This is a genomic window from Ruegeria sp. B1, from assembly GCF_056535885.1.
The window spans coordinates 3,311,563-3,768,260 of the sequence record NZ_JBQFJA010000001.1; the positions used below are offsets into that span (position 1 = coordinate 3,311,563).

Here is a 456,698-nt window from a genome sequence, read left to right on the forward strand (position 1 = left end):
CAATTTCTTCGAGAATACGCATCGCACCCTCGTGGATCGCCTCGATCCCCGCCTGATCCAGCGGTTCGGTCGGGGCGTCGATGTTGACCGGCGGATTCCATGGCATCTGCTCGATTGCCGCGCTGCCCCGGCGGGCAGCCGCCCCGGCCCGTCCACCGCCGCGACGTTTACGTGTTGCACTGTCAGCCATCGTTGCCTCCTGCCTGGTTGTTGACCAAACAAGCCCCGAACTCCGATTGCTGGCCGCTCTATCTGCGACAGGTTGTGTCGGTTTTATTCCGAGTTATCGAATTTCAGCCCATCACTCCGCGTTTGGGCCAGCCAGTTTGGAATATGCCCGATATCCGGCAACACAACATCTGCCATTGGCGCCAGATCGTCGGTCCCGGCCAACCCCGTCAGAACACCGATCGTGATCATCCCGGCCGCCCGCCCCGCCTGAAGATCGTGAAGGCTGTCACCCACCATGGCGATGCGGGTGGGATCCACGCTGACATGTTTGGCAAAGGCCAGCAGTTGACCGGGGCCGGGTTTAAACCCGTGGCCGCTGTCATATCCGGCAATAAAGTCGAAATGGTCCTTGATGCCGGCCGATTCGAGATGTTGACGCGCCGGGTGTTCACTGTCGTTGGTTGCCACGCCCAGTTTGAGGCCCAAGCCCCGCAAGCCTTCAATAAAGGGGCGCAACGGCACAGCGGGTGATTGCGGCACCACCTCGGCCTCGGCACTCATCAGGTCAACCAGCTGGTCCTGCGAGAATCCATCGAGATGCGGAAGCAGGATCTGGGCAATCTCTTCAACTGTCCCGGCGATCACGATACTGTCTGTCGAATAGGCTTGTTTTTCGAAATCATAGCCGATGATGCGGCCCATTTCAGCCGCACGCATTTCATTTCCGTTTGTCAATCGCATCAAAATCGAACGGCCAAACGCGCCCCAGGTATTTGCAAAGTCAAACAAGGTGCCGTCCTTATCGAACACGATGGCATCAACCGGCATTCTTACGCTCCTGAAAACAGATGGGGTCACGTCCAGTGGATTTCTGCCCCGCCAGACAACATTGAGCGCGCTTGAACGGGGACGTCATAGGGGACTGAATTTTCGTCACAAAACGCCACCACCCACGAATCGTCAAGGAGCAGAAAATCCAGAACAGAAACCAGGAAATCGGGATCGTCCGCTCTGTCGCGCAGGTCATCGACTGCTGCACCTGTCGAGCCCAGAAAAACCGGCAGCAACTCATCGTGTCCGACCAGCCAAGCAAGGACTTTAAGCGCAAGCGTTTCGGCGGATTCTGCTGAAATTTGCATAAACAAGCCTCTGATCGGGTCTTGGAAAGGGTTTGTTAACCAGACTCATAAAGAATTTGTTCACGCATGCAATCAACGGTGAAATGCTATGTCCGTGCAGGGAACTATCCTTGTCCTCGACGGGGTGTCAACCAACCGCATCATGCTGAAAGTTCAGCTGACAGCGGCTTGGTACCACGTTGTTCAGGGACAAAGACTCGAAGGCCTCCCAGCCCTGGTGCGGCGCGCCAGGCCAGATTTGATCCTGACGGCTGAAACCTTGCCGGATGGGACCGCGGCCGACGTAAAAAGACTGATCCAGAAAGAACCGGACCTTGTCGACGTCCCGGTTATTGCGATCGCGGCCCAGAATGACAGAGGGGCCCGGTTGCGCGCGCTGGCGGACGGGCTGGACGATGTTCTGACACATCCGTTCAAAGACACCCTGCTTCTGGCCCGTATCCGCAGCCTGCTCCGCGCGCGCGCCGACACGCAGGATCTGCATGTCAGGGAAGGCCCTCAATCCATCGGCTTTGAGGAGGCGGAAACCGGCTTCGTCCAAAAATCCAAAACCGCTCGCGTTGCCATTCTTTCGCAAACCTCACGCACTGGCGCATTGTGGCACAAGTCCCTGATTGGCCAGTGCCCGCACGATCTGTCGTGGCATACGCAATCGGACCTGCACGGCCTGCTGTCCGGGTCGATCCCAGACGCGATTGTAATCGAACTGGACGCTAACCCGGCGGGTCTGCACGTTCTGGCCGATCTGAGATCGCGCAGCGCCACACGGCACACAGTGCTGATCGGGGTTTTGCAGGACAGCGATGCCGCTCTGGCTTCGGAAGCACTTGATCGCGGGGCGGATGCGGTCTGTCTGGGCGGGTTCTACGCAAAAGAGGTCTTGCTGCGGCTGGACAATCAGATCGCACGAAAGGTCCGCCTGGACCAGATGCGCGCATCCCTGAGAAAGGGCATTGCCGAATCCTGGGTCGATCCCCTCACCGGCCTGTACAACCGGCGATACGCATTGCGCGCAATGGATCAAATTGCATATCAGTCTTTGCAAAACGGATGTGACTTTGCCGTTATGATGGCCGATCTCGATCACTTCAAAGCCATCAACGACAGTTATGGTCACGCAAGTGGCGATCTCGTTCTGACCCAGGCAGCCGCAAGAATGCAATCTGCTCTCGGGTCGACGGGCTTTATTGCCCGTTTTGGTGGGGAGGAATTTGTAATCGGGGTTCCAAACATCTCGCGGGCACGGGCCGTAAAGCTGGCCAAGGCGCTCTGCGACAGCATCTGCGATGCGCCATTTTATCTTCCCGATCAGGAAAAACACGTCACCATTACAGTCAGCATCGGTCTGAAAATGTCGGACCCGGCCCTGAGACCCGAGCCGTTGACACCGGAGCCCGTCGAAAAGCTGATCAGATCTGCGGACAAAGCGCTCTATGCCGCCAAGAAGTCGGGGCGAAATCAGGTCATGATCCGGCAGACCGCCGCCTGACTGACCCGTCAGTCCCTTTTCTTGGGTCCGCGCGGACCGCGCTCGACCACTTCTTGCAGACGGTCGGCATAAGCCTGCCGTTCGCCATCGGTCATATCAATCACACGGGACAGCCATTGCGCCTGCAAGTCAGCCTGCAGGTTCGCCGTGGACTGTGCCTGCTGCTGCAACAGCCCCTCCACTACAGCTGGATCAAAGGGTACTTCCCGCAGGGCGCGGCTGATCCCCCTGAAATCCCGTAACCGGTCGTTTGAACCGTCTCTGTGCAGCGCGTACAGCTCACTCCGCATGGCTCTGCGATCCTCTTTCGACAAAGCACGGTACAGGGCCGGGCCAAAGCCGGGCGGCGCCTTGGCATGGTCGCCACGCTGCAACCGCATCACAGTGCCCAGAGCCAGGCCCACGATCAGCAGGTTCAGGCCCAGCGAAATGGCCAGAACGATGGGCATCCACCGGCGTCTTGGTTTGGGATCAACGCTCATTCCGCAGCCTCCAGATAGGTCGCATCAAATCCAAGGTCCGCCACCAGATACGCATCCTGCGATACCAGAAGACTTGCGGGGTCAGGCAGAAAGGCGGGGGCTGAAAAACCGATCCAAACGCCTGTCACGCTGGCCGCAACCATCCCGCCAAAGCCCTGCCAGCCGCCAACAGCGCCAAGCACCCGGGTCCAGTTAAAAGACTTTGGGGTCGCCTGCGGCCTGAGGCGATCCAAGCGAACGGTCTCGGCATCGGTCAGAATACGCACCGCAAGATCGTCCGGCAGTACCGGTCGGTCTTGCCGGGCTTCGGCAAACAGATGATCCAGTTCCTTGTCTTCGTCAGCCATTGTCATACCCCAGTTCATCCCGCCGCCGGGCCAGAATTCCAGCCAGCGATCGTTTCCCGCGCGCCGTCAGGCTTTCCACGGCTTCTACAGAAACCCCCATGATCCCGGCAATCTCGGGATTGGGCAACTCTTCGATGTGCCTCAGCACCACCGCCTGCCGCTGCCGGTCGGGCAACTCTGCCAAAGCCATTTGCAACGCATCCTTGCGGGCTTCATCCTGCAAGCGGTCTATTACGCTGGCCTGCCCGTCTTCGGGTTCAGGCACATCGGTCAACCTGTCCGGCGCCTTTTTGCGCCTGATATCCACACACAGATTCAATGTCACCCGATAGAGCCAGGTCGACACCTTGGCGTTTCCCGCCACCCAATCCGGCGCCATTTGCCACAGGCGCATCATCGCGTCCTGGGTCACATCCTCGGCCTCGGCCCGGTTTCCCAACAGGCGCAGGGCAACCGCGTAGCTGCGAGGCCCCAGGCGATCCGTCAAAAGGCGTGCAGCCTCGGCATCGCCGTCAGCGAAACGCTTTAACAACGCGTCGTCGCTGAGGTCGTCCGCGGCGCTGTGCCCGCCGCGAACCTTTTGCGCAGGGGAGGTCAGATCCTCCATCCCGCATCAGTTGTTATCTGCGCCCGATCTGTCGCGCTTTTTGGGCTTCCGGTCCATTCTGTCCTTGGCATCCGCAAACTCCTGTTCCGAGATTCCGCCGCTGTCATCCGCGTCGATCCGGTCAAACATCCTGTCAGCCCGGCGCGGTTTCGGCAACTCATCATCGCTCAGAAACCCGTCCTGATTAGCATCCTGACGCTCGAACATCTTGGTAACGCGGTCATTTGCCTTTTTCTGGGCAGCGGCCTGCATCTCTTCGACGCTCAACTGGCCATCTCCGTCCGCGTCCGCCTGGGTAAAGCGCTGGTTGCGGTGGGCCTGCATCTCTTCCTGCGTTATCTGCCCATCATTGTTGGCGTCCAGTTCCTGGAAAGTGACCGGTTCCCGGTCCCTTGGGCCGGCTGCCAGAACCGACGTGCCTGTGATTGCGACCGCCGAAAGCACAATGGCCGGGATGAATATCGCGTGTTTCATTTCGGTTTCCCCTTGTTGACGCGGCCCTATTGCCGCTGCTCATATTCATTCAAACGGAACAACGGCCGGTTTCCGTCGCAAAAAGTTGCGTCCCGCCTGCCGGACTGACATCGCAGTCTCCTTAGGGTTTCTTTTCGGTGGCACGATGCAAAGCGACGCACCCCCCTTTTCCAATCACCGAAAGAGGCGTTATATCCTGCAAAGATGAACGCGCGAGTCACATTATGATAGATCAGACGATTGAACCTGCGACCCAAGACGAACGCCCGACATGGCCCGCCCTTGTGAAAGGGTTTCGCTGCAAATGCCCCAAATGCGGTGAGGGCAAGTTGCTGCACAGCTATCTCAAGGTCAACGATACCTGCTCTGAATGCGGGGAAGAGCTGTTCCATCATCGCGCGGATGACGGACCCGCCTATCTGACCATCCTGCTCGTAGGACACCTGCTGGCGCCCGTACTTCATGTCTCATACGTGCATCTGCGACCGGACCCTTGGACCATGGCCATTGGTCTTTCGATCGGCTGCGTTGCGTTGTCCCTGTATCTACTTCCCAGACTGAAAGGCGCTGTTGTGGCCTATCAATGGGCGCGACGGATGCATGGGTTCGAGACATCCTCGTGACCGTCGCAACCAGATCAGGCAGGGCATGACTGCGGACAAAACTGCGATCCGAGACGCTGCAACTGTTATTGTGTTGCGGAACCGATTGAACGATCCGTCTATTCTGATGGGTCAGCGGGGCGCCAACGCCGCCTTCATGCCAAGCAAATTCGTATTTCCGGGCGGCGCGGTCGACCCAGCTGACGCGGATGTTCCCTTGGCGACCGCATTGCCGGGTCTGTGTCGGGACCGCCTGTCGGAGAAATCTCCACCCGGCCTGCACCACGCCCTTGCCGCCGCTGCGATACGCGAGCTGTGGGAAGAGACCGGACTGATCCTCGGTCAGCCCGGAAACTGGCACGACGACGCGCCCGCCGATTGGCGGAGTTTTGCCAGGATGGGCTTTGCCCCGACCGCCAACGCGTTACAATTTGTGTTCCGCGCCGTGACACCGCCGGGTCGCCCGCGCCGATTTGACGCGCGATTCTTTCTGGTCGACGCCGATGCAATTCAGGGCGATCTGGATGATTTCAGCCATTCCTCGGACGAGCTGTCCCACCTGCAATGGGTTAGGTTGGACCAGGCCCGGGACTTGGACCTACCCTTCATTACCGAAGTTGTGCTGGCCGAAATCGCTGGCCGGATCACTGAACTGGACCCGCCTGTATCCGTGCCGTATTACCTCAACAATGACGAACAAAGCCTGTTTCTGAGACTCAAAGGTTATCCGATGCCGGAGACCGACTGAGGCACCGGGATCATTTCAGTCGACTGATCACCACCGTCACTTCGGGCTTTTTACCGATTTCCTCTTTGGCCGTTTGCCGGACGATCCGGCGCATGTCCTCTTCCAGCTTGTCGTCATTGCGCAAGGTCCGCGTTTCCGCCCGCATGAGGAACTGATTCAGGTCTGCCTCCAGCACCTCGATCAATGCTGCGCGCGACGTTCCTGTTTCGGGCAATCCCATCGTGTCACACCATGGCTCGCCCAGTGGTTCATCCTCTTCATCCAGAATGATGGTCACCGTGACATGACCATTCAGGGCCATACGAATCCTGTCACGCACGACACCGTCCATCGCGCCAATTTTTACGACACCGTCCAGATAGGTTCGGCCGGTTTCAATGTAATCTACGACCGAGGGCCCATTTCCGGTGAGGTCCAGCATTGTCCCGTTCACCGCCAGAACCCCGGTGCGTCCACCCACCTCGGCCAATCTGGCATGCTCGCGCAAGTGTCGATGTTCGCCATGCATCGGGATAACCATCTGTGGGTCGACAAGCGCATGCACCTTTTCCAAGTCCGGACGGTTAGCGTGGCCCGACACGTGGTAAAGACCTGAGCTGTCATCAACAACATCAACCCCCTTTTCACTGAGCTGGTTCATGATGAAGATCACGCCGCGCTCATTTCCGGGGATGGTTTTGGATGAAAACAGGAACAGATCGCCCTCTTTCAGTTCCAGCCCGCGATACTTGCCCCGCGCCAGTTGTGCGCTGGCAGCGCGGCGTTCGCCCTGGCTGCCGGTGACGATCAGCATCAGGTTCTGCCGTGGCACATCGACCGCTTCTTCGGCGCTGATGACGCGCGGGAAGTCCGAGAGAATGCCGGTCTCGGTCGACGCCTCGATCATCCGGCGCATGGCACGACCCAACAGCACAACCGACCGCCCGGCCCGCTGCCCCGCCTCAGCCAGCGTTTTGACCCGTGCGACGTTCGACGCAAAGGTCGTGGCAACCACCATGCCTTGAGCGTCTTCAACGAGTTTGGTGATCTCCGGTCCAACTTCAGATTCCGACCGACCGGGATGCGTGGAAAATACGTTTGTACTGTCGCAAACCAACGCTTTCACGCCGGGTTTTGCCACTTCGGCCCAGAGATCGGGATCAAACGGTTCACCAACAACAGGATTTGCGTCGAGCTTGAAATCCCCGGAATGCAGGATCCGGCCTTCGGGGGTATCAATTACCAGCGCCGCGCTTTCCGGGATGGAGTGCGAAACGGGCAGAAAACCGACCGTAAACGGGCCAACTGTCACCTGCTCGGGCCAGGCCGACACGGTATTCACCGCCTCTTCGGGGTGGCCGCGCTCCTCCATCTTTCGTCGCGCGATATTGGCGGTGAAGGCGCGCGCAAAGACCGGCACGTTCAGGTCGTCGTAGCACAGCGCAACCGCACCCACATGGTCCTCGTGCGCGTGCGTCACAAACACCGCTTCCAACCGGTCCGCGCGGTCTTTGAGCCACGAGATATCCGCGTGAATCAGATCAACGCCGGGCGTTGTGTCCATATCCGGAAATGTCACGCCGATATCCACGAGGATCAGCCTCTCCTGACCCGGTTTTCCGTACCCGTAGACATAGGCATTCATGCCAATTTCACCTGCACCGCCCAGCGGCAGGTAGATCAGTCTTTCACTGCTCATGAGGAGCCATTTTCCTTGTTATAGCGATGAATCACGGTCAGCCCGTGCATCGTCAGATCGTCTTCGAACGCATCGAACAGATCCGCGGCCTGCTGAAACAGCGGCGCCAATCCACCGGTCGAGATCACTTTCATCGGCACGCCGGCCTCTCCCTTAATGCGGTCGCATATCTCACGCACAAGCCCGACATAGCCCCAAAAAACACCGGACTGCATACACTCCACAGTGTTGGTTCCAATTACCTTTTGCGGTTTGGAAATGTCCACATGCGGCAATGCAGCGGCGGCCAGATGCAACGCCTCAAGGCTGAGATTGACACCCGGAGCAATCACGCCGCCGACATATGCACCATCATGGGCCACCACATCAAACGTTGTCGCCGTTCCAAAATCGACCACGATCAAATCACCGCCATGCCGGTCATAGCCCGCCGCCGTGTTCACCAGCCGGTCTGGTCCAACCTGCGTGCCTTCGTCAACCCTGGGTTTGCTTGGGAGCAACGTTTCGGGCTTGCCCACCACAAGGGGCCGGCATCCAAAGAACCGATCCGCAAAAACGCGCAGATTGAACACCACGCGCGGCACGGTCGACGAAATGATCACATCCGTGATCTCCACGTCGATCCCGTAATGCTTCACCAGCGTCGAATACCACGTAAAATACGCGTCCGCCGTGCGCGAATGATGGGTTGAGGTGCGCAGCGTGCACAGGAATTTTTCACCATCCCAGATGGAAAAAACCGTGTTCGTATTGCCGCAGTCGATGGCCAGAAGCATCTGAGCCCCCTTCAGAAAAACACATCCGCCGCCGGAATGCTGACGCGGCCTTTCGCGGTGTTTAGGACAAGGTTGCCCCCCGCGTCCACCGTTTCAAACGTGCCAACCATTTCCGAGACCGTGGTGCGGGCGGTGATGACCTCACCCAACCGGGCCGCGCGCACCAGCCATGCGGCACGGATCGGTTCGAACCCATAGGTTCTGAATTGTGTCTCGTAACGCGCGAAAGCCACCGCCAGTTCTGTCAGGAAGTCTTCGGGCGTAACAGCGGCCCCGGTTTCTGACAACAGAGACACCGGCCGCACCGCGCCGGGTTCGACCTTGTCCAACCCCGGTGCTTCGGACAGGTTGACGCCGATGCCTATCGCCAGATGCGAAACACCGCCTGCCTGACCGGTGCTTTCCAGCAGAATCCCGGCCAGCTTACCGCCGTTGAGCAACACATCGTTGGGCCATTTCAGGGACAGGCCCGACGCCCGCCCAGTGACCGCGACACATGCATCGAACAAAGCGAGCGCCGCGACGAAGCTGCGCAATGCGGCCTGTTCAGGGCTGCCGTCGGGCCGCATCAGCAGAGTTGCTGCAAGATTGCTTCTCGGATGGGTCCACGCCCGCCCTCTCCGGCCCCGGGCTTCGGTCTGACGATGTGCCATGATCCAGACCGGACCCTGCGCGACGGGCGCGATCCGCGCAGCCTCATTGAGGGTGCTATCGACCTCCTGCAATACGTGCAGACCATATCCCTGCGGCCAGTCGCTCATGTCAAAAAGCCCGGTGCGGCGCCCGAGCCCGGTGTCTCAGGTAAAGGCTAGGGTTAGTTGACAAGCGTTGCCGCCGCGGCGGCTGCCGCACTCTCCACACCGAACTGATAAAACACACCAATCAGCATCAGCGCCGCCGACCCCATCAGGGCGGTCCACAAAACGGGTGACGAGCGGGTTTCAATCGGCTCTTCGTTCTCGTCGCCGAAATACATGTAGAACACGATCCGAAGATAGTAGAACGCACCGATCACCGACGCGATGGCCGACACGATAACCAACCCGGTCAGCCCTGCGCTGACACCGGCTTGCCAGACGCCGAATTTGGCAAAGAACCCCAGCATGGGTGGGACACCCGCAAGACTAAACATCAGGATCAGAACGGCCAGAGCTTTGCCCGGGTCCCGCTTGGCAAATTGGCGCAATGCATCGATATCCGTCACCGGTTTCCCGTCGCGCTCCATCATCAGGATAAAGGCGAATGTGCCGATATTCATCGTCACATAGATCGCCAGATACATCAGCATCGCCTTGATGCCCAACGCGGTTCCAGCCGCAAGGCCAATGAGCGCGTAGCCCATGTGGGCGATCGACGAAAACGCCATTAGTCGCTTGATATTGCGCTGGCCGATGGCGGCGACGACTCCCAACAGCATCGACAGCACCGACAACAATACAACCACCTGCTGCCAGTCTTTGACAACACCGCCAAAGGCATCGTGCAACAGACGCGCGAACAGAGCCATGGCCGCCACTTTGGGCGCGGTTGCAAAGAAGGCGGTGATCGGCGTGGGTGAACCTTCGTATACGTCCGGGGTCCACATATGGAACGGAACCGCCGAGACCTTGAACGCCAGACCCGAGATCAGGAAGATCAGGCCAAACAGCAATCCAACGGAAATCTCACCCGCCTGCACCGTCGCGATGATGCCGGAGAACAGCGTTGTTCCCGAGAACCCGTAGACCAGAGACGCGCCATAAAGCAGCAGACCCGAGCTGAGCGCACCCAGCACGAAGTATTTCAGACCTGCCTCGGTCGATTTCGCACTGTCGCGGCGCAGCGCGGCCACGACATAGAGCGACAGCGACTGCAGCTCCAACCCCATGTAGAGCGACATCAGATCGCCGGCGCTGACCATCATCATCATGCCGACAGCGGCGAGCGCAACCAACAGCGGGTATTCGAACCGCAGAAGGTCACGGCGCGCCATGTACTCCTGGCTCATCAACAAAACGGCGGCCGCGGACAGCAGGATTGCAACCTTGGCAAAGCGGGAAAACCCGTCATCGATGAACATGCCGTTAAAGGCCACGTTTGTGCCTTCGCCATTGGTGGCAATCCAGAACGCCAGTAAGGCCATGACACCAGCGGTTGTCCAAACCAGCACCGGCGCCAGCGCGTCCTTGGTGGTGTAGACAGCCCCGATCAGCGCCGCCATCGCATAAACGGCCAGCACAATCTCTGGCAGGATTATCGTCAGATCAGCCTGGATCATGTCTCCAAAGCTCCCTTACTGCGAGGCGGCTGTCTGCATCGCGGCCTCAGCCGCGGCCAGAGCCGTGTCATAGTTCGCTATCAGCGCGGCGGTCGAGTTGCCGATCACATCGGTTACCAGCGACGGGTACACCCCAAGCATGATGGTCATCACGATCAGCGGCGCAAAAATCAGCCGCTCGCGCGCGCTCATATCGGTCATCGCCTTGAGGCTTTCCTTGATCAGATCACCGAACACCACCCGGCGGTAAAGCCACAGCGCATAAGCCGCCGAGAAGATCACACCGGTCGCCGCGACGGCTGTCACCCAGGTGTTGACCTGGAATGCACCCATCATGGTGAGGAATTCACCGATAAATCCGCTGGTGCCCGGCAAGCCCACGTTTGCCATGGTAAACAGCATGAAGACCAGCGCATAAGCCGGCATCCGGATCACCAGACCACCATAGGCTTCGATATCGCGCGTATGCATCCGGTCATAGATCACGCCGACGCACAGGAAGAGCGCCGCGGAGATGAACCCATGGCTGAGCATCTGGAAGATCGCGCCATCAATGCCCTGCTGGTTCGCCGCAAAAATCCCCATAGTCACAAAGCCCATATGCGCGACCGAAGAATAGGCGATGAGCTTCTTCATGTCTTCCTGCACCAGCGCCACAAGCGACGTGTAGACAACCGCAATGGCAGACATCCACAGTACGACATCCGTCATCACCGCCGAGCCGACAGGGAACATCGGCAGGCTGAACCGCAAGAAGCCATAACCGCCCATTTTCAGCAGGATCGCCGCCAGCACAACCGAGCCCGCCGTGGGGGCCTGCACGTGCGCATCCGGCAACCATGTGTGCACCGGCCACATCGGCATCTTGACCGCAAATGAGGCGAAGAAAGCCAGAAACATGAGTGTCTGCAACCCGCCAACGACATGGATACCCAAGACATTAAATGCTTGCGATGAGAACTGATGGAGCATCAGCGCCTCAATATCCGTCGTCCCCGCGTCCGCATACATTGCGACCATCGCCACCAGCATGAGCACCGAGCCGAGGAAGGTGTAGAGAAAGAACTTAAAGCTCGCATAGATACGGTTCGCACCACCCCAGATGCCGATGATCAGGAACATCGGGATCAGGCCCGCCTCGAAGAACAGGTAGAACAGCACCAGATCCAGCGCCATGAACACGCCGAGCATCATGGTTTCCAGCAACAGGAATGCGACCATGTATTCCTTGACCCGCTCAGTCACATTCCAGCTGGCCAGGATGGTCAGCGGCATGATGAACGTGGTCAGCAAAACGAACAGAACGCTGATGCCGTCCACGCCCATCTTGTATTTCAGACCCAGCAGCCATTCCCCTTCTTCGATCATCTGGAAACCGGTGTTTGAGGGGTCAAAACCGGTGTAAATGCCAATCGACACCAGAAAGGTGACCGTGGTGGCCAGCAAAGCGCTCCATTTAGCGTTGCGCTGCGCAGCGGCGTCATCCCCGTGCAGGAAAAGCATCAGAATTCCGGCGGCAACGGCCGGGATGAACGTGACGATGGAGAGGATATTGTCCATTACTGCACGCCTCCGCCGATCGACATCCAGGTGACAAGGGCGGCGATGCCCAGAACCATCCAGAAGGCGTAGGTGAAGATGTACCCGGTCTGTGCCTTGCCAGCGAGGCGTGTAAAGAACGGCACAACGCCCATCGAGACACCGTTGAGGAAGCCGTCGATTGCGTTGCCATCGCCGCGTTTCCACAGGAAGCGGCCAATCGCCAATGTGGGTTTGACGAACACCACGTCATAAAGCTCGTCAAAATACCATTTGTTCTTGAGGAACAGGTACAGGGGACGTTGGTTCTCGGCCAGACGCGCCGGTAGCGACGTGTTCACGATGTAGAACCAATAGGCCACGATGAAGCCCAGAACCATCGCAATAAAGGGTGAGACTTTGACCCATTTCGGAACCGCATGCGCGTCATCCAGAACCGTATTGTCCGGCGCGATGTAAAGCGCACCCTGCCCCGGTTCGCCGACAAAGACATAGTGATGATAATCCCCATGCGCGCCCTTGTCTGCATGGGCGACATCATCGCCATGGCTATCGTCTGCATGCGCCGTGTCTTCACTATGCGCGGCGTCGTCATTATGACTATTGTCAGCGTGCGCAGCGTCATCACCTTGTCCGGCATCCGCAGTACCATGATCCCCGGTTTCGGCATGCTCAGTAGCTTCGGCAACGGGAATGCCGTAGAACTTGCCGACCTGATCTGCATGACCAAAGAAATTGTTGAACCAGATCATCCCGGAAAAAACCGCCCCAAGCGACAAAACGCCCAGCGGGACCAGCATGACCATCGGGCTTTCATGCGCATGGTCATGGGTGTGTTTGTCGCCACGCGGCTCGCCATAGAAGGTCAGAAAGATCAAGCGCCAGCTGTAGAAGGCGGTGAACACGGCGGCAATCACCAGCATCCAGAAGCCAAAACCCGATCCGGCCGCATAAGAGCTTTCGATGATTGCATCTTTTGACAGGAACCCGGCAAACCCGATTGGCGTGCCGAACAGCGTGACGATGAAGCTGGGAATGCCCACACCGGTGATGGCCAGCGTCCCGATCATCATGCCCCAGAAGGTATAGGGGATTTTCTTCCGCAACCCGCCATATTCCGTCATTTCCTGTTCGTGATGCATCGCGTGGATGACCGAACCCGCGCCCAGAAACAGCAAAGCCTTGAAAAATGCGTGTGTCAGCAGATGGAACATCGCTGCCGAGTACATCCCTACACCGGCAGCCACGAACATATAGCCAAGTTGCGAGCAGGTCGAATAGGCGATGACGCGCTTGATGTCGGTCTGAACCAGCCCAACCGTGGCAGCAAAAAACGCCGTTGATGCGCCCAGCACGGTGATGAAGGTGGCGGCGCTTGGCGCGAATTCCATCAGCGGCGACATGCGGCAGACCAGGAAAACGCCCGCTGTCACCATGGTCGCGGCGTGGATCAGGGCCGAAACCGGTGTCGGGCCCTCCATCGCGTCCGGCAACCAGGTGTGCAGGATCAGCTGCGCCGATTTCCCCATCGCACCGATGAACAGCAGCACGCAGATCACCTCGACCGCGTTCCAGTCTCCCCATAGGAAACTCAGTTGGGTCTCTGCCAGCTTGGGCGCGGATGTGAAGATGTCAGAAAGATTGATGCTGTCAGTCAGGAAGAACAGCGCGAAGATCCCCAGCGCAAAGCCGAAATCACCGACCCGGTTAACGACGAACGCCTTTATCGCCGCTGCATTGGCCGAGGGTTTGCGGTAATAAAACCCGATCAGCAAATAAGATGCGACGCCCACGCCTTCCCAGCCAAAGAACATCTGAACCAGATTGTCTGCCGTCACCAGCATCAGCATGGCAAAGGTAAAGAAGGACAGATAGGCGAAGAAGCGCGGCTTATAGCTCTCACCCTCGCGCCATTGCGGGTCGTGATCCATGTAGCCGAAGCTGTACAAGTGCACGAGAGCCGAGACGGTTGTCACCACGATCAGCATGATCGCGGTCAGCCGGTCCAGACGAATGGCCCAGCTTGTCGACAGCGACCCGCTTTCGATCCAGCGCATGATCTCGATCTGCTGCGTCTGGCCATCGAAGGTGAAGAACACGATCCAGCTGAGCAGGCAGGACAGGAACAACAGGCCTGTCGCCGTCCACATCGCCGCCTTTTCGCCAATGAACTTCCAGCCGAACCCGCAGAGCAGCGCGCCCACCAGCGGGGCAAAGAGGATGGTGGTTTCCATGGTCTCTTACCCCTTCATCATATTGACGTCTTCAACCGCGATCGAGCCGCGGTTGCGGAAGAAGCAGACCAGAATGGCCAGACCAATCGCCGCCTCGGCCGCCGCTACGGTCAGCACGAACAGCGTGAACACCTGCCCCACCAGATCGCCGAGGAAGCTGGAAAACGCCACGAGGTTGATATTCACCGCCAGCAGCATCAACTCGATGCTCATCAGCAGGATGATGACGTTCTTGCGGTTCAGGAAGAGACCGAAGATGCCGATGACGAACAGCGTCGCCGCGACCGTCAGATAGTGTTCTAGTCCAATCATTCTGTCCCTCCCGGCATCTACGACCGGTTGAAGTATCCAAAGGCGGCAAGAATGGCGACCGCCACAGCGACCAGGATTGCAATCAGTTCTCCGCTCATCACAAGCCCTGCCCCGGTTTCACGTCCTTCAACTCCATCGCTTTGGCTGGGTCGCGCATCATCTGGCCGACGATATCCTGACGCTTGATGTCCTGACGGTGGCGCAGGGTCAACACAATGGCGCCAATCATCGCCACCAGCAGAATCAGGCCCGCAAGTTGGAACAGAAGGAAATATTGATCGTAAAGGATAACACCCAGCGCCTCGGTGTTGTGGCGGTCCGCCGGGATCGGCTGTGCCAGATTGGTCTCAACGCCTTGCGCGCTGTCCCAAGCGCCAAAGGCCATCACGAACTGCATCAGAATGACCAGACCGATCAGAAGGGCCAGCGGCATATAGCGGGCCATCTCAGCCTTCAACTCGGCAAAATCCACGTCCAGCATCATCACAACGAACAGGAACAGCACCGCGACCGCGCCGACATAGACGATGATCAGCAGCATCGCCACAAATTCGGCCCCCAGCAGCACGAACAGAACCGCCGAGGACAAAAATGCGAGGATCAGCCACAGCACCGAATGCACCGGCTGGCGGCTGATCACCGTGAACAGCCCGCCGGTTATGGCGCTGATGGCAAACAGATAGAAGGCAAAGACGGTCATTAATCCTCATCCTCGTTGTCGCCCATGACTTCTTGCGCCAGATCCAGCGCGCGGGTCATGGCCGGGATGCCGGCAAAGACCGACATCTGACCGATCGTTTCCACGATCTCTTGTTTCTTGGCACCAGCCTCAAGCGCATGACGGACGGTCTGACGTACCGCCGAGTCCGCCTGCGCGCCCTGACAGGTCAACCCGGCCAACGTCAGCAGCAGGCGTGTCTTGGCATCCAGCCCGTCTTTGTTGACGGTATTGCCGAACATCATCTCCATGATTTCTTTCGGCATGGTCGGCCACAGCGCCTCGAACCCCTTGGGCGAGAAACTTTCCATCGCCGGGTTCATCGCCTTGGCCATGTCCTGAGCCTGCTTCATCATCAGCTCGAAGGGATTTGTGGGACCATCAGTCATCTGTACGGTGCGTCGATCTCTAAGTTGCGCGCGATTTCGGCTTCCCAGCGCTCGCCGTTGTCCAGCAGTTTTTCCTTGTCGTAAAACAGTTCTTCGCGGGTTTCGGTGGCGAATTCGAAATTCGGGCCTTCAACGATGGCGTCGACCGGACAAGCCTCCTGGCAGAAACCGCAGTAGATGCATTTGGTCATATCGATGTCATAGCGCGTGGTGCGGCGGCTGCCGTCCTCGCGCGGTTCGGCGTCAATTGTGATGGCCTGCGCGGGGCAGATTGCCTCGCAGAGTTTGCAGGCGATGCAGCGTTCTTCGCCATTTGGATAGCGGCGCAGAGCATGCTCCCCCCGAAAGCGCGGCGACAGAGGGCCCTTTTCATGCGGGTAGTTGATCGTGGCCTTGGGAGAGAAGAAATACTTCAGCCCCAGCTTCATGCCGACCCAGAAGTCCTGCAACAGAAAGTATTTAGCGGCGCGGGTATAGTCGATTTGGGTCATATCAGCCTCCTACGCTCCAACGGGCAAACGCGCCCCAGAACCAGTCGAACCTCGCTGCGAAAGCCACAAACACCACCCAGGCCAGCGAGAAGGGCAGGAACACTTTCCAACCCAGCCGCATCAGCTGGTCATAGCGGTAGCGGGGCGTGATCGCCTTGACCATCGCGAAGAGGAAGAAGAAGAACGCCATCTTCGCGACCATCCACAGCACGCCGTCCGGCAGGCCCGGGATCGGCGACAGCCAGCCACCGAAGAACAGCAGCGTTGTCAGGGCGCACATCAGGAAGATGGCGATGTATTCGCCTGCCATGAACAGCAGGAAGGGCGTGGCTGAGTATTCGACCTGATAGCCAGCGACCAGTTCCGATTCCGCCTCGGGCAGGTCAAACGGGGGTCGGTTGGTTTCGGCCAGCGCGGAGATGAAGAACAGAAATACCATCGGGAGATGCGGCAGCCAGTACCAGTTGAACAGGCCCAGATTGCCGTCCTGCGCCTGCACGATGGCACCGAAATTCATCGACCCAGTCGAGATGATCACGCCGATGATGATCAGACCGATGGAAACCTCATAGGAAATCATCTGCGCCGCCGAGCGCAGCGAGCCAAGGAACGGATACTTTGAGTTCGACGCCCAACCACCCATAATAACGCCATAAACCTCGAGCGAGGAGACGGCAAAAACGTAGAGGATGGCGACATTGATATCCGACAGGACCCAGCCATCGTTGAACGGGATCACGGCCCAGGCGATCATTGTCAGTACAAATGAGGTCAGCGGCGCAAGGATAAAGACCGTGCGGTCAGCTCCCGCCGGAATGACCACCTCTTTCACCACGTATTTCAGCGCGTCCGCCACGGATTGCAGCAGGCCATAGGCGCCCACGACGTTCGGGCCGCGACGCATCTGGACCGCAGCCCAGATCTTGCGGTCTCCGTAGACGAGGAACAGCAGCGAGATCATCACAAAGGCCACAACGGCAATCACCTGCGCCAGTATGATGATGGCTATGCCGCCTGGGGTGGTAAAGAAATCAGCCATTGGTCCTCACACCGTGGGTCTTCTGTTGACCGCGAGTGATGCAAAGGCCATGTGCCTGCGCAAACTGCGGCTGGGTCGGCGCGTTGGTGTAAACAGCATATGCCGCCGCGACGCCACCCTTTTTCTTTGGTTTCAGACGCAAATCGGGCGCGCCCGTCCGCGAAATGAAACAGGTCTGGCTCATTGCGCTGCAATCTTCTCGGATTTGAGGGCCTGCGCCTGCGCCGATAGCTCGGCCATCAGTTTGGAGGCGCGCGCAATCGGGTTGGTCAGATAGAAATCCTTGATCGCGTAGCGGAAAGCGGCTTTGCCCAACGGTCCGGCATCCAGCGCCTGGACTTCATTCTCAATCACCTCATCGATACGGGCGAGATGGGGTACCGCCTCAATCAACGCGCTGCGCAATTGCGCCAGCGAGTCAAAGGGCAGCGTCGCGCCAAGGTCCGCCGACAGTGCGCGCAGGATAGCCCAGTTCTCCTTGGCCTCACCCGGCGCGAACCCGGCACGCATCGCAAGCTGCGGGCGGCCCTCAGTATTCACGAACAGACCGTTTTCTTCCGTGTAGGCCGCACCCGGCAGGATCACATCTGCACGATGCGCACCCCGATCACCATGGCTGCCTTGATAGATCACAAAAGCGCCGTCGCCGATTTCAACCTCATCCGCGCCCAGATTGTAGATCACGTCAGCCGCGCTGACCGCATCCATGCCACCCTCGTTTGTGGCGCCCACATCCATCGCACCGACACGGGAAGCGGCGGTATGCAAGACGATCAGGCCGCTTTGGGTATTGGCTGCAATGGTTTGCGCGGCGGCCAGTACCGCCGCTCCGTCGGCTTCCTGCAAAGCGCCTTGCCCGACGATGACCAACGAGCGCTTCGCCCTGATCTCGTCATCTCCTCCCATCTCGACAACCTGTTGTAGTGCCGAGCGGTCGTCGCCCACATGCTGATAGTCATAGGTCAGATCGACCGCCGACCCGATCAAAGCCACCGCTGCCCCGTGTGACCAGGCCTTGCGGATTCGCGCATTCAAAACGGCTGCTTCGTCACGCGGGTTGGTGCCGATCAGCAGGATGCGCTCGGCCGTATCGATGTCTTCGATCACGGCCGTCCCTGCATAGGCGCCCCGATTGCCAGCAGGCAGTTTTGCCCCATCTGTGCGACACTCAACGACGCCGCCCTGCCCTTCGATCATCTGTTTCAACGCAAAGGTTGCTTCGACTGGCGCCAGATCCCCGACGATGCCAGCCGGTTTCTCCGCGCTTTTCAAAGCGTCCGCCGCTTTGGACAATGCCTCGGGCCATGTGGCCGGGCGCAGCTTGCCGTTTTCACGAATATACGGCCTGTCGAGACGCTGGCGACGCAGGCCATCCCAGACAAAACGGGTCTTGTCGCTGATCCATTCCTCGTTCACGCCATCATGGTTGCGCGGCAGGAACCGCATCACTTCGCGGCCTTTGGTGTCTACTCGGATGCTCGACCCCAAAGCATCCATCACATCAATGGATTCTGTCTTGGTCAGTTCCCAAGGACGCGCCGTAAACGCATAAGGCTTGGACGTCAGTGCGCCCACCGGGCATAGATCAATGATGTTGCCCTGCAGGTTGCTGCTGAGCGTCTCGCCCAGATAAGACGTAATCTCGGCATCCTCGCCGCGGCCGGTTTGGCCCATCTGAGTAATGCCTGCAACCTCGGTGGTGAAGCGAACACAGCGCGTGCAAGAGATGCAGCGGGTCATGTGTGTTTCCACCAACGGTCCGAGATCAAGGTCGTCCACGGCGCGCTTTGCCTCACGGAACCGACTGAAGTCAACGCCATAAGCCATTGCTTGATCTTGCAAATCGCACTCACCACCCTGATCGCAAATCGGGCAATCCAACGGATGATTGATAAGCAGGAACTCCATCACCCCTTCGCGGGCCTTCTTGACCATGGGTGAGTTTGTCTTGACCTCGGGTGGTTGACCTTCGGGACCCGGGCGCAGATCGCGGACCTGCATCGCGCAGGATGCCGCCGGTTTTGGTGGGCCACCCACGACCTCGACCAGACACATCCGGCAGTTCCCCGCAATCGACAGACGTTCGTGATAACAAAAGCGCGGGATCTCGACACCGGCCTGCTCACAGGCCTGGATCAGCGTCATCGCGGCGTCGACCTCGATCTCTTGCCCGTCGATATTGATCTTGCGAAGGTCAGACATAGCTCTCAGTTCGCCCTCAAATACACGCCGATGGCGCTGTTTCTGTCGATTTCCGCGCGTCCCAATGTGCAGAAGGACTCCGGATTCTCGTAAGAGACCCCGTTATGGGCCAAGTATGCCTCACCCTGCGCGCGCATACGGTCCTTTTCGGCATCCGAATCCAAATACGCGCGGATTTCCCGGTCCGAGTAACCAAGACCATTGGCCTTGGATTTCAGCCCCCACATTACACCGACAGCTTTCATGCGACGTCCGCTGATGGATGGGCAATAATCCGAAATCTCTTTTGCAATCGCGATGTAGTAGAGTTCGTTATCGATCTCTTTGACATCCCTCAAGGGCGGCTTCGCATCTGCCGCAGCAGGTAGCGTCATCAGTGCAGTCACAGCAGCAATCTTCATAACAGACATGACAGTTCCTTTCGTCCTGGTAAAACCAAGACGATTGGCGGCGGGCGTGCTATGCAATAACACGCCTTTCGACATGCGCTGATATGCGAAAACACGGATCATGGTCGCTGACAGGTTCCCGCAAATGTCAGTTTGTCATCACTGATACGCAGGTTCTGAGGCTCCGTGTCCGGGCCGACTTGCCAGACAATGCGCGACGATCCGAAATTCTGAATGCAGAACCGCGTTCCCTCGTAGCGGCCTGCTTCGCGCGCGCCATCAAGAGATGCGGAAACACCGTTGATTGTGACCGTGAAATCGGTCGGCGAGACTTTTTTGTCCACAACCTGAGCTTTGGCCCGGAACGCCTGTCCATCGAAAAGAACCCGATCCTCGGACGGTCTGATCAACCCACACGAGGACACAAGCAGGCACGTAAAGAGAACTGCACCCTTTACCACAAAAGACTGTTTCATCTTAGACACCTCCAGTCAGAGGCTGGCTGGAGCAGTACGCAAAGGCCCACAGAACCCGAGTATTGTATCTGCATGGCATTCACTCCGCTGCAACATGGTCACAACGGTTGTCGCGCCACTTGCTCGCCTGTTTCAATTCATCCCAGCCAAAGGCCTGGGCCGTCGGTCCATTTGATCGGATGAGGTCAAGACGGTCCAACCCTTCCTCAAGCGTCGGTTCATGCCCGGTCGGCACCCACCACATCACAAAGTGCTGATCCCCCAGGATCTCGAACCATTCTTGCCGTCTCTCATAGAATTGTTTGTGGATCGTGCCCCAGACAAACCGTTCAAGGCTTTCAACATCCTGCCAGACCGTCATGTTGGCAACCAACTGGGGATCGTCCCCGATGTTGTTTTCGGTGTTCCCTCTTCCCGGCTCGCCTGATCCTTCCATCATCCAAATGAACCCCGGCATACGCTTACCAAGGCCGTTTACGCGATCCAGGTTTGCCATGAATTCGGCAACGCGTGGATCATCTGTCGGGGCCAGCAACCGCCCGATGTTCAATTCGGCAAGATTATGTCCCTCAGGCTGGATCACAATGCGGCTCCCAATGCCATGATGCCCAGGACAACCATGCAGGCCCACCCCACTACATATAGGATCGAGCGTGGCCCGGCGTTGGGTTTCCCAATCCCCTGCAAGTGAACAACCAGCATCAAAACCCGGGCAACAAGCGTCACTGCGGCCAACAGGTTGACCCAGAACGGGCTCGCCCCAAGCAAAATCGCCGCCGCGGTTACGGTGACAAATGCCGGAAGCGTTTCGGTCCCGTTCAAATACGCGCGATTCAAACGGTATGACCGATCCGCATAGTCCTGCTCGGGCGTTGCGCCCGGGGCCAGCCCTTTGCCTTGTTTGGCCAACGCGGTGAATGGCGACATGAACAGAACGATCAACGTGAACATCACCAGTGACGCAATTGCGTATGAATATGCGGCAAAACCTTCCATGCGCTCTACTCCGCCGCCATCGCACCCATGCGGCCCGACTTCTGAGCCTTGATGCGGTCCTCGATTTCTTCACGGAAATTTCGGATCAACCCCTGGATCGGCCAGGCGGCGGCATCACCCAAGGCGCAGATGGTGTGACCTTCGACCTGTTTGGTCACGTCAAACAACATGTCGATCTCTTCTAGCTCGGCCTCACCGCGCACCAGACGGTCCATGACCCGCATCATCCAGCCAGTGCCTTCCCGGCAAGGCGTACACTGGCCGCAGCTTTCGTGTTTGTAGAACTTGGACAAGCGCCAGATGGCCTTTATGATATCGGTGGACCTGTCCATCACAATCACGGCTGCGGTGCCGAGACCTGAACCCAGTTCATTGCGCAAATGATCGAAATCCATAATCGCGTCGCGCATATTCTCACCGCGGACACAAGGAACCGACGAGCCGCCCGGAATCACCGCCAGCAGATTATCCCAGCCGCCGCGGATGCCGCCACAATGGGTCTCGATCAGCTCTTCAAAACTGATCGACATCGCCTCTTCGACAACGCAGGGGGTGTTCACATGGCCAGAAATCGCAAACAGCTTGGTGCCGGCATTATTCTGACGACCAAAGCTTGAAAACCAGTCGGCGCCACGCCGCAGGATTGTCGGCACGACAGCGATGGACTCCACATTATTCACTGTCGTCGGGCAGCCATACAGCCCCGCACCTGCCGGGAACGGAGGTTTCATCCGGGGCATGCCCTTCCTGCCTTCAAGGCTTTCGAGCAGTGCGGTTTCCTCACCGCAAATATAGGCCCCGGCCCCGTGATGCAGGAACAGGTCGAAATCCCAGCCAGAGCCAGCTGCGTTCCGACCCAGCAGCCCGGCATCATACGCCTCGTCAATTGCCGCCTGCAACGCCTCACGCTCTCGGATGTACTCGCCCCGCAGATAGATGTAGCAGGTATGCGCATTCATCGCGAAGGACGCGATCAGGCAGCCCTCGATCAGCGTATGCGGATCATGACGCATGATCTCGCGGTCCTTGCAGGTACCGGGCTCGGATTCATCCGCATTCACAACAAGATAGGCTGGACGGCCATCGCTTTCCTTGGGCATGAACGACCATTTAAGGCCTGTCGGGAAACCGGCGCCACCGCGACCGCGCAGTCCTGAATCCTTCATCGTCTGGATAATCCAGTCGCGCCCCTTTTCAATCAGGCCAGCGGTGCCGTCCCAATGCCCCAGGGCCTGCGCACCGCGCAACGTGCGCTCGTGCATCCCGTAGATGTTGGTAAAGATCCGGTCCTGATCCTTCAGCATCGCCTGGTTACCTTTGATTGTCCTGACGCATGCGCCAGAGTTGAATTATGTTGATCACCGCATAAACAAACGCTGCCAGCGCGGCAAAATCGAACAACAGAGCAAACCGTCCCGGCAATTCCAGGGCCGGACCAACGAAAAGGGACATGGCAAGCCACAACAGCATGGTCACGGCGATGACCACCCCGATATGCCGACCCTTGCGGGCCATAGCCTGTTCCCTGTCCTTGTCCATTCTTAGTCGACACCCCCGGTCTGATTCCGCTCCGTCTGGCCCTAGTCGTCCTGAGTTTCTTGGTTCTTCGCCCGCTTGGCGAACTCTGTTTCCTCACCCGCGGCCAGCTTTGCCGCCTGCTCGATCCAGCCATCGCGCTGAATCCGGCCCTTGAACTTCAGCTGGGCATCAACCCACGCCACATGCACCGGGGACCAGGCAGCAATCTGGTCGAAATGATAGAACCCCAACGCGTTGAGCGTTTGTTCCAGCTTTGGACCGACGCCTTTGAGCAACTTGAGGTCATCCGGTTTGCCGTCACGCGCCCCGGCCAGCATCTCGGGCTCGTCCTGCTGCGCCTCTTTGGCCTCGGCCGCCGCCTGCTGCACAGCGGATTTCGCGGGCGCGGGTGCCTTGGGCGGTTTCGGCGCTGAATGTGCGGCATGTGCCTTGCCGTCCTTGCCCAGCCATGGGGTCAGGATCGGCACCTCAGTTCCATCGATCCGTTTGATCGTGTCGCCCAAGTCGGTCGCCAATTCGACGCTGGCATTATACCTCGGTTTGCCCGCATCGTGCGCAGTAAGGCTTGTAAGCCCGCCAAGTGGTTCCGCCGCATAGCGTCCGTTCTGCGGACCCGGCACGGGAACAGCGCCGCCAACCAGATCGTCCAGGATCTGTCCAAAGCTCTCCGCCGTCAGATCCTCGTAATAATCCTTGCCAATCTGAGCCATAGGCGCGTTGGTGCACGAGCCGAGGCATTCCACCTCTTCCCAACTCAGCTTGCCATCGGCGGATAACTCATGCGGCCTGACCGCGATCTTTTCCTTGCAGACGGCAACCAAATCTTCAGCCCCGCAGATCATGCAGGAGGTCGTACCGCAAATCTGAATATGCGCAACAGACCCAACAGGTTGCAACTGGAACATGAAGTAGAATGAGGCGACTTCAAGCACGCGGATATAGGCCATTCCCAGCATGTCGGCGACGGATTCAATCGCCGGTCGGCTCAGCCACCCCTCCTGCTCTTGCGCGCGCCACAGCAGAGGGATCACCGCGCTGGCCTGCCGCCCCTCGGGATATTTGGTAACCTGCGCTTCGGCCCATTGCTGGTTGGCAGCAGTGAACGCGAAGCTTTCGGGTTGTTCTGGGTGTAACCTACGAAGCATCAGACTGATCCAGTATTTCGATGTAACAAGACTCTTCAGAGGCTCTGACCGCAAAGGTTATTCCTTGCGCACTAAATTCGGGGGACAAATAGCCACCCGTTACCTCTGGTCTTTCACATCTGAGATCGGATGCATTCTCAACCTTCATAGGGCGCAACAGTATGTTGAATGTTGAAACAGTTAGAATTGATGCGTCCAAGTGCTGCTCAGGCGTCTTAGGCGGCCCATTTTTGTACACGGAAAAGGCCATGCAATACTCATGATCGTCCAAAGGTAACAAGCAGTACTCAAGGTTACTCGCCATTTCTGGAAGTATAGTTCGCCAACTGTCATAAAACTGCTGACGTTCTACATCCGTAACTTCGGCAGTCGAAGCTGATGCCAATCCAAAAATTGTTGCTATCGCAACAAGCACCCTCACCGATCAATCTCCCCAAACACAACATCCATCGTCCCAATAATCGCAGCGACGTCGGCCAGTTGGTGGCCTCCGGCGACGTGGTCCATGGCTTGGAGGTGCAGGAAGCCCGGCGCGCGCAATTTGGCGCGGTACGGCTTGTTGGTGCCGTCGGCGACCAGGTAGACCCCGAACTCGCCCTTGGGGGCCTCAACGGCGGCATAAACCTCGCCTGCGGGGACGTGGAACCCCTCGGTATAAAGCTTAAAGTGATGGATCAGGCTTTCCATCGAGGTCTTCATATCCGACCGGCTGGGCGGGGTGATCTTGCCCCGCGCCAGAATGTCACCGGGGCAGTCGCGCAGCTTGGCGATAGCCTGACGGATGATCAGCAGCGACTGTCGCATCTCTTCCATCCGCACAAGGTAGCGGTCGTAGCAGTCGCCGTTCTTGCCGACAGGGATCTGGAACTCGAACTCGTCATAGCACTCGTAGGGCTGCGCGCGCCGCAAATCCCAGGCCAGACCCGACCCGCGCACCATCACGCCCGAGAAGCCATACTTTAGAATGTCGTCCTCGGTCACGACACCGATATCGGCGTTGCGCTGTTTGAAGATGCGGTTTTCGGTCAACAACCCGTCAATGTCGTCCAATACGGCCGGAAACTCATGGCTCCACGCCTCGATATCGTCCAGCAGCTCCGGCGGCAGGTCCTGATGCACGCCACCAGGGCGGAAATAGGCTGCATGCAGACGGGCACCACAGGCGCGCTCGTAGAACACCATCAGCTTTTCACGTTCTTCAAAGCCCCAGAGCGGCGGGGTCAGAGCACCCACATCCATCGCCTGCGTCGTCACGTTCAGCAGGTGGTTCAGGATACGCCCGATCTCGGAATACAGCACCCGGATCAGTGAGGCGCGACGGGGTACCTCAACACCGGTCAGCTTTTCGATGGCCAGACACCAGGCGTGTTCCTGGTTCATCGGCGCCACATAGTCGAGGCGGTCGAAATACGGCAGGTTCTGCAGATACGTCCGGCTTTCCATCAACTTTTCGGTACCACGGTGCAGCAGCCCGATATGCGGATCGCAGCGTTCAACGATCTCGCCGTCCAACTCCAGCACCAAACGCAAAACCCCATGTGCCGCAGGGTGTTGTGGACCGAAGTTGATGTTGAAATTGCGGATCTTCTGCTCACCGCTCAGCGCGTCCGAACTGCCGTCATCATATCTGGAGCCGTCCATCACTGCCGTCCCCTCTTATGCTTTCTTGCCTCAGCCTGAACACGAATCTTTTTGGCCTCGGCTGCCTTGATCGCGGCACCGGCCAGCAGCGCGCCCAATGCTCCAAGAGCGATCAGTTCCCCAAGCATCATCAGCATCTCAGCGGCGCTCCAGCTCTTGCAGTTTCAACCCGACCCACCACAACAACGCGATCGTGCCAAACGGGATCAGGCACAGCAGGCACCAGTATTTGTTGATCCCAAAAAAGGGTAGAATCTTGACCATCGGAATGATGGTCAGCGCAGAAAGGATCAGCCACCAGATACCACCCATTACTCCGTCTCCTGCTTCTCATCTCCCGGCAGAATGTAGCTCGCACCCTCCCAGGGGCTCATAAAATCGAACTGTCGGTACTCTTGAACCAGACTGACTGGCTCATAGACCACGCGCTTTTGCGCTTCGTCATAGCGCACCTCGGTATAGCCGGTTGTCGGGAAGTCCTTGCGCAACGGATGGCCGCGGAAACCATAGTCGGTCAGGATGCGCCGCAAATCTGGATGGCCTGAGAACAAAATTCCAAACATATCAAATACTTCCCGCTCGAACCAATTGGCTGAGGGATGCATGTCGGTGATCGACGGCACCATATCTTCCTCTCGGATCGATACCCGCAGCCGGATGCGCTGGTTCTGATACATCGACAGGAAATGATACACCACATCGAACCGCTTGGCGCGTTCCGGGTAGTCGACACCGGTGATGTCAACCAGGGTCGAGAACTTGCAGCTCGGGTCGTTCTTGAGGAATTCGATGAACTCCACCAGGTTCGACAGGGCGACATCGACATTCAACTCGCCATGGGTGACATCCCAAGACAGAACACAATCCGTCCGCTTGAGTTCCAGTTGCGCGCCAAGTTCGTTGAGTGCGTCGCTCATCAGCCTCCTCCTCAGCGGACAATTGTGCCGGTGCGGCGAATTTTGCGTTGCAACTGCATCAAACCGTACAACAGAGCCTCTGCCGTCGGCGGGCACCCGGGAACATAAATGTCCACTGGCACGATGCGGTCGCACCCACGCACGACAGAGTAGGAATAATGGTAATACCCGCCACCATTGGCGCAGGAGCCCATCGAAATCACGTAGCGCGGCTCGGGCATCTGGTCGTAGACCTTGCGCAGTGCGGGCGCCATTTTGTTGGTCAGCGTACCGGCCACAATCATGACGTCCGACTGGCGAGGAGACGCGCGAGGCGCGATCCCGAACCGCTCAGCATCATAGCGCGGCATCGAGGTATGCATCATCTCAACGGCGCAGCAGGCCAGACCAAAAGTCATCCAGTGCAGCGAGCCGGTGCGGGCCCAGTTGATGATGTCCTCGGTCGAGGTCAGAAGAAAGCCCTTGTCCTGCAACTCGGCGTTCAGGGCCTGTGTGGCGACCTCTTTGTCAACGTCAGCGGTGTTTGCCCCTGTCATCACTCCCATTCCAGCGCCCCTTTCTTCCACTCATAGGCAAACCCTATGGTCAGAACGCCCAGGAAAGCCATCATCGACCAGAAACCCACATTGCTGAGATCCTTGAACCCCACCGCCCAGGGGAACAGAAACGCAATCTCAAGATCAAAAATGATGAACAGAATCGCAACCAGATAGAAGCGAACGTCGAATTTCATCCGCGCATCGTCGAACGCGTTAAATCCGCATTCGTAAGCACTAACTTTTTCCGGGTCAGGATTGCGGACGGCCAGCACAACGGCCGCCAGAATCAGAACGATTCCAAGGCCGACAGCCACGGCCAGAAACACCAGAATCGGGAGATATTCCCTCAGCAGGTCTTCCACTATTAGCTCCTTTCTTGCGCGCCCGTATTAAGGGTGCGCCGTCAATTGGCGAGTTGACTGGACATTCTGTATCCCCACGGGGTCAGAGGGTCAACCAAACACACGCGCACACCGGATCAAACCTTTGCCGGACACTTGCGGCAACAAGGACAGCGAACGCTTCGACTGCAAATCACGCAGACATGGCTAAACTTCGTTGTTCCACGCAGGTTTACGTTTATCGAAGAACGCCGCGATTCCCTCGTGCGCCTCCTTGGTCTCCCAACGTTCGACCAACATCTGAATGGTATGATCAATTGCGGTGTCGTCAATACATGGACCCAGGGTCGCGACAAGCTTTTTGGCCGAGGCAACGGCGCCCGGTGCGCAGGCCAAATACGGCAATACTTCTGCCTTGACGGCATCCTCGAAGTGCGCGGCAGGCACGGCCCTGGCCAACAACCCAAGCTCGACGGCCTCTGCCGCGTCGAACAGCCGCGCAGACATGAACACGCGGCGGGCTTTTGCCTCACCCATGCGGGCAATCACATACGGACCTATGGTTGCCGGGATCAGCCCAAGCTTGGTCTCGGTCAGCCCCATTTTCAGACTGTCTACACCAATTGCCACATCACACACCGATGCCAACCCGACACCGCCGCCAAAAGCATTGCCCTGCAGCGCACCAACCAGCGGTTTTGGCAGCGTATTGAGGGCCTGCAACATTTCGGCCAATTTACGGGCTTCGCGGAACCTAGTGGCAGAATTTGCCGCCATCTGGTCCTGCATCCACCCCAAATCGCCACCGGCGCAAAAGCTCTTGCCACTACCGGTCAAAACAACAACGCGAACGGCGTCGCTGCTGCCGAGTTCTGCTGCCGCCTGTGTTAACTCCGCAATCATTTGGGCCGACATGGCATTATGCTTGTCCGCGCGGTCCAGCAAAACAGTGGCAATACCGCGTGCATCGATTGTGACTTTGATCGTTTCGAACATGTCTACACCTCAGCCTTGCCGCATCGCCCGCGCCATCTGCGCCGCTTTCTCAAGAACGCCTGCGTCCAAACCAGTTTGATATCCCAACCGCTCAAGATGCGCGGCCACCGCCTCGGTCGCGACATTGCCGGCGGCACCAGGTGCATAGGGACATCCCCCCAACCCACCAACGGCCGCATCAAACACCCGAACGCCCAGAGCCAATGAGGCGTCGATGTTATCGATAGCGCGGCCATTGGTGTCGTGGAAATGCCCGGCCAGCCGGGTGACGGGCACGCGTTCCCTCACTGCCAGCAGCATATGGGCGATTTTGTCTGGCGTACCCTGCCCGATCGTGTCCCCCAACGAGATTTCATAGCACCCGTGCGAGAACAGCACATCCGCAACTTCCGCCACCCTCTCTGGTGGTGTCGGTCCGTCGTAGGGGCAGTCCGTCACGCATGAAACATAGCCGCGCACTGGCAGATCGATGTGCCGCGCTGCCTCAAGGATCGGAACGAACCGTTCAATCGACTCGGCGATGCTTGCATTGATATTTGCCTTCGAGAAGCCTTCGGACGCGGAGGCAAAGACCGCAATTTCGTCAGCCTTGGCCCCAATCGCGTCCTCATACCCCCGCATATTCGGCGTCAGAGCGGCGTATCGAATACCTGGCTCGCGCGCGATGCCGGCCAGAACATCTGCACTGCCTGCCATCTGGGGCACCCATTTCGGAGAGACAAAACTGGCGACCTCGATCCGATTAAAGCCGGCGCGGCTGAGGCAATCAATCAGCGCCACCTTCTCGGCCACAGGGATTTCGCGCTTTTCGTTCTGCAAACCGTCACGCGGCCCAACTTCGAATATCTCCACGCGTTCCGTCATCAAGACCCCTCCTTGAGCTGCGGACGATCCATCACCTAGTCGCCTTTTTTACTGACCCCTTCGGACCTCCATCCAGCGCTGTAAATGTATCCGATACCTTGCGTCGCTCGGACAAGACCGTCCACCACTCGTTCAGCTTTGGTCTGGATTGCAGCATGGTCCGGGCATCCGGCACGCGACGAAACGCATCGATCATCGGAAACAGAATCCAGTCGGCAGGCCCAAAGCGTGTGCCGTTGAGCACAACGGCCTCTTCCGCAACCTCTTCAAATGCGTCCAGCACGCGATCCGCTTGCGCAAACCCGGCGGCAATCTCAGCGTCGTTTGGCACCTCGCCCATTGCCGGAGCAAACACAGCATGGGCATAGACCTGTCGTACCAATGGCCAATAGGCATACGCGTTCACCATGCTGGCCACCTGAGCCGCCCGCGCAAGATACAGTGCCTTGGCGGTGTGGTCGTTGGGTCCAGAGTCTCGAAACCGCGCCTCAAGGTAGGTCAGAATGGCCCAGGTCTCGTAGATGCGGAGATCGCGCGTCTCCAGCACCGGCACGTGCCCAAACGGATGATTGGCAACTTGGTCCTGAAACGGATCCACGTCCTGCCAGTTATAGTCCAGCGTCAGTTCCGCCAAAGCCATTCGCACCGCGCGTGTATAAACACTGTGGCGATAGCCGATGAGCCGAAGGTCACTCACCGCCGTCTTCCAATCGGACCAGAGCGGCCCCGGCTTCAACCTGTGCGCCCGCTTCAGCCAGCACCTCGGCGACAACGCCGTCCCGGGCGGCCAGCAAGGAGTGTTCCATTTTCATGGCTTCCAGAATGGCCAAACGGTCTCCTTCTTTGACCGCTTGGCCCGCGCCCGCAAATACGGCTTTGACCAGCCCGGGCATCGGCGCCTCGATTACGTTAACGTCCCCCATCGCACCAGCATCGCGATCCAACGGATCAGCAATTTCAAACACTTGCCCGTGGTACTCAAAAACGGTGATATTGGCGCCCGAGATGGCGACATTGGGAATTGGCAGGCCATCCAACAGCCACCGCCCATCGCGGCGCTGAGCAATAACGGTCGTATTTCCAACCTGCCAGATTTGCCGATCTGGCCCGTCGACTTGCACATCCAGGTCGATGGTTTCTTCATTTCGTATCAACTGAGCCGCACGATGCAGCGGTGCCCACAGCGTGAAACCAGCCTCGCCTGTCACCTCAGTCAGCCCAAGCGCGTGCATTGCCGCTGCGACGTAGCTTGCCGGGGCAATCTCGGCCGGCCGCACCAGCGTGTCCAGATCGCGGCCAATCAATCCGGTATCCACATCCCCAGATGCAAACCCCGGATGACGCGTCAAAGCACCTAAAAAAGCCAGGTTGGTAACGGTTCCCGCAACCTCGGTTTGGTTCAGAACCCGGTGCAGGTGTTCCAGCGCCACAGCCCGCGTCGGCCCATGCACGATGACTTTGGCGATCATCGGGTCGTACCACGGGCTGATCGCATCGTCCGCGCGCACGCCACTGTCGGCCCTGCACCCTTCTGGAAACCGCAGATGGGTCAGCGTGCCCGTTGCGGGTAAAAAGCCCTTGGGCACGTCCTCGGCATACAAACGGGCCTCAAACGCGTGGCCATCGATCATCAGGTCGTCTTGGTGTCGCGGCAAGCTTTCACCAGAAGCCACCCGCAATTGCCATTCGACCAGATCCACGCCGGTGATCGCTTCGGTCACCGGGTGTTCCACCTGCAGGCGCGTGTTCATCTCCATGAACCAGAACCGATCCGGGCGTAGTCCGTCCGAGGCGTCGACGATGAACTCCACCGTTCCCGCCCCCTTGTAGCCGATGGCCTCAGCCGCGCGCACGCCGGCCTGACCCATCGCCGCGCGCATCTCGGGCGTCATACCAGGGGCCGGAGCCTCCTCGATCACCTTCTGGTGGCGGCGCTGGAGCGAGCAATCCCGTTCAAACAGATGCACCGCATGGGTGCCATCACCGAACACCTGCACCTCGATATGGCGCGGCTTGGCGACAAACTTTTCGACCAAAACCGCGTCATTGCCAAAGGCCGTTCGAGCCTCACCCTGCGCACTGTCCAAGGCGGTCGCAAAGTCCTCTGGCCGCTCGACCAGCCGCATGCCTTTGCCACCCCCGCCTGCAACGGCCTTGATCAACACCGGATACCCGATCGTGTCCGCCGCGCCGGCGAGGTGCTCGGGGTCCTGATTGTCGCCGTGATAGCCAGGCACAACCGGCACGCCGGCCTGCTCCATCAGGACCTTGGCCGCGTCCTTGAGCCCCATCTTGCGGATTGCGTCCGCCGAAGGGCCAATGAAAGTCAGCCCGGCAGCGTCAACCGCTTCGACGAAATCCGGGTTTTCCGACAAAAACCCATACCCCGGATGGATTGCCTGCGCGTCCGTATCCAGCGCTGCCTGAATGATCACATCGCCTTTGAGGTAACTTTCAGCCGGAGCCGCACCGCCAATGTGAACGGCCTCATCCGCCATCTGAACATGTTTGGCCGTCGCATCCACATCGGAATAGACGGCAACACAGGACACACCCATCTTCTGAGCGGTTTCAATGACGCGACAGGCGATCTCACCCCGGTTGGCTATCAGGATTTTGTTGAACATGCCCTAGCCCCCAGTTGCAAGATCTTCGATAAGACGAAACCGTTCGCAAACCAGTTCCATCTCAGGATCAAACCCGCCATTGCGTTCAAAGTACCGGCGATGGTCGTCCCGCCATCCCGCAAGCGTTTCATTTTCGCCTTCCGCCAGTGCAAATTCCTCGGATACGTCGCAGTAGCGGCAGATCGTCACCTCGACGGTTTCAATGACCAGAGCCGGACGGTCGTCCCACTCCAAGGCGATATCGCGGCGGCCAACCACCGGAATATCCTCGCTTTCTTCCAAGTAATCGCGCAGCGCGCCGCAGGTGGCGGTTTTGACCCCAGCACGCACCAATGCCAAGAGTTCAGCACTCAGGACAGCATTGTCGCCAAACTTGAATGTCTGTGCGCCGGGGTATCGTGTTTTCACATCTTCAAGACTGTTGCTCATAGCGCCCCCTAAGTCGTCCGAATAATTGTTTTGTGGAGGTCTTTTCCTTTTGGCATCGGCAAATCCGTCAATATCGCTGCATACGGAGGAACCTTTCTGCCCGTAAGGCATGAGCGATCCCTAATCCCAGGTTCACAGACCTCAAGAACCACGGCTTCACCCAGATCCGTTTCAAACCGCTCACCTTTTTCGAGCTCTCCGGCCACATCTGAGAGCCAAAGAACCGTTCCCTTGCCCGGAAGGGAGAATACATCTTGAATACTCGCAGTAAACGGCATGACCTACATCCTGAACACGCCGAAACGTGTCTCCTCAATCGGGGCGTTCAGCGCCGCGCTCAGCGACAAGGCCAGCACGTCGCGCGATTTGCGCGGGTCGATGATGCCGTCATCCCATAGGCGCGCCGACGCATAAAGCGGGTGCGATTGCTCCTCGAACATCTCCAGCGTCGGGCGCTTGAATTCAGTCTCTTCTTCGGCCGTCCACGTGCCACCCTGCCGCTCGATCCCGTCGCGTTTGACGGTCGCAAGAACGCCTGCGGCCTGCTCGCCACCCATCACCGAAATTCGCGAATTTGGCCAGGTCCACAGGAACCGCGGCTGGTAAGCACGCCCAGCCATGCCGTAATTCCCGGCCCCAAAAGAGCCGCCCACCAGCATAGTAACTTTCGGTACCGAGGTCGTGGCAACAGCTGTCACCATCTTGGCCCCATGCCGCGCTATGCCTTCGTTTTCGTATTTGCGACCGACCATAAAGCCTGTGATGTTTTGCAGGAACACCAGCGGGATACGACGCTGAGAGCAAAGCTCGACAAAATGCGCGCCCTTCTGCGCGGCCTCGGAAAACAGCACGCCATTGTTGGCGATGATCCCGACAGGGCAGCCTTTGACATGGGCAAAGCCGGTCACGAGCGTTTCGCCAAAGCGCGGCTTGAATTCATCGAAGCGCGACCCATCGACCAGCCGCGCAATCACTTCGCGAATATCGTATGGGGTGCGCAGATCAGCCGGTACCACACCCAGAATTTCTTCTGGATCATAGGCGGGCTCTTCGGGCGCCTCGAACTGTAGGCCGGGCTTCAGCCCGGCACTACCCAGTGATCCAACCGCGCGTCGCGCCAGCGCAAGCGCGTGCGCATCATCCTCGGCCAGATAATCCGCCACACCCGACAGGCGCGTGTGCACATCACCACCGCCGAGGTCTTCGGCGCTGACAACCTCGCCCGTTGCGGCCTTGACCAAGGGCGGCCCGGCCAGAAAGATCGTGCCTTGCTCTTTCACGATGATTGTCACATCCGACATCGCAGGCACATAGGCCCCGCCCGCTGTACATGACCCCATCACAACCGCGATCTGAGCGATCCCTTTGGCGCTCATCCGTGCCTGATTATAGAAGATGCGGCCAAAGTGATCGCGGTCGGGAAAGACCTCATCCTGATTGGGCAGGTTCGCACCCCCACTGTCGACCAGATAGATGCAGGGCAGATGGTTTTCCTCAGCAATCTCCTGCGCGCGCAGGTGCTTCTTGACGGTCATCGGATAGTATGTGCCACCCTTCACGGTGGCGTCATTGCACACCACCATGACCTCGCGCCCCTGCACTCGACCGATCCCGGCGATCACCCCGGCACAAGGTGCGGCATCGCCATACATCCCATGCGCCGCAGTCGCGCCGATTTCGAGAAACGGAGACCCCGGATCCAGCAGGTTCGCCAACCGGCGACGCGGGAGCATCTTGCCCCGAGAGACGTGCCGCGCGCGGGATTTTTCGCCCCCGCCCATGCGGGCGGCTTCTGCGGCGGAGGAGATTTGCGCCAGTGCGTCGAGATGGGCTGCACGGTTTGCTTTGAAGCCCTCAGAGGTGGGCATGGCTTTGGATGAAAGCTTCATATCTAAGGTACCTGTTTTTCTTCAGCACGTTCAGCCGCACGTTGGAGAATTCTCAGCGTGAGCCAACCAGCCAACGCGTCCGCATAACCACAAGCAACCTGCTCAGAGACGCCCTCGATCTGAATATCTTCGCAATCAGTTATCGCTGGTGCAAATTGCTCCAATACTTCACCGTAGAATATTCTCTTTGCATCTCTTAATACCTCTCGCGCGGTAGGAGGGAGTTCATAACCGAGACGGTTTTTTGGGGGGATTTGAGACCGTTCCGAGACCGTTTCGTCGCGCATCCAATTGGAAACCACGGAAACACATCTTTCGGCCTCAGCACTCGGATCCGCCAAATCACACATCCTATGACTATGCCTGATACATTCCACATCCATAGGAAGCGCATAGTCGACATTTGGGACCAGATCGCTGCAAGCTCGCAAAAATGCGACTGTATCAAAACTGTCGGGGCTAGCTGCCTGAGATTTTGTTACCACGCTAACTGCAGTCAGCGCAGTCGCCAAAACAAACAAGTTTCTCAATTTGAATATCACCTGTTCAATTCCCCCGCCGCCCGCGCCTTCAACTCCTTCCGGATCACCTTCCCGGTCACTGTCATCGGCAACTCTTCCAGAAACGCCACCTCCCGAGGATAAGAATACTGCGCCAGCCGGTCCTTGACCCACTCCTGCAACTCCTGGCCTGAGGCCTCGGCCCCAGGTTTCAACACCACATAGGCCTTCACGATCTCGGTCCGCAACGGGTCCGGTTTCCCAACCACGCCCACCGTCGCCACCGCAGGGTGGGTCAGCAGGCAATCCTCGATTTCGGCCGGGCCAATGCGGTATCCGGCTGAGGTAATCACGTCATCATCGCGACCGACGAAGCGCAGATAGTCGCCCTCCCAAACACCGCGATCCCCGGTGATCAGCCAATTCCCCCGGAATTTCTCGGCCGTCGCTTGTGGATTGTTCCAATATTCCAAAAGCATCGAGGCCGATCCACACCGGATGGCGACGTCGCCCTCTCCATCCGTCCGCGCTCCATCTTCATCAATCACCGCCACCTCATACCCTGGCACCGGTTTGCCGATGCAGCCGGGGTTCACGGGGAAATCCTCGGCGCAGGAGGACACGACCATGTTGCACTCAGTCTGGCCGTAGAACTCGTTGATCGTCAGACCAAAGGCCTGCTTTCCCCAAGCCAGCATCTCTGCCCCGAGCGGCTCGCCCCCTGAGGCGACCGAGCGCAGACCCGGTATCCGTTGATCCGCCGCCTTGAGCATCCGCAGCGCGGTCGGTGGGAAAAACACGTTCCGCACCGCTCCGCGCTCAATGACGGCGGCGCAGGCTTCGGGCGTGAACTTGTCCAACCGCGCCGCGACAACCGGAACCCCCAGCGCCAGACCCGGCATCAGGACATCGAACAACCCGCCGATCCAGGCCCAGTCGGCGGGCGTCCACAGGCAATCGCCGTCGCGCAGGTGATTGTGGCTGATCGAAACACCCGGCAAATGGCCCGTCAGAACCCGGTGTCCATGCAACGCGCCTTTGGGACTGCCGGTGGTGCCGGATGTATAAATCAGGACTGCCGGGTCCTCCGGCCCTGTTTCGGCGTACGACAGCGGAGCACCGGGCACGCCGATTTCGGATGCGATCAAAGGGTCCGAGAGATCACCGAGCAGCTCGGACCCTTCAGTGTCTGTCAAAACGATCTCTGCGCCAGCATCCTGAATGCGCGACCGCAGCGCGTCCTGTTTGAACAGTTTGAACAGCGGCACGGAGATCGCACCGAGTTTCCAAATCGCCAGATGCGCCGCCGCGCACCAGGGCGACTGGCTCAGCAAGACGCCCACACGGTCCCTGGGCTGAACGGTTTGCAGAAGGGCGCGGGCAATGCCATCCACCATTTCTGCCAGCTCAGCAAAGGTAACACGGACCGCGTGCTCGCCCGTCAAGTCCACTATCGCCACGCGATCGGGCTGCTGCGACAGGCACTGCCGCGCCATGTTCAGTTGCTCAGGAACGTCCCAGCTACCATCAAAACGCAAACCGGGTATGCACTCAGCTGGACGCATGGGGCTTTTCCATTCGGTTTTGGCCAGATGTGCGACAGGTTGACCCACCCAAAGTCACAAAAACTTGATGCAGATCAGAGTGTTCGGGGCGTGAGGCAGCCACAAAGGCGCTGTCACTCAAACCAAGGGCATGAACATGACAAAGAAACTCGCCGCTTTGACTCTTTCTACCGCATTGGTTGCGCTTGCTGCGCCCGCCATTGCCCAAAACCAGGGGGACTGGACCATCGGAATCGGGGTCGGTTACCTTGACCCGAAATCCGACAACGGTACGGTTGCGAGCTTTGACGCGGACGTCGACTCGGACACCCGCCCGATCTTCACCGCCGAGTACTTCATCCAGGATAATCTGGGCATCGAACTGCTGGCTGCAACGCCGTTTAGCCACGACATCACCCTCGGGGGCAGCGTGGATGCCGGCAGCACCAAGCACCTGCCGCCGACCCTGTCGCTGAACTACCACTTCCCGACCAACAGCGCCTGGAAACCTTATGTGGGTGCCGGTCTCAACTACACGATCTTCTTTGATGAAGAGTCGCCCCTGGGCGATCTGGAGCTCGACAATTCCTTCGGCGTCGCTCTGCAGGCCGGCCTCGACTACATGGTTACGGACAAAGGTGCTGTGCGTCTGAACGTCCGCTGGTTCGATATCGACTCGGACGTCACGCTGAACGGTGCCGATATCGGCACCGCCGAAATCGATCCCTGGCTGATCGGCGTATCCTACGTCCATCGCTTCTGATCCTTTTTACGAAACGCCCTGCAGGTCTTACGACCGCAGGGCGTTTTTCTTTGCTCAGAGCATTTCGTTCATCATTTCACGACCAACCAGCATCCGGCGGATTTCGCTGGTGCCTGCTCCGATTTCCATCAGCTTGGCATCCCGGAAAATCCGGCTGACTGCGGAATCAGACAGGAACCCTGCCCCACCCATAGCCTGAACGGCCTGATGCGCCTGCACCATCGCCTGTTCCGAGGCATAGAGGCAGCATGCGGCCGCATCCTGACGGGTTACATCACCACGGTCGCAGGCCTTCGCCACTTCATAGACATACGCCCGCGCTGAATTCATCGCGGTGTACATATCTGCGATCTTACCCTGCATCAGTTGAAAGCTTCCGATCGGTTTGCCGAATTGCTTGCGCTCGGCCAGATACGGCATGATTTCGTCCAGGCAGGCGGCCATGATTCCCGTCCCTATCCCGGCCAGTACAACGCGCTCGTAATCCAGCCCCGACATGAGAACGGCCACCCCTCTGCCCTCTTCACCCAGCACGTTTTCAAAGGGGACCTCGACATCTTCAAATATCAGCTCTGCGGTATTTGATCCGCGCATGCCCATCTTGTCGAAATGGGGTGAGGTCGAGAACCCGGTCATCTCTTTCTCGATCAGAAACGCCGTGATCCCCTTGGATCCGGCATCGGGATCAGTCTTGGCATAAACAACCAGTGTGTCCGCATCCGGCCCGTTGGTGATCCAGTATTTGTTGCCGTTCAATCGGTAGTGATCATTCCGCTTTTCGGCGCGCAGCTTCATCGACACGACATCCGACCCGGCGGACGCCTCGGACATCGCCAACGCGCCCACGTGGTCCCCGGATATCAAGCGCGGCAGGTATTTCTGCTTTTGCTCTTCGGTTCCGTTCAGTTTAATCTGGTTGACGCACAGGTTCGAATGCGCCCCGTAAGACAACGAAACCGAGGCAGAGGCCCGCGCGACCTCTTCGACCGCAATTGTATGCGCGAGATAGGACATGTCCGCCCCGCCATACTCTTCGGGGACAGTGACCCCCAACAGGCCAAGCTCGCCCATCTCTTTCCACAACTCGTTCGGAAAGGCGTTCGATTGGTCAATCTCAGTGGCCATCGGTTTGACCCGCTCCTGCGCCCAGCGATGCACCATCTCGCGCAGCGCGTTCACATCTTCACCCAGATCGAATTGCATCGTCGTCGTGAACATAAACGCTCTCCTCCTCCGCGTTAATGAACAAGTGTTCAATAACTAAGTAGCAGCGAATCTCCAGCCGGTCAATCATTGCCGGCGACCGAAGGCAGAAATGCAAAACGCCGCCCGGTTCGGACGGCGTTCTCCTAAATGTCGAGCGTGCGCCGCAGGCGCACTCCTTTGGATTACGACTGATACACAGCTCCGACCTCCGCACGGATGATGCGCGCGATCAGCCCGCAATCGTCCAGAGAAAACGTCAGCGGGACACGCATATCCATGATACCGGCCAGCACACGATCACTTTTCGGCATCCTGTCGCTGTCAACATAGCGCCAGCTGTCATAGCGAGAGGTGAAGCCGGTGGGTTCAGCGCCACCAAACCATTTCAGTTCCACACCACGTTTGGCACAGCGGGCAATGACTTCGGCAATGCGCGCGGGTGTCCAATCCAACAGCAGGAACTGAATGGAAGACCCTACGTAGGTTTCGGCTTCGGGCCGCTCGACAAGTGTCAGACCGGGTGTTCCTCGCAAGCCGCTTTCAATCTCGTGGTATCGTTCATTCCAGCGCTGCACCTGACGATCCAGGTTCTTCAACTGTGGGCGCAGAATCGCGGCACGCAGATTGTCCATCCGGCCTGACACGTTGGGTGTGGTGTATTTAATCTGTTCAAACACCTCGGGTCCCGGCGACGCTAGGTGCCGTTCAAACAGCATATAGGACCCGGACAGCATGGTTGCCTTGGCCGCCAGAACTTCGTCATCCGTGACCAGCAAACCGCCTTCGCCCGAATTGACATGCTTGTAGGTCTGGCAGGAGTAACAGCCAATCGCGCCCTGACGACCGGACAGTTGCCCACGCCATGCAGCACCCATCGTATGTGCACAATCCTCGATCACCGTCACACCGCCTGCGTCGCACATTTCCATCAGCCGATCCATATCGCACAAGTGGCCACGCATATGGCTGAGCATCAGAACACGGGCCTGATCCAGCTTGGCCTGCAAATCGTCCAGATCGATGGTAAGGTCTTCTGTTACCCCAACAAAAACCGGTTTGGCCCCCACCGAAGCAATCGCACCCGGGACCGGCGCGAGGGTAAAGGCGTTGGTCAGCACCGGATCTGCGGGCTGCACACCGACTGCACGCAGAGCCGTGGCCAACGCATAGCCGCCCGAGGACACCGCCAGGCAGTATTTCGCCCCCATTTGCGCCGCGAATTCCTGTTCCAGCAATGCAGTCTCACCCAGCTCCCCGGGCGCGACATTATATCGATGGAGCCGCCCGTGGCGCAGAACGGCCAAAGCGGCCTCAATTGCCTCTTCGGGGATGGGTTCCTGCTGCGTGAAGCTGCCAGTAAATGTTTCGGTCATGGCTATGTTCTGGGGCTCAAAGGGGGTCAGGTCAAGCGGTCACGCTGCCGCTCCGATTAAGTCGGATACTATCTCGGGCAAATCGTCAAAATGATGCAGCAGGGCCTCTGGCTCCAAAGCCGCCATGTCTGCGCCAGACGGGCCAAACGTGACCAGTACGGACGGCACGCCCGCCGCTCGCGCCGTGTTGCGGTCCGTATCCGAGTCGCCGATCAGGATACACATCTCGGGATGCCCCCCCGCCCGTCGCGCCGCCTCGCGCAAAGGTTCCGGGTCCGGTTTACGCACAGGCAAGGTGTCTGCGCCGATAAGCGAGGCGAACTGGTTCCGCACGCCCATGCGGGTCAGCAACAGATCTGCGAGCGCTTCGGGCTTGTTGGTGCAAATGCCTATGCCATAGCCGGCCTCCGCTAGCAGTTGGACAGCCTCCAGCGCACCGGGGTAAAATTCGGTGTGCGTGTCGATATCCTGGGCGTAGGCCTCCAGCAGCACGGGGTAGTAGGCTTGGATCGTGCGTTCATCATGTGCACCGATGCGTTTCAACCCATGGCTCAACATCATCCGCCCACCACGCAAGGCCACGGCCGCATCCTGACCGTGAACCAGCACATCGCCATGTCCCATATCCCGGAAACAGTGATTGGCGGCGGCCAGCAGATCCCCCGAGGTATCCGCCAAAGTGCCGTCCAGATCGAAGATGACCGTGCGCATTTCGTCTCCTTGCTCGGCAGGATTCCGCCATATCGTGTTGCAAACGGCAATCTTGTTTGATGGGCGAACCGCTTGCGCCTTTGCCCTCAGCGGATAAAACGGACGACACCAAAACGAAAGAGAAAATGATTTCATGACCACTGCCCTTGTCATCCTTGCCGCCGGAAAAGGCACCAGGATGAATTCGGATATTCCAAAAGTACTGCATCCTATCGGGCAAACACCGATGCTGGTGCATGCCATGCGGGCGGGTGCGGCGCTGTCGCCTGACCGCACCGTGATTGTTACTGGCCATGGGGCCGAGGCGGTGGCCAAGGCTGTGGCGGAAGAGGATGAAACGGCGCAAGTCGTGGTGCAGCCAGAGCAGCTCGGCACAGCACATGCGGTCGCACAGGCCCGCGAGGCTTTGTCCGGATTCGATGGCAACGTGATTGTCCTCTATGGCGATACGCCCTTCATTGATCCCGAAACTTTGAAACGAATGATCGAGGCCAGAAAGTCATTTGATCTGGTTATGCTGGGCTTTGATATTGCCGAAGTTCAGCCGCGCTATGGCAGGTTGATCATGGACGGTGAGCGTCTGGTCGAAATCGTGGAATACAAGGACGCCACCGAAGACCAACGCGCCATTCGGTTTACCAATAGCGGCCTTCTGGCCTGCGACGCGGCCTTGCTGTTCGACCTGATTGATCAGGTCAGCAATCAGAACGCGTCAGGCGAGTACTACCTGACCGAACTGCCCGCGCTGGCCAATGCGCGTGGGTTGTCTGCCACGGCGATCAAATGTGACGAGGCCGAAACGCTTGGGGTGGACTCGCGCGTTGATCTGGCGGCAGCCGACGCCGCCTACCAGAACCGCGCCCGAACCGCTTTGATGCAGCAGGGTGTCACGCTGATGGCGCCGAATACGGTGTATCTGGCGGCAGATACCGTGATCGGGCGAGACACAGTGATTGAACCCAACGTCGTGTTCGGACCCGGCGTGACCGTCGAAAGCGGCGCAACAATCCGGGCGTTTTCGCATCTCGAGGGATGTCATTTGAGCCGAGGGGCAACTGTAGGTCCTTATGCGCGACTGCGCCCCGGTGCGGAACTGTCCGAGAACACACGCGTCGGCAATTTCGTCGAGATCAAGAATGCTCAGATCGCTGAGGGCGCCAAAGTCAACCATCTCAGCTATATCGGCGATGCCACGGTCGGAGCGGCCACGAATATCGGGGCCGGTACAATCACCTGCAACTATGACGGGGTGATGAAGCATCAGACAACGATTGGCGAAAACGTTTTTATCGGCTCGAACACTATGTTGGTGGCCCCGGTCACGCTGGGCGACGGCGCGATGACTGCGACCGGAACCGTCGTGACCCGCGACGTTGAACCTGATGCTCTGGCCGTGGCCCGCGCGCGTCAGGACAACAAGCTGGGGTATGCGCGAAAACTGTTTGACATCTTAAAGGCGAAGAAGGCTCGCCGGGACAAAGGAGCCTGAAGCATGTGCGGAATTGTGGGCGTACTTGGACAGCATGAAGCTGCACCTATTCTTGTCGAAGCGTTAAAACGGCTCGAATACCGCGGATACGACAGCGCGGGGATTGCAACGGTCAACGATGGTGCGCTTGGTCGCCGTCGAGCGGTCGGCAAGCTGGTTAACCTAAGCGATCTGCTGGTGCATGATCCCCTGCCCGGAAAATCCGGCATCGGCCATACCCGTTGGGCCACCCACGGGGCGCCGTCTGTCAACAACGCTCACCCGCACAAGGCGGGTCCAGTTGCCGTCGTGCATAACGGTATCGTTGAAAACTATCGCGAATTGCGGGCCGAACTGTCTGAACACGGGATCGGGTTTGAAACCGAAACCGATACCGAAACCGTAGCGTTGATGACCGAGCACTTTCTGAAATCCGGGCTCTCGCCGGTGGAAGCGGCCTTCAACACGATTGACCGGCTGCAGGGGGCTTTTGCCCTGGCCTTCCTGTTCGACGGCCAGGATGATCTGATCGTCGCTGCCCGCAAAGGCTCGCCGCTGGCTATCGGCCACGGCGACGAGGAAATGTATGTGGGCTCCGACGCCATCGCCCTGGCGCCGCTCACAAACAAGATCACGTATCTCGAAGAAGGCGATCGCGCTGTTCTGACCCGGACGTCGCTGGAAATTCGCAACGACTCCGGCGAGTTGGCCAATCGCGAGATGCGCAAGATCAAACTGGACCATGCGCGCACGGACAAGGGTGGCCACAAACACTTCATGGCCAAGGAAATCGCAGAGCAGCCCGTGGTGGTTGCTGAAGCAATCCGGTCCTACCTGCCGGCGGCTGGGGATCAGGTTGTATTGCCAGACGCCGATCTCGATTTTACCAAGCTGGACCGCCTGACCATGGTGGCCTGCGGCACGGCCTTTTATGCCTGCCTCACGGCAAAGTACTGGTTCGAACAACTGGCGCAAATGCCCGTCGAAGTCGATATCGCCAGCGAATTCCGCTATCGCGAACCTCCGATCTCGGATCGCACGCTGGCCCTGTTCGTTAGCCAGTCGGGCGAAACCGCCGATACACTTGCCGCGTTGCGTTATTGCGAAGGCCGCGCGGACAAGATTGTCTCAGTCGTCAACGTCCCTGAAAGCTCGATTGCCCGGGAAAGCGATATCGCCTTGCCAATTCATGCAGGCGTGGAAATCGGCGTCGCCTCGACCAAGGCATTCACCTGCCAACTGAGCGTGCTGCTGATGCTCGCGCTCAAAGCCGCTGCGGACCGCGGAACCCTGAGCGAAGAAGAACTGGCCGATCACGCCGCAGCGCTGCGCGGCCTGCCTTCGGTGCTGAACACGGCCTTGGATCAGAACCGGGCCATCCGCAAAGCCGCCCAGCGCCTGTCCGAAGCGCGGGACGTTCTGTTTCTCGGGCGCGGCCTGATGTATCCGATGGCCATGGAAGGCGCGCTGAAACTCAAGGAAATCAGCTATATCCACGCCGAAGGGTATGCGTCTGGCGAGTTAAAGCACGGTCCCATCGCCCTGATCGACAAACACATGCCAGTTGTGGTCATGGCGCCGCGCGACGCGGTGTTCGACAAGACAGTTTCCAACATGCAAGAGGTGATGGCCCGCAAAGGCAAGGTCATCCTCGTCTCGGATGATGATGGCATAGCCGAAGCCGAAGACGGTGTCTGGAGTACGATCCGAATGCCGCATGTGCACCCCAACCTGGCCCCGATCCTGTATTCAGTTCCGGCACAGTTGTTAGCCTACCACACGGCGGTTGCCAAAGGCACGGATGTCGACCAGCCGCGCAATCTCGCAAAGTCCGTAACCGTAGAATAGCGGCGGAGCGTCACAGATGAGCATTGGCGCAGAAAACAACGACATGCAGCGTTTGGCGTCGCTTATGCATGCCTCGAAAGAGGCGTATCAACTCTACCTGTCAAACGGCAGAACGTTCCGACATGCCAAAGCACTGCGGAAGCATAATCAGAAAATCCTTGACCTTATTGAAGGCGCAGATTTTGACGCGGGACCGGACCTGACTTCGGCCCTTCTGGAGCTCGCGGACCATCTGCAGGATTGGGCGGGTTGCTGGGGCAGGGAAAGCAATGCCCGCTCTCCGGACGATGGCGACGAGTTTGTGTTCACTGGTTACAAAACCTACCCCAAGCATATCGACCTGTTGCTGCAAGCCCACTTGGCATCGACCGACACGTGAGGCTGGACCCGACACCGTTGGCACCTTAGGTTTCTGTCGCAATGCACTTTCAGTCGTTGGAGCCCTGCATGGCCAAGCAGTTTCCGGAAATCGACCCGGCACACCAGAAGTTCATTGAGGATCAACACCTGTTTTTTGTCGGCACAGCTGGCAGAGACGGCCGTGTAAACATCTCGCCGAAGGGGATGGATTCGCTTCGGGTATTGGGGCCGAACCGGATTGTCTGGATGAATCTGACCGGCAGTGGCAATGAAACGGCGGGACATCTGCTGGACGTCAATCGCATGACCCTGATGTGGTGTTCTTTCACCACGCGCCCTCTGATCCTGCGCACCTACGGAACCGCACGCACGGTTCATATCAAAGACGATGAGTGGGGCACGCTGAGTACACATTTCCCAAGCCACCGCAGCGCCCGGCAAATCTACGATGTCGACATAGATCTGGTGCAGACGTCCTGCGGATACGCCGTGCCGTTCATGGAGTACACATCAGAGCGCGACACGATGCAGAAATGGGTCGACGGCAAGTCGGGCGACGAAATCCGCGCCTATTGGGGTCAGAAGAACCAGAAAACCATCGATGGCAAACCCACCGGCGTGCCGGTTTAGGTCGCCATGCTGCAGGACTATCTCGATCAGATCAAAGCCCATGCTGACCCCGAACGCGCAGCCCAGATGGCGTCTTATCACAAGGCTGATCGCCCTTACCTCGGTGTGCCAAACCCCGTCCTGAACGATCTGACTAAAACCTGGCGCCGACATCTGGACGTGTCTGATCGCATCAGGTTGGCCGACGCTTTGTGGCAAACAAACATCCACGAGGGGCGACTGGCTGCCGCGAAACTGCTGACACAGGCGCGAATCCGGCCCGATGATGCGGCCTGGGCGTTGCTGCAGAGCTGGCTCCCTGATTTTGATGCATGGGCCGTGGCGGATCATGCATGCATGGCGATGCAAAAAAGGTTGTCCGCCGACCCGTCGCGATTGGATCAGGTCGAAACCTGGACCACGTCAAACCATATGTGGACAAAACGTGCTGCATTGGTGGCCACCCTGCCCTGGACCAAACAGAACCACCCAAAGCCCGAAGAGCTAAAGTGCCGCGACCGGATACTCGGCTGGGCGGCCGGATATGTTCCGGATCGCGACTGGTTCATTCAGAAATCCATCGCGTGGTGGCTGCGCGAGCTGTCAAAACACGATCCCGAACGCGTCCTCGCGTTTCTGGCAGCGCACGGAGACGCCATGAAGCCATTCGCACGCAGGGAAGCAGGCAAATACCTCAAGGATCAGTTGGCATAGACCTCAACTTCGACAAGTTCGTCAAACGGTATCAACAGCGCCCGCATCGCATCCAGTGACAACCGACTGCCGCCGCCCTCAGGACCCGATACAGGTATCAATGTGATGTAGGCTTGTGCGCCGGTTCTGGGGACGACAACGCGCCCGGTGAATTCCGTCTCAACCAACGGCGTCTGCATCCATCGACCGGGCGTCGTTGGATCGCCCAGTCCCGCGATTGTTGTCTTGGCCCCAACCCAGCCCGCAGCGGCCGCAACGGGCTCTGCTTCGGGTGTTTGTTCGGCAACCGCAAGCTCAGCCTCGGCCGGCGCTTTGGTGCCGCCAAACACGCGATCCGACGTCGATCGCACTGCATCACAGCCAGCCACCAGAATACACGTGATCACAAGCACATATCTCATGGGTCGAGCCTATAGGCCTGCGCGCATCTGCGCCAGCCCAAAGCAACGGTTCACCCTTGCCGCCGACCTGTTCCGGCTTTACCTATGTCGCATGACAGCCCCGCTTATCGATCCATTCGCCCGCGCCATCACCTATCTCCGCGTTTCCGTCACGGATCGCTGTGATTTTCGTTGTGTTTACTGCATGTCCGAGAACATGACCTTTCTGCCCAAGAAAGAGCTTCTGACGTTGGAAGAACTGGATCGGATGTGCTCGACCTTCATCAAAATGGGCGTCGAAAAGCTGCGCATCACCGGTGGCGAACCTCTCGTGCGCCGCGACATCATGACGTTCTTCAATGCGATGACGCGACACCTGGACACAGGCGCACTGAAAGAGCTGACCCTAACCACCAATGGATCACAGCTCAGCCGGTTTGCAGGCGACCTGTATGCCGCAGGCGTGCGCCGGATCAACGTTTCGCTGGATACGCTGGACGAAGACAAGTTCAGCGCGATCACGCGGTGGGGCCGTCTGAAGCAGGTTTTAAACGGGATTGATGCAGCCCAGAAGGCAGGTCTACGGATCAAGATCAACGCTGTCGCCCTAAAGGGCTTCAACGAAGAAGAACTGCCCCGGATCACCGAATGGTGTGCCGAGCGCGATATGGACCTGACCTGGATCGAGGTTATGCCCATGGGCGATATCGGCAATGAGAACCGGCTGGATCAGTATTGGTCGCTGAAAGATGTGCGGGCCGAGTATGAAAACCACTACACCGTCATGGACCTTGCGGAACGCACCGGCGGGCCCGCGCGCTATGTTCGCCTGAACGAAACCGGGCAAAAGATTGGCTTCATCACGCCGCTCTCCCACAATTTCTGCGAAAGCTGCAACCGGGTGCGCCTGACCTGCACCGGTGAGCTGTACATGTGCCTCGGGCAAGAGGACATGGCAGATCTGCGGGGCCCGTTGCGAGATCACCCGAACACCGAAGAACCGCTTGAGGACGCGATCCGCGCCGCGATCAACCTCAAGCCCAAGGGCCATGATTTCGACTATTCCCGCCAGCAGGTCGACGGTCAGGTCACCCGTCATATGAGCCACACAGGCGGCTGACATGTCAGCGCAATCTGGCCGTCCGACGCTGCTGTACCGTATGTACTGCGGCCTGACCGCCATCGCCGCCCCCCTTGTCTGGCGCTCGGTGCGACGGAAACTGGATGCCGCAAGTGTTACCAAAGACCGGCAACGCGAACGGCTCGGGTACGCCAGTCAGCCACGACCACCAGGGCCGTTGATCTGGTTTCATGCGGCCAGCGTCGGGGAAAGCTTGTCCGTGCTCAGTCTGATTTCGCGTCTGGGTGACCGGCTGCCGGGGGCCGAGTTCCTCATCACATCCGGCACGCCCACCTCGGCCGCAGTAATCCAGAAACGGTTGCCGCCGCGCACCCGACATCAGTACCCGCCACTAGACACAGCCAGCCCGGTGCGCCGGTTTCTGCACCACTGGACGCCAGATGCCGGGATCTTTGTCGAAAGCGAAATCTGGCCGCGCCTGATCATTGAAAGCACCACCAGCAATGTTCCACTGGCGTTGCTGAACGCGCGACTATCCGACAAATCGGTTGCCGGATGGAGAAAACGCCCCAAAACGGCGCGCTTCATTCTGAACCACTTCCGGCTGTTTCTAACCCAGAATCAAAAGACTGCAGACAATCTGATTTCCATCGGCGCGCCTGCTGACCGGGTGCGTCCCGGCACAAATCTCAAGGCCATGTCCGATCCCTTGCCAGTGGACACCGCAGCACTCAAAGACATCCAGACGCAGATCTCTGATCGACCTGTCTGGATCGCGAGCTCGACCCATGCTGGCGAAGAGGAGACCGTTCTCGACGCACATAGACAGCTTTTGGATCGGTGGCCCGACCTTCTGTTGCTGCTGATCCCACGCCACCCGGATCGGCGCGCGGAGGTTGCGACCGTCTTGGACAATGCCGGCCTGATGGCTGCGTTTCGCGCGGCGGGCGATCAAATCTCTGGCGAAACTCAGGTCTATGTGGCTGATACCCTTGGGGAAACCGGCACCTGGTATGCCCTCTGCCCCATCGTCTTTCTGGGGGGATCACTGAGAGAGATCGGCGGACATAATCCATTTGAACCTGCACAGGCTGGAGCTGCCGTGATCACCGGGCCGGGGTACTTCAATTTTGCGGAAACCTTCGCACCGCTCATTAAAACCGGTGGCGCCATCGAAGTGCGGACTGCACAAGACCTGGCTGCGGCTGTCCAAACCTGGCTGTCAGACGGTGCAGCCCTGACACTGGCACGTGACGCGGCCCGATCCTGCGTCAACACTCAAAAAGATGCCCTGAACACCATCGTAGACACGCTTTGCGCGTCTCTTGATCTGCGCTGAAAAGCACAGGATCCCTCTTCATCTGGCCAAAAATATCCCGGGGAGCGCGAGGGGCTGTGGGGGGGATCGGAATTAATTGGAACGGTGAGTACGGTTTAAACTGGAACAGGTGGATGAAGGTCATCGCATGATAGCCTTGTTTTATTGGCGATGCGGGACGGCGCGGCAAAATCGGCCGTTCGGCAAGGATGGCCCGAACTAAACTGGACTATGCCGGATGATGCCGGATGTTTCCAAAAACGGCATTAACTCTCACCACTCACGCATGGATGCGACCACTCTGCCTTCCAATCGGACATCCTCTGGTGCCTCCAAATCCACAATGATCGGTGGGTATCGTGCGTTGGTGCTGATCAGCTGGAGCCTATTACCTGGCAACCGCTGTACGCGTTTAACAAACAGTTGCCCGTCATAATGTACGGCGAACATAAAGCCGTTGCGTGGCTCTTTCTGATCCGTGGCGATCAGGACGAGATCACCATCTGAGAGCTCTGGCTCCATGCTGTCGCCAGTCACGCGGATCACCGACAGATGATCCTCACTTAGCCCGCGCCGCTGAATGGAAGCCCGACTGTAGCTGTAGTAACCGGAGCCGACGTCGGCCTCCACTAGCGAATCGAAGCCAGCGGACGCCTGCGCATCGAAGTGCGGAATGGCGACAAACTCTTCAACACGATCATTGGGTTGAAGTGCCAAAGCTTGGTTCTCATGAGCATTTGCTCCGACACTCTCCGTGATCAATCGGGCGCCTCGCCCGGTTAGAAGCCACGTTGGTGATATGTCCAAATGCTCCGCCATTGCTGCTAAAAGCTCAGCGCTCACCTTCCTGGAGCCCGAGAGATAGTGCTGCATGGTTCGGTAGTTCGCTCCGATCTTATTGGTAAAATCCTGCAAACTCAAACCGCTAGCAGATACGGCCTCTTTTAGTCGCTCATTTATGTCCATTTGTTCTTATGTCGCTTGATTATAGGAGCATTTGGTCTTATTTGTGATATTACAACATACCGACGCACCCCAGCATTGCGAGGACACTATGTCAGCAAGAAGCAAGCCGTTCCAGCCCGGAGCGGTTCTATGTGAGATCATCGTTGGCGCATGTCGCGCCTCAGACCTCGGCGGGCGTGGGAAGCAGAACATCCACACCAGCACCACTCCCGTGGCTACCTGCGGACAATCTGGGGACGACACGGGCCAGGCGCGCCTCAAACGCCGGAAGCGCATGGCACCCCGCGATGCGGTGCTGAGCGAGGAACGCGTCACGGAACGCGTCCCCGGTGCCGGAGAAGGGGCGGGCGCCCCGAGACGGTGGCGGTGTAAGCCATGGGGCAGGCATCGCGCAAATTCGAACTGGTTGAGGCCAACGCCTCGGGGTTGACCAATCCGCCGCTAGAAGCCGTTGGTCAACCTGTTGGTCAACCATTGGTCAACCACGAAAAATGGTTGCCGATGAATGACCTGGTCGAGTTGTCTGGGGTATCCAAACAGGCGGTCAGCAAAGCCCTGCAGTCGCGCAAGTGGCGCGGTGTCGATCTTCTTGTCAGAGAAGTTGAAATCGGGCGTGGCGGTGCTGGAGGTCGAGCACCTCAAGCGCATGTAGACCACTTACCCGCTGATCTGCGGGAGGCCTGGTATCTGGAGCGTGGCATCGTGCTCCACGCAAAGCCCGATGTGGCGACCGGCGGCACCTGTCTTGTACCGGAGCAGGCCCACCAAACGGATGCACGCTTTGAGGCCGATCTGGCTTTGGCGCGGTGGCGGCAGGAGGTGATCCGCCCGGCCCTGGCCTTTGAGAAGGGCTCACCTGAGCGGGCGGCGGTGATCGAGGGCCTCACCCGGGAACCGCGCCTGTTCCCCAACGGGAAACGCAAGCTGATCTCCAAGCAGACGCTCTATAACTGGCTGCGCGACTATGAGGCCTTTGGTCTAAATGGTCTGGTCCGCAAGCGCCGCGCCGATCACGGCGTCCGGCGCCAGACGGTCACCCGCGCCTGGGATGCGTTTTTTGAGGCGCATATCGATGCGGCCACGCAGGCCGGGATCGGCGCGGACCTGACCACCTATATCCGGTCCCTCTGGGCAGCGGGGGAATGCGGCTGGCGCGCGATCTCGGAGAAATCCACCACCCGCCTGATCGAGATGAGCCGAGACCTGCGGGTCGTGCCCTTCGAGGCGCTGGAGCTGGGCCGGTGCGGCGACACCCATGCCAAGGGCACGCAGTTCGGCCTCTGTAATGTGAACCGCCGCCAGGTGGAGCATCATCGCCAATACGCGCTTCTCGCGATCAAGGACAAAGACAACGCCACCTTCCAGGACAGGTATATGCCCTCGATCCGGCGGGACTATGCCACGTTGCTGCCCCGCCAGATCGTGGTGGGGGACGTGCACCCCGTGGATATCATGATGCGCCGCGCCGATGGCACGGCGGTCTATCCCAAGGCGATTGCCTGGTACGATGTGGCCACCAATGAAATCCATATGACGTTCGTGCTGTTGCAGCCCGGTGAAGGCATCCGGCGGGAGCATGTGGCGCAGAGCTTCGAGGCGATGGTCGCGGAATGGGGCCTGCCCGAGATGCTCTATCTCGACAATGGGTCCGAGTATTCCTGGGATGCGATGATCGGCGGGTTCACCCAGCTCTCCAGACTGACGCAGGGCGGGCTCAAGGTGTTTGATCTCACCGGTGATCCGAAGGTCGCAGCGCGCGTGGCCGAGGGCCGTGAAGCCGTGGTGCGGTCGATGCCTTACAATGCCAAGGGCAAGCCCGGCATTGAGGGTGCCTTTGGCAATATCGAGCAAGTCTTTTTCGCCACGATCCCCGGCTGGACCGATGGCGACCGCATGAACAAGAAGACCCACGCCAAGGGCAAAGACCCGGTGGCCTTCGATGGCGATGCGAGTGCCTTTCTGGAGACCGCTGGCAAAGCCTTGGAGTGGTATCACAAGCGCCCTCAGCATGGGCGGCTTGCAGGCATGAGCCCCAATGAGGCCCTGCGCAATTTCATTGATCAGGGATGGGGCAAGACCACACTCTCGCACCCCGAGGTTCTCGCCCTCGCCTTTGCCGAGGAGGTCGAGCGCATGCCGGATCGCGGGCGGGTGAGCTACACCCCCCGCCGTGGCGAGACGATCTATTTCTACGACGATGCGCTCCTGGGCCTCACCCACAAGATCACCCTCCGGGTGCCCGCCTTCAATCCCGCGTTTGTGTTCTGTTTCGCCAATGGTGAGTTGATCTGCCAGGCCTTCCCGGAGCGCACCTTTGGTGTCCTGGATGATGCAGGCGCTCGGGAGGTCAACCGGCGCGGCAAGGCCTTCCGCCGCCAGATCGCTGAAAAGCGCAAGCATGTGGCCCTGTTGTCGCTGACCGAGGAAACCGAGCGGCACATCGCTCATATGCCCGATGCGCCGGAGGCCCCGGTGGCTGCAGTGGTCGATGCCGGGATCATCGACCGCATGGTGCGCATGGATGCCGAGGCGCGCGCAAAGGCCCTGGCCGAGGCCGCCAATACCGAGCCGCGCAAACCCATTGAACAATGGAAACCGCCGACCCCGAGGTGGTCAGGACTTTCACATATGCGGAGGAAGAGGATTGAGGAGCTTCGTCGAAACGGAGATGGCGGGCCGGGCGCGCATGATGTGCGAAACGGTGATGTCCGTGCCACAATACAGCCGCCTGGGTCAGATCACGGGTGATCCGGGCACCGGCAAGACCTCGGCGACCTACTGGCTGGCCGAGACGCTGGGGGCCATTCGTATCGAGGCCTGGGCAGGCATGAAGGAAAAGACCTGCCTGCAAGAGCTGGCGCATGCCTTTGCCAAGGCCGGATATCCCATCGATGCGAGCGGCACATCCAACACCCTGATCCAGCGCCTCATCCGGCAGGGGACCGAGGGCAAGCTGATCATCGTGGATGAGGCCAATCACCTGCGCTGGCCCACCCTTGAGATGCTGCGCTCGATCTCTGACATCGGCGGCGCGGGGCTGGTGATCGCGGGCACGGACTTGCTGGCCAGAAAGTTCATCCACCCGCAAATCCGGGTGTTCCTGGAGCAGTTCCGCCAGCGGATCGGCACCAAGAAGGTGGTGATGCAGCCGGTGCAGGAGGCGGGCGAGATGGCCGCCTATGTCCTGGCCCCGCGCTTCGGGAGCATCACTCAGAAGAGCGCCACGGCCTTTCTCAGAAAGACGGGGGGCAACTGGCGCTTAGCGATGGCCCTGGCCGATGCCTGCGCCCGCCTCATGGAGAATGAGGGCATCGACAAACTCGATGAGCGCGTGGTCGAGACCGCTGCCGCATGGATGGCGGGAGAGAGTTGAGGATGGCCGTTCCCGAAACCGTCCAGGAGCTGGTCTCCCTTGCCGCGCCCCATGCCCTTGATGGCGCGCCCTTCACCGCTGCGGACCGGCTGCACAAGGCCGCCGATGCTCGCACCGCCCACGCCATCCCTGCGGGGTATCCCAACCCACCGGGCTTGGCACCATTGGCGAGACCAGCACCCTCAGCGCAAGCGCAGGATTGAAGATCACGTTCATGGCATACTCCCATGCTCTAACGCCGGGGCACTCGGATCATGATCAGGCAGCGACCCTCGGTGCTTTCAACTCGTTGTTATTTCTGTCAAATTGGGCGGATTCTGTTGAAGAACTCGGTGCAATTGACTGCCAGATTATCGCTGGAGAACCAGCGCGAGTTGTTTGGTCCGGACGCTGGCCCAGTCGTCTCGCAAATGGGCTGATTTGGCGGGTCAGATCATCCCATGGCCTCCGTTTGGGCGGTCCTGGGCCTGAGCTTGGCGAGCTTTCTGAGGTTCTGTGCGATGGCAGCGAGCAGGAACTCATCTTTTGCCCCGTTCGGGCCGCGCAATCGCAACCTGGTCAGGTTCAGGATGCGTTTCAGATGCGCGAAGAGCATCTCAACTTTCTTCCGTTTGTCACGGCTGACCTTGTAGGCTTTCGTCTTCCGGCTCGATCGCGCGAAGTCCCGGGCGTCCTCGTGCTCTTCCCGGCTGATCGATCTGCAGATCGCATTGGGGCAGCACTTCTCTTTCGATGGGCACCCCTGACAATCGGATTTTAGAGCGCGATACTTTCGGGTGCCGCGGATGTTCTTGTCGCGATTGGGATCGGAGTAATTCCGGCGGAACTGCTTCAATGCGAAACCTTCGGGGCAAATGTATTGGTCGTTGGCCTCGTCGTATTCAAACTCAAAACGGGTCCATGCGCCGTCCTTGCGGTTCGAATGATCGATCACTGGAATGAAGGGGATGATGCCGCGTTTCTTGACCAGCCACCCCAAGTTGTCGCTGGATCCATAGGCCGTGTCCGCGGCAAGCCAATCCGGCCGGATGCCGAAGCGCTGTTCAGTGCGATCCAGCATTGTTTGCGAGGCACCCACCTCGGCCTGTCGGATCGCCCGCGTGGCTTCAACATCCATGATGACTGAGCTTTTTGTGTCGATCAGGTGGTTCGTGGCATAGGCAAAGTAGGGACGACTTTCCTCAGCTCGGGTCCACTGAGCTGCCGGATCCGACTTGGCGACGAACTTAGGTTGTACCGGCGAGGCTGCACCGAAGGCCGCATCGTCTAGCGTTTCAAGGTACTCTCTGGCCGCGCGATTGCCCGCAGCTCGAGCGACGTCTTCGCTCCAGTCCTTAGCCGCAATGGAACGGGCTTTGTTGGCATCCGCCGGTATCAGGCTGGCGTCGACAGCAAAGCCTTCGCCTGACACGAGGTCCTCCTTCAGGCAGCGCTCCACCGTCGCCTCGAAGATATGGCGCAGCATGTCGCTTTCCCGAAGCTTGCCATGGCGGCACCGCGAGAACGATGAATGATCCGGCACCTTGTCCTCCAAACCGAGCCGGCAAAACCAGCGATACGCAAGATTGAGATGCACCTCCTGGCACAGTCGTCGTTCGGACCGAATGCCCATCGCATAACCAATCACCAGCATCCGGACGATCAGCTCGGGATCGATCGAAGGGCGGCCCGTGTGGCTGTAAAAGGGCTTCAGCCTCTCCCGCATGTCGCCCATGTCGAGGAAACGGTCAATCTCTCTCAATACGTGATTAGGCGGCACATGTGCGTCCAAATCGAACTCATAGAACAGCTGCGCTTCAACCTTTTGAATGCCCATCATCGCCCGATCCTCCCAATCTCGATAAATCAAGTGAATCAAACGACTTGCCGCACTGCAACACAGAGTTCTTCAACAGCATGGGCGTATTCTGTTGAAAAACTCTGTCTTGATCGAAGGCCATCTGGCTGATTCAATTCTCTTATTGAATGGGAGTTTGGATGATGATGGGACCAAAACAGGAAACTCAGGCTGAGCTGTTCTATGAGTTCTCCCTGGAGGAACATGTCCCGGACAATCATCTGCTGCGGTCGATTGATCGATTTGTTGACCTGAGTAGTATCCGCAATCATTTGGCGGATTTTTACAGTCATACTGGTCGCCCTTCCGTCGATCCCGAGTTGCTGATCCGCATGCTGCTGGTGGGCTATTGCTTTGGCATCCGGTCGGAACGGCGGTTGTGCGAAGAAGTGCACCTGAACCTTGCGTATCGCTGGTTCTGTCGCCTCGATCTGACTGATCGAGTGCCGGATCACTCTACCTTTTCCAAGAACCGCCATGGTCGGTTCCGCGAGAGTGAACTCTTGCGGCACGTGTTCGAAACGACAGTGGCGCGGTGCATCGCAGAAGGTTTGGTCAGCGGCCAGCGTATGGCGATTGATGCCAGCTTGATTGAGGCAGAAGCGACCAAGCAGTATTCAGCGTCACAAGAAGAATGGGATGCTGCACAGATCGATGCCAAGACCGCACCGCGCGCTGTTCGGGAATATCTGGAAACCCTGGATGAGGCCGCGTTTGGTGCTGCCTCGCCAGTCAAGCCTAAGTTCATTTCATATTCGGACCCTGCCAGCCAATGGACAGCGGCGCACAAGGCACCAGCCTTCTTTGCTTACTCTGATAACTACCTCGTTGATACAGATCACAGCGTGATTGTGGATGTGGAAGCGACCAGATCCATCCGGCAAGCCGAAGTGGGGTCGACAAAGACGATGCTGGACCGGGTGAAGGACAAGTTCGACCTCGTCCCCGACTGGATGATCGCCGATACCGCCTACGGCTCAGGCCCGATGCTCGGCTGGCTCGTGGATCGCAAGATCGATCCTTACATCCCGGTCATCGACAAGGCCGGACGCCCCGACGGCACCTGGACACGCACAGACTTCGAATGGGACGCTGAGCATGATCAATATATCTGCCCAGAGGGTCACGCGCTTAAACAGTTCCGCCGGAATTACTCTGATCCAAACCGGGGGCCGTCGGGCAAGGGCACAGCCCGCTATCGCGCCTTGAAAGAAGTCTGCCAGGTATGTCCGTCCAAACAAAGATGCTGCCCCAACGCTGATGCACGCAAAATCACCCGCGAAGAGCACGAAGATGCGCGCCAGGTCGCCAGAGATCTGGCCAAAACTGAAGAGTACCAGATTGCGATGAAGCTCAGAAAGAAAGTTGAGATGCTCTTCGCCCACCTCAAGCGCATCCTAGGCCTTGGACGGCTCCGATTACGTGGACCGTGCGGCGCAAATGACGAATTCCTCCTCGCCGCCACCGCCCAGAACCTCCGCAAATTGGCGAAAATCTTTCCCGCACCGCAGCAAACGCGAAACGCCTGACCAGAAAGGCGCTCGTGCCGTGCTCAGGTCACCCCATTCTGCGACTGCAACACGTTGTTTTTCAACAGAATCGGCGGAAAGCGGAAGTTCGCTGCGAACGCGATTGCTCCTTCCAAGAGTCTGGATTGCGGCCATTCAAATGTGGAATTGCTTGCGACTCCGGAAATCTGGCCGCTATATTTTGCAGGCGAAAATTCGCGAATTCCGGTATGCGGTATATACCGGAAGTATAGTACTATACTTAGATAGAAATTCGCTATTTCCGAGAATTTTGTGTACTCTAATGTAGTATGAACGATTCGAGACCACCGCTGGCTCGCGGGCGCGCCCGCCTCACTACAGTCATTCAGGCTTCAGGGGATGTCGTGCGTATTGACGATGCAGTGCGAGCTTTGGATATCGACCGTCACCAGGCCGCGAAATTACTCTCAAGATGGACCGCCCAAGGCTGGCTCAGGCGAGTTGGTAGCGGGGCATATGTACCTGTTCAGCTTGATCTTCTCGATGCGAGGCAGGTCTTGCAGGACCCTTGGATTCTTGTGCCGACGCTATTTGAGCCATGTTACATTGGGGGACGGACCGCTGCCGAGCATTGGGACCTCACCGAACAGATATTTCGCGATGTTCTTGTGTTTACGGCCCGCTCGGTTGCCGGCCGGACAGTCGAGCGGCAGGGTGCGGTCTTTACACTCAAGCACATCAAGAATGAGATGATATTCGGGACGAAAACGGTTTGGCGTGGCCAGACCCGTATTCCGGTGTCTGATATTAACCGCACAATCATCGATATGCTCGATGATCCCCGGGTTGGCGGGGGCATTCAACATGTCTCGGAGTGTTTTGATCGCTACCTACAGCGGCCTGATTGCAACCCTGATCTGTTGATCGACTACGCTTTGCGCCACGGAAACGGCGCGGTCTTCAAGCGGCTCGGTTTTCTTGCTGAACGCCACGAAAAGGGCGGAATAGTTGCCCGCAAAGCGCGCAAGCATCTCACCAAGGGGCATGCCAAGCTGGACCCGTCTTTGGAGTGTCCGCGTCTCATCACACGTTGGCGCTTGCGTGTGCCGGATAGCTGGATGAAGGACGCCCCGCATGATCGATAAGCGCGAAATCCTTGGACTTGCCAGTACGCAGGGCCTTACCCCGCACGTGGTGGAAAAGGATTACGCGCTTGGCTGGGCGCTCGCGGGTATCTATGCGCATCCTGAGCTATCTGAATCCTGGGTCTTCAAGGGCGGTAGACCGGATCGAATTATTTTGGATTTCGGACCGCCTTAATTTGGATTGATCCGGCTTCAATCGCTCGGTCTTTTCGTCTGGGTTGAGGTGGTGAAACTCCTGCCACTGATCTCATGGCGTGCGCAGGCCGCACCATAGCCGATGTCTATTCAAACATAGGATCGGAGTATTTCATAATACAGTAACCGGGTTCTAAAGTTGGGCAGGAAACGAATGGCCCGCCTACCGAATGATCGGTCAGCAATCCTCAATATCCGCAATACATTCAGCTTGTTACTTGCGAGCCGGGTGGGTCGGGCGTTTCATCGGTATCAACGGCGCGCGGTCGCAACCGAGCAGTTACAATCTAACAGCTAAAGAATAGCAATCATCATGCGCCTGTTTAAGACGTTAGCCCTGACCACGACGGCCATTATTACCTTTGCCACCTCCGTCGCGGCGAATATCTACTCGGATCAACTCACCTCCTATTCAAATCAACAGGCCTTGCAATTCCTCGTCAGTGAGCATGCGCGCGATCCATCAACCTTCGAGGATGCACGCAAGTACATCCTCCTGAGCCGACCAGCAATTATGGAGGACTACCTCAACCAAACCTTAGACCGGACACCAGACATCCGTAGTTTTTCCCTTTCGGAGCTAAGCACAGGGGAGACCTTCGGAATTGGTTCGATCGCCCTTGGGCTCGCCGCAGTTGGGCTCGCAGCTTCTCTCGCAGGCGGTGGTGGTGGAGACTCTGAGACAGGCTCCGGCCCAAATCCAGGCACCGGTATTCCAAACCCAGGTCCCAGCCCATCACCTTCTCCAAACCCCAGTCCAAATCCAAGCCCAGGTCCCGGCACTCCAAACCCGGGCCCCAACCCAGGCCCCGGTCCCAACCCAGGCCCCGGCCCCAATCCAGGTCCCGGCCCCAACCCAGGCCCCGGTCCCAACCCAGGCCCCGGCCCCAATCCAGGTCCCGGTCCCAACCCAGGCCCCGGCCCCAATCCAGGTCCCGGTCCCAACCCAGGCCCCGGCCCCAACCCGGGCCCCGGCCCCAATCCAGGCCCCGGTCCCAATCCAGGCCCCGGTCCCAACCCGGGTCCCGGTCCCAACCCAGGCCCCGGTCCCAACCCAGGTCCCGGTCCGGACAATCCCGCCTACTACCGAACCCCGGAATTCGAGGAAAACCGTGGCCTGTCTCTGATTGGCGCCGATGAAAAATACGCTCAAGGCTGGCGAGGACAGGGCATAAAGATTGCAATCCTGGACAGTGGCATCGATCTCGACAGTCCAGAATTCGAAGGGAAAATCGACTTTGAGAACAGCCACTCCTATGTCGGCGACCCCGGCGATATTTCTGAACCTGACGGGTCTGGCCCTTTCGGTCATGGCACGCATGTTGCCGGTATCGCGGCAGGCAGGAAAGACGGTCAAGGCCTGCACGGCGTTGCCTTTGACTCTGAGCTTGTCATCTTCAATGGAATTCATCCGACGACGACGATTAGAATTATGTGGCCTGATGCCATAAACCGCGCAATCGATGCCGGTGCGCATGTCATGAACAACAGCTGGGGTCAGGACAAAATTGTCGATGGTATGGTCGCCGAAAGGATAATCACTGAGTTTACAACTCAATCTTCGGACGAAAATCGTGCTTCGCTCCAAGATTTTCTTGGACCCGCAACCATCACCGCCCTGAATGCGGCCGTAGTGAATGACTTGATGATCGTTTTTGCTGCAGGCAACAGCGGCCTGCCCGAGGTTGGACTCTATGCAGGCATTCCAGTTGTCCTGCCCGAATATAAGGACCACTTCATCGCCGTCGTCGCTGTTGATGAAGACAAAAACATAGCGGGTTTCTCCAACCATTGTGGCCTCGCACAGGATTTTTGCCTCGCTGCACCAGGCGTAGATATCCTGAGAATCCCCAACGGCACCGTCATCGATCATTTGGGGGAACGTCCTTGGCCGCCCCCTACGTCACTGGAGCCTATGCCGTATTGAAGAGCCAGTGGCCTCACCTGACAGCCCCCGTAATCGCTGAGATTATGTTCGCTGCAGCTGAAGATCTCGGTGAGCCGGGTGTTGACCCGATCTACGGGCAGGGTCTCCTCAATCTGGAACGCGCCATGCTTCCTATGGGTGAACTTGTTGTCTACCAGGGGAACACCATCGAGGGCGACGCCATGCCTCTCGCCGAAACGGGCATCGTCGCCAGCGGCGCCCTGGCGCCAGCCCTCAACCAGGCCCTCGCAGGGCAGACCCTGATGGTTGCAGATGCGTATACGCGCGGATTTGAGCTTGCTGCCAGTGCCCTGGTCTCCGAACTCAAGGCGCCAAGACCCCGCCCCACCTTCGTACGGGAAACAAAGGCCAGCGACAGCCTCACACTCATGCGTTCAGATCACGGAACAGGTCTCCGTTTTGATGGGGATGTGTTCTCCTATGAGATAACTCTCGGCGACATAGATCCAGACGCAGATCCATTTGGACAGCTTCTGACAGAAGACTACTCATTCAGGCACAAGTTTGAACTCACACAAGCGCTGGCCCTTATTACTGACCACGCGGTCGGATCATCCACGGGCTCCTTCTCAAGGACCAGCATAGGGCTTGAAGCAAAAGACAAAGATGGGTCAGGCCTTTCTGCCCAGTTCGGCCTCATAGAAGAAAACGGCACAGTCCTTGGATCCCGCTTCATGGGAGCCGCGGGTCAGGACGGACGCAGCTCTACCTCGTTCTTGGAAATATCCGGATCTGTTGCGGTCGGGCAGGGCACGCTCCTGACGGTATCGGGCACGCAAAGCAGGACAGATTTCAAACAGGCAGGCCTGGTCACTGGCGGCAAAAGTCTGACGGGGCGTGCCGGCAGCGTCTCAATCAGCAAGAAACGCTTTCTCGGCAGCCCAGGCACGATGCGCTTGTCGATATCCAGTCCGCTCCAGATCTCCTCTGGTGAGATTTCAATCGACCTCCCCCGGGACAGGGTTGCAGCAGTGGCCGGTCAGGAAAGCACGGGCGTGACAAGAAGCTCTCAAACTGTGCAGATTACATCTTCAGTGCGGCCGATAGATATTGGCCTGACCTATCAGCTTGCTTCAGAAGCGCCCGGACCGGAAATTCTGTTTAACGCGGGATATCGCGCACAAGGCGGTGACCCCAATCCCTACATTGGGTTTGCCCTCAGTCACAGGTTTTGAGCCGCACGAAGCGCAGCCCGATCACTGGGTGCCATGCCGCAGCCGCCAAACCCGCCAGCACGATCAGCGTCGGCACCGAACCGCTCGCCAGCACCCGGTCATACACCTGTAGCATGAACAGTGATCCGGTGAGCATCAGGAGATTGATCGGCAGGCTGAGCAGGCCAACACCTGCGAGCGTAGAACGGAGTGCCTGAAGGCACTCCGCAACAAGCCCGTCCTGGGTGCGTGATTGCGACACCATGCGTTGTGGTCTTTACGCGTAAAACCGGAAGTCGTCGGAGGACAGGTCCGACACGACCACATTCTTCAGGACAATGCTGTTGTCCGTATCCAGCGTGATGGTCGTATCGGTGCCATCATCCGCCGCCTTGTTCAGCACTTCTGCATAGGAGGCCAGGTTGGGGACACCCCTGAACGCGATGACATCCAACGTCGCAATACCAGCCACAAAATCGGTTATGATATCCTCGCCAAAACCGGGATCAAAGACGAAGGCATCGTCTCCCGCACCCCCGATCAGCGCGTCGTTGCCACCACCGCCTATCAGCCAATCATTACCGGCGCCGCCATGCAGCGCGTCGTCTCCGCCCAGACCCCACAGACTGTTATTGGCCTCATCCCCATACAGCAAATCTGCATGAGCGGATCCCGCGAGATTCTCGATCGACACAAAACTATCATCCGCTGCGTCACCCGTGTTGTCCCCCGCATCGCCCAGATCAACCGTCACGCCGGAGGCCGCGTCCCAATACCCGGCCCCATCCTGGCCCGCGCCGCCATCCAGAACATCCGCACCTGCACCGCCATGCAGCCAGTCATTGCCCCCGCCGCCCTGCAGCGTGTCGTTACCCGCGCCGCCGTACAGATAATCATTGCCCCCGCCACCATGCAGCGCGTCGTCTCCGCCCAGACCCCACAGACTGTTATTGGCCTCATCCCCATACAGCAAATCTGCATGGGCAGATCCCGCGAGATTCTCGATCGACACAAAACTATCATCCGCTGCGTCACCCGTGTTGTCCCCCGCATCGCCCAGATCAACCGTCACGCCGGAGGCCGCATCCCAATACCCGGCCCCATCCTGGCCCGCGCCGCCATCCAGAACATCCGCACCTGCACCGCCATGCAGCCAGTCATTGCCCCCGCCGCCCTGCAGCGTGTCGTTACCCGCGCCGCCGTACAGATAATCATTGCCCCCGCCACCATGCAGCGCGTCGTCTCCGCCCAGACCCCACAGACTGTTATTGGCCTCATCCCCATACAGCAAATCTGCATGGGCAGATCCCGCGAGATTCTCGATCGACACAAAACTATCATCCGCTGCGTCACCCGTGTTGTCCCCCGCATCGCCCAGATCAACCGTCACGCCGGAGGCCGCATCCCAATACCCCGCCCCATCATTACCCGCGCCGCCATTCAGATCATCTGCACCTGCACCGCCATGCAGCCAGTCATTGCCCCCGCCGCCCTGCAGCGTGTCATCGCCATCACCACCATAGAGATAATCATCGCCCCCGCCACCATGCAGCGCGTCGTCTCCGCCCAGACCCCACAGACTGTTATTGGCCTCATCCCCATACAGCAAATCTGCATGAGCGGATCCCGCGAGATTCTCGATCGACACAAAACTATCATCCGCTGCGTCACCCGTGTTGTCCCCCGCATCGCCCAGATCAACCGTCACGCCGGAGGCCGCGTCCCAATACCCGGCCCCATCCTGGCCCGCGCCGCCATCCAGAACATCCGCACCTGCACCGCCATGCAGCCAGTCATTGCCCCCGCCGCCCTGCAGCGTGTCATCGCCATCACCACCATAGAGATAATCATCGCCCCCGCCACCATGCAGCGCGTCGTCTCCGCCCAGACCCCACAGGCTGTTATTGGCCTCATCCCCATACAGCATGTCTGCATGGGCCGATCCCGCGAGATTCTCGATCGACACAAAACTATCGCCCGTCGCGTCACCCGTGTTGGCCGCGGCATTGCCCAGATCAACCGTCACGCCGGAGGCCGCATCCCAATACCCCGCCCCATCATTACCCGCGCCGCCATCCAGAACATCCGCACCTGCACCGCCATGCAGCCAGTCATTGCCCCCGCCGCCCTGCAGCGTGTCATCGCCATCACCACCATAGAGATAATCATCGCCCCCGCCACCAATGGCGAGGGCTGTAACGCTCGAGTAGAATTGCGAACTATTGGTGAATTCGTTGATGCTGAACGCGCTCGCGCCAACACTCCCATCAATCGCGGCTGGTGTATCGTCGACAGGCGTAATCTCAAGCGCAAAGGTGCTGCTTGCGCAAAGAGGTCCGTCGCTGGCCGTTACCATGACAATCAATGTCCCATGGACGTCCCGGGGCGGTATGCCCGAGAAACGCCCCGCAACCGCATCAAACACCAACCAGTCCGGCAGGGCCGTACCATCAACAAGCTTTGCGCTTAAGGTCAGCGCATCGCCATCCACATCCGTGAACGCATGCGCTGGCAGGACAAAGCTCACAGCCTCATCTTCCGCGGAAGACTGATCAGGCAACGCAATTGCCAAAACGGGTGTGTTGTTCATAACGGTCATTACGTTCTCCAATTCAAACTGTTGAGCATCAGGAGATTGATCGGCAGGCTGAGCAGGCCAACACCTGCGAGCGTAGAACGGAGTGCCTGAAGGCACTCCGCAACAAGCCCGTCCTGGGTGCGTGATTGCGACACCATGCGTCGTGCTCGTTACGCGTAAAACCGGAAGTCATCGGAGGATAAATCCAACACGACCACATTCTTCAGAACAATGCTGTTGTCCGTATCCAGCGTGATGGTTGTGTCGGTGCCGTTATCCGCCGCGCTGTTCAGAACGTCCGTGTAGGAGGCCAGGTTGGTGATACCCCTGAATTCGATGATGTCCTCCGTCCCAGCCCCAGCCGCAAAATCAGTTACAGCATCCTCGCCGAAACCGGGATCAAAGACGAAGGTATCGTCCCCCGAGCCGCCGGTCAGGATGTCGTTGCCTGTGCCAGCATCCAGACGGTCATCGCCAGCGCTACCATACAGATAATCATCGCCCGCGCCGCCGTTTAGGATGTCATCGCCAGCGGTGCCGGTCAGGATATCATCACCAGCGGTGCCAAAGATCGGTGCTTCGTTTCTTCCGCGAACAACAACTGAAACCGTTGCGGTGCTTTCACCGCCATTGCCATCTCTGACGGTATAGGTAAATGTATCCGTCAGCATTTCGCCCTCTGCCAGGGCCTGAACAGCCTCTGCGCCGGTCGGATCATAGCTGATGGTCCCATCGGTGTTCAGCGTCAGGACTGCTCCATGCGCGCTTTCGGCAGAGACCGCTGTCACCGTCAGTGCATCTCCCTCGGCATCGCTGTCATTGACAAGAAGACTGGCTGTCTCAATCAGGGTGACAAAACCTTCCGAGATAATATCGGAACTTTGAGTAACACCGGCTGCATCGAAAATACGGGCCTCCATGGTCCAAGCAGACGAAGCGCCGTACTGTTGGTCATTAGACTCCCAGGTGACCACAAAATCGCCATTGGCGAGCGCTGTAACCTTCGGGTTTCTTTGAGCGCCATCGATGATTGCATTGACCAGAAATTCACTGGCGATCTCCCCGCCGTTCGCATCGAAAATACGGGCCTTGATAGCAGTATCGTAAGAACCGTCTTGCGGGTCAGTAGCCTCCCAGGTAACGACGAAATTGCCATTCGCGAGTGCTGTAACACTAACGCCATGCTGCCAGTCGTCAATGGCATTGAGAGGTTCATTGACTTTGAGGAGGCCGCTGATGTCCCCGCCATTCGCGTCGTAAACACGGAAATAGCTGTCAGAACCACAAAGATCGTTATTGCAGGGTCCAGTCGACCAGCTTGCGACGAAATTGCCATTGGCGAGCTCTGTAACACTTATGATGTATTGATAGAACCCGTCGACGACGTTCAACCTGCCGCTGATCCCGACGCCATTCGCATCAAAAACGCTTGCGTTAGTCTCTAAATATCCGTTATCTTTATGCATCCAAGTTACGATGAAATTGCCATTAGAGAATGCTGTAACACTCGGCGAACGTTGGAAAGCCCATTCTTTAATGACGTAGAACTCACTGACAATCTCAACGCCATCTACGTCTACAATACGTGCCTTGATGTCAGTAAAGTGAGATTCATCAGGGGATTCCCAAGTTTCGACGAAGTTGCCATTGGCGAGTTCTGCGACCTTCGGGTCGCTTTGGGTGCCATTGGTAAAGTCATTGATCAGGAACTCACTTGCGTCAATTGTACTTTCTGCATCAATAGTATTTTCAACCTCGCTATCATCAGCCGCGACAGGTGCATCGTTTCTTCCGTGAACAACGATTGAAACCGTTGCAGTGCTCTGCCCACCATTGCCGTCTTCAACCGTATAGGTGAAGGTGTCGATAAGTGTCTCGCCCTCTGCCAGAGCCTGAACAGCATCTGCGCCGGTTGGATCATAGCTGATGGTCCCGTTGGTATTCAGCGTAAGGGCGGCCCCATGCGTACTCGCGGCAGAGACCGCTGTTACCGTCAGTGCATCCCCTTCAACATCACTGTCATTGGCCAAGAGGGTGGCGGTCTCAATCGAAGTCACAACATCTTCGTCGATCGGCGTGGGACCTTGCGCAACACCGTTTGCATCGAAAATACGCGCCTTGATGGCCCAATCAGTGTCGCCTTGCTGCCCGTCAAGAGAATGCCAGGTGACGACAAAATCACCATTGTCGAGCGCTGTCACATTTGGAGTGCCTTGAATGTCATTGGTAAACTCATTGACGAGGAATTCACCGACAACCTCACTGCCACTCGCATCGAAAATACGCGCCTTGATGGCCCAGCCATCATCACCTTGCTGCCCATCATCAGATGCCCAGGTGACGACAAAGTGGCCATTGGCGAGGGCCGTAACATTTGGGTCGCGTTGCGTGCTATGGGTGAATTCATTGACGAGGAACTCACTGACGATCTCAACACCCTCTGCATCAAAAATGCGCGCCTTGATGGCCCAATCAGCATCCCCTTGCTGCTGGTCTTCAGACTCCCAAGTGACAACGAAATGGCCATTGGTGAGCGCTGTAACAATCGGCTTGATTTGCCAGCCATTGGTAAATTCATTGACGAGGAACTCACCGACAACCTCACTGCCACTCGCATCGAAAATACGCGCCTTGACGGCATAACCGGATGGATCGCCTTGCTGCAAGGCGTGAGAATGCCAGGTGACGACGAAATGGCCATTGGCGAGAGTGGTAACGCTTGGGTCCCGCTGATCGCCATTGGTAAATTCATTGACCAGGAATTCACTGACGATCTCGCCGCCCTCCGCATCGAAAATACGCGCCTTGATGGCCGTTGGAGACGTATCGCCTTGCTGCTGGTCTTCAGACTCCCAAGTGACAACGAAATGGCCATTTTCCAGTGCTGTTACACTCGAGATGAATTGACCGTTATTAGTAAACTCGTTGACCAGGAATTCACTGCCAATCTCACTGCCATCCGCATTGAAAACACGCGCCTTGACAGCATATCCGGATGGATCGCCTTGCTGTTGGTCAAAAGACGACCAGGTGACGACAAAATGGCCATCGGCGAGCGCCGTGACACTCGCGTTCAATTGCCAGCTATGGGTAAACTCGTTGACCAGGAACTCACTGACGATCTCAACACCCTCTGCATCAATAATACGCGCCTTGATGGCAGAAGAAGAAGCATCGCCTTGCTGCCCATCACGAGAGTCCCAGGTGACGACAAAATGGCCATTAGTCAGTGCGGTAATACTTGGAGTCTTTTGTCCGGTGTTGGTAAATTCATTCACGCGGAGTTCACTCGCGCCAATAAGATCATCTACCGCGATCGGTGCATCGTTTACAGGGGGAATCTCAAGGGCAAAGCTATCGCTTGCTGTGCGTGACCCATCGCTGGCCGTCACGGTCACACTCAATGTACCATGGAAGTCCTGCGGCGGTGTGCCCGAGAAGCTCCCCGCAATGGCATCAAACACCAGCCAGTCCGGCAGCGCCGCACCATCCGTCAGTGTCGCACTCAAGGTCAGTGCATCGCCATCCACATCCGTGAACGCATTGGTTGGCAGTGCAAAGCTCACAGCTTCATCTTCCGCTGAAGAGTGATCGGACAATGCAATTGCTAAAACGGGTGCATCGTTTCTTCCGTGAACAACAATTGAAACTGTTGCAGTGCTCTCCCCGCCATTGCCGTCCTCGACCGTATAGGTAAATGTGTCGATAAGTGTCTGCCCAACTGCCAAAGCCTGGACAGCATCCGCGTTGGTGGGATCATAGCTGATTGTCCCGTCGGTGTTCAGCGTCAGGGTCGCGCCATGCGCACTCGTGGCAGACACTGCTGTCATCGTGAGCGCATCCCCGTCGACATCGCTGTCGTTGGCCAAAAGCGTGGCGGTCTCAATCAGGGTCACAACATCTTCTGTGATCGGCTCGGGACCTTGAGCAACACCGTTTGCATCGAAAATACGCGCCTTGATGGCATAACCAGACGTATCACCTTGCTGCCCGTCGTTAGACATCCATATGATGACAAAATGGCCATTGGCGAGCACTGTCACGCTCGGCGCAATTTGAGTGTCATTGGTGAATTCATTGACCAGGAATTCACTGACAACCGCATCGCCATTCGCGTCAAAAATACGCGCCTTGATGGCCCAGCGATCATCGCCTTGCTGCCCATCATCAGACGCCCAGGTGACGACAAAATGGCCATTGGCGAGGGCCGTAACATTTGGGGTATCCTGATTGCCATCAGTAAATTCATTGACCAGGAACTCACTGACAACCGCATCGCCATTCGCGTCCAAAATACGGGCCTTGATGGCAGAACCTTCGGTGTCGCCCTGCTGCCCGTAACCAGACTCCCAGGTGACGGCAAAATGACCATTGGCCAGTTCTGTAACGCTCGAATTCCATTGAGAGTCATTGGTAAATTCATTGACCAGGAACTCACTGACAATCTCATCGCCATTCGCATCGAAAATTCGCGCCTTGACAGCATAACCAGATGGATCGCCTTGCTGCACGGCATAAGAGTGCCAGGTGACGACAAAATTACCATTTTCCAGCGCTGTCACACTTGGGTTCCGCTGATCGTAATCGGTAAATTCATTGACCAGGAACTCACTGACGATCTCAACACCCTCTGCATCGAAAATACGCGCCTTGATCGCAGTTGGAGACGTATCGCCTTGCTGCTGGTCTTCAGACTCCCAGATGACGACAAAATGGCCATTGGCAAGCGCTATCGCACTCGAGAACGCTTGATCGCCATCGGTAAATTCATTGACGAGGAACTCACTGGTGATCTCACCGCCGTTCGCATCGAAAACACGTGCCTTGACAGCATAATCAGATGGATCGCCTTGCTGTCGGTCAATAGACGACCAGGTTACGACAAAATTACCATTTTCCAACGCTGTCACACTCGGAATCAATTGCCAGCTATCGGTGAACTCATTGACCAGGAACTCGCCGACGATCTCAACACCATTCGCGTCAAGAATACGCGCCTTGATCGCAGAAGAAAAAGCATCCCCTTGCTGCCCAGCATCAGACGTCCAGGTGACGACAAAATTGCCATTGGCCAGTGCGGCAATACTTGGAGCATTTTGTATGGTGTTGGTAAATTCATTCACGCGGAGTTCACTTGCGCCAATAAAATCATCAGCTGCGACAGGGGCATCATTGACCGGCGTAATCTCAAGCGCAAAGGTGCTGCTTGTTGCAAGTGAGCCATCGCTCGCCGTCACCATGACGTTCAATATGCCGTTGAAGTCCTGGGGCGGTGTGCCCGAGAAACTCTCCGTAGCCGCATCAAACACCAGCCAGTCCGGCAGCGCCGAACCATCCGCAAGCGTTGCGGTCAAGGTCAACGCATCGCCATTCGGATCCTCAAACGCGTCCGGTGGTAGTGTAAAGCTCACGGCCTCGTCTTCCGCTGAAGACTCAGGAAGTAATGGAACTCTCGAAACAGGCGCATCGTTGGCTCCGTGCACAACGACAGAGACGGTTGCGGTGCTCTCCCCGCCATTGCCGTCACTGACCGTATAGGTGAAGGTGTCCGTCAGGGTCTCCCCCTCGGCCAGATCCCGAACAGCTTCTGCGTCTCTTGGATCATAGCTGATCGTCCCATCGGTGTTCAGCACCAAGACGGCCCCATGCATGCTCGTGGCAGACACCGCTGTCACCGTGAGGGCATCCCCGTCGACATCGCTGTCATTGGCGAGGAGCGCGGCGGTCTCAATCGAAGTAACAACATTTTCTGCGATCGGCGTGGGGCTTTGCACAATATCATCCGCTGCGACAGGGGCATCATTGGTTCCGTGCACAACAACTGAAACACTTGCGGTGCTCTGACCGCCGTTGCCGTCCTCGACGGTATAGGTGAAGGTATCCGTCACGGTCTCGCCCTCGGCCAGGGCCTGAACAGCGTCTGCGCCGGTTGGGTCGTAGCTGATTGTACTGATCGTATCGGTGGTGTTCAGGGTCAGGGTTGCCCCATACGCACTCGTGGCAGACACCGCTGTCATCGTGAGCGCATCCCCCTCGACATCGCTGTCGTTGGCAAGAAGGGTGGCGGTATCAATCAGGACGACAACATCTTCTGTGATGATATTCGGACTTAGAACAACAACATCATCAATCGCGGCAGGCGCATCGTTTCTTCCGTGCACAACAACTGAAACGCTTGCGGTGCTCTCCCCACCATTCCCGTCCGCGACCGTATAAGTGAAGGTATCCGTCAGGGTCTCGCCAACTGCCAGCGCCTGCGCAACCGCAGCACCGGTGGGATCGTAGCTGATGGTCCCGTCAGTGTTCAGTGTCAGGGTGGCCCCATATGTGCTTGTGGCCGACACCGCGGTCACCGTGAGCGCATCCCCCTCGACATCACTGTCATTGTCCAGAAGCGTGGCGGTCTTAATCAGGGTCACAGCGTCTTCGGTGATGATGTTGGAGCTTTGAGCAACACCATTTGCATCGAATATACGGGCTTTGATGGCCCAATCAGAAGTATCGCCTTGCTGCCCGTCTCTAGATTGCCAGGTGACGACGAAATGGCCATTGGCGAGGGCTGTAACACTTGGCTCGGTTTGAGTGTCATTAGTGAATTCATTGACCAGGAATTCACTGACGATCTCGTTACCATCCGCATCAAAGATGCGGGCCTTGATGGCAGAGCTGGAAGCATCCCCTTGCTGCTCGTCTCCAGTCACCCAGGTAACAACGAATTCGCCATTGGCGAGGGCTGTAACGCTCGGGCTGATTTGATTGTCATTGGTAAACTCATTGACCAGGAATTCGCTGGCGACCTCATTTCCATTCGCGTCAAAAATACGGGCCTTGACAGCCCAATTGGGCGTATCACCTTGCTGCTGCTCATCAGACATCCAGGTGACAACAAAATGATCATTGGCGAGGGCCGTAACGCTCGGAGTGCTTTGCCAGTCATTACTAAACTCGCTAACCAGGAACTCGCTGACGATCTCAACGCCGTCCGCGTTAAAAACACGCGCTTTGATGGCTCCACCAGGCACATCGCCTAGTTGCTGGTCATGAGACATCCAGGCGATGACAAAACCGCCATTGGCGAGGGCCGTAACGCTCGGGCTGATTTGACTGTCATTGGTAAACTCATTGGCCAGGAATTCACTGGTGACCTCAACGCCATTCGCATCAAAAATACGCGCCTTGATGGCATAATCAGACGTATCAACCCGCTGCCCTTCTCCAGACTGCCAGGTGATGACAAAATGGCCATTGGCAAGTTCTGTGACGCTCGGGTTGAGCTGCCAGTCATTATTGAATTCATTGACCAGGAACTCACTGACGATCTCACCGCCAGTCGCATCAAAAACACGGGCCTTGATGGCCCAATCGGACGTGTTACCTGGCTGCCCGCCTTCAGACACCCAGGTGACGACAAACTGCCCATTGGCGAGGGCTGTAACGCTCGGTTGAGCACCATTGTTGAATTCATTGACGAGGAACGCACTGACGATCTCACCGCCATCCGCATCAAAAATACGCGCCTTGACAGCCCAATCGGGCATGTCGCCGTGCTGCTGCGCATGAGACATCCAGGCGACGACGAAATGCCCGTTAGCAAGTTCTGTGACGCTCGGGGCGCTTTGACTGCCATCGGTGAACTCATTGACCAGGAATTCGCTCTGGTCAACAACATCATCCACTGCGACAGGTGCATCATTGACAGGTGTAATCTCAAGCGCAAAGGCACTGCTTGCTGAAAGAGATCCATCGCTGGCCGTCACCGTGACACTCAACATGCCATTGAAGTCCTGAGGTGGTGTGCCTGAGAAACTCCCCGAAGCAGCATCAAACACCAACCAGTCCGGCAACGCCGTACCATCAACCAGCGTCGCGCTTAAGGTCAGCACATCGCCATCCACATCCGTGAATGCACTGGCTGGCAGTGCAAAGCTCACGGCCTCATCTTCTGCGGAAGACTGATCAGGCAACGCAATTGCCGCAACAGGCGCATCGTTGGCTCCGTGCACAACGACTGAAACACTTGCAGTGCTCTCACCGCCATGGCCATCCTCGACCGTATAGGTGAATGTATCCGTCAGGGCCTGGCCCTCTGTCAGAGCCTGAACAGCGTCTGCGCCGGTTGGGTCATAGCTGATCGTCCCATCGGTGTTCAGCGTCAGGGCTGCGCCATGCGCACTCGTGGCAGACACAGCTGTCACCGTGAGGGCATCCCCGTCGACATCGCTGTCATTGGCAAGAAGCGTGGCTGTCTCAATCAAGGTGACAGCATCTTCGGTGACAAGATAGGGGTTTTGGGCAACACCGTTTGCATCAAAAATACGGGCATTGATCGCAGAACCGGACGTATCGCCTTGCTGCCCGTCATCGGACTGCCAGGTGACAACAAAATCGCCATTGGCAAGGGCTGTTACACTCGCGTTGCCTTGAAAGAGATGGTTAAATTCATTGACCAGGAATTCACTGACGATCTCGTTACCATCCGCATCAAAGATGCGGGCCTTGATGGCAGAGCTGGAAGCATCACCTTGTTGCCCGTCATAAGAGTGCCAGGTGACGATGAAATGGCCATTGGCGAGGGCGGTAACACTCGGGTCGTGTTGGCCGTTATTGGTAAACTCATTGACCAGGAATTCATTTACAATCTCAACACCGTTCTCATCGAAAATACGGGCCTTGATGGCCCAATCAGTATCACCTTGCTGCCCGTCGTTAGACCTCCATGTGACGATGAAATGGCCATTGGCGAGCGCTGTGACGCTCGGGCTCCCTTGAGTGTTAGCGGTGTATTCATTGACCAGGAATTCGCTGACAATCTCAGCTCCACTCGCATCAAGAATGCGGGCCTTGACGGCACCCCCAGACGTATCGCCTTGCTGCTGGTCATCAGACTCCCAGGTGACAACAAAACGGCCATTGGTGAGGGCTGTCACACTCGATGACTCTTGCTTGCCATCAGTGAACTCATTGACCAGAAATTCATTTACAATCTCAACACCGTTCTCATCGAAAATACGGGCCTTGATCGCAGAACCAGACGCATCGCCTTGCTGCTGGTCATCAGACGTCCAGGTGACGACAAAACTCCCATTGGCGAGGGCTGTCACACTCGAGAACGCCTGACCGCCATCGGTAAACTCATTGACCAGGAACTCACTGGCGATCTCACCGCCATTCGCATTAAAGATGCGGGCCTTGACGGCAGTACTGGAAATATCGCCTTGTTGTCCGTCAGAAGACTGCCAGGTGACGACGAAATCGCCGTTGGAAAGCGCTGTAACGCTCGGGCTGTTTTGCCAGTCATCGGTAATCTCATTGACCAGGAATTCGCTGACAATCTCAGCTCCACTCGCATCAAGAATGCGGGCCTTAATGGCAGAACCAGACGCATCGCCTTGCTGCTGGTCATCAGACTCCCAGGTGACAACAAAATGGCCATTGGTGAGGGCTGTAACACTCGATGACTCTTGCTTGCCATCTGTAAATTCATTGACGCGGAATTCACTCGTGCCAACAATATCATGACCTGCCACAGGTGCATCATTGGCAGGTGTGATCTCAAGCGCAAAGGTGTCGCTGGCTGAAAGTGACCCGTCACTGGCCGTTACCGTGACACTCAATGTGCCATTGAAGTCCTGGGGCGGTGTGCCTGAGAAGCTGCCGGAAGCCGCATCAAACACCAGCCAGTCCGGCAGGGCCGTGCCATCCGTAAGTGTCGCACTCAGGGTCAGCGCATCGCTATCCACATCCGTGAATGCGTTCGCCGGCAGCACAAAGCTCACGGCCTCATCTTCCACGGAAGCCTGATTGGACAATGCAAGTGCCACAACAGGGGCATCATTGGTTCCGTGCACAATGATCGAAACGGTTGCGACGCCCACACCGCCATTGCCGTCATCGGTCGCATAGGAAAATGTGTCGATAAGTGTCTGGCCCTCTGCCAGGGCCTGAACATCAGCTGCCCCGGTGGGATCGTAGCTGATGGTCCCATCAGTGTTCAGCGTCAGGGCTGCACCATGCGCACTTGTGGCAGAAACCGCTGTCACCGTGAGTGCGTCCCCGTCGACATCGCTGTCATTGGCCAGAAGCGTGGCGGTATCAATTGAGGTCACAACATCTTCGGTGATCGGAGCGGGACTTTGCACAACATCGTTAACTGCGACAGGTGCATCGTTGACAGGGGTAATCTCAAGCGCAAAGGCATCGCTTGCTGAAAGAGACCCGTCACTGGCCGTCACCAGTACATTGACCATGCCATTGAAATCCTGCGGCGGTGTGCCTGAGAAGCTCCCTGCAACCGCATCAAACACCAGCCAGTCCGGCAGGGCCGTGCCATCCGTAAGTGTCGCACTCAAGGTCAGCGCATCCCCATCCACATCCGTGAATGCGTTCGCCGGCAGCACAAAGCTCACGGTCTCATCTTCCACGGAAGACTGATCAGGCAATACAATCGCCACAACAGGCGCATCGTTGGCTCCATGAACAACCACGGAAACACTTGCGGTGCTCTCCCCGCCATTACCGTCCTCGACCGTATAGGTGAATGTATCCGTCAGGGTCTGACCCTCTGCCAGGGCCTGAACAGCGTCTGCGCCGGTTGGATCATAGCTGATCGTCCCGTCGTCTGTGTTCAGCGTCAGGGCCGCGCCATGTGCACTCGTCGGAGACACATCCATCACCGTCAGCGCATCTCCATCCACATCGCTGTCATTGGCCAGAAGCGTGGCGGTCTCAATCAGGGTGACAACATCTTCTGTGATAATCTTGTGACTTTGAGCAACACCGTTCGCATCAAAAACGCGGGCCTTGATGGCGAGGTCCCCATCGCCCTGCTGTCCGTCATGAGACTCCCAGGTGACAACAAAACCCCCATTGGCGAGGGCTGTCACACTCGGGTTCTGTTGCCAGCCATTGGTGAATTCATTGACCAGGAATTCACTGACAACCTCATCGCCATTCTCATTGAAAATGCGGGCCTTGATGGCAGTACCGGACGTATCCCCTTGCTGCTGGTCCTCAGACATCCAGGTGACAACAAAATGGCCATTGGTGAGCGCTGTAATACTCGGGTATACTTGCCAGCTATCGGTGAATTCATTGACCAGGAACTCACTGACAATCTCATCGCCATTCTCATTGAAAATACGGGCCTTGATGGCAGAAGCGGACGCATCCCCTTGCTGCTGGTCATGAGACCCCCAGGTGACAACAAAACCCCCATTGGCGAGGGCTGTCACACTCGGGTCCTCTTGCCAGAAGTTGATGAATTCGTTGACACGGAACTCACTGACAATCTCATCGCCATTCTCATTGAAAATACGAGCCTTGACGGCAGACCAAGACGTATCCCCGTGCTGTTGGTCCCAAGAATGCCAGGTGACGACAAAATGGCCATTGGCGAGCGCTGTAACGCTCGAGTATAGTTGCGCGTCATTGGTGTATTCATTGACCAGGAATTCACTGACAATCTCATCGCCATTTGCATCGAAAATGCGGGCCTTGATGGCAGAACTGGACGTATCCCCTTGCTGCCCGTCAAGAGAATGCCAGGTGACGACGAAATGGCCATTGGCAAGGGCTGTCACGCTCGGCCAGCCTTGCATGTCATGGGTAACTTCATTGACCGGGAACTGACTGACAATCTCATTACCATCCGTATCAAAAATACGGGCCTTGATGTCAAAACCAGACGGATGCCCTTGCTCCTGATCATTGGACGGCCATGTGACGACGAAATGGCCATTGGCGAGCTCGGTAACGCTGGGGGTCAATTGACTACCATTAGTAGACTCATTCACCAGAAATTCACTGACAATCTCGACACCATTCTCATTGAGAATACGGGCCTTGATGGCAGTTTCAGACGTATCGCCCGGCTGTCCATCATCAGACTGCCAGGTGACGACGAAATGGCCATTGGCGAGAGCGGTAACACTCGGGTCGCTTTGAGAGCCATCGGTGAAGTCATTGACCAGGAACTCACTCGGATCAACAGTATCATCAGCCGCGACAGGTGCATTGTTCATTACGGTCATTTCTTTATCCAATTCAAGCTGTGAGAAATTGAGATGATCTCATTTGCGTGCTGTACATGTGAGTGATGAGTGAAAACCTGTTGTTATTGTACTGGCTAACGTTCCAAAGCTTTGTTGCTTTTGACTTTTGCTGTCTGATTGACCGCGAATACGTCCAGCCAATTCGTCCCGCATCCAACACTGGCTCCAGATCGCTGAATTGGAAAATACCATGATTCTATATTTGAATAGGAAAAGGCTATGGTGGGGTCTGCACCTGTCAGACTGTTACTTTGTCAATACGGCCTGACCAAACAATCGCCACAAGCACCATTATCGCGCCAGAAGTCTGCAATGGTCTTCTGGGCAGGGCGAGTTGCCCAGTCAACCACATCAGTTCGACGTTCCGCCCTGCATTACGTTCCAACCAATGGCCGTGCCTGGCTCACCCAAACACTGACCACTATCGCAAACGGGCATAAACAGTCCAACATCAGCAGCCTGATGCCCTGGAATTACGCCACAGACCTGTAATCGGTGCACCGCCTTCACTTTATCTTGAAAATGACGCAGAAATCTCAACGGCCCAATGCATGTACCGGCTGCTGTTCTCCGCCGTCCCTGAGGCCCTGGTTCAGACCTGCATCGTGCATCTGGTGCGCTATGCACTGCGCTTCTACTCCTGGAAAGACTACAAGGTCGTTGCCGCCGATCTGCGCCGGATTTGCAGCGCCCCGGCCTGGCGCAGCTCTCTCGGCAGATGAAGTGGCCGAAACATCTGCCCTTGCGGCTCAAAACCTGTGACTGAGGGCAAATCCAATGTAGGGATTGGGGTCACCGCCTTGTGCGCGATATCCCGCGTTAAACAGAATTTCCGGTCCGGGCGCTTCTGAAGCAAGCTGATAGGTCAGGCCAATATCTATCGGCCGCACTGAAGATGTAATCTGCACAGTTTGAGAGCTTCTTGTCACGCCCGTGCTTTCCTGACCGGCCACTGCTGCAACCCTGTCCCGGGGGAGGTCGATTGAAATCTCACCAGAGGAGATCTGGAGCGGACTGGATATCGACAAGCGCATCGTGCCTGGGCTGCCGAGAAAGCGTTTCTTGCTGATTGAGACGCTGCCGGCACGCCCCGTCAGACTTTTGCCGCCAGTGACCAGGCCTGCCTGTTTGAAATCTGTCCTGCTTTGCGTGCCCGATACCGTCAGGAGCGTGCCCTGCCCGACCGCAACAGATCCGGATATTTCCAAGAATGAGGTAGAGCTGCGTCCGTCCTGACCCGCGGCTCCCATAAAGCGGGATCCAAGGACTGTGCCGTTTTCTTCTATGAGGCCGAACTGAGCAGAAAGGCCTGACCCATCTTTGTCTTTTGCTTCGAGCCCTATGCTGGTCCTTGAGAAGGAGCCCGTGGATGATCCGAAAGCATGGTCCATCGTCAGCGCCAGCGCGTCTGTAATCTGGACGTCATGTCCGAATGCGTAATCCTCTGTCAGAAGCTGTCCAAATGGATCTGCGTCTGGATCTATGTCGCCGAGAGTTATCTCATAGGAGAACACATCCCCATCAAAACGGAGACCTGTTCCGTGATCTGAACGCATGAGTGTGAGGCTGTCGCTGACCTTTGTTTCCCTTGTGATCGCAAGGCGGGGTCTTGGCGCCTTGAGTTCGGAGACCAAGGCACTGGCAGCAAGCTCAAATCCGCGCGTATACGCATCTGCAACCATCAGGGTCTGCCCTGCGAGGGCCTGGTTGAGGGCTGGCGCCAGGGCGCCGCTGGCGACGATGCCCGTTTCGGCGAGAGGCATGGCGGCGCTCTCGATGGTGTTCCCCTGGTAGACGACAAGCTCACCCATAGGAAGCATGGCGCGTTCCAGATTGAGGAGGCCCTGCCCGTAGATCGGGTCAACACCCGGCTCACCGAGATCTTCGGCTGCCGCGAACATAATCTCAGCGATTACGGGTGCTGTCAGGTGTGGCCACTGGCTCTTCAATACGGCATAGGCGCCAGTGACATAGGCGGCTGCAATGGATGTTCCGTTCAAGTGAGTGAAGCCGTTGCCGTTGGGGATGATAATGACACCTGCGCCTGGCGCAGCGAGGCAAAAGTGCATTGCGACGCCACAGTGGTTGGAGGAGTGCCATAGGCTCTTGTCTTCACGGACAGCAACGACGGCGATGAAGTAACCGAGATAATCGTCCAGCACGACCGGAATGCCTGCAGTGACTGAGACGTCGGGCAGGCCGCCGTTGCCTGCGCCAAAAACGGTCATCAAGTCTTCGGATTTGGCTCTATTCAGGGCGGTGATGGTTTTGTCGCCAAGAAATTCTTTGAGATTTTTGCTATTTTCGTCCGGAGTTTCAGTTGTGAAATCCGTGATTGGCATTTCGACGATGAAATCATCGACAATTTTGGTTCGAACCCAGCTGTTGTTCATGACATGCGCACCAGCGTCAATTGCGCGGTTTATGGCATCAGCCCATATGCTCTCGATCGGAATCGTAAATTCGGTGTAGTCGCCCCGTTTTCTTATTCCATTGAAGATGACAAGCTCGGATTCAAAGGCAACGCCGTGCAGGCCTTGACCGTTTTTCCTGCCTGCAGCGATGTTGGCAACATGCGTGCCATGACCGGAACGGCCATGACCGTCAGGTTCAGAAATATCGTCGGGGTCTCCGACAAAGTAAGAGTGGCTGTTCTCAAAGTCGATTTTCCCTTCGAATTCTGGACTGTCGATATCAATACCTGTGTCCAGGATTGCAATCTTTATGCCCTGTCCTCGCCAGCCTTGAGCGTATTTTTCATCGGCTCCAATCAGAGACAGAGCATAGTTTGCGTTGAATTCTTCGGTCCGGAAGAAAGCGGGATTGTCCGGACCGGGGCCTGGGTTGGGACCGGGGCCTGGGTTGGGACCGGGGCCTGGGTTGGGACCGGGACCTGGGTTGGGACCGGGACCTGGATTGGGACCGGGGCCTGGATTGGGACCGGGGCCTGGATTGGGACCGGGGCCTGGGTTGGGACCGGGACCTGGATTGGGACCGGGACCTGGATTGGGACCGGGGCCTGGATTGGGACCGGGGCCTGGATTGGGACCGGGACCTGGATTGGGACCGGGGCCTGGATTGGGACCGGGGCCTGGATTGGGACCGGGGCCTGGGTTGGGGCCCGGGTTTGGAGTGCCGGGACCTGGGCTTGGATTTGGACTGGGGTTTGGAGAAGGTGATGGGCTGGGACCTGGGTTTGGAATACCGGTGCCTGGATTTGGGCCGGAGCCTGTCTCAGAGTCTCCACCACCACCGCCTGCGAGAGAAGCTGCAAGCCCAACTGCGGCGAGCCCAAGGGCGATCGAACCAATCCCGAAGGTCTCCCCTGTGCTTAGCTCCGAAAGGGAAAAACTACGGATGTCTGGTGCCCGGTCTAAGGTTTGGTTGAGGTAGTCCTCCATAATCGCTGGTCGGCTCAGGAGGATGTACTTGCGTGCATCCTCGAAGGTTGATGGATCGCGCGCATGCTCACTGACGAGGAATTGCAAGGCCTGTTGATTTGAATAGGAGGTGAGTTGATCCGAGTAGATACTCGCCGCGACGGAGGTGGCAAAGGTGACAATGGCCGTCGTGGTCAGGGCTAACGTCTTAAACAGGCGCATGATGATTGCTATTCTTTAGCTGTTAGATTGTAACTGCTCGGTTGCGACCGCGCGCCGTTGATACCGATGAACCGCCCGACCCACCCGGCTCGCAAGTAACAAGCTGAATGTATTGCGGATATTGAGGATATTGAGGATTGCTGACCGATCATTCGGTAGGCGGGCCATTCGTTTCCTGCCCAACTTTAGAACCCGGTTACTGTATTGTGAAATACTCCGATCCTATGTTTGAATAGACATCGGCTATGGTGCGGCCTGCGCACGCCATGAGATCAGTGGCAGGAGTTTCACCACCTCAACCCAGACGAAAAGACCGAGCGATTGAAGCCGGATCAATCCAAATTAAGGCGGTCCGAAATCCAAAATAATTCGATCCGGTCTACTGGCCCCTCGCCACTATCCATTTGACCTCAGGCCGCCGGCATGCGTTGCTCAACGATCTCGGCCCACCAGCTACACCCGGCCGGAATGGCCTCGTCGTTAAAGTTATACTCGGGATGATGCACCATCGCGGTGTCACCATTACCGACAAGAATGTAAGCGCCGGGACGTTCTTCGAGCATGAAGGCAAAATCCTCTCCGCCCATGACCAGTGGCGCCTCTTCACAATCACCGGATACAGATCGCGCGACGTCTGCAGCGAAACCCGTCTGTTCAGTGCTGTTCACCATCACCGGGTAACCCCGGATATAGGTGACATCCGCCGTGCCCCCGAACGTGGCCGCGACGCCGTTGCAGATCTCGTTGATCCGGCGCTCGGCCAGATCGCGCATGTCCTTGCTCATGGTCCGCACCGTGCCTTTGATCTGGACGGTCTGAGGGATCACGTTGAACGCCTTTGACGATGTCTCAAACGACGTCACCGAAACCACAACCTGATCGATCGGGTCTGCATTGCGCGACGCGATGGTCTGCAGGGCCAACACGGCCTTTGCGGCGATGATGGTGCTGTCAACGGTCTCATGTGGCTTGGCCGCGTGGCCGCCGCGACCCTCAAACGTGATGTCGAACTGATCGGTGGCCGCAAAAAACGCACCTGGGCGGATCGAGAAGCTTCCGACCGGCTTGCCCGGCCAGTTGTGCATGCCATAGACCTCCTGGATGTTCCACCGGTCCATCATCCCGTCGTCACACATCTCACGACCGCCACCGCCGCCTTCTTCGGCAGGCTGAAAGATCACAACAACTGTGCCGTCAAAGTTACGCGTCTCGGACAGGTATTTCGCCGCACCCAGCAGCATCGCTGTATGCCCGTCATGGCCACAGGCATGCATGGCGCCCGGCGTTTTCGAGGCATAGTCCAGACCCGTTGCTTCGTGGATCGGCAACGCATCCATGTCGGCACGCAACCCGATGACTTTCCTGCTTTTATCAGTCTTGCCTTTAATGACGCCCACAACGCCGGTGCGACCAATGCCGGTGACAACTTCGTCGCAGCCGAACTCCTTCAGCTTGTCAGCAACCAGCGCGCTGGTGCGATGGGTATCGAACAGAATTTCAGGATTTTCGTGCATGTCACGTCGCCACGCGGTGATTTCATCCTGCAGCTCGGCAAAACGGTTTTTGACTGGCATGTGTTCTCTCTCTGCTACGTCAAGACGCCGGCATCCGGCGCTCGACCATTTCTGCGAACCACGAGCATCCGATTGGGATGATCTCGTCATTGAAATTGTATTCCGGGTGGTGCAGCCCGGCGCTGTCGCCGTTGCCCAGAACGATGAAGGCGCCGGGGCGCTCTTCCAGCATGAAGGAAAAGTCTTCGCCCCCCATGACCATGGGCGCTTCGGCACAGCTGCCGCCGACCGAGATTGCAACCTCCTCGGCATAGCCGGTTTGTTCCTTGGCGTTAATCGTCACGGGAACACCATGCGTATAGGTCACATTCACCTTGCCGCCCATGGTTGCAGCGACCCCTTCTGCAACCTCTGTCAGGCGCTTTTCGATGAGGTCGCGCAATTCGTTGGAATGGGTGCGCACCGTGCCTTTCACAGTGGCCGATTGCGGGATAACGTTGAACGCCTTCGACGAGGTCTCGACCGAGGTCACCGACAAAACGCCCTGCTGGATCGGATCGGCGTTGCGCGAGATCACGGTCTGTAAAGCCACGACCAACTGAGACAGCATGACCGTTGTGTCGACAGTATCTTGCGGTTTGGCAGCGTGGCCACCATGCCCTTCCAGATGAATCTCGAACTCATCCGCCGCCGCCAAGAGCGGCCCGGACCGGATCGCAAAATGCCCGGTGGGAACACCCGGAACATTGTGCATGGCATAGACTTCCTGAATGCCGAAGCGATCCATCAGACCGTCCTTGCACATGGCCTCGGCGCCATTGCCCCCCTCTTCGGCCGGTTGGAAAATCACGACCGCAGTGCCATCGAAGTTGCGGGTTTCCGCCAGATACTTCGCAGCGCCCAGAACCATCGCCGTGTGGCCGTCATGTCCACAGGCGTGCATGGCATTAGGTGTCTGCGAGGCATAGTCCAGGCCTGTCTGCTCCTGCATCGGCAGGGCGTCCATATCAGCCCGCAACCCGATCACCCGGTTCTGCGTGTCCGTCTTGCCGCGAATTACACCAACAACGCCAGTGCGACCAATGCCGGTCACCACCTCATCACAGCCAAACTCTTTCAGCTTCTCGGCCACCAAAGCGCTGGTGCGATGGGTGTCGTACAGAATTTCCGGATGCTGGTGAATGTCACGCCGCCACCCGGTGATCTCTTCATGCATTTCTGCAAGGCGGTTTTTTATCGGCATGTCATTCTCCCTGATTCATAAGACGGGCATTCGTCGTTCCACTAGCTCGGCAAACCAACTGCAGCCGGCCGGAATCGCGTCGTCGTCGAAATTGTATTCCGGGTGGTGGCACATGGCTGTATCCCCGTTGCCAACAAAGATGTAGGCTCCGGGCCGTTCTTCAAGCATGTAGGCGAAATCTTCGGACGGCATGATGGGATCGGTGTTCTCGGTTACTTTGCCCGCGACCGCTGCCGCAGCCTCAGCCGCATGCGCCGTCTCCGCTTCGGAGTTTACCGTCGCCGGATACCCCGGTGTCCAGACAACCTCGGCGCTGGCCCCAAAGGCCGAGGCGGTGTCTTCGGCAATTCTGCGCACACGTTCTTCTGCAATCGAACGATACTCCGGATCCAGTGTCCGAACCGTGCCTTGCAGGCGTACGGTGTGCGCGATCACGTTTGAGGCGGAACTGTCCGTTTCAAACGTGCCCACCGTCAGAACCACCCGCTTGATCGGATCGACAGTGCGCGAAACGACTGATTGCAACGCCACAACGATGTGAGAGGCCACAAGCGTAGTGTCGACCGCGTCATGCGGCGCTGCCGCGTGCCCGCCCTTTCCGGTCACCACAATTTCGAATTCATCGGACGAGGCCAGCAAGGCGCCCGACCGGATCGCAAACTCTCCAACCGGAAGACCCGGCATGTTGTGCATGCCATAGACTTCCTGAATGCCCCAGCGATCCATCAGCCCGTCCTGACACATGGCCAAGCCACCTGCGCCGCCCTCTTCTGCTGGCTGAAAGATCAACACGACCGTGCCATCGAAATTCCGCGTCTCGGCCAGATACTGAGCGGCGCCGAGCAGCATTGAGGTATGCCCATCATGCCCGCAGGCATGCATCTTGCCTGATACGGTCGAGGCATAGTCCAGCCCGGTTGCCTCTTCAATCGGCAGTGCATCCATATCGGCGCGCAATCCAACCACGCGCCCTTGGGTATCCTCGCGGCCCCGGATCACGGCCACAACACCGGTCTTGCCAATTCCCGGCGTGATTTCATCCACGCCAAACTCGCGCAGGCGATCCACAACAAAGGCGGCCGTTTCGTGAACGTCATACATCAATTCGGGATGTGCATGCAGATGACGGCGCCATTTGGTAACTTCGTCGTGCATTTCCGCAAATCTGTTCTTAACCGGCACTTCAAGGCCTCCCTGTAAACATCTGATAATTCAATAAAACGAGTCAGTCGGACAGTTTTTCCACCAAACGTTCCATGAATTTACGCCCCGCATCGAACTGGGCAATCGAAATGAACTCGTTTGGTTGATGCGCCTGTGCAATATCGCCCGGCCCGCAGATCACTGCGGAATACCCTGCTTCCTGAAACTGACCTGCCTCGGTGCCGTAGCTCACGACATGACTTGCATTGTCGCCCGTCAAGGCACGCACCAACGTCTCGGCCTCACCATCTTGTTCGGGAACAAGCGCAGGCACTGCAAAACTATCAGAAACCTCAATGCGCGCCTCTGGGTGAACCGCTTGCATCCGCGCCTCGGCCTCGTGGACTTGCCACAGATAGGCATCGCGCCACTGAGCAGCTTTTTCACCGGGCACAACGCGGAAATCCATCATGAACCGACAATCTTTGGCGGTGATGTTATGGGCCGTGCCTCCTTGGATCATTCCAACATGGCAGGTGGTCCATGGGGGATCGAAAACCGCTGCAATCGCGCTTGGTTCAGCGGCCCGGTTTTCGGCGTTTCGCGCGTTGGCCCAGTCGATCAGAGGAGCCGCCTCCATAATCGCGTTTACACCGGTATGCATGATCGAACTGTGAACTTCGAACCCCACAATGTGGGTTGCGTAACCAAAACCACCTTTGTGGCCGGTGACCGCCTGCATCATTGATGGCTCACCTACGATCACTGCCGATCCTTTCGGCAGAACGCCCTGCATCGCTTGGATCATTGGGGGTGCACCGGTACAACCGACCTCTTCGTCAAAGCTGAGCGCCAGTTGCAGAGGACGTTTCACGTTAGCATACTCTGCCTCAACCAATGCCCAAATGGCCAAAGCATCGAAGCCCTTCATGTCGCAGGTGCCGCGCCCGAAATACTTCCCGTCCTTTTCCACCACGTCAAACGGGTCAGTGTCCCACGGCTGCCCGTCAACAGGCACCACATCCGTGTGGCCCGAAAGAACGACCGCCGCCTCCTCCGGGGGGCCGACATGTGCGAACAGGGCTGCCTTGTGCGGTTGATCGGGGTCGGGCCAGCGGTGAGGCTCGATACCGTGATCGCGCAGATAGCCTTCGACCCAATCCACCAAGGGCAGGTTGCTGTCGCGGCTTACCGTCGGGAATGAGATCAGCTTGGTCATGATCTCAAGCGGCGTCAGACGCTGGGGCATTGGATTTAGTACCCGCTGTCTGTGGTCAGGATGAAATGACCCGGTTCAACCTCGCGATATTCCGATGGCTCTGCCGTATACCCGATTCGATGGATCGGGGATGGAATTGGTTTAAAATTCAGGTCCTTTTCCGATTTGCGCTTGTTGGGATCAGCAATCGGAACCGCTTTCATCAAGGCCTGCGTATAGGCATGCTGCGGGTTTTCAAAGACCCGTGCGCGCGGCCCAAGCTCGACAATGCGGCCCAGATACATCACGCCGACATAGTGGCTGACCCGCTCGACCACGGCCATGTCGTGGCTGATAAACAAATAGGACAGGCCCAGTTCGGACTGCAATTCCATCATCAAGTTCAGAACCTGCGCCTGAACCGACACGTCGAGAGCCGAGACCGCCTCATCCGCGATAATCAGCTTGGGATTCAACGCCAAAGCGCGGGCAATGGCGATGCGCTGACGCTGGCCGCCGGACATTTCATGCGGAAAGCGGCGCATAAAGCTGCGCGGCAGCTGCACCTTGTCGAACAGTTGCGCGACGCGGTCCTGTAGTTCCGACCCCGAGGCAACGCCATAGTTGCGCATCGGTTCGGCCACCTGATCCACCAACTGCATCTGCGGGTTCAAGGATGCAAAGGGATCCTGAAAGATCATCTGCATGTCCAGACGCGCCTTGCGCAGCCCGCTCTGGTCCAGCGTCATGATGTCAACGCCGTCCAGATCGATCTCACCCGCCATGGGTTCGACCAAGCGCAGGATCGACCGCCCAGCCGAAGACTTGCCGCACCCGGATTCACCCACAAGGCTCAGCGTCTGACCTTTATTCAGGTCAAACGACACATCTTCAACGGCGTGAACGTTGGCAACCGTGCGGCGCAGCAGCCCGCCCTTGACCGGGAAACGCGTCGTCAGGTTCTTGACCGACAGCAGGACCTCTTCGGTCCCCGGAATTGGCGCAATGGTCTGGTCCTCTGCACCCAAGAGTTTCATTGGCTCCGGTGCGGATTTGCCCTGCATTTCGCCCAGCTTCGGCACGGCAGCCAGCAGGGCTTTGGTGTATTCGTGCTGTGGGTTCTCGAAGATGTCCTTGACCGGTCCCTCTTCGACCTTGTTGCCCCGGTACATAACCACCACGCGATCAGCCATCTGCGCAACCACAGCCATATCGTGGGTGATGAACATAACCGCCGTACCGGTTTCCCGCTTGAGCCGGTCCATCAGCGCCAAGATTTCCGCCTGAATGGTCACATCGAGCGCGGTGGTCGGCTCGTCTGCAATCAGCAGTCGCGGCTCGCAGGCCATCGCCATTGCGATGACCACACGCTGACGCATGCCGCCCGACAATTCATGCGGGTATTGTTTCAACCGACGCTCAGGTTCGGGAATGCGGACTTGGCGCAGCAATTCCAAAGCGCGCGCCTCGGCCTCGGATTTGGACATGTCCTTGTGAATCCGCAGACCTTCGGTGAGTTGACGACCGACCGTGAAAACTGGATTCAGAGCCGTCATCGGCTCCTGAAAGATCATCCCAATCTCGTTGCCGCGAATCTGTTTCATCAAATCCTGATCCGCCGCAGACAGGTCCATCTCATCGCCATCGCGGCGATCAAACAGCAGCTCTCCGCCCGCGATTTCACCCCCGCCAAACTCGACAAGCCGCATCAGGGACAGAGACGATACCGATTTGCCCGAGCCGGATTCACCAACGATACAAACGGTTTCGCCCGGATTCACCTCGAACGAAACGTCTTCGACCCCGACCACGGGACCGTCCTTGGTTTGGAACTCGACACGAAGTTTTTTGATCTGGGCAATAGGTTGGTCCAGCACGCAGGCGCTCCCTTTGGCGGCTTTTTGTTCGAATGCCTGACGCTAAGGCGGCAACGCCCGAAAAGTCAAACCCGTTGCCATTTTTCGGTGCGGCAGCCCTTGCATTTTTCTAAAGTTCTGTTTCGATATCCTGCGTAACCGTATTGGGGAGAGTACGGCATCACAGCAATGCCACCTGATTTTGAGATTCAAAATCAGCACCTTATCCCAGCGCGGCAACGCCAAATCCGCAGGCCTTGCGGAGATATATCGAGACACGCAAGTGTCCAACATGGAGTGTATGATGAAAATCAAAACCCTTTTGCTTGGCGCGATCGCAAGCACGGCGATGGCCCCGATGGCCTTTGCCGAGCGCGGATCGGACGGCAATGTCAGCATCATTTACTGGCAGGCCCCGTCGATCCTGAACCCGTTCCTTTCGGGTGGCACAAAGGATGTGGAAGCATCCTCGCTGGTGATTGAACCGCTTGCGCGCTACGACCAGGACGGCAACATGGTTCCGTTTCTGGCCACCGAGATTCCGACGGTTGAAAACGGCGGCGTCAGCGAAGATCTGACCACGATCACCTGGAAAATCGCCCCGGGTATCACTTGGTCGGACGGGACTCCCTTTACCTCGTCTGATGTGAAGTTCACTGCGGAATACTGCATGCACCCCGAAGGTGGCTGTGCACAGGTGACAAAGTTCGAAGGCGTAACCTCTGTCGAAGCTGTGGATGATTTGACCGTCAAGGTCACCTTCGACGCGCCGACCCCTTTCCCCTACGGCCCCTTCGTGGGCGGTGAAAGCCCAATCATCCAGGCCGCGCAGTTTGCCGATTGCGTGGGCGCAAAAGCCCCTGAATGCACCGAGCAGAACTTTAACCCGATCGGCACCGGCCCGTTTGTCGTCACCGAGTTCAAGCCCAACGATGTGATCACCTTCGCGGCCAACGACAACTACCGCGATCCGGCGAAACCGGCCTTTGCGACTGTGACCTTCAAAGGCGGCGGTGATGCGACGGCGGCTGGCCGCGCGGTCATGGAAACAGGCGAGTTCGACTATGCCTGGAACCTACAACTGGCGCCTGAAGTGATCGCGCAGATGGAAGCGGGCGGCAAAGGCGTTCCGGTCGCGGGCTTTGGACCGCTGGTCGAGCGTATCATGATGAACCAGACCAATCCGTCACCCGACCTGCCGGAAGGCGAGCGGTCGACCGCAGCCCATCCGCACCCGTTCCTGACGGATCCAGCGGTTTACAAGGCGATGTCATTGGCCATCGACCGGCCGCTGCTGGTGGAAATCGGCTATGGTCAGGCGGGTCGCGTGACCTGCAACTGGGTCCCGGCCCCGGCTGCGTTCAACTCGACCTCTATGACATGCGACACGCAAGATATCGAAGGCGCCAAGAAGCTACTGGATGACGCGGGTATCGTTGATACCGATGGCGACGGCGTGCGCGAAAAAGACGGCGTTCCGCTGAAAATCGTCTATCAGACCTCGACCAATGCCGTCCGTCAGGATTTCCAAGCGCTGATCAAGGAATGGTGGAGCCAGATCGGCATCGAATCCGAATTGCGCAACATCAACGCGTCGGTCTTCTTTGGTGGTGACCCGGGTTCACCGGACACCTTCCAGAAGTTCTATGCCGATGTTGAAATGTACGCGAACACCTTCAACGGCACCGATCCGCAATCCTATCTGGGCAACGGTCTGTGCGACAAGGCACCGCGTCCAGACACACAGTGGCAGGGTGAGAACATCAGCCGCTTCTGCAATGCCGAGTATGACAAGCTGCATGCCCAACTGGCCGAAACAGCAGGTCTGGAGCAGCGCGCGGAAATCGCCAAGCAGCTCAACGATATCATGGTTGAAAATGGCGGTATGATCCCGCTGGTGCACCGTGGTCGTCTGTCGGCGCATGCAAACACCCTGGGTGGTGTTGTCCTGAATGTCTGGGACAGCGAGCTGTGGAACATTGCTGACTGGTACCGCAAGACCGGTTCCTAACCGTTAGCTATGCAAAAACCGCGCCCCGATTCCTGTCGGGGCGCGGTCTTTCGCATTTTCCACCAACAAAAAGACGCATATAAAGGCGCCTTGTAGATGCTCAACTTCACCATCAGACGACTGGTTCTGGCCGTTCCCACGCTGCTGTTCATCAGTCTCGTCATTTTCCTGCTGCTCGAGCTTGCCCCAGGCGACCCGATGGCACAGGTTCCGCTTACTGTCCCCCCCGAAGTCAAAGAAAAGATGCGCGAGGCGCTTGGCCTCGGCCAGCCCATGCATATCCGGTTCTGGAAATGGATCGTGCAGTTCTTCTGGATCGAACCGCAGGTTCTAGTCGACCACATGTTCGGCACAACCTTCTCCGAAGGTGACCTGCGTGTGATTTCGTGGCAGACCCGCTCACCCGTTATGGACATCGTGGTTCAGCGTATCCCGCAGACACTGTGGGTTGTCGGCACCGCCTATGTGGTCGCCATCCTGATCGCCCTGCCCATCGGCATCTATTCGGCCTACCGCCAGTATTCCTGGTTCGACCAGATGGGCACTTTTGTGTCGATGGTCGGCTTCTCGGTCCCGCCCTTCTTCTCGGGCGTATTGGTGATCGTGATCTTTTCGGTGCAACTCGGCTGGTTCCCCTCGATCTATGACACGACACTTGTCGTGAACAGTTGGGACAGCTTTGTTGTACAGCTTCAGCAGATGATCATGCCGGTTATGGTTCTGGCGCTGCAGATCACCGCGCAGCTCAGCCGCTTCATGCGCGCCTCGATGCTGGATAATCTCAATCAAGACTACGTTCGTACGGCCCGGGCTAAGGGCCTGAGCGAGTACACGGTGGTCATGGTCCACGTCCTGCGCAACTCGATGATCCCTGTGGTCACGGTGATCGCGCTGGGTATCCCGGCCATTTTCGGTGGCGCTATCATCACCGAGCAAGTGTTCAAAGTGAACGGGATTGGTCAATTGCTGATCGGCGCCATTCAGGCCAACGACCTGCCGATGGTGCAGACGCTGACCTTCATCTTTGCCGTGCTGATCGTGCTATTCAACCTGATCGCCGACGTGCTCTACGGCATTCTGGACCCGAGGATTCGCTATGACTGATCATGATCGTACCGATACGCTGATCCCGGACGAAGGACTCGCCCCGGCCTCGACCGCTCTGCCGACAACAGATGTCATGGAAGAGCTGGCAACGCCACCGCGCAGCCAGTGGCGGGATGTGTGGGATCAGTTCAAAACCCACAAAGGCGCAATGATCGGGGCCGTGTTGTTCATCTTCATCGTCGCCGCGGTCTATCTGGGCCCATATATCTGGACTATTGATCCCACACAGATCGATATCCGGTCTCGCAATCAGGGGCCAAGCCTAGCGCATCCTTTTGGTACCGACCAGCTAGGCCGAGATATTCTGGCCCGGATGATGTCAGGCGGTCAGACCTCGGTCTCGGTTGGCATCACCGCGATGCTGCTGGCCCTGTTCCTAGGCTCGTTCATCGGGGTTGTGGCCGGGTTCTTCAAACGGTTGGACGGGCCGCTGATGCGCCTGACGGACCTGTTCCTGGCCCTGCCTCTGCTGCCCTTGCTGCTGGTCATGATGCTGCTGTTCCGAGAGCCTCTATCAGCAGCCTTCGGGCTTGAACGCGGGATCTTCATCCTGATCGTCTGCGCCATTGGCATTACCTCTTGGATGCCCACCGCGCGGATTGTGCGGGGAGACGTGCTGGCCATCAAGGAACGGGAGTTCGTTCTGGCCGCCCGCTCCATCGGGACCAGCAACAGCCAGATCATCACGCGGCATATCCTGCCCAACGTGCTGTCCCCGATCATGGTGTCGGCCACATTGGGCATTGCAACCGCGATCATAACGGAAAGCGCGCTATCGTTCCTCGGGCTGGGCTTCCCACCAGATTTCCCGACATGGGGACGGCTGTTGTTCGATGGTGTGGATTACCTGCAGCAGTACCCTGAGCGTGTGTTCTGGCCAGGTCTTGCGATTTCGCTGACAGTGCTGAGCGTCAACTACTTGGGTGACGGCCTGCGCGACGCGCTCGATCCGCGCATTCGTGGGCGCTGAAGTAATTCAGTCGGCGCGCTTCAGCGCGCCGGCACACAACACGATCAAGACGGCTAAGGGCAGCAAGATTGCGAAAGCCACCTGCAGGCCCAAAATTTCAGCCAGGAATCCGATCATTGGCGGGCCGATCAGCAACCCTCCGTATCCTAATGTCGCGACACTTGCGATTGCCTGCCCCGGTGGCACATTGGGATCGCTGGCGGCTCTGCTGAACGCAAGCGGCATGATCACCGCGTAGCCGACGCCCATAAGAGTTAAACCTGCCAGAGCCAGCGGTGCATTTCCCGACGACACGACACAGAAAACGCCCATCGCCGCGCAAACCCCGCCGAAACGAGCCGAAGCAACCGGTCCAAACCGGGCAATTGCGACGCCAGCCGCCAGCCTGCAAACCACCATCGCAACGGAAAACACAGCATAACCGAGAGCGGCCACACGTTCGAGTGCACCCGTGACATCCCGCAGGAATATCGCGCTCCAATCGGCGACCGCGCCTTCGCCCAATGCGCCGCAAAGGGCGGTGAACCCAACGAGGATCAGTGCGCCCGACGGCAGCGCAAATACGGAAGCCTGCGAGGATACAGGTCGCCGCGACGCCCACGGCACCCACGACAGCACCAATGCAAAGATGACGACCGCTCCCCCGGCCAGCAGAAAATGCTGCATAACGGATAGCTCGAAGCTTACGGCAACGAAGCCGCTGATCGCACCCAGACCGGCCCCAAGGCTCCACATCGCATGAAAGGACGACATCAGCGGTTTGTCGTAGGATTGCTCAACTTCCGCCGCCCAGGCATTCATCGCCACATCCATCGATCCGTGAAATGCGCCGAAGAGGAACAGAAAGGCGGCAAGCGCTGCAAAGCTCCCCGCCAGAGGTAACAAAACAAGTGAAAACGTGTAGAGAACCGCGATCACCCTCGTTACCGATACGGCGCCAAAGCGATCCGTCAGCCGCCCGGTAATGGGGAAGGAACAGACCGCCCCCGCCGCCATGAACAGCAGACCATACCCCAAGTCTTCGTGGCTGAGGTTCAGGTGATCGCGCACGGCTGGAATGCGGGAGGCCCAGATGCCAAACAAGGCACCGTTCAGGATAAACATGGCGGCTACGGCCCGCCAGGCAGAAACTACACTGATCACCGGAACCTCTGGTCCAGAAATGTCCTATGGCGGCCAGTTCTACAAAGCTGCCCGTCCGGGGCAAGCCATTCTTACTCCAGCCGGCGACGGATCCGGCGGACGGCGTACCACACGGCCAGAACAACGGGGATCGTCACAGCCGCGGTCAGCATGCCCTTGCTGATCCCGGCCTGCGTCACCGGGTACAACAGATAGCTAACAAGCGAGACCGCGTAGTAGCTGATGGCCACAACCGACAGTCCTTCGACCGTGTGCTGAAGCCGCAGTGCCAGATCCGCGCGCCGGTCCATGCTTTCCAGCAGCGCCTGGTTCTGCGCACTGCGCTCGACATCGACCCGGGTCCGCAGCAACTCTCCGGCCCGGATGGCCCGGTCCGACAGCGTCTGCAGGCGTTTCTCGGTCGATTTGACGGTTCGAATGGCTGGATCATACCGGCGCATCATAAAGTCGGCAAAGGTCTGCCCACCGTGAAACCGATCTTCCCGCAGAACCTCGATCCGCTGGTTTACGATGGCTTCGTAGGCCCCAGTTGCACCAAAGCGGAAGGCGCAGCGGGCCGACAATGTCTCAAGCTCGGTCGAGGTTTTCAGAAGTTGCGGCAACAGATCATCCGGATGGTTGTCGCCATCGGTCATTTCCACCATCAGTTCCGTCAGGCGTTTGTCCAACTCGCCGATCCGCGGCATCAGGCTTTTGACTCGGGCAAACCCAAGCATCGACATGGCCTTGTAGGTCTCGATCTCACACAGACGCTGGATGACACGACCGGTCCTCCGCCGACCCGTGCCTTCGGACACGAACAGGGCAAATCTCATATGCCCCGCCGGATCGATGCGAAAGTCACTGGCGCAGATCACCGAATTGTCCAGCACATCGGCGACGGCCAGACTTTCGGGTTCGAACCATTCCGCCAATTCAGACATAATGACATCGTCATTGCCGCGTGGGACGGCGCGCAGCATGGCCGAGGTGACGCGCTGTCCGGGGCTGGCCCGCAGCCAATCCTCGGGAAACACCTCAAAGTCGGCCGGATTGAAGGCGCGGTCGCTGACGTTTTGCGTGATGGCGGTGTAGGTCACAAACTCGGTGTGCTGCTCCCATTTCAACCAATGCCGACCAATCTGACCTGAGTAATGCGTTGCATCAGGTCGCGGGTGCTGTGCGCCGTGCCGGTCCAGCAGATCGATCAGATGGGCAATATCTTCGCGCCTATCGCGCGCCACCGCCTCAACCGGTTTTTTAATCGCCAGAAAGGCAACCGTACAAGGTGCCTTGGCAACCGGAAAAGGGCGCGCGTGCAACTCGTTTGCCAACGCATAGCGCAATGGATGGTCATCAATCGGCGTCATTCCTGGGTCCCTCTCATCCGGGGGACTATACGCCATATACGCATAACATCAATTCTCTTTTTATTTCAGATACTTACAAGAATACAACGGTATACATGTCCGCTATCTTATTGATTTGGCTGCCACAGCTCGATGGGGTTGCCCTCGGGGTCGTGGATGCGGGCGAACTTACCAACCTCGCTGTCCCATTCGACACTGGTTTCTACCACAATACCGGCGGCTTGCAGTTGAGCAGTCAGGGCGGCCAGATCATCAACCCGGAAATTGATCATCCATTGCTGTTCCGATCTGCCGAAATACTCGGTGTCCTGCGCAAAGGGGGCAAAGACCGTATATCCCTCGCGCTGTTTCCAGGGCACCGGATCGTAGTGATTGACGCCCAGATGTTCGGCGTACCAGGCGCTCAACGCTTCGGGGTCTCTGGCCCTAAAAAAAACACCGCCTATGCCGTTCACTTTTTCCATGATCCACCTCCTTTACTTCGAGAGTACATCAAAAACAGGAAAGGCGCCCGATTGGAGCGCCTTTCCCTGGTGATCATTACGTCGAGATCAGTCGATCATCGGCAGCAACTTGTCGAGCGACTGTTTTGCATCGCCATAGAACATGCGGGTGTTTTCTTTGAAGAACAGCGGGTTTTCGATGCCTGAATAGCCGGTGCCCTGCCCGCGTTTCGACACAAACACCTGCTTGGCCTTCCAGCATTCCAGAACCGGCATACCAGCGATGGGGCTGTTGGGATCTTCCTGCGCCGCCGGATTCACGATGTCATTCGAGCCGATGACAATGGCCACATCCGTGTCCGGGAAGTCCTCGTTGATTTCGTCCATTTCCAGAACGATGTCGTAGGGGACTTTCGCCTCGGCCAGCAGAACGTTCATGTGCCCCGGCAGACGACCCGCAACAGGGTGGATCGCAAACCGGACGTTCTTGCCCTTGGCGCGCAGCTTGCGGACCAACTCGCTGACCGACTGCTGCGCCTGCGCGACGGCCATGCCGTAGCCGGGGATAATAACGATGCTATCAGCGTCGTTCAGCGCCGCCGCCACACCGTCGGCCTCGATGGCGATCTGTTCACCCTCAACGGCCATCTGCTCACCTTGCGGGCCACCAAAGCCGCCCAGGATCACGCTGACAAAATGGCGGTTCATCGCCTTGCACATGATGTAGGACAGGATCGCACCTGACGAGCCCACCAGCGCACCGACGACGATCAGCAGGTCATTGCCCAATGAGAACCCAATCGCGGCGGCAGCCCAGCCCGAGTAACTGTTCAGCATCGACACAACCACTGGCATATCGGCCCCGCCGATGCCCATGATCAGGTGATAGCCAATAAACAGCGCGGCCAGCGTCATCAGGAACAGCGGGAAAAACCCGCCCGAGCTGGTGTACCAGATCAGACAGATGAACGACAAAGCCGCAGCGCCAGCGTTCAGTGCGTGACCGCCCGGTAGCTTGGTGGCCGCGGACGTGACTTTCCCCGCCAGCTTGCCATACGCCACGACCGAGCCGGTAAAGGTGATCGCACCGATGAAGATCCCAAGGAACAGTTCGACGTGCAGGATAGCCAGTTCCGCCGGGGTTTTCTTGGCGATCAGCTTCGCAAAGGCACCCAGATCGGACAGATCGGCCTGACCGGCCGAATCCACGATCGCCATGACCTGCGCCACATTGCCGATCTCAAAATGCGCGTTGAAGCCAACGAAGACCGCCGCCAAACCCACCAGCGAATGCATCGCGGCCACCAGTTGCGGCATCTCGGTCATCTGCACACGTTGCGCTACGTACTGGCCAATAAAGCCACCGCCCGCGATCAGCAGCAGTGTCAGCAGCCACAGGCCAGATCCGGGACCGACCAATGTTGCAAAGACCGCCAGTGCCATGCCGACGATGCCGTACCAGACCGCGCGCTTGGCGCTTTCCTGGTTGGACAACCCGCCGAGCGAGAGAATGAAAAGGACAGCCGCAACGACATAGGCGGCAGTGGTGAAGCCAAATTCCATGTGCCCGGCCTCCTTAAGATTTCTGGAACATGGCAAGCATGCGCCGGGTTACGAGGAAGCCGCCGAAGATGTTGATCCCGGCCATGAAGATGGACAACGCCGCAAGCAGAATGACCAGAAACGATCCGGACCCGATCTGCATCAACGCCCCAACGATAATGATCGACGAGATCGCGTTGGTGATCGCCATCAACGGTGTGTGCAGCGAATGCGAGACGTTCCAGATCACCTGGAAGCCGACAAAGATGGCCAGCACAAAGACGATGAAATGCTGCATGAAGCTGGCCGGAGCGATCAGCCCCACCAACAGCATCAAGGCGCCACCGACCCCCAACAATGTGAACTGCTGCTTAGTCTGCGCCTTAAACGCGGCAATCTCCTGCGCCTTTTTCTCTTCCTGAGTCAGTTCCTTGACCTCGGCCTTGGGCTGCGCCGCGATCGCTTGGATCTTGGGTGGCGGCGGCGGATAGGTAATCTCGCCCTCATATGTGACTGTTGCCCCGCGGATCACGTCATCTTCCATGTCGTGATTGACTTGCCCGTCCTTTTCAGGGGTCAGGTCCGTCATCATGTGACGGATATTGGTGGCGTAGAGCGACGAGGATTGCGAGGCCATCCGGCTGGCAAAATCGGTGTAGCCGATGATGGTCACACCATTATCGGTCACGACCTTCTCATCTTTCACTGTGCCTTCCACGTTGCCGCCCTGTTCGGCGGCCAGATCCACGATGACCGAACCCGGCTTCATCGCCTCGACCATATCCTCCAGCCACAGCTTGGGTGCCGGGCGGTTGGGGATCAGGGCCGTGGTGATGACGATGTCCATTTCCGGAGCCAACTCTCGGAACTTGGCCAGCTGCGCGTTACGGAACTCCTCGGACTGAACCGACGCATACCCGCCAGTCGCGGCACCATCCTGCTGCTCCTCTTCGAAGTCGAGGTAAACAAATTCAGCACCCATGGATTCGACCTGTTCGGCCACTTCGGGCCGCACGTCAAAGGCATATGTGATCGCACCCAACGAGGTCGAGGTTCCGATGGCAGCCAGACCGGCCACGCCAGCGCCAACGATCAGCACTTTGGCTGGCGGTACCTTGCCGGCGGCTGTGACCTGACCCGTAAAGAAGCGGCCAAAGTTGTTGCCCGCCTCGATCACCGCGCGGTAGCCCGCGATGTTTGCCATCGAAGACAACGCATCCATCTTCTGGGCGCGGGAAATGCGGGGCACCATCTCCATGGCGATCACGTTCGCGCCCTTGGACTTGGCCAGTTCCATACCTTCTTCATTTGCAGCAGGGTTAAAGAAGGAAATCAGCGTTTTGCCCTTGGTCAGACGCTTCAGCTCGGTCTCGGTCGGTATCCGAACCTTGGCAACGATGTCAGAGGTCTTCCACAGCGAAGCCGCCGTCTTGACGATTTCGACGCCCGCAGCTTTATAGGCTTCATCCGAGAAACCAGCGGCTTGTCCGGCGCCTTTTTCAATTGCGCAGTCATAGCCCAGTTTCTGCAGTTGCACGGCAGAGTCCGGGGTCATGGCAACCCGATTTTCGCCGTCCAGTACTTCTTTTGGTGTGCCTATTTTCACTGGCAGTCCCCCTAATTTTCACTCGAACCGAGCGGGTGGTCGGTATTGTTTGTTAAGCAGAGATGTATCCCGCGCAAGATTGTTTCGCAAGTGCAGCATTTTTTACGTCATGTCATAGTTTGCGGCACCTCAGATCCACCTGCGTGTTTTGCGTTCATAGCGTGCGAAATCCGCCCGGAAGGTACGGCGTAGCCGATCCTCTTCGGGCAAAATAAACCGGCGTTCCAGAACCCACACGAAGACAGGGACCAGGACCAGCGACAACACGGCGTCAAACCGCAGGATCAGACCCGCAAGGATCAGGACGTCCCCGAGGTAGATTGGATTGCGGCTGCGTTTGTAGACGCCCGATTGCACCATGGTGGTCGGCGTTTCATGCGGGATAACGGTTGTCCGGTGACGCCGGAATTCGACAATGGCCAAGACAGCCAGCAGGATACCACCGCCGATCAGAACGCCGCTGAGCAGACCTGTGACCCCTCCCTTTAGTGAAAGGTCGAAATTCAGATAGCGCCCCTGCAGCCACGCCACCAGTATGAATCCCAGGAGCCAGACAGGTGGTACGTCAATCCGGCGCATGTTCGATCCTCGTCTGACGACATGCAGTGGCACATGTCGTTTCTGTGCGACCTCCTACCGCTTTCCGACCGGAATGGCAAAACCTCAGTGTGTCGCATTGATGGACAGTCAAGTGACGATCCGATACGCCAACGATATGCATAGACCCAAAGCGCGAGGTTCCACGCCCTCATGACCGATTTCACCGCAACCAAAGCCATGTTCGATCTGCCGGAAGGGGTGTTGTATCTGGACGGGAACTCTCTGGGACCTTTGCCAAAAGCAGCCGAAGACCGGGTTCAGGCGATGATGCGCGCCGAATGGGGTCAGATGTTGATCACCGGGTGGAACAAGGCGGGATGGATGGGTCTGCCCACCGGTTTAGGCGACCGGATCGGGCGGCTGATCGGTGCCGAAACCGGCAGTGTTGTCGTCGGCGATACTTTGTCGATCAAGGTTTATCAGGCAGTCGCCTCGGCTCTGGAATTGAACCCAACGCGCAAGGTGGTGTTGTCCGACAACGGCAATTTCCCATCGGATCTTTACATGGTCGACGGTTTGTTGCGCTCGCTTGGGCCCGACTATGAGCTGCGCGTTGTCGATCCCGACGCCGTCGCTGACACGCTCACCGAAGACGTTGCAGTCCTGATGCTGACAGAGGTGGATTATCGCACCGGGCGCATGCATGACATGAAATCTCTGACAGAGCTGGCCAATGCCAACGGCGTCGTCACCGTCTGGGATCTGGCGCATTCCGCCGGGGCTGTTCCGGTCGATCTGGCCGGTTGCAATGCCGACTTCGCGGTGGGCTGTACCTACAAATATCTCAATGGTGGGCCCGGTGCGCCGGCCTTTATCTACGTGGCGCCAAGGCTTTCCGAAAACGTGCGACCGGCTTTGTCCGGCTGGCTGGGGCATGAAGCCCCGTTTGCCTTCGATCTCGACTACCGCCCCGGCTCGGGCATTGAACGGATGCGGGTTGGTACACCACCGGTCATTCAGATGACTGCCTTGGCAGCCGCCATGGATATCTGGGACAGGGTTGAGATGGCGGATGTCCGTGCCAAGTCCATTGAACTGACGGAACTGTTCACCGCGCGGGTCGAGGCATCCTGCCCGGATCTGAGACTGGCCAGCCCGCGCGATCCGAACCAACGCGGCAGTCAGATCTCGTTCCGGTTCGACGAAGGCTATGCTGCAATGCAGGCCCTGATCGCGCGCGGAGTCATTGGAGATTTCCGGGCACCCGACATTATGCGGTTCGGTTTCACGCCCCTGTATATCGACGCGGCTGATGTGGAGCAGGCCGCCGATATTCTGGCGGACGTGATTGGCAATAGATTGTGGGACAGACCCGAGTACAAAATCCGGCAGCAGGTTACCTGACCTCGAGCCCTGCACCAATCAAGGCAGCCAACCGCGCCGTGCAGTTTTCGAACTCTGCGGCGCCCGAGGCTGTCATTTTGATCCCTATCAGTGTGCTTGTGATGGTTTTTGCCACGTCGGCCGGCGTGTGGTTCAAACGCACCCGACCAGCGGCGTCTTCCCGCGCCAGCCATGCAGTGTAGAGATCTGTCAAACGTGCCTCACCTGTCTCGACAATGTCGGTGGAGACGGATTTGGACATGTCCAACATCTCCAACCCGTGTGGAGACGCCAGAATCGCCGCCATCCCATCGGTCTGGGCCTGAATAGCTTGGGTGATAATGCCTGAAACAGACCCATCAGCGGACAGGGCTTGTTCAACGGCGTTGATCTTTTCGTCGTAATGCAACTGCGTGAGCCTGCGAACAATGTCCTCTTTGTTCTTGTAGTGCAGATACACAGCCGGACGGGACATCCCCGCGCCGCGCGCAATGTCATCCATTGATGTCTTACGGAATCCGTAGGCCGCAAACGCCTGAAAAGCGGACGTCAGAATTGCCTTTTGCCGCGTATCTTCAGATGCATCCTTCATGGATGGATCACTGACAGTCTTTGTTAAATTTGTCAATTGACATACTGACACTTTTCGCAAATTATGTCATTACGAGCCACAGCCAAGAGAGGTGCGCCATGGCCACGACCCTGAAGATCAACGGAACGTCTCATCAGGTAGACCTTCCAGACGACGTTCCCCTGCTTTGGGTTCTGCGAGATGAAGTTGGCCTGACCGGCACCAAATTCGGCTGTGGCGTTGCCGCCTGCGGTGCCTGCACGGTTCACATTGATGGAGAGGCTGTACGGTCCTGTCAGGTTGCGCTGTCGGATGTGTGGGGCGATGTGACGACGATTGAGGGCATCGGAACACCTGATGCGTTGGCCACCATTCAGCAGGCCTGGGTCGATCATCAGGTTGCGCAATGCGGATACTGCCAGTCGGGTCAGATCATGCAGGCCGCTGCCTTGTTGGCAGAAAACCCGGCCCCGACCGACGCTGACATCGACGAGGCGATGCAGGGCAACATGTGCCGCTGCGGCACATATCCGCGTATCCGCGCCGCAATCCAGGACGCCGCAGCCAAGCTGAAGGAGGCATAAGCCATGGCACGTATTGGTAAAATCCTCCGTCGTACGTTTTTGATTGGGTCTGCCGCGATTGTCGGGGGTGTAGCATTTGGCGCCTATTACGTCAGCCGTCCGGCTCCCAACCCATTGAAACCCAGAGAGGGAGAGGCCGCACTCAACCCATTTGTCCTGATTGATCAGAACGGCGTCACGCTGTTCGCGCCGCGCGCAGAAATGGGACAGGGCGTCCAAACCACCTGGGCAGCCCTGATCTCCGAGGAACTGGATGTCGATCTGGATCAGATCACCGTTCTGCATGGCCCAGCGGCGGCAGCCTATTACAATTCCGCGTTGGTCGGAGAAGGGCTGCCCAACAAGGGTTATGACATCACGAATTTCCAGCACAATCTGGGTGAAGCACTAGGCGTGTTGGGCAAAGTGCTCAGCCTTCAGGTCACCGGCGGCTCGACATCGATGAAGGACGGGTTTGAACGGATGCGCCAAGCCGGTGCGTCGGCTCGGGAAACTCTGAAACGCGCTGCTGCGAACCGGTTGGGCGTGGACCCGTCCGTTCTGCAGACCGCATCGGGACATGTCATTGCACCCGGCGGGGAAAAGATCGCCTATACGGATCTGGCGGTGGCCGCCGCAGATCTTGAACCGGTCGAGGTGCCGCTGCGTGATCCGTCTGAATGGCGCTATCTCGGCCAGACCCAGCCGCGCTTGGACATGGTTGAAAAAGCTACGGGAACCGCCGAGTTCGGCGTTGATGTCCGCCTGCCCGGCATGAAATTTGCCAGCGTCCGCATGAACCCGAAACTCGGTGGTGCGATGAACGGCTATGACGACAGTGTCGCGACGTCCATGCCGGGCGTCGAGAAGGTGGTCGATCTGGGCACCGGTGTTGCGGTGATTGCCAACAATACCTGGCTGGCCAATCAAGCGGTAGAGGCGATCGATGTGGACTGGGGGGAGGCGCCCTACCCGCCTGAAACGGACGCGATTTTCGCGAAAATTGCCGAGGCGTTCGACGATGCACCCAACTCGACAATGCGCGACGACGGTGATGTGGACGTCACACCCGAGGGCGCGATTGAAGTCACGGCAGAGTACCAGGTGCCCTATCTGGCCCACGCCACCATGGAACCCATGAATGCCACGGCCCTGTACACCGGAGACGCGTTGGAGCTGTGGTGCGGTAACCAGGCCCCGACGCTGATCCAGTTCCGTGTCGCCAATACCGCCAATCTCGACACCGAGGCGGTTCAGATACACACCACCTATCTTGGCGGCGGATTTGGACGGCGGGGCGAATTGGATTTCGGTGAGATCGCCACCAAAGTTGCGATGGCAGTACCCGGCACCCCGGTCCAGACAACCTGGAGCCGCGAAGAGGACATGCGCCATGACTATTACCGGCCCGGTGCAATGGCCCGGATGCGCGGCGCGATTCAGGATGGTAAGGCGGTCCTGATCGACGGTAAGCTCGCTGCTCAATCCTGCACACAGCAGGCGGTTGAGCGGTACACGGGCTTTCCCGGAGCGGGTCCTGACAAAGTTCTGGTCGAAGGCTTCTTTAACCAACCCTACGGTGTGCCGAACTATCGCATGAGCGGTCATATTGCCGACCTGGCCATCCCGGTTGGGTTCTGGCGATCGGTGGGCAACAGCCATAACGGCTTTTTCCACGAGACGTTCATGGACGAAATGGCCCATGCCGCAGGTCGCGACCCGCTGGGATTTCGTCTGGAACTGATGCAGGACGAACATGCCCCGTCAGCGGGTTGCCTGGAAGCCGTGCGCGACATGTCCGATTGGACTGGGCAGACACCGGAAGGTGTCGGCAGAGGCGTGGCCTTTGCCTACAGTTTTGGCACACCGGTTGCCCAGGTGATCGAGGTTGTCGACGAGGATGGCACGATCCGCATCAACAAAGCCTGGATTGCGTGTGACATGGGGCTGGCGCTGGATCCGGACAACGTCAAGGCGCAGATGTTCGGCGGTATGGTGTATGGTCTGTCGGCCGCATGCTACGGCGAGATCACCTTTGCCGAGGGCGAAGTCGAACAATACAACTTCCCCGACTACGAGGCGCTCCGCATGCATACGGCCCCGCAGGTCGAGGTGCGCGTGCTTGAAACCAACCGCCATATGGGCGGCGCAGGCGAACCCGGCACGCCACCTTCGATGCCAGCGTTGGGCAATGCGCTGTTTGACCTGACCGGGACGCGCGCGCGCACTTTGCCACTGATCAATCAGTTCAATCTGCTGGTTTGATCCCTGCTTACCGGCCCCGGTATATGCGCCGGTGCTGGTTCAGGCAGATTTCTGGATCAGTTGCGCCTCGGATCCGCTCGACCAGGCCCGAACGGCTGCTCCAAACGCCTCGAACAGAGGGCGCGATACGGGGTCATTGATCGCGTCCCACTCAGGGTGCCACTGCACCGACAAGGTAAAGCCGGGCGCATCCTTGATATAGATTGCTTCCGGGGTCCCATCCGGCGCATGGCCGTCAATGACGACACGTTGCCCCAGCGACTTCAGGCCCTGACCGTGCAACGTGTTTGTCATCACCTCGGCCGCACCAAACATCTGATGAAAAACGCCATCCTGCGACAGGGTCACCACATGGCGGAGGGCGAATTTTTCCTCAAGCGTTCCGTCCGGCGGCATGCGGTGGTTCATCCGCCCGGGAAGATCACGGATTTCTGGGTACAGCGTACCACCCATAGCCACATTGACCTCTTGAAACCCACGGCAAATGCCCAGGAAAGGCTGACCGCGCTCCACACAGGCCCGCACCAGCGGCAGGGTGATTGCATCCCGCGCGCGGTCGAATTCGCCATGCGCATCGGTAGCAGACTCTCCGTACTCTTCGGGGTGCACATTCGGGCGCCCACCGGTCAGCAGGAACCCATCACAGACCTCCAGCAACTCGTCGACCGAGACATAGCGCGGGTCGGCAGGGATCAGCAGGGGCAGACATTGCGAAACATTGGCCACGGCATCAGAATTCATCGTCCCGCCGGCATGCGTCGGGTATTGGTCGTTCATGAGGTATGAGTTGCCGATGATACCGACGACAGGTCGATGCATTCAGTTATCCTTGCGGTTCACTCTCGTTGACAAAGAAGCTATCCGGAGCCCTAAGAACGTGCAACAGAACACGCCCTGCATGACAGCGCAAGGACGTGTTCAGAGGCGCACAAACCGATAAAGGCAAAAAACCCGAAAAGACGCCACATTTGTTCGTTTTTCGAGCGGTGTTGGAACACGCATCTTATCGACCAATACCAAAGCTGCGATTAGATTTCGCCAACCAGCCCGGCGGCTTCGATGCCTGCAAGTGCAGCGGCGGCATCGTTGTCAGATGTGTCGCCAGTGACACCAACCGCGCCAATCACGGCCCCCTTGCGATCCCGCAGCAAGACGCCGCCCGGAACCGGGATGACCTGACCGCCATAAACACCGTTCACGGCGGCCATGAAATACGCCTGATTTTCGGCCCTTTGCATTTGAGCGGATCCCGCCATGCCCAACATGACCGAGCCATAGGCCTTGCCCTGGGCAATCGCAAACCGACCCGGCGCTGCCCCATCTTCGCGTTCAAACGCAATGACGTGACCGCCTGCATCCAAGACGACCACAGAGAGGGGCTTCAGCTCCATCTCATGTCCCTTGTCCAAAGTCTTTCGAATAATGGTGCGCGCCTTGCGTAGCGAAATGGACATCAGGTTTTCCTCTAAACAGTATGGATGTTGGGTATGGCAGGCGGACCGTCAGACTGCCAGTTCGGTGTTCACGCACGGCTGGCTTTGTACTCCAACCTTCGGGCGTGCAGGACGGGTTCGGTGTAACCCGAGGGCTGGACCCGACCCTTGAACACCAGATCGCACGCGGCCTGAAACGCGATTCCGTCAAACCCCGGGGTCATAGGGGTATACGTCGCGTCGTCTTCATTCTGGCGATCCACGACGGCGGCCATTTTTTGCATGGCCGCCATGACCTGCGCCTCATCGACCACACCATGATGCAACCAGTTCGCGAGCGCCTGCGACGAAATCCGGCAAGTGGCGCGATCCTCCATCAGGCCAATATCGTTGATGTCCGGCACTTTCGAGCATCCGACACCCTGATCAACCCAACGCACGACATAGCCCAGAATGCCTTGCGCATTGTTTTCGATTTCGCGAGTGATTTCGTCATCACTCAGGTTGCGACCGCCCAACAGCGGGATGGTCAGCAGATCACCCAGAGTACCCCGCGCGCCACCGGCGGCGATCTCGTCCTGTCGCGCCAGCACATCAACCTTGTGATAGTGGGTCGCGTGCAGCGTCGCCGCTGTTGGCGACGGCACCCAGGCACAGGTTGCGCCTGACATCGGATGACCGATCTTGGCCTCAAGCATGTCGCCCATCCGGTCCGGCATCGCCCACATGCCCTTGCCGATCTGAGCCTTGCCCTCCAGACCGCAAGCCAGACCGATATCGACATTTCGATCCTCATAAGACGCGATCCAGGGCGTGCTCTTGATATCGCCTTTGGGCAGCATAGGGCCCGCTTCCATCGAGGTGTGGATTTCATCCCCTGTCCGGTCGAGGAACCCCGTGTTGATAAAGGCCACGCGCGATTTTGCGGCACGGATGCATTCTTTGAGGTTGGCCGACGTGCGGCGCTCTTCATCCATGATGCCCAGTTTCACAGTGTTGCGCGGCAGTCCCAGAATATCCTCGACCATATCGAAGACTTCCACGGAGAAGCTGACTTCCTCTGGCCCGTGCATCTTGGGTTTGACCACATAGACCGACCCTTCGACAGAGTTGCCACCGTCGCGCTTTAAATCGTGTATAGCGATCAGTGTGGTGCACAGCGCATCCATCAATCCTTCGCCGATTTCACGACCTTCTGAATCCAGCACTGCGGGGTTTGTCATCAGGTGCCCGACATTGCGGATCAGCATCAGCGAACGACCTTTCAACGCCGCCTGTTCGCCTGTCGCATCGGTAAATGTGACATCCTCCGACAGCTTGCGCGTGAATGTCTTGCCAGCCTTCGTCACCTCTTCGGTCAGGTCACCTTTCATCAGACCCAGCCAGTTGCCGTAAGCCACCACCTTGTCGGCCGCATCCACGCAGGCAACCGAATCCTCACAGTCCATGATGGTCGACAGGGCCGACTCCAATCTGACATCTGAGATACCCGCCGCATCAGACGCGCCAATTGTGCTGGTTGCGTCGATCATGATCTGGATGTGCAATCCGTTGTTTTTGAGCAGCACGAAATCCGGTGCTGCCGATGTTCCGCCAAACCCCACAAACGCGTCAGGGTTCGCGAGCGCAGGCACCAATGTGCCCTCTTGAACGGACAACCCAGTCACTTCGGACCATGACCCTGTGGCCAATGGAACGGCGTCATCCAGAAACGCCTTGGCCCATGCGATCACCCGGTCTCCCCGCGCGCTGTCATATCCGCCGCCAACGGGCAAATCCCCCATCGCATCGGTTCCATACAACGCATCATAGAGACTGCCCCAACGTGCATTCGCAGCGTTCAGAGCAAAGCGGGCATTGGTAATCGGAACCACCAGTTGCGGGCCGGGTGTCACAGCAATCTCGGGATCGACATTTGCGGTTTCGATCTGGAACTCAGGGCCGTCTTCGACCAGATACCCGATGTCGCGCAGGAATGTCTCATATGCGTCGGGGTCGTGCGGTTGCCCGGTGCGGGACAAATGCCACCCGTCAATACGACTTTGGATGTCGGCCCGTTTGGCCAGAAAATCCCGGTTTTTGGGTCCCAACTCGTCCGTCATGCGCGCGAGGCCGGTCCAGAACGTTTCCGGCGCGACGCCCGTCCCCGGCAGCGCCCGGTTTTCGATGAAATCCACCAGTTCCCAAGCAATTTTCAGCCCGTTCCGGTTTTCTCTGCCGCTCATTCTCCGATTCTCCCGCTTTGTGTGCGATTGTATGCACCCACCAATTAGGATGAAAGTTTCCGATAGGCAACTTCTGCAATCGACTTTGCGAGCCGGGCATGCGTTTTCAGCGACTTCACGGTCTCCGCGCCGAACACAGGGTTCTCCCCGGCCATGCTTGCAGCCAACCTGCGATGCTCATAACGTCCTGCCAGAATTGAACTGATGCGAGAGCCCGATGCGTGACGCCGCCCCCACCACGATCTACCTGAAAGACTACACACCCTTTGGCTATCTTGTGGACAGCGTGCATTTGACGTTCGATCTGGCAGAACACGCCACGCGGGTCACTTCCCGGATCGCCTTTCGCCCGAACCCGGACGCGACCGACCCGACATTCTTTTTGCACGGCGAAGATCTGACGCTGATCCGGGCCGCCATTGACGGCCGCAACGCCGCGCCGGAGATAACGGACAAGGGTCTGACAGCCGAGGTACCTGACGGGCCGTTTGTGTGGGAAGCCGAAGTCGAGATCGACCCGGGCAATAACACCGCACTGGAGGGGCTGTACATGTCAAACGGCATGTACTGCACCCAATGCGAGGCCGAAGGGTTTCGCAAGATCACCTATTTCCCGGACCGTCCCGATGTCATGTCTACCTTCACCGTGCGCATCAATGGGGATCTGCCTGTGCTGCTGTCCAACGGCAACCCATCCGGTCAAGGCGCAGGCTGGGCTGAATGGACTGATCCCTGGCCGAAACCGGCCTATCTGTTTGCGCTGGTTGCGGGTGACCTGATTGCGCACTCAGACACGTTCACCACCCGATCGGGACGCGACGTGGACCTGAATCTATGGGTGCGTCCCGGAGACGAGGGCAAATGCGACTTCGGTATGGAAGCCCTAAAGAAGTCAATGAAGTGGGACGAGGATGTCTATGGTCGTGAATACGATCTGGACGTCTTTAACATCGTGGCCGTCGACGATTTCAACATGGGCGCGATGGAGAACAAGGGGTTGAACATCTTCAACTCCTCCGCCGTATTGGCAAGCCCGGAAACCTCGACCGACCTGAATTTCGAACGGATCGAGGCAATCATCGCGCATGAGTATTTTCACAACTGGACCGGCAACCGCATCACCTGCCGGGACTGGTTCCAGCTGTGCCTGAAAGAGGGTTTGACCGTATTCCGAGATGCGCAGTTCACCTCCGATATGCGCTCGGCTCCGGTAAAGCGCATCCACGACGCTATTGACCTGCGCGCGCGCCAGTTTCCCGAAGACAACGGGCCGCTGTCCCACCCGGTCCGGCCCGAGAGTTTTCAGGAAATCAATAATTTCTATACGTCGACAGTTTACGAAAAAGGCGCCGAGGTGATCGGTATGCTGAAAAGGCTGGTCGGTGACGAAGCTTATGCCAAAGCGCTGGATCTGTACTTCGACCGCCATGACGGGCAGGCCTGCACGATCGAAGACTGGCTGCAAGTGTTCGAAGATACGACAGGTCGTGATCTCGACCAATTCAAGCGCTGGTACAGCCAGTCCGGGACACCGCGCGTCTCGGTGTCCGACGATTGGAACGAAGGCACTTACACCCTGACCCTGAAACAGCACACCGAACCCAAGCCGGGACAGACGGAAAAGCTGCCACAGGTGATCCCGGTGGCCGTGGGCCTGCTTGGGCCGAACGGGGACGAGGTGCGAGCGACCGAAATGCTCGAACTGAAAGAGGCGGAACAATCCTTCTTTTTCACAGGACTGGCTGCGAAACCCATCCCGTCCATTCTACGCGATTTCTCGGCCCCCGTGATTTTGGAACATGACCATAGCAATGCCGAACGCGCCTTCCTGCTGGCCCATGACACGGACCCGTTCAATCGGTGGCAAGCCGGACGATCGCTGGCACAGGATACTCTGCTGCAGATGATCCTGAACGAGGCGACACCGGACGCAGACTATCTGGACGGGCTGCTTGCGGTTCTGCGCGACAGCGCACTGGACCCCGCCTATCGCGCCTTGATGCTGGGCTTGCCCACACAATCGGAACTGGCTGCCATGGTGCATGATCGCGGTCATACGCCCGACCCGATGACAATTTGGACCGCTGTGGAAACACTACGCCAGGCAACGGCACAGCATATGCAGGACATACTTCCACGCTTGCACAGTGAGGCGCTGGTTGACGCCCCGTATAGTCCGGACGCAGAACAATCGGGCCAACGCGCGCTCGGCAGCGCGGCGCTGGCCCTGACCACTCGGTTGGACGGGGGCGCGATGGCCGCGGAGGTCTATGCAACAGCGGACAACATGACCTTGCAATTGGCGGCCCTGTCCTGCTTGCTGCGCGCTCAGAAAGGCACCGCCGAACTGGCTGCGTTCCATGATCAATGGCAGCACGACCGACTTGTCATGGACAAGTGGTTCGGCCTGCAGGTGGCAATGGCCGCGCCGCAGGTGACGCCGGAAACAGCGCGCGCCCTGACGGAACACGCTGCCTTTAACTGGAAAAACCCGAACCGGTTCCGTGCTGTCATGGGCGCTCTGGCCATGAACCACGCAGGATTTCACCAACCTGGCGGCGCAGGATATCAACTACTTGCCGACTGGCTGATCCGGCTTGATCCAGTCAATCCGCAGACCACGGCGCGCATGTGCTCGGCCTTTCAGACCTGGAAGCGGTATGATGCGGACCGGCAGGCCCTGATGCGTGCTCAGCTGACCCGCATAGCGGACACCCAGGACCTGTCGCGCGACACGACCGAGATGGTGTCGCGTATCCTTGGCGCATGACGCCGTTTACGTTTGTCCGGCGGAACCGGAACGCGCGCACCATCGGCATTCTGATTGGTGTCTATGCCGCCCTGCTTACGCTGGTGATTGTGTTCGATGCCGTATGGTGGCTGGTCGGTGTGCTGTCTCTGGCCACTGTGCCAGCCGTCTTGGATGTGGTTCAGGACAGCAGCGCAGGCCTGAGTCTCGATCAGCAGCAATTGCGCTGGTTTTCAGGCAAGCGTCAGGGCGATATCACTCTCAGCGACATAGACTTTTTTCGGTTTGACACACGCTGGGACTTTTCCGTGCGAATCTCGCTGGTTTTGCGGTCCGGCAAGCGGGTAAGGCTGCCGGATGAAGCCTGTCCGCCACATCGGCAGTTCGAACAGGTGTTGCAAGAGGCCGGATACCGCGTCAAACGGCATCATTTTACCGTTTTCTGAAACGATCCGCGCCCACGGATCGGATTGATCAAGCTATTTCCAAGATTACCAGCAATTAACTTGAAATAACCGCGAATAGCGGCCAGAGTTTGGCTTCAGTTACGAGTTTTACAGTTTCGAGTTCCACCATGTTTCGGTTGTTCAGGGCGCTTAACGCCCATTTCTCAGCTTTTCCGACGGCAAACGCGCCCGAATCGTGCGCGACAGAGACCGCTTTGGCAGAAGCTTTGCCGGACCAGGGTCAGTTGAATATTCCTGTCGCCCAGTTGGGGTCCGAGGATCTGGTTGGTCGCGCATCCATCGAGCATGGTCGCCATCTGGCCCGGCAGGATCGCTGGGCCGAACTCGCGGACGAAATGCGTGCCGCCGATGACGCGCGGACCACCGCGCCGGACGGAATGCCAATTGCGGATTTGTTGGCGTTTGGCGCACGGTCCGACGTGGTTCTGGCGGCGGAACATGCGCTGTCTGATGGCAAAGCAATCTCGGATTATGACCTGTTGGGCGGTATTGCCGAGTTGGAAAGCGAAATGTCCGAGCATGCCGACGATCCGATGATCGCTGCGATTGTTGCCTTGGCACATATCGATCTCGCCTGGGCCTGGCGCGGGACCGCGATGGACGCCACACTGCCGCCTTTGCACCGGTCGCGTTGCGCAGCGCATTTTGACAGGGCAGCGGCGATTTTGCCCGATTGCCGCAAGACCGCACCGAACAGCCCCCTGATTGCTGCGGCCAGTTGCGCGCTGTTGGCCGGTCAACGCAAGGCCACTGCACGGGTGTCGGACGAATACGAACGTCTCATCACTCTCGATCCCCAGAACCATCGCCATATGCGCGCCATGGGTAGCCATCTGTTGCCGCGCTGGTTCGGCAGTTACGAAGAGCTAGAGGTTCAGGCCCTGCGCAACGCAGCGCGAACGCAAACCGTCTGGGGCGCTGGCGGCTATACCTGGGTACAGTTCGACGCCATCGCTTTGGATGAGGAGGCGTGCGCGCGGGTGGATGTCGAGTACTTCCTCGAAGGTCTTCGCGACATCGCGCGGCGGCGACCGGACCAGCAGATGATTAACATGCTGTCGGCCTATTGTGCGATCACTCTGCAGAACGGCCCGGGATTAAACGAAAAAGCAGACCTTGTCCGCAGCCAGATCCGCGAGGCAGCAAACTGGCTGATCCGGGATCATCTGACTGAATTGCATCCGTTGATATGGGCCCATGCGGCGAACGGATTCAACAACAGCGTCCGCATCAATTCGCCCGAACGGTTCGCCGCACGGGGACAACGGCATGCGATGCGCGCAATTGCAGACCTGTTCCGCGAAGAACTGGGCAGCGGCAAGGACGTCACTTTCACGCCGACGGGTCTACAGTTCACCACCGATTGAACGACGCGGGATTTGCGCGTTTCACTGCCTTACCCCCTTGCCCCTTTGGCGTGCCAGGCCTAATACGCAGGCTTAGACTTCTGCGGATATGAGGCGCGCCATGCTCGACCTGACATACGAAATGCCCAAACCCAAAACGATTGCCGGGGCCAAGCACGATTGGGAACTGGTGATCGGGATGGAGGTGCACGCTCAGGTCTCGTCCAATGCCAAGCTGTTCTCTGGCGCATCGACCGAATTCGGGGCCGAACCAAACTCGAACGTAGCATTTGTGGATGCGGCAATGCCCGGAATGCTGCCGGTGATCAACGAATATTGCGTTGAGCAGGCTGTGCGCACCGGGTTGGGCCTGAAGGCAGATATCAATCTGAAATCGGCGTTTGACCGTAAGAACTATTTCTACCCCGACCTGCCGCAGGGATACCAGATTTCCCAGCTTTATCAGCCTATTGTGGGCGAGGGTGAAGTTCTGGTCGAGATGGGTGACGGTACCGCGCGCATGGTGCGGATCGAACGTATTCACATGGAGCAGGACGCAGGCAAGTCCATTCACGACATGGACCCGCATATGTCCTTCGTCGACCTGAACCGGACCGGTGTCTGCCTGATGGAGATCGTCAGCCGCCCTGATATTCGTGGGCCGGAAGAGGCCGCCGCCTATATCGTCAAGCTACGTCAGATCCTGCGCTATCTGGGCACCTGTGATGGCAACATGCAGAACGGCAACCTACGCGCGGACGTGAACGTCTCGATCTGCTTGCCGGGCGCGTATGAGAAGTATCAGGAGACACAGGACTTCTCGCATCTCGGCACGCGCTGCGAGATCAAGAACATGAACTCGATGCGCTTTATCCAGCAAGCGATTGAGGTCGAGGCCCGCCGTCAGATCGCCATCGTCGAAGGCGGTGGCACCGTCGATCAGGAAACCCGCCTCTACGATCCGGACAAGGGCGAGACACGCTCGATGCGGTCCAAGGAAGAAGCGCATGATTACCGCTATTTCCCAGACCCCGACCTGCTGCCGTTGGAGATCGAACAAGCATGGGTGGACGATATTGCCGCCAAGTTGCCTGAGCTGCCGGACGATAAAAAAGCGCGCTTTATCAGCGCATTCGGCCTGACCGATTACGACGCGTCGGTACTGACAGCCGAGGTGGAATCGGCAGCCTATTTCGAAGACGTTGCCAAGGGCCGCAATGGCAAGCTGGCCGCAAACTGGGTTATCAACGAGCTGTTTGGCCGTCTGAAAAAAGAAGATCATGACATCACAGAGTCGCCAGTCTCCCCGGCACAACTGGGTGGGATCATCGACCTGATTTCCTCTGACGCCATCTCGGGCAAGATTGCCAAAGACCTGTTCGAGATCGTCTATACCGAAGGCGGTGACCCGGCGCAGATCGTCGAAGAGCGCGGGATGAAACAGGTGACGGATACCGGAGCGATCGAAACCGCTCTGGACGAGATCATCGCCGCCAATCCGGCACAAGTCGAGAAAGCCAAGGTGAACCCGAAACTGGCGGGCTGGTTCGTCGGGCAGGTCATGAAGGCGACCGGCGGCAAGGCTAATCCCAAAGCGGTTAACGAACTGGTCAGCAAGAAGCTGGGCGCATAAATCCTATGTTTTGTACAGATCAGGCGACGTGGCGCGCCTGATTTGTACGTCGTGCGCCGCGGCCTTTTGCTCACCATTTGCGGGATGGGCCATCGGGTTGACTTCACTCAGGATTGCCCCCTTTCTTGCGCCAATAGAGAGGTGCCATTTCATGCAGAACAGGTTTGATCAGGAACTTGAGGACCGATTGGTCCGGTATGCCGCGATTGACAGTCAGAGCGACGAAACCTCGGCGACCACGCCCAGCACCGAGGTCCAGTTCGACATGCTGAACCTGTTGCAGCAAGAACTGACCGAGATCGGCGCGCAGGATGTCGGGCTGACAGGTGACAGCGTCGTGGTTGCGACCATCCCGGGCACAGCACCCGGACCGACCGTCGGCTTTCTGGCGCATGTGGACACCGCACCGCAATTCAACGCCGCGGGTGTCAGGCCACGGGTGATCAAGGGATACAACGGCGGCGACATCACCTTTCCGGATGACCCAGAACTTGTTTTGTCTCCGGAAGAGCACCCGTATCTGGCACAGAAAATCGGGCATGACCTGATTACTGCATCGGGCACCACGCTGTTGGGCGGAGACGACAAGGCGGGTGTGTCGATCCTGATGACCATGGCGCGGCACCTGCTGGAGAACAAAGACATCCCGCACGGGCCCATCCGCATTGCCTTTACGCCAGATGAAGAGATCGGGCGCGGTGTCACCGAACAGCTGCCCAAGGATCTGGGGGCCGATTTCGCCTATACGCTGGATGGGCAGGAACTGGGCGAGATTGAATACGAGAGCTTTTCGGCCGATCGCGCTGTTATCCGGATCGAAGGTGTGTCGATCCACCCGGGACTGGCCAAAGACAAGATGGTGAACGCCGCGCATCTGGCGGCCAAGATCGTTCAGACCCTGCCGCAGGCGACGATGACGCCCGAGGTCACCGATGGGCGCGAGGGGTTCATCCACGTGACCGACATGAATGGCGGCTCATCCGTGATGGAAATCAAGCTGATCCTGCGCGATTATGAGATGGAGGGTCTTGAGGCGCAGCGCGATCTGGTGCGCAAGGTTTGCGACGCGGTACAGGCCTCGGAACCACGCGCGACCATCACCTGCGACATCAGTCACCAATACCGCAACATGCGCTATTGGTTGGAACAGGACATGACGCCCGTCGATCTGGCGCGCGATGCGTGTCGGGACCTGGGGATTGAACCGCTGTCCGTTCCGATCCGGGGTGGTACGGACGGGTCGCGTCTGACCGAGTTCGGAACGCCCTGCCCGAACCTCTTTACCGGCATGCAGTGCATTCACGGACCTTTGGAATGGATCTCGGTTCAGGATATGGCGCAGGCCACGGAGTTGTGTCTGGCGGTCGCGACCAAGGCAGCGCAGAGCAAAAGCAACACTTAGGGCTGAATTCCGATGGCAAGGCGACTTTTCTTTCGTCCGAGGCCCAAAATGATAAGTTGGCCGGGACAGGCATTTAGGAACATTTGATGCAGCGCTACGAATACAAGGTTGTCCCCGCCCCGCAAAAAGGCACCAAAGCCAAGGGGGTCAAAACACCGGAGGGGCGGTTTGCGACGTCGATTGAACACTTGCTGAATGACATGGGCGCGGATGGTTGGGAATATCAGCGCGCCGAGCTATTGCCCAGCGAAGAACGGTCTGGCCTGACCGGGTCGGCCACAAACTGGCGGAATGTGCTGATATTTCGACGTGCGCTCGAAGCGGGAGAAATCGTGGTCCCTACCCCTGGCCCGACCGAAACGCCCGAAGGTGTGCCGCTTGCGCAACCTGTTCCGGGTCCGGACATTGTGGCCGCCCCGGAGCCAATCGCCGAAGACGCGAAAGACCCGCCCTTGACGCTGAAAGACGCGAAGCCCGAAGAAACCGAGCCGGAAAAGACCTGAGTAAACGGCGGCGAACCCAGACGGAACCACACAGGCACTCAGCGGTCTGCCGAACCCAGGTTACAGGGCACCAGACCTCAGGCACATTGGGTCAGCTTTCCCCGGTTTGCGCCTTGTCGGCGTCGGCCGCATCCTTTGGCCTCGCCCCGGTGCCACGGATCTTGACAAACCGGCTTAGCACATCGAACCAGAACGGCGCACCCAGAATGGAGGCGAACGCAGCGAGAAGCCATCCTGGAATGTGGTAGTGAAAAGGTGGACCATCGTCCTGCCACCCGATACCGAAGCCCTCTAAATCCGCATAAAGCTCTGATATATTGTTTAAATTCTCCTGTGGCGTGGATGTTGTCGCGTCGTCATCTATACCCTGTTGCGCGCGGACACGGGCATCGGCCTCGGCCACCAATCGCGCCCGCAAGACGTCGTCTTGATACAAATCCGACGACAACCTGACAACGTCGAGGTTGAACGACACGGCCAGCGCAAAGCCCACAACAAACGAAACCCATTGCTGGTACCGTTTAAACCGGCCCGACAACCGGTCCATTGACCCGTCAAACCAGCTCTCAACGGCGGCTTCAAGCTCTCTGGCGCTCTTGATCGAGTCGTCCATCAATCCGGAAAGGAGAGTCCTGAGCGGCGCCAGCCTGATTTTGGATATGACGAGACGCAGATCACCAAAGCTCGTTTCACTCAGTGACTTTCCCTCGCCATCAGCCTCGAGGACGGTCAGAAGAAGCGCACGGGAAAACATCGAACCCGAGATGTAAGACGGATGTTCTGTCGCGTTAGGCTCTTTGGACGTTGAGTTATCTTTTTGCTTTGCGTTCCAGCCAATTAGCAGCCTCTGACCATAAAAGTGTTTTCGGTACTCCGGGTCAGAAACGATCTCGGAGATCGCGGCCCTCAGCACTCTGGCGCGCAATCGAAAAACAGATGCAATCAGCTCGGTAACAGCCGTTACAAGCAGGCTTAAAATCAAAAAAACAAATACAATTGCGATGCCGATTTCCAAATATACAGACATAATAAACCCTCAAAATGCACCCTAAAATTAACATAAAACGAGAAAAGTCCAAAATGCGGCGGCTGTTTGGCCGGTGCCGCAGGACAAGAGGCCAGCTGTCCTCAACCTGTTACAAACACCCGTTACAGCGAGTTACATGGGCCAAAAAAGCGCCCATATCAGACCGAAACGTGACACGATCCAACGGACCACGATATGGAACAGTTCTTCTCCTTAGTTCATACGATTGCATTGGTTACTGCTCTCAGCTCGGCCTTTATGCTGTGCGTCAATCTCGCCTTGAGTTTATGCCAGCCAAAGCTTGGACTGTGGCCCAGCGCCAGCGGTTGGCAGCATCACGTTGCCTTTGGTTTGTTCCGGATGTTTTGCGGCGCAACCGTCGTGTTTGCCCTGAGTGAGGTTTGGGTGAACGGTTGGGGGCACTGGGTACGCTATGCCATCGGTGTGCCGATAATGGTTCTGTCTTTCGGTGTCACGTTATGGGGCTACCGCTTTCTGGGGCTCGACAACACCTACTGCGAAAACGAGGGGTTGGTGACCGGCGGCATGTATGCCTATTCGCGCAACCCGCAATATGTGACTTCGGTTCTGGCCACCGTGGGACTGGGTATTGCCAGCGGGTCCTTCCTAACGCTAGTGCTGGCGGCCTTCCTGTTCATGATCTACTTTCTGTTTGTCCTGAACGAGGAACGCTGGCTGTTGCAGGGTTATGGCCGAGCGTTTCAGGAATACATGCAATCCACGCCGCGTTTCGTGGATGAACGCAGCCTGATCCGTGTGCGCGACGCCATTCTGGGATAATCCGCCCCGCGCGTCGACGTGCTATTCAACCGCCAAATCTGCGGGCAGACACCGGTTCTGGTTCAGCCCACAGGGCCGAATTTCGCTGCGGTTTTAAGGCCTTGTCGTTACAGACGTTTGCAAAATCCGCGATTTCTTGCTACACAGACTTATTATTTTCAACTTTGTTATACTCAATGAGTTCGCGTTCATCAGACTCAGCCACATCGAAATCGGCATCCGCAGCGGTTGAAGCAACCGCCCGGACTAGGCGTCTTTCACGAAAGTTCACGCCCAGTTTCTACTTCTGCGGGCTGGTCTGCGCTTTTTTCCTGCTGCCGGTCGTCGTTTTTTCCATCTTCGAATTGTCAGCGCGGTCGCAGGCGATGGAATACTTGCGTTTCGAGATGTCGGCCGTCCGCGAGCGGATCGTTGAAGCAAATCCGGGCACTCTTGCCGCAGGTGCGAATACGTCAAGTTTTACAAGTGTAACCAGCAATTTTACCAGCCTTGTGGACCTGGAAGACAAGCTGAATGAAAATGTCAGCCTGCTTGCCGAGCTTTCGATCAAAGGCGCGCAATGCTACCAGAAAACTGTTCACGTGCTGGTGCAGGCATCGTTTGCCGCTTCAGCGATTCAGTCACGACAAAACTCGACATCGACGCGCAGAGACCAGATCGAGAATGAACTTAGAGAGTTTGACGACTTAAAGAAGCAGAAATCGGACGAGGTCGACGCCCAGAAGCCCGAAGTGGATTTCCTCGACGTTACTCTGCAACTGGTTGACGATGCGGCAAAAAACCTGAACAGGTCGACCTCTACGAATACCAACGACACGATTAACCTGAACAAGAGCCAAGTGAGCGCAGTCCCGTTGCCCGGACCCACGGCAACTGAAGTCCGGCGAACTCTGGCAACGCTGTCCAGCGAGTTGGGTGCCATTCCACGCGACCACAGATCGGGCGTTATCACCAACAACCTGGATCAGCGCGTCCTGGCTTTTCTTCAGATACAGAGCGGGGGCGGAGTGGATTTGTCCCTTGAGGTCACAACCCAGCAGCTCTTGGATATGCTGGGCCATGTTGAAGAGGCTCAACGAGACCTTAATGTGCGACGCGGTGAGTTGCAGGTCTATGCGGCGGAGCGAAAGGCCGAAATCAACAGCATACAAGAACGCATTCGGGAAAAGGAAAGAGAAAGGCAGGCAATCATCGCAACCGTTCTTGAGGCCAACCAGTTTGATTTTCTCGCCTGTCCGGGACAGGGCCTGGTGCAAACGACAAACGGCGCGGGTACCAATACCTCGACCCCGCTGGTCTCTGCGGCCAATCCGGGCACGCCCGTGTCTTTTACCCAGGCGACAACGTGCAAGGCGGATGCCTCCTTGACAACGGTTCTTCCGGTCTGGACACGCCTGCCCGTGTCCTGCTGGCTGTCGCCGATCCTGACCATGCCCAGTGGTTTGTTGTATTCGATCTGTGTCGTTTTCTCCGGTGCTATCGGATCCGTGTTTGCCGCATTCTATTTCCGCTACCCGGATATTGTCGCGCGCATGTTTCTGGGTTTGGTTGCCGGTATGATCGCGCTGCTTGTCATCAAGGGTGGCAAGTTCCTCTTCATTCTCGACTTCGGTATCATAACGCCTGAAAACCCCTATTCCGGCGCGTTGGCTGGAATGCTGGCCGGGCTGTTCACCGAGCGAGGGTTCAAGTTGATCGAACATCTTATTGACTCGGGCATCGACCGTATCACGAGCGAAGAAAGCAACGGGCCGGCCGAAGCCAACGGCGCTGCGGCCCCGGGGAACGGCGGGCCTCCGAAGCCAGACAAACATGATGACGACGGACAACCCCCGCCTAAAAAGCCGGCTTAGTCCACGCGGTCGTTCAAACCGTGCGCCCGGCGTCATAAGGCCAGTTTCAAAGAAACATCCCTTCAGCCCTTGACCGGCGCGGCTTTCCCTTGCCCTTGCCCGCAATATGTTGCACCACACACGGGTTCAAACCCGGTTAACGGGGCAAAGGATAAGGACAAGGCGCATGGCTGACGGATCGATCGATATCAATGCGAAACCAACCGAAGAGATTTCGGTCCGGGAAGTGTTTGGCATTGACAGCGACATGGCCGTCAAAGGCTTTGCCGAGCGCGCTGATCGCGTCCCGGTAATAGACCCGACCTACAAGTTTGATCCCGAGACCACGCTGGCGATTCTCGCGGGTTTTGCCCATAACCGCCGGGTGATGATCCAGGGCTACCACGGCACCGGGAAATCGACCCATATCGAACAGGTTGCAGCGCGTCTGAACTGGCCTGCCGTCCGCGTGAATCTTGACAGCCATATCAGCCGGATCGACCTGATCGGCAAAGACGCCATCAAGCTGCGCGACGGCAAGCAGGTGACGGAGTTCCACGAGGGCATCCTGCCCTGGGCCCTGCGCAACCCGGTTGCGATCGTGTTCGACGAATACGATGCGGGCCGCGCGGATGTGATGTTCGTGATCCAACGCGTGCTGGAGCATGACGGCAAGCTGACCCTGCTGGATCAGAACGAGATCATCACGCCCAACCCGAATTTCCGGCTCTTCGCCACCGCCAACACAGTCGGTTTGGGAGACACAACCGGGCTTTATCACGGGACACAGCAGATCAACCAGGCGCAGATGGACCGTTGGTCGCTGGTTTCGACCTTGAACTATCTGAGCCACGATGCCGAGACAATGATCGTACTGTCCAAGGCTCCGTTGTATAACACCGAAAAGGGCCGCAAGACCGTCAGCCAGATGGTCACAGTGGCCGACTTGACCCGAACGGCCTTTATGAACGGTGACTTGTCTACAGTGATGAGCCCGCGGACCGTGATCAACTGGGCTCAGAATGCCGAGATCTTCCGCGATGTGGGATACGCCTTCCGTCTGTCCTTCCTGAACAAGTGTGATGAACTGGAACGCCAGACGGTGGCCGAGTTCTATCAGCGCTGTTTCGACGAGGAATTGCCAGAAAGCGCCGCGAGTGTGAGCTTGGGGTGATCGGGGGTCCGCCGTGCACATTGGATTGATCGGCGGTATCGGAGTGGCGGCAACGGTCGTTTACTACCAACGTCTGAGTGCGGCGGTGGCTGATCTTGGCAAACAGTTGGAGCTAACGATTGTTCACGCGGATGTACACGAGTTGATCCGCAATAACCTGGCAGATGAGCGGGACGCACAAGCGCGGGTTTACGCCGCACTGATCGAGCGCCTTCAGGCAGCGGGTGCGGAGTGCGCAGCAATCACCTCGCTGGGCGGGCATTTTTGTTACGATGAAACCGTCTCCTTATCGGCTCTGCCTCTGGTCTCGGCGGTCAAGCCACTTGACGCCTATTTCGCATCGCAAGGTTTGCGCACGGTCGGCCTTTTGGGAACACGCGTCGTGATGCAGACAAAGCTTTACGGCCAACTTGAAAAAACCAAGGCCGTGGCGCTTGAGAATGAAATCGAGAGTCTGGGACAAGCGTATCAGGACATGGCGGTTGCCGGACATTGCTCGGATCAAGATCGTACGCTGTTTCTGGGCGCGGGTCGTAGGATGGTGGATGAACTCGAGGCGGAGGCCATTGTCTTGGCTGGAACAGATCTGAACCTCGCTTTTGACAACCAGACCCCAGGTTACAACGTTGTGGATGCACTCGACGTGCATGTGGACGCACTGGCGCGCCTCGCCACCGATGAACTGACGCTTGCGGATGCCGGTGCAGACGAATGAGCAACACCAACGACCATCCAAGCTTGTCTGTCCAAGGCGGCTGTGAGCGGAGGTCACCCAGGCCGTGGCCGAACACCTGAACTGAGCGTCACCTGAACGGTGGACCTAGAACGGATATGATCGGTACAAGCAGACTTCCGATGCTACGGTGTTAGTGTTAGTGGCAGCAGCGTATCGCATGCACCATCCGGGCGGAACCAGCATTCAAGAGGCATCCACAACCTTTTCGGTCTGTGGTATGGTTTGACCGGATGACTTTGGTATGACCCGCACGGCCTCGGTGTGCGGAAGGCACGGCGGTTCCAGCAACCCTCTAGGTGTCGGTTCATGCAGCTATGTCGGCGGACGAGGACAGGTTGGAACGCACCGAAGCGTTACGCCACCTCTTGGAGTTTTACCCGACCATCGCGGACGACGTGGAACGGCATATCCGGATCCAAAGCTTGCTGGAACTTGACACACTCACCCGCTTTCAAACGGTCTTGTTGTGCAAGTAAGCTAGGCCAAGGACAGATTGTCTCACTCGAGTGTTTCCTATTGCCATTTCCCGTTTTGATTGCAGTACTCACATCATCAAAACTTGAAAAAATGGAACAAATGAGAAGCATTGTACTTGCCATTTTGGCTGCTTTTTTCGCGCAAAGCTCCTTTGCTGAAACCGTAACCTACAACTGCAAGATGACAAAGCAAGACGCCCATGGATGGATCGCGCCCGGGTATGTTTTCCGGATTGACCCAAAGGCCAGTGCGGTAATGGCGGCAAGTTCTTATCAGGATTGGACGCAGGCTAGGTTCAAGGATCGAGGAAACCGCGGCTACCGTTTGATCTGGAACATCGATGAATCTATGTCCGCAGGCGGCAATGTTCGTGTCCGCTATCAAGCGAATCTAAAGCCGTCTGACAATACTGTCACGGTGCGCATGGCGTTCCTGCAAGGAAATTTCGCCAACAAGCCCTATGGCGTTGGGGCTTGTTCTATAGAAAATTAACAGAAAGGCCCTGGTAACAGCGGGGCTTTCTCCCATTCGGCTTTTAGTACACCCCAACCTCACTGCCCGGCTGCGCAGCACCCTTGAGCAGATTAAAAACGTAAACCGCCACAGACCGGAAACAGACCACGCGGAACGTCTCGGCATCGTCCATCCAGAATGCACCGGCTACCTGCGCCAGACGTGTGCGGTGGATTTGGCCGGGTTGGAAAGTCTCGGGCGACAGATCGACCGGCGCCAGTTTGCCCAGCACGTCGCGCGCATTGATACCCGAGACCCGGAATACGGCACGCGCGTCCGAGACGTTTACGGCCAAGGCGTGGGTTCCGCCAAGTGCATTATTCATCGCGGCCAGTTTGGCCTCAACCTTGGCATAGGGGACCAGCACCAGCAATTCATCCGGGGACATCCAGCAAACGCCGGTATCACCACTCACCAATGCCTCATGCTGACCGGGCACGTTTTGCCCGGTTGCATCCTTGACTGCCTTGGCCAACACCTTGTCGGATTGGTTGCCGCGCAGGGTGATCATGCCCTGCAGTCCGCATTCCTCGATCTTAGCGATGCCGTCATAGCTTGCGTGATTCAGGGCACTGATGGGTTCAGACATTCTGCTTCTCCCCGTCTTTGTCATAGAAGATTGGATCTACGATCTTGGCTTTGTAGGTTTTGCCATCCGTTCCCGGGAATTCGACAATCTCTCCCATCCGATCGGGCCCATGCTTGATCAGACCCATGGCGATGCCTTTGCCCAGATTGGCCGAATAGTAGGTCGAGGTGACACGCCCAATCATGTTGCGCTGACCGTTGGCGTTGACGCCCTCTCCCACTGCATAGGCGCCATCTGGGATGACGGAACCATCCACAGTCTCCAGCCCGACCAGTTTCCAGCGGTCCGGGTCGGCCATATGGCTGCGCGAATGGGCGCGTTTACCCAGATAATCCTCTTTCTTCTTGGACAGAGCCCAATGCAGCCCAAGATCCTGCGGGATCACGGTGCCGTCGGTCTCATCCCCGATCATGATAAAGCCCTTCTCGGCCCGCAGGATGTGCAAACACTCGGTACCGTAGGCCATCACGCCGAACTCTTTACCTGCCTCCATCAGCGCATCCCAGAAGGCCTGACCCTGGCTGGCAGGTACGGCTATCTCATAAGACAGCTCACCCGAGAACGAGATGCGATAAGCACGGCAGTCGAAGTCGCCGATCTTGCCATCGCGCCATTCCATGAAGGGCAGCGCCTCTTTGCTGACGTCCATGCCCCCCAGCTTCTGAAGCACCTTGCGCGCGTTCGGGCCCACCACGGCGACCTGAGCGTATTGCTCGGTTACGTTGGCGACGTAGACCTTCCAGTCCCACCATTCGGTTTGCAGCCATTCTTCCATGTGGGCGTGGATACGTTCCGCGCCGCCGGTGGTGGTGTGGCACAGCCATGTGTCATCGTCCATCCGCGCGACAACGCCGTCGTCGATCAGGAAGCCGTTCTCGGAACACATCAGGCCATAGCGGCATTTGCCAACCTTCAGCGTGGACATCATGTTGGTGTACATCATGTCGAGGAACTTGCCCGCATCCGGGCCTTTGACGATCAGCTTGCCCAATGTCGATGCGTCCAGCAGTCCGAGGTTTTCACGGGTGTTCTTCACCTCGCGGTTCACCGCATCATGTACGGATTCACCGGGACGGACATAGGCATATGTCCGGCGCCAATGGCCAACCGGTTCCCAATCGGCGCCGTTCTTGTCATGCCAGTTGTGCATGGGCGTCTGGCGGATCGGCTGGAAGATTTCACCACGCGCTTCGCCGCCAATCGAGGCCAGCGAGATCGGCGTATAGGGCGGACGGAAGGTGGTGGTGCCAACCTTCGGAATTTCGGACTCCAGCGCATCGGCAAGGATGGCCAAGCCATTGATATTGCTCAACTTACCTTGATCGGTTGCCATACCCAACGTGGTGTAACGTTTGGTATGCTCAACGCTTTCGTACCCTTCACGCGCGGCCAATTGAACGTCTGAAACTTTCACGTCGTTCTGGAAATCCAGCCATGACTTGGCGCGCAGTTGGATTTCCGCATTGGCAGGCATCAGCCAGACGGGTTCCATCGGCGCCTCGGCGGTGGATTCACCTTCAGGGGCCTTGGTGCGTTTGGGTTTGTGCCTGGCCGCTTTCGCGGCAGCTTTGCCGGCCGCATCCGCGTCAGTCAGAACGTCACCCAGCGCAAGCGGCCCGTTCGAGCTCCCTGCCGCCAGAACAAAGCCTTCGCCGTCCGCACCCAGTGGGGGACGTGAGGGATCGGGGCGGAAATGGGCATTTGCCTCATCCCAGATCAGCTTGCCGCCGCAATGCGACCACATGTGCACAACCGGGGACCAACCTCCGGACATGGCGACCGCATCGGCCTCGACCTCTTCACGGGCACCGCCGACGCCTTCTTGATTGCAGATGGCAACTTTCTTGACACGCTTGCCGCCTTTGACCTTGGCAATCGCCTTGCCGGGGTCGACACGGATGCCCAACTGGCGGGCCTCTTCAGCCAGCGGTCCAGCGGCTGCACGGGCATCGACCACGCGCAACACGTCAACACCCGCCTGCTTCAGGATAATCGCGGTGCGGTAAGCGTCGTCGTTGTTGGTGACCACGATCACGCGCTGGCCCGGGGTCACGCCCCAATTCACAACGTAGTCACGCATGGCCGAAGCCAGCATGACGCCCGGTACATCGTTCCCGGCAAAGGACAAGGGACGCTCAATCGCGCCGGTCGCGGTGACGACCTGCTTGGCTCGGATGCGCCACAGACGATGACGCGGGCCTTGGGTGCCCGGTTTATGATCGGTCAGACGTTCATAGCCCAGAACATAACCATGGTCGTAGACGCCGGCCCCCATGCACCGGGTGCGCATGGTGACATTGTCCATTGCCGCAAACTCGGAAACCAATTGTTCCACGAACTTATCCACAGGCTCGCCATTGATCGTGCCGCCATCAACCGGGGCGCGACCACCCCAATGTGCCGTCTGCTCGATCAGCATGACCTTGGCACCGGAAGCCGCCGCCACCTTGGCCGATTGCAGGCCTGCCACACCACCGCCGATCACCAGCACATCGGTGAAGGCGTAGAAATGCTCATAGGTATCCGCATCGCGGCTGTCCTTGTCGGGCGCTTTGCCCAGACCGGCAGATTGGCGAATGAACGGCTCGTAGACGTGTTTCCAGAACGGTTTCGGATGGATGAACGTCTTATAGTAGAACCCGGCAGGCAGGAACCGCGCCAATGCGGTGTTGACCGCACCGATATCGAATTCCAGGTTTGGCCAGTGGTTCTGCGACACCGAGGTCAGGCCGTTGAACAGCTCGGTCGTGGTGGCGCGCTGGTTCGGTTCGAACCGGTTGCCCTGCTCCAGACCGACCAGCGCGTTCGGCTCTTCCGCACCGCTGGCGACCATACCGCGCGGACGGTGGTACTTGAAGGACCGGCCCACCATCATCTGGTCGTTGGCCAACAGGGCCGAGGCCAGCGTGTCGCCCTCGAAGCCCTGCATAGAGGTGCCGTTGAAGGAGAAGGTAACCTTTTTCGACCGGTCAATCAGCCGGCCTTGTTTTGCGAGACGGGTGCTCATGGTGCAAACCTTTCGCGGGTGGAGGCGTCGGAGCCTCCGGCGGGAGTATTTTTGAAAAGATGAAGCATCAGGAGAACTCTCTCCACGACCATCCGGGGCGTTTGGCAGTGATGGCATCTTTGATCTCTTGCGGCGGTTCAGTGGTCTGCGCCGGGTACGTTCCGTAAACCTCGAGCGTGTCCGTATCGCGGGCCGCGATGAACCATTTGCCGATACCATAGACGTGCAGCCAAAGTTCAAAATGCACACCGCGCGCGTTTTCGCGGGTGAACATATATGTCTCGAACTCCTCATCCGAGGAGCCAGGGCCAAAGCGCTTACGATGCGCTTCGCCGCCACAATGGAGTTCGGTTTCATCCAGCATCGCACCGGTGAAGGGGCATTTGAGTGTCAGCATATCGCGATCTCCTTGAAGACGCAGAGGTGAGACATCGGAGTTTCAGTGAAATGGGATCGCATCAGTGCGCCACCCCTGCAGCGACGCTTTCGTCGATGAAGCGCCCTTCCCTGAAGCGGTCCAGCGTGAAGGCTTCGGTCAGGGGTGAGTGTCCCGTCGCCATCAGCTGTGCCATACCCCAACCCGAGCCCGGAATGGCCTTGAACCCGCCGGTGCCCCATCCACAGTTGATGAAGCAGTTGCCCAGCGGTGTGGTCGACAGGATAGGCGAGCGATCGCCGGTCATATCCACGATTCCACCCCACTGACGCAGCATCTTCAGGCGTGAGATCATCGGGAAGGTTTCGATCAGCGCGCGCACGGTTTCCTCGATATGGTGGAAACTGCCGCGTTGGGTGTAGTTGTTGAACCCGTCGGTGCCGCCGCCGATCACCATCTCGCCCTTGTCGGACTGGCTCATATAACCATGCACGGTGTTGGCCATCACGACCACATCCATGCAGGGTTTGATCGGCTCGGACACCAGCGCCTGAAGCGCCACAGCTTCCAGTGGCAGACGGAAACCCGCCATTTCGGCCAGCTGACCGGAATGCCCGGCAACCACGATGCCCAGCTTGTCACAGTCGATGGCACCTTTGGTAGTGTCGACACCAACGACGCGGCCATTTTCCGACCGAACCCCGGTGACCTCGCATTTCTGAATGATGTCCATGCCCATGGCCGAACAAGCACGCGCATAGCCCCAAGCCACCGCATCGTGACGCGCGGTGCCACCGCGTTCCTGCCACAGCGCCCCCAGAACCGGATAACGCGGACCGTCGATGTTGATGATCGGCACCAGCTGTTTGACGCGCTCAGGCCCGATCCATTCAGTTTTTACCCCTTGCAGCGCGTTCGCATGCGCCGTGCGCTGGTAGCCGCGAATTTCGTGCTGGGTCTGCGCCAGCATCATCACGCCGCGCGGGCTGAACATGACGTTGTAGTTCAGGTCCTGGCTCAGATCCTCATATAGGCTGCGCGCCTTTTCGTACAAAGCGGCCGATGGGTCCTGCAGATAGTTCGACCGGATGATGGTCGTGTTCCGACCGGTGTTACCACCGCCCAGCCAGCCTTTTTCGATGATCGCGACGTTCTGGATGCCGTAATTCTTGCCCAGGTAATACGCCGTTGCCAAACCATGCCCACCCGCACCGACGATGATCACGTCATAGCGTTTCTTGGGCTCTGGCGCGCGCCATGCACGCTCCCATCCCGTATGATAGCGCAAGGCTTCGCGAGCCACGGCAAAGGCTGAATAGTGTTTCATAGACGAATCCATCCGGTTCGGTGACTGGGCGCAGATATGCCGTGTGCCAATAGATTGGCCCTGCCATGCAACGCCGCAATATCGCACTATTGCGACATAGCCCCTATTATTGCGACATCTGCGCCTTTCGCGGCCTTTTGTCCCTTTTGTCCGACGACGCGTGGGTCTAAGTCAGGGCAGCTACATCGGAGAGACCATGACGTTCTGGGTTATGATATTTCTTGCCGCATTGCTGGTTGCCGTATTCCTGGGCTTTAACCTGTTGCGCAGCCGCAGGGGGGACGAGCCCGCCGCCGCCTACGATCTGCGCGTCTATCGCGAGCAGCTTGCCGGAGTAGACCGCGATCTTGCGCGTGGCGTGATCGGAGACGCTGATGCCGAGCGCATCCGCACGGAAATCTCGCGCCGTGTGTTGGCGGCGGACGCACAGATGAATAGGGACCGCAAAGGATCGGGCCCGTCCCCTGTCACGTCGGTTATTGCCCTTCTCGCAGTGGGTGCGGTTCTGATCGGAGGCGCGATGGCTTTGTATCATCGGATCGGAGCCGTTGGCCTGCCAGACATGCCGCTATCCGCGCGTCTGGAACTGGCCGAGGAAATGCGAGTAAACCGTCCCTCGCAACTGGATGCCGAATCTCTGATAAGCCCCATTGAGCCTCCGCGTTTGGAAGAAAGCTACGCAAATTTACTCGACCAACTGCGCGAAACCGTCGCCGCCAGACCGGATGACTTGCAGGGCCATATGCTGCTGGCGCAACATGAAACCACCGCGGGCAACTTCAAGGCGGGATACATGGCGCAGCAGAGAGTCATCGAACTGTCCGGTGCCTCGGTCTCGGCCAACGCTTATGCAGACTTTGCTGAAATGATGATCCTTGCGGCCGGTGGCTATGTGTCCCCCGAGGCCGAAGACGCGCTGGATCAAGCTCTGAACCGTGATCCCAAACACGGGCCGGCCCGGTACTATCAGGGGCAGATGCTGGCGCAAATCGGACGTCCGGATATTGCTTATCGCATCTGGGTGGAAACCCTGCAGGATGCCCCGGCTGGGGCGCCTTGGGCAGACGCGATTGCTGGCCAGATCGATCAGCTTGCCTTTCGCGCCGGCGTCTTTAACGCACCCGATCTGAGCGCCACTCCCGCTTTGTCCGGGCCGAGCCAGGAAGATATGGAGGCCGCCGGAGAGATGAGCGCCGAAGAGCGGCAGCAGATGATCCAGGGCATGGTCGACAGTCTGTCCGATCGTCTGGCCACCCAGGGCGGCTCGCCCGAAGAATGGGCCCGCCTGATTGCCGCACTCGGCGTTCTGGGGCAGGCGCAGCGCGCCATCGACATCAAAAATGAGGCGATGGAAGTCTTTGCCGGAAACAACGAGGCGTTACGTATGATCGATGCTGCGGCGTATCAGGCCGGGATTGCGCAGTGATTCACGATTCATTCGAAGACTTTGCTGCCGTGCTGGCCCCTATGGCCGCCCTGATGGGGCTGGATCTGGGGGAAAAAACCATCGGTGTTGCGGTCTCGGATCGGCTCCGCAGTGTCGCCAGTCCATTGGAAACCGTGCGGCGCAAGAAATTCACGCTGGATTCTGCCCGGTTGTTGGAGATCGCCAGTGATCGCGAGATCGGAGGCATCCTGTTGGGTCTGCCCAAAAACATGGATGGAACCGAAGGCCCGCGCTGCCAGTCCACCCGCGCCTTTGCCCGCAACATGTCCCAGCTTACCGAGGTACCGATCGGGTTCTGGGATGAACGCCTGAGCACAGTTGCTGCCGAAAAGGCACTGTTGGAGGCGGATACGACACGAAAACGTCGCGGACAGGTTATCGACCACGTCGCCGCAGGCTATATCTTGCAAGGTGCGCTGGACAGGCTGCGCTTTCTCTAACGGGTCGGAGACCAGTGATGACGAATATGGTATGGAAACGCAACGAGGTCGAAAGCCCTTGCATCCAGATCTGTGTCGTTCACCCGACCGAGCGCATTTGCACCGGCTGTTATCGGACCATCGACGAAATCACCAGATGGTCCAAGATGGACAGCACGGAACGCGCGGGTATCATGGAAGACCTGCCGTCGCGAAAACCCCGCCTGAGCAAACGGCGCGGCGGTCGCGCGGCGCGGCTGGATAGAACGGAAAAATAGCAGTGGTCCCTTTTGTTTGCAGCGCTTTCGTGTGATGCGGATTCCGGTAGCAGGACGGCCGCACATGCCGCGCCCAAGGACTATGCATAGATACTCCATCGCGTTCTTCTAACCGATGAACGATCCGCTTTGCAGAGTTCGTTTCGCGACAGGCTTTTTGGAGAATCTGGCACGCCGATCAGCCCACTTCGGCGCCGCTGTGGAGCTGGTCAGAACTCCGAGGGGGTATAGGAGTCCAACACATCGGTTGGAGTGAGTGGCGACCCACAGCGGCGCGGTGCAATCAGCGGTATTCGTCGCGGTTATCCGTATGAAATGTGGCCTAATTTTGTCTGTTTCAAAGGATCAATCAAGAAAGCCTCTCAATCTCCCAAAAACCCATTTTCAAGACCGCACAAGGTGCCGCCGGCAGGTTCTGATATGTCTTTGGCCGCACACGGATCGAAGGCCCGGCAGTACAAATCGACCCCGACCGATTGATAAACCCCGAAGGACCATGTTCGCATCAAGTCCGCCCGCTACTCCACGAACTCCGCTGAACCTTTTGCGGTGGAATGCACTCAAAGTGCGGCTCGTCTCAGAGTAAGGTCGAACCGATTGTGGCGGTCGGGTTACCCCGCCGCCAGCCAGCTTTTTGCATTGTCGTACTCATCAGAAGCAAAAAACTGAGTCCGCGTCCCCAGCACATGACTGGCCACACGTTGCGCCATATGTTGCCACGCTTTGTCTCCGACGATGGCGGCGCGATCCAGCAGGCCGACATGGCGGCTGGCAAGCCGGAAATGGGCAGCCAGCGCTGACAGTCCCTGCCAGCCATCAAACTCTCTGAGGTCAATCAGAAGGCGAAAACCTTCGCGCTCGTGCAACAAGGCATCCAAGTCCTTTTCGGCTTGCCGGTACTCTTCAGGATCCAGCTTGCCTAGCAGGCTGACTTGAACACAAGGTCCACCCAGGTCGGTGATATGGATCGACCCAAGCGACTCGCGCATCCATCGCCGGGCGGCTTCCAGGTCGGCCATTTCGAATACTTGCACCGGACACGGCAGGATCGGCGCCGCCAGGCGGATGCTGGTCTGCACCCACCCCTGATCGGCCACAACCGCAATGCGGTCGAACCCGCGCCAATGGCTCAGCCCCAGCTTGGTGTCAGACCACGCGGCCCCCAGATCGTATCCTTTGAATTCCGGCTGTACGATGGCCAGCAGACGCACCGCGTCATGTTCGGCCAAAGCGGCTTCGATCGCGGGAACCAACGTGTTCGCATAGTCTGCACTGGTGACTTCCCCAGACAATTCAACCTCAATCAGCGCACCGTCCGAATCCTTGTGAATCGTAATCATGAAAAAGCCTCCAAACTCAAAGAATGGCGGGACGTTATGGGGATTCGATCCATTCGGCCACACCCCCTGCGCATTCAGGGCGAAAATAGGCAATCATCCGTCCATCCGGACCAGCCGACGCATCGGGCGCCCAAGGCGCAACGCCGTGAAGACAATGGCGGTGCAACAGGTACGCCTCGCCCGGTGTTGCCGGCAACTCAATGCGCCGGCAGGATTCAAAAACCTCGCGCCGCGCAGACTGGTAGATGTCGGTAATGTCGACCTCATGCAGCGTCTGACGGGGACAATCCGCAAGCGCCTGTTCAAACGCGGCGCGCAAAATCTTGTGGCTACCCTCCCACAATACCATCGGCGCGGCATCCTCGGTGGCCTCGGTCAGTGGAATACCCAGTATCCATGCGTGCGGTTCATCGACCCGGCGCCGCCGGTCCGGCCCCATTGGTCGCAACCCATCCACATGAGCGGCATCTCTGTTCCGCCGATATCGCCCTGCAGCTTCGCTCTCACCTCGGCGCGGACGGGGATAGCCCGGATGGATCACCGAAACCTGCCCTTTATGCAGTGGCAGGACACCGTAGTGCTGGACAATGAAGTCCATGGCCTGTCCCATCAAAGGGCCAGAGGACGCGACCCGCCCCTGCGCATCATTGTCCAGGGCATCGACGCCGATGAACCACGTGCCTTCACAATCCAGCCAATCGGCATTGGCCGGATCGACAACCGAAGCGCGGGCGACCGGCAGGGCATGGCTCACCCATTCGGCCAGATCCGGATCATAGGGAAATTTCACCCAGCCCCGGGTCCAGAAATCGCTCACCATCCCAGCGCTTTCCGCAACATGTTCAGAGCCACCAAAGTCAGGAACACCGCGAACACCCGTTTGAGCGGTTTGGGATCCATCGCATGTGCCAGCCTGACACCCCACGGAGCCGTAATCATCGTCATTGCAACAACGATGAGGAATGCGACCAGATTGACCGCGCCGATGGTTAGGGGCGGGCGATGCTCAGTGGGGATATCCAGAAACAGAAATCCCAGGACGGACGGCACTGCAATGATCACCCCAAATCCGGCGGCCGTTGCGACCGCACGGTGGATCGGAGTGTTATAGAGGCTCATGAGCGGCACACCAAAGCTGCCGCCGCCAATGCCCATGAGAACTGAAAGAAACCCGACAGAAGGCGACAGAACGGCACGTTTCACGCCCTTGGGCATTGCGTCCCCCAGCCGCCATTCAGACCGCCCAAAACCCAGATAAGCCCCGATCACCATGCCAAGAAGGCCGAACAGGGCCTGCAACGCCTCGGTTTGCAGGATCGATGCGACGGACACGCCGATAATTGCCCCGACCACAATTCCCGGCCCCCAACCGCGCAGGATGTCCCAATCCACGGCACCCTTTTTGTTATGGGCCAGAACCGAACGGATCGACGTAACAATAATCGTCGCCAGAGAGGTCGCCAGGCACAGCTGCATCAACTGCGGACCACCGTATCCAAGTGTTTGAAACGCATAGAAAAAGGCGGGAACCAACACGATACCTCCACCAACTCCTAAAAGCCCGGCCAATACCCCGGCCAGTGCCCCGATCACAAGCAAAAGGCCCAGCATCTGGGCCAGCAACATCGTCTCGGGCATCTTCCACCCCCAAACCGGCCTTTGGCCGTATTTCAGTCGGTCACACCTCAGCCAGAGGTGCCACGTGGTCCAGCGCCTGTAGCATCACCTCGGGCCCGGCGCCTATGTGTACAGCACCTTCAGAGAGTGCGCGCCGCCAAGCCCGCGCGCCGGGACGTCCGGCAAAAAGGCCCAGCATATGTCGCGTGATTTGATGCAATCGTCCACCTTTGGCAAGATGCCGTTCGACATAGGGAACCATTTGGCGCACTATTTCAATCGGATCGCGAACCGTACCGGTTCCAAAGATCTGGACGTCGGCAGCGGCCAGAATATCGGTCGGCTGGTGATAGGCGGCGCGCCCGATCATCACTCCGTCCAGCCCCGCTTCCAGATGCGCGCGCGCCTCACTCAACGACGTGATGCCGCCGTTGATCGACAGATGCAAGTCGGGAAATGCGTCCTTCATTCGATATACAAGGTTATAGTCCAGCGGTGGAATGTCCCTGTTTTCTTTGGGGCTAAGACCCTCAAGCCATGCCTTCCGTGCGTGAATGATCATCCGTTGACACCCGGCCGCGCGAACCCGGTCCAGAAACGCAGGCAGGGTGTCATTTGGGTCCTGTTCATCCACGCCGATGCGACACTTGACTGTGACATCGACATCCACGGTCTCGCGCATCGCAGCGACGCAGTCTGCCACGCGTTCTGGTTCGTTCATGAGAACAGCGCCGAACGTACCGGACTGAACCCGATCCGAAGGGCACCCGCAATTCAGGTTGATTTCGTCATAGCCTGCCTCGGCCCCAAGCCGGGCCGCCGCAGCCAATTCCTCCGGGTCCGAGCCTCCCAATTGCAACGCAACCGGATGTTCTTGGGGGTTGTAGTCCAATAGATGCAGAGCCCCACCGCGAACCAACGCAGGGGCGGTGACCATCTCGGTATACAGCAAGGTTTCGGAACTAAGTAAGCGGTGCAGGTAACGACAATGGCGATCAGTCCAATCTATCATGGGGGCGACGCTCAGCCTTAAGTTCTTTTTAGCATTTGATTTTAAATGATTTTTTGTCATACTGGCTTATTAGTATTCTGCCTGATTGGTGCATTTTCTTGCTTGTTTTGTCCCATTTTGTGCTATTGGAACAACTAATGTTGTTCTGATAATCGAAAAGTTGTTCCACATGGCAAGCATTTCTGAGCGCAAGAGACAGGACGGCTCAAGCGCATTTCTCGCACAAATAAACATCAAAGGAAAAGGGAAAGCTTGGCCATCTGCTCGTCAGTCAGCTAGAAAAGATAACTCATGTCACCGCTCCATTTTTGGAGCCGTGAATCATGCCGCGCAGTGAGACTCAATGCATCCTGAGCCTAGACATGGCAATCAGCGCGTCACCCTATTTTAGCCCGCTGCTCAAACTGAGATAGGCATACAGCACCAGCTATCGTCACAATCCTACGACTGCTCCTCTGTCAATTGAGGTCACCAAAAGACAATTCCGACAGGAATCTTTAGAAACCGGGAGTGTCGATAACCTGATACTCTCGCAACGTAATTGTGTGCGCGGTACAGCTTGAAAGCCTTGGTTGCCCAGATGTTTGCCCAACGGTGTAAAGGTCAAAGAGTTCTGGACCATAACTTGACAAAACTACAGGGAATTCAGCTTCGGTGGCAGTGGGGTCTACTGAAACATAACCACCAGAGATCGGCGATATATTGTTGCGAACGAACACAAGATGGCGGCCATCAACAGGTTCATATTCCACATTTACTGAATACAACCCAGGAGTACTTTGATTTACGGAGAACCCTTGCCCATCGGTACTGACGGTGCAAGCTACCTCTTGCTTGAACCTTGGTCTGTCTAGCTTTCGCCATATAACTGTTGTGGCCGTGACTTCCTCAGGTTCCCAACTCTCGAACAGAACTCCATAAAACCAGAAATTCTGGCTGACAGACCAAGGTTGCCATCTTGGATTATAATCGCGCCGCGTAGTAACAACTCGATCGACTGAATCCAGCGCGACCAGCGACTGCCCGCGCAAATCCCCAAGTGCATGTATGACTGAATCAACCTTCCAAGGACCAAACTCACGGTTTATGGCGCTCCAAATACCCCAGTACTCTTCTATAGTTTCTTCACCAGCAGAAGCCCGGGCATACGCAACATATTCTGACCAGTCCTTTGGCAGGAATCCCCCCAACTCAGCTACAAAAATCCTATTTTCATCGTCGTTTGCAATAGTCCAATCGCGATCATATTTCGTCGCAGAATAGAAAACAAAACAAGCACTAAGAAGCACTGTGCCACAGAGCCCCTTCAACGACAATGTCGGAAATCCGTACCCCATTGCAACAATACGCTCTCTCAAAACCGGAACGTGAATACAAGCAATACAAAGCACGGTGAAGTAGCCTATAGGTTGAAAGTAGTGCGCTGAAATGTGACCAATGACTGCAGGTAGAGTACCGCCCATTGATAGCGATACGCCAAGAACAAACAAAGTGATCCGTTCAATAGATCGAGTTCTGTACGCGGTGACAAACAGGTACACCAAGATAATGGCCGCAACCAAGTTCAATCCGGAGGTTAGGCGAAAGAGGTGGCTGGCTTTGAAAACACGCTGGCCTTCTTGGTATGGAGCAAAGTACCACCATTGGTCAGCCGGAACTGCTTTGAGGTTGGTTAAAATGAATTTGAGTGGATAACCTCCGGTTGCCAAGGTTAGCGTCAACCCAAAAACAAAAAGAGTAACGGCCGCGTAGGTTAGAATTGGGCCAAGCCTCCAAATCTCTTTCCAACTCCACAACAAATACACGGAAAGCAGGGAAAATAGGAAGACAGTCACAACTGCATAGTCATTTGACCAGTTGAGCAATACACCCGCAGAAAACCCTAATACAACCGCGCGCCAGTAATCATTTTCAGTTAACTTGACGGCGATCAATACCGATGCAGCCATTAGGTAGGGAGCAAACGACCTGATCGGCAACAGTGAATGGCCAGGTTCCAAATACAGAGTCATCATCCTTGGCATCTCAATGTTTTTCTCTGCAACGAGGAACGCCACTGCGACACTTATTCCTGAAAAGACCGCGTGCTGAATCCTAACATCCGGAAAAAAAAGCTTAATGATGACAGCAAATGAAAAAGCGCCACACAACCAAGTTGTCAGGTAGGAAGCAGCCTGAGAAGCCGCAAGATGCCCTCCAAACACTGAAAAAAAGGATAGATTGCAGTGACCGGCCCTATCCCGAGATACGGAAAAAAATCCCGCCCCGGGAGGTACCCCTCGTCCAAACGGTACAATGAGCTTGCCGTCTGGAAGGCTCCGTCAACCACGAAAAAAGGCATATCGATACCTTTTCGAAGTGCAGAAATGACCAAAAACGCGACGAAAAAAGTTGACGATATCGATAGAAGAAGGTCTTTGGTCTTCAATTTTCCAAATCCATGTAAACTATTCACATTAAGTGAAGCTGTCGAAGTATTGCCTGTGAAGAGATCACTCAACCAACAGGCTCCTCATACAACAAGAAAAAATAAATCTTCCCGCGCTGTTGTCGCAGACCTAAATACTTTCACTGAGAGGTCAATGGACGCTCGAGGATTTTCGCGTTGGTTGATGTGACTCGCTTTGATGGTGTGTTCATTCGCCCGCTAATCCAACAATCGTAGAGCAAATTCAAGTACCAACTCAGGCATTTTAGGAAACATACCGGCTTATCATCATCTCGACGCTGTTTTCGATCGTTTCGGTCATTTCAGCCTGGCTCAGCACAGCCCCTGTGAACAGCATCGGCCAGAACGCTCTGGCCTTGATGAGGCCGATGAACTCCCGGCCAGCCTGCTCCGGGTCCTCGATCTGCAACTGACCGTCCTCTGCAGCATCGCGGAGCATGGCGATAAACGTCGCCGTCTTGTCCAGCTTACCCTGTGCCTCTGCCGCAAGTAGCGGATTGCGCAGAGTCTCGCTGATCACCATCCGGGACATTGCGATGACCTCAGGTGACATCAGAATCCGCCCTTCGGCCCAGGCCAGTTCGGTCAATTGTTCGCGGATGTCCCGCCCCTTTTCATATCGGATTTCCAGCACTTCGGCAAAACGATTGGATAGTTCAATCACGATGGAGCGAAAAAGATTTTCCTTGCTTTCAAAGTACTTATATAGTGTCCGCTTTGACACCTCTGCCCGCGCCGAGATGCGGTCCATACTCGCCGCGGCAAATCCTTTCTCCTGGAACTCGACCACGGCGGCCTCGATAATCTGAGCGCGCTTGAACGTATTTGGTGCAGTGCATTCAACCATGTCAGAGCTATAGACCTATTGACAGGCGCTGGTCAAATTCTGCGTAAACTCGAGAGTTTACAACGTCAAAAAACTGTGGAATCGTAAACCCGCCAGTTTACCGACTCAGGTAACCAGCCCAACAGGAGAGTCCCCCTATGGCTTTAACTTTGCAACTAAATGGCGAAACCCACACGGTTGACGCCGAACCCGGCACGCCCCTGCTGTGGGTGATCCGGGATGAGCTCAAGCTGACCGGAACCAAATTTGGCTGCGGCGTTGCGTCTTGCGGCGCATGCACCGTGCATGTGGACGGCGCGCCGGTGCGTTCTTGCCAGACATATGTCGAAGACGTCGAAGGTGCCGAAATCACGACCATCGAGGCCGTCGGCAATGATGAAATCGGTGCAGCCGTTCAGCAGGCCTGGGTCGAACTCGATGTGGTTCAGTGCGGCTACTGTCAGTCGGGCCAGGTGATGTCGGCGGTTGGATTATTGTCCGAGAACCCGAAACCGACCGTCCAAGAAATTGACGATTACATGTACGGCAACGCCTGCCGTTGCGCCACCTATCAACGTATCCGCGCCGGCATCCAGCGCGCGTCTGAAATACTGGAGGCCTGATCTATGACTGTTAACACCTCCCGCCGTGGATTTCTGAAAGGTGCCGCTGCTGCCAGCGCCGTATTGTTGGTGGGCGCACGCGCAGATGGTGCGTTGGCCGCCGCGTCCTCTGACACCGCGCAGTTCAACCCATTTGTTAAGATCGACGCAGATGGAACGGTCACTGCAATCGTCAAGCATTTTGAAAAAGGTCAGGGACCTGCGACGGGCCTGCCCACACTGATCGCCGAAGAAATCGGTCTGCGGATGGATCAGATCGAATACGAGTTCGCTCCGTCCAATCCGCAACTCTATAACAATCTGCTGTTTGGTCCGTTCCAGGGCACAGGCGGGTCAACCGCGATGGCGAACTCGTGGCTGCAATATCGCCAAGCCGGTGCCGCCGCGCGCGAAATGCTGATCTCTGCGGCGGCCCAAGGCTGGGGCGTTGATGCCTCTGAGATCACGATCGAGGAAGGTGTTATCAAAGCCGGTGATCAAACAGCGCCGATCAGCGCGTTTGTCGCTGTTGCAGCACAGATGGAAGCGCCCGCTGAGCCACGCCTGAAAGACCCCTCGGAATTCCGACTGATCGGGAACGAGGCCGTGCGCCGCAAGGATTCGGCCATCAAAGGCAATGGTCAGGCTGTTTATGGCATGGACCTGCACCTGCCGAACCAGATGGTCGCCATGATCAAGCGCCCTGAAGCGCGTGGCGCTTTGGTCACCGGGTTCGATGACACCGCGTCCAAGGAAATCAAAGGGTTCATCCGCGCGGCTGCCCTGCCCAATCAGGCCGGGGTCGCCGTTTACGCAGAAGACACCTGGGCCGCAATCCAGGCCCGCGATGCGCTTGAGGTGGAATGGGATATCTCGGCGGCCGAGACCCGGCATTCGGACCAGATCAAAGCCGAGATCATGGCCGCGCTGGATGCGGAACCCGCATACAATGTGAACCAGGCTGATGTCGCTGCCGTGTCTGCATCCATTGATGGCGCGGCCAAAACGGTCGAGAAGACCTTTTACTTCCCGCTGTTGGCCCACGCGCCGATGGAGCCGATGAACTGCACGATAGAACAGACTGCCGATGGCACAATCGTCCTGCACGACGGAAGCCAAATTCCAACCGGCGTTCATATGGCGTATCAGCAGATCTTTGGCGTGCCCGAGGACAAGATCCAGATCAAGACCCTGTTGGCAGGTGGGTCATTCGGGCGCAGGGCGACGCCAGAGGCCGACTACCAGGTTGAGGCGGCGCTGGCGTTTGTCATCACCGACCGGTCTCGTCCGGTGAAACTGGTCTGGACACGCGAGGACGACATTCGCGGCGGCTACTACCGCCCTGCCTTCGGACACAAGGTCCGTGTCGGGCTGGATGTGGATGGCAACATCGTCGGCTGGCAACATCAGGTCGCCGGACAGTCGATCATGAAAGGCACGCCGTTTGAATCCTTCAGCGTTCATGATGGTGTCGACCACAGTTCAATCGAAGGCATTGCGGACAGCCCGTACAATATCCCGGGCATGGCGGTGGGTCTAACTGACACGCCAAAGGCAACGACCGTGTTATGGTGGCGCTCGGCTGGGCACACGCACACGGCCTACGCAATGGAGACCATGATGGATCTGGCCGCCGCTGCAGCGGGCCGGGATCCGGTAGAGTTCCGGCTGGCCCATCTTGCGGATACCAGCGATGCCGATCAGCAACGCAAAGCCGGCGTTCTCAGACTGGTGGCGGAAAAGGCCGGTTGGGGCAATGCCCCGGCGGGCCGGACGCAGGGCATCGCGGTTCACAAATCCTTTGGGTCCTACGTCGCCGAGGTGGTCGAAGTCTCGGGCGATCCAGACAACGGAATCCGTATCGAGAAAGTCACTTGCGCGGTGGATTGCGGAATCGCAGTAAACCCGGACATCGTCCGCGCCCAAATGGAGGGAGGTATCGGCTACGGTATCGGCCATGTCATGCGGGGTCAGATTACCCTGACGGACGGTGCAGTGGACCAATTCAATTTCCCGGATTACGAACCGCTTCGGATCGGCGACATCGCGGCCATCGAGGTTCACATTGTGCCGTCCGCCGAGGCACCCACCGGTGTCGGTGAGCCTGGGACACCTCCGTCGGCCCCTGCTCTGGCAAATGCGATCAACGCATTGTCCAATTTGCATGTCGCCGAACTGCCAATGTCAGAGAACGGTGTGAGTTTCGTCTGACCCATAATTTCCCGCGCCGATTCTTTTGGGTTGGCGCGGGTTTTTCTGCTCCTGTAGAAATTTGATCAAATTTAGTGACAAGTCAGGACGCCTCCAGTACATCTCGGGCAACAAGACGAACGGAGGCCATTGTGGACCTGAGCGCCCTGCACAGTTTTCGTGTCGCAGCCTGTGACCTGAATGGACAGATGCGGGGCAAACGCGTGCCGCCGACCTATGCGGACAAGCTGAGCAAAGGCACCGTGCGCATGCCTTTCTCTGCGTTGAATGTCGATCTTTGGGGCGCTGATGTCGAAAACAGTCCGCTGATGTTTGAGACCGGCGATGCAGATGGGGTTCTGTTGCCGACTGATCGCGGACCGGTCCCTATGCCCTGGCTCGAAACCGATACAGCTCTGGTCCCCATGAGTCTTCACGATGACGCCGGGGCGCCATTTACCGGCGACCCGAGGCATGCGCTTGCCGCTATCCTCGCACGCTATGCGCAGCGCGGATGGTCTGTTGTTGCCGCAGCGGAACTGGAATTCACACTGCTCGACGCGTCCGGTCCGCATCCCCGACCGCCAATCAACCCGGTGACAGGGCGTCGCGTGTCGGATGACTCCATTTTATCGATGGCCGAGATGGATGCTTTTGATGCGTTCTTCACTGACTTGTATGACGGCTGTACGGCGATGGGCATACCCGCCCAGACCGCCATTTCCGAAAGCGGTGTCGGTCAGTTCGAGATAAACCTGCTACATCAGGATGCACTGCGCTGTGCCGATGATACATGGCTTTTCAAGGCATTGGCGCGAGGGTTGGCCCGCAGGCATGGGTTCGTGGCAACCTTCATGGCAAAACCTTATGCCGATGACGCCGGCAACGGCCTGCACATACATTTCTCGGTCCTGGATCAAAAGGGGCGCAATGTGTTCGACAACGGCAGTCCAGAAGGCACAGACTTATTGCGCTCGGCAGTGGCGGGATGCCTGAAGGCCATGCCGGGCAGCACGCTGGTGTTCGCTCCGCATGGCAATTCATATGCCCGCCTTATTCCCGGCTCACATGCACCCACCGGCGCAAGCTGGGCCTATGAAAACAGAACCGCCGCAATACGCATTCCCGGTGGTTCACCCGCAGCGCGCCGGATCGAACACCGGGTTGCCGGTGGCGATATCAATCCGTACTTGACGCTGACCGCAGTTCTCGGCGCGGCGTTGGTCGGAATCGAAGACGGGTTGCAGCCCCCCACCCCGATCACAGGAAACGCCTACGCGCTCGATGATCTTCCGCAATTGGCAAGGGGCTTGGCAGCGGCAATCGAAGCTTTCGAAGCAGACCCAATGATCGCCCGGCTGTTTCCAGCTGACCTGATCCGCAATCTGGCACTGACCAAAAGGCAGGAGATGTCCCGGTTTGCCAGCCGTCCCGCCGATGAACACTGGCTGAGTTACCTCGAGGCCGTCTGAGCCCCCTTGTCCGACCGTCGTGGGTCCGCTAGGGTAAATTTGATCAAATTTGGTGACTTATGAAAATCGGTATTCTACAAACCGGCCATACCCCCGATGCGTTAAAGGACGATTTCGGGGATTATGACACGCTGTTCCCAGCCCTCCTGACCGGACATGGGTTTGAGTTCGAAACATTTGCCGTCGTGGACGGGCATTTCCCGAACGGCGTCGATGACGCGGATGGTTGGCTGATAACGGGATCGCGACACGGTGCCTATGAGGATCTGCCGTGGATTCCGCCGCTTGAAGAGTTGATCCGCAACATACGCGACAGCGGCAAACCCCTGATCGGAGTGTGCTTTGGCCATCAGATCATCGCGCAAGCACTTGGTGGTAAAGTCGAAAAATTCTCGGGCGGCTGGGCCGTAGGACGCACGGAATATGATTTTGATGGCAACACAGTGTGGCTGAACGCATGGCATCAGGATCAGGTTACAACGCTGCCTGAGGGTGCGCAGGTTCAGGGTCAAAACGATTTCTGTCAAAACGCGATGCTAAGCTATGGCGACACGATCTGGACAGTTCAGGCGCATCCTGAGTTTTCAAACGCATTTGTCAGCGGTCTGATGCGCACACGCGGCAAGGGGGTTGTCCCGGATGCGTTGATGCAAGCCGCAGCAGACCGGACCAGCGCACCGGATGACAATGCTCAAATCGCAAACATCATGGCGGGCTTTCTAAAAAAGGCGCGGGCCTGATGGCCGACTGGACAAAGAAACTACCTCAGGCGGCACGCGACTATTTTGACGGCAAGCGACTGGACGAGGTCGAGTGCATCATTTCTGATCTGCCGGGCATCGCGCGCGGCAAAGCGGTTCCGGCGTCGAAATTTGCGCGGCAGTCTTATTTTCACCTGCCCGACAGCATCTTTTACCAGACCATCACCGGCGATTGGGGCGAGGCTGCGGGCGAAGACGGGTTCATCGAACGGGACATGATCCTGAAACCCGATTTCTCGACCGCGTCTGCCGCACCTTGGACCGGCGACTGGACCTTGCAAGTGATTCACGACGCCTATGACCGGGACGGAGAGCCGATCCCGTTCAGCCCCCGCAACGTGCTGAAACGCGTGGTGAAACTTTATCGCAAAAAGGAGTGGGAGCCGATCGTGGCGCCCGAGATGGAGTTTTTTCTGGTCGCACCCAATGTGGATCCAGCGCAGGGCATCAAGCCGATGATGGGGCGCTCGGGGCGGCCAGCTGCAGCGCGACAGGCCTATTCGATGACCGCCGTGGACGAGTTCGGCCCGGTCATCGACGACATTTACGACTTTGCTGAACATCAGGGATTTGAGATCGACGGGATCACCCAAGAAGGCGGCGCCGGTCAGCTTGAGATCAATTTGCGCCATGGCGACCCGGTCAAACTGGCTGACGAGGTGTTCTATTTCAAACGCCTGATCCGCGAGGCCGCATTGCGGCACAACTGTTTCGCGACGTTCATGGCAAAGCCAATCGAGGACGAACCCGGGTCAGCCATGCACATCCATCATTCGATCATCGATATGGAGACGGGACAGAATATCTTTTCCGGTCCGCAGGGTGGGGAAACAGATGCGTTTTACCACTTCATCGCCGGTCTGCAGATGCACTTGCCCGCCGGACTGGCCGTGATGGCGCCTTACGTGAATTCCTATCGCCGCTATGTGAAAGACCAAGCGGCGCCGATCAATCTGGAATGGGCTCGCGACAATCGCACAACCGGCATTCGTGTGCCTTTGTCGGGTCCCGAGGCGCGGCGGGTCGAAAACCGGATCGCCGGGATGGACTGCAACCCATACCTTGGCATCGCCCTGTCGCTGGCCTGCGGCTATTTGGGTTTGATCCAGCAGGAACGCCCCCGCCGGCAGTTCTATGGTGACGCCTATGACGGCGACGGTGATATCCCGCAGGTGATGGGCAATGCGCTGGACCTGTTTGACGCGGCAACGGCTTTGCATGAGGTGCTCGGCACCGAATTCGCGCGCGTCTATGGCATCGTGAAACGGGCGGAATACGAGGAATTCCTGCAAGTGATCTCGCCATGGGAACGTGAGCACCTGTTGCTAAACGTCTGAGGCGGCGGAATGAACCTGCTCTATTCCAACGACCAAAAGGCGGAGTACCCGCCCAGTTGGTACGCGGCTACGGCAAACCTGATTGACCGATTTCCCTCTCTTTCCGGGGATGCGAAAGCAGATGTGTGCATCGTGGGCGGCGGCTATACCGGTCTGTCAGCGGCGCTGCATCTGACTGAGGCCGGATTCGATGTGGTGCTGCTGGAGGCACATCGCGTGGGCTTTGGCGCATCGGGTCGCAACGGGGGTCAGCTTGGCAGCGCCCAGCGCATGGAACAGGAAGATCTGGAACGTCTTGTCGGCGATCAGGACGCCGCCAAGCTCTGGCACCTCGCCGAAGAGGCCAAAGGTCTGGTGAAGTCCCTGATCACCAAACACAAGATTGACTGCGACTTGAAACCCGGCGTCGCCCAACTGGCCCTGAACGACGCAGAGCGGCATGAGCTGCACGACCATGCGGAACACTTGTTGATCAGGTATGGGTATGACCAACTCGAATTGATGGATACCGAAGCCGGGCGTGCCTTATGCCCGTCACCCGCCTATAAAGGCGGCTATCTGGACACGAGCGCCGCTCATCTGCATCCGCTGAACTACGCTCTGGGTCTGGCCACAGCGGCACAAACAGCAGGGGCTCGCCTGTGTGAAGGCACAGAAGTTCTGGATATCGAGCAAGGTGCGCGGGTTTCCTTACAGACAGCCCACGGGCGGGTCACTGCGGATCATGTCATCCTCGCCTGCAATGGATATCTGGGTGATCTGAACCAACACGTCGCGGCGCGGGTGATGCCGATCAACAATTTCATCGCGGCAACTGAACCGCTGGGCGCGGATGCGGGTAAGGTACTGACCCGAGACATCGCCGTTGCCGACACCAAGTTCGTCGTGAATTATTTCCGCCTTAGCGGCGACGGTCGTTTGCTGTTCGGTGGTGGCGAGAGCTATGGCTACAGGTTCCCGGCAGACATCTCGGCCACTGTGCGCAAACCGATGTCCCAAATTTTTCCGCATCTCAAGGACGTTAAAATCGACTACGCATGGGGCGGCACACTGGCGATCACAATGCGTAGGATGCCGTATCTTGCGCGGGTTGCGCCAAACATTTTATCCGCCTCAGGCTATTCCGGGCACGGCGTCGGAACAGCCACGCATGCCGGGCAACTGATGGCGCATGCCATCCAGGGTCAGGCTGAGGGATTCGACACGATGGCGCGCGTCCTGGCCCTTCCGTTTCCCGGCGGATCAGCCCTGCGCAGCCCGCTTTTGGTACTTGCGATGACTTGGTACGCGTTGCGCGACCGCTTAGGGCTGATACTGTTGAAAAACTGCGATTTTGCGCAGATTCGAGTCCAAAATTTCTCGTAGAAGCCCGGTAGGATTATTCAGCTTAGGGTTCGGCCAAAATCTGACTCTGGCCGTCAGAGGGCATCTCAACAACTGTCATCGATATTGGCTTTGGACTTTATCGACGGATCGCCGGTTCGCAGAAAACTCGAACCTCTTGCATTTTTGAGTTTTTCAACACAATGGGCTCTGAGCCTTCCAGGATTTGCGACAATTTGGTGAAATTTCGCCGACACGGCGAATGGGGGCTTGGCACGGGCCCGCACTTTAATTTAAATAAACGAAAGTTAGAATTCGGGAAAACCAAATATGACGCTGCCACCCAACGTTCATGATGCCGAACCCATCCCTGCAGCCGCACGAGACGCAATTGATGCCTTGATGCAATCGGGGGACCTGTTCCGATACACCGCACCGCAAGATGCGCCTGTCGCCTTGCTGGAAACCGAGTTTGCCGCGTTGCTCGGCACGAAATACGCGCTGGCCGTTTCGTCCTGTTCGGCAGCGCTGTTCCTGTCACTGAAAGCCCTGGACCTGCCGCGAGACGCGCGAGTGTTGATCCCGGGCTTCACCTTTGCGGCCGTCCCCTCGTCCATCGTACATGCCGACTGCATCCCTGTCTTATGCGAAGTTGGGGAGAACTATCGGATCGACATGGCGGATTTTGCCGACAAGCTGGACAATGTTCAGGCTGTCATCATCAGCCATATGCGCGGCCATACCTCGGATATGGACGCAATCATGGACCTGTGCGACGCGCGCAACATCCCGGTGATCGAAGACGCGGCCCATTCGTTGGGCACCACTTGGCACGGGCGCAATATCGGAACAATCGGCAAAATCGGGTGCTTCTCGTTCCAGTCCTACAAGATGATCAACGCGGGCGAAGGCGGCATCCTGATCACGGATGACGCCGACCTGGTGGCCCGCGCAGTGATCATGTCGGGTGCCTACGAGCACAACTGGAAAAAGCACAAGGGTCCCCATGGCGACAACACGCCAGAGCTAGAACAGGCTTTTGCCCGGTGGCAGAACCAGTTGCCGCTGTACAACTTGCGAATGAGCAATCTCAGCGCAGCTGTGATCCGCCCGCAAATTCCTGAACTGGCACGGCGCGTGCGCGACGGACTGTTAAATCATGACTATGTGGCCGACCGTCTGAACACATTGCCATATGTCGAGGTCCCTGCCCCGCTTGCGCCCGAACGCCGGGCGCCGGATTCGATCCAGTTCAACCTAGTTGGAATGGACGAAACCGAAATCCGGGAGTTTGCTGCGGCGTCCGAGGCACGCGGTGTAAAGGTTCAGGTCTTTGGCCTGAGCGAGGACAATGCACGCGCCTTCTGGAACTGGCAGTTCCTGCCCGAGACGTTCGAGCTTCCCAAAACACGGGACATGTTGATGAAAGCCTGTGACGTGCGTTTGCCTGTGCGCCTGACGCGGGAAGAGTTGGACATCATCTCGGACATCCTGCTCGCCTCGGTTGGCGAGGTGACCGGTCCGGTGCCGGTTTATGGCACCTGAATACCTTCAACAAAAAAAAGACCCGCGCGATGCGGGCCTTTTTGAGGTTCATAGTCTGACTTCAGTTCAGCTTTGAGAGCTTTTGTTGCAACTCTGCAAGTTGCTTCTTGATGTCATCCAGATCCTCTTTTGGCTCTGTTTTGTCCTCGTCTTCGGCACTTGGCCCGGACCATCCACCCGAGAGCCCGCCGGTCATGGCTTTCAAAAAGGCCTTTTGCTGCGCCTGCATCGCTTCAAAGCCCGGCATCTGAGACATCGGGTTCATCGCGTTCATGTTTTCCATCATCTTGGCCTGGCTTTCGCGCAGCATATCGAACGAGCTTTGCAGAAACTGCGGCATCATCCCACCGCCAGGCACCATGTAGCTGCGCACCAGATCATTCAGCACATTAACCGGCAGGACGTTTTCGCCACGACTCTCATGTTCTGCAATGATTTGCAGTAGATACTGGCGCGTCAGGTCATCGCCGGTTTTTAGGTCAATGATCTGCACTTCGCGCCCGTCACGGATAAAACCCGCGATATCCTCAAGCGTCACATAGTCACTGGTCTCGGTATTATACAGCCGACGGCTGGCATAGCGCTTGATCAGCAGCGGTTTTTCCTGGTCCGACACCCGGTACCCTCCCCAAGGATGATGCGTTGCAGCACAGGTTATGCGACTGCAGAACAAAAAGAAAGGGCAGGTCAATCGACCTGCCCTGCGCGACTACACCGAATGGGAGGAATGGGTGCGTCTCGCGGACGTTCTTACTTGGCAGCTGTTGCTTTCTTGGCAGCAGCGGTTACGTCGTTGGTGGCTTTTTTGACAGCTGCGGTTGCGTCTTCTGCAGCGTCTTTGCCAGCCGCCATCAGCAGCTCAACGGTTTCGGTCTGAACTTTTTTCGCGATTTCAGCGAAAGCAGCCAGGTTTTCTGCTGCAACTTCAGCCGACGCGCTTGCGAAGTCGGTTGCGGCTTTTGCGTAGTCCGCAGGCTCTGCCTTTGCTTTCGACATCTCGGTCAGTTTGGCCAGAGTTTCCTTGGTCCATTTGTTCGAGATCTCAGCCGATTTCTCAGCCGCGTCCAGCGCAACACCTGACAGCTTCTCGTTCAGGGTTGCGGTCGATTTGAAGGCACCTTCCATTGCAGAGGTGTCAACGGGGAATGCACCCATCATGTCTTTCATGATGGCATTAAAGTCTTGGGTCTTTGCCATTGTCCTAATCCTTTTAGCCAGTCCGGGCCCGCCCCGGGTTTCATCAGCTTGAAGGCAATATGATTGCTGCATCGCAGCATTGCAAGTTTTTTCTTGCTGCGATGCAGAAAAAGTTCAGTTTCAAAGTGAAATCAGGTGTTTGGATTGGCAACAACATACGTGCCCGGTGCGGGTGCCAGGCGCGAGTGATCCGAATCGCCGGTATCTCGGGCGGGCACTTGCTTGCCTGATCGCTTTTTCAGCCAGGCCTCCCACATGGGCCACCAGGACCCTTCGTGGTAATCCGCCTCTTTCAGCCATGTGTCGGCATCCAGCTTCATGTCGGGATTTGTGTAGTGCCCATATTTCTTCTTGCTGGGCGGGTTTACAATTCCGGCAATGTGGCCGGATTCTGAGACCACAAACGTCTTAGAGCGGGACCCCATCTTCTGCACCCCGCGATAGCAATCCTTCCACGCGGCAATGTGGTCCGTCTCGCAGGTGATCGCCATCAGCGGTACGTCGACATCCCCGACCTGCAGCTTGTGCCCCATCATCTCGATCCCGTCTGTGGCAAACTCGTTGCGCTGACACAGACCCCGCAGGTAGTCGACTGCCATCTTGGCCGGCAGGTTGGCCCCATCGCCATTCCAGAACAGCAGATCAAACGCCGGGGGCGTTTCCCCCATCATATAGCTGCGAATGGCCGGACCGTAGACCAAGTCGCGCGAGCGCAGGAACGACATCGTGCGCCCCATGATCCAGGACCGCAGCACACCCTCTTTTTCGACCTCTTCTTCGATCCCGTCGATGAAGTCGTTCTGCAGGAATGGTGTGAACTCTCCCTGATCCGAAAAATCGGTCAGGGCCGTAAAGAACGTAGCGGACTTGACCGACTTGTCCCCGCGCTGTTTCAGCAGCGAGAGCGTCAGGCTCAGCGTGGTGCCTGCAATGCAATATCCGACCGCATTGACCTGCTTGACCTTGCAGATTTTCTTGGCCTCTTCGATCGCCGTCAGAAACCCGTCCTGAATGTACTCCTCCATCCCGGTATCGGCATAGCTCCGGTCCGGGTTGACCCAACTGACCACGAACAGCGTGTATCCCTGTTCGGTTATCCATTTGATCAGGCTGTTCTGCGCCTTGAGATCCAGAATGTAGAATTTGTTGATCCATGGCGGAAACAGGACGATGGGGGTTTGGTAAACGGTTTCGGTGACCGGTTTGTACTGGATCAACTCCATCATCCGGTTGCGAAACACCACATCCCCCGGCGTCGTCGCAAGGTTGCCGCCAACCTCGAACGCGTTCTCGTCCGCCAGTTTGATAACCAGCTCTCCATCGTTGGCTTCAAGGTCGGAAACCATGTTCTCAAGGCCTTGGATGAGCGACTGACCCTCGGTTTCGACCGCCTTTTGCAACGCATCCGGGTTTGTCGCCAGAAAATTCGTCGGCGCCATCATGTCGATGATCTGTTGCGAGAAATATCTGAGCCGGCGCTTGTCCTTGTCATCCATATCTTCAACCGAGGCCACGGCCTGCGCTATTGCCTGGGAGTTGGTTTGATATTGCTGTCGGACGAGGCGGAAATAGGGGTTAGTGTCCCACAACGGGTTGGAAAATCTTTTGTCAGTGAGTTTCGGGTCTTCGTCTTCCACCTCGCCTGTTGCCAGCGCTTGCTGCGCCTCAGCAAAGTTCAAAACCGACTTTCCCCAGTATTCTATCTGTTGTTCCAACAGCTTGGCTGGATTTTGCCAGGCCTCGGCCCAATACGCCGTTGCTGCCTTTGCAAAAAGCTCATGATTCGGAGCGTCCAGCGCGGCCGTGTGGGTTTTTTTTGCGGACATGACTTCGATCAGACGCTTGGACAGCTGTTCGACCTTCTCCATGTTTTCTTTAAGGCGTTCAGTGTGTTCGTCGGTCAAATCTGGCATCTGGTCTTCACTTGTTGTCATTTTAACAATTCCCCCCTAACCTCGCTGCTATGCAGAATAACGTCGTGGGTGTCGGGGGGCAAAGCGGCGAATGGTCCGAACTCTTAGGCTCACACTCCGGAGGTCCCTTCGATGCGCTATATGCTGACCTACGACATGATGGAAACCATGCGTAACACCAACCAATGGTTGGGTGCCACCGCAAGCGCAATGGCATCTTACCCGTTGTTTTCCATGGTTCCAAATCCTGCTTTCAGCTGGATGGCTGCGTGGGGCGAGGTGACCGAGCGCACCTTTCAACGCATGATCGTCAAACCCGACTGGGGCATCCGTACCTTCACCTGCGAAGATGGCAAAGATCATCTTGTTGAAGTCACCACGGTTCTCGAGCGTCCTTTTGGAGACCTGATCCATTTCAGAATAAACGGTCGGAAAGAGCAGCCGCGCAAGGTGTTGCTGGTGGCCCCGATGTCCGGCCACTACGCCACGCTGTTGCGCTCGACAGTCAAAAGCCTGCTGGTCAATTGCGAAGTCTATATCACCGACTGGCATAATGCGCGCGATATTCCTGTGTCTGCGGGTAAGTTCGACGTCGAAGATTACACACTCTATCTTGTCGATTTCATGAAAGAGCTTGGTCCCGACACACATGTTGTCGCAGTGTGCCAGCCTGCGCCATTGACGCTGGCGGCGACCGCCTATCTGGCCGAAGTGGAACCCAAGGCGCAACCCAGCACGCTGACCCTGATCGGCGGCCCGGTCGATCCCGACGCGACCCCAACAGACGTGACCGATTTCGGCAGTCGCGTCACCATGGGCCAATTGGAAGAGACGATGATCCAGCGGGTCGGGTTTAAATACAAAGGTGTGGGACGCATGGTCTATCCCGGCCTTTTACAACTCGCCTCTTTCATGTCGATGAATGCCGAACGCCACTCAAAAGCGTTTACAGATCAGATCCAGCGCATCGTGCGCGATGAAGCATCAGACCATGATGCGCATAACCGGTTCTACGATGAATACCTTGCCGTGATGGATATGACGGCCGAGTTTTACCTGTCCACGGTCGAACGCATCTTCAAAAGACGAGAAATCGCATTGAACGAGTTTGTTGTTGACGGCCACAGGGTGGATATCGGCAAAATCACCGACGTTGCCGTGAAAACCGTTGAGGGTGCAAATGACGACATCTCAGCCCCCGGTCAGTGCATTGCCGCTCTGGATCTCTGCACAGGGTTGTCCGACAATAAGAAAGCCAGTCATGTTGAGCCGGGCGCTGGGCATTATGGCATCTTCGCGGGCCGCAGCTGGCGCGACAATATCCGTCCGCTGGTGATTGATTTCATGAACGAAAACAGCCGCAAACCGCGCCGCCGAGCCGCGAACCAGAACAAGGTGGCCTGAGGCCCGTGGCCGGGAACGTGCAAACCGGCGTCGGGTTTGCTTGCGAATGCCGCGCGTTACAGGGGCGCATTACTGCCGAAGGTGTCCAGGCCGGCACGCATGTCGTGTGTTATTGCCCGGATTGTCGCGCGGCAGAGTTGTACTTTGGGCAACCCGACCCTGCGCCTGATCCCATCGCGGTCTTTCAAATCGCACCGGAGCATATCGAAATCGACCAGGGTGCAGAGCATCTGGCCGTCATGCAACTTGGCCCCAAAGGCGTCTACCGATGGTACGCCAAATGTTGCAAGTCACCCTTGGCCAACACACTCCAGACACCCAAGTTTCCGTTTGCCAGCGTAATTGCCAAGCGGGTTGCGAACCCTTCCAACCTCGGTCCGGTCACGTCCCGCAGCTTTGTGCCCAAGCCGGGTGGAAAGTCGTCACATGAAAGATTTGCGTCAGCGGTGTTCGGCGTCTTGAAGCGCGCGGCCAAGTCCCGCTTTTCAGGCGGCTGGAAGAAAACACCTTTCTTCGACGGTAGCACCGGAGAGCCGGTGTCCAAACCAACCTTGATCAGCAAAAGCGAACGCGACGCGCTTTACCCGTAATCCGCTCGCAGCGGTTCGCTCAGCCACCTCTGCATCGCCTTTATCACCACCTGTGGTGTCTCAAGCGTTGGCAGATGCCCGGCGTTTTCAATCACTTGCATTTCCGCATCCGGGATCAGTTCGGCCATAAACGCATGTTTGCGAACCGGGGTCAGCGTGTCGTGCGCCCCACACAGGATCAACGTCGGCACCTTGATCCAGCGCAGGGTGCCTTGCTGATCTGGTCGCCGCTGCAAGGCGCGCATCTGCCGCACAAACAGGTCTGGTCCGAGATCCGTCGCCATGGCCAGCAGATCGTTCAAGATGGGTATACGCTGCGGTCCCGGGGCAAGCGTATCGGAGCCGACGATCTTGCGCATGCCCTCCTCTAGCCGTCCGGCCTGAACCGCGACGATCAGGTCCTCGCGACCGGCGGCAATCTGCGGCGTGTCCGCCTGCGCGTCCGTCGCCATTAGGCACAGTCGTGTAACCCGGTCCGGTGCGCGGCGCACCAATTCCAAAGCCACAACGCCACCCATGCTGAGCCCTGACAGCGCAAATCGATGGGGAAGCTGATCCAGCAACCCCGAGGCAATTTCTTCGATCCGCTCCCCGGTGGAAGTTGGTGCGACCATCACCGCGCGCTCCCGCGACAGCGCCTCGAACTGAGGTCGAAACAATCGCGCGTCACACATCAATCCAGGTAGCAACACCAGCGGGTCGATCACGCGGGGCCTCCGTCTGCTCGGTTATCCGAGCCCTTTCAGTTTCTCTTAAGGATGAGAGTTTTGCCGGGACCGGGCAAGAAAAACTTCACGGGTAGGTGATGGCGCGAAACCCCGGAAAATCAGCATAGCGGGATCGTCGGGTCGGTAGGTTTTCTTCCGGGTCTGCGCCTGGCTTTAACAGGCAACCGCGCGGTGCGATGTAGCTGTCGATCCGACGATGCGGGTTTGGGCGCCATACGAGGTTGAACGCGCAAAGCTTGGGAAAGAACCAGATCTCGGAATAGTCCAGGTGATCATGCATCCACCAAGCCAAATCCCGCCAATCGCGCCCTTGGGCATATTGGTCGGCGAACCAGGGGATCACGATAGACGCACCCGCAATCCGCGCGTCACCCTCGCCCCGATCCCAGATATGGCATTCCAAGGGGTTGTCGTTGCGCGCGCAATTCAATCGATTCTCGTTACCGAACCGGTTCAGCGACGGCGAACGGTAGCCTGAGCGCACGGCAACCCGGCCAAAGGTTTCCTCCAGAGGGTCCAGAAGCGTTTCACAAAAAGCCCGTCCGGTTTCGATGGCGAGATCGGGGTTGTCGGGTATGTTTTGTTTCTCGTGGAAGTTCCCGATCTCGGAATACAGGAAGTCGCGCATGAAGAAATGCCGAGACAGGCGCACGCGACCAAGGGCCTCAAGGCTCCACATGCTGCCCGGCTTGCGCATGTCAGTACCCCAGCCAGCGAAACGCCCCATCCGGACCGAGGGACGAGAATGGATTGAAGGCGACCTCCCAGATCGTTCCGTCGGGTGCACGAAAGTAGCCGTGATGCCCACCCCAGAACACATCCGACGCCGGTTTCAGGATGTTTGCGCCTGCCGCTTTGGCGTCACGCAGAACCTGCGCGACATCTTCCTTTGCGCGGCAATTGTAGCTGAGCGTGATCGCGCCATGGTTCAGGGTTTCTATCGGAACGCCAATCTCATCAGCCAGCGCTGATAGGGGATAGAGCCCGAGTGTCTGACCGATCAGATCGTAGGCGATGACACCATCGGGGCTATCGACCCGTTTCCAGCCCATCGCATCATAGAAACCCGCGGCAGCTTCGGGATCATCGACCCCAACGGTAATCAGGCTGACACGTTGGTCCATCATTCCACCCCTAGTCCCTTCAGCCACTCAAGAATGCCGGTGACGGCCGCGTCGGTCTGACCGGGCGACATCAGCCGGCCCGCAACAACATGGGAGTGCGGGTCATCCCCCGGACCCATCGTGACCAGTGTCACCTCTGATGGCCCACCCCAGGATCGCGCCACAAGATGCGTCCGCTCGGGCCGCACAACTTGGTCGTCATCCGAAAACCAGAACAAGGCTGGCACAGAAGCACCCGAGAAATCGAGCCCATACACCGTGTCCACCAGCACGGACATCGGGACAACGGCTTCCCATGGATAGACGGTGGACCAATATTTGTTTTTCTCTGGATCGGGGCTGGTCCCATCCCGCTCGTGACCCAAAACCATCGGCAGCCAGGTGCGCGCCCAAGGCAGTGACGGCATCCAGGCAACAGCTGTATTCACGCCGAAATTCGGAGAAACAAAGACCATCGCAACAACGTCTTCGCTCAGGTCCGGGTTCAACGCCGCCGCCGCCGCCAGGGTTCCCCCGGTCGACGTTGACAGGATGACGACTTTGTCCCCCACTGCGCGCGCTGCGGCCACGCCTTCGGCCATGTCGCGCATCCAGCCCGACGCGGTACCTTCTGCCATGGCCTCTCCGTCACGGCCATGACCTTGCAGGCGGGTGTAGACCAGATTGGCCCCCAACGCCTCTGCAACACGATCCGGAACCGGCCGGATTTCCTCGGAACTTGCCGAGAATCCATGAACATACAGCACCGAGTATGGCGTGCGTTGTTCTTTGAAGCCGTCCTGCCAAATCACCCGTTTTTCGACACCGGGCACGATGTCATCAAAGGCGGATTCGGTGCTTTCGAAATAAACCTGCACACCCTCGCCAAAACGCCGGTCATCAAAGACTGGCACAAGGTTGACCTCTTCGCGTGGACCAAACCAATAGACCAGGCCACCAACGACAATCAGTGCCAAGACGACGCGCCCCAAAACCCATCCAAAACGCCGCATCAGTCTTCTCCCATCACATCCAGGATCGCGTTTTCAATCAGACCCAGACAGGGGCCATCGGAAAACCGGTGATCTGCATCTTTGACCAACAGCAGACGTATGTCCGGTCCCGTGGCATGGTCGAGCAATCGCACAGCGGTCTCGGTCGAAACTGCGGTGTCTGCGGTGCCTTGCAAACAGCGGACAGGAAACGGCAGGTCTAGCGGGGTCCGCAGCACGAGGTGGTTGCGGCCGTCTTCGATCATGCGCTTGGTAATGATGTATGGCTCCATATAGTCGGACGGCAGTTCCACTTGCCCGACCGTATCCAGCACCGTTTTCTGTTCATCGCTGAAAGAGGCCCAATACCCATCTTCGGTGAAATCGGGTGCTGCAGCGATTGTGACCATCCCGGCAATCCGGTCCGGCATCGCCTTGGCCAGCAACAACGCCTGCCAGCCCCCCATTGATGAGCCAACCAAAACGAGCGGTCCCTCGGTCAGCGCCCCCACAGCCGCGACAGTATCCTGATGCCAGTCCCCAATGCATCCATCGGTAAACCCGCCCGAGCTCTCACCGTGACCGGAATAGTCAAATCGCAAGTATCCCTGCACCCGCGCCTGTGCCCAGGCCTCAAGATGGACGGCCTTGGTACCCTCCATATCCGACTTGAGCCCCCCAAGGAACACGATGGTCGGCCCTGCGCCGTCGCTCTTGTGATACGCCAGCCGCCGCCCCTGTGCGGTGTCCAGATATTGTGTCGCTGCCATTGAACCCTCATTCGCTTTGACCAACATCATGCACGGCAGCAGCGGTGTCGCAATTGCCGAATTTCATCCTCTCGTCGCGTCAGGTCGGCACCCCATCCATACTTGACAGGCATTGCTGCACCTGCCACATGAGCCAGACACCATAACCCGCAACCGGGCGTTCAGTGGGCGCCAAACCGACGAGGAGAGCCGATATGGCCCTGGACTCACAGTCAGTCTCCCTTACTTTTCCCGATGGCAATTCCCGATCCTACGACGCAGGCGTGACACCTGCGCAGGTGGCTGCCGATATCTCCACTTCGCTGGCCAAAAAGGCCATTTCGGCGACTGTGAACGGGCAGCACTGGGACCTGCAATGGCCCATCGATGCCGACGCGCAGATCGCCATCCACACCATGAAGGATGAAGAACAGGCCAACGAGCTGATCCGCCATGATCTGGCGCATATCATGGCGCGCGCCGTGCAGGAAATCTGGCCCGACACGCAGGTCACCATCGGACCGGTGATTGAGAACGGCTGGTATTATGACTTTGACCGGGCAGAACCGTTTACGCCGGAAGATCTCGGCCTGATCGAGAAAAAGATGAAGGAAATCATTAACAAGCGCGACCCCGTGACCACCGAGGTCTGGGACCGTCAGCGGGCGATTGATTTCTATACCAAGAACAAGGAGCCCTATAAGGTCGAGTTGATCGACTCCATTCCGGGCGATGAACCGCTGCGCATGTACTGGCACGGCGACTGGCAAGATCTGTGCCGCGGCCCACATCTGCAGCACACCGGTCAGGTACCGGGTGACGCGTTCAAGCTGATGTCGGTTGCAGGCGCGTACTGGCGCGGCGACAGTGATCGCCCGATGCTGCAACGTATCTATGGCGTGGCCTTCACTGGCAAAGAAAAGCTGAAAGCCCACCTGCATATGCTGGAGGAGGCCGCCAAGCGCGACCACCGCAAGCTGGGTCGCGAAATGGACCTGTTCCATTTCGAGGAACACGCACCGGGGTCGGTCTTCTGGCACCCTGCCGGTTGGCGTATCTTTCAGAATCTGATCGCCTATATGCGTCGCCGTCAGGAAGCGGCCGGCTATGTCGAGGTGAACACCCCCGACATCATGGACCGGGCCCTGTGGGAGACCTCGGGTCACTGGTTCAACTACATGGAAAACATGTTCCTCGCCAAAACGCATGATGAACGGGACTATGCGCTCAAGCCGATGAACTGCCCGGGTCATATGATGATCTACAATCACAGCCTGCGCAGTTATCGCGAGTTGCCGATGAAGATTGCCGAGTTTGGCAAAGTGCATCGGTACGAGCCTTCGGGCGCGCTGCACGGGTTGTTGCGCGTGCGCAGCTTTACCCAAGACGACGCGCATATCTATTGCACGCCTGAGCAGCTGACTGATGAATGTCTGAAGGTCAACGACCTGATCCTGTCGATCTACAAAGACTTCGGCTTTGAAGACGTGCATGTCAAACTGTCGACCCGCCCGGAAAATCGGATTGGCAGTGACGAAAGCTGGGATCTGTCCGAGGGCGCGTTGAAAACCGCTCTGGATCGGGCCGGGATGAGCTACACGATCTTCGAGGGCGAAGGCGCATTCTACGGGCCCAAGCTGGAATATGTTCTGCGCGACGCCATCGGCCGCGACTGGCAGTGTGGTACCCTGCAGGTGGATTACAACTTGCCGGAACGGTTTGGCTCGACCTATGTCAGCCAGTCCGGCGAAAAGCTGGCACCGGTCATGCTGCATCGAGCGCTCTTTGGCTCGCTGGAACGGTTCATCGGCATCCTGATCGAGAACTGGGAGGGCAAACTGCCATTCTGGTTGGCGCCGCGTCAGGTCGTGGTTGCATCGATCACGTCAGATGCGGACGCCTATGTAACCGAAGTTGTCAAAACGCTCAAAGCAGCGGGCATCCAAGTCGAGGCTGATACCCGCAACGAAAAGATCAACTACAAGGTCCGCGAACACTCGCTTAGCAAAGTCCCGGTCATTTTGGCCGTCGGTCACCGCGAGGTTGAGGACCGCACTGTCAGCGTCCGGCGTCTGGGTGAAAAACAGACACAGGTTCAACCGCTTGAGGCTGTAACAAAAGAACTGGCGCAGGCGGCGACGCCGCCGGATCTGCTGTAACATTCGGCGACAAATCGCCAGAAATCCGGCCCTGTTTTCGGGGCCGGATTGAAACAATTAACAATTTTCAATTCAAAAACAATTTGTTACCCTGCAAGGGCACATGACGATCTTTGACGGCGTTGTGAGACACGGGCTCGTGAATTCAACTATGCCGTTCATGCCATTACCTTTGTCAGTGTCACAAGCAGACATACGCAGTTATTAAAAGGATTTCCGAGATGTCCAACACCGCAAAAACCCTGGTTATCGCAAGCGCCGTCGCCGCAGCCGTATCCGGTGCCGCCACCACAGCAACCGCACAAGCCAAAGAGAAATGCTATGGCGTTTCGCTGGCGGGTCAGAACGACTGTGCAGCAGGCCCCGGCACCACCTGCGCGGGTACATCAACCGTCGACTACCAAGGCAATGCATGGACGCTGGTCGATGCGGGCACATGCGCCGATATCGAACTTCCGGCCGAGGCCAATGGCACTGCACGCAAGGGCTCGCTGGAGCCGCTGGAGCGTGATCTGCCAGCATAAGGTCGGATAGACGAGCACAAAAGGGGGCGGGCCGCATCGCCCGCCCTTTTTCTTGGTGATCAAGGAACTGACACATGCTGGATGATGCCCCCAGGTCGAACCATCTGCCCGCCGCACCGGGCGTGGGATACAAACCGCAGCATTTTGCGCAGATTCTGGATCATGCAAAGCCCGTGGCTTGGTTGGAAATTCACGCAGAGAATTACATGGGTGATGGCGGCCGTCCTTTGGCGCAGTTGCGCCACCTGTCCGAACAGTTTCCCATATCGGTTCATGGCGTCGGCCTGTCTATCGGCAGTGAGGGTGCGCTGGATGCCAATCATCTTGCGCGCCTCAAGCATCTGTGTGGATGGCTGAACCCGGCCAGCTTTTCCGAGCATCTGGCCTGGTCCACCCATGACACGCATTTTCTGAACGATCTGTTACCCCTGCCCTACACAGACGAAACGATCACGCGAGTTTGCGACCATATCGATCAAGTGCAGGAGACGGTGGGGCGCCAGATGCTTTTGGAGAACCCGTCAAGCTATCTGGCCTTCGATGAAAGCACCTGGTCCGAGCCTGATTTCCTGCGAGAAGTGTCGCGGCGCACCGGATGTGGTCTGTTGCTGGATGTCAACAACGTGTTTGTGTCCGCCACAAATCTGGACTACTCGCCACAGGGCTACATCGACGAATATCCGCTTGATAAAGTGGGTGAAATTCACCTCGGTGGGCATGACGAGGACGAAGACGACCACGGGCACCCCTTGCTGATCGACAGCCATGGGCGCGAGGTCGTCGACCCGGTTTGGGCCCTGCTGGATTACGTTCTGGATCGGTCGGGTCCCAAACCCTTGCTGGTTGAATGGGACACGGATGTGCCTGACTGGCCTGTTCTGCGCGCAGAAGCCGAACGCGCCCAGGCCGCGTTGGAGCGTGTACCGGCATGAGCGTGTCGCAGTCGGCCTTCCGAGCGGCCTTGTTGGACGCCTCTGTTCCCGTGCCAGATGGGCTTTCGGATGCCGAGGCGCGCCCAGCGGGGCGACGGTTCAGTGTGTATCGAAACAACGTGGCTGTGTCACTGACCGAAGCGATGCATCAGGCTTTTCCGGTCATCACGAAATTGCTCGGCAATCAGAACATGGACGGCCTGTCCGGGCTGTTCCTGCGGCGGCATCCGCCGTCTTCCCCACTGATGATGTTTTATGGTGAGGCTTTTCCTGACTTCCTCGCGGGGCTGCCGCAGCTGTCCCATCTGGGATATCTGCCGGATATCGCGCGCCTGGAACTGGCATTGCGCCGGTCTTATCACGCCGCGGACAGTCAGCCTGCCCCACCTGGCGCCCTGGATGTGCCACCCGAAGACATCATGCGGGCCAGTCTGACATTTGCGCCATCGATGCAGATCATATGTTCTGATTGGCCGATTCACGCGATCTGGCGCTTCAACACGGAGACGGACGCACCGAAACCTGACGCGGGCGGGCAGGACGTTCTGATCGCGCGACCCGAATACGACGCGGCACCGCATGTGTTACCGGTGGGCGGCGCCGATTGGATTTCGCACTTACAGGCGGGCGGCACCATCGGCATGGCGTTCGAAAAAACCGCCGCGCAAACACCTGACTTTGACCTTGGAACCACTCTGGCGCTGCTTTTGCAGGGCAATGCAATAACTTCTGTGACTATCGAAAGGCTCGAGACATGACTGCCCTGATCTCACTTCACAACAATACTCTGGGAAAGCTTGAGCTTACATCCAGCTGGCTGACACCAACCCTTGCCAGACTGGTTTTTGCCGCAACCCTGCTGATTTACTACTGGAATTCTGCCCTTACAAAGCTGGGCAGTGGTTTTTTCGGTTTTCTGTTCCCGTCTGATGGCGCCTATGTCCAGATATTCCCAAAGGCCATGGAGGCGGTCAGCTACGACAGCTCGCAACTGGGCTTTTCTTACTGGATCATTGCCGTAGCGGGAACATGGGCCGAATTTCTGTTGCCTGCTCTTATTCTTGTCGGGCTGTTCTCGCGTCTGGCCGCGTTAGGCATGATCGGGTTTATCTGGGTACAGACGATTGTGGATGTAGCTGGTCATGGCGCGCAGTTGGGCAGCTTTTTCACCGCCGCGCCCAATATTCTGGATCAGCGCGCGATGTGGACTTTTCTGATGTTGGTGATCGTCATCCATGGTTCAGGGCCGTTGTCCATCGACCGGCTTTTGCGCCTGAAGTGACCTAGAAATGCGCCTTGGGCTCGTCGGGTTTACCTGCCGCCAGCCCAAGGATGCCCGCCACCGCAGCAAATGCAATCGGGAACATGGTAAAGACACCGAAGCCAAACGCATAATACATGCCCGCAGCGGAAATCAGTAACAACACACCGGCGATCAACGCGCGTGCGTGTGCCATGGCACCACCCGCGATCGCCAGCAAGGGCGCCAGAATCGAGGCCGCCTGAATCACGCCAGGATTTTCGACCTGTTTCGCCAGCCCGTCGAAATCGCCGAAGTGTTTTACCGCCTCTACATACCCGTATCCAAAAAACCCAACGATCATACCGGTCAAACCGGCGATCACACCCAAAATCATAGCAGCGTTACGCATGGACGATCCTCGCAGTTGCGTCAGTGCACATAGGTATTGATTTATGCAACGCCAAGTTTTGCACGCGCCTCGGGTGTCCAACCCAGGACCAACGCCCCACCCTTTTCGATCAATGGGCGTTTCATGAGCGTTGGGTGTTCCTTCAACAATTCCAAAGGCGGACGTGTACGTTGCTGTTCATCCAGCCCGCGCCACGTTGTTGAACGGATATTGAGCAAAGCATCGCCGAACTCGGCAAAAGCCTGCGACAGCACGGTTTCCGGCACGCCGTCGTCCCGCACATCCACAAACTCTGCATCTGGAAATGATTTCAGCGCCTTACGGCATGTATCGCAGGTTTTGAGACCATAAAGACGCATATCTGTACTGCTCCTGAACTTGATTCTATTTTTGGCAATCTTGCCGCGTTCTTCCGGTAATTCTTGATTTTTTACTTCACCATGCAATGTTGAAAAAGATGAAACCCGCAATCCGGACCTGATCAGTCGCTTGATCTGGCAATCGTGTTGCGGTTTTGTCTGCCCCCGCCCCACCAATTTGTGGGACAATGCGTAAGTAGAAGGAGACACGGGACATGCCAACTGGCACCGTGAAATGGTTTAATACCACGAAAGGCTATGGGTTTATTGCCCCCGACGAAGGCGGCAAAGATGTGTTTGTTCATATCTCGGCTGTTGAACGATCCGGCCTGACCGGACTCGCTGACAATCAGAAGGTTTCTTATGAGTTGCAGGACGGGCGTGACGGCCGCCAGATGGCTGCCGAATTAAAACCCTTGTAACGACTGCCCCACCGAGCGCGGCGAATTTCGACATAGGTTAGCGGCCAATTTCCGGCCGTTGACCGCAAATTAAAGCGTTTTCTTTATCCCCGTGCGGGCTTGGGCTTATCACGGGTTGTCCAGTTTTGACCCATAGCGACAATGCAAGAGGTGCCCGTGGCATATGTGGCCACCATGGTCCAGTCACCTCGTTCATTTGTCCAGATTTCCAGTATCTGCTCTGGGTCGCGAATTCCCGTCGCCACCCGCCGCGCTCCAAATTGTCGGTTCAGCTTTTCATGCAAACGCGTTGTGGGTTCGCACAGGACTTCGGCAATGGGTGATTTGGCATGAGCCGGGGATGCAATCCCGAGCGCAACGCAAACCGCCGGAATAAAAGAAAAATGCGTCATGAAACCAGTGTAACAGTTTCATGACATTTCGTATATACAAATGATGTTCTTTTGAATCAGCTTTTGCGGATGATGGCTTCGAATTCGCGCCATTCCCGGGCTGTCATGCCCGAGTTTTGCTGCGTGACGGTTTCACCGGCCAGCATCCTGCGCAGGCTTTCAACCATTTGCGCGGACAGGTTCACGGCGCCGAGGCGGTAATCCTCAAAGGCCCTGTACGCGAACGGCACCCAGTCTGCGACGATCCTGCACATCGTCTCGGCATAGACGCGGATTTCATATTGGGCATGCGGGTCCGCGCGCAGACGCAGAAAATGGAACAGATTGTGCAAATCTACCTTCCAGTACCACTGCGTGTAGATGTTTGCGGGCAGATTCATGCGGGCCAGTTCCCGGGCTAGCCCCTGCTGGCCGTCGTCACTGATCATCGCCTCGTAATTGTCGTAACACCGCGCGCTGTCTGCCTTGAGGATGTCCAGAACACGGGCCGCCTCTTCACCCTGCAGCGCCGCGCCGCGCCCCTGATTGTTCACCTCGGACTGGGCGGCCACATGCTCGGGCGCGGGAATGTAGAATTCACGATCCAGGATCGAGTACCGGGCTGAGTACTCGTTCACATTGGCCGTACGATGACGGATCCATTGGCGGGCCACAAAGACCGGCAGTTTGACATGCAGTTTGATCTCACACATTTCAAACGGGGTCGAATGCCAGTGACGCATCAGATACCGGATCAACCCTTCATCGTTTTGAACGGACTTGGTGCCTTTTCCATAAGACACGCGAGCCGCCTGACAAATGGCGGCATCATCGCCCATATAGTCGATGACGCGAACGAAACCGTGGTCGAGAACGGGGTGTGCTGTGTACAGGTGGTCCTCTATGCCCGCTGCAACGACGCGGCGTGTTGGATGCGACTGCGCGCGTTGCGCTTCGATCTCGGCCTGTTGGTCGGTTGACAGCGGCATGAAGTATTCCTTTCCTGTAATGAGTCGCCACCTACTATATCTCGTCATCTCCGATGCTAAAACCGCGATATGTGCGCGCGATGCAGCAAATTTGCAAAAGTGATTTCCACGCCCCTCGACTAACCCCAGCGGCGCGCTAAGCTGAACCGAAATCAATTCGAAGAAGGATGGCCGACATGGCGCTGAAATACCTGCACACTATGGTCCGTGTGAAGGATCTGGAAAAATCCATCGCGTTTTACGAGTTGCTAGGGCTCAAGGAAACCCGCCGCTATGACAGCGAGGCGGGACGCTTTTCGCTGATCTTTTTGGCGCCTCCGGGACAAGAGGACAGGCCCATCGAACTGACCTACAACTGGGATGGCGACAACGACCTGCCCAGTGACAGCCGACACTTCGGCCACCTCGCATACGGTGTCGACAACATTTACGAGGCCTGCCAGCACCTGCAGGACAACGGCGTTGTGATCAATCGCCCACCCCGCGACGGGCGCATGGCGTTTGTCCGCTCTCCCGACAATATCTCGGTCGAGTTGCTGCAGAATGGTGAGGCTTTGGAACCTGCCGAACCCTGGGCCAGCATGGAGAGCACTGGTCACTGGTGATCCGTTGGTTAACAGCATGGGCCTTGGCCGCTTTGGCCAGCCCGGTTCAGGCAGAGCCGTGCCGTCTGGCATTGGCGCTTGCGCTGGATATCTCTGTTTCGGTGGATGAAACAGAGGATGCCTTGCAGAGGCAGGGCCTTGCCGCTGCCTTGGTCGCACCCGAAGTACAGAGAGCGTTTTTTGAGTCACCCATGCCGGTGGCACTGGCCGTCTATGAGTGGAGTGGCCGCTCGACCCAGAACGTTGTCCTGAACTGGCAGGTGATTGAGACCATGGCCGATCTGCTTTCGGTCGCCACCCATATCAGCCAATCCACCCGGTCCGATAGCGGGTCTGCGACCGCCATGGGACACGCGCTGGCCTTTGGTGCCACCCTTATGCAGGAGGCGCCGAAATGCCTGTTTCAAACCATCGATCTGTCTGGCGATGGGTCGAATAATGATGGCTATGGACCGCAGATTGCGTACCGGCATTTTCCTTTTGAAAACACAGTGGTCAATGGCCTGGTCATTAATGCCGCCGATTTCGAAGGTGAGCTGTTTCTGATCCCCTTCTTTGAGAACAACGTTCTGCACGGACCGGGCGCGTTTCTGGAAATTGCCCAAGGATTCGAAGATTTTGAGCGCGCAATGCGCAAGAAGCTGGAGCGCGAGTTGAAAGGCCTGCAGATCGGCGCACTTCAGGACCCTGAACCGTGAGGATTGGCCTTGTGATCACGCTTCTCTGCGTGTTGGCCGGACCCGTATCCGCACAGTGTCGGCAGGCGCTGGCCCTGGGCTTGGATGTCTCCGGATCCGTGGACAGTCGGGAGTATCGGCAACAACTCGGGGGGTTGGCCGCGGCGCTGCGTCGGCCTGACATTCGTCAGTTGATCCTGTCGGACACCTTGGCAACCGTGCGCCTAGCCATCTTTGAATGGAGCGAACCGGGATATCAGAGAGTTCTATTCGAGTGGACCGACATTCGAACCTCCGCAGATCTGGCTGGGATCGCAACGCTGCTTGATAGTGTTAGGCGAAGCGCCGCGCCACAGGGTACGGCGGTCGGGTCCGCCATGCTGTTTGGGGCGGACCTTCTGGCGTCACAACAGGACTGCTGGAAACGTACGCTGGACCTGTCCGGAGACGGTAAACACAACCTTGGCCCGCACCCGCGCGACGTTAAATCCGCGCTTCAGACCAAAGGGCTAACAATCAATGGATTGGTTATTGGTGCAGACGACCCAAACAACGGGGACGCACGGTACGTTCAGGTCGGTGAATTATCAGCCTATTACAACGCCTGGGTTGTTCTTGGGCCAAATGCCTTTGTCGAATCTGCGTTGGGGTTCGAAGCTTACGAGGACGCGATTGCCCGTAAGCTGATTCGCGAGTTGGACAGCATCGTGCTGTCAGATTTGCGCCGCTGATCAATAGATATAGCGAATTTGATCCGTCCAATACCGCTCAACCCGGCGCAGCGACCCTGTGATATCCTCAATCCCCTCAAGCCCCAGCACACCCCTGCCCTGCAAACCCTCGACATGGCGTGCAAACAGGTCCGATACGATGTCGCGGATTTCCCGCCCCTGCGGCGTCAGACGCACCCGAACCGAACGCCTGTCGATCTCGCAGCGCTGGTGATGCATGTATCCCATATCGACCAGTTTTTTCAGGTTGTAACTGACATTGCTGCCCTGATAGTAGCCTCGGCTTTTCAATTCGCCCGCTGTCACCTCATGGTCGCCTATATTGAAGAGCAATAGCGCCTGGACCGCATTGATCTCCAAAACACCAACGCGTTCGAATTCATCCTTGATGACGTCCAGTAACAATCGGTGAAGCCGTTCCACGAGGGCCAGTGCCTCGAGATAGCTGGTCATGAACCCCTTGGTTCCCGGCGCGGAGACCTGCATTTCCATACTCATCCGATCCTCCGATTCAGTCGCGCAGTTTGAGACACGATGAACTGAATTCCCGAAAAATCGGTTAAGTCGAATTTTCCATTATTTTTGAAAGGTCTGAGCGATGTCGGCAACAAGTTCGGCAAAAGGCCGGGGGGGGTCGACCTGGCCTGTCACCCATTGGTACAGGTCCTGATCGTTTTCGTGCAGCAGGGCGTCATAGGTATCCAAAGCGTCTTCGTCCATCCCGCTGAGGTTGCGATCCGCAAAGGCCGACAGGATCAGGTCCATCTCCTTTATGCCGCGCCGCATCGACCGCATTTTCATGCGTTTTATCCTAAGCTCTCTGGATTCAGTCACTTTTCCCTCTCCAGCATCAGGCGCATCTTTTTTTCAAGGCGTGCGGCACGTTCGGCGCAGGCCCGCATCTCGCCCCGGATCGCGCGCAATTCAGCGACTGCATCGGCCAGTTCAATATTGTTTTCGGCCATCTCGTCGGGCCCGTCCATGCCCTCACCTTCGCCGGTCAGCAGCCACATGATGGATACGTTGATCATGCCGGCCATCATCGACAACCTGTTGGCGCGCGGCTCGGACAGGTCGTTCTCCCAGGCGATAATGGTTGACTTTTTAACCCCAAGCCTGCGCGCGAACTCGGATTGGCTCATCCCTGCCGCTTCGCGTGCCCCCGCCAGCCGATCCCCGAATGTCGCCGATTCAGGTCCGTACCAGTCGCTTTCGTCGTTCATCGGGGTCTCCAACTCTTCTTTTTCATATCGCTTGATCGCCATTCGGGCGCACCCTATGACAGTCAGGTTGAACATACAAACCGAGGCCGCCCATGAGTTTCCTGTCTGCAACACTGTCGCGCGTGAAACCCTCCCCCACCATCGCGATGACGGCCAAAGCCGCTGAATTGAAGGCCGCCGGACGCGATGTCATCGGCCTCAGCGCGGGTGAGCCCGACTTCGACACACCCCAGAACATAAAAGACGCAGCGGTGGCGGCCATCTCAGCGGGCAAAACCAAATACACGGCCCCCGACGGCATCCCCGAACTGAAACAGGCCGCCTGCGCCAAGATGAAACGCGATCACGGGTTGGATTACACACCGGCACAGATTTCGGTTGGAACCGGCGGCAAGCAAACGCTCTATAACGCGCTGATGGCAACGATGAACGAAGGGGATGAGGTCATCATCCCCGCGCCCTATTGGGTCAGCTATCCGGATATGGTGCTTTTGGCGGGCGGCACGCCGGTCGTGGTAGAAACGACGCTGGACAACAGTTTCAAATTGACGGCCAGCCAGTTAGAGGCTGCCATTACGCCCAGAACCAAATGGTTCATCTTCAATTCGCCTTCGAACCCGACCGGCGCGGGCTATAGCCGAAGTGAGCTCAAGGCCCTGACCGAAGTTCTGATGCGCCACCCGCAGGTCTGGATCATGTCAGACGACATGTATGAACACCTCAATTACGACGGGTTCGAATTCTGCACCCCCGCCGAAGTCCAACCTGGGCTCTATGACCGTACGTTGACCTGCAACGGTGTGTCCAAGGCGTATGCCATGACCGGCTGGCGCATTGGCTATGCAGCCGGACCGGTCGAAATCATCGCAGCGATGCGCAAGATTCAGTCTCAATCTACCTCGAACCCCTGCTCAATCAGCCAATGGGCCGCGGTAGAGGCGTTGACCGGAACGCAAGAGTTTCTGGCTCCGAACAACGAGACGTTCAAACGCCGCCGCGACCTTGTCGTTGAGATGCTGAATGCAATTGAGGGGATCACCTGCCCGACGCCCGAGGGCGCGTTCTATGTCTATCCGTCCATCGCCGGGCTGATTGGCAAGACAACCCCGGCCGGCACCGTCCTCGACAGCGACGAGGCATTTGCAACTGCCCTGCTTGAAGAAGCAGATGTGGCCGTGGTGTTCGGAGCGGCCTTTGGCCTGTCGCCGAACTTCCGTGTCAGCTATGCGACCTCGGACGAGGCATTGACAGAGGCCTGCACACGCATCCAGCGTTTCTGTGCCGCATTGACCTGATCGGAGGCCGCCAGATGTCCGCAGAACTGCCCGAGTATTACTTCCGTGTGCGCGAGAACGGCGCCATCGTATTCAAAGTCGACACCGAGAACCGGCAGCGCCGGATCGAAATGGATCAGATTGCGGTCATCAATATCCGCAACGGCGAGGTTAAACCGCACGGTCAGCGCACCCTGACCGAAGCGGATGAGACGGAAATCGCACGTTGGATGGCCGACCGCACAGCCCTGTTGGCCAAGCGGGACATCGACGACATTCACCGCGCGGTCGACTATATGAACCTGACGACGCAATGGGCGCAGTCAAAAGCGTCGGATCAACAGTTGGAGGACGTGACCGATCGGCTGCTGATGGCCATGCACGATCTGCGTTCGGTTCTGGTGCGCAAAAAGGCGGATCGGATGGGCAAAGACTGATCACGGTCTATTCTGCGGGCACCCCAACCTCTCGGACCGATCTGAACCAGAACCTTGCCATCAGCAGGACCGCTGCACATGCCAGCCCCAGCACCAAACCCAACCAGACACCGATACCCTCCATACCCTGGATGAACCCAAAGTAATACGAAGCCGGAAGCCCCACGGCCCAATAGCTGAGCGCCGCCATGACCATCGGTATCTTGGCGTCCTGCAAGCCGCGCAGCAGACCCAAGGCAATCACCTGAGCGCCGTCGACCAACTGAAACAACGCGGCCATCGCCAACAGGCCGGTGCCAATGGCCAGGATTTGCGTCCGCTGCGGATCATCAGGTTCCATGAACAATGAAATCAGCGGGTCGGCGCAAGTCAGAAACAGGATGATCGTCAGCACGGACATAACCAACGACATGCCGGTCACCGCGATGGCACCCTTTTCCAGATGCGCGCGATCCCGTCTGCCCAGCGCATTGCCAGCTCGTATGGTGGCGGCATTGGACAGGCCTAAATGGACCATGAACGTTGCAGATGCCAGATTCAGGGCAATACCATGCGCGGCCAGGGGCACCTGCCCCAGCCACCCCATCATGACGGCTGAGGTCGCAAACAGGGTAACCTCAGCCAGCGTTGTCAGCCCGATGGGAACGCCCAGCTGGAGAACGCGCAGGAACATCTCCCAATCCGGCCGCCAGAAGCGCCGAAACAGGCTGTGTTCAGGCAATACGCGCACCGCGTAGACCACAACGGAAACGAGAGACACCATCTGCGTGACAATCGATGCAATGGCGGCACCGGTCACGCCCAGTTCCGGCGCCCCCCAATTGCCGAAAATCAAAGCGTAGTTGGTGACCCCGTTGACCAGAGCAGCCGCCACGGTGATCCACAAAACGATCTGTGTCCGCTCCAATGCTGCCAGATAAGACTTGAGAACCATGACCAGCAACGCGGGAAACAACCCCCACCCGGCGATCCGCAGATACTGGGAGGCGGTTTCAGCCACCTGCGGTTCCTGCCGCAGCGCGATCAGGACTGGATAGGACCACCAGAGCAACGGCACGACCAGCGCCGCGTAGAGCAGCGACAACCACAGACCCATTCTGGTTGATCGCCGAATACTGGTCTCATCTTCCTCTGCCGCAGCGGTTGCCACCATGGGCATGACCGCCCAGCCGAATCCGGCCCCGAACAGAAACAGCACAAAGAAATAGCTGCCTGCCAATGTGACTGCAGCCAGCGCCTCGACACCGTACCAGCCCAGCATGACTGTGTCGGTCAGGCCAATCGCAAACTGCGCCAGATGCCCGCCAATCAGTGGCAGACCGAGCACAGCAATGGCGCGAAAATGGCCTGGATATGTCATTGTCTTGGTCATCACATCAGCCATATGCGCGGCCCGTGCCCGGGACAAGAGTGCAACGCTGAAATTTCAATGTGAGACGTTTGGATCGAAATCAGTGACCGGACGGACTCCCGACGCCCTCGTTTTGTGAAAAATAGTATGACGCAGCCCGATCCGATATGCCGGCCTCACTTGGACCAGAACGCAAGATAGGGCCAACCCACGCGCTCGCAGTCAATCTGCGTAGGAGCAGGCGCAACCTAAGGACGACGACACCCAACATATCCAAAGTACAACCCGCGTCCAAAACCTCGGTTTTGGCCAACGGCACCCGAAAACACCCAGACTATCTCAGGGGTGCGAATAAGTGTGGCACTCAAAACCGCAAGCGGACCTAACACGGCTTGGAAGGGCTTAAATCCTGCGCGTTTTCAGGCACCTGACAATACGATCTGGTCGCAGCCCTCTGTCTATTCCTCGCTGAATCATGTATCGTTAAGATACTTTCTTTCGAACATCAATTTCAGTCAGATGAGTTACAGTCATGAAATTCATTACAATCTATGAGATAGACGTAGATCCCCTGAGCAATTCCGACGTAACCGTCCTGGCCGCGTATCAGGTTGCGATTATCGACGATGACAACTTTCTGGAAGACCCCGATGCGGATGGCAGCCGCCAGTTGGACGTGTCTGGCGTACCGAGTTTCCGTGGGAATTCCAGAAACTTCCAGACCTTCGAAACTTACAACGGAGATGTCGCTGGCGCGCCGGTCACTTTTACTCTGCTGCAGTTTTCAAATCCGCAATACATGGTGGTCACCTCGGGTAACGTCGAAGTTGGCGAAACAATCGAGAACACCAACAACACCGTCGCCGCCGCACCTCCGGCGGAATACGATACCATTCCAACATTTGTCTGTTTCACAGCAGGGTCTCTGATCCTGACCCCATCCGGAGAGAGGTTGATTGATTCGCTGAACCCGGGTGACGAGGTCTGTGTCGCCAGAGGCGGCAGCCGCCCCGTACGCTGGATCGGACACCGCCATCTTTCGGCGCGGGACCTGCAAAAAGATCCGAAATTCTGCCCGGTTCGCATTCGCGCCAACAGTTTCTCGGATCAGTGCCCCGCGCGTGACCTTCTGGTTTCGCCGCAACACCGGATCGCCGTGTCATCTGCCAGAATGCAGCTCTACTTTTCCGACCCGCTCATGCTCGCACCGGCAAAAGGGTTGATCAACAACCGTACGATTGATCAACTGCCCCCGGATCGGAGCGTGGATTACATTCACCTTCTGTTTGACCGGCACGAGTTGGTGCAGGTCGAAGGTGTGTGGTCCGAATCCTTTTTCCCGGGTGACACCTCGATGGACGCAATGACGCGCAGAACGCGGCAAGAGCTGTTTGAGTTGTTCCCCGATCTCCTGTCTTTTCGCGGACCATTTGCTGAAACCATATTGCCCGTGCTCAAACCACATGAAGTTCATATGCTGCAATCCGATATTCAGTCCCCGACCGGCCGGCGCGTCAAGTTCAATCAATGACCTGACCACGCACGGTTTCCCGCCCGGACCTCTGGAACAGCTGTCATCGTCAGCCCTGTCCGCTGAACACATATGCCACAACACCTCGCGTCCCTCTTCCCCCGGACCACATCCCCTGCCATAATGGGTCAAACTCAAAAACAAGAGCAGCACCCATGCCCGACGATCTGTTGACGCCCGAAGCGACCACTGCCTATGACGCCTCCTCGATCGAGGTGCTTGAAGGGTTGGAGCCGGTTCGCAAGCGCCCCGGCATGTATATCGGCGGCACGGATGAGCGTGCGCTACACCATATGGTGGCCGAAATCCTCGACAATTCGATGGACGAGGCCGTCGCGGGCCACGCCAACCGGATCGAGGTGGAACTGCATGCAGACTACGCCCTGACTGTGCGCGACAACGGGCGTGGCATCCCAATCGACCCACATCCCAAATTTCCGGACAAATCCGCTTTGGAGGTCATCCTGTGCACCCTGCACGCGGGCGGTAAATTCTCGGGCAAAGCCTATCAGACCTCGGGCGGTCTGCACGGGGTGGGCGCATCAGTCGTCAACGCCCTCTCGGATTCGATGGTCGTGCAGGTAGCACGTGACAAGACGCTGTTTGAACAACGCTTCTCACGCGGGGTCCCTTTGGGGCCCGTGGAAAAGGTGGGTGCGGCGCCAAACCGACGCGGCACCACGGTGACCTTCCACGCCGATCCCGACATCTTTGGCCATCACAAGTTCAAACCCGCGCGGCTGTTCAAATCCATCCGTTCCAAGGCCTACCTGTTCTCGGGCGTCGAAATCCGCTGGAAATCCGCCATCGATGACGGTGAAACGCCGACTGATGCCACGTTCCACTTCCCCGGCGGCCTATCCGACTACCTCAAGGAAACGATGAACGGCTCGTCCACCTATGCCGAGCAGCCCTTTGCGGGCACCGTGGACTTTCAGGAAAAGTTCAACACGCCGGGCAAGGTCGAATGGGCGATCAACTGGACACCCTCGCGCGATGGGTTCATCCAGTCCTACTGTAACACCGTGCCAACGCCCGAGGGTGGCACCCATGTTGCGGGGTTCTGGGCGGCGGTCCTCAAGGGGATCAAGGCCTATGGCGAGCTGATCAACAACAAGAAGGCCGGGCAGATCACACGCGACGATCTGATCACCGGCGGCTGCGCACTGGTGTCCTGTTTTATATCAGAACCAGAATTTGTGGGTCAGACCAAAGACCGTCTTGCCACGGTCGAGGCACAGCGGCTGGTCGAAAACGCGGTCCGCGACCATTTCGACAACTGGCTGGCGGCTGATACGAAATCCGCAGGCGCGATCCTCGACTTCCTCATCCTGCGGGCCGAGGAACGCCTGCGCCGCCGTCAGGAAAAAGAAACCGCGCGCAAATCCGCCACCAAAAAACTTCGTCTCCCCGGCAAGTTGGTGGACTGTAGTAGTTCAACACGCGACGGAACCGAATTATTCATCGTCGAAGGCGATTCTGCGGGTGGGTCTGCAAAAATGGGTCGGGACCGTAAAACGCAGGCCCTGCTACCCCTGCGCGGCAAGATCCTGAACGTGCTGGGTGCTGCCAGTTCGAAGCTGGGCACCAATGCCGAGATCAACGATCTGACGCAAGCGCTGGGGGTTGGCCTCGGCACGCGGTTCAATGTCGATGACTTGCGCTATGACAAGATCATCATCATGACCGACGCGGATGTGGACGGGGCGCATATCGCAGCACTTCTGATGACCTTCTTCTTCACCCAGATGCGGCCCATGATCGACGCGGGCCACCTGTATCTGGCCTGCCCGCCCCTCTACCGTCTGACCCAAGGCGCCAAGCGCGTCTATTGCCTCGACGAGACCGAGCGCGATGAGTGGCTTGAGAAAGGTCTGGGCGGCAAGGGCAAGATCGACGTTTCGCGCTTCAAGGGTCTGGGCGAAATGGACGCCAAGGACCTGAAAGAAACCACGATGGACCCCGCCTCGCGCAAACTGATCCGCGTCACGATTGACGAGGACGAACCCGGCGAAACCGGCGACCTGGTCGAGCGCCTGATGGGCAAAAGACCCGAACTGCGATTCCAGTACATTCAGGAAAACGCGCGGTTTGTGGAGGAGTTGGATGTTTGAGGTCAATCGGTTTTGGCAAGAGCAATCTTTGCGAAATCCTTGCCCATTTGTGTAGTCAACAAGTATGATCTTTTTAGGGCGATGGTTTCCCCATTACCACGATCAATCTCAGTAAATGCTCTAAATGAATCGTGTTCTTCATATTGTTCGTATGCTTTTTGATGTTCAGGCTCGGTGAGTTGACCATTATCATTTGCACTTATCAGACCGAGCCCAACCAAATTTTCAACTCCAGATTGGACTTTTTCGTACGCGGTTCCCCCTTCAAACCCAAATGACTGCGCTATTTCCAGGAGTTCTGGATTACAAAAACTGTGAACGATCGCATCTCCTTCAATGCCGTCTATCCTTCGGCGGATTTCAATTGTTGGAGCAGAAGTCTTATTCGCGACTGTCGCGAATAACTGAGCGTCGAATGAACTCATCATTTTGATTTTTTCGACGAAAGCAGGATGAGCGTAAGAAGCCATCTTTTTGTTCATCGCACCTGCAAGCAGGTTTGCGAACATCTCGCTAAGTTCAGGTTTGTGGCCACTGAATTTTAGTGCCTCAATCGTAGGTCCAGCAACGGACAGGTCTGGAGTAACTATGTCTTCTTCCTGAACATTCCTCAATTTCGTACTTACGCGAGTCGCAAGCCATTCTTCAACTTGCTCGGCACCCCAAACGAAACCCTTAATAGGCAATAGAGCAACATTCACAGCCCGTCCCACAACTCCCAAAGCCTTTCCCGCCTCCACCGCAATAGGTTTCAAGGCATCATCATAGATTGGTACGGCTTTAGCCAAATTTGCTGCGGCGTTTATGCTATCGGATACGTTACCGGGTTTGCTTTCGTCTTCGCTCATAATTACCTCAGTCTAAATCTCTGTATTTTCTACAAAACCCACCAGATATCGACAAGCCTAAGCTCGCTTCCAACCTCTGCCAGAGGAAGTTTCTACATTGATCCAGGTCCGATAGTGGATGCGGAACGCGCCAGCCGTCAAACCGAAGGTTTGTCTCCGGCAAAACGGGGGCAGGTCGGGCGGGTGCTTGATGCTCTGCATCAAGGATGGGTGGATGGCGAGGAACATCTCTAGATCCCTTAGGTTGGGCTTCAGCCCGGCACCCACTCAAACATCGCGCACCTGTGCACTACCGGCGTCTCCCGCCCCCGTCTACCAAGCCGTGTCCAATTGGTTTACCCTACACGGCAGGCTTGAACTCAGGCTATGGCTGACGGTAAATGCCGGACATCTCCCTATTGGTGGTTGAGGAATTGAACATGCTAAGAACATTTACTTGCACCTTTTTAATGCTGGCTGTTGCGGCCAACGCTCAGACCGTTCGTTTTGGCGACAACTCCAGCACTTGGGCAAATGACGGGGAGTGTGATGACCGGCGCTTCACAGGCTCCAATATGGCGTCGGATCTGGACACAGACGACATATTGCACGATGCCAATGATTGCCGAAGCGCCTATGAAAACGGCCTGATCAGGCTGGTGGACCCTGAGGTCGGCAAGGCAGCGACGGTTTGCGCAGAGATCCGGTTTGGCGATGACAGCAGCACCTGGGCGAAAGATGGGGAATGCGACGATTACCGCTTTGAAGGCACGGGCATGACATCCATTATCAGCACGGATGACGTGGGCAAGGACGCAACCGATTGCAAACGGCTGTGCGATGCGGGGATGATCTACCTTCGGATATATTAAATCCCTGACGGCAGGGGGTTTTAACGACCGCCCTATCCGAGTTTCTGATCCAGCCATGCATCAATCTGTGCCGCTGGGCCCTGCCACCCCGGCTCCATGAACAGGAAATGCGCGTGGTCTTTAACCGGTAGAAAGGTCGCGCTATCACCGTAGAGGTTTGCCAGAGTGCGGCAGGTGTTGGGGTTCACGGCCCGGTCCTCGGTGCCAGACACGATCAGCACCGGGCAGCCGACCTTGTCGATCTCCACCTGTATCGCGTGGTGATCATCGAACATCCAAAAGAACATCTCAAACATCACCCGCCCGCTCTCGGCCCCCAAGCGGTCGAACACCGCGTGCTGTTGCGCCTCAGGCATTTTGTTCAGCGCAAAGGGCGCCATCAGATCGAATTCGACCCGCATCGGCTGTTTCCAGAACGCCCCGCCCTCCATCAGTGCGCGCGGCACGGCGCGTTCGTCATCGGTTTCGGGCAAGGTGCCCCATGGCGCGTTCGGGTTGATCAGGACGATGGCGCGGGCCAGCCCGCGCGCCGCGACCTGCTGCGCCACAACACCCGCGATGGCGTGACCCAGTAGCACTGGTTTGCTCTCCAACCCCTGCACGAAGTCAGCAATGTCATTGGTGTAATCGGCGACGGATGTGTCGGTCAGACCGGGATCCGGCTCGGCCGTGGGGTCACCGCCATGATAGCGCAGCGCGGGCGTGTGCACCGTCCAGCCCCGGTCGCGAAAGAACCCTGCATAGTCTTCCATGCACCACGGACCGGCAAAGGCCCCGTGAATCAGAACAATCTCTTTGGTCATCAAAACGCCTCCCGTTCCGATCACAGTATCGGCATCCTGCAAGACGTTACAACTGCGCGTGATCGCGGTTGCGTGGCGGGTTGGACCACTTAAACTCAGGCACATGAGTTTTGTCACTGATAACCAGCTTCCCCTGCTGATCCTGTTCTTTGTGATTGGATCGGTAGGCACGGCCTTTCTGTTCCGCAAACCGGCAGGTCATCGGGCGTGGAAGCTGGCCGATCTGGTCTGGGTGGTCTTGGGCGGTATCGGTGCGCTGGTGGCGGTGCTGGCGGGGCTGTATGCCTCGGACAGCTCCCGGCTGGACCGGCAGATTGATGTGGCCTATGCCGCATCGCGGGCCTTTGACCGGGACGCGGCGCGGTTCCGGCTGCGGTTCTGCGATCCGGCCTTTGATCCCGATACGGCTGTTTTGTGCGACAAGGTCGAGTTCCTGTCGGCCTCGACCGCCAGCAATGCCGACCTGCCCCTGTTCATTGCGGTGACAAACGAGGTTGCCCCTTTGCAGGGTCTGCAATTCCTGTTTGGACGGCAGGCCAAGGATGACATGGAAGAGAGGCGCGGGATGGCGGCAAAGGCGGACGCCTTTGATATCGAACAGTTTCTTGTGTTCACACCGCTGGACGACGCAACCCAAACCGCCATCGATAACATGCGCCGCAAGGTGCCCACGATTGCCGGGGACTATGTGATCCTTGCGCAAAGCTATGACGATCTGATCGATCAGGTTGGCAAGCTGCAGGACGAGTGGGAGTATTTGCAGGCGAACGCGCATATTCTGGTGCTGCAGATTATCGCGCTATGCCTCGTCAGTTTTGCAGCACCCTTCCGACTGGGGAAGTCGATTGTCGAGTTACGTGCCAGCCTTATCGGCGATACGCCCGCGCCAGACGCTCTGGATCAGCCCCAAGAGAGTACCGTGTCAGAGTCCACAGATTCCGTGCCCCCCGACGCAGCCAGCCCGAACGCTCATAACGTTCCGCACTCGTGACGGCAGAGGCATCGAGCAGCACGACGCGAGGCAACGCGCGCACCAGCGCCACATCCTCCATCAGCGGTTGGTCTTTGTATCCCCTGCAGCGATGTACATGTCGCGCGGGACCAGCAGGCCCTGATCCCCGTATGGCAACCCAAACCACCGGCTGCGCAGGTTGGCCCAGCCGGCAACCCAGCCGGGCGCAACCCCTTTGGCCCGGAACCGCAACCGAAATGCAGCAGGAGCAGGTTTGGACAGGTGATCGCTGACGGTTTCAGTCCAACCAGGTTGCAATTCGGTATCGGCATGCAGGATCAGCAACCAGTCACCCCTGGCTTGCGCGCAACCGCGCTGCAACTGCCCGCCGCGCGAGGGCTGTCCGGTGACCACAATGGCCCCGACCTCTTCGGCGATTGTCAGCGTTTGGTCGGTTGACCCCCCGTCACTGATTACCAATTCGCGGATCAGACCTGACTGCAGCCCCTCCATCACCGCCCGAAGACACGCGGGCAACGCATCGCCCGCATTCAGGGTCGGGATGACGATGCTGATCGGGGCGGGCACGTCTGATAACCTCTGGTCTTGGCAGCAGGATTTCCTATATCACGAAGCGCAAGGATATGACGAGGACCTAGACATGCCCACCCGCCGCATTCTGTGCCTGTCCGGTTCGGACACTGAGAGCTTTTTGCAGGATCTGATCACCAATGACATTCGCGGTCTGGAGAGCGGTCTGGTCTATACGGCGTTGTTGACACCGCAGGGGAAGTACATAGCGGATTTTTTTCTCAAGCGGGATGACGGGGCGGTCCTGTTGGACGTTTCTGAAAGCCTGGCGGACGATCTGATCAAACGCCTGACCATGTACAAACTGCGTGCAGATGTATCGATTGAAAGCACCGATCTGAATCTGCAGCGCGGCAAGGGGCCGGCTCCGGAAGATGCCCTGCCCGACCCACGCCATCCTGACATGGGTTGGCGGATGTATACGGCAGCACCGGAAAGTGACGATGGAACGGATTGGGATGCGGTCCGCGTGCGCCATTGCATTCCGGAAACCGGCATCGAATTGACGGTGGACAGCTATATTCTTGAATCCAGATTCGAGGCGATAAACGGCGTTGACTTCAAGAAGGGCTGTTATGTCGGGCAAGAGGTCACCGCCCGCATGAAGCTCAAGACCGAGCTGCGCAAAGGGCTGCGTCGGGTTGCGATTGAGGGTCACGCGCCGGTTGGTTCCGCAATTCTATCGGACGGAAAACCGGCCGGTACGCTGTTTACCCAATCTAGTGGCCAAGCCATTGCATATCTACGCTTTGACCGCACTGGCGGTGAAATGACGGCAGATGACGCCACGATACGACTGGACGACTAGATTGTTGCCGATCCGGCACGCCGAGCGCAGGACTGTGTCTCAGAACGTTTGAACCTGCGCCGGGGCGCTGACACACTGGTGGTGGTGGACGCAGCCGGATGTTTGCATGTTTCAGCTTTATTCCGCCATCTGGCGCGCAAGCGCCGGGCGGCAAGTCATTCTCATCGTTCTGTCGCTGGCCGTTGCGGGCCTTGCGGCGGTCCCGCTGGAGTTTCAGCGCGATATCATCAACTACCTGACATCAGCGGATGCCGGATCAGGACGATTGATCCAGCTGGGACTCGGTATGATGGCTGTGATCCTGCTGAGCCTCGCGCTGAAATGGGTTCTGGGCTACCGGTCAGGTACACTGGGTGAAGATTTGATCCGCCTGATCCGCCAGCGGCTTCTGATCCGGACTGCCGATATCGACGAAACCGGAGAGGCCGTTCGCAAGGGCACGATGACAACCGCCATATCGGCAGAGGCGGAAGAACTGGGTAAATTTGCCGGAGGTGCCTTTTCCGACCCGGTGGTGCAGATTGGAACACTGATCAGCGTCATCGGCTATATCTCGTCGACGCAGCCGGCCCTGGGGCTTATCGCATTCTCGATGATCGTGCCGCAGATCATCATTGTCCTGGTGTCACAACGCAAAGTGAACGTCTTTGTTGCCGAGCGTGTGCGCATTCTGCGCAGCGCGACCGACAGCCTGACGACAGAAAACATAGAAGCGGTGGAACGCGACATTAATGCCCAGTTCGACGACATCTATGAAACCCGCCGCAGAATGTTCATCTGGAAACTGTCAGCCAAGTTTTTGCTGAGCGTGATCAATGGCGCAGGCACGGTCGGAGTGCTGATGCTTGGCGGTTGGCTTGTTCTGCAGGGTAAAACAGACGTGGGTACTGTTGTCGCGGCGATCAGCGGACTCAGCCGTATCCAGGGTCCGACATCCTTTCTGATCGCCTTTTATCGGCAGGTCAGCGCCAACCGGATCAAGTTTGAATTGATGCGTGAGCTTTTTGGCCCCGATCCGTCCCGGTACCGATACCCGCAACGAGGGCCGCAATAGTCGCCCCCTCGCAAGGTTTGCTGCGCCATGATGTGATGGCCTCAAAAGAGACGCAGCGTTACGCGCGCTCGGAATATTCCATGCTTTCCGTGTTGACCACGATCATCTCATCCTGACCGATGAACGGGGGCACCATGACCTTTACGCCATTGTCCAGAACGGCCGGTTTGAACGAGTTTGCCGCCGTCTGGCCTTTAACAACCGGCTCAGTTTCCACAATTTTGCAGGTTACCTTTTGCGGCAGTGTCGCGTTCAGCGCCTCATTTTCATAAAATTCAACAACAATTGTCATTCCGTCCTGCAGAAACGGCCGCCGTTCGCCCAACAATTCAGCCGGCAATTCAATCTGTTCGTAGGTCTCAGAGTCCATAAACACCAACATCCCGTCGGATTCATACAGGAATTGCTGATCTTTCTGTTCAAGCCGTACGCGCTCAACCTTGTCTGCCGATCGAAATCGTTCGTTCAGCTTGGACCCGTTGCGCAGATTGCGCAGCTCCACCTGAGCAAAAGCGCCGCCTTTACCGGGTTTTACATGGTCCACCTTAACCGCTGCCCACAGGCCGTCATTATGCTCAAGCACGTTGCCGGGGCGAATTTCGTTCCCATTTATCTTGGGCATGACTTAAATCCTTCACAAACGGTTGATGCATCATCTGCCGTCCCTATATCTGGCGGGACCATACCTGACAAGACAACGAAACCTAGTGCTGCACCTGCAGCAAGCTATGCACATGACGCAACGCAACTATGCATTTTAGGTGTATCCGAATCGGACCCAATAGGTCATAAGGATCGCCACGCCGAAAATTGCAAGAGCAAGAAAAACAAGGAAGACGAGATGAGAGATTTCGTTGACGGCACTGCCTTTAACAATGAGCAAGGCAATCGTGCTCGAAAACTTTTCGCAGCCGTTGTGTTGGCTGCTCTGGATGACGCTATTGCCGATGACAAGAAATATGGCAATGGCCCGGAACAGATCGCCCGTTGGGCGCGCTCGCGCGATGGGCGCGAGGTGCTCTCCTGCGCGGGTATCGACCCGAATGAGCGGGTTGTCGGCGGACTGATGGAGTTCGTTGGACGCGGTGTGCGAACCTCGGTTGCATTGTCGCGTGAAGAAAGCGAGCGTCGCAATGCCGCTCAACAGGCCGAAGCCGCCTGATCACACTACCTTACCCAGAAAAAACGCGCTCCCTGAGCCGGAGCGCGTTTTTCTTTTTCCCGCCGCCTTGTCAGAAGAACAGCAGCCATTGACGGGCCACCCAGACCTCTGCCGCCAACATCACCGAAAAGAACACCTTGGCCCAAGCAGGCAGGCCGCGTTGCCATAGGATGATATAGGCCGCGAAACAGACGAGGCCTGAAACAGGTGCGACCCAGACGGCATGATGCGCGCTGTCCCAATAGCTGACCGGGCTGTGAAACACCCAATCAGTAAAGGGCCAGAACTGTGGGCGTCCATCACCTGCATGCAGCAGGAAATCCATTGCCAGGTGCAACAGTCCCGCTGCCGCCCCAACGGTCACCAGTGTCCACCCTTTCCAGATGGCCAACACCAGCACCAGTCCCCAAAGAACAAACGAGTTGTCGATAGCAAATACCGTTTGCCAAGCTAGCGAATAGTACAACTGGCCAAAAACCACCTGTTCCGGAATGCCCAGCACGAAAAGAGAAACGCCCGCCATGACGTATAGGGACAGGTCCGGCAGCAGCGACCCCAGCAGCGCCGCCCATAAGACACGCGCATCTGCGGGCCGGGCGAATGCGGCGGCTCCGACCAAAAGATGTGCAGGCGTGTTCATCCGGGGCTTCCCCTCTGCCGTCAAATCGGGTCATCTGCGCGTCAAGATATAGGAGACATAGCATGGTTCGCGCCATCATGATTCAAGGCACCGGCAGCAATGTCGGCAAATCGGTTCTGGTGGCCGGATTGGCGCGTGCATTCACCCGGCGCGGGTTGCGGGTGGCACCGTTCAAACCGCAAAACATGTCCAACAACGCTGCGGTGACAGAAAATGAGGGCGAAATCGGGCGGGCACAGGCGTTGCAGGCCCGCGCCGCCCGGCGTGCGCCCCATACCGATATGAATCCTATACTGCTGAAGCCCGAAACAGACACGGGCGCCCAAATCATTGTTCAAGGCCAGCGTGCAGGCACGATGAAGGCGGGAGATTATCGCAAGGACAAATCCCGACTGCTTAGCGCGGCTATGGAAAGCTTTGACCGGCTGTGCGGCGACGCAGATCTGGTAGTGATCGAAGGTGCAGGAAGCCCTGCCGAGACCAACCTGCGGAAGGGCGATATCGCGAATATGGGCTTTGCCCGCGCCGCCGGTGTACCGGTTGTGCTCGTCGGCGATATCCATCGCGGCGGCGTAATCGCGCAACTCGTCGGCACGCAGGCGGTTCTGGATGCCGGAGACCTGGCGATGATCCGGGGATTTGCCGTCAACCGGTTCAAGGGGGATGTGTCCCTTTTTGATGACGGGCGCGATGATATCGCCGCCCGTACAGGTTGGCCCTGCTTGGGCGTGGTGCCGTGGTTTCAAGACGCCTGGAAACTGCCTGCCGAGGACATGATGGATATTCGCTCTCATGCCGGAGGGACGTGCAAGGTTGCCGTGCCACAGCTGGAGAGGATGGCCAATTTCGACGATCTTGACCCGCTTTCGGCAGAACCCGGTGTCAGCGTGGACATCATCCCCGCCGGTCGGCCCCTGCCCGGTGACGCCAACCTAGTGCTGCTGCCTGGCAGCAAGTCCACCATAGGTGATTTGACCTATTTCCGTGCGCAAGGCTGGGATGTCGACCTGTGCGCCCATGTGCGCCGGGGCGGTCATGTGTTGGGTCTATGCGGTGGCTATCAAATGCTCGGAAACACGATTTCGGACCCCGACGGCGTCGACGGACGCCCCGGAACGGTCGACGGGCTGGGCCTGTTGGACGTCGATACGGTCATGGCCGACGAAAAGCAGGTGACACTGCGACATGCACAGGCTTTGCCCAACCGTGAGCCGGTCGATGGGTACGAGATTCATATGGGCCGCACCGAAGGCCCGGATTGTGCGCGGGCGTGGCTGGAAATTGACGGGCGTCCCGAAGGGGCTGCGAGCCCGAACGGCCGCATTCTTGGCAGTTACCTTCACGGCATTTTCACATCTGATGCATTCCGCGCCAGCTACCTGTCCCGATTGGGCGTGACGTCTGAGATTGCTTACGAGGATGGCGTAGAACAGACGCTGGACGATCTGGCGGATCACCTGGAGCGACACATGGATTTGGACCTGCTGCTGGGGCTGGCACAGCTCCCACAACGCGACTGACGATCAGTCCAGTTTCTGAGCGGCCAGCGCCCGCTGGATCTCGCGACGTACCATTTTACGCAGGTTTCGCGTGATCCGTTCGCCCAAGGCACCTTGTAACTCTTGCCGCACGACATCTGCGATTAAGTCCCGCAACGCCTCTTCCTTCATCGTCAGGCTGCCGGGCTCATCCTGATCTTGGTCCTCCTCAGATGCCAGGTCAGACGGGGTTGCGACATCGGGGTCGCGGACGAAGGTTGCCGTCGCTTGCTGAGGCCCCTCATCCGCTTGGGTTTCGTCGGACGTGACCACCGCGTCTGGATCGTCTGGGTCCTCGCCGTCTGCGTCTACAAAGCCGGTTTCGAGCGCCCAGGACATAGACTGCGTCGGCGTTCCAGAATAAGCGTCATCGCTTTCGCCATCAGGCTCCCATTGATCCTCAGTCCGGGCAATTGCCGCTTCAAGCGCTTCGATCTTGGCACTCAGACTGCCGGTCAGGTCTTCGGACTCGGCGGATTCTGGCTGTTCTTCGGACGCTTCTAAGGCGGTCGGCACCTCAGCTTCATCCTGGTTTGCGGCCGTGCCCGCACGAACGATGTCGCAGGCCCGTAATAGCATCGGCTTGGCTGAATCCTCGGCGCTGTATTCGGCCTCTGGCTTCTGAGGTTCATCACCCTGTTCAGCCTTAGCGGGTTTGCTGATCAGGAGCGCATCTGTTAGAACGAGCCTCCCCGGCTTGCGCGTGGCCGTTTTATCATCAGACTCAGACCCTTTGCGGCCCTCTTCGCTGACCAGACGCTTTACCGAAGACAACACATCCTCGATACCGGCTTTTACGACATTATCTGTCATTGTTCTTTACCGCTCTTACCTTTGGGTACGAGTGTAGCCAATCCATCCGGTCCGAACAACAGATAGTATTGCCCGTCAGTCGCGCCGCAACGCTTTGAGCACCCGATCCAGATCGCGGCTCTGTTTGCTGACCTGTGACGGCGCTTTCTTGACGAGGTTGTAATACAGTGTCGGATCATAGATCTGCACAGCCAGCCCCAGACGTTCGGCGGTCAACAGCCCCTGTGCCTGCAACAGCTGATACGCCGCCAGCGACCGTTCGGTGCGCGAGGCGACCTCGGCCAGCTGCGCATCCAGCAAATCCTGCTGCGCGGTCAGAACATCCAACGTGGTTCGCGCGCCCAAAGTGGCCTCTTCCCTAATCCCGTCAAAGGCGACCTGTGAAGCGCGAACACGCTCGGTCGATGCGGTCAGGCTGGCGGTGGCGGTTTCGAAGCGGACATAAGCATCCGTGACGCCCTGCGTGATGTCCTTTTGCACGTTCAACAGGTTGGCGCGCGACGCATCTCTGCTGGCCATTGCACTGCGCACGCTGGCCGCCAAACTGCCACCCGCATAGATCGGCTGAGTCAGGCTCAGCGAGACGCCCGCGTCGTTTGTGTAATCATCGTCGTCAAAGTCTTCGAGAACCCCAGCATCAGCACTCAGGCTGACATTCGGGCCGAGATTCGCACGTTGCTGTTGAACGATCAGGTCCAGAGCTCTCACCTGATGCTGCGCAGACAGGATGGCGGGGTGATTGCGCTGTGCCAGGTTGATGGCCGCGGATTGCGACTGCGGCAGGCCCGGCAACCCAGGTTGACCGGCCGTACGCCCCGGCAACTTGCCGACGGCGTTCACATACTCCGCCTGCGCCGTACTAAGGTCGCCACGCGCATCGGCAAGGTCAGCGCGCGAGCTGGCCAACTGTGCTTCGGACAGGGCGACGTCCGTGCGGGTCACCTCACCGACTTCGAACCGATCGTTCGAGGCACGCAGTTCCTCACTGGACAGGTCCACGTTGTTCTGGCGGATCTGAACGGTTTCTTCCTGCAACAACACGCTCAGGTATGCGGTCGCCGCACGGAACAGAACCTGCTGCTCAATGTCGATCAGTGATTGACGGGTCGACAGAACAGTCTCCTGCGCTGATTGTTTGCCCAGCAGGGACGCTCCGCCATCGTATATGAGCTGGCTGAGCGTCAGTCCGGAAAAGAAACGGGTCGGATTGGTCGATGTCACCGTAGTTCCACTGCGCGTTTTTGTGTAATCTTGGCTGACTCGCGTAGTCCAGTTGATGATCGGACGCAGCGCGGCGAGGGCGATGGCCACATCTTCATCCGCGGCGCGCAGCAGGGCGCGGTTCTGTTCCAACAGTCCGCTTGTATTATAAGCCCCGATAAAGGCGTCGGTTAGATTGTCCGCCCAAACGGAGCGCCCAGGCATAACGCTAAAGGCGATACCAGCCGTCACCGCGAGCGCTTTGACCAGCTTGCCCGTTGCCATACCACGCATACCCAAATCCTCTCAAATCAAATTTACACTGCCCTCAAAGCAGTTTGCGTCTTTGTTTTCAACTAATCAAGGCAGCAGAATATTCTACCGTCAGACTATAGCGAAAATGCACACTCGGCGGAAAATCCTTCAAGAACCGGGGCATTGGCATTAAACGCATCGCGCCAGCTGATACGCCCGGCGGATTTGCGCCCAACACGGACGACACCCAGACCATTTTCGACAAACAGGCAGGCAATGCGACCGTGTTCCTTGAGTTGGTCCAGCAAACTGTCGGGCACTTGTTTGACGCCGCCCTGGATCATGATGACATCATAGGGGCCATGCTCGGCCGCACCCTGCACCAGAGGACCTGGATGCACAATCGCATTATCTGCATCCGCCTCGGTCAGAAGCGCCTGCGCGTCAGATGCCAGGGTTTCATCCTCTTCAACCCCCACAACCAACTGCGCCATCCGTGCCGCAACCGCCGTGGAATACCCCAAGGCACACGCCACATCGAGAACGATCTCATCATTCGAAATATTCAGCGCGTCCAGCATTTTGGCAAAGGTGCGTGGCTCCAGGATGCAGCGACCGTTTCCGAGGTTGATCAGATCTTCCACATAGGCGGCTTCGCGTTGCGCGTCAGGCACAAAGTTCTCACGCGGAACCGACAGCATCGCATCAATGATCGGGAATTTGGTAACGTCGGAGGGCCGAACTTGCGTGTCGACCATTATGCGGCGCCGGGTAGCGAAATCTGTCATCGGATACTACGTCCTGTTCCATCGGTTGCCCGGCTTTTGCCATATCCCGCATCCAGCGGCAACGCCTCAGATGCTGCAACCCGCTGTGGGTAGCACGCGTCGTACCTAGCCGCGCAATATGTCATGGACCCGTTACGATTCTGATGTGGTGCGCATCCCGCATTTCTGAGAAGCAGCCCATCTTCAAGCCTTTCTCTCGCCTAACTTAACCCTCATTTTTCGTGGTATCGGCGTAGTTTTCGCCTTCCTCGAATGTCGGAACGACCTTGGTAGGCCCCTTCTCAATTTGGTATTCATCATCCCTAAACGATATGTGTCCACCCATCTTGGTCAGGGGCATGGATTGGCCCAGAAGGCGTTTCAGAAATCCCATCCCTGCCTCCAGTTTTTGGATGCCGCGTGAGCTCACTTAAGCTCGACATATGTCATCCAGGTATAGAACTGCGCCTCTTCCTTCAGATCGTCGTCGTCGATGAGGGCGGGCTTGGTTGGGTAATTCTCATCAGTCCAGGGCGTGCCCCAGCGAGTTTCCTTGGTGCGAAACAACGGCGGACCCTCGTAAATGGTCTTCAGGTTGCGGACCAGTTCGTTCCTATGTGTGTCGTTCGCTGGAATGTCTTCGGCCTGACATCCCTCTACCTTATTTGCAATCGCCGCTTTCAAGCGTTCTCTGAGTGGTTTGACCTCCGGTCTCAGCGCCGTAAACCCAGCATTCTCCATCATCTTTTTGATTGAGTAGCAGTCGCCGTGCCCAGACGGATAATTGTCTTCGAAGATTGCTCGCTTGAAGCCCTTCCAGTGGAGTTGCTGCAGCCTCATCAGGGCGTCCTGGTGGTCATCCAGAAACACAACCGAGTTACTTAGGTCTCGGTCGCCGAAATCGACCAGGGACAAGTCCTTTTCATGATACTCCGCTTTCTGACTTCGGTACTCCAAGTTACCGAAATCAATATCGAGACAAACCATGCTCGCTTCGGGACAGGCCTGCTCCATGAGCCATGTTCCAAGGCCCTTGTAGACACCGCTCTCAACAATCAAATCTGGCTTCAATTTGGATATGATAAACCAGATCAGAAAGGCGTGTGGCGCCTTCATCCCATAGGTGTTTTCCGCAATCGGACGTCTGACATAAACATCTTTGAATTCGGGAAACGCGGCGCGCATTTCCGCGTCTGTCCACGGTACAGACCCAATGTCTGATGGCAGCTTGGTCTTTGGGGCGTCTTTCACCGGGATCCACCTATAATGAAAACCTGAGACAATTCCCCAGTCATAAGATATACTTCCGCCAGAGCCCAGCCCCAATGTTCGCCCCGACTTTGTTGCAGTAGATCGGGTTAACTGCGTACAAAAAAAGAGTGACGGCGGCTACAGGCCCCGAACCCAACGGATTTATGTCCCGCCGACAGCACAAAATCTTGCTTGAGGTTGTTATCGTTATGCGAAGATGGTCAAGTTATCCGGCCACGCCCGTCGCATGCACCGCGAGTGCCAGTCTGAATTAGCAGAACAGTTCTTCTTTTGGGAACCGCAACAAAAGATGTGCTTTTGTTGTTCGAAGTGCTGCTCGCCTTTGGGCGAAGAATTGGCGACGCGTCGCAACTTCGCTCGTCTTAGTATGCCAGGGTTGCGTTCACACTGACTCAAAGCAAGCGCAAGGCGAAACTTTACCTGTCTGCACCGCCTACTCATAAGGCCTCATAGGACGCCACCCCGCGCCGAGCGCTTGATATCTTCCCAAACCTGGATGAAACCACGCCGCTATCCCATCCCGCAGCGCACGACCGCATAATGGCGGCCGGAAGCGAGTGAAGTCTACCCTAGAACGCCACGAAGCCGAAACGTGAGTGCTTGGGAAGCAGGCTTGCACCTGTTGAGCGACTCGGATAAAGCCTTGCGACACCACCTTAGGCGAGTTGGCGGAGTGGTGACGCAGCGGATTGCAAATCCGTGTACACCGGTTCGATTCCGGTACTCGCCTCCACAACAATTCAAATGCTTAGGCCGCATTCGACGCACCCTCGAAAACACTTGCCGCACGCCCTGCCGCACATTCTAGTTCTGTTTTCGTTTTGTCTGAGAGGCGCATTGTCCCTGTGCTCGGCTTGATGTCGCGCATGTCTTTGCCTGCGACTTGGAACCAAATCGGCCCCTCGACGGTGTAGTTCCACCGCTGTTTGTACTTCCACCAGGTCGCAAGAACCGCGTTTCCATCAACGATCCCTCGGACATGATACCGGCGAGTGTTCGGGTTGCCCTCTCCAAAGTCCAGGAGATAACAGACGCCCGGTTGGACCCAAGTTGGCAGCGTTCGCATGTCGCCGTCAGCACTCATGTCAGCTCTCTCCCCCCTTTTCACGGGCAATCAGTGCCGCCCGCGCTCGGGCCTTCTGCCTCTCCGCCCCTGCGTATAGCTGCACCATGCGGTGTGTTTTGTGGCCTGTGATCGCCATGATTTGATCGTCATCAAGGCCCACACGGGCGAGCTCCGCCGTTGCCGTGTATCGCAGCGAATGGATGTCATACGCTTCCGCACCGACCTCGCGCCGGAGCTTCATCATCGCATCCGCGGCACCTCGGTAGGACCACGGCCCTGTGGCAGCATAGTTGGTCAGAATAAATACCGACCGACGCGGAGCTTTGCCCAAGGCTTGCAGAAGCATTTGAGGGGCCGGGATCCAGAGGCTTGCTTTTGTCTTGCCCTGGCGAACACTGATCGCTTCACCATCAAACTCTGACCATTTCATTTTGAGCACGTCGCCGATTCGCTGGCCTGTACCAAGAAGAAGCTCGAACAGTAGCGCCGTGCGATCCTCCGCGGCTTGGCGGGCAGCATCGACCAACTCATCCGGCCACGGCATCCGTTCCTTGCGCTCATAGTTGACCTCGGAGACACCCTTCGCGCGATTGCCTCCGGTTGGGAGGAGCCCGAAATCGATAGCGCGTTCCATGACAATGCGCAGCACCCGGAGCCGGTAGTTGGCTCGGTGCGGGCTTGTCTTGGCCCACGTGTCACGCCACTGGATCACATGGTGGCGCTCGATGTTCTTCGGCTCGAGATGCCCGATTTTGGCCCGCAGAAAGTCGAGATGTTTACGGTAATCCAGCTTCGTCCGCGGGGCGAGGCCGGTGAATTCTGGGGCTCTTTCGTATCGCTCTATCACGTGAGCAACCGTGCTGCCGTGAGCCACTGGCGCTGGGGAGTTGAGCAGGCGTTCGCGTTCTTGATGCAGCGCAAACGGGACGGGCTCACCCGCGGGGAATTGGGTTTGCATCGGTATCTCGATGATCTTCTGGCCGACCCGCTTGCGAAACAGCAGTTTGCCGTCGCGTTTGCGACGATGCACGTAGGATGGAAGCTCTCGACCCTTCACTCGCTCATATCCACCAGATCAGCCGGGTTGCTCGGATGATCTGCGCCTGCAATGCGAACTTCGATGCCGCCGTCAGGCAGGATGGTCGCTCTCTCGATCTGGCGTCCCAGCTTCTGTTCCAAAGCCGCAACATACAGTGCCACCTTGGAGGGAGACAATATGGCCTCGCCTGGCTTGGGTTTGGCGTGCGCATTCATTCGCAGAGCCCATATTCGCTGGAGCACATGGCGGCGTCGTCCATTGCTGCGATCATATCATATTGCCGTCCACCGTGCGTCGTAAGCGACCATCGGCAATCCACTCATAGGTCTCCGGTGCCTCATGTCCGGTATCCGCTGTAACCGCCCGGAAGGGTCGCCCGCGCTCGAGCGCCAGCAGGTAGGTAGCTGCGCTGTCCTTACCCCCGGATATGCAGACGAAGTGCGCGCTCATACGTCCCTCACATAGGCATCGTCACGCCCAAGCAACTCGTTAAAGTACCGTTCGACGCAGCGTGCTGCCGCACGCCTGGTGTCTTGTTTGACCCAACCGTTTGCGAAGGACTTGACCTGCAGTTCGCTGAAGCGGCGGTTCCAGCTCATAGTGGCCCTTTCCCGCCCCATGATACTGAACACCGTTTCTATGCCTTTGCGGCAGTCTTGAGCGTAAGATCTGCAACAGTGGCGCTGGGCGATACCCTCCATGGCAAGCTCGGCCTCGGATTTGAGGAGCCTGAAGCTGTAGCCATCGATGTCACAGTGCCAGGCCTTGGCCCACGGCGTGGGGTCAGAACTCTTGAGCGCCTGCTGCAGGGCCAGCGCATCATGCTCCCGCTTCAATCGTTTGCGGCCCCATGCCGGATCGATGGTCCCGCCGAGACGCGTGAAGTCGCGGGCCATCCGATAGTTGTCCATGAGCTTCTGACCGGGCTGGGTATGGCGACAGGCGATCAATAGCTCGGACTTTGTCGCGGATTTGATGAGGCCCTTGGCATGACGGCGTTCATGCACCGGCCACTCCATCGCTTCTTCGAGCGACCACCCACCGACCAATCGCAGAACCATGCGGTTAGCGTTGGCCTTTAAGCTGGCCGTCCGCATCTTGTGCCAGGTGTGTCCGCCAACCCGCCTTTTGATCTCAGGCGGGGGAGCGTTGAACATCAGGATCATCGGCGACAGGTGCGACAGTCCATCCGCATCGGCTTCTGCCCAATGCTCCCAGCTTGCTCGAAGCATTGTAACCAGCGGCTTGTATTTGTGGAGGCCGTGGCTGATGAACCAATGCGGCATCTTGAAGGCGTTCATCTCGAAGGCGGGGAACAACGCGGAGTGGTGGGTCATTCAGCCGTCTCCCGTGCCTCTGCCCGCTCTTCGCGCCGATACTTTGCCGTAATCGCTGCCATCCACCCGGCACAGACGGTCCGTTGGCCCTCGGGCGGTTCCGCAAACGAGACAGTCTGCGTTTCCTTGTCGAGTGTCGCGGCCAAGCCTTTGTGGCAGTGAAAGGGTCGTTCCCTCTCAATCGTCTCGATCATAAGGTCAAACCAACGATCAGGGTCGGCGCGTTCTGGCGATCCTTTGCGAAACGCGCAGTTGTCGCACATCTTCGTAACCGGCCAGTCGCGGGTTTCCAGTTCCTGAAACCGACCACAATCTCCGCAGACCGCGTAAAGCGTGTCGGTGCGGGCGCTGATCGTCAGAGTGCGGGAACCACATCCACCGCAGCGGCCTGCTAGATCGCCTTCGTTGGTATCCAGGTTGTAAGCCATTCCGTCTCTGACCTCGCTCTTAATCGGTCCTTAAAATGGAATGTTGTCGAACACGAATTTCTCCATGTCGATTTTCTTGATTGGCGGAAGTGGCGGGCGCTCAACCTCAAATCCACCGACCGCTTTAAGAACAATGAACTGCTGTCCCGTATTTTGCTGCGCGAGCCGCTGTGCTTCAGCGTCGGCTTCCGCGCGTGTTGGGTGCATGTAGGTTGGGCTTCGCCCTTGCGGGTTGAACACCATCCAAAAAAGTCCCTCATTCATGCGTGTGGTCCTTTACGTTAGCGACTGCCAGCGGCGCAGACAGTCGTGGAAAAAGCGCATCTCTTCATCAGTCAGTGCGCGGTCGAAATAGGCCACCATTGCCTTCGGGTTTTCCCCGTCACGGCTCACGCCACTACATACGGGCTTTGCTTTGTCCGTCGTCGGGAAATCAACAACCTGAGCGGCCATGGTTCGGTCCTTAAAATGGTGATGCGCCACCATGGGCGATCCGCTGTTGGGTTGCGGTCCGATAGGCTGCTGCCCAAACGGGGTACTCATCGTCAGTCTTTTTGTAAGGGCACACAGCGGGCGACATGCCAGCGTTGCCAGCTCTGCGGCCCCATTCCATTGCTTCCGCGCGGTCTTCATCGGTCATGATTTGGTCCTTTGTGATCAGAGATAGCGATAGCGAAGATCGGCCGCCAAAAGCGGGTATTCTTCGGCATCCTCAAGAGACTGAACGTAGGCTGCGATGGCTGCGCGCGCATGTTCGTCGTGGTCCATGTCCAAGACAAAATAGTTGCAATTGTGATGCTTACCGCCTGGCCCGGATGTGCCGTCTGTGCGTTCGACACGGAATTTCTGATACAGCCCTCTTCTTTCGTCGCCCATGCCTTCGTACCCTTCGCAGCTCGTTTTCGTTTGTTCGTTCATTCTGCGATCGCCGGCTCTTTAATGGCTTCCGCAATGACCCCGATCACAGTTGCCGGTTGTGGCTCCCCGATCACGGGAACCGTGGACAGGCTTTTCGCGATCGAGCCGGGAGCGACCCCGTACTGCAGCAGCAGGCTGATGAGGACGCAGGCGTCCTGGATCGCATGTTGGAGTTGTGAGCCGATCCGTTGGCCATCGGCGTAGAACACTTCCACTGGTTGGCCGGTCTCCGGATCGACACCAATGGTGACATGTAATTCATGCGCCCCGGTTTCCGTCCGCCATTCGAGTGCGCGGGTCATCGAAGGACGACGGTTGGGCAAGCGCTTGCGGTAGGTCATGTGACCTCACATGTCTGGGTATCAGCGGCGTCGATCAAACCCTCTGCAGCCACCAGCCACGCATAGGCGAGGTCCTCGACCCTGTGTGCGGCACCACGAACCTTGAATACCTCGATCATGATCTGTCTGGGCTGGTAGACGGGCTTACCATCAGCACCAACGCAGGCGCTGGGCAGATCAAAGCTCCCACCATGATTGCTCGCCATCTTCTTCAGCGAGTAGAGTTGGTTCTCGGGCACGACAGTCTTGAGTACGTCCACTGCCCCACGCAGGCGCTCGATGTTCAGGCGGCGACTCATCGACCAACCTCAACTGGCATCCGGGCGAGCCTGTCCTGGTCAACCACGTTCCCGCGTGCGGTCATGAGCGTCATCCACGCCAGTCGGCGGAGCAGCGGGCGATCCGCGTATTGTTCGGGGTTCGCGACCACCTGTCGTGGATCCGCGCGTAAATGCGTTTTCGGCTCGGTCGCATAGATCCGTGCAGGTGCGATATGCAGCATGGTTACCTCCGTTGTTGCTGGAGGCAGTATGTTGGCTATTTATCCAACGTCAACATAAAATTGGCCAAATAGCCAATTCTTAATGTTACAGATTGGCGAATCGTCTTCCGCGACAATCAGAATCACAGGCTTTGGTAGGCAAGGACGACGGAGATCAGTTCGCTACATCGAGTCTTCTGTCCACACCATCAAAGGTCGCAAGAACCACTCCGCCGGGATCAATGATCTGGACTTCTGCCAAGATATTTCCGGGGCCGGCCACAGCACATTCGAACGTCTCGATCATTCCAAGGCGAGTATCCAGGGGCAAGGCATCCCAAGTCTGCCGTTCGACGGCAATCGTTGGTTTATTGTTGAAGAACCCAATGCCAGAAATGACACCAGCTGCCTCGGCCTCCTGGAGTTTGGCCTCAGCAGCCGAGAGATCACAGGTCTCGGCACTCAATGCGCCGCCAAAAGCCATGGCCGAAATGAGGAAAGCTATTGTTCGATAAGCCATGTCTGTCTTTCTTTAGGTTGATTGCCCTATTAGGATTCCACTATGTGTGGAGAATTGGTCATTGACGGTCTTTCGAACGAGCAGTGTCTTCGGCTGGCCCTTTATCTGCGCCATCGGCGGCTTGCTGGGAGCGAAGCGCCGTTAACGACGCTTGAAGTACAGCACGTTCTTGAGCTGATAATCGACCAATCTCGTCAAGCAGCCCATCCCGAACCTGCGCGGGCCTCATACCCATAAACTCCTCAACGGTCTCACCGAATGCGCCAGCAACTCGAATGATAACCTCGAGGCTTGGTGACTTGGTCTTTCCGTAAACAACTTTGTACAGGGCATCGCGGCTAACGCCAGCTTTCCGCGCCAAACTCGTCACATCCAAATCGGATACTTCGAGGTGGCGTTTCAAGGCGCTTTCGAAGGACGGAATGTGTTCTTGGGTCATGTCAAATAAGTAATTCGACAATCAGCCAACACAAATTGGCTATTTGTCAATTGACTTTGTTGGCCGATTATCCAATCTATAGCACCATGACACACGAAAGCATCATCGACGAGACACATGAAGGCATCATCGACGAGCTGGATGCCTACTGCAAAGAGGTTGGGCTCAAGGCGTCCACGGTTTGCGTCCGAGCATTGAACGATAGCCGGTACGTTTCGCGACATCAGCGCCGCCTCGATGCTTTGAAACGAGATGCTCGGCGGCTTCGAAAATACATGGAAGATCATCCACCCCCTCAAACGGAGGCGGCATGAGCTACCCGCGTTGCCCCCAAATCCAACCGACAGGAGTTCACGCAAATGCTGCCCCCCAAGTATCAAGCGTTGGCGGAACACTTGCTGGCCATCTATCTGATCCTCGCAAGTCAACCTTGGCTAACGGCACTTCTCATCATCACGTTCTGCCTCGTGATTTCGGAGCTGGTCTATGGCGCTGTCTGGTTGCTCATATACGCTATTTCGCTGATCTAGCGCAGGTTCAGTACCATAAAGCTGATCGCGACCAGTGTCCCGACATAGGCATAGAACCAGCGATCTCGGCCGAGCAGCAACATAACAATGATGAGCATTTTCAGGAATTCCATCCCGCGTCTCCTGCAATTGTGGCGGGATGGATACGCGCGGCGGTGCTGGATACACCGTCGCGCACCCCGCGATTTCTATTGCAGACAGTCTGGGCAGGGTTGCTGGCGCATTTCCTCTGGCGGTTCCCCCGCAAATTGGGGGCATTATGAACGGTCGCAATCATCAATCTCCTGTCGCGATCCACAGCGAAGCATCGCAATCTGCGTCACCATCGACGACCGGCTGGCTTGGGTTTGCGCGGTGGCGGCGATTCGATCCGATAAGACGTCGTGCAGGCAGGACAATTCACCACTCGCTGTCCTTGAAGGATCGATTTGCGTTTCTGCTGCATGCAGTTTGGACACAGGAGATGTTGTGGCTCCCCTGTGTCGTCACTTTCTTTGAGGCGATACACAAGCGTACCGGCTGGCGTTTGCCAAAGTTCATATCGATGAAAGTCGGTTTGTTGTGCCTGCGCCGCTTTTATCTCGGTTTCCAGCGTGGTCAGGCGCTGGATCAGTTGCGCATTCGCCGCCTGCGTATTCGCTACCTGCAGCATCAGCTCGCTCATCGCGAGTTTAACATCGGGGTCAGCACCGCTCTTAGACGAGCCGAAAAGCTCCTTGATAGCTTCAGCGGCCTTGGCGACCTTGCTAGCCGCGCTGCCGGTGTCCCCCGCGATTCCTATCGCGTCTTGGATCGTTTGAAAGTCGACTTCCATGGCAAGCTCCTGATCGCGTCTCTCACTGAAGATGATCAACTTAGCATGGGTGATGTCACGTGATCCAAGCACCGAAAACTCCCATCCAGCATCCGCGCGTCCGAGTCGGCGGTGTGACCGGCGACGATCGCGATCGAGACCGAATGGTGCTGCGCATCGAGAACGAGGACGGTTCCAGGCATGGTCACCTCTCCTTCGCGATCGAGGACCTACGGTCGATTGAGGAGCTGGTATCGGGCTTCGAACCCTACTTAGCGAAGAACTGGGCCAAGCGGGATGGTCACCGATGATCGTGCTGGTGCCACTCCGACAAATCATCCGGCAACCCGCAGTTGTCGGGGTTCAAGCCGTTGCTCGGCCAAAAGGTCGCCCCACCGACGAGATCGTCGTGCGCGGCCATCGGCGAGTGGTAGCTCCCAAGCCCCTCGTCCTCGAACATGGCCTGCCATCGACCATTGGGTTCGCGTCGTATCGACCAGAGGCCAAATCGGTTTCTGTACGTGTATGCGATAACGGTTTTCATCCCGCTTTTCCTTTTTCTTGGGCGGGATGGATACGCGCGGCGGTGTTCCTAGCACCGTCGCGCACCCCGCGATTTCGAGTAGGGATAGTCTGCGCAAAGTTGCTGGCGCATTTCCTCTGGCGGTTCCCCCGCAAATTGGGGGCATCATGAACGGCGACAATCGCAAGTCTCCTGTCGTGATCTACGTCAATGGCTCCGACATTCCGGTTACCGCGTCGGCGATGCAATCCCGCGAATTTGCCGCGAAAACGCCGGAGATCACGCCCGGCGTGCCGGCGAACGACCCCTACGAGATTGCGAAAGCGTTCCCGCGGCGCTGGGCGTCGTACATCCGCGCCAACTACCGGAGCGTTCTGCACGTGCAGACCGTGTTCCAGGTGTCTGAAAGAACGGCATATCGCTGGTGGAAAGGCGAAGGTGGAGCTCACGGATCGCATGTTGCGATCGCGATGGTGGAGCATCCGGAAACAGCACCCGTCATGTTGTTCGCGGCGGAGTGATTGGTATGGTTCGTGCCCCGCATATCGCCCTGTCCGGCGAAAACGCCGGACAAGACGCTGTATTCTTCGCTGGGTTACTGCTGCGCTGTAGCACCCATCCGTGCGATGAGGACCCACCCATCGGTCAAGCCCAACGCCGCATTCGATACGTTGGACAGGTCGATAGCGACCTCACCCCGGCGGTCCAAATCGAATGTTTGGGTTCCAGTGACGGGCCGGCCATCTGCAAAGGCATCGCTTGCCGTGATTTGAACGGCTTCACGCAGATCGTTGGACAGGGTCGCACTCAAGAGCAGTTCGGGTTCCGGGTGGAATCGCGTCATCTCTTCCGGGATGCTTGCTTGCAGCGTCTGGAAAGCGGACCGATTGAAGAAGTAGTAGATGCCGGTCGCGCCATCATCTTCGGCGAATACGCCAACAAAGATCGGTTGATCGCTGTCGTTGGTCCCGTTTTCAATCTCGTGTACCAGATCAACCGTAACCCGGAAATCGGCAAAGGTGTCGAAACCACGCCGCTCGCAGGCCACGTATTCCGCCGTCCCGAAGGCGGCGGCAAGCGGACCCGTCAGTCCGTCGCGCGCCTCAACGCAGCCATTATCGCCGCTGACTTCAAAGCTCAGCAACATTGGTGTGGTGATGTCGTTCGCGCCATCCATGGCGTCCAGCACGTCAGCCGCAAAAATCTCAGCGTCCACGCCCACCTTACAACCGGCCAGTGCTGTGCAGGCTGCCAGCATGGCAATGTATCTGTTCATGTTTCGGTTTCTCCATTCCGCAATTCTACCAAACGCATGACCCGCGCGCAGGGTCTACGGCGATCAGCGGGATGTCAAACCGAACCCACGGCAATAATCCGGGGCCGCAGAAGCCCTCAACCAGGCAGAAAACCTCTTTCAGGAGCAGAAACATGGGGCAACGTCGAGGGGCGACGTTGTGCGGTGAGCTATGAGCCATCGCGCAATAAACTGGGCGCTTGAACAGCGCTACCGAAAGTCAGAGTGCAGCCCGCCTCTCAATTTGAGGGACGGGATTCAAGCTAGACCATTGCCGTGTCGGACCTGGACCAAGGGCCGTGTCTCATTTTGCGACACGGCATCGGCTGGTGGTGCGTCATGAGCCACATCGCGACGGGCATCGTTCAGAGACGCCAAACCGGAAGTTCCGCAAACAAGGCGGTACTCATGTTCATGGCTGCATGCGCCTCAGATGACGGTTCCGGGATCTGGACCTCGAAGGCTAACATCGCTGCCGATTTGGAGATGAGTAAGCGGACGGTCCAGCGGGCCGTTGATGCACTCCTGGCAGCATCGCTCATCTCTGAAGTGGGTCAGAGGAAGTGTCGAAATGGCTTCACGGTAGAGTACCGGATCAACATCGAAGCTATTGAAAAGCTGCCCTCGACACGTGACACCATGACACCCGTGGACACAAAATCGACGAGTGACACCATGTCACCCGTGTCACCCTGTCACCTGACGGGTGTCACCATGTCACCCCATGGGGTGTCACAGTGTCACCCAAACCTTACTGGAACCATCCTTGAACCTTTATTTGCGGCTGACGCCGCAAACACGGGACTTTCAGATTTCTTCGATCGGTTCTTCGCCGTCTATCCTCGTGCTGGTGATCGGGAAAAGACCGAGGCTGCGCTGAAGAAGGCGGTTTGCGAGGATGGTGTGAGCCGCGAGGACATCCTCTCCGGTGCCAAGGCCTATGCCGTCGAGCAGAAGGGTAACCACCCTCGCTACATCGCCTATTCCGAGAATTGGGTCCGGGACAAACGCTGGAAGAGTCACTCGAAACCCAAATCCGGCAAGGAAGCCCATGACGCGGTCCTCAAGGGGCGGGCAAAGGCAATCCGTGAGTGCCAGCGTTGGGTTCCGGCCCATGTCTCCGCGGCGTCGGCTCGGGAGATGATCGCGTTGGGGATGGTCACTGAGGCCGAATGCCTGGCAGCGGGGTTGCGCCCATGACCAGCGTTCACGCCGACCCGGCCACCAATGGCACCGTCTTTGGCAAGGCGACGGTCACCATCGATCTCGATGCCGGCGATTGCGTCGTCCATTCGTTTCGACAGGGACCGATTGGCTTGATCCCACGCTCCATGCGCCTGCACTCGCTCGATGAAATCCAGAGCACTTACCAAGTCCAGTTCGGATTGGCTGCGACAGACCCGATCGCGGCGGATATCGCCCGCGCCCTCAAGTTCGCGGGCCAGCAACTGAAAGCACACCAGGAGGACCGAGGACAGTGACACAACGCTTCTCAGTGAAAGCAGACGTGGCCGGTGTCGGCCCCATCCATCACATCATCCGGGCCAAGGATGCAGACGCTGCCTTCCAGCGCCTGACCCGCGCCTACCCGGACCGCGCGATCACCGCGTTCAAAGCTCTGCGCACAGAGCGTCAGGACGCGGAAAGAGACAGCGCATGAGCATCGACTTCAAAAAGCTCCGTGCCGCGAATGTTGCCCGTCAGGTCGAATGGACCGGGAACGAAAAGGCCGATATCGCGTTCCGAGCCCTTGAGGTGGCGGACGAAGCTGGCGAAGTCGCTGGGGCGGTGAAGAAGCTGGCTCGCGCCCAGCGCGGGATCTGCGGCTCCACCATGACGCTTGAGGATGTGGCGGACGAGATCGGGGATACGGTGATCTCGCTTGATCTCCTCGCCTTTGAGCTTGGGCTCGAGCTTGAGGACCCTGCGGAAACACAGCCGCCCAAACCGGACGGTGAACCCTTGGTGTTGGCCCTCGCCGTAGATTGGGCTGTCGGGCAAGTCTCCATGGCCATCCTGCAGGGCGTTGACAAGCCTGTGACAACTGCCCTTGCGTCTGAATTTGCGCCACGGATGAGCAACGTTCTCAAGTTTCTGAATGAACTCGCCACTGCGCTGGGCATAGACGCTGGTCAGGCCGTCGCTGCCAAATTCAACAAGACGTCGGTCAAATACGGGCTCTCCACACGCATGGAGGCGTCATGACCGAGCGCATGTCCGCAGCCGAACTCCGTCATCTGCAGGAGCAACCGAAAGCTCAAAAGTTCGGTGCCCAGCGCATCACCGTCGATGGGATCAACTTCGACAGCAAACGTGAAGCGAAGCGCTGGGTGGAACTGAAGCTCCTGGAGCAGGCTGGGGAAATCATCGAACTCCGCCGGCAGGTCGTGGTCCCACTTGAGGGACGCGATGGTCCTCTGATCGCCCGGAAAGGTCGGCAGATGCGGATCACCGTGGACTTTGGCTATGTCGAGGTCGCCACCGGCGAGACCATCTACGAAGATGCCAAGGGCCTGCCCACGCGGGATTACGAGGTCCGCCGCGCCGTCGCCGCCGCTCAAGGGGTGGAGGTGCGCGAGGTATGAGCGCCCTGCGTGAGTTTCTGGATATGCGCCCGCACGGTGGCTTCAACATGATCATGGCGGACCCAGCGTGGCGCTATGAGTTGTACTCGGAGGCTGGTGAGAAGAAGGCGCCGCAAGCGCACTATGCGTGTGAGGACACGGACGCCATTTGCGCGTTGCCCGTGGAGGCAATTGCAGCGGCGGATTGCCTGTTGTGGCTCTGGGCCACCAACCCGATGCTGCCCGACGCACTGCGCGTGATTGAGGCCTGGGGGTTCGAGTACAAGACAGCGGGTACGTGGGTGAAGCGCACCACCCGCGGCAAGGAGGCGTTCGGCACCGGCTATGTGTTGCGCAGCTCAAATGAGCCATTCCTGATCGCCACCCGCGGGGCTCCGAAGACGACCAGGTCCACCCGATCGACAGTGGCCACGTTCGACGATGGTTTCCATTCGGAGTTTGGTGGCGGGCCTTGGCCTACCGGGACGATCACGATTGAGGCGAAGGTGCGCGAGCATTCCCGCAAACCGAACGAGGCATTCGAGGCGGCTGAAAACCTCATGCCCGATGCGCGGCGGATTGAGCTATTCTCGCGTCAACTCCGGCCGGGCTGGACTGTCTGGGGCGATGAGGTGGGTAAGTTCGATGCTCCCTAAGCCCTGTTCGAAACCCCTTACCTCCACTGCAAGTGGTGCTCAGCACCAAGGAGTCACTGAGGCGATCCGGGATGAGATCAAATCGCTTTTCGAGGTGAAACAGTGACCTCCTATATCCCCAACGCCTCTCGCAAGACTGTATTGGCCTCGGCGCTCATGTTGCCTTTGGCTTTGAGCTTCTCGACTACATCGGGATCGAGCATGAGGTTCACGCGTTTCTTGCGCTGGGCCTCGGGCAAAGGCGGGCGTCCACGTTTCGCCGTTGCGAAGAAATGGTCGTCCAACTCCCGGACTTCGCCGTCATCTTGGATATATGGTTTATGGTTAGCCATATCGTTTCCTCTCTCTGGTATTGGCTTTGCGCAGGCTGATCACCCGCAAAGCAGCGCCGCGGTAACACCAAGCGACAACACACATGCGGTCCTTGATCACTGCAAAAGTGATAAAACGTTGCTCGGGATAGTCTTGCCGGGTGTCTTCCAAGGTGATCGCCTGATCCCAGTCAATCAACGCAACCTCGGCAAAATCGAGCCCCGCTCTTCGAGCGTCTGTTGGCGTTTCGCGTTATCCCATTCGATTTCCATAAAATAAACATACACACATTAAAGTGCGACGTCAATAAGTGTGTGGATAAAAAAGAGACGGGGAAACTCGATGCCCCCTAAGCCATGTTCAAAACTCCCTCAGTCTGTCGCAGAGATTGCCGAGGTGATCGGGCGCGAAAAGGCCCTCGATTTTGTGCGCCAGCTCCCGCGTTCGGGATCCCGGCCCTGGCGCGCAGTCTTCTACATCCCCAAACGCCTGCCCGCGGATCACAAGCTGGTGCAGATGCTGGGCTGGGAGGATGCGTCCAAGCTCTCCTATGCCTTCTCCGGCATGATCATTCAGCCGTCCCGGCTCGGGGCCATGGAGAAGGCTCACCGCAACCGACAGATCGTCCGTGCCGCGGGCGAAGGGGTGCCGATCGAGGAGATCGCCGATGTCTACGAGATGTCGCGGTATCGGATACGGGAAATCATCGCCGAGGGGCAATCAACCAACCATTTGGAGGTCTGAATGAGACTTATCCCTAACTGGAAATCCGTAGCCAAGACGGCCCATAGCATGTGGGCTTTCTATGCAAGCCTGGTCTGCCTCATCCTGCCGGAGATCATTTTCTGGCTTTTCCACACCGACACGCACCCGCGCATCTGGTGGGTCGCGGGTATCGTGCTCCTGGTCTACGGCATCTTCGGTCGCATCTGGGACCAGGGCATCGACCGCTCGAAAACCAACTCGCCCTGGATCGTCGGAGCGATGGCTCTCGGTTTGGTGGTGGTGCTGGCACTGGAGCATGGCAGCAGTTTTACCAACGCGCCATTTCAGGACCGCGATGCAAGTGCGTCCACGGCCGATGCGGCTCCCGCCAACACCGAGCCATCGGGTGACGCCGTATTCCTTGAGATCGCTGTGCCCTTTGTCGCGCGATGGGAGGGCCTGCGCCTGGAGGCCTACCTCGACATGGTGGGGGTGCCTACAGTTTGCTACGGCGAGACCAAAGGCGTGACGCTCGGCGACAGCTACTCTAAGGCTGAATGTGACGCCATGCTGGCTCGCGAGATCATCGCCTATCGGGATGGCCTACGGCCCGCCTTCACCGCTGAGACACTGCGCGACCGAATGCCGGTCGCGCGGGATGTCGCATTCACGAGCCTGGCTTACAACGTGGGCGTTTCTCGCACTTCGAAAAGCACCGCAGTGCGGCGCTTGAACGAGGGCAGCATCGCAGGAGCATGCACGGCCCTCGGCTGGTGGAGCAAGGCTGGCGGGCGCGTGGTGCGCGGGTTGGTCAATCGCCGCAGCGAGGAGACCGAGCTTTGCATGCGTGGGGTCGCGTGATGCGACTGCGCGCCATGCTGATCGGGCTGGCGGCGGTGGCGATCCTGGCCATTGCTGCCAGCATCTACGGGCTTGGTCGCGACAGCGCCCAAGTCGATGTCATGGAACAAAATCAGGAGGCAGGAGATGCGGCTGACCAAGCTAGCTCTGTTTTTGAGCGCTGCATTGACGCTGGCGGCGTGTTCGACTTTGCAACCGGCAAGTGTCGGGGGCGCTGACCGCGCGATCGGCAACGCGCTGCCTGGCGCGCAAGGTGAAACCATCGAAGACCAAGACCGGATCGATGAGACCGTGGCGCGGGCCTGCGCGGCAGGTCTTTATCGCGTCGATCTGTGCGATCTCCACACGGTAGCCAGTGCCCAGAGGCGTGCCGAGCTTGCCGAAAGCATCGACGCTGACAAAACCAACACCAATCCGGCGAGACGCCGAAGCAATCACTGGCAGTGCTGCTCTAGCAGCACTGCGCAGACAACCGAAGGAGAACCAAAGTGAAAATCTTCAAGAGAGATGCAAAGGCCAATGACCCGTATGAGGGCATTGAGTGCGGCGACAAGGTGCGGGATACCATCACCGGTTACGACGGCGTTTGCATCGGGCGAATTGAGTACATCTCGGGTTGCAACCAGATCCTCGTCCAGCCCAAGGCAGGCGCAGGAAAGGAGCCGCAGTCCCATTGGTTTGATGTTGAGCGTATCGAGCTGGTGGACAAGGCGCAGGTCGCGGTGAACGCCCGTCGAACCGGCGGCGAGGTTCCACCCTCCCCACGTCAAGGGCCGGACTAATGCAATGATTGGTTTATTGAACATCCGCTTTCACACTCAAGGCGAAGGCTGCCCGGTTTTTGACCTATGCACTACCGTTCGCCGAGGTCATGACGATCAAGGTCGTGAGGTCATCGCCACCTATCGGGGTTGGTCGATCTGCCCGCTTGGTCGTTGGGGTATTCTTTGGGCACTGGCGGTTACCTGGCGACGCAGTCTTAAAGTCGGAGGGATCATTCGATGAATTGCCCGAAGGCTTGCGCGAGGCCCTTCACGGGTCCTTCCCGGGGGGAATGCCTAGTGGGTGCGGATTGTCGCAAAAAAACACTTGTGCGTGGCGCACGAAACGATGGCCTACTACTATATCTCAGAGGCCGGCAGTGACTAACAAACGTGGTCGCGGCCTCATCCTCAATCGCACCGAAACTGCCGATCAATTCGGCATTGCCATGACCACCCTCGATGATTGGGTGCGCCGTGACTGTCCTGTGGTGCAGCGTGGTGGCCGCGGGCGTCCGTGGCAGTTCAACACTGCAGATCTGATGAAGTGGCGCGAGGCTGATATCCGCGCCCAATCGCAAGGTGTCCAGTCAGCCTCCGCCGATGAGCTCAAGCGGCGCAAACTCGAGGCCGAGACAGAGATGGCTGAGCTCGATCTTGCCAGAGCAAAAGATCTGGTCGCACCAATCGAGCAGATTGAGCGGGCTCTGGCCAAGGCGTTCGGTGAGGTTCGCGCCAACCTGCGCAATGTCGTACCAGGTCGCGCGGCACGACGGTTGGTCGGAGAGACCAACCAGACCAAAATCAAGGCTGTTCTGCTCGTAGAGATCGATCAGGCGCTCGAGGCATTGGCCGATGATGATCTGATCAACGAAACCGATCTGGAGCTTGCCGATGAAGATGAGGGCGAGGATTGAATGCAAGGCCCGATTTTGCGAATGCGGCGGCGATCGTTCGGGCCACACGTCAGGCCAGACGGTTTCTGCGTCCACCGCCGAACCTTGCTCCCTCTGAGTGGGCCGAACAGAATGTCCGTATCCCTGTTGGGAATGCAGTTCCCGGCCTGATCCGGTTCGACAACGCGCCCTATCAGCGCGAGCCCCTCGACATGATGGCAAGCCCTGAGTGTGAACGGATCACGTTGATGTGGGGTGCTCAGGTCGGCAAAACGCAGACCGCGCTTTGCGGTCAAGCCTATTTCGTTGCACAGAATCCGTGTTCGCAGATCATGATGCAGCCGAGCCAAGGTGATCTACACACATGGCTCGAGACGAAATTCAACCCGCTGGTGGAGGCCAACGAGGAGCTGCAGGACGCGATTGCCAAGCCGCGGGGCCGCGAGGGTGTCAATAACCAGCGCATGAAATCCTATCCTGGCGGGTTCCTGATGTTCTCGTGGTCGGGATCCCCGAAAACCATGCGCGGTCGCTCAGCACCCAAGATTGTCTGCGATGAGACCGATGGATATGACCGCACGAACGAAGGCCATCCCGTGGGTCTGCTATGGCAGCGAGCCGCCACCTTTGGAGACCAGCGCCTCTTGCTCGAGATCAGTACGCCCACCATCAAGGGTGCTAGCTGGATTGAGTCGGCATTCGAGCAGGGAGATCAGAGGCGGTTCCATGTTGCCTGCCCCAAATGCGGCAGCCACCAAACGCTCAAATGGCGCAATGTGCGGTGGGAAAAGGACGATGACGGCAATCATCTGCCCGAGACTGCGTACTATCAATGCGATGCGCACGATCCGGAAACTGGCGAGGTCTGCGATGCAAAGTGGAGCGATGGGGAACGCGTTGCCGCAATCCGAAATGCAGAGAGCAACGGGGCCGGATGGAAGGCCGAAAAACCATTCAGGGGCCATGCCTCTTACCATCTAAGCGAGCTCTATTCCTGTTTCCGGCGACTACAGGACATCGTGCAATCGTTCCTCGACAAGAAGGCGGCCAATGATTTGCAGACGTTCACCAACGTCTCGCTCGCTGAGACATGGGTGGAAGAGGCCGAAGAGGTCGAGGCCGATGTTCTCAGAACGCGCGCCAAACCGTATCCCGCCCAGGTTCCCGCCGCAGTGGGCGTCCTCACGGCAGGCGTCGATATGCAGGAAGACCGGCTCGAGGTTGAGGTGGTTGGCTGGGGACTTGGGGAAGAAAGCTGGAATATCGACTATCAGGTATTCTGGGGCGATCCGACCGACGACGCTGTATGGGATGAGCTGTTCGACTATCTCGGTCAAACATTCGAGCATGAGTCGGGTGCTCATATCAGGATTGCTGCGACCTGCGTCGACACCGGTGGCAGCAAGGGCCTAACCACCGCCGCCTATGGTCAGCTCGCAGGCAAACACCGCCGCAAGATTTTCGCCATCAAGGGCAAAGGCGGTTGGGATCGGCCTGTGGTCTCCCCGCCATCCAAGACGAAAACCGGCCGGAAAGGCAGGCCGGTGACGCTGTTCACAGTGGGAACCGATGAAACCAAGTTGATCGTCGCACGCCGCATGATGCTCGAGACAGGTCCAGGCACTTGCCACTTCCCGGATACCCGCGACCCCGAGTATTTCGAGCAACTCACCGCCGAGCGGCTGGTGACCAAGATGATCCGAGGCTTTCCATTCCGCGAGTGGCACAAGAGCCGAGACCGGAACGAGGCTCTGGATTGCCGTGTCTACGCCTATGCCGCACTCAAGATCGACAACCCTAACATTCGCCATCGCCTCGCGCGATTGAAACCCGTCGATGATGAGGAGTCGATTGCCGATGAGGTCCTTGCGGGGGAACCGCCAGAGGACGAGGGCGTCAAGCCCCGCAAGAGTAGACGCCGAAGGGCCCGCCGTTCCCGTGGTCGAGGCCGCGGGCGATCAAGCGACGGATGGTAAGTGTGCTCTCACAATTTCCCAAAACCATTCAGGCGGGTCTCAGCTTTCGGGCTGAGATCGTTGCGCCTGACTACTTGGCGCCGAAATGGAGTGTCACGGCACTTTTGCGGGGACCATCCTCTATCGATCTCGTCGCCACAGGCGACGCCGGCACGCATACCTTTGCCGTGCCCGGCGCCCAGACTTCGGCGTATGAGGCAGGTCGATACACCGCTTCATTGCGCGCGACGGATGGTGCTGACGTGTTCGAGATCGCAGCCGGTGCGGTTGAGATTGTAGGTGACGTTGCTGCACTCAAGGCCGGGCATGATCCGCGCGATCACGCAGAACGGGTTCTCGCGGCCATCGAGGCCGTGATTGAAGGCCGTGCGTCAAAGGACCAGCAGTCCTACACGATCAACGGGCGGACACTAGTCCGCACATCTATCGCCGAGCTCTTGCAGCTCCGCAAAACCTACCGGGATGAGGTCGCAAAGCTGAAAAGCGGCGGGCGCCACAAGCGTCTACTGCGTCGGCAGGTGAAGGTGAGAATGTAATGGCGTGGCCATTTCCCCGATCAGTTGAGCGTTCAGCGCCCGTGCTGGAACGTGTCGAACCTGAACTGCGTCCGTCTTCCATCCCGAAGGTGTCACGACGCAACGGGCCGATCATTGTTCGGGCCCGTCGGTCTTTTGATGCCGGTGAAACCAACCGACTGACATCGAATTGGACCACCACCCCCCTCACTGCGGATCAGGTGATCGACCGCAATCAGCGCGTTGTCGTTGCCCGATCTCGCGATCAGGCAAGCCGCAACGACTACATGAAGGCTTTTCTGCGCCTCTGCGACCAGAACATCGTCGGCCATCGCGGGGTGATCCTGCAGGCGCAGGCCAAAGACGACGACGGCTCGCTTGATCGCAAGGCCAACGAGGCGATCGAGGCATGGTGGCGGCAATGGCAACGCGCGGAAAACTGCGACATCACGGGCCGACGCAGTATGCGCATGATGTGCAAAACAGCCGTTCGCACATGTGCCAAGGACGGCGAATTCATGTTCCGCGAAATCCGGGGCAATGCCGCGCCGATGGGCTATGCTTTGCAAATTCTCGATCCACAGCGCTGCCCTGTCGATTACAACATCGAGCGCCTTGCAGGTGGACGCTTTGTTCGCCAAGGCATCGAGTTCTCGCGCGAGGGACGGCCGCTCGCATATTACTTCATGACCGGGGATCCGGGTCACACCGGCTACACCTACAATGGCCACAGCCTTGATCGCGTGCCTGCGCGCGAGATCATTCACGGCTTTCTCGAGGAGATTGTCGGTCAGCGCCGCGGGTTGCCTTGGGCGGCAACATCCCTCTGGCGGCTCCACCAACTGAGCGGCTTTGAAAAGGCCGCCTTGGTCAATGCGAAGACGGGCGCCAGTGTTGGCGGTTTCCTAGAGTGGGAGAAAGACGAAGGCCCCGAGCTCGAGGAGGATGATCTCGACGAGGAGTTCTATATCGAGCCCGAAGGCGGCGTGTTCCAAGAACTGCCACCCGGTTTGAAGCACAAGGCGTTTGAGTCCCGGTATCCAAGCGGTGAGTTCACGCCGTTCCACAAAGCCATGATCCGTGGCGCAGGTGCGGGCATGGGCGTCTCCTATGTCAGCCTCGCCAATGACCTTGAGGGTGTCAATTTCAGTTCGATCCGCCAAGGCGTTCTCGACGAGCGCGAGCATTGGATGGATCTGCAGGAATGGCTGATCGAAACGCTCGTCGATCGTGTCTACCAATCGGCCCTCGAGCCCGCGCTCCTGCGCGGCTTGGTCAAGAATGGCCCGATCCGGCTCCGCCCTGAACGCATTGCCAAGTATCGCAATGTATTCTGGCAAGCCCGCCGATGGGCATGGGTTGACCCAAAGAAAGACATCGAAGCCGAAGTTGCGGCCAAGGATAATATGCTGACTTCACCGTCAGAGATCATTCGCAAACAGGGCCGCGACCCGGAAACCGTCTGGCGAGCTTTCGCCGCCGACATCCGGGCGATGGAGGATGCCGGGATCCCCGAGAAATTCATCATGGCAGCGCTGCTCAAGGGCACTGGCCTGGTCGCGCCCGCCTCCGAAACGGGCGCCAACCAAACAGAGGAGACCTCCGATGAAGACGATGATGTTGACGAATAGCGGTTTGGCATCCGCTCTGGTGGGCTTGGCCCTGACACGATCGATCACGGTCGAGCAGATCAACGCCAATCGTGGCGGAGCCCCGCTTCGCCGTCAGGCGGCAGTGCGGAACATTAACGAAGACGCCCGCACTGTTGAGGTGGCGTTCAGCTCCGAGGAACCGGTACCGCGGTGGTTTGGCGATGAGGTCCTCGACCATTCGTCCGGCGCGATGCTCGAGACCCGGCTGCAGAATGGAGCCGCGGTGCTCTGGAACCACGACACCGATATTCAGATCGGCGTCGTTGAGACAGCCTCGATCGACAGTGACCGTCGGGGCCGTGCAACGCTTCGCTTTGGCCGGTCGGCCCGGGCCGAGGAAATCTGGGCGGATATCGTTGACGGTGTGATCCGTCATGTCTCCGTCGGCTATTTTGTCCGCGCCATCAAAACCGAGGAGCGCGAGGGCGAACGCGACAAGGTCACCATCACCGAATGGGAGCCTTATGAAATCTCCATGGTCAGCGTTCCCGCGGACGCGACGGTTGGCGTTGGCCGCGGCGCGGGGGAACCGCCAGAGGAAGAGCTCACGGCTCCTGCCGATACTGATGCTCAAACGCAAACAGCTCAACACGAAGGAAGGCGCAATATGGAACGCATTCTCCGGCACAACGGCGCTCTGGTTCGCGCCCGTGTGGACGACAATGGCAATGTCCTCGAAGTCCTTGAGGTCATCGAAAGCGCAGAGGCAACTCGCGCACTTGTGCAGGAGGGAACGCAGGCTGAACAGCAACGCACTGCGGATCTGCTCGAGCTGGGCGAACAATACTCAGCACAGCAGCTTGCTGCGGAGGCAATCCGCAACGGCACATCAGTCGATGAATTCACGCGTACTTTGCTCGAGCATGTATCCAACACCGACGATGCCAACCGCGGCGGCAACCAGCCGCTGGACGACAACCCGGGTCAGATCGGCATGTCCGACGCCGAGGTTCGCCAGTTCAGCTTCCTGCGGTGCGTGAACGCGATGCTCAACCCCGCCGATCGAGCAGCGCAGGAGGCTGCTGCATTCGAATTTGAGGCCTCACGTGCCGCAGAGCAATCCATGGGCCGCACCGCCCAAGGCATGATGGTGCCCGTGGACGTTCTCACTCGCGCTCTGAATACCGGCACGGACGGGCTCGCGGCCGGAAACACTGGCGGCTATTTCGTCGATACGACGCTGATGACGATGAGCTTTATCGAGCTTCTGCGGAATCGTTCCGTGTTCCTGCAGATGGCCACCCCAATGGGCGGCCTGATCGGCAACCTTGATATTCCTGGGCAGGCCAGCAGCGGCAACACCTTCTGGGTGGGCGAGGACGAGGATGTTGGTGAAGGCGGCTACGAGGGTCGTCTGGTGTCGATGTCGCCAAAAACCATCGGTGTTTTTGGCGAGGTCACGCGCCGCATGGCGATGCAATCCTCTCTGGACGTCGAGGCCCGGTTCCGCGCCAGCCTAGCACGTGATCTAGGCCTTGGTATTGATTACGCCGGGTTCTACGGCACGGGCGGCGCGAACATGCCGCTCGGCATCAACAACCAGCCAGGGATTAACGCAGTCCTGTTCGCAGGCAAGCAGCCGACGTATCTCGAGCTCGTCGAGATGGAGACCGAGGTTTCCGCCGATAACGCCGATGTCGACTCCATGGCTTATGTCGGGAACAGTCGGTTCCGCGGACACTGCAAGTCCACCCAGAAGTTCGCGGGAACCAACGGCTCGCCCATCTGGGAGGCAGGCAACACGGTCAACGGCACCAACGCCGAAATCACCAATCAGATCACCACCGGTGACGTGTTCTACGGCAATTTTGCGGATGCAAATGTCGGGATGTGGGGAGCCCTCGACATCCTGGTTGATCCCTACACCAAGGGACGTTCAGGCACCCGCCGGGTGATCCTGCATCAGGACGTCGATATCTCGGTCAATAACGTGGAGAGCTTCTGCGTTGGACGGGACGCCGCCTAATCATTCCACGGTGGCGGCAGGTTCCGCCTCCTAATCTCTCAATTCGGAGCGCATGAACATGGCGAAACAGATCAAAGTCAAAATCACGTCAGCTGTCTCGATCGACGGTGAGATCATCACACCAGGCAAAACTCCGGTCCTGGATGAACCGCTGGCGAAGAACCTTTTGCATCGCGGGAAAGCTGAGCTTGCTACAGCAGATGAAAGCGATGCTGACGGTGAGGGCGGCGATAAACCGCTTGGCAAAATGACCGTCGCCGAGCTGAAGGCGGAAGCCAAGGATCTCGGCATCGAAGGTGCTGACGGCATGAATAAGGCCAAGCTGATCGCAGCCATTGAAGAGGCCGACGACGAGTAAGGCCATGCCCCACCCCGATTGGGAGGACCTCTCCGCCTTCTTCGACCCCGACGAGTTTGCGACCAGTGCAGTCATCACTCGGGGAACGGAGCTGGTGGCAGAGGTCCTCGGCATTTTTGACGACCCTAACGAGGTTGCAACTCTCGGCGAGTATGAGCTCGACCATCCGATGCCGCGATTTGTCTGCCCGGAGATCGATGTCGCGAACGCCCGCAAAGGCGACGTTGTAACCATCGATGGCAAGGCCTTCGACCTGATGCAGGAGCCGGAGCTGGACGGTACCGGGATCGCCGCGCTGATGCTCGCAGAACCGAATGTGACCTACGATGCTGGCCCTTGACTTCGATGACGGACAGCTCGCCAAGATCGCGGATGAGTATGCGGCTACCCCGAAGCAAGTCGATCTCAGTCGCGGGCGGGCTCTGAAACGGACCGCCGGCACACTTCGGCGCATATCCTCGAAGGGTCTGCAATCCGAGCTGGGGCTTCGCAACGCCACCGCGCTCCGTCGCCGCATCAAAGAGTATCGCGTCGGCAAAGGCCGCAACGCGCTCAAGCTCTGGTATGGGGCCAATGATCTGCCCGCCTCGGCATTCAAGGGTCGTGCTACCAAGGTCGCGGGCGGCATCAGGATCGGTGAGGCCATGATCCACGGCGCGTTTTTTGCGAATATCAATGGGCGGCGGCGGGTGATGGTGCGCTACGGGGCAAAGCGTTGGCAGATTGGCGAGGCCAGCCTGCCGGTTGCCGATCGGATGATGATCTATCTCGAGGACGAGGTGTTCGTCGATCTGGATTCTATCTTTCTGAAGCATTTCCTCGCCGAGATCAGGGCGCGGACAATCTTGGGAGTTGGCGATGGCTGATACGATTGACCTGGGCGTGGCATTGGACAAAGTGATTGCCACGCTCGCTGCTCAATTCAAAACCTTCAAAACCGTCGCTGCCGAAGACGAAGACTGCAAAAAACTGCCGGTCCCGGCAATCATCGTGCAGATGTCGGAGCTTGAGCCCGATCCCGACAAGGATCCCCACACCGGCCAGTTCCCTTGCCTGGTCAGGTTTGAGGTCCGGATCATTATGGGACACCGAACGCCGAAGGCACGGCGCGAGGTCGTCAAAGCCGCGGGTGCGGTCGCGGCATTTGTTCACAGCAACCGGCTGGGCGTTCCCTGGGGTGCGGCCACGGTGATTGCAGTGGATCCCGACGAATTCGCCCCACAGGCCGACAAGTTCGATATCTGGCGGGTCGAGTGGGTTCACACCGCCGACATCGGGACCAGCTATTTCGTCGATGAAGATGTGACACCGAGCCAGGTATTGACCTCCCGGTTCCCGGATACCGGTCCCGACCACGAGGCCGGTTACGAGGTGCAAACTTCAAATGAATGAATACGCCCAGTCGGAGCTTCTAAAAGCAGTCGCGCAGATGGTGATGATTGCCGACGTGGTCGCGGTTGATTCCGGTGCAGCCCGCGCAAAGGTATCGTTTGGCCCCAAGGCCACAAGCGCCTGGCTGCCGTGGTTGACCGAGCGTTCCAGCGCAATTGCGGTCTGGGCCCCACCATCTGCCGGAGAGCAGGTTCTCTGCCTGTCTCCGTCGGGATTGACCAGGGATGCGATCATCCTCGGAGCACTCTTTAGTGGTGCCAATGCTGCGCCGTCCGGGGCGGCAGGCGAGCACCTGATCAAGATCGGAGGATCCTCGATCAGCATCACCGGGGACAGGATCGTGCTCAGCAGTAATGGCTCGACGCTCACGATTGATGGATCCGGCATCACCCACACCGGTGGGTCGACCGAGATCAATACCGGCAACCTCAACCACAAAGGAACAAATGTCGGTGACACCCATACTCACAAGGGCGTCCAACCGGGTCCGTCCCGAACGGGCGATCCGAAGTAGGATTGCGGGGAACCGCCAGAGGATTGCAGCGCGCCGGCTCTCCAAGATGGTGGCATGTATGGCATCAGCGCGACCACAGGCCGGAATCTCAGGGGTATCGATCATCTCCGCCAGTCTATCCGGGACATCCTCACGACCCCGATCGGGTCTCGGGTCATGCGTCGTGACTATGGGTCCCGGCTCTTTGAGCTGCTCGACGCCCCCTACTCCTCGGCCACCAAGCTCGCAATCATCGCGGCGACTGCGGAGGCGCTCATGACATGGGAGCCCCGCATCGAGGTTGAGGACATCACGCTGCGCAGCCACACACCCGGCCACATCATCATTGATCTGATCGGGCGCTATTTGCCGGAGGGGCGGGAGATCAGGATCGAGGGGATAGAGGTGCTATGAGTGCGTTCACGGCCATTAATCTGGACAAGCTGCCCTTTGCGCCTGCGATCCCGGAAAAGGATTTCGAGACGCTTCTGGCAGAGATCAAGTCCGAAGTGCTGGCGCGCGCGCCTGAACTGGAGGCTGCGCTTGCCCTGGAAAGCGAGCTTGCCACCAAGCTATGTGAGGCTTTTGCTTATCGGCTCCTGATCCTGCGCCAGGAGATTAACGAAGCTGCACGCGGCAACATGCTGGCCTATGCTTCTGGTCCCGCGCTCGATCAGCTCGCAGCCCTTTTGGGGGTGACCCGCCAAGTGGTCGAGGAGGCCGACCCGGATGCGGTGCCGCCCGTGCCCGAGGTGCTCGAGGATGATGCCCGGATGCGGACCCGAACGCAGCTTGCGCTCGAAGGTTTCTCAACAGCAGGTCCGCGCGGCTCCTACATCTTTTGGGGGCTCTCGGCCTCGCCGCATGTCAAGGATGTCGGCATCGCCAGCCCTGCGCCGGGCGCGGTCGTGGTGACCGTGCTCTCCCGCATGGGCGATGGTTCCCCGGACGCCGCTTTGATCGATACCGTCAGCAGCACCCTCTATGGTGAGGATGTGCGCCCGCTTACCGACCAGGTGACTGTACAAGCCGCCGCTATCCTGCCTTATGAGGTCGAAGCAACCCTGACCCTCTACAACGGGCCAGACGAGAGCCTTGTGATTGAAGCGGCAGAAGAGGCCCTGGAAGCCTACGTTGCCGAACACCACCGGCTCGGCCACGACATCACGATTTCTGGCCTACATGCGGCGCTCCACCAGGTCGGCGTGCAGAATGTCAATCTGATCCAGCCTAACGCTCATATCGAGGTGGATAATCACCAGGCGGCCTATTGCACCGGGATCACTCTAACGGTGGGAGGGCGCGATGTCTGAGCCCAAGACCCTTTTGCCCCCAAATGCCACACCTCAAGAGCGGGCGCTTGAGATCGCGCCTGCCATTGGGCTCGCCGATATACCCAATCCGTTTTATACGCTTTGGAACCCACGCACGTGTCCATCCCATATCCTGCCCTGGCTCGCCTGGGCTTTCTCGGTGGACGACTGGCGCAGCGATTGGCCGGACGAGATCAAGCGCGAGACCATCGCGGCCAGCGCCACGATCCATCGCGTCAAGGGCACAATCGGGGCGGTGCGGCGGGCGCTGGAAGCGCTGGGCTACGTCATCGATATCTCGGAGTGGTTCGAGTATGGCGGCACGCCTCACACATTCCGCATTGCGGTCGATGTACTCGGCTCGCACTCGTTGGGCGTCGAGATCAGCCCGGACCTCCTGGCTGAAATCATCGACGTGATCGAAAACGTAAAGCCGGTACGCGCGCATTTCGACGTGGCACTCAATCTCTCTATCGATGCCCCCGCCTACGCCGGGGCCTTCCAACACACGGCAATCAGGGCCGAGGCGCAAGCACACCTGCCGCCCGCGCCGGTTCTGACGGCGCAATCTGGTTGCGGGGTGGCGGCACATACCCGACTGCGCGTGGAAATCGGAGGATAAGATGGCGTCTTATGCAATGCTCACGAACGTGGGGCGCAACAAGGAAGCGGCAGCGCTGGCGAATGCCACGCCGCTCGAAATTGCCGAGATCGCCTGGGGCGACGGCGATCGCATTCCGGCAGGCGGCGAAACGGCGCTGGAGAATGAACAGGGTCGCAAGCCTGTGGCGGCGCAGGGAGTCACTGCCGGTGCGCTGAATACGGCCTTCTTTGAGGTGTTGTTGGCCGAGGATGAGGGGCCATTTGTGATCCGCGAAGCGGGGCTCTTTGACACTGATGGTGACATGATTGCCGTCGCCCATTACGACCCGCCGGTAAACAAGCCGCTCAACACCGTGTCCGCACATCTGCGCATCAACATCGTGTTTTCCGACCTTGAGAACCTGGTCATCCAGATCAACGCCAGCACGGCGTTCGTATCGGCAGACACTTACACCGCAGAAGATGTGCTGGCAAAGCTACTCACGGTGGATGGTGCCGGGTCTGGATTGGACGCTGACAAGCTGGACGGGCTGAATGCGTCTACCTTTGTGCGAACACTCCGCAAGGTCATCGCAGGCACCGGCCTGACCGGCGGCGGCGGTTTGAGCGCGGATCGCACACTGGAAGTGGACTTCGCCACGCCAGCCGAGGCGCTGGCAGGCGAGCGCGCAGACAAGGTGATGTCACCGCTATTGGTGGGCCAACTGGTGAAGCCCCCAACCGTCACAATTCTCCGCGATGGCGCAAACGCCATTTACGTCACGCCGCCCGGCTGCAAAGCCCTTCACGTCAAAGGAGTTGGCGGGGGCGCGGGTGGTGAAACACCCTCTCGCCCAACCGAAGGGTACTTATGGGGCCATCCAGGCGGCAGCGGTGCCGGGTTCGAAGCATGGCTGATACCGCAACCGGGGCAAGAATTTGAATACACCATCGGTTTGGGTGGTGAGGGTGGCGGTTTCGAAGAGGGAACAAAGGGAGGCGCTGGCGGCATTACCATCTTTGGGGACATGCGCGCGAGTGGTGGCTCAAATTCACGTATTGGATCGACAGCAACTGCGTCCGGAGGGGACATTAACTATCGCGGGACTCCAGGTGTTCAGGCCTTCAATTCTTCTGAGAATGGTCGTGATTACTTTCACCAACCCGGTGGGTCCATCTTCGGGCCATCAGACTCAGTATCTGAATACAGCGATGGGCAAGACGCCACAGTTCCCGGTACCGGAGGTGCGGCCGGCAATGTTGGTGCTGATTTAGGATTTCAGATCCAAGTCATCGGGCTATCTGGCGCTGACGGAATTATCGTTGTTACGGAGTTCTACTGATGAAAAAAGTCGCCGAAATCACCAATGGCCGTGTCTCCAATATCGCGCAGATTAAGGACGATACGCCTGTCCCTGATGGCTGGGTCGAAGTTGCTGGCGTCGTGCGTATCGATGATATGTATGACGGTCAGACATTCACGGCCCCTGCTGCGCCTGCCGTTCCGGTGATCCCGTTTGAAGAGGCCAAAGCGCAGGCGATGGCGACGGTGTATGCCACGCATGCCAGCTACCTGCGCCAAGCAACCGACAACGCCACGCCGGAGGAGCGGGACACTTGGCCTGTGAAGACCGCCGCTGCAACAGCCTATCTGGCGAATACGGCCACCGCTGGCCAGACCGCGTTTATTGAAGCGGAAGCGACACGCGGCGGCGTCACGCCGACGGAGATGGCTCAGACCATCACCACCAAAGACGCAGAATACTTGGACCACATCAGACAGGGCGCTGCCCTTTGTGACTCGGGCTGCGCCGCCGTCGAGGCCGCAACCACGCACGACGCCCTGCAAGCCGCAATGGAGGCGTTCCACGCTGAGGTACAGGTGGCGTTCGACGCGCTGGCTGCAAACTGAATCCAACCGCTAGCGTGCAGCCCAAACCGGACATAGCGTTCCTGCAGATGGGCGGGAAGCAGAAGTTCGATGCGGTTGCCCTGTCAAGAGCGAGCTTGTAAGTAGCGGACATTTGGTGCAACCCGATACCGATCAAACAGATCACTACAGGCTCCATTGCCTCGATGTTGAGGCAATGGTCAATCAATAGCGCCCGTTTACCACCGCGGGAATGATTGGAGAAGCCAACTTGACCGTTATGTACCTCGGCTTCAGAGGTAAAGTTTAATACCCACCGGGCACCAGCCTCCTTTGCGTCGGGAGATATCGGTTCTACTTGCAGGGCTGGCGCTACCTTCCTCCCACAGCTAGACTCATGAGATGGCGACAATGGAGTTTCATATTGAGCGACGCTAGAAGCACATCGGTCGGGGTTGAGGCACTTCAGGCTGTCAGTGGCGCAAATCGAGAGGCAAAGGCTTACGCCTACTTGTACGCCGCGTTCAAACGAACCGAAGTAAGTGAGAATCCTGTCCGGGACGCCTTGGATTGCTTCATTCCATTTGTCACACCTTACCTAACTTCCATTCAGGGGAAACAGGTTACTCTTGAAGGGATACAGGATTATCTGAAAGTGAATTTCGGCTTCGAGCTGCCGCTTTATGCCGTGGAACAAATGCTACCTGAACTGCAAAGTACAGGAGTAATCAGCTATGAGAAGCCACTCAAAATCTACAAGGCAATTGGCAGAAATCAGAAAGAGTATCAAGTTTCGAGAGACGAAATTGAAACTGACTTCGACGCGATTGAGGCAAGTTTGGGCAGACACGCCCAAAGCGTCGGGTTCGTCGGCCAACCACCATCAGAAAGCTGGGGGAACGCACTTGTTGGGTTTCTAAGGGCATCCACTGACGAGACACCATTAAAAATCAAGAAGATAAAAGGCGTTCTGCTTGAGCCGAAAAAGGTCGAGATCGCAATAGTGGGCGGCTACCTGCGCCGCCTCAGCAGGGAAGATGAAGCAGAGTTTAGACGCATCGTGAATGTTTTCATGGGCGTTCTGATCGAAGAGTTTATAAGGTCAGTTTCGGAGGTCTCTCAGCCAGTCGAGGGGCATAATGTAATTGCGTTTATTGACACTGCGATTTTGCTGCGGCTTCTAGGGTCAGGACCCATTGATTTCCGGGATGTGGCGTGATTCACGGTTCGAAAAGCGAGCGGTGAACATGTCTGATCTGTTTTGGCTGACCGATGCCCAGATGGCGCGTCTTGAGCCTTTCTTTCCCAAGTCACACGGCAAGCCACGCGTTGATGATCGCCGTGTGTTAAGCGGGATTATCTTCATCAATCGCAATGGCTTACGATGGCGTGACGCACCTGCTGCCTATGGCCCGCACAAGACGCTTTATAACCGTTGGAAACGGTGGAGCGAAAAGGGCATTTTCGCCCAGATGATGGCAGGCTTGGCCGCCGGTCACGGAGAAGAAAAGACGGTCATGATCGACGCAACCTACCTGAAGGCACACCGCACAGCGACCAGTTTGGGCGTCAAAAAGGGGGGCGTGGACGCCTGATTGGTCGGACCAAAGGCGGCATGAACACCAAACTGCACGCCATCTGCGACAGCCAGGGACGTCCTCTCAACCTGTTCGTCACAGCAGGACAAGTCAGCGACTACATCGGCGCGCGGGCGTTGTTGAACAGCCTGCCGGATGTCGACTGGCTGCTTGGAGACCGCGGCTATGATGCAGACTGGTTCCGGGAAGCGTTGAAAGACAAGGGGATACGCGCCTGCATCCCCGGCCGAAAACAGCGGAAGAAACCGGTGAAGTACGACAAGCGCCGCTACAAACGCCGCAACAGGATCGAGATTATGTTTGGCAGGCTGAAGGATTGGCGGCGTGTGGCAACCCGATATGACAGATGCCCGAAGGTCTTCCTATCTGCAATCGCGCTGGCCGCCATCGTCATTTACTGGCTATGAGATGCTGTAACGGGGCCTGCGTCACGCACGACCGTTGCCACTTGCCAGATCAGCACCGCGCTGTCGCCATTCCCGTATTGAACCCATATGGAGGATGACGGGATGAAGTTGTTTGTTGGATTGGATGTATCGCTTGCCAAGACCGCGATCTGCGTAATCAGCGAGCATGGCCAGATTATCAAAGAAGCAGAAACTGAAAGTGAACCCGAAGTTCTGGCGCGCTGGTTCGATGAACTTGACGGCAGCATCGCTGTGATTGGCCTGGAGGCCGGGCCACTGTCGCAATGGCTGCACCGTGGGCTGACCGAAGCTGGCCTTGATGCGGTGCTCATGGAAACGCGCCAGGTGAAAGGAGCGCTGAAGGCGATGCCGATCAAGACGGATCGGCGGGATGCCGAGGGGATTGCACGGCTGCTTCACCTTGGCTGGTTCCGCCCGGTTCACTGCAAATCGGTCTCGGCTCAAGAAACCCGCGCCGTTCTCGGTGCCCGCAAAGCCATTCAACAGGGTATGCTCGCATTGGAAATGTCGCTGAGAGGACTGCTGCGGAACTTTGGCCTCAAGGTGGGCGCGATCTCTCGCGGCAGATTCGAGGCCCGCATTCGGGAATTGGCAGATGGAAATCCCATGCTTGTAACCGCGACAGTACCAATGCTGCGGGCCCGAGCATCCCTGCGACAGGAACTGGCCGGTCTCGAAAAGCGCGTGCGCCAGTTGGCCGGGGATGATCCAGTATGCCTACGCCTTATGTCGATGCCTGGGATCGGTGCAGTAGTAGCGCTGACATTCCGTGCTGCGGTCGATGATCCGGCTCGCTTTCGGTCGTCAAAGAGAGTTGGTCCCTGGGTTGGTTTGACACCTTCACGCAATCAGTCCGGTGAACGGGACGTGTCAGGCGGTATCACCAAAGCTGGGGACGTGAATCTGAGGCGGGCGTTGTGCCAGGCCGCAACCGTCATGATGAACCGTGGCCGGTCGACTTGGTTGCGAACATGGGGCGCCCAATTGGCTCAACGCCGCGGTCGTAAAATCGCAATGGTTGCTCTCGCACGCCGCATCGCTGTCATACTTCATCGGATTTGGGTCGACGGCACCGAGTTCCAGCCCGATGAGGCACCAAAAATGACCTGACCTTGTCGTTGCCTTACCCGTTGCCTGCTTGAGCGCGGGCTTTCGAGGTCCCCCAGGGACGTGGTTCCGATGATGCCGTGGTCAGGACTGTCGCTGTTCTTTGCCAAGCACGCCTATGAGATAGGCACATCGGAATTACATCGAACCAGCATCATGTTGGCAGCCATCGCGCTGACCACGAACCGAAGCAAGTACCCGAAGGATCTCAGCCGAAAGCCGCAAGAGAAGGCGGAACAGACACTAACAATACCGAGGTAGCCGCTCCGGCGGATCAATTGTTATACCCAAAACCGCTTGACTGAAACGACCCCGTTACCGAAGTCCTGACCCTAGCAATGAAGTCTGGTGGGCGCTGATAGTACTGGTTGTCTTGGATTTTGTAGCATTGTCTGATTTCTTTGGTTTCAAATTCGCGCGGAAGATTGTGTCCTATTTTAAGAGTAAGTTGACCAAACTTTTCCAGAAACTTTGAATACCATCCGCACAGAGAGCCCGCGAAAACCTTCTGGAGCTTGAGAAATGGAGATGCGAAGACACCCGGCGTTTTTGCTTATAACCCGGCGCAATTCTTGTCGTCCTCCGACAACACACGTCCACGGATCAATCCTTGGCATTCGATTACATTGAGCGAATGCAGCGAACGGCAGCAATGCTGGGCTGCGGCCGCAGCGTATTGGCCGGTTGATGGATCGTAGCTTTGGGCCGGTCATAGGAGTTTGCAGAGTCCGCTTCATGCGCACAGCTGCCATTGACGGATGCTGAAGCGAACGCCACCTCTCGTCCTCTGAACGGATGAGCTGGACCGATCAACTCGGCATGTCGCATGCGGGGGAACCGCCAGAGGAAAGAGCGCGGGCGCGGTGAGATGCTCTGCCGAAGAGCAACTTCCGCAAGCGAGGTCCACATGGCATTCCTTCACGGCGTCGAGGTCATTGAGATCGATGCAGGCCCCCGTCCGATCCAGACGGTCAGATCCTCGGTTATCGGAATCGTAGGCACCGCGCCCGACGCCGATGCTGCTGCTTTCCCCCTCAACACACCGGTTGTGGTTGCAGGATCCCGGAAAGAAGCCGCTGGCCTTGACACCGTAGGCGAAAGCAAAGGCACGCTCCCAAGTGCGATGGACGGTATCTTCGATCAGATCGGGGCCGTCGTCATCGTTGTGCGCGTCGAAGCAGGCGCGGACGAAGCAGGCACCCTTGCCAACGTGATCGGTGGCGTCAACTCCGCCGATGGCAACCTCGAGGGCGTCCATGCTCTCGTGGGGGCCGAGAGTGTTGTGGGATACGCCCCTCGCATCCTGATCGCTCCCGGCTTCACTCACCAGCGTCCCGGCGGGCTCGCCAACCCGGTTGTCGCCGAACTGCAGGGCATCGCAAACCGTCTCCGCGCGGTCGTCATCGCTGATGGGCCGAACGCCACCGACACTCAGGCCTACACCGCCGCCGGCGATTTCGGCTCCGATCGTATCTATCTCTGCGACCCTTGGCACAAAGTCACGGTCGGCAGCGATATCCTCGATCTGCCTCCATCGCCACGGGTGGCTGGTTTGATCGCCAAGGTGGACAACGATACCGGCTTCTGGGCGTCTCCATCTAACAACTTGATCTCCGGAATCATCGGGACCACGCGGCCGGTCGATTTCAAGCTCGGCGATGCCAGCGCCCGCGCCAACCTTCTCAACGAGAACAAGGTCGCAACCACCATCCGCCAGAACGGCTTCCGTCTCTGGGGGAACCGGACGCTGACCGCCGACACCAAGTGGGTGTTCCTGAGCGTCCGCCGCACCGCAGACATCATCAATGACTCGCTGCTGCGGGCCCATCTTTGGGCCGTCGATCGCGGGATTACCCGGACCTATGTCGAGGACGTCGAGGAAGGCGTGAACGCCTATCTCCGCGACCTCGTTGCACTTGGCGCAATTCTCGGCGGCAAGTGCTGGGCGGACCCCGACCTGAATTCGGCTGCGAACATCCAGCTCGGGAAGGTGTTCTTCAACTTCGATTTCACGCCCGTTTATCCCGCCGAGCACATCACATTCCGTTCCCACCTGGTCAATGACTACATCGAGGAGGTGTTTAACTGATGGCCGCCGAGGACATTCTCAAATATCTGAACCTGATCGTCGACGGCCGCGGCTACGCGGGCAAGATCGAGGAGTACAACTCTCCCGACCTGACGGTCTCCACCGAGGAGTTTCGCGGCGGTGGTATGGATCAGCCGATCGACATCGACATGGGGCAGGAAAAGATGACCTGCTCTTTCGTGCTCACCTCCTACGATGCGGACGTTCTCGCGCTCTGGGGCGTTAAGGACGGTTCCACCGTGCAGCTCACCGCCAAGGGCTCGCTCGAGAGCCTGGACGGCACCACAACCGCAGTCGCGCACTACATGCAGGGCAAGATGATCTCGGTTGCCCGCGGTACCTGGGGGTCCGGCAACAAGCCGTCCCTGACCATCACCATGAGCCTGCGCTACTACCGTGAGGTTCACGGCCAGCGCACGATCAACGAAATCGATGTCATCAACATGGTGCGTGTGATCGACGGTGTGGATCAGCTCGCCGCGCACCGCGCCAATATAGGCCTGTAAGGAGGGCACATGAGCGAGGGGAAACTACCGGATTGGCTGACCGAGGAGGACGACGGATCCATCACGGTCAGCTTTGCGGACTTGAAGAGCAAGCCAAAGCTGGACGGTACCGAGGTCAGCAGTCTGACAATGCGTGAGCCCACCGTTGCTGACGAACTCGCGATCGAGAAGATCAAATCCGTTGGCGAGCGCGAAAGCCAGGCAATCGCTAATCTTACCGAGCAGTCGCCGGAGGCCATTCGTGGTCTAACCATGCGCCAATACGGGCGGCTCCAGGACGCATACGGCGTTTTTTTAGGCTGACCGAGCAGCAAGTCCGGGTGGGAGCCCTTCGGCTCGCCCGGCACACCGGATGGGCCGAGGCTGAGATCATGGCCATGCCGGTCAGTCGTTTCATCTGGTGGTTGGAGGGCTTGCCAAAGCCTCCGAAGGGTAGGAAATGAGCACCAAAAACCAACGTCTAAACGCAACAATCACCATCGGCTCGGTTCTCGAAGCGTCGGTCAAACGCAATGTCGGGTTTCTAAAATCCGGGCTGAACGAGGTTGGCACCGCCATCAAGGGGGTGGAACGCCGCCAGAAAGAGCTTGATCGCCAGCGCAATGTTCTCCGGCGCCAGGGCCAATCCGTAGCGCACCTCGATCGAGAATACGAGAAGCTCGAGCGTACCCTCATCGATCTACGCCGCTCCCAGGAGCGTTGGAACCGCGCTGCCGCCGCTTCGCGCCGTGTTGGCTCCACGTTCAACACCATGGCCACGGATATCGGGCGCAACGCTCGCAGACTCGCAGTCGGTGCCACGATTGCGGGGGGTGCAATTTTTGGGGTGGCTTCTTCCACCGCGAAACTCGGTGATGATGTCGCAAAAACAGCGGACAAGCTCGGCATTGGGATCGAGACCCTGCAAGAGTTGCGATACGCTGCAGAACGGTCAGGTATAGCCACATCTGCCTTTGATACTGCGCTGGAGAAGATGACCAAGAACATTGGTCTCGCGCTCGATGGTACTGGCGCTCAGAAAGATGCCCTTGATGCTCTTGGCCTGTCGGCGGCAGAGTTGTCTGAGATGTTACCCGAGGAAGCGCTGGGCCTTATTGCCGACCGAATGGAAGGCGTTGCTACTCAGGCGGAAAAGGCCGCAATCGCCAACGACATCTTCGGGCGCTCTGGCATTGGCATGCTCAACATGTTGCGTGGCGGCTCGCGGGGACTCCGGGATCTGCGCGACGACGCCCGTCGCACCGGCTACGTGCTTTCCGAGCAGGCCGCTCGCGATGCGGAGGTGTTTCAGGATACCTTGCTTGATACCCAGCTGACCATGAAAGGCCTCAGGAATACTGTCGGAGCTGCACTCATGCCGGTTGTCACGCAATCTATGCGTCGGATCGGCGATGCGCTGATTGAAAACCGCGATGAGGTTGAGGCATGGTCCGAGCGATTTGCCGATGGCCTGGAGGAGGTAATTCCCAAGCTCGGCAAGGTTGCCTCCGGTATAGGCGATGTGACTGCCAAAGTCTGGGAGGGTGTCGATGCAGTAGCAGATATGGTTGGTGGGTATGAAAACCTGGGCAAGATCATAGCCGGGGTCTTTGCCTTCCGCACCATCTGGAGAATTGGTCGTTTTGTCTGGGCCGTCGGAAGTGCAGCCGTCGCTATGGGTGCGTTGGCAGCGAGCACCGGGCTGGTGGATTCGGCGCTTGGACGGCTGGGCAAACGATCGGCTCTGGGCAATGCGGCAGCTACTGGCGCAGGCGCAGCGGCAGGTACCGCGACCAAGCGTGTTGGGCTCGCTGCGCTGGGCGCGGCAGCAGGACGTTTCCTTCTGAAGGGCGGAGCGATCGGCAGTGGTGTCGCCCTTGGGCTTGGTAACATGGAAATGGGCGACGGTACGCTCACACCGGAAGCCGCTGCGGCGGGACCTGCAACCCCCGAGCAGATACTCGCGGAGACGAGGATCCCGGTCGAAGAGCGGCGACGGCTTGGGCAGACGCAAGAGTTCCAATCTATGGCGTCATCCGACGCTCGAGCCGCCGAGCGCCTCTATGCCGCCCGCGTCATGGGGAATCTGCCCACACCGGATGCAATTAGCGCGCTTGAGGATATCGCAGCGGCAGCGCGTGAGGAAGTCAAGGCACTACAGGCTCAAATCGATCAGATTAAAGACGAGCCGATTTCGGCCACTCTTAAAGCGCCGCTGCAAATGGAGTTGGATCAGCGCACCCAAGAGATGCAGGAGATTGAGCAGGAGCTCGAGACCGCCAGGGGCCGCGTCACTGAGCTGACGGAGGCGCTTCGCGTCTTGAGTGATGAAGAGGTCACGCCCGCAATTTCTACGGAATCGCTCGATCAGGCGCTCTTGAAAGCTCGCAACATCGTCGAGACCCTACGCGAGTTGGAAGGCAAAACGGCATCATCACCGCTGCCGTCCAACGTCCGGCCGACCATACGCCCACAGGCGAATGCGCTCGGGGGGCAATTCCGGCCGGGTTGGCACCTGACTGGCGAGCTGGGTCCGGAGCTCAAGTTCGAGAACCGTTCCGGCTATGTCGCCAATAATCGCGCTCTCCGCCAACTCGCGGGCTATGCAGACCGTGTTGGCGCGCTTATGGACCGACCACGCGCGGTACCGCGCCGCGCTGGGGCGGCTGCGGACCAGGCGGCACGAGTCATAGCATCCAGAGATCGCACCACACAGCCCGACAGCGCTGCGGACGCGGGTATCGCCGCGCGGGTGGAGGCGTTGTTCGCGTCTGGTGGTGCCGGCGCACAGGCGGCTGCTGCGGCGACGGGTCCGGTGACACAGCATATCACCTACACCATCCACGCGGCTGGCGCATCCGCCGAGGAGGTCATTCGCCTGGTCGAACGCAAGAGCCGTCAGGCTGCCGGCAACGGGCTGTTCGATCGGGCTCCCTCGACTGGACCATACGGGAGATAACCATGGCTGAGGTGATGATGCAGCTCGGGTTCTTCCAATTCTCGATCGACAGTGCGACCTATCAGCGCCTGAGCCGGTCCACCGAGTATCGTTGGGCGCGGCAGGCAAGGATTGGAACCGATGACGCCCTCCAATTCACCGGCTACGGGCCGGAGACGATCGAGATCGAGGGTGTGATCTACCCGCGCTTTCGCGGTGGACTGAAGCAGGTCGATCGAATGCGCACCCAGGCCAGTCTTGGTGTCCCACTCTCCCTTGTCTCCGGGATCGGCAAGGTGCTGGGTCTTTGGGTGGTCGAGGGCATTACTGAAGGCCAGCAGGTGTTCGCGTCCCAGGGCGTTCCCCAGCGGCAGGATTTCACGATGAGGATGGCGAGATATGACGGCGGGCTCCGATCTCCACTACGTTTCGTCTGAGGGTGACGTGCTCGATGCGATCGTGGCTGCTCACTACGGTGACACGCTTGATGGTAAGGTCGAGGCTGTGCTGGCTGCCAATCCCGGCCTGTCGGCGCTGGGCGCGGTCCTGGGTGCGGGCGTGCGCATCGCCCTCCCTGACCTGAGCACCACCGGGCCCGTGGAGACGGAGCAACTATGGGGCTGACCGACTTTCGCCCATTTGTCCGGGTGCGTATCAACGGCGTGCCAATCTCCGGATTTCTGTTTTCGCAACTGAGCTCGGTGCGCGTGACCGACGCTGCTGGCTTTGTCTCAGACACAGCCGAAATCACGTTCGCCAATGTCTCGCCGGTATCACGCTTCATCATGCCGGAGCCCGGAGCCGAGGTAGAGATCGAGTTGGGGTATCTTGGCGAGTTCAAGCACATGGGGCTCTATATCGCCGATGAGGTCGAAGAGAGCTCGCCACCGCGCACGATCAGCGTCGTTTGTCGTGCCAAGCCGCAGGGGCAGACCCAGAGCGGCTACGCACCAATCCATCAGCAGAAGACCCGCTCTTGGGAGGATGGCCTTACCGTCGGGGATATCGTGTCCACGATCGCGGGCGACAACGGTCTCACGCCCGGTGTGACCACATCCGTGGCCTCGATCATCCCCGGCCACATCGACCAGATCGATGAAAGTGATCTATCCATGCTCACACGCATCGCCCTGATACATGACCTGGTCGCCAAACCGGCCGGCGGGGTCCTTTTCATCGGCAAGAAAGCTGAAGGCATCAAAGCCTCTGGCCAGCCCACGCCGACTATCCCTTTGCTGCAGGCGGATGTCACGCGCTGGGCGATGCGTCGCAGCCTGGGCGAAGCCACGGGTACTGTCATCGCCACCTACCGGGACTTGGAAGCCAGCAAGGACGTGGAGGTTAAAATCGGTGATGGAGCGCCGGTCAGACGGCTGCGACAGCGGTTCCGATCCGAAGAAGAAGCTCGCGCCGTCGCCGATGCGGAAGCCCGCCGCGCTGGGCGAACAAAGGAAACGCTTGATATCGAGATGCCCGGTAACCCGAGTGTCGTCGCCCAAGGCAAGATCACCCCCATTGATTTCAGTTCCGCATCCGCCGGTGCATGGGTGGTCGAGACTGTCACGCACGAGGCCTCAGAAGCCGGCTATCGGACAATGGTTCAGGCGCAGCGGCCCGACTAGGGGAACCGCCAGAGGGTTTTGCTCGCGTGGTCACTCATTCTTACTCTGCAACCACCGCGCTAGAGTATTGATGGGGACCGCATGACGCTTCTGGATTGGTTTAGGACCCTATGGCCGGTCGCGGTCGTGCTCGCAGCTTTCGGCGTTCGCATGGAGGTCGGGCAGGCGCTGAACAAGCAGCGGCTTCGTTCAATCGAGAAGGACGTCGAGCGCGAGAAAGAGGACCGAAAGGCCGACATTGCGTCCGTCCACGCCCGAGTGTCTCGCCACGAGAACGACATCGGTAAAGCGCTCACTGAAATCCGCAACGACATCAAGACACTTCTCTCTCGTCAGTAGACATGTCCGCGCCAGCATTGCCGGGGCAGCAAGGTGCCCAAAACTCCTGATATCCAAAGTCGGAGCATTCCCGGTTTTCAGAATTAGGGGACTCCGATCAAGTTCTGCGCCGCCGAGGTAATGCGCAAATATTTGCGCAAATGACTTGTATGCTGAAGGTGGATTGTGTATATATTTACACATGGAAACGAACAGCAGACAGATCATCGCGCGACTGAAATCCGAAGGTTTCACCGTGGTTTCTCAAAAGGGATCGCACGTGAAACTCAGGAAGGACGACAAAACGGTGATTGTTCCTCATCCAAAGAAAGACCTGCCAAGAGGGACGGCAAGAAACATAGCAAAGCAGGCAGGCTGGATTTGATCCGGCCTGCAAGCACTCACCAAACCAGCACTCTGCTGTTCATCACCGATCAAAGGAACCTCGCAACACATGAAACGATACTATGCAATCATCCACCACGATCCGGGCAGCGCCTATGGTGCGTCTTTCCCAGACTTGCCCGGATGCTTTGCTGCAGCGGATGACGAAGAGGATCTGATGGCCAACGCGATTGCGGCGGTCGAGGATTTTCTTCTGGACTCCGAAACGGCCCCAGAGGGCCGCTCCTTGGAAGAGATCGTGGCGGAAGTCAGCGACGATCTTAAGGAAGGGGCTTACATCCTGTCAGTCCCATACATTGCCCGCCCCAGCGTCACAGTGAGGGCGAACATCAGTCTCGATCGCGGCCTTTTGGAAGCAATCGATGCTGCCGGGAAGAAGCTGGGCCTGAACAGGTCTGCGTTCCTTGCACAGGCGGCAATCAAAGAGATCAAGGAGATGCGTTCGTCATGACCTGATTGGGCGTGACGGGCGGGAAGTACAAAGCGGGGCCAACTGGCCCCGTTTTTTTGACCTTTCGAAGCCCACCCTGGCCAGTTTGAGGCCGAGCTGCAAAAACAGGCTCTGCCACACATTCTCGATACGTTTTTGATACGTTCTGCGGTTTTGCCGCACAAAAAACCGTTAGAAAACGGCTATCGCCGCCGGATTGCAAATCCGTGTACACCGGTTCGATTCCGGTACTCGCCTCCACAACATCTTGTAAAACTCGCCGATTTAGCACCCAACGACACAAGATATAGCCACACAACTTTCGTGCACAATTCGTACACAGTCCGCATGCAGATTCGAATGCAATTTGAGATCTTTTGCCGTATACTGAGAAAAAACAGGCAACTAGGCGAAGCAGCACGCGATGAGCTACGGCGTTACCACTGTAAATGTGCACAAAAAACTCAAGCTGGATAAGCGCGAAGGCAGCGAGAATTGGTACGTGCGGCTGACGTTGGACAACGGTTAAGGCCTGCGTGCTGTCAGCGGCGAGCTTTTGGAACGCATTGTGATGCGTGGGGACGTTGAACTTTCAGATATTTTTGGATTGCCAACTGAGCCGCCAACCAAATCAGTACGGCTGGATGATGCTCGGTTGGCCATCGACCTATATGTGGCATGCAAAAGTGAGTACCCATCGGCGTCGGATGACGAAATTCGAGCATATGTTGTATCCGAAACTGCCAACTGGCCGTCATCGCTCAAGAAAACAAAGCAAACAATCAAAAAAATGGCCAAACGTGCGATGGATCAGCTTTTCCATCAGCACATGCTTGAAGATGAGCATCGCCTTTCGAATGCAAAAACTCGAAGTGATCAGTCGACTAGCCAATCCTTAGAGCGACTTCGACGGCTTCTTTTTCCGTCTCGCAATACGTAGGCTGCAATCGACCATTTTTCCAAGACCAGATCGTGAATCCAATCTTTGCTCGCTTGTTGTAAGGTGGGTCTGTTACGATGAGATCCACTTGACCTCGGTACTTTTACAGGGTCACCATTGCTTGAAGATTTTCACCTTCGATCAGCATGTTCTTGGACTGTGCTTCGGTGGTTCCAACGTGCAATTTAGGCTCTCGGCGAGTCTGACGCGGCCGCACCTTTTTAGCAATTTGAAGGGCGGAACGCTTGCCATGGAAACTGAGAGCAACACCACTGGTCATCATGCTTTTTGCAAGACGCTCCAGCTCCTCGCGCGAGAGCTTAAAAAGCTCGGTTTCAAAATCAAAATCCATGTTTGCCCCTGTTGTGCATTCGCACAATGTTCTTACTATGTTCTTTTTAGGCGGCTGTTCGCAAAAACGCAATCCTCATGGGTGCACCCGAGCCAACGGAAGCCTCCAATTCGATACAGCGATTCTGTACAGACAACCTGTTGGCTCAGTAAAAGCACAAAGTAACTTGGATGGCGAGCGCAGCAAAGGCTTGCTTCAGCCCGTTGCTGGTTCGATGGGAAATCGCGGCTGACCCTATGGTCAAGGCGCTTGATTGGCTCTAGGTTGCCCGGACAAAACAAGTCTGGACCTGCCGCAGATGAGCAAACCCAACGATAACCCTGCTGATCCGTTCAAAAAGGCCCTGACCGAGGCCACCAAGGTCATGGCTGACGATCCCGAACTGAACGTCACCTATACGGTCGACCCGTCGGGTGTGTCGGGGGACTCCATGCGTCTGCCGCAAGTGTCGCGCCGGATGACGCGCGAGGAGGTTTTGCTGGCGCGGGGCACGGCAGATGCTCTGGCCCTTCAGCGCAAGTATCATGACGATGCCACCCATGCGCGCTATGCACCGCCGGGAGATATGGCGCGCGATCTGTATGAAGCCATGGAAGTGGCACGTTGTGAGGCGATGGGGGCAAGGGACATGCCTGGCACCGCATCCAACATCGATGTGAAGATCGGGCACGAGGCGATCCGGCGCGGCTATGACCAATGCAAGCAGCCCGCCGAGGCGCCACTCTCGGTGGCAGCCGGGTATCTGATCCGCCATCTGGCGACCGGACGCGAGATGCCGCCTGCGGCTGAAAACGTCATGAACCTTTGGCGAGGCTTTATCGAGGAGCAAGCCGGAGGAACACTGGAGAACCTGCAGGATATTCTGTCGGATCAGGCAGAGTTCGCTAAGTTTGCCCGCCAGATGATCAAGGATCTGGGATACGGTGACCAGTTGGGCGACGACCCGGATGAGCTGGACGAAGATCAAGAGGATCAGGCCGAAGACGACGCCGATGAGCAGCCCGATCCCGACAGCACCGGGCAGGACGACCAGGACGAACAGGACGCGGACGCAACCCCCGAGCAGACGCAGGAAGAACAACAAGACCAGTCTCAGGCGCAGGTCTCGATGGACGAAATGGCCGAGGATGAAATGGGGGATGAGGCCGAGATGCCCGAGGGCGAGGCCCCGCTGGAGCCACCAGCCCCACCGCCGGCCTCTGAGGCGGATCCGGATTATAAGGTCTACCTGAACACCTATGATGAAGAAATTGCAGCCGAGGATCTGGCGGAACCGGCTGAGCTGGAACGTCTGCGGGCCTATCTCGACCAGCAGTTGGAACCGTTGAAAGGTGCGGTGAGCCGGTTGGCCAATAAACTGCAACGCCGCTTGCAGGCGCAGCAGAACCGCAGTTGGGAGTTTGACCGCGAAGAGGGCATTCTGGACGCCGGTCGGCTGGCACGCGTGGTGGCGAACCCCACCACACCGCTGAGCTTCAAAGTCGAGAAAGACACCGAGTTCCGCGATACGGTGGTGACGCTGCTATTGGACAATTCAGGATCGATGCGCGGGCGTCCGATCTCGATCGCGGCGATCTGCGCTGACGTTCTGGCGCGCACGCTGGAACGCTGCAATGTGAAGGTCGAAATTCTGGGCTTTACCACACGGGCCTGGAAAGGCGGTCAGGCGCGCGAGGCCTGGCTGAACGATGGCCGCCCGCAGCAGCCGGGACGCCTGAATGATTTGCGCCACATCATCTACAAAGGCGCCGATGCACCGTGGCGGCGCGCGCGGCCCAATCTGGGTCTGATGATGAAAGAAGGCCTGCTGAAGGAAAACATCGACGGCGAAGCGCTGGAATGGGCGCATCGGCGTATGGCCGGACGTCGCGAACAGCGCAAGATCCTGATGGTGATCTCGGATGGCGCCCCAGTTGATGATTCGACGCTGAGTGTGAATCCAGCCAATTATCTGGAAAAGCATCTGCGTGACGTGATCGCGATGGTGGAACGGCGCAAGGTTGTCGAATTGCTGGCCATCGGCATCGGGCATGACGTGACCCGCTATTACGACCGCGCGGTTACCATTACAGATGTGGAGCAGCTGGCCGGAGCGATGACCGAACAGCTTGCAGCCTTGTTCGACAGCGACCCGCGTGCGCGTGCGCGGGTCATGGGTATGAAAAAGGCCAGCTAACCGCGCAGGTGTTTGCGGAATTGCCGGGCAGAAGACGGGCTGTTAAGGTGACGCAGAACCCATCGAACTCCGCGCCGGGGCTTTAATGACTGTCCGCGCGACGGTGGCGGTTCAAATCGCCGCACCGGATGGCGAAGCAATGCGATGTCGAATGGCGGCATCATGACAAACTCCCTTTCATGCCCTGTACTATGCCAGCCGCTGTTCCGATGCGCTTGAAGGGTGCCTTGAGAAACCCCTTAGAAACCCTTGGGATTGTTGTTGAACCTTGTGGCTGCTGATCAAACGAGGTGTATTTGCCCCATGCGATACGAATTTGCAGACTGTATTCTGGATGTGGATCGACACGTGCTTTTGCGCGATGGCGAAACGGTGCCGGTTGAGCCCCAGGTGTTCGATCTGCTGGAATTGCTGGCCCAGCACCCCGGCAAGCTGGTTGCGCGTGACGAGATTGTAGCAAGGGTCTGGAACGGCCGTTTCGTTTCAGATTCAACGATCAGTGCAAGGATTGCTGCGGCGCGAAAGGCGGTTGGCGACGACGGCAAGGCGCAGCGGGTCATTCGGACGGTCGTGCGCCGCGGATTTCAGATGACGACCGATGTTCAGAAGATCGCGGATACCATCCCCTGCGAGGACGGGCAGACCCAGCAGTTGCGATATGCCCGCGGCCTCAGTGGTCGGCCCATCCCATACACCTTGTCTGGGGAGGGGATTCCGCTTCTGCGCATCGGCTCAATCGTTCACGATCTTGAAGCAGAGTGGCGTTTGTCGTCTGAGCGCACGCGGCTGATGGATCTGGCCGGCCGATTCCGTCTTCTGCGGTACAACAAGGATCACGCCGTGGTCTCAAACACCGCCGACCAGTCGGTTTTTGCACATAGAGTCGATGAAATCCTCGCTGTGACGGAAGCTGCCGGGTTTGACCGGTTTTCCATCATCGGCGAGCTTGGCGGAACCTTTACCGCCCTGCACTTTGCGGCACGTTACCCCGAGCGTGTTTCAAAACTCGTGATCTCCGGAGGATGGGCCGAAGGACGAGATCACCGCGCGGGTACCCATCAACCGGATGCAATCCGAACGCTGATTGCCGAGGGATGGCAAATACCCGGAGGCGGGTACGCAATGGGATCAACACTCAGTTACTTTCCGGACGGACCATTGGAAAGCGTGCGGCACCTCGTGAACGAGATGCAGGCGCTCTATTCACGAGAGCAAAAGCTTCAGTATCGAGACATCGCCAACAGTACCTCGGTTCTGGATCTGTTACCCAAGGTTAAATGCCCAACCCTGGTTCTGCATGGGCGACACGCAGCGGTTCATCCTCTGTCCGAGGCACGAAAACTGGCGGCAGGGATTCCCAGTGCCTCTCTCGTAATCCTCGAAACCGGCAACCAGATCCCTCTGCCTGGGAATGAGGCCTACCCCGTTTATATGCAGACACTGCGGCGTTTCCTTGAAGATACCCCTGACTGACCGCGATAGTGCGCTGGACATTTGCCGACCATCACCGCAAGTTCCGCCGAAATCGCAGATGCACGAGGCCCGTATGTTCCAGTCTTTCCACGCCACCGCTCGCCCGGAACAAGGACCGCCCCGGCTTGCGGCCTTGCGCGAGGAACTGTCGCGCGAAGGGTTGGACGGGTTTCTGATCCCGCGCGCGGATGCTCATCAGGGTGAGTATGTTGCGCCACGCGATGAGCGGTTGGCTTGGCTGACAGGGTTCACCGGCTCGGCCGGGTTTTGCGCAGCGTTGACCGACGTGGCGGGGGTCTTCATCGACGGTCGCTACCGGACTCAGGTCAAGGCGCAGGTGGCTGGGGATTTCACGCCGGTTCCGTGGCCAGATATCAGCTTGAGCGCATGGTTAAAGGAGCAGTTGCCGAACGGCGGCAAGGTCGGCTTTGACCCATGGCTTCATGCAGCAAGGCAGATATCCAGCGCCCGTGGCGAGCTTAAGGACAGTGGTATCGAGCTGGTGCGTTGCCCAAATCTGGTGGATCGTGTGTGGGAAAATCAACCAGACCCTCCAATGAACCCCGTCAAATCTCATCCTATTGAATTTGCAGGAGAAGCGACAGAAAGCAAGATTGCACGTCTGACCGAAGACCTGCGCAAGGCCGGTTGTTCCGCTGCTGTAATCACCTTGCCGGACTCCATCATGTGGCTGCTGAACATCCGCGGCTCGGACATCGCCTACAATCCGGTGGCACATGGTTTTGCCATTCTGAACGCCGATGGCCGGGTGGACCTGTTCATGGCCTCTGAAAAGCTGACGGAGATCGGCGATTACTTTGACGCCATGGTTTCCGTGCAGGATCCGGCAGGGTTTCTGGAGGCTGTCAGCACTTTGGAGGGGCGCGTGCAGGTCGATGCCGGGACCCTGCCGCAGATCGTAGCTGACGCCCTGGGCGACCGCATGGTCGACGGGGGCGACCCTTGTGCCCTGCCCAAGGCCTGTAAAAACGCGGCCGAGATATCCGGAACCGCCGAGGCCCATCTACGGGATGCAGCCGCCGTCGTGGAACTGCTGTGCTGGCTGGATGCCCAACCGCCGGGGACTTTGACGGAAACACAGGTGGTCACGCGGCTGGAGGAAAGCCGCCGCCGCGACAACGCGTTGCAGGACATTTCGTTTGATACCATTGCCGGTACCGGGCCAAACGGCGCCATCATGCACTATCGCGTGACCGAGGAGACCGACAGCCGGTTGGAGAACGGGCATCTGCTGGTCCTCGACAGCGGTGGTCAGTATCTGGACGGCACGACCGACATCACGCGCACCATCGCAATCGGCGATGTGGGCGACGAGGAAAAGACCTGTTTTACCCGTGTTTTGAAAGGCATGATCGCGATGTCGATGCTGCGCTGGCCGGTTGGTCTGGCGGGGCGAGACATCGAATGCGTTGCGCGGCTCCCGCTGTGGTTGGCTGGGCAGGATTTCAATCACGGCGTCGGGCATGGGGTTGGCACATATCTCAGCGTTCATGAGGGGCCGCAGCGCCTGTCCCGGGTCAGCCATGTGCCCCTGAAACCTGGTATGATCCTGTCGAATGAACCCGGATACTACCGCGAAGGCGCCTTTGGTATTCGCATCGAGAACCTGGTGGTGGTCGAAGACGCCCCGGTCCTGCCCGGCGGCGACGCCGAACGCGCAATGCTATGCTGGCGCACACTGACTTATGTGCCCGTCGACCGTCGGCTGATCGTTGTCGATATGCTGACAGCGGACGAGCGTGCGTGGCTGAACGCCTATCATCAGGATGTTGCGGAAAAAATCCGGCCAAGGCTGGGCGAAAAGGCGCAACTGTGGTTGGATGCCGCGACTGCGCCGGTGTGACACCGGGCTGTTACAAGAACTGGGCAGAGGAGAAGCCCTGACAAGACGAGGGAAGGAGCTGGAATGACAAAGATCACGATCCAAAAAGCGCCGGGCAAATGGAGCGTCCGCTCGGGCGGTGCGATTCTGGGCGAAACAAGCAATGCGCTGGAGCTGCACGAAGGCGATTTGGATCCGGTAATCTACTTTCCGCACTCGGACATCGCGATGGCTTTTCTGGACCGGACTGACAAGATCACCCATTGCCCGCACAAGGGTGACGCAGCTCATTTTTCCATCGTGAACAAGTCGTCAGTGACCGAAAACGCCGTCTGGAGCTACGAGGACCCGATCCCCGCGGTGGCCGAGATCAAAGACTATCTGGCGTTTTATCCGCTGGAGTCCGTGAAAGTCGAACAGATCTAGGCGAATACAGTCTTTGCCACTTCGCGCTGTTCTGCACAGAGCAATTGGTTGCTAATTGTCAATGACTGGATTGAGCCCATTGCGTCAAATGCTGCGATGAGTATGAACGTCCGCTTTCGTGGGGCATGCAAACTTTTGCGCGGTCGAAAACAGCTAGCTTCGATTTGACAAATTGGCTAGTCATTCGCTATGCGCGCTACAATTTGCAAACTCCGTGACTGGTCTGTCGTGATTGCCTTGGCAATTGCACTCACCTCCGTGGGTTTTGCTCACCGTGCGGCACCCACCGGCATGACCCAGGAACTTGAAGCTTATGTCGCTGCAGGGGGCGAACTGAGCGACATATGTGGCATTGCCGACGGGGAAAACACGCCTGTAGCTTCTGACTGTGAGGCGTGCCGACTGGCTGACAACACTGCACAGTTTGGAGTAAGCTGCGTCGTCCATACAGTACTCGAAGAAACACTCGTCTTGGCGGTCGTCGCCAAAACGTATTTCCGAGCGAAACGACCTTGATCCAGCCCGCCCCACACGGGCTCCGCCTCAAGTCTGATTTCATCTCATCCACATGAAATCAAATGCGCTCGCATCTTGTCTGATGCGCAGCTTAAAGGCTTGGAGGCCTCACATGACAATGACTGGCACATCTGCGCAGCCAGAGGACGGCGTAAACAAACTCTATTTCGCGGCATGGCGCTGGCATTTCTACGCCGGTCTTTATGTCATCCCATTCTTCATCATGCTTGCCGTTACCGGGCTGCTGATGCTCTGGCTTGCCTTCCTCGATGGACGCGATGGCGAAAGATACGCCGTCATTCAGCAGGATGCGCCGATTGCAGTGTCCCAACAGGCCCACGCAGCGGTCGACGCCGTGGCAGATGGCGAGTTAAAGACATACATCGCCTCACGCGTGCCTGATCGCGCGGCTGTTTTCCGCGTTGATGGCGAAGATGGACCGATCATGGTAGCGGTTGATCCCTATACGGGTGAAGTGCTCGCGAACTATGCGCGCAGACAAGGGCTTTACGACCTAGCTGACAACATCCATGGCAGTTTGCTCGTGGGTGTGACGGGCGACCGAATGATCGAAATCGCAGCTTCGCTCGGAATGGTTCTCGTCGCGACCGGTCTATACATCTGGTGGCCGCGTGGTGAGCATTCCTGGCGTCGCGCCCTGATACCTACCTTTGGGCACGGTCGGTCTCTGTGGAAGTCCTTGCATGGCGTTGTGGGTATCTCGTCTTCGATCTTCCTGATCTTCTTCCTCGTGTCGGGGCTGTCTTGGGCTGGCGTATGGGGCGAAAAGATGATGCAGGCATGGAACCAATTTCCCGCTGAAAAATGGGGCGCTCCGCTCTCTGACCAGACACACGCAAGCATGAACGGGGACATCAAAGAGGTGCCTTGGGCGCTAGAGCTGACACCAATGCCAGCCTCTGGATCAGTTGCCGGAGAGGCTGGTATTGACTCGTCAAACCCTCTGACACTGGACACGATTGACCGGTTTGCTCGTGAAATTGGCCTCACAGAGCGTTACCAACTTTCGCTGCCACAAGGTGAATCGGGGGTGTGGACGCTCAGCCACGACTCAATGAGCAATGATGGCTCCAATCCTACGGCAGATCGCACCATCCACATCGACCGCTATTCCGGCAAAATCCTAGCAGACGTCCGATACGAGGACTACTCGCTTTTTGCCAAGTTTATGGCCGTCGGTATCGCCCTGCACATGGGCACGATGGGTCTATGGAGCGTGCTCGCCAACACGGTGTTCTGTCTGGCGGTGATATTTCTCTCCGTAAGCTCGGTTTTGCTTTGGTGGAAACGCCGTCCCGTAGGGGTTTCGAGGCTAGCTGCTCCGCCGATGCCGAAAGACATGCCGTTGTGGCAGGGCGCTGTTCTGGTTGGCTTAGCGGTGTCGATGGCCTTCCCCTTGGCAGGCCTGACCCTTTTGACGGTCTTGACTTTGGATGCGCTGATCCTCTCGAGTTCCAAAGCTCAAGCAGATGCTAACGTAACGACATTCTGCTTGGGGCCACTTTCGCAAGAGGGTGGCCCACCCGTTCTTTGGGTATTGTCACATTAACTACCATTCGGTTGCTCATGTCGGCAATTGGACGTAGGTGACATCGATGAATTCATCATCAATCTGCTACAAGCGTCATCGATTTCCTCCTCAGATCATCGCGCACGTGGTGTGGCTGTACCTTCGCTTTAATCTGAGCCTGCGGGAAGTTGAAGAGATGCTTTTACAGCGCGGGATCGATGTGTCTTACGAAACTGTCCGGCGTTAGGTGATCAAATTCGGGCCGGCGATAGCTCGAAACCTGCGGCAGAGGCAGGACCGCCCAGGTGTTATCTGGCATCTGGATGAAGTTGTCGTGAGAATCTCAGGGCGTAAGTATTGGTTTTGGCGCGCAGTCGATCAGCATGGCGTGGTATTGGACGAAATCCTTCAATCGAAACGGGACAAACGGGCGGCAAAACGGCTATTGCGCCGCCTGATAAAGCGTCTTGGTTTCATTCCCAAACGGATCATCACGGACAAACTTCGTTCATATGGTGCCGCCAAGCGTGAGATCGCGCCGGGGTTGGATCATTGGTCGCACAAAGGCCTCAACAATCGAGCTAAAAACAGTCATCTCCCGTTCCGAAAGCGGGAAAGGACGATGCAAGGCCATCGCTCTCCAGGAGGGTTGCAAAGGTTCGTGGCGACTCATTCAGCAATCCGCAATTGTTTCAGCGTCCCCGCTCGCCGCCGCTCCGCCTTAACAATCCGATATCACCGCCTCGAAGCAATTGACGCCTGGAATGCAGCCACTCAAGCAGCCTGAAGTCCGAAAACCAGGATCTCTATTTGGATCGCGCGTTAATGTGACAACACACCCCTACCCTCCTCAAAATAGGCGCCGTATCGGATCCTTTGTTTTCATTTTCGTCAATCCTGAAAATCGGGGCCAGGACGTTGACCGTAAGAGAAAAGGGTGGTCTCTTTTCTTGTTGACCAACGGAACCTGGCCTCATTAAATAGTCATTATGACTATTTATTGGAATCATAAGCGCAACGTACATGCGTTGTGCGGTATGATGTTCGGCATAAGCAAACAGCCGTTACACATTGACAACACACTACCGTTTGAAGAAGTAAGCCGATATTCCACGTTGGTTCGGGACTACTTTGTTCGCACTTTCGCATGCATTCTGGCACTTAGTGTTACGCTTCTGGAAGCCGAGGCCAGCGAGACACTATTTCTGACGGGTGTCGCATCTTTGCCCCCGCCTACGGCCGCACGAAATCTTTGTAAACAATACACTTGGGCGTGCTCTGAGGAACGAAGCGGCGTGCTTTCCAGAGAACAAGAAATGAAGATTCTTAAGCGCCTGAATCGAATAATAAACTCTTCAGTTCCCAGAATCTCTGATCAATCGCAGTATAAGGTAGAGGACCGTTGGGTCTTACCAACACTTCAGGGCGGAGACTGCGAGGATTTCGCGCTGTTAAAAAAAAGGGAAGCATTGAAGGCCGGGGTGGAGCCCAAGAGTCTGTTTCTTGCCACAGCTCTTGACAAGAATCGAAATGGGCACGCTGTTTTGATTTACCGATCAGAAGAGGGGGACCTTGTTCTTGATAACACCACCAGTATTATCAAGCCGTGGAGAGAAACTCGCTACCTATTTCTCCGCATGCAAGATCCAAAGCAACTTCATCGCTGGGTTGGCGTGTACGGCGGCGGCTGAACACTAGGACGTGTCTTATGAAGAGCCCACATCAGAGTGGCGCGAACTCATTGATCGCGGCCTTAGCTGCATTAAGAAGACACATTTCACACGTTCTTTTGGACGAGGCTGCACCAAACAGCGAAATAGCGCATCCGGATTTCTGCTCCCGCAGATTAATCCACGTCGGAAATCGGTGAATCTACAACGTTAACGAGATCCAAATTGCGAGAGCCATTGCTCAAGTCGGCCTGGATCGCCTTGGATCCCGAGAGCCCTCTGACCCTTGTCGCCACCGATTGAGGTCTGTCCAGCATAGGGCGGGTTGAACCGGATCCCAATGGCAGCGCCAGGTGCAAACCCAAAACGATTGCGGAATGCACGACTGAACTGACTTACGCAGGGAAATGCCCAACGTTCAGCGGTCCGTGTCACTTCTCCGCGCTTCGGAGCTGCCTCGGCGAGATCGCTGAGCGCACGCTCCAGTCGTCTGTTCATGATGTAGCGGGCGATACCGCCATACGGGGAAAAATCCCTAAAGATAGTCGCTCGAGACGCACCGAACGCTTGCTGTAGAACAGGTGCACCGAGATCAGGGTCACGCAACCGTCGCTCCAAAAAATCCCGCATAGATCGAGCTCTGGCCTGTTGCACCATGTCTTCGCTTTGTGACATCGCACCACCTTCCAACAGGCCGCGTACCAATCCGGCAAAACCCGAAGCGATAGTGCTGGCGTCTTCCATGGTAGCTTGGGGAAGCTGAGAGTACGTCGTCTCCATAGCAGAGCTTAAGATGCGTCCCGCAGCACTATCCAAACAGAAGTTAGTCTGAGCGTCCATTTGACCTGGCTGGAAATCGATGGCCGAGTGGGGCATGTACACGCCAAGCTCCATCACGTCTCTTACGGCCATGTCGATGGGCCGTGAGTAATCAACAACCGAAAGTATTCTTTGACCCGAGTTTTCAAACTCCCCGGAGTTACTGCTCAAGAACTGTTTACCCGTTGTATATTTTACTCGCACAAACCCCGACACATCGCCGTCCAATTGGCGTCGATGTCGGCTCAGCAAAAGGTTGCGGGACCGTGTTTTGGAGAAAACGACGTTGTCGGCACGAAAAGCGGTGGTCTGCAAAAAGCTCTGGCCAAGATCGCCGTTGAGAGCAGCGATGTCGTACATATCACGTCGCAACGCGCGCCACCGCTCAATCGCGGCCTCGGAAGAGGATTTAGTCGGCTTAATCCTGTAGTATGGCAAACTCATTTGCTGACTCCGGGAATCCACTCGAGCACCGGACAGTGAACTCACGTTCACAAACCTGAGTAAGTGTTTTGACGGTTTGCAACTGAGCCAACGATCTCAAACACCAGCGCCAATGAAGGTTAAGAAGTCGCTCTGCTCCATGGTGTCTGGGGCATGAGTAATTGCCTCCAACCCACCGTTAAAGTTAATCTGCAAGAGTTGCGTGAGATTTACGGTGGGATTAAGAACTTTAAACTGATCAACCCAAGGGAGCATTTTGTCTCGTACAAAACGTCAGTATCGGGCCAGACTATGCCTAGAGATTTTGGGAAATTGCCAGTATTGCACGTGTCTTGTTTCTAGCAGTGGTCCTTTAAGCAATCCTGAATTCGCTTGTGGCTACCTAACCGTCGATGATTTCGGCCGGTGCAAGACAGGAGCCGTTTACGGTCTGAAACCGCTGCCACGAGTACACACCGGCCCAAATGACAGGGGATACAACTCCTTTAACGGCGCGAATTTCCAGCTCAGTGACCTCGGAAAATACCTCGCGCATCTTGTCCGTAGACTCAACTAAGAGCGCTTCACACGCCAGTCTGAGATCCAATTGGTCATAGGGCACCTGTGTCTCTCCCCGAATGCCGTAGAAGACGACCAACTTCTCTTTGCTTGGCCTTTCATAACGCACGGGAGACCAGCCGGTTAGGGGACTTGGGTAACTCCAGTCAAAAACCACTTGGTTGTCCCGTACAACGCAGGCCCCGTCTTGAACTGGGACCGGGAAAACATCTGTCGGCGTGTTGTCTTCGGCGTTATAGAATCCAAAGCCCAGGCGATATAACTCTTGGCGTGTGACACCATCAGGTGGATCAGGCAGTTTTGTTAAAACCGACCCACACAACGAGCGGAGGAGCGTCCCGGTAATTTCGAAGGTACCGTCAGAAGCGCCCCTTACTCTCACGGGACTAACCACCATGTCGAGCGCGTACTCGCCCCACATCGTCGACCATGTTGGATCGACGCTGTGCCAGGTTATATCCCCGCTGGCGTATTTCGGACCAGCGTGGCTGGAAGACCGATCACCGGTGAAGAAATACACGGCCGGTCCCATTCCAAGACCGACGATCCGCCGCGCCTTCAACGTGCAGTCCGCGAGTTTGCCGATGCGAATTGCGACGTCTATTCCTTCGGCCAACAGATCCGCAAACCTTGATCCCAACCGAAGATCGACACTCAACTCCGGGTGGGCTTCTGACATCTTCGTAAGTACAGGGGCGACATAGCGTGCGCCAAAGTCAGTGGGTGCCGCCACGCGCAAACGGCCTTTGGGTAGAACCTGACCGCCTGTGACTTCCGCAAGCAGTGCCGCGCGGGCGTCGTTCAGGCGTCGCACCCCTTCGGCATAGCGTTTTCCGGCTCCGGTTGGCGCAGAGGCCCGGGTGGTACGGTTGAGCAGTTTACGCCCAACTGCGCTTCAAGCGCTGCGATACGCCTGCTGACGCGGCTGGGATCAAGGCCAGCAACCTGCGCTGCGGATCGAAAGCTACCGCCTTCAACAACAGCGAGGAATAAGTCGTCATCATTCATTGATGCGTTTTGCGCAATTCTGATTGGCTTTTTCACCCCATACCAGATGCCAAATGCACGGTCCGTATGTTTCTCATGGAAAGGCACAGAGCCTTTTGACCGCAAGGACACGAAAGGAACGGCAATGTTCAGACTGTTTGTATCTCACCGTGGCGTGCCTGTTCTGCCCGCCAATCGTGATGACGTGCTGGAGGGCCCCGCAGCCAGCGAACGGCTCAGTCATCTGGTTTTGCTCTCGTTCTGACTGCGTGTCGCACCTGTCCAGTTTCCCCCCAAGAAGGCGCCCGGACCGGGCCACAACAAGGAGTGACCAAAATGACGTCCAACTCAGAAAACACCACTCACGCGCAGAGAATGTCGCGCCGCCAAATGCTGCGCACAGGCACAATTGGCGCAGCCGCTGTGGCCGCATCCGCCGTGGTGACTGCCCGCCACGCGGCGGCACAATCCAGTTCTACGACCCGGGAGTTGGAAGGTAAAACCGCGTTTGTGACCGGTGGCGCACGCGGCATTGGGCTGGCCTCGGCCGAAGAGTTTGCAAAGGCCGGTGCCAATATCGTCTTGTTCGATATAGCGACACCAAACATGCCACACGTCAGCTATGCTTTGCCCAGCCAAGCCGATCTCGCCGCCGCGCAGGCACGTATCGAGGCGCTCGGAGCGCAGTGCATTGCTTACCGGGGTGACGTGCGCAACCTGGAAGATCAGCGATCCGCCATGAGCCAAGCCGTGGACCGCTTCGTCAGCATCGACATCGTGCTCGCCTATGCAGGCGTGGGTCATGCAGGCGCAATCGAGACCATCACAGCAGGTGAAATCTCAACGCTCTATGAGGTCAACGTCGGCGGCTACATGAAAACGACACAGGCCGCTTTGCCGCATCTCCGCGCCGCCGGTGGGGGCCGGATCATCTATATCTCTTCGGGTCTCTCACGCACAGGCAATGGCATTTTCGGCTCTTACGGGGCGACCAAATGGGCCGTGAACGGGTTTGCCAAAAGTGCGGCACTGGCCTATCGGCGCGAGAACATCATGTGCAATGTCGTGGCACCCGGACTGGTGCGCGCACCTTTTGCCGACAACGAGGCGGTGCTGCGCGCAATTCTGCCAAACGCAGAGAACCCGACCTTCGACGACGTGTCAGCGGCGATCGCATCCGGCAGCACTCTTGGCATCGGCCACCACGAGGTCGAGGACATCGCAAAAGCTGTCATGTGGTTTGCAAGCGATGCTACCAAGCGCATGACGGGTGAGGTCATGGACGTCAGCTATGGGGACGCCGCACGCAGCGTCGGCTGAGCCCAAAACACTGTGCCTCGCCGGTACGGGCGGGGCACACAAGAGCAAGAGGAACATCAATCATGTGGAACGAAGCAATCAAAGCGGGAGGCGTCGCGGTCATCACGGGCGGTGCAAGTGGAGTAGGCCTTGCCATGGCAAAGGAGTGCGCCATGCGCGGCTTGTCCGTGGTTCTGGCGGACACCTCGGAAAGAGAGATGGCAAAGGCAGCGCGCGCGCTGTCTGATCTGGACACCGATGTCAGAACTGTCAAAACCGACGTCAGAGATATGGATGCGGTGCAAAAACTGGCGGACGTCGCATTTGCCATGGAGCCGATGGCCGTGCTGATGAACAACGCTGGTATCGCGCAGCCGACCAAAAGCTGGGACAACCCGGACAACTGGCGCCGCATGCTTGAGGTCAATTTGTTCGGCGTGCTAAATGGCGTGCAGGCGTTCCTCCCCCGCATGATCGAGGCGGATCGGCCTGCAGTCGTCATCAACACTGGTTCGAAACAAGGGATCACGACCCCGCCGGGCAATCCCGGGTACAACGTTTCGAAGGCGGGTCTGAAGGTGATGACCGAAATGTTGGCGCACGAGTTGTTTGCGGCAAAGGCGCGGATATCAGCGCATCTGTTCGTACCGGGCTTCACCTACACCGGCATGATATCTTCATGGCTGCCAGAAAAGCCCGATGCGGCCTGGACGTCGGAAGAAACCGTGTCTTATTTGGTAAAGCGGCTCGATCGCGGCGATTTCTTCATTCTGTGCCCGGACAACGAGGTCACGCCAGAGACAGATCGCAAACGCGTTACTTGGGCTGCTCAGGACATCATCGAGAACCGCCCTGCCTTGTCCAGGTGGCATCCAGACTTTGCCGCAAAGTTCGCAGCGTTTGAGAAGCGGGTTCGCAATGTCGAAAAGGTCTGAGCTTTCTAACTCGGCAGTAATTGGCACGTGATCTGGCTCAGCCGGATCTTTTGAAATCGTTCACTGAAAAGGGGCAAGACGAGAACGCTGCAGCTTGAGCAAGTTGGTCAATCGGCGGCTATGCCCGCGAAGCGCTTGCTGAAAGGGAAGGCTGCTTGCATCGGATTGAGTGGGTGGCTCCTGCTCCACCGGCGTCTCGATGCGCCATACTGCAGTTGTTACCGACTGCTAGGAAAGGAGCCGCCCACTCCATCAGCTCAGGGCCGTCAACATTCGGAGGCTGTTCAGCGAAGCCTTTTGATTGCGAAATCAATGAATACACGTAGTTTGAGCATGATCTGCGCGCGCCCTGGGTAGTAGATGTGGAAACCAGGGATATCAGGCAAATGGTCTTTCAAGACTGAAACCAGATCGCCGCGATCGAGGTGAGGTTGCACAATTGGACCGACCTCGTAGGCCAATCCCAACCCAGCAAGGGCCGCATGCATCTTGGCGTTCGGATCGTTAACCGTGATGCTTCCCTTGACTGGAACATGCCGGTCCTCGCCTTCTTCGATAAAACGCCAGTGGTAGATCGTTTTTTGCGTTGGGCGGCGGAAGTTGATGCAGCGATGATGAACGAGATCGTCGGGCGTTTTTGGCGTACCCAAATCCGCCAGATAGTCAGGTGACGCAAAGACGACCATGCGCGATTTTGGTGTCAATGCACGTGCGATCATATCCGGGGCCACCATTTGACCCAGCCTGATCCCGGCGTCGAACCCATCCCGCGCGATGTCGGCCAGCCCGTCATCAAGAAAAACTTCAACCTCCACTTCAGGATAGGCTTTGAGGAAAGCGGGCAGGGTTGGTTCAAATATCACCGGGTAGGCAATGCGTGGCGCATTGATGCGCAACAATCCAGATGGCCGCTCGGGCGAAGCAGCATCGTGTTGAAAGGTGGTTTACAGTTGGTAACGATCCGTTTGTGGCTGCTTTGCGGGATATCAAAAATCTCCGCCTTGGCCTGAAAACTCTCAAAGAGCGTATGGCGGAGGGTCGAAGCACCATACTTCTTAGTCTTGGGAGAGCGCGCGGGGACACGGATCGTACCGCGCCATAGGGGAAACAAACTCATTCAATTGCCTTAAGCTATGCACGCTTAAGCATAACCGCTCAAAAGGTCCTTCGCCACTCAATTGCAATCCCGAAACGTCTTCATCAAGCCAAGTTCGGAACCTTCCAATTCCAACTTCCGCTTCCATTGATTGAACGGACTAGTGCTGTTCTGCGGCGAAAGACCGCCTTCCGCCGATTCTGTGGAAAAACAACGTGTTGCGGACGCAGAAAGTGGTGTGCTGAACCGAGCGCGAGTGCCTTTCTGATCAGGCTTTACGTGTTTGCTGCGGTGCGGGAAAGATCTTGGCCAGTTTGCGGAGGTTCTGGGCGGTGGCGGCGAGGAGGAATTCGTCGTTTGCGCCGCATGGGCCACGTAATCGGAGCCGACCCAGGCCGAGAATGCGTTTGAGGTGGGCGAAGAGCATTTCCACCTTCTTTCTGAGCTTCATTGAGATGTCGTACTGGCGGGTCTTGGCAATGTCTCGAGCCACCTGGCGGGCGTCTTCTGTTTCTTCGCGGCTGATCTTGCGGGCATCCGCGTTGGGGCAGCACTTGGTTTTCGATGGGCAGACCTGACAGACCTCTTTCAGAGCGCGATAGCGAGCGGTGCCCTTGCCCGTCGGACCGCGGTTGGGGTCTGAGTAGTTGCGGCGGAACTGCTTGAGGGCGTGACCTTCGGGACAGATGTATTGGTCATTCTCAGCATCCCATTCGAAGTCGGCGCGGGTCCAGGTGCCGTCATTGCGACCGGACTTGTCGAACACCGGGATATGCGGCGCAATCTTGCGATCAACCAGCCAGCCCAGAAGTGGGCCGGTGCCATAGGCGGTGTCCGCGATTAGTCTCTCCGGATGCAGATCGAACCGTTCCTTTACTCGGTTCAACATGGTCTTGGTCGATCCGACCTCAGCCTGACGGATTGATCTGGTGGCTTCGACGTCGATGATAACTCCGTGATCTGTATCGATCAGGTAGTTGTCGGAATAGCTAAAGAATGCAGGGCCTTTGCGGGCTGCGGTCCATTGGCTCGCCGGATCGGAATGCGATGTGAACTTGGGCTGAACCTCGCTGGCAGCGCCGAACGCAGCCTCGTCCAGCGTGTCGAGATACTCGCGGACGGCGCGGGGCGCGTCGGTCGGATCAACGGTTGAGGCGTCCCACTCTTCCTTCGGCGTTGAGTTCTGCTTGTTGGCATCGGCTTCGATCAAGCTTGCATCGATGGCCATACGCTGACCGCTGACGAGGCCTTCCTCAATGCTGTGTGCCACGGTCATCTCGAACAGGTAGCGCAGCAGTTCGCTTTCGCGGAACCGCCCATGCCGGTTCTTCGAGAATGTGGAATGATCCGGCACACGGTCGTTCAGATCGAGCCGACAGAACCACCGATAGGCTAGGTTCAGATGAACCTCTTCACAAAGCCGCCGCTCGGACCGGATCCCGAAGCAGTAGCCCACGAGTAGCATTCGGATAAGCAACTCGGGGTCAACCGAGGGCGTCCAGTATGGCTGTAGAACTCCGCCAGATGCGACCGGATGCTGCCAAGATCGACGAACCGATCAATCGAGCGCAGCAGGTGATCTTGCGGGACATGATCTTCCAGCGAGAACTCGTAGAACAACGCCGCCTGCGCTTCCTGCCTCGGTCCCATCATCGCCAATTCCTCCCTACAGGACGAATTGAATCAGCGACTTACCACTCAATCAACCAAGAGTTTTTCAACGAAATACGCCGATTCTGTGGAAAAACAACGTGTTGCGGACGCAGAAAGTGGTGTGCTGAACCGAGCGCGAGTGCCTTTCTGATCAGGCTTTACGTGTTTGCTGCGGTGCGGGAAAGATCTTGGCCAGTTTGCGGAGGTTCTGGGCGGTGGCGGCGAGGAGGAATTCGTCGTTTGCGCCGCATGGGCCACGTAATCGGAGCCGACCCAGGCCGAGAATGCGTTTGAGGTGGGCGAAGAGCATTTCCACCTTCTTTCTGAGCTTCATTGAGATGTCGTACTGGCGGGTCTTGGCAATGTCTCGAGCCACCTGGCGGGCGTCTTCTGTTTCTTCGCGGCTGATCTTGCGGGCATCCGCGTTGGGGCAGCACTTGGTTTTCGATGGGCAGACCTGACAGACCTCTTTCAGAGCGCGATAGCGAGCGGTGCCCTTGCCCGTCGGACCGCGGTTGGGGTCTGAGTAGTTGCGGCGGAACTGCTTGAGGGCGTGACCTTCGGGACAGATGTATTGGTCATTCTCAGCATCCCATTCGAAGTCGGCGCGGGTCCAGGTGCCGTCATTGCGACCGGACTTGTCGAACACCGGGATATGCGGCGCAATCTTGCGATCAACCAGCCAGCCCAGAAGTGGGCCGGTGCCATAGGCGGTGTCCGCGATTAGTCTCTCCGGATGCAGATCGAACCGTTCCTTTACTCGGTTCAACATGGTCTTGGTCGATCCGACCTCAGCCTGACGGATTGATCTGGTGGCTTCGACGTCGATGATAACTCCGTGATCTGTATCGATCAGGTAGTTGTCGGAATAGCTAAAGAATGCAGGGCCTTTGCGGGCTGCGGTCCATTGGCTCGCCGGATCGGAATGCGATGTGAACTTGGGCTGAACCTCGCTGGCAGCGCCGAACGCAGCCTCGTCCAGCGTGTCGAGATACTCGCGGACGGCGCGGGGCGCGTCGGTCGGATCAACGGTTGAGGCGTCCCACTCTTCCTTCGGCGTTGAGTTCTGCTTGTTGGCATCGGCTTCGATCAAGCTTGCATCGATGGCCATACGCTGACCGCTGACGAGGCCTTCCTCAATGCTGTGTGCCACGGTCATCTCGAACAGGTAGCGCAGCAGTTCGCTTTCGCGGAACCGCCCATGCCGGTTCTTCGAGAATGTGGAATGATCCGGCACACGGTCGTTCAGATCGAGCCGACAGAACCACCGATAGGCTAGGTTCAGATGAACCTCTTCACAAAGCCGCCGCTCGGACCGGATCCCGAAGCAGTAGCCCACGAGTAGCATTCGGATAAGCAACTCGGGGTCAACCGAGGGGCGTCCAGTATGGCTGTAGAACTCCGCCAGATGCGACCGGATGCTGCCAAGATCGACGAACCGATCAATCGAGCGCAGCAGGTGATCTTGCGGGACATGATCTTCCAGCGAGAACTCGTAGAACAACGCCGCCTGCGCTTCCTGCCTCGGTCCCATCATCGCCAATTCCTCCCTACAGGACGAATTGAATCAGCGACTTACCACTCAATCAACCAAGAGTTTTTCAACGAAATACGCCCGACCTGCAAAACAGCAGAGCTAGGGGACGCAACCCTCGCGCCCGAACAAAATTCGATAGGGCCGTATCCTCGGCGAGCACCTGTGGGCCGCACCACCCTGTCGAATTGTATTGCACTTGCTACCCCCAACCCTCACCGGGAGCAGGTTTAAGAGACGAGCGCCCTGAAGGGCTTCGCTTAAGAACAGTTATTAATGGGAAAAGTGCTCAGCGTCACCACTTGGCATAAGGCAAAGCTATGCGGCGCAAAGGAAAAGTTCTGTCGCAAAAGGCAAAACTATTTGTCGCCACATAGGAAACCAGTGGCGGACCGAGGAGGATTCGAACCCCCGACCCCTTGATTCGTAGTCAAGTACTCTATCCAGCTGAGCTATCGGTCCGCGTTGGTGAGGGGCTACTTAGACCCGCCACAGGGGATGCGCAAGACGATTCTTCAAAAATCACTCAAAAAGTCCCGTCTCCCCGCGGGAGCTTGATTTCAAAGACGGTGCCGTGTGGGCCTGTGTCTTTCAGGACCAGATCTCCGCCGTGCCCGCGCACCAGTTCCTGGGAAATCGCAAGGCCCAAACCGGATCCCCCTTTGCGCACGCCGCCCTGGAACGGAGTGAACAGGTTTTCTTGCGCCTTTGGCGGCAGGCCAGGCCCGGTATCGCGGATTTCGATGCACCAGTTGGCCTTGTCTTCGTGGCCGGTGATTGCGATGCTGCCGGATGTGCCCGACGTAACGAGCGCCTGCCTTGCGTTGCGAACGAGGTTCAATATGACGCGGAACATCTGCTCTGGATCGGCCCGTGCGATCAGGTCGTCAGGCACGTCGTTCACGATCTCAACGCAGGCATCCGCAACCGCGAGCTGTTCGCTGGCGGCCACGTCTGCAGCAACATCGCGCAAGCGGACCATGGTCAGCGTTGGCGCAGGCTCCTCCGCCCGACCAAAGGCCAGTGTGCTTTCGCATAAGGACACAGCGCGTGTAATCGAGTTGACCAGTTTGGGTGCCATCCGGCGCACCACCGGGTCATCGCTCGCCTCGATCCGGTCTGTAAAGAGCTGTGCAGAGGTCAGGATGTTGCGGAGGTCGTGGCTGACTTTCGCCACGGCGCCCCCCAGCTGCGCCAGGCGTTCCCGCTGTTTCAGCGCTTGGGTTAGGTCAGTCTGCAGCATCTTTAGGGCTTCTTCCGCCTCGCGCAGTTCTGTCACTTTCGAACTTGGTGAGATGATGCCGCGCGCGTCTTCTGGTGCGCTGGCATAGCGCTGCATGTATCCGACAACGCTTTTGATCGGGCGGACCAGAACCACGCGCACCGCCAGAAACAGGAGAGACGCAGTGATGATGGAAATCACGAAGGATAGGCCCAGGATGCGCAGACCATAATCGGTCATGGCCATGCGCAGCGGTGCGCTGTCGATGGTGACTTCGATCAGCAACCCAGCACCCTTGACCGGTTCGCCAATTACGCGGATGACCTCGTTTTCGACGGTAAAGAACCGGATCATCGCATCTCGGATCAGCACCCATGGGCCTGCATCCCGCAGGTCATAGGTCTTGGTAACCAGATCCGGTATCGCAGAGGACAGCATCAGCTGGCGCACCTCGTCACGCCGCAGAACGACGTTATAGACGCCGGCATTGGCCAGCAGCTCGGCCTCGAGCTCTTCGGCCAACATGTCATCGGCCAGCAATGCAAGCGACGCGATCTGGGCGCGCTCAAGCCGGTTCAGCAGAAAATCCTCGCGGAACCGTGCGATGGAGGGAACAAAGATCAGCACCTCGGCCAACATCACGAAGACCGTTGTCAGGATCAGGAAACGGCCCGACAGCGAGTTCAATTGCGCTCCTTTCCCGATCAGGGGATCCAGCGTTGGACGAACCTGACCACTCGTTTAACCGTTTGATTCTCAAACAGCCTTGGCGAGAAATATGCGCCCGCCACGCGTTTGTTAAGCTCTCCGATCGTCGGATAGGGCGAAACCATTGCAGCGATCTGGCCCATCTTCAGGTTATTTGCCAATGCCAACGACCACAAGTTGATCAATTCGCCAGCCTGATGTCCGACGATTGTGGCCCCCACTGGGCGGCCTTTTACGGCCATCACCTTGATGAATCCTTTGGTCTTGCGTTCCGTGACGGCTCGATCGTTGTGGTGATAGTCGAACCGCGCAACTTGTACTTTGTCACCATGCTGGCCACGTGCCTGGTCTTCGGTCATGCCCACCTGCGCCAGTTCGGGGTCCGTGTAAGTCGCCCACGGGATATGATTGGTTTTCGCTTTGGACGGAAGACCGAACAGAGCAGAACGAATGATGATGCCGGCGTGATATCCGGCGACATGGGTGAACTGTAAGCCACCCGCGACGTCACCAATCGCATAGACCTTGCGGTTTGTCGTGCGCAGCGACTCGTCGGTCTTTACACCGTTGCGAATGCGGTCGATTCCTGCGGCTTCGAGGTTCAATCGTTCGATATTGGCCTTTCGCCCCGCGGCCACCAAAAGATGGGATCCCGCATAAATCTCGCCGTTTTCCGTGACCACTTCGATTGCGCCATTTGTCTCTCGCACTTGGGCGACCATCGCGTGTTCGTGGATTGCCACGCCTTCAGCACGGAGGCTGTCCAGCACCACGGCAGCGGCTTCCGCGTCGTCTTTGCCCAGTGCCTGCAACGCTTCGATCACGGTCACCTTGCTGCCCAGACGCACATGCGCCTGGGCCATTTCCATGCCAATGGGTCCCCCGCCGATGATCAACAGGTGATCCGGTTTTTCCCGCAGGTCAAAAATGGTTTCATTGGTGAAATAGGGCACTTGATCCAGCCCCGGGATAGGCGGAACAAGCGGAGATGACCCGGTCGCAATGACCACACGCCGCGCGGTGATCACGTACTGGCCTGCCTGAACTTGCGTTGGAGACAGGAAGGTTCCGTACTCGCGGATCACTTTCACACCGAAACCTTCGAACCGGTCCTGACTGTCCATCGGCTCGATCTGCGCGATCACATCGTGGACATGATCCTTGGCCGCCGCGTAGCTGATCTGAGGGCCAACATCAGCAATGCCGAAAGCCGAGGAATGCGCTTGCGCGTACGCCATCTTGCCGCTTGCGATCAGCGCCTTTGACGGAACGCAGCCGAAATTCAGGCAATCGCCGCCCATCTTGTGACCTTCAAGCAGCACAACATCCGCGCCCATTTGGCTGGCACCCGCTGCCACGGACAACCCGCCCGACCCGGCTCCGATCACCAGGATATCGGTTTTTAGTTCTTGCATGAGGTCAGGCGTCCTTTCGGCCACGCAGGGATTTGATGGCAATCGGCAAAGCCGCCAGAACACAGAGACCGATGATGGGGCCGATCACAAAAGGTTCCCACAGCAGCAAGACATCGGGCGTTTCGCCCCGGTCAAAAACGCCGCCCAACCCGACTCCGATCCAAGTATAGACGATTCCACCGGGGATGATGCCCAGCGCAGTAGTCATCAAAAAGTTACGGAACTTCACACCGACCAGGGCAGGCACAAGATTGGCAACGAAAAAAGGGACAACCGGGACGAGGCGCAACAGGAACAGCACAGATATCTCGTTCTCGCGCAAACCGTCTTTCAGTTTCTTGATTGTTCCTTCCGACGCTTCCAATCGCGCCGTGAGATTTGCGCCCAAACCCCAGCGGGCCGCCAGAAAGATCGCCGAAGCACCAATTGTCGCGGAAACGACGTTGAAGATCGTCCCCCCAAACAAACCAAACAAAAACCCCCTGTCATCGAGGCGATGGCCGCCCCGGGCAGCGAGAACGCCACAATCACGATGTAGATCGCCATGAAGGCTCCGACCATCACCCAGTAATATGCGTCCCGCCAGGCCAACAAGGACTCGCGGTTGTCCCGCAGGGTTTCGAATGTCAGATAGTTGCCAAGCGTGAAGAACCCGACCGCCGCAACGGACAGAATCGCAAGCAAGGGAAGGTGGCGCGCAAACCCGTTGCGCGGGGCTTGGGTCGTTTCGGTCATCTCGCCATCCGGCTTTGAGTGTTTCATTCTGTCCACAAGATGCGTCGCCGACACGAGCAGCAACAGGGGCCTCACGCTGCCTTGAAGAAAGTGGCGGTGAATGTGAGTGTATCAGGCGGATTTACCGGATTTTGAAACCTTTTGGCGTGCCCGGTTACAGAATTGTTGCAAAAGCTGCGAAAACTCGGGGCTTGGGGTTTGACTTACCCCCCGCTTGGCAGTAGAGGACGGGCTTCGAACACTAGGGCTAGGCGAATCCGCGCCGCACCCGACCGCTTAGATTGGAGACGGAGCGATGAAACGCACCTATCAGCCTTCAAACCTGGTTCGCAAACGCCGCCACGGTTTCCGCGCGCGCATGGCCACCAAGGCCGGCCGCAAGATCCTGAACGCACGCCGCGCCCGCGGTCGCAAGTCGCTGAGCGCGTAAGACCGCTTACCGATCAGGTTACGAACATGACGCCGCCGGAGGCCCCTGTGGATGGTAAGAACCAGCCCGGGGATACGCCCCCGGCGGCGTCCGTTTGTGCGCCTGCCTCCTTTGCCGTTCTCAAAAACCGGCCCGATTTCCTGAAAGCCGCGCGGGCACGCCGGCAGGGCACCGCCTCAATGATGGTACAGGCCCGCAAACGAGCGCCAAACGAGGCGACCGGAATACGAGTTGGTTTCACCTGTTCCAAAAAAGTCGGCAATGCCGTCGTCCGAAACCGCGCCAAACGTCGCTTGCGTGAAGCGGCGCGCGCAGTGTTGCCCGAACACGGTCGCGACGGCTGGGATTACGTGCTGATCGGGCGCGCCGAGGTCACCGCCAACCGCCCGTTTGATGCGCTTCTGGACGACTTGCGTTATGCCCTGCAAAGACTACATCGGGCGGACAGATGACCTTGCTCGCCCATGTCTTCGCCCTGCCCGTCCGGGTTTACCGGCTGATCTTTAGCCCATGGGTCGGTTTCAACTGCCGCTATCAACCCACCTGCTCGGCTTATGCGCTGGAGGCGCTGGAGAAGCATGGGGCGATCAAGGGCGCGTGGCTTGCCGCGCGTCGGATCGGTCGGTGCCATCCGTGGGGCGGTGACGGATATGACCCGGTTCCTGATCAGGAACAAGACTGAGCCCCGCTCATGACCTACGGTCGCACTTGACCTGTTGGCACCTCGTCTGAACACTTGAGGCAACAGTGTCCGAGGTTCCCATGACATCCGAAGCGCGCGTGTCCCTTCCAACCCACCAGGTTGAAAATCAGCCGCCTGTCCGGGGTGACTGCGATCTGTGGACATCGGACCCGGTACTGCGCAGTGCGGTCGGTTTTGCCGGAGGACGTAGTGACCTACTGGCCGCATATGGTGAACTGCTGGGGCGCACGGAAACACGTGACATCGGACGCGAGGCGAACCGCCACCCGCCCGAGATCAATGTGTTCGATCGAGGCGGCAGGCGCCTGGACGAAGTCCGCTTTCACCCGGCCTATCACCAGATGATGCAGATCAGCCAATCCGCAGGCTATGCAGCCTTGGCGTGGGACGGGAAACCGGGCGGTCACGCGACACACGCAGCAATGGTGTATCTCGCCAGTCAGGTCGAGCCGGGACACTGCTGCCCGATGACAATGACCTATGCGGGGATTCCGGCGCTCGCGGCCAACCCGGATATTGCGGCCACATGGCAGCCAAAGCTCATGACACGGACGTATGATCCTGCCATTGAACCTATAGAATTGAAGGGCAGCGCCACGCTTGGCATGGCCATGACCGAAAAACAGGGCGGGTCTGACGTTCGGGCCAATTCAACCGTGGCCTCTCGCGACGGCGATCACTGGCGCTTGCGGGGACACAAATGGTTCTGTTCGGCGCCAATGTCGGACGGATTTCTGACGCTTGCGCAAGCACCGGGCGGGCTGACCTGTTTCCTGTTGCCCCGGTGGCTGGATGGGGACCGCAATGCCATCCATCTGATGCGCCTTAAGGACAAGCTGGGCAACAAATCCAACGCCTCGTCCGAAATCGAATTGCACGATGCGCTCGCCTACCAACTGGGCGACGAAGGCGCAGGCGTCCAGACTATCATCGAAATGATGCACCACACGCGCCTCGACACGGCCATGGCCCCAGCAGGCCTGATGCGGGCCGCCCTTGTTGAGGCGCATCACTGGGTGACGCACCGGAATGCGTTTCAGCGCCGCATGATCGACCAACCTCTCATGCGGACGGTCCTGTCGGATCTCGTGCTGGACTGTGAGGGTGCAACGACGCTTGGCCTGCGTGTCGCGCAAGCTTTCGACGGTGAAGCGCCAGAAGATCGCGCTTTTGCACGCATTGGTGTCGCGCTGGCCAAGTTCCTCGCCAATAAACGCTGCCCTGTCGTCGTAGTCGAAGCGATGGAGGTTCTGGGGGCATGGGCTATGTCGAGGATACGCCGCTGCCCCTGCTATACCGCGAGGCACCTTTGAACGGGATATGGGAGGGATCAGGCAACGTCATCTGCCTGGACATCCTGCGCAGCCTGTCACGCGATCCGCTGGCCGCCGAAGTGCTTCAGGCGGAGCTGGAGGGCGCTACAGGTGCTGATCGCCGCTATGATGCCGCCCTGCAGGGATACCACCAGCGCTGGTCATCGCTGCCAACCGAAGCAGAAGCCAGATGGTTCGCCGAGCGCACCGCACTGTTGCTCATGGCCGCGTTGCTTATCCGACATGCGCCGACAGAAGTGGCCGACGCCTTTACTGCCACGCGCATTGCTGGAGAGCGGGGATCCGTCACCGGTGCCATCGGCAATGTCGACACCGATGCTATTCTAGCCCGCTTGAACGGATAGCCGTGCGCCAACCGACGAGATGCTTCAGTTGGGTTTAATCAGCGCGAGGTTGCCTTGATTTGTGGGCGCGCGCGTGGGCAACTCCTCCCGATCCAGCCGACCGGACACTGTATGGAACACATCCTGCATGAACACGGGATCATCAAAGTAGAACGTGTGTCCTGAATTGACCGTTTGGGCAAACCCACCCGTCTTGAACCGTTCACCGCAATACACGTTTGCCGCTTTGGTGTGATGGGGTTTGTTCATTCCGTTCCGTCCAACCCTTGGCGCAACGCCCACGCGTTTCACAGCAGAAATGGACAATACGTCATCAAGCGTATTGTAATAGTTCGTCAACCTGACACAGTGGCGGTAGAGTGACGAAGACTTCGGATTGCCGGGGTCCAGAGATGACACAGACAGATCTGCGGCGATCAGCATCATTTGGCTGATCGACCAGCTTTTACCCGCAATCCGCGCCCGGTCGTCGGCATCATCAAAGGCTTCACGCACGACATAACACCCCATGGAATGCGCAAGGATGTGCAGGTCGATCCGGCAATCCGGTCTTTGGAGGGCAGAAAAAGTGGCCACGCCGTCTTTGACCAGTCGAAACGCGGATAATTTGGCGTCTTCCCTGTCTTCCAGATAGTTCAACGCCGAGTCGGCGCTGGGCCAGTCAAAACTGACGACGACCCCCTTGAACCCGTTGGCCTCAAGTCCCTTTTTGATCTTGCGATGCCGCTGCAGGACCTGTTTCTGAGAATTGTTGAAACCGTGCACATAAAACACGATGTCGCCATCCGTATTGGGATTTGGCGTGCCGCTGGCCGCTTCGGCCATCACCTTTTTGGTCCATTCGTTCTTGGAAATCTTGTGCGACACCTTCATGTCGTTGGCCGACCCGGGGATGGCCAGAAAATGGCTGGCCGAAGGTTCGTTGGAAAAACCGTTTCCGCTTTTGCCGCGGGCAACAAATGCATAATCCATAACAGGCTCCCTAATAAATGGATTGAAAATAGCATAAGCTGGCGCGTTCCCCAAATCCTGAGCCCGCAGCAATCAAGACCTTGCCCGTTCGCGTACAGCGCGGTACCCACGGCTCATGTTGGACGAACCAGACGAAATCCATCCGCTCTTTGCAGCCGCACCTTCGACGACGGAGTTCAAAAAGCTGCGCAAACGCATCGTGCGCCAGACCCGCGAAGCAATCGAGCAATACGGGATGATTGATGCGTCAGCGCATAACAAAGAGGGCACGCCGCCGCGTTGGCTGGTCTGCCTGTCGGGTGGCAAAGACAGTTATACCCTGCTGGCGGTTCTTCATGAGCTGAAATGGCGTGGTCTGTTGCCTGTCGATTTGCTGGCCTGCAATCTGGATCAGGGGCAGCCGGGCTTTCCCGCCACCGTCCTGCCGGAATTTTTAGAGCGCATGGGTGTACCGCATCGGATTGAATACCAGGACACTTATTCGATTGTGATGGACAAGGTCCCGCAGGGTCGGACGTATTGCGCCCTATGTTCCCGTCTTCGGCGCGGCAACCTGTATCGTGTTGCGCGCGAAGAAGGCTGCTCGGCTGTTGTACTGGGGCACCACCGAGACGACATCCTTGAAACGTTTTTGATGAACTTGTTCCACGGCGGGCGTCTTGCGACGATGCCGCCCAAGCTGCTGAATGAAGAAGGTGATCTGTTCGTCTATCGACCGCTGGCGCATGTGGCAGAAGTCGATTGCGAAAAATTTGCCGCCGCGATGACCTATCCGATCATCCCCTGCGATTTATGCGGCAGTCAGGGCGGTCTGCAGCGCCAGCAGGTAAAGCAAATCCTGGACCAATGGGAAAAGAACAACCCGGGACGGCGTCAGGTCATGTTCCGGGCCCTCACCAACGCACGGCCATCACATTTGCTGGACCCGAAACTGTTTGACTTTGAAGCACTTTCTCTGGACCCCAGCAAGAAAGGCAAAAATTCTGAGGAAATTCCGCAGTTGCGTTAACGACTGACTCAGACTGGTTTTTTACTGTTGGCAATGTGCGATCACTGCCCAAGGCCAAATCAACCATGCGGAAACTACCTTCCTTTGACCGATTTACCCGTTCGCTCCATACCGTTCTGAGGAGTCCATCGGCTCTGGCATTTGTGCCAGCGCTGTGTCTTGGCGCCTTTTGGATCGGCGGCGAAAGGACGCTGGTGGTTGTCGCACTGGCTTTGCCGTTGATCTATGCTGGTTTCGGCGCTTTGGGCACTAGACCGTCGGGGGAGATGTTCGGCGAGCGGAATTCGTCTGGTTTGATGACAGGTGATCAGTTCGATGGCGCGCTTGGTGAGTTCTTCGACAGCGCCCAGAATTCGGGCGAAACGTCAGCATGTTTTGCCATTGCGCTGGACGAATACGGCCCGCTTTCGGATCTTCACGGTCAAGCGGCCGCACACCATATCGCCCAGCAGTTCTGCGTCCGCGCCCTCTCTGCGATACGCCAGCAAGACGTCGCGATACAGGTCAACGACAACACCATGCTGATCGGATTGCACCCGTCGCGGCAGATTGACCTGGAGTTATGTATCCAGATGTCCGGCCGCATACAGTCAGCCGTGGAGGATCCGATCATACTGAACGGGATAGGTATCTACGTTTCCTGTTCCATTGGATTTTGCATGCACGCCAGTGTCTCCGACGAATCCGCCGCCGAGTGGAGAGATGCAGCCAGCGCTGCACTAGCCGGCGCGCAACAAAACGGCCCCTCAACAATTCGCGCTTATTCAACCGAAACGCGTCGCCGATCTTTCATCAGGGCCAATCTGCGCAAGGAGTTTGAAGCGGCTTTGGACGATGGGGAAATCCGACCCTGGTTTCAGCCACAGATATCCACCGACACCGGGCGCGTAACGGGTTTTGAGGCTCTGGCGCGGTGGGAGCATCCAAAAAAGGGCATTCTGGGACCGCATCTGTTTCTGCCCTTTGCCGAGCAGGCCGATTTGATGGTTCGCCTCGGTCAGGTCATTCGACACCACGCCTTCACCGCGATGCGCGATTGGGATCATGCAGGTGTGGCTGTGCCACGGATCGGGATCAACTTTTCGTCGGATGAACTCTGTGATCCCGCCTTGATTGACCGCCTGAAATGGGAGCTGGATCAGTTCGACCTGACCCCGGATCGCTTGGCGGTCGAAGTTTTGGAGACCGTTTTTTCAAAACGGCCCGATGACGTGATCACACGCAATGTCACCGGACTTGCAGCTTTGGGATGCTGTATTGATCTGGATGACTTTGGAACCGGCCATGCATCCATCGCCTCAATTAAACGCTTTAACGTATCCAGAATTAAGATCGACCGATCATTCGTTGCCAAGGCGGATCAGGACGCCAGTCAACAGCAACTGACAGGTGCTATTCTGACCATGGCTGAACGTCTGCAAGTCGAGACGCTGGCAGAAGGTGTTGAAACGCCCGGTGAACATGCTTTGCTGGCGCAACTTGGGTGCAACCATGTTCAGGGCTTTGGGATTGGCAAACCGATGCCGTATGAAAAAACAATCGGTTGGATCAGGGCTCACCGCGACAAGGTAAGCGGGGTTCCCAAAATCGGGCGCCAAACCGGCTAATAACTCCTTTTTACGTCGCAGAACGCTGATCCGTGACGAAATGACGGGCGAATCCGCTTGACCTTTGGGCCTGCACTCTGTTGAACCCTGCGGGTGTCTTTCACTGCTCAAGGTGGCTGTCCCAGATGGACGATCAGAACAAGAATCTCATCCTAGCAACCGCGCTCAGCTTTCTCGTGATCCTGGTCTGGTTCGTGATGTTCCCGCCGCCGGAACCCACAGTGGTATCCGAACAGACTGATATCGTCGCGACAGAAGGCAATGAGGTTCAAACGCCCAGCGCCGCCGAAGCAGTAACCGATGGCGAAACCACGGCTGCCGCAGAAGAAGCGCTGCCCGAGCGAGAGGCACCCCGTGTTCAGATCGACACACCGCGTCTCAAAGGCAGCTTGTCTTTGTCAGGTGGCCGCATCGATGAGCTGTTCCTGAAAGACTACAAAGTATCGATCGACGAAGGCGCCCCGATTGTTGAGCTTTTGTCCCCCGTTGGATCCGAGTCGGCATATTACGCCCTTTATGGCTGGGCACCGGGCTCTGGAGTGTCCGTCGAGGACGTGCCGGGCCCCAATACGCTCTGGACTGTCGAACAGGGCGATACCCTGGATTTGGATGCACCTGTCACATTGACGTGGGACAACGGAAACGGCCTGACTTTCCGCCGTACCATCTCGGTCGACGAAAACTACATGTTTTCGGTGACCCAGTCGGTTGAGAATGCGTCCGATGCATCCGTATCCATGGCGCCCTACGGAATTCTGGCGCGCCACGGTATCGGCGAAGACGGCGATATCCCTGAGTTGAAAAACTTCTTTATCCTGCATGAGGGCCTGATCAGCATGGCTGACGGAACCCTCACGGAAACCAACTACAGCGATGTCCCAGATGGCGTCGACACGCTTGAGAACATCAGCGAAGGGTGGATCGGGTTCACCGATCACTACTGGATGACGACGCTGATCCCTGAACAGGGCGCGACTTTTACCGCATCGGCGGGGTACAACAACCGCAACAAGGTCTACCAGGCGGACATCAAAAAGCCGACCATGACCGTGGCCGCCGGTGAAACCGCGCAAGTCACCACGCGGCTGTTTGCCGGCGCCAAGGAATGGGAAGCGATCCGCGAATACCAGTCTGAGGGCGTGCAAAAATTCATCGATAGTATCGACTGGGGCTGGTTTTTCTTCCTGACCAAGCCGATCTTTTGGCTACTGCACAATATCAATGTGCTGATCGGCAATATGGGTTGGTCGATCATCGGTCTGACGCTGATCATCAAAGCAATCCTGTTCCCGCTGGCGTTCAAATCCTATGTCTCGATGGCCAAGATGAAAGAGCTGCAGCCGCAGATGGAGGCTTTAAAAGAGGCTGCGGGAGACGACCGGCAGAAAATGCAGCAAGGCATGATGGAGTTGTACAAGAAAGAAAAGGTGAACCCAGCAGCAGGCTGTTTGCCCATCCTGTTGCAGATCCCGATCTTCTTTTCTTTGTACAAGGTGATCTTTGTCACCATCGAACTGCGCCAGGCGCCTTGGTTCGGGCCATTCCAGGATCTCAGCGCGCCGGACCCGACATCGATCTTCAACTTCTTTGGGTGGTTACCCTGGGCTGCGCCGGCGCCTGATACGCTCATGGCGCTGGTCTTTATTGGCATCCTGCCATTGCTGCTTGGCATTTCGATGTGGGTTCAGCAAAAACTGAACCCGGCGCCAACCGACCCGACCCAGGCGATGATCTTTGCATGGATGCCATGGGTCTTCATGTTCATGCTGGGCGGGTTCGCCAGCGGTCTGGTCGTGTACTGGATTGCGAACAACACCATTACCTTCACCCAGCAATACCTGATCATGCGCAGCCAAGGGTACAAGCCGGATGTTTTCGGCAATATCAAGTCCGGCTTTAAACGGGCACCAAAGACGGACGACAAATGAGCGGGACGGTCACAAACCTGTGGCGGCATCCGATTAAAAGCCACGGGCGCGAATCCCTTGAAGATGTCACCGTGGTTCCTGGGCAGACCATGCCAGGGGATCGCGTTTGGGCCGTCGCGCATGAAGCCTCAAAAGCGGACGGCACAAAATGGGTACCCTGCGCCAATTTCAGCCGCGGCTCAAAAGCCCCGAGCCTGATGGCAATCTCGGCGCGTTTGACGGACGACACGATCACGCTCAGCCATCCTCAACGTCCCGATCTGGTTTTCAACCCGGACACACAGCAGGATGCTTTCCTGGACTGGGTCAAGCCGTTGATGCCAGAGAACCGCGCGGCATCGGCCAGAATTGTCCGTGTGCCGGGTCGGGGCATGACCGATAGCAACTACCCATCGATCAGCCTGTGCAACATGGCCTCGCATCGCGCCGTTGAACAACGGCTTGGTCAGGACCTATCGATCTGCCGTTGGCGCGGGAATGTCTGGTTTGATGGCTTGCCGCTGTGGGAAGAGTTCGACTGGGTTGGCCGCGAGGTTCAGATCGGTGACGCGGTGTTCGCTGTGCGCGAGCGGATCGTGCGGTGTCTTGCCACAACGGCAAATCCGGAAACCGGCGAACGCGATGCCGATACGCTGGGTGCGCTGAACAGCTGGAACCATCAGGATTTCGGCGTCTATGCCGAGGTGATCCGGGGCGGAACCCTGCGCATTGGCGACAAGGTACAGGTGTTATGACAACACTGCCCTTCCCATTGGCCGAAGATCCAGATGATGTCGCGGTCGAGACCGGGCGCAAGTTATTTGCCGGACCTTCCGAATTCGTCAAAGGCGTGGTCGCGATGTCTGGCTTACCTACACCGGACAGGTCGGAGGTCTGTTTTGCAGGCCGCTCGAACGTAGGGAAATCCAGCTTGATTAATGCCTTAACAGGCACCAGGGGCTTGGCGCGCGCGTCAAATACGCCTGGGCGCACTCAGGAAATCAACTTTTTCACTCAAGGACCCGATCTTTATCTGGTTGATTTGCCAGGCTACGGCTACGCAAATGCGCCGCTTCAGGTGGTGGAAAAGTGGCAACGCCTGCTCAAACAATATCTGAGCGGGCGCCAGACTCTGCGCCGAGCGTTTGTTTTGATCGACGCTCGCCACGGGGTGAAACCCGTGGATGATGAAATCATGACGCTGTTGGATACCAGTGCCGTGACTTTTCAGTGCGTCCTGACCAAATCGGATAAGGTTAAAGCCAAGGATCGCGACAAGGTCTTGCAGCAAGTTCGCAGCAGCTTGTCCAAGCACCCTGCCGCTTACCCAGAGATCGTACTAACGTCATCCGAAAAGGGTGACGGCATTCCAGTCCTGCGTTCCATAATTGCCGACCTGAGCTAGAGGCTCCTAAACGTGCTGAGCACCGTTCACCTCGATCTCCGCACCAGAGATGTAGGAGCTTTCCTGCGAGCACAGGAAATAAATCGCCGCCGCAACTTCCTCTGGCTGACCCAGCCGGCCCAGAGGTAGATTCGCAACGATTTTTTCAGTCCCAGGGCTGAGGATCGAGGTCTCGACCTCTCCCGGTGCTATAGCGTTGACTCGGACACCCATTGAGCCGAAATCATGCGCCATCTCGCGCGTCAACGCCGCCAGCGCCGCCTTGGACGTTGCGTAGGCCGCTCCGGCAAATGGGTGCACGCGCGATCCGGCGATGGACGTCACATTCACAACCGATCCTCGGGCCGCTGCCAGTTCTTCCTTCAACCCGCGCGCCAACACAACCGAAGCAAAGAAGTTGGCGTGAAAGACCTGGCCCCAAGTCATAAGATCCGTGTTCAGTGTGTTCAAACGCTCTCCGTTTGGACCTTTGGGTGAGACACCGGCATTATTCACAAGTGCGTCCAGCTTTCCCCCGACCATCTCTTGCAGGACACCGACAGAGTTAATCGTCTCCGTTGGATCGCTCAGATCCAACTGGACGTGATTTTCCTTGGAATCCCAAGGGCAGTCTTCCGGCACCGCGTTACGCGAGCAGGTGATCACCCGCCAGCCCTCTCGATGAAACCGCAAGACGGTCGCAAAACCGATACCCCGGCTGGCACCCGTCAATACCAGTGTTTTCTGCTCCATTGGATGTGCCTCCTGCTTGCACCCTAGCAGCGCCCTTCGCCCCCACAACAGTGATCTTGGCATATGCGGCCAAAACGCCTAACAGATGCGTAAGAGGATCAACCATGAAGACACGAGATATGAACCGGGACTGGATCGCCACTGCCGCAACCCTAAACAGCGCCTTGCCCTATTTGCAGCGTTATGACGGGGCAATCGTCGTCATAAAGCTCGGCGGACACGCCATGGGCAGCGATGAAGCGATGGAGAGCTTTGCCCGTGACGTTGTGTTGATGCGGCAGGTCGGGGTTAACCCAGTGATCGTTCATGGCGGCGGGCCGATGATCACCGCAATGTTGGACAAGTTGGACATCCAATCTGATTTTGTGCATGGCAAACGCGTGACAGACAAGGCAACGGTCGAAGTCGTTGAGATGGTCCTGTCCGGCCTTGTGAACAAGCGCATCGTGCAAGCCATAAACGCGCAGGGCGGAATGGCCGTTGGACTGTCCGGCAAGGATGCGCATCTGATGGTATGCGAACAGACGGATGCCTCTTTGGGTTTTGTCGGCACGCCTTCCACGGTAGACCCGCGGATTTTGACCGACCTCTTTTCGCATGATGTGATCCCGGTGATCGCCCCTTTGGGCGCGGGCGCTGATGGTGAAACCTTTAATGTGAATGGTGACACAGCCGCCGGCGCGATTGCCTCTGCCCTCAGGGCGGACCGTCTTTTGCTGCTGACAGATGTGTCTGGCGTCAAGAATGCTGCAGGTGACGTGGTGACCGAACTCAAAGCCGGACAGATTCGCGAGATGACACGCGAAGGCACAATTGCGGGTGGCATGATCCCCAAAACCGAAACCGCGCTGGACGCCCTACACAGCGGCGTCCGGGCTGTCGTCATACTTGATGGACGCGCTCCAAACGCGGTGTTGCTTGAACTGTTTACAGAACACGGCGCCGGTTCGCTGATCCGGCCAGACTGAAATCAGGGCGGAGGATATATGGCGCAACTCCCCACATCCCCTTTTGAAACGCGCGGTACAGAATACGCCAGTACCGAGCAGGCGGCCAATGACTCCGGGCTGATCATAATGGGGGCGTTGCACCCGCGCCTGTCAGGCGCAAAGCAATTGAGCGGCGGAACGTTGGTTCTGTTGGGTGCTGGCCCGGGGTTTTGGCCGGTCTTGCAGGCCTCTCCCGAATGGCAGGGGGCAGATCCGGTGGATCGCTGGTCGACCCGCGTGATCGGGCAAATGTCGCAGGATCTTGGTGCGATGGCCTATTTCCCATTTGGCGGCCCGCCTTACGCCCCTTTCATTGACTGGGCGCTGAAATCGGGGCGTACGTTCTCCAGCCCAGTTGGCGCGCTGGTCCATGACACCGTTGGCATGATGATATCCTTTCGCGGTGCGCTGCACTTCCCACACGAGTTCGACCTGCCCACTGTTGACGGACGGTCGCCCTGTACGGGCTGCCCTGCTCCCTGTGCTTCGACGTGTCCGGTGGGAGCGCTGAGTTCAGAACATTTTTATGATGTCGATACGTGCCACGACTACTTGTCTACCGTTGAAGGACAGAAATGCATGACGGGCGGATGCCTGGCGCGTCTGGCCTGCCCGCTCAGCCAGTCCTCCGGGCGTGACCCGGATCAATCCGCTCATCATATGAAGGCCTTTCACCCAAAATGACCCGCACATTGATCCTGACCCGTCATGCAAAGTCCAGTTGGGATAATCCCATGATTGAGGACCATGACCGGCCGTTGACCAAACGCGGCCGCAAGTCAGCAGCGGCCATTGGCGCGTGGTTAGAAGACAACGGTTGGCTGCCCGACGAAGTTCTGAGCTCTTCGTCCTGTCGCACCCGCGAAACATGGCAGCGAATGGAACTAAACGCCAACAAGACAAGCTTCACCCCAAACCTGTATCTGGCCGAGCCAGAGGATATGATGGAAGCATTGTCGGCAGCCAACGGCCAAGCGGTGCTGATGCTCGGACACAATCCCGGAATCGCAGAGTTTGCGCATCGGATCGTAAAGCACTGCCCTGACCACACGCGGTTCTATGACTATCCAACCTGCGCGACGACTGCGATGGAATTTGATATCGCAGACTGGTCCAGCATCCGTTGGCACAGCGGGCAGGTCCTTGGTTTCGTCATTCCGAGGGAGCTATTGAAATAGAAAAAGGCGGGACCTCCGTCCCGCCTTTTTTAACCCGCATCGCAGGTATCAGTGGCCCAGAATCTGGCTGAGGAACAGCTTGGTCCGGTCGCTTTTGGGATTGTTGAAGAACTCTTCCGGTTCGTTCTGTTCCACGATCTGGCCAGCGTCCATGAAGATCACGCGGTTGGCGACCTGACGGGCAAAGCCCATCTCATGCGTCACGCACAGCATGGTCATGCCTTCCTCGGCCAGTTCGATCATGGTGTCGAGCACCTCTTTGATCATCTCTGGGTCCAGCGCTGAGGTCGGCTCGTCAAACAACATGATCCGCGGCATCATGCAGAGCGAGCGGGCAATGGCCACACGCTGCTGCTGACCGCCAGACAGTTGGCCGGGATACTTGTCTGCCTGTTCCGGGATTTTCACCTTTTCCAAGAAGTGCATCGCGCGCTCTTCGGCCTCTTTCTTGGGCGTCTTGCGCACCCAGATCGGGGCCAGCGTACAATTTTCGAGAATGGTCAAGTGCGGGAACAGGTTAAAGTGCTGGAAGACCATACCAACCTCGGACCGGATCTTGTCGATGTTCTTGAGGTCATTCGACAGTTCAATCCCATCGACAACGATTGTGCCCTGCTGGTGCTCCTCGAGCGCATTCAGGCAGCGGATCAGCGTAGACTTCCCCGACCCCGACGGCCCCGCAATTACGATCCGCTCGCCCTGATTGACGGTCAGATTGATATCGCGCAGCACGTGGAACGAGCCGTACCACTTATTCATGCCGTTGATGTCGATGGCGATTTCATCGCTCACCTGCATCTTTGAGCGGTCGATTTCACGTTCAATTGCAAGTTCAGACATGTGTTGAACTCCTTAATGATGATCCGTGGCAAGACGACGCTCGAGCCACTGAGAATACTGAGAGATGCCGTAACAGACGACGAAGAACAGAAGCGCGGCAAAGCCCAGAAGCTCCCAATAGACGCCGTTCCATTCGGTCGACGCCAGGATGGGACCCCGGATCATGCCCACCAGATCGAACATCGAGATGACCGAAACCAGTGTGGTGTCCTTGAACAGGCCAACGGCCACGTTCACGATCCCGGGGATCGAGATCTTCAGAGCCTGCGGCAGGATGATCAACCGCATCGCCTGAGGGTAATCCAGACCCAGACTGTCTGCTGCCTCATACTGTCCACGCGGAAGTGCTGCCAGACCACCGCGGATCACCTCGGCGATATAAGCGGCGGAGAACATGGTGATCATGATCACAACGCGCAGGAAAAGGTCGACCGTGCTGTCAGGCGGGAAGAAATAGGCCAGCATCACCGAAGCCACAAACAGCAGCGTGATCAGAGGCACGCCACGGATGAACTCGATGAAGATGACGCTTACCCATTTGATCAGCGGCATATCCGACTGACGCCCAAGCGCCAGGGCAATGCCCAGCGGAACAGACAGCGACACACAAGTGATGCCCAGCATCATGTTCAGCATGAAGCCACCCAGATCACGGCTAGGCACATAAGTCAGCCAGGCATTTTGCGACGCGTCCTCGGGGATCAACGCTGCACCAACATTCCACACGATAAGTGCTACGACAACGGCCCCAAAGAATCCTGCGGCAAAACTGTTCTTGCCGTACTTCTGGAACACGGCACCACCGGCCACGCAGCCCGCCAGTGCAACCAGAGGTGCCAGGATCGTGCCACCCCAGATCAGCCAGAAGGCAATGAAAGGATACAGGCCGGTGAAGATCAGCATCTTGCGCGGCAAATCGAAGAACAGCACCGGCGCTAAGGCCACCAGCATCAGCACAAACGCCAGATTTGGGCGCCAATAGGCATCATCCGGATATTTGAACCCATAGATCAGCTGGTGCCAACGCTCGGTCAGGACCGCGAAACAGGCTCCGGTTTTGCCAGCCAGTATCTCACGACATTCAGCCAAGGAATTCGCGTTCCAGACACCATTAAAAATCCACGGCAGCGTGTTTTTCAACAGCAAGTAGATAAGAACCAACGATAGGAAGGTCAGGATTCCGTTGGGAATGCTCGAGAACAGATTTTCGCGCAGCCATTTGACGATGCCCGTTTCACGCGCCGGGGGCGGTGAGGGTGGAATGGTGCCTTCGGCCACGAAAGCGATCGGATTTGTTGTTTGATCGGCCATGACTCAGCGCTCCTTCAACTTGACGGATGCGTTGTACAGGTTCATCACCATCGAAATCAGCAGCGAGGCTGTCAGATAGAACAGCATCAGCAACAGAACACATTCGATCGCACGACCGGTCTGGTTCAACGTGATGCCGCCCAAGGTTGCGGTGATGTCCGCATAACCAACTGCAATCGCCAGCGACGAGTTCTTGGTGATGTTCAGATACTGCGAAATCAGCGGCGGTATGATCACCCGCAATGCCTGCGGCAGGACCACGAGGTTCATGATCCGACGCGGGCGCAACCCCAGGGCCGCTGCCGCTTCGGTCTGGCCTTTCGAGATGGCCTGAATACCCGCGCGCACGTTCTCGGCGATGAAAGCGCCGGTGTAGATTGACAAAGCGAACCAAAGCGCAATCAGCGGTCCGCCCACCTTGATGCCGCCACTGAAGTTAAATCCCTTCAACTCTGGCACATTCCAGGTCAACCCCATCAGGAACATCAGTATTGCAAATGGCACAAGCCAGACAGCGAGGTTTAGAAGCAGGGTCTTGGGCCGTTCACCGGTCTCTTCTTGCGTCTGTGTCGCACGTTTGTCGATTTCGCGGGTTGCGAACCAAGACCCGGCCAGTACCGCCAGAACCACAAGCCAGTTCAGTATCGTGACACCAAACAGACCGTGCGCGAAGTCGGGCCGTGGGATGTATACCCCGCGGTTGGTAAAGGCGAACAGGTCAAACAGCATGCTTGATGTGGGGTTATCTCCCCGAAAGGCCCGGGGTCCCGGCAGCACAGCCGTCATGATCGTAAAGATAATGATAATCCAGATCAGAACCGGAATGTTCCGGAAGATCTCGACATAGATCGCCATCAGCTTTGAAACGAGCCAGTTGTTGGACAGGCGCAGAACGCCAGCGATCACACCAAAAACCGTGGCGGTAATACAGGCGAGAAACGCTACGAGCAGCGTGTTGAGAATACCGACAACAGCGGCCCGCCCGTGGGACGACTGGCTGTCATATTCGATCAGGCGCTGGTTGATGTCATACCCCGAGGGATCGCCCAGGAAGGAATAGGAAATGTTAAGGCCAGCGGCCCTGAGGTTCTGGATCAGGTTGTTGCCAAGATACCAGATGGACAATGCAATAACGATGGCCGCGATCACCTGAAACGTCAGGGAGCGATAGCGGGTATCGTTTATGAGCATCGACAGCCGAAAATCAGCTTTCGGCGGGTCTGTCATAGTCGACATATTTTGGAATCCCCGTGGCTTGCGGATTCTTCTGACGTGGCGAGGTTGTCCCCGCTCTGTATCTGTCCGCAGCTGTTATAATGGAAGAGGGCGCAGGTTGCCCTGCGCCCTTTCCCGTTGATGTCTTAGCGGAATGGCGGTGAGTAAAGAAGACCACCATCGGTCCACTGGGCGTTCAGCCCGCGTGCCAGACCGATCGGGGTTTCTTCACCGATGTTCTTGGCAAAGACTTCGCCGTAGTTACCACCAGCTTTGATCGCTTTGGCCGCCCAATCGGCGTCCAGACCCAGCATCTCGCCCAGGGTGCCTTCGGTACCCAGCAGACGGTTGACTTCCGGGTTGTCCGTACCGGCGCTCAGCTCGTCGATATTGGCCGAGGTCACACCCAGCTCTTCAGCCGAAACAAGCGCGTTCAGCGTCCAGCGAACCACGTCGCCCCACTCATGATCGCCGTGACGGACCAGCGGGCCCAGCGGCTCTTTCGAGATGATTTCAGGCAGCAGAACGTGATCGTCCGGGTTTTCGAACGTCGCACGTGTTGCGGCCAAGCCAGATGCGTCGGTGGTGTAGACGTCACATGCGCCAGCCAGATACTGCTGCTGCGCTTCGGCGTTGGTTTCGATCGGAACCGGCTCGTAGCTGATGTTGTTCGAGCGGAAGAAGTCCGCCAGGTTCAGCTCGGTTGTGGTACCGGTCTGGATACAAACGGTTGCGCCGTCCAGTTCCTTGGCCGAGCTGACGCCCAGTGCCTTTGGAACCATGAAGCCTTGGCCGTCATAGTAGTTCACACCCACGAATTCGAACTTCAGGTCGACGTCGCGGCTGAAAGTCCATGTGGTGTTACGGGCCAGCATGTCGATTTCGCCCGACGCCAGCGCAGTAAAGCGTGTCTTGCCGGTTGTCGGCACAAACTCAACGGCATTTGCATCGCCCAGTACGGCTGCGGCAACGGCGCGGCATAGTGATACGTCAAAGCCCTGCCATTCGCCATTTGCGTCCGGCGCTGCAAAGCCGACCAGACCGGTTGTCACGCCGCAGTTCAGTGTACCGCGCGCTTTCACGTCGTCAACGGTACCCGCCACTGCTGCGCCGGCGGCCAGACCGGCAACTGTTGCCGCGCCCAAGATTACGGTTTTTTTCATTTTTACCTCTTCCTGATTATCCGTCCCCAAGTGGAACGGCTCTATCCGACAAGTGGAGCCGGAAAGGTTACCCCAAAGGTGTCTCCCCTTTAGTGGGCATGAGTTTGCTCGCATTCATAAACAAACGTCAAGGGTCGGATCAGGGAAATCGATGGGTTTACCCCCCACGAAATTGCACCAACGCCTTAAAAACAGGTCAAAAGGATCAAACCGATATATCAAAGAAGCGCTTTGCGTGTAAAAATGCGGCCTTCTTGGTTTCGGCGGCCAGATGCGCTTCGTCGTCATGGCCCCATTGTTCGATTTGCCAGTCCTCATCAAGTCGGGACATATCCCACACATCCTCTGCGGGCCGCCAATCCAAAGCGGCCGCAAATCCCAGAATCAACGACCCTGACAGGCTGACAAGGTCGTGGAACGCAGCCAGTTGAAACCCATCAAGATCATAAACGCGCTGGCGCAGTTGGCTAAGGGCCGCCTCCGGCTGCGGTTGATGCAAGACGCCCGCTACAGGCACCAGCCGGGCCGACAACGTATCCGCTGCCCAATCCAGTGCCGGGTCCCACGCGGCGGCCTGTCGGTCCTGCAATTCTCGAGGGTGCGTTGCGCGATAGCATAGCAGATCGGAATCGCCGTAGTCAGCCAGCATATCCGCGACTTCCCGATGCTGAGTGCGTACCTTGTCGATTGCCGCATTGGCGGACCGGGTGAAAGGCATCGAAAAGGGGTCCACTTCTTCTTCCTGCGCATCCCATTCGGCGGCCACCGCCCGCGCCATCGCGCGCGTGGGAAGAAGTAACGGGGCCTTGGCTGGAGTTTTTACACCGCGCCCATCCAGTTCGACGGTATAACTGTCTCCAACGGCAACAACGGTACAGTTCGTCCAAAACCGCTTTGGTTTCCAATCGCTCATGCTGCTTTGTCCCAGATATTGGTCAGCGTAGATGGCAACTGGTCGAATGTGTCAATCACGTAAGCCGCCGCGCTCAGCGCCGACGCGGGGTGATATCCCCACGAAACGCCAATTCCGGCCACGCCCGCAGCTGCGGCCATGTCCATGTCAAAACTCGTATCCCCGATCATGGCCGTGTCTTCCGCCGCAACGCCGGTTTCAACCAAGGCGGCCTGAACCATCGAGGGGTGCGGTTTGGATGGGTGATGGTCTGCGACCTGACGAGTTACAAAGTACCGCTCCAAACCATGGGCTTCGATCAGGGCGTCCAATCCGCGTTGTGATTTATCGGTCGCCACACCCAATAGAACCTCGGGTACGTTGTGCAACGCCTCGATGACCTCCCGTGCGCCAGGGTAAAGTGGAGATGAGGCGGCGCCCATTTCCACCCGGTTGGCGTGGTAGGCTTGCTTGTAGCCCTCAACCAGTGCCGCCTGACCGGATGGCGAGCAATCCGGTGCGAGCCGCGCGATTGCATGCGGCAAAGACAGGCCGACAATCGACAGGATGGTTTTGCGCGCGGGCACTGGTAGTAACGCCGCTCGAAAGCTCTCCGTCATCGCATGTACAATGCTGCCCTGACTGTCGACCAACGTGCCATCCACATCGAACAGGACCAGCCGCAGCGGCGCGCTCATTGCAGCGCCTCGAACGGATCATCAGCCGCTAGGTCTTCGGTCCAGCCGAACGTGTCCCAGCTGTGTTTCATGTGCTCAGGCAAAGGCGCTGTCACAGTTATCGTTTTGCGCGTTGCGGGGTGCTCAAAAGTCAGGCGCCTTGCGTGTAGATGAAGCTTTTTACTGATCACACCACCTAGTTGCGCGCCCCAGCCGTCCCCCAGATTCTCCTGTCCGGATCCACCATATTTGCCGTCTCCGATGATCGGGTGCCCAATCGCGGCCATATGTGCCCTCAGCTGATGCGTGCGTCCGGTGATCGGTTCCATCGCAACCCAGGCCGCCCGGCCGGCAACACGATAAAGCGTCGCATAGAGCGTATGCGCGCGCTTGGCACCCGCCGTGCTGTCGATCTCGTCCATGTGCACGGGGATCATCTTTTCACCTTCGCCCTGCTGGCCGTGCCCGGGTGCCTTGACCAGACCCGTCTTAATCTCGCCGAGGTAGGGCGTTGGCACGCCGGCCACCAGCGCCCAGTAGATCTTGCGGGTGTCGCGGTGTCGGAACGCAGCTGTCAGACCCTTGGCCGCCTCGCGCGTGCGCGCCATCAGAAGTACGCCGGATGTATCCTTGTCGAGACGGTGCACCAGCCGAGGGTTCTCGTCATAGCCAAAACGCAGCGCCTCGGACAGGCTGTCCACATGCCGGGTTTGGCCACTGCCACCCTGAACAGGCAGTCCATGTGGCTTGTTGAGGGCCAGCACCTCATCGTCTCGGTAGATCACGCACGCCCTTATCATCTCTGCGTCCGCCTCAGACACCCGCCGTTTGACCTGCACTGGCTTGTGATCGGCATCCGGCAATGGAGGCACACGTACGACTTGTCCGCTGTCCAGCCGGGTCGAGGCCTTGACGCGGCCACCATCGACACGCAGTTCCCCCTTGCGGCACATCTTTTCGATACGGCCCTGGCTGACATGTGGGAACAAGCGCCGTAGCCAACGATCCACGCGCTGATCGCCATCACCCTGGGCGACCGTGATCATCTGCACACCACTCATGCCATTGCCCCGTGTTCCGCGCACTTACTTCGCACGGATATCGACCCTGTCTGTCCCTTAGAAAACATGCGCGTCTGTCGCGCGCGCAGCACCGAGAGTCAAGGCGTGAGGCGTGCCGGTTCAGATGCTTGAGAAATCGCCGTGCCGTCCGGCGCCGTCTCGAAACCGACCCGCGCCTGTGGTGCCCTCGCGCCGGATCGCCTCCAGCCCGTTGGCCCATTCAACCTTAAGAGCTTCTCGCACCGGCAGCCCACGTGTTTCTATGATCGAACGCCGGTCAGCCCGGACAGCCTCTTGTGGGAATCTGGCGATCTCGTGTGCCATATCCTCTGCAGCGCTGCGCGCGCCGCCATGTGCCACAACCTTTTCAGCCAAGCCGATCCGATAGCATTCCTCGGCGTCGACCTTGCGGCCGGTCAGGGCAATCTCCAATGCCTTTCCCTGTCCGACCAGCCGTGGCAGGCGCACTGACCCGCCATCCATGAGGGTGATCCCCCAGCGGCGGCAATAGACGCCCAGATAAGCGGTTTCTGCCATTACCCGAATGTCGCACCACAGGGCCAGTTCCATACCTCCGGCAACGGCAGCCCCTTCAATAGCGCCGATAACCGGCTTTGATAACTCCAGACGCGATGGTCCCATGGGCCCAAGTGTTGAAGGTGCCGAACCGACCGGAAACGCATGCCGGTCAAAATAGGCCTCGCGCAATTCAAGATCTGACAGTGTAGCGGCCAGCTTCAAATCCCACCCGGCGCAGAAATTGCCACCTTTGCCCCAGAACACCGCTGCCTTAGCCGTGCTGCTCTCGAACTCGAGAAAGGCTTGCACCAGAGCCTCCGCATGCTCTGTGTCCACGGCATTCCGCGCTTCGGGGCGGTCGTGGACAATGGTCCAGACATCATCACTCTTTTCGATTGAAACAGGCATGCGCGTTCTCCCAACTGCAGATTGACCCATGGGAAACTCAAGGTGCCGGGTTTGTCGCCTGTAACGCGGCGTAACTAGCTGTTGCGCTGCGCACGCAGCTTGGCGAAGTAATCCAGTCGCTTTTTCAGTTCACGCTCAAAGCCGCGTTCGACCGGCTGATACAGAGCCGGCCGTTTCATGCCTTCCGGAAAGTAGTCCTGACCCGAGAACCCGTCTTCAGCGTCATGATCATAGGCGTAGCCGTCGCCATAACCCTGTTCCTTCATCAGCGATGTCGGCGCGTTCAGGATATGTTTCGGCGGTGGTTCACTACCTGATTGTTTGGCCAGTTTCATAGCTGCCTTGTATCCGACATAGGCCCCGTTCGACTTTGGTGCCAGCGCCAGGTAGATCAGCGCCTGTGCCAGCGCCAGTTCACCTTCGGGCGAGCCCAGCCTCTCGTAGGTTTCCCAAGCGTGCAGGCAGATCGACTGCGCCTGCGGGTCCGCCAATCCGATGTCTTCGACGGCCATTCGCGTAATTCTGCGCGCCAGAAACCGGGGATCCTCTCCCCCGGTCAGCATCCGCGCAAACCAATACAGCGCCGCGTCCGGGTCAGACCCGCGCACCGACTTATGCAGGGCCGAAATCAGGTTATAGTGCTCATCGCCGGACTTGTCATATTTTGCCGCACGCCGCATCAACCTGGTCGCCAAGGCGTCTGGATCGAGCGGCTTTTCAACTGTCCACGCGGCCACCTGCTCGATCAGGTTCAGCAGGGCACGCCCATCGCCGTCCGCCATTTCCTGCAGGACATCGCGTGCCGCCGGAGTCAGCGGCAAGGCGCGTTCAAGCTCTTTTTCGGCACGTTGTGTCAGACGTTCCAGGTCTTTGAGATCGAGGCGCTCCAACACCAGGACCTGCGCGCGGCTGAGCACCGCGGCGTTCAGCTCAAACGATGGGTTCTCGGTCGTTGCTCCCACCAGCAGAATGGTACCGTCTTCCATATGCGGCAAAAACCCGTCCTGCTGAGCCTTGTTGAACCGATGGATCTCGTCGACGAAAAGCAACGTGCCCTGCCCGTTCTGCCGCCTGATCTTTGCGGCTTCGAACACTTTCTTCAGATCTGGCACGCCGGTAAAGATCGCGCTGATCTGAACAAATTGCAGATCGGTTTCCTGCGCCAGCAAACGGGCAATCGTGGTCTTTCCCACCCCCGGCGGGCCCCAGAAGATCAGGCTGGACAAACTCCCCGAACCCAACATCACACCAAGGGGGCGTCCGGACCGAGAACCTGCTCCTGCCCAATAACGTCGGCCAGAGACTGCGGTCGTAGCCTGTCTGCCAGTGGGCGATGCGGGGGCGGTACGGGCTCGGTCGTCCCAGTATCGAACAGATCGCTCACGGGGTCAAAGACGGAACCGCAAGGACACAGATCGCCCGCCGCGCAGAACGGACATCTGCACCCGGCGTCCGGGGTCGGTTAAGGCCGTCACCACGTCCCGGGGACGCTGCATTTCGGTTCCATTGATACCTTCCAGAACGTCACCCACCCGCAGACCTGCGCGCCCTCCGTAGGGTCCAGGGTCAACCACAACGACGCCGGTTTGGGACAGCAAAAGACCCAGTTGGCTGATCACTGCCGGGTTTACCCGAGAAACGGTCAACCCCGGCAAAACGGTTCCGTCGCTCAGGGTTGTTTCCTCGGCTGCCGGAGTCTCGGGCGCCTTGACGAGTGCGACCTCGATCTCATCGCTGATTTCACCTCTCAACCGGGTCAGCATCGACGTGCCGCCTACGCCCGCAATGGACATGCGAAACTTCATCTCAGCTGGCGAATTCACCTCATCGCCATCCACATGGGTGACCACGTCCCCAACCCGAAAGCCCGCCGAAGCCAGCGGGCTGAGATCATGCAAGTCGGAAATTACCACGCCAAGCGGGATGACCAGACCCAATGACTCGGCAATATCCGCGCTCATATGCTGACCGGCCATTCCGGCCCAAGGACTGACAAAACGGTCATTGCCCGCCTGCGCCTGACGCAGGAACTCGGCCACCAGATTGGCCGGTATGGCAAACCCGATCCCGTTGGACCCGCCCGAACGTGTCAGAATGGACGTGTTAATCCCGATCAGATCACCGTTTACATCGATCAGCGCCCCGCCAGAGTTCCCCGGATTGATCGCGGCATCGGTCTGGATGAAATATCCACGTGCATTGCCCGTTGCCGTTCCGGTCCGTGCCAGCCCCGAGATAATGCCTGATGACACCGTCTGTCCAACACCGAATGGGTTGCCAATGGCCAGAGCCAACTCACCCACCTCTACATGGTCCGAATCGCGCAGTGTCAGATAGGGCAGATCTTCTGCCTCTTCCAGCCGAAGTATCGCAACATCGCTTTCCTCGTCGCCGAGAACAACCTCTGCTGAAAACTCGCGCCGATCGGTTGTGACGACGCGAATTTCGGTCGCCGAGCCGACGACATGGTAATTTGATACCACATAGCCGTCCTCAGACAGGATGACCCCAGACCCCAGCGAGTTCTGAACCCGCGGCCGGGGGGCACCAAATCCGCCGCCAAAGAAGTCCTGAAAGAACGGGTCCGAGAACAGCGTGTTTGAGCGGCCCTGCCGCACGATCTTGGCGTAGATATTCACAACTGCGGGGGCGGCATCTTTGACAACCGGCGCGAAGCCCAGCGAGATTTCAGCTTGCGACTGGGGCACACGTGTGTCCGCTGTGCCCTGTGCGCCCAGCGTTATCAGGACCAAAGTCAGAATGGCGCGGATCATGCAGTCTCCAATCAAAGTCATGAGATGATATGCGGAGGTCCTTGAGAGATTGCAAGTCGGTGCCGACTGCGAACTCGATCGCAAAACAAAAACACCTCCGCCCGGTCGCCCGCGCGGAGGTGCTCTTTCGATCGTTGACCGTAACCTATTCTTCGTCTGCCGCCTCATCGGCCTCGACGCGGGCTTTGTCGGCCGCGCCTTTGGCGTCGATGTCACGATCAACAAACTCGATGATCGCCATCGGAGCCATGTCGCCATAGCGGAAACCGGCTTTCAGGATGCGGACGTAACCGCCCTGACGCTCGGCGTAGCGGGGACCCAGAACGTCAAACAGCTTGGCAACGTCTTTGTCTTCTTTCAGCTGCGATGCGGCCTGACGACGGGCATGCAGGTCGCCGCGCTTGCCCAAAGTGATCAGTTTTTCAACGATCGGGCGCAGCTCTTTTGCCTTGGGCAGGGTTGTTTTGATTTGCTCATGCTCAATGAGCGAGCCGGCCATGTTCGCAAAGAGCGCTTTACGGTGCTCATGAGTACGGTTCAGGCGGCGGTAACCACGTGCGTGACGCATTTTCTAATTCCTTCTTTCTCTTTTTGCTTTGTCTGGCCGGCGATGCGTGTCACCGGCTCTCCTTGGGGCGGACATGCCCAGTTTTCCCCGGCAGCCCGGGCATTAAAGAAGACGCGCTTAGAACGCGTCTTCGAATTTCTTCGCCAGATCTTCGATGTTGTCGGGCGGCCAGTCCTCGACATCCATGCCGAGGTGCAGACCCATGCCGGACAGCACTTCCTTGATCTCGTTCAGCGACTTGCGGCCGAAGTTCGGAGTGCGCAGCATCTCGGCTTCGGTCTTCTGGATCAGATCGCCGATGTAAACGATGTTGTCGTTCTTCAGGCAGTTTGCAGACCGGACCGACAGCTCCAACTCGTCTACTTTCTTCAGCAGCAGCGGGTTGAACTCCAGACCATCGTCCTCGTCCTGGCGGCCAGCCGACTCCGGCTCGTCGAAGTTGACGAAGATTGACAGCTGATCCTGCAGGATGCGTGCGGCAAAGGCCAGCGCGTCTTCCGGAGTGATCGAACCGTCGGTGTCGATCTTCAGCGTCAGCTTGTCATAGTCCAGAACCTGACCTTCACGGGTTGGCTGCACGTCATAGGACACCTTTTTGACCGGCGAATAGATCGCGTCGATCGGAATCAGGCCGATGGGGGCGTCTTCTGGTTTGTTCTTCTCGGCGGAAACATAGCCCTTACCGGTGTTGACCGTCAGTTCCATGAACAGGTCAGCGCCATCGTCCAAGTGGCAGATAACGTGATCGCGGTTCAGAACCTCGATGCCTGCGCTTTCGCTGATGTCGCCAGCGGTGACAACTGCGGGGCCTTTGGCATTGATCGACAGACGCTTGGGGCCTTCGACTTCCATGCGCAGCGACACGCCTTTGAGGTTCAGGATGATGTCGGTGACGTCTTCGCGAACGCCCGCGACCGAAGAGAACTCGTGCAACACGTTGTCAATCTGAACGCTGGTGATGGCCGCGCCTTGCAGGCTGCTCATCAAAACGCGGCGCAGCGCGTTGCCCAATGTCAGACCAAAGCCACGCTCCAGAGGCTCGGCGACCAGAGTTGCTTGACGCGCAGGGTCGTTGCCCGGCTTGCCATCCAACTGGTTCGGCTTGATCAATTCTGCCCAATTCTTATGGATCATGTAATCCCTCCATTCCTGTCTGCGCCCCATGACCAATCAGGTGCAGACGCCCGAGGTTTCAAAACGGGGAACCGGGGCCGTGCGAAAAGCACAGCCCCAGCCTGGTAATTCAATCGCTTAGACGCGGCGGCGCTTCGGCGGACGGCAGCCATTGTGGGCAATCGGTGTTACGTCGCGGATCGACGTGATGTTGAAGCCAACAGCAGCCAGCGCACGCAGGGCCGATTCACGACCCGAACCGGGGCCCTGAACTTCGACTTCCAGCGTCTTGACGCCGTGATCCTGCGCCTTCTTGCCTGCGTCTTCCGCAGCCATCTGAGCGGCATACGGCGTAGATTTGCGCGACCCCTTGAACCCCATGGTCCCAGCCGACGACCACGCAATGGCGTTGCCCTGCACGTCCGAGATCAGGATCTTGGTGTTGTTGAAGGTAGAGTTCACATGGGCGACGCCCGATGCGATGTTCTTGCGCTCTTTGCGCTTAACGCGAGTCTTATCACGTGCCATCAGTCAGACCCTCCCTTATTTCTTCTTACCAGCGATGGCCTTTGCAGGGCCTTTGCGGGTACGAGCGTTGGTGTGGGTGCGCTGACCGCGAACCGGCAGGTTGCGGCGGTGACGCAGACCGCGATAGCAGCCCAGGTCCATCAGGCGCTTGACGTTCATCTGAACTTCACGACGCAGGTCACCTTCGACGGTGAAGTTTGCATCAATGTGCTCGCGGATGGCCAGAACTTCGGTGTCGGACAGTTCGTTGACGCGACGATGCGCTTCAATACCCACGGCTTCGCAGATCGCTTTGGCCGAGGTGTTTCCGATACCGGTGATATATGTGAGGGCGATTGGTACCCGCTTTGCAGTCGGGATGTTTACGCCGGCAATACGTGCCACGTGTCACTTTCCTTTTCGTTGCGGTTCCGTAACTCCAGAACCTTTTTTCACAACGCTTTACCGTGGCAGTGCCGCCAGAGGGTTCAGCATTATTCGAGGTGGTCGGGGCGTAGCGGACGAATCCCGCACGCGGTCTTGATTCCCTTTGGGGATGGGGGTCGATATGGGCTTTTGGTGACGACGTCAAGCCCATTCCTGCGCAGTCGAAAACTCAGCCGTTTCCGATGAGGTCGCCACCACTGTCCAGTACTGCCGCAATCGCGGTCTGAACCTCATTGATCTCGCCCAATCCATCAACCCAGGACAGGTTGCCCTTGGCGTGGTAATAGCCGATCAGCATCGAGGTCTTCTTGTAATACTCCATCAGACGGGTCTTAAGGCTTTCCTCATTATCGTCTGCACGACGTCTGAAGTCGTTCACTTTGCCGCAATTTGTGCATTTGCCATCGGCCGGGATCGGCTTGGTGATATCATTATAGACCTCGCCGCATCCGCCACAGGTTGATCGGGCGGTGATGCGCGCGACCAGAGCGTCATCATTGACCTCCATCGCGATCACCGCGTCCAGCGTCTCGCTGGTACTGTCGAGCAGATCACCCAGCGCATCCGCCTGCGCCAGCGTGCGGGGGAACCCGTCAAAGATGAAACCGCCTTTGGCACCCTGTTCCAGCTTTTCGCGGATCAGGCCAATTACGATCTCATCCGTAACCAGTTCACCCTTGGCCATGACCTCCGCAACGCGGTTGCCCATTTCGGTGCCGCTGTCCTTGGCTTCGCGCAGCATGTCGCCGGTACTCAGCTGCACCATGCCGCGTGTTTCGGCGAGGTGGCGCGCCTGGGTCCCCTTGCCTGCCCCCGGAGGGCCCAGAAGAATGATATTCATCGACGCGCAGTTCCCTTCTTGCCCCGTTTCTTGCTCTTACCGCGCAGCTGGGACTTTTCGATCAGCCCTTCGTATTGATGCGCCAGCAGGTGGCTCTGGACCTGCTGGATTGTGTCCATGGTCACAGAGACGATAATCAGAACCGAGGTACCGCCGAAGTAAAACGGGATCGCGAACTGGTTCCGAAGGATTTCGGGCAACAGACAGACTGCCGCCAGATAAGCCGACCCCAGAACAAGAACCCGGTTGACCACATATTCCAGATACTCTGACGTTTTCTTGCCGGGGCGGATGCCGGGGACAAAGCCGTTCTGCTTTTTGAGGTTGTCGGCCACATCATCGGGCTTGAAGGCCACATTGAACGTGTAGAAATAGGCAAAGAACACGATCATCGACGCAAAGAACAACAGGTACAGGGGTTGCCCCGGTCCGAAGTTGGCGAGCAGCCATGACATGATCGGGCCATTCGTGGCACCGGACGAGAAGGTTGAAATCGTCACGGGCAACAACAGCAGCGAGCTCGCGAAGATTGCCGGGATCACACCCGACGGGTTGACCTTGACCGGCAGGTGGCTGGAGCCGCCTTCGTATACCTTCATACCGGCTTGTCGGCGCGGGTACTGAATATGAATCTTCCGCAGTGCGCGTTCCATGAACACCACAAATGTAATCACCGCGATGACCATAATGATCACGCCAACAATTACAGCCGGGCTGATTGCACCCGAACGGCCCGAAGCGAAAAACTGCGCCAGCGCCGCAGGAACCTCGGCGATGATGCCGACGAAGATGATCAGAGAGATGCCGTTACCAATGCCGCGCGCGGTGATCTGCTCCCCCAGCCACATCAGGAACATGGTTCCACCCACCAGGGTGATCATGGTCGAGAACCGGAAATAGAGCCCCGGATCGGTCGCCAGATCGCCAGATTCCAGCGAAACGGCTAGACCGTAAGCCTGAACGGTGGCGAGCGCCACCGTACCGAAACGGGTATATTGGTTGATCTTCTTGCGTCCCTGCTCACCCTCTTTCTTGAGTTGTTCGAGCGCGGGAACCATTGAGGTCAGCAGCTGCACGATGATCGAGGCCGAGATATAGGGCATGATGCCGAGGGCAAAGATACCCATTCGACCCAGCGCCCCACCGGTGAACATCGAAACCATGCCACCGATGCCCTGCCCTGCCTGCTCCATGAATTCGCGCAGGGCCTGACCATCAATCCCCGGCACCGGAATGAAGGTGCCCAGACGATAGACAATCAGCAAGGCCAGCGTGAACAGGATGCGGTTGCGCAGATCTGTGGCTTTGCCAAGGGCAGCCCAGCTTGTATTGGCTGCCATTTGTTCTGCTGCTGATACCATAAATCGGTCTCTCTTATGCAAACACCGCCCGTAACCGTTTTCCGGCTCGGGCGGCGTCTTGGAAAACTCTTTGGTCTATGTAAGCGGGTCTTGGCCCGCTCACAAGCGCTTACTCTGCCGCAGCAGCTTTTGTGACTTTCAGTGAACCGCCCGCTTTTTCCACTGCCTCAACGGCAGCTTTCGAAGCTCCGGTTACTTCCAGATCCACTTTGGCGCTGATTTCGCCTTTGGCCAGAACGCGGATACCGTCCAGCTTGCGGCGCACCAGACCGGAGGCAACCAGTGCATCTTCGGTGATCGCAGCTTTGGCGTCCAGTTTGCCAGCGTCGACGAATTTTTGGATCAGGCCCAGATTGATAACGGCGAATTCCTTGCGGTTCGGCTTGTTAAAGCCACGCTTGGGCAGGCGCTGGTACAGCGGCATCTGGCCGCCTTCGTAGCCATTGATGGCCACACCCGAACGGGATTTCTGGCCTTTGATACCACGGCCACCCATTTTACCTTTGCCGGAACCCGGACCACGACCAACGCGCGTGCGTTGCTTGGTAGCGCCTGCGTTGTCGCGCAATTCGTTCAGTTTCATATCGCTTCTCCTAAGCCGGATGTGACCCCCGAAGCGTGATGGGCCAACCACGGCATTTCTTGGTTTTGATTCTCGTGGAGGGAAATCCACCGAAGCGCTCTACAGCGTTGTGCCCCGCGTTGCAAGGTTTGATCCATCACAATTGCCAGAACCAAAAGAGGCGCCGAATTGGCGCCCCTTCAATGGTGAGTGGTTGGGGTGTTACCCGCAATATGCGTGGTCGCGTGCAATATCTGCGATATCACAACGACGAACGCCAATATCGTCCAACTCGCGGTTGCTCAGGCTTTGCAGTTCGCGATAGGTGCGGCGGTATTCCGCAGCCCGAGCGCGGTTTTCTTTTATACGCTCAACAAAGCTCGCAATACGAGCGCTCAGGTTGAAACCGCCATGTGTCAGTGTTGCTGTATGTACCATATCTAATTTCCTTTCTGTTCCGAGGCGTATTCCTCGGGCGTTTCCATTTGTTCCTTTGTGAACAAGTCTCAGATAAGAATGTCTGATATCGCTAACAACGCGTGTTTTGGTCTAGCCGGTATGCAAGAGCGGAATGGCAAAACAGGAGCTTGTACGCCGCACCAAATACAACGAATGTCCACTTTGCGGACCCTGCAACTCTGTCACCTTCCAAAAACAACAGGACAGCGTCATACATCGCTGTTCACGCGCCTGTGGAGTGCGCGTGATCCAAACAACAGGCAAACTGGGCATGGGTATGAATGGAGAGTACCATGTCTGTTTCACGTCGCGGGTTTGCAGGATTGGCCGGTGCTGGTGCGTTGATGCCCCATGTGCTCTGGGCACAAGAAGACCCGGTGCTGGTTGCACTGCGGAGCACCATCAACGCCCGTCGTACCGAGTTTGAGACGCAGATGGCGTTCCTGAGGGATCGCGGCAACCCGGATATCGTCCCGGCGCTGCTGACGGCGATGCGGTTCTCGGACCGGCGCCGCGACGATATTGCCGAAGTGATGGAGGCCCTGACCGGAGAGCGGCACGGCACCGACTGGTTCGAGTGGATGCTGTGGCAGGAACGCAACCCGCAATTGATACCACACCCCTCCCTGGTCCCGTTCAAACGCGAGGTCCTGCTCCGCATGGATCCGAACTTCGACGTTTTCCTGCGCCCAGAATACTTGCAGAGAGACAAGATGAAAATCCGACTGGAAGAGATCGCCTGGGGTGGTGTGCTTAAAGATGGAATTCCCTCATTGGACAATCCGACCCTCGTCTCCGTCGCCAGCGCCGGTTACCTCAAGGATGACGATCTGGTCTTTGGTGTGTCGATCAATGGGGATGAGCGCGCCTATCCCTTGCGGATCATGGGATGGCACGAGATGTTTAACGAAGTGATCGGCGGCGTTCCGGTTGCGCTGGCCTATTGCACATTGTGCGGGTCGGGCATCCTGTTCGAAACACAGGTTGTGGGCCGATCAAAACCGTTTGTCTTTGGATCATCGGGGTTTCTCTACCGCTCGAACAAACTGATGTTTGACCGAGAGACCCATTCCTTGTGGAACCAATACACGGGTAAGCCAGTGGTCGGGCCATTGGTGAATAGCGGGATCGCGCTGAAGCAGCGGCCTGTTGTCATCACCACTTGGGGCCGCTGGAAAACCTCACATCCCCGCACGCGCGTTTTGTCTGTCAACACCGGACATCGGCGAAACTACGGCTCTGGCGTTGTCTACCGGCAGTATTTTGCGTCCAGCGAATTGATGTTTCCGGCACTGGTGGACCAGTCGCAACACCGGCAAAAGGACTATGTCTTTGCGATCCGTCAGTTTGGTGCGGCCCGGGCCTGGCCTTTGGACGCGTTCGGATCCAAACCGGTGATCAATGATGCCATTGCCAATCGGCCTTTGGTTCTGTTGGGAAATGCGTCGGAACGCAGTGTCCGGGCCTATGAACGAAAATCGCATCAATTCAAAGCCACAGCAAAGGGGTTGCAGGACGCAGCGGGCAGTGTCTGGACGGTGACCGAAGACGCTCTGATTGCTCCGGATGGCGCACGGCTGCCACGCGTGGCAGGGCATATCTCGTACTGGTTTGCGTGGGACAATTATTTGGGCGACGCGGCCAGCGTGTACAGCAACTGATTTTAGGAGTGCTCTTCGGCCGCAGTTGCCGCGAGCGCACGGTTGTAAGCTTTAAGCGCATCGACGTGATAGAGCGCGCCAACCGGGGTTTCGCTCCCGTCCTGATCCATCACGATCACCGGAATGCATGGAATGTCGTCGCGGTCGAAATAGGGCATCGCCGCCTCCAGCGTTGCGCTGGCCCTGACGCAAAGACCCTGACCGATCAGCACCTGCGCCTCTTCTTTGCTGATCGAGCGGGCATCGCCAATCGGTCGCATCACTGCACCCGCACGCAGCATGGCCAGCAGGTAGGCCTGCGGCCCGGCGGCCAGGTGAACATTACGACGCTCCAGCTGTGTCAGGAAGAAGGACCGGTCCACCAGACGCGACGCCAGTGCGGTGGACATCGAAACGGAGACCATGACCGCCAAACCGATCTGCCAATCTCCGGTCAGTTCAAACACAATTAGAGTCGTCGAGATTGGCGCGCCCAGAACAGCCGCTGCAACGGCCCCCATCCCTGCAAACGCGTAAAGTGTGTGGGTGCCGGACACGTCCGGCAGCAACCCCGTTGCAATCAGGCCAAAGGCCAGCCCGGTCAGCGCCCCGATCATCAGCGACGGCGAAAACACACCGCCCCCCATGCGCCCGCCCATGGTGATTGCTACGGCCAAAGTCTTAACGGCGGCAAACAGGATCGCGGTGGTCAGCACAAGATCCCCTGCAAGCGCGCGGGCCGTGGTTTCATAGCCGACACCGATGATATGCGGGAACCAGATGGCCAGCAGGCCCAGCATTGCCCCCGATACTGCCGGGCGCAGCCAACGCGGCAGGGACAAACGGTTCTGAACATGGTTGCCGATATCCTCGGCAAAAAAGATCGAGCGCATGAGTACCAACGCCACAACGCCACAGATAAGTCCGAGGATGAGGAATGCGGGCAGTTCGACGTAGAACTGCAACGAACCCGGTGTATCCAGCCTAAATTCAGTCACATCGCCATATTCAAGCCGGTTGATCACCGTTCCTGCGACTGACGCAATCACAATTGGAGCAAATGCGTGCACGGCGAAATGGCGCAGCACCACCTCGAGCGCAAAAAGCGCGCCTGCTATGGGAGCGTTAAAGCTGGCCGAAACGGCGGCCGCCACAGCGCAACCCAACAAATCCCGCCCGGTTATTCCGTCGGCATGGATGCGATTGCTGACCCATGTGGAAATAACACCGGCCATATGCACCACCGGTCCTTCCCGACCGGTGGAGCCACCCGTACTGAGCGTGATAAGCGAAGCGAAGAACGAGGCGATACCGGCCTTCGTTTCGACCCGACCATCGGTGACCGCGGCCCCTTCGATCACATCGGCAACCGAGCGAACGCGCCCGTCATCGGTGAACTTGTGTAGAATTACGCCAACAACCAACCCACCGATCACCGGCGTGATGAAGACCCATAGCCAGGGCAGTTTTTCCGCGTGGCTGTGCAACAGAAAGATGTCTTCGGTCTGGTAGATATAGGCCTGCAACCCGCGAATGGCCTTGCGAAAGGCCAGCGCCATGAACCCTGCCGCGATGCCGATCGCCAGCGCGATGAACCAGAACTGAATCTGACTGGGTCCGCGCCGCAACATCACCCGCCATGCATCCTTGATCGCGGCCAAAGCCTGATTCAACTGGTTGCGCAATACGGTGCGGGTCGATTGGGTCATTGGCCCTCGGGGATCATATCATATCCCTTAGTAAGCCACGGACGCCTCATATAAAAGTGGGGTGGAGGCCGGTTGAGGTAGCGATATGTTTCAGGCTTGCAGCAATGCACGCGCTGCGGCGCGGGCCTCATCCGTGACAGTGTCGCCAGCAACCATGCGCGCGATCTCGTCCACCCGGTCCGGATCGGCGAGAGGAGTGACCGTCGAAAGGGTTTGGCCGTCGGTGACATGTTTTTGCACGCGCCAGTGATGTGCTGCGCGCGCGGCGACCTGGGGTGAATGGGTGACCACCAGAACCTGCCCACCCTGTGCAAGCGCCGCCAGTCGCCGCCCGACCGCATCGGCCGTTGCCCCGCCAACACCGCGGTCGATCTCGTCAAAGATCATTGTGCGGGCACTGTCATCGCCAGACAGGCACACTTTTAGAGCCAGGAGAAAGCGGCTGAGTTCGCCACCCGATGCAATCTTGTTCAAAGGCCCGGCAGGCGCGCCAGGGTTGGTGGCTACCGTAAAGGCAACCGCGTCGATGCCTTCGGGTCCGGGATCGGCAGGCGAGATTTCAGTGTGAAACACCGCGCGCTCCATCTTTAACGGGGCAAGTTCGGCCATCACGGCCTTGTCCAGTTCCCCCGCCGCCGCCTTGCGCGCCTTGCTCAGAACAGTCGCACTCTGGTCGTAAACCGCCTGCGCTGCCTCAACAGCCAAGTGTTTTTCGGCAAGATCGGCGTCTCCAGCCTCAAGCCGGGTCAGGCGATCCCGCAACGTATCTGCAAATGCGCCAAGGTCGTCCGGCGCGATATCGTGCTTTCGGGCCAGTGCACGGATTGCAAAAAGCCGTTCCTCCGCGGCCTCCAGCTCAGCAGGATTGAAATCCAGCGCCTGCAGACAGGCACTGACGCCATCCTGCGCTTCGCCCAGTTCGATCATCGCGCGGCCAAGTGCTGCGATAGGGTCTTCCAGTTGGCCACCGGCAGTATCCGAAACCCCTTCGAGCCATCGTATTGCGTCAGCCATAGAACCTTCGGCGCCCTCGCCACCCAGCAGTTCAAACGCCCGCGCCACATCATCCCGAATGCGCTCGGCCCCCTGCATCATACGACGGCGGGCGTCGAGTTCCGCATCCTCTCCGGGCTGCGGATCCAGTTGGTCCAGTTCGGCAACCGAGTGGCGCAGATATTCTTCTTCGCTGCGCACGGCTACTAACGCAGCTTCGGTCTCGGCGAGGGATTTGCGAGCGCGGGACATCTCGGTCCACGCGCCGCGCACAGCGGCAGCGTGTTCGCTCAACTCCGCATAGGCGTCCAACATGGCCCTGTGCCCGCGCGGGTTCAGGAGGCCGCGATCGTCATGCTGTCCGTGCAATTCAACCAGAGTTTCGGACAAAGCCCGCAGCACCTCACCCGAGCAGCGCCGGTCGTTGATCCATGCCGTTTTACGTCCTTCTGCGGTATTGACACGGCGCAGGATCAGTTCCGCGCCGCCGGGCAGGCCGGCCTCGGCCAGCACTGTCTGGGCCGGGTGATCGGGGGCGAGTTCGAATTCGGCGACGACCTCGCCTTGGGCAGCCCCCTGACGAACCAATTCGGCGCGCCCGCGCCAGCCCAGAACGAAACCCAGTGAATCCAGCAGGATCGATTTGCCCGCCCCGGTTTCACCTGTCAGCGCATTCAGGCCCGGCTGAAAGATCAGTTCCAGCCGGTCGATGATCAGCATGTCGCGGATATCCAGGGCGCGCAGCATCGGGTCTTTAGCGTCCCACGCCTGTCACCATCGCAATTACAACCATTCACCCTTGATGGTCTGGCGATAGATCGTGTTAAGCCAGTTGTTGCCCCGGCCCTTGAGGTCGAGCCCGCGTGAGGTCAGCAGCCTGTAGGCATCGTCATACCATTCCGAGGACTGGTAGTTGTAACCCAGAATTGCACCCGCCGATTGCGCCTCATCAAACAGACCCAGTGAAAGATACGCCTCGACCAGCCTGTAGAGCGCCTCGGCCGTATGGGACGTGGTCTGAAAATCCTCCACCACCACCCGGAACCGGTTGATGGCAGCGATATAGTGATCCTGCCGCAGATAGTAGCGCCCGATCTCCATTTCTTTGCCGGCCAGGTGATCAAAGGCCAGATCGAATTTCAGCACCGCCGATGTTGCGTATTCGCTGTCAGGATAAACCTCGATCACAGTACGCAGCGATTGCAAAGCCTGGAACGTGAGGCCCTGATCGCGACCGACCTCGTCGATCTGGTCATAGTAGCTGAGCGCCAGAAGATATTGCGCATAGGCCGCATCTTCGTCGGTTGGATAGAAGTCGATATAACGCTGCGCTGCTGCGCGGCTTTCTTCGTAATTCTGATCGGAATGGAAAGAAAACGCCTGCATGATCAGCGCACGTTTGGCCCAATCGGAATAAGGATACAGACGCTCGACCTCAGAAAAGTACCATGCCGCGTCGTCCGACCGATTCTGCGACAGTTCATACTCACCGCGCGTATAAATCTGTTCTGGCGTAAAGGCTTCGAGGTTCTGATCGCGGTCCGCGCCCCTGTTGCCGAACAGCCCACCTGCACCACCGCACGCCGTCAAAACTGCTGTCAGAAGAATCGCACCCGCGAACCTGACTGCCGCTTTGCTGCCAACCATACCGCCCATCCTTGTCGTCTTACTAAGTGGGGTTCGCCCCGAATTGAGCCTTGGTCTAGCACAGATATTTCCGGTGCAAAACGCCTTATCCGCGCTCTGGCGCAATTGTCGGCAGAGTTAATCGGGTCAGGCGACCTCGGGAATCTCGGCGACGATGAGGCCCTGCCCCGGCAAACGCGCGGCCTGTTCGGGCGTGCACAGAATCGGGCGCACTGCACCGGGCGTTTCAAACAATTTGCGCAGCAGTGTGTTGGTCATCGAGTGGCCAGATTTGTCACCAGTGAAATGACCCAAGATCGGCCCACCCGCCAGATAAAGATCGCCCAGAGCGTCCAGCATCTTGTGGCGAACAGCCTCATCCGCGCGGCGGAAACCACCCGGTGTCAGGACCTCCTGGCCCTGTACAACAACCGCATTTTCCAGCGTTCCACCCAGAGCAAGACCGTTTTCGCGCATCGCCTCGACATCGGTGCGGCGGCAGAAAGTACGGCAATCGCTCAGTTCACGGGCAAAGGAGCCATTGCGCATATCCAGCGTTTTGGTCTGGCTGCCAATCGCTGAGTCTTCGAAGTCGATATGAAAGTCGATGATCAACCCATCCGCAGGGGCAATCGACGCGCTGGCGCCTTCACGCGAAGCAGTCACGGGTTTGAGCACTTCATAAGCCAGAACCGGGCTGGCCTGGCGGCGTACGCCTTTGGCCATGATCCCGCGCACAAAGTCGATAGAGGACCCGTCCATGATAGGAACTTCGGGCCCGTCGATCTCGATCAGCGCATTGTGAATGCCACATCCTGCCAGGGCGGCCATGATATGTTCAACGGTCGACACCGAAACACCTGCATCGTTCACCAGACGGGTGCAAAGCGGTGTACGTTCGACGACATCGTAGATTGCTGGAACAAGGGCGTTGCCAAGCTCGATATCGGTCCGTTTGAACCAGATCCCATGACCGGCGGCAGCCGGTTTCAGGACCATGATTGCAGGCTTGCCGCTGTGCAGCCCGATGCCTGTAAACGTGACCGGAGATTTGAGCGTATGTTGCAAATTCGACCTCAGTGAGTGGTGTACGGCCTGAGCGGGCCGCGTTGGCCATTCAACTAAGCAAGCCGTCGTCAAGGCTCAACTCACTCTTTGTAACTGAATGAAACATGCATGTAACGGATCGGCAAAACCCTGCTTACAGCATCACAAGACAATGAAATATAACAAAAAAGGGCCGCCAGATGGCAGCCCTTTGCGTTGAATTTGTTACCGCGATCAGTTGGCCTGACGGCGCAGGAAGGCCGGAATTTCGATGCGTTCCTGGTCCGGGTCAGCCTCGTCATGAGCAGGTGCCGTTGCGTCAGCCTGGCGCATTGCCGGCTGCTGGCGCGCCGGTTGAGCTGGCGTATCTGCCGCATGACCGGTCATACGGTCAATGAGCCTGTTGAAGCCAAAGCGGGGGCGCTCCTCGGTCTCAGAGTGAGGCTGTGCAACCGGTTCCTGAGGCCGCGACGCGGTCAGGCGTTGCTGCGACGAGGGAACCTTTTGAACAGCGGCCTGCAAGCGTTGCATCGCTTCCGGCGAGGGGGTGCCAGCGCTGTGCCCACGCGGTGCAACAAACTCTTCAGGAGCGGTTTCGACGGGGTCCGGCTGCGGTTCGAACTCCGCCACCTGCGGCCGGTATGCCGGCGGCGGCAGCCCGTCATCTTCGTGCCGCTCGTCCTGCGGCTGGAATTGCGCCGGTGCGGTGTCTTCTGCCGCTTCGAACAGCGACGGCTCGCGGTTGTCGTCGGCTTGCGGGGCGGGCTCGGCGATTTCAGCGGCAACCGGAGCGTCCTCCTGCACCTGTTCTTCGGCCGAAACCGTCCGGGTCAGCGGTGCAGACATCGACCGACGCGCGACGGGGACATCCGCGTGCGCTTCGGTCGCGTCAATGCCGGTGGCCACCACCGAAACGCGCATGCCGCCTTCCATCTCGGTGTCTAGCGTCGACCCCACGATGATGTTGGCTTCAGGATCGACCTCTTCGCGGATGCGGTTGGCGGCCTCATCCAACTCGAAGAGCGTGAGGTCATGCGCCCCTGTGATGTTGATCAGAACACCTTTGGCACCCTTGAGGCTGATTTCGTCCAGCAGCGGGTTGGCGATGGCCTTTTCGGCCGCTTGAATGGCCCGATCTTCGCCGGTGGCTTCGCCCGTTCCCATCATCGCCTTGCCCATCTCGTCCATTACGGCGCGGACATCGGCAAAGTCGAGATTGATCAAGCCCGGGCGCACCATCAGGTCGGTCACACCTTTGACGCCCTGATAGAGCACGTCATCGGCCATCGAAAACGCCTCGGTAAACGTGGTCTTTTCGTTAGCGAGGCGGAACAGGTTCTGGTTTGGAATGATGATCAGCGTGTCGACAACCTGCTGCAGGGAATCAACACCGTCCTCGGCCTGACGCATCCGTTTCGCGCCTTCGAATTGGAAAGGTTTGGTTACAACACCGACAGTCAGAACACCCAATTCCCGCGCGGCCTGCGCGATGATCGGAGCCGCGCCGGTGCCGGTGCCGCCACCCATTCCGGCAGTGATAAAGCACATATGTGCGCCCGCCAGATGGTCGACAATCTGTTCGATGCTTTCTTCGGCGGCGGCAGCGCCAACTGTCGGACGGGCCCCTGCCCCCAGACCTTCGGTGACCTTGACGCCCAACTGCACCCGCGAGGAGGAGTGACTTTGCTGCAGAGCCTGCGCATCTGTGTTCGCCACGACGAAATCTACGCCGTCGAGCTGCTTTTCAATCATGTTGTTGACGGCGTTGCCACCTGCACCACCAACGCCAAATACTGTAATCCGAGGCTTCAGTTCGTCGTGCCCGGGCATCGAAAGATTCAATGTCATGCTCTGTCCGCCTGTTTTTTGTTCCCGCCAAAGCGGTGTTTTTCTTACCTATCCGCGTCCGATTCTACCGTTCGAACGCATAAAGGTCACGTCAAAAATTGCGTGAATCCACAAAATATGGAGGAAATAAGGCCACCGATGGCAGTATTTCGCAGACCCTGCCAGATGTTGCGGGCTCATGCCACCCGGCCACAAGCCAAGCGATTCCGCCGCCCGGGAGCCACCCGCGCGTTGTGGTGTGATCTGCGTTCTGGTTGCGGAAAACTGCTCAAAGTCCTGCCGCGAAACCTCTAATGGGCCTTGTGGATATCTTTAGGGATAATAAAGCAGGCTGCAACCTGTTTCTTTAGCTGATCGGGGTACTTGGACAGTTGACACCCGCCTCGGTGATACTGCGGACCTCTTGAATTTCGCCGTCGGACCAAGACGCGAGACGCACCATGAACCGATCCTTGTAAAAGAACGGCCACCAGCACACGGGAATGCCATCGTCGTCATTGTCGTAAAGAAAGCAGATCTGACCATTGGGGGTGGTGATCTGCCCGTAAACACACCCCCGGCCCTCTTCCCGCCAAACCGATGTCGCGCGGGTCAGGAATTGCTCGGTGCCGACAAGATCACCGCTGCGGATTTCGTAGAATTTCAACGTCTTGCCAACAACGGCGTCCAGAAATGCTTCGGGTGTTATAACGGTCTGAGCCGAGGCCCAGGCCGGAATGAGAGCGACTCCTAGGGTGGCCAGGCGAAGCGCCTTACCAATTGTCACGGAACCACCGGACGGCGCGTTTGAACGGCCGCGCCGCGTGCGTGTCGATCGGGATTTCAAAATCCCACCATTCGTCCTGCGGATGCGCCGCAAACAGACTGAGACCCACGACCGAGGAAAAGCCCGGCCCCGTGGCCGATTGCGGCAGGCCGTGGACACGCAAGGGACGGCCCAGTCGGACCCGCTGACCCAGGATACGTGTTGCCAGCCCATCCAGCCCCATGATCTGGCTACCGCCCCCAGTCAGAACGATCTGCTGGCTGGGCATGTGCTCGAACCCGGCCGCATCCAACCGTACGCGGACCTCTTCGAGAATTTCCTCGACCCGAGGGCGCATGATGCCAATCAGCTCGGCCCGGCTGACGGTGCGGCGGTCGTGCTCCCAGTCGCCGGTGTCGCCACCGATATCGATCAGGTCGCGATCATCGGCACCAGTGGCATGGACGCCGCCGTTGAAGGTTTTGATCCGCTCAGCAACAGCCGCCGGGACGCCGAGGCCCATCGAAATATCCGCCGTCACATGGTCCCCGCCCATGCGCACGCAATCGGCGTAAATCATGTGTTTTTTCATGAAGATAGAAACGCTGGTCGTACCGCCACCCATATCGATACAGGCGGCACCCAACTCCTGTTCGTCCTCAACCAGGGCCGAGATACCGGAAACATAAGCCGAGTTCGCAATCCCCGCGAGCTCCAGATCGCAGCGCTTGATGCAGCGCACGATATTCTGAATAGCAACGGCGTCGACCGTCAGCATGTGCATATCCACCGCAAGCGACTGACCCAGCTGTCCGCGCGGGTCAATCAGGCCCGAGCGGTTGTCGAGCGCGAAATTCACCGGCTGGGCATGCAGTACTTCGCGCCCCACGCCGTAATCCGGCACGTCGCAGGCGTTCAGAACGCGACCGACCTCGGCCTCGGTCACAAGCTGGCCGTCCAGATCGACCTGTGCATCCAACCCGTATGACCGCGGATTTGCGCCCGAAAACGAGGCAATCACGTGATCAACGCGGATGTCGGCCATTTTCTGCGCCGCTTGCAGCGCTGTCCGAATGGCACGTTCGGTTTCCTGCATGGCTGTGACTTCGCCAAATTGCACCCCGCGCGAGCGGGTGGTGGCCGCGCCGATGACCCGGAAGCCGGTTTGCCCCGCCATGGATCCGATGGTGTTGTCATCGCTCAGCCGACCTGTCCCGTCGAACCGCAGCACGAGGCAGGCGATCTTGGAACTGCCGACATCCAGAATGGCGACAACGCCCCGCTGCATGGCTTGTCTGCGCATTTGCCGCATGGCGCGCTGGGACTGATAAAGATCGGTCATCATGGTCGTTACTGCCCGCTACTCACGTCTGTTTTTGTGTTCCACCAGTCTTCGCTGGCAGCTTTGGTCATTCTAATGGTCGGCCTCTGCCCAAGGCGCATGTCGACCACCGCTACATCGCGCTCTAAAAGGTCTTGCACCTCGTTCACTGCCAACACCCGTTCCAGTGCGCGCACCGGGCGATCGGTCGGCAGCATGATCCGCTGACCGCGATCCAGAACCAGATCCCAGCGCCGCTCTCCGACGCGCACCAAGCCGCGAACACGTTCGCCAAGGCTGCGGGAGGTCTGGAAAAGCTCAAGCGCCTCGGGTACGCGCTGGTCGGCCCCCACACCGGCGATCAGCGGAAGGCCCTTGTGATCCTTGCGTGAGGACGCGTGATCTATGTGAACGCCGGTCTCGTCCAGCAGCTCAACGCCGTTGCGCGTCCGCCACAGGATAACGGGCTGCCGCTCGACAACATCGACCTGAAGAATACCGCCCGGACGGATGCGCACCGTTGCGGATTTCACCGGGTCCAGACCGGTGATCGTGTCGCGCATCTGTTCAACATCCAAGTCCCAGGAACTGAGCGGGAAATCGAGCGGGACAACCTCGCGAATGTCGTCTGACAAACCCGTGCCTGCGCCATCAATCGCCATCAGGTTGACCATGAATTCCGGCCGTTCCTGAATCGACCTTCGGATGTCTGCGATATAGGCGGTTACCGCTTCGCGCCGGTCCTCGGACGCGAAATATATCCCAATCGCGCCAGCAATGGCGCAGATCGGCAGGCCAAGCTTTACCCCGAGACGAATGCCCGGCGTCAGCATCCAGCGCTGGAACCGGTAGCTGAGCCGCGACGGTGCAGGATCCAGGCGCCGCGCGGTCCGTCTGAAGACTTTTGCCCCGCTCAGGCGCAATACCGGCTCCACCTTGTGCGCATCGGACTGACCTGAGTCGAATTCCGCATCCGGCCCGGCTAATGCTTTGGTCCGGTGGATCACCGGTGCGCGGGCGGCTTTCAGCGGTTGCATGAGGCGTCCTCCACCATCCAGGCGCACAGATCCCCGAAACTCATGCCGATATGCGCGGCCTGTTCGGGTACCAGCGAGGTGGGTGTCATGCCGGGCTGTGTATTGGTTTCCAACAGGAACAAACCTTCCGCACCCATGCTGTCATCCCAGCGATAGTCGGTTCGGCTGACCCCCCGACATCCCAGGGCATCATGGGCCTGCACCGCGTAGGTCATGCAGCGATCAAAGATGTCTTGCGGGATATCGGCTGGCAGCACATGCCACGAGCCGCCGGGTTTGTACTTGGCGTCGTAGTCATACCAGCCGCCATTTGTCATGATCTCGGTCACTGTCAGAGCGCGATCACCCATCACGGTCACGGTGAGCTCCCGACCAGCCACGTATTTCTCGACCATGATATGCTCTGGCATGTCATCAGACAGTTGCGGCGGGCCATTCGCGTGTTCATGAACGATGTAGATGCCGACGCTTGAGCCTTCATTGTTCGGCTTTGCCACATAGGGCGGTTCCATCACATGGACCGCGATCACCTCGACCTTGGGCACGATCATGCTGGGCACAATCGGCAGACCCTCGACCTGGTAAATCTCTTTGCTGCGTTGCTTGTCCATCGCCAACGCCGAGGCCAGCACACCCGAATGCGTGTAGGGAATACGCAACCATTCCAGAATGCCCTGCGCGCAGCCGTCTTCGCCCCAGCGGCCATGCAGCGCGTTGAAAACCACATCCGGTTTGATATCCAAAAGACGCGCACAAAGGTCGGGACCAGCGTCCAGTTCGACCACTTCAAAGCCTTCTCCCCTGAGGGCGGCTGCGCATTCGCGCCCGCTGCTGAGGGACACCTCGCGCTCCGCCGAGGGGCCACCCATCAATACCGCCACTTTGGGGTTTGTCCTGCTCGACATACCCAATGTGCGCCTCAATGTCCCCGGACCTTATGTGATGGTCCGTACTGCGTTTATGCCTTTGATCCGTCGCCTGAATTTGCCTGTTTTGGTCTGACGGTTGGGGCTTTATTCAGTCAGCGGATCACCGACCCGCATGATTTCCCACTCTAGCGTGATGCCGCTTGTTTCGTAAACCTTTTTTCGCACCTCTTCACCCAGACCTTCGAGGTCGGCGGCGGTGGCATCACCGGTGTTGATCAGGAAATTCGAGTGCTTGGGGCTCATCTGAGCGCCACCTTTTGTGGCTCCGCGCATTCCGGCGTCGTCGATCACCTTCCACGCCTTGAGATCATGCACATCATCCGCCCGCCCCGTCGAAGAGAACCCGGCCGGGTTCCGGAAGGTCGATCCGGCGCTGCGGTCCCTGGTGGGTTGCGTTTCATCGCGCTTCTTCAACTGAGCCTCCATGCGGGCGAGGAGTTCAGCGGGATCGCCCGAGGGGCCTTCGAAGCTTGCCGAGACCAACACTGCGCCTTCGGGCAGGTCGGACTGACGGTAGCGGAAGTTGAGGTCTTGCGGTGTGAGGTCGACAACCTCGCCTTGTCGCGTGACAATGGTCGCCTTGCGCAGCACATCCGCGGTGTAGCTGCCATAACAGCCCGCATTCATGCGCACCGCGCCCCCGATGGATCCGGGTATGGTGCGCAGAAACGTCAAATCCACACCTGCCTCTGCCGCCTTGCGCGCCACGTGCGCATCCAGCGCGGCCGCGCCTGCGGTGACAGCGTTGCCACAGATTTCGATCGCGTTGAAACCCCGGCCCAGCCGGATCACAACGGCGCGCAAACCTCCGTCGCGTACGATCAAGTTTGAACCGACGCCCATCGGAAAAACCGGAGCATCTGTAGGCAGCTCACGCAAGAAGCTCTGCAAATCCCCAAGGTCAGCGGGCTGGAATAGATAATCCGCAGGGCCGCCGACGCGGAGCCATGTGAGGTCGTTGAGGTTACGATTTTCGGACAGTTTACCGCGAATAGAAGAAAGAACAGGTGTCATCCGCATCTTCTAGACATGACGTTGATGAATGTCATCCTCTGGAGCAAAGGATTCTAAAGCCCTCTGGATACTCTATGTATCAGACCCGCCAAAAGCCCAATCGCTGCTCCAACCGTTGCGGGTAACAGCACAAACTGAAACACAGTGTACCGAATATAATCGGCGTCGGATGGCGCTTGGTCACGCGCAAGGCCAAAGTATCGGTATGCAGACTGCAAAACGAGACCAAAAAAGAACACCAACAGTCGACGGAAGCTGGCCACAATTCGTAAGAAAGCGGGACGCCGCACCTGCGGTCAGGAACGACACTGTGGGCAAAACAACAAAAACTATGAAGAACACTGTCACTCTTGTGGGCGCCCCAAAGTCTTCACCCACCGCCCCAGATAAATCACCGGCCAGCGCAGCACAGACATGCCCATCGCCAGAACGAGCAACCCGATCCATGGCCCGTTCTGCAAAGTGACATAGCCCAGGATGGGAATGCCAACTGCGATCAGGACATAGGCGCGGGTCCAGTGATTGTCCTTGCTGGGGATCATCGCCAGCACATTTGCGGCAATCCCCCAGAGACCGGCAAGGGCGATAGACCAGTTCATTCCGTCACCTCTCGGCCCGACCACTTGCGCCAGTAGTGGCGAATGGGATTGCGAAACATTGAGGCGAAACCGCCAAAGGCGAGAACCGACCAGAACCAGCCGTGATCGTAGCCTAGCCAAACGATCAGAAACGGCGCGCAGATCAATAGGGCGAAACCAGGCGGAAACTGCAACCGCATCGGCAACAGCGCCACAATCGTGGCGCAGATCACCCAGAGGCCCGCAAAGATCATTGAATAGTCCATTCGCCCCTCCACGGGCTCGCGGTATCCGGCGAGACGCTACCACACTCTATAGTTGTGCGGCAATCTATATTAGTCGTCAAACTGCTTGTTTTCTTTGCAATCTCTCAGGCAAGCCATTGGCCCAGGCACTGATCGTACCGGCACCGAGGCAGACCACCATGTCCCCCGGACCGGCCTGTTCGCGCACCAGGCGTTCCAGGTCATCCTCGTTCAGCAAGGAACGCGCATGGCGGTGCCCGTGGCGGATGAGGCCTTCGACCAGATCGTCACGGCTGGCCCCGGCAATCGGGTCTTCCCCGGCGGCAAAAACCTCGGCTATGGCCACAACGTCTGCATCGTTAAAACAGGTGCAGAATTCGTCGAACAGGTTCGACAGGCGCGAATAACGGTGGGGTTGATGAACCGCGATCACACGTCCTTCGGTGGCTTGGCGCGCGGCTTTCAGAACCGCGGCGATTTCGACCGGGTGGTGGCCATAATCGTCGATGATGGTAACGCCGTTGATTTCACCGACCTTGGTAAACCGGCGGTTGACGCCACCAAAATTTGCCAGTGCCTCGCGAATTTCCGAGGCTTTCATGCCCAGATGACGGGCAACCGCCACTGCTGACAGGGCATTGGACACGTTGTGGTCGCCCGGCATCGGCAAGGTGCAGCCCTCGATCACCGTGTCTTCGTATTGCAGGTGGATGTCGAAATGCGCGACGCCGTCTTTGTAGGTCAGGTTGTCCGCCCGCACATCAGCCTGGGCGTTGAACCCGTAGGTCCGCACGCGGCGGTCGGTAATGCGCCCGACCAGGGTCTGCACCTCGGCGTGATCGGTACAGCAGACGGCCAGCCCGTAGAACGGCAGGTTCGAGACGAACTCGTGGAACCCGTCCCGCAATGTGTCGAAATCCCCCCAATGCTCCATATGCTCGGGGTCGATATTGGTGATAATGGCGATGGTCGCAGGCAGTCGGTTAAACGAGCCGTCACTTTCGTCGGCCTCGACAACCATCCACTCGCCCTGCCCCATGCGTGCGTTCGAGCCATAGGCATGGATGATCCCCCCATTAATCACGGTCGGGTCGAAATCGCCCGCAACCATCAACTCGGCCATCATGGTGGTCGTGGTGGTCTTGCCATGGGTTCCGGCGATGGCGATGTTGGAGCGAAGCCGCATCAGCTCCGCCAGCATGTCGGCGCGTCGAACAACGGGCAGGCCCTGCGCACGCGCCTCGTCGAGCTCCGGGTTGCCCGGTTTGATCGCGGTTGAGACCACAACAACAGAGGCTCCTTCAAGGTTTTCGGCCTTTTGGCCAACGAAGATTTCAGCCCCTAAACCGGCCAGTCTGTCGGTGATTTTCGACGCCTTGAGATCAGACCCCTGTACCCGGTAGCCCAGGTTCAGCAGCACCTCGGCAATGCCTGACATCCCGATCCCACCGATCCCAACAAAGTGGATCGGTCCGACATCCTGCGGCAGTTTGGTTGCGGGGTTCATGGGGTCTCCTTCTGCGCCAGTTGCTCGACTAGGGCAACCAAGCGCTCGGTGGCATCGGGTGCCCCAACCGACAAGGCGGCATGGGCCATTTTCTGTGCGGCTTCGGGGTTGGTCAGAACCGTGGTCATTTGCTCGGTCAGCGCGGGAACGTCAAGCGCGTTTTCCGGTATCATGATCGCCCCACCTGCCTGAACCAAACCGCGCGCATTTGCAGTCTGATGATCGCCCGCAGCGGCTGCATAGGGGATCAGGATCGACGGGCGGCCAATGACCGAGATATCGGCAACGCTGGATGCGCCGGACCGCGAGATGACCAGCTGCGCCTCGGACATACGGCGCGGGACGTCCTGAAAGAACGGCTGGACCTCAGCAAGGATACCATGGTCCGCGTAAAACTCCGTAACTCGCTCCCCATCTTCGTCGCGGGCCTGATGGGACACGCGGATATAGGAACGGAGAAAGTCCGGCAGGGCCGCGATCGCGTCTGGAACGACATCGCTGAGGACGCGCGCACCCTGAGAGCCACCCATCACCAAAACCGACATCGGGTATTCGCCGGGCGGGATGTATGGCGCCGCGGCGCGTTCCAGCACAGCAGCGCGCACCGGGTTGCCGGTATGGACGCCTGTTGCGCCATCGGGCAGGTCGGTAGGCCAGACGCCGCAGGCCACTTGGCCGACGCGTGTGGCAAACAATTGATTCACGCGCCCCAGAACGCCATTCTGTTCGTGGATCATGCGCGGTATTTTCAGCATGGTTGCGGCACCTAGCGCCGGAATCGATGGATACCCACCGAATCCAACCACCACGTCCGGCCTGTCCCGCATCATCTGGAGAACCATGCCTGTGACACCGCCAGCAATTTTCGGACCAGCCATCACTTTGGCAGCCAGACCACCCCGCGCAAAGGTTGCGGATGAGGCTTCGCTGATCTCGGTCGAATGCGGGAAACCGCTGGTGTAGCGCGCACCCCGTGCATCAGTGGACAGGCGCACGCGCCAGCCTTTGTACAGCATCGCCTCGGCCAGCGCCTGTGCCGGGAACATGTGCCCCCCGGTCCCGCCAGCCGCAATCAAAAGGTAGGGTTTGCCCATCAGCTTCGTCCGCGCAGTATGTCGCCAAGCTCGCCCTGCGGCCGGCTCCGGGTAAAGGCCAACAGCATGCCGACCGCGATACCGCCCGCGATCAGAGACGACCCGCCATAGCTGACAAAAGGCAGCGTCATGCCTTTGGCGGGCAGCAGACGCACAGCGACGCCCATATTGATCATCGCCTGAACACCAAACATGCAAGCCAGCCCCGTCCCAGCCAAACGGATGAACATATCGCGTTCGCGCATCAGGCGCAGCAACGAGCGCACCACGATGATCGAATACAGCGCGATGATGATCAGCACCAGGATCAGGCCATACTCCTCGGCCGCGACTGCAATGATGAAATCGGTATGGGCATCGGGCAAAGACCATTTCACCTGACCCTCACCTACGCCGACCCCAAACAACCCGCCTTCTCGAATGGCGTTGGTCGCGTAGCCAAGCTGTGTGGTCGGGTCGACCTCTTGGGTCAGAAATCCGTCGATCCGACGGGCAAAGTGTTCCGAATTGGAATAGGCAAACATGCCGCCCAGCACGACAACGCCTGCCATTCCGACCAGCAGCAGCATCGGCGCACCGGCGACGAAATACATGACCCCCCAGCCAAACAGGATCAGGCAGGCCTGTCCGAAGTCCGGTTGCATCACCAGCATGCCAAAAATCGCCATGCACAAAGCAAAGGACCACATCCGTCCCGGCGGGCCATTGATCTGTTGCGACGCCGCCAACAGCCATGCAGCAACAACGACGAAACCGGGCTTGAGGAATTCAGAGGGTTGCAGCGCCGCAAATCCCAGCGAATACCACCGCACGGCCCCTTTGCCGAAATCCGTGCCAAAGACAGGCAGGAACGCCAATGCCACAAAGGCCGCAACAAACCCCAACACTGCCAAACGCCGCACCAGTGTCGGCGACATCATCGAGGTCAGCAGCATTGCAATCAATGCCAGCCCGCCGAACAAAGACTGCCTCTCAACATAGTGGAACGGATCAAACCCGTTGCGCCCGGCCAGGGGCGGCGATGAGGCCAGCCCCAGCAACAATCCGATAACAAACAGGATCAGGACGCAGGACATCGTCCAGCGATCAATTGTCCGCCACCACTTTGGTAGAATCGGTTCGCCGCGCTGGTCCTGAACAGCGCCATACACCATCTCAGTCATGAGATACCGCCACTATCTGCCTCATAAACGCCCCGTTTTCGGGGTCTGACTGAGACTCTACAGCGATTTTTGCGTTCAGGCCAGCGGAATGAGGCGGAATTCGAATTTCCGCCGACCGTGCGCACCGCGACGAAAATGCGCTGGACGATTTAGCTGTCGAACAACTCTTTGTGACGTTGCTCCAGCGTCGGAAACAGGTGCGCAACTGCGGGCACGTCAAGACCGAAATCCTGCCGGAGGCATTCCACAAATGCCGTTTTTGACCTCAGAATGTCCTCGCTGCATCCAGCCGGTGAAACCGTTCGCTTTACCAAACCGCGCAGTACAACATGCTTATCCGGGTAGCGCCGTTGCGCCGTCAGTGTTCGGCGAAAAGGCGACGTCGGATCCGTCTGCAGGGTATGGCTTGCTGTTGCGAATACCGCGGGCTCAACAGCTTGGGGTTTGAACCAATAGGCCGTTTCTTCGTCGCCTGCTTTCTCTGCGTAGCGGAAGAACCCGCCATTTTCAGCGGTAAGGGAAATCGTGTAGGGCGGCTGAGAATTGACACCCGGTGTCAGCGGCACCGGCGCGTTGGGGCCGCCGCCAAAACCGACATCAACCAGCAACGGCCCTTCACATTCGACCCGCAGCGTCATGTGGTCCGGCGCCTGTTCCGGACCGGGGCATTCGGGACCGACATATCCCGCCAGAGTGGACACTTTGAACCCGATCTCTTGGAGGACCCATTTGAACAACCCATTGAGTTCAAAACACCAACCGCCACGGCCATCCAAAACGATCTTCCGATAGATACTTTCCAGATCATTGGACACCGGAATGCCCATTTTCTGGTCCAGATTTTCAAAGGCTACGGCCTGCAGATGTGCAGCAATCAGCCCATCCAACGTCACGCGATCAAGTCGGATGGGGTCGGTGAAGCCGATCCGTTTCAGGTATTTTTCGAGCTCCATTGCTCGTCCCCTGTCAATCTGCGGCCCGCTACAACGGGTACTGACCTTTCCTTCTAATCCCTCAAGTTGGGTTGAGCTCAAGGCAGAACTTCAGAAAAGGTGGGGGGTGTTTCTGGTCACATCTCTCTTGCCATCCAGCCCTATCCAAGCCATGCGCAGCCCATGACCTTTGACACGATCATCCTTGGTGCCGGCGCCGCTGGCATGATGTGCGCCATCCACAGCGGCGGGCGCGTTTTGGTGATTGATCACGCCAAGGCACCGGGCGAAAAAATCCGCATCTCGGGCGGGGGACGCTGCAACTTCACCAATATGTACGCAGCGCCCGAGAACTTCCTGTCGCAGAACCCGCATTTCTGCAAATCAGCTCTGTCGCGATACACCCAGTGGGACTTTGTCGATCTGGTGAACCGCCATGGAATTTCGTGGCACGAGAAGACTCTGGGGCAGTTGTTCTGCGACGGATCATCCAAACAGATCATTGCTTTGTTGTTGGCTGAAATGGACCGCGCAGGAGCAACGTTATGGCTGCAGGCTTCAGTAAAGGCCTTGCACAAGACTGACGGCGGCTTTGTGCTGGAGGTGGAACGGGAAGGCAAGCGCCGGAAACTGACATGCGCCAACCTCGTGTTGGCCACAGGCGGCAAGTCGATCCCGAAGATGGGGGCAACCGGGCTTGCTTACGACATCGCACTGCAGTTTGGGTTGCGGGTAACGGAAACGCGCGCCGCGCTGGTTCCGTTCACCTTCTCAAATGGCGCGTTCAAGGACTTGTCGGGGGTATCCCTGCCCGTACGTCTGGCGAATGACCGGACAAGCTTTGACGAAGCCATGCTGTTCACGCATCGCGGGCTCAGCGGTCCTGCGGTGCTGCAACTGTCGTCCTACTGGTACGAAGGTGAGGCGATCCGGGTCAATCTGATCCCCGATGTTCCGTTGTTCGACTTGCTGCGCGACCAGCGCCAGGCCGCAGGCCGCAAAGCGCTGAAGACCGAACTGACGCGATACCTGCCCGCGCGACTGGTCGAGCACTTGAGCCAAAACATCAGGATGGGCGGTACTCTGGGTGATCAATCCGATACCAGGCTAAGCGAACTGGTCGCAGCCCTATCGGACTGGCACTTGCAGCCCTCGGGAACAGAAGGCTACCGGACCGCCGAAGTGACGCTGGGCGGTATTGACACCGACGGGCTGTCATCGAAAACGATGGAGGCCAGGGATATCCCCGGCCTCTATGTGATTGGCGAAGCGGTGGATGTCACCGGTTGGCTGGGCGGATACAACTTCCAATGGGCATGGTCCTCTGGCCACGCCGCTGGCAAGGCAATCGCAGACCGTCAGCCCACGACGTTGTAGCCCCGTCCGCGCATGCAGTTGCGCACAATGACTTCCTGATTCTGGGTGTTGCTGATCGCGCTTGCCCCCGCTCCGACCAAGGCACCGGCAACTGCGGCACGGCCTAGATCACTGGCGCTGTCATCGATGATCGCGGTGGTCGCCGCCGCACCCGCCGCACCGATCGCAGCTGCACCCGCGGTGTTGCTGTCCAGTGTCGGTTGGGATCTTGCCAGCGCCTGACAATTTGCCAGATCGGACTGATAGTTTGGCCCGACCGGGCCATCAATAACAGGCTGATAATTTGCCCCAACATTCGTACAGGCCCCGGCCAGTGCGAGTGCGGGAAGGATCAGAAAAAACTTACGTGCAGGCATAGTCGTAACCTCATGTCTAATCAAAGGAAGGCAAAGCCAATTCCTGTGGCGCGTCAAGCCGATAGGGCCTCAGCTTCTCTGAACCGGCGACCAATTGCAACCAAAGGTCTAGGAAAGACGCTGGCGCACCTCGGTCGCAAAGTCTTCGCCGCGCTGTTCGAAATTGTCATACTGGTCAAAACTGGCCGCAGCCGGGGCCAGCAAAACCGTCTCACCGGGCTGCGCGTCCGACATGGCCTGTTCAACTGCTGCCGCCATCGTCGTACAGACCTGCGCGTCCATATCCAATTGTATGGCAAACCCCGCCGCCTCACGCCCGATGACATACGCCCTAAGAACCTCGGTCGCTGCTCCGTTGAGGGCTGCGATGCCGCCCTCTTTCTCAAGTCCGCCGCAAATCCAGCGGATGTTCTCAAAGGCGCTCAGCGCTTTCATAGCACTGTCCACATTGGTGGCCTTGGAATCGTTGACATAGGTCACACCGTCGGCCTCGGCGATGATCTGGCTGCGGTGCGGCAGACCGGGATAGCTGTGCAGAGCATCCTCGATCACACGTGGCGCGAGGCCCAAGGAGCGGCACGCGGCATATGCGGCGCAGGCGTTCTGATGGTTATGGGTTCCGGTAAGACCTTTGATGTTGCGCAAGTCAATCGACCCGGTCTGTCGTCCCTTGCGGTATTCCGACAGAAACCCCTTGCGCGCAAAGACCTGCCAACCGGACCCTGTCAGCTTGTTGTCGACAGAAATTCGGATAACCCGGTCGTCGGCGGGCCCTTCGGACAGCTGGTTTGCCAGAAACCTGCCTTCGGTTTCGTCGACCCCGATCACGGCGCGATCCGGGCCGCCTTCAACGAAAAGGCGTCGTTTGGCGGCAAAGTAGCCCCCCATACCACCGTGGCGGTCCAGATGATCCGGCGAGAGATTGGTGAACACAGCCACATCCGGTGTCAGAGCGCGGGCTAGTTCGGTCTGATAACTGCTGAGTTCCAGCACCACGACCGAGCCATTACGGGCCGGGTCGATATCCAGCACCCCGCGCCCGATATTGCCGGCCAGTTGCACATCGCGCCCCGCCTCGGTCAGGATGTGGTGGATCAGGGCGGCGGTGGTCGATTTTCCGTTCGACCCTGTCACCGCGATCACCTGCGGGGTCGTGTCGAAATGGTTCCATTCGGACCCGGAAAACGATCGAAAAAACAGCCCGATATCGTTGTCCACCGGCACTCCGACGTCGAGCGCCGCAGCCACAACGGGATTGGGCACGGGATAGAGATGCGGAATACCCGGCGACACGATCAGCGTGCCGATCTTATCAAATGCGCCGTGTTTGCGCAGATCGGTACAGGCGAACCCTTCATCTTCTGCCGCTGCGCGAGCTGCGGGGTTGTCATCCCAGCAAATCGGCTCGGCGCCACCGGCTCGCAACGCGCGGGCTGAAGCCAGCCCGGACCGTCCCAGCCCCAGAACCGCAACTTTCTGCCCTGAAAACCCTTTTACCGGGATCATGCGTCCACCTTTATCTAAGTTGCTCTTCCAGCCAATCTGCCCGAGCATCAACAGCCGTTTTTGGAACTATCACCGTACGATACCCATAGTGAGGTAAGCGGTCGCACAATGCCTGGTATTCCGCAAGAGCCTCGCCAATCCCGTGCCTTCGATCATCGTCCTGTGTGAAAATCTCAGGCCAGGGCGGAAAAAGATACACCTTTTGATCATATCCGAGGTTGAGGATCATCTGTCGGGTCGTGGCGCTTAGCGCTTCTGCAGTCCGGTCGAACCAGATCAATGCGTCCAGAGCGGACCGGTCAAATATCACCAGATCATCGTTTGTCCGGTAAAAATCTGATACCGCGGTTTCGATCACACGCAGACAAAAGGTTCGCGGATTTTTCCATGGCACCGCGTCCTCGGTGCTGTCGCGCGCCTGCTCTATCACCCGGCGCCCCGGTTCCGATACGGTTGCATAGCCACGTCGCGACATCTCATCCAACAAGGTGGACTTACCGCCCCCCGAACACCCCGAAAGAACGAGCCGACGGGCTTTCACCGAACCTTCAGGGTGGCCAGACCGATCATGGCGAGGATCAGCGATATGATCCAAAACCGGATCACGATGGTTGGCTCGGCCCAGCCTTTCTTTTCGTAGTGATGGTGGATCGGGGCCATCAGAAAGACCCTTTTGCCGGTGCGTTTGTAGTAGAGCACCTGAATGATGACGCTCATGGCCTCAACAACGAACAAGCCGCCGACAACGGCCAGCACCAACTCGTGCTTCGTGGCCACGGCAATCGCGCCCAATGCACCTCCCAATGCCAGCGAGCCTGTGTCCCCCATGAACACTGCCGCCGGCGGGGCGTTGTACCACAGGAATCCCAAACCAGCGCCGAACAGCGCTGCGGTGAAAACAAAGATTTCGCCTGTACCCGGTACGTAGTGCACGTCGAGATACTCGGTAAAGTCCACACGGCCAACGGCATATGCGATCACGCCCAGCGTGGACCCTGCGATCATCGCAGGCATGATGGCCAGCCCGTCGAGCCCATCGGTCAGGTTCACGGCATTGGCCGCGCCTACAATGACAATCATGGCAAAGGGGATGTAGAAGATGCCCAGATTGATCAGCGTGTCCTTGAACACCGGAACAGCCAGTTGGTTTTGCAGGCCCTCTGGGTGATGCAGGGTGGCCCAGTATGCGGCCAGAACTGCAATAATGATCCCAAGAGCCATGCGCATTTTGCCCGACACGCCCTTGGTGTTCTGTTTTGAAACCTTGGCGTAGTCATCGGCAAACCCGATGGCGGCGTAGGCCAGCGTCACAAACAGCACCATCCAGACATAGGGGTTGTCCCAGCGGGCCCAGATCAGACTGGACGTAACAAGCGCACCCACGATCAGCAGACCGCCCATGGTTGGCGTTCCGGCCTTTGAAAAATGCCCTTCGGGCCCATCATCGCGGATCGGCTGACCCTTGCCCTGTTTGCGGCGCAATACGTTGATCAGGGGTTTGCCGAACAAGAATCCAAAGACCAAGGCGGTTAGAAAGGCGCCGCCCGCGCGGAACGTTATGTAGCGGAAGAGGTTGAAAAAGTCCCCTCCGTCCGACAGCGCGGTTAACCAATAAAGCATTACAGTACCTTTCTCACGCTGAACTTGGAGGCCCGGTCATCCATCAGGCGCGCCCCCTTGCCCCATTTTCCGCAGACCGTCAACAATGTGGGCCAGCGCCATGCTCAGCGACCCCTTGGCCAGCACGGTATCGCCGCTGCGGACCAGCTTTGGCAGGTGCCCGGCCATTTCTGCGCTGGTGTGAAACCACAATCCGCGTTTGTCATCGGGCAACGCCTTGTGCATGGCCTGCATCAAAGGGCCAATACAGTGAACCTGATCTACGCGCGCCATGGCGCCGACAGACGCCATTTCGGCATGCATGGCCTCTTCCTGCGCTCCCAGCTCTTTCATATCGCCCAGAAACGCAACGCGGCGTACGCCGTCCGACGCAGCCAGCACCTCCAGAGCAGCCTCCATCGATGTTGGGTTTGCGTTGTAGCTGTCGTCCAGCAGCTCGACCTCCCCCATCCGGCAGGGCGATGGTCTCGCGCACGCCGCGTCCCGCAACCGGTGACCATTCCTTTAGACCAGAGATTGCACTGTCGAGGTTAACGCCCAACTCAACGCAAGCCGCCAGAGCCCCCAAGGCGTTCATTGCGAAATGCGTGCCTGCGGATTGAACGTCAAAGGCGAGGGGTGCATCCGCGATCATTGCGGTTGCGTGGACTGAATTCGACCGCTGGCGGACATCGGCCAACACGTAGTCTTTGGCGTTGCGACCAAACTCAACGATTTTTGCATCATGGCTGTACGCGTGCTGGCGTAGGATATCGGCGTGATCGACATCGGCATTGACGATGGCCGCACCGCCAGAAACCAGCCCGTCGAAGATGGCGGCCTTTTCATGGGCAATACCAGCTATAGAATCGAAGGCCTCAAGGTGCACGGCAGCCACGGTTGTAACCAGCGCGACATGCGGCCGGGCCTGCCGGGCCAGCGGAGCGATCTCGCCAGGGTGATTCATGCCGATCTCGATCACCGCATATTCCGTGTCACGCGGCATACGGGCCAGCGTCAGTGGTACACCCCAGTGGTTGTTGTAACTGGCCACACTGGCATGAGTTTTGCCCTGCGTTTCCAAGATTTTGGCCAGCATTTCCTTGGTTGACGTTTTTCCGACGCTGCCAGTGACGCCGACCACGCGTGCGGCGGCGCGTGCGCGTGCGGCCTGTCCCAACGCTTCGAGCCCTGCCAGCACATCGTCGACAATTAGGAGCGGGGCATCTTGCGCCACGTTGTCAGGAACACGCGAGACGAGGGCGGCACCCGCCCCCTTTTCCAGCGCCTGCGCGACGAAATCATGCCCATCGCGCGCCGCCTTGAGGGCGACGAACAGGTCGCCGGGTTGCAAACTGCGGGTATCGATGGAGACGCCATCCGCCACCCAGTCGGTCGTCGCGCGCCCGTTGGTGGCCGCGGCGGCATCGGCTGCGGTCCAGAGGGTCATACGACCCTCCCGTCCAGCGCCGCCACCGAGATACTTGCCTGTTCGGCGTCATCGAATGGCAGGATCTGATCCCCGACGACTTGGCCGGTTTCATGGCCCTTTCCGGCAATCAACAGTGCATCACCCGGTTGCAGCGCGTCGATCCCGCGCAGAATGGCTTCGGCCCGGTCGCCAACCTCAGTGGCGCCGGGGGCACCCTCCATCACAGCGGCGCGGATCGTGGCGGGGTCCTCGCTGCGCGGGTTGTCGTCTGTGATAAAAACCACATCCGCGTGGTTGGTTGCGGCCCGCCCCATCAAGGGCCGTTTGGCCGCGTCGCGATCACCGCCCGCGCCAACAATGGCGATGAGACGGCCCATGACATGCGGGCGCAGCGCCTTGAGCGCTGTGGCGACCGCGTCCGGCGTGTGGGAATAGTCAACGAACACCGCGGCCCCATTCTCGCGCGTTGCGGCCAGTTGCATCCGACCGCGCACGGTCGTCAGATGCGGAAGGGTTTCAAACACGCGGTCGGGGTCGTCGCCTGCGGCAATCACCAGACCACAAGCCAGCAGAATGTTCTCGGCCTGAAACCCGCCGATCAGGTTCAGACGGGTCTGAAAGGTCTTACCCCGCCACGAGAAACGTAAATCCTGCCCAGTCGCATCAAAGCGCTGGTTCATCAGGCACAGATCGGCATCACCAAGACCCACAGTGAGGATGGACTGACCGCGCGCCTCGGCCATCCGGCGCACCTGCGCGCCTTTCGGATCGCTGAGGTTGATCACCGCAGTACCGTCCTGCGGCAGGACACGATCAAACAGTCCGGCCTTGGCGGCAAAATACGCCTCGAACGTCTCGTGATAATCCAGATGGTCCTGCGAGAAGTTCGAAAACCCGGCCGCGACCAGTTGCACGCCATCCAGGCGCCGCTGTTTCAACCCGTGCGACGACGCCTCCATCGCGGCGTGTGTCACGCCGTGCTCGGCAGCCGCAGACAAACACCGATGCAGGGTGATCGGTTCGGGTGTGGTGTGGGCCAGCGGCGCAGTCCAGGCCCCTTCGACCCCGGTCGTGCCAAGGTTGACAGCCACATGCCCGAGTTCGGTCCAGATTTGACGCACGAAAGTGGCAACCGAGGTTTTGCCGTTGGTTCCGGTCACGGCAACGATGGTCTGAGGCTGCGCGCCGAACCAGAGCGCCGCGGAACCGGCCAGCGCCTGACGGGGGTCTTCGACCACGATCAGCGCTGCGTCCGACGCCGCCAACTCCTTAGCCGCAATCTCGGCCCCTTTTGCATCGGTCAGGATGGCGGCAGCCCCCATGCGAAGGGCATACTGAATGAACTCGCCTCCGTGCACGCGGGTCCCGGGCAGCGCGGCAAACAGATACCCGTCCTTGACCGCGCGGCTGTCGACTGCCAACCCTGTAATGTCAGGGTTTGTGCCACCCCGCGCGGTTAGGGCCAGTTGGCTGAGTTTCTTTGACCGATTGCCCATGGCCCACCTCGTACTCCGCAGCCTAGTTCGAAGTCAGGGTTATAGCAGCGCCCGTCTCAGGCTCAAGCCGGGGTCTGAGGCCCAGTAATGGCGCAATCCGACCGATCAATTCAGCGGCCACCGGCACCGCCGTCCAACCTGCCGAGCGGCGCTTTTCCCCGTAGGCCACAATCGACGGCTCATCAAGCGTGACGATCAGAACGTATTTCGGATCGTATTCGGGGAAGATCGTGGCAAATGTCGCGATGACCTTGTCATCGTAATATCCGCCGCGCGGTTTGGGTTTGTCAGCGGTTCCGGTCTTGCCCGCCACGCCATAGCCGGACACCTCACCAAAACTGGCTGTGCCATCGGTTACGACTTTGCGCAACATCTTCTGCGCCTGACGTGCGGTGTCCGCCGTCATCACGCGCGGCCCGTATTGCGGCCCGTTCCGGCGCAGAATGGTCGGGCTGACATAGTGCCCTCCATTTGCAATCGCAGCGTAGCCCGCCGCCAGATGCATTGGGCTTGTCGACAAACCGTGACCGTAAGAAATGGTCACTGTACTCAGTTCACCCCATTTCTTGGGCTTCAGAGGTTCGCCGCCTGCGGCCTCGACAATCTCAAAAGGAGTCGGCTCGAACATACCCAACGCACCAAGGAAGTCCTGCTGACGCTGCGCACCAATCTGCAGAGCTAGTCGTCCGGTCCCCCGGTTCGAACTGTTGACGATCACATCGCTGACACTGATCTTGCCATAGTTCTTTCCATTGAACTCGCCGATCGGAAACCGACCGATCCTCATCGGACCAGAGGCATCGATGATCGTTTCGGAGTTGACCAGTCCCAGTTGAAGTGCCTGTGCTGCGGTAAAGATTTTGAATACCGAGCCCAGTTCATACACGCCCTGAACATACCGATTGAACAGAGGGCTGTCGGACGGATCAAACCCCGAGGTCGGCGGGCGCGGGCGGTCATTGGGGTCAAAGGACGGCAGCGACGCGGCCGAGACGACCTCGCCCGTGTGGGCATTCATAAGCACCGCCGAGGCACCCTTGGCATTCATGATTTTCATGCCGCCGTACAGCACCTGCTCAACTGCGGCCTGAATGGTCAGGTCCAGCGACAGTTGCAGGGGTTTGTTGCCATTTGCCGGATCGCGCAGATAGTCGTCGAATTTCTTTTCAACACCCGCGACCCCAATGACTTCGGCGGCGCTGACGCCTTCGCGGCCAAAGCCGGACCCGCCCAGGATATGCGCGGCAAGGCGCCCGTTGGGATAAAGCCGCATCTCACGCGGACCGAACAGAATTCCAGGATCGCCGATATCATGAACGGCCTGTTTCTGTTCGGGAGAGATGCGACGCTTGATCCATAGAAACTTGCGATTGCCGGTGAAGTCCTTGACCAGACGATCCTTGTCGAGATCGGGGAAGATCGCCACGAGTTGATCGGCCGCAGCGACCGGGTCAATCATCAGCGGCGGCTGCGCGTAGACGGAATAGGTGTCCAGATTGGTCGCCAGAATGCGCCCTTCGCGGTCCACGATATTGGCGCGTTGCATGGCAATTGACGCCCCCGGGGCGTTGGCCAGCGGTTCCTGCGCCTCGGATGTCGCAAGCATCCCCATGCGAAAGCCCACCACCGAGAAGGCACAAAAGAAAAACAGACCGAGCACCAGCAGACGCCCCTCGGCGCGGGCACGGGCACGGTCTTTCATGTCTTCGTGGCGCTGGCGGATGTTTTCGCGCTCGATGGTCTTTGGGTTTTCACCGCGAGCACGGGCATCCAGAACGCGTGCCAGAGGGCGGAGGGGTGTCCGGGTCATGGCAATTGCACCTCACCAAGCGCCTGCGTGTCGGTGATCGCCCGCAACTCGATCGGGTCGACGATGGGCAGATCGGGGTCTTCGGCATAGGCGATCTGATCCGCACGTCCGAACTGTTCGGCGCGCAACGGAAGCAGGCCGAGACGTTCAAAGTTCAGATCCGCCAGTTCGCGCAGGCGATCCGGGCGATTCAAATAGGCCCACTCGGCGTTCAAAACGGCCAGCCGCGCCTGTGCGGTGCCGATCTGGCGCTGCAACGACTGGGTTTCCTTTAACACCTGCTGGGTGCGATAGTTTTCCTGATACGCCCACAAAGCCAGCCCAAAAACAGCCAGAGCGGTCAACACATACAAACCACTCTTCATCTCACTCTGTCCCTTAGTTGCGGCATGCCGACGGCGCGGGGGTCAATCTCTCCCGCCGTAGCATCCGTTCGCACAGCAACACGCAGCTTGGCCGACCGTGCGCGCGGGTTTTCCCGCACCTCCTGCTCATCCGGACCAATGGCCTTGCGGGTCTTCAACGTGAATTGCGGCTTTTCCTGTTCCAACTCGGGCGCATAGCGATTGGCACGACCCGTCTTTCCGGCCCGGGCCTGAAAGAACCGTTTGACCATCCGGTCCTCGATGGAATGAAACGTCACAACGGCCAACTGCCCGCCGGGTTTCAAGGCTCGTTCGGCGGCCATAAGCCCTTGGAACAGTTCCTCGTATTCGGCGTTCACGGCAATGCGCAGGCCCTGAAAGCTGCGGGTCGCGGGGTGTGATTGCCCAGGTTTGGGGCGGGGCAGACAGGACTCGATGATCTCAACAAGACGCAAGGTGGTGGTGATCGGCGCCTCGGCGCGGGCTTTTAAGATGGATTTGGCGATGCGGCGGCTGGCGCGCTCTTCCCCGTAGTGAAACAGGATGTCGGCCAGTTGCGCCTCGGTTGCCGTGTTGACCAGATCGGCGGCGCTCTCGCCTTGCTGGCTCATCCGCATGTCCAGCGGCCCGTCTTTCATAAAGGAAAAGCCGCGATCCGCCTGATCCAGTTGCATTGACGACACGCCGAGGTCCAGCACAACGCCGTCCAAATCTTGCGCATAGTCATCCATGCGCGAAAAAACACCGGGCTGCATCACCAGCCGGTCGCCATACTGCGCTGCCCAGTCCACCGCCATCTCGAAGGCCAGCGGATCGCGATCCACGGCGACAACCTTGTCCGCGCCCGCATCGAGCAAACCCCGCGTGTAACCGCCGGCGCCAAAGGTGCCATCCAGCCAGACGCCTGAAATCGGCGCAACTGCCGCCAGCAACGGGCGCAGCAGCACAGGGATGTGGGGCTTGTCCGTGAAAGGGATCGCGCCGGCCATGCCGTCACCCATCCCCGATGCCGTCGAGATACTCCATTGGATCGAAATCGTCGGGCAGATCGTCCAACCACTCTTCGGCGGCGGCCAGTTCCTCGGCGTCGTAGGTCTCGGGCTTCCAGATCTGAAAGGTATCCCCGGCGGCAATAAAGAACGCCTCGTTCTCGAGATCGATTTTCGCACGTAGCTTGGCGGGCAGAACCAGACGACCGGTTTCGTCGACATTTGTGGGGAAAGACTGTCCGTGGAACATCCGCTGAAGCATGCGGCGTTGCATCGAGCCGCGCGGCAACGCGTCGATCTTGGCGTCGACCTCGTCGATCGCCTGCATTGTATAGCATTCAAGGTATTTGCGGCGGTGGTCGCCGTAGACAATCACCAGTTCAGGGCTGTCTCCGGGCTGCCAGTTTGGGTCAGACGCCTCAAGCACACGGCGAAACGAGGCCGGGATCGACACCCTGCCCTTCGTGTCCACCTTATGGTGGCTTTCACCTCTAAACCTGCGCGCCAAGACGACTGTCCCTTTCGCTTGCGCCCCACCTCAGAATTCACGTTCCCCCGGATGAAAAACGGCGGGTTGATCTGCTGCCACTGATCAACCCGCCGCATGGACCCGCTGTGCGGGATGTCCAGCTGCGCGCGCCACCTGGGGGGATGTCTGCTCGCCCGCGCGCCGGATCTCTTGGTTGATGAAAGCGAGATGCCTGTATGAAACCTGATCTTATTGGTTCGGGGTCGTTTGGTGCCCCATATGCCTCGTCCTCATCGGATGCATAAGGGATGGCATGGGATTTTATGGAAATCAATACCTTTTTTGGCAGCCCTTGGCTTAGGCAGGTGCTTCAGTCACACAAGATACAGTACACTTTGGAGGGATCATACAGCATATTGACGAACGAGGCAACACAAACACCACATATATGAATCTCTGGCTGCTGTTCGCGTTTCCCATGAATTCCCGAGAAATTGTCTTTGTTGAATTATCTGCTTCCAATTCACCTGCTCCCAAAAGCGTCGGGCAAGAATCATCGGCGAAGAAACGGCCCAGTATTGCGCTCTCAGCAAAGGCCGGATCACGCCCGCCCATGGTTTCCCATAAAATCGCAGTCCCGAACCGCTTTGCGACGGCTGCCCGAATTTTGTGCTTTTACAGCGCCCAAATTTTAGCGCTTACCGCACAATCAAGATGCAACTGCTTGCGCTAACAAAAATCTTCAAAAAACGCGAAGACCCGAAGGCGAGGCCGAAACCCATATTTTAAAGGCGAATTCGCGAATTGACGGTCAAGTTTTTGATATCTATGCATTTGCTGCATGGCAGCATTGACCACGTGACCTATTGTGCAATCGCAGCATTCACCTATCTTCAGTCTCAAGCAAACGCCGGACATCACCGGCAACAACACGAGACATCGAGTAACTCAAATGGCAGTGGTAACCAATACATCCGCGCTGAAAAGCGCACCTTCCGGCGGGCTGACATCGCTGATCGAAACCGCAAAAACGCGTTTTGCCCGTTATCGCCTATACCGTCAGACAGTAAACGAACTGTCGGCCCTGTCCAACCGCGAGTTGGCCGATCTGGGCATGCACCGGTCGATGATTCGCCGCATCGCACTGCAGGCGACTGAGGATTACACGGCGCGCTGAGCGCTGAACGAACAACCGAGATCAGGCCCTTCCTCCTCCCTTTAGGGTCTGTAATCAGCGGCAGCATCTACCTCCTCCCTGATGCTGTCGCACCTTATACCGGCTTTGTGATGCCGGACACTGATACATCGGGGCTCTCCTCCTCCCTGCTCCGATGTTGAAAGCGCGCGGCGACGTCTACCTCCTCCCTGACGTCGCCGCGTCTTCCTCATACCGGGATCAGACCCGGGTTCGGATACATCGGGGCTCTCCTCCTCCCTGCCCTGGTGTTGAAAAGAACGGCGGTTCCCTCTCCTCCTCCCTGGGAACCGCCGTTTTTCTTTTGTCGGACAGAGGAAGGGCGCCGCGGTCACGACCGGGCGCCCATCAGACAATCGAGCATGTGCCCTCAGGCACATTCCTTTGGGTCAGAACGGCACGTCATCTTTTGCCGACAGGAAACGTGACACGACTTTCTTGGTGCCGGCCTTGTCGAAATCGACCTCGACCTTGTCGCCTTCGATCCCGATCACCGCACCATAACCGAACTTCTGGTGAAACACGCGCTCCCCAAGCGTGAAACTGGCTAAGGCCGTCGCGTCGATCACCGTATTGCGGCTCTCTTTCGGTTGCGACATGCCATATTGCCCTTGGCGAGCCTGCATCCGCTTCCAGCCTGGCGAGTTGTAAATATTCGCCTCAGCTGCGCGGGTTTCAATGCCCGCCGACACCTGCCCGCCATACAACCCCGGAGGTGTTAGAACCTCGACATGGTCGTCAGGCAATTCGTCGATGAACCGCGATGGCATCATCGGTTGCCAACCTCTGGTTTCACCAGAGAAAATCAACCTATTTGAAGCAAATGAAATTGTGCATACCTCTTCCGCACGAGTTAAGCCGACATATGCAAGACGCCGCTCTTCCTCGAGCCCTTTCAAACCAGATTCGTCCATAGAGCGTTGGGACGGAAACAATCCTTCCTCCCAACCCGGCAGAAAAACCGCAGGATATTCCGATCCCTTGGCCGCATGCAGCGTCATTATTGAAACCTTTGGCTCATCAATGTCCTGATCGTTATCCATAACCAGACTTACATGCTCCAGAAATCCTTGTAGATTTTGGAAATCGCCCAATTGTTGAACCAACTCCTTTAGGTTTTCTAACCGTCCGGCAGCCTCATGGTCACGAGGCTTGCGAGGCGGCTTTGGTTCCATTTGCATTTCTTTATCGGAAAGAGGCGTTAGATAACTCTCTGTATAGCCACTTTCGTCAAGAATGATCTGCGCCAACTCAACATGCGAGACGTCAGGATCGCCATACCGGATTGGTGTGGCACCATCATCGATCACGGAGCCGTCATCAATTTCAATCCGTGGGCCGCGCACCATTGAGTTCCAACGCTCAAGGCCGTCGACTAGTTCACGCAAAGATGCAGCGCCCTTGCCCTTAATCAGCTTCTGATCGATCGCAATTCGCGCACTCTCAACCTGTGACTTTCCTTCTTCACGAGCGACTCGCTGGATTATTTGTTGCGCCTTGGGGCCTAAAGAGCGTTTTGGTGTGTTTACGATTCGCTCAAAAGCCAGATCATTGTCAGGGCTTACCACAACACGGAAGTAAGCAATGGCATCTCTGATTTCCAACCTTCGATAAAAGGGTACCCCGCCGATGACACGGTAAGGCATACCAATTTTCAAAAACCTGTCTTCAAGCGTTTTCATTTGATGGGTTGCTCGGACCATTATTGCCATCTCATCGAGATCTATTGGCCGCATACCGCGAGTGCCGCTTTGCATCGCGTCGATTTCATCGCATATCCAACGCGCTTCTTCTTCCGCATCCCAATGCCCGATGAGGCGGACCTTCTCACCCTCGTCTCGGTCGGTCCAAAGCTCTTTACCCAAACGTTTTGTGTTTCCACGGATCACATTCGAGGCCGCCGCCAGAATATGCGGGGTCGAGCGGTAGTTTTGTTCCAGCCGCACCACAAACGCTCCGGGGAAGTCCTTCTCGAACCTTAGGATGTTCCCCACTTCCGCCCCGCGCCAGCCATAGATCGACTGATCGTCGTCGCCCACGCAGCAGATGTTCTTGTGTCCTCCGGCCAGCAGGCGCAGCCAGAGATATTGCGCGACGTTGGTGTCCTGATACTCGTCCACGAGGATATAGCGGAACCAGCGCTGATACTGTTCCAGCACGTCCGGGTGGCTCTGGAAAATCGTGACCATATGCAGCAGCAGGTCACCAAAATCCACCGCGTTCAACTCGCGCAGGCGGGTCTGGTATTGGGCATAAAGCTCGACGCCCTTGTGGTTATAGGCCCCAGCATCCGCGGCGGGCACCTTGTCAGGCGTCAGGGCGCGGTTTTTCCAATCGTCGATTATGCCCGCCAGCATGCGTGCGGGCCAGCGCTTGTCATCGATATTCGCGACCTGCACCAATTGCTTGAGCAAGCGCAGTTGGTCATCGCTGTCCAGAATGGTGAAATTCGATTTCAGATCGACCAGTTCCGCATGCCGACGCAGAAGTTTGACACAGATCGCGTGAAAGGTTCCCAGCCAGGGCATCCCTTCGGCAGGCTGGCCCAGCAGGTGACCGACGCGATTTTTCATCTCTCGGGCAGCTTTGTTGGTAAAAGTCACCGCCAGAATCTCGTTCGGGCGCGCCTTGCCCGTATGCAGCAAATGCGCAATCCGCGTCGTCAGGGCCTTGGTTTTCCCTGTCCCGGCCCCTGCCAACATCAGGACTGGCCCGTCCAGATGTTCGACCGCTTCGCGTTGTGCCGGATTGAGGTCATCCAGATACGGCACCGGCCGTGCCGCCATCGCGCGCGCCGACAATGATGCGCCCTCAAAGGCGTCGGTTTCATCAAAACTGCTCATGGCGCCAAACTACGCTGGATGGGCGACAAGGAAAAGGGTTTGTTCACGGCTTGTTCGCAAGACCATTTCCTCTCTTCCGCGATCCAATTCAGAACACCGGACCACGGCGCGTAGCGAAACCTTGCCGAATCGCGCGACAGATCGGATCAAGCCGCATGGACCTGCACAGTAGATATCCAGGGATCGCGGATTTGAAGCGGCGCGCGAAACAGCGCCTGCCGCATTTCGTCTGGGAATACATCGACAGCGGCACCGGGGTTGAAGCCGCGCGGCACCGCAATCGGGCAGCGCTGGACCATATCCAGTTCAGCCCGTCTATCCTGCACGGAGAATTGACGTTCGACACCGATGTCCAGTTCCTTGGGTGCGATTATGCACTGCCCTTTGGCGTCGCCCCAATTGGAATGTCCGGGCTGGTCTGGCCCGATGCCGAAGGAATTCTGGCCCGTGCCGCCGCCGCCGCTGGCCTGCCCTACACCTTGTCCACTGTGGCCAGCCAAAGCCCCGAAGATCTGGCGCCACATCTGGGTACCAACGCGTGGTTTCAACTCTACCCGCCGAAAGACCCTGAAATCCGGGCCGATGTTTTGAACCGAGCGCGGCGCGCGGGGTTTGAGACGCTGGTTTTGACCGTGGATGTTCCTGTCGCCTCGCGACGCGAACGGCAAACACGGTCCGGGCTGACGCAACCGCCCCGATTCACGCCCCGCCTGATGGCGCAAGTGTGCCGACGTCCAGCCTGGGCCATGGGCATGCTGCGCAACGGTGTGCCCAGCATGCGCACGCTGGAGAAGTATATCGACACGTCCCAGAACCTGCCGCCAACGGCACATATCGGATACCTGCTCCGCGCCTCTCCGGACATTGGGTACGTGAAATGGCTGCGCGACAACTGGGACGGTCCGCTGATTGTCAAAGGCGTGCTGCGCCCCGAGGATGCGGATCGCCTGCAACAGGTTGGCGTTGATACGCTATGGGTCTCGAATCACGGAGGTCGTCAGTTTGACGCGGCCCCGGCCACGATTGAGGTGCTGCCAGCCATTCGCGCCGCGACGCGGCTGCCGCTGATATTCGACAGCGGCGTCGAAGGCGGGCTGGATATTTTGCGTGCATTGGCAAACGGGGCCGATTTCGTCATGGCCGGACGGGCGTTTCTCTATGGTCTTGGGGCGCTTGGTCCCCGCGGACCGGCGCATGTGATCGACGTTCTAAGGCAGGATATGCTGGCGAATATGGGCCAGATGGGGATCGCCACACTTGCCCAATTACCCCAACGTAAACAGGGCAATTGATGCTGCGGCGCAGCGTGCGTATAAGAAATCCGCGAACATGAGGCGTTTGCGAGCGATAACATACCGATTCCACCCATAACCGCCGGTATACGCGCGCATAATCTCCGTCTATTAACACGCCCAAACCATCAAGACCGGGACACCAAATGACCGACTTCAACAAGATCCTGATCGCCAACCGCGGTGAGATTGCCATTCGCGTGATGCGCGCAGCCAACGAAATGGGCAAACGCACCGTTGCTGTCTTTGCCGAAGAGGACAAGCTAGGCCTGCATCGGTTCAAATCAGACGAGGCATACCGCATTGGCGAAGGGATGGGGCCGGTTGCCGCGTATCTGTCCATCGACGAGATCATTCGCGTGGCCAAAGAGTGCGGCGCGGACGCGATCCATCCGGGCTATGGCCTCTTGTCCGAGAACCCGGACTTTGTGGATGCCTGCGTTCACAATGGCATCACCTTTATTGGACCAAAGGCCGAAACCATGCGGGCGCTTGGCGATAAGGCCAGTGCGCGGCGCGTTGCCATTGAAGCAGGCGTGCCGGTTATCCCAGCGACCGAAGTGCTGGGCGATGACATGGACGCAATCCGCAAAGAAGCCGCTGAGATTGGGTATCCGCTGATGCTCAAGGCGTCCTGGGGTGGCGGCGGTCGCGGGATGCGACCCATCGACTCCGAAGATGAACTGGAGGAAAAGGTTCTTGAAGGTCGGCGTGAGGCCGAAGCCGCGTTTGGCAACGGCGAAGGCTATCTCGAAAAGATGATCACCCGCGCCCGCCATGTTGAGGTTCAGATCCTCGGTGACAAACACGGTGAGATTTATCACCTGTATGAACGAGACTGTTCGGTCCAGCGCCGCAACCAAAAGGTCGTCGAACGCGCCCCTGCCCCGTATCTGTCTGAAGAGCAACGCACAGAAATCTGCGAACTCGGCCGCAAGATTTGCGCTCATGTGAATTATGAATGCGCGGGCACCGTTGAATTCCTGATGGATATGGAAACGGGCAAATTCTATTTCATCGAAGTGAACCCGCGTGTGCAGGTTGAACACACGGTCACCGAAGAAGTCACCGGGATCGACATCGTTCAGGCGCAGATTCTGATCGCCGAGGGCAAGACGCTGGCCGAAGCCACTGGCGCCGCAAGCCAGGCCGATGTTCAGTTGAACGGCCACGCGTTGCAGACCCGGATCACGACCGAGGACCCCCAAAACAACTTCATCCCCGACTATGGCCGCATCACCGCCTACCGCGAAGCAACCGGTATGGGGATCCGGCTGGATGGTGGTACGGCCTATTCGGGCGGGGTGATCACGCGGTTTTACGACTCTTTGCTGACCAAGGTGACCGCCTGGGCTCCGACACCGGATATGGCGATTGCCAGAATGGACCGCGCCCTGCGCGAGTTCCGTATTCGCGGCGTCAGCACCAATATCGACTTTGTCATCAACCTGCTGAAACACCCGACCTTCCTGTCGAATGAATACACAACCAAGTTCATCGACACGACGCCGGACCTGTTCACGTTCAAGCGCCGCCGCGACCGGGGCACAAAGGTTCTGACCTACATTGCCGATATCACTGTAAATGGGCATCCCGAAACCAAGGACCGCCCAACGCCACGCCCCGACCTAAGAGAAGCCAAACCCCCGGCGCTGAAAGCCGAACCCCAGATGGGCACGCGCAACCTGCTGGAACAGAAAGGCCCGCAGGCCGTTGCCGACTGGATGAAGGCGCAGCGCCAGTTGCTGATCACCGACACCACCATGCGGGACGGGCACCAATCTTTGCTGGCCACCCGCATGCGCTCGATCGACATGATCAAGGTCGCTCCGACCTATGCAGCCAACCTGCCGCAGCTGTTCAGCGTCGAGTGCTGGGGCGGTGCAACCTTTGACGTAGCTTACCGGTTCTTGCAGGAATGCCCGTGGCAGCGTCTGCGCGATCTGCGCGAGGCGATGCCGAACCTGATGACGCAAATGCTGCTGCGCGGCGCGAACGGGGTCGGCTATACCAATTACCCTGACAATGTGGTGCAGGAATTTGTGCGCCAGGCGTCCGAAAATATTGATGTGTTCCGGGTATTCGACTCGCTGAACTGGGTCGAAAACATGCGGGTTGCCATGGATGCGGTCGTCGAAAACGGCAAAATCTGCGAAGGTACGGTGTGCTACACGGGTGATATTCTGGACCCGGACCGTGCCAAGTACGACCTGCAATATTATGTCGGCATGGCCAAGGACCTGCGCGATGCCGGGGCGCATGTTCTGGGGTTGAAAGACATGGCCGGATTGCTGAAACCAGCCTCCGCCCGAATCCTGATCCGCGCTTTGAAGGAAGAAGTCGGGTTGCCGATCCATTTCCACACCCATGACACCGCAGGGATCGCCAGCGCGACCATCTTGGCCGCCTCCGAGGCGGGCGTGGATGCCGTGGATTGCGCGATGGACAGTTTTTCTGGCAACACGTCACAGGCGACGCTGGGCACGGTGGTCGAGGCCCTGCGCCATACCGACAGGGACACCGGGCTGGACATCAAGGCAATCCGCGAGATCAGCGATTACTTTGAGGCGGTGCGCGGCCAGTATGCCGCTTTCGAATCCAGCTTGCAGGCGCCGGCCTCCGAAGTGTACCTGCATGAAATGCCCGGTGGGCAGTTTACCAACCTCAAGGCGCAAGCGCGGTCTCTGGGCCTCGAAGAGCGCTGGCACGAAGTGGCGCAGATGTATGCGGACGTGAACCGGATGTTTGGTGACATCGTCAAAGTGACACCGTCGTCCAAGGTTGTTGGCGACATGGCTCTGATGATGGTCAGCCAGGGGCTGACACGTCAGCAAGTGGAGGATCCAGGAACGGAAGTCGCCTTTCCTGACTCCGTCGTGGACATGATGCGCGGCAACCTGGGTCAGCCACCCGGTGGCTTCCCGGACACCATCATCCGGAAAGTGCTGAAGGACGAAGCGCCGAACACGGCTCGTCCCGGACAGGATGTCGAGCCCGTCGATCTGGAAGCGACCCGGGCGGACCTGTCCAAGCAACTCGAAGGAAAGGAAGTCGATGACGAGGATCTGAACGGATACCTGATGTACCCCAAGGTGTTCCTGGATTACATGGGTCGCCATCGGATTTACGGCCCGGTCCGGACCCTGCCGACGCGGACATTCTTCTACGGTATGGAGGCCGGAGAGGAGATCACCGCTGAAATCGACCCAGGCAAGACGCTTGAAATCCGCTGTCAGGCCATCGGCGAGACCGATGAAAAGGGCGAGGTCAAAGTGTTTTTCGAACTCAATGGCCAGCCCCGCGTGATCCGTGTGCCAAACCGTATGGTGACTTCGGCCACCCAAGCACGGCCTAAGGCCGAGGTCGGCAATCCCAACCATGTCGGTGCGCCGATGCCGGGTGTTGTGGCGACTGTCGCGGTGACCGCTGGGCAGGAGGTCAAAGAAGGCGACATGCTGCTCACCATCGAAGCCATGAAAATGGAAACCGGTATCCACGCCGAGCGCGATGCAAAAATCAAGGCGGTGCATGTTCAACCCGGTGGTCAGATTGATGCAAAGGACTTGCTCGTCGAACTGGAATAAACCGTAGAACGAGATACACTCGAAAGGGCCGCGTGGGACACCGCGCGGCCTTTTTGTGAATGGACCGGAGGCCCGTCATGCTGACCATCACCCCGATATACGCCGCGCTGCTGGCGTTTCTGTTTGTCGCCCTGTCCGTGAACGTGATCCTGCGACGGCGCAGCGACAAGGTCTCGGTCGGCGATGGTGGTCAGAAAACGATGATCAAAGCCATGCGAACGCAGGCCAATTGCGCTGAATATGCACCCTTTTCTTTGCTGCTCATTGCCATAGTCGAATTGCAGGGCGCGGGTGGATGGCTGGTCAATCTGCTTGGCCTGACACTGGCCGCAGGGCGCGTTTTGCACGCCTACGGTTTTGGCCGCACACCTCAGATCGTCATTTTGCGACAAATAGGCATGGGGCTGACCTTTACGGCAATTCTACTGGCAGCTTTAGCAAACCTTGCGCTGTTACTTTAGGCCTTATCCCGCCAACACGTGTCTCTCAATGCCTGGTGCATTCCGGAAAAGCGGCTCGAATTGACTGATCCTGTCCTTGCCCGTCACCGGCATTAGCTTCACCAGCAAAATCATGGCAGCCAGAACCGCGATCTTAAGGTCTCCGACACATCTCATATCGTCCCTCCGGCCATTCTCTTTTGTAATGTTCCGTTGTTTTAACGTCCCAAACGCCGGTTTCCGTCGAAAGATTTTCTAGGCTTATGTGTTTTTCCGCTTGCAGCGCGGCATGGGAATTAATACATCCCTCCTCACTCAACGGCGCGGGCGTAGCTCAGGGGTAGAGCATAACCTTGCCAAGGTTAGGGTCGGGCGTTCGAATCGCCTCGCCCGCTCCATTGAGAGACCTTAGGGTTGCATATGTATCTGATGCGGGCGTAGCTCAGGGGTAGAGCATAACCTTGCCAAGGTTAGGGTCGGGCGTTCGAATCGCCTCGCCCGCTCCAGATACCAAGCTTTCCGAACATGCTGGTTCTTCGCTGACGGTTGGGCCATTCTGGCCGCAAGTTTCAACAAGTCGAGATCATGCCCATGTCGGATTATACCATTCGCCACCTGACCGCCGACGAAGTGCAATATGCCGTGGACTGGGCCGGGCGCGAGGGGTGGAACCCTGGTATCCACGATGCCGAGTGTTTCTATTCAACTGATCCGGGCGGGTTTCTGGGCGGGTTTCTGGATGGCGAAATGATCGCGTCTGTTTCAGCCGTCAATTACGATGATGCGTTTTCGTTCTTAGGTTTTTACATTGTGCGACCGGAATTTCGGCACCATGGCCATGGTCTTGAGATCGCTCAGCATGCTCTGGCCCACTGCAAAGGGCGCAATATGGGATTGGACGGCGTGGTCGAGCAGCAGGACAATTATCGCAAGTCCGGGTTCACCTTCGCTTATAACAACTACCGCTTGCTCTGCCCCCTGAAAACTGGATCGTTCGGAGCTGGAGTTTTCCGCTAAATTTCCCTGGCTGGGAGAGGAGCGGAATCGCATGAAAGCATCGAAGTTCACGGAGGCGCAGAAGGCCTTCATCCTGAAGCAGGGCGAGCAAGGCACACCGGTCGCGGAGATCTGCCGAAAGGCTGGGATCAGCCAGGCGACATACTTCAATTGGAAGAAGAAGTACGGCGGCTTGTTGCCTGACGAGATGCGCCGGCTGAAGGCGCTGGAGGACGAGAACACCCGGCTGAAGAAGATCGTGGCGGACCTGACGCTGGATCGGGAGATGCTTCAGGATGTCATTCGGCGAAAGCTCTGAAGCCTGGCCGTTTGCGCGAGATTGTCACCGGGATGTGCGTTGATTGGGGTGTGTCGATCCGGAAGGCTTGTGGGGCCATCTGCTTCGACACATCCACCTACCACTACAAGTCCCGGCGGACGGATCAGGCTGCCGTCGAACGGCGGATCAAAGAGATCGCAGAGACGCGTGTGCGCTATGGCTACAGGCGCGTCCACGTGCTTCTTAGACGGGAGGGTTGGGTGATCAACATGAAGAAGACACGCAGGATTTACAACGAGTTGGGCCTGCAGCTCAGGAACAAGCACCCCAAGCGCCGGGTGAAGGCAAAGCTCAGAGAAGACCGTCATGAAGCCGTCGGGCCTAACGATGTCTGGGCGATGGACTTCGTTCACGACCAGCTCGCCCTGGGTAGGAGGTTGCGCATCCTGACCGTCGTTGACACGCATTCCCGGCTCTGCCCTGCAGCCGATCCGCGCTTCACCTATCGGGGCGAAGATGTTGTGCAGACGCTCGAACGGGTCTGCGGGCAGATCGGCTACCCCAAGACGATCAGAGTCGATAACGGCAGCGAGTTCATCTCGCGGGACCTCGATCTCTGGGCCTACGCCAACGACGTTACCCTCGACTTCTCACGGCCTGGAAAGCCCACGGACAATGGCTTCATTGAGGCGTTTAACAGCAAGCTCCGGGCGGAATGCCTGAACGCGCACTGGTTCATGAGCCTTGCAGATGCCCGCGAAAAGCTGGAGGATTGGCGTCGGCACTACAATGAGGACAGACCCACAGCGCAATCGGATACAACGTCCCGATTGCCATGCATTATCCCGATGGCGTCACCAGCCCGTCATCGTGATAGAGCCGGAAAAATCTAGCTTCTGGCGGTCCAAGGTTGGGGCTCAAGGCACGCTTTTCAGGCACCAAGACTCGAATGTTGGCAAAATTGGGTGCAGGCCCGAACACCAATACTACGGATCTGAATAGCGCCTCCCAAGAGGTTAAAGCCTATGACCGAAAGTTGTTTCCCGCATCGCGCGACCTGTTTCTGGAAAGCTGGTTGAGCGCCTACAGCCATGTCTCGAAGCTGTATACCGAGAACGGCAAAATCCGTGGCTACGCAACGCTGCGCCCCTGCCTCACCGGCTATAAAGTAGGCCCTCTGTTTGCGGATACATCCGAAATCGCGAAGAACCTACTAGGGGCACTTCTTGAGGCTATTCCTGAAGACCACAACGAACATGAGGTCTTCGTCGATATGCCTCAGCCCAACGCGACGGCTTTCGCTCTGGCCGACGAACTTGAGCTGGACAAGGTGTTTGAAACAGCGCGGATGTATTCCGACCATGAGCCGGATATCGATCTGAGCCGAATCTTCGGCGTGACCACGTTCGAGCTGGGTTAGAACGCCTTGAACGTCATCGTGGTCAGCGAGCGTTCGATATTCAGGATCACCAGCAGGTTTTCGTTGATGAAATGGCCTACATCCTCGGTTTCGGGGATGTAGAGTTTGAGCATCAGGTCATATTCGCCGCTGGTCGAGTAGAGTTCCGAGTGAATTTCCCGCAGGGCGATCTCTTCAGCGACCTTGTAAGTGGTGCCGGGTTTGCAGCGGATCTGAATGAAAACACAGGTGGACATGGGCCGCGCCTTATTGGTTGCGTTGCGCGCAGGCTGGCATGGGCTGCGCCGGGGTGCAATCCCCTGCAACAGTTTGCGGCATAGGCTCTAAGCGGTCTGGATAGGGCGGCCTTCCGGGTCTATAAGCGCGCCTGAAGCAAAAGGAATTCACCCATGCGCAGCGCAAAGATCAGCCGTCAGACTGCCGAGACCGAGATCTCGGTCGAGGTCAATCTGGACGGCACCGGCACCTATGACAACCAGACCGGCGTTGGCTTCTTTGACCACATGCTGGACCAGTTGGCGCGCCATTCGCTGATCGACATGACAATCCGTGCCGAGGGTGATTATCACATCGACGACCACCACACGGTCGAGGACACCGGAATTGCACTGGGTCAGGCGCTGACGCAGGCGTTGGGCGACAAGAAAGGCATCCGCCGCTATGGCGAGTGCAACTTGCCGATGGACGACGCGCAGGTGCGTTGCGCGCTGGACTTGTCCGGGCGCCCGTACCTGATCTGGAACGTGGACCTGCCCACGCCAAAGATTGGGGCGTTCGACACCGAACTGGTGCGCGAGTTCTTTCAGGCGCTCAGCACCCATGGCGGCATAACGCTGCATATCGACCAGGTGCACGGGTTCAACAGCCACCACATCGCCGAGGCCGCCTTTAAGGCCGTCGCCCGTGCCCTGCGGCTGGCAGTTGAGACCGATCCGCGCAAGGCGGATGCGATTCCGTCGACCAAGGGTGCGCTCTGAATGCTCACCGCCATCATCGACTATGAAAGCGGTAACCTGCACTCGGCCGAAAAGGCGTTTCAACGCATGGCGCGCGAGATGGATGCGGGCGAGGTAGTCGTGACCTCAGACGCGGATATTGTTGCACGCGCCGATCGGCTGGTCTTGCCCGGGGACGGCGCCTTTCCGGCCTGCGCTGCTGAACTGCGTGGTCACAAGGGCATCTATGCCGCGATGGTCGAAGCAGTCGAGCAGAAAGGTCGCCCGTTTCTTGGCATTTGTGTGGGCATGCAATTGATGGCCACAAAGGGCCATGAATACAGCGAGACGGATGGATTGGATTGGGTGGCCGGCGATGTGGTGCGGATCAATCCCTCGGACAGCGCGCTGAAAGTGCCGCATATGGGTTGGAACGATCTGGTGGTCGAGAGTGAGCACCCGATCTTTTCGGGGATCCGTTCAGGCGATCACGTCTACTTCGTGCATTCCTACCACTTTCGGGTTGATGACCCGGCGCAGCGGTTGGCCCATGTGGATTACGGGCAGGACGTCACGGCCGTCATTGGCCGCGACACGATGCTGGGTTTGCAGTTTCACCCTGAGAAAAGTCAGGATGTGGGGCTGCGCATGATCGGGAACTTCCTGACCTGGGCGCCCTGAGCAGTTATTGAACCCGCGTCCAGGTCTGGCCACGGCAGACCAGCCCACCGGCAACGCAGCCTTTGACTGTCAGTTGGTTCTGGCTGTCCAGGGTCATTTTAGAGACGTACGTCTTGTCACGTTCCGGGTCCCAAATCTTGCCGTCGCCATAGCTGCCACCGCCTTCGGACACCATGTCCCAGATGATCTGTTTGCCGAGATTTTCGTATTCCAGATTCTGGTTGCCGTCGGCACTAAAGGCACTGTCGATGGTGCCGCAAATGGCGCTGCCGCAGGGTGCGATGGATACATGCAGGTAACCGCCGGTGTCGCCCGGCTGAGTTTTCCAGAGCCCGTCAACCGGATCAGCCGCAAAAGCGGTAGACGCGAGCGTAGCAAATCCCGCTGCAAAGATAAATTTTTTCATGATTGTCTCCCAATTTTGACTTCAGTCTGGCGCGGCTGCCTGTTTCGGGCAAGGTTAACTTTGCGTCGCGTTGCATCCCCTGCCCCGCCTGTGCGATATCCCGCCCGAATATCAGTGAGACAAGGCCCACTACATGATCCTCTATCCCGCCATCGACCTCAAAGACGGCCAGGCCGTTCGCCTGCTGCGTGGTGAAATGGACAAGGCGACGGTTTTCAACGATGACCCGGCCGCTCAGGCCCGGGATTTTGTTGAGGCCGGGTGCGAATGGCTGCATCTGGTCGATCTGAACGGGGCATTCGCTGGAGAACCGGTCAACGCGGCCCCGGTCGAAGCCATTTTGAAGACCTGCAACGTGCCCGCCCAGCTGGGCGGCGGCATTCGCGATATGGCCACCATTGAAACGTGGCTGGATAAGGGGCTGGCGCGCGTGATTCTGGGCACGGTAGCCGTCGAAAATCCCGACCTTGTACGAGACGCAGCCAAGGCGTTTCCCGATCAGGTTGCGGTCGGCATAGATGCGCGTAACGGCATGGTGGCCACCAAGGGCTGGGCCGAAGAAACCAGCGTCGAGGTCACGGATCTGGCGCGCAGCTTCGAAGACGCGGGGGTCGCGGCGATCATCTATACGGATATCAATCGCGACGGCGCGATGCAGGGCCCGAATGTCCAAGCAACCGCCGCGCTGGCGCGCTCGGTGTCCATTCCGGTCATCGCCTCGGGCGGCGTCTCATCGATTGGCGACCTCATTGCCCTGCGCGATTGTGGCGCAGGTCTGAATGGTGCGATTTCCGGACGCGCGCTTTATGATGGGGCGATTGATCTGAGAGAGGCCCTTGAGACGCTCAGGGCATAGCCTGATGTTTAAGCCGCACGTGAAACGGTCTGACCTGCCGGAAACGAGCCTGCTGCACAAACGGTGTCAGCCAGGTGATTTCCTGGATTGCTACAGCGTTGCGTCCGATCTGCCCCCGCGCACCGCGGCGGACATCATCACTGCCTTCCCCGGTTGGGCAATGGCTCTGGTTCGCCTGCGCGGTCTTCTGGTTGCGCCGTTCGGGATCAGCGCATCCGGGCCATCCGCCGAGGACAAGGTCGGTATTTTTCCGGTTGAACACGACGATGGGACGGAACTGATCGCGGGTTTCAACGATCGCCATCTGGATTTCCGGGTGTCGGTTCATTCCGAAGGTGGTCGCGTTTCGCTGGCCACCTGGGTGCATCGGCATAATCTCGGAGGGCGGCTGTATCTGGCTTTGATCCTGCCGTTCCACATCCTGATCGCCCGGAACGCGCTTGCGCGGGTCGGTCGCGCAAGCGCCTGAGTTGAAACCGGTTAACCGGCTGCAGCGGCCGTCAGATTGGCCAGAGCCCCGCGCATTTTCTCGATCACAGGAGATTTCTCAACCGCATCAAGCTCGTCCATGGTTTCCTTTGGATCTTCGTAGGCCAGCCAGACCTGACCGTTCTCGTCCTCATAGGCCTGGACCTTGAGTGGCAGGAACAGGCCTGCGCGCGGATCGATCTGCATGGCGGGCGTACCAAGCGCCGGGTTGCCGAAAATCAGCACCTGATTGTCGGGTATGGTCATGCCGACCTTTTCCGCCCCTGCTGCGTGATCCACACGGGCAAAGACCGTCGCGCCCGCGTTTCCAACAGCGGCTTCAAGCGCGTCCAATGCCTCGGACACCGATTTGTCGGTGTTGATCTTGATGATGTCATCGTCCGCCATCGCTGCGACAGCTCCTCCGAGAATAAATGCCGTTGTCAAAATGAGTTTTTGCATCTCATTGATCTCCTGGTGAATTTGGGGACAGTTTTCACAGGTTTAAGACAAGTGGCAATCACAAGTCTGGCATCGGCGGGGCTTTGCCGGTAGAGGTGCGCCAGCAAAGGAAGGCGCATGCTGAAAACCCGTATCATTCCCTGCCTCGATGTCGCCGATGGCCGTGTCGTCAAAGGCGTCAACTTTGTAGGCTTGCGCGATGCCGGCGATCCGGTGGAATCGGCCAAAGCCTATGACGCAGCAGGTGCGGATGAGATTTGCTTTCTGGATATTCACGCCACGCATGAAAACCGCGGCACCATGTTCGATGTTGTGCAACGCACGGCCGAGCAATGCTTTGTGCCGCTGACTGTAGGTGGCGGCGTACGTACCAAGGAAAACGTGCGCGCCCTGCTTCTGGCAGGTGCGGACAAGGTCAGCTTCAATTCGGCAGCCGTCGCCAACCCGGATGTCGTGGCCGAGGCCGCAGATCAATTCGGAAGCCAGTGTATTGTGGTTGCCATTGACGCCAAAACCGTCAGCCCCGGTAAGTGGGAGATCTTTACCCATGGCGGGCGCAAGCCAACCGGCATCGATGCGGTCGAGTTTGCCAAAACGGTAGTCGCCAAGGGCGCGGGTGAAATCCTGCTGACCTCAATGGATCGCGATGGCACCAAAGCCGGGTTCAATCTGCCCCTGACCCGCGCCATCTCGGATGCCGTTGACGTGCCGGTCATCGCTTCGGGCGGCGTGGGCACTCTGGACCATCTGGTCGAGGGCGTCACCGAAGGCGGTGCCAGCGCAGTTCTGGCCGCCTCGATCTTTCATTTCGGCGAGTTCACTATTCGCGAGGCCAAGGACCATATGGCCGCCGCCGGCATCCCCATGAGGCTGACATGAGTATTCTGCACGACCTGGCCGCAACGATCGACGCCCGGAAAAGCGCCGACCCCGACTCCAGCTGGACAGCCAAGCTGCTGGCCAAAGGGCCGGAAAAATGTGCCGAGAAATTCGGCGAAGAAGCCGTCGAAGCGATTGTCGAGGCGGTTAAAGGCGATCAGGACAAGCTGACGGCCGAGGCTGCTGACGTTCTGTATCACCTGCTGGTCATGCTTGCGTCGCGAGATGTGTCTTTGGATTCCGTACTGAATGAACTGGCAGCGCGTCAGGGCATGAGTGGGATCGACGAAAAGGCTGCACGTCCCCAGACGTAGAACCCGAGCTTTCACCAGTTCGACAGGCCGCGTATAGTTTCCCCAGAGCGCCACGGCGCATTCACAATGGGGATCGCTGACGTGTTCCGACGTTTTGCACTTGCGCTGATGGTTTTGTGCGGCCTTTTGCTGGCCGGATGCGTCGCCCCGCCCCCTTCAGACAGTCAAGAGGTACAAAGGCTTGCGGCCGAGATACGCGGCCTTGGTCCAGACGTGGACCCGACCGAGGCTGATCGCGCTGCGCGGATTGCCTATGCTTACACCGCGCAATTGGTGCAGGAATACGAAATCACCGACCCCCCGCTGATCCATAATGCCAAGGTAAACAACGGGCTGCGACCGCGCGGGCTGTGCTGGCACTGGGCTGAGGATATCGAACGTCGGTTAAGTCAGGAGAACTTTGAGACACTCACGCTGCACCGTGCCATCGCCAACGCCGACAACCCGTTCCGAATCGACCACAGCACGGCGATTATCAGCCGCAGCGGAGATTCGCTGTACGACGGCGTGGTTCTGGACCCTTGGCGCTATGGCGGGGTGTTGTTCTGGTCGCCCCTGGTCGAGGATACACGATACGATTGGATCCCGCGCGAGGTGGTTTTGGAGAAACGGCGTCAGGAACAGGTTGCCCGGCTGAAACCCTACACGGGCGGGTAAACAGCTACAGTTTGGACGAAATGATGCCGGTGCTGAAGCCGCCCATGCGCAACTCTCCGAACAGCCGCTGGTATTCGATTTTGGGACACCGGTTCATCACCACGTCGACGCCGCGCGCCTGCGCCTTCGCCGCCGCATCGTCATGCTCAACGCCGATTTGCATCCAGATCGTGCCCAGTTTCGGAAACGCATCCAGTGCTTCATCAACAATCGGAGGCACAGCCTCTGACCTGCGGAATATGTCAACCATATCAACAGGCTCTGTTACATCTGACAACGCGCCTTGAACCGTCCGGCCAAAAAGCTCTTTTCCCGCGTGCCCGGGGTTGACCGGGACCACTGTATACCCTTTGAGCGACAGATACCGGGCCACATAGTAACTGGGCCGCACCGGATTCATCGATACACCCACAACTGCGACGGTTTTTGTCCGCTGTAGGATCGATTTGAGAAAATCGTCGGAATACTCAGGCATGCGCTTACCTTACGCAGGGTCCTGAAAAGAAAAAAGCGCCCAAGAAGTCTTGGGCGCAAGTTTTGGAACGAGGGACAGTGAAATGACCCGCGGCAGTTCCGTTCCGCGGTCACTGTGACATTTAGGCATGATTTGGTTAAAAAAAAGAGGGGGCGCGCATTTTTGTGATGACTTTTCACAAAAGGCGGAAATTCCCCTATTCCCGATACAGAATACCCGGCCAGTTTTCCTCGGCCATATGGATGTAATCACTGGTATCCTGACCCCAGATCTGCTCGACCGCAGGTGAATGAGTCAAATACAGCCTGCCATCGATCACCTGCCACGCCATCGGATCCGTGCTTTCCAGAACGCCGAGCGCCATTCCATAGGAACAATACCCACCGAATTGCGGTGCAAAGGCACGCGGGTTGCTTTCAAACGCCTCTCTGTTTTCCTGCGATGCAAAGAACCACAAAGCACCTTTCCACATCACGGCAATTTCGGGCTGGCCGCGCATCGGAACGTCGCCTTCAAAATAGGACACGGGATCGTACCCGGCCATCGCGGCACCATCGGTCGCGAAGTAGACAGGCCGGTCCTGCGCGTAGAGGGCAGAACCAAGGAAAAGGGCGGTCAGCGCGCCAAAAAAGGAACGTAAGGTCAGCATCACAGATACAGGGTTAAGATTTCAGACCCTCAAACTGCAACTTTTTCCGCTGTGTAACACCCCCGTTGACGCGGTTGTGAACGCCTGTGTCGCCATGATCCGCAATTAATCAAAGATGTCTTCGATCACGTCCCATGCCTCGTCCAGAACATGCGAGAACAGGCTTCTTTTCTTCTTCTTGCGTTTCGACTTGTGCGGAACGTTTCGGACTGTTTTGTCTCGTTTGGGTTTGTAACTCTCGACTTTGCGTTTTGGCAGCATCTTGAGGTTATGGAGCGGCGCGCCGCAACTGGAACAGCTGAGTTCGTGACGCTGCTTCCCCTTGAGAACCAGCGCCGCACGTGTCCCGCAATAGCAGCAGGTTGCGATTTTCGACGGACCTGAAATGGCGCCCTCCCGTTATTGGTGCCGAGACGCATATAGGGCGATTGCGGCCGCATTTGAGACGTTCAGGGACCCAAACCCGCCGGCTGCGTCAATTTTCACCAGATGATCGACCGTCTCCTTGGTCTTTTGCCGCAATCCGGGCCCTTCGGCCCCCAGCACCAGCGCGACCGGGCGATCCCGTTGCTCGCCCAGGGTAGCTTCGATTGTGTCCTGTGCCTCCCCATCCAGGCCCAGAACCAGAAAACCCATGTTCTGAAGTTCCAGAATTGCATCCGCCAGATTTCGGACCCGCAGATAGGGCTGTCGTTCCAACGCCCCGCTGGCAGTCTTGGCCAGCGCACCCGTCTCTGGCGCAGAGTGGTGGCGGGTGGCGATCACCGCGCTGGCCCCTAACACCTCAGCCGACCGGAGGATCGCACCGACATTGTGGGGATCAGTGACGCGATCCAACAGGATAACGCGCGGATTTTCGCGCCCGATGCAGTTCTCGGCCAGCCCGCCCCAGTCCAGCGGTTTGACTTCCAGCGCAGCCCCCTGATGCACCGAGCCCGGATCAAGCGGAGCGGTAAATTTTCGCGGGTCCGCCATCTCGGCCTCAACCCCCGCAAACGCTATTGCATCGTCCAGCTTGTCGCCCGCGTTTCGGGTGACGATCAGGCGCAATTTCTGACGGTTCGGGTTCATCAGCGCGTCCCGAACCGCATGCAAGCCAAACAACCAGACCGTCTCGGACGCCGCCGCTTTACGTGCCTGTTCCTTTTCCACGACCCACTTGGGTTTCTTCATTATCCAGGCCTCCGGGCCGAGGGTTTGGTTTCCTGCACAGCGGCGGAACTTTCCTGTTGACGCTCGTTTGGCGCGCTTGTAATCACGCCTCCACGTCGGGTGCAACGCCTGACAGTGGGCGACAGGCCGCAAGGTGTGGCAGGGGACTGTAACTCCCTCGCGGAGACGCACGCCTGGTTCGATTCCAGGGTCGCCCACCATTCTCATAAATATCTGAAACCAAGGCAAATATTTTCCTAAACGGAAATTCCCTATTGAACTTGTGAGATCATTTGGCACTCATCGGTTCTGGGAGCAGGGTTTCGAATACCTGCCATCAGGCGGCGGCACGCCGCGCGGCGATGCGATTGTACCAGTCAACGATAGCATTGAGATCAGCAGCAAGCCGGTCCGCCTCGCCACCGGTGAACTCCTGAAATCCGGCACTGTTCAGGTCGTTCACTCCGACCAGAACCGGGATGTCCTGGGCTAATGCCTCGGCAATCAAGGGACGGAAACCGCGCCCGTCCGCCTCGTGCTTGCCGAATTTGTTGATGATCAGCAGTTGCGGATCACTCGCCAGTGAGGCGGTCACAAGGCCCACTGCCTGTTCCAGCGCCGCCGGGTCCAGACGGCAGCCGCGCGACGCGCTGCCCAGGGATTGCGAAATGCGGATGGTTTCTCCGTCGGGCAACACCTTGACATCCATGTCGCATTTACTGCTGTCGGCACATTCAGTGTTGGTCTGCACCACGCCGGCCAGACGCGCGCCGTGTGCCAAAAGATGTTCCGCAACCGCGCTCAGAAGGCGGTCGGTGGCACCGCGGTCGGTTGTCGTGACATAGGCCAGATTCATTGGGTTCTCCCAGTCGTGGAATGTGTGAACTTTCAGATAGCACGCAGCGCACTGCCCGACCACTCCCCGCTTCAGGGCAGTGGCGAGAGGCCTATGACGGGTACGTGCAGGTGGAGCAAAACAAGAAAAACCGCGATAGAGGCCAGCCAGACCCAAACCGACGGCCACGGACGTGGCGCATGCAGGGACAGGCGGGCGGTGTGACGCGACAAACGGACCCATTCCGCGCCCATGTCCCGCGCCTTGCGCCGGTCGATCAGGGCCATGCCCAACGCCGCGAAGCCGGCAAACAAGCCAAACAGGATGACATGGGACAGGCTGCCGTTGGCAAGCAGATGCGCCAGCGCCCATAACATCAAAGCGGCAAGGATCGGGTGGCGCGTGGTCCTCAGGATGCCCGGTTGATCAGGGTCGAACGGTCGACGCCCGACACCACCGAAAGAAAACGGGTTTTCGATGGCCAGTCCCGCTAGGGCAAGCCAGCACACAATCGGCATGATCAACAGCGGCACCCAGCGCAACACTTGAAACGACGGAATGACCTCGACATAGGGTGCGTTTGCCGCGGCAACGATCAGCCACGCCAGCACCGCCAGGGACAGCAGCGAATAGCTTGCGAAATAACCCTTTTTGCCCAGTACCTCCATCAGCCAGCCCCGCACCGCAGGGCGTACGGGTATGGCATGGCTGAGCAGAAAGGCAACGAGTGCTGCGAGGAATACGCCCCAACCGGCCATGATCTTCTCCGAACCTGTTGCCACCGGTGTAGTTTAAACCGCGCAGGCGGTCCTTGTCCGAAATCAAGTCGGGCGGAAGCGCAGAAATGCCACCCCGCCCGTGTCTTTACAGGCCCAGAGCCTTGCGCCGTTCCTCGGCAAACCCCTGCACTATTCGGTCAGCGATCAGCGCGAGGATAGCCATGGCAGCCCCAGCCGATATGCCGAGGCCCACATCCGCCTGCCCCAGCGCCAGATAAATTGATTGACCCAGACCTGTGGTTCCGATCAGCGCCGCGATCACCAGCATGGCAAATGCGTAGAGGATGGTCTGGTTCAGCCCCAGCAAGATCGTCGGCGCAGCGTATGGCGCGCGCACATCGCGCATAATCTGCCAGTCGGTTGCGCCGCTGGAAATGGCCGCTTCCATCATCTCATCTGGTGTGTTGACCAACCCGTGTCGGGTGTAACGGATCATCGGGACGATGGCATACGCGCAGATCGCCAAGAAGGCCGAGAACTCGCCAATCTGAAAGACCATCAGTACCGGAATCAGGAAGACGAACAAAGGGATGGTCTGCAGCATGTCACAAATCGGACGAACGACTTTCCAGACCGGTGCCCAGACAGCGCTGGCCAACCCAATCAACCCACCTGCCACGGCGCAAGAAAACACCGCCGCGCCACTGAGGTAGAGCGACAGCAACGCCCGTTCCCACAGGCCGGACACAAGGATGGTACACAGCAACCCGACCGACAGAGCCGCCAGACGCCAGCCACCCGCGACATAGCTGAGAGCGGCAGCACCGGTCAGAACGAAGGGCCACGGCAGGTTTGCAATGCCAGTTTCAAGCATCCCGATGAGGATCAGAACAACCAAACCACCGGTCATGCGCCCACGCCACGTCATCAACAGGGCAACAGCCGCACCGGCTGCGAAGAGGCCGTAGCTCATCGCGGGTGTCCACTGAAACCCCCAGGTGAAAGGTAAGACCGCCTGATCCAGACCGATCCGAAGCGGCAGCAGGACATAGAACATTGAGTTGTTTTTGAGTGCATCCAGCCAGGGCCCATTGTTCTGGGTAAAGGCTGTCAGACCCCGGTCCATCGCCCCGGAGACCGGGTCTAGCAGCGTGATTTCAGCCGGGGTCGACGCAGAGCCCCAAACCACGAGAGTGACAACCGCAGCAACAGCCAGGATCGCCCAAACCACACGCCCGTCATATTTCTTGCGTTCAGTGGCAAGTGTGCCGCTCATCCGGTCGATCACAACCGCAAAAACCACAATGACCAGACCAGCGATCATCGCCTCGCCAAACTGCGCCTTGCGCATGGTCAGCAGAACCTCCCAGCCAATGTCGTTAAAGCCACCGATCACAGCGGCGATGATGACCATCGACAAGGCCGCCATAAGACACTGGTTCACACCCACCATGATCTGCGTTCTGGCCGACGGTATTTCGACCTGAAACAGCTGTTGAAAGCGTGTACCGCCAGACATGATGGCGGCCTCTTTGATGTCGGGCTCCACCCGTTCCAGCCCCAGCATGACGTTCCGAGCCATAGGTGGTGCGGCGTAAATCGCCGAGGCGATCAGGCCGACAACAGGGCCAAAACCAAACAGCAGAAGCAATGGCGTCAAATAAGCAAAGGTCGGGACCGTCTGCATCACGTCCAGCACGGCTTGGACAAATGATTTCACGCGCGGCACTTCGTTGGCGAGGATACCGATGGCCCCACCCATGATCAGAGCAACGGGTACAGATACTGCAACCAATGCCAGCGTGTTCATACTTTCGGCCCAATAGCCCGAAGCCAGCACAAAACTTAAGCCCAGAAAGCCGATAGTGTTGAAAAACACCATTTTTGACGGAAGGTGTTGAAAAATCCAGCCGTTGAAAGCCGGTCGAAAATTTTAGCTAGGGGGTCGGCCAAAGCACGGCATTGCCGTCGTGCCGCGCGCTCATGGCCTTCTCCGTCCAAACTGGGGTGACTTTTCAGGCGCGATGGAATTTGGCGAGAAAATGCATCATCGGAATTTTCGAGTTTTTCAACACTATCAGCCCAAAGCCGCCATTGGCAGACCACCAAGGTACCAGCCCAGCGCGGTGACGATGCCGATCAGAATGGGCCATGGCGTATTGCCCAGCACGAAATTCGCCCAATTCATCGGATAGGCCATCAGGTCCGAAAACAACCTTGCCGCTGGTTTGATGCCGTTCAGGAACCAGTCCAGAAAGGCACCAACCCATTCGGTTGCTGGCAATTCCCAAGCGGTGGGCCATTTGACCAACCAAGGCGCGATGCCTTCCAGCGCGAGGCAAAGCGCACCTACAATCACGGCGATCAGCGCAGCCTGGGCCCCTGCTGTCAGTCGCTGCGCCTGCTGTTCGGGAATATCCGTGACAGCAGTCATGTCTCGTCCACCTGAAGCGCAGCAGCCAGATCCGAGGGATGCACCGTACCCACAATCTCGCCATTCGCGTCGCGTACCGGAACCGGCTCGTACAACTCCATGCAATTGGCGAGCGCCGAGTCCAGCGTCATCCCGGTTGTCAGCCCGGGATCGTCCGGCCCACAGTCGCTGTCGCGCTCCCGCATGACCGACGCGACCTTGGCGTGCTGGCCTTTGGCCACGTCCCTGGAAAACTCGCGCACATAATCATCGACAGGACGCAAAACGATATCTGTCGGCGTACCGATCTGAACGATCTTGCCATCGCGCATAATCGCAATGCGGTCGGCCAGTTTCAGGGCCTCCTGAATATCATGGGTAATGAAAACGATGGACTTCTTCAGCGTCGCCTGAATGTGCAGGAATTCGTCCTGCAACTGGCGGCGGATCAGAGGGTCGAGCGCCGAAAACGGTTCATCCAGAAACCAGATATCGGGGTTCACGGCCAGGGACCGAGCGATGCCAACACGCTGGCGTTGGCCACCAGAGAGCTGGCGTGGAAAACTGTCTTCGCGCCCCTCCAGACCGACCAGAGAAATCACTTCCTGAGCGCGCGCAAGCCGTTCCGTCTTGCCAACACCTTGAACGCGCAGCGGGTAGGCCACGTTTTCCGCAACCGTCATGTGTGGGAACAAACCGAAATGCTGGAACACCATGCCCAGCTTTTTACGACGCAAGTCAGTCAGAGCTTTCTTCGAGGCGCCAACAACATTTTCGCCATCCACACGAATCTCACCGCCAGTTCCCGGCAGCAATTGCGAAATGCAACGGATCAACGTGGACTTGCCGGACCCGGACAGACCCATGATGACGAACAGTTCACCATCCTTGACCTCGAAATTGGCGTCCTGCACCGCCGGAATAAACCCGCTCTCGCGCAGGTCCGCTGCGGCTCTGTCAGCATCATTCCCTGACCGAGACAGCGCGTCGGTCAGGGCTTTGTCAGCGCCGGGACCAAAGACCTGCCAGAGGTTCTGGCAGGCGATGGCTGGCGTCGTCGTCTCGGTCACCTATGCGACCTTACTGCGTGGCCGCGTCGACAACCGGACGCCATTTGTCCTCGTTTTCCGACATCCATGCGGCGACGACCTCTTCGACCTGACCGCCGTCAACGTCGATCGCACCCATCATGGGTTGCTAATCTTCGACTGCCAACTGGTAGTTGGTCAGGATTTCGTAGGCGGCAGGCCATTTGTCTTCCATGCCGCTCCACCCCGCCTTGAAGATGCGCGACGGTGAAAAGTCGCAGTCGTTCACGGCATTGGGATTCGGACCCCAGGCCGGGTCGTTGAAACAGGCCTCTTCACCAGCAGGCAGGTCAACAAACTGCACGTCATAGGCGGACATTGCCCAATGCGGTTGCCAGAACGTGATCAGCAGAGGCGATTTTCGCTCAGTCGAGGCGCGCAGTTCCGCGATCAGAGCACCTTCGGACCCCGCCGGAACAGCCTTGAACGGCAGCTCCAAACCGGTCATGCGGTCCGCTCCCGGAGTGCCCCAATCCGCCGGGTAATCAACCAAGCGACCACCAGGTAGGGTCTCGGCTGTGGCAAAAACCTGTGCACAGTCTTTCAAGGCCTCCCAGGCCGGCAAGCCAGGACACAGGTCCGCCACATGCGCGGGGTAAGCAATGCCTTCTTTGGCATCCAGCCCGAGATCTCCGATCTCCACGACAGTGCCTTCATCGATCTTCTTGGCGTATTCGTCAGACACGTTAGACGACCAGATTTCCAGCGTCGCATCAATGTCGCCGTCAGCCAAAGCCTGGAACTGGTTCATCATACCGGCGGTAACATATTCCACGTTGTAGCCAGCGGCCTTAAGCATTTCGCCCGCGACATGCGTAGTCACGTGCTGCCCTGTCCATTCGTTGATCGCCAGTTTGATCGGTTCGTCCACGGCACCCATATCCGCCGCTTGCGCCGATCCTGCGACCGCAAGGGCCAATAGGCTTACACTCAGTTTTTTCATGTTTTTCTCCCTGTTTCGTTGTCATTGTCCCGGGCAGCGATGCGACGCCAACCGAGAGAAATACGCTAAAGCGGTGCCTGTCGCAGCATGCACAAATTCGGCCGCAAAAGGAAAGGGAACAGTCGACGCGCAACGCCGCTTCTTTCGGAACTTTTCTCTCGACGAGCCCCCATTGACCCAAACCACGCACACCCGGCTATGCTAAACCGGGAGGTTAGGGGGATATTGATTGACTAGTCAATATAAAACACGCTGGCGCCGCGTCGAATGTCTGAACTGGTTTCTCCCTTGCCTTCCTGACGCAATCCCCGAAACTCGGACTCCGAAAGGAAACTGCGATGCATCACTTTGACGAGATCTATGAGATTGCAGCAATGCGCCACGGCGGACCGGACGCACTGGAAAGCAAGTTGACCAAGCCCAGGCCAACGGCCGAACTTGTCGCGATGCCGGAAGATCGATGGCTGTCCATCATCACAAAATGCGTGTTCCAGGCGGGCTTTAACTGGAAGGTCATTGAAAATAAGTGGGATGGATTCGAGGCCGCGTTTGACCGGTTCGATGTTGGTCGATGCGCCTTTATGGATGACGAGAAGTTCGACGCCTTGTTGCAGGACACCCGCATTGTGCGCAATGGCACAAAGATCGCCACAGTACGTGACAATGCGGCCTTTCTTTTGGAGTTGCGGGAAGACGGTGGTGCAGGTCAGGTGTTGGGGGGCTGGCCCTCGACCGATTACATCGGACTGCTGGCCATGCTGGCCAAGCGTGGTTCGCGCCTCGGCGGCGCCTCTGCCCAGTATGCGATGCGGTTTGCCGGGCGGGACAGTTTCATCCTTTCACAGGATGTGACGGCGCGGTTGATTGCCGAAGGGGTGATCGACAAGGCTGCAACCTCGAAGAAAGCGATGACCTCAGTTCAGCAAGCCTTCAACACCTGGATGGATCAGTCCGGTCGATCGCTGACCGAAATCAGCCGGGTTCTGGCCATGAGCCTCTGAAAACGGTTTGCGGTCTCTGCTTATCCCATTAGGCTCGCAGGCATGGCTATCCGCGTGTTGTTCCTGGCCCTTTTGTTGCTTGCGTCCTGTGGTCGTCCGCTGACCGATCACGAGCGCGCTTTTGCAGATGCCGTTCAGGGCGAAACACTGAACCTGGATCGCGTGCGTCTGGTCGAGGGTGCGCCCGTTGCGCCAATAACCTATTTCCGCGAAGCCCGACCTCGGCTTGCCTGTCGCGAACGCATCCTGCCCCCGATCGAAGACGGCATGGTGACCGGCAAACCGGCGGCTGTTGCCCTGTTCAACAAGGTCTATTTCACCCGCGACTGGTATCTTGAAGACTATATGTCCGATTATCCGGACGAAATGAACCTGATTGCGGCGATGCTGCTGGCCCACGAACTGACCCATGTCTGGCAGTGGCAGAACCGCAAGACGACCGGGTATCACCCCTTGCGTGCAGCTGCCGAGCATGGCGGGCGCAAAGACCCTTACCTTTTTGATCTGGATACGTCACCGGATTTCCTATCCTACGGGTTCGAACAGCAGGGCGCGATTGTCGAGGAGTATGTGTGCTGCCGCGCGCTTGATCCGGGCGCAGAGCGCACGCAAAGGCTGCACGAAATGCTGGGCACGCATTTCGAACTGGATCCGCTGTCCAAAGGCAATCGCGAGCGAGATGTGGTGATCCCGTGGAGTGGGGCCAAGATTAAAGGCATCTGCAGGTGACGGCTCAGTTCTCCTGAAGCGTTTGCAAATAGGTAACGAGATCCACGATGGGTTGGCTGGTCAGGATCGGCTGACCGGCAGGTGTTTTCATAGACGTGTCCTGACCTTCGAAATATGGGCCATAGACCGGCATCGGGCTGCCATGGCTGACCAACGGATCGCGCCCATCGATCCGAGCGACAACGCGGGCCGTCGGGAAAACGCCGTCTTCATCCGCGAGCTGTTTCAGATTTGTCGGCTGGATGATGAGGACACTGGCCATTGGGCCCTGCCCCGTGGCATCGAGCCCGTGGCAGGTCGCGCAATAGTGCCGATAGAGCTCGGCGCCTGTCTCCAGGTCTTGCCCCCAAGCAGCTTGTGATGCCGTCATCGCAAGCCCGATCCACGCAGCACCAAGTATCCCCTTAACCATCGCATCCTCCTGTCTAGATTGGCATTTACAGGCTTGCCCGGCGGCCATACAGGCGCAATGATCCAGATCAACGAAATCGGCGCAGAGGGTTCGGGCAATGACACAGTACGCAGCCATCATGTTAGCCGCCGGAATTGGCGTGCCAATCCTGGCGGCGCTCAACGCGGCCCTCGGTAAACTGATTGGGTCGCCGACCACGGCAGCGGTCATTCTGTTTGCCATCGCGTTTGGCGCATCGGCGGTCGTGATGCTGCTGTTTCCGGGATTTGAGGCGCTGTCAAAGGTGACACAGGCGCCAAAGCACCTGCTGCTGGCAGGGGTACTGATCGCCTTTTACGTCCTGTCGATAACGCATGTCGCCCCGCATTTCGGTGTCGGCAACGCGGTGTTCTTTGTGCTGCTGGGACAATTGCTCAGTACTGCCGCCATCGACCATTTCGGTCTGTTTGGCGCGCAGGTCACCCCGCTGACATGGGTGCGGGCGGGCGGAATTGCCGTCATGGCGGTTGGCGTCGCGATCACTCAACTGGCCTGAGCACGCCCGCGTCCAATCGCACCACCCGATCCATTCGCCCGGCGAGTTCAAGATTGTGCGTGGCGATCAGTGCCGACAGCCCCTCGTCGCGCACCAGAGACATCAGTGCCTCAAACACCTGATCGGATGTGTCCGGGTCCAGATTGCCCGTTGGTTCATCTGCCAGAAGGACACGTGGTTTATTGGCAAGCGCCCGACAAAAAGCCACGCGCTGTTGCTCACCACCTGACAACGCCGCCGGGCGGTGACCGGCACGTGGAGCGACGCCCACGCGATCCAGCAATTGCATGGCCCGATCTTGCGCCGCGCTCTCGGCAACACCATTGGCCAGTTGCGGCAGGGTGATGTTTTCAAGGGCCGTAAACTCGGGCAGCAGATGGTGGAACTGGTAGACGAACCCCACGTCCTGTCGACGTAGTGCGGTGCGGGTCCGGTCCCCCTTTCCCGACACGTCCTGTTCCGCGATTTCAACCGTTCCGGCATCGGGTGTGTCCAGCAAACCGGCGATGTGCAGCAATGTCGATTTACCGGCCCCCGAAGGTGCGACTAGTGCCACGGCCTCGCCCGAACGCAGTTCCAAATCAGCGCCGCGTAATACCTGAACCTCTCCCGGAGTGCCCTTGAGGTAAGTCTTGGTCAGACCGCCCAGACGCATCGTCACATCATTCATAGCGCAATGCCTCAACCGGGTTCAGCCGTGCGGCGCGGCGGGCCGGGAAATAGGTGACAAAGAATGACAGGCCCAGCGACAACCCGACCGCCTTGAGCACATCTGTCAGATGCAGCTCCGCTGGCAGTGCGTAGATGCCACGTATCGCCGGGTCCCAGACGCCGCCGCCCATCACGTAATTCACGAACGAAAAGATTGGGTCGATATAGATGGCGAACAGACATCCCAACAGGACCCCCATCGCCGTTCCGATGATCCCCGTGAACGCGCCGCAGATGAAAAAGACGCGCAGCACTGATCCTTCGCTCAGCCCGATAGTGCGCAGAATTCCAATGTCACGCCCCTTGTTCTTGACCAGCATGATAAGGCCCGAAACGATATTCATCGCGGCGATCAGAACGAGGATTGAGAGGATGATGAACATCACGTTGTCTTCAACCTCCAATGCCCTCAGAAAACCGCCCGAGGCATCCTGCCATGTCCAGATCTGGCTGCGCTCTCCGGCGGCCTCCAGAATCGGGATCAGGATTGGACCCAGATCCTCGGGACGCGCGACCATGACTTCGATCTCGTCTGCCACACCTTCGCGATTGAAAAAGCTCTGGGCTTGAGAAAACGGCATGTAAACCCGGGTCCGGTCAATGTCGTAGCGCCCGGCGGAAAACACGTAAACGAGTCGGTAGGCATTGACGCGCGGCGAGGTGCCAAACGCCGTCTTGACGCCATTTGGCGATGTCAGCTTGACGGTGTCACCCACCGTTGCGCCGATGCTGCGCGCAACGCCCGAACCGATGGCGATGACGTCCTCGCCCGTCGCGAATTGGGATAGATCACCTGCGGCCTGCTCGCTTTGGGCGACCCCGGGCAAATCGCGCAGATCATCGGGTCGGATGCCAAACACCTCGACCCCGCTGCTGCGGTCGCGGTTGGTAATCAAAACCTGCCCCTTGACCAGCGGCGCGGCGCGTTCGACGCCCGCGACCTGTGCGATACGAGATGACATGCTTTCATAATCGGTGATCGTGCGATCAACCCGTCCCTGCCCGTCGATCTCTCCAGACGAATACACTGTGACATGGGCGTTGGCGCCCAGAATTGTGCCCACGAACTCTGCGCGGAAGCCGGACCGGACAGCCAGAGTAGCGATCAGGGCAAACACCGCCAGCGTTATGCCGATCAAGGAGATCCACGTCATGACGCTGACGCCCCCTTCGACACGACGCGCGCGCAGATACCGCCAGGCTATTTTCCATTCAAAGGGCGCAAAGGGCGCGGGTGTGTTGGCCATGCCTGCTCCGGTCTACTGATCGCGGCGACCCTTTCGGCATTTCGTCGGATGGTCAACCCGGTTGTCAGTTCTTGCGGCGCTCTCAGACCTAGAGCGCCGAAGTTTTCTGTAGAACCATCTCCGCCTCGGTCCGTCCGCAAATTCCCCTGGACTCCAAGGCCGCGAAGACCTGTTGGCGCATGTGATCCGGCAAGTTCGAAATTGCCCGGTTGTGCAATCCGAGGCTCAGCGCTTCGGGGTTATCCAATCGAGAGACCAATTCCGCCAGCTCGTCCTGCGAATATGTCGGCCATAAACCGATATTCTGGGTGTGGGCATGCTCGAACCATGGGGCGTATCCCGCCGGGTTTTTGAGACAGAAGGCGTTCAACAACATGAATTCAGAGGGGCGCCTGCGCGAGGCAAACAGGGACTGAACGGACCCGTACCTTGCATTTATCTCCTCCAACACCCCGAGGATCAGGGACCTGCGCACCGGAAAGGGCGTCGAAAATGTCGTGGTCTTACATGTCGGCAGGTTCGGGCGGTCCACATCCAGCGCATCCAAACTCTGCAAAAACCAGTTTCGATGATAGTCGCTTTTGACATCCATGAACGAGATGCGCGCGGTACCCGCATCGGAAAAAAACTTCGCCTCATCGAAGGACCGCAAGAACAGGTTCTTGGTGTCCAGGATGATCATATTCTCTGACGCTGCGACGCGCGCTGCGCCAAGCTTCAGCACCTGCTGCGCCCTGTACCCATTATTGCCGCGCCATCCGCCTTTTCGGATCAGCGGCAGACGAAAACGGTTTTCAATCAGCACCCGATCGCGCAGGGGCCTGCGGGCACAATGACCCGGTCCCAGTAAAACATCATCACCGCTGTGAAGCTGCACCTTGGATCGCAATGCCCCATAGTTTGAAAGGATAGGTTCTACCTTTTGGCGAAGGCTGGTCTCATCGACATCGTTCAGGATCACATGGATGGATGCGACGTGCTCGGGGGCGACAAACCGGGCAAGGGACAGCGCCTGAAGTTTGAGCAGGGGGAAGTCCTTGGAATAGACGACGGTGGCAAAACTCAGCAAAACGCATTTTCCTCGTGGCCGCGTTGCCCCCTGTACCACCAAATCCTGCCGGGTCAATTCTTGCCAAGGCGCGCAGAAAACGAATCAATCCGGGCCGCAGCATGTTTTTAAACACACAGAGGTAGTCCTCAAGACCTACGCGCGACACCTGAAGTTGTGAAGTCAATCACAGACAGGTGCCGATTGTTTCAGCTATGAAGTCAATGCAGGCATTGCGTGAGTCACTGAACTCAAAATGCAACATTTATTAAGCAACTTTATTTCGCTTTTTGCTTATTTTTAGAAACTTTGTCACCCTGACTGCGGGGGAACACATTTCAGAGCGGGGGTCGCTCATGAATATCTATACTAGACCAGAGGGGTCGGGCCCGATTTTGGCCCGCAATGCATCAACAGACCTAGATTGCGAAACCGCAGCATTACTGCGCGCGGCGATCCGGCCGATCTTTGCCAGCGCTGCAAGCTGGGCCAACTTATCAGACATTCTGAAAGCCAAAGGATATGATCTGGCGTTCCGGCAAGGGCGGTTGTGCGTGACCGACCGTGCCAGCGGGGCTCGGATTTGCGGGTTGCGGTTTCTCGGATTCGAGTTTCGGGATCTCGTGCGTCGACTTGGACGTCCGATTGTCGTAGCGCGGGGCAATGGTGCCAATGGCGACGTGCTTGCTGTGCGACCGACACGCAGCAGAGCCTAGAAACTCCGCCAGAACTGGACTGAGCGTCTAAGGGTTTTTGACAAGCTGTGACGGGCCGCGATCCGGATCGGTTCAGGCGTGTCCGCGTTGCGCAACACCTCAGCAATCAACCTCAGCGGCATGTGCCCGCGACGATAGAATTCCGCAAAGTCCTGCTGAGTCAGATGGCGCGCGGCTTGGAAACCCGCATAGTATTTCACCCAGACACGCGCATAGTCCTGACCCGTTGCGGCATCGTCACTGGTGGCCCCACGATCCCAGAACAGGGATATCGGGTCGTCCATCCGCTCGCCTTGGTATCCGCCCCCAATCAGGCGCAGCATAAGGTCGTAATCCGCAGCAATGCGAAACTGGGTGTCATGGCCGCCGAGGGCGAGGAACACATCGCGCTTCAAAAAGACCGAGTTGTGGCAGAACGGCATCCTTTGCAGGATGGCTTTCAACGACATCCGCTTTTCCATGCTTTCGCTGCCATCCTGTAACCGGCGAAGCGTCGAGCCATATAGAAAATCGGGTCGCGTTTGTTCCAGACGATCCGCCGCGCGGTTCAGAATGTCGTGTGACGCCAACGAGTCGTCTGAGTTCAGAAACAGCAGGTAGTCTCCCTGTGCCGCCTCTGCGCCCTTGTTCATCGCGTCATATAAGCCGCTGTCCGGCTCGCTGATGACGCGCGTTCGGCCTGCGTTTTCAGTCACATTAGTCAGGAAATCGAGCGTACCATCGGTCGAAGCGCCATCCTGAATGATGTGTTCGGCCCGGCTGCACTTCTGCCGTTCCATGCAGTCGATGACACCGCGAAAGCTGTCCTGCCGTCCCTGTGACACAAGATCATAGGTCGCCGTGATCACCGAGATCAGCGGCGCGTCGGACGGATCAGGCGATTTGCTCATAGATCCCGGCGACCTTGGCGACGGCAGCTTCGGGGCTGAGCTCTGCGCTTTCGCCCGTACGGCGGCTGGTCAATTCCACGATACCGTTCTTCAAGCCGCGCGGCCCAACGGTGATGCGCCAAGGCAAACCGATCAGGTCCATGGTGGCGAACTTACCCCCTGCCCGTTCGTTACGATCATCGTAGAGCGGCTCTAGACCCAGCGCGGTCAACGCCGAGTAGATCGTTTCGCAGGCTGCATCAGCCTCTTCATCACCTTGCTTGAGGTTGACGATCCCGCAGTGGAACGGCGTGACACCTTCGGGCCAGATGATGCCTTTGTCGTCGTGGCTGGCCTCAATAATCGCACCGACCAGCCGGCTGACCCCGATGCCGTGGCTGCCCATATGAACCGGGACCGGCTTGCCATCGGGGCCTTGGACGGTCGCGCCCAGCGCTTCGGAGTATTGAGTGCCAAAATAGAAGATCTGGCCAACCTCGATGCCGCGCGCCACACGGCGACGCTCTTCGGGGATCTCGTTGAACAACGCGCCGTCATGGGTTTCATCCGTGCGCGCATATTTCGATGTGAACTCTTCCAAAATAGCTTGGCATTGCGCGCGGTCATCATAGTCAATGACTCGGTCGCCAAAGGTGAGATCGGTCACCGCGCTGTCGTAGAAAACCTCGGACTCGCCGGTATCCGCCAGCACCAGGAATTCATGGGTGTAATCGCCGCCAATCGGGCCGGAATCGGCGCGCATCGGGATGGCTTGCAACCCCATCCGCTCATAGGTGCGCAGATAGCTGACCAGGTGACGGTTATAGGCGTGCAGCGCATCCTCTTTGGTCAGGTCGAAATTGTAGCCGTCCTTCATGTAGAACTCGCGGCCCCGCATCACACCGAAACGCGGGCGGATTTCATCCCGGAATTTCCACTGAATCTGATAGAGCGTTAGCGGAAGGTCCTTGTAGCTGTTCACATGACCACGGAAGATGTCTGTCACCAGTTCCTCGGCGGTCGGTGTGAACAGCATATCCCGGTCATGCCTGTCCTTCATCCGCAGCATTTCCTGACCGTAGCCGTCATAGCGCCCGGATTCGCGCCACAGGTCGGCGGATTGCAGTATCGGCATCTGGATGGCGATATGGCCTGCCCGCGCCTGTTCCTCGTGCACGATGTTTTCGAGCTTGCGCAGCACTTTGAAGCCTAGCGGCAACCAGGAATAGATGCCGGCAGCCGCCTGCTTGATCATGCCAGCACGCAGCATCAACCGGTGGCTGACAATCTGGGCCTCAGACGGGTTTTCCTTGAGTACGGGCAGAAAGTAACGGCTGAGGCGCATTGTTTGACCTTCACGGGTAAGACTTCGACTTCAAAGCTGCTTATGCCAAAGGTCCGCCGGGGGCAATCGCGCACTGGAGATTTTGCGATCTGCAACTTGCCGGTTTTTTTGATTGACCCGCCAGTCAGGGTTTTCAATTGTAACAAAACTGAAAAACTCAGAGGCATCGATGCAGACGATTCAAGAACCGGCGCGGGATACACCCGTTATCCACACAACGGACATTCTGGTTGTGGGTTCCGGTCCCGCTGGCTTGGCGGCGGCCCTGTCCGCCGCAAGGGCGGGTGCCGAAGTCACGCTTGTTGACAGGTTCGGCTGCATGGGCGGCAATATCACCGCCGTAGGGGTCGAAGGGTTTGCCTGGTATCGGCACGAACAGACTGTCGAGGCGGGCGGTATCGGAATGGAATTCGAAACCCGCGCCAAGGAAATGGGTGCGGCGGTACCGGAAAGCCAGTCGCTGAGTTACGAGTTGGACAGCGAAGGGTTCAAACTGGTCGCTGACCGGTTGGTGGAAGAGGCAGGCGTGTACCCGATGCTGCACCGGCAGTTCGTTGCTCCGATCATGGAAGGCGACCGGATCACCGGCATCATCACCGAATCCAAAGCCGGGCGCGAGGCGGTTCTGGCACGGATCGTGATCGACGCGACGGGCGATGCAGATGTGGCCCATCGCGCCGGAGCGCCGACACAGAAGACGGCACCGGAAGAGATGATGGCGGCGTCGGTCATGTTCCACCTTGCCGGGGTCGACAAGCGCGCCTTTATGGAAGGCGTCAAAGCCGATCCGCAGACCTACAAGGACTGGGGCGGTGGCGGAGAATGGAACATCGAAACCAGTGGCAAAGAGGACGACATGTTCTCGCCCTTCGTTCACAAACCCTTCCAACAGGCGATTGATGCAGGGGTGATCCCGGCCCATCTGAACACCATCGCCGGCACCTGGGGTGCGATGCATGACACCGGAGAACTGACCTACATGAACCTGATTCATTTGGATCAGGTGGATGGCACCGACCCGGACAGTCTCACAAAAGGAGAAATCGAAGGACGCCGGCAAACCATGCTCGCAATCGATGCCCTGCGCCGCTTTATGCCTGGGTGCGAGAACGCACGATTGCGGAACTTTGGGATGACCATCGGCATCCGCGATACCCGCAAGATAGATGCTGTTTACAATATGACCGAGGACGATGCCCGCCATCAGGGTCGCTTCGAAGACTCAATCGGTATCTACCCCGAGTTCATCGACGGGTACGGCATCCTGATCCTGCCAACGACCGGGCGCTACATGCAGATCCCTTACCGTTCGATGCTGCCCAAACGCATTAAGAATCTGCTGGTTGCCGGGCGGTCGCACGGGGCCGACCGTGTTGCGCATGCCGCGACACGCAACATGGCCTGCTGCGCGGTCATGGGTCAGGGCGCGGGCATAGCGGCTGTGCAGTCGCTGAAAAGCAACCGTGATCTGGATGCGCTGGATCTGGCTCCGGTGCACAAAGAGCTGGATCGCCAAGGCGTGCGGGTCTTTTGATTATCGGAACCCCTTGTTTGTGCCACCAGACACCGACCTCAAACTCCGGATCATGAAGCGCTTGCATAAAAGAGGTCCATAGGACTAGAACCCCGAAGAGGCCGCAATCAAGGGGACCAGCATGGCTTTGCCGGTGAGGGATCAGCTCAGGTACTGGGGCATTGCCGCAGCGGTCTTTGTATTCGTTCTTTGGGTGCTCGGGGATGTCTTGCTTCCGTTTGTGATCGGCGGCGCAATTGCTTACTTCCTGGACCCTGTTGCCGATCGCTTGGAAAAGTTCGGGCTGACGCGTATGGCTGCAACAGGCATCATAACCGTCGTTGGGGTTCTCGGTTTTGTTCTGGTCCTGCTGATGGTCGTACCCGCATTGGTCACCCAGCTGATCGACCTGGTCGATGTGATGCCCAGCCTGTTTCAGGAATTGCGCGGGTTTATCGAGAAACAGTTCCCTTCAATTCTGGATCGCAACTCCAGTTCGCATCAGTTTCTGGTGTCACTTGGTGAAACGCTGAGGTCGAAGACAGGCGATGTTCTGCAATCCGTTGTCGCCTCACTCGGATCAGCCATCAACGTGGTTGTCCTATTGGTCATCGTGCCGGTTGTGACCGTCTATCTGCTGCTGGACTGGGATCGCATGATTGCACGGATCGCAGAATTGCTGCCGCGCGATCACGCGCCGACAATCAAGCGGCTGGCCGGTGAAATTGACAACGTTCTGGCCTCGTTTGTGCGCGGCATGGGGACGGTGTGTTTGATTCTCGGAACCTACTACGCCGTCGCCCTGATGCTTGTCGGTCTTCAGTTTGGTCTGATCGTCGGGTTCATCGCGGGTCTGGTGACGTTCATTCCCTATCTCGGCGCGCTGATCGGCGGGACACTGGCTATTGGGTTGGCGCTGTTTCAGTTCTGGGGCGACTGGGCGCATATCGGATTGGTGGCCGGTATCTTCGCGTTGGGTCAGGTGACCGAAGGCAACTTTCTGACCCCCAAACTGGTTGGCCATTCGGTCGGTTTGCACCCGGTTTGGCTGCTGCTCGCCCTATCGGTCTTTGGCGCATTGTTCGGCTTCGTCGGCATGCTGATTGCGGTTCCGGTTGCGGCCGCGCTGGGTGTACTGGCGCGGTTCGGAACCTCGATCTACCTCGACAGCCGCCTCTATACAGGCTTGGAAGGCCAGGATCAGGAAGCCGAGTGAATGTCCCGACAGCTGAGCTTTGACCTGCCAGCCAAAACTGCGCTGGGGCGCGAGGATTTCTTTGTATCGCCGGCCAATGCCCTGGCGGTAGCGATGATCTCGGCCACCTCCTGGCCGGGCAATAAGCTGGTGCTGAGCGGACCTGCCGGGTCAGGAAAAACGCATCTGGCCCATGTCTGGGCAGCGGAAACCGGTGGCCGGATCGTGCAAGCCACATCACTGCTGCATGACGATGTCCCTGATCTCGCCCGCGTCCCAATCGCCGTCGAAGACATTCCTGAGATCGCGGACAACCCTGAGCAGCAAGAAGCCCTGTTTCACCTGCATAATCTGATCCTTTCAGAGGGGCATGCCTTGCTGTTGACCGGGCGTTCGTCACCGAACCTCTGGCGCTTGCCGCTGGCCGATCTGCAAAGCCGGGTCGAAGGTGCCCAACATGTTGCGCTGGATCCCCCGGATGACGCCCTGCTGGGCGCTGTGCTGGCGAAACTGTTCGTGGACCGGCAGCTCAGCCCCAGACCCGACGTGATCGCGTATCTGGTCAAACATATGGATCGGCGATTCGAAACGGCCGCAACAGTGGTTTCCCAACTGGATCAACTGGCGCTATCGGAAAAAAGAGACATCACCCGCGCGCTGGCCATCCGGGTCCTGAACATCCACGCCGTCGAAACTGACACGGGCGATTGACCCATGCGTCGTGATTTCGCATCCTGACAACGGAATTTCTGGAAAGACCATGGATCAGACCGTCGACACCAACATCCCGGATTGGGGACCTTTCGGAAGACCTCTGTTCGATGACCCGGGAACCAGGGCCCTATCGCGCGTCGGTGTTGTAGATGTCGGGTCGAACTCGGTGCGGATGGTGATCTTTGACGGCGCGGCGCGGTCACCGGCGTATTTCTACAACGAAAAAGTGATGTGCGAGCTCGGGGCCGGACTGTCGGAAACCGGACGTCTCAATCCGCTGGGCCGTGAACGCGCACTGGCGGCGCTGCGCCGGTTTCATCAATTGGCGGAGGATCTGGGTCTGCCCGGCCTGCACGTGGTTGCAACTGCGGCCGTCCGCGAGGCGAAAGATGGGCCCGAATTCTGCGAACAGGTCAAGATTGAAACCGGGCTGGACGTGGCGGTCATCGACGGGCAGGAAGAAGCGCGCCTTTCGGCCCAGGGTGTTCTTTTGGGTTGGCCCGGGGCCTATGGTCTGATCTGCGATATTGGTGGCTCCTCTATGGAGCTTGCCGAAATTGGGGAAGGTCAGGTTGGGGGGCGCCTGTCTTCGCCCCTTGGTCCGCTCAAACTCAGAGACATCAAGGGCGGTCGGCGCGCACGTAAGGCGCATATCAAATCCACAATGGAAGAGCTGCGCGATCAGATGGGTCCGCAACGTGATCGTCTGTTTTTGGTCGGCGGCAGCTGGCGCGCCTTTGCCCGGCTGGACATGTTGCGCCGGGGCTACCCGCTGAACGTGCTACACGAATATCGCATGACCACCAAACAGGTGCACCAGACCATCAAGTTCATTGAAAAGAATGACCCCGACAAGCTACGCAGTCAGGCGGGCGTGTCGGGGTCTCGGATGTCGCTGATTCCCTTTGCAATGGATGTTCTGGCGCGGTTGATCCGTACGTTCAAACCGAAGGACATCGCCATCTCCAGCTACGGCATTCGCGAAGGGTTGCTGTACGAACAAATGTCGCAAGAACAGCGCGATCGCGACCCGTTGATCGAAGCCAGCCGGTTTTCCGAGGCCAAAGATGCCCGCCTGCCCGGATTCGGACGCCATCTTTATGAATTTGTGATGCCGCTGTTTAAATCCGCGTCTCCCGCGAGAGTGCGCTTGATCAAGGCCAGTTGTTTGTTGCATGACGTCAGCTGGCGCGCACACCCGGATTACCGCGCCGAAGCCTGTTTCGACTATGTTACCCGCGCCAATCTGGGTGGCCTGAAACACTCGGAACGTGTGTTCATCGGTCTGGCATTGCAGCACCGATATCGCAACAAGCGCGAAGATAACCGTTTTGCCCCTCTTTATGAGTTGTTGAGCGAAGAGGATCAGAAGCAGGCCGAGATATTGGGCAAGGCGATGCGGTTTGGCGCAATGTTATGGATGCACAACGGTGACAACATGGGACGGCTGCGGTTCTTTCCCAAAAAGCGGCAGCTGGATCTGTTCCTGACCAAGGCCGCCGAACCCTTGTTCAGCGAGGTCGCCAAAGCGCGACTGAACTCGCTGACAATCGCCCTTAAGTCAGAGACACGTGTGGTCATCAAAGGCTGAGCTTTCGGCGCTCAGATATCCGTTGCACCTTCGGAGGAATCGCTGCCCTCTTCGGTGTCCTCGGTGTCGTCAGACGGGTCCTTTGGCGGTTTTTTACGGAGGATGATGTCCCCGTTTGGCAGCATCTCGGGCGCTTCGTAAACGCTCCAATCCTGAACCTCGCCCGCCAGTTCAGCCAGAGCCGGACCCATTTCCTGAAAGAACGACTGCATTGCCGGGCCAAACTGGCTGACCATGCCACGCAGATCATCCAGCGCCGGTTCCATCTCTTTGCGCAGACCCTCAAAAAACAGCTCGGCCCCCTGCTCCATCAGTGACTTGCCATCGTCTTCCTGCGCGCTGACCGGCGCGGCAATAAGGATGGACATCAAGCTGATCGAGAGAAAACGTGTCATGGGTAGAAATATAAACGACGCAACGGAAGCCTGAAAGGTCATAATTCTATGTCCAAAGTGACCGGGAAATGGTCAGAGGCCGCGAGCAAGGCATCCCGCAAGTCCGCAGACGCCCAGCAGGCTGCATCGTTGAATGGATGCCAGATGCGCCACTCCGGGCGCTTTGCGCGCAAGTCTTCGCTGATCATGATGTAATCCAGCAAGGCCTCAAGAAACCGTCCTTCGTCGGGCCGCGCAAACCGCGCCGTCGAAAGGGCCGATCCCGGTCGCGGGCCGAATGCCGAAACCGCGTGGGGGTCATACAATCCGGCCTGCAACAGAATTTCGACCGAGGACCGCCCAAAAAGGTGTTCAAACTCATCCAGACCGGGCCCGTCATTCAGGTCGCCCAGCAGAATAACGGGCTCGGCCGCTGCCAGATGCGTCTCGACCCGCCGGGCCAGCCACACCGCCTGCGCCAATTGTTTACGGCGATTGGCAATCGAGATGCGGATGGCTTCGTCACGGGTTTCGGCCCCATGCGGGGCCTTTGACTTGAGATGCGCACCGATCAAGCGGAATTCGACCCCTGCATGTGACCGAATAGCCAGTTCCATGGGGGGTTTGGAAAACCGAACAACATCCTCGCTTGCGTCGATATCCAGATCGATACGGAAGTCCTTGTCAAATCGCGGCGCACCGGTCGAGTCCGCAGCACCCAAAGGGTCGTGGCGCGCGGTCAGAACCGATGGGTCATAAAGCAGCGCCAACTCTTGATGGGTTTCATTGGCAAACCCCATGATGGCGTTGGTTGTGCGCAGATTAAAGGCTTCGGCAAACTCTTGAAGCGCGCGGACCGTGTTTTGTGATTTGCCTGTATTCGGGGCCTCCACGATCAGGATAGCGTCTGCATCAACGGCGGTGAGGACAGTTGCGATGGCTTCGATTTGTTGTGCCTTAGTGACGTCATGACGACCCGACCAGCTGTCATCGACAATCAAGTTATCCTTGCGGTCGAACAGGTTGGCGAACCATTCGATATTGTAAGTCGCCAACCGCATTTGCTCAGACCCGCGCGCCGTTGATCTCATCCCAGGCTTGGTTGATGTCGATCATCTTCTTTTCCGCCAATCGGATCGCCTCTTCCGGAACACCCCGGGCCATCATGGCGTCGGGATGGGTATCGCGGACCAGCTCGCGCCAGACTTTGCGAATGTCCGGCAACGGCATATCGCGCGGAACACCCAACACCGTGTAGGGGTCTTTGGGCGCGTCGGGTACAAATCGCGCGCGCAACGCCAGAAACTGCGCGTCGGTCTGACCAAAGATGTTGCTGACATCCTCCAGAAACTCATTTTCATTTGGATGATAAAACCCGTCTGCCATGGCGATGTGAAACAAGCCTTCCATCAGATCGCACAGGGTCGTGCTGTCCTCGGAAAACATGCTGGCAATCTTGCGGGCATAGTCCTGATATCCTGCAACATCCGTCCGGGCCATGTTGAAGACCCGGGCCGCGCCCTCTTCGTCTTCGCGCGCGATTTGAAACACGTCGCGAAAAGCGGTGACCTCGTCCCGCGTCACCTGCCCGTCCGCCTTGGCCATTTTCGCGCCCAATGCGATCACGGCAATTGTAAACGCAACAGATTTCTCGGGGGGAGACCGCAGTTTTTCAAAAACGGCGGTCAGGCTTTCCCCTTGGGCAAGCGCACTGAGCGCATCCGATATGCGGGTCCAGATCGACATGGGCGCACCCTAGCGCCACAAACGACGCCTGTCAGGCACCGATCAATCCGGCGCAAGTATTTTTTGCATCAGGACAAGATCCAGCCACTGCCCCCATTTGCACCCAACTTCTGGCATCCGGCCAACCTCGACAAAACCGAGGCGGGTATGAAAGGCAAGTGCTGCCGGGTTTTCGGCGGAAATCCCAGCAACAAGAACGTGCACATCATCGTCACGCGCAACGGATTCCAGACGCGCCATCAATGCCCGACCGACGCCTTTTCCGCGTGCGGCTGGCGCCAGATTAATTGAGAGTTCACGACTGCGAGCGTAGCCGGGGCCAGAGCGAAACTGGCCGTAGGTGGCAAATCCAACAACCCGCCCCCCGGCCTCGGCGACCAGATACCGGGCGCCCTTACTTCGGATATCCGCCGCAATGTCCTCGAAGGATTTAAGATCCGTTGTAAACGTCACCAGGGTGTCGGAAATGATTGTGTTGGCGATGCCCTGAATAGCGTGCGCATCGAACACCTGGGCTTGCCGGACAATCATTCCAGTACACGCGGCCCGTGCGGCGTTTCGAATTCCGCCCGTAGCCCGGGCGCACCTGTATGAAACTGCACGCCGTCCACTTTCCCAGTAAAACCAGACAGTTCCGCGACATTTGGGTGTGACACATGCAATTGACGCAGTGTGCATCCGCTGGCTGCCAACATGGCTGCCGGATGTAGATCTCCCAGCCACTGAATGTAGGCCGGGAACAGGTTGTCAAACGGCAAACGTCCCGACTTTGGCACGGCCATACGCCACCGCAGTGCGCCACGCTCCAGATCGATCGGAGTCACGGGCCCGTCCGGCACCGTCACCTGCCCGATATCGTCAACCCGGCAAATCCAGTTTGTCAGCTTTGGCGGGCCTTCGAACCGGTCCAGATCAAACCAGCGGGGCTGGTCCGGAACCGGCGCGTCCGGATCAATCGCAATCGCTTCGAGGTACAGCCCGTCCGCCAGACCAAGCAACCTGTTGTATGTTCCGAACTTTGCATGCTTGCCGCCGTCTTGCAGACTGACGCCCAAAGCGTCTTCGACATGGGCCGCCGCTGCCTCCAGTGTTTCTGCGGCAACCGCCAGATGATCCAGTTTCACGCGTTTTCCCCCAAATTCAGTGATCCACACAAGTTCAGCGCGCCGACGCGCACTATTTCGAGCCGCGCGCTTCGCCGATCAGTCGCAGAATGTCCTGTGCGGCTTCGGGAATATTGGTTCCCGGGCCGAAGATGGCTTTCACACCATGGTCGTACAGGAATTGATAATCCTGCTGCGGAATAACACCTCCACAGATCACGATAATGTCTTCGGCACCCGCTTTTTTGAGCTCTTCGACCAATTGCGGGGCCAGGGTCTTGTGCCCAGCGGCCTGTGACGAAATCCCCACCACATGGACGTCATTGTCGACCGCATCCTGCGCCGCCTCGGCCGGGGTTTGGAACAAAGGCCCCACATCGACATCAAAACCAATGTCGGCAAAGGCGGTGGCGATCACCTTGGCACCGCGATCATGGCCGTCCTGCCCCATCTTGACCACCAGCAGGCGCGGGCGGCGACCCTCGGTTTCGGCAAAGTCTTCGATGGATTTCTGGATGGCGGCAAAGCCTTCGTCGCCCTCATAAGCGGCACCATACACGCCGGCCAAAGTCTTTACCTCGGCGCGATGACGACCGAATTCTTTTTCCATTGCCATGCTGATCTCTCCTACGGATGCACGGGCGCGGGCAGCCTCGACGGCAGCGGCCAGCAGGTTTCCGCCCTCTTTGGCGGTCTTGGTCAGGGCGTCCAGCGCGGTTTGGCAGGCGGCCTCGTCTCGGGTCGCGCGGATACGTTCCAGCCGCGCAACCTGCGCGTCGCGCACAGCAACATTGTCGACATCCAATATATCGATCGGGTCTTCCTGTTCTTTGCGGTATTTATTGACCCCAACGATGACCTCTTCGCCCCGGTCGATCATGGCCTGACGCCGCGCCGCGCTTTCCTCAATCCGCAGCTTGGGCATGCCCGAGGCCACAGCCTTAGTCATGCCACCCATTTCCTCGACCTCTTCCATCAGGGCCCAGGCTTTTTCGACCAGCTCATTGGTCAGGCTTTCGATGTAGTAGGAGCCGGCCAGCGGATCGACCACATCGGTCACGCCGGTTTCCTCCTGCAGAACAAGCTGGGTATTCCGTGCGATACGAGCCGAGAAGTCAGTCGGCAACGCAATCGCCTCATCCAGAGCATTGGTGTGCAGCGACTGGGTGCCGCCCAGAACCGCGCTCATCGCCTCATAGGCGGTGCGGATCACGTTGTTGTAGGGGTCCTGTTCCTGCAGCGACACACCCGAGGTCTGGCAGTGGGTCCGCAGCATCTTGGAGCGTTCAGATTTTGCGCCAAAATCTGTCATCACGCGGTGCCAGAGCGTGCGCGCGGCGCGTAGTTTTGCGATCTCCATGAAGAAATTCATGCCGATGGCAAAGAAGAACGACAAACGGCCCGCAAACTTATCCACATCCATCCCGGCCTGCGTCGCGGCACGGACGTATTCCCGGCCATCAGCCAGCGTATAGGCCAGCTCTTGCACAAGGTTCGCCCCAGCCTCTTGCATGTGGTAGCCCGAGATCGAGATCGAGTTGAACTTTGGCATCTCATTCGAGGTGAACTCGATGATGTCCGAGATGATCCGCATCGATGGGTCGGGCGGGTAGATATAGGTGTTGCGCACCATGAACTCTTTCAGAATGTCGTTCTGAATAGTGCCGGAGAGGACGGACTTGTCGTGGCCCTGTTCTTCGCCCGCAACGATAAAGCTCGCCAGAATTGGGATCACAGCGCCGTTCATCGTCATTGAAACCGAGACCTTGTCCAACGGAATACCATCGAACAGGATTTTCATGTCTTCAACGCTATCGATGGCCACACCGGCCTTGCCGACATCGCCAACAACGCGCGGGTGGTCGCTGTCGTAGCCCCGGTGTGTGGCCAGATCGAAGGCGACCGAGACACCCTGCTGACCCGCCGCCAGATTGCGACGGTAAAAGGCATTCGATTCCTCCGCCGTTGAAAACCCGGCATACTGGCGGATCGTCCACGGGCGACCCGCATACATCGTCGCCTTGACGCCACGTGTGAACGGCCCAAAGCCGGGCAGCGACCCCATATGCGGCAGATCGGCGGTGTCGGCTTGGGTATAGAGCGGTTTGACGTCGATCCCCTCCAGGGTTTCCTTGGTCAGATCGTCCAACGGTCGTCCGCGCAGCTCTTTCTCGGCCAGCGCGCGCCAGTCATTCGTGTCGGTCATTGAGGTTCCTCTCGTCAATTCGGATCGCAACGGACGTTTCCGTGCCTGCGTTTGAGCGTTTTAGAGATTTGAGGTCCGCGTACCCGTCGGCACCGGAGGCCAGCCACGTCAGGTCATCCGCGTATGTGGACCACAACTGCAGAGTTTGCGCCTGGCTCAGACCCTGCGGTCTGGGGTTCTTGTCACGGTTCGTCCACACATCGCGATGCAGTTGCGGCGCAATGCATTGCGTCACCGCGCTCATCTGAGCGTCCGGACATCCTGCGAATTCTTCAAAAGGCAAGACGATGACGGGTATGCCGGGAAAACCATTTGCGAGGTCCGTGATCACATGTCGCCAGCTGCGTTCACCCCCGGCAATGCGTTTCCAATGCGCTGGCGCAACAGGACTGTTCCCGCGCCGGATCATGTAAGCCGCGACCGAGGCCCAATACATGTCCAGCGACCGGATATTCAATACAACCTTGGACACCCAGCCGTTGAATACCGAGGCGAGTACCTGCGCGCGCTCCCATGCATCGGGATACAGCTTGGACTGTCGCAGATTTTGAGCCATCCGGCCGAGAAAGTTTTCTTCGCTCACCAGCAATTGTTTGGCGCCGTTGTCGTGGTAGTCTTGCAGATTGCGTTGCAACCGCTCCTTTGCCACCGGTGTCAGCGACTTCAACGCATTCAATTCCGTTTTGCGAGTCCAGTCCGGACCCCAGAAGGCAATGCCCTGACGCGCGAATTCCGTTGCGTTGCGCTGAACGTAGTCCTGAAAACTGGTGGTCGCGCAGCGATGGGCGCCGAGATGAAGGACTACCTCCATAGCCTCACCCCCTTGCCGTACCCTGGCCGCAATCCGGATTGCGCCAAGGTCACGGTGCAGCCGGTTTCCTTGAGCGTCCTGTTTGTTGCACGTAACTTTTTTGAGACGATGTGCATTTCGCCGGTCGCATTCGTGAACACAGGGTCTATATTCATCGGAACAGGAGGCCATATGAATCGCACGCTTGCCGTTGTTTTCTCGGCACTATTTCCGCTGGTTGCGCTGGCGGCTGACGGATCTACCCCGGCAGAAGACGCATTTGTTCGCCCAGTGGGAGAAAGCGACCTCAGTGAATTCCTCTGGACGCACCGTCCGATCGTGGTCTTTGCCGATACACCTGCGGATCCAAGGTTCCGGCAACAAATCGACATGCTGCTGGAGGGCGAAGAGGCGATGCGCGACCGCGATGTTATCGTTTTGACCGATACCGATCCCGGCGCTCGATCCGCGATCCGGTCCCAATTGCGTCCGCGCGGGTTCCAGATGGTCTTTATCGACAAGGACGGTGTGGTCAAACTACGCAAACCATCACCGTGGAGTGTACGTGAAATCGGCCGCTCGATTGACAAAACGCCTTTGCGTGAACGTGAAATCCGAGAGCGGCGCGAGGGCGGCTGATATCCGCATCCCTTGCTGAAACCTGAATGTTCACCTATATTTATAGCAGACAGGGCATTGGGTTCTGTTGGCGAACGCGGAAAGGACAATTGGATGGAAAAAGATCCCAACATTCCGTTTACTCCGATCCCTGTGACAGGTCGGACGGGGCCTCGCCCGGGCTACTGAGCTGTTTGGCCAGAGCTTCGGCGGCGGCCTGACCGTTTTCCGCATATTCCTTGATGAGCCGCAGCGCATATTGCCCCATGGCAAAGGCGCTTTTTCGGGTTTCAAAATAGTCCCGATACATCAGTATGCGCCGCTCCTGCGCCATGTCCTGACTGCGAAATATGTCCCCCCGCATGTCTTCGGCCTGGGCCGCAAGCGACTTGATCAGGCTGTAATAGGCCACCACGGCATCGATCGTAATCCGCGGAAGCACTTCGATTTCGTCAACCAGCGAGTCGTAGACGAAATCGTGATGCTCCCGGGGGATCAGCGGAATGAATTTAGAATCTGCTTTCATCCGATCAACCAAAGCGTCAGCTTCAGCCTCAGCCTTGCCACGGTCCCATAGAATTTGCAGCGTGTTCCCAATCTCGGCGTATAGCGCCTTATGGTAGTCCCTAAGCTTTTCAGACTTATCGCGCGACTTGCCCAACGCACCGAAAATCGCAGTGGTCAACCAACCGGTTGCGATCACGAGGCCCGCAATGATGGCGGCCCAGATACGATCATCCAGTTCCACCTGCGTGGCCAGCACAACCAAACCGCTGCCGAAGATGACCAACAGCGGCAAGGCAATGTTAAAGATGAATTGCACAAACACCCGACGGGCAACATGGGCATCCTCGGACAGCCAAAAGGCGATTACGAGGACACCGCCAGCAAGAAACGCCAGCAACAGCCAGTTATGGGACAGCAATTCGGCCATGACCGGGTTACTCGAACTCCATGATAACGTCATCGACGGCCAGGCTGTCGCCCGGTCCGGCATTCAGTTTGGAAACGACGCCCTTTTTCTCGGCGCGCAGGATGTTCTCCATCTTCATCGCTTCAACCGTGCACAGCGCCTGTCCCTCCTGCACTTCCTGGCCCACTTCGACATCGATTTTCACAATCAATCCGGGCATCGGGCAGAGCAGCATTTTCGAGGTGTCGGGTGGCAGTTTCTCAGGCATCAGCTTGGCAAGTTCGGCCTGACGCGGGCGGCGCACATACACCTTAAGATCAGCGCCCCGGTTGCGAACACGAAAGCCGCCCGGGAGCTTGCCGACCTTCAGAACCAGTGGGCTTCCATCAACGTCCAGAACGGCCAGTTGATCGCCCGGCGTCCAGTCGGACGCAACACGGAGAGTCGACCCGTCTTCAAACCTGACGCTGGCGCCCTCTCGGTCCGCCTCAACGCGCACCGCATATTCCTGCCCTTCCAGCGAGACGACCCAGCGATTGCCGACCTTACGCTCGTGGTTGTCCATACGGCCGGAAACACGGGTCCGTCGGATCTCGGCAACGCGGTGCATGGCCGCGCAGGAGGCCGCGATACGTTGCAAATCAGCCTCGGGCAGCACAACGCCATCGAAACCTTCCGGGTACTCCTCAGCAATGAACGCAGTGGTCATGTCACCGCTGATAAACTTCGGATGATCCATCACGGCTGACAGGAATGGAAGGTTGTGCCCGATGCCTTCGACTTCGAAACTGTCCAGCGCAACGCGCATCGCCTCAATCGCAGCCTCACGGGTCGGCGCCCAAGTGCAGAGCTTGGCGATCATCGGGTCGTAATACATGCTGATTTCGCCGCCTTCATAGACGCCGGTATCATTTCTGACCGCGGCGTCGCCTTCTGGCGCATCGCCCTGCCACTTGCCGTTCGCCAGCATCGGGCCTGCGGCGGTTTCCTGTGGTGGCCGATAGCGGGTCAGACGGCCAATCGATGGCAGAAAGTTGCGATACGGGTCTTCGGCATACAGACGGTTTTCGATGGCCCATCCTGTAAGAGTAACGTCATCCTGAGTGATCGACAAAGGCTCACCCGCGGCCACGCGGATCATCTGTTCGACCAGATCGACGCCTGTGATCAGCTCGGTAACCGGGTGTTCCACCTGCAGACGGGTGTTCATTTCAAGGAAATAGAAGTTCTTTTGCCCATCAACGATGAACTCTACCGTCCCGGCACTGGAATATCCCACCGCCTTGGCCAGCGCGACCGCCTGTTCACCCATCGCCTTGCGGGTGTCCGGGTCGAGGAACGGCGACGGGGCCTCTTCCACCACCTTCTGGTTCCGGCGCTGGATCGAACATTCGCGCTCGCCCAGATAGATACCGTTGCCATGGTTGTCGCACAAAACCTGAATTTCGATATGGCGCGGCTGGGTCACGAATTTCTCGATGAAAATCCGGTCATCCCCGAATGAGTTCGCTGCCTCGTTCTTGGACGATTGGAACCCTTCACGCGCTTCCTCATCGTTCCAGGCGATCCGCATGCCCTTGCCACCACCCCCGGCGCTGGCTTTGATCATCACCGGATAGCCGATCTCGTTCGAGATCTTCACCGCCTCGTCTGCGTCTTCAATGAGACCCATGTAACCTGGAACCGTGGAAACATTCGCCTCCTGTGCGATCTTTTTCGAGGTGATTTTGTCGCCCATCGCCTCGATCGCACCCTTTGGCGGGCCGACAAAGGCCACACCCTCGGCCTCAAGCGCCTCGGCGAATTTGGCATTTTCAGACAGGAAACCGTATCCCGGGTGAACCGCCTGCGCCCCACTTTGACGGATGGCATCCATAACCTTGTCGATGACGATATAGGACTGGTTGGCCGGCGGCGGGCCGATACGGACCGCTTCGTCCGCCATCGAGACGTGCAAGGCCTGGCGGTCCGCGTCCGAATAGATGGCGACCGTGCCAATTCCCATTTTACGGGCCGTCTTGATGACCCGGCAGGCGATCTCGCCCCGGTTGGCGATCAGGATCTTGTTGAACATGGAACGTCCTTTGTCTTGCTGTACGGAAAACGCAAAACGCCACCGCCGGGCAAACACCCGGTGATGGCGTGATACGCGATTACGGTCGGGGCGTAGCGCGCCCCGGAAACTCTGGCGTTAGTTACAGGTGTTCTGTGTCTTGCAATACAGCACGTTGCCGGCTGCACCGACCGCTGCGCCGAAAAGCGGGTCTGCGCTGAGGACCGCGGCTCCAACCGCCCCTGCGCCACCGCCAAGCAAGGCCTGCTCGCCCGTGGTGTCACCACAGGCCGCAAGACCCGCGCAAGCCGATAATACGAGAATGGCTCGTTTGATTTGCATGTGCTCTGCCCCTTTGAGGTTATTGATTGCTTTGGAGCCAGATGCCGCGACAACCGCGCATCACGCAACAAATGTTGTTGTGAACAGTATGTATGCGCAGTTTTTTGCCGGTTTTTGCCCAAATCGCGGGCAAAGAAAAACGCGGACAGGACGATGTGGGGAACACAAGCCTGCCCGCGGAAGGAAGGGGTACGGAATAGTAGGTGCATGTGCGACGCAGGCAAAGTAGAGCCGCACGGCACGCTCACATTGCACTTCACAATATAAACCGAAAACAAAGTATTGTTTCCAACTGAGATTCCGGCTGAATTCTGCCCATCGGGCAAATTGCCGCGCAAATTCGTGCCTAAAGGCGCTGCGCCGCTGCTTGAACGTACCGCCGTAATCGCCCGAAAATCAGGTAAGAATGCACGATTTCGCACCCTGCCATGCCTAGTCATATGCGTGCGATGGGTATGATGTGACGCCTGCGCGGTCATGATCAGGTCACCCCGCCAAAAACGTCAGGAAAAGACCCACGCGCCGCATCCAGATCAATCCGGAGCAACGCCTCATAACTGGCCGGGTCAAACGGGTCCTCTGCGGGAACAACCTCGCGCCCGAACAACCAGCAAAGCCGCCCGGCATCCAGATTGCCGCGCTCAAAGGGTTGGTCCTGAAAATGGTCCCACAAAGCTTGGATAAATGCTGCGTCGGCCCTGCGATCCGAAGGTTTTCGATCGCGAAACCTTTCACGCTGGCTGAGGGGCGTGACACCCTTGGGATTGGCACGGCGAATGGTGAACTGAAAATCGGTGCCAGGCAGACGCCCAGGAAATCCTCGGTGTTTCAGCATATCCGATGCCCAGTTCTAAGGGTTTTTCCAAGAACCTTTGGACGCCACCCATCATAGCCCGGATTCCATTCCTGCGACATTTGTCTTACATCCAATACCTTGGACGCGCAGGAGCTATTAAGCACGTGTGCCATTGTCAAAGCTCCTCCCAAACGCATTGGGACTGATCCAGACGGTACGCTTCGAAAAACTGTGTCGCATCCGGGGCGGCGTCACCAAACTCAATGGGCCTGTCCGCCAGGGAAATGACAACCATTGCCGGGTCCAGCCCATGCTGCGCGACATAGGCCACCGCGAGCGTTTGACACAGATGCTCCATATCCTCCGAGGCGACGTCATAGCCGATCCGTCCAACGGTCGCGCCGATCTTCGGAGCGATGAAGCGAAACCGCAGCCACAGCTCTCCCGGGTTATTGTCAAGCAGCACGTCACTCAGATGTACGGGCTGACCAGAGGGTACCGGCAGCAGTGTTTCGGACTGAGCGGAAACAGGCTGGGCAAGTCCCGAGATCACCAAACATATGGCGCGACCCCGGACCCGCCAACGGCAGGCTCCTCCTTCCGGGACCGCGCGCGCAGTGCTGTTGGCCTGCGCAGTGCTATGTTTGACGGGTCGGATCATTGGTCCTTTTTTGACTCCGAGTCAATTATCAGCCTCGATTTCACTTAGTTCACGCTCACGCGCACGGGTTCTTGTGTCCGCCAGCTTTCGTTTTCAAAACTGAGAACAAAACGACGCGATGGTGGAATTTCAATGTAGGTCACCTCGGATCCATCCGCGAGTTCCACGAAGTACTCGTCAGGCAAACCGGCATCAGTTTTTTCCGCGAATGCAACCATTTGAGACAAAGTGTTTCGAAAGTGCGATATCAGATCAGCAGACGGGTCACGCAACTGCAATTCACTTCCCAGTTCTGAACGAAAGACCGCCAACATCACCTCCCGAGTGTTTGACCCACTAGAAATCTCAAAAAAATCGAGAGCCTCAATTGGGGTGTTGGTTGGACCGAATATAATCGCGTAGATGTCGAGATTCCCGGACTCACTCATGGCTCACAGCGGAATGTTGTCGTGTTTCTTCCATGGGTTCTTCAGTTGCTTGCCGCGCAGGCTTGCAAAGGCTTTTGAAACCCGGCGCCGGGTCGAATGCGGCATGATCACTTCATCAACAAACCCGCGTTCCGCAGCAACAAAGGGGTTGGCAAAGCGGTCTTCATAATCCGCTACGTGTTTCGCAGTTTTATCCGCGTCTGCCAGATCGGCCCGGTGGATAATCTCGGTCGCACCCTTGGCACCCATCACCGCAATCTCGGCGGTCGGCCAGGCATAGTTGAAATCACCCCTCAAGTGTTTTGACGCCATAACAACGTATGCGCCGCCATAGGCCTTGCGCGTGATGACGGTCACCTTTGGCACCGTCGCCTCACCATAGGCGTAGAGCAGTTTCGCACCATGCTTGATCACGCCGCTATATTCCTGCGAGGTGCCCGGCAGAAAACCGGGGACATCAACAAAGGTCAGTATCGGGATTTCAAAGCAATCACAGAACCGTACGAACCGAGCCGCTTTGCGCGAACTGTCGATGTCCAGACATCCCGCCAGAACCATCGGCTGGTTGGCCACAACGCCCACCGTCTGCCCCTCCAGCCGGACAAAACCGGTGATGATGTTCTTGGCGAAATCCTCCTGAATCTCGTAAAAGTCGCCCTCATCCGCCACTTTGGTGATCAGTTCTTTCATGTCGTAGGGGGTGTTCGGGTTGTCGGGCACAAGCGTATCCAACGAGCCTTCTATCCGGCCAGGCTCATCAAAAAATGGGCGCACGGGGGGCTTTTCGCGGTTGTTCAGCGGCAGAAAATCGACGAGGCGACGCACCTCGGCCATGGCCTCGACGTCATTTTCAAACGCCCCGTCCGCAACCGAGGATTTCTTGGTATGCGTGGACGCGCCGCCCAGTTCCTCAGCCGTGACGACCTCGTTGGTGACGGTCTTGACCACATCGGGGCCGGTCACAAACATGTAAGAGGAGTCTTTGACCATGAAAATAAAGTCGGTCATCGCCGGGCTATAGACCGCGCCGCCGGCGCAGGGACCCATGATCACGCTGATCTGCGGGACGACGCCCGAGGCGGTAATGTTGCGCTGGAAGACTTCGGCATAGCCGGCCAGCGAAGCAACGCCTTCCTGAATCCGCGCGCCGCCCGAGTCGTTGATGCCAATGATCGGCGCGCCATTCTGCACTGCCATATCCATGATCTTGCAGATCTTCTGAGCGTGCGTTTCTGACAGCGAGCCGCCAAACACCGTGAAGTCCTGACTGAACACATAGACCATGCGGCCATTGATCGTGCCCCATCCAGTGACCACACCATCCCCGGCGGGTTGTTGTTTTTCCATTCCGAAGTCAGTACACCGATGACTTACGAACATGTCGAATTCTTCGAAACTGCCTTCGTCCAGCAGCAGTTCAATGCGCTCCCGCGCGGTCAGTTTTCCGCGCGCATGCTGCGCATCGATGCGTTTTTGCCCGCCACCCAACCGGGCGTTGGTACGGCGGTCTTCCAACTCGGAAAGGATGTCTTTCATGACGGTTATCCTCTGTAAAATCTTGCCAGACCCTAGCGCCTGCACCGTCGCGGCCAAAGTGCTTTTCGGCAAATTTGCAAATTTTTGGCAACAGCTGTTTGCCAAACTGTAAAATTGCTAAGTTTCAGTTTGATACAATGTCACGTATGGCAATCTGGAAATCCCTGACTATACATGTGAACCATGCAGTTCAGCTTGTCGTCGGTGCACCGCACTCCACCCACAATAACAACACTTGTTTTACTCTCCGGTTTGTCCGCCCTGAGCATGAACCTCTTTTTGCCCAGCCTTCCGAATATGGCGATGTATTTCGAGACCGATTACAAGGTCATGCAACTGTCGATCGCGTTGTATTTGCTGATCAATGCGGTGTTGCAGATCCTGATCGGACCCATTGCGGACAAGGCTGGCCGGCGTCCGGTTTTGCTGTGGGGATTGGTCCTGTTCCTGCTGGCGACACTGGGATGCATCTATGCGCCCAATGCAGAAGTGTTTCTGGCGTTCAGAATGTGCCAGGCCGTGGTGGTCGTCGGAATGGTGCTGAGCCGCGCGGCGGTGCGCGACATGTACAACCAGGATCAGGCAGCCTCGATGATCGGCTATGTCACGATGGGCATGGCTGTGGTGCCGATGATCGGCCCGGCCATAGGAGGCATTCTGGAGGAAAGCCTTGGTTGGAAAGCCAATTTCTGGCTGCCTTTCGCAGTCGGAGCTCTGACGCTGGCTCTGACCTATACGGATTTCGGGGAAACAGCGGCCAAAAGTGGTAAGACGCTGTTGCAACAGTTCAGAGAATATCCCGAGCTGCTAATGTCACCGCGGTTCTGGGGATACTCGCTGTCTTCGGCGTTTTCCTCGGGGGCCTTCTTTGCTTATCTCGGGGGTGCGCCGTTTATCGGCACCGAAATGTTTGGCCTGAGCGCTGCCGAAGTCGGGATCTATTTCGGTGCTCCGGCTGTCGGTTACTTTGTTGGTAACTTCGTCAGCGGGCGATACTCCGTTCGCTTTGGTGTGAACAGGATGGTGCTGTGGGGATGCTGGATGAACGCGCTTGGCGTTGCCATATCAGCGGCACTGTTTCTGGCGGGCTATGGATCGGCGCTTATCTTTTTTGGCTTCATGACATTTGTTGGGGTGGGCAATGGCATGACCATTCCAAACGCGACTGCGGGTGCCCTGTCCGTGCGCCCGCATCTGGCTGCGACCGCATCCGGCCTGAGCGGAGCAATCATGCTGGGCGGGGGCGCCGCGCTGAGCGCGTTAGCCGGCGCTCTCTTAACAGTCGAAACGGGTGCGATGCCACTGCTTTGGCTGATGTTGGCAACGGCCGTCTTGGCGATCGCAGCCATCAGTGCAGTCATCTGGCGCGAACGGCAATTGGGACTGTAACACGGCTTGCCCATCAGGGTTTGCAAAGTTAGCTTACGCGTGTTGAATAGTTGCAAAGGCACGCCTATGGCCACCCAAAAGCTCTACGCTGGCGCAAAGCTGCGCGAGATGCGCACGCGCCTGACCCTCACGCAGCGGGAATTTGCTGCGAAACTCGGCGTTTCACTCCCTTACCTGAACCAGATGGAGAACAACAATCGTCCAATCTCGACGACGGTTGTCCTCGCGCTGGCACAGGAATTCGGTATGGATGTGACCGAGCTCAGCACGGGCGATAGCGAACGGCTTGTCTCGGATATGCGCGAAGCGCTGGCGGACCCTGTCTTTGCAGACGCCCTGCCCCCGCTGGCCGATCTGCGCCTGACCGCGTCCAATGCGCCGGCTTTAGCCCGCGCGTTTCTCGAGTTACACCGGACCTATCGCCAGACCCATGAACGTCTGGCCTCGCTCGACGAGGCGCTTGGGCGCGAAGACGCCCGTATCCAGGCCAGCCCGTGGGAAGAAGTGCGCGATTTCTTTCATTATTGCGACAATTACATTGACGCGGTGGACCGGGCTGCAGAGCTGTTCGCCAACCGCGCCGATGGCCCCGGCGGTATCCGTCAAGCCGCATTGAACAGCCTGTCAGAGCGCGGCATACAGGTTTCATTCGCCGATATCGAAGCGCTGCGCAGTTATGACCCCGAAAGCAAGATCCTGCGCCTGTCGTCACGCGCGGCGCCGCAGACACAGGTGTTCCAACTTCTGCTGCAGGTGGCCTTGATCAGTCAGGATAAGCTGCTGGAGGCCACACTGGACTTTGCCAAGTTTCAAAGCGAAGAAGCGCGGTCCATTGCCAAGATCGGCCTTGCGAATTACTTCGCCGGTGCATCGCTGATGCCGTACACCGCCTTTCTGACCGCGGCGCAGGAAGACCGGCACGATCTGGAACTGCTGAGCAATCGGTTCGGGGCGTCAATCGAGCAAATTGCCCATCGCCTGTCGACCCTGCAACGCCCCGGTGCCAAGGGCATTCCGTTCTTCTTCGTGCGGGTCGATCAGGCCGGAACGATCACCAAGCGCCATTCAGCGACACGCTTGCAATTTGCCCGGTTTGGCGGTGCCTGCCCGCTTTGGAACGTGCACCGTGCCTTTGAAACACCGGGGCATTTCATGCTGCAACTGGCCGAAACGCCGGATGGGGTCCGGTACATTTCCCTTGCACGTGATGTATCAAAGCCGGGTGGATCATTTGGCGCGCCGGTCCGGCGCTATGCCATAGCTTTAGGCTGCGAAGTGCGTCACGCCGAAGCGCTGGTCTACGCCGACAATCTCGACATCAACAACGCCAGCGCCTATGAGCCAATCGGCATTTCCTGCCGCATCTGCGAGCGCCAGACTTGCCATCAGCGGTCGGTCCCGCCATTGGAGCGTCGCCTCAGTATCAACACCCACAGACGCGGCACACTTCCATACGAGGTCACGTGAACAAGCTCTTTACCAAAGGCTGCGCAATCATTGCACAACCCCCGCGCTGTTCAACGCCATATCATTTCGAGAGAATGGTCCAGATTTTGTCTTTTAGAACCGCCCTTTTCTTGCGCATTTCGACGGCGGCCAGATCGTCCATCGGCTCGATGTTGGTTTCAGCGCGGTGCACAATGCGGTTGATCTCGTGATATTCATCGACCAACCGGGCAAAATGTGCGTCCGATTGCTTGAGCTGGCTCATCAGTTCGACCTTATCGGGGAATTCTTCGGCCAGTTCATGCGGGGTGTGAGACATTCCTGTTCGCTCCTTTATGCGTGTTTGCAGCCCAGTGCTAAGTTGTTTGGCACCGGCACTCTTTGACCCCGATCAAAAAGCGCGCGCAGCGACCGAATTCGTCGCCATGCACGTCACATTGCCGGCGGGGACAGTTCAATCAGTTCAACGCTGCGCCGTTGCCCATTGCGGGTGTATCCACGGGCGATCATTGGCCTTGGGCAAAGGGTCTTTGCCCAACAGGTCGTCGGACACTTTTTCTCCGACCATGATCGACGGCGCATTCAGGTTGCCGTTTGTGATTTGAGGAAACACCGAGCTGTCAGCGACACGCAATGCATCAACTCCGATAACACGGCCCATTGGATCAACAACCGCGTTCTTGTCGGTCGCGCGTCCCATCCGGCAGGTTCCACAGGGGTGATAGGCGCTTTCAGCATGCTCGGCGATAAAACCGTTCAGCTCCTGGTCCGTCTGAATCTCGGAACCCGGCTGAATCTCTTTGCCTGCGAAGGGCTTGAACGCGTCTTGACCGAATATCTCGCGCGTCAAGCGGATACAGGTGCGGAAATCTTCCCAATCCTCTTCGTGGCTCATGTAGTTAAAGCGGATGACCGGTGCGTCCTCGGGTCTGTCCGACCGCAACGTCACTGCCCCGCGTGAGGGCGACCGCATCGGACCCACATGCGCCTGAAATCCATGCCCTTCAGCCGCCGCCTGCCCGTCATAGCGAACGGCTATGGGCAGAAAGTGGTATTGGATGTCGGGATACTCCACGCCGGGTTTGGATCGGATGAACGCGGCGCTTTCAAACTGATTGGATGCGCCAAGCCCTGTCTTTGTGAACAGCCATTGCGCGCCGATCAGACCCTTGCTGACGAGGTTCCAGTGCCTGTAGAGCGTGATGGGCTGCAATGAGGCTTGCTGAATGTAAAGCTCCAGATGGTCCTGGAGGTTTGCCCCAACACCGGGTCGGTCCGCGACGATATCAATCCCATGCTCTGCCAGATGCGCGGCCGGTCCGACACCTGACAGCATCAGCAGCTTCGGAGAGTTGATTGATGACGCAGCCAGTACCACCTCGCGGCGGGCACGGATAATCTCCGTCTTGCCCCCACGCACCAGCTCGACCCCTGTTGCACGCCCGTCCTCTGTCACGACACGTGCCGCGAGACCCCGTACGACTTCACAATTGGCCCGCTTGAGGGCAGGTCGCAGATACGCATTTGCAGCCGACCAGCGCCGCCCTTTCCAGACGGTCTGCTCCATCGGGCCAAAGCCTTCCTGCTTTTCCCCGTTATAGTCGCCAGTTACCTCGTAGCCAGCCTGCCGCCCGGCATCGACAAAGGCCTTGAACAGAGGGTTTTCGCGGGGTCCCCGCGAGACGTGCAACGGACCATCGGTGCCCCGCCATGTCGTGTCGCCACCGTGTCCTCCGTCGTGCCAGCTCTCCATGCGCTTGTAATATGGCAGCACATCCGCATAGGACCACCCATCTGCCCCCATCTCGGCCCAGGTGTCGAAATCCCGCGCATGCCCCCGCACATACACCATCCCGTTGATCGACGATGACCCGCCAATCACCTTGCCGCGCGGACAGGCCAGTTTTCGGTTGTTCAGGTACGGCTCGGGTTCGGACTGATACCCCCAATCATAGAGCGACATGTTCATCGGATAGCTCAATGCCGCAGGCATCTGAATGAACGGACCGGCATCGCTACCGCCATGTTCGATCACCAATACAGACGCACCGGCCTCGCTGAGGCGATAGGCCATCGCACAGCCAGCCGAGCCGGCGCCGACGATGACAAAATCTGCTTCCATATTCCGGTCTCCTGTGACCGCCGCCCGAGACAACGCCTCCGGCGGGAGTATTTTTCAAAAGATGAAGAGGCTATTCGCCGCGCGGGTAGCGCTGGCTGTCCTCAACGATGTTCAGATCCATGTGGTTGCGCATGTAGCGTTCGGACGCTTTTTGCAGTGGCTGGTAATCCCAAGGGTAGTAGCCACCTTGCCGAAGTGCCTCGTAAACGACCCAGCGACGGGCCTGACTGGCCCGCACGTCCGCGTCGAACTGTTCCAGATCCCAGCGCGCTTGGGATTTGGCGCGCAGAGATTGAAGAGTCCCTGCATGTTCAGGATGATCAGCCAAATTGTTCAGTTCGCTTGGATCATCGTCCATATCGAACAGTTGATCCGGGTCCAGAACGCACCGATTGTATTTCCACTTTCCATATCGCAAGGACACCAAAGGCGCATATGACGCCTCGGCTGCGTATTCCATCACAACCGGAGCGGTGCGCTCGGTACCCTGAGCAAGAGGTACCAGGTTTTCCCCATCGGTCCACGGCGCAATCTCGGCCATGTCCACATTGGCCAGTGCGCCCAGTGTCGGTGTAACGTCAATTGTCGAAACGGGTGTGTCGATCCGCCCAACAGACAAACCCGGTGCGGAGATCATCAGAGGCACCCGGGATGAGCCTTCGAAAAAGGTCATCTTGAACCACAAGCCCCGTTCGCCCAGCATGTCGCCATGGTCCGAAACAAACAGGATGATCGCCTCCTGACGGGTGGTATCCAGCACCTCTAGGATCTCGCCGATCTTGTCGTCCAGATATGAGATATTCGCAAAATATGCGCGACGCGATTTGCGGATGTCCTCTTGAGAAATGTCAAAGCTGCGCCAGTCATTCGCGTCGAAGATCCGCTTGGAATGCGGGTCCTGGTTTTCGTATCCGAGGTCCGCAACCTCGGGCATTAGATGTTCGCAATCTTCGTAAAGATCCCAGTATTTGCGACGCGCGACATAGGGGTCGTGCGGGTGGGTGAAACTGACGGTCACGCACCAGGGACGGTCATCTTTGCCGCGCGCCAGATCGTAGAGCTTGGCCTTGGCGTTGTATGCAACCTCGTCGTCATATTCCATCTGGTTCGAGATTTCGGCGACGCCCGCACCGGTCACGGATCCCATGTTGTGGTACCACCAGTCGATCCGCTCACCCGGTTTGCGGTAATCCGGTGTCCAGCCGAAATCGGCGGGGTAGATGTCGGTGGTCAGGCGATCCTCGAACCCGTGCAATTGGTCGGGCCCCACAAAGTGCATTTTTCCCGAGAGGCAGGTGTAGTACCCCGCCCGACGCAGATGATGGGCATATGTCGGAATATCACTGCGGAACTCGGCAGCATTGTCATAGACGCCCGTGCGCGACGGAAGCTGACCCGACATGAAACTGGCGCGACCTGGCGCGCAGAGCGGCGAGGCCGTGTAAGCATTTGCAAACCGTGTCGACCGATCCGCCAGTTTCTTCAGGTTCGGCGCATGGAGCCAGTCTGCGGGACCATCGGGAAAGAGGGTTCCGTTAAGCTGATCCACCATCAGGATCAGAATGTTCGGCTTTGTCATTTTTCGGCCTCAAGAAAGGTGTCAAGAACCCGCATCGCGTGATTTACCGCCAGTTGCGGTTCTTCCGGCGCGCTCAGCGCCGCCCTGATGTAGAGCCCGTCGATTAGAGCAATCATGTTCTCGGCCGCCTCGACCGGATCGGCGAGCAAAGGGCGCAAGGAAGAGATGAGGTTGGAGCGAATGCGCGCCTGATAAATCTGCCAAAGTCGCAACGCATCCTCGTTGGTCTGGGCCAGCACATAAAAGGTCATCCAAGCCGCAATCACGTCCGGTGTGAAACAGGATGGCGCAAAACACGCCCGTATGATCGCCTGGGCGCGTTCCTTCGGGGCTGCGGCTTTCAACTCACCACGGGCTTCTTCACCGAAATCCGCCAAGATCTGGCGCATGGCCGCCAGAAAAATCTGGTCCTTGCCGCCAAAATAATGATGCGCCAGCGCGCTCGACATGCCGGCCCGCTTGGCAATCTGGCTGACCGTGACATCAAGGGACTTTTTGACGCCCAGTTCGGCAATCGTCGCCCGGACGATTGCATCGCGGCGGATTGGCTCCATTCCGACTTTCGGCATCGCTTTCCCCTGAACATTCGTATATCATACAAACGCTAGGAGGTTTTTATTGACTCGTCAATCAATAACGTTTTGAGAGCTTTGGGCTTACAGCTTTGGCGCGATGCTGGGGGGTGTCAAGTCAGTGCGGTTCAAGACCGCTTCGCGCCATGAAATAAAGCTGACCGCGGCCAGGATCAACGTACCGCCGGCGATCACCCAAATGTCGACCCTCTCGTGAAATACCACGACGCCCAAAAGTGTCGCCCAGATCAACTGTAAAAAGGTAACCGGTTGAGTGACAGCCACCGGCGCCGCCTGCAAGGCCAGCGTCATGAAATAGTGACCTGCTGTGGCAAAGCAGGCGACTAGAAACAACACGCCGAGATCGTGCAGGCTGGGGGGCGTCCAGACGGCGATCGCAAATGGGATCAACACGACGGTCACCCAGATCGATAGATGCGCCACAACAACCGAAGGCGGCACATCCCGCACCAGAACCTTGGCCAAAAGATAGGAGCCCCCAAGTGTAAGAGCGGTTCCCAGCATGGCCAGGTGACCTGCCGATACCTCACGAAATCCCGGGCGGAGAATGATCAGGACCCCGATCAGGGCGACAAGGATCGCTGCAATGCGCCGAAAGGCCAGTTTTTCACCCAGAAACAAGGCTGCGCCGAGTGTGACGTAAACCGGGGTCATGTAATTCATCGCCGTCACCTCGGCCAATGGGATCTGGGTCATTGAAAAAAACCACAACATGACCGCAACGCCATGAATAATGCCACGCAGCCCGAACAGCGCAATACGCCTCCGCGTCAGATGGGTCGCCATGATCTGCCGCAGTGCAGGCAGCAAGAACACCAGCCCCAAAACATAGCGCAAAAACGCCGCTTGAATCGGGTCTATTGTGGTTCCCAGGGATTTGACCAGTGCTGTCATCACAACAAAGGACAACCCGGCGGCAAACATCCAGAACATGCCCGCGATCGGACGGGACGCAGTGAGTGAAGTCATGTCTACGGTTGAACACGGAAAGCCGGACGACGACAACCCTTCACATGACAAGTAATTTCCACGCAATGGCCAGCATGACGATACCGATCAGGACATCCAGCAGCTGCCATGCACGAGGGCGGGCAAATACGGGCGACAGAATTCTCGCGCCATAACCAAGCGAGAAGAAAAAGACAAAACTGGACACCATGGCCCCGATAGCAAATCCCAGCCGGTCGTCATATTGCGCCGAGATCGATCCGATCAGAACCACGGTGTCGAGATAGACATGTGGATTGAGCCATGTGAAAGCCAACACAGTCAGCAACGCGGCACGCAGAGTTGTGCGCTGGCCGGAACCGACTTCGAGCGCCGCCCCACCCTTCCAGGCTGACCAAAAGCTGCGCAATGCATACCAGGTCAGAAAGATCGCGCCGCCATACCGCATGACTGTCTCAAACCACGGCGCCGCCTGCGCCAGAGTGCCAAACCCCGCGACACCAGCACCGATTAGAATAGCATCCGACACAGCGCAGGTCAGGCAGAGAATGAAAACATGCTCGCGCCGCAACCCCTGTCGCAGCACAAAGGCATTCTGCGCCCCAATCGCAAGGATCAGACTAAAGCCAAGCGCAAACCCTGCGATCACGGATGTTGGCATGAAACCTCCTGTCATTCGAAATCTTGACTACTGGCAGGCGGCTCCTCTAACAAATTAAAGATACTGAATCGAATTAAGTCATACTTATGCTGCTTGATCCCAATCACCTGTCCGCCCTATCCGCAATCCTGCGCCATGGCAGCTTTGAAACCGCCGCCGCCGAACTGGCCGTTACGCCGTCAGCCGTATCGCAGCGCATCAAAGCCTTGGAGGATCGCGTCGGGGTCACGCTGATCAACCGAGGTTCACCCTGCACTGCTACACCGGCGGGCCTGCGTATCGCGCGGCATGCCGAGGATATCGGCGTGTTGGAGGCACAGTTGTCCCGGGAATTGACCCTGGATCGCGGGGGTGGACCGGCTCGGGTACGGATCGCAATACCTGCGGATGTACTGGCCACATGGTTTGTCAACGCGATGGCTCGGGTTCAGGACATTTTGTTCGACTTGGTGATTGATGATCAGGATTACTCGGCCGAGTGGTTGAAACGTGGCGAGGTCAGTGCCGCAATCACCGTTGGCGATCAGCCTGTGACGGGTTGCGATGAGATCGATCTGGGCACCTTGCAGTACCTTCCGACCGCCAGCCCCGACTTTGTGCGCCAATGGTTTGCGGAGGGCGTGACCGCTGCGTCGCTGGCGCGTGCGCCCTGTTTGACCTTCAACCGAAAGGACAGTTTGCAGAAAGCGTGGATGGAGCAGCAGGTCGGCCGCCGCGTCTCTCCACCTTCGCATTTTCTACCGTCATCGCAGGGCTTTGTGGAGGCCGCGATCCTTGGGTTGGGTTGGGGTATGAACCCAAAAGGGCTGGTTGACCGTCCAATCCAACAAGGCCGATTGTGCACGCTGCTTCCAGATGCGCCTTTGGATGTGCCACTTAAATGGCAGGTGGTTCGCGTTCTAGCCCCTGCCCTTCAGCCGTTGACGCGGGCCGTTCGGCAAGCCGCCAAAGACTATAACGCCTGACCAAGTATCGGGCCGATCCAGCTCAGGGTTGAACCGGTTGGGCTGTTTGAGGAACAACGATTCTGTAACACAGGACCGATCCCATCAGACTGATAAGAACGATGAAAACAATCGCCAACGAGACTTCGTGCATATGGGCGATACCCGCCAATGCAGCGGATATCACAACGGCGGAGATCCTGGATATGCTTTTGACGGCCGCGGACGCTCTGATGCGCTGATCTTTGGGGGCAACGTCGAGAAAATAGAGTTTCCGGGCACTGCTGACACCCGTCACTGCGACGGTAGCGACAAACAAGGATACCGCATGCAGATGCACATCATGATCAATGTGCAGATAATGCGCGGACAGCAATACAACACCTGTAATCACCACCATCAACGTTCCGGTGACCATCACCGCGCGATGCGATTTCATGTTCACCATCTGCCACAGCGGGGCCGCAACCAGGTAGCCTGACGCGGACGAAACGATCATCGCGGTCAGCCCTTTGGCAGTCGCATGGTGTTGTTCGGCGGTCAGCAGTGCGAAAAATGGAACCGAAAGTGATACAACCACCAACGGCATGCGCATGAGCATGTAGCGCCGAAACCATGGCTCGTCGAACATGGAAAGAATATCGCTGATATACGCAAAAAGAGACCGCTTTTGCGCAGGTTTCGCATCCGTCGGCGCCTTGGTGCGTTTGGACATTTCGGACATGGCCAGAATGGACAATCCGGACAGCAAGAAGAATGTCACCGACACCGCAATAACGGCCGTATGGCGCGAAAAGGGCGGATTGTCTTTCACGATCTGGTGCACCAAAAGCGCCAATCCAATTGCCCCGAGACCGCCGGCGCCCAATTGCAGGTAGCGCATCACCATGCGGGATTTCGACTGAACGTGATCGCCCAACAAGTCGGTGAACATCAGGGATTGTATCTCTTCGATCAGTCCGATCAGAAAAAAAGCGGCAACAAAGGCCAGCGCTGTCAAGGGAATCACACCCGTTGCCGCAACAACCAACGCCATTACGAGGCAGGCGCCGAGTGCGACTTCGGTCAGGGCAATCGCACGCTTCTTTCGCGGTTTGGCGGCAATCGTCTGAGCCAGGAATACGTCCGGGATCATACTGCCAAACATACGTACCGAGACCAAAGCGCCTGCTACAAACATGGGCAACTCAAGCGATACGGCCAAAAACGGCAATACGACGGACGGGCTGCCAAGGGTCCAGGCAACCTGGGACAGGATGCTTTGACCGGCCAGAACGGGCACGTTCCGTTTTGCTGGATTTGGCGGATTTTCAGCCATGCGGTCGCTTACTTTTTGCAATGCTCTTCAGAATGGAATTGTCCATCCGCGCTTCGGATCGTCAACATGTGTCGATTGGTTATACAGACTCCACGCCAAGCGGCCAAGAACTCAGGCATTTGTCAAAACGAAAATCCCGGCCACGTGGCCGGGATTTCGAAGCACGCATGTACTGTCACTGTTCGTTCACAGCTGCGCCATAACCTCATCCGTGGCTTCGAAATTGGTCGTCACGCGCTGCACGTCATCATCATCTTCCAGCGCGTCAACCAGCTTCATCAAGCGCTGCATGTCCTCCAGACCCAGCTCGGTGGTTGTGGTTGGTTTCCAGATCAGCTTGGTCGACTCGGATTCGCCCAGCGCGCTTTCAAGAGCGTTCGACACGTCGTTCAAATCCGTATCGGCGCACCAGATGATATGCCCGTCATCGGCGCTTTCGACATCTTCGGCACCTGCCTCGATCGCGGCCTCGAAAATGGTATCGGCATCGCCCGCAGTCGCGGGATAAACAACCTCACCCTTGCGTTCGAACATGAAGCCAACCGAACCCGTCTCACCCAGGTTTCCGCCGTTCTTGGAAAAGGTCGAGCGCACAGTCGACGCGGTCCGGTTGCGGTTGTCGGTCATTGTCTCGACGATCACGGCCACGCCGTTGGGACCATAACCCTCATACCGGATTTCTTCGTAGTCATCGCCCTCGCCCGCCTGCGACTTCTTGATCGCGCGGTCGATCACGTCCTTAGGGACCGAGTTCGACTTGGCCTCTTTCACCGCCAGACGCAGACGCGGGTTCTTGTCGGGATCGGGGTCACCCATCTTGGCGGCAACGGTGATCTCTTTCGACAATTTGGAAAACAGCTTGGACCGCGCGGCGTCCTGACGTCCCTTGCGGTGCTGGATGTTGGCCCATTTGGAATGGCCTGCCATAATGCGTCCTCGTGATGGTAATGCGTATTCGGCGCTCATATAGACGTTTGCTGGGCGCGGGATCAAGAGAGCGGCTTGCTCAAACACCGGCTGAAGGTATGGTGGCGGCATGACGACAGATCAGATTATTCTTTTCACGCTTTTCATCACCGTATTTGGACTGCTGCTCTGGGGTCGGTTTCGGTATGACCTTGTGGCCTTTGCCGCGCTCATGGTCGGTGTTGTCCTTGGGGTCGTACCCGTCGACCATGCGTTTGACGGGTTCGGGCATCCCGCAACGATCATCGTGGCGCTGGTTCTGGTGGTGTCAGCCGGGCTGGTCCGGTCGGGGGCTGTGTTCCTGATTACCCGCACGCTGGTCGATGCGTCGCGCGGGTTGGGCGCGCATATCGCTTTGATGGGCGGCATCGGAGCTGTCCTGTCGGCCTTTATGAATAACGTCGCCGCCTTGGCGCTGCTGATGCCGGTCGACATCCAGACCGCACGCAAGGCCGGGCGATCCGTTGGCCTGACGCTGATGCCATTGAGCTTTGCAACCATTCTGGGCGGGATGGTCACGCTGATCGGCACGCCCCCCAACATCATTATCGCATCAATTCGAGCGGAAACTTTGGGCGAGCCGTTTCGCATGTTCGATTTTGCGCCGGTTGGAGGACTGGCCGCCATCGCCGGGTTAGCTTTTGTGTCGTTGATCGGATGGCGGCTGATCCCGAACCGGGGACCGCAAACTGAAACGTCCGAAGCCCTTGCTGAATACATCGCCGAACTGACCATTCCGCCCGAGGCACCACAAATCGGCAAACGCGTCAGCGAACTATACGAGGCTGCCGAGAAATCCGATGTGGCGATCATCGGCCTGATCCGCGAGGGGAAACGGCGGTATGGGCGGTCCACGCATGCCACGCTGCGCGAAGGTGATGCGTTGGTACTGGAGGCCCGCCCCGAGGCACTGGACGAGTTCCGGGCGGCCCTGAGCCTCGATTTCTCGGACACTCGACGTCAGGAACTGCTGACTGCCGAGGGCGAAGGCCTTGAGGTGATTGAGGTCGTCGCCCCCGAAAGCGCGCGCATAACCGGCCGTACGGCCCAAGGGCTTGGACTTGCCTGGCGGCAAAGCACGGTTTTGATGGGCATCTCGCGCCAAGGTCGCCGGATCACCGAGCAGGTGCGCAAAACTGAAGTTGAAGCGGGAGATATCCTGTTGCTGCTTTGCCCCCGTGATCGCGGCGCGGATGTCACCGAATGGCTGGGATGTCTGCCGTTGGCACAACGCGGCTTGAACGTGACAGCCAATGAAAAGGCGTGGCTGGCCATCGGTTTGTTCGCAGCCGCCGTTCTGGCGGCCAGTATTGGCCTCATCTACCTGCCCGTTGCGCTGGGATTAGTGGTCATTGCCTATGTGCTGACCAAGGTTATGCCGATCAGCGACATCTACAATCACATCGAATGGCCGGTCGTTGTCTTGCTGGGTTCGATGATTCCGCTGGGCAGCGCCTTGGAGACGTCGGGCGGAACCGAATTGATCGCAAACGCGCTGGTGAACCTGACCGATGGCCTACCCGCCTGGGCCATTTTGACGGTCCTGATGGTCGTGACCATGACCCTGTCGGATGTGCTGAACAACACCGCCACAGCCATCGTGGCCGCGCCGGTTGGCATTCAAATGGCGCGAACACTGGAGGTGTCGCCGGATCCGTTCCTGATGACCGTTGCGGTTGCCGCCTCTGCCGCGTTCCTCACACCGATCGGGCACAAAAACAATACGCTGGTTCTGGGCCCCGGTGGCTATCGCTTTGGCGACTACTGGCGCATGGGCCTGCCGCTTGAGGTCCTGATCATCGCGGTTTCCGTCCCCGCGATCCTTGTCTTCTGGCCGCTTTGAGCGCTAAAGGCGGGGCATGAAACGCTTTTTGATCTTGCAACTGCGCCCTGAGACGGATGCCTCGGATGCCGAATATGCATCCATTCTGGACAAGACCGGATTGCCGCCCGAACAGACTCACCGGATCCGGTTGGACCGCGAAGACTTGCCGGTGGGGATAGACGTCACGGACTATGCGGGTGTCATCGTCGGCGGCGGTCCCGGTTGTGTCAGCGATGATCCGGCGGAGAAATCCGAACTGGACGCCAAAATCGAGAGCGCAATCATGGGTTTGATGCCCCAGATTACCAATCACGATCATCCCTTTATGGGCTGCTGTTACGGATTGGGTATCCTGGCGGCGCATCTGGGGGGCGATGTCAGCAAGGCGCAGTACAGTGAACCTGTCGGGCCGTCGTCTTGCAATCTGACCGATGCAGCCGCGACCGATCCGATGACCAGAGGACTACAACCGGTTTTTGACGCTTTTGTTGGACACAAAGAAGCTGTCCAGTCCTTGCCCGAGGGCTGTGTGCATCTGGTGACCTCTGACCCCTGCCCGTTTCAAATGATCCGATGGGGCGAAAATGTCTACGCCACGCAGTTTCACCCCGAGGCTGATGCCAAGGACTTTGAGCAACGCATCAACATATACAAACATCACGGCTATTTCCCGCCCGAGGACGCCCAGCGCCTGATCGACATGTGCAACGCGGCGGAGGTCACACAGCCGGGTGAAATTCTGCGCCGGTTCGCCGAGCGTTACGGGTGACCCAACGGCGCGGTTGCCTGCACCTTCGGCCCTCGCATAGGCTGGCCCGAACGGCTTTGGGAGGAGGTGTTTCTTGGATCTGCTAATCACTGTTGGCCTACCGATCTCGCTGGCCATTATCATGTTGTCTTTGGGTGTCGGGCTGGAGATTGCCGATTTCCGTCGTGTACTGCGCCGGAAGTACCCGTTCGCCATCGGTGCGTTGTGTCAGGTTGTTCTGTTGCCGGTCGCCGCCTTTGCAACGGTGAAGATATTCGCGCTGCCGCCTGAAATCGCGGTCGGCTTCATGCTGCTAAGCTTTTGCCCGGGCGGCGTGACCAGCAACATTCTGTCCAAGCTCGCCAAAGCAGATGTCGCACTGTCCGTGAGCCTGACAGCCGTGATCAGCCTGTTGTCTATCCTGACGGTCCCGATCCTTGCCGCATGGTCTATCAATTACTTCTTAGGTGAGGATGCGCCAGAGGTTTCGATCAGCGGTCTTGCGATTGCCATGTTCCTGATCACAACCTTGCCGGTCGCACTTGGCATCAGCCTGCACCACTTTGCACCTAGCGTGGCAAGTCGCATCGACGCGCCGCTGTCCAAATTGGCGACGGTTTTGTTCGTGTTGATCGTTCTGGCAGCGCTTGCCGGGAACTGGCAGCTGTTTGTCGACAATCTTGGCATTATGGGGGCCGGTCTGGTCTCGCTGAACATTGCCCTCTTGCTGATCGGATTAGGTCTGGCGTGCGCCGCAAATCTGTCGTGGAATGAGAGTAAGACGATCTCGATCGAGACCGGAATTCAGAACTCGACGCTGGGGATTACCCTGGCGGCCCTGATAACGAGTACGGAAAGCGGCTTTAGCCCCCTGGCTTTGCCATCCGCGGTGTATGGGATCACGATGTATGCCGTCGCGGTTCCGTTTCTTGTCTGGTACCGCAACCGCTGAAAGGACAGCCAATGACCAACAACACTGCAGATGCGATTGTGGTCGGCGGTGGTCTGGCCGGCCTTGCAGCCGCCGCAGAGCTGGGCGATCGCGGCAAAAAGGTGATCATTGTTGATCAGGAGCCCGAGCATTTTCTGGGCGGTCAGGCCTTTTGGAGCCTGGGCGGGCTGTTCATGGTCGACACGCCCGAACAGCGTCGAATGGGAATTCGGGACAGCCACGACCTGGCGCTTCGCGACTGGATGGGCAGCGCGCAGTTTGATCGGGATGAAGACACCTGGCCACGCAAATGGGCCGAGGCCTACGTGGAATTTGCGGCAGGCGAAATGCGCCCGTGGTTGCACGATATGGGCTTGCGCTGGTTCCCGGTCATCGGCTGGGCCGAGAGAGGCGGGTCCTACGCAGACGGGCACGGAAACTCTGTCCCGCGGTTTCACATCACTTGGGGGACCGGCCCCGGTGTACTTGAGCATTTCATTCGCCGGGTACGGGAACACGCAAGCAATGGCCTGATTCAGCTGAAGTTTCGCCATCAGGTCAGCCACATCATCGTGCAGAATGGGGTTGCCAAGGGTGTTTCTGGCGAAGTGCTGGCCGATGACACAGTACAGCGCGGCGGCCAGACCAACCGGGACGAGGTCGGCGAGTTCGAGGTCTACGCGCCATCCGTCATCGTGACGTCGGGCGGGATCGGCGGCAATTTCGAAATGGTGCGAAAAAACTGGCCGCGGGATCGGTTGGGGGAGCCACCGCGGGACATGGTGGCCGGTGTGCCGTTCCATGTGGATGGACGCATGATCCCCATCAGCGAAAAGGCCGGTGGTCATGTCATCAACGGTGACCGGATGTGGCATTACACCGAAGGGGTGCGGAACTGGGACCCGATCTGGCCCGCGCACGGCATCCGTATCCTGCCCGGACCCAGCTCGATGTGGTTCGACGCCAAAGGCAATCGCCTTCAACCGCCCTGCCTGCCGGGGTTCGATACGCTTGGCACGCTGCGTGAAATCCTGAAAACCGGTTATGAGTACAGCTGGTTCGTCCTCACGCAGAAAGTAATCAAAAAGGAATTCGCGCTGTCCGGATCGGAGCAAAACCCTGATTTCACATCGGGCAGCTGGAAAGAGGTCATCCGCCAGCGCATCCTGTCCGGTTCAAAGGCGACCGCCTCTGTCGAGGCATTCAAGGAAAAAGGCGAAGACTTTGTGGTTGCAAACACGCTCACCGAGCTTGTTGGCGGCATGAACCAACTCGGCGGCGGCCTGATCGATGAGAGCCACCTGCGTGCCCAGATCGAAGCGCGGGATTCGCAGGTCGACAATCCGTTCTCCAAGGATGCGCAGATGATGGCAATCTTGGCGGCGCGTAACTATCGCGGCGACAAGCTGATCCGCACGGCCAAACCGCACAAGTTCCTTGATCCGGCCAACGGGCCGCTGATTGCGGTGAAATTGCATGTCCTGACGCGCAAGACCCTGGGCGGGCTACAGACAAACCTCGACAGCCAGATGATCGGTGCAGACGGTCAGGTTATCCCCGGCCTGTTTGCGGCAGGCGAGGTCGCAGGTTTTGGCGGCGGCGGCTACCACGGCTACAACGCTTTGGAAGGCACGTTTCTGGGGGGCTGCATTTTCTCCGGCCGCAATGCCGGGCGCTCAAGAGCCGTCGCCTGACGACCCCGACTTACTTGCGTACGAACTGAACCACGGGCTCTCCTGCTGCGTCCAGCATGGCCAGAGCGTCACCCTGCATTGCGTAGGTAGTAACACCTTGCAAAGCTTTGAAGAACTCGCGTTCCACCTCATCCAGCGGCGGTGGGCAGGCCATGAGCGTCGCCGCCATGTTATCGGGGAACTCCATGCGGTTGCCGGATATCTCCGCCTGACCGTTGAACCTGTTGCAGCCACCGGTTCCGGCAAAAGCTCCACCCTGCGCAAAGGCTATTTCCGGCCGCCTCTCGGTCTCAATCGGTGCGCCATTCAGCACAGCGGCAACCCACTCTGTGTTTTCCAGCATCGCGGCACGCTGCGCTTGCGTTTGGATCAGCAGTAGATCAATCGAGTTGCCCGCACCGTCAGTCAATACTGGATAGGCGGTATCTGTCGTAAACAGCAGTGTCTGACCCTGAAAGATCGAACCGCGCACGACATAACGATTGCGTTCCTGAATTAGGGCCTCATCATATGTCAGTTCAAACGCGGCAGGCACGCCGTCCAATGCATAGCGTTGCGCGGCCAAAGTGATCGCGGGCGCATCCGCCAATGAAACGTCCTGTAGTTCGACAAACAGCGTGGCGTCGGGTGGTGTTGCAATACGTTCACGATAAGTGGCGGTGCCTTGGACCGTTCCAGCAAATGCGGTGCCGCACAGTGCGGCCCAAATCGCGGTGCCAGCCAATGTGATGCGTCCTATTCCAGACATGTTCCAAATCCCTTTTGCAAATCCTATTCACAAAAGATCGTGTATCTACATCAATTTACAAGGCCATTGCGTTGAGAGCGGCAGGTCTGCGCCGATGTCACAACGGCCAGATCAAGGGGATCAGCAACGACGCCAGCAGTCCCACAGTCAGGTTCAGGGGGATGCCGACCTTCATAAAATCCACGAACCTGTACCCGCCTGGGCCATACACCATCATGTTCGTCTGATAGCCGATGGGCGTCGCAAACGAGGCCGATGCCGCAACCATAACCGCCACCACAAGTGGCCGCGGATCGATCCCAACCGCGTCACCCAACCCCATGGCAATTGGGGTCACAACAACGGCGACGGCATTGTTCGACACAAGCTCGGTCAGCACCGAGGTCAGCAAGTACACCGCCCAGATGATCAGGAAAGGCGGCAACGCGCTCAGGCCCGGTGCGATGGCTTCCACGATCAAGGACACGGCACCCGAACTGCTCAGCGCGGCGCCGATGGCCAGCATCGCAAAGATCAGCGCCAACAGGCGTCCTTCTACAAAAGAGAACGCCTCATCTGCGTCGATGCAGCGGGTCAGCAGAACAATTGCGACAGCAAGAACCGAAAGCAGCAGGATCGGCGCGACGCCCACCGCCGCAAGCGCGACCAGGCCGAGCAGAGACCCGATTGCAATCGGCGCATGGTTGCGCCGGAATGCCCGCGCGGACGGCTGGGTGACATCGACCATATCCATATCGGCTGCAAGTTTCTGGATGTCGGCTGGCGCCCCTTCAAGCAGCAATGTGTCTCCGACGCGGACGACCAGATCATCCAGTTGTCTGCCAATGTTCTGATTTCGCCTGTGAACCGCCAGCACGTAGACACCGTACCGGCGACGCAGACGCAATGCGCCCAGCGTGCGGCTCACCATGCGGCACCCGGGTGTGATCAGCACCTCAACCGTTTTGGTTTCGACAGCGGAAACCTGATCCACGCGTTTGAGTTCTTTGTTGCTTTGTAAGCTGAGCAGTTCAGTCATTTCCGTGCGCAGCACCACTCTGTCACCGACTTTCAAGGTGACGCCCTTGAGGTTGCGGCGCAGCGACTCGTCACCCCGGATCACGTCGATCAGACGTACACCGGGGCGTTTGAACAATTGCACGCCGGTGACCTCGCGCCCAATCAGATTGCTCTCGGGCGGGATCACCGCCTCGGTGAAGAACTTCATCTTGGATCTGTCGCTGAGCATCGACGCCATGCTGTCGCGTTCCGGCAGAAGACGCGGCGCAATGAACCGCAGGTAAACCATGCCGTAAATCACCAGAGCAATACCCAGCGGCGTGACCTCGAAAATGGTAAAGGCCTGCATGCCCTGCGCGCGGGCGACACCGTCCACCAGCAGATTGGTCGACGTACCGATCAGCGTCAGCGTACCGCCCAGAATGGCCGCATAACTCAACGGGATCAGCAGTTTTGATGCGGGCACGTTCAAGGTTCGTGCAATCTGCACAAAGACGGGGATCATCACGACCACGACCGGTGTGTTCGACACCACCGCCGAAGCAAACACGACAAATGCCATCAAAAGCGCGATTGCGATCCGGGGATTGACCTGCGCCTGCTTTTGCGCGGTCGATGTAAAGGCATCTAAAGCGCCGGTTCGGACCAGAGCCCCCATGATGATGAACATCGCCGCAATGGTCCATGGCGCGGGGTTGGACAAAACGGCCAGCGCGTTCTGATAGGGCAAGATGCCCGTGACCAGCATCAGGGCCACACCGCCGATTGCCACAACTTCGGTCGGATAGACCTCTCGCAGGAACATGATGAACATGCCCGCAACGATCACAAGCGCAAGAATTGCGCCGCCTGTCTCTGTCAGTGGTAGGAATTGCATTCGTGGTATTCTGTCCGAACCCTGGCCCAAGCGCCTGACCGGTAGTGTCCCGCATTGAACGCGGCAGGGCAAGCCTGATATCGTTTTACAGGCTGGCCTGTTCCAACCGACCTCCAATACGCACCATACGCACCGTCTTGGCGTGACCGTCGCGGTCATCCGTTTCAACGAACATACCGCTTAGCGTGGCCTCGCCATTGGCAGGCGTGAACCGGGCCTTGGGCATGCCGGTGATAAAACGGCGCATCGGCTCTTGCTTATCCATGCCGATCACCGAGTCATAATCCCCACACATCCCCGCATCAGTGAGATACGCCGTACCACCCGGCAGAATCTGAGCATCTGCCGTTGGAACATGCGTGTGAGTGCCAACAACCAAGCTGGCGCGTTTGTCGCAGTAGTGCCCCATGGCCATCTTTTCGGACGTCGCCTCGCAATGCATGTCGACGATGATGGCCTGCGCCTGACCCCCGCGCGGGTGGGATTTCAAGATCGGCTCGATGGCTGAAAACGGATCGTCAAAGGGCCGTTTCATGAACACCTGTCCAAGAACCTGAACGACCATCACCTTGCGGCCTCCGGGGGCCGTATAGAGGCGATGCCCACGCCCTGGAGCGCCCTTGGCAAAGTTCACCGGGCGCACGATGCGTGGCTCACTTTCGATGAATTGCAGCATGTCTTTCTGGTCGAAGGCGTGATCGCCCAAGGTCAGGCAATCTGCGCCCGCATCCAAAAGCAGTTTTGCGTGATCGCCGGTCAACCCCATACCGTTCGAGGCGTTCTCACCATTGACCACCACAAAATCCAGCCGCCAGTCGTCGCGAAGCCGCGGCAAATGCTGCTGAACGGCCGCGCGCCCTGCGCGCCCCATGACATCACCCAGAAACAGAATTCTCATATTTCGGGTCGTATTGGCTGTGAGTGGCAATAACAAGGCGCAACCGTGAAATATCCCCTATCTCGGCAAGGCTTGAAATCACGCGCGAATATGCCAACCTGAAAGCTATCCCAATTGATCCAGATGGAGTTTTTCATGAAACCGATTGTTCTGTCGATTGTTGCTGTTCTTGCCGCCACAAATGCCTCAGCACAGACCACGAAAACCTCGATGGCCAATCCCGCGGCCACGTTTTGTCTTGAAAACGACGGCGAGTACCAGATCCGCAAGAACGCCGACGGCAGTGAGTACGGTGTCTGTATTCTCTCTGACGGAACTGAAGTTGACGCGTGGGACTATCTGCGCAGTCATTTTGAGAACTGAAAAGGTCAGAATGTCAGCACGCGGCTTTCTGTGACGAGCATATCCAGCGGTTGGTCGGTCGGTTCCAGTGGCAATTCCTCTGCCTCCTGCGCGTCGAAGGCGAACCCGATAGCCAGCGTCGGGCGGTTCGCCCTAAGACCTTCCAGCGTGCGATCGTAAAACCCCCCGCCATAGCCCAATCGCCCCCCGCGCGCATCAAAGGCCACCAAAGGTACGATCAGAATTTCCGGGTCGAAATAGTCGTCGTCTACCGGAACTTTGGCCCCGAACGGGCCGTCCTTCAACGCGCCCTCGGGTGTCCAGCGGGAAAACCGCAGCGGCTGCCCGGCGCCCTGGATCACCGGCACCCCGACGGGCCCATATGCTGACGCTTCGGCCATGGTGGGCAGCGGATCAATTTCCGTCCGGATCGGCATATAGCCGGACAGTGGCACACCCCGATATCCAGCGAGAACCTCGGACAAGCGTCCTGCCGCTCCGGGCAGATGGGTTTCAAACGCCAGTTTACGACGGGCAAAGCCTGCCTTACGCGCCACCGATTTCACTTCCGCCAGATCGGTCACAGCAAAACCACGCTGGCAAGGCCAAGGAAGATAAAGAACCCCATGACATCTGTTGTGGTGGTGACAAATGTCCCGGACGCCAAAGCGGGATCAACACCGAGGCGATCAAGCACAACGGGGAACACGGTACCGGCAAATCCTGCGATGATCATGTTAACGACCAGGGCCGACCCGATCACAACGCCCAACAGGGGTGAGTCAAACCACACCATGCCGACCGTCCCCAGCAGGATGGCGAAACACAGCCCATTTAGCATGCCAACCAACAATTCACGCCGGATCACCCGAAAAACGTTTGAGCCCGTCAGGTCACGGGTTGCCAACGCTCGCACTGCAACCGTTAGGGATTGGGTGCCAGCGTTTCCGCCCATCGACGCCACTATCGGCATCAGAATGGCCAGCGCCACCAGCTGTCCAATCTCCGCTTCGAATTGTGAAATCACCAGCGATGCGCACATGGCTGCGCCGAGATTTACCGTCAACCAAGGCAGGCGCCTGCGGCTGGTTGCTGCAACACTGTCGGACAGCGAGCTTTCCTCGGCCACACCGGCAAGGCGCAAGATGTCTTCTTCGTGTTCCTCGTCCAAAACAACCATGGCATCGTCGATGGTGATCACCCCGACGAGACGGCCATCCGCATCTACCACTGGGGCCGAAATCAGGTGGTACTGGTTGAAGGCATAGGCGACATCCTCTTCGTCCTGATCGACGGGAATGACATGGAATTCCTCTTCTGTGATGTCATGCAACGGCACGTCGCGGCGGGTGGCCATCAGCTTGCCCAACGTTACCTGCGTCACGGGCTTTAGGCGCGGATCGACCAGAACCACGTGATAGAACTGCTCGGGCAGATCGTCATTGGCGCGCATGAAGTCGATGGCCTGACCCACCGTCCAGTGCTCGGGCGCCATGACGACTTCGCGTTGCATAAGGCGACCGGCCGAGTTTTCGGGATAAGCAAGCGCCTGCTCTGCCGCGACCCGTTCGGAATCTTCGAGGGCATCCAGAATGGTTTCCTGCTGCGGTTCCTCCAGATCTTCCAGCAGGTCAACAACATCGTCGCTCTCCATTTCCCGGACAGCTTCCGCCAACACATCCGGTTTTAGAACAGCGATGACCTCTTCACGCACCGCCTCGTCCAGTTCCGAGAGGATGTCGCCGTCGAATTCCTTGTCGTACAAACGGATCAGACGTGCGCGATCATAGGGATTGATCTGTTCCAGAAGGTCGGCGATGTCGGCCGGGTGCAGCGGCTCCATCAGCTCGATCAGCTTGGCGCGATCATCCACGTCCACCGCATATAGGATTGCCGCAACCGTCCGGCGATCCAGGGCATAGGCGTCGTCGTCCCGGGGCTGATCGGGTCTGGCCTCGTCACTGCCTGTGGTCATGCGCTGCCCCCTTGGTTCGGCGATTGGCCTTTAAATAGAAGAAGCAGCTACCGGAAAACAATGACAATGGTCCGATTTACCCACATCTTTCGCCTGCTTATGCTGTACGGCGGTCGCAAACGGGTGGAGAACAGGGCAAATGGCGCAAAAGACGCTTTTGAAAGGGCGCGTTCTGAGTTTCGATGGTTCGCCTTTCGAAGGTGAGCCAACCGATGCGGCCAGAATTCACGAAGCGGTTGTGATACAGGACGGGCGGGTGTCAGATATCGGCGCTGCTGACGCCATGACCCGGGCACATGCCGAAGCTGATGTTTTGGACTACGGCACGCGGTTGATCATGGCCGGTTTTGTCGACCCGCATGTGCATTACCCGCAGACCGCCATGATCGCGAGTTGGGGTAAGCGACTGATCGACTGGCTGAACACCTACACGTTTCCCGAAGAGATGAAGTTTGGCGATCCCGACTATGCAGCGGAAATCGCCAATCGCTACCTTGATCTGACCACTGCGCATGGGACAACAACCATGAGCAGCTTTTGCACGATCCACACCGAAAGCGTCGACGCGTTCTTTGCGGCCGCGCAGCAGCGTGGGCAGCGTGTCGTGGCGGGCAAGACCTGTATGGACCGCAACGCACCGGACGCGCTGTACGATACACCCCAGACAGCCTATGATCAATCGCAGAACTTACTAGAGAAATGGCACGGCGTAGACCGTCTTTCCTATGCGATAACGCCCCGGTTTTCGCCCACATCCACGCCAGAACAACTTGAGGCGCTGGGGGCGCTTTGGGCAGAGTATCCGCATTGTCTTATGCAAACACATCTGAGCGAACAGACCGATGAAATCGAATGGGTCCGATCGCTTTTTCCCAGCGCCCGCGACTATCTGGACACCTATGAGCAATTTGGACTGCTGGGTGCAGGGGGGCTATATGGGCATGTCATTCATCTGGAAGCCCGCGAACGTGACCGGCTGCGCGACGTGGGTGCCGCCTTGGTGCATTGCCCCACCTCCAACACCTTCATCGGGTCCGGTCTGTTTGACATGAACGGATTGATCCACGAGGGGCATCGCGTGGGACTGGCCACGGACACTGGCGGCGGATCCAGTTTTTCAATGTTGCGCACGATGGCGGCGGCCTATGAGGTGGGTCAGCTACGCGGTCGCCCGCTGCATCCTGCTCAACTGTTATGGCTAGGCACGGTCGGGTCAGCGCAATGCCTGCGCATGGATGACTGTATCGGCAATGTTGCACCGGGGATGGAAGCCGATTTCGTTATCCTGGACCTGGCATCCACGCCTGACATCGCCCAGCGCGAGGCTCATGCCAAAGACTTTTGGGAGGCCGTTTTTCCAACCATCATGATGGGTGATAACCGTGCCGTCTCCGAAGTCTGGATCGGCGGGCGGCGCGTTACCGTCTAGGCGCGCAAAGACTGCGCCAGCGCGTTTTGCCGCTCGATAACCCGTGGCAAATCCAGGGTCGTGATCTGACCATCCCGAACGATCTGGCGTCCCTCGACGAACAAATGCCTGACCTGCATCGGCCCGGCCAGCAGCAGCGCTGCCGGGTCCCAACTGCCCGCGCTTTCTATGCAGCGGGTGTCCCAGATGGCAATGTCTGCACGCTTTCCCGGCGCGAGGCGCCCGCAGTCCGGGCGGTTCAACACATCAGCACCCCCGCGCGTGGCAATCTCCAGCGCCTCTCGGGCAGACATGGCGTCCGCCCCGTTCGCCACACGTTGCAGTAACATGGCCTGCCGCGCCTCGAGCATAAGGTTGCCGTTGTCATTGCTGGCAGATCCATCCGCCCCAAGGCCCACCTTGACCCCTTGATCGCGCAACGTTCGGATCGGAGCAATACCGGAACCCAGACGACAATTGGAACAGGGGCAATGGGCGACCCCGGTTCCAGTTCTGGCAAACAGGTCAATTTCGACCCCGTTCAGTTTGACGCAATGGGCATGCCATACATCGGCACCGGTCCAGCCAAGGTCTTCGGCATATTGACCGGGCCGGCAGCCAAACTGCGCCTGCGAATAGGCGATGTCTTCTTCGTTCTCGGCCAGATGAGTGTGCAACATGACACCCTTATCACGGGCCAGAACCGCCGTGTCGCGCATCAGGTCGCGGCTGACCGAAAACGGAGAACACGGCGCCAAACCGATTCGGCACATGGAGCCCTCGTCAGCGTCATGAAAGGCGTCCACAACGCGGATCATGTCATTCAGAATATCGGTCTCTGCTTCGACCAGACTGTCCGGTGGCAGCCCTCCGTCGCTTTCACCGATGCTCATGGCCCCCCGGGTCGGGTGAAACCGGATGCCCAGTTCGGCCGCCGCTGCAATGGTGTCATCCAGACGGGCTCCATTAGGATAAAGATACAGATGATCCGAGCTGAGCGAGCACCCTGACAGCGCGAGTTCAGCCAGTCCGATCTGCGCGGACGTGAACATCTCCTCTGGTCCGAACCGCGCCCAGATCGGATAGAGCGTCTGCAGCCACCCAAACAACAATGCATCCTGCCCACCCGGTACGGCGCGCGTCAGGGTCTGATACAGATGGTGATGCGTGTTTACGAGGCCCGGTGTCACAACGCAGCCGTTGGCCTGATGGATTTCGCCGCTTGTTGTCAGATCCGGACCAATCTCAACAATCTGCCCGTCGCGCACCAGAATATCCGCGCCAGAAAGCTCGTGTCGGGCGTCGTCCATTGTCAGGATCGTATCGGCGTTCTTGATCAGAAATTCAGTCACTTGTGTCTCCTCGCAATGGCCCACTTCATGCAAGGAGTGCTTTGGCTAGCGGAAAGCAGGCACAAGAACCAACCGGTGCCCGTTGTAGGTGTTCCCGCCTTGGGCGGCAACAATTTTCAGAAACGGTTTAAGATGTCCAAAGCAGCGGCGTGGATATCGGCATTTGCTGCGGCCAATACCCTGCCCCCGTCATGCGCGGGTTTGCCCTGCCAATCGGTGACGACACCACCTGCTGCATGGATCACCGCTATCGGCGCCTGAATGTCATATGCGTTCAATTCGGATTCAATGACCAAATCGATCTGGCCCGCAGCAAGCAAGGCGTACGCGTAACAATCCATGCCATATCGTGTCAGTCGCACCTGTTCAGCAACCGCCTGAAACCCGGCCCGATCATCGGCCGTGCCAACTTCGGGATATGTCGTAAACAAAATGGCGTTGTCCAATTCCGTGGTCGTACGGGTTTTCAGAGTTGTCTTACCCGATGGCCCAACAACATGGGCAACGTCCGGGGAACCGACAAAACGCTCTCCGATATACGGCTGATCAATGACTCCCAGCACCGGCCCGTTCTGCAGACTCAGGGCAATCAATACCCCCCAAGTCGGTGTGCCGCTGATGAAACCTCTGGTTCCATCAATGGGGTCCAGCACCCAGCTTCGCCCACTGGTGCCTTCGACCTTGCCAAACTCTTCCCCGAAAACGCCGTCCTCAGGGCGGTGCCGCGCCAGTATATCCCGCATCGCTTCTTCAGCGGCGCGGTCGGCGACAGTGACAGGATCGAACCCGTCGGCAAGTTTGTTGGTGGTTTGCAGATCGGCCTGTCTGAAATAAGGAAGAATGGCTGAGCGCGCAGCATCAGCCATTTCCTCGGCAACTTCCAGATCGCTCAACGGGGTCTGTTTCATGCGCCACAGGTGCGGTCAGAACCCCTTTGAAGTCAAGCCTGTATTGTCAGGCGACGTCGCTCAGCACACGCGCCAGTTCGAACAGCCGACGACGCTGATTTTCCGGAATAGCGTAGTAAGACCGCACCAGATCCAACGCCTCTTTGTCGGCCATGAGATCCGCGGGAATCGACTTTTTGCCAGTGCCTTCTTTTTGCGTTTCTTCCAGGCCATCGAAAAAGAAGCTCACCGGTACATCCAATGCCTCGGCAATGTCCCACAGGCGGGATGCGCTGATCCGGTTGGCGCCGGTCTCGTATTTCTGGATTTGCTGAAACTTGATACCAACTTGCTGGGCCAACTGCTGCTGGGTCATGCCAATCAGCCAGCGGCGATGCCGGACGCGCTTGCCCACATGGACATCGACGTGATGGGTCATTGGTATTCTCCTTTAACTACACAAACATCTGTTCGGGATTTTGAAACATGCCGGACTACAGCATTAGTGAGCCGTCGTTAACCGCCCCCTAATCCGGACCGTGCCGCACCCCGCAACAGCACTGGACGTCAATATTGCCGCTTTTGGGGTTTTTTTCAACCCGGTTGAATCAGAGGGGCTGCACAAAGGTTTGCGGTTGTATCGTTCTGAAACATCGCCAATAGATTGTGCCCGCGCAGACCGGTCGGGCGATCCGGCAAGAGATGACAGATCTGGATATTCAAAACTCGATTGACAATTTTCGCCACCCGCGCGCCTATGAGCCAAAGAAATAGGGGGCTTGTATGCTGGCGTATCGCGTTCAATCCGAGGGGACCAAGCCACAACTGTGCGAGATGGACGTGCCTGTTCCCGGCGATGGGCAGGTTCGAATTGCCATTCGCGCATGCGGGCTGAATTTCGCCGATTTGCTGATGCAGAACGGCACCTATCAGGACACACCCCCTGCCCCGTTTACACAAGGCATGGAGATCGCCGGCATTGTTGACGAAATCGGAAACAATGTTTCGAATCTGCAACGCGGCAACCGAGTCGCGGTCTATTCCGGTCAGGGTGGGCTTGCCGAGTTTGGAGTTTTTGATGCCGCGCGAGCAATTCGCTTGCCCGAATCGACAGGTTTCGAAGATGCCGCCGCCATTCAGATTGCGTACGGGACCAGCCATATCGCATTGGATCATCGTGCGCGCTTGCAGGCCGGCGAAACGCTTTTGGTGACCGGCGCGGCGGGCGGCGTAGGATTGACGGCCGTTGAAATCGGCAAACTGATGGGCGCAACCGTGATCGCGCAGGCCCGCGGCCAAGACAAGTTGGACGTGGCGCAGGCCGCTGGTGCGGATCACCTGATCGATGCCTCCGAAGACCTGCGAGAGCGTGTCAAAGCCTTGGGCGGAGCAGACGTTGTTTACGATGCCATCGGTGGAGATGTGTTCAAAGCGGCGTTCCGGGCAACAAATCCCGAAGGCCGAGTGTTGCCCATTGGATTTGCCGGAGGAGACGTTCCACAAATCCCGGCCAATCATCTGCTGGTTAAGAACCTGACCGTGATTGGATTTTACATTGGTGGTTATCTGAACTTTCATCCCGAGATTGTTCGAGACAGTTTTGAAACCCTGTTCAGGTGGCATGCGGAAGATAGGATCAAGCCCCATATCAGCCACACATTGCCTTTAACCTCGGTGGAAAAAGGTCTGAACCTGCTCAAAGACCGAAAATCAACGGGCAAGATCATTATCACCCCGTGATGCGGCCTATCCGACCACAGCTTTCAACGGCGCACCACCCAACATACGGAAGTTCTGCCGCACGAGGGCAGCCAGGGCCTCAACCACAGCCCCGCGACCGGCATCCCCACCGTACAGGTTGATCTTATGTGCCGGCAGGTCCGGCAGAACGGAGTGGGCCTCAATCTGTTCCAGATGTGCGGCCTCGGTTCCATCCAGCATCGCATGAACAGCCAGATCGGCACTGACGGTTGCTTCAATGGTGCGATCATTTTCCGTCTCCACGGACAGTTCCCAGGGAATACCGGCGGCGTCCAGCGCCGCGATGACCTGTGGACGGAACAAACAGCGCCGTCCAAGCGCTAGGGGCAGCGGCCGCTTTCGCCATGCGGACCCTCCCGGCGCGCCGATCCACCGCAGCGGGAGTTCGGCGATTGTCTCCGCACCATCGGCCGTTGCCGGCTCGGTTGTGAGGATCACATCACATTCGCCACGTTTGTACATGTCTTTCAGTTGCAAAGAGTAGGAAGAGACCAGTTGCACCCGAACCCGTGGAAAATCCGCGTTGAACCGCTGCAAGACCCTTGGAATTGCCGGATAGACAATGTCATGGGGCACACCCAGAACAACTTCACCCTCAAAGGCCTGGTCGGTCAGCTTGGATATCACTTCGTCGTTGAGGGCCACCATACGACGGGCATAGGCCAGCAATTGTTCGCCAGAGGCCGTCAACGCAATTGTGCGCCCGCTCCGATCCAGCAATTCCAATCCCAGCAATTCCTCCAGCCGCTTCAGCTGCATCGAAACCGCAGATTGGGTGAGGTGCAAGAATCCTGCCGCCCGCGTGACGCCGCCCTGATCCGCAACCGCCACAAAAGAGCGCAAGGTGGTGATATCCAGATTTCGCATCTTCACGATCCCTTATGGGTGTCATCAAAAATATTCGTTTTTAAAATATGTCATGCCGCTCCATATAAATCAAGGAACTTGATGATACCCAAGTTTATCATCGCAGATTGAAGAAAGGACAATTGCTATGACCCAAATTGCAATCAACCGAGCTTGCAAACCCGCGAAGCGATCCGCTTTGGAACTGATCTGGCAAGCGGTTGCCCTGATGCGTCAACGCCGCAAGCTGGCCAGGCTGGATGATCGCGCATTGGATGACATCGGTGTGAGTCGTTCAGAGGCGGATGCCGAGGCCCGCCGCTTTGTCTGGGATGCGCCGCAATTCTGGCAGAAATGACACAATAACAGACCAGTAGCTCTGAAATGGCGGCCTGTTGACACAGGTCGCCATTTTTGTTGGGCGTTTTAGGCAGTTTTGCGCGAGAAACTCTTGAAACACAGCCTCCAGTTGCCGATATTTGCTTGGAAAGCGTCCCGCATCAGCAGGGCGCACTAAAGATATCTAAAGGGAGACCCTTTGATGGCACAATTTGACACGATCCGGACGGCATCCGGCGCGCGCGCCGCCGAGATCGATGAGGGCCTGCGCGCCCATATGAACAAAGTCTACGGCACAATGTCCGTAGGCATGCTGATCACATTTGCGGTGGCCTGGGCCGTTGGCTCGAGCCCGCAACTGCTATCGGTGTTCCGTGATCCTGTCACGCTGAGCCCTAATATTCTGGGCTGGATTATCATGTTCGCGCCTCTGGCGATGGTGTTTGGCTTCGGTGCCGCGATCAACCGTCTGTCGGCGGCTGGCGCTCAACTGTTCTTCTACACCTTCGCAGCAGTCATGGGCCTGTCGCTCAGCTGGATTTTCGTGGCGTTCACCGGCATGTCGATCGCTCAGGTGTTCCTCGTGACATCGATCGCCTTTGCGGGACTGTCGCTCTATGGCTACGTCACCAAGAGGGACCTGTCCGGCATGGGCACCTTCCTGATAATGGGTGTAATTGGTTTGGTTGTTGCCATGATCATCAACCTGTTCCTGCAGTCACCTGCGATCATGTTTGCCGTTTCAATCCTGGGCGTTCTGATCTTTGCGGGTCTGACAGCTTATGACACTCAGAAGATCAAAACTACATATCTGGAAATGGCGCATTCTGGAGATCAGGAATGGCTGGGCAAAGCGGCCATCATGGGCGCGCTGAGCCTCTATCTGGACTTCATCAACATGTTCATGTTCCTGCTGCAACTATTCGGCAGCCGAGAGTAAAACTCTCAAGACCAAGACACTTCTGAACCCCGTTTAACTGCTTGTTAAGCGGGGTTTTTTAAGGTCGAAAACTGCGACTTAAAGATCGATTGGCAAACCCGGGGCCGCGCCTAAACGGGTGAAGCCACGGCTTGAATAGCCTGCGAACGTCACTTGATGGCGTCCCAGACTTCTTGGACGACGCTGGCCACGGACATCACATCCTCGCGTGTCGTATCGAATTGACCCACTTGGACCCGTATGATCTTGCGGCCTTCAATGGACCCTTGCGTCAGGTAAATGCGCCCGTCATCGTTGATCGCATCAACCAGACGCTGCTGGGTTGCATCATCGCCCGGACAACGGAAAGAAAACAGGCTGAGGATCGGATCGGTTGCAATTTCGAACCCGCTCAGGGCGCCGATCTTAGCGCACAGCTCTTCGGCCCAGGCAACGTGATTTCGGATACGCGCCTGCAAGCCATCCAACCCGTAAGACCGGATCAGAAACCACAGTTTCAATGCCCGAAAGCGACGCCCCAGCGGGATTGTCCATTCCGAGTAGTTCGTCAACGCATCACCTGTCGTCTTCAGGTATTCCGGTTCAATCTTCAGCGTATTCAGCTGCGGCATGGCATCGCGCAGAAACTGGATCGAACAATCGAATTGTGCGCCGAGCCATTTGTGCGGGTTGAAAACGATGCTGTCATAGGCATCGGCACCCTTCCAGAACGCGTCGCGGAATTCCGGGCAAATCATGGCGGACCCAGCCCATGCGGCATCAAGGTGGGTGTAAAGATCATGGGCCTTCGCGACCTCGACCAAATCGGTCAGATCATCACAGGCCCCGACGCCCGTGCCGCCAGTGATTGCAATAACGCCAGCAGGGGTATGCCCTGCCGAAACATCCGCCCGGATCGCTGCATCAAGGTTCTGCGGATCCATTGAAAAGCGCGGCCCCTGCCCTGGGATTTTAACCAGATTGGCCTGCCCGATACCTGCCACCCAACAGGCGCGATCAATCGATGAATGCACCTGGTCAGAACAATAGATCCGCACATGCCCTTTGCCGGCCAACCCATCGCGGTTGCCCGTGAACCCGGTCGCACGCTCTCGCATTGTCAGAACGGCGGACAGTGTGGCAGAGGATGCGGAATCCTGAATGACACCGGTGAAGCCCTCGTCCAGCCCAAGCGCCTGCCGCATCCAATCCACCATCTTACCCTCGACCTCGGTCGCAGCGGGCGACGTCTGCCACAGCATGCACTGCGCAGCGACGGTGTTTACCAATTGCTCGGCCAACATGGAGGGCGGCGCGGCATTAGCAGGGAAGTAGGCGAAAAAGCGGGGGTGCTGCCAATGGGTCATTCCCGGCATCACAAGCTCTTCGAAATCGCTTAAAATCTGTTCCATATCCTCAGGCTGGGCGGGCGGCGCGTCGGGTAACTGCGCCGCGATCTCACCAGGTTTGGTTTGGGCCCGCACAGGACGGTCGCGCAACGTCTTGTGATACTGCGCGCCCCAATCCGCGATTTGTTTGCTCCATCCGGAGAATTCGTCCCAATCCATGCTCTATGTGTCCTTGACCCTACGCCTGTATTTATACTTGGCCAGCGCAAATTCATCGCGGCCCTGAGGCCCGCATTCAAGCCTAATACCCGAGGATTTGACACCGCAAAACGAAAAGGCCCCAACCGGCTGGGTCAGGGCAATAAGCTATTACGAAATTGAGTTGGTCAGCTACAGTTCAACGGAACTGCAAAACCAGAGCTGCGCTCCGACGAGCCTTTGCGATAGACGTCCCCAGCCGCCAGACACCCGGTGAACCGTTCCGTCTGACTGCCGAAACTGGCACCGACAGAGTTGTCGACGCGCGTGCTGTTGTCCCGGGTACGCAACACACCAAACAAGGTGCCGTTGACACTCACCGTGCTGAGAAACAGATTTGTGTCGCTGCCGGACAGCAAGACGGCACTTGTATCTGTCCGTCCGCCATTATCAATGGCGACACCTGCAACTTTCGACAGATCGACCTCGTCCGACAAAACCGAGACCGTCGGCAATTCAGCCAGTTCGGCAGGTACGTTTGTTGCCGACGGCAAAAAGGCCACGGCACCTTTGACGTCCGAAATAGTGCGCGGCTCGCCGTCAATTCCCGTAAACCCGACGCCTTCGCGGTTGAACGGGTCTTCACAGGCCGAGAGGGTCAGAACGGCGATTGTGGATAACAAGATTTTTTCATGACGGTCAACATTTTGTGGCGGTTTGCTCAACCGTACGTGTAGGCCGCGGCAAAAAGCAAGCCACAGGCTGGACGAATGGCCGCACGGCTGATGCGTCACTGCAACGGCGACGGGCCCGAATATCCTACCGCATCTGTCCAAAGCACAAAGAAAAAAGGGTCCCGCCTTGGCAGAACCCTTTGAAATGTCCGGACGGAATGGCAGATTACTTGATCTTGCCTTCCTTGTACTCGACATGCTTGCGAGCGACCGGATCGTACTTACGAACGGTCATTTTCTCGGTCATGGTACGCGCGTTTTTCTTGGTCACGTAGAAGTGGCCCGTGCCCGCGGTCGAGTTCAGACGGATCTTGATTGTCGTCGGCTTCGCCATGGTTGTCTCCTGCGTCCGAAAAGGCAGGGGCCTTTCGGTTGAATCCTCATGAGCGTGCGCTTTTACCCGGTAGCACGCCCGAGTCAAGGGCATTTGGCACCACGGATAGACCGGAGAGAGCGGGCGATATGGTGTCCTGTGCGACCCACGCGAGCAATGGGCACCAACAGCGCTACTCAACACGATAGTTCGCCCATCTTCAGAATCTTGCCTCATTCCTGAATTAGCCAACACTTCATGACACCTAAGAGCAGAGTGACCTAGCATGACATTTCGGATGATCCCTTTATCTTTGTTGGCTTTTTTGGGCGCGTGTGGGGATTCGATTTCCACCATTCCGATTCCACACACGCCAATTGGGTCCGAACCCGGTGCGAGCGGCAGTGCGGCAACACCACTGAACGGCTCTGCCACGACAACGTATCGACTGTCCCCGTCAGAGACTGTCACCGTCAAGAAAATCGACGAGGACACGACGGTCAAAACCTACGTTTTAGGCGCGCCGCCGCCGGCTGTGAATTTTGCAGCCCAAACACCCGGAACTGTTCCTGTTTATTCCGTCAACGCACGCAAAACCAACGCAAAGGCCGCGGCTGACGCCACAAAGAAGTCAATGCCGGGCAAGCCGATTCAGTTTGGAAAAACCAACACCCAACTAAGGCGTGTTGTCGTGAATGGTGCGAGCTATGGGGTGGTCAAGCCGGTTGGTTACGTACCGGGCCCTCTGTCGCGCAAATATGTGGCGTGGGAAAGAACGATGCTGCGCATCATTACGACAGAAACAGGGTGCAACATGAAGAAAGTACGGGATGGCGGTCTGGTTCAGGGTCTGTGGCAAAACTCATTCGTCATACCGCTTGACTGTTGACGCGACCCGAAAAGACATGCGCGGAGGGCCTGTAAGCCGGATCCTGTTCCGGGGTTGCCCCCTTCGATGACCATTCCTCTAGGCCGTGCATCGCTGCGCGGCTCAAGCTGCCAACCCGGTCCCTCTTGGCCAAGACACCCTTAGCGGCGGTATCGATTTGCACCGACCGGCCCGCGCGGGGACCCTATTTGGCATTGCTCCTGGTGGGGCTTGCCTTGCCGCCCCTGTTGCCAGGAGCGCGGTGGGCTCTTACCCCACCGTTTCACCCTTACCTTGGACCGAAATCCTTGGCGGTTTGATTTCTGTGGCGCTTTCCGTCGGGTTGCCCCGCCCGGGCGTTACCCGGCACCATTGTCTTGTGGAGTCCGGACTTTCCTCTCGGGCCGAGGCCCCAGCGGCCATCCGGCCCTCCGCGCAGTCGGGTGGGTATGCGGTAGCACAAACCACGTCAAGGGCTGACGAGGCGCAAGGGGCCAGCCCCTTCTTGGCCTACGGCCAATTCAACCCCGGGATATTTTTGGCCAGATGAAGATTGGATCAGAGTCAAAGCGGCTTATGCGCGAGTGCAATAAAGTCCTCCGGTTGCAACGGGCCTTTGCCCCATGGGCGATAGCGCAGACGGACGGCCGCAAGAAGAGTGTTGTCGTCGACTTCGGCGGTAAAACCCGCGTTCCGAGCCATCGCTCGGAACACGTCCACAGGCTTATCCTGTGGGCCATCTTCGTGGCCGCGTAGGGACGCCAGGTTCTGACGTTCCAACCGCTGCCAATCGAAACGCGGGCCTGGGTCAAATTTGCGCCCCGGAGCCATGTCGGAGTGGCCGATCACGCCATCGGGGGTTATACCCCATCTGGTCATGATTTGCCGCAACAGTCCGCCCAGCGCCGCCATCTGCGGCTCAGAGAAAGGGTGGGTCCCGGCGTTATCCAGTTCTATTCCAATCGAACGAGAGTTGATGTCGGTCTGACCGTGCCATTCCCCTTCACCGGCATGCCAGGCACGGTCTTCTTCCGTCACCATCTGCCAGACTGTGCCATCAGCGCCAATCAGGTAGTGGGCGGACACCTCAGTCTCGGGATCGCACAAACGGTCCAGCGCGGCCTGAGCACCTTCCATCGCCGTGTAGTGCAGAACGATCAACGATGGTCGCAAACGATCCCTGCGCGGGCCAAAATTGGGGGACGGATGCCAGATCGGCGAGCGTGGATCAGTTGCTGACGGCACTGCGGAACGGGCTGGGGTCCCAGCTGCAAGCATATCCGTCACCGTCCGGGTCCAAGCCTTTGCGGTCGCGTTGCGGTCCGCCACTGGACAAAAACTCGATCTGCGCCTGATCTGGTGAGGGGAACTGCGCGCAATTGCGCTGTGCCTTGGCCTGCAAGTTGAATCCAGCGCGGCTGTAAAGTTGAGTGCCCACCGGGTTTGATGTGCTCAATGCGTACTGCACGATATTTGGCTGGCCATCCGTTCCGCGTTGCGGAACAGCGGTTGGAGCGACAACTTCATAGGTCTGCCGGTTCTGTTCAATAAGTGCGGCATCGGATTCGATGGAACGACGGCCCGAGACGGCCTCAAAATCCTGTTCATCAGATATCTCTGTGCTGCTTACGGTCGGGATTGGTGCAGTTGCTTGTCCCGATGTGCTCGCCAGAGCAACGGCCGTCTGATTGGCGATGTCCGCATTTGAACCGGTCGCGGTCGCGTCCGCAGGGACCGTTCCGGGTGATCCAAGTGTCTCTTGCGACACGTCCGCAGGTGCGGGAAATGGATTGACCACACCGCCCTGCCCGGCCAATTGCGCCTCGCGTTGCGCCTGGTATTCCGGTGTGTTGAACCCGGTACCGGAGACCGGTGCAACGGTGTCGCATGCAGCAATGAAACCGATGGCCGGGATCAGAAGCCTAAAGCGCATTCAGTTGCTCCGTCTTTTGTTGTCCTGCGTGCTCTGAGGCTTACCACCATTTCCCGGGCTTGGCCACAAAACCGGCCGCGCCTTCCAGCGCATAAGCGGTGTTGAGCAACTCGCCTTCGTCCCACGGACGTCCGATCAATTGCAAACCAAGTGGCAAGCCCTGCTTGTCCAACCCAGCTGGAACCGAGATGCCGGGCAGACCGGCCAGGTTGACCGTGACGGTGAACACGTCATTTAAATACATCTGCACCGGGTCGGCCTCGGTCATCTCGCCCAGACCAAATGAGGCAGACGGTGTTGCCGGGGTCAGGATTGCATCGATACCGGCAGCAAATACATCTTCAAAGTCTTTCTTGATCAGCGTCCGGACTTTGCGTGCACGGTTGTAATACGCGTCGTAGAAACCTGCCGACAGGACATAGGTTCCGATCATGACGCGTCGCTGCACTTCGTGGCCAAACCCTTCGGCGCGGGTCTTTTCGTACATCTCGGTGATGCCGTCGCCCTGCGCCAATTTGGCCCGGCGGCCGTACCGCACGCCGTCATAACGCGCGAGGTTCGACGAGGCCTCGGCCGGGGCGATCACATAATAGGCCGGCAACGCGTACTTGGTGTGTGGCAGCGAGATATCGATCGTCTCGGCCCCGGCATCTTTCAGCATCGCGGCTCCATCAGACCAGAGCTTTTCGATCTCGGGAGGCATTCCATCCATACGGTATTCTTTGGGAATACCAATTTTTTGCCCTTGATGTCGCCGGTCAGCATGGCCTCGAAATTCGGGACAGCCAAGTCCGCACTGGTTGAATCCTTGGGATCATGGCCGCACATGGTTTCCAGCATGATTGCGGCGTCACGTACGCTCTTGGTCATAGGGCCAGCCTGATCCAACGACGATGCAAAGGCGACAATGCCCCAGCGCGAGCATCGACCGTAGGTCGGTTTGATGCCCGTGATGCCCACAAATGCGGCCGGTTGACGGATCGAACCACCGGTGTCGGTTCCGGTCGCGGCCAGACACAGGTCTGCCGAAACGGCAGACGCAGAGCCACCTGACGACCCTCCGGGGGTCAGCTGCGCATCATCGTTTCCACGCCGCCACGGGCTGACGGCATTACCGTAGACAGAGGTTTCATTCGACGAGCCCATCGCGAACTCGTCCATGTTCAGCTTGCCTAGCATCACGGCACCGGCATCGGCCAGGTGCTGCGACACGGTGGATTCGTATTCCGGCTTGAAGCCTTCGAGGATTTTCGAGGCTGCCTGCGACGGCACGCCCTTGGTGCAGAACAGGTCCTTGATGCCAATCGGCAGACCGCACATCGAGGGTGCATCCCCGCCTTTGATCCGCTCATCCGCCGCCTTGGCGCGTTCGATCGCGATCTCGGGCGTCTTGTGGACAAAAGCATTGAGCGCGTCGGCTTCCTCAATCGCCTTCAGGCATGATTCTGTGAGTTCAACCGACGTTACATCACCTGCACGCAGCGCATCACGCGCTTCGGCCAAACCTAGTTTGTTCAACTCGCTCATGTCTTACTCCACCACTTTGGGGACAGCAAAAAACCCCTCACGCGCGTCGGGAGCATTGGCCAGAATCTTGTCTTGCTGGTTTCCGTCGGTCACAACATCTGCGCGCCGCTTCAGGCGCATGGGTTCAACCGAAACCATCGGCTCAATACCGTCGATGTCCACCTCGTTAAGTTGTTCGATAAACCCCAGGATCGTGTTGAATTCCGAGGCCAGCGCCGGCAGCGCGTCATCCTCGACCTTGATCCGGGCCAGTTTGGCCACCTTGGCAGCGGTGCTTTGGTCAATCGACATGGAAATCCTCATATGCGTTAGAGGGCATTTACCCGTCTGTTTCACCGGTCGCAAGGCCACTACACAACGCGCTCACAGTTGTGTCCGGCCCGCAGACTGCTACACCCCATTCAGAACTGAATATCTCATATGCAAAAAAGTAAACTAATTAGTTCATTTTGACCCTTGAAAACTGAACTGAACTGTTCATTTTCTAAGATGTGTCACAGCACAAAACCGGAGACAGAAAATGAAAACCTTTCTTACTGCCGCAATCTTGTCTGCTACCGTCCTGTCCGCCCCGGCCATGGCCATGGCCATGGGCGTCGATATGACCAACCTGACCCGCAATCTCAGCTTCCCCGAACCGGTCTCGGAACCGGTCACACAAGACCAAACCAAACCCCTCAAGTAAGAAGCTGTGCCCGCCGGGTCAGGACGCCCTATCCGACCCGGCGGCGATACATTTCGCTGCTGCACCCCTTGCTTTAAGCCGCTACCATAGGCGCAAACATCCCAGTGATGCCCCAAACGAGCAAGCCAATGGAGCGAAGCATGAGTGCGCGCAAGCAAGCAGTTCTGGACGCGATTGACGCGGCCAACGCAGACGACCCAAATATCGAAGACAACCAGCCTGAAACCTTGTTGTATGGCAAGCGCATGAGCGCAGAGCTGGACCGCTTGTTCCCGGACGCGTCTGATGCCTTGCAGATTGCCGCGCGCGGCCAGCATATCGAACGATGGAAGCTGGGACGGAGCGAATACCCGGACGGGCGCGCAGGATATCTGGCATGGCGAAAAGCGCAGGGCGAACATCACGCGGAAGTGGTCACTACCCTGATGACCCAGGGCGGGTACGGTTCGGATGAAACGGACGCCGCCGGTCGTATGCTGCGCAAGCAGGGCATCAAACGTGATCCCGAGGTTCAGGCCCTTGAAGATGTCATCTGCTTTGTTTTTCTCAAGTGGTACTTTCACCCATTTGCCGCGAAACACTCGGCAGAGAAGATTCAGCGTATTGTAGAGAAAACCGCCAAAAAGATGTCCGCCGAAGGTCGCGCACGGGTGCTGAAGGAGTTCGACCTGCCTGCGCATTTGGCGGCGGCGTTTCAGGATTGATGCGCCCGCCAAAAGGTGGTGTGAGCTTAACAGAGAATTAACCATTTGGCCGTCCCATCGAGGACGAAAGAACCTTCGAAACGTCCGGTCTCAAATGTCTAGAAAACGCTTCGTCCTATTCGCATTGCTCAGTTGCCTTCTGGGTTGTCAGGAAGCCCCGTCCAACCAACCGACTGCACGCGTTATCGCTGTTGGCGATTCTCTTATGGCCTGGAACTCGGCCTCCGGCTCATCAATCTCGGACGTGATTGAGAAAAATATTGGTGCGCCGGTTGTCGATAGGGCAATGTCCGCCGCCTGGCTGCAAACCAAATTCGATGTGGAGGGCCGACCAGAGTCGGGTGTTCAGGCACAATTTGTTGAAGGTGACTGGAGCTGGGCCGTCATAAATGGCGGCGGCAATGATCTGATGCTGGGGTGTGGGTGCATTAGCTGTGACACGACACTGGACAACATGATTTCCAAGGACGGGCAAAGCGGCCAGATACCGCAGTTTGTGCGCCGGATCCGAAGCAGTGGAACACGTGTAATCTACGTCGGCTATTTGCGCAGTCCCAAGCTGCTGACCCCCATCGAACACTGCAAATCGGAAGGGGACGAGTTTGAGGCCCGCATTGCACGATTGGCACAGCGGGACGCGGGTATCATATTCGTATCCAGTCAGGACATCGCCAGACCCGGGGACGCCTCGTATTTCTCATTCGATCGGATTCACCCCTCGCGCAAATCCAGCCGCATCATCGGCGAGCGTGTGGCCAACATCATCCTGACCGAAGGGTTCTGATGGCGTGGATTCTGGCTTAGCCAGCAACCGGCACGTCATGTCTGCTGCGCAGGATCGCCCTCCGATACACTTCGATCATCCAGCCCAGCATGATGGCATTCAGGATGTGCCACATGAAATGTGTCCCAATGGCAAATTGTGTGCACAGCGGGATGTCCGTTGCCCGAAACGTGATCGACAGGATCAGAATGAAAGCACCGGCCGTCATGCCCAAGGCGAACTTCGGCTCTCTGTTCCGCAGCAGACCCGCATAAATCAGGATCAGCAGCGGAACCGGAGCGTAGACCGCTGACCCGCCCAGACCCGGAGCAAACTGGAACAACGGAATGGTGGCGGCGGCGTAAGGAATGAACAACACCGTTCCAACCGCTGAAAGCAGTGGCGACACCCGCCAGATGTCCCGATTGACCGCAAAGATATAGACAAGAATGAACAGCAAAATGGGCGTGGTATCCGCAATGGCGGCCCAAACCTGTGCATGCGTGTGAAACAAATAGCTGCCAATCCCGATCATCGCCAGAATCACAACCAATGCCATTGCAAGTGGCATGTTTTCTCCGCGCACCCGTCGCCACATGATCCAGGCCGAGATCAAAAAGGCCGCATTTGTGACGGCATTGATTGGCTCGGCCCAATAGGCGGACGACAATCGTTCGCAATAGCCGTCAATTTCCTGCATCCAGTCCATGGAATTTTACATAGCGAATGCTACGCTGCCGCCAATAGTCAGTTCAGGAGGATTTTTTGATGAATATCATTTGGCTGGGACATGGGAGTTTTCGCATAGAAACCGCTGGTCAGGTGCTGCTGATCGATCCTTGGCTGACGGGTAACCCAGTCCTATCCGAGGCAGAGCATGACGCGGCGCTGGATGGCGCCACGCATCTCCTGCTGACCCATACGCATTTCGACCATGTGGCCGATGTCCTGCATCTTGCAAAACATCTCGGCATCCCGGTGGTTGGGCAATACGACCTGATGGGGTACTGGAGCGAGGCCGAAGGCATCGAGACCGTCGGGTTCAACAAGGGCGGAACCGTCAATCTGAATGGCGTTAAGGTGACGATGGTTCCCGCCTCTCACAGTTCGACCTTTTCAACACCGGACGGGTTGCGCACCGGCGGCAGCGAGGTGGGCTTCATGATCGCGAGCGAGGGGCACATGGTGTATGTCTCTGGCGATACGGACATCATGGCGGACATGGACTGGATGGGCGACTACTATAAACCGGATATCGGAATTCTGTCCGCAGGCGGTCATTTTACAATGGACATGAAGGCGACCGCTTATGCCGCCAAACGGTATTTTAATTTCAAGACCGTTATTCCCTGCCACTACAAAACGTTCCCGGTTCTGGAACAATCGGCACAGGAGTTGATTGATGCGCTGCCGGGCGTCGATGTGATTGAGCCGGAACTGATGAAGGCGATCACACTCTGATGCCCGCTACTGATTTCAGCCCGCAAGAATACGCTGCCCGGATCGCAAAAACACGCGCGGCGATGGACAAACGGGGTATTGATACCCTTTTGGTCACGGACCCTTCGAACATGGCCTGGCTGACCGGGTATGACGGGTGGAGCTTTTATGTACCGCAAATGGTGATCCTGCCAAAATCCGGGTCACCGCTCTGGTGGGGACGGACACAGGATAAGGCCGGAGCGCAACAGACAACGTGGCTGACAGAGGATGCGCTATTTGACTGGCCGGAGGAGCATGTTCAGCATCCGGATCATCATCCGGTCGACACCCTGCTGACCCTTCTGCGGGATCATGGATGGACAACGCGGCTGGGCGTCGAGATGGACAACTATTATTACTCGGCTGCCAGTCACAAAATACTGGAAACAGCGTTTGGCCCGCAGAGTTTGGCCGATGCCACCGGGCTGGTGAATTGGCAACGCGCTGTCAAAAGCGGCGCCGAAATCGACATGATGCGCAACGCCGGACAGCTTACGGCGCATATGCACAGCGTTTTACGCGATGCCTTTCGAGAGGGAGTGCCCAAGAACCGGTTGGTGGCTGACGTGCAGGCCGCAGGGGTCGCAGGGCTGCCCGGTCTGGCCGGAGACTATCCTGCGATTGTACCCATAGCCCCGTCGGGAACCGAAGCCTCGGCTTCGCATATCACGTGGAACGACAGACCTCTCACCCCAGGCGAGGCGACCTATTTCGAGATTTCGGGCTGTTACAGGCGCTACCATTGCCCTGCCAGCCGCAGCCTGTTTCTCGGCGATCCTCCTCAGGACATCCTTCGTGCCGAAGAGGCGGTGCTGACGGCCATTGACGATGCCCTCGCCGCCGCACGATCCGGAGCAACCTGCGAAGAGGTCGCGACATGCGTCTATGCCAGCTTTGCCAAGGCCGGTTACACAAAGGGCAACCGCACCGGATATCCGGTCGGGTTGAGTTATCCACCTGATTGGGGCGAGCGCACCATGAGTTTGCGACCGGGTGACACAACCGAGTTGCAGGACAACATGACCTTTCATCTGATGCCCGGCCTTTGGACCCCGGATTGGGGTTTGGCCATCACCGAAAGCTTTGTTGTGACGCCGGAAGGCGGGAAACCCCTGGCAGAGATTGCGCGCGAGTTGGTAATCAAGCCAGCGTAAGTCCGACGCGCGAGCTCTACCGCTGCGCCGCAAAGAACCGTTTCAGCAAATCCGCCGCTTCGTCTGCGGCGATCCCATCATAAACCTCGGGAACATGATGGGCTTGCGGATGTGAGAAAACCCGGGCGCCGTGGGCCACGCCCCCGGATTTCGGATCCGATGCTCCGTAGTAAATCCGCCGGATGCGCGCGGCGGCCAAGGCGGCGGCGCACATGGCGCAGGGTTCCAGCGTGACATAGAGATCGTGATCCGGCAGGCGTTCCGAGCCCGCATCTGAACATGCAGCGCGTAACGCCAGGATTTCGGCATGCGCTGTGGGGTCGCTCAACTCACGCGTCCGGTTGCCCGCCGAGGCTACGATACGACCATCTGGAGAAACGATGACGGCACCGACTGGCACCTCTCCGCGATCTGCCGCAGCGCGCGCCTGTTCCAACGCCTTGTCCATATGCGATCTGAATGTCATGCCACTGACTGCATCAGAAACCCGTCTTTCGCAAGCATGCGGGATGCGTTATGGCCGGAGCATGAGCAACACCCCTCCTCCCGGCGACCGGATCGCCAAGGTTCTGGCCCGTGCCGGTGTCGCGTCGCGTCGTGAGGCCGAACGCATGATCGAAGCAGGCCGAGTCGCCGTCAACGGCAAGGCCATCGACAGCCCGGCGCTGAATGTAACGGCCCGGGACAAGATTACCGTTGATGGGAAGCCGGTTTCCGAGCCGGAACCATCGCGCCTCTGGCTCTATCACAAGCCCCCCGGATTGGTGACAACAACACGCGACGAAAAGGGCCGCGCGACAATTTTCGATAAGCTGCCCGAGGATATGCCGCGGGTTATGAGTGTCGGGCGTTTGGACCTGAACTCGGAAGGGTTGCTTTTGCTGACCAATGACGGTGGTATCAAGCGCAAGCTGGAGCTGCCCTCGACAGGGTGGCTGCGCAAATATCGCGTTCGGATCAACGGGCGCCCGAAAGACGAGGATTTCGCCCCGTTGCGGCAAGGTCTGGTGATTGAGGGCGAGCGATTCCAACCGATGACCGTGGCACTGGACCGCCAGCAGGGGGCAAATGCCTGGCTGACCATTGGCCTGCGCGAAGGCAAAAACCGCGAGATCCGTCGCGCGATCGAAGATATTGGCTTTACCGTCAACCGATTGCTGCGCGTATCTTATGGCCCCTTCCAATTGGGTGACCTGAAACCCGGCGAGGTCGAAGAAATTCGTCGCCGTGTGATGCGTGATCAATTGGGGCTTGATGCCGGCACCGATCCCGCCGGCGCCGCAAAACGCCCGCCCAGACCGCAGCGAAAACGGGCAACCATAGGCAAGAAACCTCGCAAGTGACACCTGTTTGGCAACCTTCCCCCTAGCGCCAAGCCCTCGCATCCCCTAAATTTTCTGTGAATGTGTCTGTTGGGGGGCTTTATGTCCGGGACCGGAGTCCAAAAACTGGCCTATGCGGCCTTGCTCGTGCTTTTGTTTGGCGTGTGTACTGGCCTGTTGGGAGGCCTGTAAGACATGGCCAAACGATATGGCGGGAAATTCAGCCCCGACGGAACAAAATCCCCCGATGAACCGCCCCGGCGTGGACAGTTCGATGGCGCACGGGTCGAGCCTGCGGGCGCGCGGGCCAACATTCTGTTCGTTCCGGCCATTCCGTTGGTGTTTCTGTCCCTGAACGACGGTGCGATCGGCATGACAATGGGCCTCGTTGCAGCGGGCGTACTGACAGCGGCTGCTTTCCTGTTGCGCGAGGGATTGCGCGCCGAGGCCGCCTTTAACACGCGGCGAACTGCAAGACGCCCCGCCTTTCCGCGCAAGATTTTTGCCAGTGTGCTAACTGGTCTGGGCGCCGCGCTTGCGTCTTATCGCAATGAGTATCTGGACGCGGAAACAGTCTCGCAGGTTAGCCTGATCGCACCCATCCTGTTTGGAGTTGCCGCGACTGCGCTGCACTCAATATCTTTCGGGATCGATCCCATGAAAGACAAGGGGATGGAACGCGTCGACACGTTTCAACAAGACCGGGTGGCCCGTGTGGTCGAAGACGCAGAATCCCATTTGACCGAAATGACGGATGCCATAAAACGCGCCGGGGATCGCAAGATCGAGGCCCGGGTTGAACGATTTCAGGACACCGCACGCGATCTTTTTCGCACTGTCGAAGACGACCCGCGCGATCTGGCCGGCGCGCGAAAATACCTGACGGTTTATCTGCAGGGCGCGCGCGACGCGACGGTGAAGTTTGCGGATGTCTATGCGCGCACCCGCGACGCACAGGCTTTGGCCGATTACTCCGCACTGCTGGACGATCTGGAACAGAATTTTGCGGCCCGCACGCGCAAGATGCTTTTGGATGACCGCAGCGATCTGACGGTTGAAATTGACGTGTTGCGCGACAGGCTGCAACGCGAAGGCGTCCGGTTGGACTGACCGGCCACAAAATGAGCGAGGAACACCCCCATGTCCGATGAGATCAAGAATAAGGCGGTCGAAGCCGAAACTCTGGTTCAGGAAGTCACTGCGGTTGCGCTGCCGGAACCAAAGTCCGAGATCGTCCTGTTGGAGGAGGCGGACGAACCCGTCAGCGCCGAAATCCGCAAGCGGATGGATGAAATCGATATGGGCAACACCAATTCGATTGTCTCCTTCGGGTCTTCTGCACAAGCCGAGTTGCAGGAAATCAGCCAGGCGATGCTGGCTGATGTCCGCAACAAAGACGTTGGCCCGGCCGGTGACAGCCTGCGCAACATCGTGACCACCATTCGGGGATTTTCGGTCAGTGAGTTGGATGTACGCCGCGAACGCAGCTGGTGGGAAAGGCTGTTGGGACGGGCCGCACCGTTTGCCAAATTCACTGCACAATATGAAGAGGTGCAGAGCCAGATTGACCGCATCACCGACAGTCTTCTGGGTCATGAGCATACCCTGTTGAAAGACATCAAGTCATTGGACTTGCTGTATGAAAAGACGCTGGATTTCTACGACGAACTGGCGCTCTACATTGCTGCGGGCGAAGAGAAGCTGACCGAGTTGGACAGCCATGACATCCCGGAAAAAGAAGCCGAGGTTCAGGCCGCACCGGAAGATCAGCAAGTTATGAAAGCACAGGAACTGCGCGACGTGCGGGCGGCCCGGGACGATCTGGAGCGCCGGGTGCACGACCTGAAACTGACACGGCAGGTGACGATGCAATCCCTGCCGTCAATCCGTCTGGTACAGGAAAACGACAAGTCGCTGGTGACCAAGATCAATTCGACACTGGTGAATACCGTACCGCTGTGGGAAACGCAGCTGGCGCAGGCGGTCACCATCCAACGCAGCGCCGAAGCGGCGGCTGCGGTGCGCGATGCTAATGATCTGACCAACGAATTGCTGACGTCTAACGCCGCCAACCTGCGCGAGTCGAACAAGATGATCCGCGAAGAAATGGAGCGCGGCGTCTTTGACATCGAGGCCGTGAAACAGGCCAATGCGGACCTGATCGGAGCGATCAACGAAAGCCTTGCCATCGCCGACGAGGGCAAGGCCAAGCGCGCCGCTGCTGAGGAAGAATTGCAGAAGATGGAGGCGGAGCTGCGCGACACGCTGGCCGCCGCCAAAGCCCGCAAGGACGGGATTGGCGACAACGCCGGTACGGCAGTACCGGGTTAAAGGCGGGTTGGGCGTGCAGGCTTCGGGACACCTGAAACTCGGGCTTGGGATGATCGCATTTTTGGCGCTGGCCAATTGCGAGGAGGCCCTGCCAACTGCCGTCGCGCCCGAACCTGTGCCGCCCGCACCGGTCCCGGCGGCCAATGCCTATGTTCCGGCATCAGCCGCCAGTCAGGATCTGGCCCGGTTCTATCAAAGGGTACAGCGCGATCTGCTGACACGCGGCCTGTTGCGCACGGACGGCGGAGGTGCGGACACGCCTTATGACGCAGACGATCTGGCGCGAAATTTCGAGGTCATCGCCTTTTACAGCGAGTATCCGGACCACGTCGTATCGATCGGAGCGCGTCAGACGGATGGGCAACTCAGTCGCTGGTCAGGACCTGTGCGTATCCAGAGTGAGTTTGGACCATCGGTGCCGCTTGCCACACGCGATCAGGATGCGGCACAGGTTCAGTCTTATGCAGCGCGGCTGGCAAAGTTGACTGGTCACCCGATTTCCACAGTCAGCCGCAAGGCAAACTTTCACGTTTTTTTTGCGGGTAAGGACGACAGCGCCTATGTCGTAGCCCGGCTGCGGGAACTGATCCCAAATATCAGTCAGGCGTCACTGGATCTTGTCGCGAACCCGCGTGCAAATTTTGACTGTTTCGTGTTTGCGTCCGCTACCAGCAGCGCTCCGCACAAATATGTTCGGGCGGTCACACTGATCCGCACCGAGTTGCCCGATCTGGTACGTCTTAGCTGTATTCACGAAGAGATGGCCCAAGGGTTGGGCCTGTCGAATGACAGCCCGGCGGCGCGGCCGTCAATCTTCAACGATGATGACGAGTTTGCCTTGCTGACAAGCCACGATGAGAAACTGCTGACGATGCTCTACGATCCGCGCCTCGAGCCGGGCGTCACAGTCGATCAGGCGCGGCCTGTTGTAAGGATCATTGCACGCGAACTGATGGGGCAGCCGCTCTGACCCCAAGGACAGGAGAACCCACATGGGAATTTTCGATTTTCTGACCGGAGAATTCATTGATGTCATCCACTGGGTGGACGACACCCGCGACACGATGGTCTGGCGGTTTGAACGGGAAGGACATGAAATCAAGTATGGCGCCAAGCTGACCGTGCGAGAGGGTCAGTCGGCTGTGTTTGTGCATGAAGGGCAGCTGGCGGATGTGTTCACCCCGGGTCTCTATATGCTTGAGACCAACAACATGCCGATCATGACCACGTTGCAGCACTGGGATCATGGGTTCCAGTCGCCGTTCAAGTCCGAGATCTATTTCGTCAACACGACACGGTTCAATGACCTGAAATGGGGCACCAAGAACCCGATCATGCTGCGTGATCCGGAATTCGGCCCGACACGCATCCGGGCCTTCGGAACCTATACAGTTCGCGTAAAAGACCCGGCGAAGTTTCTGATTGAGATCGTGGGTACGGATGGTGAATTCACCATGGATGAAATCAGCTTCCAAATCCGCAACATCATCGTGCAGGAGTTCAGCCGCGTGATCGCAGGCTCGGGTATCCCGGTTCTGGACATGGCCGCCAATACTGCCGATCTGGGCAAGCTGATCGCGGCAGAGGTGTCTCCGGTTCTCGACGGCTACGGATTGGAGATGCCAGAGTTCTACATCGAAAACATCTCACTCCCGCCTGCGGTCGAGGCTGCGCTGGACAAGCGCACCTCGATGGGTCTGGCCGGGGACCTGGGCAAGTTCACGCAGTATTCGGCAGCAGAGGCCATGACCGCCGCTGCCAACAACCCCGGACAGGGCGGCGGCATGGGTGCCGGACTTGGCATGGGAATGGGCATGGCGATGGCCAACCAAATGTCGAACATGGCAGCGGGTCAACCGAGTGGCCCTTGGGGCGGTTCCGCCCCCGCTGCTCAGCAACCGTCTGCACATGCGGCACCCCCGCCCCCGCCGCCCGTTGAGCATGTCTGGCATATCGCAGTCGACGGGCAGACCAGTGGACCGTTTTCAAAGGCAAAGATGGGACGCATGGCCACTGAAGGCGACCTGACCCGCGAGACCCATGTCTGGACCGCCGGTCAGGACGGCTGGAAAAAGGCGGGCGACGTGCAGGAACTGGCGCAGTTGTTTACGATATTGCCACCGCCCCCGCCCGGCACGTGATGCCAACTGTGCGTATCACCAGCCACTAACAGGGCTTCGCTATGACCGAAGAACACCGCTTTCCCTGCGATCAATGCGGCGCCGATTATCGGTTCAACCCGGATGACGGCACCCTGACGTGCGACCATTGCGGACATTCTGAGGCGATCAGCGCCGGGCCATGGGGTGGGGCCAGTTTGAAGGAACTGGATTTCGACGCTGCGATTGCCAATCGACTGCCGGATAGCGAAATCGAAGAAACCCGGGTTCTGTCCTGCCCGAATTGTGCCGCGCAGGTGGAGTTTGACCCGAGCACGCACGCGGCAGAATGCCCGTTCTGCGCCACGCCAGTGGTGACCGACACCGGCGTGAACCGACATATCAAGCCAAAGGGCGTTTTGCCCTTCGCCCTCGACGAACCCAGCGCCCATAAAGCCATGAGCAATTGGCTCGGGCGGTTGTGGTTTGCACCAAACGGGTTGAAGGATTACGCCCGCAAAGGCCGCAAAATGCAGGGCATTTACGTGCCGTACTGGACATTCGATGCCGATACGAAATCCAGTTACCGCGGCGAGCGGGGCGTGGTTTATTATGAGACGCGCACCGTCGCGCGCGACGGCAAGCGCGTGCAGCAACAGGTGCCCAAGGTGCGCTGGACGCCCAAATCCGGTCGTGTGGCGCGATTCTTTGACGACGTTCTTGTCCTGGCCTCACATTCGCTGCCCAAGACCTACACGGATGCGCTGGAGCCCTGGGATTTGCCGGCGCTGGAACCATATCAGCCCGAGTATCTCGCCGGGTTTCGGGCCGAAGCCTACACTGTTGAGCTACCAGACGGGTATACCGAAGCCCGCGCCCATATGGCACGTGTGATTGAGCGCGATGTGCGCTTTGACATTGGCGGCGACCGTCAGCGCATCCATGCTGTGGACACGGATGTCCGCGATGTCACGTTCAAGCATATTCTGCTGCCGGTCTGGATGGCCGCATACAAGTATCGAGGGCAAACCTATCGGTTTGTTGTGAACGGTCGTACCGGGCGTGTCCAAGGTGAGCGGCCCTGGTCCGCACTCAAGATTACGATTGCGGTTGTTGTGGGCCTGCTCGTGGCAGCCGGTATTGGGTACCTCGTGGCAACGGGGCAGCAATAGCCCCACACTCACCGGGTCACTCGCGTTTAATGTCGATCTTTTTGGATGTTTCCGACTCTTCAACGGGTTTCTTCGGAACCGTAACGTGCAGGACACCCTCCTTCATGCGGGCGCTTGCTTTGGCACCATCTGCATCATCCGGCAAGCGGAAGGATCGGCGAAAAGCCCCATACTGCCGTTCGGAGAAATACCAGGTGTCACCCTTCTTTTCTTCGTGTGTTTTCTTTTCGCCGCGTATCGTGACAACGCCTTCTTCGACGGTCAGGTCGATGTCATCGTCGGACACGCCCGGTAACTCCATTGAGATATTGTAGGCCTCGCGGTTGCCCGAGGCTTCGGTCGCTGGGCTGAGCCAGTCAGCAAGTTTTGTTCCAAAATTGCGAAACGGATCGTAAAGTGAGGGCCAGAGGCCGGTGTGATCGGATTTTTCAACCATATTCAGTCCTCCATCTTAAATTGGTTCCTGATTCTTTCATCCGGGTGACAGACTGTCCTTGATCCGCCGCAAATTACCGCACGCCCTCTTGCGCGCACACGGCCCTGACGCCATCCTGCGCGCCGTAGCCCAGGGGAGACGTGGTGGTGCCGATAAATGTACTAAACAGCCTGTTAAACGACCGCCATTCCTGCCGCGCGTTTCGGGCCGACCTGGTGCCGAGACCTTTCATCGGACAGATCATTTCCAGCGCAACACGCGTACCCAGTTGGTGCAATGCCCAGCCCTGGCATCTGATCGTCACCAGCGGAGAAGAGACCGAAGCTTTCCGGCACGCCCTGCAAAACGAAGCTGCCACCGGAACGCCAAACCCTGACCTGCCTTTTCCATTCTCTTATTCCGGTGTCTATCAAGAAAGGCGCCGCGCCTGTGGTTGGGCGCTATACAATGCAGTCGGTGTTGAAAAAGGGGATCGCGCGGCCTCGGCCAGACAGATGATGGAGAACTTTGCGCTATTCGGCGCGCCTCATTGCGCGATCCTGTCCAGCCCGGCCGAGCTTGGCCCGTATGGCGCGATGGATTGCGGCGGTTTCGTTACCGCTTTTACGCTGGCCGCTCAGGCGCTTGGGGTGGCGACCATTCCGCAGGCGGCTGTGGCGTCTTACGGGCCGTTTCTGCACAAGTATTTCGACATTCCCGACGATCGCCTGATTTTATGCGCCATATCCTTTGGCTATCGCGATCCAGATCATCCCGCAAACGCGTTTCGGACAGATCGCGCAGCGCTGGGTGACATTGTCGACTGGCGCGGATAAACCGCTTTACAGCCATCGTTACGCATTTTCCGGAGACACCCATTGCGCGCTTTGCTTCAGCGAATTTCCAAGGCCAAGGTTTCAGTGGACGGCGCGATTGTTGGACAGTCGGGACCCGGACTTTTGATCCTTGTCTGCGCCATGCAGGGCGACGATGAGAATCAGGCCAGCAAGCTGGCAGCAAAGATCGCCAAGCTGCGTATTTTCAAAGATGATGCGGACAAGATGAACCGCTCGATACTGGATATCGGAGGAACCGCCCTTGTGGTCAGCCAGTTTACGCTGGCCGCCGATACGTCGGGCGGCAACCGGCCGGGTTTTTCACAAGCCGCGCCGCCGGATATCGGGGAGCACCTGTACAACGTGTTTGCTGAACACCTGATCTCACTTGGTATCGGGGTCGAAACAGGGCAGTTCGGCACAGACATGGCCGTCGAACTTGTAAATGACGGACCTGTCACAATCTGGATGGAAAACTGATGAACCTTGCGGACCAAGCAATCAGGATTTGGCAGGCCGGGGTGGCCGCTGTTGACGGATACGCAGCAACCAAGACGGCGTTGCCGGACGTTCCAAAACCCGACCGCATTCTGGCCGTGGGCAAGCCAGCAGCCTCAATGGCTGGCGCGGCGCTTGACCATTTTGGTTCGGTGCCAACCCTTGTTGTCACCAAAGACGACCATGCGCATGGTTTGCCAGAAGATGTCGATGTGATCGAGGCGTCTCATCCCGTTCCGGATGATCGAAGCCTTGCGGGCGGTCGGGCCTTGCGTGAGGCCGTTGAAGCGATGGGCCCTCAGTCACATCTTTTGCTATTGGTTTCTGGTGGTGCCTCTTCGCTGGCCGAAGATCTTCGACCCGGTGTCACCTTCGCTAACCTGGAAACCATGAACCGGAAGTTATTGTCAGAAGGTTTAGACATCGAGGCGATGAACGCGGAACGGCGCAAGCTGTCGCGGATCAAGGGGGGCGGGCTGCTGTCCCATTTCTCGGGCCGTCAGGTAACCGTTCTTGCGATTTCGGATGTGCCCGGTGACGACCTGAACGTGGTCGGATCGGGTATCGGTGCCTTGCCAACCCCATTTGCATTTGAGGCAACAACCCGGATTATTGCCTCAAACGCGCATGCGCGCGCGGCAGCTGCAGCGGCTGCGCAGGCTGATGGTCTAACTGTCCTGGCCGATTACAAGGCACTGCACGATGATTACCTGTCAGTGGCCGCAAAGCTGGGTCCACAACTGCGCGATATGCGTCCCGGCGTTATGATCTTTGGGGGTGAGCCGACCGTGGTCTTACCCGGTAATCCCGGCAGAGGTGGACGCAATCAGGCATTGGCTTTGGCGCTGGCGCGCGAGATCCAGGGTGTCGATGGGATCACCGTGATTGTCGGCGGGACCGACGGGACAGATGGGCCAACCGATGCCGCCGGAGGCATCGTTGACGGAAAGACCTGGACCCCGCAGGCAGAAGACTTTCTGAAAAACGCCGACAGCGGCAATTATCTGGACAAAGCGGGCGCCTTGTTGATCACGGGTCCGACCGGGACAAACGTAATGGATCTGGTTGTCGCAATTCGACAATGAATTGGCGCATATGCCGCCGCCCACGATCGCGTACACCGGAAGACTACGACAAAAAGCGGGGGAGAATTGAATTCAACCGGCTCAAGAATACTGAAGGGCGACGGTTTGGTCCCGTTCGCCGCTGTGGTCATCGTGAAACAATAAACCTTGCCCGGTAGACTGAAATGCGCCAACGTTGACTCATGCGTCAATAAAAAGCCCGAAGAGGGCCTCAGATCCATCAAACAGGGAGATTTATGGATGAACGATCAACTCACTTACATGGCAGATCAGGTCACTGCGGGAAAACTGACACGCCGTGAATTCATGGGCAAGGCAGCCGCCCTGGGCGTGTCCGCAGCCATTGCCAGCACGATGTTCGCAAACGCGGCACGCGCCGCTGGCCCCAACAAAGGCGGCGATCTGAAATTTGGCCTTCAGGGCGGTGAATCGACCAACTCGCTGGACCCGGCCACCTATGCCAGCTCGGTTCCGTTCCAGAACGGTAAACAGTTTGGAGACCAGTTGGTCGAGGTTGCGCCGGATGGAACCATCGAGCCTCGCTTGGCCGAAAGTGTTGAAGGCAGCGCCGACGCGAAGGTGTGGACCTTCAAACTGCGTCAGGGTGTCGAATTCCACAACGGCAAGACCATGACCAGCGAGGACGTGCTGAAAACCATGCAGCGCCACTCGAACGAAGACTCAAAGTCCGGTGCCCTGGGCATCATGAAGGGTATCGAGTCGATGAAGGCCGATGGTGACAATTTCCAGGTCACTCTGACCGAGCCGAATGCCGACCTGCCCTATTTGATGGCCGATTATCACCTGATCATTCAGCCCGATGGCGGTATGGAAAATCCAGGTGCCGGTATTGGGACCGGGCCCTACAAGGTAGAAGTGGACGAGCCGGGTGTGCGTCACCTGTACTCGAAGTTCGAAAATCACTGGAATCCCGATTTCGGAAACTTCGACAGTGTGGAAGTTGTGGTGATCAATGACGCGACTGCTCGTACTGCGGCACTGCAGTCAGGACAGGTTCACCTGATAAACCGTGTCGAGCCCAAGGTTGCGGATCTGCTTGGTCGCGCGCCAAACCTGACTGTTCATTCGACGGCAGGGCGTGGTCACTATGTCTTCATCATGCATGTGGATACGGCACCGTTCGACAACAACGAACTGCGCCTGGCTCTGAAACACGCCATCAACCGCGAGGATCTGGTCGAAAAAGTCTTGCGCGGCTATGGCTCGATCGGAAACGACATGCCCATCAATGCAGCTTATCCGCTGTTTGATGAAACCATTCCGCAGCGCGAATTCAGCGTCGAAAAAGCGGCTGAGCACTATAAGAAGTCCGGCCATGATGGCTCGGCCATCGTCCTGCGCGTTGCAGACGGCGCCTTCCCGGGTGCAGTTGATGCGGCGTCGCTGTTCCAGCAGACGGCGGCCCAGGCTGGTATTCCGCTGGAAATCAAACGTGAGCCAAACGATGGCTACTGGTCAGAAGTCTGGAACGTTCAACCGTTCTGCGCCTCTTACTGGGGTGGTCGTCCGGTGCAGGATCAGATGTACGCGACAGCTTATCTGTCCACAGCAGACTGGAATGATACCCGATTCAAGGTTCCGGCGTTTGACGACTTGCTGTTCTCGGCCCGCGCCGAACTGGATCCGGCCAAGCGCAAGGAAATCTACAGCCAGATGGGTCAGATGGTCCGCGACGAAGGCGGCTTGATCTGCCCAATGTTCAACGACTTTGTGGAAGGTGTCAGTAATACGCTGGACGGTTGGGAAACCGACCCCACACAGGAAATGATGAACGGCAACGTGTCCCGCAAAATGTGGTTCGTCTGATACGGGCGACGGATCATGCATCCTATCATCAAACTGGTTTCCCAGCGCCTCGCGCTGGGACTCCTTTTGCTGTTCGGCGCTTCGGCCCTGATTTTTGGCCTGACCGAAGCCCTTCCCGGAGACGCCGCGCAAGCCGTCCTGGGGCAGTCCGCAACACCAGAGGCCCTTGCAAATCTGCGCGAAGAGATGGGGCTGAACCGCCCTGCCCTGACCCGCTACTTTGAGTGGCTGGGAGGGATCCTGCAAGGCGACCTGGGCCAATCCCTGACCAACAAGCTCGACATCACCGAATCCATCGGTAGCCGTCTGGGCAACACGCTGTTTCTGGCGTTCTGGGCGGCCATCGTGTCTGTTCCACTGGCCATTTTCCTTGGCCTGCTGGCCGTACGCTACCGCAACCGCTGGCCTGACAAACTGATTTCGGCCGTCACGTTGACGACGATCTCCATCCCCGAATTCCTGATCGGTTACGTGCTGGTCTATTTTGTCGCGGTGAAGCTGGGCATGTTCTCGCCGCTTGCGATGATCAATGACAGCATGACGCTTGGACAGAAACTGAATTCGATCGCTCTGCCCGTCCTTGTTTTAACCATGGTGGTTTTGGCCCACATGATGCGCATGACCCGGGCCGCGATCCTGAACGTGATGCAGTCGGCCTATGTCGAAACGGCAGAACTCAAAGGCCTCAATAACTTTAAGATCATCTACCGTCACGCGCTGCCCAACGCGGTCGCGCCCATCGTGAACGTCGTGATGCTCAACCTCGCCTATCTGGTTGTGGGCGTTGTCGTGGTCGAGGTTGTCTTTGTCTATCCGGGCATGGGGCAATATCTGGTCGACCACGTCACCAAGCGGGACGTCCCTGTTGTTCTGGCCTGTGGAGTTATCTTTGCCGCCATTTACATCGGGCTGAACATGATTGCAGATATCGTTGCCATTCTGGCCAACCCAAGGCTGAGGCATCCGAAATGAAAAATATCCCTGTCTCTGCAATAATTGGGCTGGGCTTTACCGGCTTGTACTTTTTCATCGCAATCTTTGCTCCGCTTCTGGCCCCTTACGGCATGGCCGAAGTTGTTGGCGACGTATGGGAACCCTCAAGTTCAGAATTCTGGCTGGGCACCGACAATATCGGCCGCGACCTGTTAAGCCGGATGATCTATGGCGGTCGGACGACAATCTTTATCGCCACGGCGGCAACGATGCTCAGCTTTGTGACCGGCTCGATCCTTGGCTTTCTGGCCGCTGTGCTGGGCGGTTGGGCCGATCAGGCCATGTCGCGGGCTGTCGATCTGGTCATGTCGATCCCGACCCTGATCTTTGCGTTGGTGGTTCTGGCCATGGTACCGGTGACAATACCGGTCCTGATCGTTGTGATGGGCCTGTTGGACGCCACGCGCGTCTATCGTCTGGCCCGGGCCGTCGCCGTGGATATCACAGTGATGGACTACGTTGAGGCCGCCAAACTGCGCGGTGAACGTCAGGCGTGGATCATCTTTCGGGAAATCCTGCCAAACGCCCTGTCACCACTGGTGGCGGAACTGGGCCTGCGGTTCATCTTCATGGTTCTGTTTGTTTCAACACTCTCGTTCCTGGGTCTGGGCGTTCAACCGCCATTGGCTGACTGGGGCGGCATCGTGAAAGAAAACAAGGACGGTATCGTCTATGGCATCGGTGCGGCGCTGTATCCCGCGGTTGCCATCGCGACGCTGGCGATCTCGGTCAACCTCGTGGCGGACTGGATCCTGAACCGCACCACATCGCTGAAAGGAGGCCGGGGATGAGTGATACCCTTCTCAAGGTCCGCGACCTCAAGATCGGCGCGACCGTTTATCCGCCGGGCGAGAAACCCCATGATATCGAAATCGTGCACGGGGTCAGCTTTGACCTCGAACGTGGCAAGGTGCTGGGGCTGATCGGCGAATCCGGTGCAGGTAAGTCGACGATCGGTTTGGCATCCATGGCTTATGGCCGCGGCGGTGTTGAAATCACCGGCGGTGAGGTTTGGGTGAACGGGCGCGATATCCTCAAGACATCCCTAGGCGACATCCGCAAGCTGCGGGGTGGCGAGGTGACCTATGTCTCGCAATCCGCCGCAGCCTCGTTCAACCCCGCCAAGAAGATCATGGATCAAGTGATCGAAGCAGCGGTCGAACAGAAAAAGTTCTCGCGCAAAGAGGCCGAAGGGCGCGCGCGCGAATTGTTTGCCAAACTGGGCTTGCCCGACCCGGACAATATCGGGGATCGATACCCGCACCAGGTTTCCGGTGGTCAACTACAGCGCTGTATGACTGCGCTGGCGCTGTGTCCCGAGCCGGACCTGGTGGTGTTTGACGAGCCCACGACCGCTTTGGATGTGACCACCCAGATCGACGTTTTGATGGCCATCAAAGAAGCCATTCGCGATACCGGGGTTGCCGCGCTTTATATTACCCATGACCTAGCGGTCGTCGCACAAGTCAGCGACGACATCATGGTCCTGCGCATGGGTGATATGGTCGAATACGGCACCACCGATCAGATCATCAACAAACCGCAAGAGGAGTATACTCAGGCGCTGGTTTCGGTTCGATCAATCGAACACGACGAAAAGACACCAACGCCTGAACCGGTTTTGAGCGTTGATGGCATCACTGCACGCTACAAGGGGCTTAACTTTGACGTGCTGCACAACGTGAACGTTGAACTTCATCCCGGGCAGACACTGGCGGTTGTGGGTGAATCCGGCTCTGGCAAGTCCACGCTGGCGCGGGTGATTACCGGGCTGCTGCCGCCGCGCGATGGCGAGATTAACTTTGCCGGACGCAATCTGTCCCCCGATCTTGCCGGACGCTCGCGCGAGGATTTGCGTGAACTGCAGATGATCTATCAGATGGCTGACGTCGCGATGAACCCGCGTCAGACCGTCGGCACGATCATCGGGAGACCACTGGAGTTCTACTTCAATATGCGCGGCGCGGAGAAGCGTAAGCGGATCATCGAACTGCTGGATGAGATCGAGTTGGGCGAAAAGTTCATGGATCGCTATCCGGCAGAGCTGTCGGGCGGCCAGAAACAGCGTGTCTGTATCGCGCGATCGCTGGCGGCCAAGCCCAAGATGATCATCTGTGACGAGGTCACCTCGGCGCTTGATCCATTGGTGGCGGATGGAATTCTCAAACTGCTGCTGGATTTGCAGAAGATCGAAGACGTTGCCTATCTGTTTATCACACACGATCTGGCGACGGTGCGCGCCATCAGTGACAGTATCGCAGTGATGTATCAGGGGCGCGTGGTCCGCTACGGTCCGAAATCGCAGGTTCTGAGCCCCCCCTTCGACGATTATACGGACCTGCTGCTCAGCTCGGTCCCTGAGATGCATCTGGGCTGGCTGGAAGAGGTTGTTGCGCATCGCAAGATGGAAAGCGCCGGAAACTGAACCGGGCTTGTGAAGTCAAACCGGCGGGTCACTTGCCCGCCGGTTTTCATATTGTCTAAGCCTGTTGACCGTACCGTTGATGGTGCTGGACCAGAACCCGCTTCAGCTCGTCCTGATAGCGCATACCTTGCAAGGTTTGGCGTAGCTCTCCTTTGCCGTCGAACAACAACAGAGTCACATGTGGCACACCGTATCGATTGGCGAACCCTGCCCCGTCCTGTTGACTGATATCAGCAACAAGATAGACCAGATCACATTCCCCGAACTGCTTCATCGCCTTGCGCGTTTCACGTTGCAAAGCCGTACAGGTCGAGCATTGCGGATCATGTACCTGAACAACCACCGGCTTCCCTTGACCTACACGCGACAGGTCATGCTCGGCCTGCATAGCTCGGACGGATCGCATCATTAAAAAGCCTCCGCCCCCGACCACGGTGACGGCGATGGCGCCGTTTCGGGCCAGCCGCAGAACATTGCGTCGGGACACGCCTTGGGCTTGTGATGCCTTGGCCTTTTGCATCTGAGCCTTTTTGCGTTTGGAAGTCTTAGCCATCCGTCATCCAATCTGTTGGTGCGATGGGCACTACAATACTGTCGGGACGATGTGCCACCGATCACAAGTTCGACAGCACGGTTTTGCCTTTTCTGTGGGTCGTCTTGCCGCTTTTCTGACAGCCAGCAGACACGGTTATCATCTACAAATCTATGAAGCGGCGGACAGAAAGGCACAGCATGGATCGCAAAGTTCTTTTGATTGTTCTGGACGGTGTGCCTTGGCGCAATTTTCGTCGGCTTTTCGGCAATCTTGAAGGCTGGGTTCAAAGCGGCGACGCGCAGGTCTGGAAACACCGCGCCGTGCTGCCGTCAATCTCAGCCACCTGTTACGCGTCGATCCACACCGGCGTCACACCGCAGGAACATGGATGCACCGGCAACGGAAATGTTTTTCGCCTGCGCCACAAAGACATCTTCAGTCAAGTACGCGAATCTGGTGGCATAACCGGGGCTGTTACGCACAGCTTTTGGTCGCAGTTCTTCAACCGCCACCCGTTCGACTATGTCCGTGACGTCGAATATGACGAACCGGACAGCAAGACCATCAACCACGGGCGGTTTCATACGATGACCGGCTACGGGAAAGACAACCAGATGACCCCGTCGGATGTGGACCTGTTTGCCACGTTGACCAACCTGTGTCTGCGCTTTGATCTGGACTATGGCATCCTTCACACCTGCACACTGGACAGCATGGGCCACCGGTACTTCCACGAGTGTCAGGAAATGGACCATGCCTGCTTTGTCATGGATGAAATGCTTGCTCCCTTCATCCCGCGATGGCGGCAATTGGGCTATGAGGTCATTGTGACGGCTGATCATGGTCAGGACGAGCGTGGTCACCATGGCGGCCGCGGAACGCTGCAGCAGGAAACCGCACTGTACTACTTTGGAGACGCAACGGGGCCGGAAGCAGATTACGTCGTTGACCAGCTACAATTGGCGCCGACCATCCTGAACCGCATGGGCGCGCCCATTGCGGACACTATGAAAGCGACGCCCTTTTTGACCTGAGGCCGACGCGTCAATCGTATGACCAGATCCCCTGCCCCAGCGCCTCGATTGCGATGGAGATTCTTTCAAAGCTGTCCGCTGCCCGCTTTACGCTGGTGCGGGCACGCAGATATCCGTGAACCAATCCAGGCTCGTTGATCCAATGCGCTCGTCCGCCGGCTGTAACGATCTGTTCACAATAGGCCGACCCATCATCCCGCAGCGGATCGCAGTCTGCCGTCACGACCACGGTCGGCGGTAGACCCGTGAAATCGGTGTCCTGCAGCGGGGCGGCGGTTGCATCGCCTTTTGGCACCTCGCCCCCAAATCGCATCTTTTCGTAAAACAGAACATCCAACTGGGTCAAAAGCGGCGCATGGGCATGTTCGAGATATGAGCCTTTGAACGAGTCACCCCCCAATCCGGGATAGATCAGAACCTGCCCCAGGATCGTCGCATCGCGACCCCGACTATAGTGTGACACCGCAGCCGCCAGGTTACCTCCGGCGCTGTCACCAGCCAAAACCATGGAATCCGAGAATTCCTGAACAGCCCATTCCACCGCAGTGCAACTGTCCTGAAACTGAGCCGGGTGCAGGTGTTCGGGGCACAACCGGTAATCAACAGACATCACACGGTAGCCGGTCTGCGCACAGATTTCCGCACACACATCATCATGGCTGTCGAGACCGCCCACAACAAAACCGCCGCCATGAAAATAGGCGACGGTTCGGGTTGGATCTCCGGCTGTGTAAATACGGACCGGCACACCGTTAGCCGACCGGTCCTGCACACTTACACCTGCCGGGCGCTTCTGGCGAAACTCCTGACACATCGTGTCATACACGCGCCGCTGATCAGCGATGGTCAAGCCAACCGCATCATCCGGATAGCATTCAGTGGTCCGCCGGATGAACCCCCAGGTTTCCTCGTCAATCAGACGCTCATAGTCCATCGCCCCTCCAGATCAGTCAGTCCACTCCCACGGCCGGGTGAACGATCCCAGCGCTTTACTGACATCGTCTTCGGAGGAGCCGTTCGCGTCAAGCTGTGCGACAAGCCCGCGTTTCTTGTCGTCAATAACAGACACAACCCGTGCTGCCACATCGGCCGCTTCCAACGCACCGTTGTAAATCCGGGTGATCGCCTGTTTGCGCAACTCGGGCTTGAAGACCTTGCCCACCGCCGTTTTAGGCAGCTCAGGCAGGATCGTCATGTGTTTGGGCTGCGCCGCGCGTTCGTGCACGTGGACTTTGCAGTATTCCATCAGCGCCTCTTCGGTCACCGACGCCCCCTCGACCAGTTCGACAAAGGCACAGGGCACTTCGCCGGAATAGGCGTCCGGCTGACCGATAGCTCCCGCGAAGGCGACGGCCTCGTGACCCAGCAAAGCCTCTTCGATGTCAGCAGGATCGATGTTGTGGCCACCGCGGATAATCAGGTCTTTTGCACGCCCTGTGATCCACAGATACCCATCTTCGTCAAACCGGCCCAGATCGCCGGTGCGCAGGTATTTGTCGTAGTGGTAGAGGTTGGTGTTCTTATCCGCTTCGGTATAGGTATTGCCTGGATATACACCCGGATTGGAGACGCAGATTTCGCCGATCTCGTCCACAGGACATTCAGTGGGTCCGTCCGGTCCGTCCTGCAGGATTTTGACATCCGTATAAGGGAAGGGAAAACCGATCGAGCCGATCTTTTTCTCGCCATCCACGGGATTACAGGACACAAGACATGTGGCCTCGGTCAGGCCATAGCCTTCGACGATGGTCACACCGGTCGCCTCTTCGAAGCGGCGGAACAACTCAACCGGCAACGGCGCCGATCCCGAGAACGCAGTTTTGACGGAGGAGATATCCGCATCCACCGGTCGCTGCATCTTGGCAGAGATCGCCGTTGGAACGGTGATGATAAAACTCACCTTCCAGCGCTCAATCAGCTTCCAGAAATTGTCGAACACGCCATCCCCGCGATAACCTTGGGGCGTCGGGAAGATCACATGCGCACCCGACGAAACTGCAGCCATCATAATGACATGCACGGCAAAGACGTGGAACATTGGCAGCGGGCACATGATGACGTCGTTCTCATCGAACAGAAGCGTGTGGCCAAGCCAGCCATTGTAGACCAGGCCGGAATACTTGTGTTGCGCGACCTTGGGCATGCCGGTTGTCCCACCGGTATGAAAGTAACAAGCGACCCGGTCTTCCTTGCTGTCTTCGAAGGTCAGCGTTGTCGGTTGTTTGGCCAGTTCCTCATTGAAATTCTTGTAATCCGCGTGTGCCAGATGTTCCTTGTCACCCATCTTTGGGCGCAACAACGGGACCAGCCAGGATTTTGGCGGTGTCAGGTAACGGTTCAGGTCGATTTCCAAAATGGTGTTGACATGGGGCGCATGGCGAACCGCCTCTTCGACCTTCTGCGCCACATCCGTTTTCGGGAAGGACTTCAGCGTCACCACCACCTTTGCATTGGTTTCACGCAAAATAGCGGCAATTTGCTCGGGTTCCAAAAGCGGGTTGATCGGATTGACGATCCCCGCCACCGCACCACCCATCATGGTGACAAGCGTCTCGGTACAGTTGGGCAGCACATAGGCGACCACATCGTTCTCACCGATACCCAATGACCGAAACAGGTTTGCCGCCTGATTGACCTGACCCAGCAAACCGGACCATGTCAGCGTTTCCGCCTTGTCCTTTGGGCCAGAGAACAGCTGGAAACTGATCGCATTATGGTTTGGGAATTTCTCAGCCGTCCGCGACAGCAATTGGTGAAACGTTACCGGCAGGTCGCGATCTTCCCACGGCATTTCCTGCTCGATCCGTACTTTGTCCTCTAGACCCACAAAGGCCATGTGGCTCCTCCCCTTGTTTTTCTCCTGCGCGCGGCACGGTTATGATCCCTCCTAAGATGGGACCATAACCAAGGCAGCGCAAGCAAGGGCTTAGCGACTGAGGTGTGGAAAATGTAGAATGACGCTGCGACGGAAGGCGGACTGCCCGTACGTCACTTCATTCAGCGGCGACACCATCGGTGAATTGCAGCCGGGCAAGACGCGCGTAGAGGCCACCCTGCACCACCAAATCATCGTGGGTGCCTTGCGCAACGATCCGCCCCGCATCCAACACCACGATACGGTCAGCCTTCTTCACCGTTGCCAGACGGTGCGCCACAATCAGGGTTGTGCGTCCGGCGCGCATCTGGTCAACCGCGCCCTGCACTGCACGCTCGCTTTCGGCGTCCAGCGCGGATGTCGCTTCGTCCAGCAGCAGAACCGGCGCGTCACGCAGGATGGCGCGGGCAATGGCAATACGCTGCTTCTGCCCCCCCGACAGCATCACGCCCCGCTCACCAACAAAAGTCTCATAACCTTCCGGCAAGGCGGTGATAAAATCATGCGCAGCGGCGGCGCGGGCAGCGGTTTCAACTTCGGCGTCGGTGGCGTCGAGACGGCCAAAACGGATGTTTTCGCGGGCCGAAGTGGCAAAGATCACCGGATCCTGCGGTACCAGCGCCATATGCCCGCGAAAATCAGCGCGGTTCAGGCTCCGCAGGTCCTGGCCATCCAGAGTGATGCCTCCGGAATTCGGATCGTAAAACCGCTGTATCATCTGGATCACGGTTGTTTTGCCAGCACCCGATGGACCGACAAATGCCACGGCCTCACCCGGTTTCACGTGCAACGAGAAGTGATCAAGCACCACCGCCTCCGGACGCGCCGGATAGCGGAAGATGACATCATCAAACCGGATTTCTCCGCGAACGGGTTGTGGCAAGGCCCGTGCGCCTGACGGATCAGAAACCGTATCTTCAGCATTCAGCAATTCCACCAGTCGCTCTGTCGCGCCAGCCGCCCGCTGCAGCTCGCCCCAGATTTCGGACAAGGCGGCAACCGACCCGGCCATGATAACCGAGTAGATTACGAACTGGATCAAAACGCCCTCGGTCATGGCACCGTTGCGTACGTCGTTGGCCCCCATCCAGAGGACACCGACAATACCGGAAAAGACCAGAAAGATAACAATCACGGTCAACACCGCCCGCGTCCGAATACGCCGCAGTGACACAAGATAGGATGTCTCGGTCAAATCGCCGAACTGCGCACGGCTCGCCTGTTCGTGGGTAAACGCCTGCACCGTCTGCACCGCCCCCAGCGATTCGCCCGCGTTGCCGGAAGAGGCGGCGATCCAGTCCTGATTTTCGCGGCTGATCACACGCAGACGGCGGCCCAGACCGAGGATCGGAATAATAACCACGGGTACAAGCAACAGCACCAGTCCGGTCAGTTTGGGTGAGGTCAGAAGCATCAGAACCAGCCCGCCGACAAACATCAGCGTGTTGCGTAACGCAATCGACACCGATGAGCCGAGTACCGACTGGATCAGCGTCGTGTCCGTTGTAATGCGGCTCAGCACCTCACCCGTCATGATGCGTTCGTAGAATTCCGGGCTCATGGCGATGACACGGTCGAACACAGCCTTGCGAATGTCGGCCACAACACGCTCTCCCAACCGGGTCACAAGTGCGTAGCGGATGCCGGTGCCAATCGCCAGAATGGCAGCAACACCCAGCGCCGCCAGAAAGTACCAATCCAGCAATTCGCCATCCTCAATACGGAAATTGTCGACAACGCGACGCACCGCAAGCGGCAGGGTCAGGGTCATGCTGGCCGTCAGAACAAGAGCCAGCGTCGCGCCAACCATCAGCAGCGTATACGGTCTCATGAAGGGCCAAAGCGAGACCAGAACACCCAGCTTTTTTGAGCCTGCTCGTTCTTCGCTGGCTCCCGGAGCGGGCGCGGTCGCTGGGCTGGCGGCGGTGTTTCTAGCCATATCGGGCCTGTGTTTCCTCGACGGTCCTGATTTCACGTTTCTTGGCCGTAGCAGCACCTGGGGTCAAGCGACACGACGTGGAATATCGAACAGAGAGGGCCATTTGACGCAGAGATTTCAAACTGGATTTGTCTGTACTGCGCGACGAGAAAGCAATCCTGGCCTGACTTTCAGAATCCGAACAATCCCATTTCTTTAGGGGTTTTGCTCAGCAGACCGATGTGATTTTGCCGATTTTCGCAGGGTGAACCCATTGGAGCGGGCGGCGGGATTCGAACCCGCGTCATTAGCTTGGAAGGCAAGCGTATGAAGTACTCTTCCAATAATTTTTTGAATATTTTACTGCGTCGCAGCAAGATACTTTGTAGGAGATATGTCGGACGGAAACTCCTGGAGCGGGTAGACGGAATCGAACCGACATAGCCTGCTTGGAAGGCAGGGGCTTTACCATTAAGCTATACCCGCTCAAGGTTTCGCTTTCCTATGTGATGGCCAAGTGGGCGTCAAGAGCGAACCACCACTTGGCAAAATTGACCCGAAAGAAAGATGTTTCTCAGGTTTGCGAGGTAGATTTGACCGAAGGTGTTATGCTTGATATCGCAGGTGTTCTGTTTCAAGGCGACAAGTCCTTTTCGGATGCGGCGGAGGCGGTCTTAACAATTCGCAACACAGGACTTCCGGCTCGTTTTCTTACCAATTCAACCCGGCGACCGAAGCGGGTTATTCTGGAAAAACTCCAGGGCTTCGGAATAGACGCGAATGCGGCAGAAATCCTTACACCAGCTGCTGCCGCGTGCGCTTGGCTGGAAGAAAACGGTTTTGCGCCACATCTGCTGATTTATCCGGATCTTGAAGAGGACTTTGCAACCTGCTTGAAATCAGGCCCGAAAGTGGTCATCGTTAGAGATGCCGGCCGCTTCTTCACCTATGAACGTTTGAACGCGGCTTTTCGCCTGATCAAAGACGGAGCCCCGTTTCTTGCATTGGCGTCGAACAGGGTATTTCGCGGCACAGACGGGGAATTGAGCCTGGATGCCGGCGCTTTCGTCCGGGCGCTCGAGTATTCGAGTGGAACAGATGCTCTTCTGTTTGGGAAGCCTTCACCAGCCTTCTTCCGCTCCTCCGCCCAAAGCATGGGGCTGGAACCTGCTGACATAGTAATGATTGGCGATGATGCCGAAAGCGATATCGCAGGCGCTTTGAAGGCTGGCTTAGGCGCAGCCATTCTTGTCCGAACCGGAAAATACCAACCTGGCGACGAGGCGCGCCATGACCCGCGACCCACCACAACCGCAGACGGTGTTCGAGCCGCTGTAGAGTTTGTCATTGAGGGGGGTGATTGAATACCGCCGAACGATCGTTGCCCTAGCGGTAGCTGCGTCGCGCAAGAGCAATAAATCTAACGCTGTAAGCGGCGGCCAGACGTAGATATGGTATCAATGTTGGTTGGGCCATCACTACGGCGGGACCAAAGGACTGAACGCGCCAAGGGCTTATGCAACGTCCGCCAATCGCAAACACCAGACTTTGCGGATCTCCGGAGACAGCCCAGAGTCGACCTTGACCGCGAGGTAAGATTGCTGCATTAGCAGCTCGTATTCTGTTGAAAAACTCTGTCTTGATCGAAGGCCATCTGGCTGATTCAATTCTCTTATTGAATGGGAGTTTGGATGATGATGGGACCAAAACAGGAAACTCAGGCTGAGCTGTTCTATGAGTTCTCCCTGGAGGAACATGTCCCGGACAATCATCTGCTGCGGTCGATTGATCGATTTGTTGACCTGAGTAGTATCCGCAATCATTTGGCGGATTTTTACAGTCATACTGGTCGCCCTTCCGTCGATCCCGAGTTGCTGATCCGCATGCTGCTGGTGGGCTATTGCTTTGGCATCCGGTCGGAACGGCGGTTGTGCGAAGAAGTGCACCTGAACCTTGCGTATCGCTGGTTCTGTCGCCTCGATCTGACTGATCGAGTGCCGGATCACTCTACCTTTTCCAAGAACCGCCATGGTCGGTTCCGCGAGTGAACTCTTGCGGCACGTGTTCGAAACGACAGTGGCGCGGTGCATCGCAGAAGGTTTGGTCAGCGGCCAGCGTATGGCGATTGATGCCAGCTTGATTGAGGCAGAAGCGACCAAGCAGTATTCAGCGTCACAAGAAGAATGGGATGCTGCACAGATCGATGCCAAGACCGCACCGCGCGCTGTTCGGGAATATCTGGAAACCCTGGATGAGGCCGCGTTTGGTGCTGCCTCGCCAGTCAAGCCTAAGTTCATTTCATATTCGGACCCTGCCAGCCAATGGACAGCGGCGCACAAGGCACCAGCCTTCTTTGCTTACTCTGATAACTACCTCGTTGATACAGATCACAGCGTGATTGTGGATGTGGAAGCGACCAGATCCATCCGGCAAGCCGAAGTGGGGTCGACAAAGACGATGCTGGACCGGGTGAAGGACAAGTTCGACCTCGTCCCCGACTGGATGATCGCCGATACCGCCTACGGCTCAGGCCCGATGCTCGGCTGGCTCGTGGATCGCAAGATCGATCCTTACATCCCGGTCATCGACAAGGCCGGACGCCCCGACGGCACCTGGACACGCACAGACTTCGAATGGGACGCTGAGCATGATCAATATATCTGCCCAGAGGGTCACGCGCTTAAACAGTTCCGCCGGAATTACTCTGATCCAAACCGGGGGCCGTCGGGCAAGGGCACAGCCCGCTATCGCGCCTTGAAAGAAGTCTGCCAGGTATGTCCGTCCAAACAAAGATGCTGCCCCAACGCTGATGCACGCAAAATCACCCGCGAAGAGCACGAAGATGCGCGCCAGGTCGCCAGAGATCTGGCCAAAACTGAAGAGTACCAGATTGCGATGAAGCTCAGAAAGAAAGTTGAGATGCTCTTCGCCCACCTCAAGCGCATCCTAGGCCTTGGACGGCTCCGATTACGTGGACCGTGCGGCGCAAATGACGAATTCCTCCTCGCCGCCACCGCCCAGAACCTCCGCAAATTGGCGAAAATCTTTCCCGCACCGCAGCAAACGCGAAACGCCTGACCAGAAAGGCGCTCGTGCCGTGCTCAGGTCACCCCATTCTGCGACTGCAACACGTTGTTTTTCAACAGAATCCTCGCATTACTGACATTCGCTGCGAATGCAAAACTCATGTCCAGTCGAATACAGATCCCACATCAACCATAAAGAAGATGAACCTAAAGTTGAGTGAACAGAAAAACTCATTACACTTGCCAGTATTTCATAATCGAGCCTCGCGTTTGCGACGGGCCGATTGGCGCGCCTTGATGATCTATTTCTAATCGACAGCTATGACCAACGATGTTTCAGGCATGTGGGTTTACCGCAGCCTTTTGAACAACCCAGACCCGGCAGTTCCTTTTGACAATCTCGCCTTTGGCCTAGGTACGATTTAGTTCACCATTGATGACTGCGAATTGACCGGCACTCTTGGCGGGGCGGGGTGGCAATTGAGCCTCACTGGCACGGTGACAACGGGCACTGCAACCCAAATGTCGTGGACAGTGCGTGGCGTCATCGGGGGTGAAGTCTGAGTTTATGATTGCCCCGGTTACGTCACGCCTGATTGGCCTGGCCGCATTAGTCAAGTCGACACAATCACCGGTTCGGTCATTCGCTAAGAAGCCCATTCAGGCGGTCAGACAACCGCCGGTTTCACAGCAACATTTTACGCTGTGCCCGTATGGCGTGGGCGCATTTTTGGATACTTGTTTTTAGGAGATAGCCAATGTTCACGCGCCAAAACGTCTATGAAATAGGGGATGATTGGGCTGATCCTGTTCTGTGGTACGCTCGCGGGATCAAGGCAATGCGGGCCCGCCCACTGGACGATGTCACATCATGGAAATTCTACGGCATCATTCACGGCTATTTGCGGCTGCTGTGAGACATTCCGGGCATCACCACGGCAGGTGAACCGGAGCCAACCCAGGCCGGCATCGACACCTATATCAACCGGTGTCAGTATCAAGGCTGGTTCTTTCTGCCGTGGCATCGAGGCTATCTGTTGGCGCTCGAACGGATGATCCGAAACGAGATCCAGACGTTGGGCGGCCCCCACGACACCTGGGCCCTGCCCTATTGGAGCTATCTAGAGACGGGGCGTGGTCAGATCCCTCCGGCTTTTCGCTCTTCTGCATGGCCAGATGGCGCGGATGACAATCCGTTGTTTGTGCAGCAACGCTGGGGGCCGATGGCCTTGGACCCGACGTATGACCCCGGAACCGAGATCAGCGTGAACCCCATGGCGGATCGTGAATTTTCCGGCCCCAGCAATGGCGGAAGTACCGGGTTTGGCGGGCGGCCAACGTCGTTCAACTGGTTGGGTGGCGACAACGGCGGGGCGGAATGGCAACCCCACAACATCATGCACGTGCGCATCGGTGCGCAAAGCCTGGCAGATTTCCTCCCGCTGCCGCCGCCGAACCATGAAGTTCCCATCCCGGGCTTGATGAACGATCCGCGCACGGCGGCCTTGGACCCGATCTTTTGGCTGCACCATTGCAACATCGACTGCTTGTGGGAAAGTTGGAACAGCTTTCCTCCCGGCAAACCTCAGATCAATCCAAACGACTGGGGTAATCCAAACAGAGCGAACTGGAACGATGGGCCCGCCGCACAGGGGGACCGCGCCTTTGCGATGCCCCGGCCAGATGGAACGCAATGGGCCTTTACGCCAGGCGAGATGATCGGCCTCGAGGATTTGCAGTACGATTACGATGATCTGACACCCGGCCCAGATGTGCCCACGGGAACTATGCTGGACCGGGCGCCTAGGGCTCGACACCCCGGCGGCCCCTAAGGCAAGAGCTGTGACAATTGCCCTGGGCATTAATGAAAAGATGGCCGAGTTGATCGGTTCAAAGGCTGGCAGAGTGACGCTGGCTGGCACAACGACCCAGCGCAGCAGCGTTACGCTGGATACACCTTCGATGACGCGACTTACCGCAGCTTTATCAGGCGCAGTGGCCGCACCCAGCCCTCCGGACCGGGTATTTCTGAAACTTGAAAAGGTGCGATCGAAATCGGATGCGGTGGTATTTAAGGTCTATGTCGGTCTGGCCGAATGTACCGATCCCACAGACGCGCGGGAGCATCTGGCAGGTACTATATCGCTATTTAGCGGCGCTCTGGCCAGCGACCCCAACGACCTTCCCGCAGGCAACGGCATCACCTATGTGATGGAGATCACTGCCATTATCGACCGGCTACATCTGGGCGGCGCCTTGGGTGCGGATGAGTTAAGCGTTGATCTGGTGTCCGCAGGCGACGTGCCCGGCGGAGCCAAGTCTGAGATTGGCAATATCAGCCTTTACCGTCAAAGCGAATGACACCAGTAATATCTGTGCGCTGGGGCCTTGCGGCCCTAGCTTGGGGTGTAATCCTGGCCCGCCGCGGACCTTTGGCGTTGCTGCTGGTCATGTGCACCGAGGCCTTGATCACTGGCCTGCCCAGCGTTGCGGCGGTGTTGTATGCACTGTGTTGGCTGCCAACCGAGCATTTGGCGGCTAGCTGGATGGTGATGGTGTTGGCGATGATGTAGCCCCTGGCGGGACCTGCCCAGATCCACACGCGCGCCCGCAGCCCGGCCAACGGGTGTCTGTCCATCGCGTGCGAGCGGTGGGCAGGCGTGGCAGGCGTTTAATGCCTTTTGCTTCCAGCGGGTCACTTGCCATGCTAAAGCAATTTAAGTTTAGTGTTCTGCCGCCAAATGAACTATTCGAAAATTCATCCACATTTGTATGAGCTGTTGTTTAAACCTTTTGGCTCAGTAGATCGTCCGAAAAGTCGGGTTGCAACCATCCAAACTTATTTTGCTCGCACCCATTGTTCTCAAGGGCCATCGTTACGGGTTCAGCACTGGAACTCTGAGAAAACGCCAGGCTCGGAAGAAACAGTACCTGACCTAGCAGTGGTGCCAAAACCAAAACAAATCGATATCCAGACGGTTGGGTCAATACTTTCTGTGATGGCAGGCGATGTCCGGTCAGATTTAAACAAGAACCAAAATTTCTTGGTCTCCGCCAACCGGGGATGTCAGTTGGTAACAAACTCAAACCTTACCAAGTATCGGCACATCTTATGGCTGCACTGGAGAAACTCATTCCCGCACGGCAAGCACAGTTAAAGCACGAATTCAAGACCGGGAATTCGTAGTTATTGCGACCTGCGAGTATTCTAGCACCAGGGTCTGACGGCGTGACGCCAAACCCGATCTGTCTTTAGTTTGCGAGAAAAGTCCTCCGGCTTCTCGCCGCTTGCCACATTGCCTCGTCCGATGAGGTGAATACTATCGGTCTTTCTCGATCCGGTTCATAATACTGTTGGGCAGATCTTGCCTAGCATCTCCTTCGGTGGAGTATGTTGGAACTTCGTCCTACGCACTCCACCGAAGGATATGTATGATGGGTGTTTTGAGGGAAGATATTGAAGGCGACATTGGCTCTGTGCCGCGTTGCCAAACCTGCAGGTCGGAACGAGTTATCCGGAATCCCTGAGCGTGGTGAAACCCGCAAAGCTGGTTTGATCGCGCACAGAAGCGCCACACCAACACATCCGGGAGATCAATCACCGGTTTCGCCGAACGGAACTTGGCAATGGTCAGGTTCTGGTCACCGGCAGCGATCAGGCACACGGCGTTAAGTTCCTTTTGGCAGCTTTAACCGCTGTTCGAGACCTTGAAGGGCTATGACTCGAAGATTAATGAGTTGGAGCGGCAGTAAAAGATCGTGCCACCCAAGAGACGGCTGGAGGATTGTATCGAACTCACCTTCAAGCCATTGTTATTTATACGAAAACCGAAGTTACACGGTCAAGAAAACAGTTCTCAGATTAGGATTTGCGGAGCCCCTTCGGTATAACCCAGAAGGAGTGTATCGAACTACCACTTTCACCTTTCCTTTCAATGCGTCATTGGGAATTATAGATCAGAAAAACGAGATGGTGCGGGTGGAGGGACTTGAACCCCCACGCCTTGCGGCGCCAGAACCTAAATCTGGTGCGTCTACCAATTTCGCCACACCCGCATCTCGGCGCTGTCGCACCGCAGTGAACCGCTCAATAACAAAGCTTGCAGATGAGTGCGAGAGGTAAAATCGAGCGAAAAACAAGTTTGTTGGGACTTGAGCCGCGACATGTTTTGATACAGCGCCAGCCGGTTGCCGAGATTTCGTCCAAGGGACCCGTGCCCTAGGGAACAGGCCTGCGGGTTTCTCCTCCAATACACTTTAAGTGACCAGATCACGACGTCCTGACCAAACTGCGTCTTGACCTAGACAAGCCAGGCAAGCGGCGTGCCACAATTGTTCTCGAAAGAGATACAATCGTGAGTGATGGTTGACTGCACAAAGCGCGCTTACGTTGAGTAACGGCGGCAGCAATCGGCAAATGGTTTTACGCGGTCACACTGGCGGATCGGGGTCCGAGACGTGGCACCATACACCATATCCGCAGTTTCTGTGTATCCGACTTTCATCCATATACTTATTTAACCATAAGAAAATTATAGGAAAATTGAGATCCCTGGGGGTTTCGATTGTCTCAAAACAGCAAGATCCCATCCTGCCTTGCTCACGTTGATCAAGTGGCGTCGTTTTGAATTTCGTGACGCTCAGGCCGCACGATACCCTCAAGGGTTGAGGCATTCCGAAGGGCGCGCGAACACATTCACGCCACATTTCAAACGCCAAAAAATCTTATTCGCGTCAAAATAACACCGCCTTGAAGGTCCCTTTTGGGCTTCAGGAGTTAATGAGTCTTCCGCCGCCTTGGCACCCGTACGAGTTTTCCGCTCAACTCCAGTACAAGGTTCTTTGCTGTGACCGATCTGAACAACTCCGCTGCCCCTGAGCAAGATGCAGTCATCTTTGCTCGCGATAGTTTTCTTGGTGAACTCAAAACCCTGAACCGCGACTATCCCGAAACTGGCTTTGGTATTTCCCTGCGCACGCATTCCGGCGAGCACTATTTGCTGGCCAATGCCCGCATGCCGTTGCCATCCACCAAATCCGACGGCTTTCCGACCGGGCGCCGCGTCGCCTGCCTAGAGAACGGGGATCGCTTTAGCTCGATCGAAGTTCTTGCGGATTCGCATGCATATGAAGCGATTACGCCGAGGGCCGAGGCTGAAATCCTCGGGAATGCCTTGGATCTGATCGCCCGGATTGACACCCTGACCAGTATGCCGGCCGGACGCGTTGCAGACGCGCCCCGGATTGCTGCAACCGGAACCGGAGGCTGATCCATGGCCCGCAACGACCACCTTTTGTCCGTCGGCAACGAAGCGCTGGCGCCGATGACGACGGCGATGACGTCGCTGACGGCGCAGATCGACCAACTGACAGAGGTGGCCGATGCGCGATCCACGGCCCGCTTGTCCACGCTGAAAACGCGGATGGAAAACTTCACCGCCAGTGTGACGATGGTGGGCCAGGTCAAAGCCGGAAAGTCCTCGATCGTGAATATTCTGGCGGGCCGTCCTGGCCTGCTGCCATCGGATGTGAACCCGTGGACCTCTGTGGTCACCACGCTGAACATCAACACTCGCACCCCCGGTGACACCAAGTCCAAGTTTACATTTTTTGAACAGGAAGAATGGGACAATCTGATGGTTGGCGGCGGGCGTCTCGGCGAATTGGCCAACCGCGCCGGTGCCGATGACGAGATGGATGATATCCGTCGCCAGATCGCCGAAATGAAGGCCAAGTCCGAGGACCGGCTGGGCAAGCATTTCGACCTGATTCTGGGTCAGAGCCACCAATACGACTATTTCGACGAGGAACTCATCCAGCGCTATGTCTGTCTGGGCGACGAGGACGATCCCGACATCAGTCCCAAAACCGGACGGTTCGCCGATGTGACAAAATCGGCCGAGTTGTTCATGGACATTCCGCAATATCCGGTGTCGCTGAAACTGTGCGACACTCCCGGTGTGAACGACACGTTCATGGTGCGCGAACAGATCACTCTGCGCAGCCTGCGTGGGTCCGAGGTGTGTATTGTTGTGCTGGCGGCCAGTCAGGCGCTGACAACAATGGACATGGCGATGATGCGGATCATCGCGCAGTTCGAAAACCGTCAAATCATCCTGTTCGTGAATCGCATCGACGAATTGTTGGATCCGGTGAACCAAGTCCCGGAAATACGGGATCGCATTCAGGATACCCTCAAGCAGAACAACATCGACACCAACACCAGCGTGGTCTTTGGCAGCGCGTTGTGGGCCGAGGCCGCATTGACCGGCAATCCGGACATCCTGACAGATGAATCGCGCAAGGCGTTGAATACCTTTTACCTTGCAGCCGGTTTTGGCGATCAGGCGGCCTCGCTCGATAAGATCTGGGCCCTGTCCGGCCTGCCCGACCTGTTGTTGGCAATGAACGAACGGATTGCCGAGGGTGCAGGTGCGCGCCTGTTAGATCGTGTGCGTCACCGCGCTCGCAACATCGCCAGCCAAATTCGCGCAACGGCAGTGGCCAAGACCCTAAAGAGTGGCGACGGCGTGGTGCGTGATTTGGACGGGGCGTCACCGGAAGAGGCGATTGCGACCGTGGCCGCCGAATACGAAAAGAAAGTGGCTGAGCTGACGACGTCCCTGCGTGACAAAGTTCTCGAGCGGCTGAATTCGGCCGAAGCTAATTTTGTAAAACGGGCGACTGACTCGCTGATCTCTCACCTTGAACAAAACGGCGAGCAGGGCACATGGCAATATGATCCGGCTGGGCTGCGCACGTTGCAAAAGGCTGCGTATTTCAGCTTTGCTAGATCCATGCGCAAAGAGGCAGGCGCCTTGTACACAGCCGCAGCGGCGGATGTCGAAGCGCTGTATCATAAGTTGCTGGGCAATCATTTAGGCGAATTCAGCATCGAGGCGCCTATTGTGCCACGCGTGCCACCCCCGCTGGGTATCGGGCGCACTATCGCGTTGGATTTGCAGAGCACATGGTGGCGCCGTTGGTGGCAGCGCCGCAAGGGGTTCGAGGCCTACGCGGCGGATTACACCCGTCTGATCGCATCTGAGGCAAACTCGATCACCAAAGACATCGAGGAAAACCAGGTCGCGGCAGTTCTGGAAAACGTGCGGGCGACTATGGCCGATTTCATGCGCGAACAGAAGGAGACGCTGCTGAACATCTCGGCATCGGCAGAAAAGGATACCGGGCAGAATGCCGCCTTGATGGCCGGACTGCAGCCGCAAAAATCGCGCGATGAGATTCTGGGTGACATCCTCAAAGACCTAAGCAACGAAGCAGCATAAGTAGAAAAATGGCAAAAGATTCACAAACCCGCTTCGTCTCTCCTCGGGCATGGGAACGCATCGAGCAGTGGTCCCGTCGCAAACCCGTCTTTGCGCTTATGGGAGAGTTCAGTGCCGGAAAATCGACGCTGATTAACTTCCTGTTGCGGACGCATACGCTGCCGACACAGGTGACGGCGACGCAGCTGCCGCCAGTCTGGTTCAGTTGGGGTACACCGTCTGCTTACGTCAAACGTCACGACGGCAGCACCGAAGATATCGAACTGGATCAACTCGAGACAGTTGGTGTCAACGACGCGCAGTTCATTCGCATTTACCTTGAGGCGGATATCCTTGAGGCGGTTGATCTGATTGACACGCCCGGTATTTCCGATCCCAAGATTTCAACCGATGTATGGCAGCGTGCCGTGGGACAGGCAAATGGCGTGCTTTGGTGCACGCATTCGACCCAGGCGTGGCGCGAGACGGAACGGGCCACATGGGTGTCGCTGCCTGAACGTTTGCAGCACAATTCGCTGTTGCTCGTCACCCGCGCGGACGCGCTGGGATCAAAAGACCGGCAGAAAGTGCTGCGCCGGGTCAATCGCGAAGCCGGACATCTGTTCAACCGCTCGATCCTGTTTTCCGCCCGTGATGCCATTGTGGCCCGTGACAAAACCGGTGACGCCGAGCTTTGGTCGCGCAGCGGCGGCGGCAAGATGATCGACAGCTTCCTCGAGATCACCGAGCAGATCATGGACAACCGTGCCGATCAGCTGGCACGCTACCAGATCGACAAAAGCTTGTCGGATGTACAAAACGTAGAACCGCGGCGCCCGGAAAGAAAAGGCGGTGACGATGCCGTCGAAGAAATGGTGCGCCACACAGCGCCGCTTAAACTGGTGAACCCGCTGACCGAAGACGATGAGACCGATGCGCAGGACGCAGGCGTCGTGACCAGCTTTCCGGTACGCCCTGCCCGGGTCGAACGGCGCGCTGATGACTCCGAGCGGGCACGGATCGATGCCGAGGATGCAGAACGCATGCGGGCCGAGATGGTGCCTGCGGCGACGGATACGCCGGATCCCGAAGAAGATGAGTTGCGCGCGTTCTTTCGAGACACCTCGAGCGATCCGCTGGATCTGATGCCTCGGATCGACTCCAAGGCGGAAGAGGACGATCTGGATTTATTGGACGAAGCCGAGATAGACGAGGAAGAGGATTTAGAACGTCAGCTTCTCGTCGATGAGGACGCCGACGACCCAACGGCTGGGGACGCGTCTGACGATGTACTCGCCTCTCTCAGCAATACACTGGCGGAGTCGTCGGAAACCCAGTCCGATACAGCGGAACCCGATGATCAGCCGCAGGACAGGGGCATCGAACTGTCCGTGTCTTCGATCACAGCTCTGATGGCCGAACAGCCGGGCAATATAGCAAACGAGTATGAACCGGAGCCGGAAAGCAACGGGCTGGTTGAAATGCGCGTTGCATCTGACACCAACGATGACGACGTGCAGGGCCCGATGCTGGGTGTGCCGACAGAACAATTTCTGAGCGCGTCAGCGATGTGGTCAGAAATCGCAAATGGTGAAGAGCTGCCTGAGGATGCCGAAGGTCTCAAGAACGTATTCGAGGCTTTTCTGGCCGAGTTCGATCAGATCGCGCTTGAACAAAAATCAAAGCAGACAAGAGAGACCTTGCGTTCGATCCCAAAAGCCAGTGAAAACAGCGGGGCGGAATGGCATGTATTGTAGCAAATTCCGACCAGGGATTGAGGCGCATTTGAATTGAAAACAAGGATGTAGATGTCGATCCAAGCTTCACTGACTGCCGCGATGGAAACCATACCCGACTGTATTGCAGCCGGGTATGTTGACATGGAAACGGGGATGTTGCTGGGCACCAACGTTTCGGATCCCGCCAGCGCAGATGACCTTGAAACCTTTGCGATCGCGGTCGCGAATTTGTTTCAGGGACGTGGGGTCGGCGCATTTGAGGCTTTGTTGCGCCAGTCCGGAACAGAACAGGCCGACAATCCTGGGTTTGGGGAAATCGCTGTGTTCTCCAGGGATCGGCTGAACATCTTTCTGCGGACCCCGGATTATCCCGACCATGTGGTCTGTTACATCTGTCGCAGCAGCGTGAATGTCGGGCTGGCGCTAACGAAATCGCATCTTAGCCTGGGGCCGGTAACGGCTGCGGTGTGAACGGGACCAGAGGGGGTCACGGCATGATGGACAACGACATACTCGGCTCACTCGAAGACATCGGGCGGATGTCGGTCGCGCGTCTGTCGCCTGCCGTGAACCTTGCAGGCGACACAGCATTGGCGCGCAGGAATGCGGTGTTGCGCACAATTCGTGGAACTGTTTTGCCGCGCAGGCTGGAATTCACTGCCGCAAACGGAGATTGTCTGGCGATAGAGGTCAACAGCTCACGTGTCACAGATGTCTTTCGGGTGCGCTCGGGCCCGGTTCCGGATTTCGAGACCGAATCCCGCGAGGCGCTCACAGATAAAATGGCTCAGTTGGTGACGGATATCGCCAATGCCCCTGCGCCGTTGGAATTGAACTCGCTGAAACCGGACACGCTGCTCGAAGCTGATGACGTCGGCATTACGCTCAGCGAAATTGAAAAGGCATGCGCAGGCATCGTCCTGACCGAGGATCCCATCGTTGCCGTTGTGCCGGACACAGAAGAACCGGCACCGCAAGCAGTATCAGATGATAGCACCGCTTTGGCCGACGCATTTTTTGAAGGTGCAGGGCGCTTTGCCACCGGACGGGTTTTGGTGTCCGGGTCGCCTGAAACACCGCCGCGCGTGGATGGCGCGTGCGCCTCCTCCGGCGCATTGCACCCGGATCAGGAATTGCTGACCCGCTTTGCTGCCGATCTCGCCGGATGGGACAGTGATGCAGGGGCGAAGCTGGACCATCCACAACTGATCGTCATGCGTCCGTCGGGCGGAAAAGGCTCCGGTCTGGCTGTCTTAAACGACGGCCATCAGATTGCGATCGCGGCGCACGAGACCCGCAAACTGGGTGCGGTTGTCAGTCTGTGGACGGCTTTGCTGGAGGGCGTGGAATGATCGCCTCCCGACCCTTCAAGTTTTCGACGAATTCAATGTGTTGTTTCCTGTTATCAAGGTAGTTTGTTATGAGTGAATCCCATCGCCGAGAGTTAATCCGCATCGCGGAAGACATGAACGAGACAAGCAATGACGAAACCCGTCAGTTTATCTCGCGCATTGTTGGCGACCTGTCCAATCTGAAACCGTCGATCGCGTTTGTCGGTCAAATAAAGGCGGGAAAGTCTCGTTTGATCAACGGGTTCACAGGCCAGGCCGAATACCTGCCATCCGATGTGAACCCCTGGACCACGGTCATCACTGATATGCATTTCGGGCATCCGAGTGGTCGCTCGGAAGGCGCCGAGTTTCATTTCTTCGACAATCATCAGTGGCAGTCCCTGATCGCCGAGGGTGAAGAGCTGCGCAACATGTTCCCGGATGACGAGGACAGCTACAAGCGCGAGATGATCGAGGAACAGGTCGAAGCGATGAAAACCCGCGCGCGCCGGCGTCTCGGGGACAGCTACGAACAACTGCTGGGTCAGCATCATGATCTTGAAGAGCTGACGACCGATGATCTGGCACGGTATGTCTGTGCCGGGGACGATCCGACCGACGAAGGCAGCCCTGATCCCGGCAGTGATCGCGGGCTGTACAGCGACATCACCCGCAAGGCCGAAGTCTATTTCGACATGGGCCACTTTCCATTTCCGCTGACGGCCACAGATACGCCGGGCGTCAACGACCCGCTGCTGATCCGCGAGGAAATCTCGCGGCAGTATCTCAAGGAATCCGATTTCTTTGTTGTTGTCCTCTCGGCACATCAGGCTTTGTCGCGGGCCGACTTGAAACTGTTCCGATTGATGCAGGCCCTGGAGCTGGGCCAGATCGTGGTGTTCATTAACCGCGTGGACGAGTTGGGCGGCGGCGCTGGTGACGCCCAAAAAGTCCGCGCTGATGTCTTGGACGGTTTGGAGCAGGCGCTTGGCAACTCAGATGTCGATGTCCTGATGGGCAGCGCGCAATGGGCGCACTATGCGTTGACCGGGGACGAAACGGGGGTCAACCATGACCACGTCTTGGCCTGGCTGCGCGCGCATCCTGAACAGATGCAGCAATATCTGGACGGTGTCGAAGAAATCAAACAGGGTGCAGGTCCAATCAGCCGTGAGGCCGTGTTGCGCTTTGCCGCGATGATCGCTTCGGGGTTGCCGGACTTGCGTCGTCATGTCACCCAAGCGCTGTCCGACGGGCCACGTACCGAACACCTGCGGATGGCATGGCAGCATCTCAACAGTTTTGCGCAGGGTGAACTGGAACGCTCGCAGGCGCATCTGCGCGCGATGGAGGACGAAGAAAATCCAACCGGAACCAGCGCCGATGAGAATTATAAAACACTGGGCGAGTTGCGCACGCTGATATCGGCCAAAACAAAAGACATCACCCAGGATATGGACGACGTTCTGTCCAACCTGCGCGGCGTCATGGACGATACTGTGGCCGAAGCCGTTTCGGCCGTCGTGCGCGGGTCGGACGGTCAGTCGCCGCTGTTGGCCAAAGGCGGTGAGACCGAGCTGAACTTTACCCCTTTACGGGATCGCATGCGCGAACTGGTCCAGGGCGCGACGCAAGTTGTGCGCCAGCGCATGCTGAGCGAGCTCTACGCCATCGATATGCAAAGCAACGCCGCCCTGCGCGCGCTGCCCGGCTGGCAAGAACCCAGCGACAACCGCATGAACACAAGCGCAGTGCGGTGGTTCCGGCCGGACACGACGGCATTGACTCGCGGTATCACCGTCGAGTTGCGGGTGAACTGGCTGTCGCGTCTGATTTCGCGAAAAAGCGTCGTCGCGCGGGCTGAAAAGATGATCGTGCAGGAATTCGAATTGATTGGCGACGATCTGATTGACACAGCACGTGAAGACATCCTTGAAAGGCTGAACATCGTTCTGGATCACTATCTGGCGTTGTTGGCTGGGCATCTTGAAAGCCGGGCCGGGGCCGGAGAATCAAATGCCCAGGCGCAAGCCCAGACTGCGTTCGACCGGGCGCGCCGCATCGCGGATGAGTTGGAAACAGTTTTTGGAACAACCCCTGCGGATGAAAGGCTGGCTGAGGCTGCGGAATGATCGAATTTCCCGGAACCGAAAAGGACGTGCGCCAGCTTGAGCGCTTTTTGACGGCCACCGAGGCGTTGCCGTCCGAGCCAGCACTTGACGATATGCGGGCGCGGGCGCTTGCTCATGCAGAGCGTCTGTCCAATGCGGTCAATATCGGGTTCGCAGGTGAGTTTGGTGCCGGCAAGTCCAGCCTTGCAAATATGCTGGCGGGTGCGGACATCCTGCCAACCGGTCCGCAGCATCTGAAACTGCCGCTGGTCATTGTTGCCTATGCCGACGCGCCGGAGACGACGGTTGGGTGGTGGGGCAAGGAACCCAAAACCTATTCCGGTATCGCGCTGGAAAAGGCCGCCGCAGACAATCCGGATTTCATCTCGGTTGGGTTGAATACACCGGCCCTTAAAGAAATCTCGCTGTTTGACCTGCCGGGATCGGGCGCGCTGGACGAGAGTTACAAACCAACGCTGGATTTGTTGGAGTTTGTCGATTGCGCCATCTGGTGCACCAACGGGACCAATGCCTGGCGCGAGACCGAGCGTCATTTGTGGTCCAAGGTGCCGCCGGAACTGCGCGCCAACAGCCTGCTTGCGGTCACCCATGCCGACCTGCCCCCGGTGCGGGACGCGCTGGACCGCGTCCTGAATCGTTTGAACAAGGAAAAGGACGGGATGTTCCGGGCCGTGGTTCCAATCGGAACGCCGGTTGCGGTACGAGCGATGGCGCAAGAGCCCGAGCCGGATTTCGGTCTGTGGGAATCCTGCGGCGGCCAGAATCTGGCCGAGCATGTCCTTGAGGCCGCGTCGAACCGGCGCCAGAGCGATTTGGAAGCGGCCCGCAAAGACCTTGAGCAGGAATTCCTGCCATATCTGGAAAACCTGGTGGGCCCCGAGCCAACCCCGGCCCCGGCAGATAACACGTCTATACAGGCGGCCCTTGGATCCGCGCTTCCACCGCTGACCAATCCGATTCTCGAAGACTGGCTGGCTGCGATTGCCAGCATCTATGACGACTTGCGCGAGTCGGCGAATATCGAACCCGCGGCGTTCCTGCAGAGCTGTCAGGAGATTGTCGAGGATTTTGCCGAACGTTTGGAACAGGGCGGGGAAATCGACCCCGAAGCTGACTGGATTCCCGGCGAATTCGAAAAGGCCACGGACCTTCTGCTGCTGCTTCAGTTTGAAAGCGGTGAAGCCCCTCTGAAGGATGCGATCAGCATATTGGCACAACTGAGCGACAATCTGGCTTGGGCCGGCAGTACCGTGGCAGACGTACCGTCAAAAACCGGAACGTGACACTTTCCCGCTAAAATTGAGCTGCACTGCGGCGATTCGAAACCGGTCAGAATCGCTGCGGCATTGTTTCGAATTCGTGCACCAAGTGCCCGAAAACAGGGCCTCAGTTTTCAATTTTCATAGCCACAATATCTATATATTGAGCTATAAGGAACTCTAGAACTATATATGGACATCCCGCCAAAACGATCCTTAGTGAAGCCATCAGGCGGCCCAAATAAAGTCAAATTTGAAACGTCTAACCGTTCTCAAGTGTCCTGCGGTTGTGTTTGGTTGTGAGTTCGCGGGTTGTTTGCCCAGTTAAAATTACCGCAAAATGAGTAGAACGGGCGGAAAGAAATGAGCCACAACCAGGCTGTCGGTGCATCGCACGACGAACCAAAAATCGAAGGTCTGCAACCCGGCGCAAAGTTGCTGCGCGGGCAGTATGAAATTCTCCGCTTTCTCAGCAATGGTGGGTTCGGAATCACCTATCTTGCGCGTGATAGCCTTGAACGCGATGTCGTCATCAAAGAATGCTATCCGGGCGCCCTGTGCCGCCGTAATGGCGATCTGGTCGAACCGTCCGACCCGGCGTACAAGGAAGACCTGCGCGCCATTATCGACCTGTTCATTCAGGAAGCCCGTAATCACGCGCGTCTCGTGCACCCCAATATCGTGGATGTGCACCAGGTTTTCGAAGACAACAACACCGCCTACATCGCGATGGATCTGATCCGCGGGTGCGACCTGCTGGATTACGTCCAAGACCCCGAAACCGACAGCGGCCCGGATTTCATTGTCCAGGTCACGGAAAAGATGCTGTCGGCGGTGTCTTTCATTCACCAAAGCGGCATGCTGCACCGGGATATTTCCCCCGACAACATCCTTATCGATGAAAACGGCGACCCGGTTCTGATCGACTTTGGTGCGGCCCGGGAACAGGCCGCAAACAAGACAGCGGCCCTGCTGACACTTCGGGTGATCAAGGACGGGTATTCGCCGCATGAGTTTTACGTTCGCGGGTCCGAACAGGATCCCAGCAGCGACCTCTACGTATTGGCGGCCACACTGTATCATGCCATCAGCGGCGAGCGTCCGATTGATGGTCAGAGCCGTCTGAACGCGTTCAACAACGGTCAGGACGATCCCTACACACCTCTGGCCGGGCGGTTCGACGGATACCCTGAGGGGTTCCTGGAAGCGATCGACAAAGCGATGGAGGTCCACGCAACGGATCGTCTTCAATCCGCGCTCGATTGGTTGCGCATGTTCCGTGGTCCCGGTGTCATGTTCGACACGTTCGCCTATCGCCCTGTGTCGGTGATCGTTGGAATGGACCGCGAGGACAAAGAGGCCGAGAAGGCCCGTATCAAGGCCGAAAGCGAAAACGCCGAGGCGGTTGTGACCGCCTTGTTGGCTGGTAATCCCGACATTGCCCTTGGCGGGGACGCAAAGAACGATGAGGAGATCGCAAAGATCGCCTCGAAAGAAGATCCCCCCGTTGCGGTGGATACGGTCGTTCAAAGCGGCTCCGGCGGAAGCAGCAAAGCGATCCTTGGGATTGCAGTCGTCATTGCCGCGCTTGCAGCGGCTGGATACTTCTTGCTGCCAGGCAAGACGTCTGAACCCGATGTCGCAGTTGCGACCGAAACCGCAGAACCTGCATCTGTTGTTGCAGAAGCAACCGCCGCGCAGGATCTTGTCCCGTCTGACACCCCAGAACCCGTTTCAGAGCAGCCTGTCGAGCAGGCGCAAGCCGAACCTGCGGAGGTGGCCGCCACAGAAGCGGCCTCCGCAGAACCGGCACCCGCAGCGGAGGCCAACCCTCAGAACACCGAGGTGACGGTCGAGCTGGAAAGCCCTGTCGCACCGGCGGGTTCTGTTGATCTGGCTGAATCACAGGTCGCATTTGCCCATTGGGACGTTGAAATTCCCTTCACAACGTCACGACGCCGCGCATCGACCGGCAATGTGATTGCAGTGACTGGTGTCGATCCGCAAACCGACATGTCGGTGATCGGCGAATGGGTCACACGCGGCGCTGCAATCTTTACGCTGAATGGCAACCCCGTGCGGTCTGACGCCTCTTTCGCGGCGCAGGTGCTGGACAACCTCAAGGTTGACCCGGACGGGTTCACCCGGGTTGCGGCGCGGTACCGCCCGCTCGGCCAGACGCGGGCACAAAACGGGCTGTTGGCGTTGCCCGCGATCCGGATGGTGGGGCTGGAAAACGGGTACGCATTTACAATCCGTCATGCGGGTGACGCAGGGTGGCAGACCACTGTGTCCGGTGTTCCGACAGAGAATGCAGGCGGCCTGCGGCAAGGTGACATCCTGTTGCGGGAAACCCAGACGGGCACTGAACTGAGCGATCCGGAAAGTCTGGACGCGATGCTGAACGCTCTGGTTACCGAAAACAAGCCTCAGGCACGTCTGACCGTGTCGCGCAACGGGGCCGAGACAGCTGTCGTTATGCAGCTAGCACAGGAGTGATCTGACCGGTTCATCTGTGATCTGCCAGTGTGTGTTTGCTGAGGGTGGCCCCTGTTTCTGCCACCCTGACGGGGTCCGGCCCGTCGCAGAAGGTAAAAGTTTACTTGGTTTTTCAAAATCTTAAGTACCGCTGTGCTGCTGAGCGCAGAGGTGAGTAGCAGCCCAATGGCATGCAGTTTGTGTGCCGAGTATTCAAAGGTGTCGACACCATGTTCAAATACAAAAGCCCTCTCAGCCGGCTTCTAGAAGGTGCCGGCAAAGCCAAAGAAGACGACGTCACAGACAGCGCGGCCCCGGACCGGAAGGCGCCTGAGCCGATTGCAGATTTCAATGCGCTCCGCGAGGCGTTGGCTGGCGGCAACACGACATCCGAGGCCTATGAAGAAACGGATGAGTTGATCCCCGAAGACAAGATGCCCGATTTCACCGATGGTGATGACGTGCCCGATCAGGACCCTACACCGGCGGATGTCGCGGATGAGACGGTCTCAGAAGAGGACACGGAAGTGAGCCAAGAGGCCACCGTTGAGATTTCTGATGCAGAGCCCGATGTCGCGCAGGAGGATGCGGATCAGGTTGTCACTTTGCACCTGTCCGAGGACCTTGCCACTGGGACCGCGAACGAGGCCCCTGCCGAACCGGAAGCGGCGCCGGCAGAGGATGTAGAAACACCCGTCAGCGACGGTATTGCCGTCGTGGCAAACACAGATGCGATCCAGCCGGACCCCGAAGCGCATGCTTCCGCAGACCCGCAGCCCGAGTCCGGCCCGTCCGTTGACCGCCGCTCGCGTGTCAAAACCACGTTCCTCGGGTTTGATCGCGCAGACACCCATGTTCAGGACGTACTCGAAACCGCGGAACCGGTTGCCAAATCGGAAACAGCGCAAGAAACCTTTCCGGTTGGATGGCTGGTTGTCACCGGCGGTCCGGGGCGCGGTGCGAGTGTCACGCTGACCGAAGGCCTGATGCAGATTGGCCGAAAGGATGATCAGGCTATTCAACTGGATTTCGGCGATACCGGAATCTCGCGCAGCAACCATGCCGTGATCGCGTACGACCCCGAGGATCGCAAGTGTTACCTTGGGCATGGCGGCAAGGCCAATCTGGTGCGCCTGAACGGCAAACCCGTTCTCAGCACAATTGCCCTGTCCAGTGGCGATCTGATCCGGATCAGCGAAACATCAATCCGATTTACCGCCTTCTGCGATGATGGCTTTGACTGGCGGGATTCCTGATAGATGCTGGCGACACCGGCATATGATATTGCGCTGATTCTGGATCAGGGACAACGCGACACGCAGGAAGATGCGGTTGCCTCGCGCATGTTTGACGCGGCGGATGCGGGCTATGTGGTGATTGCCGACGGAATGGGTGGTCATACAGCCGGTGAGGTCGCGTCCGAGATGGTAATCTCGGCATGGCGCAGTGCGCTGGATGCCGAACTTGAGGCCGAAGAACCGATCGAAGCCGCCTTGATTGACGCATTGCCTCTGGCGGCCATGCAGGCCAACGCCGCCATCGCCAATCACAACGATGAGCAAGGCGACGGGTTCAACATGGGATCCACCCTGCTGGGTGTTTTGTTGCTGGATCAGCGTGTGTTCTGGATTTCGATCGGGGACAGCCCGCTCTACCTGTTTCGGGATGGCGAGCTGACACAGGTGAACGAAGATCATTCAATGGCACCGGTGATTGATGCACAGGTCAGCCAGGGCGTGCTTTCTGAAACCGAAGCGCAATCCCATCCTGATCGCAATCAGCTGACATCCGTCGTCATGGGCGCTGCGATCCCCAAGGTGGATTGCCCAGAGGAGCCTTTGACGCTGTCTGCTGCGGACGTTCTGATCCTTGGCAGCGACGGGCTGCAATACCTCAGCAACGCGGAGATTCAGACCGTCTTGCGCAATCACGCGCAGGACCTTGCGCAGGACATCGCAGAGGCGTTGTTGCAGGCCGTTCATTCAAAGAACGATCCGGATCAAGACAATCTGTCAATCGCGGTTGTGAAACTGGCGAGACCCTAACTGAAGGCAAAGTAACAGGGACCATGAGAAAGCATCTAATCATATCCAGCCTTGCACTCGCTGCCGCAACAGGTGCGGCGTCGGCGCAAGAGGCATGTTCGACCTACGAGATTCAGCGGGGCGACAGCTTACGGGAACTGACTATTGAGGTCTATTCGACCGAGGACTTTCGAATTATCTTCGACGCAAACCGCGATGTCATCGGATCGAACCCGAACATTATCCGTGTCGGTGATGTGCTGAACTTGCCGTGTCTGGAGGATATCGGACGTACCCCGGTGCTGGCCGATACCGAAGCCGAGCGTCTGGCCGCCGAAATGGCGGCGGAATTGGTCAAGGCCGCCGAAGAGCGTGCCGAAAAAGCGATTGCCGATGCCGAGGCCCGTGTGGCCGCAGCAGAAGCTGAGGCGAAGAAATCCAGTGAGGACGCGGTAACTGCCGCCAGAGCGGCCGCCAAGGACGAGATTGAAGCGGCCCGGGCTCAGGGTGCGGCGCTGATCCGTGAGGCCGGTTCCGGCGAAAGCCCGGAAATCCGGGATCGTCAGTTGCTGCTGATCACCGGCGGCAACTACGCGCCCTTTACGGATGAGGCGCTGCCGCATCGCGGGCTGTACACGCAACTGGTGGAAACCGCTTTGTTCCGCGCAGCGCCCGAGCAAGGCTACAAGATTCAGTTCGTGAATGACTGGTCCTCGCATCTGGACCTGTTGATGCCGACGCTTGCCTTTGACGGAACCTTCCCCTGGTCGCGCCCGAATTGCGAAGAGGCCGCCGCGCTGTCTGAAAGTGACCGCACACGCTGTGAGACCTACAATTTCTCGAACCCGTTCTATGAGGTCGTGGATACATTCTTTGCCCGCGAGGGTTCGGGCTACGAGGCAACGCTGACCTATGCGGATTTCGCTGGTACCACAATTTGTCGCCCCGAAGGTTGGACTCTGTCGCACATGGATGCGGTGGGTCTTTACGAACCTGCAATCAATCTGCTGCGCCCGGTATCGCCGGATGACTGCTTCCATGCCGTCATGACCGGCACGGCCGATATCGTGGCCATCGAAGCCCATCTGGCGGTCGAGGCCATCAGCCGGCTCGGGTATGAACACCGCATTATCGAAAACCCCAACCTGGCGGCAATCAAGTCGCTAAACGTCATGACCCATAAAGATAATCCTGATGGGGAAGCGATCCTTGAGACGCTGAATCAGGGTCTGGCAATCATGCAGCAATCCGGTGAGTGGCGCGACATCGTGTCAACCGCGCTGCGTCACCAAATGGAAAATGGATAAGGCTCCGAAAAGCCTGACAAACCTATAGTCTGGAGGAAGTGGACATGTTTAATTTCAACCCAAAGAAAGTTGTGATGTCGGCCACCGCCGTCACCGCACTCAGCGCCGGTGCCGCCGCCGCTCAGGAAGCGTGTACAAACTACACGGTTCAGGACGGCGACACGATGGCAACAATCGCAATCGCGGCCTACGGCACATCGAACTATCAGCCGATCTTTAACGCGAACCGCAACATAATTACCAATCCGAACTCACTTGATCCGGGTCTGGTGCTGGCCCTGCCGTGTGAAGATGGCAGCCTGCCCAACGGTCAGTCCGCACAGGAAGTCATCGCGGCTGAAGAACAGCGCGCGGCGAGCATCCAGCGCTCGAATGTGTATGCGCCGCCGATCAAGATGGTGGCGGGGAACGGCTGGGAGCCCTTCACCAGCGAGGCGCTGAGCGGTGGTGGCATCATGACCCGTCTGGCGACAACCAGCCTTCAACGTGCTGGCAACAGCCGCGATTACTCCGTGAGCTTTGTGGACGATTGGAGTTCACACCTTGACACCCTGTTGCCACTGGGTGCGTTTGACATCTCAATCGCATGGACCATTCCTGATTGCACAAACCGCACGTATGAATGGTCTGCGGAAACCGAAGCAAGATGCACTCAGTTTGTCGCATCCGTTCCGGTTTACGATATCGTTGGCGGCTTTTTCACCCTGCCCGAAAGCCAGTACACGCAGGCAACAACCTTTCAAGACCTTGAAGGATCAACCATTTGCCGCATGGCCGGTTGGAGCATGGTTGTTCTGGAAGAAGTGGGTCTGAACCGCGAAAACACAAACGTGGTCCAGCCGGCCTCGGCCCGCGAGTGCCTTGATGCGGTTCTGACCGGGACAGCAGATGTTGCCGCGTTCGAAGTCGATCTTTTTGCGTCAACCATGAAAGATATGGGGCTGACCTCGAGCGACATCGTCGAAAACCCCTATGTGTCGACCTTGTCGTCGATGAGCTTCCTTGCGCATCGCACGAACCCGTTCGCACGTGAGTACATCGCAATGATGAACAAGGGCCTGAACGAAATGCGCGAATCCGGCGAATGGTACGCGATCATTTCCGACACGCTGCGCGAGCAGAATGAAAAGTTGAATACAGCTTCGAACTGATCCCTCGGTTCAGCTGGAAGACTGGGGCCGGTCCTGTGACCGGCCCTTTTTTATTGGTGGACCAAAAGCTGGTCCAATCGACCGGACAGACCTTGCGGCGGGATGAGCCGGGATAATTTTTGCAACAGCCGCGCACCACCAAACATTAGCCATTGGTTTTGCCGCCCGGCCCAATATGTGGCCCTGGCTACGCCGAGTTTGGCGAGTTCCTCTCGCGGAACTCTGAATTCTGCCGGCGCCACAACCTCATAGGGATGCAGGTAGATATGTGGCGATAGCCCGGCACGGCTGGCCTGGTCGATCAAGTCGCGGGTCACGGTATCCGGTGCCAGTTTCAGATACGTGCCGCCCAGCCGAATTTGTGGCCCTCGCCCCTTATAGTGCCCCGAAACAAGAGGGACCAATCGCAGACTGGACAGCGACATGGTTCGCGCGAACGCGTTGCATTCGTCGGTCGTTCCAAAGAAAGTCGAACTGTCATAATCAAAATGCTGCTCGATCAGATGGTACTGTTCGGGTGTGTTCCGGTTCAGGCGAAACTTTGGGGCCCGAAAACCCCGAACAGAAGTGTTCGCGGCCCCCTGAAGCTTCTCTTTTGCATGGCCCAGCATCTGGTCAATCGTCTGGGCCGATTGCTGGTCCATGTTGTCGTGGAAATGGTAGTGGCAGGCAATCTCGTGCCCCTGCTTCGCGATATGCGCGATCAGGTCTGGTGCGTTTTCCGCCACGATACCCGTGCAGAAAAACGTGGCAGTAGCGCCGTTGGGACCACCTTGCTCTTTCAGAAACGCAGCAATCGTTTCATAGCTGCGCCACAGGGCATCCACACGCAAAGGTCCGGTATCCCAGACACCGAGCGCGCGTTTGAGATCATGGGAAAAATCCTCGAAATCAATGCTCAGGAACACGGGGCTATGCCACGGCTTTGCTCGGGCTTTCCTCTTTCAGGGCTTCACGCAGCACCACATAGTGGCCGATGACCAAGGCATCCACGCCTGAGGCGGCAAACGTCGAGCATGCGTTCAGCGGCGAATAGACGATTGGTTCCTGAATGTTGAACGATGTGTTCAACAGAACTGGAACTCCGGTCTTTTCGCCGAATTTGGTCAACAACGCATGATACAGCGGATTGGCCGATTGCGCCACAGAATGCACCCGGGCCGTCTGGTCCGTATGGGTGATGGCCGGGATATCGGCGGCGCGTTCGTCCCGCACCCGCGCAACAATGTTCATGTAGGGGCTGGACTGATCAATCTCGAAGAAGTCCGACGCGGCCTCTTCCACGACGCTGGGTGCGAAAGGCCTGAAATGCTCGCGCTTCTTGATCTTGGCGTTGATGTCGTCGCGAATGCTGTCCTGCCGCGGGTCCGCGAGGAAGGACCGGGTTCCCAGTGCACGCGGGCCAAACTCTGCACGACCCTGGAACCATGCGATGATCTTGCCATCGGCCAAAAGGTCGGACACCTGTTCGATCAGCTCCGCCTCGGCCAGTGCCGTTTGTGGTTGCGCACAATACTCGTTCAGCGCCATCGTGATCGAGGCTGTGTCCCATTCCGCCCCCAGATAAGGGTTGCGCACTGATGGCAGATCAACCTGGTCGTGGGGGATACACGCCAGCGCCGCACCGACGGCGCATCCGGCATCATGCGGTGCTGGCGGGATGATGATCTCATCAAACGTGCCGTCCGAGATTAGCGTTCCGTTGGCCGTAACGTTCAAGGCGCAGCCACCCGAAATCACCAATTTGCGCAGATCAGGGTTCGCTTTGCGGACCGGCCCCAAGATGTGATGCAGCGCATCCTCGAACGCTGCCTGAACCGAGGCGGCCAGATCGATATGCCGTTCGTTGGGCACCGTTCCGGGCGCTCGTGCCTCACCAAACAGTTCTTCAAGACGCGGGTGGAACACACCCCGCAATGCCGAGTGATAGTCGCACAGGGTGGTGTTCAGGCGATACCCGCCATTTTCTTCGAGATGCAGAATTTCCTTTAGGATCGCATCGCGGTAGATGGGTTTGCCATAGGGCGCCAGACCCATCATCTTGTATTCGCCTTCCAGCATCTTGAATCCGAGAAAACCGGTGAAGGCGGAATAGAAATGGCCCAGAGAGTTGGGCCAACGGTGGTCTGCAATGGCCTCGCGCTTACCATTGCGCATGGTTGTGACAATGGTCGAACTTTCTTCACCACCGCCGTCATAGGACAATGAGACAAAGCTGTCCCAGTCGCGCATTGCTTCGGCATACAGCTGGTGGGTCAAATGGTGATTGATGTAATGCAGCTTGAACTCGGACGGGCCATGTTCTGCCGTCAGGATCTTGCGAATCCGGAACAGGTCCATCCATCCGCTGTCTTGCGGGCCTTCACTTCCGCTGTCAGAAGAAAACAACGCGCCGATCCGGTTGGTCACGCTTTTCGCCGCCGACGGGCTTTGCAGAATCTTGCGAACCGTGCCCACACCGCGCCCGGCCATGCGCCAAGGCTGCCAGTAGACTGCAACATCATCGATATCCGAGAACTTCAACCCGCCGATTCGCAGAACTTCGGCGATCGCGTGATGCGGAAAGGCGCCGTCATTCTTGACCCGCGTCAGACGCTCTTCTTCCACCGCGGCAACCAGCTTTCCATCGACAAACAGCGCCGCAGCGCTGTTGTTCATCGTTGCCAAACCCAAAATCACTGACATAACTCAAAACATCCTTGGCCAAATACATGCCTACAACGCGCACACAGTAACGTTCAGTTGCTTGGACACGCAAGGTAGTTGGTCACACAGGCACGCTAAAAATCGCCTGTTGCGATTGGGGCCGATCACAGAGGCAGCGAAATCAACGTTATTGACCGGTTTTTGGTCTGATCCGATGGTCTTTCATCACGATTTGAATGGTTATGTTTCGCGAACAATATCACCGAATTCTCATATCCGTTCACAAATTTGCCCGTCCGGATCGGCGTTCAAGTGTCGCAACAAAAGAGTGTTTACACGCCCCCTGTCCCTTCTGTTAGGCTAGGTGCGATCAATGTGGCATTTGGTTCGGTTTTCGATTTTCAGGTTTGTATATGTACCCATGGCGCCAGTTTATGATCCCGTGAGACTCTGCGGGTTTTGGCATGCATTTTGAGAAATCAATCAATGAGATCGGGGCAATGCCCTGAAAGGTCCGGCCAAGATGTTTGCCGGTGTATTTCGCTGGATTTTAGATCGGCAGAATTGATGAGGCACAAGGGATGAAGATTCTATCGTTCAAATCTGGCCATGATGGCACGGTCGCTGGCGTGGACTGCATCGATGAAAGCCTATTGTTCTCATACGAGGCGGAAAAGAACAGCTTTCCCAGGTACACGCCTGTCACCCCGGATACCTTTATCGACGCCGGACTGTGGTTCAAGGACCTGCCTGACGTCTTGGCGCTGAGTGGCTGGTCCAGCAACGGCCTGGATCATGTGACTATGTCGGGAGCCGGGTATTTCGGCATTGGAGCGGGTTCGGAAACCGTCGGCAAGCGCACCTTCTTTGGCAAGACGGTCGACTACTACACCTCGACCCATGAGCGTGCCCATATCTGGTGCAGCTATGCCCTGTCGCCATATGCGCAGGGCGAGCCTTGCTATGTGCTGCTTTGGGAAGGCGCGCTGGGTGACTTTTACGAAATTGACCGTGACCTCAACATACACCACCGTGGGCAGGTGATGACCGCACCCGGCACACGCTTTGCGTTTCTCTATGCACTGGCTGATCCCGACTTTCCAATCTCGGGCGGCGACTTGCGCCCGGCGGACCCTGGTCGCCTCATGGCGGCATGCGCGTTTGGGGAACCGGGTCCGGCGGATGAGGATGAACAGGCGCTGATCGACAAACTCCTGTCGATTGACACGGCCACGGATCCACTGCGCAAAAGCTCATTCGTAAATTCGCCTTTCTTCAATATCGGCACGGACAGCCAGAGGCTGAAAAATCTGGCGACCAAACTGTCGGACGCCATTTTCGAACGGTTTTATCAGTTTGCTGAAACCAATCTGCGCGACGGGTACCCGCTGATCATCGCAGGCGGTTGCGGATTGAATGGCAACTGGAACGCAAAATGGGAAAAAAGCGGATTGTTCCGCAACGTGTTCGTGCCACCGACAACGGGGGATTCGGGATGTGCCATTGGCACTGCGGTCGATGCGATGCGCCACTTTACCGGGCGCGCCAAGCTGAAATGGTCCGTGTATTCCGGTCAGTCCTTTTCAGATGACAAGGTCGATCTTGATGGATTGAGGGCGTCGGAATTGAACCTGAAAGACGTTGCGCAGGCCTTGTACGAGGGGAAAATCATTGGCTGGACCCGCGGCAATTGCGAAATCGGACCCCGTGCTTTGGGCAACCGGTCGATCTTGGCGGCCCCGTTCAAGGCGGAAACGCGTGCCCGGTTGAATCGCATCAAAGGACGCGCCGAAAACAGCCCCGTTGCGCCGTCCTGCCTGGAAGAAGACGCCAGTCTGCATTTTGATATGACCGGGTCATCTCCGTACATGCTGAGCTTTCACCAGGTGACCGATCCCAATCTGGCCGCAGTCACCCATGTGGACGGGTCCGCACGCGTGCAAACCGTGCGGCGCGACCAGAACCCGTTTTTTCACGACCTTTTGACGGAGTTCAAATCGATCTCAGGCGTTGGTGTATTGTGTAATACATCACTGAATTTCCGTAATTCGGGCTTTATCAACACAACCAGCGATCTTGGCCATTACGCTCGGCAGGTCGAGCTGGACGGTTTTGTGGCCGGTAACACGTTTTATGAAATCGATCGGGGGTAAACGGACCGCCTGTGTCGATCTGAGACATTCAAACGAAGAAGAGTATTATGACATACGTATCGTTTTTGCTTTTTGAGGGCATTGAAGGAGGCCTGCTATGAGCGCTGTCCGTTCACATCGCCTTGGAATACCTGACTACGCTCTGGCCGCCGCTGTGTCGGTACTGGCCGTTATCCTGTTTGTTATTGCGACACCTTGGGGCATCGGAATCCGTCCCGATTCAGCCTATTACTTGGATTTTCCTTATTTTCTGCAAGGCAATTCACCAGGGTACCTTTGGGCGATCAAGATGGTTGCCGCAACTGGCCTGGACAGCATTGCGGCCGCAACGGTTTTGAACGCCGTGTTCCTGATCCTGAACTGCGTGATTGTTTTTGGCCTCGTTCGCGGGTTCGGTGTTTCGAGAACCATTGCCGCCCTGGCCGCGCTACTGGTCCTGACCTCACCGCTGGTGTTCGAATTGCATGTCACTGTGCTGTCCGAAGCCATGTTTATCTTTCTCTTGGTGGTCACTCTGGCTTTGCTCAGCTTTTATGCTGGGTCCGGCGCGCTGACGTTTTTGATTCTGGCCGGTCTTGTCTCGGATCTGGTGTTCCTAACCCGGTTCAATGGAGCGCCCGTGTGGGTGGTTGGCGTGCTGACCGTGGCCTTTCTGGGGCCTCGCAATGCGAAAACGCGGGTGCTACATGCAATTGCTTTTCTTGGGGCAGTCATCCTGCCACTGGTCTTGTGGGGTATAATCGAGGCACGCACCGGTGGCACAGGCCTTGGACGCGAGTTCGGATTCTTAGGTAATGCCACTTTTGAGACGCTGTTACAGGGCGCAACGTCGATTTGGGTGACGTTCTTTCCCAACGTTGTTCCGACCGTCATTAAAGTGCTGGCAACGCTTGCCTTGATTGCTATTTTGGCCGCCATTGTCTGGCAACAGTCGCGTGATCGTATCCTGACCACGCCGCCCAACCGCGACGACAAGGTTGCAGCCTTTCCCCTGATCGCGGCGGTTTACATCTTTGGCCATTTCGCTCTTTTACTCCTGTCTCTGCTGATCGAGCCAAACTTGCCGCTCAAGCCGTCTTACTTTGCACCGGTCTATGTTCTGATCGTGATCACTGGCGCGCAATACAGCAGCCTGCTGCGTTCTGGCGCGGGATCTCGATTGCAGAGTCTAGTAGGTGTGTGTCTCCTGATTTTTGGCGCGTTGGTTCTGGCAGCTAATCTGGCAAGAACCGGTAAGCTCATAACCGAGTACCGCGACGAGGGCATATTTTTTGCCGGGCCGCAGTGGTTTCGGTCGCCTCTGGTCGCTGAGATAAACAAACTCGATCCCGGCACATTCGTCTATACTAACGCGCCCGACATCGTGCATCTGCTGACCGAACGCGACACAGAATGGCTGCCGATGAAATTCAATCGCCGCACTGGCAAACCGTTGCCCGGCCGTCCGTACGAAATGCTATTGGCCGAAATGCATGATGACCTGCGGCAGGGCAATGCGGTTTTGGCCTTTTTTGACAAGGTAACATGGCGGTTTTACCTCCCGACGCAGCAGGAACTGACCGAGGACCTTAACCTGACGGAGTTGGTGCGTACGGAGGATGGTAGCCTGTTGTATTTGCCGGTAAATTAGCCGCGTCCGTATTTTTGCCTCAATACGGTGCTACCAACACAGTCGACACGATATTGAGGGCAATAATACTCATGAAACAGAGTAGTGAGGATTTCAGAGTTGGTGCTGCAGTTTCTCCTGTTCACCAAGCGTTGGATATCGCGGTCATCTTGCCCTGTTACAACGAGGCTGTGGCCATCGGAGAGACTGTCGCGCAGTTTCGTGAGGCTCTGCCGACGGCGAAAATCTATGTGTTTGACAACAACTCGACGGATGACTCCATCCAGATTGCACATGGCGCTGGTGCGATCGTGCGGACAGAGCCTTCGCAAGGTAAAGGAAACGTGGTGCGTCGCATGTTCGCGGATGTCGACGCGGATGTTTACATCATGGCTGACGGTGACGCGACCTATGACAGTTCCGCTGCGCCCGAACTGGTGGATTTGCTGGTGTCCCAGAATCTGGACATGGTGAATGGTGCTCGTGTGAACAAGGAATCCGAAGCTTATCGGCCTGGGCACAAGTTTGGAAATGCGCTGTTCACGGGTTTGGTTAAGTTTTTCTTCAGCAGCAAGATTAATGATTTGCTGTCTGGATATAGGGTCTTTAGCAGACGGTTCGTCAAGAGTTTTCCGGCTGTCTCTGATGGGTTTGAAATCGAAACCGAACTGACGGTTCATGCAATGCAGATGCGAATGCCGGTTGGTGAGCTTCAGACGAGTTACTTCAAACGCCTTCCCGACTCAAACTCCAAACTATCTACGTTCAGAGATGGGTGGCGAATCCTTAAAATGATTAGTCTTCTGATCAAAGAAGAAAAGCCGATGTCGTTTTTCCTCTCGCTGGCCGCAATAGTCTTCGTGCCGTCGCTGTGGGTTTTTGCATCGGTTCTGGGCGAATTCCTCGAAACAGGCTTTGTCACGCGAATGCCGTCGCTGGTTGTCGCGGTTTCAGGGTTTGTCGCGGCAATGCTGTCGGTGGTCTGCGCGCTAATTTTGGACTCGCTGGCGCGAGGACGACGGGAAAGTAGACGTCTGTCTTACCTGCAGTATCCCGGCGTCGCCCGCGTAAAAAAAACCGCTGTTTAAACGCGGTTTGTTCTCCGCTCAGCTCAGCAACTGATCGTAGATTTTGCAGACGCTGTCGATATGGATCGCCATGCCAAAGTTGTCCCTGGCGTGACGCTGGCCTGCAGCAATGATTCCGTCCCGCAATTCGCTGTCTTGGTGAAGGCGTCGCACGGGGTCCACAAAGGCCGCCGCGTCAAAGGCATCAACCAGAAATCCATTCTTCCCGTCGACAATCGCCTCGACATTTCCGCCGTGCCGCGTGGCGACAACCGGGGTGCCAAGATACATTGTTTCGATCAAGGTACGTCCAAATGGTTCATCCAGAGCCGTGACCAGATTGGCGTCCATCGCGGCCATGTATCCGTCAATCGGTTGCCGAAACCCCATCATGTGGATCTGATCTTCCATCCACGCTTCGGCAGCTAGGTCCTCGCATTCCTTATCGAGCTGATTTCCCCGGTCAACAACGCTGCCGAACAGGAACCCGTGCACAGGAACATCCGGCATCTGCTTCTGAATGGCGGCCACCGCTTTGACAAAGTGATCCGGGCGTTTGCGCGGAACGAAGTTTCCGAAATACCCCAACAGCAGAGCGTCCTGAGGCAAACCCATCTCGTCAAGGACGGCTTGTCGGGCCTGCGCCGGGTCCGGAGGATGAGGGTTGAAATCAAAAGGGCTGCGAATGACGGTAAATTTCTTGTCCACGGATCGCACCGGATTTCTGGGTTTTGAAAAATGCGAAACGCTGATGATGTGATCCGACAAAAGCGGAGCAAGTTTGTTGATGCCAAAGGCCTTAGGATCCTGACGATGATGCCAGATATGTTTTCGCCCTGACAATTTCGTCGGCAAGGCCCAGTTCGAGTGCATCCGTCCTTCGTTGGTGTGCACGATATCCGGCTTGATCCGGTTGAGGACCGAGATGAACCCCGGCACACTCGACATCAGATACCGTGCAGGGCCGCAATCACCGGGATAGCTGATTTGTCCTGGAGACATCAGGCTTGGTTTTTTTAAAACCTCATACTCCAGCCCCAGCGATTGGGCATACTCGCCGGCCAGCCCGTCCTGATAGTGGATCACGATGTAAGGTTCATATTTCGTTCGGTCCAGGCCGGCGGCCAGCTTCATGGCTGATACATGGCTGCCACCGATCACGGTGTCGCCTTCAAAAGGAAACAGAATACGTTTCGTCATTGCTCGTCTCGTTAATCATAAATTTCTGGCTAATTGCGGGGGTCAAATCGGGAAATGCTAAAGTTGATTGCGTCCCCTGTTATCGTGCCAGATAGGACCGT

451 protein-coding genes, 7 tRNA genes, 1 other RNA gene and 11 pseudogenes (2 of these 470 only partly in view) are annotated in these 456,698 nt (G+C 57.9%); 215 read left to right on the forward strand and 255 right to left on the reverse strand.

Features of this window, described 5'->3' with window-relative positions; genetic code table 11:
* From ACR3ES_RS16330 to ACR3ES_RS16340, 3 genes are all read right to left on the reverse strand, one after another.
* Positions 1-190, reverse strand: the start of a protein-coding gene (locus ACR3ES_RS16330; RefSeq protein ID WP_480423887.1) for a trimethylamine methyltransferase family protein. The gene continues 1,370 nt to the left of window position 1, outside the view; 190 of the gene's 1,560 nt are visible here — the first part of the coding sequence; it begins with the start codon at positions 188-190; its stop codon lies beyond the left edge, outside the window.
* Between the two features lie 83 nt (positions 191-273).
* A complete protein-coding gene (locus ACR3ES_RS16335; protein ID WP_170433473.1) occupies positions 274-999 on the reverse strand; it encodes an HAD family hydrolase in 726 nt (241 codons plus the stop codon).
* 26 nt (positions 1,000-1,025) lie between these two features.
* Positions 1,026-1,310 (reverse strand): DUF3572 domain-containing protein, encoded by a 285-nt coding sequence (locus tag ACR3ES_RS16340; protein ID WP_170433471.1) that lies wholly within the window; start codon positions 1,308-1,310, stop codon positions 1,026-1,028.
* 88 nt (positions 1,311-1,398) lie between these two features.
* Here ACR3ES_RS16340 and ACR3ES_RS16345 point away from each other — a divergent pair, with 88 nt between their 5' ends.
* Positions 1,399-2,799: a diguanylate cyclase gene (locus ACR3ES_RS16345; RefSeq protein WP_170433469.1), complete on the forward strand. Its 1,401-nt coding sequence runs from the start codon at positions 1,399-1,401 to the stop codon at positions 2,797-2,799.
* An 8-nt stretch (positions 2,800-2,807) separates the two neighbouring features.
* On the opposite strand, the gene ACR3ES_RS16350 is transcribed toward ACR3ES_RS16345, so the two are convergent.
* Genes ACR3ES_RS16350 through ACR3ES_RS16365 form a run of 4 tightly spaced genes read right to left on the reverse strand, consistent with a single transcriptional unit; the run spans position 2,808 to position 4,709 of the window.
* On the reverse strand, positions 2,808-3,281 hold the full coding sequence (locus ACR3ES_RS16350) for a periplasmic heavy metal sensor (RefSeq protein ID WP_170433466.1): 474 nt from the start codon (positions 3,279-3,281) through the stop codon (positions 2,808-2,810).
* The gene (locus tag ACR3ES_RS16355; RefSeq protein ID WP_170433553.1) at positions 3,278-3,628 is read right to left on the reverse strand and encodes a hypothetical protein; all 351 of its coding nucleotides are present in this window, start codon (positions 3,626-3,628) and stop codon (positions 3,278-3,280) included. The genes ACR3ES_RS16350 and ACR3ES_RS16355 overlap by 4 nt, the downstream gene beginning before the upstream one ends.
* Complete coding sequence (locus ACR3ES_RS16360; RefSeq protein ID WP_170433464.1) at positions 3,621-4,235, reverse strand: RNA polymerase sigma factor; 615 nt, start codon at positions 4,233-4,235, stop codon at positions 3,621-3,623. The genes ACR3ES_RS16355 and ACR3ES_RS16360 overlap by 8 nt, the downstream gene beginning before the upstream one ends.
* Positions 4,236-4,241: 6 nt before the next feature.
* The gene (locus tag ACR3ES_RS16365; protein ID WP_170433463.1) at positions 4,242-4,709 is read right to left on the reverse strand and encodes a CREC-EF hand family protein; all 468 of its coding nucleotides are present in this window, start codon (positions 4,707-4,709) and stop codon (positions 4,242-4,244) included.
* A gap of 224 nt (positions 4,710-4,933) precedes the next feature.
* On the opposite strand from ACR3ES_RS16365, the gene ACR3ES_RS16370 reads away from it, so the two are divergent.
* Both ACR3ES_RS16370 and ACR3ES_RS16375 read left to right on the forward strand, forming a co-directional pair.
* Complete coding sequence (locus ACR3ES_RS16370; protein ID WP_170433461.1) at positions 4,934-5,332, forward strand: DUF983 domain-containing protein; 399 nt, start codon at positions 4,934-4,936, stop codon at positions 5,330-5,332.
* Between the two features lie 25 nt (positions 5,333-5,357).
* Positions 5,358-6,059: an NUDIX hydrolase gene (locus ACR3ES_RS16375; RefSeq protein WP_170433459.1), complete on the forward strand. Its 702-nt coding sequence runs from the start codon at positions 5,358-5,360 to the stop codon at positions 6,057-6,059.
* 10 nt (positions 6,060-6,069) lie between these two features.
* On the opposite strand, the gene ACR3ES_RS16380 is transcribed toward ACR3ES_RS16375, so the two are convergent.
* The 34 genes from ACR3ES_RS16380 to ACR3ES_RS16545 form a co-directional block, all read right to left on the reverse strand.
* Positions 6,070-7,737 carry a ribonuclease J gene (locus tag ACR3ES_RS16380; RefSeq protein ID WP_170433457.1) on the reverse strand — a complete coding sequence of 556 codons (1,668 nt, stop codon included), beginning with the start codon at positions 7,735-7,737 and terminating at the stop codon, positions 6,070-6,072.
* Positions 7,734-8,513, reverse strand: coding sequence for a type III pantothenate kinase (locus tag ACR3ES_RS16385; protein WP_170433455.1), 780 nt, complete (start codon positions 8,511-8,513; stop codon positions 7,734-7,736). Before ACR3ES_RS16385 ends, ACR3ES_RS16380 begins: the two co-directional genes overlap by 4 nt.
* A gap of 11 nt (positions 8,514-8,524) precedes the next feature.
* On the reverse strand, positions 8,525-9,274 hold the full coding sequence (locus ACR3ES_RS16390; protein WP_170433453.1) for a biotin--[acetyl-CoA-carboxylase] ligase: 750 nt from the start codon (positions 9,272-9,274) through the stop codon (positions 8,525-8,527).
* Between the two features lie 53 nt (positions 9,275-9,327).
* Positions 9,328-10,770, reverse strand: a complete 1,443-nt coding sequence (nuoN, locus tag ACR3ES_RS16395; RefSeq protein WP_170433450.1) for an NADH-quinone oxidoreductase subunit NuoN — start codon at positions 10,768-10,770, stop codon at positions 9,328-9,330.
* A gap of 15 nt (positions 10,771-10,785) precedes the next feature.
* Positions 10,786-12,330: an NADH-quinone oxidoreductase subunit M gene (locus ACR3ES_RS16400; RefSeq protein WP_170433448.1), complete on the reverse strand. Its 1,545-nt coding sequence runs from the start codon at positions 12,328-12,330 to the stop codon at positions 10,786-10,788.
* Positions 12,330-14,543 carry an NADH-quinone oxidoreductase subunit L gene (gene nuoL / locus ACR3ES_RS16405; RefSeq protein ID WP_170433446.1) on the reverse strand — a complete coding sequence of 738 codons (2,214 nt, stop codon included), beginning with the start codon at positions 14,541-14,543 and terminating at the stop codon, positions 12,330-12,332. Before nuoL ends, ACR3ES_RS16400 begins: the two co-directional genes overlap by 1 nt.
* Before the next feature lie 6 nt (positions 14,544-14,549).
* Entirely contained in the window at positions 14,550-14,855 is a 306-nt protein-coding gene (nuoK, locus tag ACR3ES_RS16410; RefSeq protein WP_050602759.1) for an NADH-quinone oxidoreductase subunit NuoK, read from the reverse strand.
* 97 nt (positions 14,856-14,952) lie between these two features.
* On the reverse strand, positions 14,953-15,555 hold the full coding sequence (locus tag ACR3ES_RS16415; protein ID WP_480423892.1) for an NADH-quinone oxidoreductase subunit J: 603 nt from the start codon (positions 15,553-15,555) through the stop codon (positions 14,953-14,955).
* The gene (locus tag ACR3ES_RS16420) at positions 15,555-15,962 is read right to left on the reverse strand and encodes a carboxymuconolactone decarboxylase family protein (protein ID WP_170433442.1); all 408 of its coding nucleotides are present in this window, start codon (positions 15,960-15,962) and stop codon (positions 15,555-15,557) included. The genes ACR3ES_RS16415 and ACR3ES_RS16420 overlap by 1 nt, the downstream gene beginning before the upstream one ends.
* Positions 15,959-16,453 (reverse strand): NADH-quinone oxidoreductase subunit NuoI, encoded by a 495-nt coding sequence (gene nuoI, locus ACR3ES_RS16425; protein ID WP_170433440.1) that lies wholly within the window; start codon positions 16,451-16,453, stop codon positions 15,959-15,961. The genes ACR3ES_RS16420 and nuoI overlap by 4 nt, the downstream gene beginning before the upstream one ends.
* 1 nt (position 16,454) lies before the next feature.
* Positions 16,455-17,492, reverse strand: coding sequence for an NADH-quinone oxidoreductase subunit NuoH (gene nuoH / locus ACR3ES_RS16430; protein ID WP_170433439.1), 1,038 nt, complete (start codon positions 17,490-17,492; stop codon positions 16,455-16,457).
* 180 nt (positions 17,493-17,672) lie between these two features.
* Entirely contained in the window at positions 17,673-19,694 is a 2,022-nt protein-coding gene (gene nuoG / locus ACR3ES_RS16435) for an NADH-quinone oxidoreductase subunit NuoG (RefSeq protein WP_170433437.1), read from the reverse strand.
* 5 nt (positions 19,695-19,699) lie between these two features.
* The gene (locus ACR3ES_RS16440; protein ID WP_480493329.1) at positions 19,700-20,206 is read right to left on the reverse strand and encodes a DUF5333 domain-containing protein; all 507 of its coding nucleotides are present in this window, start codon (positions 20,204-20,206) and stop codon (positions 19,700-19,702) included.
* The gene (locus ACR3ES_RS16445; protein ID WP_480423896.1) at positions 20,203-20,559 is read right to left on the reverse strand and encodes a hypothetical protein; all 357 of its coding nucleotides are present in this window, start codon (positions 20,557-20,559) and stop codon (positions 20,203-20,205) included. Before ACR3ES_RS16445 ends, ACR3ES_RS16440 begins: the two co-directional genes overlap by 4 nt.
* A gap of 79 nt (positions 20,560-20,638) precedes the next feature.
* Positions 20,639-21,142 carry a DUF3291 domain-containing protein gene (locus ACR3ES_RS16450; RefSeq protein WP_170433435.1) on the reverse strand — a complete coding sequence of 168 codons (504 nt, stop codon included), beginning with the start codon at positions 21,140-21,142 and terminating at the stop codon, positions 20,639-20,641.
* On the reverse strand, positions 21,139-21,555 hold the full coding sequence (locus ACR3ES_RS16455; RefSeq protein WP_170433433.1) for an MAPEG family protein: 417 nt from the start codon (positions 21,553-21,555) through the stop codon (positions 21,139-21,141). Before ACR3ES_RS16455 ends, ACR3ES_RS16450 begins: the two co-directional genes overlap by 4 nt.
* A gap of 5 nt (positions 21,556-21,560) precedes the next feature.
* Positions 21,561-22,859, reverse strand: a complete 1,299-nt coding sequence (nuoF, locus tag ACR3ES_RS16460) for an NADH-quinone oxidoreductase subunit NuoF (RefSeq protein WP_170433431.1) — start codon at positions 22,857-22,859, stop codon at positions 21,561-21,563.
* Positions 22,860-22,866: 7 nt separating this feature from the next.
* A complete protein-coding gene (locus tag ACR3ES_RS16465; RefSeq protein WP_170433429.1) occupies positions 22,867-23,094 on the reverse strand; it encodes a DUF5337 domain-containing protein in 228 nt (75 codons plus the stop codon).
* A gap of 41 nt (positions 23,095-23,135) precedes the next feature.
* The gene (gene nuoE, locus ACR3ES_RS16470) at positions 23,136-24,239 is read right to left on the reverse strand and encodes an NADH-quinone oxidoreductase subunit NuoE (protein ID WP_170433427.1); all 1,104 of its coding nucleotides are present in this window, start codon (positions 24,237-24,239) and stop codon (positions 23,136-23,138) included.
* Positions 24,240-24,656: 417 nt separating this feature from the next.
* Entirely contained in the window at positions 24,657-25,880 is a 1,224-nt protein-coding gene (locus tag ACR3ES_RS16475; protein ID WP_170433425.1) for an NADH-quinone oxidoreductase subunit D, read from the reverse strand.
* On the reverse strand, positions 25,880-26,017 hold the full coding sequence (locus ACR3ES_RS16480; RefSeq protein ID WP_170433423.1) for a hypothetical protein: 138 nt from the start codon (positions 26,015-26,017) through the stop codon (positions 25,880-25,882). Before ACR3ES_RS16480 ends, ACR3ES_RS16475 begins: the two co-directional genes overlap by 1 nt.
* A 1-nt stretch (position 26,018) precedes the next feature.
* Complete coding sequence (locus ACR3ES_RS16485; protein ID WP_170433422.1) at positions 26,019-26,192, reverse strand: hypothetical protein; 174 nt, start codon at positions 26,190-26,192, stop codon at positions 26,019-26,021.
* Positions 26,192-26,797, reverse strand: a complete 606-nt coding sequence (locus ACR3ES_RS16490; RefSeq protein ID WP_170433421.1) for an NADH-quinone oxidoreductase subunit C — start codon at positions 26,795-26,797, stop codon at positions 26,192-26,194. The genes ACR3ES_RS16485 and ACR3ES_RS16490 overlap by 1 nt, the downstream gene beginning before the upstream one ends.
* Before the next feature lie 11 nt (positions 26,798-26,808).
* A complete protein-coding gene (locus ACR3ES_RS16495; RefSeq protein WP_170433419.1) occupies positions 26,809-27,342 on the reverse strand; it encodes a NuoB/complex I 20 kDa subunit family protein in 534 nt (177 codons plus the stop codon).
* Positions 27,333-27,698 carry an NADH-quinone oxidoreductase subunit A gene (locus ACR3ES_RS16500; protein ID WP_170433418.1) on the reverse strand — a complete coding sequence of 122 codons (366 nt, stop codon included), beginning with the start codon at positions 27,696-27,698 and terminating at the stop codon, positions 27,333-27,335. The genes ACR3ES_RS16495 and ACR3ES_RS16500 overlap by 10 nt, the downstream gene beginning before the upstream one ends.
* 186 nt (positions 27,699-27,884) lie before the next feature.
* Positions 27,885-28,673 (reverse strand): crotonase/enoyl-CoA hydratase family protein, encoded by a 789-nt coding sequence (locus ACR3ES_RS16505; protein ID WP_480423899.1) that lies wholly within the window; start codon positions 28,671-28,673, stop codon positions 27,885-27,887.
* A 9-nt stretch (positions 28,674-28,682) separates the two neighbouring features.
* The gene (locus tag ACR3ES_RS16510) at positions 28,683-29,537 is read right to left on the reverse strand and encodes a hydroxymethylglutaryl-CoA lyase (RefSeq protein ID WP_170433414.1); all 855 of its coding nucleotides are present in this window, start codon (positions 29,535-29,537) and stop codon (positions 28,683-28,685) included.
* 31 nt (positions 29,538-29,568) lie between these two features.
* Positions 29,569-30,234, reverse strand: a complete 666-nt coding sequence (locus tag ACR3ES_RS16515; RefSeq protein WP_170433412.1) for a glutathione S-transferase family protein — start codon at positions 30,232-30,234, stop codon at positions 29,569-29,571.
* On the reverse strand, positions 30,227-32,164 hold the full coding sequence (locus ACR3ES_RS16520) for an acetyl-CoA carboxylase biotin carboxylase subunit (protein WP_170433410.1): 1,938 nt from the start codon (positions 32,162-32,164) through the stop codon (positions 30,227-30,229). Before ACR3ES_RS16520 ends, ACR3ES_RS16515 begins: the two co-directional genes overlap by 8 nt.
* Positions 32,165-32,167: 3 nt before the next feature.
* On the reverse strand, positions 32,168-32,593 hold the full coding sequence (locus ACR3ES_RS16525) for an ASCH domain-containing protein (RefSeq protein ID WP_170433408.1): 426 nt from the start codon (positions 32,591-32,593) through the stop codon (positions 32,168-32,170).
* A gap of 8 nt (positions 32,594-32,601) precedes the next feature.
* Positions 32,602-32,871: an elongation factor Tu gene (locus ACR3ES_RS16530; RefSeq protein ID WP_170433406.1), complete on the reverse strand. Its 270-nt coding sequence runs from the start codon at positions 32,869-32,871 to the stop codon at positions 32,602-32,604.
* A gap of 3 nt (positions 32,872-32,874) precedes the next feature.
* Entirely contained in the window at positions 32,875-34,482 is a 1,608-nt protein-coding gene (locus ACR3ES_RS16535) for a carboxyl transferase domain-containing protein (RefSeq protein WP_170433404.1), read from the reverse strand.
* A 2-nt stretch (positions 34,483-34,484) separates the two neighbouring features.
* The gene (locus tag ACR3ES_RS16540; RefSeq protein WP_480423902.1) at positions 34,485-35,024 is read right to left on the reverse strand and encodes a hypothetical protein; all 540 of its coding nucleotides are present in this window, start codon (positions 35,022-35,024) and stop codon (positions 34,485-34,487) included.
* A complete protein-coding gene (locus ACR3ES_RS16545) occupies positions 35,021-36,547 on the reverse strand; it encodes an AMP-binding protein (protein ID WP_170433400.1) in 1,527 nt (508 codons plus the stop codon). The genes ACR3ES_RS16540 and ACR3ES_RS16545 overlap by 4 nt, the downstream gene beginning before the upstream one ends.
* A 136-nt stretch (positions 36,548-36,683) precedes the next feature.
* On the opposite strand from ACR3ES_RS16545, the gene ACR3ES_RS16550 reads away from it, so the two are divergent.
* Positions 36,684-37,289, forward strand: a complete 606-nt coding sequence (locus tag ACR3ES_RS16550; protein ID WP_170433398.1) for an OmpW family outer membrane protein — start codon at positions 36,684-36,686, stop codon at positions 37,287-37,289.
* Positions 37,290-37,343: 54 nt separating this feature from the next.
* On the opposite strand, the gene ACR3ES_RS16555 is transcribed toward ACR3ES_RS16550, so the two are convergent.
* From ACR3ES_RS16555 to ACR3ES_RS16565, 3 genes are all read right to left on the reverse strand, one after another.
* Positions 37,344-38,507, reverse strand: coding sequence for an isovaleryl-CoA dehydrogenase (locus ACR3ES_RS16555; protein ID WP_480423903.1), 1,164 nt, complete (start codon positions 38,505-38,507; stop codon positions 37,344-37,346).
* A gap of 170 nt (positions 38,508-38,677) precedes the next feature.
* Positions 38,678-39,868, reverse strand: coding sequence for an aminotransferase class I/II-fold pyridoxal phosphate-dependent enzyme (locus ACR3ES_RS16560; protein ID WP_170433394.1), 1,191 nt, complete (start codon positions 39,866-39,868; stop codon positions 38,678-38,680).
* A 39-nt stretch (positions 39,869-39,907) separates the two neighbouring features.
* Positions 39,908-40,579, reverse strand: a complete 672-nt coding sequence (locus ACR3ES_RS16565) for an HAD-IA family hydrolase (protein ID WP_170433392.1) — start codon at positions 40,577-40,579, stop codon at positions 39,908-39,910.
* A gap of 133 nt (positions 40,580-40,712) precedes the next feature.
* Between ACR3ES_RS16565 and glmU the strand changes: the two genes are divergently transcribed.
* The 5 genes from glmU (at position 40,713) to ACR3ES_RS16590 (ending at position 45,578) form a co-directional block, all read left to right on the forward strand.
* Complete coding sequence (gene glmU / locus ACR3ES_RS16570) at positions 40,713-42,068, forward strand: bifunctional UDP-N-acetylglucosamine diphosphorylase/glucosamine-1-phosphate N-acetyltransferase GlmU (RefSeq protein ID WP_170433390.1); 1,356 nt, start codon at positions 40,713-40,715, stop codon at positions 42,066-42,068.
* Positions 42,069-42,071: 3 nt separating this feature from the next.
* A complete protein-coding gene (glmS, locus tag ACR3ES_RS16575; protein WP_170433388.1) occupies positions 42,072-43,895 on the forward strand; it encodes a glutamine--fructose-6-phosphate transaminase (isomerizing) in 1,824 nt (607 codons plus the stop codon).
* Between the two features lie 16 nt (positions 43,896-43,911).
* On the forward strand, positions 43,912-44,274 hold the full coding sequence (locus ACR3ES_RS16580; RefSeq protein ID WP_480423905.1) for a hypothetical protein: 363 nt from the start codon (positions 43,912-43,914) through the stop codon (positions 44,272-44,274).
* A 68-nt stretch (positions 44,275-44,342) separates the two neighbouring features.
* Positions 44,343-44,885, forward strand: a complete 543-nt coding sequence (locus ACR3ES_RS16585; RefSeq protein WP_170433384.1) for a pyridoxamine 5'-phosphate oxidase family protein — start codon at positions 44,343-44,345, stop codon at positions 44,883-44,885.
* 6 nt (positions 44,886-44,891) lie between these two features.
* Positions 44,892-45,578, forward strand: a complete 687-nt coding sequence (locus ACR3ES_RS16590) for a DNA alkylation repair protein (protein ID WP_170433383.1) — start codon at positions 44,892-44,894, stop codon at positions 45,576-45,578.
* On the opposite strand, the gene ACR3ES_RS16595 is transcribed toward ACR3ES_RS16590, so the two are convergent.
* Entirely contained in the window at positions 45,566-45,979 is a 414-nt protein-coding gene (locus ACR3ES_RS16595; RefSeq protein ID WP_170433381.1) for a hypothetical protein, read from the reverse strand. The two genes, ACR3ES_RS16590 and ACR3ES_RS16595, sit on opposite strands and share 13 nt — an antisense overlap.
* Before the next feature lie 91 nt (positions 45,980-46,070).
* Here ACR3ES_RS16595 and moaA point away from each other — a divergent pair, with 91 nt between their 5' ends.
* Positions 46,071-47,078: a GTP 3',8-cyclase MoaA gene (gene moaA, locus ACR3ES_RS16600; protein ID WP_170433547.1), complete on the forward strand. Its 1,008-nt coding sequence runs from the start codon at positions 46,071-46,073 to the stop codon at positions 47,076-47,078.
* Between the two features lies 1 nt (position 47,079).
* Positions 47,080-48,378 (forward strand): 3-deoxy-D-manno-octulosonic acid transferase, encoded by a 1,299-nt coding sequence (locus ACR3ES_RS16605; RefSeq protein ID WP_170433378.1) that lies wholly within the window; start codon positions 47,080-47,082, stop codon positions 48,376-48,378.
* 252 nt (positions 48,379-48,630) lie between these two features.
* Here the strand turns inward: ACR3ES_RS16605 and ACR3ES_RS16610 are convergent, their stop codons facing one another.
* Positions 48,631-49,230: a S24 family peptidase gene (locus ACR3ES_RS16610; protein ID WP_480492774.1), complete on the reverse strand. Its 600-nt coding sequence runs from the start codon at positions 49,228-49,230 to the stop codon at positions 48,631-48,633.
* Between the two features lie 253 nt (positions 49,231-49,483).
* Positions 49,484-49,711: a hypothetical protein gene (locus ACR3ES_RS16615; protein ID WP_480479826.1), complete on the reverse strand. Its 228-nt coding sequence runs from the start codon at positions 49,709-49,711 to the stop codon at positions 49,484-49,486.
* Between ACR3ES_RS16615 and ACR3ES_RS16620 the strand changes: the two genes are divergently transcribed.
* The 3 genes from ACR3ES_RS16620 to ACR3ES_RS16630 are packed head-to-tail and all read left to right on the forward strand — an operon-like array spanning position 49,699 to position 52,899.
* On the forward strand, positions 49,699-52,071 hold the full coding sequence (locus ACR3ES_RS16620) for a helix-turn-helix domain-containing protein (protein WP_480426500.1): 2,373 nt from the start codon (positions 49,699-49,701) through the stop codon (positions 52,069-52,071). The two genes, ACR3ES_RS16615 and ACR3ES_RS16620, sit on opposite strands and share 13 nt — an antisense overlap.
* A complete protein-coding gene (locus ACR3ES_RS16625) occupies positions 52,028-52,696 on the forward strand; it encodes an AAA family ATPase (RefSeq protein WP_480423910.1) in 669 nt (222 codons plus the stop codon). Before ACR3ES_RS16620 ends, ACR3ES_RS16625 begins: the two co-directional genes overlap by 44 nt.
* 2 nt (positions 52,697-52,698) lie before the next feature.
* The gene (locus tag ACR3ES_RS16630) at positions 52,699-52,899 is read left to right on the forward strand and encodes a hypothetical protein (protein WP_480423912.1); all 201 of its coding nucleotides are present in this window, start codon (positions 52,699-52,701) and stop codon (positions 52,897-52,899) included.
* Positions 52,900-53,129: 230 nt separating this feature from the next.
* Here ACR3ES_RS16630 and ACR3ES_RS16635 read toward each other — a convergent pair whose 3' ends face one another.
* Complete coding sequence (locus ACR3ES_RS16635) at positions 53,130-54,515, reverse strand: IS1182 family transposase (RefSeq protein WP_480424921.1); 1,386 nt, start codon at positions 54,513-54,515, stop codon at positions 53,130-53,132.
* 161 nt (positions 54,516-54,676) lie between these two features.
* Between ACR3ES_RS16635 and ACR3ES_RS16640 the strand changes: the two genes are divergently transcribed.
* The 5 genes from ACR3ES_RS16640 to ACR3ES_RS16660 all read left to right on the forward strand — a co-directional run bounded on the left by ACR3ES_RS16640 (position 54,677) and on the right by ACR3ES_RS16660 (position 60,486).
* Positions 54,677-56,062: an IS1182 family transposase gene (locus tag ACR3ES_RS16640; RefSeq protein ID WP_480424160.1), complete on the forward strand. Its 1,386-nt coding sequence runs from the start codon at positions 54,677-54,679 to the stop codon at positions 56,060-56,062.
* Positions 56,063-56,352: 290 nt separating this feature from the next.
* Positions 56,353-57,168 (forward strand): type IV toxin-antitoxin system AbiEi family antitoxin domain-containing protein, encoded by an 816-nt coding sequence (locus ACR3ES_RS16645; RefSeq protein WP_480423914.1) that lies wholly within the window; start codon positions 56,353-56,355, stop codon positions 57,166-57,168.
* A complete protein-coding gene (locus tag ACR3ES_RS16650) occupies positions 57,158-57,343 on the forward strand; it encodes a hypothetical protein (protein WP_480423916.1) in 186 nt (61 codons plus the stop codon). Before ACR3ES_RS16645 ends, ACR3ES_RS16650 begins: the two co-directional genes overlap by 11 nt.
* A gap of 333 nt (positions 57,344-57,676) precedes the next feature.
* Positions 57,677-59,290, forward strand: a complete 1,614-nt coding sequence (locus ACR3ES_RS16655; RefSeq protein WP_480634734.1) for a S8 family peptidase — start codon at positions 57,677-57,679, stop codon at positions 59,288-59,290.
* Entirely contained in the window at positions 59,251-60,486 is a 1,236-nt protein-coding gene (locus ACR3ES_RS16660) for a hypothetical protein (protein ID WP_480634735.1), read from the forward strand. Before ACR3ES_RS16655 ends, ACR3ES_RS16660 begins: the two co-directional genes overlap by 40 nt.
* On the opposite strand, the gene ACR3ES_RS16665 is transcribed toward ACR3ES_RS16660, so the two are convergent.
* The 3 genes from ACR3ES_RS16665 to ACR3ES_RS16675 form a co-directional block, all read right to left on the reverse strand.
* Positions 60,470-60,730 carry a hypothetical protein gene (locus tag ACR3ES_RS16665; protein WP_480423919.1) on the reverse strand — a complete coding sequence of 87 codons (261 nt, stop codon included), beginning with the start codon at positions 60,728-60,730 and terminating at the stop codon, positions 60,470-60,472. The genes ACR3ES_RS16660 and ACR3ES_RS16665 overlap by 17 nt on opposite strands.
* A gap of 12 nt (positions 60,731-60,742) precedes the next feature.
* On the reverse strand, positions 60,743-63,064 hold the full coding sequence (locus ACR3ES_RS16670; protein ID WP_480423921.1) for a putative Ig domain-containing protein: 2,322 nt from the start codon (positions 63,062-63,064) through the stop codon (positions 60,743-60,745).
* Positions 63,065-63,213: 149 nt separating this feature from the next.
* Entirely contained in the window at positions 63,214-75,072 is an 11,859-nt protein-coding gene (locus ACR3ES_RS16675; RefSeq protein ID WP_480493320.1) for a tandem-95 repeat protein, read from the reverse strand.
* 590 nt (positions 75,073-75,662) lie between these two features.
* On the opposite strand from ACR3ES_RS16675, the pseudogene ACR3ES_RS16680 reads away from it, so the two are divergent.
* Positions 75,663-75,791: pseudogene (locus ACR3ES_RS16680) on the forward strand (transposase); the annotation flags it as partial.
* A 51-nt stretch (positions 75,792-75,842) separates the two neighbouring features.
* Here ACR3ES_RS16680 and ACR3ES_RS16685 read toward each other — a convergent pair.
* From ACR3ES_RS16685 to ACR3ES_RS16710, 6 genes are all read right to left on the reverse strand, one after another.
* Positions 75,843-78,695, reverse strand: coding sequence for a S8 family peptidase (locus tag ACR3ES_RS16685; RefSeq protein ID WP_480426506.1), 2,853 nt, complete (start codon positions 78,693-78,695; stop codon positions 75,843-75,845).
* Positions 78,696-79,105: 410 nt separating this feature from the next.
* On the reverse strand, positions 79,106-80,269 hold the full coding sequence (locus tag ACR3ES_RS16690) for a M20 aminoacylase family protein (RefSeq protein ID WP_480423929.1): 1,164 nt from the start codon (positions 80,267-80,269) through the stop codon (positions 79,106-79,108).
* Between the two features lie 19 nt (positions 80,270-80,288).
* Positions 80,289-81,452 carry a M20 aminoacylase family protein gene (locus ACR3ES_RS16695; protein ID WP_170433375.1) on the reverse strand — a complete coding sequence of 388 codons (1,164 nt, stop codon included), beginning with the start codon at positions 81,450-81,452 and terminating at the stop codon, positions 80,289-80,291.
* A gap of 15 nt (positions 81,453-81,467) precedes the next feature.
* Positions 81,468-82,634, reverse strand: a complete 1,167-nt coding sequence (locus ACR3ES_RS16700; RefSeq protein WP_170433373.1) for a M20 aminoacylase family protein — start codon at positions 82,632-82,634, stop codon at positions 81,468-81,470.
* Positions 82,635-82,677: 43 nt separating this feature from the next.
* Positions 82,678-83,844: an acetylornithine deacetylase gene (gene argE / locus ACR3ES_RS16705; RefSeq protein WP_480423931.1), complete on the reverse strand. Its 1,167-nt coding sequence runs from the start codon at positions 83,842-83,844 to the stop codon at positions 82,678-82,680.
* Between the two features lie 5 nt (positions 83,845-83,849).
* Positions 83,850-85,670, reverse strand: a complete 1,821-nt coding sequence (locus ACR3ES_RS16710) for an ABC transporter ATP-binding protein (RefSeq protein WP_170433369.1) — start codon at positions 85,668-85,670, stop codon at positions 83,850-83,852.
* Positions 85,671-85,953: 283 nt separating this feature from the next.
* Here ACR3ES_RS16710 and ACR3ES_RS16715 point away from each other — a divergent pair, with 283 nt between their 5' ends.
* The 3 genes from ACR3ES_RS16715 (at position 85,954) to ACR3ES_RS16725 (ending at position 89,737) form a co-directional block, all read left to right on the forward strand.
* The gene (locus tag ACR3ES_RS16715) at positions 85,954-87,660 is read left to right on the forward strand and encodes a peptide ABC transporter substrate-binding protein (RefSeq protein ID WP_170433367.1); all 1,707 of its coding nucleotides are present in this window, start codon (positions 85,954-85,956) and stop codon (positions 87,658-87,660) included.
* Between the two features lie 96 nt (positions 87,661-87,756).
* Positions 87,757-88,764 (forward strand): ABC transporter permease, encoded by a 1,008-nt coding sequence (locus tag ACR3ES_RS16720; protein ID WP_170433365.1) that lies wholly within the window; start codon positions 87,757-87,759, stop codon positions 88,762-88,764.
* The gene (locus ACR3ES_RS16725) at positions 88,757-89,737 is read left to right on the forward strand and encodes an ABC transporter permease (protein WP_170433363.1); all 981 of its coding nucleotides are present in this window, start codon (positions 88,757-88,759) and stop codon (positions 89,735-89,737) included. Before ACR3ES_RS16720 ends, ACR3ES_RS16725 begins: the two co-directional genes overlap by 8 nt.
* Positions 89,738-89,743: 6 nt before the next feature.
* Here the strand turns inward: ACR3ES_RS16725 and ACR3ES_RS16730 are convergent, their stop codons facing one another.
* The 6 genes from ACR3ES_RS16730 to ACR3ES_RS16755 form a co-directional block, all read right to left on the reverse strand.
* Positions 89,744-90,880 (reverse strand): MFS transporter, encoded by a 1,137-nt coding sequence (locus ACR3ES_RS16730; RefSeq protein WP_480423934.1) that lies wholly within the window; start codon positions 90,878-90,880, stop codon positions 89,744-89,746.
* A gap of 71 nt (positions 90,881-90,951) precedes the next feature.
* The gene (locus tag ACR3ES_RS16735) at positions 90,952-92,229 is read right to left on the reverse strand and encodes a DUF3422 domain-containing protein (RefSeq protein WP_170433361.1); all 1,278 of its coding nucleotides are present in this window, start codon (positions 92,227-92,229) and stop codon (positions 90,952-90,954) included.
* 107 nt (positions 92,230-92,336) lie between these two features.
* A complete protein-coding gene (locus tag ACR3ES_RS16740) occupies positions 92,337-92,693 on the reverse strand; it encodes a VOC family protein (protein WP_170433359.1) in 357 nt (118 codons plus the stop codon).
* Between the two features lie 87 nt (positions 92,694-92,780).
* Positions 92,781-94,235, reverse strand: coding sequence for an NAD(P)(+) transhydrogenase (Re/Si-specific) subunit beta (locus tag ACR3ES_RS16745; RefSeq protein WP_170433357.1), 1,455 nt, complete (start codon positions 94,233-94,235; stop codon positions 92,781-92,783).
* A 13-nt stretch (positions 94,236-94,248) separates the two neighbouring features.
* Complete coding sequence (locus tag ACR3ES_RS16750) at positions 94,249-95,820, reverse strand: Re/Si-specific NAD(P)(+) transhydrogenase subunit alpha (protein ID WP_170433355.1); 1,572 nt, start codon at positions 95,818-95,820, stop codon at positions 94,249-94,251.
* 129 nt (positions 95,821-95,949) lie between these two features.
* A complete protein-coding gene (locus ACR3ES_RS16755) occupies positions 95,950-96,399 on the reverse strand; it encodes a methyltransferase family protein (protein ID WP_170433353.1) in 450 nt (149 codons plus the stop codon).
* Positions 96,400-96,570: 171 nt separating this feature from the next.
* Here ACR3ES_RS16755 and kynU point away from each other — a divergent pair, with 171 nt between their 5' ends.
* A complete protein-coding gene (gene kynU / locus ACR3ES_RS16760; protein WP_170433351.1) occupies positions 96,571-97,764 on the forward strand; it encodes a kynureninase in 1,194 nt (397 codons plus the stop codon).
* Here the strand turns inward: kynU and ACR3ES_RS16765 are convergent.
* On the reverse strand, positions 97,757-98,335 hold the full coding sequence (locus ACR3ES_RS16765; protein ID WP_170433349.1) for a TetR/AcrR family transcriptional regulator: 579 nt from the start codon (positions 98,333-98,335) through the stop codon (positions 97,757-97,759). The genes kynU and ACR3ES_RS16765 overlap by 8 nt on opposite strands.
* Positions 98,336-98,433: 98 nt before the next feature.
* On the opposite strand from ACR3ES_RS16765, the gene ACR3ES_RS16770 reads away from it, so the two are divergent.
* Positions 98,434-98,898 (forward strand): (2Fe-2S)-binding protein, encoded by a 465-nt coding sequence (locus tag ACR3ES_RS16770; protein WP_170433347.1) that lies wholly within the window; start codon positions 98,434-98,436, stop codon positions 98,896-98,898.
* A 3-nt stretch (positions 98,899-98,901) separates the two neighbouring features.
* The gene (locus ACR3ES_RS16775; protein WP_170433345.1) at positions 98,902-101,142 is read left to right on the forward strand and encodes a molybdopterin cofactor-binding domain-containing protein; all 2,241 of its coding nucleotides are present in this window, start codon (positions 98,902-98,904) and stop codon (positions 101,140-101,142) included.
* A 39-nt stretch (positions 101,143-101,181) separates the two neighbouring features.
* On the opposite strand, the gene ACR3ES_RS16780 is transcribed toward ACR3ES_RS16775, so the two are convergent.
* From ACR3ES_RS16780 to ACR3ES_RS16790, 3 genes are all read right to left on the reverse strand, one after another.
* Positions 101,182-101,961, reverse strand: coding sequence for a gamma-glutamyl-gamma-aminobutyrate hydrolase family protein (locus tag ACR3ES_RS16780; RefSeq protein WP_170433343.1), 780 nt, complete (start codon positions 101,959-101,961; stop codon positions 101,182-101,184).
* 209 nt (positions 101,962-102,170) lie between these two features.
* Positions 102,171-102,596, reverse strand: a complete 426-nt coding sequence (locus ACR3ES_RS16785; RefSeq protein ID WP_170433341.1) for a heme-binding protein — start codon at positions 102,594-102,596, stop codon at positions 102,171-102,173.
* Between the two features lie 68 nt (positions 102,597-102,664).
* Positions 102,665-104,800 (reverse strand): malate synthase G, encoded by a 2,136-nt coding sequence (locus ACR3ES_RS16790; protein ID WP_170433339.1) that lies wholly within the window; start codon positions 104,798-104,800, stop codon positions 102,665-102,667.
* 217 nt (positions 104,801-105,017) lie between these two features.
* Here ACR3ES_RS16790 and pepN point away from each other — a divergent pair, with 217 nt between their 5' ends.
* From pepN to ACR3ES_RS16820, 6 genes are all read left to right on the forward strand, one after another.
* The gene (gene pepN / locus ACR3ES_RS16795; RefSeq protein WP_170433336.1) at positions 105,018-107,570 is read left to right on the forward strand and encodes an aminopeptidase N; all 2,553 of its coding nucleotides are present in this window, start codon (positions 105,018-105,020) and stop codon (positions 107,568-107,570) included.
* Entirely contained in the window at positions 107,567-107,995 is a 429-nt protein-coding gene (locus tag ACR3ES_RS16800) for a hypothetical protein (RefSeq protein ID WP_170433334.1), read from the forward strand. Before pepN ends, ACR3ES_RS16800 begins: the two co-directional genes overlap by 4 nt.
* 245 nt (positions 107,996-108,240) lie before the next feature.
* Positions 108,241-109,383, forward strand: coding sequence for a hypothetical protein (locus tag ACR3ES_RS16805; RefSeq protein WP_480581885.1), 1,143 nt, complete (start codon positions 108,241-108,243; stop codon positions 109,381-109,383).
* A gap of 100 nt (positions 109,384-109,483) precedes the next feature.
* On the forward strand, positions 109,484-110,995 hold the full coding sequence (gene gatB / locus ACR3ES_RS16810; RefSeq protein WP_170433332.1) for an Asp-tRNA(Asn)/Glu-tRNA(Gln) amidotransferase subunit GatB: 1,512 nt from the start codon (positions 109,484-109,486) through the stop codon (positions 110,993-110,995).
* A 151-nt stretch (positions 110,996-111,146) separates the two neighbouring features.
* Positions 111,147-112,397 (forward strand): peptidase T, encoded by a 1,251-nt coding sequence (pepT, locus tag ACR3ES_RS16815; protein WP_170433331.1) that lies wholly within the window; start codon positions 111,147-111,149, stop codon positions 112,395-112,397.
* Positions 112,398-112,483: 86 nt separating this feature from the next.
* Complete coding sequence (locus tag ACR3ES_RS16820; RefSeq protein ID WP_170433329.1) at positions 112,484-112,900, forward strand: DUF4177 domain-containing protein; 417 nt, start codon at positions 112,484-112,486, stop codon at positions 112,898-112,900.
* Positions 112,901-112,991: 91 nt separating this feature from the next.
* On the opposite strand, the gene ACR3ES_RS16825 is transcribed toward ACR3ES_RS16820, so the two are convergent.
* A complete protein-coding gene (locus ACR3ES_RS16825) occupies positions 112,992-113,927 on the reverse strand; it encodes a hypothetical protein (RefSeq protein WP_170433327.1) in 936 nt (311 codons plus the stop codon).
* Positions 113,928-114,122: 195 nt separating this feature from the next.
* Here ACR3ES_RS16825 and ACR3ES_RS16830 point away from each other — a divergent pair, with 195 nt between their 5' ends.
* The 6 genes from ACR3ES_RS16830 to ACR3ES_RS16855 all read left to right on the forward strand — a co-directional run bounded on the left by ACR3ES_RS16830 (position 114,123) and on the right by ACR3ES_RS16855 (position 119,439).
* On the forward strand, positions 114,123-114,728 hold the full coding sequence (locus ACR3ES_RS16830; RefSeq protein ID WP_170433325.1) for a PEMT/PEM2 family methyltransferase: 606 nt from the start codon (positions 114,123-114,125) through the stop codon (positions 114,726-114,728).
* A gap of 176 nt (positions 114,729-114,904) precedes the next feature.
* Positions 114,905-116,581 (forward strand): hypothetical protein, encoded by a 1,677-nt coding sequence (locus ACR3ES_RS16835; protein WP_480423941.1) that lies wholly within the window; start codon positions 114,905-114,907, stop codon positions 116,579-116,581.
* 166 nt (positions 116,582-116,747) lie between these two features.
* Positions 116,748-117,734 (forward strand): cobaltochelatase subunit CobS, encoded by a 987-nt coding sequence (gene cobS / locus ACR3ES_RS16840; RefSeq protein WP_170433321.1) that lies wholly within the window; start codon positions 116,748-116,750, stop codon positions 117,732-117,734.
* A 13-nt stretch (positions 117,735-117,747) separates the two neighbouring features.
* Positions 117,748-118,449, forward strand: a complete 702-nt coding sequence (locus ACR3ES_RS16845) for an aspartate/glutamate racemase family protein (protein ID WP_170433319.1) — start codon at positions 117,748-117,750, stop codon at positions 118,447-118,449.
* Between the two features lie 335 nt (positions 118,450-118,784).
* Complete coding sequence (locus tag ACR3ES_RS16850; RefSeq protein ID WP_480493314.1) at positions 118,785-118,946, forward strand: hypothetical protein; 162 nt, start codon at positions 118,785-118,787, stop codon at positions 118,944-118,946.
* A gap of 100 nt (positions 118,947-119,046) precedes the next feature.
* Entirely contained in the window at positions 119,047-119,439 is a 393-nt protein-coding gene (locus ACR3ES_RS16855) for a hypothetical protein (protein WP_480634736.1), read from the forward strand.
* Between the two features lie 43 nt (positions 119,440-119,482).
* Here ACR3ES_RS16855 and ACR3ES_RS16860 read toward each other — a convergent pair whose 3' ends face one another.
* The 4 genes from ACR3ES_RS16860 to ACR3ES_RS16875 all read right to left on the reverse strand — a co-directional run bounded on the left by ACR3ES_RS16860 (position 119,483) and on the right by ACR3ES_RS16875 (position 124,759).
* Entirely contained in the window at positions 119,483-120,049 is a 567-nt protein-coding gene (locus ACR3ES_RS16860) for a sarcosine oxidase subunit gamma family protein (RefSeq protein WP_170433313.1), read from the reverse strand.
* Positions 120,042-123,056, reverse strand: a complete 3,015-nt coding sequence (locus tag ACR3ES_RS16865; RefSeq protein WP_480423943.1) for a sarcosine oxidase subunit alpha family protein — start codon at positions 123,054-123,056, stop codon at positions 120,042-120,044. The genes ACR3ES_RS16860 and ACR3ES_RS16865 overlap by 8 nt, the downstream gene beginning before the upstream one ends.
* 67 nt (positions 123,057-123,123) lie before the next feature.
* Positions 123,124-123,453, reverse strand: a complete 330-nt coding sequence (locus ACR3ES_RS16870; RefSeq protein WP_170433309.1) for a sarcosine oxidase subunit delta — start codon at positions 123,451-123,453, stop codon at positions 123,124-123,126.
* Between the two features lie 61 nt (positions 123,454-123,514).
* Entirely contained in the window at positions 123,515-124,759 is a 1,245-nt protein-coding gene (locus ACR3ES_RS16875) for a sarcosine oxidase subunit beta family protein (protein WP_170433307.1), read from the reverse strand.
* Between the two features lie 196 nt (positions 124,760-124,955).
* Here ACR3ES_RS16875 and ccmI point away from each other — a divergent pair, with 196 nt between their 5' ends.
* From ccmI to ACR3ES_RS16890, 3 genes are read left to right on the forward strand one after another with little or no spacing between them, the layout of a single operon-like run.
* Positions 124,956-126,185, forward strand: a complete 1,230-nt coding sequence (ccmI, locus tag ACR3ES_RS16880; protein WP_170433305.1) for a c-type cytochrome biogenesis protein CcmI — start codon at positions 124,956-124,958, stop codon at positions 126,183-126,185.
* Positions 126,182-126,646 (forward strand): Holliday junction resolvase RuvX, encoded by a 465-nt coding sequence (ruvX, locus tag ACR3ES_RS16885; RefSeq protein ID WP_170433304.1) that lies wholly within the window; start codon positions 126,182-126,184, stop codon positions 126,644-126,646. Before ccmI ends, ruvX begins: the two co-directional genes overlap by 4 nt.
* Before the next feature lie 17 nt (positions 126,647-126,663).
* Positions 126,664-126,903, forward strand: coding sequence for a DUF1289 domain-containing protein (locus tag ACR3ES_RS16890; protein ID WP_170433302.1), 240 nt, complete (start codon positions 126,664-126,666; stop codon positions 126,901-126,903).
* Positions 126,904-127,514: 611 nt separating this feature from the next.
* Here ACR3ES_RS16890 and ACR3ES_RS16895 read toward each other — a convergent pair.
* The 6 genes from ACR3ES_RS16895 to ACR3ES_RS16920 form a co-directional block, all read right to left on the reverse strand.
* The gene (locus ACR3ES_RS16895; protein WP_170433300.1) at positions 127,515-128,243 is read right to left on the reverse strand and encodes a SpoIIAA family protein; all 729 of its coding nucleotides are present in this window, start codon (positions 128,241-128,243) and stop codon (positions 127,515-127,517) included.
* 34 nt (positions 128,244-128,277) lie between these two features.
* Positions 128,278-129,063, reverse strand: a complete 786-nt coding sequence (locus tag ACR3ES_RS16900; RefSeq protein ID WP_170433297.1) for a hypothetical protein — start codon at positions 129,061-129,063, stop codon at positions 128,278-128,280.
* Entirely contained in the window at positions 129,057-129,881 is an 825-nt protein-coding gene (locus ACR3ES_RS16905; protein ID WP_170433295.1) for a sulfite exporter TauE/SafE family protein, read from the reverse strand. The genes ACR3ES_RS16900 and ACR3ES_RS16905 overlap by 7 nt, the downstream gene beginning before the upstream one ends.
* A 40-nt stretch (positions 129,882-129,921) precedes the next feature.
* Positions 129,922-130,932 (reverse strand): tRNA dihydrouridine(20/20a) synthase DusA, encoded by a 1,011-nt coding sequence (gene dusA, locus ACR3ES_RS16910; RefSeq protein ID WP_170433293.1) that lies wholly within the window; start codon positions 130,930-130,932, stop codon positions 129,922-129,924.
* Between the two features lie 437 nt (positions 130,933-131,369).
* Positions 131,370-133,076 carry a hypothetical protein gene (locus tag ACR3ES_RS16915; RefSeq protein WP_480493310.1) on the reverse strand — a complete coding sequence of 569 codons (1,707 nt, stop codon included), beginning with the start codon at positions 133,074-133,076 and terminating at the stop codon, positions 131,370-131,372.
* Positions 133,077-133,565: 489 nt separating this feature from the next.
* Positions 133,566-134,168 (reverse strand): TetR/AcrR family transcriptional regulator, encoded by a 603-nt coding sequence (locus ACR3ES_RS16920; protein ID WP_170433289.1) that lies wholly within the window; start codon positions 134,166-134,168, stop codon positions 133,566-133,568.
* Between the two features lie 137 nt (positions 134,169-134,305).
* Here ACR3ES_RS16920 and ACR3ES_RS16925 point away from each other — a divergent pair, with 137 nt between their 5' ends.
* From ACR3ES_RS16925 to ACR3ES_RS16955, 7 genes are all read left to right on the forward strand, one after another.
* Positions 134,306-134,770, forward strand: coding sequence for a (2Fe-2S)-binding protein (locus tag ACR3ES_RS16925; RefSeq protein WP_170433287.1), 465 nt, complete (start codon positions 134,306-134,308; stop codon positions 134,768-134,770).
* 3 nt (positions 134,771-134,773) lie between these two features.
* Positions 134,774-136,960 carry a xanthine dehydrogenase family protein molybdopterin-binding subunit gene (locus ACR3ES_RS16930; RefSeq protein WP_170433285.1) on the forward strand — a complete coding sequence of 729 codons (2,187 nt, stop codon included), beginning with the start codon at positions 134,774-134,776 and terminating at the stop codon, positions 136,958-136,960.
* A 131-nt stretch (positions 136,961-137,091) separates the two neighbouring features.
* Entirely contained in the window at positions 137,092-138,411 is a 1,320-nt protein-coding gene (locus ACR3ES_RS16935) for a glutamine synthetase family protein (RefSeq protein ID WP_170433282.1), read from the forward strand.
* A gap of 59 nt (positions 138,412-138,470) precedes the next feature.
* Positions 138,471-139,151, forward strand: a complete 681-nt coding sequence (locus tag ACR3ES_RS16940; protein WP_170433279.1) for a type 1 glutamine amidotransferase — start codon at positions 138,471-138,473, stop codon at positions 139,149-139,151.
* Positions 139,151-140,509 (forward strand): glutamine synthetase family protein, encoded by a 1,359-nt coding sequence (locus tag ACR3ES_RS16945; protein ID WP_170433276.1) that lies wholly within the window; start codon positions 139,151-139,153, stop codon positions 140,507-140,509. Before ACR3ES_RS16940 ends, ACR3ES_RS16945 begins: the two co-directional genes overlap by 1 nt.
* Before the next feature lie 9 nt (positions 140,510-140,518).
* Positions 140,519-141,874: an NAD(P)/FAD-dependent oxidoreductase gene (locus tag ACR3ES_RS16950; RefSeq protein WP_480423948.1), complete on the forward strand. Its 1,356-nt coding sequence runs from the start codon at positions 140,519-140,521 to the stop codon at positions 141,872-141,874.
* A 288-nt stretch (positions 141,875-142,162) separates the two neighbouring features.
* Positions 142,163-143,377, forward strand: a complete 1,215-nt coding sequence (locus tag ACR3ES_RS16955) for a DegT/DnrJ/EryC1/StrS family aminotransferase (RefSeq protein WP_480423950.1) — start codon at positions 142,163-142,165, stop codon at positions 143,375-143,377.
* A 61-nt stretch (positions 143,378-143,438) separates the two neighbouring features.
* Here the strand turns inward: ACR3ES_RS16955 and phaR are convergent, their stop codons facing one another.
* From phaR to phaC, 3 genes are all read right to left on the reverse strand, one after another.
* Positions 143,439-143,993, reverse strand: coding sequence for a polyhydroxyalkanoate synthesis repressor PhaR (phaR, locus tag ACR3ES_RS16960; RefSeq protein WP_170433268.1), 555 nt, complete (start codon positions 143,991-143,993; stop codon positions 143,439-143,441).
* A 134-nt stretch (positions 143,994-144,127) separates the two neighbouring features.
* The gene (locus ACR3ES_RS16965; RefSeq protein ID WP_170433265.1) at positions 144,128-144,574 is read right to left on the reverse strand and encodes a phasin family protein; all 447 of its coding nucleotides are present in this window, start codon (positions 144,572-144,574) and stop codon (positions 144,128-144,130) included.
* A 131-nt stretch (positions 144,575-144,705) separates the two neighbouring features.
* Positions 144,706-146,508 (reverse strand): class I poly(R)-hydroxyalkanoic acid synthase, encoded by a 1,803-nt coding sequence (phaC, locus tag ACR3ES_RS16970; RefSeq protein ID WP_170433262.1) that lies wholly within the window; start codon positions 146,506-146,508, stop codon positions 144,706-144,708.
* Between the two features lie 111 nt (positions 146,509-146,619).
* Between phaC and phaZ the strand changes: the two genes are divergently transcribed.
* Positions 146,620-147,891, forward strand: coding sequence for a polyhydroxyalkanoate depolymerase (gene phaZ / locus ACR3ES_RS16975; protein WP_170433259.1), 1,272 nt, complete (start codon positions 146,620-146,622; stop codon positions 147,889-147,891).
* Between the two features lie 5 nt (positions 147,892-147,896).
* Positions 147,897-148,481: a DUF6151 family protein gene (locus tag ACR3ES_RS16980; protein WP_480423953.1), complete on the forward strand. Its 585-nt coding sequence runs from the start codon at positions 147,897-147,899 to the stop codon at positions 148,479-148,481.
* Here the strand turns inward: ACR3ES_RS16980 and ACR3ES_RS16985 are convergent.
* The 5 genes from ACR3ES_RS16985 to ACR3ES_RS17005 all read right to left on the reverse strand — a co-directional run bounded on the left by ACR3ES_RS16985 (position 148,472) and on the right by ACR3ES_RS17005 (position 152,074).
* Positions 148,472-149,188, reverse strand: a complete 717-nt coding sequence (locus ACR3ES_RS16985; RefSeq protein WP_170433256.1) for an alpha/beta fold hydrolase — start codon at positions 149,186-149,188, stop codon at positions 148,472-148,474. The genes ACR3ES_RS16980 and ACR3ES_RS16985 overlap by 10 nt on opposite strands.
* 85 nt (positions 149,189-149,273) lie before the next feature.
* The gene (locus tag ACR3ES_RS16990; RefSeq protein ID WP_170433542.1) at positions 149,274-149,888 is read right to left on the reverse strand and encodes a hypothetical protein; all 615 of its coding nucleotides are present in this window, start codon (positions 149,886-149,888) and stop codon (positions 149,274-149,276) included.
* A 19-nt stretch (positions 149,889-149,907) separates the two neighbouring features.
* Positions 149,908-150,333 carry a VOC family protein gene (locus tag ACR3ES_RS16995; RefSeq protein WP_170433253.1) on the reverse strand — a complete coding sequence of 142 codons (426 nt, stop codon included), beginning with the start codon at positions 150,331-150,333 and terminating at the stop codon, positions 149,908-149,910.
* Positions 150,333-151,325 (reverse strand): alpha/beta fold hydrolase, encoded by a 993-nt coding sequence (locus tag ACR3ES_RS17000; protein WP_170433250.1) that lies wholly within the window; start codon positions 151,323-151,325, stop codon positions 150,333-150,335. The genes ACR3ES_RS16995 and ACR3ES_RS17000 overlap by 1 nt, the downstream gene beginning before the upstream one ends.
* Entirely contained in the window at positions 151,325-152,074 is a 750-nt protein-coding gene (locus ACR3ES_RS17005; RefSeq protein WP_170433247.1) for an alpha/beta fold hydrolase, read from the reverse strand. Before ACR3ES_RS17005 ends, ACR3ES_RS17000 begins: the two co-directional genes overlap by 1 nt.
* A gap of 194 nt (positions 152,075-152,268) precedes the next feature.
* Between ACR3ES_RS17005 and thrS the strand changes: the two genes are divergently transcribed.
* The 5 genes from thrS (at position 152,269) to ACR3ES_RS17030 (ending at position 156,950) form a co-directional block, all read left to right on the forward strand.
* Complete coding sequence (gene thrS / locus ACR3ES_RS17010; protein WP_170433244.1) at positions 152,269-154,212, forward strand: threonine--tRNA ligase; 1,944 nt, start codon at positions 152,269-152,271, stop codon at positions 154,210-154,212.
* Positions 154,213-154,433: 221 nt separating this feature from the next.
* The gene (locus tag ACR3ES_RS17015; RefSeq protein WP_170433241.1) at positions 154,434-154,736 is read left to right on the forward strand and encodes a BufA1 family periplasmic bufferin-type metallophore; all 303 of its coding nucleotides are present in this window, start codon (positions 154,434-154,436) and stop codon (positions 154,734-154,736) included.
* A 74-nt stretch (positions 154,737-154,810) separates the two neighbouring features.
* Positions 154,811-155,668 carry an MNIO family bufferin maturase gene (bufB, locus tag ACR3ES_RS17020; protein ID WP_170433238.1) on the forward strand — a complete coding sequence of 286 codons (858 nt, stop codon included), beginning with the start codon at positions 154,811-154,813 and terminating at the stop codon, positions 155,666-155,668.
* Positions 155,665-156,426 (forward strand): HvfC/BufC family peptide modification chaperone, encoded by a 762-nt coding sequence (locus ACR3ES_RS17025; protein WP_170433235.1) that lies wholly within the window; start codon positions 155,665-155,667, stop codon positions 156,424-156,426. The genes bufB and ACR3ES_RS17025 overlap by 4 nt, the downstream gene beginning before the upstream one ends.
* Positions 156,423-156,950 (forward strand): DoxX family protein, encoded by a 528-nt coding sequence (locus tag ACR3ES_RS17030; protein ID WP_170433232.1) that lies wholly within the window; start codon positions 156,423-156,425, stop codon positions 156,948-156,950. The genes ACR3ES_RS17025 and ACR3ES_RS17030 overlap by 4 nt, the downstream gene beginning before the upstream one ends.
* A 1-nt stretch (position 156,951) precedes the next feature.
* Here ACR3ES_RS17030 and ACR3ES_RS17035 read toward each other — a convergent pair whose 3' ends face one another.
* Positions 156,952-157,320 carry a hypothetical protein gene (locus ACR3ES_RS17035; protein WP_170433230.1) on the reverse strand — a complete coding sequence of 123 codons (369 nt, stop codon included), beginning with the start codon at positions 157,318-157,320 and terminating at the stop codon, positions 156,952-156,954.
* 41 nt (positions 157,321-157,361) lie between these two features.
* The gene (locus ACR3ES_RS17040; protein ID WP_170433540.1) at positions 157,362-157,679 is read right to left on the reverse strand and encodes an ArsC/Spx/MgsR family protein; all 318 of its coding nucleotides are present in this window, start codon (positions 157,677-157,679) and stop codon (positions 157,362-157,364) included.
* 215 nt (positions 157,680-157,894) lie between these two features.
* On the opposite strand from ACR3ES_RS17040, the gene ACR3ES_RS17045 reads away from it, so the two are divergent.
* Entirely contained in the window at positions 157,895-158,101 is a 207-nt protein-coding gene (locus tag ACR3ES_RS17045; RefSeq protein WP_152458488.1) for a cold-shock protein, read from the forward strand.
* A gap of 83 nt (positions 158,102-158,184) precedes the next feature.
* On the opposite strand, the gene ACR3ES_RS17050 is transcribed toward ACR3ES_RS17045, so the two are convergent.
* Entirely contained in the window at positions 158,185-158,493 is a 309-nt protein-coding gene (locus ACR3ES_RS17050) for a hypothetical protein (protein WP_170433227.1), read from the reverse strand.
* Between the two features lie 56 nt (positions 158,494-158,549).
* Positions 158,550-159,461: an FAD-dependent thymidylate synthase gene (gene thyX / locus ACR3ES_RS17055; RefSeq protein WP_170433224.1), complete on the reverse strand. Its 912-nt coding sequence runs from the start codon at positions 159,459-159,461 to the stop codon at positions 158,550-158,552.
* Between the two features lie 176 nt (positions 159,462-159,637).
* On the opposite strand from thyX, the gene ACR3ES_RS17060 reads away from it, so the two are divergent.
* The 3 genes from ACR3ES_RS17060 to ACR3ES_RS17070 are packed head-to-tail and all read left to right on the forward strand — an operon-like array spanning position 159,638 to position 161,474.
* Positions 159,638-160,066 carry a VOC family protein gene (locus tag ACR3ES_RS17060; RefSeq protein ID WP_170433221.1) on the forward strand — a complete coding sequence of 143 codons (429 nt, stop codon included), beginning with the start codon at positions 159,638-159,640 and terminating at the stop codon, positions 160,064-160,066.
* Positions 160,063-160,764 (forward strand): DUF1194 domain-containing protein, encoded by a 702-nt coding sequence (locus tag ACR3ES_RS17065; RefSeq protein WP_170433218.1) that lies wholly within the window; start codon positions 160,063-160,065, stop codon positions 160,762-160,764. The genes ACR3ES_RS17060 and ACR3ES_RS17065 overlap by 4 nt, the downstream gene beginning before the upstream one ends.
* Positions 160,765-160,775: 11 nt before the next feature.
* Entirely contained in the window at positions 160,776-161,474 is a 699-nt protein-coding gene (locus ACR3ES_RS17070) for a DUF1194 domain-containing protein (protein ID WP_480423957.1), read from the forward strand.
* Here ACR3ES_RS17070 and ACR3ES_RS17075 read toward each other — a convergent pair whose 3' ends face one another.
* The 3 genes from ACR3ES_RS17075 to ACR3ES_RS17085 all read right to left on the reverse strand — a co-directional run bounded on the left by ACR3ES_RS17075 (position 161,475) and on the right by ACR3ES_RS17085 (position 162,739).
* Complete coding sequence (locus tag ACR3ES_RS17075; RefSeq protein WP_480423958.1) at positions 161,475-161,972, reverse strand: MarR family winged helix-turn-helix transcriptional regulator; 498 nt, start codon at positions 161,970-161,972, stop codon at positions 161,475-161,477. It lies immediately after the preceding gene.
* 78 nt (positions 161,973-162,050) lie between these two features.
* The gene (locus ACR3ES_RS17080) at positions 162,051-162,275 is read right to left on the reverse strand and encodes a succinate dehydrogenase assembly factor 2 (RefSeq protein WP_480423960.1); all 225 of its coding nucleotides are present in this window, start codon (positions 162,273-162,275) and stop codon (positions 162,051-162,053) included.
* Between the two features lie 29 nt (positions 162,276-162,304).
* Entirely contained in the window at positions 162,305-162,739 is a 435-nt protein-coding gene (locus tag ACR3ES_RS17085) for a helix-turn-helix domain-containing protein (protein ID WP_480423962.1), read from the reverse strand.
* Positions 162,740-162,789: 50 nt separating this feature from the next.
* Here ACR3ES_RS17085 and ACR3ES_RS17090 point away from each other — a divergent pair, with 50 nt between their 5' ends.
* Both ACR3ES_RS17090 and ACR3ES_RS17095 read left to right on the forward strand, forming a co-directional pair.
* The gene (locus tag ACR3ES_RS17090) at positions 162,790-163,992 is read left to right on the forward strand and encodes a pyridoxal phosphate-dependent aminotransferase (RefSeq protein ID WP_170433205.1); all 1,203 of its coding nucleotides are present in this window, start codon (positions 162,790-162,792) and stop codon (positions 163,990-163,992) included.
* 14 nt (positions 163,993-164,006) lie between these two features.
* Positions 164,007-164,408: a hypothetical protein gene (locus ACR3ES_RS17095; RefSeq protein WP_170433201.1), complete on the forward strand. Its 402-nt coding sequence runs from the start codon at positions 164,007-164,009 to the stop codon at positions 164,406-164,408.
* A gap of 7 nt (positions 164,409-164,415) precedes the next feature.
* Here the strand turns inward: ACR3ES_RS17095 and ACR3ES_RS17100 are convergent, their stop codons facing one another.
* Positions 164,416-165,780, reverse strand: coding sequence for an MATE family efflux transporter (locus tag ACR3ES_RS17100; protein ID WP_170433537.1), 1,365 nt, complete (start codon positions 165,778-165,780; stop codon positions 164,416-164,418).
* 511 nt (positions 165,781-166,291) lie between these two features.
* Here ACR3ES_RS17100 and ACR3ES_RS17105 point away from each other — a divergent pair.
* Together ACR3ES_RS17105 and parE are read left to right on the forward strand one after the other, a co-directional pair.
* Positions 166,292-167,290 carry a Hint domain-containing protein gene (locus ACR3ES_RS17105; RefSeq protein WP_170433197.1) on the forward strand — a complete coding sequence of 333 codons (999 nt, stop codon included), beginning with the start codon at positions 166,292-166,294 and terminating at the stop codon, positions 167,288-167,290.
* A 155-nt stretch (positions 167,291-167,445) separates the two neighbouring features.
* The gene (parE, locus tag ACR3ES_RS17110; RefSeq protein ID WP_170433195.1) at positions 167,446-169,404 is read left to right on the forward strand and encodes a DNA topoisomerase IV subunit B; all 1,959 of its coding nucleotides are present in this window, start codon (positions 167,446-167,448) and stop codon (positions 169,402-169,404) included.
* 2 nt (positions 169,405-169,406) lie between these two features.
* On the opposite strand, the gene ACR3ES_RS17115 is transcribed toward parE, so the two are convergent.
* Positions 169,407-170,252 (reverse strand): DUF4393 domain-containing protein, encoded by an 846-nt coding sequence (locus ACR3ES_RS17115; protein ID WP_170433192.1) that lies wholly within the window; start codon positions 170,250-170,252, stop codon positions 169,407-169,409.
* A 419-nt stretch (positions 170,253-170,671) separates the two neighbouring features.
* On the opposite strand from ACR3ES_RS17115, the gene ACR3ES_RS17120 reads away from it, so the two are divergent.
* Positions 170,672-171,103, forward strand: a complete 432-nt coding sequence (locus tag ACR3ES_RS17120; RefSeq protein WP_170433189.1) for a hypothetical protein — start codon at positions 170,672-170,674, stop codon at positions 171,101-171,103.
* A gap of 32 nt (positions 171,104-171,135) precedes the next feature.
* Here the strand turns inward: ACR3ES_RS17120 and ACR3ES_RS17125 are convergent, their stop codons facing one another.
* Positions 171,136-171,906 (reverse strand): alpha/beta fold hydrolase, encoded by a 771-nt coding sequence (locus ACR3ES_RS17125; protein WP_170433186.1) that lies wholly within the window; start codon positions 171,904-171,906, stop codon positions 171,136-171,138.
* Between the two features lie 103 nt (positions 171,907-172,009).
* On the opposite strand from ACR3ES_RS17125, the gene ACR3ES_RS17130 reads away from it, so the two are divergent.
* Positions 172,010-172,897: a hypothetical protein gene (locus ACR3ES_RS17130; protein WP_480634281.1), complete on the forward strand. Its 888-nt coding sequence runs from the start codon at positions 172,010-172,012 to the stop codon at positions 172,895-172,897.
* A 60-nt stretch (positions 172,898-172,957) separates the two neighbouring features.
* Here ACR3ES_RS17130 and ACR3ES_RS17135 read toward each other — a convergent pair whose 3' ends face one another.
* The gene (locus ACR3ES_RS17135; protein ID WP_480634737.1) at positions 172,958-173,446 is read right to left on the reverse strand and encodes a glycosyltransferase; all 489 of its coding nucleotides are present in this window, start codon (positions 173,444-173,446) and stop codon (positions 172,958-172,960) included.
* A gap of 73 nt (positions 173,447-173,519) precedes the next feature.
* On the opposite strand from ACR3ES_RS17135, the gene ygfZ reads away from it, so the two are divergent.
* Positions 173,520-174,257 (forward strand): CAF17-like 4Fe-4S cluster assembly/insertion protein YgfZ, encoded by a 738-nt coding sequence (gene ygfZ, locus ACR3ES_RS17140; RefSeq protein WP_170433535.1) that lies wholly within the window; start codon positions 173,520-173,522, stop codon positions 174,255-174,257.
* Positions 174,258-174,363: 106 nt separating this feature from the next.
* Positions 174,364-175,311, forward strand: coding sequence for an ABC transporter transmembrane domain-containing protein (locus tag ACR3ES_RS17145; protein ID WP_170433180.1), 948 nt, complete (start codon positions 174,364-174,366; stop codon positions 175,309-175,311).
* Between the two features lie 58 nt (positions 175,312-175,369).
* Here ACR3ES_RS17145 and efp read toward each other — a convergent pair whose 3' ends face one another.
* Positions 175,370-175,933: an elongation factor P gene (gene efp, locus ACR3ES_RS17150; protein ID WP_170433177.1), complete on the reverse strand. Its 564-nt coding sequence runs from the start codon at positions 175,931-175,933 to the stop codon at positions 175,370-175,372.
* A 219-nt stretch (positions 175,934-176,152) separates the two neighbouring features.
* Here efp and ACR3ES_RS17155 point away from each other — a divergent pair, with 219 nt between their 5' ends.
* A complete protein-coding gene (locus ACR3ES_RS17155; RefSeq protein WP_008757056.1) occupies positions 176,153-176,473 on the forward strand; it encodes a DUF6280 family protein in 321 nt (106 codons plus the stop codon).
* A gap of 70 nt (positions 176,474-176,543) precedes the next feature.
* On the opposite strand, the gene ACR3ES_RS17160 is transcribed toward ACR3ES_RS17155, so the two are convergent.
* Complete coding sequence (locus ACR3ES_RS17160; protein WP_170433174.1) at positions 176,544-177,113, reverse strand: cobalamin biosynthesis protein CobQ; 570 nt, start codon at positions 177,111-177,113, stop codon at positions 176,544-176,546.
* A gap of 62 nt (positions 177,114-177,175) precedes the next feature.
* Between ACR3ES_RS17160 and ACR3ES_RS17165 the strand changes: the two genes are divergently transcribed.
* On the forward strand, positions 177,176-178,633 hold the full coding sequence (locus ACR3ES_RS17165) for a cobyric acid synthase (RefSeq protein WP_480423966.1): 1,458 nt from the start codon (positions 177,176-177,178) through the stop codon (positions 178,631-178,633).
* 3 nt (positions 178,634-178,636) lie between these two features.
* On the opposite strand, the gene ACR3ES_RS17170 is transcribed toward ACR3ES_RS17165, so the two are convergent.
* The 5 genes from ACR3ES_RS17170 to ACR3ES_RS17190 form a co-directional block, all read right to left on the reverse strand.
* Positions 178,637-179,464, reverse strand: a complete 828-nt coding sequence (locus ACR3ES_RS17170; RefSeq protein ID WP_170433168.1) for a hypothetical protein — start codon at positions 179,462-179,464, stop codon at positions 178,637-178,639.
* Between the two features lie 75 nt (positions 179,465-179,539).
* Positions 179,540-180,958 (reverse strand): TolC family outer membrane protein, encoded by a 1,419-nt coding sequence (locus tag ACR3ES_RS17175; RefSeq protein ID WP_170433165.1) that lies wholly within the window; start codon positions 180,956-180,958, stop codon positions 179,540-179,542.
* Between the two features lie 95 nt (positions 180,959-181,053).
* Positions 181,054-181,707: a protein-L-isoaspartate O-methyltransferase family protein gene (locus tag ACR3ES_RS17180; RefSeq protein WP_170433162.1), complete on the reverse strand. Its 654-nt coding sequence runs from the start codon at positions 181,705-181,707 to the stop codon at positions 181,054-181,056.
* 205 nt (positions 181,708-181,912) lie between these two features.
* Positions 181,913-182,080, reverse strand: a complete 168-nt coding sequence (locus ACR3ES_RS17185) for a hypothetical protein (RefSeq protein WP_480423969.1) — start codon at positions 182,078-182,080, stop codon at positions 181,913-181,915.
* A gap of 32 nt (positions 182,081-182,112) precedes the next feature.
* Complete coding sequence (locus ACR3ES_RS17190) at positions 182,113-182,937, reverse strand: hypothetical protein (RefSeq protein WP_170433159.1); 825 nt, start codon at positions 182,935-182,937, stop codon at positions 182,113-182,115.
* Positions 182,938-183,617: 680 nt separating this feature from the next.
* On the opposite strand from ACR3ES_RS17190, the gene ACR3ES_RS17195 reads away from it, so the two are divergent.
* Positions 183,618-183,691: transfer RNA gene (locus ACR3ES_RS17195), tRNA-Cys, on the forward strand.
* Between the two features lie 15 nt (positions 183,692-183,706).
* Here ACR3ES_RS17195 and ACR3ES_RS17200 read toward each other — a convergent pair.
* The 15 genes from ACR3ES_RS17200 to ACR3ES_RS17270 form a co-directional block, all read right to left on the reverse strand.
* Positions 183,707-184,042: a hypothetical protein gene (locus ACR3ES_RS17200; protein ID WP_480423971.1), complete on the reverse strand. Its 336-nt coding sequence runs from the start codon at positions 184,040-184,042 to the stop codon at positions 183,707-183,709.
* 1 nt (position 184,043) lies between these two features.
* A complete protein-coding gene (locus ACR3ES_RS17205) occupies positions 184,044-185,054 on the reverse strand; it encodes a tyrosine-type recombinase/integrase (RefSeq protein ID WP_480493304.1) in 1,011 nt (336 codons plus the stop codon).
* A 23-nt stretch (positions 185,055-185,077) separates the two neighbouring features.
* Entirely contained in the window at positions 185,078-185,278 is a 201-nt protein-coding gene (locus tag ACR3ES_RS17210; protein WP_480423973.1) for a hypothetical protein, read from the reverse strand.
* A 52-nt stretch (positions 185,279-185,330) separates the two neighbouring features.
* Positions 185,331-185,513, reverse strand: coding sequence for a phosphoadenosine phosphosulfate reductase domain-containing protein (locus tag ACR3ES_RS17215; protein ID WP_480423975.1), 183 nt, complete (start codon positions 185,511-185,513; stop codon positions 185,331-185,333).
* Positions 185,510-186,400 (reverse strand): hypothetical protein, encoded by an 891-nt coding sequence (locus ACR3ES_RS17220; RefSeq protein ID WP_480423976.1) that lies wholly within the window; start codon positions 186,398-186,400, stop codon positions 185,510-185,512. Before ACR3ES_RS17220 ends, ACR3ES_RS17215 begins: the two co-directional genes overlap by 4 nt.
* Positions 186,397-186,828 (reverse strand): hypothetical protein, encoded by a 432-nt coding sequence (locus ACR3ES_RS17225; protein ID WP_480423978.1) that lies wholly within the window; start codon positions 186,826-186,828, stop codon positions 186,397-186,399. Before ACR3ES_RS17225 ends, ACR3ES_RS17220 begins: the two co-directional genes overlap by 4 nt.
* Positions 186,829-186,858: 30 nt before the next feature.
* On the reverse strand, positions 186,859-187,092 hold the full coding sequence (locus ACR3ES_RS17230; RefSeq protein WP_480423980.1) for a DUF2188 domain-containing protein: 234 nt from the start codon (positions 187,090-187,092) through the stop codon (positions 186,859-186,861).
* 12 nt (positions 187,093-187,104) lie between these two features.
* Positions 187,105-187,281: a hypothetical protein gene (locus tag ACR3ES_RS17235; RefSeq protein ID WP_480423982.1), complete on the reverse strand. Its 177-nt coding sequence runs from the start codon at positions 187,279-187,281 to the stop codon at positions 187,105-187,107.
* Positions 187,282-187,291: 10 nt separating this feature from the next.
* Positions 187,292-187,468 (reverse strand): ribosome modulation factor, encoded by a 177-nt coding sequence (locus ACR3ES_RS17240; RefSeq protein ID WP_480423984.1) that lies wholly within the window; start codon positions 187,466-187,468, stop codon positions 187,292-187,294.
* Between the two features lie 17 nt (positions 187,469-187,485).
* The gene (locus ACR3ES_RS17245) at positions 187,486-187,704 is read right to left on the reverse strand and encodes a hypothetical protein (protein ID WP_480423986.1); all 219 of its coding nucleotides are present in this window, start codon (positions 187,702-187,704) and stop codon (positions 187,486-187,488) included.
* Between the two features lie 38 nt (positions 187,705-187,742).
* A complete protein-coding gene (locus ACR3ES_RS17250) occupies positions 187,743-188,087 on the reverse strand; it encodes a TSCPD domain-containing protein (protein ID WP_480423988.1) in 345 nt (114 codons plus the stop codon).
* A complete protein-coding gene (locus ACR3ES_RS17255) occupies positions 188,084-188,386 on the reverse strand; it encodes a hypothetical protein (protein WP_480423990.1) in 303 nt (100 codons plus the stop codon). The genes ACR3ES_RS17250 and ACR3ES_RS17255 overlap by 4 nt, the downstream gene beginning before the upstream one ends.
* Positions 188,383-188,589: a hypothetical protein gene (locus tag ACR3ES_RS17260; RefSeq protein ID WP_480423991.1), complete on the reverse strand. Its 207-nt coding sequence runs from the start codon at positions 188,587-188,589 to the stop codon at positions 188,383-188,385. The genes ACR3ES_RS17255 and ACR3ES_RS17260 overlap by 4 nt, the downstream gene beginning before the upstream one ends.
* Positions 188,590-188,743: 154 nt before the next feature.
* Positions 188,744-189,052, reverse strand: a complete 309-nt coding sequence (locus ACR3ES_RS17265) for a hypothetical protein (protein ID WP_480581879.1) — start codon at positions 189,050-189,052, stop codon at positions 188,744-188,746.
* A gap of 94 nt (positions 189,053-189,146) precedes the next feature.
* Positions 189,147-189,527: a helix-turn-helix domain-containing protein gene (locus tag ACR3ES_RS17270; RefSeq protein ID WP_480423995.1), complete on the reverse strand. Its 381-nt coding sequence runs from the start codon at positions 189,525-189,527 to the stop codon at positions 189,147-189,149.
* Between the two features lie 86 nt (positions 189,528-189,613).
* On the opposite strand from ACR3ES_RS17270, the gene ACR3ES_RS17275 reads away from it, so the two are divergent.
* Complete coding sequence (locus tag ACR3ES_RS17275) at positions 189,614-189,841, forward strand: hypothetical protein (RefSeq protein WP_480493603.1); 228 nt, start codon at positions 189,614-189,616, stop codon at positions 189,839-189,841.
* A gap of 45 nt (positions 189,842-189,886) precedes the next feature.
* Complete coding sequence (locus ACR3ES_RS17280) at positions 189,887-190,057, forward strand: hypothetical protein (RefSeq protein ID WP_480423998.1); 171 nt, start codon at positions 189,887-189,889, stop codon at positions 190,055-190,057.
* Positions 190,058-190,376: 319 nt separating this feature from the next.
* Here the strand turns inward: ACR3ES_RS17280 and ACR3ES_RS17285 are convergent, their stop codons facing one another.
* The 3 genes from ACR3ES_RS17285 to ACR3ES_RS17295 all read right to left on the reverse strand — a co-directional run bounded on the left by ACR3ES_RS17285 (position 190,377) and on the right by ACR3ES_RS17295 (position 191,394).
* A complete protein-coding gene (locus ACR3ES_RS17285; protein WP_480423999.1) occupies positions 190,377-190,871 on the reverse strand; it encodes a hypothetical protein in 495 nt (164 codons plus the stop codon).
* A 35-nt stretch (positions 190,872-190,906) separates the two neighbouring features.
* The gene (locus ACR3ES_RS17290; protein WP_480424000.1) at positions 190,907-191,053 is read right to left on the reverse strand and encodes a hypothetical protein; all 147 of its coding nucleotides are present in this window, start codon (positions 191,051-191,053) and stop codon (positions 190,907-190,909) included.
* A 98-nt stretch (positions 191,054-191,151) separates the two neighbouring features.
* The gene (locus ACR3ES_RS17295; protein ID WP_480424002.1) at positions 191,152-191,394 is read right to left on the reverse strand and encodes a hypothetical protein; all 243 of its coding nucleotides are present in this window, start codon (positions 191,392-191,394) and stop codon (positions 191,152-191,154) included.
* A 146-nt stretch (positions 191,395-191,540) separates the two neighbouring features.
* Between ACR3ES_RS17295 and ACR3ES_RS17300 the strand changes: the two genes are divergently transcribed.
* Entirely contained in the window at positions 191,541-191,894 is a 354-nt protein-coding gene (locus ACR3ES_RS17300) for a hypothetical protein (RefSeq protein ID WP_480424004.1), read from the forward strand.
* 74 nt (positions 191,895-191,968) lie between these two features.
* On the opposite strand, the gene ACR3ES_RS17305 is transcribed toward ACR3ES_RS17300, so the two are convergent.
* A complete protein-coding gene (locus ACR3ES_RS17305; protein WP_480424006.1) occupies positions 191,969-192,649 on the reverse strand; it encodes a DUF7424 family protein in 681 nt (226 codons plus the stop codon).
* A 357-nt stretch (positions 192,650-193,006) separates the two neighbouring features.
* Between ACR3ES_RS17305 and ACR3ES_RS17310 the strand changes: the two genes are divergently transcribed.
* Genes ACR3ES_RS17310 through ACR3ES_RS17335 form a run of 6 tightly spaced genes read left to right on the forward strand, consistent with a single transcriptional unit; the run spans position 193,007 to position 195,887 of the window.
* Positions 193,007-193,867 (forward strand): helix-turn-helix domain-containing protein, encoded by an 861-nt coding sequence (locus tag ACR3ES_RS17310; protein ID WP_480424007.1) that lies wholly within the window; start codon positions 193,007-193,009, stop codon positions 193,865-193,867.
* The gene (locus tag ACR3ES_RS17315) at positions 193,864-194,148 is read left to right on the forward strand and encodes a hypothetical protein (protein WP_480424009.1); all 285 of its coding nucleotides are present in this window, start codon (positions 193,864-193,866) and stop codon (positions 194,146-194,148) included. The genes ACR3ES_RS17310 and ACR3ES_RS17315 overlap by 4 nt, the downstream gene beginning before the upstream one ends.
* Positions 194,145-194,327 carry a hypothetical protein gene (locus ACR3ES_RS17320; protein ID WP_480424011.1) on the forward strand — a complete coding sequence of 61 codons (183 nt, stop codon included), beginning with the start codon at positions 194,145-194,147 and terminating at the stop codon, positions 194,325-194,327. The genes ACR3ES_RS17315 and ACR3ES_RS17320 overlap by 4 nt, the downstream gene beginning before the upstream one ends.
* Positions 194,324-194,872, forward strand: a complete 549-nt coding sequence (locus ACR3ES_RS17325; RefSeq protein ID WP_480424012.1) for a MazG-like family protein — start codon at positions 194,324-194,326, stop codon at positions 194,870-194,872. Before ACR3ES_RS17320 ends, ACR3ES_RS17325 begins: the two co-directional genes overlap by 4 nt.
* Positions 194,869-195,252 (forward strand): DUF1064 domain-containing protein, encoded by a 384-nt coding sequence (locus ACR3ES_RS17330; RefSeq protein ID WP_480424014.1) that lies wholly within the window; start codon positions 194,869-194,871, stop codon positions 195,250-195,252. Before ACR3ES_RS17325 ends, ACR3ES_RS17330 begins: the two co-directional genes overlap by 4 nt.
* On the forward strand, positions 195,249-195,887 hold the full coding sequence (locus ACR3ES_RS17335; RefSeq protein WP_480424015.1) for an MT-A70 family methyltransferase: 639 nt from the start codon (positions 195,249-195,251) through the stop codon (positions 195,885-195,887). The genes ACR3ES_RS17330 and ACR3ES_RS17335 overlap by 4 nt, the downstream gene beginning before the upstream one ends.
* 110 nt (positions 195,888-195,997) lie before the next feature.
* On the opposite strand, the gene ACR3ES_RS17340 is transcribed toward ACR3ES_RS17335, so the two are convergent.
* Entirely contained in the window at positions 195,998-196,219 is a 222-nt protein-coding gene (locus tag ACR3ES_RS17340) for a BrnA antitoxin family protein (RefSeq protein WP_480424017.1), read from the reverse strand.
* Positions 196,212-196,397 (reverse strand): BrnT family toxin, encoded by a 186-nt coding sequence (locus tag ACR3ES_RS17345; RefSeq protein ID WP_480493599.1) that lies wholly within the window; start codon positions 196,395-196,397, stop codon positions 196,212-196,214. Before ACR3ES_RS17345 ends, ACR3ES_RS17340 begins: the two co-directional genes overlap by 8 nt.
* Positions 196,398-196,541: 144 nt before the next feature.
* Between ACR3ES_RS17345 and ACR3ES_RS17350 the strand changes: the two genes are divergently transcribed.
* The 34 genes from ACR3ES_RS17350 (at position 196,542) to ACR3ES_RS17515 (ending at position 223,899) form a co-directional block, all read left to right on the forward strand.
* Positions 196,542-196,943: a hypothetical protein gene (locus tag ACR3ES_RS17350; RefSeq protein WP_480424021.1), complete on the forward strand. Its 402-nt coding sequence runs from the start codon at positions 196,542-196,544 to the stop codon at positions 196,941-196,943.
* On the forward strand, positions 196,944-197,765 hold the full coding sequence (locus tag ACR3ES_RS17355; protein WP_480424023.1) for a lysozyme: 822 nt from the start codon (positions 196,944-196,946) through the stop codon (positions 197,763-197,765).
* On the forward strand, positions 197,765-197,983 hold the full coding sequence (locus ACR3ES_RS17360; RefSeq protein WP_480426519.1) for a hypothetical protein: 219 nt from the start codon (positions 197,765-197,767) through the stop codon (positions 197,981-197,983). Before ACR3ES_RS17355 ends, ACR3ES_RS17360 begins: the two co-directional genes overlap by 1 nt.
* Positions 197,955-198,257, forward strand: coding sequence for a hypothetical protein (locus ACR3ES_RS17365; RefSeq protein ID WP_480426521.1), 303 nt, complete (start codon positions 197,955-197,957; stop codon positions 198,255-198,257). Before ACR3ES_RS17360 ends, ACR3ES_RS17365 begins: the two co-directional genes overlap by 29 nt.
* Positions 198,254-198,547: a hypothetical protein gene (locus ACR3ES_RS17370; protein WP_480424027.1), complete on the forward strand. Its 294-nt coding sequence runs from the start codon at positions 198,254-198,256 to the stop codon at positions 198,545-198,547. Before ACR3ES_RS17365 ends, ACR3ES_RS17370 begins: the two co-directional genes overlap by 4 nt.
* 359 nt (positions 198,548-198,906) lie before the next feature.
* Positions 198,907-199,443 carry a terminase small subunit gene (locus ACR3ES_RS17375; RefSeq protein ID WP_480424029.1) on the forward strand — a complete coding sequence of 179 codons (537 nt, stop codon included), beginning with the start codon at positions 198,907-198,909 and terminating at the stop codon, positions 199,441-199,443.
* Positions 199,440-201,398, forward strand: coding sequence for a phage terminase large subunit family protein (locus tag ACR3ES_RS17380; RefSeq protein ID WP_480424031.1), 1,959 nt, complete (start codon positions 199,440-199,442; stop codon positions 201,396-201,398). Before ACR3ES_RS17375 ends, ACR3ES_RS17380 begins: the two co-directional genes overlap by 4 nt.
* Positions 201,399-201,400: 2 nt before the next feature.
* Positions 201,401-201,934, forward strand: a complete 534-nt coding sequence (locus ACR3ES_RS17385) for a hypothetical protein (protein WP_480424033.1) — start codon at positions 201,401-201,403, stop codon at positions 201,932-201,934.
* Positions 201,934-203,544, forward strand: coding sequence for a phage portal protein (locus ACR3ES_RS17390; RefSeq protein ID WP_480424035.1), 1,611 nt, complete (start codon positions 201,934-201,936; stop codon positions 203,542-203,544). The genes ACR3ES_RS17385 and ACR3ES_RS17390 overlap by 1 nt, the downstream gene beginning before the upstream one ends.
* Positions 203,519-205,531, forward strand: a complete 2,013-nt coding sequence (locus ACR3ES_RS17395) for a phage major capsid protein (RefSeq protein ID WP_480424037.1) — start codon at positions 203,519-203,521, stop codon at positions 205,529-205,531. Before ACR3ES_RS17390 ends, ACR3ES_RS17395 begins: the two co-directional genes overlap by 26 nt.
* A 58-nt stretch (positions 205,532-205,589) precedes the next feature.
* The gene (locus ACR3ES_RS17400) at positions 205,590-205,889 is read left to right on the forward strand and encodes a Rho termination factor N-terminal domain-containing protein (RefSeq protein WP_480424039.1); all 300 of its coding nucleotides are present in this window, start codon (positions 205,590-205,592) and stop codon (positions 205,887-205,889) included.
* A gap of 4 nt (positions 205,890-205,893) precedes the next feature.
* The gene (locus ACR3ES_RS17405) at positions 205,894-206,229 is read left to right on the forward strand and encodes a head-tail joining protein (RefSeq protein ID WP_480424040.1); all 336 of its coding nucleotides are present in this window, start codon (positions 205,894-205,896) and stop codon (positions 206,227-206,229) included.
* Positions 206,216-206,755 carry a phage tail protein gene (locus tag ACR3ES_RS17410; protein WP_480424042.1) on the forward strand — a complete coding sequence of 180 codons (540 nt, stop codon included), beginning with the start codon at positions 206,216-206,218 and terminating at the stop codon, positions 206,753-206,755. Before ACR3ES_RS17405 ends, ACR3ES_RS17410 begins: the two co-directional genes overlap by 14 nt.
* A complete protein-coding gene (locus ACR3ES_RS17415) occupies positions 206,748-207,281 on the forward strand; it encodes a hypothetical protein (protein WP_480424044.1) in 534 nt (177 codons plus the stop codon). The genes ACR3ES_RS17410 and ACR3ES_RS17415 overlap by 8 nt, the downstream gene beginning before the upstream one ends.
* Positions 207,274-207,795, forward strand: a complete 522-nt coding sequence (locus tag ACR3ES_RS17420) for a phage baseplate assembly protein V (RefSeq protein WP_480424045.1) — start codon at positions 207,274-207,276, stop codon at positions 207,793-207,795. Before ACR3ES_RS17415 ends, ACR3ES_RS17420 begins: the two co-directional genes overlap by 8 nt.
* A 54-nt stretch (positions 207,796-207,849) precedes the next feature.
* Complete coding sequence (locus ACR3ES_RS17425; RefSeq protein WP_480424047.1) at positions 207,850-208,188, forward strand: GPW/gp25 family protein; 339 nt, start codon at positions 207,850-207,852, stop codon at positions 208,186-208,188.
* Complete coding sequence (locus ACR3ES_RS17430; RefSeq protein WP_480424049.1) at positions 208,185-209,087, forward strand: baseplate assembly protein; 903 nt, start codon at positions 208,185-208,187, stop codon at positions 209,085-209,087. Before ACR3ES_RS17425 ends, ACR3ES_RS17430 begins: the two co-directional genes overlap by 4 nt.
* Positions 209,080-209,709: a phage tail protein I gene (locus tag ACR3ES_RS17435; RefSeq protein WP_480424051.1), complete on the forward strand. Its 630-nt coding sequence runs from the start codon at positions 209,080-209,082 to the stop codon at positions 209,707-209,709. The genes ACR3ES_RS17430 and ACR3ES_RS17435 overlap by 8 nt, the downstream gene beginning before the upstream one ends.
* A gap of 1 nt (position 209,710) precedes the next feature.
* The gene (locus tag ACR3ES_RS17440; RefSeq protein ID WP_480424053.1) at positions 209,711-211,012 is read left to right on the forward strand and encodes a phage tail-collar fiber domain-containing protein; all 1,302 of its coding nucleotides are present in this window, start codon (positions 209,711-209,713) and stop codon (positions 211,010-211,012) included.
* On the forward strand, positions 211,012-211,581 hold the full coding sequence (locus tag ACR3ES_RS17445) for a hypothetical protein (RefSeq protein ID WP_480424055.1): 570 nt from the start codon (positions 211,012-211,014) through the stop codon (positions 211,579-211,581). The genes ACR3ES_RS17440 and ACR3ES_RS17445 overlap by 1 nt, the downstream gene beginning before the upstream one ends.
* A 382-nt stretch (positions 211,582-211,963) precedes the next feature.
* Entirely contained in the window at positions 211,964-212,758 is a 795-nt protein-coding gene (locus tag ACR3ES_RS17450; RefSeq protein WP_480424057.1) for a hypothetical protein, read from the forward strand.
* A 28-nt stretch (positions 212,759-212,786) separates the two neighbouring features.
* Positions 212,787-213,544 (forward strand): IS5 family transposase gene (locus ACR3ES_RS17455; RefSeq protein WP_480424059.1). Its coding sequence is split into 2 segments (ribosomal slippage): positions 212,787-213,108 and positions 213,108-213,544, totalling 759 coding nucleotides; the frame shifts between segments, so codons are not numbered across the junction.
* A 102-nt stretch (positions 213,545-213,646) separates the two neighbouring features.
* Positions 213,647-214,675, forward strand: a complete 1,029-nt coding sequence (locus tag ACR3ES_RS17460; protein ID WP_480424061.1) for an IS110 family RNA-guided transposase — start codon at positions 213,647-213,649, stop codon at positions 214,673-214,675.
* A gap of 904 nt (positions 214,676-215,579) precedes the next feature.
* Positions 215,580-216,761, forward strand: coding sequence for a phage tail sheath C-terminal domain-containing protein (locus ACR3ES_RS17465; protein ID WP_480424063.1), 1,182 nt, complete (start codon positions 215,580-215,582; stop codon positions 216,759-216,761).
* On the forward strand, positions 216,761-217,267 hold the full coding sequence (locus tag ACR3ES_RS17470) for a phage major tail tube protein (protein WP_480424065.1): 507 nt from the start codon (positions 216,761-216,763) through the stop codon (positions 217,265-217,267). Before ACR3ES_RS17465 ends, ACR3ES_RS17470 begins: the two co-directional genes overlap by 1 nt.
* Before the next feature lie 9 nt (positions 217,268-217,276).
* A complete protein-coding gene (locus ACR3ES_RS17475) occupies positions 217,277-217,570 on the forward strand; it encodes a phage tail assembly protein (protein ID WP_480424067.1) in 294 nt (97 codons plus the stop codon).
* 136 nt (positions 217,571-217,706) lie between these two features.
* Entirely contained in the window at positions 217,707-220,205 is a 2,499-nt protein-coding gene (locus ACR3ES_RS17480; protein WP_480424069.1) for a phage tail tape measure protein, read from the forward strand.
* Between the two features lie 2 nt (positions 220,206-220,207).
* Complete coding sequence (locus tag ACR3ES_RS17485; RefSeq protein WP_480424071.1) at positions 220,208-220,621, forward strand: phage tail protein; 414 nt, start codon at positions 220,208-220,210, stop codon at positions 220,619-220,621.
* A 22-nt stretch (positions 220,622-220,643) separates the two neighbouring features.
* On the forward strand, positions 220,644-220,808 hold the full coding sequence (locus ACR3ES_RS17490; protein ID WP_480424073.1) for a tail protein X: 165 nt from the start codon (positions 220,644-220,646) through the stop codon (positions 220,806-220,808).
* The gene (locus tag ACR3ES_RS17495; RefSeq protein ID WP_480424075.1) at positions 220,799-221,806 is read left to right on the forward strand and encodes a phage late control D family protein; all 1,008 of its coding nucleotides are present in this window, start codon (positions 220,799-220,801) and stop codon (positions 221,804-221,806) included. Before ACR3ES_RS17490 ends, ACR3ES_RS17495 begins: the two co-directional genes overlap by 10 nt.
* Positions 221,807-221,887: 81 nt before the next feature.
* Positions 221,888-222,145: a hypothetical protein gene (locus tag ACR3ES_RS17500; RefSeq protein WP_480424077.1), complete on the forward strand. Its 258-nt coding sequence runs from the start codon at positions 221,888-221,890 to the stop codon at positions 222,143-222,145.
* 181 nt (positions 222,146-222,326) lie between these two features.
* Positions 222,327-222,509, forward strand: coding sequence for a type II toxin-antitoxin system HicA family toxin (locus tag ACR3ES_RS17505; RefSeq protein WP_480425508.1), 183 nt, complete (start codon positions 222,327-222,329; stop codon positions 222,507-222,509).
* A 69-nt stretch (positions 222,510-222,578) separates the two neighbouring features.
* Positions 222,579-222,980 carry a type II toxin-antitoxin system HicB family antitoxin gene (locus tag ACR3ES_RS17510; protein WP_480424079.1) on the forward strand — a complete coding sequence of 134 codons (402 nt, stop codon included), beginning with the start codon at positions 222,579-222,581 and terminating at the stop codon, positions 222,978-222,980.
* 550 nt (positions 222,981-223,530) lie between these two features.
* Positions 223,531-223,899 carry a zinc-binding metallopeptidase family protein gene (locus tag ACR3ES_RS17515; RefSeq protein WP_170433156.1) on the forward strand — a complete coding sequence of 123 codons (369 nt, stop codon included), beginning with the start codon at positions 223,531-223,533 and terminating at the stop codon, positions 223,897-223,899.
* Between the two features lie 103 nt (positions 223,900-224,002).
* Here ACR3ES_RS17515 and ACR3ES_RS17520 read toward each other — a convergent pair whose 3' ends face one another.
* The gene (locus tag ACR3ES_RS17520; RefSeq protein WP_170433153.1) at positions 224,003-224,251 is read right to left on the reverse strand and encodes a hypothetical protein; all 249 of its coding nucleotides are present in this window, start codon (positions 224,249-224,251) and stop codon (positions 224,003-224,005) included.
* Between the two features lie 298 nt (positions 224,252-224,549).
* Here ACR3ES_RS17520 and cobT point away from each other — a divergent pair, with 298 nt between their 5' ends.
* The 7 genes and pseudogenes from cobT (at position 224,550) to ACR3ES_RS17555 (ending at position 233,907) form a co-directional block, all read left to right on the forward strand.
* Complete coding sequence (cobT, locus tag ACR3ES_RS17525; protein WP_170433150.1) at positions 224,550-226,427, forward strand: cobaltochelatase subunit CobT; 1,878 nt, start codon at positions 224,550-224,552, stop codon at positions 226,425-226,427.
* 303 nt (positions 226,428-226,730) lie between these two features.
* The gene (locus tag ACR3ES_RS17530) at positions 226,731-227,900 is read left to right on the forward strand and encodes an alpha/beta hydrolase (protein ID WP_170433148.1); all 1,170 of its coding nucleotides are present in this window, start codon (positions 226,731-226,733) and stop codon (positions 227,898-227,900) included.
* 73 nt (positions 227,901-227,973) lie between these two features.
* Positions 227,974-229,764 carry an aminopeptidase P family protein gene (locus tag ACR3ES_RS17535; protein WP_170433145.1) on the forward strand — a complete coding sequence of 597 codons (1,791 nt, stop codon included), beginning with the start codon at positions 227,974-227,976 and terminating at the stop codon, positions 229,762-229,764.
* 63 nt (positions 229,765-229,827) lie between these two features.
* Positions 229,828-230,169, forward strand: a complete 342-nt coding sequence (locus ACR3ES_RS17540; RefSeq protein WP_170433142.1) for a DUF427 domain-containing protein — start codon at positions 229,828-229,830, stop codon at positions 230,167-230,169.
* Positions 230,170-230,797: 628 nt separating this feature from the next.
* Positions 230,798-232,255 (forward strand): PepSY-associated TM helix domain-containing protein, encoded by a 1,458-nt coding sequence (locus ACR3ES_RS17545; protein WP_170433139.1) that lies wholly within the window; start codon positions 230,798-230,800, stop codon positions 232,253-232,255.
* A gap of 46 nt (positions 232,256-232,301) precedes the next feature.
* A pseudogene (locus ACR3ES_RS17550) lies at positions 232,302-233,003 on the forward strand (IS6 family transposase).
* Positions 233,004-233,205: 202 nt separating this feature from the next.
* Positions 233,206-233,907 (forward strand): transglutaminase-like cysteine peptidase, encoded by a 702-nt coding sequence (locus ACR3ES_RS17555; RefSeq protein WP_480458722.1) that lies wholly within the window; start codon positions 233,206-233,208, stop codon positions 233,905-233,907.
* Positions 233,908-234,096: 189 nt separating this feature from the next.
* Here ACR3ES_RS17555 and ACR3ES_RS17560 read toward each other — a convergent pair whose 3' ends face one another.
* From ACR3ES_RS17560 to ACR3ES_RS17570, 3 genes are all read right to left on the reverse strand, one after another.
* Positions 234,097-235,149, reverse strand: coding sequence for a helix-turn-helix domain-containing protein (locus ACR3ES_RS17560; protein WP_480424083.1), 1,053 nt, complete (start codon positions 235,147-235,149; stop codon positions 234,097-234,099).
* Positions 235,150-235,531: 382 nt separating this feature from the next.
* Complete coding sequence (locus tag ACR3ES_RS17565; protein WP_170433559.1) at positions 235,532-236,521, reverse strand: LysR substrate-binding domain-containing protein; 990 nt, start codon at positions 236,519-236,521, stop codon at positions 235,532-235,534.
* Positions 236,509-236,715 (reverse strand): helix-turn-helix domain-containing protein, encoded by a 207-nt coding sequence (locus tag ACR3ES_RS17570; RefSeq protein ID WP_170433561.1) that lies wholly within the window; start codon positions 236,713-236,715, stop codon positions 236,509-236,511. Before ACR3ES_RS17570 ends, ACR3ES_RS17565 begins: the two co-directional genes overlap by 13 nt.
* A gap of 315 nt (positions 236,716-237,030) precedes the next feature.
* Here ACR3ES_RS17570 and ACR3ES_RS17575 point away from each other — a divergent pair, with 315 nt between their 5' ends.
* Both ACR3ES_RS17575 and ACR3ES_RS17580 read left to right on the forward strand, forming a co-directional pair.
* A complete protein-coding gene (locus ACR3ES_RS17575; RefSeq protein WP_170433563.1) occupies positions 237,031-238,014 on the forward strand; it encodes an SDR family oxidoreductase in 984 nt (327 codons plus the stop codon).
* A gap of 62 nt (positions 238,015-238,076) precedes the next feature.
* Positions 238,077-238,928: an SDR family NAD(P)-dependent oxidoreductase gene (locus ACR3ES_RS17580; protein ID WP_170433565.1), complete on the forward strand. Its 852-nt coding sequence runs from the start codon at positions 238,077-238,079 to the stop codon at positions 238,926-238,928.
* A gap of 284 nt (positions 238,929-239,212) precedes the next feature.
* Here the strand turns inward: ACR3ES_RS17580 and ACR3ES_RS17585 are convergent, their stop codons facing one another.
* From ACR3ES_RS17585 to ACR3ES_RS17620, 8 genes and pseudogenes are all read right to left on the reverse strand, one after another.
* Entirely contained in the window at positions 239,213-239,791 is a 579-nt protein-coding gene (locus tag ACR3ES_RS17585) for a LysR substrate-binding domain-containing protein (RefSeq protein WP_480425509.1), read from the reverse strand.
* A gap of 501 nt (positions 239,792-240,292) precedes the next feature.
* The gene (locus ACR3ES_RS17590; RefSeq protein ID WP_480426314.1) at positions 240,293-241,300 is read right to left on the reverse strand and encodes a transposase; all 1,008 of its coding nucleotides are present in this window, start codon (positions 241,298-241,300) and stop codon (positions 240,293-240,295) included.
* A gap of 102 nt (positions 241,301-241,402) precedes the next feature.
* Positions 241,403-241,677, reverse strand: a pseudogene (locus ACR3ES_RS17595) (transposase); the annotation flags it as partial.
* A 151-nt stretch (positions 241,678-241,828) separates the two neighbouring features.
* Entirely contained in the window at positions 241,829-243,214 is a 1,386-nt protein-coding gene (locus tag ACR3ES_RS17600; protein ID WP_170437437.1) for an IS1182 family transposase, read from the reverse strand.
* Positions 243,215-243,596: 382 nt separating this feature from the next.
* Positions 243,597-243,673, reverse strand: a tRNA-Arg gene (locus tag ACR3ES_RS17605).
* A gap of 64 nt (positions 243,674-243,737) precedes the next feature.
* The gene (locus ACR3ES_RS17610) at positions 243,738-245,120 is read right to left on the reverse strand and encodes a sensor histidine kinase (RefSeq protein ID WP_480424086.1); all 1,383 of its coding nucleotides are present in this window, start codon (positions 245,118-245,120) and stop codon (positions 243,738-243,740) included.
* A gap of 17 nt (positions 245,121-245,137) precedes the next feature.
* A complete protein-coding gene (locus tag ACR3ES_RS17615) occupies positions 245,138-246,556 on the reverse strand; it encodes an FAD-dependent oxidoreductase (protein ID WP_170433569.1) in 1,419 nt (472 codons plus the stop codon).
* 4 nt (positions 246,557-246,560) lie between these two features.
* Positions 246,561-247,291 (reverse strand): annotated as a pseudogene (locus ACR3ES_RS17620) (TVP38/TMEM64 family protein).
* A 295-nt stretch (positions 247,292-247,586) separates the two neighbouring features.
* Here ACR3ES_RS17620 and rpmH point away from each other — a divergent pair.
* The 4 genes and pseudogenes from rpmH (at position 247,587) to ACR3ES_RS17640 (ending at position 250,102) form a co-directional block, all read left to right on the forward strand.
* Entirely contained in the window at positions 247,587-247,721 is a 135-nt protein-coding gene (rpmH, locus tag ACR3ES_RS17625; RefSeq protein ID WP_005980833.1) for a 50S ribosomal protein L34, read from the forward strand.
* Positions 247,722-247,747: 26 nt separating this feature from the next.
* Positions 247,748-248,173, forward strand: a complete 426-nt coding sequence (rnpA, locus tag ACR3ES_RS17630) for a ribonuclease P protein component (RefSeq protein ID WP_170433571.1) — start codon at positions 247,748-247,750, stop codon at positions 248,171-248,173.
* Positions 248,170-248,403: a membrane protein insertion efficiency factor YidD gene (gene yidD, locus ACR3ES_RS17635; protein ID WP_170433573.1), complete on the forward strand. Its 234-nt coding sequence runs from the start codon at positions 248,170-248,172 to the stop codon at positions 248,401-248,403. Before rnpA ends, yidD begins: the two co-directional genes overlap by 4 nt.
* A gap of 80 nt (positions 248,404-248,483) precedes the next feature.
* A pseudogene (locus ACR3ES_RS17640) lies at positions 248,484-250,102 on the forward strand (acyl-CoA dehydrogenase family protein).
* 24 nt (positions 250,103-250,126) lie between these two features.
* Here the strand turns inward: ACR3ES_RS17640 and ACR3ES_RS17645 are convergent.
* Positions 250,127-251,074: an alpha/beta hydrolase gene (locus ACR3ES_RS17645; RefSeq protein WP_170433575.1), complete on the reverse strand. Its 948-nt coding sequence runs from the start codon at positions 251,072-251,074 to the stop codon at positions 250,127-250,129.
* Positions 251,075-251,189: 115 nt separating this feature from the next.
* On the opposite strand from ACR3ES_RS17645, the gene ttcA reads away from it, so the two are divergent.
* The 5 genes from ttcA to yihA all read left to right on the forward strand — a co-directional run bounded on the left by ttcA (position 251,190) and on the right by yihA (position 257,002).
* The gene (gene ttcA, locus ACR3ES_RS17650) at positions 251,190-252,083 is read left to right on the forward strand and encodes a tRNA 2-thiocytidine(32) synthetase TtcA (protein ID WP_480424089.1); all 894 of its coding nucleotides are present in this window, start codon (positions 251,190-251,192) and stop codon (positions 252,081-252,083) included.
* A gap of 65 nt (positions 252,084-252,148) precedes the next feature.
* A complete protein-coding gene (locus ACR3ES_RS17655) occupies positions 252,149-253,690 on the forward strand; it encodes an EAL domain-containing protein (RefSeq protein ID WP_480424091.1) in 1,542 nt (513 codons plus the stop codon).
* A gap of 125 nt (positions 253,691-253,815) precedes the next feature.
* Positions 253,816-255,618: a membrane protein insertase YidC gene (gene yidC, locus ACR3ES_RS17660; RefSeq protein WP_170433580.1), complete on the forward strand. Its 1,803-nt coding sequence runs from the start codon at positions 253,816-253,818 to the stop codon at positions 255,616-255,618.
* Positions 255,615-256,352 (forward strand): MOSC domain-containing protein, encoded by a 738-nt coding sequence (locus ACR3ES_RS17665; RefSeq protein WP_170433582.1) that lies wholly within the window; start codon positions 255,615-255,617, stop codon positions 256,350-256,352. Before yidC ends, ACR3ES_RS17665 begins: the two co-directional genes overlap by 4 nt.
* Positions 256,349-257,002, forward strand: coding sequence for a ribosome biogenesis GTP-binding protein YihA/YsxC (gene yihA / locus ACR3ES_RS17670; RefSeq protein ID WP_170433584.1), 654 nt, complete (start codon positions 256,349-256,351; stop codon positions 257,000-257,002). Before ACR3ES_RS17665 ends, yihA begins: the two co-directional genes overlap by 4 nt.
* Positions 257,003-257,008: 6 nt before the next feature.
* Here yihA and ACR3ES_RS17675 read toward each other — a convergent pair whose 3' ends face one another.
* Positions 257,009-257,734: an SDR family oxidoreductase gene (locus ACR3ES_RS17675; RefSeq protein WP_170433587.1), complete on the reverse strand. Its 726-nt coding sequence runs from the start codon at positions 257,732-257,734 to the stop codon at positions 257,009-257,011.
* A gap of 104 nt (positions 257,735-257,838) precedes the next feature.
* Here ACR3ES_RS17675 and argB point away from each other — a divergent pair, with 104 nt between their 5' ends.
* From argB to ACR3ES_RS17690, 3 genes are read left to right on the forward strand one after another with little or no spacing between them, the layout of a single operon-like run.
* Positions 257,839-258,702: an acetylglutamate kinase gene (argB, locus tag ACR3ES_RS17680; protein WP_170433589.1), complete on the forward strand. Its 864-nt coding sequence runs from the start codon at positions 257,839-257,841 to the stop codon at positions 258,700-258,702.
* A gap of 18 nt (positions 258,703-258,720) precedes the next feature.
* On the forward strand, positions 258,721-259,407 hold the full coding sequence (locus tag ACR3ES_RS17685; RefSeq protein WP_170433591.1) for a ferredoxin: 687 nt from the start codon (positions 258,721-258,723) through the stop codon (positions 259,405-259,407).
* A complete protein-coding gene (locus ACR3ES_RS17690; RefSeq protein WP_170433593.1) occupies positions 259,404-259,901 on the forward strand; it encodes a histidine phosphatase family protein in 498 nt (165 codons plus the stop codon). Before ACR3ES_RS17685 ends, ACR3ES_RS17690 begins: the two co-directional genes overlap by 4 nt.
* A gap of 48 nt (positions 259,902-259,949) precedes the next feature.
* Here ACR3ES_RS17690 and ACR3ES_RS17695 read toward each other — a convergent pair whose 3' ends face one another.
* From ACR3ES_RS17695 to ACR3ES_RS17780, 18 genes and pseudogenes are all read right to left on the reverse strand, one after another.
* Positions 259,950-260,741: an amino acid ABC transporter ATP-binding protein gene (locus ACR3ES_RS17695; RefSeq protein WP_480424094.1), complete on the reverse strand. Its 792-nt coding sequence runs from the start codon at positions 260,739-260,741 to the stop codon at positions 259,950-259,952.
* A 12-nt stretch (positions 260,742-260,753) separates the two neighbouring features.
* Positions 260,754-262,052: an amino acid ABC transporter permease gene (locus ACR3ES_RS17700; protein ID WP_170433595.1), complete on the reverse strand. Its 1,299-nt coding sequence runs from the start codon at positions 262,050-262,052 to the stop codon at positions 260,754-260,756.
* A gap of 3 nt (positions 262,053-262,055) precedes the next feature.
* Complete coding sequence (locus ACR3ES_RS17705) at positions 262,056-263,288, reverse strand: ABC transporter permease subunit (RefSeq protein WP_170433597.1); 1,233 nt, start codon at positions 263,286-263,288, stop codon at positions 262,056-262,058.
* Between the two features lie 125 nt (positions 263,289-263,413).
* On the reverse strand, positions 263,414-264,430 hold the full coding sequence (locus ACR3ES_RS17710) for an amino acid ABC transporter substrate-binding protein (RefSeq protein WP_170433599.1): 1,017 nt from the start codon (positions 264,428-264,430) through the stop codon (positions 263,414-263,416).
* A 205-nt stretch (positions 264,431-264,635) separates the two neighbouring features.
* Complete coding sequence (locus ACR3ES_RS17715) at positions 264,636-265,343, reverse strand: ATP12 family protein (RefSeq protein ID WP_170433601.1); 708 nt, start codon at positions 265,341-265,343, stop codon at positions 264,636-264,638.
* The gene (locus tag ACR3ES_RS17720; RefSeq protein WP_480424097.1) at positions 265,340-266,020 is read right to left on the reverse strand and encodes an HAD-IA family hydrolase; all 681 of its coding nucleotides are present in this window, start codon (positions 266,018-266,020) and stop codon (positions 265,340-265,342) included. The genes ACR3ES_RS17715 and ACR3ES_RS17720 overlap by 4 nt, the downstream gene beginning before the upstream one ends.
* On the reverse strand, positions 266,017-267,060 hold the full coding sequence (locus ACR3ES_RS17725; protein WP_170433603.1) for an RluA family pseudouridine synthase: 1,044 nt from the start codon (positions 267,058-267,060) through the stop codon (positions 266,017-266,019). The genes ACR3ES_RS17720 and ACR3ES_RS17725 overlap by 4 nt, the downstream gene beginning before the upstream one ends.
* A 120-nt stretch (positions 267,061-267,180) precedes the next feature.
* Positions 267,181-267,987 carry a crotonase/enoyl-CoA hydratase family protein gene (locus ACR3ES_RS17730; RefSeq protein WP_170433604.1) on the reverse strand — a complete coding sequence of 269 codons (807 nt, stop codon included), beginning with the start codon at positions 267,985-267,987 and terminating at the stop codon, positions 267,181-267,183.
* A gap of 74 nt (positions 267,988-268,061) precedes the next feature.
* Positions 268,062-269,371: pseudogene (locus tag ACR3ES_RS17735) on the reverse strand (replication-associated recombination protein A).
* Positions 269,372-269,375: 4 nt separating this feature from the next.
* Positions 269,376-270,761, reverse strand: a complete 1,386-nt coding sequence (locus tag ACR3ES_RS17740) for a trypsin-like peptidase domain-containing protein (protein ID WP_170433606.1) — start codon at positions 270,759-270,761, stop codon at positions 269,376-269,378.
* 145 nt (positions 270,762-270,906) lie between these two features.
* Positions 270,907-271,329, reverse strand: a complete 423-nt coding sequence (gene rplQ, locus ACR3ES_RS17745; RefSeq protein WP_170433608.1) for a 50S ribosomal protein L17 — start codon at positions 271,327-271,329, stop codon at positions 270,907-270,909.
* A gap of 117 nt (positions 271,330-271,446) precedes the next feature.
* The gene (locus tag ACR3ES_RS17750) at positions 271,447-272,463 is read right to left on the reverse strand and encodes a DNA-directed RNA polymerase subunit alpha (protein WP_170433610.1); all 1,017 of its coding nucleotides are present in this window, start codon (positions 272,461-272,463) and stop codon (positions 271,447-271,449) included.
* 117 nt (positions 272,464-272,580) lie between these two features.
* Complete coding sequence (gene rpsK, locus ACR3ES_RS17755; protein WP_058283499.1) at positions 272,581-272,970, reverse strand: 30S ribosomal protein S11; 390 nt, start codon at positions 272,968-272,970, stop codon at positions 272,581-272,583.
* A gap of 15 nt (positions 272,971-272,985) precedes the next feature.
* Positions 272,986-273,354, reverse strand: a complete 369-nt coding sequence (rpsM, locus tag ACR3ES_RS17760; RefSeq protein ID WP_170433612.1) for a 30S ribosomal protein S13 — start codon at positions 273,352-273,354, stop codon at positions 272,986-272,988.
* A 211-nt stretch (positions 273,355-273,565) separates the two neighbouring features.
* Positions 273,566-274,237: an adenylate kinase gene (locus tag ACR3ES_RS17765; RefSeq protein ID WP_170433615.1), complete on the reverse strand. Its 672-nt coding sequence runs from the start codon at positions 274,235-274,237 to the stop codon at positions 273,566-273,568.
* On the reverse strand, positions 274,234-275,598 hold the full coding sequence (gene secY / locus ACR3ES_RS17770) for a preprotein translocase subunit SecY (RefSeq protein ID WP_170433617.1): 1,365 nt from the start codon (positions 275,596-275,598) through the stop codon (positions 274,234-274,236). The genes ACR3ES_RS17765 and secY overlap by 4 nt, the downstream gene beginning before the upstream one ends.
* Before the next feature lie 109 nt (positions 275,599-275,707).
* A complete protein-coding gene (gene rplO / locus ACR3ES_RS17775; protein ID WP_170433619.1) occupies positions 275,708-276,181 on the reverse strand; it encodes a 50S ribosomal protein L15 in 474 nt (157 codons plus the stop codon).
* A gap of 201 nt (positions 276,182-276,382) precedes the next feature.
* Positions 276,383-276,598: a DUF1127 domain-containing protein gene (locus tag ACR3ES_RS17780; protein WP_170433621.1), complete on the reverse strand. Its 216-nt coding sequence runs from the start codon at positions 276,596-276,598 to the stop codon at positions 276,383-276,385.
* A gap of 314 nt (positions 276,599-276,912) precedes the next feature.
* Between ACR3ES_RS17780 and ACR3ES_RS17785 the strand changes: the two genes are divergently transcribed.
* On the forward strand, positions 276,913-278,280 hold the full coding sequence (locus ACR3ES_RS17785; RefSeq protein ID WP_170433623.1) for a DUF3179 domain-containing protein: 1,368 nt from the start codon (positions 276,913-276,915) through the stop codon (positions 278,278-278,280).
* 2 nt (positions 278,281-278,282) lie between these two features.
* Here the strand turns inward: ACR3ES_RS17785 and ACR3ES_RS17790 are convergent, their stop codons facing one another.
* From ACR3ES_RS17790 to ACR3ES_RS17865, 16 genes are all read right to left on the reverse strand, one after another.
* The gene (locus ACR3ES_RS17790; protein ID WP_170433624.1) at positions 278,283-279,968 is read right to left on the reverse strand and encodes a chloride channel protein; all 1,686 of its coding nucleotides are present in this window, start codon (positions 279,966-279,968) and stop codon (positions 278,283-278,285) included.
* 90 nt (positions 279,969-280,058) lie between these two features.
* The gene (gene recN / locus ACR3ES_RS17795; RefSeq protein WP_170433626.1) at positions 280,059-281,708 is read right to left on the reverse strand and encodes a DNA repair protein RecN; all 1,650 of its coding nucleotides are present in this window, start codon (positions 281,706-281,708) and stop codon (positions 280,059-280,061) included.
* Positions 281,709-281,744: 36 nt separating this feature from the next.
* Positions 281,745-282,608, reverse strand: a complete 864-nt coding sequence (locus tag ACR3ES_RS17800; RefSeq protein ID WP_170433628.1) for an outer membrane protein assembly factor BamD — start codon at positions 282,606-282,608, stop codon at positions 281,745-281,747.
* Between the two features lie 126 nt (positions 282,609-282,734).
* Entirely contained in the window at positions 282,735-283,655 is a 921-nt protein-coding gene (gene lpxC / locus ACR3ES_RS17805) for a UDP-3-O-acyl-N-acetylglucosamine deacetylase (RefSeq protein WP_170433630.1), read from the reverse strand.
* A gap of 213 nt (positions 283,656-283,868) precedes the next feature.
* Positions 283,869-285,482 (reverse strand): cell division protein FtsZ, encoded by a 1,614-nt coding sequence (gene ftsZ / locus ACR3ES_RS17810; RefSeq protein ID WP_170433632.1) that lies wholly within the window; start codon positions 285,480-285,482, stop codon positions 283,869-283,871.
* Between the two features lie 346 nt (positions 285,483-285,828).
* On the reverse strand, positions 285,829-286,248 hold the full coding sequence (locus ACR3ES_RS17815) for a hypothetical protein (protein ID WP_480424103.1): 420 nt from the start codon (positions 286,246-286,248) through the stop codon (positions 285,829-285,831).
* A complete protein-coding gene (gene ftsA, locus ACR3ES_RS17820; RefSeq protein WP_170433634.1) occupies positions 286,235-287,569 on the reverse strand; it encodes a cell division protein FtsA in 1,335 nt (444 codons plus the stop codon). Before ftsA ends, ACR3ES_RS17815 begins: the two co-directional genes overlap by 14 nt.
* 8 nt (positions 287,570-287,577) lie before the next feature.
* On the reverse strand, positions 287,578-288,585 hold the full coding sequence (locus tag ACR3ES_RS17825; protein ID WP_480424105.1) for a cell division protein FtsQ/DivIB: 1,008 nt from the start codon (positions 288,583-288,585) through the stop codon (positions 287,578-287,580).
* Positions 288,573-289,496, reverse strand: a complete 924-nt coding sequence (locus ACR3ES_RS17830) for a D-alanine--D-alanine ligase (protein WP_170433902.1) — start codon at positions 289,494-289,496, stop codon at positions 288,573-288,575. Before ACR3ES_RS17830 ends, ACR3ES_RS17825 begins: the two co-directional genes overlap by 13 nt.
* A 102-nt stretch (positions 289,497-289,598) precedes the next feature.
* Complete coding sequence (murB, locus tag ACR3ES_RS17835) at positions 289,599-290,528, reverse strand: UDP-N-acetylmuramate dehydrogenase (RefSeq protein ID WP_170433638.1); 930 nt, start codon at positions 290,526-290,528, stop codon at positions 289,599-289,601.
* Between the two features lie 344 nt (positions 290,529-290,872).
* Positions 290,873-291,127 carry a DUF2484 family protein gene (locus ACR3ES_RS17840; RefSeq protein ID WP_170433640.1) on the reverse strand — a complete coding sequence of 85 codons (255 nt, stop codon included), beginning with the start codon at positions 291,125-291,127 and terminating at the stop codon, positions 290,873-290,875.
* The gene (locus ACR3ES_RS17845; RefSeq protein ID WP_170433642.1) at positions 291,124-291,372 is read right to left on the reverse strand and encodes a DUF2484 family protein; all 249 of its coding nucleotides are present in this window, start codon (positions 291,370-291,372) and stop codon (positions 291,124-291,126) included. The genes ACR3ES_RS17840 and ACR3ES_RS17845 overlap by 4 nt, the downstream gene beginning before the upstream one ends.
* 76 nt (positions 291,373-291,448) lie before the next feature.
* A complete protein-coding gene (gene murC / locus ACR3ES_RS17850; protein WP_480424108.1) occupies positions 291,449-292,858 on the reverse strand; it encodes a UDP-N-acetylmuramate--L-alanine ligase in 1,410 nt (469 codons plus the stop codon).
* Positions 292,855-293,952, reverse strand: coding sequence for a UDP-N-acetylglucosamine--N-acetylmuramyl-(pentapeptide) pyrophosphoryl-undecaprenol N-acetylglucosamine transferase (locus ACR3ES_RS17855; RefSeq protein WP_170433647.1), 1,098 nt, complete (start codon positions 293,950-293,952; stop codon positions 292,855-292,857). The genes murC and ACR3ES_RS17855 overlap by 4 nt, the downstream gene beginning before the upstream one ends.
* The gene (gene ftsW / locus ACR3ES_RS17860; protein WP_170433649.1) at positions 293,952-295,115 is read right to left on the reverse strand and encodes a putative lipid II flippase FtsW; all 1,164 of its coding nucleotides are present in this window, start codon (positions 295,113-295,115) and stop codon (positions 293,952-293,954) included. Before ftsW ends, ACR3ES_RS17855 begins: the two co-directional genes overlap by 1 nt.
* 149 nt (positions 295,116-295,264) lie before the next feature.
* Positions 295,265-296,068, reverse strand: coding sequence for an arylamine N-acetyltransferase (locus ACR3ES_RS17865; RefSeq protein ID WP_170433651.1), 804 nt, complete (start codon positions 296,066-296,068; stop codon positions 295,265-295,267).
* Between the two features lie 162 nt (positions 296,069-296,230).
* Here ACR3ES_RS17865 and ACR3ES_RS17870 point away from each other — a divergent pair, with 162 nt between their 5' ends.
* Complete coding sequence (locus ACR3ES_RS17870) at positions 296,231-297,424, forward strand: BaiN/RdsA family NAD(P)/FAD-dependent oxidoreductase (RefSeq protein ID WP_170433653.1); 1,194 nt, start codon at positions 296,231-296,233, stop codon at positions 297,422-297,424.
* Here ACR3ES_RS17870 and ACR3ES_RS17875 read toward each other — a convergent pair.
* From ACR3ES_RS17875 to mraZ, 10 genes and pseudogenes are all read right to left on the reverse strand, one after another.
* Positions 297,406-297,780: a glycine zipper family protein gene (locus ACR3ES_RS17875; protein ID WP_170433655.1), complete on the reverse strand. Its 375-nt coding sequence runs from the start codon at positions 297,778-297,780 to the stop codon at positions 297,406-297,408. The two genes, ACR3ES_RS17870 and ACR3ES_RS17875, sit on opposite strands and share 19 nt — an antisense overlap.
* Positions 297,781-297,888: 108 nt before the next feature.
* Positions 297,889-299,286 carry a UDP-N-acetylmuramoyl-L-alanine--D-glutamate ligase gene (murD, locus tag ACR3ES_RS17880; protein ID WP_170433657.1) on the reverse strand — a complete coding sequence of 466 codons (1,398 nt, stop codon included), beginning with the start codon at positions 299,284-299,286 and terminating at the stop codon, positions 297,889-297,891.
* Between the two features lie 10 nt (positions 299,287-299,296).
* Positions 299,297-299,827 carry an AAA family ATPase gene (locus tag ACR3ES_RS17885; RefSeq protein WP_480424111.1) on the reverse strand — a complete coding sequence of 177 codons (531 nt, stop codon included), beginning with the start codon at positions 299,825-299,827 and terminating at the stop codon, positions 299,297-299,299.
* Positions 299,824-300,906, reverse strand: coding sequence for a phospho-N-acetylmuramoyl-pentapeptide-transferase (gene mraY / locus ACR3ES_RS17890; RefSeq protein ID WP_170433659.1), 1,083 nt, complete (start codon positions 300,904-300,906; stop codon positions 299,824-299,826). The genes ACR3ES_RS17885 and mraY overlap by 4 nt, the downstream gene beginning before the upstream one ends.
* Before the next feature lie 36 nt (positions 300,907-300,942).
* Positions 300,943-302,335, reverse strand: a pseudogene (locus ACR3ES_RS17895) (UDP-N-acetylmuramoyl-tripeptide--D-alanyl-D-alanine ligase).
* A complete protein-coding gene (locus ACR3ES_RS17900; protein ID WP_480424113.1) occupies positions 302,332-303,813 on the reverse strand; it encodes a UDP-N-acetylmuramoyl-L-alanyl-D-glutamate--2,6-diaminopimelate ligase in 1,482 nt (493 codons plus the stop codon). Before ACR3ES_RS17900 ends, ACR3ES_RS17895 begins: the two are co-directional and overlap by 4 nt.
* 22 nt (positions 303,814-303,835) lie before the next feature.
* Positions 303,836-305,623 (reverse strand): peptidoglycan D,D-transpeptidase FtsI family protein, encoded by a 1,788-nt coding sequence (locus ACR3ES_RS17905; protein ID WP_170433665.1) that lies wholly within the window; start codon positions 305,621-305,623, stop codon positions 303,836-303,838.
* Complete coding sequence (gene ftsL / locus ACR3ES_RS17910) at positions 305,620-305,988, reverse strand: cell division protein FtsL (RefSeq protein ID WP_480424115.1); 369 nt, start codon at positions 305,986-305,988, stop codon at positions 305,620-305,622. The genes ACR3ES_RS17905 and ftsL overlap by 4 nt, the downstream gene beginning before the upstream one ends.
* Entirely contained in the window at positions 305,985-306,977 is a 993-nt protein-coding gene (gene rsmH / locus ACR3ES_RS17915) for a 16S rRNA (cytosine(1402)-N(4))-methyltransferase RsmH (RefSeq protein ID WP_170433669.1), read from the reverse strand. Before rsmH ends, ftsL begins: the two co-directional genes overlap by 4 nt.
* 4 nt (positions 306,978-306,981) lie before the next feature.
* Complete coding sequence (gene mraZ, locus ACR3ES_RS17920; protein ID WP_170433671.1) at positions 306,982-307,485, reverse strand: division/cell wall cluster transcriptional repressor MraZ; 504 nt, start codon at positions 307,483-307,485, stop codon at positions 306,982-306,984.
* A gap of 913 nt (positions 307,486-308,398) precedes the next feature.
* Here mraZ and ACR3ES_RS17925 point away from each other — a divergent pair.
* Positions 308,399-308,623 (forward strand): DUF1127 domain-containing protein, encoded by a 225-nt coding sequence (locus tag ACR3ES_RS17925; protein WP_170433673.1) that lies wholly within the window; start codon positions 308,399-308,401, stop codon positions 308,621-308,623.
* A gap of 407 nt (positions 308,624-309,030) precedes the next feature.
* Here ACR3ES_RS17925 and ACR3ES_RS17930 read toward each other — a convergent pair whose 3' ends face one another.
* Positions 309,031-311,484 carry a UvrD-helicase domain-containing protein gene (locus ACR3ES_RS17930; RefSeq protein WP_170433675.1) on the reverse strand — a complete coding sequence of 818 codons (2,454 nt, stop codon included), beginning with the start codon at positions 311,482-311,484 and terminating at the stop codon, positions 309,031-309,033.
* A 155-nt stretch (positions 311,485-311,639) separates the two neighbouring features.
* Here ACR3ES_RS17930 and ACR3ES_RS17935 point away from each other — a divergent pair, with 155 nt between their 5' ends.
* The 8 genes and pseudogenes from ACR3ES_RS17935 (at position 311,640) to ACR3ES_RS17970 (ending at position 319,496) form a co-directional block, all read left to right on the forward strand.
* Positions 311,640-312,776 (forward strand): alpha-hydroxy acid oxidase, encoded by a 1,137-nt coding sequence (locus ACR3ES_RS17935; protein ID WP_480424118.1) that lies wholly within the window; start codon positions 311,640-311,642, stop codon positions 312,774-312,776.
* Between the two features lie 146 nt (positions 312,777-312,922).
* Entirely contained in the window at positions 312,923-316,360 is a 3,438-nt protein-coding gene (locus tag ACR3ES_RS17940) for a pyruvate carboxylase (protein ID WP_480424120.1), read from the forward strand.
* Positions 316,361-316,437: 77 nt separating this feature from the next.
* The gene (locus tag ACR3ES_RS17945) at positions 316,438-316,821 is read left to right on the forward strand and encodes an MAPEG family protein (RefSeq protein ID WP_170433681.1); all 384 of its coding nucleotides are present in this window, start codon (positions 316,438-316,440) and stop codon (positions 316,819-316,821) included.
* A 302-nt stretch (positions 316,822-317,123) separates the two neighbouring features.
* Positions 317,124-317,198 (forward strand) — tRNA-Gly (locus ACR3ES_RS17950).
* Between the two features lie 33 nt (positions 317,199-317,231).
* Positions 317,232-317,306: transfer RNA gene (locus ACR3ES_RS17955), tRNA-Gly, on the forward strand.
* 85 nt (positions 317,307-317,391) lie between these two features.
* On the forward strand, positions 317,392-317,817 hold the full coding sequence (locus ACR3ES_RS17960; protein ID WP_480424122.1) for a GNAT family N-acetyltransferase: 426 nt from the start codon (positions 317,392-317,394) through the stop codon (positions 317,815-317,817).
* Positions 317,818-317,848: 31 nt separating this feature from the next.
* A pseudogene (locus tag ACR3ES_RS17965) lies at positions 317,849-318,950 on the forward strand (IS3 family transposase).
* Positions 318,951-319,025: 75 nt separating this feature from the next.
* Positions 319,026-319,496 (forward strand): hypothetical protein, encoded by a 471-nt coding sequence (locus ACR3ES_RS17970; protein WP_480424124.1) that lies wholly within the window; start codon positions 319,026-319,028, stop codon positions 319,494-319,496.
* On the opposite strand, the gene ACR3ES_RS17975 is transcribed toward ACR3ES_RS17970, so the two are convergent.
* On the reverse strand, positions 319,493-319,732 hold the full coding sequence (locus ACR3ES_RS17975) for an Lrp/AsnC family transcriptional regulator (RefSeq protein WP_170433685.1): 240 nt from the start codon (positions 319,730-319,732) through the stop codon (positions 319,493-319,495). The genes ACR3ES_RS17970 and ACR3ES_RS17975 overlap by 4 nt on opposite strands.
* Positions 319,733-319,885: 153 nt before the next feature.
* On the opposite strand from ACR3ES_RS17975, the gene hisB reads away from it, so the two are divergent.
* Positions 319,886-320,473, forward strand: a complete 588-nt coding sequence (gene hisB / locus ACR3ES_RS17980) for an imidazoleglycerol-phosphate dehydratase HisB (protein WP_170433687.1) — start codon at positions 319,886-319,888, stop codon at positions 320,471-320,473.
* A complete protein-coding gene (gene hisH / locus ACR3ES_RS17985) occupies positions 320,474-321,112 on the forward strand; it encodes an imidazole glycerol phosphate synthase subunit HisH (protein WP_170433689.1) in 639 nt (212 codons plus the stop codon).
* A 4-nt stretch (positions 321,113-321,116) separates the two neighbouring features.
* Here hisH and ACR3ES_RS17990 read toward each other — a convergent pair whose 3' ends face one another.
* Entirely contained in the window at positions 321,117-321,518 is a 402-nt protein-coding gene (locus tag ACR3ES_RS17990) for a DUF2147 domain-containing protein (protein ID WP_170433691.1), read from the reverse strand.
* Positions 321,519-321,651: 133 nt separating this feature from the next.
* Between ACR3ES_RS17990 and hisA the strand changes: the two genes are divergently transcribed.
* Positions 321,652-322,374, forward strand: a complete 723-nt coding sequence (gene hisA, locus ACR3ES_RS17995) for a 1-(5-phosphoribosyl)-5-[(5-phosphoribosylamino)methylideneamino]imidazole-4-carboxamide isomerase (RefSeq protein ID WP_170433693.1) — start codon at positions 321,652-321,654, stop codon at positions 322,372-322,374.
* Positions 322,375-322,378: 4 nt separating this feature from the next.
* Positions 322,379-322,843, forward strand: a complete 465-nt coding sequence (locus ACR3ES_RS18000; protein ID WP_170433695.1) for a DUF2867 domain-containing protein — start codon at positions 322,379-322,381, stop codon at positions 322,841-322,843.
* An 11-nt stretch (positions 322,844-322,854) separates the two neighbouring features.
* Here the strand turns inward: ACR3ES_RS18000 and ACR3ES_RS18005 are convergent, their stop codons facing one another.
* On the reverse strand, positions 322,855-323,304 hold the full coding sequence (locus ACR3ES_RS18005; RefSeq protein ID WP_480424127.1) for a DUF302 domain-containing protein: 450 nt from the start codon (positions 323,302-323,304) through the stop codon (positions 322,855-322,857).
* A 117-nt stretch (positions 323,305-323,421) separates the two neighbouring features.
* Between ACR3ES_RS18005 and hisF the strand changes: the two genes are divergently transcribed.
* From hisF to ACR3ES_RS18020, 3 genes are all read left to right on the forward strand, one after another.
* Entirely contained in the window at positions 323,422-324,183 is a 762-nt protein-coding gene (gene hisF, locus ACR3ES_RS18010) for an imidazole glycerol phosphate synthase subunit HisF (RefSeq protein WP_170433697.1), read from the forward strand.
* Positions 324,180-324,497 (forward strand): phosphoribosyl-ATP diphosphatase, encoded by a 318-nt coding sequence (locus ACR3ES_RS18015; RefSeq protein WP_170433699.1) that lies wholly within the window; start codon positions 324,180-324,182, stop codon positions 324,495-324,497. Before hisF ends, ACR3ES_RS18015 begins: the two co-directional genes overlap by 4 nt.
* Before the next feature lie 66 nt (positions 324,498-324,563).
* The gene (locus ACR3ES_RS18020) at positions 324,564-325,154 is read left to right on the forward strand and encodes a hypothetical protein (protein ID WP_480458691.1); all 591 of its coding nucleotides are present in this window, start codon (positions 324,564-324,566) and stop codon (positions 325,152-325,154) included.
* 4 nt (positions 325,155-325,158) lie between these two features.
* On the opposite strand, the gene ACR3ES_RS18025 is transcribed toward ACR3ES_RS18020, so the two are convergent.
* From ACR3ES_RS18025 to rlmB, 4 genes are all read right to left on the reverse strand, one after another.
* Positions 325,159-325,629 carry a CoA-binding protein gene (locus tag ACR3ES_RS18025; protein WP_170433701.1) on the reverse strand — a complete coding sequence of 157 codons (471 nt, stop codon included), beginning with the start codon at positions 325,627-325,629 and terminating at the stop codon, positions 325,159-325,161.
* 196 nt (positions 325,630-325,825) lie between these two features.
* Complete coding sequence (locus ACR3ES_RS18030; protein WP_170433703.1) at positions 325,826-326,278, reverse strand: YHS domain-containing (seleno)protein; 453 nt, start codon at positions 326,276-326,278, stop codon at positions 325,826-325,828.
* A gap of 105 nt (positions 326,279-326,383) precedes the next feature.
* Positions 326,384-326,665 carry a hypothetical protein gene (locus ACR3ES_RS18035; protein ID WP_170433910.1) on the reverse strand — a complete coding sequence of 94 codons (282 nt, stop codon included), beginning with the start codon at positions 326,663-326,665 and terminating at the stop codon, positions 326,384-326,386.
* Between the two features lie 12 nt (positions 326,666-326,677).
* Positions 326,678-327,451, reverse strand: coding sequence for a 23S rRNA (guanosine(2251)-2'-O)-methyltransferase RlmB (rlmB, locus tag ACR3ES_RS18040; protein ID WP_170433705.1), 774 nt, complete (start codon positions 327,449-327,451; stop codon positions 326,678-326,680).
* Positions 327,452-327,567: 116 nt separating this feature from the next.
* Here rlmB and ACR3ES_RS18045 point away from each other — a divergent pair.
* Positions 327,568-327,651, forward strand: a tRNA-Tyr gene (locus ACR3ES_RS18045).
* Positions 327,652-327,767: 116 nt separating this feature from the next.
* Here the strand turns inward: ACR3ES_RS18045 and ACR3ES_RS18050 are convergent.
* The 6 genes and pseudogenes from ACR3ES_RS18050 to ACR3ES_RS18075 form a co-directional block, all read right to left on the reverse strand.
* On the reverse strand, positions 327,768-328,286 hold the full coding sequence (locus ACR3ES_RS18050) for a DUF2478 domain-containing protein (protein WP_170433707.1): 519 nt from the start codon (positions 328,284-328,286) through the stop codon (positions 327,768-327,770).
* 71 nt (positions 328,287-328,357) lie between these two features.
* Entirely contained in the window at positions 328,358-329,023 is a 666-nt protein-coding gene (locus ACR3ES_RS18055; RefSeq protein WP_170433709.1) for an NnrU family protein, read from the reverse strand.
* 106 nt (positions 329,024-329,129) lie between these two features.
* Positions 329,130-330,866, reverse strand: coding sequence for an ABC transporter permease (locus ACR3ES_RS18060; RefSeq protein WP_480426387.1), 1,737 nt, complete (start codon positions 330,864-330,866; stop codon positions 329,130-329,132).
* 195 nt (positions 330,867-331,061) lie between these two features.
* Entirely contained in the window at positions 331,062-331,418 is a 357-nt protein-coding gene (locus ACR3ES_RS18065; RefSeq protein ID WP_480424132.1) for a hypothetical protein, read from the reverse strand.
* Positions 331,415-332,467 carry a betaine/proline/choline family ABC transporter ATP-binding protein gene (locus tag ACR3ES_RS18070; RefSeq protein ID WP_170433711.1) on the reverse strand — a complete coding sequence of 351 codons (1,053 nt, stop codon included), beginning with the start codon at positions 332,465-332,467 and terminating at the stop codon, positions 331,415-331,417. The genes ACR3ES_RS18065 and ACR3ES_RS18070 overlap by 4 nt, the downstream gene beginning before the upstream one ends.
* A 10-nt stretch (positions 332,468-332,477) precedes the next feature.
* Positions 332,478-333,428, reverse strand: a pseudogene (locus ACR3ES_RS18075) (ABC transporter substrate-binding protein).
* Between the two features lie 338 nt (positions 333,429-333,766).
* Here ACR3ES_RS18075 and ACR3ES_RS18080 point away from each other — a divergent pair.
* Positions 333,767-334,429 (forward strand): DNA-3-methyladenine glycosylase I, encoded by a 663-nt coding sequence (locus ACR3ES_RS18080; RefSeq protein WP_170433713.1) that lies wholly within the window; start codon positions 333,767-333,769, stop codon positions 334,427-334,429.
* Positions 334,430-334,471: 42 nt separating this feature from the next.
* Positions 334,472-335,158 (forward strand): hypothetical protein, encoded by a 687-nt coding sequence (locus tag ACR3ES_RS18085; protein WP_170433715.1) that lies wholly within the window; start codon positions 334,472-334,474, stop codon positions 335,156-335,158.
* A 4-nt stretch (positions 335,159-335,162) separates the two neighbouring features.
* Here the strand turns inward: ACR3ES_RS18085 and ACR3ES_RS18090 are convergent, their stop codons facing one another.
* Positions 335,163-335,570, reverse strand: a complete 408-nt coding sequence (locus ACR3ES_RS18090; RefSeq protein ID WP_170433718.1) for a c-type cytochrome — start codon at positions 335,568-335,570, stop codon at positions 335,163-335,165.
* 97 nt (positions 335,571-335,667) lie between these two features.
* Here ACR3ES_RS18090 and ACR3ES_RS18095 point away from each other — a divergent pair, with 97 nt between their 5' ends.
* A complete protein-coding gene (locus tag ACR3ES_RS18095) occupies positions 335,668-336,105 on the forward strand; it encodes a DMT family transporter (protein ID WP_170433720.1) in 438 nt (145 codons plus the stop codon).
* Here the strand turns inward: ACR3ES_RS18095 and ACR3ES_RS18100 are convergent.
* The 3 genes from ACR3ES_RS18100 to ACR3ES_RS18110 all read right to left on the reverse strand — a co-directional run bounded on the left by ACR3ES_RS18100 (position 336,089) and on the right by ACR3ES_RS18110 (position 339,132).
* Positions 336,089-336,775 (reverse strand): ABC transporter ATP-binding protein, encoded by a 687-nt coding sequence (locus ACR3ES_RS18100; RefSeq protein ID WP_170433722.1) that lies wholly within the window; start codon positions 336,773-336,775, stop codon positions 336,089-336,091. The two genes, ACR3ES_RS18095 and ACR3ES_RS18100, sit on opposite strands and share 17 nt — an antisense overlap.
* Positions 336,768-338,063, reverse strand: coding sequence for a lipoprotein-releasing ABC transporter permease subunit (locus ACR3ES_RS18105; RefSeq protein WP_170433724.1), 1,296 nt, complete (start codon positions 338,061-338,063; stop codon positions 336,768-336,770). Before ACR3ES_RS18105 ends, ACR3ES_RS18100 begins: the two co-directional genes overlap by 8 nt.
* An 88-nt stretch (positions 338,064-338,151) precedes the next feature.
* Positions 338,152-339,132 (reverse strand): DUF6492 family protein, encoded by a 981-nt coding sequence (locus ACR3ES_RS18110; protein WP_170433726.1) that lies wholly within the window; start codon positions 339,130-339,132, stop codon positions 338,152-338,154.
* A gap of 335 nt (positions 339,133-339,467) precedes the next feature.
* Here ACR3ES_RS18110 and ACR3ES_RS18115 point away from each other — a divergent pair, with 335 nt between their 5' ends.
* Complete coding sequence (locus tag ACR3ES_RS18115) at positions 339,468-339,827, forward strand: hypothetical protein (protein WP_170433728.1); 360 nt, start codon at positions 339,468-339,470, stop codon at positions 339,825-339,827.
* Here ACR3ES_RS18115 and ACR3ES_RS18120 read toward each other — a convergent pair.
* Together ACR3ES_RS18120 and proS are read right to left on the reverse strand one after the other, a co-directional pair.
* Positions 339,824-340,717, reverse strand: a complete 894-nt coding sequence (locus tag ACR3ES_RS18120) for a glycosyltransferase family 2 protein (protein WP_170433730.1) — start codon at positions 340,715-340,717, stop codon at positions 339,824-339,826. The two genes, ACR3ES_RS18115 and ACR3ES_RS18120, sit on opposite strands and share 4 nt — an antisense overlap.
* The gene (gene proS / locus ACR3ES_RS18125) at positions 340,701-342,041 is read right to left on the reverse strand and encodes a proline--tRNA ligase (RefSeq protein WP_170433732.1); all 1,341 of its coding nucleotides are present in this window, start codon (positions 342,039-342,041) and stop codon (positions 340,701-340,703) included. The genes ACR3ES_RS18120 and proS overlap by 17 nt, the downstream gene beginning before the upstream one ends.
* Positions 342,042-342,210: 169 nt before the next feature.
* Here proS and ACR3ES_RS18130 point away from each other — a divergent pair, with 169 nt between their 5' ends.
* From ACR3ES_RS18130 to ACR3ES_RS18145, 4 genes are all read left to right on the forward strand, one after another.
* Complete coding sequence (locus tag ACR3ES_RS18130; RefSeq protein WP_170433734.1) at positions 342,211-343,575, forward strand: FAD-dependent oxidoreductase; 1,365 nt, start codon at positions 342,211-342,213, stop codon at positions 343,573-343,575.
* Between the two features lie 121 nt (positions 343,576-343,696).
* Positions 343,697-344,770 carry an AI-2E family transporter gene (locus tag ACR3ES_RS18135; protein ID WP_170433736.1) on the forward strand — a complete coding sequence of 358 codons (1,074 nt, stop codon included), beginning with the start codon at positions 343,697-343,699 and terminating at the stop codon, positions 344,768-344,770.
* Complete coding sequence (locus ACR3ES_RS18140; protein WP_170433738.1) at positions 344,771-345,460, forward strand: GTPase domain-containing protein; 690 nt, start codon at positions 344,771-344,773, stop codon at positions 345,458-345,460.
* A 49-nt stretch (positions 345,461-345,509) separates the two neighbouring features.
* Complete coding sequence (locus ACR3ES_RS18145) at positions 345,510-347,054, forward strand: Ppx/GppA family phosphatase (RefSeq protein WP_170433740.1); 1,545 nt, start codon at positions 345,510-345,512, stop codon at positions 347,052-347,054.
* A gap of 11 nt (positions 347,055-347,065) precedes the next feature.
* On the opposite strand, the gene ACR3ES_RS18150 is transcribed toward ACR3ES_RS18145, so the two are convergent.
* Genes ACR3ES_RS18150 through ACR3ES_RS18180 form a run of 7 tightly spaced genes read right to left on the reverse strand, consistent with a single transcriptional unit; the run spans position 347,066 to position 353,294 of the window.
* Complete coding sequence (locus ACR3ES_RS18150; RefSeq protein WP_170433743.1) at positions 347,066-347,449, reverse strand: hypothetical protein; 384 nt, start codon at positions 347,447-347,449, stop codon at positions 347,066-347,068.
* A gap of 38 nt (positions 347,450-347,487) precedes the next feature.
* Positions 347,488-348,489: an endonuclease/exonuclease/phosphatase family protein gene (locus ACR3ES_RS18155; RefSeq protein WP_170433745.1), complete on the reverse strand. Its 1,002-nt coding sequence runs from the start codon at positions 348,487-348,489 to the stop codon at positions 347,488-347,490.
* A gap of 4 nt (positions 348,490-348,493) precedes the next feature.
* Complete coding sequence (locus ACR3ES_RS18160) at positions 348,494-349,174, reverse strand: molecular chaperone DjiA (RefSeq protein WP_170433747.1); 681 nt, start codon at positions 349,172-349,174, stop codon at positions 348,494-348,496.
* A 42-nt stretch (positions 349,175-349,216) separates the two neighbouring features.
* Positions 349,217-349,705, reverse strand: coding sequence for a GNAT family N-acetyltransferase (locus ACR3ES_RS18165; RefSeq protein ID WP_170433749.1), 489 nt, complete (start codon positions 349,703-349,705; stop codon positions 349,217-349,219).
* Positions 349,702-350,298, reverse strand: coding sequence for a VOC family protein (locus ACR3ES_RS18170; RefSeq protein ID WP_170433751.1), 597 nt, complete (start codon positions 350,296-350,298; stop codon positions 349,702-349,704). Before ACR3ES_RS18170 ends, ACR3ES_RS18165 begins: the two co-directional genes overlap by 4 nt.
* Before the next feature lie 52 nt (positions 350,299-350,350).
* Positions 350,351-352,483: a methylmalonyl-CoA mutase gene (scpA, locus tag ACR3ES_RS18175; protein ID WP_170433753.1), complete on the reverse strand. Its 2,133-nt coding sequence runs from the start codon at positions 352,481-352,483 to the stop codon at positions 350,351-350,353.
* Entirely contained in the window at positions 352,467-353,294 is an 828-nt protein-coding gene (locus ACR3ES_RS18180; protein ID WP_170433755.1) for a hypothetical protein, read from the reverse strand. Before ACR3ES_RS18180 ends, scpA begins: the two co-directional genes overlap by 17 nt.
* Before the next feature lie 171 nt (positions 353,295-353,465).
* On the opposite strand from ACR3ES_RS18180, the gene ACR3ES_RS18185 reads away from it, so the two are divergent.
* Positions 353,466-353,912, forward strand: coding sequence for a DUF4174 domain-containing protein (locus ACR3ES_RS18185; RefSeq protein WP_170433757.1), 447 nt, complete (start codon positions 353,466-353,468; stop codon positions 353,910-353,912).
* Positions 353,913-354,030: 118 nt separating this feature from the next.
* Here the strand turns inward: ACR3ES_RS18185 and ACR3ES_RS18190 are convergent, their stop codons facing one another.
* The 7 genes from ACR3ES_RS18190 to ACR3ES_RS18220 all read right to left on the reverse strand — a co-directional run bounded on the left by ACR3ES_RS18190 (position 354,031) and on the right by ACR3ES_RS18220 (position 360,620).
* A complete protein-coding gene (locus ACR3ES_RS18190) occupies positions 354,031-354,858 on the reverse strand; it encodes a hypothetical protein (protein WP_480493579.1) in 828 nt (275 codons plus the stop codon).
* The gene (locus tag ACR3ES_RS18195) at positions 354,833-356,878 is read right to left on the reverse strand and encodes an acetyl-CoA carboxylase biotin carboxylase subunit (protein WP_170433760.1); all 2,046 of its coding nucleotides are present in this window, start codon (positions 356,876-356,878) and stop codon (positions 354,833-354,835) included. The genes ACR3ES_RS18190 and ACR3ES_RS18195 overlap by 26 nt, the downstream gene beginning before the upstream one ends.
* Before the next feature lie 117 nt (positions 356,879-356,995).
* Positions 356,996-357,199: a hypothetical protein gene (locus ACR3ES_RS18200; protein WP_170433763.1), complete on the reverse strand. Its 204-nt coding sequence runs from the start codon at positions 357,197-357,199 to the stop codon at positions 356,996-356,998.
* A 481-nt stretch (positions 357,200-357,680) separates the two neighbouring features.
* On the reverse strand, positions 357,681-358,034 hold the full coding sequence (locus ACR3ES_RS18205; protein WP_170433764.1) for a hypothetical protein: 354 nt from the start codon (positions 358,032-358,034) through the stop codon (positions 357,681-357,683).
* A gap of 136 nt (positions 358,035-358,170) precedes the next feature.
* The gene (locus tag ACR3ES_RS18210) at positions 358,171-358,656 is read right to left on the reverse strand and encodes a DUF6497 family protein (RefSeq protein ID WP_480424139.1); all 486 of its coding nucleotides are present in this window, start codon (positions 358,654-358,656) and stop codon (positions 358,171-358,173) included.
* A 44-nt stretch (positions 358,657-358,700) separates the two neighbouring features.
* The gene (locus tag ACR3ES_RS18215) at positions 358,701-358,874 is read right to left on the reverse strand and encodes a hypothetical protein (protein ID WP_480493578.1); all 174 of its coding nucleotides are present in this window, start codon (positions 358,872-358,874) and stop codon (positions 358,701-358,703) included.
* 213 nt (positions 358,875-359,087) lie between these two features.
* Positions 359,088-360,620 carry an acyl-CoA carboxylase subunit beta gene (locus ACR3ES_RS18220; protein ID WP_170433768.1) on the reverse strand — a complete coding sequence of 511 codons (1,533 nt, stop codon included), beginning with the start codon at positions 360,618-360,620 and terminating at the stop codon, positions 359,088-359,090.
* A gap of 183 nt (positions 360,621-360,803) precedes the next feature.
* Here ACR3ES_RS18220 and ACR3ES_RS18225 point away from each other — a divergent pair, with 183 nt between their 5' ends.
* A complete protein-coding gene (locus ACR3ES_RS18225) occupies positions 360,804-362,009 on the forward strand; it encodes a multidrug effflux MFS transporter (protein ID WP_170433771.1) in 1,206 nt (401 codons plus the stop codon).
* 66 nt (positions 362,010-362,075) lie between these two features.
* Entirely contained in the window at positions 362,076-363,476 is a 1,401-nt protein-coding gene (locus tag ACR3ES_RS18230; RefSeq protein WP_170433773.1) for a helix-turn-helix transcriptional regulator, read from the forward strand.
* Between the two features lie 61 nt (positions 363,477-363,537).
* Here the strand turns inward: ACR3ES_RS18230 and ACR3ES_RS18235 are convergent, their stop codons facing one another.
* The 6 genes from ACR3ES_RS18235 to ACR3ES_RS18260 all read right to left on the reverse strand — a co-directional run bounded on the left by ACR3ES_RS18235 (position 363,538) and on the right by ACR3ES_RS18260 (position 369,358).
* On the reverse strand, positions 363,538-363,774 hold the full coding sequence (locus ACR3ES_RS18235) for an HP1242/YdcH family protein (protein ID WP_170433774.1): 237 nt from the start codon (positions 363,772-363,774) through the stop codon (positions 363,538-363,540).
* Positions 363,775-363,918: 144 nt separating this feature from the next.
* Positions 363,919-365,577, reverse strand: a complete 1,659-nt coding sequence (gene betA, locus ACR3ES_RS18240; RefSeq protein WP_170433777.1) for a choline dehydrogenase — start codon at positions 365,575-365,577, stop codon at positions 363,919-363,921.
* 70 nt (positions 365,578-365,647) lie between these two features.
* Positions 365,648-367,156, reverse strand: coding sequence for a choline-sulfatase (betC, locus tag ACR3ES_RS18245; protein WP_170433779.1), 1,509 nt, complete (start codon positions 367,154-367,156; stop codon positions 365,648-365,650).
* On the reverse strand, positions 367,153-367,725 hold the full coding sequence (gene betI / locus ACR3ES_RS18250) for a choline-binding transcriptional repressor BetI (protein WP_170433781.1): 573 nt from the start codon (positions 367,723-367,725) through the stop codon (positions 367,153-367,155). Before betI ends, betC begins: the two co-directional genes overlap by 4 nt.
* An 87-nt stretch (positions 367,726-367,812) precedes the next feature.
* A complete protein-coding gene (locus tag ACR3ES_RS18255) occupies positions 367,813-368,718 on the reverse strand; it encodes a DMT family transporter (protein WP_170433783.1) in 906 nt (301 codons plus the stop codon).
* Between the two features lie 40 nt (positions 368,719-368,758).
* Complete coding sequence (locus ACR3ES_RS18260; RefSeq protein ID WP_170433785.1) at positions 368,759-369,358, reverse strand: LysE/ArgO family amino acid transporter; 600 nt, start codon at positions 369,356-369,358, stop codon at positions 368,759-368,761.
* Positions 369,359-369,444: 86 nt separating this feature from the next.
* Between ACR3ES_RS18260 and ACR3ES_RS18265 the strand changes: the two genes are divergently transcribed.
* Entirely contained in the window at positions 369,445-370,323 is an 879-nt protein-coding gene (locus ACR3ES_RS18265) for a LysR family transcriptional regulator ArgP (protein ID WP_170433787.1), read from the forward strand.
* Positions 370,324-370,345: 22 nt separating this feature from the next.
* Here ACR3ES_RS18265 and ACR3ES_RS18270 read toward each other — a convergent pair whose 3' ends face one another.
* Together ACR3ES_RS18270 and ACR3ES_RS18275 are read right to left on the reverse strand one after the other, a co-directional pair.
* Positions 370,346-371,620, reverse strand: a complete 1,275-nt coding sequence (locus ACR3ES_RS18270) for an MFS transporter (protein ID WP_170433789.1) — start codon at positions 371,618-371,620, stop codon at positions 370,346-370,348.
* 186 nt (positions 371,621-371,806) lie between these two features.
* The gene (locus tag ACR3ES_RS18275; protein WP_170433791.1) at positions 371,807-372,547 is read right to left on the reverse strand and encodes a YebC/PmpR family DNA-binding transcriptional regulator; all 741 of its coding nucleotides are present in this window, start codon (positions 372,545-372,547) and stop codon (positions 371,807-371,809) included.
* Positions 372,548-372,656: 109 nt separating this feature from the next.
* On the opposite strand from ACR3ES_RS18275, the gene ACR3ES_RS18280 reads away from it, so the two are divergent.
* From ACR3ES_RS18280 to ACR3ES_RS18295, 4 genes are all read left to right on the forward strand, one after another.
* A complete protein-coding gene (locus tag ACR3ES_RS18280; protein ID WP_170433793.1) occupies positions 372,657-374,429 on the forward strand; it encodes an SLC13 family permease in 1,773 nt (590 codons plus the stop codon).
* A gap of 16 nt (positions 374,430-374,445) precedes the next feature.
* Entirely contained in the window at positions 374,446-375,180 is a 735-nt protein-coding gene (locus tag ACR3ES_RS18285) for a glutamine amidotransferase (protein WP_170433795.1), read from the forward strand.
* 73 nt (positions 375,181-375,253) lie between these two features.
* Positions 375,254-376,111 carry a bile acid:sodium symporter family protein gene (locus tag ACR3ES_RS18290; protein ID WP_170433797.1) on the forward strand — a complete coding sequence of 286 codons (858 nt, stop codon included), beginning with the start codon at positions 375,254-375,256 and terminating at the stop codon, positions 376,109-376,111.
* Positions 376,112-376,122: 11 nt separating this feature from the next.
* On the forward strand, positions 376,123-377,784 hold the full coding sequence (locus tag ACR3ES_RS18295; protein ID WP_480424145.1) for an FAD-binding dehydrogenase: 1,662 nt from the start codon (positions 376,123-376,125) through the stop codon (positions 377,782-377,784).
* 10 nt (positions 377,785-377,794) lie between these two features.
* On the opposite strand, the gene ACR3ES_RS18300 is transcribed toward ACR3ES_RS18295, so the two are convergent.
* The 3 genes from ACR3ES_RS18300 to ACR3ES_RS18310 all read right to left on the reverse strand — a co-directional run bounded on the left by ACR3ES_RS18300 (position 377,795) and on the right by ACR3ES_RS18310 (position 381,306).
* Positions 377,795-378,532 (reverse strand): YbaY family lipoprotein, encoded by a 738-nt coding sequence (locus ACR3ES_RS18300; RefSeq protein ID WP_170433799.1) that lies wholly within the window; start codon positions 378,530-378,532, stop codon positions 377,795-377,797.
* 97 nt (positions 378,533-378,629) lie between these two features.
* Complete coding sequence (locus ACR3ES_RS18305) at positions 378,630-380,408, reverse strand: SLC13 family permease (protein ID WP_170433800.1); 1,779 nt, start codon at positions 380,406-380,408, stop codon at positions 378,630-378,632.
* Positions 380,409-380,493: 85 nt separating this feature from the next.
* The gene (locus ACR3ES_RS18310; RefSeq protein ID WP_170433803.1) at positions 380,494-381,306 is read right to left on the reverse strand and encodes a TIGR00282 family metallophosphoesterase; all 813 of its coding nucleotides are present in this window, start codon (positions 381,304-381,306) and stop codon (positions 380,494-380,496) included.
* Between the two features lie 135 nt (positions 381,307-381,441).
* Here ACR3ES_RS18310 and ACR3ES_RS18315 point away from each other — a divergent pair, with 135 nt between their 5' ends.
* Positions 381,442-381,669 carry a DUF333 domain-containing protein gene (locus ACR3ES_RS18315; RefSeq protein ID WP_170433804.1) on the forward strand — a complete coding sequence of 76 codons (228 nt, stop codon included), beginning with the start codon at positions 381,442-381,444 and terminating at the stop codon, positions 381,667-381,669.
* Between the two features lie 5 nt (positions 381,670-381,674).
* Here the strand turns inward: ACR3ES_RS18315 and ACR3ES_RS18320 are convergent, their stop codons facing one another.
* A complete protein-coding gene (locus ACR3ES_RS18320; RefSeq protein ID WP_170433806.1) occupies positions 381,675-382,232 on the reverse strand; it encodes a 5-formyltetrahydrofolate cyclo-ligase in 558 nt (185 codons plus the stop codon).
* Complete coding sequence (gene mgtE, locus ACR3ES_RS18325; RefSeq protein WP_170433808.1) at positions 382,229-383,623, reverse strand: magnesium transporter; 1,395 nt, start codon at positions 383,621-383,623, stop codon at positions 382,229-382,231. The genes ACR3ES_RS18320 and mgtE overlap by 4 nt, the downstream gene beginning before the upstream one ends.
* A gap of 139 nt (positions 383,624-383,762) precedes the next feature.
* Between mgtE and guaD the strand changes: the two genes are divergently transcribed.
* Complete coding sequence (gene guaD, locus ACR3ES_RS18330) at positions 383,763-385,052, forward strand: guanine deaminase (RefSeq protein WP_480424148.1); 1,290 nt, start codon at positions 383,763-383,765, stop codon at positions 385,050-385,052.
* Here the strand turns inward: guaD and ACR3ES_RS18335 are convergent.
* From ACR3ES_RS18335 to ACR3ES_RS18345, 3 genes are all read right to left on the reverse strand, one after another.
* Complete coding sequence (locus ACR3ES_RS18335) at positions 385,049-386,383, reverse strand: 8-oxoguanine deaminase (protein ID WP_170433812.1); 1,335 nt, start codon at positions 386,381-386,383, stop codon at positions 385,049-385,051. The genes guaD and ACR3ES_RS18335 overlap by 4 nt on opposite strands.
* Positions 386,384-386,499: 116 nt before the next feature.
* Positions 386,500-387,291 (reverse strand): histidinol-phosphatase, encoded by a 792-nt coding sequence (gene hisN, locus ACR3ES_RS18340; protein ID WP_170433814.1) that lies wholly within the window; start codon positions 387,289-387,291, stop codon positions 386,500-386,502.
* Positions 387,292-387,337: 46 nt separating this feature from the next.
* Positions 387,338-387,709, reverse strand: a complete 372-nt coding sequence (locus ACR3ES_RS18345; RefSeq protein ID WP_170433816.1) for a helix-turn-helix domain-containing protein — start codon at positions 387,707-387,709, stop codon at positions 387,338-387,340.
* A gap of 344 nt (positions 387,710-388,053) precedes the next feature.
* Between ACR3ES_RS18345 and ACR3ES_RS18350 the strand changes: the two genes are divergently transcribed.
* Positions 388,054-389,010, forward strand: coding sequence for an NADPH:quinone oxidoreductase family protein (locus ACR3ES_RS18350; RefSeq protein WP_170433818.1), 957 nt, complete (start codon positions 388,054-388,056; stop codon positions 389,008-389,010).
* 6 nt (positions 389,011-389,016) lie between these two features.
* On the opposite strand, the gene ACR3ES_RS18355 is transcribed toward ACR3ES_RS18350, so the two are convergent.
* On the reverse strand, positions 389,017-389,898 hold the full coding sequence (locus ACR3ES_RS18355) for a LysR family transcriptional regulator (RefSeq protein ID WP_170433820.1): 882 nt from the start codon (positions 389,896-389,898) through the stop codon (positions 389,017-389,019).
* A 127-nt stretch (positions 389,899-390,025) separates the two neighbouring features.
* Here ACR3ES_RS18355 and ACR3ES_RS18360 point away from each other — a divergent pair, with 127 nt between their 5' ends.
* Both ACR3ES_RS18360 and ACR3ES_RS18365 read left to right on the forward strand, forming a co-directional pair.
* Entirely contained in the window at positions 390,026-390,235 is a 210-nt protein-coding gene (locus ACR3ES_RS18360) for a YjiS-like domain-containing protein (protein WP_170433822.1), read from the forward strand.
* 183 nt (positions 390,236-390,418) lie between these two features.
* Positions 390,419-391,156, forward strand: coding sequence for a Bax inhibitor-1/YccA family protein (locus ACR3ES_RS18365; protein WP_170433824.1), 738 nt, complete (start codon positions 390,419-390,421; stop codon positions 391,154-391,156).
* 149 nt (positions 391,157-391,305) lie between these two features.
* Here the strand turns inward: ACR3ES_RS18365 and ACR3ES_RS18370 are convergent, their stop codons facing one another.
* From ACR3ES_RS18370 to rpmG, 3 genes are all read right to left on the reverse strand, one after another.
* Complete coding sequence (locus ACR3ES_RS18370; protein WP_170433826.1) at positions 391,306-392,703, reverse strand: pyridoxal-dependent decarboxylase; 1,398 nt, start codon at positions 392,701-392,703, stop codon at positions 391,306-391,308.
* Between the two features lie 167 nt (positions 392,704-392,870).
* Entirely contained in the window at positions 392,871-393,365 is a 495-nt protein-coding gene (locus ACR3ES_RS18375; RefSeq protein WP_480634738.1) for a hypothetical protein, read from the reverse strand.
* A gap of 217 nt (positions 393,366-393,582) precedes the next feature.
* A complete protein-coding gene (rpmG, locus tag ACR3ES_RS18380; protein ID WP_005630270.1) occupies positions 393,583-393,750 on the reverse strand; it encodes a 50S ribosomal protein L33 in 168 nt (55 codons plus the stop codon).
* 277 nt (positions 393,751-394,027) lie between these two features.
* Between rpmG and ACR3ES_RS18385 the strand changes: the two genes are divergently transcribed.
* Positions 394,028-394,618 carry a hypothetical protein gene (locus ACR3ES_RS18385; RefSeq protein WP_170433830.1) on the forward strand — a complete coding sequence of 197 codons (591 nt, stop codon included), beginning with the start codon at positions 394,028-394,030 and terminating at the stop codon, positions 394,616-394,618.
* 16 nt (positions 394,619-394,634) lie between these two features.
* Here the strand turns inward: ACR3ES_RS18385 and rnpB are convergent.
* From rnpB to gatC, 5 genes and pseudogenes are all read right to left on the reverse strand, one after another.
* Positions 394,635-395,032: RNase P RNA component class A (gene rnpB / locus ACR3ES_RS18390), an RNA gene on the reverse strand.
* A gap of 129 nt (positions 395,033-395,161) precedes the next feature.
* Positions 395,162-395,875, reverse strand: a complete 714-nt coding sequence (locus ACR3ES_RS18395; RefSeq protein WP_170433832.1) for an N-acetylmuramoyl-L-alanine amidase — start codon at positions 395,873-395,875, stop codon at positions 395,162-395,164.
* Positions 395,826-396,530: a hypothetical protein gene (locus tag ACR3ES_RS18400; protein ID WP_170433834.1), complete on the reverse strand. Its 705-nt coding sequence runs from the start codon at positions 396,528-396,530 to the stop codon at positions 395,826-395,828. The genes ACR3ES_RS18395 and ACR3ES_RS18400 overlap by 50 nt, the downstream gene beginning before the upstream one ends.
* A gap of 40 nt (positions 396,531-396,570) precedes the next feature.
* Positions 396,571-398,057 (reverse strand): annotated as a pseudogene (gene gatA, locus ACR3ES_RS18405) (Asp-tRNA(Asn)/Glu-tRNA(Gln) amidotransferase subunit GatA).
* A 3-nt stretch (positions 398,058-398,060) separates the two neighbouring features.
* Positions 398,061-398,348 carry an Asp-tRNA(Asn)/Glu-tRNA(Gln) amidotransferase subunit GatC gene (gatC, locus tag ACR3ES_RS18410; protein ID WP_170433838.1) on the reverse strand — a complete coding sequence of 96 codons (288 nt, stop codon included), beginning with the start codon at positions 398,346-398,348 and terminating at the stop codon, positions 398,061-398,063.
* Positions 398,349-398,577: 229 nt separating this feature from the next.
* Between gatC and ACR3ES_RS18415 the strand changes: the two genes are divergently transcribed.
* The 3 genes from ACR3ES_RS18415 to ACR3ES_RS18425 all read left to right on the forward strand — a co-directional run bounded on the left by ACR3ES_RS18415 (position 398,578) and on the right by ACR3ES_RS18425 (position 400,230).
* Positions 398,578-398,742, forward strand: coding sequence for a hypothetical protein (locus ACR3ES_RS18415; protein WP_170433840.1), 165 nt, complete (start codon positions 398,578-398,580; stop codon positions 398,740-398,742).
* Between the two features lie 140 nt (positions 398,743-398,882).
* The gene (locus tag ACR3ES_RS18420) at positions 398,883-399,446 is read left to right on the forward strand and encodes a DUF4202 domain-containing protein (RefSeq protein ID WP_170433842.1); all 564 of its coding nucleotides are present in this window, start codon (positions 398,883-398,885) and stop codon (positions 399,444-399,446) included.
* A gap of 94 nt (positions 399,447-399,540) precedes the next feature.
* Complete coding sequence (locus ACR3ES_RS18425) at positions 399,541-400,230, forward strand: SGNH/GDSL hydrolase family protein (protein WP_170433844.1); 690 nt, start codon at positions 399,541-399,543, stop codon at positions 400,228-400,230.
* Between the two features lie 16 nt (positions 400,231-400,246).
* Here ACR3ES_RS18425 and ACR3ES_RS18430 read toward each other — a convergent pair whose 3' ends face one another.
* Positions 400,247-400,918 carry a ceramidase domain-containing protein gene (locus ACR3ES_RS18430; protein ID WP_170433846.1) on the reverse strand — a complete coding sequence of 224 codons (672 nt, stop codon included), beginning with the start codon at positions 400,916-400,918 and terminating at the stop codon, positions 400,247-400,249.
* Between the two features lie 59 nt (positions 400,919-400,977).
* On the opposite strand from ACR3ES_RS18430, the gene ACR3ES_RS18435 reads away from it, so the two are divergent.
* Together ACR3ES_RS18435 and ACR3ES_RS18440 are read left to right on the forward strand one after the other, a co-directional pair.
* Positions 400,978-401,670 (forward strand): metal-dependent hydrolase, encoded by a 693-nt coding sequence (locus tag ACR3ES_RS18435; RefSeq protein ID WP_170433848.1) that lies wholly within the window; start codon positions 400,978-400,980, stop codon positions 401,668-401,670.
* Complete coding sequence (locus tag ACR3ES_RS18440; protein WP_170433850.1) at positions 401,670-402,845, forward strand: M24 family metallopeptidase; 1,176 nt, start codon at positions 401,670-401,672, stop codon at positions 402,843-402,845. Before ACR3ES_RS18435 ends, ACR3ES_RS18440 begins: the two co-directional genes overlap by 1 nt.
* A 16-nt stretch (positions 402,846-402,861) precedes the next feature.
* On the opposite strand, the gene ACR3ES_RS18445 is transcribed toward ACR3ES_RS18440, so the two are convergent.
* Positions 402,862-403,311 (reverse strand): nucleoside deaminase, encoded by a 450-nt coding sequence (locus ACR3ES_RS18445; protein ID WP_170433852.1) that lies wholly within the window; start codon positions 403,309-403,311, stop codon positions 402,862-402,864.
* Between the two features lie 61 nt (positions 403,312-403,372).
* Between ACR3ES_RS18445 and ACR3ES_RS18450 the strand changes: the two genes are divergently transcribed.
* The 6 genes from ACR3ES_RS18450 (at position 403,373) to ACR3ES_RS18475 (ending at position 409,769) form a co-directional block, all read left to right on the forward strand.
* Positions 403,373-404,188: a pseudouridine synthase gene (locus ACR3ES_RS18450; RefSeq protein ID WP_480424153.1), complete on the forward strand. Its 816-nt coding sequence runs from the start codon at positions 403,373-403,375 to the stop codon at positions 404,186-404,188.
* 174 nt (positions 404,189-404,362) lie between these two features.
* Positions 404,363-405,277, forward strand: a complete 915-nt coding sequence (locus ACR3ES_RS18455) for a 5-bromo-4-chloroindolyl phosphate hydrolysis family protein (protein ID WP_170433856.1) — start codon at positions 404,363-404,365, stop codon at positions 405,275-405,277.
* Positions 405,278-405,307: 30 nt separating this feature from the next.
* Positions 405,308-406,498, forward strand: a complete 1,191-nt coding sequence (locus ACR3ES_RS18460) for a toxic anion resistance protein (protein WP_170433858.1) — start codon at positions 405,308-405,310, stop codon at positions 406,496-406,498.
* 49 nt (positions 406,499-406,547) lie between these two features.
* On the forward strand, positions 406,548-407,468 hold the full coding sequence (locus ACR3ES_RS18465; RefSeq protein ID WP_170433915.1) for a DUF2927 domain-containing protein: 921 nt from the start codon (positions 406,548-406,550) through the stop codon (positions 407,466-407,468).
* 22 nt (positions 407,469-407,490) lie between these two features.
* Positions 407,491-408,639 carry an SPFH domain-containing protein gene (locus ACR3ES_RS18470; protein WP_170433861.1) on the forward strand — a complete coding sequence of 383 codons (1,149 nt, stop codon included), beginning with the start codon at positions 407,491-407,493 and terminating at the stop codon, positions 408,637-408,639.
* Between the two features lie 41 nt (positions 408,640-408,680).
* Positions 408,681-409,769, forward strand: coding sequence for a TFIIB-type zinc finger domain-containing protein (locus ACR3ES_RS18475; protein ID WP_170433863.1), 1,089 nt, complete (start codon positions 408,681-408,683; stop codon positions 409,767-409,769).
* A 16-nt stretch (positions 409,770-409,785) separates the two neighbouring features.
* Here ACR3ES_RS18475 and ACR3ES_RS18480 read toward each other — a convergent pair whose 3' ends face one another.
* Positions 409,786-410,205 carry an Hsp20/alpha crystallin family protein gene (locus tag ACR3ES_RS18480; protein WP_170433865.1) on the reverse strand — a complete coding sequence of 140 codons (420 nt, stop codon included), beginning with the start codon at positions 410,203-410,205 and terminating at the stop codon, positions 409,786-409,788.
* Positions 410,206-410,351: 146 nt separating this feature from the next.
* Between ACR3ES_RS18480 and ACR3ES_RS18485 the strand changes: the two genes are divergently transcribed.
* The 7 genes from ACR3ES_RS18485 to ACR3ES_RS18515 all read left to right on the forward strand — a co-directional run bounded on the left by ACR3ES_RS18485 (position 410,352) and on the right by ACR3ES_RS18515 (position 417,848).
* Entirely contained in the window at positions 410,352-411,020 is a 669-nt protein-coding gene (locus tag ACR3ES_RS18485) for a nitroreductase (RefSeq protein WP_480424156.1), read from the forward strand.
* A gap of 42 nt (positions 411,021-411,062) precedes the next feature.
* Positions 411,063-411,500 (forward strand): D-aminoacyl-tRNA deacylase, encoded by a 438-nt coding sequence (gene dtd, locus ACR3ES_RS18490; protein ID WP_170433867.1) that lies wholly within the window; start codon positions 411,063-411,065, stop codon positions 411,498-411,500.
* Positions 411,500-412,603, forward strand: a complete 1,104-nt coding sequence (locus ACR3ES_RS18495) for a DUF4147 domain-containing protein (protein WP_170433869.1) — start codon at positions 411,500-411,502, stop codon at positions 412,601-412,603. Before dtd ends, ACR3ES_RS18495 begins: the two co-directional genes overlap by 1 nt.
* Before the next feature lie 240 nt (positions 412,604-412,843).
* Positions 412,844-414,430, forward strand: coding sequence for an ABC transporter substrate-binding protein (locus ACR3ES_RS18500; protein ID WP_480424158.1), 1,587 nt, complete (start codon positions 412,844-412,846; stop codon positions 414,428-414,430).
* 15 nt (positions 414,431-414,445) lie between these two features.
* The gene (locus ACR3ES_RS18505; protein WP_170433873.1) at positions 414,446-415,402 is read left to right on the forward strand and encodes an ABC transporter permease; all 957 of its coding nucleotides are present in this window, start codon (positions 414,446-414,448) and stop codon (positions 415,400-415,402) included.
* Positions 415,399-416,214 (forward strand): ABC transporter permease, encoded by an 816-nt coding sequence (locus tag ACR3ES_RS18510; RefSeq protein WP_170433875.1) that lies wholly within the window; start codon positions 415,399-415,401, stop codon positions 416,212-416,214. The genes ACR3ES_RS18505 and ACR3ES_RS18510 overlap by 4 nt, the downstream gene beginning before the upstream one ends.
* On the forward strand, positions 416,211-417,848 hold the full coding sequence (locus ACR3ES_RS18515) for an ABC transporter ATP-binding protein (protein ID WP_170433876.1): 1,638 nt from the start codon (positions 416,211-416,213) through the stop codon (positions 417,846-417,848). The genes ACR3ES_RS18510 and ACR3ES_RS18515 overlap by 4 nt, the downstream gene beginning before the upstream one ends.
* A gap of 55 nt (positions 417,849-417,903) precedes the next feature.
* On the opposite strand, the gene ACR3ES_RS18520 is transcribed toward ACR3ES_RS18515, so the two are convergent.
* Positions 417,904-418,401: a thioredoxin domain-containing protein gene (locus ACR3ES_RS18520; RefSeq protein WP_170433878.1), complete on the reverse strand. Its 498-nt coding sequence runs from the start codon at positions 418,399-418,401 to the stop codon at positions 417,904-417,906.
* A gap of 179 nt (positions 418,402-418,580) precedes the next feature.
* On the opposite strand from ACR3ES_RS18520, the gene ACR3ES_RS18525 reads away from it, so the two are divergent.
* Entirely contained in the window at positions 418,581-419,417 is an 837-nt protein-coding gene (locus tag ACR3ES_RS18525; RefSeq protein WP_170433880.1) for an alkaline phosphatase family protein, read from the forward strand.
* A gap of 10 nt (positions 419,418-419,427) precedes the next feature.
* Here ACR3ES_RS18525 and ACR3ES_RS18530 read toward each other — a convergent pair whose 3' ends face one another.
* The 4 genes from ACR3ES_RS18530 to ACR3ES_RS18545 form a co-directional block, all read right to left on the reverse strand.
* Complete coding sequence (locus ACR3ES_RS18530) at positions 419,428-420,351, reverse strand: alpha/beta hydrolase (RefSeq protein ID WP_170433882.1); 924 nt, start codon at positions 420,349-420,351, stop codon at positions 419,428-419,430.
* Positions 420,352-420,363: 12 nt separating this feature from the next.
* Positions 420,364-422,253 (reverse strand): acyl-CoA synthetase, encoded by a 1,890-nt coding sequence (locus tag ACR3ES_RS18535; RefSeq protein ID WP_170433884.1) that lies wholly within the window; start codon positions 422,251-422,253, stop codon positions 420,364-420,366.
* Between the two features lie 157 nt (positions 422,254-422,410).
* Entirely contained in the window at positions 422,411-424,231 is a 1,821-nt protein-coding gene (locus ACR3ES_RS18540; RefSeq protein WP_170433887.1) for an ABC transporter transmembrane domain-containing protein, read from the reverse strand.
* Positions 424,232-424,622: 391 nt separating this feature from the next.
* Positions 424,623-424,696, reverse strand: a tRNA-Gly gene (locus ACR3ES_RS18545).
* Positions 424,697-424,818: 122 nt separating this feature from the next.
* On the opposite strand from ACR3ES_RS18545, the gene ACR3ES_RS18550 reads away from it, so the two are divergent.
* The 6 genes and pseudogenes from ACR3ES_RS18550 (at position 424,819) to ACR3ES_RS18575 (ending at position 429,809) form a co-directional block, all read left to right on the forward strand.
* On the forward strand, positions 424,819-425,574 hold the full coding sequence (locus ACR3ES_RS18550; RefSeq protein ID WP_480426390.1) for a TIGR01458 family HAD-type hydrolase: 756 nt from the start codon (positions 424,819-424,821) through the stop codon (positions 425,572-425,574).
* A 330-nt stretch (positions 425,575-425,904) separates the two neighbouring features.
* Positions 425,905-427,288 (forward strand): annotated as a pseudogene (locus ACR3ES_RS18555) (IS1182 family transposase).
* A 706-nt stretch (positions 427,289-427,994) separates the two neighbouring features.
* Positions 427,995-428,153 carry a hypothetical protein gene (locus ACR3ES_RS18560; RefSeq protein WP_170434695.1) on the forward strand — a complete coding sequence of 53 codons (159 nt, stop codon included), beginning with the start codon at positions 427,995-427,997 and terminating at the stop codon, positions 428,151-428,153.
* 117 nt (positions 428,154-428,270) lie between these two features.
* Positions 428,271-429,068 carry a tyrosinase family protein gene (locus ACR3ES_RS18565; RefSeq protein WP_480425512.1) on the forward strand — a complete coding sequence of 266 codons (798 nt, stop codon included), beginning with the start codon at positions 428,271-428,273 and terminating at the stop codon, positions 429,066-429,068.
* Positions 429,069-429,078: 10 nt separating this feature from the next.
* Positions 429,079-429,597 (forward strand): DUF7868 domain-containing protein, encoded by a 519-nt coding sequence (locus tag ACR3ES_RS18570; RefSeq protein WP_170434691.1) that lies wholly within the window; start codon positions 429,079-429,081, stop codon positions 429,595-429,597.
* Positions 429,594-429,809: a hypothetical protein gene (locus ACR3ES_RS18575; RefSeq protein WP_170434690.1), complete on the forward strand. Its 216-nt coding sequence runs from the start codon at positions 429,594-429,596 to the stop codon at positions 429,807-429,809. The genes ACR3ES_RS18570 and ACR3ES_RS18575 overlap by 4 nt, the downstream gene beginning before the upstream one ends.
* Positions 429,810-431,207: 1,398 nt before the next feature.
* On the opposite strand, the gene ACR3ES_RS18580 is transcribed toward ACR3ES_RS18575, so the two are convergent.
* Positions 431,208-431,292 (reverse strand) — tRNA-Leu (locus ACR3ES_RS18580).
* A 791-nt stretch (positions 431,293-432,083) separates the two neighbouring features.
* Here ACR3ES_RS18580 and ACR3ES_RS18585 point away from each other — a divergent pair.
* The 12 genes from ACR3ES_RS18585 to ACR3ES_RS18640 all read left to right on the forward strand — a co-directional run bounded on the left by ACR3ES_RS18585 (position 432,084) and on the right by ACR3ES_RS18640 (position 447,922).
* Positions 432,084-432,506, forward strand: a complete 423-nt coding sequence (locus tag ACR3ES_RS18585) for a hypothetical protein (RefSeq protein ID WP_170434688.1) — start codon at positions 432,084-432,086, stop codon at positions 432,504-432,506.
* Positions 432,507-432,509: 3 nt separating this feature from the next.
* Positions 432,510-434,522: a dynamin family protein gene (locus tag ACR3ES_RS18590; RefSeq protein ID WP_170434686.1), complete on the forward strand. Its 2,013-nt coding sequence runs from the start codon at positions 432,510-432,512 to the stop codon at positions 434,520-434,522.
* Positions 434,523-434,530: 8 nt separating this feature from the next.
* Positions 434,531-436,258, forward strand: coding sequence for a dynamin family protein (locus ACR3ES_RS18595; RefSeq protein WP_170434684.1), 1,728 nt, complete (start codon positions 434,531-434,533; stop codon positions 436,256-436,258).
* 51 nt (positions 436,259-436,309) lie between these two features.
* Positions 436,310-436,711 carry a hypothetical protein gene (locus ACR3ES_RS18600; protein WP_170434681.1) on the forward strand — a complete coding sequence of 134 codons (402 nt, stop codon included), beginning with the start codon at positions 436,310-436,312 and terminating at the stop codon, positions 436,709-436,711.
* A gap of 23 nt (positions 436,712-436,734) precedes the next feature.
* Complete coding sequence (locus ACR3ES_RS18605) at positions 436,735-437,592, forward strand: hypothetical protein (RefSeq protein WP_170434678.1); 858 nt, start codon at positions 436,735-436,737, stop codon at positions 437,590-437,592.
* A 68-nt stretch (positions 437,593-437,660) separates the two neighbouring features.
* Positions 437,661-439,703, forward strand: a complete 2,043-nt coding sequence (locus tag ACR3ES_RS18610) for a dynamin family protein (protein ID WP_480424163.1) — start codon at positions 437,661-437,663, stop codon at positions 439,701-439,703.
* Positions 439,700-440,986, forward strand: coding sequence for a dynamin family protein (locus ACR3ES_RS18615; RefSeq protein WP_170434674.1), 1,287 nt, complete (start codon positions 439,700-439,702; stop codon positions 440,984-440,986). The genes ACR3ES_RS18610 and ACR3ES_RS18615 overlap by 4 nt, the downstream gene beginning before the upstream one ends.
* Before the next feature lie 339 nt (positions 440,987-441,325).
* The gene (locus ACR3ES_RS18620; protein WP_170434672.1) at positions 441,326-443,461 is read left to right on the forward strand and encodes a serine/threonine protein kinase; all 2,136 of its coding nucleotides are present in this window, start codon (positions 441,326-441,328) and stop codon (positions 443,459-443,461) included.
* Between the two features lie 209 nt (positions 443,462-443,670).
* Complete coding sequence (locus tag ACR3ES_RS18625) at positions 443,671-444,696, forward strand: FHA domain-containing protein (RefSeq protein ID WP_170434670.1); 1,026 nt, start codon at positions 443,671-443,673, stop codon at positions 444,694-444,696.
* A gap of 3 nt (positions 444,697-444,699) precedes the next feature.
* Complete coding sequence (locus ACR3ES_RS18630) at positions 444,700-445,485, forward strand: protein phosphatase 2C domain-containing protein (RefSeq protein WP_170434668.1); 786 nt, start codon at positions 444,700-444,702, stop codon at positions 445,483-445,485.
* 23 nt (positions 445,486-445,508) lie between these two features.
* Positions 445,509-446,771 carry a transporter substrate-binding domain-containing protein gene (locus ACR3ES_RS18635; protein WP_170434666.1) on the forward strand — a complete coding sequence of 421 codons (1,263 nt, stop codon included), beginning with the start codon at positions 445,509-445,511 and terminating at the stop codon, positions 446,769-446,771.
* Positions 446,772-446,815: 44 nt separating this feature from the next.
* Positions 446,816-447,922 (forward strand): transporter substrate-binding domain-containing protein, encoded by a 1,107-nt coding sequence (locus ACR3ES_RS18640; protein ID WP_170434664.1) that lies wholly within the window; start codon positions 446,816-446,818, stop codon positions 447,920-447,922.
* Between the two features lie 50 nt (positions 447,923-447,972).
* Here the strand turns inward: ACR3ES_RS18640 and ACR3ES_RS18645 are convergent, their stop codons facing one another.
* Both ACR3ES_RS18645 and ACR3ES_RS18650 read right to left on the reverse strand, forming a co-directional pair.
* On the reverse strand, positions 447,973-448,830 hold the full coding sequence (locus ACR3ES_RS18645) for a polysaccharide deacetylase family protein (RefSeq protein ID WP_170434662.1): 858 nt from the start codon (positions 448,828-448,830) through the stop codon (positions 447,973-447,975).
* Between the two features lie 4 nt (positions 448,831-448,834).
* Positions 448,835-450,607 (reverse strand): carbamoyltransferase C-terminal domain-containing protein, encoded by a 1,773-nt coding sequence (locus ACR3ES_RS18650; protein ID WP_170434660.1) that lies wholly within the window; start codon positions 450,605-450,607, stop codon positions 448,835-448,837.
* A 542-nt stretch (positions 450,608-451,149) separates the two neighbouring features.
* Here ACR3ES_RS18650 and ACR3ES_RS18655 point away from each other — a divergent pair.
* From ACR3ES_RS18655 to ACR3ES_RS18665, 3 genes are all read left to right on the forward strand, one after another.
* Positions 451,150-452,721 (forward strand): carbamoyltransferase C-terminal domain-containing protein, encoded by a 1,572-nt coding sequence (locus tag ACR3ES_RS18655; RefSeq protein WP_170434659.1) that lies wholly within the window; start codon positions 451,150-451,152, stop codon positions 452,719-452,721.
* A gap of 97 nt (positions 452,722-452,818) precedes the next feature.
* Positions 452,819-454,351, forward strand: a complete 1,533-nt coding sequence (locus ACR3ES_RS18660; protein WP_170434657.1) for a glycosyltransferase family 39 protein — start codon at positions 452,819-452,821, stop codon at positions 454,349-454,351.
* A gap of 71 nt (positions 454,352-454,422) precedes the next feature.
* A complete protein-coding gene (locus tag ACR3ES_RS18665) occupies positions 454,423-455,418 on the forward strand; it encodes a glycosyltransferase family 2 protein (RefSeq protein WP_170434655.1) in 996 nt (331 codons plus the stop codon).
* 18 nt (positions 455,419-455,436) lie between these two features.
* On the opposite strand, the gene ACR3ES_RS18670 is transcribed toward ACR3ES_RS18665, so the two are convergent.
* Both ACR3ES_RS18670 and ACR3ES_RS18675 read right to left on the reverse strand, forming a co-directional pair.
* On the reverse strand, positions 455,437-456,597 hold the full coding sequence (locus tag ACR3ES_RS18670; RefSeq protein WP_170434653.1) for a glycosyltransferase family 4 protein: 1,161 nt from the start codon (positions 456,595-456,597) through the stop codon (positions 455,437-455,439).
* Between the two features lie 79 nt (positions 456,598-456,676).
* Positions 456,677-456,698, reverse strand: the final stretch of a protein-coding gene (locus ACR3ES_RS18675; RefSeq protein WP_170434651.1) for an oligosaccharide flippase family protein. 1,283 nt of this gene lie beyond the right edge of the window; only the last 22 of its 1,305 coding nucleotides appear in the window; the start codon falls outside the window, past its right edge; its stop codon occupies positions 456,677-456,679.

Bases quoted from the DNA above. Each gene is read 5' to 3' on its own strand.
- ACR3ES_RS17290 (WP_480424000.1), bottom strand. From the start codon at position 191,053: ATGCCTGGAACCGTCCTCGTTCTCGATGCGCAGCACCATTCGGTCTCG.
- ACR3ES_RS17825 (WP_480424105.1), bottom strand. From the start codon at position 288,585: ATGCAACCGCTGAAAGCCGCCCGCGCACCGGTGATCCACCGGACCAAA.
- ACR3ES_RS18655 (WP_170434659.1), top strand. From the start codon at position 451,150: ATGAAGATTCTATCGTTCAAATCTGGCCATGATGGCACGGTCGCTGGC.
- ACR3ES_RS18500 (WP_480424158.1), top strand. From the start codon at position 412,844: ATGAACGATCAACTCACTTACATGGCAGATCAGGTCACTGCGGGAAAA.
- ACR3ES_RS16655 (WP_480634734.1), top strand. From the start codon at position 57,677: ATGCGCCTGTTTAAGACGTTAGCCCTGACCACGACGGCCATTATTACC.
- ACR3ES_RS17125 (WP_170433186.1), bottom strand. From the start codon at position 171,906: ATGACCAAAGAGATTGTTCTGATTCACGGGGCCTTTGCCGGTCCGTGG.
- ACR3ES_RS16590 (WP_170433383.1), top strand. From the start codon at position 44,892: ATGCTGCAGGACTATCTCGATCAGATCAAAGCCCATGCTGACCCCGAA.
- ACR3ES_RS18285 (WP_170433795.1), top strand. From the start codon at position 374,446: ATGAAACGCTTTTTGATCTTGCAACTGCGCCCTGAGACGGATGCCTCG.
- ACR3ES_RS18480 (WP_170433865.1), bottom strand. From the start codon at position 410,205: ATGGTTGAAAAATCCGATCACACCGGCCTCTGGCCCTCACTTTACGAT.
- ACR3ES_RS17570 (WP_170433561.1), bottom strand. From the start codon at position 236,715: ATGAATGATGACGACTTATTCCTCGCTGTTGTTGAAGGCGGTAGCTTT.
- nuoF (WP_170433431.1), bottom strand. From the start codon at position 22,859: ATGCTGAAGGATCAGGACCGGATCTTTACCAACATCTACGGGATGCAC.
- ftsW (WP_170433649.1), bottom strand. From the start codon at position 295,115: ATGACTGAGATGGTGTATGGCGCTGTTCAGGACCAGCGCGGCGAACCG.
- ACR3ES_RS18400 (WP_170433834.1), bottom strand. From the start codon at position 396,530: ATGCGCTTTAGGCTTCTGATCCCGGCCATCGGTTTCATTGCTGCATGC.
- ACR3ES_RS17535 (WP_170433145.1), top strand. From the start codon at position 227,974: ATGTTCCAGTCTTTCCACGCCACCGCTCGCCCGGAACAAGGACCGCCC.
- ACR3ES_RS16390 (WP_170433453.1), bottom strand. From the start codon at position 9,274: ATGAGCGACTGGCCGCAGGGATATGGTCTGCACGTATTGCAGGAGGTC.
- ACR3ES_RS18280 (WP_170433793.1), top strand. From the start codon at position 372,657: ATGACGACAGATCAGATTATTCTTTTCACGCTTTTCATCACCGTATTT.
- gatC (WP_170433838.1), bottom strand. From the start codon at position 398,348: ATGTCGATTGACCAAAGCACCGCTGCCAAGGTGGCCAAACTGGCCCGG.
- ACR3ES_RS16835 (WP_480423941.1), top strand. From the start codon at position 114,905: ATGAGTTCGCGTTCATCAGACTCAGCCACATCGAAATCGGCATCCGCA.
- ACR3ES_RS17840 (WP_170433640.1), bottom strand. From the start codon at position 291,127: ATGAACTGGTCTATCGCCCTTGCCGGTCTCTGGGGGATTGCCGCAAAT.
- ACR3ES_RS17295 (WP_480424002.1), bottom strand. From the start codon at position 191,394: ATGAAAACCGTTATCGCATACACGTACAGAAACCGATTTGGCCTCTGG.
- rpmG (WP_005630270.1), bottom strand. From the start codon at position 393,750: ATGGCGAAGCCGACGACAATCAAGATCCGTCTGAACTCGACCGCGGGC.
- ACR3ES_RS16930 (WP_170433285.1), top strand. From the start codon at position 134,774: ATGACTGTTAACACCTCCCGCCGTGGATTTCTGAAAGGTGCCGCTGCT.
- ACR3ES_RS17015 (WP_170433241.1), top strand. From the start codon at position 154,434: ATGTCCAACACCGCAAAAACCCTGGTTATCGCAAGCGCCGTCGCCGCA.
- ACR3ES_RS16525 (WP_170433408.1), bottom strand. From the start codon at position 32,593: ATGAGCAACAGTCTTGAAGATGTGAAAACACGATACCCCGGCGCACAG.
- ACR3ES_RS16630 (WP_480423912.1), top strand. From the start codon at position 52,699: ATGGCCGTTCCCGAAACCGTCCAGGAGCTGGTCTCCCTTGCCGCGCCC.
- ACR3ES_RS17075 (WP_480423958.1), bottom strand. From the start codon at position 161,972: ATGAGTATGGAAATGCAGGTCTCCGCGCCGGGAACCAAGGGGTTCATG.
- ACR3ES_RS18050 (WP_170433707.1), bottom strand. From the start codon at position 328,286: ATGAATCTGGCCTATGTCACGACAACCGACCGCGGTGCCACCGACCGC.
- ACR3ES_RS17225 (WP_480423978.1), bottom strand. From the start codon at position 186,828: ATGGCTTACAACCTGGATACCAACGAAGGCGATCTAGCAGGCCGCTGC.
- ACR3ES_RS17145 (WP_170433180.1), top strand. From the start codon at position 174,364: ATGTTTCAGCTTTATTCCGCCATCTGGCGCGCAAGCGCCGGGCGGCAA.
- nuoK (WP_050602759.1), bottom strand. From the start codon at position 14,855: ATGATTGGACTAGAACACTATCTGACGGTCGCGGCGACGCTGTTCGTC.
- ACR3ES_RS18615 (WP_170434674.1), top strand. From the start codon at position 439,700: ATGATCGAATTTCCCGGAACCGAAAAGGACGTGCGCCAGCTTGAGCGC.
- rnpA (WP_170433571.1), top strand. From the start codon at position 247,748: ATGACGCCGCCGGAGGCCCCTGTGGATGGTAAGAACCAGCCCGGGGAT.
- ACR3ES_RS17335 (WP_480424015.1), top strand. From the start codon at position 195,249: ATGAGCGCCCTGCGTGAGTTTCTGGATATGCGCCCGCACGGTGGCTTC.
- ACR3ES_RS18135 (WP_170433736.1), top strand. From the start codon at position 343,697: ATGGCTTTGCCGGTGAGGGATCAGCTCAGGTACTGGGGCATTGCCGCA.
- ACR3ES_RS18210 (WP_480424139.1), bottom strand. From the start codon at position 358,656: ATGATCCGACCCGTCAAACATAGCACTGCGCAGGCCAACAGCACTGCG.
- moaA (WP_170433547.1), top strand. From the start codon at position 46,071: ATGACAGCCCCGCTTATCGATCCATTCGCCCGCGCCATCACCTATCTC.
- ACR3ES_RS18160 (WP_170433747.1), bottom strand. From the start codon at position 349,174: ATGTCGATCTGGACCCGCATATCGGATGCGCTCAGTGCGCTTGCCCAA.
- ACR3ES_RS16530 (WP_170433406.1), bottom strand. From the start codon at position 32,871: ATGCCGTTTACTGCGAGTATTCAAGATGTATTCTCCCTTCCGGGCAAG.
- ACR3ES_RS16900 (WP_170433297.1), bottom strand. From the start codon at position 129,063: ATGGTGAGCGATTTCTGGACCCGGGGCTGGGTGAAATTTCCCTATGAT.
- ACR3ES_RS16965 (WP_170433265.1), bottom strand. From the start codon at position 144,574: ATGGCAAAGACCCAAGACTTTAATGCCATCATGAAAGACATGATGGGT.
- ACR3ES_RS16875 (WP_170433307.1), bottom strand. From the start codon at position 124,759: ATGAAACACTATTCAGCCTTTGCCGTGGCTCGCGAAGCCTTGCGCTAT.
- ACR3ES_RS17465 (WP_480424063.1), top strand. From the start codon at position 215,580: ATGGCATTCCTTCACGGCGTCGAGGTCATTGAGATCGATGCAGGCCCC.
- ACR3ES_RS17400 (WP_480424039.1), top strand. From the start codon at position 205,590: ATGGCGAAACAGATCAAAGTCAAAATCACGTCAGCTGTCTCGATCGAC.
- ACR3ES_RS16870 (WP_170433309.1), bottom strand. From the start codon at position 123,453: ATGCTGACACTCAAATGCCCCTTCACCGGTGCGATGCTGGATGAAACC.
- ACR3ES_RS16480 (WP_170433423.1), bottom strand. From the start codon at position 26,017: ATGCTGATGATGCTTGGGGAACTGATCGCTCTTGGAGCATTGGGCGCG.
- ACR3ES_RS18220 (WP_170433768.1), bottom strand. From the start codon at position 360,620: ATGAAAGACATCCTTTCCGAGTTGGAAGACCGCCGTACCAACGCCCGG.
- hisA (WP_170433693.1), top strand. From the start codon at position 321,652: ATGATCCTCTATCCCGCCATCGACCTCAAAGACGGCCAGGCCGTTCGC.
- nuoE (WP_170433427.1), bottom strand. From the start codon at position 24,239: ATGCTTCGTAGGTTACACCCAGAACAACCCGAAAGCTTCGCGTTCACT.
- ACR3ES_RS18030 (WP_170433703.1), bottom strand. From the start codon at position 326,278: ATGCTGACCTTACGTTCCTTTTTTGGCGCGCTGACCGCCCTTTTCCTT.
- ACR3ES_RS18465 (WP_170433915.1), top strand. From the start codon at position 406,548: ATGATCGCATTTTTGGCGCTGGCCAATTGCGAGGAGGCCCTGCCAACT.
- ACR3ES_RS16620 (WP_480426500.1), top strand. From the start codon at position 49,699: ATGGGGCAGGCATCGCGCAAATTCGAACTGGTTGAGGCCAACGCCTCG.
- ACR3ES_RS17555 (WP_480458722.1), top strand. From the start codon at position 233,206: ATGACTATTTATTGGAATCATAAGCGCAACGTACATGCGTTGTGCGGT.
- ACR3ES_RS18525 (WP_170433880.1), top strand. From the start codon at position 418,581: ATGGATCGCAAAGTTCTTTTGATTGTTCTGGACGGTGTGCCTTGGCGC.
- ACR3ES_RS17325 (WP_480424012.1), top strand. From the start codon at position 194,324: ATGAGCATCGACTTCAAAAAGCTCCGTGCCGCGAATGTTGCCCGTCAG.
- nuoG (WP_170433437.1), bottom strand. From the start codon at position 19,694: ATGTCTGACCTTCGCAAGATCAATATCGACGGGCAAGAGATCGAGGTC.
- ACR3ES_RS18145 (WP_170433740.1), top strand. From the start codon at position 345,510: ATGGATCAGACCGTCGACACCAACATCCCGGATTGGGGACCTTTCGGA.
- ACR3ES_RS17040 (WP_170433540.1), bottom strand. From the start codon at position 157,679: ATGCGTCTTTATGGTCTCAAAACCTGCGATACATGCCGTAAGGCGCTG.
- ACR3ES_RS18150 (WP_170433743.1), bottom strand. From the start codon at position 347,449: ATGACACGTTTTCTCTCGATCAGCTTGATGTCCATCCTTATTGCCGCG.
- ACR3ES_RS16420 (WP_170433442.1), bottom strand. From the start codon at position 15,962: ATGACTGATGGTCCCACAAATCCCTTCGAGCTGATGATGAAGCAGGCT.
- ACR3ES_RS16350 (WP_170433466.1), bottom strand. From the start codon at position 3,281: ATGAGCGTTGATCCCAAACCAAGACGCCGGTGGATGCCCATCGTTCTG.
- ACR3ES_RS16920 (WP_170433289.1), bottom strand. From the start codon at position 134,168: ATGGTTGAATGCACTGCACCAAATACGTTCAAGCGCGCTCAGATTATC.
- ACR3ES_RS18590 (WP_170434686.1), top strand. From the start codon at position 432,510: ATGGCCCGCAACGACCACCTTTTGTCCGTCGGCAACGAAGCGCTGGCG.
- rpmH (WP_005980833.1), top strand. From the start codon at position 247,587: ATGAAACGCACCTATCAGCCTTCAAACCTGGTTCGCAAACGCCGCCAC.
- ACR3ES_RS17615 (WP_170433569.1), bottom strand. From the start codon at position 246,556: ATGCAAGAACTAAAAACCGATATCCTGGTGATCGGAGCCGGGTCGGGC.
- ACR3ES_RS16785 (WP_170433341.1), bottom strand. From the start codon at position 102,596: ATGTCCATTTCGCTACGCAAGGCGCGCACCATTATTCGAAAGACTTTG.
- ACR3ES_RS17390 (WP_480424035.1), top strand. From the start codon at position 201,934: ATGGCGTGGCCATTTCCCCGATCAGTTGAGCGTTCAGCGCCCGTGCTG.
- ACR3ES_RS16485 (WP_170433422.1), bottom strand. From the start codon at position 26,192: ATGGGTGGTATCTGGTGGCTGATCCTTTCTGCGCTGACCATCATTCCG.
- murB (WP_170433638.1), bottom strand. From the start codon at position 290,528: ATGACACCTGTTCTTTCTTCTATTCGCGGTAAACTGTCCGAAAATCGT.
- ACR3ES_RS18195 (WP_170433760.1), bottom strand. From the start codon at position 356,878: ATGTTCAACAAGATCCTGATCGCCAACCGGGGCGAGATCGCCTGCCGG.
- ACR3ES_RS16605 (WP_170433378.1), top strand. From the start codon at position 47,080: ATGTCAGCGCAATCTGGCCGTCCGACGCTGCTGTACCGTATGTACTGC.
- yihA (WP_170433584.1), top strand. From the start codon at position 256,349: ATGACAACACTGCCCTTCCCATTGGCCGAAGATCCAGATGATGTCGCG.
- ACR3ES_RS17710 (WP_170433599.1), bottom strand. From the start codon at position 264,430: ATGAAAAAAACCGTAATCTTGGGCGCGGCAACAGTTGCCGGTCTGGCC.
- thrS (WP_170433244.1), top strand. From the start codon at position 152,269: ATGGCCCTGGACTCACAGTCAGTCTCCCTTACTTTTCCCGATGGCAAT.
- ACR3ES_RS18310 (WP_170433803.1), bottom strand. From the start codon at position 381,306: ATGAGAATTCTGTTTCTGGGTGATGTCATGGGGCGCGCAGGGCGCGCG.
- ACR3ES_RS17975 (WP_170433685.1), bottom strand. From the start codon at position 319,732: ATGTCCACCTGTGTTTTCATTCAGATCCGCTGCAAACCCGGCACCACT.
- ACR3ES_RS18265 (WP_170433787.1), top strand. From the start codon at position 369,445: ATGCTGCTTGATCCCAATCACCTGTCCGCCCTATCCGCAATCCTGCGC.
- ACR3ES_RS17665 (WP_170433582.1), top strand. From the start codon at position 255,615: ATGAGCGGGACGGTCACAAACCTGTGGCGGCATCCGATTAAAAGCCAC.
- ACR3ES_RS18650 (WP_170434660.1), bottom strand. From the start codon at position 450,607: ATGTCAGTGATTTTGGGTTTGGCAACGATGAACAACAGCGCTGCGGCG.
- ACR3ES_RS18470 (WP_170433861.1), top strand. From the start codon at position 407,491: ATGGGAATTTTCGATTTTCTGACCGGAGAATTCATTGATGTCATCCAC.
- ACR3ES_RS18140 (WP_170433738.1), top strand. From the start codon at position 344,771: ATGTCCCGACAGCTGAGCTTTGACCTGCCAGCCAAAACTGCGCTGGGG.
- ACR3ES_RS17990 (WP_170433691.1), bottom strand. From the start codon at position 321,518: ATGAAAAAATTTATCTTTGCAGCGGGATTTGCTACGCTCGCGTCTACC.
- ACR3ES_RS17440 (WP_480424053.1), top strand. From the start codon at position 209,711: ATGGCGTCTTATGCAATGCTCACGAACGTGGGGCGCAACAAGGAAGCG.
- glmU (WP_170433390.1), top strand. From the start codon at position 40,713: ATGACCACTGCCCTTGTCATCCTTGCCGCCGGAAAAGGCACCAGGATG.
- ACR3ES_RS18440 (WP_170433850.1), top strand. From the start codon at position 401,670: ATGCCCGCTACTGATTTCAGCCCGCAAGAATACGCTGCCCGGATCGCA.
- ACR3ES_RS18365 (WP_170433824.1), top strand. From the start codon at position 390,419: ATGGCACAATTTGACACGATCCGGACGGCATCCGGCGCGCGCGCCGCC.
- ACR3ES_RS17600 (WP_170437437.1), bottom strand. From the start codon at position 243,214: ATGATGGGACCGAGGCAGGAAGCGCAGGCGGCGTTGTTCTACGAGTTC.
- ACR3ES_RS16955 (WP_480423950.1), top strand. From the start codon at position 142,163: ATGACGCTGCCACCCAACGTTCATGATGCCGAACCCATCCCTGCAGCC.
- ACR3ES_RS18090 (WP_170433718.1), bottom strand. From the start codon at position 335,570: ATGGTTAAGGGGATACTTGGTGCTGCGTGGATCGGGCTTGCGATGACG.
- ACR3ES_RS17220 (WP_480423976.1), bottom strand. From the start codon at position 186,400: ATGACCCACCACTCCGCGTTGTTCCCCGCCTTCGAGATGAACGCCTTC.
- ACR3ES_RS16385 (WP_170433455.1), bottom strand. From the start codon at position 8,513: ATGCTTCTGGCCATCGACTGCGGCAATACGAACACGGTTTTTTCCATC.
- rplQ (WP_170433608.1), bottom strand. From the start codon at position 271,329: ATGCGTCACGCACGTGGTTACCGCCGCCTGAACCGTACTCATGAGCAC.
- ACR3ES_RS16585 (WP_170433384.1), top strand. From the start codon at position 44,343: ATGGCCAAGCAGTTTCCGGAAATCGACCCGGCACACCAGAAGTTCATT.
- ACR3ES_RS18350 (WP_170433818.1), top strand. From the start codon at position 388,054: ATGCTGGCGTATCGCGTTCAATCCGAGGGGACCAAGCCACAACTGTGC.
- ACR3ES_RS18115 (WP_170433728.1), top strand. From the start codon at position 339,468: ATGAATATCTATACTAGACCAGAGGGGTCGGGCCCGATTTTGGCCCGC.
- ACR3ES_RS16780 (WP_170433343.1), bottom strand. From the start codon at position 101,961: ATGCATCGACCTGTCGTCGGTATCATCGGCAACTCATACCTCATGAAC.
- argE (WP_480423931.1), bottom strand. From the start codon at position 83,844: ATGCCCCAGCGTCTGACGCCGCTTGAGATCATGACCAAGCTGATCTCA.
- ACR3ES_RS16860 (WP_170433313.1), bottom strand. From the start codon at position 120,049: ATGTCTGAACCCATCAGTGCCCTGAATCACGCAAGCTATGACGGCATC.
- ACR3ES_RS17460 (WP_480424061.1), top strand. From the start codon at position 213,647: ATGAAGTTGTTTGTTGGATTGGATGTATCGCTTGCCAAGACCGCGATC.
- ACR3ES_RS17725 (WP_170433603.1), bottom strand. From the start codon at position 267,060: ATGAGTGGTGTGCAGATGATCACGGTCGCCCAGGGTGATGGCGATCAG.
- ACR3ES_RS16685 (WP_480426506.1), bottom strand. From the start codon at position 78,695: ATGCGCCTGTTTAAGACGTTAGCCCTGACCACGACGGCCATTGTCACC.
- ACR3ES_RS17035 (WP_170433230.1), bottom strand. From the start codon at position 157,320: ATGCGTAACGCTGCTATGATTTTGGGTGTGATCGCCGGTTTGACCGGT.
- ACR3ES_RS18295 (WP_480424145.1), top strand. From the start codon at position 376,123: ATGACCAACAACACTGCAGATGCGATTGTGGTCGGCGGTGGTCTGGCC.
- ttcA (WP_480424089.1), top strand. From the start codon at position 251,190: ATGTTGGACGAACCAGACGAAATCCATCCGCTCTTTGCAGCCGCACCT.
- ACR3ES_RS17045 (WP_152458488.1), top strand. From the start codon at position 157,895: ATGCCAACTGGCACCGTGAAATGGTTTAATACCACGAAAGGCTATGGG.
- ACR3ES_RS18605 (WP_170434678.1), top strand. From the start codon at position 436,735: ATGATGGACAACGACATACTCGGCTCACTCGAAGACATCGGGCGGATG.
- ACR3ES_RS18185 (WP_170433757.1), top strand. From the start codon at position 353,466: ATGAATCGCACGCTTGCCGTTGTTTTCTCGGCACTATTTCCGCTGGTT.
- nuoN (WP_170433450.1), bottom strand. From the start codon at position 10,770: ATGATCCAGGCTGATCTGACGATAATCCTGCCAGAGATTGTGCTGGCC.
- ACR3ES_RS16905 (WP_170433295.1), bottom strand. From the start codon at position 129,881: ATGCCCGAGACGATGTTGCTGGCCCAGATGCTGGGCCTTTTGCTTGTG.
- ACR3ES_RS18100 (WP_170433722.1), bottom strand. From the start codon at position 336,775: ATGAATGATGTGACGATGCGTCTGGGCGGTCTGACCAAGACTTACCTC.
- ACR3ES_RS17160 (WP_170433174.1), bottom strand. From the start codon at position 177,113: ATGAACACGCCTGCACATCTTTTGGTCGGAGCCGCCGCATTCGCCCGG.
- ACR3ES_RS17500 (WP_480424077.1), top strand. From the start codon at position 221,888: ATGACGCTTCTGGATTGGTTTAGGACCCTATGGCCGGTCGCGGTCGTG.
- ACR3ES_RS18595 (WP_170434684.1), top strand. From the start codon at position 434,531: ATGGCAAAAGATTCACAAACCCGCTTCGTCTCTCCTCGGGCATGGGAA.
- ACR3ES_RS17100 (WP_170433537.1), bottom strand. From the start codon at position 165,780: ATGACCAAGACAATGACATATCCAGGCCATTTTCGCGCCATTGCTGTG.
- ACR3ES_RS18665 (WP_170434655.1), top strand. From the start codon at position 454,423: ATGAAACAGAGTAGTGAGGATTTCAGAGTTGGTGCTGCAGTTTCTCCT.
- ACR3ES_RS16770 (WP_170433347.1), top strand. From the start codon at position 98,434: ATGGCCACGACCCTGAAGATCAACGGAACGTCTCATCAGGTAGACCTT.
- ACR3ES_RS16545 (WP_170433400.1), bottom strand. From the start codon at position 36,547: ATGCGTCCAGCTGAGTGCATACCCGGTTTGCGTTTTGATGGTAGCTGG.
- ACR3ES_RS17715 (WP_170433601.1), bottom strand. From the start codon at position 265,343: ATGAGCGATTGGAAACCAAAGCGGTTTTGGACGAACTGTACCGTTGTT.
- ACR3ES_RS18495 (WP_170433869.1), top strand. From the start codon at position 411,500: ATGAACCTTGCGGACCAAGCAATCAGGATTTGGCAGGCCGGGGTGGCC.
- ACR3ES_RS18515 (WP_170433876.1), top strand. From the start codon at position 416,211: ATGAGTGATACCCTTCTCAAGGTCCGCGACCTCAAGATCGGCGCGACC.
- ACR3ES_RS18635 (WP_170434666.1), top strand. From the start codon at position 445,509: ATGAGAAAGCATCTAATCATATCCAGCCTTGCACTCGCTGCCGCAACA.
- ACR3ES_RS17930 (WP_170433675.1), bottom strand. From the start codon at position 311,484: ATGAGCAGTTTTGATGAAACCGACGCCTTTGAGGGCGCATCATTGTCG.
- ACR3ES_RS17720 (WP_480424097.1), bottom strand. From the start codon at position 266,020: ATGAGCGCGCCGCTGCGGCTGGTCCTGTTCGATGTGGATGGCACGTTG.
- ACR3ES_RS18000 (WP_170433695.1), top strand. From the start codon at position 322,379: ATGTTTAAGCCGCACGTGAAACGGTCTGACCTGCCGGAAACGAGCCTG.
- ACR3ES_RS18455 (WP_170433856.1), top strand. From the start codon at position 404,363: ATGGCCAAACGATATGGCGGGAAATTCAGCCCCGACGGAACAAAATCC.
- ACR3ES_RS16555 (WP_480423903.1), bottom strand. From the start codon at position 38,507: ATGTTCACGACGACGATGCAATTCGATCTGGGTGAAGATGTGAACGCG.
- ACR3ES_RS18180 (WP_170433755.1), bottom strand. From the start codon at position 353,294: ATGGAGGTAGTCCTTCATCTCGGCGCCCATCGCTGCGCGACCACCAGT.
- ACR3ES_RS16945 (WP_170433276.1), top strand. From the start codon at position 139,151: ATGGCCGACTGGACAAAGAAACTACCTCAGGCGGCACGCGACTATTTT.
- ACR3ES_RS18085 (WP_170433715.1), top strand. From the start codon at position 334,472: ATGGCTATCCGCGTGTTGTTCCTGGCCCTTTTGTTGCTTGCGTCCTGT.
- ACR3ES_RS16550 (WP_170433398.1), top strand. From the start codon at position 36,684: ATGACAAAGAAACTCGCCGCTTTGACTCTTTCTACCGCATTGGTTGCG.
- ACR3ES_RS17395 (WP_480424037.1), top strand. From the start codon at position 203,519: ATGAAGACGATGATGTTGACGAATAGCGGTTTGGCATCCGCTCTGGTG.
- ACR3ES_RS17510 (WP_480424079.1), top strand. From the start codon at position 222,579: ATGAAACGATACTATGCAATCATCCACCACGATCCGGGCAGCGCCTAT.
- ACR3ES_RS16415 (WP_480423892.1), bottom strand. From the start codon at position 15,555: ATGACCGTCTTTGCCTTCTATCTGTTTGCCATCAGCGCCATAACCGGC.
- ACR3ES_RS17945 (WP_170433681.1), top strand. From the start codon at position 316,438: ATGCTGACCATCACCCCGATATACGCCGCGCTGCTGGCGTTTCTGTTT.
- ACR3ES_RS18255 (WP_170433783.1), bottom strand. From the start codon at position 368,718: ATGACTTCACTCACTGCGTCCCGTCCGATCGCGGGCATGTTCTGGATG.
- ACR3ES_RS18105 (WP_170433724.1), bottom strand. From the start codon at position 338,063: ATGGCCAACACACCCGCGCCCTTTGCGCCCTTTGAATGGAAAATAGCC.
- proS (WP_170433732.1), bottom strand. From the start codon at position 342,041: ATGCGCCTCAGCCGTTACTTTCTGCCCGTACTCAAGGAAAACCCGTCT.
- ACR3ES_RS16520 (WP_170433410.1), bottom strand. From the start codon at position 32,164: ATGTTCAACAAAATCCTGATAGCCAACCGGGGTGAGATCGCCTGTCGC.
- cobT (WP_170433150.1), top strand. From the start codon at position 224,550: ATGAGCAAACCCAACGATAACCCTGCTGATCCGTTCAAAAAGGCCCTG.
- ACR3ES_RS17085 (WP_480423962.1), bottom strand. From the start codon at position 162,739: ATGGCGATCAAGCGATATGAAAAAGAAGAGTTGGAGACCCCGATGAAC.
- ACR3ES_RS17050 (WP_170433227.1), bottom strand. From the start codon at position 158,493: ATGACGCATTTTTCTTTTATTCCGGCGGTTTGCGTTGCGCTCGGGATT.
- ACR3ES_RS18270 (WP_170433789.1), bottom strand. From the start codon at position 371,620: ATGGCTGAAAATCCGCCAAATCCAGCAAAACGGAACGTGCCCGTTCTG.
- rpsK (WP_058283499.1), bottom strand. From the start codon at position 272,970: ATGGCACGTGATAAGACTCGCGTTAAGCGCAAAGAGCGCAAGAACATC.
- ACR3ES_RS17690 (WP_170433593.1), top strand. From the start codon at position 259,404: ATGACCCGCACATTGATCCTGACCCGTCATGCAAAGTCCAGTTGGGAT.
- hisH (WP_170433689.1), top strand. From the start codon at position 320,474: ATGCTCACCGCCATCATCGACTATGAAAGCGGTAACCTGCACTCGGCC.
- ccmI (WP_170433305.1), top strand. From the start codon at position 124,956: ATGACGTTCTGGGTTATGATATTTCTTGCCGCATTGCTGGTTGCCGTA.
- ACR3ES_RS18630 (WP_170434668.1), top strand. From the start codon at position 444,700: ATGCTGGCGACACCGGCATATGATATTGCGCTGATTCTGGATCAGGGA.
- scpA (WP_170433753.1), bottom strand. From the start codon at position 352,483: ATGACCGACACGAATGACTGGCGCGCGCTGGCCGAGAAAGAGCTGCGC.
- ACR3ES_RS17245 (WP_480423986.1), bottom strand. From the start codon at position 187,704: ATGGGCGACGAAAGAAGAGGGCTGTATCAGAAATTCCGTGTCGAACGC.
- mraY (WP_170433659.1), bottom strand. From the start codon at position 300,906: ATGCTTTATTGGTTAACCGCGCTGTCGGACGGAGGGGACTTTTTCAAC.
- ACR3ES_RS18020 (WP_480458691.1), top strand. From the start codon at position 324,564: ATGGGGATCGCTGACGTGTTCCGACGTTTTGCACTTGCGCTGATGGTT.
- ACR3ES_RS17750 (WP_170433610.1), bottom strand. From the start codon at position 272,463: ATGATCCATAAGAATTGGGCAGAATTGATCAAGCCGAACCAGTTGGAT.
- ACR3ES_RS18200 (WP_170433763.1), bottom strand. From the start codon at position 357,199: ATGCAAATCAAACGAGCCATTCTCGTATTATCGGCTTGCGCGGGTCTT.
- ftsL (WP_480424115.1), bottom strand. From the start codon at position 305,988: ATGAAGAGTGGTTTGTATGTGTTGACCGCTCTGGCTGTTTTTGGGCTG.
- argB (WP_170433589.1), top strand. From the start codon at position 257,839: ATGAAGACACGAGATATGAACCGGGACTGGATCGCCACTGCCGCAACC.
- ACR3ES_RS18620 (WP_170434672.1), top strand. From the start codon at position 441,326: ATGAGCCACAACCAGGCTGTCGGTGCATCGCACGACGAACCAAAAATC.
- ACR3ES_RS17590 (WP_480426314.1), bottom strand. From the start codon at position 241,300: ATGACCGTGGCACACAGCATTGAGGAAGGCCTCGTCAGCGGTCAGCGT.
- ACR3ES_RS16695 (WP_170433375.1), bottom strand. From the start codon at position 81,452: ATGCCGATAAAAAACCGCCTTGCAGAAATGCATGAAGAGATCACCGGG.
- yidD (WP_170433573.1), top strand. From the start codon at position 248,170: ATGACCTTGCTCGCCCATGTCTTCGCCCTGCCCGTCCGGGTTTACCGG.
- ACR3ES_RS18155 (WP_170433745.1), bottom strand. From the start codon at position 348,489: ATGCGGTTGGCGACTTACAATATCGAATGGTTCGCCAACCTGTTCGAC.
- ACR3ES_RS17425 (WP_480424047.1), top strand. From the start codon at position 207,850: ATGTATGGCATCAGCGCGACCACAGGCCGGAATCTCAGGGGTATCGAT.
- hisF (WP_170433697.1), top strand. From the start codon at position 323,422: ATGCTGAAAACCCGTATCATTCCCTGCCTCGATGTCGCCGATGGCCGT.
- ACR3ES_RS16855 (WP_480634736.1), top strand. From the start codon at position 119,047: ATGAGAAGCATTGTACTTGCCATTTTGGCTGCTTTTTTCGCGCAAAGC.
- ACR3ES_RS16615 (WP_480479826.1), bottom strand. From the start codon at position 49,711: ATGCCTGCCCCATGGCTTACACCGCCACCGTCTCGGGGCGCCCGCCCC.
- ACR3ES_RS16650 (WP_480423916.1), top strand. From the start codon at position 57,158: ATGATCGATAAGCGCGAAATCCTTGGACTTGCCAGTACGCAGGGCCTT.
- ACR3ES_RS18445 (WP_170433852.1), bottom strand. From the start codon at position 403,311: ATGACATTCAGATCGCATATGGACAAGGCGTTGGAACAGGCGCGCGCT.
- recN (WP_170433626.1), bottom strand. From the start codon at position 281,708: ATGCTGCGCGCCCTGGATATCCGCGACATGCTGATCATCGACCGGCTG.
- betA (WP_170433777.1), bottom strand. From the start codon at position 365,577: ATGGAAGCAGATTTTGTCATCGTCGGCGCCGGCTCGGCTGGCTGTGCG.
- ACR3ES_RS18025 (WP_170433701.1), bottom strand. From the start codon at position 325,629: ATGCCTGAGTATTCCGACGATTTTCTCAAATCGATCCTACAGCGGACA.
- ACR3ES_RS17255 (WP_480423990.1), bottom strand. From the start codon at position 188,386: ATGAGTCGCCGCCTGAACATCGAGCGCCTGCGTGGGGCAGTGGACGTA.
- ACR3ES_RS16755 (WP_170433353.1), bottom strand. From the start codon at position 96,399: ATGCGCCGGATTGACGTACCACCTGTCTGGCTCCTGGGATTCATACTG.
- ACR3ES_RS18530 (WP_170433882.1), bottom strand. From the start codon at position 420,351: ATGGACTATGAGCGTCTGATTGACGAGGAAACCTGGGGGTTCATCCGG.
- ACR3ES_RS18080 (WP_170433713.1), top strand. From the start codon at position 333,767: ATGCATCACTTTGACGAGATCTATGAGATTGCAGCAATGCGCCACGGC.
- ACR3ES_RS18355 (WP_170433820.1), bottom strand. From the start codon at position 389,898: ATGCGAAATCTGGATATCACCACCTTGCGCTCTTTTGTGGCGGTTGCG.
- ACR3ES_RS17215 (WP_480423975.1), bottom strand. From the start codon at position 185,513: ATGAGCGCGCACTTCGTCTGCATATCCGGGGGTAAGGACAGCGCAGCT.
- ACR3ES_RS17845 (WP_170433642.1), bottom strand. From the start codon at position 291,372: ATGGACTATTCAATGATCTTTGCGGGCCTCTGGGTGATCTGCGCCACG.
- ACR3ES_RS18640 (WP_170434664.1), top strand. From the start codon at position 446,816: ATGTTTAATTTCAACCCAAAGAAAGTTGTGATGTCGGCCACCGCCGTC.
- ftsZ (WP_170433632.1), bottom strand. From the start codon at position 285,482: ATGACATTGAATCTTTCGATGCCCGGGCACGACGAACTGAAGCCTCGG.
- ACR3ES_RS17430 (WP_480424049.1), top strand. From the start codon at position 208,185: ATGAGTGCGTTCACGGCCATTAATCTGGACAAGCTGCCCTTTGCGCCT.
- efp (WP_170433177.1), bottom strand. From the start codon at position 175,933: ATGCCCAAGATAAATGGGAACGAAATTCGCCCCGGCAACGTGCTTGAG.
- ACR3ES_RS16820 (WP_170433329.1), top strand. From the start codon at position 112,484: ATGCAGCGCTACGAATACAAGGTTGTCCCCGCCCCGCAAAAAGGCACC.
- ACR3ES_RS17105 (WP_170433197.1), top strand. From the start codon at position 166,292: ATGAAATTCATTACAATCTATGAGATAGACGTAGATCCCCTGAGCAAT.
- ACR3ES_RS17155 (WP_008757056.1), top strand. From the start codon at position 176,153: ATGAGAGATTTCGTTGACGGCACTGCCTTTAACAATGAGCAAGGCAAT.
- ACR3ES_RS18225 (WP_170433771.1), top strand. From the start codon at position 360,804: ATGCAGTTCAGCTTGTCGTCGGTGCACCGCACTCCACCCACAATAACA.
- kynU (WP_170433351.1), top strand. From the start codon at position 96,571: ATGACCGATTTCACCGCAACCAAAGCCATGTTCGATCTGCCGGAAGGG.
- ACR3ES_RS16865 (WP_480423943.1), bottom strand. From the start codon at position 123,056: ATGAGCACCCGTCTCGCAAAACAAGGCCGGCTGATTGACCGGTCGAAA.
- ACR3ES_RS16775 (WP_170433345.1), top strand. From the start codon at position 98,902: ATGGCACGTATTGGTAAAATCCTCCGTCGTACGTTTTTGATTGGGTCT.
- ACR3ES_RS16800 (WP_170433334.1), top strand. From the start codon at position 107,567: ATGACGCCGTTTACGTTTGTCCGGCGGAACCGGAACGCGCGCACCATC.
- ACR3ES_RS17170 (WP_170433168.1), bottom strand. From the start codon at position 179,464: ATGACAGATAATGTCGTAAAAGCCGGTATCGAGGATGTGTTGTCTTCG.
- ACR3ES_RS16510 (WP_170433414.1), bottom strand. From the start codon at position 29,537: ATGACGGAACGCGTGGAGATATTCGAAGTTGGGCCGCGTGACGGTTTG.
- ACR3ES_RS17420 (WP_480424045.1), top strand. From the start codon at position 207,274: ATGAATGAATACGCCCAGTCGGAGCTTCTAAAAGCAGTCGCGCAGATG.
- ACR3ES_RS18370 (WP_170433826.1), bottom strand. From the start codon at position 392,703: ATGGATTGGGACGAATTCTCCGGATGGAGCAAACAAATCGCGGATTGG.
- ACR3ES_RS16370 (WP_170433461.1), top strand. From the start codon at position 4,934: ATGATAGATCAGACGATTGAACCTGCGACCCAAGACGAACGCCCGACA.
- nuoI (WP_170433440.1), bottom strand. From the start codon at position 16,453: ATGACCCAAATCGACTATACCCGCGCCGCTAAATACTTTCTGTTGCAG.
- ACR3ES_RS16505 (WP_480423899.1), bottom strand. From the start codon at position 28,673: ATGTTCGAAACGATCAAAGTCACAATCGATGCACGCGGTATTGCCACT.
- ACR3ES_RS17415 (WP_480424044.1), top strand. From the start codon at position 206,748: ATGGCTGATACGATTGACCTGGGCGTGGCATTGGACAAAGTGATTGCC.
- ACR3ES_RS16465 (WP_170433429.1), bottom strand. From the start codon at position 23,094: ATGGACAAGGACAGGGAACAGGCTATGGCCCGCAAGGGTCGGCATATC.
- parE (WP_170433195.1), top strand. From the start codon at position 167,446: ATGCCCGACGATCTGTTGACGCCCGAAGCGACCACTGCCTATGACGCC.
- thyX (WP_170433224.1), bottom strand. From the start codon at position 159,461: ATGCCGCTGTCAACCGACCAACAGGCCGAGATCGAAGCGCAACGCGCG.
- ACR3ES_RS16735 (WP_170433361.1), bottom strand. From the start codon at position 92,229: ATGACGCCGATTGATGACCATCCATTGCGCTATGCGTTGGCAAACGAG.
- ACR3ES_RS17305 (WP_480424006.1), bottom strand. From the start codon at position 192,649: ATGAACAGATACATTGCCATGCTGGCAGCCTGCACAGCACTGGCCGGT.
- dusA (WP_170433293.1), bottom strand. From the start codon at position 130,932: ATGACAAAAAATCATTTAAAATCAAATGCTAAAAAGAACTTAAGGCTG.
- ACR3ES_RS18510 (WP_170433875.1), top strand. From the start codon at position 415,399: ATGAAAAATATCCCTGTCTCTGCAATAATTGGGCTGGGCTTTACCGGC.
- ACR3ES_RS18005 (WP_480424127.1), bottom strand. From the start codon at position 323,304: ATGCAAAAACTCATTTTGACAACGGCATTTATTCTCGGAGGAGCTGTC.
- ACR3ES_RS16640 (WP_480424160.1), top strand. From the start codon at position 54,677: ATGATGGGACCAAAACAGGAAACTCAGGCTGAGCTGTTCTATGAGTTC.
- pepN (WP_170433336.1), top strand. From the start codon at position 105,018: ATGCGTGACGCCGCCCCCACCACGATCTACCTGAAAGACTACACACCC.
- ACR3ES_RS16890 (WP_170433302.1), top strand. From the start codon at position 126,664: ATGACGAATATGGTATGGAAACGCAACGAGGTCGAAAGCCCTTGCATC.
- ACR3ES_RS17685 (WP_170433591.1), top strand. From the start codon at position 258,721: ATGGCGCAACTCCCCACATCCCCTTTTGAAACGCGCGGTACAGAATAC.
- ACR3ES_RS17250 (WP_480423988.1), bottom strand. From the start codon at position 188,087: ATGACCTACCGCAAGCGCTTGCCCAACCGTCGTCCTTCGATGACCCGC.
- ACR3ES_RS16950 (WP_480423948.1), top strand. From the start codon at position 140,519: ATGAACCTGCTCTATTCCAACGACCAAAAGGCGGAGTACCCGCCCAGT.
- ACR3ES_RS17540 (WP_170433142.1), top strand. From the start codon at position 229,828: ATGACAAAGATCACGATCCAAAAAGCGCCGGGCAAATGGAGCGTCCGC.
- hisN (WP_170433814.1), bottom strand. From the start codon at position 387,291: ATGAAACAGACCCCGTTGAGCGATCTGGAAGTTGCCGAGGAAATGGCT.
- phaZ (WP_170433259.1), top strand. From the start codon at position 146,620: ATGCGCTATATGCTGACCTACGACATGATGGAAACCATGCGTAACACC.
- ACR3ES_RS17300 (WP_480424004.1), top strand. From the start codon at position 191,541: ATGAACGGCGACAATCGCAAGTCTCCTGTCGTGATCTACGTCAATGGC.
- ACR3ES_RS17260 (WP_480423991.1), bottom strand. From the start codon at position 188,589: ATGCTGCATATCGCACCTGCACGGATCTATGCGACCGAGCCGAAAACG.
- ACR3ES_RS17355 (WP_480424023.1), top strand. From the start codon at position 196,944: ATGAGACTTATCCCTAACTGGAAATCCGTAGCCAAGACGGCCCATAGC.
- ACR3ES_RS16690 (WP_480423929.1), bottom strand. From the start codon at position 80,269: ATGCCAGTCAAAAACCGTTTTGCCGAGCTGCAGGATGAAATCACCGCG.
- ACR3ES_RS17470 (WP_480424065.1), top strand. From the start codon at position 216,761: ATGGCCGCCGAGGACATTCTCAAATATCTGAACCTGATCGTCGACGGC.
- ACR3ES_RS17700 (WP_170433595.1), bottom strand. From the start codon at position 262,052: ATGGCCGATCAAACAACAAATCCGATCGCTTTCGTGGCCGAAGGCACC.
- ACR3ES_RS17275 (WP_480493603.1), top strand. From the start codon at position 189,614: ATGACACACGAAAGCATCATCGACGAGACACATGAAGGCATCATCGAC.
- mgtE (WP_170433808.1), bottom strand. From the start codon at position 383,623: ATGACCACAGGCAGTGACGAGGCCAGACCCGATCAGCCCCGGGACGAC.
- ACR3ES_RS17695 (WP_480424094.1), bottom strand. From the start codon at position 260,741: ATGTCTGAACTTGCAATTGAACGTGAAATCGACCGCTCAAAGATGCAG.
- rlmB (WP_170433705.1), bottom strand. From the start codon at position 327,451: ATGAAGAAACCCAAGTGGGTCGTGGAAAAGGAACAGGCACGTAAAGCG.
- ACR3ES_RS18460 (WP_170433858.1), top strand. From the start codon at position 405,308: ATGTCCGATGAGATCAAGAATAAGGCGGTCGAAGCCGAAACTCTGGTT.
- ACR3ES_RS18345 (WP_170433816.1), bottom strand. From the start codon at position 387,709: ATGACCCATCACGTCGATGTCCATGTGGGCAAGCGCGTCCGGCATCGC.
- ACR3ES_RS17090 (WP_170433205.1), top strand. From the start codon at position 162,790: ATGAGTTTCCTGTCTGCAACACTGTCGCGCGTGAAACCCTCCCCCACC.
- ACR3ES_RS16455 (WP_170433433.1), bottom strand. From the start codon at position 21,555: ATGGAAGGTTTTGCCGCATATTCATACGCAATTGCGTCACTGGTGATG.
- ACR3ES_RS18300 (WP_170433799.1), bottom strand. From the start codon at position 378,532: ATGTCTGGAATAGGACGCATCACATTGGCTGGCACCGCGATTTGGGCC.
- ACR3ES_RS17435 (WP_480424051.1), top strand. From the start codon at position 209,080: ATGTCTGAGCCCAAGACCCTTTTGCCCCCAAATGCCACACCTCAAGAG.
- ACR3ES_RS17315 (WP_480424009.1), top strand. From the start codon at position 193,864: ATGACCAGCGTTCACGCCGACCCGGCCACCAATGGCACCGTCTTTGGC.
- ACR3ES_RS17855 (WP_170433647.1), bottom strand. From the start codon at position 293,952: ATGGGCAAACCCTACCTTTTGATTGCGGCTGGCGGGACCGGGGGGCAC.
- ACR3ES_RS16895 (WP_170433300.1), bottom strand. From the start codon at position 128,243: ATGATTACGATTCACAAGGATTCGGACGGTGCGCTGATTGAGGTTGAA.
- ACR3ES_RS17115 (WP_170433192.1), bottom strand. From the start codon at position 170,252: ATGAGCGAAGACGAAAGCAAACCCGGTAACGTATCCGATAGCATAAAC.
- ACR3ES_RS17780 (WP_170433621.1), bottom strand. From the start codon at position 276,598: ATGGTACATACAGCAACACTGACACATGGCGGTTTCAACCTGAGCGCT.
- ACR3ES_RS16365 (WP_170433463.1), bottom strand. From the start codon at position 4,709: ATGAAACACGCGATATTCATCCCGGCCATTGTGCTTTCGGCGGTCGCA.
- ACR3ES_RS17645 (WP_170433575.1), bottom strand. From the start codon at position 251,074: ATGGATTATGCATTTGTTGCCCGCGGCAAAAGCGGAAACGGTTTTTCC.
- betC (WP_170433779.1), bottom strand. From the start codon at position 367,156: ATGACAAAGCCGAACATTCTGATCCTGATGGTGGATCAGCTTAACGGA.
- ACR3ES_RS18420 (WP_170433842.1), top strand. From the start codon at position 398,883: ATGAGTGCGCGCAAGCAAGCAGTTCTGGACGCGATTGACGCGGCCAAC.
- cobS (WP_170433321.1), top strand. From the start codon at position 116,748: ATGGCTGACGGATCGATCGATATCAATGCGAAACCAACCGAAGAGATT.
- ACR3ES_RS18435 (WP_170433848.1), top strand. From the start codon at position 400,978: ATGAATATCATTTGGCTGGGACATGGGAGTTTTCGCATAGAAACCGCT.
- ACR3ES_RS16670 (WP_480423921.1), bottom strand. From the start codon at position 63,064: ATGACCGTTATGAACAACACACCCGTTTTGGCAATTGCGTTGCCTGAT.
- ACR3ES_RS16340 (WP_170433471.1), bottom strand. From the start codon at position 1,310: ATGCAAATTTCAGCAGAATCCGCCGAAACGCTTGCGCTTAAAGTCCTT.
- ACR3ES_RS17655 (WP_480424091.1), top strand. From the start codon at position 252,149: ATGCGGAAACTACCTTCCTTTGACCGATTTACCCGTTCGCTCCATACC.
- ACR3ES_RS17165 (WP_480423966.1), top strand. From the start codon at position 177,176: ATGGTTCGCGCCATCATGATTCAAGGCACCGGCAGCAATGTCGGCAAA.
- ACR3ES_RS18065 (WP_480424132.1), bottom strand. From the start codon at position 331,418: ATGACTGCTGTCACGGATATTCCCGAACAGCAGGCGCAGCGACTGACA.
- ACR3ES_RS17935 (WP_480424118.1), top strand. From the start codon at position 311,640: ATGGACCTGCACAGTAGATATCCAGGGATCGCGGATTTGAAGCGGCGC.
- murD (WP_170433657.1), bottom strand. From the start codon at position 299,286: ATGATCCCGGTAAAAGGGTTTTCAGGGCAGAAAGTTGCGGTTCTGGGG.
- ACR3ES_RS16645 (WP_480423914.1), top strand. From the start codon at position 56,353: ATGAACGATTCGAGACCACCGCTGGCTCGCGGGCGCGCCCGCCTCACT.
- ACR3ES_RS17130 (WP_480634281.1), top strand. From the start codon at position 172,010: ATGAGTTTTGTCACTGATAACCAGCTTCCCCTGCTGATCCTGTTCTTT.
- ACR3ES_RS16360 (WP_170433464.1), bottom strand. From the start codon at position 4,235: ATGGAGGATCTGACCTCCCCTGCGCAAAAGGTTCGCGGCGGGCACAGC.
- ACR3ES_RS18625 (WP_170434670.1), top strand. From the start codon at position 443,671: ATGTTCAAATACAAAAGCCCTCTCAGCCGGCTTCTAGAAGGTGCCGGC.
- ACR3ES_RS17240 (WP_480423984.1), bottom strand. From the start codon at position 187,468: ATGACCGATGAAGACCGCGCGGAAGCAATGGAATGGGGCCGCAGAGCT.
- ACR3ES_RS18230 (WP_170433773.1), top strand. From the start codon at position 362,076: ATGGCCACCCAAAAGCTCTACGCTGGCGCAAAGCTGCGCGAGATGCGC.
- ACR3ES_RS18505 (WP_170433873.1), top strand. From the start codon at position 414,446: ATGCATCCTATCATCAAACTGGTTTCCCAGCGCCTCGCGCTGGGACTC.
- ACR3ES_RS16625 (WP_480423910.1), top strand. From the start codon at position 52,028: ATGTCCGTGCCACAATACAGCCGCCTGGGTCAGATCACGGGTGATCCG.
- ACR3ES_RS18060 (WP_480426387.1), bottom strand. From the start codon at position 330,866: ATGGTGTTTTTCAACACTATCGGCTTTCTGGGCTTAAGTTTTGTGCTG.
- ACR3ES_RS16745 (WP_170433357.1), bottom strand. From the start codon at position 94,235: ATGGAATTTGGCTTCACCACTGCCGCCTATGTCGTTGCGGCTGTCCTT.
- ACR3ES_RS18260 (WP_170433785.1), bottom strand. From the start codon at position 369,358: ATGCCAACATCCGTGATCGCAGGGTTTGCGCTTGGCTTTAGTCTGATC.
- ACR3ES_RS17515 (WP_170433156.1), top strand. From the start codon at position 223,531: ATGCGTGGGGACGTTGAACTTTCAGATATTTTTGGATTGCCAACTGAG.
- ACR3ES_RS16990 (WP_170433542.1), bottom strand. From the start codon at position 149,888: ATGTGGAGCCTTGAGGCCCTTGGTCGCGTGCGCCTGTCTCGGCATTTC.
- ACR3ES_RS17575 (WP_170433563.1), top strand. From the start codon at position 237,031: ATGACGTCCAACTCAGAAAACACCACTCACGCGCAGAGAATGTCGCGC.
- ACR3ES_RS16825 (WP_170433327.1), bottom strand. From the start codon at position 113,927: ATGTCTGTATATTTGGAAATCGGCATCGCAATTGTATTTGTTTTTTTG.
- ACR3ES_RS17235 (WP_480423982.1), bottom strand. From the start codon at position 187,281: ATGGCCGCTCAGGTTGTTGATTTCCCGACGACGGACAAAGCAAAGCCC.
- ACR3ES_RS18475 (WP_170433863.1), top strand. From the start codon at position 408,681: ATGACCGAAGAACACCGCTTTCCCTGCGATCAATGCGGCGCCGATTAT.
- ACR3ES_RS18165 (WP_170433749.1), bottom strand. From the start codon at position 349,705: ATGATTGTCCGGCAAGCCCAGGTGTTCGATGCGCACGCTATTCAGGGC.
- ACR3ES_RS17475 (WP_480424067.1), top strand. From the start codon at position 217,277: ATGAGCGAGGGGAAACTACCGGATTGGCTGACCGAGGAGGACGACGGA.
- ACR3ES_RS17000 (WP_170433250.1), bottom strand. From the start codon at position 151,325: ATGCGGCGTTTTGGATGGGTTTTGGGGCGCGTCGTCTTGGCACTGATT.
- ACR3ES_RS16940 (WP_170433279.1), top strand. From the start codon at position 138,471: ATGAAAATCGGTATTCTACAAACCGGCCATACCCCCGATGCGTTAAAG.
- ACR3ES_RS17230 (WP_480423980.1), bottom strand. From the start codon at position 187,092: ATGAATGAGGGACTTTTTTGGATGGTGTTCAACCCGCAAGGGCGAAGC.
- ACR3ES_RS16610 (WP_480492774.1), bottom strand. From the start codon at position 49,230: ATGCAGCACTATCTCTCGGGCTCCAGGAAGGTGAGCGCTGAGCTTTTA.
- rplO (WP_170433619.1), bottom strand. From the start codon at position 276,181: ATGAAACTGAACGAATTGCGCGACAACGCAGGCGCTACCAAGCAACGC.
- ACR3ES_RS17280 (WP_480423998.1), top strand. From the start codon at position 189,887: ATGCTGCCCCCCAAGTATCAAGCGTTGGCGGAACACTTGCTGGCCATC.
- ACR3ES_RS17210 (WP_480423973.1), bottom strand. From the start codon at position 185,278: ATGAATGCGCACGCCAAACCCAAGCCAGGCGAGGCCATATTGTCTCCC.
- nuoH (WP_170433439.1), bottom strand. From the start codon at position 17,492: ATGGCTGATTTCTTTACCACCCCAGGCGGCATAGCCATCATCATACTG.
- ACR3ES_RS16595 (WP_170433381.1), bottom strand. From the start codon at position 45,979: ATGAGATATGTGCTTGTGATCACGTGTATTCTGGTGGCTGGCTGTGAT.
- ACR3ES_RS18550 (WP_480426390.1), top strand. From the start codon at position 424,819: ATGCTTGATATCGCAGGTGTTCTGTTTCAAGGCGACAAGTCCTTTTCG.
- ACR3ES_RS17740 (WP_170433606.1), bottom strand. From the start codon at position 270,761: ATGATCCGCGCCATTCTGACTTTGGTCCTGATAACGCTGGGCGCACAG.
- ACR3ES_RS18535 (WP_170433884.1), bottom strand. From the start codon at position 422,253: ATGGCCTTTGTGGGTCTAGAGGACAAAGTACGGATCGAGCAGGAAATG.
- rsmH (WP_170433669.1), bottom strand. From the start codon at position 306,977: ATGGCCGGCGCGATCCCTTTCACGGACAAGCCCCACATCCCTGTGCTG.
- ACR3ES_RS18540 (WP_170433887.1), bottom strand. From the start codon at position 424,231: ATGGCTAGAAACACCGCCGCCAGCCCAGCGACCGCGCCCGCTCCGGGA.
- betI (WP_170433781.1), bottom strand. From the start codon at position 367,725: ATGCCGAAAGTCGGAATGGAGCCAATCCGCCGCGATGCAATCGTCCGG.
- ACR3ES_RS18095 (WP_170433720.1), top strand. From the start codon at position 335,668: ATGACACAGTACGCAGCCATCATGTTAGCCGCCGGAATTGGCGTGCCA.
- ACR3ES_RS16380 (WP_170433457.1), bottom strand. From the start codon at position 7,737: ATGAGCAGTGAAAGACTGATCTACCTGCCGCTGGGCGGTGCAGGTGAA.
- ACR3ES_RS16355 (WP_170433553.1), bottom strand. From the start codon at position 3,628: ATGGCTGACGAAGACAAGGAACTGGATCATCTGTTTGCCGAAGCCCGG.
- ACR3ES_RS16850 (WP_480493314.1), top strand. From the start codon at position 118,785: ATGTCGGCGGACGAGGACAGGTTGGAACGCACCGAAGCGTTACGCCAC.
- ACR3ES_RS17545 (WP_170433139.1), top strand. From the start codon at position 230,798: ATGACAATGACTGGCACATCTGCGCAGCCAGAGGACGGCGTAAACAAA.
- ACR3ES_RS17080 (WP_480423960.1), bottom strand. From the start codon at position 162,275: ATGAAAATGCGGTCGATGCGGCGCGGCATAAAGGAGATGGACCTGATC.
- ACR3ES_RS17200 (WP_480423971.1), bottom strand. From the start codon at position 184,042: ATGAGTGCTGACGGCGACATGCGAACGCTGCCAACTTGGGTCCAACCG.
- ACR3ES_RS17025 (WP_170433235.1), top strand. From the start codon at position 155,665: ATGAGCGTGTCGCAGTCGGCCTTCCGAGCGGCCTTGTTGGACGCCTCT.
- ACR3ES_RS17730 (WP_170433604.1), bottom strand. From the start codon at position 267,987: ATGCCTGTTTCAATCGAAAAGAGTGATGATGTCTGGACCATTGTCCAC.
- ACR3ES_RS18425 (WP_170433844.1), top strand. From the start codon at position 399,541: ATGTCTAGAAAACGCTTCGTCCTATTCGCATTGCTCAGTTGCCTTCTG.
- ACR3ES_RS16495 (WP_170433419.1), bottom strand. From the start codon at position 27,342: ATGGGAGTGATGACAGGGGCAAACACCGCTGACGTTGACAAAGAGGTC.
- ACR3ES_RS18215 (WP_480493578.1), bottom strand. From the start codon at position 358,874: ATGGTTGCATTCGCGGAAAAAACTGATGCCGGTTTGCCTGACGAGTAC.
- ACR3ES_RS17970 (WP_480424124.1), top strand. From the start codon at position 319,026: ATGTTGGCAAAATTGGGTGCAGGCCCGAACACCAATACTACGGATCTG.
- ACR3ES_RS16675 (WP_480493320.1), bottom strand. From the start codon at position 75,072: ATGACCGTAATGAACAATGCACCTGTCGCGGCTGATGATACTGTTGAT.
- pepT (WP_170433331.1), top strand. From the start codon at position 111,147: ATGCAGAACAGGTTTGATCAGGAACTTGAGGACCGATTGGTCCGGTAT.
- glmS (WP_170433388.1), top strand. From the start codon at position 42,072: ATGTGCGGAATTGTGGGCGTACTTGGACAGCATGAAGCTGCACCTATT.
- ACR3ES_RS17865 (WP_170433651.1), bottom strand. From the start codon at position 296,068: ATGGAGCTCGAAAAATACCTGAAACGGATCGGCTTCACCGACCCCATC.
- ACR3ES_RS17560 (WP_480424083.1), bottom strand. From the start codon at position 235,149: ATGAGTTTGCCATACTACAGGATTAAGCCGACTAAATCCTCTTCCGAG.
- ACR3ES_RS18360 (WP_170433822.1), top strand. From the start codon at position 390,026: ATGACCCAAATTGCAATCAACCGAGCTTGCAAACCCGCGAAGCGATCC.
- ACR3ES_RS17350 (WP_480424021.1), top strand. From the start codon at position 196,542: ATGCCCCCTAAGCCATGTTCAAAACTCCCTCAGTCTGTCGCAGAGATT.
- ACR3ES_RS17675 (WP_170433587.1), bottom strand. From the start codon at position 257,734: ATGGAGCAGAAAACACTGGTATTGACGGGTGCCAGCCGGGGTATCGGT.
- ACR3ES_RS17030 (WP_170433232.1), top strand. From the start codon at position 156,423: ATGACTGCCCTGATCTCACTTCACAACAATACTCTGGGAAAGCTTGAG.
- ACR3ES_RS17410 (WP_480424042.1), top strand. From the start codon at position 206,216: ATGCTGGCCCTTGACTTCGATGACGGACAGCTCGCCAAGATCGCGGAT.
- ACR3ES_RS16565 (WP_170433392.1), bottom strand. From the start codon at position 40,579: ATGCGCACGGTCATCTTCGATCTGGACGGCACTTTGGCGGATACCTCG.
- ACR3ES_RS17925 (WP_170433673.1), top strand. From the start codon at position 308,399: ATGGCAGTGGTAACCAATACATCCGCGCTGAAAAGCGCACCTTCCGGC.
- ACR3ES_RS16715 (WP_170433367.1), top strand. From the start codon at position 85,954: ATGAAAATCAAAACCCTTTTGCTTGGCGCGATCGCAAGCACGGCGATG.
- ACR3ES_RS17005 (WP_170433247.1), bottom strand. From the start codon at position 152,074: ATGGCAGCGACACAATATCTGGACACCGCACAGGGGCGGCGGCTGGCG.
- ACR3ES_RS18450 (WP_480424153.1), top strand. From the start codon at position 403,373: ATGAGCAACACCCCTCCTCCCGGCGACCGGATCGCCAAGGTTCTGGCC.
- yidC (WP_170433580.1), top strand. From the start codon at position 253,816: ATGGACGATCAGAACAAGAATCTCATCCTAGCAACCGCGCTCAGCTTT.
- ACR3ES_RS18275 (WP_170433791.1), bottom strand. From the start codon at position 372,547: ATGGCAGGCCATTCCAAATGGGCCAACATCCAGCACCGCAAGGGACGT.
- ACR3ES_RS17485 (WP_480424071.1), top strand. From the start codon at position 220,208: ATGGCTGAGGTGATGATGCAGCTCGGGTTCTTCCAATTCTCGATCGAC.
- ACR3ES_RS16925 (WP_170433287.1), top strand. From the start codon at position 134,306: ATGGCTTTAACTTTGCAACTAAATGGCGAAACCCACACGGTTGACGCC.
- ACR3ES_RS16335 (WP_170433473.1), bottom strand. From the start codon at position 999: ATGCCGGTTGATGCCATCGTGTTCGATAAGGACGGCACCTTGTTTGAC.
- ACR3ES_RS18120 (WP_170433730.1), bottom strand. From the start codon at position 340,717: ATGAGCAAATCGCCTGATCCGTCCGACGCGCCGCTGATCTCGGTGATC.
- ACR3ES_RS17060 (WP_170433221.1), top strand. From the start codon at position 159,638: ATGGCGCTGAAATACCTGCACACTATGGTCCGTGTGAAGGATCTGGAA.
- ACR3ES_RS17175 (WP_170433165.1), bottom strand. From the start codon at position 180,958: ATGCGTGGTATGGCAACGGGCAAGCTGGTCAAAGCGCTCGCGGTGACG.
- ACR3ES_RS17940 (WP_480424120.1), top strand. From the start codon at position 312,923: ATGACCGACTTCAACAAGATCCTGATCGCCAACCGCGGTGAGATTGCC.
- ACR3ES_RS18670 (WP_170434653.1), bottom strand. From the start codon at position 456,597: ATGACGAAACGTATTCTGTTTCCTTTTGAAGGCGACACCGTGATCGGT.
- guaD (WP_480424148.1), top strand. From the start codon at position 383,763: ATGGCGCAAAAGACGCTTTTGAAAGGGCGCGTTCTGAGTTTCGATGGT.
- hisB (WP_170433687.1), top strand. From the start codon at position 319,886: ATGCGCAGCGCAAAGATCAGCCGTCAGACTGCCGAGACCGAGATCTCG.
- ACR3ES_RS16345 (WP_170433469.1), top strand. From the start codon at position 1,399: ATGTCCGTGCAGGGAACTATCCTTGTCCTCGACGGGGTGTCAACCAAC.
- ACR3ES_RS16580 (WP_480423905.1), top strand. From the start codon at position 43,912: ATGAGCATTGGCGCAGAAAACAACGACATGCAGCGTTTGGCGTCGCTT.
- ACR3ES_RS16560 (WP_170433394.1), bottom strand. From the start codon at position 39,868: ATGACCGAAACATTTACTGGCAGCTTCACGCAGCAGGAACCCATCCCC.
- ACR3ES_RS18610 (WP_480424163.1), top strand. From the start codon at position 437,661: ATGAGTGAATCCCATCGCCGAGAGTTAATCCGCATCGCGGAAGACATG.
- ACR3ES_RS16440 (WP_480493329.1), bottom strand. From the start codon at position 20,206: ATGATCCGTGTTTTCGCATATCAGCGCATGTCGAAAGGCGTGTTATTG.
- ACR3ES_RS16475 (WP_170433425.1), bottom strand. From the start codon at position 25,880: ATGGACGGCTCCAGATATGATGACGGCAGTTCGGACGCGCTGAGCGGT.
- ACR3ES_RS17875 (WP_170433655.1), bottom strand. From the start codon at position 297,780: ATGCCTGCACGTAAGTTTTTTCTGATCCTTCCCGCACTCGCACTGGCC.
- ACR3ES_RS18015 (WP_170433699.1), top strand. From the start codon at position 324,180: ATGAGTATTCTGCACGACCTGGCCGCAACGATCGACGCCCGGAAAAGC.
- ACR3ES_RS16720 (WP_170433365.1), top strand. From the start codon at position 87,757: ATGCTCAACTTCACCATCAGACGACTGGTTCTGGCCGTTCCCACGCTG.
- ACR3ES_RS18205 (WP_170433764.1), bottom strand. From the start codon at position 358,034: ATGCTGAAACACCGAGGATTTCCTGGGCGTCTGCCTGGCACCGATTTT.
- ACR3ES_RS17180 (WP_170433162.1), bottom strand. From the start codon at position 181,707: ATGACAGATTTCGCTACCCGGCGCCGCATAATGGTCGACACGCAAGTT.
- ACR3ES_RS17095 (WP_170433201.1), top strand. From the start codon at position 164,007: ATGTCCGCAGAACTGCCCGAGTATTACTTCCGTGTGCGCGAGAACGGC.
- ACR3ES_RS16995 (WP_170433253.1), bottom strand. From the start codon at position 150,333: ATGGACCAACGTGTCAGCCTGATTACCGTTGGGGTCGATGATCCCGAA.
- ACR3ES_RS17285 (WP_480423999.1), bottom strand. From the start codon at position 190,871: ATGGAAGTCGACTTTCAAACGATCCAAGACGCGATAGGAATCGCGGGG.
- ACR3ES_RS17360 (WP_480426519.1), top strand. From the start codon at position 197,765: ATGCGACTGCGCGCCATGCTGATCGGGCTGGCGGCGGTGGCGATCCTG.
- ACR3ES_RS18315 (WP_170433804.1), top strand. From the start codon at position 381,442: ATGAAACCGATTGTTCTGTCGATTGTTGCTGTTCTTGCCGCCACAAAT.
- ACR3ES_RS18385 (WP_170433830.1), top strand. From the start codon at position 394,028: ATGATCCCTTTATCTTTGTTGGCTTTTTTGGGCGCGTGTGGGGATTCG.
- murC (WP_480424108.1), bottom strand. From the start codon at position 292,858: ATGAACCCCGCAACCAAACTGCCGCAGGATGTCGGACCGATCCACTTT.
- ACR3ES_RS16535 (WP_170433404.1), bottom strand. From the start codon at position 34,482: ATGAAGCTTTCATCCAAAGCCATGCCCACCTCTGAGGGCTTCAAAGCA.
- ACR3ES_RS17270 (WP_480423995.1), bottom strand. From the start codon at position 189,527: ATGACCCAAGAACACATTCCGTCCTTCGAAAGCGCCTTGAAACGCCAC.
- ACR3ES_RS17960 (WP_480424122.1), top strand. From the start codon at position 317,392: ATGTCGGATTATACCATTCGCCACCTGACCGCCGACGAAGTGCAATAT.
- ACR3ES_RS18415 (WP_170433840.1), top strand. From the start codon at position 398,578: ATGAAAACCTTTCTTACTGCCGCAATCTTGTCTGCTACCGTCCTGTCC.
- ACR3ES_RS17480 (WP_480424069.1), top strand. From the start codon at position 217,707: ATGAGCACCAAAAACCAACGTCTAAACGCAACAATCACCATCGGCTCG.
- ACR3ES_RS18130 (WP_170433734.1), top strand. From the start codon at position 342,211: ATGCAGACGATTCAAGAACCGGCGCGGGATACACCCGTTATCCACACA.
- ACR3ES_RS18235 (WP_170433774.1), bottom strand. From the start codon at position 363,774: ATGTCTCACACCCCGCATGAACTGGCCGAAGAATTCCCCGATAAGGTC.
- ACR3ES_RS17905 (WP_170433665.1), bottom strand. From the start codon at position 305,623: ATGACCCGGACACCCCTCCGCCCTCTGGCACGCGTTCTGGATGCCCGT.
- ACR3ES_RS17495 (WP_480424075.1), top strand. From the start codon at position 220,799: ATGGGGCTGACCGACTTTCGCCCATTTGTCCGGGTGCGTATCAACGGC.
- ACR3ES_RS16665 (WP_480423919.1), bottom strand. From the start codon at position 60,730: ATGGTGTCGCAATCACGCACCCAGGACGGGCTTGTTGCGGAGTGCCTT.
- ACR3ES_RS18190 (WP_480493579.1), bottom strand. From the start codon at position 354,858: ATGACGTTATCATGGAGTTCGAGTAACCCGGTCATGGCCGAATTGCTG.
- ACR3ES_RS17705 (WP_170433597.1), bottom strand. From the start codon at position 263,288: ATGTCGACTATGACAGACCCGCCGAAAGCTGATTTTCGGCTGTCGATG.
- ACR3ES_RS16635 (WP_480424921.1), bottom strand. From the start codon at position 54,515: ATGATGGGCATTCAAAAGGTTGAAGCGCAGCTGTTCTATGAGTTCGAT.
- ACR3ES_RS17580 (WP_170433565.1), top strand. From the start codon at position 238,077: ATGTGGAACGAAGCAATCAAAGCGGGAGGCGTCGCGGTCATCACGGGC.
- ACR3ES_RS17765 (WP_170433615.1), bottom strand. From the start codon at position 274,237: ATGAATATCATTCTTCTGGGCCCTCCGGGGGCAGGCAAGGGGACCCAG.
- ygfZ (WP_170433535.1), top strand. From the start codon at position 173,520: ATGCCCACCCGCCGCATTCTGTGCCTGTCCGGTTCGGACACTGAGAGC.
- ACR3ES_RS16790 (WP_170433339.1), bottom strand. From the start codon at position 104,800: ATGAGCGGCAGAGAAAACCGGAACGGGCTGAAAATTGCTTGGGAACTG.
- ACR3ES_RS17405 (WP_480424040.1), top strand. From the start codon at position 205,894: ATGCCCCACCCCGATTGGGAGGACCTCTCCGCCTTCTTCGACCCCGAC.
- ACR3ES_RS16445 (WP_480423896.1), bottom strand. From the start codon at position 20,559: ATGAAACAGTCTTTTGTGGTAAAGGGTGCAGTTCTCTTTACGTGCCTG.
- ACR3ES_RS17870 (WP_170433653.1), top strand. From the start codon at position 296,231: ATGACCTTTGACACGATCATCCTTGGTGCCGGCGCCGCTGGCATGATG.
- ACR3ES_RS17330 (WP_480424014.1), top strand. From the start codon at position 194,869: ATGACCGAGCGCATGTCCGCAGCCGAACTCCGTCATCTGCAGGAGCAA.
- ACR3ES_RS16765 (WP_170433349.1), bottom strand. From the start codon at position 98,335: ATGAAGGATGCATCTGAAGATACGCGGCAAAAGGCAATTCTGACGTCC.
- ACR3ES_RS17505 (WP_480425508.1), top strand. From the start codon at position 222,327: ATGGAAACGAACAGCAGACAGATCATCGCGCGACTGAAATCCGAAGGT.
- gatB (WP_170433332.1), top strand. From the start codon at position 109,484: ATGCTCGACCTGACATACGAAATGCCCAAACCCAAAACGATTGCCGGG.
- ACR3ES_RS18520 (WP_170433878.1), bottom strand. From the start codon at position 418,401: ATGGCTAAGACTTCCAAACGCAAAAAGGCTCAGATGCAAAAGGCCAAG.
- ACR3ES_RS17900 (WP_480424113.1), bottom strand. From the start codon at position 303,813: ATGGGCAATCGGTCAAAGAAACTCAGCCAACTGGCCCTAACCGCGCGG.
- ACR3ES_RS16740 (WP_170433359.1), bottom strand. From the start codon at position 92,693: ATGGAAAAAGTGAACGGCATAGGCGGTGTTTTTTTTAGGGCCAGAGAC.
- ACR3ES_RS16490 (WP_170433421.1), bottom strand. From the start codon at position 26,797: ATGAGCGACGCACTCAACGAACTTGGCGCGCAACTGGAACTCAAGCGG.
- ACR3ES_RS18430 (WP_170433846.1), bottom strand. From the start codon at position 400,918: ATGGACTGGATGCAGGAAATTGACGGCTATTGCGAACGATTGTCGTCC.
- ACR3ES_RS17185 (WP_480423969.1), bottom strand. From the start codon at position 182,080: ATGGGATTTCTGAAACGCCTTCTGGGCCAATCCATGCCCCTGACCAAG.
- ACR3ES_RS17800 (WP_170433628.1), bottom strand. From the start codon at position 282,608: ATGGTTGGCAGCAAAGCGGCAGTCAGGTTCGCGGGTGCGATTCTTCTG.
- ACR3ES_RS18395 (WP_170433832.1), bottom strand. From the start codon at position 395,875: ATGCTTGCAGCTGGGACCCCAGCCCGTTCCGCAGTGCCGTCAGCAACT.
- ACR3ES_RS18305 (WP_170433800.1), bottom strand. From the start codon at position 380,408: ATGCAATTCCTACCACTGACAGAGACAGGCGGCGCAATTCTTGCGCTT.
- ACR3ES_RS18575 (WP_170434690.1), top strand. From the start codon at position 429,594: ATGACACCAGTAATATCTGTGCGCTGGGGCCTTGCGGCCCTAGCTTGG.
- ACR3ES_RS17265 (WP_480581879.1), bottom strand. From the start codon at position 189,052: ATGGCTTTTGGCGGCGCATTGAGTGCCGAGACCTGTGATCTCTCGGCT.
- ftsA (WP_170433634.1), bottom strand. From the start codon at position 287,569: ATGACCGATCTTTATCAGTCCCAGCGCGCCATGCGGCAAATGCGCAGA.
- ACR3ES_RS17120 (WP_170433189.1), top strand. From the start codon at position 170,672: ATGCTAAGAACATTTACTTGCACCTTTTTAATGCTGGCTGTTGCGGCC.
- ACR3ES_RS16375 (WP_170433459.1), top strand. From the start codon at position 5,358: ATGACTGCGGACAAAACTGCGATCCGAGACGCTGCAACTGTTATTGTG.
- ACR3ES_RS18560 (WP_170434695.1), top strand. From the start codon at position 427,995: ATGTTCACGCGCCAAAACGTCTATGAAATAGGGGATGATTGGGCTGAT.
- bufB (WP_170433238.1), top strand. From the start codon at position 154,811: ATGCTGGATGATGCCCCCAGGTCGAACCATCTGCCCGCCGCACCGGGC.
- ACR3ES_RS16725 (WP_170433363.1), top strand. From the start codon at position 88,757: ATGACTGATCATGATCGTACCGATACGCTGATCCCGGACGAAGGACTC.
- ACR3ES_RS17530 (WP_170433148.1), top strand. From the start codon at position 226,731: ATGCGATACGAATTTGCAGACTGTATTCTGGATGTGGATCGACACGTG.
- phaC (WP_170433262.1), bottom strand. From the start codon at position 146,508: ATGACAACAAGTGAAGACCAGATGCCAGATTTGACCGACGAACACACT.
- nuoL (WP_170433446.1), bottom strand. From the start codon at position 14,543: ATGGAAACCACCATCCTCTTTGCCCCGCTGGTGGGCGCGCTGCTCTGC.
- ACR3ES_RS17520 (WP_170433153.1), bottom strand. From the start codon at position 224,251: ATGGATTTTGATTTTGAAACCGAGCTTTTTAAGCTCTCGCGCGAGGAG.
- ACR3ES_RS18055 (WP_170433709.1), bottom strand. From the start codon at position 329,023: ATGGCCGGTTGGGGCGTATTCCTCGCAGCACTCGTTGCCTTTCTGCTC.
- ACR3ES_RS17790 (WP_170433624.1), bottom strand. From the start codon at position 279,968: ATGACCCAATCGACCCGCACCGTATTGCGCAACCAGTTGAATCAGGCT.
- ACR3ES_RS18660 (WP_170434657.1), top strand. From the start codon at position 452,819: ATGAGCGCTGTCCGTTCACATCGCCTTGGAATACCTGACTACGCTCTG.
- ACR3ES_RS17785 (WP_170433623.1), top strand. From the start codon at position 276,913: ATGTCTGTTTCACGTCGCGGGTTTGCAGGATTGGCCGGTGCTGGTGCG.
- ACR3ES_RS17340 (WP_480424017.1), bottom strand. From the start codon at position 196,219: ATGGCTAACCATAAACCATATATCCAAGATGACGGCGAAGTCCGGGAG.
- ACR3ES_RS17310 (WP_480424007.1), top strand. From the start codon at position 193,007: ATGAGCCACATCGCGACGGGCATCGTTCAGAGACGCCAAACCGGAAGT.
- ACR3ES_RS16400 (WP_170433448.1), bottom strand. From the start codon at position 12,330: ATGGACAATATCCTCTCCATCGTCACGTTCATCCCGGCCGTTGCCGCC.
- secY (WP_170433617.1), bottom strand. From the start codon at position 275,598: ATGGTATCAGCAGCAGAACAAATGGCAGCCAATACAAGCTGGGCTGCC.
- ACR3ES_RS16830 (WP_170433325.1), top strand. From the start codon at position 114,123: ATGGAACAGTTCTTCTCCTTAGTTCATACGATTGCATTGGTTACTGCT.
- ACR3ES_RS18600 (WP_170434681.1), top strand. From the start codon at position 436,310: ATGTCGATCCAAGCTTCACTGACTGCCGCGATGGAAACCATACCCGAC.
- ACR3ES_RS17445 (WP_480424055.1), top strand. From the start codon at position 211,012: ATGAAAAAAGTCGCCGAAATCACCAATGGCCGTGTCTCCAATATCGCG.